378 protein-coding genes and 3 pseudogenes are annotated in these 461,373 nt (G+C 63.0%); 211 read left to right on the plus strand and 170 right to left on the minus strand.

The genetic code is table 11. The annotated features are described in order from the left end of the window. Window positions 1–158 precede the first annotated feature (158 nt). The 6 genes from guaB (at window position 159) to BTO02_RS09935 (ending at window position 10,296) form a co-directional block, all read left to right on the plus strand. The gene (gene guaB / locus BTO02_RS09910) at window positions 159–1,619 is read left to right on the plus strand and encodes an IMP dehydrogenase (protein ID WP_075156890.1); all 1,461 of its coding nucleotides are present in this window, start codon (window positions 159–161) and stop codon (window positions 1,617–1,619) included. 6 nt (window positions 1,620–1,625) lie between these two features. Then, complete coding sequence (locus BTO02_RS09915) at window positions 1,626–2,471, plus strand: hypothetical protein (RefSeq protein WP_075156891.1); 846 nt, start codon at window positions 1,626–1,628, stop codon at window positions 2,469–2,471. A gap of 246 nt (window positions 2,472–2,717) precedes the next feature. Continuing rightward, window positions 2,718–4,301 carry a glutamine-hydrolyzing GMP synthase gene (gene guaA / locus BTO02_RS09920; RefSeq protein ID WP_075156892.1) on the plus strand — a complete coding sequence of 528 codons (1,584 nt, stop codon included), beginning with the start codon at window positions 2,718–2,720 and terminating at the stop codon, window positions 4,299–4,301. A gap of 222 nt (window positions 4,302–4,523) precedes the next feature. Beyond that, entirely contained in the window at window positions 4,524–5,828 is a 1,305-nt protein-coding gene (locus tag BTO02_RS09925) for a tyrosine-type recombinase/integrase (RefSeq protein ID WP_075156893.1), read from the plus strand. 234 nt (window positions 5,829–6,062) lie between these two features. Beyond that, window positions 6,063–7,205, plus strand: a complete 1,143-nt coding sequence (locus BTO02_RS09930; RefSeq protein ID WP_075156894.1) for a DUF3800 domain-containing protein — start codon at window positions 6,063–6,065, stop codon at window positions 7,203–7,205. A 292-nt stretch (window positions 7,206–7,497) separates the two neighbouring features. Next, on the plus strand, window positions 7,498–10,296 hold the full coding sequence (locus BTO02_RS09935) for an ATP-binding protein (protein ID WP_075156895.1): 2,799 nt from the start codon (window positions 7,498–7,500) through the stop codon (window positions 10,294–10,296). 5 nt (window positions 10,297–10,301) lie between these two features. Here BTO02_RS09935 and BTO02_RS09940 read toward each other — a convergent pair whose 3' ends face one another. From BTO02_RS09940 to BTO02_RS09970, 6 genes are all read right to left on the minus strand, one after another. Then, entirely contained in the window at window positions 10,302–10,748 is a 447-nt protein-coding gene (locus tag BTO02_RS09940; protein ID WP_083615056.1) for a MarR family winged helix-turn-helix transcriptional regulator, read from the minus strand. Window positions 10,749–11,131: 383 nt separating this feature from the next. Then, window positions 11,132–12,049 carry a LysR family transcriptional regulator gene (locus BTO02_RS09950; protein WP_075156898.1) on the minus strand — a complete coding sequence of 306 codons (918 nt, stop codon included), beginning with the start codon at window positions 12,047–12,049 and terminating at the stop codon, window positions 11,132–11,134. A 722-nt stretch (window positions 12,050–12,771) separates the two neighbouring features. Beyond that, complete coding sequence (locus BTO02_RS09955; protein WP_332262262.1) at window positions 12,772–13,992, minus strand: porin; 1,221 nt, start codon at window positions 13,990–13,992, stop codon at window positions 12,772–12,774. A gap of 136 nt (window positions 13,993–14,128) precedes the next feature. After that, window positions 14,129–15,595, minus strand: coding sequence for a sodium:solute symporter family protein (locus BTO02_RS09960; protein WP_075156899.1), 1,467 nt, complete (start codon window positions 15,593–15,595; stop codon window positions 14,129–14,131). Next, entirely contained in the window at window positions 15,592–15,801 is a 210-nt protein-coding gene (locus BTO02_RS09965) for a DUF3311 domain-containing protein (protein ID WP_075156900.1), read from the minus strand. The genes BTO02_RS09960 and BTO02_RS09965 overlap by 4 nt, the downstream gene beginning before the upstream one ends. 36 nt (window positions 15,802–15,837) lie before the next feature. Next, window positions 15,838–16,998 (minus strand): M20 aminoacylase family protein, encoded by a 1,161-nt coding sequence (locus tag BTO02_RS09970; protein WP_075156901.1) that lies wholly within the window; start codon window positions 16,996–16,998, stop codon window positions 15,838–15,840. Between the two features lie 214 nt (window positions 16,999–17,212). Between BTO02_RS09970 and BTO02_RS09975 the strand changes: the two genes are divergently transcribed. The 6 genes and pseudogenes from BTO02_RS09975 to BTO02_RS10000 all read left to right on the plus strand — a co-directional run bounded on the left by BTO02_RS09975 (window position 17,213) and on the right by BTO02_RS10000 (window position 22,318). Next, a complete protein-coding gene (locus tag BTO02_RS09975) occupies window positions 17,213–17,845 on the plus strand; it encodes a TetR/AcrR family transcriptional regulator (RefSeq protein ID WP_083615058.1) in 633 nt (210 codons plus the stop codon). 876 nt (window positions 17,846–18,721) lie between these two features. Then, window positions 18,722–19,117, plus strand: coding sequence for a DUF3331 domain-containing protein (locus tag BTO02_RS35635; protein WP_075156902.1), 396 nt, complete (start codon window positions 18,722–18,724; stop codon window positions 19,115–19,117). Between the two features lie 295 nt (window positions 19,118–19,412). Beyond that, window positions 19,413–19,877 carry a TIGR01244 family sulfur transferase gene (locus BTO02_RS09985; protein ID WP_075156903.1) on the plus strand — a complete coding sequence of 155 codons (465 nt, stop codon included), beginning with the start codon at window positions 19,413–19,415 and terminating at the stop codon, window positions 19,875–19,877. A gap of 53 nt (window positions 19,878–19,930) precedes the next feature. Then, window positions 19,931–20,818 carry an alpha/beta fold hydrolase gene (locus BTO02_RS09990; protein WP_083615059.1) on the plus strand — a complete coding sequence of 296 codons (888 nt, stop codon included), beginning with the start codon at window positions 19,931–19,933 and terminating at the stop codon, window positions 20,816–20,818. A gap of 196 nt (window positions 20,819–21,014) precedes the next feature. After that, window positions 21,015–21,329, plus strand: a pseudogene (locus tag BTO02_RS09995) (IS3 family transposase); the annotation flags it as partial. 347 nt (window positions 21,330–21,676) lie between these two features. Further along, on the plus strand, window positions 21,677–22,318 hold the full coding sequence (locus BTO02_RS10000) for a helix-turn-helix transcriptional regulator (protein WP_075156905.1): 642 nt from the start codon (window positions 21,677–21,679) through the stop codon (window positions 22,316–22,318). Between the two features lie 86 nt (window positions 22,319–22,404). Here BTO02_RS10000 and BTO02_RS35065 read toward each other — a convergent pair. After that, a pseudogene (locus BTO02_RS35065) lies at window positions 22,405–22,617 on the minus strand (ATP-binding protein); the annotation flags it as partial. A 621-nt stretch (window positions 22,618–23,238) separates the two neighbouring features. On the opposite strand from BTO02_RS35065, the gene BTO02_RS10015 reads away from it, so the two are divergent. The 6 genes from BTO02_RS10015 (at window position 23,239) to BTO02_RS10040 (ending at window position 29,608) form a co-directional block, all read left to right on the plus strand. Then, window positions 23,239–24,708, plus strand: a complete 1,470-nt coding sequence (locus BTO02_RS10015; protein ID WP_075158748.1) for a catalase — start codon at window positions 23,239–23,241, stop codon at window positions 24,706–24,708. A 146-nt stretch (window positions 24,709–24,854) separates the two neighbouring features. Continuing rightward, window positions 24,855–25,778 (plus strand): MBL fold metallo-hydrolase, encoded by a 924-nt coding sequence (locus BTO02_RS10020; protein ID WP_075156907.1) that lies wholly within the window; start codon window positions 24,855–24,857, stop codon window positions 25,776–25,778. Window positions 25,779–26,246: 468 nt separating this feature from the next. Then, the gene (locus tag BTO02_RS10025; RefSeq protein WP_075156908.1) at window positions 26,247–26,987 is read left to right on the plus strand and encodes an SDR family NAD(P)-dependent oxidoreductase; all 741 of its coding nucleotides are present in this window, start codon (window positions 26,247–26,249) and stop codon (window positions 26,985–26,987) included. Between the two features lie 32 nt (window positions 26,988–27,019). After that, window positions 27,020–27,826 (plus strand): oxidoreductase, encoded by an 807-nt coding sequence (locus BTO02_RS10030; RefSeq protein ID WP_075156909.1) that lies wholly within the window; start codon window positions 27,020–27,022, stop codon window positions 27,824–27,826. Between the two features lie 125 nt (window positions 27,827–27,951). Then, window positions 27,952–28,932 carry an alpha/beta fold hydrolase gene (locus tag BTO02_RS10035; protein WP_083615061.1) on the plus strand — a complete coding sequence of 327 codons (981 nt, stop codon included), beginning with the start codon at window positions 27,952–27,954 and terminating at the stop codon, window positions 28,930–28,932. Window positions 28,933–29,107: 175 nt separating this feature from the next. Then, window positions 29,108–29,608, plus strand: coding sequence for a DUF302 domain-containing protein (locus BTO02_RS10040; RefSeq protein ID WP_075156910.1), 501 nt, complete (start codon window positions 29,108–29,110; stop codon window positions 29,606–29,608). Window positions 29,609–30,071: 463 nt separating this feature from the next. Here the strand turns inward: BTO02_RS10040 and BTO02_RS35070 are convergent, their stop codons facing one another. Then, the gene (locus BTO02_RS35070; RefSeq protein ID WP_232243556.1) at window positions 30,072–30,272 is read right to left on the minus strand and encodes a hypothetical protein; all 201 of its coding nucleotides are present in this window, start codon (window positions 30,270–30,272) and stop codon (window positions 30,072–30,074) included. Between BTO02_RS35070 and BTO02_RS10045 the strand changes: the two genes are divergently transcribed. Further along, complete coding sequence (locus tag BTO02_RS10045; RefSeq protein ID WP_232243494.1) at window positions 30,195–30,938, plus strand: SDR family oxidoreductase; 744 nt, start codon at window positions 30,195–30,197, stop codon at window positions 30,936–30,938. The two genes, BTO02_RS35070 and BTO02_RS10045, sit on opposite strands and share 78 nt — an antisense overlap. Before the next feature lie 494 nt (window positions 30,939–31,432). On the opposite strand, the gene BTO02_RS10050 is transcribed toward BTO02_RS10045, so the two are convergent. Further along, window positions 31,433–31,666: a hypothetical protein gene (locus BTO02_RS10050; protein WP_075156912.1), complete on the minus strand. Its 234-nt coding sequence runs from the start codon at window positions 31,664–31,666 to the stop codon at window positions 31,433–31,435. Between the two features lie 28 nt (window positions 31,667–31,694). On the opposite strand from BTO02_RS10050, the gene BTO02_RS10055 reads away from it, so the two are divergent. From BTO02_RS10055 to tnpC (BTO02_RS10065), 3 genes are all read left to right on the plus strand, one after another. Then, window positions 31,695–32,075, plus strand: a complete 381-nt coding sequence (locus BTO02_RS10055) for a transposase (RefSeq protein WP_232243495.1) — start codon at window positions 31,695–31,697, stop codon at window positions 32,073–32,075. Continuing rightward, window positions 32,072–32,407: an IS66 family insertion sequence element accessory protein TnpB gene (gene tnpB / locus BTO02_RS10060; RefSeq protein WP_075158750.1), complete on the plus strand. Its 336-nt coding sequence runs from the start codon at window positions 32,072–32,074 to the stop codon at window positions 32,405–32,407. Before BTO02_RS10055 ends, tnpB (BTO02_RS10060) begins: the two co-directional genes overlap by 4 nt. Before the next feature lie 64 nt (window positions 32,408–32,471). After that, a complete protein-coding gene (gene tnpC, locus BTO02_RS10065; protein ID WP_075156914.1) occupies window positions 32,472–34,004 on the plus strand; it encodes an IS66 family transposase in 1,533 nt (510 codons plus the stop codon). A gap of 620 nt (window positions 34,005–34,624) precedes the next feature. Here tnpC (BTO02_RS10065) and BTO02_RS10075 read toward each other — a convergent pair. Then, on the minus strand, window positions 34,625–36,130 hold the full coding sequence (locus BTO02_RS10075) for an efflux transporter outer membrane subunit (RefSeq protein WP_075156916.1): 1,506 nt from the start codon (window positions 36,128–36,130) through the stop codon (window positions 34,625–34,627). An 87-nt stretch (window positions 36,131–36,217) separates the two neighbouring features. Here BTO02_RS10075 and BTO02_RS10080 point away from each other — a divergent pair, with 87 nt between their 5' ends. The 6 genes from BTO02_RS10080 to BTO02_RS10110 all read left to right on the plus strand — a co-directional run bounded on the left by BTO02_RS10080 (window position 36,218) and on the right by BTO02_RS10110 (window position 44,675). Further along, a complete protein-coding gene (locus tag BTO02_RS10080) occupies window positions 36,218–36,835 on the plus strand; it encodes a TetR/AcrR family transcriptional regulator (protein ID WP_075156917.1) in 618 nt (205 codons plus the stop codon). A 78-nt stretch (window positions 36,836–36,913) separates the two neighbouring features. Continuing rightward, a complete protein-coding gene (locus BTO02_RS10085) occupies window positions 36,914–38,035 on the plus strand; it encodes an efflux RND transporter periplasmic adaptor subunit (protein ID WP_075156918.1) in 1,122 nt (373 codons plus the stop codon). Next, window positions 38,032–41,130, plus strand: coding sequence for an efflux RND transporter permease subunit (locus tag BTO02_RS10090; RefSeq protein WP_075156919.1), 3,099 nt, complete (start codon window positions 38,032–38,034; stop codon window positions 41,128–41,130). Before BTO02_RS10085 ends, BTO02_RS10090 begins: the two co-directional genes overlap by 4 nt. 905 nt (window positions 41,131–42,035) lie before the next feature. After that, entirely contained in the window at window positions 42,036–42,782 is a 747-nt protein-coding gene (locus BTO02_RS10095) for a hypothetical protein (protein ID WP_075156920.1), read from the plus strand. 7 nt (window positions 42,783–42,789) lie between these two features. Beyond that, window positions 42,790–43,209: a very short patch repair endonuclease gene (locus BTO02_RS10100; protein WP_198039220.1), complete on the plus strand. Its 420-nt coding sequence runs from the start codon at window positions 42,790–42,792 to the stop codon at window positions 43,207–43,209. Window positions 43,210–44,210: 1,001 nt separating this feature from the next. Beyond that, a complete protein-coding gene (locus BTO02_RS10110; protein ID WP_075155552.1) occupies window positions 44,211–44,675 on the plus strand; it encodes a GFA family protein in 465 nt (154 codons plus the stop codon). On the opposite strand, the gene tnpC (BTO02_RS10115) is transcribed toward BTO02_RS10110, so the two are convergent. From tnpC (BTO02_RS10115) to BTO02_RS10130, 4 genes are all read right to left on the minus strand, one after another. Beyond that, entirely contained in the window at window positions 44,643–46,247 is a 1,605-nt protein-coding gene (gene tnpC / locus BTO02_RS10115; RefSeq protein ID WP_075155551.1) for an IS66 family transposase, read from the minus strand. The genes BTO02_RS10110 and tnpC (BTO02_RS10115) overlap by 33 nt on opposite strands. A gap of 32 nt (window positions 46,248–46,279) precedes the next feature. After that, window positions 46,280–46,630: an IS66 family insertion sequence element accessory protein TnpB gene (tnpB, locus tag BTO02_RS10120; protein WP_075155550.1), complete on the minus strand. Its 351-nt coding sequence runs from the start codon at window positions 46,628–46,630 to the stop codon at window positions 46,280–46,282. Further along, window positions 46,606–47,145: a transposase gene (locus tag BTO02_RS10125; protein WP_075155549.1), complete on the minus strand. Its 540-nt coding sequence runs from the start codon at window positions 47,143–47,145 to the stop codon at window positions 46,606–46,608. Before BTO02_RS10125 ends, tnpB (BTO02_RS10120) begins: the two co-directional genes overlap by 25 nt. 167 nt (window positions 47,146–47,312) lie before the next feature. Continuing rightward, the gene (locus tag BTO02_RS10130) at window positions 47,313–47,747 is read right to left on the minus strand and encodes a winged helix-turn-helix transcriptional regulator (RefSeq protein ID WP_075156921.1); all 435 of its coding nucleotides are present in this window, start codon (window positions 47,745–47,747) and stop codon (window positions 47,313–47,315) included. 109 nt (window positions 47,748–47,856) lie between these two features. On the opposite strand from BTO02_RS10130, the gene BTO02_RS10135 reads away from it, so the two are divergent. The 3 genes from BTO02_RS10135 to BTO02_RS10145 are packed head-to-tail and all read left to right on the plus strand — an operon-like array spanning window position 47,857 to window position 50,073. Next, entirely contained in the window at window positions 47,857–48,474 is a 618-nt protein-coding gene (locus BTO02_RS10135) for an FMN-dependent NADH-azoreductase (protein WP_075156922.1), read from the plus strand. 4 nt (window positions 48,475–48,478) lie between these two features. Further along, complete coding sequence (locus BTO02_RS10140; RefSeq protein ID WP_075156923.1) at window positions 48,479–49,132, plus strand: SDR family oxidoreductase; 654 nt, start codon at window positions 48,479–48,481, stop codon at window positions 49,130–49,132. A gap of 29 nt (window positions 49,133–49,161) precedes the next feature. Further along, window positions 49,162–50,073 carry an oxidoreductase gene (locus BTO02_RS10145; RefSeq protein ID WP_075158752.1) on the plus strand — a complete coding sequence of 304 codons (912 nt, stop codon included), beginning with the start codon at window positions 49,162–49,164 and terminating at the stop codon, window positions 50,071–50,073. Window positions 50,074–50,583: 510 nt separating this feature from the next. Here the strand turns inward: BTO02_RS10145 and BTO02_RS10150 are convergent. The 7 genes from BTO02_RS10150 to BTO02_RS10180 all read right to left on the minus strand — a co-directional run bounded on the left by BTO02_RS10150 (window position 50,584) and on the right by BTO02_RS10180 (window position 57,853). Continuing rightward, window positions 50,584–50,928 (minus strand): cupin domain-containing protein, encoded by a 345-nt coding sequence (locus tag BTO02_RS10150; RefSeq protein WP_075156924.1) that lies wholly within the window; start codon window positions 50,926–50,928, stop codon window positions 50,584–50,586. Between the two features lie 38 nt (window positions 50,929–50,966). After that, window positions 50,967–52,439, minus strand: a complete 1,473-nt coding sequence (locus tag BTO02_RS10155) for an NAD-dependent succinate-semialdehyde dehydrogenase (RefSeq protein ID WP_075158753.1) — start codon at window positions 52,437–52,439, stop codon at window positions 50,967–50,969. Between the two features lie 14 nt (window positions 52,440–52,453). After that, entirely contained in the window at window positions 52,454–53,572 is a 1,119-nt protein-coding gene (locus BTO02_RS10160) for a tartrate dehydrogenase (protein WP_075158754.1), read from the minus strand. A gap of 263 nt (window positions 53,573–53,835) precedes the next feature. Continuing rightward, a complete protein-coding gene (locus tag BTO02_RS10165; RefSeq protein ID WP_075156925.1) occupies window positions 53,836–54,333 on the minus strand; it encodes an Lrp/AsnC family transcriptional regulator in 498 nt (165 codons plus the stop codon). Window positions 54,334–54,397: 64 nt separating this feature from the next. Continuing rightward, complete coding sequence (locus BTO02_RS10170) at window positions 54,398–55,798, minus strand: aspartate aminotransferase family protein (protein ID WP_075156926.1); 1,401 nt, start codon at window positions 55,796–55,798, stop codon at window positions 54,398–54,400. A 233-nt stretch (window positions 55,799–56,031) separates the two neighbouring features. Further along, window positions 56,032–56,955: a 2-hydroxyacid dehydrogenase gene (locus tag BTO02_RS10175; RefSeq protein ID WP_075156927.1), complete on the minus strand. Its 924-nt coding sequence runs from the start codon at window positions 56,953–56,955 to the stop codon at window positions 56,032–56,034. A 13-nt stretch (window positions 56,956–56,968) separates the two neighbouring features. Then, on the minus strand, window positions 56,969–57,853 hold the full coding sequence (locus tag BTO02_RS10180) for a GNAT family N-acetyltransferase (RefSeq protein WP_075156928.1): 885 nt from the start codon (window positions 57,851–57,853) through the stop codon (window positions 56,969–56,971). Between the two features lie 442 nt (window positions 57,854–58,295). Between BTO02_RS10180 and BTO02_RS10185 the strand changes: the two genes are divergently transcribed. The 14 genes from BTO02_RS10185 to BTO02_RS10250 all read left to right on the plus strand — a co-directional run bounded on the left by BTO02_RS10185 (window position 58,296) and on the right by BTO02_RS10250 (window position 77,397). Further along, window positions 58,296–59,876 (plus strand): ABC transporter substrate-binding protein, encoded by a 1,581-nt coding sequence (locus BTO02_RS10185; RefSeq protein ID WP_075156929.1) that lies wholly within the window; start codon window positions 58,296–58,298, stop codon window positions 59,874–59,876. A 115-nt stretch (window positions 59,877–59,991) separates the two neighbouring features. Next, a complete protein-coding gene (locus BTO02_RS10190) occupies window positions 59,992–60,945 on the plus strand; it encodes an ABC transporter permease (protein WP_075156930.1) in 954 nt (317 codons plus the stop codon). Window positions 60,946–60,980: 35 nt separating this feature from the next. Further along, entirely contained in the window at window positions 60,981–61,946 is a 966-nt protein-coding gene (locus BTO02_RS10195) for an ABC transporter permease (protein WP_075158755.1), read from the plus strand. After that, a complete protein-coding gene (locus BTO02_RS10200) occupies window positions 61,943–63,877 on the plus strand; it encodes an ABC transporter ATP-binding protein (RefSeq protein WP_075156931.1) in 1,935 nt (644 codons plus the stop codon). Before BTO02_RS10195 ends, BTO02_RS10200 begins: the two co-directional genes overlap by 4 nt. A 184-nt stretch (window positions 63,878–64,061) precedes the next feature. Next, window positions 64,062–66,104, plus strand: coding sequence for a hydantoinase/oxoprolinase family protein (locus BTO02_RS10205; protein ID WP_075156932.1), 2,043 nt, complete (start codon window positions 64,062–64,064; stop codon window positions 66,102–66,104). A 19-nt stretch (window positions 66,105–66,123) separates the two neighbouring features. After that, entirely contained in the window at window positions 66,124–68,130 is a 2,007-nt protein-coding gene (locus BTO02_RS10210; protein WP_075156933.1) for a hydantoinase B/oxoprolinase family protein, read from the plus strand. A gap of 135 nt (window positions 68,131–68,265) precedes the next feature. After that, window positions 68,266–69,753 (plus strand): aldehyde dehydrogenase family protein, encoded by a 1,488-nt coding sequence (locus BTO02_RS10215; protein WP_075156934.1) that lies wholly within the window; start codon window positions 68,266–68,268, stop codon window positions 69,751–69,753. A 426-nt stretch (window positions 69,754–70,179) separates the two neighbouring features. After that, entirely contained in the window at window positions 70,180–70,848 is a 669-nt protein-coding gene (locus BTO02_RS10220) for a haloacid dehalogenase type II (RefSeq protein ID WP_075156935.1), read from the plus strand. Between the two features lie 62 nt (window positions 70,849–70,910). Further along, a complete protein-coding gene (locus tag BTO02_RS10225) occupies window positions 70,911–72,188 on the plus strand; it encodes an NAD(P)/FAD-dependent oxidoreductase (protein ID WP_075156936.1) in 1,278 nt (425 codons plus the stop codon). A gap of 70 nt (window positions 72,189–72,258) precedes the next feature. Continuing rightward, window positions 72,259–72,567, plus strand: coding sequence for a (2Fe-2S)-binding protein (locus tag BTO02_RS10230; protein WP_075156937.1), 309 nt, complete (start codon window positions 72,259–72,261; stop codon window positions 72,565–72,567). Further along, window positions 72,549–73,985, plus strand: a complete 1,437-nt coding sequence (locus tag BTO02_RS10235; protein ID WP_075156938.1) for an FAD/NAD(P)-dependent oxidoreductase — start codon at window positions 72,549–72,551, stop codon at window positions 73,983–73,985. Before BTO02_RS10230 ends, BTO02_RS10235 begins: the two co-directional genes overlap by 19 nt. Further along, a complete protein-coding gene (locus tag BTO02_RS10240; protein ID WP_075156939.1) occupies window positions 73,982–75,136 on the plus strand; it encodes an NAD(P)/FAD-dependent oxidoreductase in 1,155 nt (384 codons plus the stop codon). The genes BTO02_RS10235 and BTO02_RS10240 overlap by 4 nt, the downstream gene beginning before the upstream one ends. Before the next feature lie 20 nt (window positions 75,137–75,156). Beyond that, window positions 75,157–75,534, plus strand: a complete 378-nt coding sequence (locus BTO02_RS10245; protein ID WP_075156940.1) for a helix-turn-helix domain-containing protein — start codon at window positions 75,157–75,159, stop codon at window positions 75,532–75,534. A 285-nt stretch (window positions 75,535–75,819) separates the two neighbouring features. Next, window positions 75,820–77,397: an ABC transporter substrate-binding protein gene (locus BTO02_RS10250; protein WP_075156941.1), complete on the plus strand. Its 1,578-nt coding sequence runs from the start codon at window positions 75,820–75,822 to the stop codon at window positions 77,395–77,397. Window positions 77,398–77,511: 114 nt separating this feature from the next. Here the strand turns inward: BTO02_RS10250 and BTO02_RS10255 are convergent, their stop codons facing one another. The 8 genes from BTO02_RS10255 to BTO02_RS10290 form a co-directional block, all read right to left on the minus strand. Next, window positions 77,512–78,720 (minus strand): M20 aminoacylase family protein, encoded by a 1,209-nt coding sequence (locus tag BTO02_RS10255; protein ID WP_075156942.1) that lies wholly within the window; start codon window positions 78,718–78,720, stop codon window positions 77,512–77,514. A 67-nt stretch (window positions 78,721–78,787) separates the two neighbouring features. Next, a complete protein-coding gene (locus BTO02_RS10260; RefSeq protein WP_075156943.1) occupies window positions 78,788–80,245 on the minus strand; it encodes an aldehyde dehydrogenase family protein in 1,458 nt (485 codons plus the stop codon). A 75-nt stretch (window positions 80,246–80,320) separates the two neighbouring features. Beyond that, window positions 80,321–81,646, minus strand: coding sequence for an NAD(P)/FAD-dependent oxidoreductase (locus BTO02_RS10265; protein ID WP_075156944.1), 1,326 nt, complete (start codon window positions 81,644–81,646; stop codon window positions 80,321–80,323). A 70-nt stretch (window positions 81,647–81,716) separates the two neighbouring features. Beyond that, a complete protein-coding gene (locus BTO02_RS10270; RefSeq protein WP_075156945.1) occupies window positions 81,717–82,619 on the minus strand; it encodes a GNAT family N-acetyltransferase in 903 nt (300 codons plus the stop codon). 25 nt (window positions 82,620–82,644) lie between these two features. Further along, complete coding sequence (locus BTO02_RS10275; protein WP_075156946.1) at window positions 82,645–83,706, minus strand: NAD(P)-dependent alcohol dehydrogenase; 1,062 nt, start codon at window positions 83,704–83,706, stop codon at window positions 82,645–82,647. A gap of 252 nt (window positions 83,707–83,958) precedes the next feature. Then, window positions 83,959–85,089, minus strand: coding sequence for a DSD1 family PLP-dependent enzyme (locus BTO02_RS10280; RefSeq protein WP_075156947.1), 1,131 nt, complete (start codon window positions 85,087–85,089; stop codon window positions 83,959–83,961). Between the two features lie 150 nt (window positions 85,090–85,239). Beyond that, the gene (locus BTO02_RS10285; RefSeq protein WP_075156948.1) at window positions 85,240–86,160 is read right to left on the minus strand and encodes a LysR family transcriptional regulator; all 921 of its coding nucleotides are present in this window, start codon (window positions 86,158–86,160) and stop codon (window positions 85,240–85,242) included. A 185-nt stretch (window positions 86,161–86,345) separates the two neighbouring features. Then, the gene (locus BTO02_RS10290; protein WP_075156949.1) at window positions 86,346–87,374 is read right to left on the minus strand and encodes an AraC family transcriptional regulator; all 1,029 of its coding nucleotides are present in this window, start codon (window positions 87,372–87,374) and stop codon (window positions 86,346–86,348) included. A gap of 68 nt (window positions 87,375–87,442) precedes the next feature. Between BTO02_RS10290 and BTO02_RS10295 the strand changes: the two genes are divergently transcribed. The 10 genes from BTO02_RS10295 (at window position 87,443) to BTO02_RS10340 (ending at window position 100,996) form a co-directional block, all read left to right on the plus strand. Further along, window positions 87,443–88,486, plus strand: coding sequence for an SDR family oxidoreductase (locus tag BTO02_RS10295; protein ID WP_442953392.1), 1,044 nt, complete (start codon window positions 87,443–87,445; stop codon window positions 88,484–88,486). Between the two features lie 241 nt (window positions 88,487–88,727). After that, window positions 88,728–90,866: a type I secretion system permease/ATPase gene (locus BTO02_RS10300; RefSeq protein ID WP_075156950.1), complete on the plus strand. Its 2,139-nt coding sequence runs from the start codon at window positions 88,728–88,730 to the stop codon at window positions 90,864–90,866. A 16-nt stretch (window positions 90,867–90,882) separates the two neighbouring features. Beyond that, a complete protein-coding gene (locus tag BTO02_RS10305) occupies window positions 90,883–92,304 on the plus strand; it encodes an HlyD family type I secretion periplasmic adaptor subunit (RefSeq protein WP_075156951.1) in 1,422 nt (473 codons plus the stop codon). Between the two features lie 34 nt (window positions 92,305–92,338). Further along, entirely contained in the window at window positions 92,339–93,757 is a 1,419-nt protein-coding gene (locus tag BTO02_RS10310; protein WP_075156952.1) for a TolC family protein, read from the plus strand. 371 nt (window positions 93,758–94,128) lie between these two features. Then, entirely contained in the window at window positions 94,129–95,001 is an 873-nt protein-coding gene (locus BTO02_RS10315; protein WP_075156953.1) for a hypothetical protein, read from the plus strand. A gap of 376 nt (window positions 95,002–95,377) precedes the next feature. Continuing rightward, window positions 95,378–95,935 carry a (2Fe-2S)-binding protein gene (locus tag BTO02_RS10320; RefSeq protein ID WP_083615062.1) on the plus strand — a complete coding sequence of 186 codons (558 nt, stop codon included), beginning with the start codon at window positions 95,378–95,380 and terminating at the stop codon, window positions 95,933–95,935. 10 nt (window positions 95,936–95,945) lie between these two features. Beyond that, the gene (locus BTO02_RS10325; protein WP_075156954.1) at window positions 95,946–96,950 is read left to right on the plus strand and encodes an FAD binding domain-containing protein; all 1,005 of its coding nucleotides are present in this window, start codon (window positions 95,946–95,948) and stop codon (window positions 96,948–96,950) included. A 19-nt stretch (window positions 96,951–96,969) separates the two neighbouring features. Then, window positions 96,970–99,216, plus strand: a complete 2,247-nt coding sequence (locus BTO02_RS10330; RefSeq protein WP_075156955.1) for a xanthine dehydrogenase family protein molybdopterin-binding subunit — start codon at window positions 96,970–96,972, stop codon at window positions 99,214–99,216. A gap of 283 nt (window positions 99,217–99,499) precedes the next feature. Beyond that, the gene (locus BTO02_RS10335; protein WP_075156956.1) at window positions 99,500–100,066 is read left to right on the plus strand and encodes a TetR/AcrR family transcriptional regulator; all 567 of its coding nucleotides are present in this window, start codon (window positions 99,500–99,502) and stop codon (window positions 100,064–100,066) included. A gap of 111 nt (window positions 100,067–100,177) precedes the next feature. Then, window positions 100,178–100,996, plus strand: coding sequence for an SDR family oxidoreductase (locus BTO02_RS10340; protein WP_075158758.1), 819 nt, complete (start codon window positions 100,178–100,180; stop codon window positions 100,994–100,996). A gap of 120 nt (window positions 100,997–101,116) precedes the next feature. Here BTO02_RS10340 and BTO02_RS10345 read toward each other — a convergent pair whose 3' ends face one another. From BTO02_RS10345 to BTO02_RS10355, 3 genes are all read right to left on the minus strand, one after another. Beyond that, on the minus strand, window positions 101,117–102,109 hold the full coding sequence (locus BTO02_RS10345) for a sugar-binding protein (RefSeq protein ID WP_075156957.1): 993 nt from the start codon (window positions 102,107–102,109) through the stop codon (window positions 101,117–101,119). A 237-nt stretch (window positions 102,110–102,346) separates the two neighbouring features. Further along, window positions 102,347–103,342: an ABC transporter permease gene (locus BTO02_RS10350; protein ID WP_075156958.1), complete on the minus strand. Its 996-nt coding sequence runs from the start codon at window positions 103,340–103,342 to the stop codon at window positions 102,347–102,349. A 121-nt stretch (window positions 103,343–103,463) separates the two neighbouring features. After that, window positions 103,464–104,204: an ATP-binding cassette domain-containing protein gene (locus BTO02_RS10355; protein ID WP_075156959.1), complete on the minus strand. Its 741-nt coding sequence runs from the start codon at window positions 104,202–104,204 to the stop codon at window positions 103,464–103,466. 172 nt (window positions 104,205–104,376) lie between these two features. On the opposite strand from BTO02_RS10355, the gene BTO02_RS10360 reads away from it, so the two are divergent. Next, window positions 104,377–104,991 (plus strand): 2'-5' RNA ligase family protein, encoded by a 615-nt coding sequence (locus tag BTO02_RS10360; RefSeq protein ID WP_075156960.1) that lies wholly within the window; start codon window positions 104,377–104,379, stop codon window positions 104,989–104,991. Here the strand turns inward: BTO02_RS10360 and BTO02_RS10365 are convergent. Then, window positions 104,988–105,221, minus strand: coding sequence for a hypothetical protein (locus BTO02_RS10365; protein ID WP_075156961.1), 234 nt, complete (start codon window positions 105,219–105,221; stop codon window positions 104,988–104,990). The two genes, BTO02_RS10360 and BTO02_RS10365, sit on opposite strands and share 4 nt — an antisense overlap. Window positions 105,222–105,372: 151 nt before the next feature. Between BTO02_RS10365 and BTO02_RS10370 the strand changes: the two genes are divergently transcribed. From BTO02_RS10370 to BTO02_RS10415, 10 genes are all read left to right on the plus strand, one after another. Then, window positions 105,373–105,768, plus strand: coding sequence for a J-domain-containing protein (locus BTO02_RS10370; RefSeq protein WP_075156962.1), 396 nt, complete (start codon window positions 105,373–105,375; stop codon window positions 105,766–105,768). A 162-nt stretch (window positions 105,769–105,930) separates the two neighbouring features. Further along, window positions 105,931–106,482 (plus strand): tRNA adenosine(34) deaminase TadA, encoded by a 552-nt coding sequence (gene tadA, locus BTO02_RS10375; RefSeq protein ID WP_442953393.1) that lies wholly within the window; start codon window positions 105,931–105,933, stop codon window positions 106,480–106,482. Between the two features lie 89 nt (window positions 106,483–106,571). Continuing rightward, entirely contained in the window at window positions 106,572–107,498 is a 927-nt protein-coding gene (gene ldcA / locus BTO02_RS10380; RefSeq protein ID WP_075156964.1) for a muramoyltetrapeptide carboxypeptidase, read from the plus strand. Between the two features lie 377 nt (window positions 107,499–107,875). Beyond that, on the plus strand, window positions 107,876–108,592 hold the full coding sequence (locus tag BTO02_RS10385) for a GntR family transcriptional regulator (RefSeq protein ID WP_075156965.1): 717 nt from the start codon (window positions 107,876–107,878) through the stop codon (window positions 108,590–108,592). Between the two features lie 324 nt (window positions 108,593–108,916). Next, window positions 108,917–110,413, plus strand: coding sequence for an NCS1 family nucleobase:cation symporter-1 (locus BTO02_RS10390; protein ID WP_075156966.1), 1,497 nt, complete (start codon window positions 108,917–108,919; stop codon window positions 110,411–110,413). Window positions 110,414–110,490: 77 nt separating this feature from the next. Continuing rightward, window positions 110,491–111,417: an aspartate/glutamate racemase family protein gene (locus BTO02_RS10395; protein WP_083615063.1), complete on the plus strand. Its 927-nt coding sequence runs from the start codon at window positions 110,491–110,493 to the stop codon at window positions 111,415–111,417. Between the two features lie 181 nt (window positions 111,418–111,598). After that, a complete protein-coding gene (gene puuE, locus BTO02_RS10400) occupies window positions 111,599–112,549 on the plus strand; it encodes an allantoinase PuuE (protein ID WP_075156967.1) in 951 nt (316 codons plus the stop codon). Continuing rightward, window positions 112,546–113,067: a 2-oxo-4-hydroxy-4-carboxy-5-ureidoimidazoline decarboxylase gene (gene uraD / locus BTO02_RS10405; RefSeq protein WP_075156968.1), complete on the plus strand. Its 522-nt coding sequence runs from the start codon at window positions 112,546–112,548 to the stop codon at window positions 113,065–113,067. The genes puuE and uraD overlap by 4 nt, the downstream gene beginning before the upstream one ends. Before the next feature lie 101 nt (window positions 113,068–113,168). Continuing rightward, window positions 113,169–114,179 (plus strand): allantoicase, encoded by a 1,011-nt coding sequence (gene alc, locus BTO02_RS10410; protein WP_075156969.1) that lies wholly within the window; start codon window positions 113,169–113,171, stop codon window positions 114,177–114,179. 62 nt (window positions 114,180–114,241) lie between these two features. Further along, a complete protein-coding gene (locus BTO02_RS10415) occupies window positions 114,242–114,751 on the plus strand; it encodes an ureidoglycolate lyase (protein ID WP_075158759.1) in 510 nt (169 codons plus the stop codon). A 168-nt stretch (window positions 114,752–114,919) separates the two neighbouring features. Here BTO02_RS10415 and BTO02_RS10420 read toward each other — a convergent pair whose 3' ends face one another. Both BTO02_RS10420 and uraH read right to left on the minus strand, forming a co-directional pair. After that, on the minus strand, window positions 114,920–116,113 hold the full coding sequence (locus BTO02_RS10420; protein WP_075156970.1) for a urate hydroxylase PuuD: 1,194 nt from the start codon (window positions 116,111–116,113) through the stop codon (window positions 114,920–114,922). A 202-nt stretch (window positions 116,114–116,315) separates the two neighbouring features. After that, the gene (uraH, locus tag BTO02_RS10425) at window positions 116,316–116,669 is read right to left on the minus strand and encodes a hydroxyisourate hydrolase (RefSeq protein ID WP_075156971.1); all 354 of its coding nucleotides are present in this window, start codon (window positions 116,667–116,669) and stop codon (window positions 116,316–116,318) included. A gap of 338 nt (window positions 116,670–117,007) precedes the next feature. Here uraH and BTO02_RS10430 point away from each other — a divergent pair, with 338 nt between their 5' ends. Further along, complete coding sequence (locus BTO02_RS10430) at window positions 117,008–118,393, plus strand: 8-oxoguanine deaminase (protein ID WP_075156972.1); 1,386 nt, start codon at window positions 117,008–117,010, stop codon at window positions 118,391–118,393. 35 nt (window positions 118,394–118,428) lie between these two features. Here BTO02_RS10430 and BTO02_RS10435 read toward each other — a convergent pair whose 3' ends face one another. Together BTO02_RS10435 and BTO02_RS10440 are read right to left on the minus strand one after the other, a co-directional pair. After that, on the minus strand, window positions 118,429–119,358 hold the full coding sequence (locus BTO02_RS10435; RefSeq protein WP_075156973.1) for a LysR substrate-binding domain-containing protein: 930 nt from the start codon (window positions 119,356–119,358) through the stop codon (window positions 118,429–118,431). A 344-nt stretch (window positions 119,359–119,702) separates the two neighbouring features. Further along, window positions 119,703–119,912, minus strand: a complete 210-nt coding sequence (locus BTO02_RS10440; protein ID WP_075156974.1) for a dodecin — start codon at window positions 119,910–119,912, stop codon at window positions 119,703–119,705. Between the two features lie 210 nt (window positions 119,913–120,122). Between BTO02_RS10440 and BTO02_RS10445 the strand changes: the two genes are divergently transcribed. From BTO02_RS10445 to BTO02_RS10460, 4 genes are all read left to right on the plus strand, one after another. Continuing rightward, window positions 120,123–121,016, plus strand: coding sequence for an NAD(P)-dependent oxidoreductase (locus BTO02_RS10445; RefSeq protein ID WP_075156975.1), 894 nt, complete (start codon window positions 120,123–120,125; stop codon window positions 121,014–121,016). 163 nt (window positions 121,017–121,179) lie between these two features. Then, complete coding sequence (locus BTO02_RS10450; protein WP_075156976.1) at window positions 121,180–122,772, plus strand: ABC-F family ATPase; 1,593 nt, start codon at window positions 121,180–121,182, stop codon at window positions 122,770–122,772. A gap of 246 nt (window positions 122,773–123,018) precedes the next feature. Then, the gene (locus BTO02_RS10455; protein ID WP_075156977.1) at window positions 123,019–124,455 is read left to right on the plus strand and encodes an aldehyde dehydrogenase family protein; all 1,437 of its coding nucleotides are present in this window, start codon (window positions 123,019–123,021) and stop codon (window positions 124,453–124,455) included. 146 nt (window positions 124,456–124,601) lie between these two features. Further along, window positions 124,602–125,291, plus strand: coding sequence for an OmpW/AlkL family protein (locus BTO02_RS10460; RefSeq protein ID WP_083615064.1), 690 nt, complete (start codon window positions 124,602–124,604; stop codon window positions 125,289–125,291). A 46-nt stretch (window positions 125,292–125,337) separates the two neighbouring features. On the opposite strand, the gene BTO02_RS10465 is transcribed toward BTO02_RS10460, so the two are convergent. After that, the gene (locus BTO02_RS10465; protein WP_075156978.1) at window positions 125,338–125,541 is read right to left on the minus strand and encodes a DUF1289 domain-containing protein; all 204 of its coding nucleotides are present in this window, start codon (window positions 125,539–125,541) and stop codon (window positions 125,338–125,340) included. Window positions 125,542–125,694: 153 nt separating this feature from the next. After that, window positions 125,695–126,996, minus strand: coding sequence for an Nramp family divalent metal transporter (locus tag BTO02_RS10470; protein WP_075156979.1), 1,302 nt, complete (start codon window positions 126,994–126,996; stop codon window positions 125,695–125,697). A 400-nt stretch (window positions 126,997–127,396) separates the two neighbouring features. Between BTO02_RS10470 and BTO02_RS10475 the strand changes: the two genes are divergently transcribed. From BTO02_RS10475 to BTO02_RS10495, 5 genes are all read left to right on the plus strand, one after another. Next, window positions 127,397–128,500, plus strand: coding sequence for a polyamine ABC transporter substrate-binding protein (locus BTO02_RS10475; protein WP_075156980.1), 1,104 nt, complete (start codon window positions 127,397–127,399; stop codon window positions 128,498–128,500). A 105-nt stretch (window positions 128,501–128,605) separates the two neighbouring features. Continuing rightward, window positions 128,606–129,769 (plus strand): ABC transporter ATP-binding protein, encoded by a 1,164-nt coding sequence (locus BTO02_RS10480; protein WP_075156981.1) that lies wholly within the window; start codon window positions 128,606–128,608, stop codon window positions 129,767–129,769. Beyond that, complete coding sequence (locus tag BTO02_RS10485) at window positions 129,766–130,695, plus strand: ABC transporter permease subunit (RefSeq protein WP_075156982.1); 930 nt, start codon at window positions 129,766–129,768, stop codon at window positions 130,693–130,695. The genes BTO02_RS10480 and BTO02_RS10485 overlap by 4 nt, the downstream gene beginning before the upstream one ends. Beyond that, on the plus strand, window positions 130,692–131,510 hold the full coding sequence (locus BTO02_RS10490; protein WP_075156983.1) for an ABC transporter permease subunit: 819 nt from the start codon (window positions 130,692–130,694) through the stop codon (window positions 131,508–131,510). Before BTO02_RS10485 ends, BTO02_RS10490 begins: the two co-directional genes overlap by 4 nt. A 651-nt stretch (window positions 131,511–132,161) precedes the next feature. Further along, window positions 132,162–132,512: a hypothetical protein gene (locus tag BTO02_RS10495; RefSeq protein WP_075156984.1), complete on the plus strand. Its 351-nt coding sequence runs from the start codon at window positions 132,162–132,164 to the stop codon at window positions 132,510–132,512. A 145-nt stretch (window positions 132,513–132,657) separates the two neighbouring features. Here the strand turns inward: BTO02_RS10495 and BTO02_RS10500 are convergent, their stop codons facing one another. Further along, window positions 132,658–134,637, minus strand: coding sequence for a two-partner secretion domain-containing protein (locus BTO02_RS10500; RefSeq protein WP_075156985.1), 1,980 nt, complete (start codon window positions 134,635–134,637; stop codon window positions 132,658–132,660). A 49-nt stretch (window positions 134,638–134,686) separates the two neighbouring features. Further along, complete coding sequence (locus BTO02_RS10505; protein WP_075156986.1) at window positions 134,687–136,411, minus strand: ShlB/FhaC/HecB family hemolysin secretion/activation protein; 1,725 nt, start codon at window positions 136,409–136,411, stop codon at window positions 134,687–134,689. 76 nt (window positions 136,412–136,487) lie between these two features. Here BTO02_RS10505 and BTO02_RS34740 point away from each other — a divergent pair, with 76 nt between their 5' ends. Beyond that, the gene (locus BTO02_RS34740; protein ID WP_198039263.1) at window positions 136,488–136,655 is read left to right on the plus strand and encodes a hypothetical protein; all 168 of its coding nucleotides are present in this window, start codon (window positions 136,488–136,490) and stop codon (window positions 136,653–136,655) included. A 184-nt stretch (window positions 136,656–136,839) separates the two neighbouring features. Further along, entirely contained in the window at window positions 136,840–137,619 is a 780-nt protein-coding gene (locus BTO02_RS10510; protein WP_075158761.1) for a class I SAM-dependent methyltransferase, read from the plus strand. Window positions 137,620–137,728: 109 nt separating this feature from the next. Here BTO02_RS10510 and BTO02_RS10515 read toward each other — a convergent pair whose 3' ends face one another. The 3 genes from BTO02_RS10515 to BTO02_RS10525 form a co-directional block, all read right to left on the minus strand. Beyond that, window positions 137,729–138,952, minus strand: a complete 1,224-nt coding sequence (locus BTO02_RS10515) for a tetratricopeptide repeat protein (protein WP_075156987.1) — start codon at window positions 138,950–138,952, stop codon at window positions 137,729–137,731. 187 nt (window positions 138,953–139,139) lie between these two features. Beyond that, on the minus strand, window positions 139,140–139,820 hold the full coding sequence (locus tag BTO02_RS10520) for a PspA/IM30 family protein (protein WP_075156988.1): 681 nt from the start codon (window positions 139,818–139,820) through the stop codon (window positions 139,140–139,142). Window positions 139,821–140,273: 453 nt separating this feature from the next. Then, the gene (locus BTO02_RS10525) at window positions 140,274–140,933 is read right to left on the minus strand and encodes a plasmid mobilization protein (RefSeq protein ID WP_075158762.1); all 660 of its coding nucleotides are present in this window, start codon (window positions 140,931–140,933) and stop codon (window positions 140,274–140,276) included. Window positions 140,934–141,533: 600 nt separating this feature from the next. Here BTO02_RS10525 and BTO02_RS10530 point away from each other — a divergent pair. Then, window positions 141,534–144,050: a penicillin-binding protein 1A gene (locus tag BTO02_RS10530; protein WP_075156989.1), complete on the plus strand. Its 2,517-nt coding sequence runs from the start codon at window positions 141,534–141,536 to the stop codon at window positions 144,048–144,050. A gap of 109 nt (window positions 144,051–144,159) precedes the next feature. Here the strand turns inward: BTO02_RS10530 and BTO02_RS34225 are convergent, their stop codons facing one another. Then, a complete protein-coding gene (locus tag BTO02_RS34225; protein WP_156883793.1) occupies window positions 144,160–144,495 on the minus strand; it encodes a hypothetical protein in 336 nt (111 codons plus the stop codon). Window positions 144,496–144,554: 59 nt separating this feature from the next. On the opposite strand from BTO02_RS34225, the gene BTO02_RS10535 reads away from it, so the two are divergent. Next, the gene (locus BTO02_RS10535; protein WP_156883794.1) at window positions 144,555–145,523 is read left to right on the plus strand and encodes a hypothetical protein; all 969 of its coding nucleotides are present in this window, start codon (window positions 144,555–144,557) and stop codon (window positions 145,521–145,523) included. A 457-nt stretch (window positions 145,524–145,980) separates the two neighbouring features. Then, window positions 145,981–146,253 (plus strand): hypothetical protein, encoded by a 273-nt coding sequence (locus tag BTO02_RS34230; RefSeq protein ID WP_156883795.1) that lies wholly within the window; start codon window positions 145,981–145,983, stop codon window positions 146,251–146,253. A gap of 4 nt (window positions 146,254–146,257) precedes the next feature. Here the strand turns inward: BTO02_RS34230 and BTO02_RS10545 are convergent, their stop codons facing one another. The 6 genes from BTO02_RS10545 to BTO02_RS10570 form a co-directional block, all read right to left on the minus strand. After that, window positions 146,258–146,497 (minus strand): DUF2795 domain-containing protein, encoded by a 240-nt coding sequence (locus BTO02_RS10545; RefSeq protein WP_075156992.1) that lies wholly within the window; start codon window positions 146,495–146,497, stop codon window positions 146,258–146,260. A 162-nt stretch (window positions 146,498–146,659) separates the two neighbouring features. Then, a complete protein-coding gene (locus tag BTO02_RS10550; protein WP_075156993.1) occupies window positions 146,660–146,911 on the minus strand; it encodes a hypothetical protein in 252 nt (83 codons plus the stop codon). Between the two features lie 254 nt (window positions 146,912–147,165). Further along, entirely contained in the window at window positions 147,166–148,503 is a 1,338-nt protein-coding gene (locus BTO02_RS10555) for a C45 family autoproteolytic acyltransferase/hydolase (RefSeq protein ID WP_075156994.1), read from the minus strand. Window positions 148,504–148,753: 250 nt separating this feature from the next. Further along, entirely contained in the window at window positions 148,754–150,487 is a 1,734-nt protein-coding gene (locus BTO02_RS10560; RefSeq protein WP_075158763.1) for a ClcB-like voltage-gated chloride channel protein, read from the minus strand. A gap of 234 nt (window positions 150,488–150,721) precedes the next feature. Continuing rightward, a complete protein-coding gene (locus tag BTO02_RS10565; RefSeq protein ID WP_075156995.1) occupies window positions 150,722–151,459 on the minus strand; it encodes a glutathione S-transferase in 738 nt (245 codons plus the stop codon). Between the two features lie 211 nt (window positions 151,460–151,670). Beyond that, complete coding sequence (locus BTO02_RS10570; protein ID WP_075156996.1) at window positions 151,671–152,786, minus strand: YeiH family protein; 1,116 nt, start codon at window positions 152,784–152,786, stop codon at window positions 151,671–151,673. Between the two features lie 128 nt (window positions 152,787–152,914). Here BTO02_RS10570 and BTO02_RS10575 point away from each other — a divergent pair, with 128 nt between their 5' ends. The 4 genes from BTO02_RS10575 (at window position 152,915) to BTO02_RS10590 (ending at window position 156,477) form a co-directional block, all read left to right on the plus strand. Next, window positions 152,915–153,799 (plus strand): LysR family transcriptional regulator, encoded by an 885-nt coding sequence (locus BTO02_RS10575; protein ID WP_075156997.1) that lies wholly within the window; start codon window positions 152,915–152,917, stop codon window positions 153,797–153,799. A 157-nt stretch (window positions 153,800–153,956) separates the two neighbouring features. Further along, a complete protein-coding gene (locus BTO02_RS10580; RefSeq protein WP_075156998.1) occupies window positions 153,957–154,925 on the plus strand; it encodes a 2-hydroxyacid dehydrogenase in 969 nt (322 codons plus the stop codon). 248 nt (window positions 154,926–155,173) lie between these two features. Further along, window positions 155,174–156,034 carry a YhfC family intramembrane metalloprotease gene (locus tag BTO02_RS10585; RefSeq protein ID WP_075156999.1) on the plus strand — a complete coding sequence of 287 codons (861 nt, stop codon included), beginning with the start codon at window positions 155,174–155,176 and terminating at the stop codon, window positions 156,032–156,034. A 74-nt stretch (window positions 156,035–156,108) separates the two neighbouring features. Next, a complete protein-coding gene (locus tag BTO02_RS10590) occupies window positions 156,109–156,477 on the plus strand; it encodes a DUF3022 domain-containing protein (RefSeq protein WP_075157000.1) in 369 nt (122 codons plus the stop codon). A gap of 45 nt (window positions 156,478–156,522) precedes the next feature. Here BTO02_RS10590 and BTO02_RS10595 read toward each other — a convergent pair whose 3' ends face one another. From BTO02_RS10595 to BTO02_RS10605, 3 genes are all read right to left on the minus strand, one after another. Beyond that, complete coding sequence (locus tag BTO02_RS10595) at window positions 156,523–156,960, minus strand: PGDYG domain-containing protein (protein WP_075157001.1); 438 nt, start codon at window positions 156,958–156,960, stop codon at window positions 156,523–156,525. A gap of 288 nt (window positions 156,961–157,248) precedes the next feature. After that, window positions 157,249–157,755, minus strand: a complete 507-nt coding sequence (locus tag BTO02_RS10600) for a Spy/CpxP family protein refolding chaperone (RefSeq protein WP_075157002.1) — start codon at window positions 157,753–157,755, stop codon at window positions 157,249–157,251. Between the two features lie 271 nt (window positions 157,756–158,026). After that, window positions 158,027–159,370: a nucleobase:cation symporter-2 family protein gene (locus tag BTO02_RS10605; protein WP_075158764.1), complete on the minus strand. Its 1,344-nt coding sequence runs from the start codon at window positions 159,368–159,370 to the stop codon at window positions 158,027–158,029. A 485-nt stretch (window positions 159,371–159,855) separates the two neighbouring features. On the opposite strand from BTO02_RS10605, the gene BTO02_RS10610 reads away from it, so the two are divergent. Continuing rightward, window positions 159,856–160,329 (plus strand): Lrp/AsnC family transcriptional regulator, encoded by a 474-nt coding sequence (locus BTO02_RS10610; RefSeq protein ID WP_075157003.1) that lies wholly within the window; start codon window positions 159,856–159,858, stop codon window positions 160,327–160,329. A gap of 295 nt (window positions 160,330–160,624) precedes the next feature. Then, window positions 160,625–161,722 (plus strand): saccharopine dehydrogenase C-terminal domain-containing protein, encoded by a 1,098-nt coding sequence (locus BTO02_RS10615; RefSeq protein WP_075157004.1) that lies wholly within the window; start codon window positions 160,625–160,627, stop codon window positions 161,720–161,722. 58 nt (window positions 161,723–161,780) lie between these two features. Here the strand turns inward: BTO02_RS10615 and BTO02_RS10620 are convergent, their stop codons facing one another. After that, a complete protein-coding gene (locus tag BTO02_RS10620) occupies window positions 161,781–162,368 on the minus strand; it encodes an AAA family ATPase (protein ID WP_075157005.1) in 588 nt (195 codons plus the stop codon). Window positions 162,369–162,408: 40 nt separating this feature from the next. Further along, window positions 162,409–162,603 carry a cytochrome bd-I oxidase subunit CydX gene (gene cydX / locus BTO02_RS35075; protein WP_232243324.1) on the minus strand — a complete coding sequence of 65 codons (195 nt, stop codon included), beginning with the start codon at window positions 162,601–162,603 and terminating at the stop codon, window positions 162,409–162,411. A 300-nt stretch (window positions 162,604–162,903) separates the two neighbouring features. Here cydX and BTO02_RS10630 point away from each other — a divergent pair, with 300 nt between their 5' ends. The 16 genes from BTO02_RS10630 (at window position 162,904) to BTO02_RS10715 (ending at window position 183,238) form a co-directional block, all read left to right on the plus strand. Further along, window positions 162,904–163,146 carry a FitA-like ribbon-helix-helix domain-containing protein gene (locus BTO02_RS10630; protein WP_075158765.1) on the plus strand — a complete coding sequence of 81 codons (243 nt, stop codon included), beginning with the start codon at window positions 162,904–162,906 and terminating at the stop codon, window positions 163,144–163,146. Further along, window positions 163,133–163,552 (plus strand): type II toxin-antitoxin system VapC family toxin, encoded by a 420-nt coding sequence (locus tag BTO02_RS10635; RefSeq protein ID WP_232243325.1) that lies wholly within the window; start codon window positions 163,133–163,135, stop codon window positions 163,550–163,552. Before BTO02_RS10630 ends, BTO02_RS10635 begins: the two co-directional genes overlap by 14 nt. A 115-nt stretch (window positions 163,553–163,667) precedes the next feature. Continuing rightward, window positions 163,668–164,114, plus strand: a complete 447-nt coding sequence (locus tag BTO02_RS10640; protein ID WP_075157007.1) for a hypothetical protein — start codon at window positions 163,668–163,670, stop codon at window positions 164,112–164,114. A gap of 61 nt (window positions 164,115–164,175) precedes the next feature. Then, complete coding sequence (gene corA, locus BTO02_RS10645; RefSeq protein WP_075157008.1) at window positions 164,176–165,153, plus strand: magnesium/cobalt transporter CorA; 978 nt, start codon at window positions 164,176–164,178, stop codon at window positions 165,151–165,153. Window positions 165,154–165,379: 226 nt separating this feature from the next. Then, window positions 165,380–166,336: a sugar ABC transporter substrate-binding protein gene (locus tag BTO02_RS10650; RefSeq protein WP_075157009.1), complete on the plus strand. Its 957-nt coding sequence runs from the start codon at window positions 165,380–165,382 to the stop codon at window positions 166,334–166,336. Between the two features lie 413 nt (window positions 166,337–166,749). Beyond that, complete coding sequence (locus BTO02_RS10655; protein ID WP_075157010.1) at window positions 166,750–168,345, plus strand: sugar ABC transporter ATP-binding protein; 1,596 nt, start codon at window positions 166,750–166,752, stop codon at window positions 168,343–168,345. Between the two features lie 20 nt (window positions 168,346–168,365). Continuing rightward, window positions 168,366–169,436, plus strand: coding sequence for an ABC transporter permease (locus BTO02_RS10660; RefSeq protein WP_198039242.1), 1,071 nt, complete (start codon window positions 168,366–168,368; stop codon window positions 169,434–169,436). 213 nt (window positions 169,437–169,649) lie between these two features. After that, on the plus strand, window positions 169,650–170,684 hold the full coding sequence (locus BTO02_RS10665) for a LacI family DNA-binding transcriptional regulator (RefSeq protein ID WP_075157011.1): 1,035 nt from the start codon (window positions 169,650–169,652) through the stop codon (window positions 170,682–170,684). 130 nt (window positions 170,685–170,814) lie between these two features. Next, window positions 170,815–171,747: a ribokinase gene (gene rbsK, locus BTO02_RS10670; RefSeq protein WP_075157012.1), complete on the plus strand. Its 933-nt coding sequence runs from the start codon at window positions 170,815–170,817 to the stop codon at window positions 171,745–171,747. A 378-nt stretch (window positions 171,748–172,125) separates the two neighbouring features. Next, complete coding sequence (locus BTO02_RS10675; RefSeq protein ID WP_075157013.1) at window positions 172,126–173,940, plus strand: methyl-accepting chemotaxis protein; 1,815 nt, start codon at window positions 172,126–172,128, stop codon at window positions 173,938–173,940. A 683-nt stretch (window positions 173,941–174,623) separates the two neighbouring features. After that, a complete protein-coding gene (locus tag BTO02_RS10680) occupies window positions 174,624–175,385 on the plus strand; it encodes a 2-keto-4-pentenoate hydratase (protein WP_075157014.1) in 762 nt (253 codons plus the stop codon). Window positions 175,386–176,219: 834 nt separating this feature from the next. Next, window positions 176,220–176,378 carry a hypothetical protein gene (locus BTO02_RS34235; RefSeq protein ID WP_156883796.1) on the plus strand — a complete coding sequence of 53 codons (159 nt, stop codon included), beginning with the start codon at window positions 176,220–176,222 and terminating at the stop codon, window positions 176,376–176,378. A gap of 144 nt (window positions 176,379–176,522) precedes the next feature. Further along, window positions 176,523–178,445 carry a PrkA family serine protein kinase gene (locus BTO02_RS10700; RefSeq protein WP_075157018.1) on the plus strand — a complete coding sequence of 641 codons (1,923 nt, stop codon included), beginning with the start codon at window positions 176,523–176,525 and terminating at the stop codon, window positions 178,443–178,445. A 141-nt stretch (window positions 178,446–178,586) separates the two neighbouring features. After that, on the plus strand, window positions 178,587–179,855 hold the full coding sequence (locus BTO02_RS10705) for a YeaH/YhbH family protein (protein WP_075157019.1): 1,269 nt from the start codon (window positions 178,587–178,589) through the stop codon (window positions 179,853–179,855). Continuing rightward, window positions 179,852–181,579: a SpoVR family protein gene (locus tag BTO02_RS10710; protein WP_075157020.1), complete on the plus strand. Its 1,728-nt coding sequence runs from the start codon at window positions 179,852–179,854 to the stop codon at window positions 181,577–181,579. The genes BTO02_RS10705 and BTO02_RS10710 overlap by 4 nt, the downstream gene beginning before the upstream one ends. A 360-nt stretch (window positions 181,580–181,939) precedes the next feature. Continuing rightward, window positions 181,940–183,238, plus strand: coding sequence for an MFS family transporter (locus BTO02_RS10715; RefSeq protein WP_075157021.1), 1,299 nt, complete (start codon window positions 181,940–181,942; stop codon window positions 183,236–183,238). 118 nt (window positions 183,239–183,356) lie between these two features. Here the strand turns inward: BTO02_RS10715 and BTO02_RS34745 are convergent, their stop codons facing one another. Next, entirely contained in the window at window positions 183,357–183,527 is a 171-nt protein-coding gene (locus BTO02_RS34745) for a hypothetical protein (protein ID WP_198039127.1), read from the minus strand. A 190-nt stretch (window positions 183,528–183,717) separates the two neighbouring features. Between BTO02_RS34745 and BTO02_RS10720 the strand changes: the two genes are divergently transcribed. Next, on the plus strand, window positions 183,718–183,948 hold the full coding sequence (locus BTO02_RS10720; RefSeq protein ID WP_075157022.1) for a hypothetical protein: 231 nt from the start codon (window positions 183,718–183,720) through the stop codon (window positions 183,946–183,948). 60 nt (window positions 183,949–184,008) lie between these two features. Here BTO02_RS10720 and BTO02_RS10725 read toward each other — a convergent pair whose 3' ends face one another. The 3 genes from BTO02_RS10725 to BTO02_RS10735 all read right to left on the minus strand — a co-directional run bounded on the left by BTO02_RS10725 (window position 184,009) and on the right by BTO02_RS10735 (window position 186,504). Beyond that, window positions 184,009–184,455, minus strand: a complete 447-nt coding sequence (locus BTO02_RS10725; RefSeq protein WP_075157023.1) for a hypothetical protein — start codon at window positions 184,453–184,455, stop codon at window positions 184,009–184,011. A 124-nt stretch (window positions 184,456–184,579) separates the two neighbouring features. Beyond that, entirely contained in the window at window positions 184,580–185,905 is a 1,326-nt protein-coding gene (locus BTO02_RS10730; protein WP_083615232.1) for an MFS transporter, read from the minus strand. 167 nt (window positions 185,906–186,072) lie between these two features. After that, window positions 186,073–186,504 carry a PRC-barrel domain-containing protein gene (locus BTO02_RS10735; RefSeq protein WP_075157024.1) on the minus strand — a complete coding sequence of 144 codons (432 nt, stop codon included), beginning with the start codon at window positions 186,502–186,504 and terminating at the stop codon, window positions 186,073–186,075. A gap of 136 nt (window positions 186,505–186,640) precedes the next feature. Between BTO02_RS10735 and BTO02_RS10740 the strand changes: the two genes are divergently transcribed. Continuing rightward, complete coding sequence (locus tag BTO02_RS10740; RefSeq protein WP_075157025.1) at window positions 186,641–186,850, plus strand: hypothetical protein; 210 nt, start codon at window positions 186,641–186,643, stop codon at window positions 186,848–186,850. A gap of 107 nt (window positions 186,851–186,957) precedes the next feature. Here BTO02_RS10740 and BTO02_RS10745 read toward each other — a convergent pair whose 3' ends face one another. The 4 genes from BTO02_RS10745 to BTO02_RS35390 all read right to left on the minus strand — a co-directional run bounded on the left by BTO02_RS10745 (window position 186,958) and on the right by BTO02_RS35390 (window position 190,930). Next, window positions 186,958–187,611 (minus strand): UdgX family uracil-DNA binding protein, encoded by a 654-nt coding sequence (locus BTO02_RS10745; protein ID WP_232243326.1) that lies wholly within the window; start codon window positions 187,609–187,611, stop codon window positions 186,958–186,960. A gap of 16 nt (window positions 187,612–187,627) precedes the next feature. Continuing rightward, on the minus strand, window positions 187,628–188,224 hold the full coding sequence (locus BTO02_RS10750) for a DUF4142 domain-containing protein (RefSeq protein WP_075157027.1): 597 nt from the start codon (window positions 188,222–188,224) through the stop codon (window positions 187,628–187,630). 54 nt (window positions 188,225–188,278) lie between these two features. Beyond that, entirely contained in the window at window positions 188,279–188,785 is a 507-nt protein-coding gene (locus BTO02_RS10755; RefSeq protein ID WP_075157028.1) for a PRC-barrel domain-containing protein, read from the minus strand. A 543-nt stretch (window positions 188,786–189,328) separates the two neighbouring features. Next, window positions 189,329–190,930 carry a methyl-accepting chemotaxis protein gene (locus tag BTO02_RS35390; RefSeq protein WP_075157030.1) on the minus strand — a complete coding sequence of 534 codons (1,602 nt, stop codon included), beginning with the start codon at window positions 190,928–190,930 and terminating at the stop codon, window positions 189,329–189,331. Between the two features lie 440 nt (window positions 190,931–191,370). Here BTO02_RS35390 and BTO02_RS10770 point away from each other — a divergent pair, with 440 nt between their 5' ends. The 3 genes from BTO02_RS10770 (at window position 191,371) to BTO02_RS10780 (ending at window position 201,558) form a co-directional block, all read left to right on the plus strand. After that, the gene (locus BTO02_RS10770) at window positions 191,371–200,196 is read left to right on the plus strand and encodes a hypothetical protein (RefSeq protein ID WP_075157031.1); all 8,826 of its coding nucleotides are present in this window, start codon (window positions 191,371–191,373) and stop codon (window positions 200,194–200,196) included. A 92-nt stretch (window positions 200,197–200,288) separates the two neighbouring features. After that, the gene (locus BTO02_RS10775; RefSeq protein WP_083615067.1) at window positions 200,289–200,720 is read left to right on the plus strand and encodes a chemotaxis protein; all 432 of its coding nucleotides are present in this window, start codon (window positions 200,289–200,291) and stop codon (window positions 200,718–200,720) included. 265 nt (window positions 200,721–200,985) lie between these two features. Beyond that, window positions 200,986–201,558, plus strand: coding sequence for a hypothetical protein (locus BTO02_RS10780; protein ID WP_075157032.1), 573 nt, complete (start codon window positions 200,986–200,988; stop codon window positions 201,556–201,558). Between the two features lie 234 nt (window positions 201,559–201,792). Here BTO02_RS10780 and BTO02_RS10785 read toward each other — a convergent pair whose 3' ends face one another. Continuing rightward, complete coding sequence (locus tag BTO02_RS10785; RefSeq protein WP_232243328.1) at window positions 201,793–203,445, minus strand: GMC family oxidoreductase; 1,653 nt, start codon at window positions 203,443–203,445, stop codon at window positions 201,793–201,795. Between the two features lie 229 nt (window positions 203,446–203,674). On the opposite strand from BTO02_RS10785, the gene BTO02_RS10790 reads away from it, so the two are divergent. Continuing rightward, window positions 203,675–204,904 (plus strand): GAF domain-containing protein, encoded by a 1,230-nt coding sequence (locus BTO02_RS10790; RefSeq protein WP_075157033.1) that lies wholly within the window; start codon window positions 203,675–203,677, stop codon window positions 204,902–204,904. 31 nt (window positions 204,905–204,935) lie between these two features. On the opposite strand, the gene BTO02_RS10795 is transcribed toward BTO02_RS10790, so the two are convergent. The 3 genes from BTO02_RS10795 to BTO02_RS10805 form a co-directional block, all read right to left on the minus strand. Next, window positions 204,936–205,973, minus strand: a complete 1,038-nt coding sequence (locus BTO02_RS10795; protein WP_075157034.1) for a glycosyltransferase family 2 protein — start codon at window positions 205,971–205,973, stop codon at window positions 204,936–204,938. Between the two features lie 148 nt (window positions 205,974–206,121). Continuing rightward, window positions 206,122–207,744 (minus strand): efflux transporter outer membrane subunit, encoded by a 1,623-nt coding sequence (locus BTO02_RS10800; RefSeq protein WP_075157035.1) that lies wholly within the window; start codon window positions 207,742–207,744, stop codon window positions 206,122–206,124. A 1-nt stretch (window position 207,745) separates the two neighbouring features. After that, window positions 207,746–209,347, minus strand: coding sequence for a DHA2 family efflux MFS transporter permease subunit (locus BTO02_RS10805; protein WP_075157036.1), 1,602 nt, complete (start codon window positions 209,345–209,347; stop codon window positions 207,746–207,748). Between the two features lie 402 nt (window positions 209,348–209,749). Here BTO02_RS10805 and BTO02_RS10810 point away from each other — a divergent pair, with 402 nt between their 5' ends. From BTO02_RS10810 to BTO02_RS10820, 3 genes are read left to right on the plus strand one after another with little or no spacing between them, the layout of a single operon-like run. Next, a complete protein-coding gene (locus BTO02_RS10810) occupies window positions 209,750–213,205 on the plus strand; it encodes a type VI secretion system Vgr family protein (RefSeq protein ID WP_232243329.1) in 3,456 nt (1,151 codons plus the stop codon). After that, window positions 213,195–214,625, plus strand: a complete 1,431-nt coding sequence (locus BTO02_RS10815) for a hypothetical protein (protein WP_075157038.1) — start codon at window positions 213,195–213,197, stop codon at window positions 214,623–214,625. The genes BTO02_RS10810 and BTO02_RS10815 overlap by 11 nt, the downstream gene beginning before the upstream one ends. A gap of 24 nt (window positions 214,626–214,649) precedes the next feature. After that, window positions 214,650–214,916: a PAAR domain-containing protein gene (locus BTO02_RS10820; RefSeq protein ID WP_198039128.1), complete on the plus strand. Its 267-nt coding sequence runs from the start codon at window positions 214,650–214,652 to the stop codon at window positions 214,914–214,916. Between the two features lie 103 nt (window positions 214,917–215,019). Here the strand turns inward: BTO02_RS10820 and BTO02_RS10825 are convergent, their stop codons facing one another. Then, on the minus strand, window positions 215,020–215,769 hold the full coding sequence (locus BTO02_RS10825) for an endonuclease/exonuclease/phosphatase family protein (protein WP_442953396.1): 750 nt from the start codon (window positions 215,767–215,769) through the stop codon (window positions 215,020–215,022). A gap of 116 nt (window positions 215,770–215,885) precedes the next feature. Further along, the gene (locus BTO02_RS10830; RefSeq protein ID WP_075158770.1) at window positions 215,886–218,102 is read right to left on the minus strand and encodes a VTT domain-containing protein; all 2,217 of its coding nucleotides are present in this window, start codon (window positions 218,100–218,102) and stop codon (window positions 215,886–215,888) included. A 194-nt stretch (window positions 218,103–218,296) separates the two neighbouring features. Here BTO02_RS10830 and BTO02_RS10835 point away from each other — a divergent pair, with 194 nt between their 5' ends. After that, window positions 218,297–218,551 (plus strand): hypothetical protein, encoded by a 255-nt coding sequence (locus BTO02_RS10835; RefSeq protein WP_075157040.1) that lies wholly within the window; start codon window positions 218,297–218,299, stop codon window positions 218,549–218,551. A gap of 83 nt (window positions 218,552–218,634) precedes the next feature. Here the strand turns inward: BTO02_RS10835 and BTO02_RS10840 are convergent, their stop codons facing one another. Further along, window positions 218,635–219,927, minus strand: a complete 1,293-nt coding sequence (locus BTO02_RS10840; RefSeq protein WP_075157041.1) for an HlyD family secretion protein — start codon at window positions 219,925–219,927, stop codon at window positions 218,635–218,637. 69 nt (window positions 219,928–219,996) lie between these two features. Continuing rightward, window positions 219,997–220,314, minus strand: coding sequence for a hypothetical protein (locus tag BTO02_RS10845; protein WP_232243553.1), 318 nt, complete (start codon window positions 220,312–220,314; stop codon window positions 219,997–219,999). Window positions 220,315–220,566: 252 nt separating this feature from the next. Between BTO02_RS10845 and BTO02_RS10850 the strand changes: the two genes are divergently transcribed. The 3 genes from BTO02_RS10850 to BTO02_RS10860 are packed head-to-tail and all read left to right on the plus strand — an operon-like array spanning window position 220,567 to window position 224,484. Further along, window positions 220,567–221,211, plus strand: a complete 645-nt coding sequence (locus BTO02_RS10850; RefSeq protein ID WP_083615070.1) for a (2Fe-2S)-binding protein — start codon at window positions 220,567–220,569, stop codon at window positions 221,209–221,211. Further along, on the plus strand, window positions 221,208–222,218 hold the full coding sequence (locus BTO02_RS10855) for an FAD binding domain-containing protein (RefSeq protein ID WP_075157042.1): 1,011 nt from the start codon (window positions 221,208–221,210) through the stop codon (window positions 222,216–222,218). The genes BTO02_RS10850 and BTO02_RS10855 overlap by 4 nt, the downstream gene beginning before the upstream one ends. A 43-nt stretch (window positions 222,219–222,261) precedes the next feature. After that, window positions 222,262–224,484 (plus strand): xanthine dehydrogenase family protein molybdopterin-binding subunit, encoded by a 2,223-nt coding sequence (locus tag BTO02_RS10860; protein ID WP_075158772.1) that lies wholly within the window; start codon window positions 222,262–222,264, stop codon window positions 224,482–224,484. Between the two features lie 45 nt (window positions 224,485–224,529). On the opposite strand, the gene BTO02_RS10865 is transcribed toward BTO02_RS10860, so the two are convergent. Further along, window positions 224,530–224,769: a hypothetical protein gene (locus tag BTO02_RS10865; protein ID WP_075157043.1), complete on the minus strand. Its 240-nt coding sequence runs from the start codon at window positions 224,767–224,769 to the stop codon at window positions 224,530–224,532. A 171-nt stretch (window positions 224,770–224,940) separates the two neighbouring features. Between BTO02_RS10865 and BTO02_RS10870 the strand changes: the two genes are divergently transcribed. The 3 genes from BTO02_RS10870 to BTO02_RS10875 are packed head-to-tail and all read left to right on the plus strand — an operon-like array spanning window position 224,941 to window position 226,231. Further along, on the plus strand, window positions 224,941–225,159 hold the full coding sequence (locus BTO02_RS10870; RefSeq protein WP_156883797.1) for a hypothetical protein: 219 nt from the start codon (window positions 224,941–224,943) through the stop codon (window positions 225,157–225,159). A 56-nt stretch (window positions 225,160–225,215) separates the two neighbouring features. Continuing rightward, window positions 225,216–225,386, plus strand: coding sequence for a hypothetical protein (locus tag BTO02_RS34750; RefSeq protein ID WP_198039129.1), 171 nt, complete (start codon window positions 225,216–225,218; stop codon window positions 225,384–225,386). Between the two features lie 59 nt (window positions 225,387–225,445). Next, window positions 225,446–226,231 (plus strand): SDR family oxidoreductase, encoded by a 786-nt coding sequence (locus BTO02_RS10875; RefSeq protein ID WP_075157045.1) that lies wholly within the window; start codon window positions 225,446–225,448, stop codon window positions 226,229–226,231. Window positions 226,232–226,257: 26 nt separating this feature from the next. On the opposite strand, the gene BTO02_RS10880 is transcribed toward BTO02_RS10875, so the two are convergent. From BTO02_RS10880 to BTO02_RS10905, 6 genes are read right to left on the minus strand one after another with little or no spacing between them, the layout of a single operon-like run. Beyond that, a complete protein-coding gene (locus tag BTO02_RS10880; RefSeq protein ID WP_075157046.1) occupies window positions 226,258–228,024 on the minus strand; it encodes a glycoside hydrolase family 15 protein in 1,767 nt (588 codons plus the stop codon). Window positions 228,025–228,026: 2 nt separating this feature from the next. Beyond that, window positions 228,027–229,031: an SDR family oxidoreductase gene (locus tag BTO02_RS10885; RefSeq protein WP_075157047.1), complete on the minus strand. Its 1,005-nt coding sequence runs from the start codon at window positions 229,029–229,031 to the stop codon at window positions 228,027–228,029. A 54-nt stretch (window positions 229,032–229,085) separates the two neighbouring features. Next, the gene (locus BTO02_RS10890) at window positions 229,086–230,729 is read right to left on the minus strand and encodes a GMC family oxidoreductase (RefSeq protein WP_075157048.1); all 1,644 of its coding nucleotides are present in this window, start codon (window positions 230,727–230,729) and stop codon (window positions 229,086–229,088) included. Further along, window positions 230,719–231,423 carry a gluconate 2-dehydrogenase subunit 3 family protein gene (locus BTO02_RS10895; RefSeq protein ID WP_083615071.1) on the minus strand — a complete coding sequence of 235 codons (705 nt, stop codon included), beginning with the start codon at window positions 231,421–231,423 and terminating at the stop codon, window positions 230,719–230,721. The genes BTO02_RS10890 and BTO02_RS10895 overlap by 11 nt, the downstream gene beginning before the upstream one ends. After that, window positions 231,416–232,384, minus strand: a complete 969-nt coding sequence (locus tag BTO02_RS10900) for a hypothetical protein (protein ID WP_075158774.1) — start codon at window positions 232,382–232,384, stop codon at window positions 231,416–231,418. Before BTO02_RS10900 ends, BTO02_RS10895 begins: the two co-directional genes overlap by 8 nt. Window positions 232,385–232,443: 59 nt before the next feature. Further along, on the minus strand, window positions 232,444–233,601 hold the full coding sequence (locus tag BTO02_RS10905; protein WP_083615072.1) for an enolase C-terminal domain-like protein: 1,158 nt from the start codon (window positions 233,599–233,601) through the stop codon (window positions 232,444–232,446). A 210-nt stretch (window positions 233,602–233,811) separates the two neighbouring features. Here BTO02_RS10905 and BTO02_RS10910 point away from each other — a divergent pair, with 210 nt between their 5' ends. From BTO02_RS10910 to tssF (BTO02_RS10980), 15 genes are all read left to right on the plus strand, one after another. After that, complete coding sequence (locus tag BTO02_RS10910) at window positions 233,812–235,605, plus strand: thiamine pyrophosphate-requiring protein (protein WP_075157049.1); 1,794 nt, start codon at window positions 233,812–233,814, stop codon at window positions 235,603–235,605. A gap of 271 nt (window positions 235,606–235,876) precedes the next feature. Then, window positions 235,877–236,875 carry a cytochrome c oxidase subunit II gene (gene coxB / locus BTO02_RS10915; RefSeq protein WP_075157050.1) on the plus strand — a complete coding sequence of 333 codons (999 nt, stop codon included), beginning with the start codon at window positions 235,877–235,879 and terminating at the stop codon, window positions 236,873–236,875. 44 nt (window positions 236,876–236,919) lie between these two features. Beyond that, window positions 236,920–238,920 carry a cytochrome c oxidase subunit I gene (ctaD, locus tag BTO02_RS10920; protein WP_075157051.1) on the plus strand — a complete coding sequence of 667 codons (2,001 nt, stop codon included), beginning with the start codon at window positions 236,920–236,922 and terminating at the stop codon, window positions 238,918–238,920. Window position 238,921: 1 nt separating this feature from the next. After that, window positions 238,922–239,548, plus strand: a complete 627-nt coding sequence (locus BTO02_RS10925) for a cytochrome c oxidase subunit 3 (RefSeq protein ID WP_075157052.1) — start codon at window positions 238,922–238,924, stop codon at window positions 239,546–239,548. After that, a complete protein-coding gene (locus tag BTO02_RS10930; RefSeq protein WP_083615073.1) occupies window positions 239,545–240,003 on the plus strand; it encodes a hypothetical protein in 459 nt (152 codons plus the stop codon). Before BTO02_RS10925 ends, BTO02_RS10930 begins: the two co-directional genes overlap by 4 nt. Before the next feature lie 5 nt (window positions 240,004–240,008). Beyond that, entirely contained in the window at window positions 240,009–241,382 is a 1,374-nt protein-coding gene (locus tag BTO02_RS10935) for a cytochrome c (RefSeq protein WP_075158777.1), read from the plus strand. Window positions 241,383–241,428: 46 nt separating this feature from the next. Beyond that, on the plus strand, window positions 241,429–243,423 hold the full coding sequence (locus BTO02_RS10940) for a potassium transporter Kup (RefSeq protein ID WP_083615074.1): 1,995 nt from the start codon (window positions 241,429–241,431) through the stop codon (window positions 243,421–243,423). Window positions 243,424–243,592: 169 nt separating this feature from the next. After that, window positions 243,593–245,962, plus strand: coding sequence for a type VI secretion system Vgr family protein (locus BTO02_RS10945; protein ID WP_075157053.1), 2,370 nt, complete (start codon window positions 243,593–243,595; stop codon window positions 245,960–245,962). Window positions 245,963–245,965: 3 nt separating this feature from the next. Beyond that, entirely contained in the window at window positions 245,966–248,506 is a 2,541-nt protein-coding gene (locus BTO02_RS10950; protein ID WP_075157054.1) for a M23 family metallopeptidase, read from the plus strand. Window positions 248,507–248,538: 32 nt separating this feature from the next. Beyond that, window positions 248,539–249,123, plus strand: coding sequence for a hypothetical protein (locus tag BTO02_RS34240; RefSeq protein ID WP_156883798.1), 585 nt, complete (start codon window positions 248,539–248,541; stop codon window positions 249,121–249,123). Window positions 249,124–249,478: 355 nt separating this feature from the next. Continuing rightward, window positions 249,479–250,036: a hypothetical protein gene (locus BTO02_RS34245; protein ID WP_156883799.1), complete on the plus strand. Its 558-nt coding sequence runs from the start codon at window positions 249,479–249,481 to the stop codon at window positions 250,034–250,036. Window positions 250,037–250,199: 163 nt separating this feature from the next. Then, window positions 250,200–250,466 carry a PAAR domain-containing protein gene (locus tag BTO02_RS10965; protein WP_075157057.1) on the plus strand — a complete coding sequence of 89 codons (267 nt, stop codon included), beginning with the start codon at window positions 250,200–250,202 and terminating at the stop codon, window positions 250,464–250,466. Further along, a complete protein-coding gene (locus BTO02_RS10970; protein ID WP_075157058.1) occupies window positions 250,466–251,770 on the plus strand; it encodes a hypothetical protein in 1,305 nt (434 codons plus the stop codon). The genes BTO02_RS10965 and BTO02_RS10970 overlap by 1 nt, the downstream gene beginning before the upstream one ends. Then, complete coding sequence (locus BTO02_RS10975) at window positions 251,754–255,416, plus strand: ImcF-related family protein (protein ID WP_083615075.1); 3,663 nt, start codon at window positions 251,754–251,756, stop codon at window positions 255,414–255,416. The genes BTO02_RS10970 and BTO02_RS10975 overlap by 17 nt, the downstream gene beginning before the upstream one ends. Continuing rightward, complete coding sequence (tssF, locus tag BTO02_RS10980) at window positions 255,413–257,230, plus strand: type VI secretion system baseplate subunit TssF (RefSeq protein ID WP_075157059.1); 1,818 nt, start codon at window positions 255,413–255,415, stop codon at window positions 257,228–257,230. The genes BTO02_RS10975 and tssF (BTO02_RS10980) overlap by 4 nt, the downstream gene beginning before the upstream one ends. Window positions 257,231–257,250: 20 nt before the next feature. Here the strand turns inward: tssF (BTO02_RS10980) and BTO02_RS10985 are convergent, their stop codons facing one another. Next, entirely contained in the window at window positions 257,251–258,846 is a 1,596-nt protein-coding gene (locus BTO02_RS10985) for an apoptosis inducing factor family protein (protein WP_075157060.1), read from the minus strand. 501 nt (window positions 258,847–259,347) lie between these two features. Between BTO02_RS10985 and BTO02_RS10990 the strand changes: the two genes are divergently transcribed. The 3 genes from BTO02_RS10990 to BTO02_RS11000 are packed head-to-tail and all read left to right on the plus strand — an operon-like array spanning window position 259,348 to window position 261,847. After that, on the plus strand, window positions 259,348–260,544 hold the full coding sequence (locus BTO02_RS10990) for an acyl-CoA dehydrogenase family protein (RefSeq protein WP_075157061.1): 1,197 nt from the start codon (window positions 259,348–259,350) through the stop codon (window positions 260,542–260,544). Window positions 260,545–260,561: 17 nt separating this feature from the next. Continuing rightward, window positions 260,562–261,197 (plus strand): SAM-dependent methyltransferase, encoded by a 636-nt coding sequence (locus tag BTO02_RS10995; protein ID WP_075157062.1) that lies wholly within the window; start codon window positions 260,562–260,564, stop codon window positions 261,195–261,197. Next, window positions 261,194–261,847, plus strand: coding sequence for a glycosyltransferase (locus BTO02_RS11000; protein ID WP_075157063.1), 654 nt, complete (start codon window positions 261,194–261,196; stop codon window positions 261,845–261,847). The genes BTO02_RS10995 and BTO02_RS11000 overlap by 4 nt, the downstream gene beginning before the upstream one ends. A gap of 373 nt (window positions 261,848–262,220) precedes the next feature. Here the strand turns inward: BTO02_RS11000 and BTO02_RS11010 are convergent, their stop codons facing one another. After that, complete coding sequence (locus tag BTO02_RS11010) at window positions 262,221–262,979, minus strand: Pr6Pr family membrane protein (protein WP_075157065.1); 759 nt, start codon at window positions 262,977–262,979, stop codon at window positions 262,221–262,223. 180 nt (window positions 262,980–263,159) lie between these two features. On the opposite strand from BTO02_RS11010, the gene BTO02_RS11015 reads away from it, so the two are divergent. From BTO02_RS11015 to BTO02_RS11025, 3 genes are all read left to right on the plus strand, one after another. Then, entirely contained in the window at window positions 263,160–264,308 is a 1,149-nt protein-coding gene (locus tag BTO02_RS11015) for a GGDEF domain-containing protein (RefSeq protein WP_075157066.1), read from the plus strand. A 311-nt stretch (window positions 264,309–264,619) separates the two neighbouring features. Continuing rightward, complete coding sequence (locus BTO02_RS11020; RefSeq protein ID WP_232243331.1) at window positions 264,620–265,036, plus strand: helix-turn-helix domain-containing protein; 417 nt, start codon at window positions 264,620–264,622, stop codon at window positions 265,034–265,036. Between the two features lie 2 nt (window positions 265,037–265,038). Then, window positions 265,039–266,373, plus strand: coding sequence for a type II toxin-antitoxin system HipA family toxin (locus tag BTO02_RS11025; protein ID WP_075157068.1), 1,335 nt, complete (start codon window positions 265,039–265,041; stop codon window positions 266,371–266,373). 33 nt (window positions 266,374–266,406) lie between these two features. Here the strand turns inward: BTO02_RS11025 and BTO02_RS11030 are convergent, their stop codons facing one another. The 8 genes from BTO02_RS11030 to mscL form a co-directional block, all read right to left on the minus strand. After that, on the minus strand, window positions 266,407–267,204 hold the full coding sequence (locus BTO02_RS11030; protein WP_075158780.1) for an ABC transporter ATP-binding protein: 798 nt from the start codon (window positions 267,202–267,204) through the stop codon (window positions 266,407–266,409). Between the two features lie 8 nt (window positions 267,205–267,212). Further along, the gene (locus BTO02_RS11035; protein ID WP_083615077.1) at window positions 267,213–268,160 is read right to left on the minus strand and encodes an ABC transporter ATP-binding protein; all 948 of its coding nucleotides are present in this window, start codon (window positions 268,158–268,160) and stop codon (window positions 267,213–267,215) included. Window positions 268,161–268,164: 4 nt separating this feature from the next. Beyond that, window positions 268,165–269,100, minus strand: coding sequence for a nickel transporter permease (gene nikC, locus BTO02_RS11040; protein WP_075158782.1), 936 nt, complete (start codon window positions 269,098–269,100; stop codon window positions 268,165–268,167). 106 nt (window positions 269,101–269,206) lie between these two features. Then, on the minus strand, window positions 269,207–270,277 hold the full coding sequence (locus BTO02_RS11045; protein ID WP_075157069.1) for an ABC transporter permease: 1,071 nt from the start codon (window positions 270,275–270,277) through the stop codon (window positions 269,207–269,209). Window positions 270,278–270,366: 89 nt separating this feature from the next. Beyond that, window positions 270,367–271,974, minus strand: a complete 1,608-nt coding sequence (locus tag BTO02_RS11050) for an ABC transporter substrate-binding protein (RefSeq protein ID WP_075157070.1) — start codon at window positions 271,972–271,974, stop codon at window positions 270,367–270,369. A gap of 85 nt (window positions 271,975–272,059) precedes the next feature. Beyond that, a complete protein-coding gene (gene ddpX / locus BTO02_RS11055; protein WP_075157071.1) occupies window positions 272,060–272,638 on the minus strand; it encodes a D-alanyl-D-alanine dipeptidase in 579 nt (192 codons plus the stop codon). A 345-nt stretch (window positions 272,639–272,983) separates the two neighbouring features. Beyond that, on the minus strand, window positions 272,984–273,178 hold the full coding sequence (locus tag BTO02_RS34250) for a hypothetical protein (protein WP_156883800.1): 195 nt from the start codon (window positions 273,176–273,178) through the stop codon (window positions 272,984–272,986). A gap of 113 nt (window positions 273,179–273,291) precedes the next feature. Next, entirely contained in the window at window positions 273,292–273,756 is a 465-nt protein-coding gene (mscL, locus tag BTO02_RS11065; protein WP_075157073.1) for a large conductance mechanosensitive channel protein MscL, read from the minus strand. Window positions 273,757–274,074: 318 nt separating this feature from the next. Between mscL and BTO02_RS11070 the strand changes: the two genes are divergently transcribed. Both BTO02_RS11070 and BTO02_RS11075 read left to right on the plus strand, forming a co-directional pair. After that, window positions 274,075–276,408 (plus strand): xanthine dehydrogenase family protein molybdopterin-binding subunit, encoded by a 2,334-nt coding sequence (locus BTO02_RS11070; protein WP_075157074.1) that lies wholly within the window; start codon window positions 274,075–274,077, stop codon window positions 276,406–276,408. Window positions 276,409–276,447: 39 nt separating this feature from the next. Further along, window positions 276,448–276,906 carry a (2Fe-2S)-binding protein gene (locus tag BTO02_RS11075; RefSeq protein ID WP_075157075.1) on the plus strand — a complete coding sequence of 153 codons (459 nt, stop codon included), beginning with the start codon at window positions 276,448–276,450 and terminating at the stop codon, window positions 276,904–276,906. Window positions 276,907–277,033: 127 nt separating this feature from the next. On the opposite strand, the gene BTO02_RS11080 is transcribed toward BTO02_RS11075, so the two are convergent. After that, window positions 277,034–277,399 (minus strand): winged helix-turn-helix domain-containing protein, encoded by a 366-nt coding sequence (locus BTO02_RS11080; protein WP_232243332.1) that lies wholly within the window; start codon window positions 277,397–277,399, stop codon window positions 277,034–277,036. A 468-nt stretch (window positions 277,400–277,867) separates the two neighbouring features. Here BTO02_RS11080 and BTO02_RS11085 point away from each other — a divergent pair, with 468 nt between their 5' ends. Beyond that, window positions 277,868–279,061, plus strand: coding sequence for a porin (locus tag BTO02_RS11085; protein WP_075157077.1), 1,194 nt, complete (start codon window positions 277,868–277,870; stop codon window positions 279,059–279,061). 73 nt (window positions 279,062–279,134) lie between these two features. Here BTO02_RS11085 and BTO02_RS11090 read toward each other — a convergent pair whose 3' ends face one another. After that, window positions 279,135–279,641 (minus strand): molybdopterin-dependent oxidoreductase, encoded by a 507-nt coding sequence (locus BTO02_RS11090; protein WP_232243333.1) that lies wholly within the window; start codon window positions 279,639–279,641, stop codon window positions 279,135–279,137. A 417-nt stretch (window positions 279,642–280,058) separates the two neighbouring features. Then, window positions 280,059–280,484, minus strand: coding sequence for a TOBE domain-containing protein (locus tag BTO02_RS11095; RefSeq protein ID WP_075158784.1), 426 nt, complete (start codon window positions 280,482–280,484; stop codon window positions 280,059–280,061). Between the two features lie 95 nt (window positions 280,485–280,579). Here BTO02_RS11095 and BTO02_RS11100 point away from each other — a divergent pair, with 95 nt between their 5' ends. Further along, a complete protein-coding gene (locus tag BTO02_RS11100) occupies window positions 280,580–281,458 on the plus strand; it encodes an extracellular solute-binding protein (RefSeq protein ID WP_075157078.1) in 879 nt (292 codons plus the stop codon). A 19-nt stretch (window positions 281,459–281,477) separates the two neighbouring features. After that, window positions 281,478–283,412, plus strand: a complete 1,935-nt coding sequence (locus tag BTO02_RS11105; RefSeq protein ID WP_075157079.1) for an ABC transporter ATP-binding protein/permease — start codon at window positions 281,478–281,480, stop codon at window positions 283,410–283,412. On the opposite strand, the gene BTO02_RS11110 is transcribed toward BTO02_RS11105, so the two are convergent. From BTO02_RS11110 to BTO02_RS11120, 3 genes are all read right to left on the minus strand, one after another. Continuing rightward, window positions 283,396–284,811: an MFS transporter gene (locus tag BTO02_RS11110; RefSeq protein ID WP_075157080.1), complete on the minus strand. Its 1,416-nt coding sequence runs from the start codon at window positions 284,809–284,811 to the stop codon at window positions 283,396–283,398. The two genes, BTO02_RS11105 and BTO02_RS11110, sit on opposite strands and share 17 nt — an antisense overlap. Before the next feature lie 183 nt (window positions 284,812–284,994). Then, window positions 284,995–286,380: an FAD-dependent oxidoreductase gene (locus tag BTO02_RS11115; RefSeq protein WP_075157081.1), complete on the minus strand. Its 1,386-nt coding sequence runs from the start codon at window positions 286,378–286,380 to the stop codon at window positions 284,995–284,997. A 214-nt stretch (window positions 286,381–286,594) separates the two neighbouring features. Further along, on the minus strand, window positions 286,595–288,544 hold the full coding sequence (locus BTO02_RS11120; RefSeq protein WP_083615079.1) for an ABC transporter ATP-binding protein: 1,950 nt from the start codon (window positions 288,542–288,544) through the stop codon (window positions 286,595–286,597). Window positions 288,545–289,059: 515 nt separating this feature from the next. On the opposite strand from BTO02_RS11120, the gene nthA reads away from it, so the two are divergent. From nthA to BTO02_RS11135, 3 genes are all read left to right on the plus strand, one after another. Beyond that, window positions 289,060–289,752: a nitrile hydratase subunit alpha gene (gene nthA, locus BTO02_RS11125; RefSeq protein ID WP_075157082.1), complete on the plus strand. Its 693-nt coding sequence runs from the start codon at window positions 289,060–289,062 to the stop codon at window positions 289,750–289,752. Continuing rightward, window positions 289,749–290,426 carry a nitrile hydratase subunit beta gene (gene nthB, locus BTO02_RS11130; RefSeq protein WP_075157083.1) on the plus strand — a complete coding sequence of 226 codons (678 nt, stop codon included), beginning with the start codon at window positions 289,749–289,751 and terminating at the stop codon, window positions 290,424–290,426. Before nthA ends, nthB begins: the two co-directional genes overlap by 4 nt. A 61-nt stretch (window positions 290,427–290,487) precedes the next feature. Beyond that, window positions 290,488–290,871, plus strand: a complete 384-nt coding sequence (locus BTO02_RS11135; protein WP_075157084.1) for a nitrile hydratase accessory protein — start codon at window positions 290,488–290,490, stop codon at window positions 290,869–290,871. 162 nt (window positions 290,872–291,033) lie between these two features. Here BTO02_RS11135 and BTO02_RS11140 read toward each other — a convergent pair whose 3' ends face one another. The 3 genes from BTO02_RS11140 to BTO02_RS11150 all read right to left on the minus strand — a co-directional run bounded on the left by BTO02_RS11140 (window position 291,034) and on the right by BTO02_RS11150 (window position 294,389). Next, complete coding sequence (locus BTO02_RS11140; protein ID WP_198039130.1) at window positions 291,034–291,663, minus strand: hypothetical protein; 630 nt, start codon at window positions 291,661–291,663, stop codon at window positions 291,034–291,036. Window positions 291,664–291,936: 273 nt separating this feature from the next. Continuing rightward, on the minus strand, window positions 291,937–293,313 hold the full coding sequence (locus BTO02_RS11145) for a GntP family permease (RefSeq protein ID WP_075157086.1): 1,377 nt from the start codon (window positions 293,311–293,313) through the stop codon (window positions 291,937–291,939). A 191-nt stretch (window positions 293,314–293,504) separates the two neighbouring features. Further along, window positions 293,505–294,389, minus strand: coding sequence for a 2-hydroxy-3-oxopropionate reductase (locus tag BTO02_RS11150; RefSeq protein WP_075157087.1), 885 nt, complete (start codon window positions 294,387–294,389; stop codon window positions 293,505–293,507). Between the two features lie 308 nt (window positions 294,390–294,697). Between BTO02_RS11150 and BTO02_RS11155 the strand changes: the two genes are divergently transcribed. After that, window positions 294,698–296,104: a GDSL-type esterase/lipase family protein gene (locus BTO02_RS11155; RefSeq protein ID WP_083615080.1), complete on the plus strand. Its 1,407-nt coding sequence runs from the start codon at window positions 294,698–294,700 to the stop codon at window positions 296,102–296,104. A gap of 198 nt (window positions 296,105–296,302) precedes the next feature. Further along, entirely contained in the window at window positions 296,303–296,608 is a 306-nt protein-coding gene (locus BTO02_RS11160; RefSeq protein ID WP_075157089.1) for a hypothetical protein, read from the plus strand. 51 nt (window positions 296,609–296,659) lie between these two features. Here the strand turns inward: BTO02_RS11160 and BTO02_RS11165 are convergent, their stop codons facing one another. Then, complete coding sequence (locus BTO02_RS11165; protein ID WP_075157090.1) at window positions 296,660–297,628, minus strand: LysR family transcriptional regulator; 969 nt, start codon at window positions 297,626–297,628, stop codon at window positions 296,660–296,662. Window positions 297,629–297,850: 222 nt separating this feature from the next. Between BTO02_RS11165 and BTO02_RS11170 the strand changes: the two genes are divergently transcribed. Together BTO02_RS11170 and BTO02_RS11175 are read left to right on the plus strand one after the other, a co-directional pair. Next, on the plus strand, window positions 297,851–298,681 hold the full coding sequence (locus BTO02_RS11170) for an aldo/keto reductase (protein WP_198039131.1): 831 nt from the start codon (window positions 297,851–297,853) through the stop codon (window positions 298,679–298,681). 208 nt (window positions 298,682–298,889) lie between these two features. Then, window positions 298,890–299,480 (plus strand): BPSL1445 family SYLF domain-containing lipoprotein, encoded by a 591-nt coding sequence (locus tag BTO02_RS11175; protein WP_075157091.1) that lies wholly within the window; start codon window positions 298,890–298,892, stop codon window positions 299,478–299,480. Between the two features lie 21 nt (window positions 299,481–299,501). Here the strand turns inward: BTO02_RS11175 and BTO02_RS11180 are convergent, their stop codons facing one another. From BTO02_RS11180 to BTO02_RS34755, 3 genes are all read right to left on the minus strand, one after another. Next, on the minus strand, window positions 299,502–299,750 hold the full coding sequence (locus tag BTO02_RS11180) for a tautomerase family protein (RefSeq protein WP_075157092.1): 249 nt from the start codon (window positions 299,748–299,750) through the stop codon (window positions 299,502–299,504). Window positions 299,751–299,854: 104 nt separating this feature from the next. Further along, window positions 299,855–300,838, minus strand: a complete 984-nt coding sequence (locus tag BTO02_RS11185) for an alpha/beta fold hydrolase (protein WP_075157093.1) — start codon at window positions 300,836–300,838, stop codon at window positions 299,855–299,857. Window positions 300,839–300,945: 107 nt separating this feature from the next. Further along, window positions 300,946–301,326, minus strand: coding sequence for a hypothetical protein (locus BTO02_RS34755; RefSeq protein WP_198039132.1), 381 nt, complete (start codon window positions 301,324–301,326; stop codon window positions 300,946–300,948). A 189-nt stretch (window positions 301,327–301,515) separates the two neighbouring features. Between BTO02_RS34755 and BTO02_RS11200 the strand changes: the two genes are divergently transcribed. Together BTO02_RS11200 and BTO02_RS11205 are read left to right on the plus strand one after the other, a co-directional pair. Next, complete coding sequence (locus BTO02_RS11200; protein ID WP_075157096.1) at window positions 301,516–302,385, plus strand: NmrA family NAD(P)-binding protein; 870 nt, start codon at window positions 301,516–301,518, stop codon at window positions 302,383–302,385. A 267-nt stretch (window positions 302,386–302,652) separates the two neighbouring features. Beyond that, complete coding sequence (locus tag BTO02_RS11205; protein ID WP_075157097.1) at window positions 302,653–303,744, plus strand: DMT family transporter; 1,092 nt, start codon at window positions 302,653–302,655, stop codon at window positions 303,742–303,744. A gap of 54 nt (window positions 303,745–303,798) precedes the next feature. Here the strand turns inward: BTO02_RS11205 and BTO02_RS11210 are convergent, their stop codons facing one another. The 5 genes from BTO02_RS11210 to msrB form a co-directional block, all read right to left on the minus strand. Beyond that, the gene (locus BTO02_RS11210; RefSeq protein ID WP_075157098.1) at window positions 303,799–304,302 is read right to left on the minus strand and encodes a DoxX family protein; all 504 of its coding nucleotides are present in this window, start codon (window positions 304,300–304,302) and stop codon (window positions 303,799–303,801) included. Window positions 304,303–304,307: 5 nt separating this feature from the next. After that, window positions 304,308–305,141 (minus strand): HvfC/BufC N-terminal domain-containing protein, encoded by an 834-nt coding sequence (locus tag BTO02_RS11215; protein ID WP_442953398.1) that lies wholly within the window; start codon window positions 305,139–305,141, stop codon window positions 304,308–304,310. Continuing rightward, a complete protein-coding gene (gene bufB / locus BTO02_RS11220; protein WP_075157099.1) occupies window positions 305,131–306,027 on the minus strand; it encodes an MNIO family bufferin maturase in 897 nt (298 codons plus the stop codon). Before bufB ends, BTO02_RS11215 begins: the two co-directional genes overlap by 11 nt. Before the next feature lie 52 nt (window positions 306,028–306,079). Then, on the minus strand, window positions 306,080–306,394 hold the full coding sequence (locus BTO02_RS11225) for a BufA1 family periplasmic bufferin-type metallophore (protein WP_075157100.1): 315 nt from the start codon (window positions 306,392–306,394) through the stop codon (window positions 306,080–306,082). Window positions 306,395–306,733: 339 nt separating this feature from the next. Further along, window positions 306,734–307,318, minus strand: a complete 585-nt coding sequence (gene msrB, locus BTO02_RS11230) for a peptide-methionine (R)-S-oxide reductase MsrB (RefSeq protein ID WP_075157101.1) — start codon at window positions 307,316–307,318, stop codon at window positions 306,734–306,736. 183 nt (window positions 307,319–307,501) lie between these two features. Between msrB and BTO02_RS11235 the strand changes: the two genes are divergently transcribed. Together BTO02_RS11235 and BTO02_RS11240 are read left to right on the plus strand one after the other, a co-directional pair. Then, a complete protein-coding gene (locus BTO02_RS11235; protein ID WP_075157102.1) occupies window positions 307,502–308,242 on the plus strand; it encodes a response regulator transcription factor in 741 nt (246 codons plus the stop codon). A 34-nt stretch (window positions 308,243–308,276) separates the two neighbouring features. Next, window positions 308,277–309,764 (plus strand): sensor histidine kinase, encoded by a 1,488-nt coding sequence (locus BTO02_RS11240; RefSeq protein ID WP_075158787.1) that lies wholly within the window; start codon window positions 308,277–308,279, stop codon window positions 309,762–309,764. Between the two features lie 94 nt (window positions 309,765–309,858). Here the strand turns inward: BTO02_RS11240 and BTO02_RS11245 are convergent, their stop codons facing one another. The 3 genes from BTO02_RS11245 to BTO02_RS11255 form a co-directional block, all read right to left on the minus strand. Next, on the minus strand, window positions 309,859–310,323 hold the full coding sequence (locus BTO02_RS11245) for a hypothetical protein (RefSeq protein ID WP_156883803.1): 465 nt from the start codon (window positions 310,321–310,323) through the stop codon (window positions 309,859–309,861). Window positions 310,324–310,498: 175 nt separating this feature from the next. Beyond that, the gene (locus BTO02_RS11250; RefSeq protein WP_075157104.1) at window positions 310,499–311,008 is read right to left on the minus strand and encodes an H-NS family nucleoid-associated regulatory protein; all 510 of its coding nucleotides are present in this window, start codon (window positions 311,006–311,008) and stop codon (window positions 310,499–310,501) included. A gap of 96 nt (window positions 311,009–311,104) precedes the next feature. Continuing rightward, window positions 311,105–311,455 carry a hypothetical protein gene (locus BTO02_RS11255; RefSeq protein WP_075157105.1) on the minus strand — a complete coding sequence of 117 codons (351 nt, stop codon included), beginning with the start codon at window positions 311,453–311,455 and terminating at the stop codon, window positions 311,105–311,107. Window positions 311,456–311,849: 394 nt separating this feature from the next. Between BTO02_RS11255 and tkt the strand changes: the two genes are divergently transcribed. The 14 genes and pseudogenes from tkt to BTO02_RS11320 all read left to right on the plus strand — a co-directional run bounded on the left by tkt (window position 311,850) and on the right by BTO02_RS11320 (window position 329,761). Further along, the gene (tkt, locus tag BTO02_RS11260; RefSeq protein WP_075157106.1) at window positions 311,850–313,931 is read left to right on the plus strand and encodes a transketolase; all 2,082 of its coding nucleotides are present in this window, start codon (window positions 311,850–311,852) and stop codon (window positions 313,929–313,931) included. Window positions 313,932–313,937: 6 nt separating this feature from the next. After that, entirely contained in the window at window positions 313,938–314,918 is a 981-nt protein-coding gene (gene gnd / locus BTO02_RS11265) for a phosphogluconate dehydrogenase (NAD(+)-dependent, decarboxylating) (RefSeq protein ID WP_075157107.1), read from the plus strand. Between the two features lie 166 nt (window positions 314,919–315,084). Then, window positions 315,085–315,759, plus strand: a complete 675-nt coding sequence (locus tag BTO02_RS11270) for a TolB family protein (protein WP_198039133.1) — start codon at window positions 315,085–315,087, stop codon at window positions 315,757–315,759. A gap of 291 nt (window positions 315,760–316,050) precedes the next feature. After that, window positions 316,051–316,794: a winged helix-turn-helix domain-containing protein gene (locus tag BTO02_RS11275; RefSeq protein WP_075157109.1), complete on the plus strand. Its 744-nt coding sequence runs from the start codon at window positions 316,051–316,053 to the stop codon at window positions 316,792–316,794. Between the two features lie 290 nt (window positions 316,795–317,084). After that, complete coding sequence (locus tag BTO02_RS11280) at window positions 317,085–318,317, plus strand: epoxide hydrolase family protein (protein WP_075157110.1); 1,233 nt, start codon at window positions 317,085–317,087, stop codon at window positions 318,315–318,317. A gap of 442 nt (window positions 318,318–318,759) precedes the next feature. Next, window positions 318,760–319,308, plus strand: coding sequence for a GNAT family N-acetyltransferase (locus BTO02_RS11285; RefSeq protein WP_075157111.1), 549 nt, complete (start codon window positions 318,760–318,762; stop codon window positions 319,306–319,308). 125 nt (window positions 319,309–319,433) lie between these two features. Continuing rightward, window positions 319,434–320,315 carry an EF-hand domain-containing protein gene (locus tag BTO02_RS11290; RefSeq protein WP_083615082.1) on the plus strand — a complete coding sequence of 294 codons (882 nt, stop codon included), beginning with the start codon at window positions 319,434–319,436 and terminating at the stop codon, window positions 320,313–320,315. Window positions 320,316–320,571: 256 nt separating this feature from the next. Then, entirely contained in the window at window positions 320,572–322,110 is a 1,539-nt protein-coding gene (locus BTO02_RS11295; RefSeq protein WP_075157113.1) for an IS3 family transposase, read from the plus strand. Between the two features lie 286 nt (window positions 322,111–322,396). Continuing rightward, on the plus strand, window positions 322,397–323,293 hold the full coding sequence (locus BTO02_RS11300) for an oxidoreductase (RefSeq protein WP_075157114.1): 897 nt from the start codon (window positions 322,397–322,399) through the stop codon (window positions 323,291–323,293). A gap of 31 nt (window positions 323,294–323,324) precedes the next feature. Continuing rightward, window positions 323,325–323,594: a hypothetical protein gene (locus BTO02_RS34760; protein WP_198039134.1), complete on the plus strand. Its 270-nt coding sequence runs from the start codon at window positions 323,325–323,327 to the stop codon at window positions 323,592–323,594. After that, a pseudogene (locus tag BTO02_RS11305) lies at window positions 323,591–323,786 on the plus strand (hypothetical protein). The gene BTO02_RS34760 and the pseudogene BTO02_RS11305 overlap by 4 nt, the downstream one beginning before the upstream one ends. 61 nt (window positions 323,787–323,847) lie before the next feature. Continuing rightward, complete coding sequence (locus BTO02_RS11310; RefSeq protein ID WP_232243334.1) at window positions 323,848–325,023, plus strand: LLM class flavin-dependent oxidoreductase; 1,176 nt, start codon at window positions 323,848–323,850, stop codon at window positions 325,021–325,023. 473 nt (window positions 325,024–325,496) lie between these two features. Next, complete coding sequence (locus tag BTO02_RS33840; RefSeq protein WP_083615083.1) at window positions 325,497–327,581, plus strand: NAD(P)/FAD-dependent oxidoreductase; 2,085 nt, start codon at window positions 325,497–325,499, stop codon at window positions 327,579–327,581. A 353-nt stretch (window positions 327,582–327,934) separates the two neighbouring features. Then, complete coding sequence (locus BTO02_RS11320) at window positions 327,935–329,761, plus strand: flavin monoamine oxidase family protein (RefSeq protein WP_198039135.1); 1,827 nt, start codon at window positions 327,935–327,937, stop codon at window positions 329,759–329,761. A 251-nt stretch (window positions 329,762–330,012) separates the two neighbouring features. Here BTO02_RS11320 and BTO02_RS11325 read toward each other — a convergent pair whose 3' ends face one another. Together BTO02_RS11325 and BTO02_RS11330 are read right to left on the minus strand one after the other, a co-directional pair. Continuing rightward, the gene (locus tag BTO02_RS11325) at window positions 330,013–332,241 is read right to left on the minus strand and encodes an NADP-dependent isocitrate dehydrogenase (protein ID WP_075157117.1); all 2,229 of its coding nucleotides are present in this window, start codon (window positions 332,239–332,241) and stop codon (window positions 330,013–330,015) included. A 207-nt stretch (window positions 332,242–332,448) separates the two neighbouring features. After that, window positions 332,449–333,492, minus strand: a complete 1,044-nt coding sequence (locus BTO02_RS11330) for an acyltransferase family protein (RefSeq protein ID WP_075157118.1) — start codon at window positions 333,490–333,492, stop codon at window positions 332,449–332,451. 558 nt (window positions 333,493–334,050) lie between these two features. Here BTO02_RS11330 and xsc point away from each other — a divergent pair. Together xsc and pta are read left to right on the plus strand one after the other, a co-directional pair. Then, a complete protein-coding gene (xsc, locus tag BTO02_RS11335; protein WP_075157119.1) occupies window positions 334,051–335,880 on the plus strand; it encodes a sulfoacetaldehyde acetyltransferase in 1,830 nt (609 codons plus the stop codon). A gap of 132 nt (window positions 335,881–336,012) precedes the next feature. Then, a complete protein-coding gene (gene pta / locus BTO02_RS11340; protein WP_075157120.1) occupies window positions 336,013–337,095 on the plus strand; it encodes a phosphate acetyltransferase in 1,083 nt (360 codons plus the stop codon). On the opposite strand, the gene BTO02_RS11345 is transcribed toward pta, so the two are convergent. Then, complete coding sequence (locus tag BTO02_RS11345; RefSeq protein WP_075157121.1) at window positions 336,999–338,783, minus strand: cobaltochelatase CobT-related protein; 1,785 nt, start codon at window positions 338,781–338,783, stop codon at window positions 336,999–337,001. The two genes, pta and BTO02_RS11345, sit on opposite strands and share 97 nt — an antisense overlap. Next, complete coding sequence (locus BTO02_RS11350; protein ID WP_075157122.1) at window positions 338,780–339,769, minus strand: AAA family ATPase; 990 nt, start codon at window positions 339,767–339,769, stop codon at window positions 338,780–338,782. The genes BTO02_RS11345 and BTO02_RS11350 overlap by 4 nt, the downstream gene beginning before the upstream one ends. A 406-nt stretch (window positions 339,770–340,175) precedes the next feature. On the opposite strand from BTO02_RS11350, the gene BTO02_RS11355 reads away from it, so the two are divergent. Continuing rightward, on the plus strand, window positions 340,176–340,928 hold the full coding sequence (locus BTO02_RS11355) for an IclR family transcriptional regulator (RefSeq protein WP_075158789.1): 753 nt from the start codon (window positions 340,176–340,178) through the stop codon (window positions 340,926–340,928). Between the two features lie 185 nt (window positions 340,929–341,113). Further along, window positions 341,114–342,046, plus strand: coding sequence for an NAD(P)-dependent oxidoreductase (locus BTO02_RS11360; RefSeq protein WP_075157123.1), 933 nt, complete (start codon window positions 341,114–341,116; stop codon window positions 342,044–342,046). Between the two features lie 76 nt (window positions 342,047–342,122). On the opposite strand, the gene BTO02_RS11365 is transcribed toward BTO02_RS11360, so the two are convergent. The 3 genes from BTO02_RS11365 to sauS form a co-directional block, all read right to left on the minus strand. After that, the gene (locus tag BTO02_RS11365; protein WP_075157124.1) at window positions 342,123–343,505 is read right to left on the minus strand and encodes an MFS transporter; all 1,383 of its coding nucleotides are present in this window, start codon (window positions 343,503–343,505) and stop codon (window positions 342,123–342,125) included. Window positions 343,506–343,633: 128 nt separating this feature from the next. After that, a complete protein-coding gene (locus tag BTO02_RS11370) occupies window positions 343,634–345,364 on the minus strand; it encodes an AMP-binding protein (RefSeq protein WP_075157125.1) in 1,731 nt (576 codons plus the stop codon). Then, the gene (sauS, locus tag BTO02_RS11375) at window positions 345,361–346,836 is read right to left on the minus strand and encodes an acylating sulfoacetaldehyde dehydrogenase (RefSeq protein WP_075157126.1); all 1,476 of its coding nucleotides are present in this window, start codon (window positions 346,834–346,836) and stop codon (window positions 345,361–345,363) included. Before sauS ends, BTO02_RS11370 begins: the two co-directional genes overlap by 4 nt. A 227-nt stretch (window positions 346,837–347,063) precedes the next feature. On the opposite strand from sauS, the gene BTO02_RS11380 reads away from it, so the two are divergent. Further along, entirely contained in the window at window positions 347,064–347,828 is a 765-nt protein-coding gene (locus BTO02_RS11380; RefSeq protein ID WP_075158790.1) for an IclR family transcriptional regulator, read from the plus strand. 51 nt (window positions 347,829–347,879) lie between these two features. Here the strand turns inward: BTO02_RS11380 and BTO02_RS11385 are convergent, their stop codons facing one another. Both BTO02_RS11385 and BTO02_RS11390 read right to left on the minus strand, forming a co-directional pair. Continuing rightward, on the minus strand, window positions 347,880–349,202 hold the full coding sequence (locus BTO02_RS11385) for an MFS transporter (protein WP_075157127.1): 1,323 nt from the start codon (window positions 349,200–349,202) through the stop codon (window positions 347,880–347,882). Window positions 349,203–349,368: 166 nt separating this feature from the next. Then, complete coding sequence (locus BTO02_RS11390) at window positions 349,369–351,030, minus strand: GMC family oxidoreductase (RefSeq protein WP_075157128.1); 1,662 nt, start codon at window positions 351,028–351,030, stop codon at window positions 349,369–349,371. A 212-nt stretch (window positions 351,031–351,242) separates the two neighbouring features. Here BTO02_RS11390 and BTO02_RS11395 point away from each other — a divergent pair, with 212 nt between their 5' ends. The 6 genes from BTO02_RS11395 (at window position 351,243) to BTO02_RS11420 (ending at window position 358,467) form a co-directional block, all read left to right on the plus strand. Then, window positions 351,243–352,091 carry an IclR family transcriptional regulator gene (locus tag BTO02_RS11395; protein ID WP_075157129.1) on the plus strand — a complete coding sequence of 283 codons (849 nt, stop codon included), beginning with the start codon at window positions 351,243–351,245 and terminating at the stop codon, window positions 352,089–352,091. Between the two features lie 278 nt (window positions 352,092–352,369). Then, window positions 352,370–353,620: a formyl-CoA transferase gene (gene frc, locus BTO02_RS11400; protein WP_075157130.1), complete on the plus strand. Its 1,251-nt coding sequence runs from the start codon at window positions 352,370–352,372 to the stop codon at window positions 353,618–353,620. A 46-nt stretch (window positions 353,621–353,666) separates the two neighbouring features. Next, the gene (gene oxc, locus BTO02_RS11405; RefSeq protein ID WP_075157131.1) at window positions 353,667–355,379 is read left to right on the plus strand and encodes an oxalyl-CoA decarboxylase; all 1,713 of its coding nucleotides are present in this window, start codon (window positions 353,667–353,669) and stop codon (window positions 355,377–355,379) included. A gap of 43 nt (window positions 355,380–355,422) precedes the next feature. Then, window positions 355,423–356,613, plus strand: coding sequence for a CoA:oxalate CoA-transferase (gene yfdE / locus BTO02_RS11410; RefSeq protein ID WP_075158791.1), 1,191 nt, complete (start codon window positions 355,423–355,425; stop codon window positions 356,611–356,613). Beyond that, on the plus strand, window positions 356,614–357,300 hold the full coding sequence (locus tag BTO02_RS11415; RefSeq protein ID WP_075157132.1) for a YoaK family protein: 687 nt from the start codon (window positions 356,614–356,616) through the stop codon (window positions 357,298–357,300). Between the two features lie 51 nt (window positions 357,301–357,351). Then, window positions 357,352–358,467 (plus strand): alpha/beta fold hydrolase, encoded by a 1,116-nt coding sequence (locus BTO02_RS11420; protein WP_075157133.1) that lies wholly within the window; start codon window positions 357,352–357,354, stop codon window positions 358,465–358,467. A gap of 82 nt (window positions 358,468–358,549) precedes the next feature. Here the strand turns inward: BTO02_RS11420 and BTO02_RS11425 are convergent, their stop codons facing one another. Beyond that, complete coding sequence (locus BTO02_RS11425) at window positions 358,550–358,837, minus strand: DUF1330 domain-containing protein (RefSeq protein WP_075157134.1); 288 nt, start codon at window positions 358,835–358,837, stop codon at window positions 358,550–358,552. Between the two features lie 284 nt (window positions 358,838–359,121). Between BTO02_RS11425 and BTO02_RS11430 the strand changes: the two genes are divergently transcribed. After that, entirely contained in the window at window positions 359,122–359,901 is a 780-nt protein-coding gene (locus BTO02_RS11430) for an alpha/beta hydrolase (protein ID WP_075157135.1), read from the plus strand. A 119-nt stretch (window positions 359,902–360,020) separates the two neighbouring features. Here BTO02_RS11430 and BTO02_RS11435 read toward each other — a convergent pair whose 3' ends face one another. From BTO02_RS11435 to BTO02_RS11450, 4 genes are all read right to left on the minus strand, one after another. Beyond that, window positions 360,021–360,887 (minus strand): NmrA family NAD(P)-binding protein, encoded by an 867-nt coding sequence (locus tag BTO02_RS11435; RefSeq protein WP_075157136.1) that lies wholly within the window; start codon window positions 360,885–360,887, stop codon window positions 360,021–360,023. A 47-nt stretch (window positions 360,888–360,934) separates the two neighbouring features. Continuing rightward, window positions 360,935–362,248, minus strand: coding sequence for a serine hydrolase domain-containing protein (locus BTO02_RS11440; protein WP_075157137.1), 1,314 nt, complete (start codon window positions 362,246–362,248; stop codon window positions 360,935–360,937). Window positions 362,249–362,589: 341 nt separating this feature from the next. Then, window positions 362,590–363,513 carry a LysR family transcriptional regulator gene (locus BTO02_RS11445; protein WP_075157138.1) on the minus strand — a complete coding sequence of 308 codons (924 nt, stop codon included), beginning with the start codon at window positions 363,511–363,513 and terminating at the stop codon, window positions 362,590–362,592. Window positions 363,514–363,611: 98 nt separating this feature from the next. Further along, window positions 363,612–364,001, minus strand: a complete 390-nt coding sequence (locus BTO02_RS11450) for a TolC family protein (protein WP_332262264.1) — start codon at window positions 363,999–364,001, stop codon at window positions 363,612–363,614. Window positions 364,002–364,798: 797 nt separating this feature from the next. On the opposite strand from BTO02_RS11450, the gene BTO02_RS11455 reads away from it, so the two are divergent. The 4 genes from BTO02_RS11455 to BTO02_RS11470 all read left to right on the plus strand — a co-directional run bounded on the left by BTO02_RS11455 (window position 364,799) and on the right by BTO02_RS11470 (window position 368,984). Then, window positions 364,799–365,188: an MAPEG family protein gene (locus BTO02_RS11455; RefSeq protein ID WP_075157140.1), complete on the plus strand. Its 390-nt coding sequence runs from the start codon at window positions 364,799–364,801 to the stop codon at window positions 365,186–365,188. Between the two features lie 315 nt (window positions 365,189–365,503). Then, entirely contained in the window at window positions 365,504–365,908 is a 405-nt protein-coding gene (locus tag BTO02_RS11460) for a heme-binding protein (protein ID WP_075157141.1), read from the plus strand. Window positions 365,909–366,312: 404 nt separating this feature from the next. After that, window positions 366,313–367,314, plus strand: a complete 1,002-nt coding sequence (locus BTO02_RS11465) for a helix-turn-helix domain-containing protein (protein ID WP_075157142.1) — start codon at window positions 366,313–366,315, stop codon at window positions 367,312–367,314. Between the two features lie 362 nt (window positions 367,315–367,676). Beyond that, window positions 367,677–368,984, plus strand: coding sequence for an MFS transporter (locus tag BTO02_RS11470; RefSeq protein ID WP_075157143.1), 1,308 nt, complete (start codon window positions 367,677–367,679; stop codon window positions 368,982–368,984). 101 nt (window positions 368,985–369,085) lie between these two features. Here the strand turns inward: BTO02_RS11470 and BTO02_RS11475 are convergent, their stop codons facing one another. From BTO02_RS11475 to pdxR, 8 genes are all read right to left on the minus strand, one after another. Further along, window positions 369,086–369,424 (minus strand): hypothetical protein, encoded by a 339-nt coding sequence (locus BTO02_RS11475; protein ID WP_075157144.1) that lies wholly within the window; start codon window positions 369,422–369,424, stop codon window positions 369,086–369,088. Window positions 369,425–369,748: 324 nt separating this feature from the next. Next, window positions 369,749–371,131 carry an aldehyde dehydrogenase family protein gene (locus tag BTO02_RS11480; protein ID WP_075157145.1) on the minus strand — a complete coding sequence of 461 codons (1,383 nt, stop codon included), beginning with the start codon at window positions 371,129–371,131 and terminating at the stop codon, window positions 369,749–369,751. A gap of 88 nt (window positions 371,132–371,219) precedes the next feature. Then, a complete protein-coding gene (locus BTO02_RS11485; RefSeq protein WP_075157146.1) occupies window positions 371,220–372,239 on the minus strand; it encodes an NADP-dependent oxidoreductase in 1,020 nt (339 codons plus the stop codon). A 185-nt stretch (window positions 372,240–372,424) separates the two neighbouring features. Beyond that, window positions 372,425–373,327, minus strand: coding sequence for a LysR family transcriptional regulator (locus BTO02_RS11490; RefSeq protein WP_075157147.1), 903 nt, complete (start codon window positions 373,325–373,327; stop codon window positions 372,425–372,427). Window positions 373,328–373,773: 446 nt separating this feature from the next. Further along, window positions 373,774–374,151, minus strand: a complete 378-nt coding sequence (locus BTO02_RS11495; protein ID WP_075157148.1) for a hypothetical protein — start codon at window positions 374,149–374,151, stop codon at window positions 373,774–373,776. A gap of 105 nt (window positions 374,152–374,256) precedes the next feature. Further along, window positions 374,257–375,705, minus strand: coding sequence for an NAD(P)/FAD-dependent oxidoreductase (locus BTO02_RS11500; protein WP_232243335.1), 1,449 nt, complete (start codon window positions 375,703–375,705; stop codon window positions 374,257–374,259). A gap of 20 nt (window positions 375,706–375,725) precedes the next feature. Continuing rightward, window positions 375,726–376,130: a nuclear transport factor 2 family protein gene (locus BTO02_RS11505; protein ID WP_075157149.1), complete on the minus strand. Its 405-nt coding sequence runs from the start codon at window positions 376,128–376,130 to the stop codon at window positions 375,726–375,728. 142 nt (window positions 376,131–376,272) lie between these two features. Further along, a complete protein-coding gene (gene pdxR, locus BTO02_RS11510; protein ID WP_075157150.1) occupies window positions 376,273–377,826 on the minus strand; it encodes a MocR-like pyridoxine biosynthesis transcription factor PdxR in 1,554 nt (517 codons plus the stop codon). 342 nt (window positions 377,827–378,168) lie between these two features. Here pdxR and tauA point away from each other — a divergent pair, with 342 nt between their 5' ends. From tauA to BTO02_RS11530, 4 genes are read left to right on the plus strand one after another with little or no spacing between them, the layout of a single operon-like run. Then, window positions 378,169–379,149: a taurine ABC transporter substrate-binding protein gene (tauA, locus tag BTO02_RS11515; protein ID WP_075157151.1), complete on the plus strand. Its 981-nt coding sequence runs from the start codon at window positions 378,169–378,171 to the stop codon at window positions 379,147–379,149. A gap of 46 nt (window positions 379,150–379,195) precedes the next feature. Continuing rightward, on the plus strand, window positions 379,196–380,011 hold the full coding sequence (locus BTO02_RS11520; RefSeq protein ID WP_075157152.1) for a taurine ABC transporter ATP-binding protein: 816 nt from the start codon (window positions 379,196–379,198) through the stop codon (window positions 380,009–380,011). Then, window positions 380,004–380,924 carry an ABC transporter permease subunit gene (locus BTO02_RS11525; protein ID WP_083615087.1) on the plus strand — a complete coding sequence of 307 codons (921 nt, stop codon included), beginning with the start codon at window positions 380,004–380,006 and terminating at the stop codon, window positions 380,922–380,924. Before BTO02_RS11520 ends, BTO02_RS11525 begins: the two co-directional genes overlap by 8 nt. Before the next feature lie 15 nt (window positions 380,925–380,939). Continuing rightward, window positions 380,940–381,284: a GNAT family N-acetyltransferase gene (locus tag BTO02_RS11530; RefSeq protein ID WP_075157153.1), complete on the plus strand. Its 345-nt coding sequence runs from the start codon at window positions 380,940–380,942 to the stop codon at window positions 381,282–381,284. A gap of 4 nt (window positions 381,285–381,288) precedes the next feature. Here BTO02_RS11530 and BTO02_RS11535 read toward each other — a convergent pair whose 3' ends face one another. Together BTO02_RS11535 and motB are read right to left on the minus strand one after the other, a co-directional pair. After that, window positions 381,289–386,820, minus strand: a complete 5,532-nt coding sequence (locus BTO02_RS11535; protein WP_232243336.1) for a trifunctional serine/threonine-protein kinase/ATP-binding protein/sensor histidine kinase — start codon at window positions 386,818–386,820, stop codon at window positions 381,289–381,291. 424 nt (window positions 386,821–387,244) lie between these two features. Beyond that, a complete protein-coding gene (gene motB / locus BTO02_RS11540; RefSeq protein ID WP_075157155.1) occupies window positions 387,245–388,219 on the minus strand; it encodes a flagellar motor protein MotB in 975 nt (324 codons plus the stop codon). Between the two features lie 255 nt (window positions 388,220–388,474). On the opposite strand from motB, the gene motA reads away from it, so the two are divergent. Both motA and BTO02_RS11550 read left to right on the plus strand, forming a co-directional pair. After that, window positions 388,475–389,344 carry a flagellar motor stator protein MotA gene (gene motA / locus BTO02_RS11545; protein WP_075157156.1) on the plus strand — a complete coding sequence of 290 codons (870 nt, stop codon included), beginning with the start codon at window positions 388,475–388,477 and terminating at the stop codon, window positions 389,342–389,344. 87 nt (window positions 389,345–389,431) lie between these two features. Beyond that, the gene (locus tag BTO02_RS11550; RefSeq protein WP_075157157.1) at window positions 389,432–391,549 is read left to right on the plus strand and encodes a putative bifunctional diguanylate cyclase/phosphodiesterase; all 2,118 of its coding nucleotides are present in this window, start codon (window positions 389,432–389,434) and stop codon (window positions 391,547–391,549) included. Window positions 391,550–391,605: 56 nt separating this feature from the next. Here the strand turns inward: BTO02_RS11550 and BTO02_RS11555 are convergent, their stop codons facing one another. From BTO02_RS11555 to BTO02_RS11590, 8 genes are all read right to left on the minus strand, one after another. After that, window positions 391,606–391,902: a hypothetical protein gene (locus BTO02_RS11555; RefSeq protein WP_075157158.1), complete on the minus strand. Its 297-nt coding sequence runs from the start codon at window positions 391,900–391,902 to the stop codon at window positions 391,606–391,608. Further along, window positions 391,899–392,273 carry a phage holin family protein gene (locus BTO02_RS11560; RefSeq protein ID WP_075157159.1) on the minus strand — a complete coding sequence of 125 codons (375 nt, stop codon included), beginning with the start codon at window positions 392,271–392,273 and terminating at the stop codon, window positions 391,899–391,901. Before BTO02_RS11560 ends, BTO02_RS11555 begins: the two co-directional genes overlap by 4 nt. An 88-nt stretch (window positions 392,274–392,361) precedes the next feature. Next, a complete protein-coding gene (locus BTO02_RS11565) occupies window positions 392,362–392,631 on the minus strand; it encodes a CsbD family protein (protein WP_075158794.1) in 270 nt (89 codons plus the stop codon). Window positions 392,632–392,915: 284 nt separating this feature from the next. Beyond that, window positions 392,916–393,203 carry a DUF4148 domain-containing protein gene (locus BTO02_RS11570; RefSeq protein ID WP_075157160.1) on the minus strand — a complete coding sequence of 96 codons (288 nt, stop codon included), beginning with the start codon at window positions 393,201–393,203 and terminating at the stop codon, window positions 392,916–392,918. A gap of 127 nt (window positions 393,204–393,330) precedes the next feature. After that, window positions 393,331–394,125: a DUF2894 domain-containing protein gene (locus BTO02_RS11575; protein ID WP_083615088.1), complete on the minus strand. Its 795-nt coding sequence runs from the start codon at window positions 394,123–394,125 to the stop codon at window positions 393,331–393,333. Window positions 394,126–394,159: 34 nt separating this feature from the next. Next, window positions 394,160–394,804, minus strand: a complete 645-nt coding sequence (locus BTO02_RS11580) for an OmpA family protein (RefSeq protein ID WP_075157161.1) — start codon at window positions 394,802–394,804, stop codon at window positions 394,160–394,162. Beyond that, entirely contained in the window at window positions 394,801–397,086 is a 2,286-nt protein-coding gene (locus BTO02_RS11585) for a DUF802 domain-containing protein (RefSeq protein WP_075157162.1), read from the minus strand. Before BTO02_RS11585 ends, BTO02_RS11580 begins: the two co-directional genes overlap by 4 nt. A 46-nt stretch (window positions 397,087–397,132) precedes the next feature. Next, a complete protein-coding gene (locus tag BTO02_RS11590; RefSeq protein WP_232243337.1) occupies window positions 397,133–398,023 on the minus strand; it encodes a DUF3348 family protein in 891 nt (296 codons plus the stop codon). A gap of 182 nt (window positions 398,024–398,205) precedes the next feature. Between BTO02_RS11590 and BTO02_RS11595 the strand changes: the two genes are divergently transcribed. Both BTO02_RS11595 and BTO02_RS11600 read left to right on the plus strand, forming a co-directional pair. Beyond that, the gene (locus BTO02_RS11595) at window positions 398,206–399,120 is read left to right on the plus strand and encodes a cytochrome c oxidase assembly protein (RefSeq protein WP_075157163.1); all 915 of its coding nucleotides are present in this window, start codon (window positions 398,206–398,208) and stop codon (window positions 399,118–399,120) included. Continuing rightward, window positions 399,113–400,006 (plus strand): alpha/beta hydrolase, encoded by an 894-nt coding sequence (locus tag BTO02_RS11600; protein WP_075157164.1) that lies wholly within the window; start codon window positions 399,113–399,115, stop codon window positions 400,004–400,006. Before BTO02_RS11595 ends, BTO02_RS11600 begins: the two co-directional genes overlap by 8 nt. An 84-nt stretch (window positions 400,007–400,090) precedes the next feature. Here the strand turns inward: BTO02_RS11600 and BTO02_RS11605 are convergent, their stop codons facing one another. The 3 genes from BTO02_RS11605 to BTO02_RS11620 form a co-directional block, all read right to left on the minus strand. Further along, window positions 400,091–400,972, minus strand: a complete 882-nt coding sequence (locus tag BTO02_RS11605) for an AraC family transcriptional regulator (RefSeq protein ID WP_083615235.1) — start codon at window positions 400,970–400,972, stop codon at window positions 400,091–400,093. A 101-nt stretch (window positions 400,973–401,073) separates the two neighbouring features. Further along, window positions 401,074–401,523 carry a DUF2000 domain-containing protein gene (locus BTO02_RS11610; protein WP_075157165.1) on the minus strand — a complete coding sequence of 150 codons (450 nt, stop codon included), beginning with the start codon at window positions 401,521–401,523 and terminating at the stop codon, window positions 401,074–401,076. Between the two features lie 424 nt (window positions 401,524–401,947). Next, window positions 401,948–402,346: a hypothetical protein gene (locus BTO02_RS11620; RefSeq protein ID WP_075157167.1), complete on the minus strand. Its 399-nt coding sequence runs from the start codon at window positions 402,344–402,346 to the stop codon at window positions 401,948–401,950. Window positions 402,347–402,716: 370 nt separating this feature from the next. Between BTO02_RS11620 and BTO02_RS11625 the strand changes: the two genes are divergently transcribed. Then, on the plus strand, window positions 402,717–404,339 hold the full coding sequence (locus tag BTO02_RS11625) for a class I adenylate-forming enzyme family protein (RefSeq protein WP_075157168.1): 1,623 nt from the start codon (window positions 402,717–402,719) through the stop codon (window positions 404,337–404,339). A gap of 42 nt (window positions 404,340–404,381) precedes the next feature. Here the strand turns inward: BTO02_RS11625 and BTO02_RS11630 are convergent, their stop codons facing one another. The 17 genes from BTO02_RS11630 to BTO02_RS11710 all read right to left on the minus strand — a co-directional run bounded on the left by BTO02_RS11630 (window position 404,382) and on the right by BTO02_RS11710 (window position 427,048). Further along, the gene (locus BTO02_RS11630; protein WP_083615236.1) at window positions 404,382–406,037 is read right to left on the minus strand and encodes a GMC family oxidoreductase; all 1,656 of its coding nucleotides are present in this window, start codon (window positions 406,035–406,037) and stop codon (window positions 404,382–404,384) included. Between the two features lie 155 nt (window positions 406,038–406,192). Next, window positions 406,193–406,630 (minus strand): VOC family protein, encoded by a 438-nt coding sequence (locus tag BTO02_RS11635; protein WP_374992368.1) that lies wholly within the window; start codon window positions 406,628–406,630, stop codon window positions 406,193–406,195. 155 nt (window positions 406,631–406,785) lie between these two features. Further along, on the minus strand, window positions 406,786–407,832 hold the full coding sequence (locus BTO02_RS11640) for a LacI family DNA-binding transcriptional regulator (RefSeq protein ID WP_075157169.1): 1,047 nt from the start codon (window positions 407,830–407,832) through the stop codon (window positions 406,786–406,788). Between the two features lie 163 nt (window positions 407,833–407,995). After that, entirely contained in the window at window positions 407,996–408,805 is an 810-nt protein-coding gene (locus tag BTO02_RS11645) for an NAD-dependent epimerase/dehydratase family protein (protein WP_075157170.1), read from the minus strand. Window positions 408,806–408,896: 91 nt separating this feature from the next. Then, window positions 408,897–410,651, minus strand: a complete 1,755-nt coding sequence (locus tag BTO02_RS11650) for an IlvD/Edd family dehydratase (RefSeq protein WP_075157171.1) — start codon at window positions 410,649–410,651, stop codon at window positions 408,897–408,899. A 191-nt stretch (window positions 410,652–410,842) separates the two neighbouring features. Beyond that, window positions 410,843–411,457, minus strand: coding sequence for a type VI secretion system lipoprotein TssJ (gene tssJ / locus BTO02_RS11655; RefSeq protein ID WP_075157172.1), 615 nt, complete (start codon window positions 411,455–411,457; stop codon window positions 410,843–410,845). Window positions 411,458–411,512: 55 nt separating this feature from the next. Beyond that, window positions 411,513–412,493: a type VI secretion system baseplate subunit TssG gene (gene tssG / locus BTO02_RS11660; protein WP_075158800.1), complete on the minus strand. Its 981-nt coding sequence runs from the start codon at window positions 412,491–412,493 to the stop codon at window positions 411,513–411,515. Between the two features lie 89 nt (window positions 412,494–412,582). Beyond that, the gene (gene tssF / locus BTO02_RS11665) at window positions 412,583–414,382 is read right to left on the minus strand and encodes a type VI secretion system baseplate subunit TssF (RefSeq protein WP_075157173.1); all 1,800 of its coding nucleotides are present in this window, start codon (window positions 414,380–414,382) and stop codon (window positions 412,583–412,585) included. Window positions 414,383–414,425: 43 nt separating this feature from the next. Beyond that, a complete protein-coding gene (locus BTO02_RS11670) occupies window positions 414,426–414,647 on the minus strand; it encodes a hypothetical protein (protein WP_156883805.1) in 222 nt (73 codons plus the stop codon). 11 nt (window positions 414,648–414,658) lie between these two features. Further along, complete coding sequence (locus BTO02_RS11675; RefSeq protein ID WP_156883806.1) at window positions 414,659–415,762, minus strand: hypothetical protein; 1,104 nt, start codon at window positions 415,760–415,762, stop codon at window positions 414,659–414,661. After that, a complete protein-coding gene (locus BTO02_RS11680; protein ID WP_232243338.1) occupies window positions 415,759–419,424 on the minus strand; it encodes an ImcF-related family protein in 3,666 nt (1,221 codons plus the stop codon). The genes BTO02_RS11675 and BTO02_RS11680 overlap by 4 nt, the downstream gene beginning before the upstream one ends. A 1-nt stretch (window position 419,425) precedes the next feature. Further along, on the minus strand, window positions 419,426–420,499 hold the full coding sequence (locus BTO02_RS11685; protein ID WP_156883807.1) for a hypothetical protein: 1,074 nt from the start codon (window positions 420,497–420,499) through the stop codon (window positions 419,426–419,428). A gap of 155 nt (window positions 420,500–420,654) precedes the next feature. Next, on the minus strand, window positions 420,655–422,634 hold the full coding sequence (locus BTO02_RS11690) for a T6SS phospholipase effector Tle1-like catalytic domain-containing protein (protein WP_075157177.1): 1,980 nt from the start codon (window positions 422,632–422,634) through the stop codon (window positions 420,655–420,657). Window positions 422,635–422,654: 20 nt separating this feature from the next. Further along, complete coding sequence (locus tag BTO02_RS11695; RefSeq protein ID WP_232243339.1) at window positions 422,655–423,173, minus strand: DUF3304 domain-containing protein; 519 nt, start codon at window positions 423,171–423,173, stop codon at window positions 422,655–422,657. A 103-nt stretch (window positions 423,174–423,276) separates the two neighbouring features. After that, a complete protein-coding gene (locus tag BTO02_RS11700; RefSeq protein ID WP_083615090.1) occupies window positions 423,277–423,816 on the minus strand; it encodes a DUF3304 domain-containing protein in 540 nt (179 codons plus the stop codon). Then, window positions 423,813–424,679: a DUF4123 domain-containing protein gene (locus tag BTO02_RS11705; RefSeq protein ID WP_075157178.1), complete on the minus strand. Its 867-nt coding sequence runs from the start codon at window positions 424,677–424,679 to the stop codon at window positions 423,813–423,815. Before BTO02_RS11705 ends, BTO02_RS11700 begins: the two co-directional genes overlap by 4 nt. Then, window positions 424,676–427,048, minus strand: a complete 2,373-nt coding sequence (locus BTO02_RS11710) for a type VI secretion system Vgr family protein (RefSeq protein ID WP_075157179.1) — start codon at window positions 427,046–427,048, stop codon at window positions 424,676–424,678. Before BTO02_RS11710 ends, BTO02_RS11705 begins: the two co-directional genes overlap by 4 nt. Window positions 427,049–427,338: 290 nt before the next feature. Between BTO02_RS11710 and tssB the strand changes: the two genes are divergently transcribed. From tssB to BTO02_RS11745, 7 genes are all read left to right on the plus strand, one after another. After that, window positions 427,339–427,860 carry a type VI secretion system contractile sheath small subunit gene (gene tssB, locus BTO02_RS11715; protein ID WP_075157180.1) on the plus strand — a complete coding sequence of 174 codons (522 nt, stop codon included), beginning with the start codon at window positions 427,339–427,341 and terminating at the stop codon, window positions 427,858–427,860. Between the two features lie 26 nt (window positions 427,861–427,886). After that, complete coding sequence (gene tssC / locus BTO02_RS11720; protein ID WP_075157181.1) at window positions 427,887–429,434, plus strand: type VI secretion system contractile sheath large subunit; 1,548 nt, start codon at window positions 427,887–427,889, stop codon at window positions 429,432–429,434. Window positions 429,435–429,561: 127 nt separating this feature from the next. After that, entirely contained in the window at window positions 429,562–430,908 is a 1,347-nt protein-coding gene (gene tssK, locus BTO02_RS11725) for a type VI secretion system baseplate subunit TssK (protein WP_075157182.1), read from the plus strand. Further along, window positions 430,905–431,582, plus strand: a complete 678-nt coding sequence (locus BTO02_RS11730) for a DotU family type IV/VI secretion system protein (protein WP_075157183.1) — start codon at window positions 430,905–430,907, stop codon at window positions 431,580–431,582. The genes tssK and BTO02_RS11730 overlap by 4 nt, the downstream gene beginning before the upstream one ends. Next, window positions 431,546–433,363: an OmpA family protein gene (locus tag BTO02_RS11735; protein WP_232243341.1), complete on the plus strand. Its 1,818-nt coding sequence runs from the start codon at window positions 431,546–431,548 to the stop codon at window positions 433,361–433,363. The genes BTO02_RS11730 and BTO02_RS11735 overlap by 37 nt, the downstream gene beginning before the upstream one ends. Beyond that, window positions 433,360–433,794, plus strand: a complete 435-nt coding sequence (gene tssE, locus BTO02_RS11740) for a type VI secretion system baseplate subunit TssE (protein WP_075158804.1) — start codon at window positions 433,360–433,362, stop codon at window positions 433,792–433,794. The genes BTO02_RS11735 and tssE overlap by 4 nt, the downstream gene beginning before the upstream one ends. 34 nt (window positions 433,795–433,828) lie before the next feature. Beyond that, window positions 433,829–434,104 (plus strand): PAAR domain-containing protein, encoded by a 276-nt coding sequence (locus tag BTO02_RS11745; RefSeq protein ID WP_332262246.1) that lies wholly within the window; start codon window positions 433,829–433,831, stop codon window positions 434,102–434,104. A gap of 54 nt (window positions 434,105–434,158) precedes the next feature. On the opposite strand, the gene BTO02_RS11750 is transcribed toward BTO02_RS11745, so the two are convergent. The 4 genes from BTO02_RS11750 to BTO02_RS11765 form a co-directional block, all read right to left on the minus strand. Beyond that, window positions 434,159–435,328: a mandelate racemase/muconate lactonizing enzyme family protein gene (locus BTO02_RS11750; RefSeq protein WP_075157185.1), complete on the minus strand. Its 1,170-nt coding sequence runs from the start codon at window positions 435,326–435,328 to the stop codon at window positions 434,159–434,161. Window positions 435,329–435,374: 46 nt separating this feature from the next. Continuing rightward, window positions 435,375–436,655: an MFS transporter gene (locus tag BTO02_RS11755; RefSeq protein ID WP_075157186.1), complete on the minus strand. Its 1,281-nt coding sequence runs from the start codon at window positions 436,653–436,655 to the stop codon at window positions 435,375–435,377. A 31-nt stretch (window positions 436,656–436,686) separates the two neighbouring features. Further along, a complete protein-coding gene (locus BTO02_RS11760; protein WP_075157187.1) occupies window positions 436,687–437,997 on the minus strand; it encodes an MFS transporter in 1,311 nt (436 codons plus the stop codon). Between the two features lie 130 nt (window positions 437,998–438,127). Continuing rightward, window positions 438,128–439,675 (minus strand): UxaA family hydrolase, encoded by a 1,548-nt coding sequence (locus BTO02_RS11765; RefSeq protein ID WP_075158806.1) that lies wholly within the window; start codon window positions 439,673–439,675, stop codon window positions 438,128–438,130. A gap of 256 nt (window positions 439,676–439,931) precedes the next feature. On the opposite strand from BTO02_RS11765, the gene BTO02_RS11770 reads away from it, so the two are divergent. Then, window positions 439,932–440,870, plus strand: coding sequence for an SMP-30/gluconolactonase/LRE family protein (locus BTO02_RS11770; RefSeq protein ID WP_075157188.1), 939 nt, complete (start codon window positions 439,932–439,934; stop codon window positions 440,868–440,870). A 38-nt stretch (window positions 440,871–440,908) separates the two neighbouring features. Here BTO02_RS11770 and BTO02_RS11775 read toward each other — a convergent pair whose 3' ends face one another. After that, entirely contained in the window at window positions 440,909–441,919 is a 1,011-nt protein-coding gene (locus tag BTO02_RS11775; RefSeq protein WP_083615091.1) for a substrate-binding domain-containing protein, read from the minus strand. A 239-nt stretch (window positions 441,920–442,158) separates the two neighbouring features. Here BTO02_RS11775 and BTO02_RS11780 point away from each other — a divergent pair, with 239 nt between their 5' ends. From BTO02_RS11780 to BTO02_RS11790, 3 genes are all read left to right on the plus strand, one after another. Further along, window positions 442,159–444,138 carry a sensor histidine kinase gene (locus BTO02_RS11780; protein WP_075157189.1) on the plus strand — a complete coding sequence of 660 codons (1,980 nt, stop codon included), beginning with the start codon at window positions 442,159–442,161 and terminating at the stop codon, window positions 444,136–444,138. Between the two features lie 333 nt (window positions 444,139–444,471). Further along, window positions 444,472–446,205 carry a ubiquinone-dependent pyruvate dehydrogenase gene (poxB, locus tag BTO02_RS11785; protein WP_075157190.1) on the plus strand — a complete coding sequence of 578 codons (1,734 nt, stop codon included), beginning with the start codon at window positions 444,472–444,474 and terminating at the stop codon, window positions 446,203–446,205. Between the two features lie 254 nt (window positions 446,206–446,459). Next, on the plus strand, window positions 446,460–448,019 hold the full coding sequence (locus tag BTO02_RS11790) for an ATP-binding protein (protein ID WP_075157191.1): 1,560 nt from the start codon (window positions 446,460–446,462) through the stop codon (window positions 448,017–448,019). Here the strand turns inward: BTO02_RS11790 and BTO02_RS11795 are convergent. Continuing rightward, the gene (locus BTO02_RS11795) at window positions 448,001–453,616 is read right to left on the minus strand and encodes a trifunctional serine/threonine-protein kinase/ATP-binding protein/sensor histidine kinase (protein ID WP_232243342.1); all 5,616 of its coding nucleotides are present in this window, start codon (window positions 453,614–453,616) and stop codon (window positions 448,001–448,003) included. The two genes, BTO02_RS11790 and BTO02_RS11795, sit on opposite strands and share 19 nt — an antisense overlap. A gap of 588 nt (window positions 453,617–454,204) precedes the next feature. Here BTO02_RS11795 and BTO02_RS11800 point away from each other — a divergent pair. Next, complete coding sequence (locus BTO02_RS11800) at window positions 454,205–454,882, plus strand: cation diffusion facilitator family transporter (RefSeq protein WP_075157193.1); 678 nt, start codon at window positions 454,205–454,207, stop codon at window positions 454,880–454,882. A 114-nt stretch (window positions 454,883–454,996) separates the two neighbouring features. Here the strand turns inward: BTO02_RS11800 and BTO02_RS11805 are convergent, their stop codons facing one another. Next, window positions 454,997–456,055 carry a helix-turn-helix domain-containing protein gene (locus BTO02_RS11805; protein WP_083615092.1) on the minus strand — a complete coding sequence of 353 codons (1,059 nt, stop codon included), beginning with the start codon at window positions 456,053–456,055 and terminating at the stop codon, window positions 454,997–454,999. Between the two features lie 568 nt (window positions 456,056–456,623). Here BTO02_RS11805 and BTO02_RS11810 point away from each other — a divergent pair. Then, on the plus strand, window positions 456,624–457,199 hold the full coding sequence (locus tag BTO02_RS11810) for a cytochrome b (protein WP_075157194.1): 576 nt from the start codon (window positions 456,624–456,626) through the stop codon (window positions 457,197–457,199). A gap of 35 nt (window positions 457,200–457,234) precedes the next feature. On the opposite strand, the gene BTO02_RS34765 is transcribed toward BTO02_RS11810, so the two are convergent. Further along, window positions 457,235–457,732, minus strand: coding sequence for a nuclear transport factor 2 family protein (locus BTO02_RS34765; RefSeq protein ID WP_075157195.1), 498 nt, complete (start codon window positions 457,730–457,732; stop codon window positions 457,235–457,237). A 437-nt stretch (window positions 457,733–458,169) separates the two neighbouring features. Between BTO02_RS34765 and BTO02_RS11820 the strand changes: the two genes are divergently transcribed. From BTO02_RS11820 to BTO02_RS11830, 3 genes are all read left to right on the plus strand, one after another. Next, window positions 458,170–459,918 (plus strand): cholesterol oxidase substrate-binding domain-containing protein, encoded by a 1,749-nt coding sequence (locus BTO02_RS11820; protein WP_075157196.1) that lies wholly within the window; start codon window positions 458,170–458,172, stop codon window positions 459,916–459,918. A 63-nt stretch (window positions 459,919–459,981) separates the two neighbouring features. After that, window positions 459,982–460,539, plus strand: coding sequence for a hypothetical protein (locus BTO02_RS11825; RefSeq protein WP_156883808.1), 558 nt, complete (start codon window positions 459,982–459,984; stop codon window positions 460,537–460,539). A gap of 84 nt (window positions 460,540–460,623) precedes the next feature. Then, window positions 460,624–461,268: a hypothetical protein gene (locus BTO02_RS11830; protein ID WP_075157198.1), complete on the plus strand. Its 645-nt coding sequence runs from the start codon at window positions 460,624–460,626 to the stop codon at window positions 461,266–461,268. The last annotated feature ends 105 nt before the right edge of the window (window positions 461,269–461,373 follow it).

The raw sequence follows: 461,373 nt of genomic DNA on the forward strand, positions 1-461,373 counted from the left end.
CGGATCGAACCACACCCGAACGGGAAAGCGAAATGCGCTGGCAAATACGATGCCATCGGGCATCAAAAAACCTGACGAAATTCGCTAACTGACTGTTCGGACGATGAAAACCGGGGAGGTATCGCGTATAATTCGCTTTTGCGCCTATAGGATTTGCCATGCGTCTGATCCAGAAAGCACTCACGTTCGATGACGTGCTCCTCGTCCCGGCCTTCTCCGACGTTCTGCCGCGCGACACCAGCCTGAAAACCCGACTGACCCGCAATATCTCCCTGAATATGCCTCTCGTGTCCGCCGCCATGGACACGGTCACCGAAGCGCGTCTGGCCATCGTCATGGCGCAGCAAGGCGGCATCGGCATCGTTCACAAGAATCTGACCGCGGCCGAGCAGGCGCGCGAGGTCGCGAAGGTCAAGCGCTTCGAATCGGGCGTCGTGCGCGATCCGATCACGGTGCCGCCGCAAATGAAGGTGCGCGATGTGATTGCGCTATCGCAACAGCATGGCATTTCGGGTTTTCCGGTGGTCGAAGGCGCGCAGCTGATCGGCATCGTCACGAACCGCGACCTGCGCTTCGAAACGCGTCTGGACGAACCCGTGCGCACGATCATGACGCCGCGCGAGCGCCTCGTCACGGTCAAGGAAGGCACGCCGCTCGCCGAAGCAAAGGCGCTCATGCATAGCCATCGGCTCGAGCGTGTGCTCGTCGTCAACGATGCATTCGAGCTGCGCGGGCTGATGACGGTCAAGGACATCACGAAGCAGACCGAACACCCGGACGCCTGCAAGGACGAACACGGCAAGCTGCGCGTCGGCGCGGCGGTCGGCGTCGGCGCGGACAATGAGGAGCGCGTGTCGCTGCTCGTGCAGGCCGGTGTCGACGTGATCGTCGTCGATACCGCGCACGGCCACAGCAAGGGCGTGCTCGAGCGCGTGCAGTGGGTCAAAAAGAACTTCCCGCACGTCGATGTGATCGGCGGCAATATCGCCACGGCAAGCGCGGCGAAGGCGCTCGTCGAGTACGGCGCGGACGGCGTGAAGGTCGGCATCGGCCCGGGCTCGATCTGCACGACGCGTATCGTCGCCGGCGTCGGCGTGCCGCAAATCACGGCTATCTCGAACGTCGCCGAAGGGCTCAAAGGCTCGGGCGTGCCGCTGATCGCGGACGGCGGCGTGCGCTTCTCGGGCGATGTCAGCAAGGCGCTCGCGGCCGGCGCGAACGCGGTCATGATGGGCAGCATGTTCGCCGGCACCGAAGAGTCGCCGGGCGACGTGTTCCTGTATCAGGGCCGCCAGTACAAGTCGTATCGCGGCATGGGCTCGGTCGGCGCGATGAAGGACGGCGCGGCGGACCGCTACTTCCAGGACAACTCCGCGAATATCGACAAGCTCGTGCCGGAAGGCATCGAAGGCCGCGTCGCGTACAAGGGCTCGGTCAGCGCGATCCTGTTCCAGATGATCGGCGGCGTGCGCGCGAGCATGGGCTACTGCGGCTGCAACACGATCGACGAACTGCACGAGAAGGCCGAGTTCGTGCAGATCACCGCGGCCGGCATGCGCGAATCGCACGTGCACGACGTGCAGATCACGAAGGAAGCGCCCAACTATCACGTGGACTGATCGCCGATGAAGCCGCTCCTGCGTGCCGTACTGATCATCGATGCGCTATTGCTGCTGGCGTTCGGGTTGCTGTTTCTCGCGACGCCGTGGAAATCGCTGTACGACGCGTTGCACCTCGTGCAGACCGATCCGGTGCTGGTCGGGCAAGGCTTCGGGCTCGCGCTGATCGGGCTCGCGTGGCTGGCATTGCATGCGTCGCTCGACGGCGCGCTGACCGCGACGGTCGCCAAAGTGATCGGGCACGTGAACTGGCTCACGGCGGTGCTGATGCTGGTCTGGCTGATCGGCTTGCATACGCCGCCGCTGACGGGCTTCGGGCAACTGGTGGCGGTGGTGGTCGCGATCGTATTGCTGGTCGTCGGGCTGGGCGGCGTGCGGCTTGCACGCGCGGTCCGGCGCCGCGAACGCGCGATCGCGGCCGAGGCGGTCGCCGCGGAACGTGCCGATAAGGCCGCGGCGCGGCAGGCGGCGAAGGACGCGAAGCAGGAAGCGCGAGTCGAGGCGAAGGCGCAGGCGGCCGCACGCGCGACGCCGGCCGGCGGCGGTTATGCGGCGACCGAGCCTGTCGTCGAACCGGTGCTGTCGCCGCGTCAGGCGACGGTGATCGATCCCGCAACCGGCCGCACGATCGACCCGGCGAGCGGACGCGCGGTCGATCCGGTGAGCGGACGTCCGCTGGAACACGCGCGTGGATCTGCGCTCGACTCCGATGCTGCCGCGGTGCCGGCCAGCCAGCGCGGCCCTGAAACCGACGCTGCGGCGCATGACGAAGCCGCACGCGAAGCACGCGAGGAAGCGCGCCGCGACGCGGCGGGGTCGCCGGGCTCGCCGAGGCCGCCGTTTCATGGCTGAGGCGCTCGTCATTGCGCCGCTTCCAGCCGATCCCGCAGTCCGCCCGCGCTTCAGCAAGCATGGTTTTGCGCTATCCGGCCTTCGCTGCTTGCGCCCATCTTGCCGCGCACGTGAACAACGAAAAGCCGCTTCATCGGGCCGTCCCGACGACGAGAGCCACGAAAAAATCAGTTCAAGAATTCAGATCAAACCCGCGCGAGACGCGCAGTTTTCCCTATCTTCATCCATTCGATTCCGCCCGCTGCCATGCATGACAAGATCCTGATCCTCGACTTCGGTTCGCAAGTCACCCAACTGATTGCCCGGCGCATCCGCGAGGCGCACGTGCTGTCGGAAATTCATCCGCACGACGTCAGCGACGCGTTTATCCGCGAGTTCAAGCCCAAGGGCGTCATCCTGTCCGGTGGCCCGAGCTCGGTGGTCGAGACCGACACGCCGCGTGCGCCGCAAGCGGTGTTCGAACTCGGCGTGCCGGTGCTCGGCATTTGCTACGGCATGCAGACGATGGCCGAGCAGCTGGGCGGCAAGGTCGACAGCGGGCACTTGCGCGAGTTCGGTTATGCGGAGGTGCGGGCGCGCAACCACACGAGCTTCCTCGAAGGCATCGAAGATTTCCGCACGCCGGAAGGCCACGGCATGCTCAAGGTATGGATGAGCCACGGCGACAAGGTGCTCGAGATGCCGGAGGGCTTCAAGCTGATGGCGTCGACGGAATCGTGCCCGATCGCCGCGATGGCCGATGAAACGCGCCATTTCTACGGGCTGCAATGGCACCCCGAAGTCACGCATACGGTGCAGGGCCGCGCGATGCTCGAACGTTTCGTGCTGCAGATCTGCGACGCGAAGCCGGATTGGGAGATGGGCAACTATATCGACGAGGCGGTCGAGCAGATTCGTGCGCAGGTTGGTAACGAACACGTCATTCTCGGCCTGTCGGGCGGCGTCGATTCGTCGGTCGCGGCCGCGTTGCTGCATCGTGCAATCGGCGATCAGCTGACCTGCGTGTTCGTCGATCATGGTCTGTTGCGTCTGAACGAAGCCGAACAGGTGATGGCAACCTTCGCCGATCACCTCGGCGTGAAGGTGATTCATGTCGACGCGAGCGAGGCGTTCCTGTCGAAGCTCGCCGGCGTGACCGACCCGGAGGCGAAGCGCAAGATTATCGGCGCCGAGTTCGTCGAAGTGTTCCAGACCGAAGCGTCGAAGCTGACGGACGCGAAGTGGCTTGCGCAGGGCACGATCTATCCGGACGTGATCGAGTCGGCGGGCAAGGGCAAGAAAGCGACGCAGACCATCAAGAGCCACCACAACGTAGGTGGCTTGCCCGAAACGCTGAATCTGAAACTGCTCGAGCCGCTGCGCGAGCTGTTCAAGGATGAAGTGCGCGAACTCGGCGTCAAGCTTGGCCTGCCGCCGGCGATGGTGTATCGCCATCCGTTCCCGGGGCCGGGCCTTGGCGTGCGGATCCTCGGCGAAGTCCGGCGCGAGTATGCCGATTTGCTGCGCCGCGCCGATGCGATTTTCATCGAGACGCTGCGCACGTTCATCGACAAGGAAACGGGCAAGTCGTGGTACGACCTGACGAGCCAGGCGTTCGCGGTGTTTCTGCCGGTGAAGAGCGTCGGCGTGATGGGGGATGGGCGCACTTACGAATATGTCGTTGCGCTGCGCGCGGTGCAGACGCTCGACTTCATGACCGCGCATTGGGCGCATCTGCCGCATGATCTACTCGGCCATGTGTCGAACCGGATTATCAATGAGGTTCGCGGGATCAATCGTGTGGTGTACGACATTTCGGGTAAGCCGCCGGCGACAATCGAGTGGGAATAATTTAGGATCCTCTGCAGTGGTCTGCAGAGGTCCGTCGATTCCCTGATTTCCCCCACAAGATCAAGGGTTTATCGACTATTTTGGTCTGCTGCCGTCCGTCGGCAGCGTTACGTCGCCGACGGCATGAGCGACGGTATAGCATCCTTCTCTGCAGACGATCCATTTTGATACCGTCACGGCGGGTGACGGTATCAAACACGGTATCAGTTCACGGAGTATTGCATGCTTACGGACCTCGAATTGCGGGCGCTCAAGCCGACCGGCAGGATATACAAGGTGGCTGACCAGCGCGGCCTGTACGTGGCGGTTACCTCGGCCGGAGCGGTGAGTTTCCGCTTCGACTATCGTCTCAATGGGCGCCGGGAGACCCTGGTCATAGGCCGCTACGATCCCGGGCTGCCAGCACGCGGCGCACGCGCTGCCGACGAACTTACTTTTGGCATGTCGATGCGTCTTGCAGAAGCAAGGCTACTCCTTGAGCGTGCTCGCCGGGAAGTAGAGCAGGGCGTCAGTCCATCCAGAAGGAAGGTTGAAAAGCGCGTAGAAGCGGCCGACGCGATGACGTTCGGGAAATGGGCCGAAAAATACTTCGTGGAAGCCAAGCTCGCGGAGTCGACCCGCGCGATGAGGAAGTCCGTCTATGACCGGAACCTCGCAGCGGAGTTCGGGCGGCTGAAGCTCGAAGAGATCACACCGTCAAGGCTCCTGATGAGGTGTGAAAAGATCAAGGAGCGGGGTGCGGCCGCACCTGCCGTTCAGGCGCGCGACATCGTTCTCCAGATTTACCGTTTTGCGCAGGCAAGAGGGCTGAAGGTAGCCAATCCGGCGGACGACATCCGGCCCTCCGCAATCGCTACCTTCAAGCCGCGGGACCGGGCATTGACACCCGGGGAGATCCACGTGTTCTTCAAGGCCCTGGGGCGCACGCCTACGCTTCCTACGTTGCGTCTGGCGGTCAAGTTTATGCTCATGACAATGGTGCGCAAGTCGGAATTTATTCTGGCAACGTGGGATGAAGTGGACTTCAATGCGGCGATCTGGACGATTCCGAAAAACCGTATGAAAGGGGGGCGTCCGCACAACATTTATCTAAGCGATCAAGCCTTGGACATTCTGGTTACTTTCAAGACGTGTTTTGGAGCAAGCTCGTACCTGCACCCTGGGAGATACGAACTAGAACTGCCTATCAGCGCGGCCACATTGAATCGCGTCATTGACAGCGCGGTCAGACTGATTCGTGAAAGTGGGACACCGGATTTCGAGTCCTTCTCGGTTCATGACTTGCGAAGAACGGCGAGCACGCAGCTGCATGAAGCCGGGTTCAACAGCGACTGGATAGAAAAATGTCTGGCGCACGAACAACGTGGGGTGCGCGCCGTGTACAACAAGGCCGAATATGCCGAGCAGCGAAGGGGGATGCTACAGACATGGGCTGAGATGCTTGACGGGTGGATTGTGAAGGACCCTGAAATAGAGAACGGCGTAAGGCTACGACCGACCAGAAGTCCTTTGACGTCGACCGCGTAGTTGTTGTCCAGAACCAACGCGAGATTGGGAAAACATTGCAGACGAAAAGTAGCCGAACACGCAAAAGCTGAGAAGCACGTCGCGTATTCGTGATAACTCCGGTTATCAGATGTGTCGAATCGCTGGCCGGGGTAACTATCGCTTTTCGCTCGCGAAGGCGCCTAGAGCGCTCGCGTGAACCGAGTCAGCGTCGGATAAACTTCGGCAGGACAAAAAAGATGCGAGAAGCCAAGAATGGAAAAAAAGTATGCCGAAGGTGCGGTTGAAGCTGCCGATGGCGCCATCCAGAAAGCGGCTCCCGCAACTGTCGCGGACGACGACGCGAAGCGCGCAGCTGCGCGCCTGAAAGCAAAGGAGAGCTTGATCGCATCGCTCGCTGGGGGCGATTTTTCTAACCAGCAGACGCGCGTCGCCCATATCCTCAACCTGCACCCAGCCGCGCGAAACAGTGACGTGGCACTGGCCCTGAAGTATTGGGAGACGTTTCAGCCCGAACTGTACAACCCCGACGGCATCAAGCCCGCCGACTTCTTCAAGCTCGACCGCGTGCCGTTTCTCGTGCGAGCACGAGCGAAGATTCAGAACGAATACGAGTTGTTTCGGGCCGAAGACAAGGTGCGACGCCGGCGCAAGGGGCTTGAAGACGAGATGCGTGAGGCCGTGCTCACCGACGAAGCGCCACGGCAGACGCTGCAAGTTTTCTCGGATGAGACGGGGAAGGGCGATGAACACGTCATCATCGGTTCGGTGTGGGTATTGAATGGTCGCGCAGTGTATGACGTGACCAAAGCCATCAAGGACTGGCAGGCCGGCTCGAAATTCGCAAAGCGGGAATTGCACTTTTCGGCGTTCGGCAAGGGTGACATGGCGGCCGTAGTTGACTACCTCAACATAGTGGCGGCAAATCGGGAGTTCCTCAGCTTCAAGCTGATCGCAATGTCGAGGCGCAACACGCGGCGGCCCATCGAAGAAGTGGTGCAGCGTCTGCACGAGTTCATGCTAGTACGCGGGCTACGACACGAAATCGAAAGCGGCCGCGTCGGTGTGCCACGACATGTTGCGGTCACGATGGACGAGGAGCAGTCGATCGACCGCATCGTCTTGGCGGAAATGCGCAACAGGGTAGCCGATGGCGTCGAGCGTGCTCGTCTTGATGGGATTTCGCTCGATGAGCGATTTAACGCTGTATCGTCGAAAGACAGTGCGCTCGTACAGCTTGCCGACGTCATCGCGGGTGCGGCGAACCGTCGGCTCAGTTTCAAGGGCGAGCGCAACTATAAAGACGAAATTGCGGATCGGGTGATGGACGTCTTGGGATTGCAGTTGGAGGAGGGCGTCGCACCCGGGGTCGACGCTGCGGTGCTTTTTCGGATCTAGCGTCGCTTGCCACCGGGCGGAACGGCTGCAAGGCATACACCAGGCAAGGGCGTGCCGATCAGGTAGTGGCTTCCGGCCACAGCCTTCGGCGGCCGCCGCGCCGAAGGCGGTTTGGCCCCATACCGCCGAAAGTTCACGCCTCATACGTGACGACGTAATATTGACCGTCGATAATTGACAGCGTCTATCATTACGGGACGCCCCGGTCGGCGGATTCCCTCGCGTTCGCCCCGGAAATTAAGTCTCAATTCGAGCGTCGTTCCTCGCTCCAATTCGTGGACCAGGATAACCGATGTTTTCGCCCGCGCGCCCGCCAATTTTGTTCGGTCAGTTCGAGCTACTGCCAGACGAGAGGCAGTTACTCCGCAATGGTGAGTTCATCGAGGTAGGAGGACGCGCTTTCGACGTACTGCTCCTTCTCGTCAGCAAGCCAGGACAGATAATTTCACACAGAGAATTCCGCGAGGTCGTTTGGCCCAAAGCAGTAGTCGAGGATGTGAACCTGCGGGTGCACATTACAGCTTTAAGGAAAATCCTGGCGGTCGGCCTCGACGAATCGCACGGTATCCGCAGCATCACGGGTCGGGGCTACTGCTTCATCGGGCCTGTAAGCGCAGCCGATCGTGCCTTCACGGAACAGCCCGACGGCGAGGCGCGAGCCGCGGATGACATTGGTCGCCTCATTGGCCGGCGCAGCGATGTCGCTGCAATCTCGAAGCTGCTGCTTGACAAGCGGCTGGTATCGATAGTAGGGCCCGGGGGCGTTGGCAAGACTGCGGTAGCATTTTCTGTCATACGCTCTTTCGGTCTCGCGCGGCCGGTCACAGCAGTGAGCGTCGAACTCTCTTCGATCAGCAACACCAACCATGTAGCGAGCACGGTGGCGTCAGTGCTCGGAATCCTGGCCGATTCGGACGCTCCAACAAACGCAATCGTCGAATACTTGCGCCAGACCCCGCATCTCTTGCTTTTCGATTGCTGCGAGCGGGTGATCGATGCTGCCGCCGCGCTGGTCGAAACGATAAATCGTCAAGTTGACGATGTGACCATCCTTATCACAAGTCGCGAGCCTCTCCGTGTGCCCGAGGAATGGGTGTATCGGCTCAAACCTCTCGACGCACCGAGCGTGTCTGAAGGGAAGACGCCCGGGCTTGCCATGGCATTTTCAGCTGTGCGGCTCTTTTGCGAGAGAGCCACGGCATTGCAAGCGGACGCGTTCGTGCTCGACGAGGGGAACGTGGAATGCATTTGTCAACTATGCCGTTCCCTAGACGGGCTTCCGCTCGCGATCGAACTGGCTGCGTCGCAGGTTCACGTTTACAGCGCGCAAGGACTATTGGATGCGCTTGACGACCGGCTCGACCTTTTGGCGCGAGGTCACCGCACGGCTCTGCCTCGTCACAGAACGCTTCGTGCGACGCTCGATTGGAGCTATGACACCCTAACCGAGGAGGAGCGTCGGATTCTCCGGTACGTATCGCTGTTTCGCGGCGAGTTCACCTTGGCACAGATGGCGGCGCTCGTTGAGCCGCAGGAGCCGTTACCGCGCCGTTCTGTAAGCGGTCTCGTTGACAAATCACTAATGACAGCAGTTCCGAAGACTCATCCACCGAAGTTTCGGCTGCTCGACAGCACTCGGGCGTATGGAGTCTACAGGCTGAAGCTGCTGCATGAATTCGATGAAGCCGCTCGCCGTCACGCCGCATACTTTCTCTCTCTGTTCACTGAACCCGCTGTCTGGTCAGCGCACCAGTCTTCAATCGACCCGTTGGCAAGCGATGCGTCGATTCTTGACGATGTGCGCGCAGCCCTGGACTGGTCGCTATCCAGTGAAGGTGACGTTGCGACCGGTGTCTCGCTTACTTGGGCCTGCGCCCCTTTGTTTTACCAGCTGTCTCTTTGTAACGAATACCGTCAGAGGGTCAACAAAGCCCTCGAGCTCGTGCATCGTGCGAGAAATGCTGAACCAGAAGCCGAGTTCAGATTGCAACTTGCCCTAGCACAAGCAGACTTTCTTACGCAGTCGCTCAGAGGTGGGATCTCGACTCGCGCATATCATGATGCTTTGTCGCTAGCGGAGGAGTATCAACACGATTCGCGCCAAGTCCAAGTTCTTTACGGGATTATCGTGATGACGACGATGGCGGGAGAGTATCAGAGAGCCAACAATTTCTGCGATCGCCTCGACATTCTCACCCGCAAGCGCATTGCCGACGTGCCGTTGTACCATCGTATGAAGGCACTGGTCGACACTCAGCGTGGAGAAGTGAAGAGCTCCCTCCGCCATTCTGCACTTGCTCTGTCGTTGTATGGGCCGCAAAGCGCGAGGAGAACACTGCAAGACCCAACACAATACGACGCGCGCGCTGCTCTCACGTCCCTCGAGTCCCGAACCTTGTGGCTCGTGGGTCAGGTCGACGATGCCGCTCGTCTTGCACTACAGAGCGTTGAGGAGGCGCGCGCGCTCGGACATGACTTGTCGTTGTGCTGTTCTTTGGCGTCGGGTGCGTGCCCAGTTGCATGCTGGCGTGGTGACCACCTCGAGCTGGCGCAGTTCCTCCTGATGCTGGAGGGCTTGGCAACCGAGCGCCTGTTGATTAACTGGCGAGACCAGGCAAAATGCTACGCTTTTGCGCTTCCAGAGCGAAACTTGCCCGAAGGCCAAGGTTGGTGGCGTCATTTTGACCATTTGGCGCCGACAGCGCACGAAAAGCTCGTAAGCGTCAATCATCGATTGTTGACGCCGCTTGCGATCGAGCGTGCACGTTCCGGAAAGGCGGGTTGGGCGACGGCGGAAATATGGCGTGCGTTAGGTGAGCAGCATCTTGCTCAGTCGACGGGGTCGATAAATGAGTCTGAAGTGTTATTTCGTGAAGCCATCGCAGTATCCAAAAAGCAGGGAATGCTATCTTGGGAATTGCGGGCCGCGACCAGTCTGGCTCGTCTGCTAGATGGCAGCGGGCAGCATGCTGAGGCTGAAGACGTCGTGTCCGACATCTTGACTCGCTTCGATCAAGGTGCTGAAACTAAAGACTTGAAAGCAGCGCGCTCGGTACTTAGGCAGGTCACAGCAGACAAAAACGCTGGCTAAACCTATCAGACATTGCTAACCCCCCTGACAAGCGCGAGCAAGCACTGCAGGTGTTCGCACTCGCCGCTAGGAACCTTGCCCAGCCTGGCACGCAGAATAGCGGAAGCGACATTACAGAGCTTGTTAAAACTAATTGCCCCCGGCTCTGTCAGAGAGACAAGCACATTTCGGCGATCATCGACGCTGCGCCTGCGCTGGACGAAGTGATTCGCCTCCAGCTTATCGAGTGCTCGGGTCACCACTGCGCGATCCACATCAAGTTTTTGCGCGATGCCAGCAGGCGAATGAGCTCGCCCACTAGCTATTGCCACTAGCATGCTCAGCTGTAGGAAATTGACCGCGAAATCCGACAAACCGGCATCGATCTCGTGGATGACCAGATCGCCTGTTCGGCGCAACGCCATTGCGAGCTCATGTTCACGAAGAAAGCCTTCATCAACTGGGTTTATCATTACGACCTCAACCTCGTTATCCGGCGGCAGACGTCAATTGGCCCGAAGCATCGTTTGGTCGGGGAAGCATTCATCGGTCTGCCGTGGCTTGCCGAGTCGTTCTCAATGCCAGTTGCTGTCAGCCGAATGAGTGATGACTGCAGTCGGCTGGCGAGGCCATCTTGATCCTAGGTACAACTGTTCGCCTTAAGCGTAAGGTTTTGGTAGCATGACTGTCTTCAACTTTGCGCACGGTTGCTCGCCAAATCTGGGAAGAGGACGACGAACTAGCCGCCAAACGGATTTAGCATGGTCCCTATATCATAGCCATGCAACCCATCGCGTAGTCACCCTCGTCTTTCCGCTCCGCGAACACCGATTCTCTTTGCGGCGACCATGCCGCGTCACATATTCAAATTCGAAGCATCCGAGGGGCTGAAGGCCTCCGACGCGTGTTCGATAAACGCTCTGACCTTAGCAGGTAGAAGCGTACGACTGCTGTAAGCCAGCCGGATTTCGATGTTTCTGTCCGAAAGCTCACAGCCAGACAGAACGTTTATCAGACGGCCTGACGCAACATCTTCATGCACCAGTGGCACCGGAAGAATCCCGAGGCCCAGGCCGGCACGGACCATCTCTGCGTTGAATGCAGGACTGTTAGAAGCCACGTCCGCACTCATTTGTATTTCAAACTTTTCGTCATTGCAGGCACCGTTCACAATCGGTTTCCGTATGCCAGGTGACACGGTTACGAATCGGTGACTTGTTAGATCTGCGGGCTTTTCTGGCGTCCCATGCTGCGCGAGATACTCGGGCGATGCGACAATTACTTGCGGAATCCGCTCAAGCAATCTTGTGATCACTGTATCGCTCCTGAGCATGTACGGCAGCACAATTCCCAAATCGTAGCCGTCGGCAGCAAGGTCGACCGGTCGTTCGAGGAGCGTCACGTCGAGTTCGACGCCGGGATAGCGCCGCTTGAAGGTGCTCATCAAAGGCACGAGCAAACTCATTGTCGCGGTGGTATGCGCGACAATCCTAAGCAGGCCGGTCGCCATCAGCGTCTGGTCGCGAGCGTCGGCTTCCAACGCGACTAAGTCCTCAAGTATGCGTGTACAGCGCTCAAGTAGCCTCGCGCCGGCTTCCGTTAGGGCGACCTGGCGTGTGCTTCGATGGAACAGCCGGCTCGAAAGCCGTTTTTCCAACGACGAAATGGCTCTCGACACAGCCGGCGCCCCAATGCCCAGGATGTCGCCGGCCCGAGTGAAGCTTCCTGTTTCTGTTACAGCGCGAAAAACGCGCAGAGTTTCAAGATAGTCCATGCAGACCAGACCCGGAGCCAAACGTAAGCACCATCGCGGTGCGTTTGCAAGCTTCTGAGGAAGTAGACTAGACGCCGGCGACGAATATTGCCGATAGTATGTTCGGGGCGTGCTTTTGAGAAGTTTCCGAGTGTTAATCGCCGTTAAGCAGTGTTAATCGGGCATGGATTCTCTGCCGCAAGCGTTTTTGCAACCGGGGCGACGGTGGCGTAACTGAAGGTGGTGCGCACGCAGTACTGCTCGTTCGGTATCTTCGCCGCACGCCTGCCAGATCGTGTGTGCGCTGAGCAGAGGGATCGAATGCGGAAAACTCATCGCTGGTATTCGCTATGCCGTAGTTCACCTCATCAGTTACATCCAGACCGAGTTTTTATGCGCTTGGCCGACGATCTTGCGGCGCCTTAGAGCCCAGTGTGTGCAACTCAAAGTGGCAAACCGTCCGGCACACGGACTGGCGAGCGCATCCCGATCGCCGATGCCTTATGCAACGCAACAAAGCGGCTGCGCTTTTAGAATTCGGCAGCTCGTCGAACTTTTCTATCACGGTTACCGGCTGCGTGAGTGTCTACCCTATGATGTGGCCGCTGGTTGAATACCGTTGCTATCGCACGCCGCGCGCGGCGGTTGGAGGGTCAAGCAGTCAGGGCGGCTGGGCGTTAGGCGAGCTCGAGAAACAGTGAGTCGCACGACCGAAAAGGGTGGGCTGCGCGACGCTAGAAACCTCAGAATCTATGACGCACCCCCACGACGGCGACGAGCTGGCGATTCGACGTCGACGGTATTGCGTAGGCCAAGCTCGCCACCGCTTTCTTGCCAGTCGAGTCGTATCCGGACGCCGTCTGGAAGACCGCCATTGCGTAGACGTCCGTGCGTTTCGAAGCGAAGTAGTCCGCGCCGAGATCGACCTGGTTATACCTTGCACCGTCGCGTCCCGCCAGACCGCCGGCTGCCGTGTATTCGTACGCGGCGCAAAGCATCAACGCAGGCGTCACCATGTAGCGCACGCTGATTTCCGCGATGTTGAACACGGCGGCCCTGCCGAGGGCAGCGGAATTGACGCCTGTTACGGCAGTTGCGCCCAGGCTGTTAAAGGATGAGTGCGTATAAGCGGCGGCAAGCGTTGCCCGCCCGATCTGATAGCTGCCGCCGACACCGGCGATCTCGAGCGAACCGGCGCCTGCCAGTCCTGAAATGACGGGTCCGCTCATGTTGGCTGCGGTCGTGCTGGCCGAGGCGTTGCTGCCGAAAACCGAGAAGTTGGGATTCTTCGCCATTGCGTATGCAGCGCCCAACGCAATCGGTCCGTTCGCGTAGCTTGCGGCCGCGGAGTAGTAAGCGTTTCTCGAAATGTGGCCCGCGACACCCCCGAAGCTGTACATCGCTGCGAAACTGAATCCCTCAAAGCTCGGCGATCGGTATTTAACGGCATTGTTGATCCGCTCACTTCCATCCATATCGTCGAGATCGGCCGGGTGGGCGCCATAACCCGCGCCTGTGAGCGCCCAGACACCCCCGGCCGTGAATATGCCGACATAGTCATAGGTGATTGGATATTGTCGGCCCAAAGTCAGCGTGCCAAGATCGTTGGATGAAAGGCCGACGAACGCTTGCCGTCCGAGCAGCGTGCCGCCTTGCGTCATGGTCCCGTTCGATCCGTTAAAGCCGCCCTCCAAGGTGAACAAGGCGCTCAAGCCACCACCGAGATCTTCCGTTCCCTTGAGCCCCCAGCGGCTTTGCCCCTCGTTGCCGCTCGTCAGCGCATATTGGCGCTTGCCGCCCGCATTGGTGCTGAACGTGAGCCCTTCGTCCGCAACGCCGAATAGCGTGATGCTGCTCTGCGCAAGCGCCGGCGTGAGGTGTGCTACCGAAAGGCACACGCCGATTGCGGAGATCAATGCGAATCGTCCGTGATTGAGAACAAACTCGATAGACATAGGTTTCATTTTTAGGATGCCTAAGTGGGAAAGCTTACGAATCGTTGGATGATGTGTATGGAAACCGTATCCGTCGATTTAGGTGATATCGATGTGACTGTTTGCCGCTCGAGACTTCTGCTGGCGTTTCGCCGGCGCAGATGATTCAGGGCGTCGACGTGCGCGACGCCGGAAAGAACCGGTCCATCAGGCTCACAACGGCGAAGACAAGGATGTTGACCGTAAGCGCGACGGCACCGACGTTGACGTCGTGCAGCGAAGCCGGCAGAAACGGCAGTAGCTTCGCGGTACGTGTACCCGTCAGTGAGATTGATGCGACGCACAGCATGCCGGCTGCGACACCCGCGATCGACCCGCGGGTCGTGGCTGGGTTACGGTGCAGCAAGCTAGCGAAGAATGCGGGCGCGAGCTGCGTCACGAAGTTGTAGCCCATCAGCAGCAGTGCAACGACGGTCTGGCTACCGGACAGCGCAAAGCTCACGCAGACAGTCATAATGACCGGGACGGCAAGCTTAGCGAGGGAGACGGTAAACCGATCGCTGCGCGGCGGCCCAAAGCCGCCGACCAGATCGCGTGAGAACAGGATCGACGTGGTGAGAACGAGCATCGATCCGGGCACGATCGCGCACAATGCGCCGGCGGCGCCGAGCAGCGCGATGAACCACTCGGGCATCGCACCCATCGCCAGTTTAAAGAGACTCAGGTCCGCCTGAGCGCCGGAGAGTCCGGGCACCACACCGACCGCCGTGAAGCCGACGAAGAATACCAGCGCGAGCAGCAGGCTATACGCTGGCAACAGGCACGCGTTGCGTCGCAGAACCGCGACGTTGCCCGACGTGAAGGTGGCGGCGAACACATGCGGCCACATGAAGAACCCTAGTGTGGACAGGATGATGGTTGAGGCGAACCACACGGGACTGAATCCACTCTGCGCTATTGCGGTGAACCCCGGCTTAGACGCTTCCAGCGACGTGAACATCGCGTGGATGCCACCGTAATAGTGGATCGGCAGATAGATGCCAAGGAATACGACCAGTAGAACGATCACGATGTCTTTGACCGACGAGACCCACGCCGATCCGTGCACGCCCGAAAGCATCACGTTGATCGTAATGGCAACGGCGCCGAGCACGATGCCCGAGGCCGGCGATAACGCATTCGACGACGCGGTGCTGACGATGATCGCCATGCCTTTGAGTTGCAGCACGATATATGGAATCAACGCGACGATGCCGACCGTCGCCGCGATCACGCCGAGTGCTCGACTGTCATATTTTTTCCGCAAGAAATCGGGTAGCGAAACCAACCGGTGTCTTTTTGCGTATCGCCATATGGCAGGCGACAGCCAGAAGGAGAGGGTGTAGGCGAGACACTCGTATGCGAGGATGTAATACACTGCGCCGCCACGGCCATAGGCGAATCCGCTTGCGCCGAGCACCGTGAAAGTCGTAAAGCTTTCGCCTGCCATCAGAAGGAACACGAAGACCGTTCCAAACGCACGGTCTCCCACGCTCCATTGCTCGAGGTTCATGTTTGTTCGAAGCCTCGGCAGCGCACTTACGAGGACTGACGCGACGACGGTCGCGACGATGACGGTGGTCGAAAAATTCATGAAGTTTCTCCGTTCGTCTCGTCGTGTTCGTCGCGAATCGTCGAGTCGATGATCAGTAACGCTACAGTCGTCAGCATTGCGCACCCCATCATCCAGGCGAGCAGGAAAGGCACGCCGAGGACGTAGGGCGTAACGCGATTGCCGAAGAAGATCCCCGCGAAAATGGCGATGCAGGGAATGGCAGCAAGTACGTTGATTTTTTTCACGGCTTGTTTCTCCTCTCGTCTGTATGGTGGCCCGATTCAGACCGGCAGGAGTCTGGCTACCAACTGCGTCCAGTAGGCGACGCCAAGCGGGATAATGCCGTCATTGAAGTCGTAGAGCGGGTGATGGAGGCTATGCGTGTGCCCTTCGTCGTCATTGCCAAACCACACGTAGCAACCGGGCTTCTCGCGAGCGAAATAGGAGAAGTCTTCGGCGGCCATCGACGGAAGATGCCCTTGCAGAACGTTTTTTTTGCCAACCACGCTCGCCGCAACCTCGCGTGCGATGTCGGCCAGGCTGGCATCGTTGATGGTCGGTGGATAGTTACGCCGATACCGGACATCGACGCTGGCACCAAACGCTGCAGCGACGGATCGCGCAACGTCGTGGAGGCGCGTCTCGAGCAGCTGCCGCACCGACTCCTTGTGCGCGCGGACGGATCCGCTGAGCGCTAGTCGATTCGGATGGACGTGGTATTCGTCGCCGCCATGTATCTTGGCCACGCCGATGACCGCTGAATCTTGGGGGTGAATGTTCCGCGCCGGGATCGATTGCAGAGCAGTGACAATATGGCAGGCTGCCAGAACGGCGTCCACGCCTTCCTGCGGCATGCCGCCGTGACATCCTTTCCCAATTATCTCAATGTCGAAGTAATCGACCGCGGCCATCGTCTCACCGCTGTGCACCACTGCGGTGCCGGTCGGCATTCCGGGCCAGTTATGCAGGCCCCAGAACGAGTCGACCGGAAAGCGCTCGAGGAGTCGATCGTCAAGCATCGCCTTGGCGCCGCCCGCGCCTTCTTCGGCAGGCTGGAAGATGAGCACGACCGTTCCGTCGAACTCGCGCGAGCGCGCGAGCACTTCGGCTGCACCGACCAGCATTGCTGTATGGCCGTCGTGGCCGCAGCCATGCATGTGATTGTCGTAAGTCGAGTGATGGGCGACGCTCTTGTGATCCGGCATCTGCAACGCGTCCATGTCGGCGCGTAATGCAATGCGCCGGCCGCTGGCGGTCGATTTGCCTTCGATCACGCCGACCACACCTGTGCGGCCGATTCCGGTGTGCACTTCGATGCCAAGTGCGCCGAGCCGCTCTGCGACGAGCGCGGCAGTGCGGCGCTCCTGGAACGCCAGTTCCGGATGGCGGTGGATGTCTCGCCGTAGTTCTACGAGGCTAAGGATGTGATCTTCGCGTTGCATGGTTTCTCCCTAAATATGTTTGCGGCGCTGCCATCAACCGCGCCTGATTTAATGTACGTATAGTAAATAAAGGTGTCACGTACAGGTTTACCCTGATTTAACAGCGACGAACCCATGGTTTCCACAACACGCAACCGGAATTAGTGGACGTACAGTATGTCAGCGAGCACCTGTATAATTTTGGTCGCGGTGACTGATAGTTCCGGAGGGACACGTGAACAGCAGCGAAGAGGCAGTCATGGAGAGGCAGAGAGACGAGTCGTCCAGCAAGGCGAACAAGCATTCGTCGGGTCGGGGCCGGCCCCGATCGCAAACCGCGAGGACGGCGGTACTGGGTGCCGCCTATCAATTGGCGGCATCGCAGGGCGGGCAGGGAACGACCATCGAGGCGATCGCCAAGTCCTCCGGCGTGTCGAAAATGACGATCTACAAGTGGTGGCCCGATCGGCAGACATTGTTGACCGACGCCTTTCTCTGGCAAATCGGACTCGAAGTGCCGTTGTCCGAGAGCGGCGATGCTGCGCAGTCAATTCATCAGCATGCCGCCCGATATGTTTCGCTCCTGGGTGGCGATATGGGGCGTGTTCTTAAAGTCGTTCTGTCAGAGTGCCTGACCCGGTCAGGCGATACGGCCACGTTCTTCGATCGCTATCTCAAGGAGCGCCGCGAACTGGGTGCGCGCGTCATATCCTCTGGCCAGCGATCCGGGGCAATTCGTTCGAAGAGCGAGCCGTTTGATGTTTACGACCGGATCTATGGAACGATCTTTTACCGCTTCATTTTTGGCATGCCTGATCTGAATCCGGCGTTTGTCCGGCAACTGGTCGATGACGTGCTCGACCGGTGACCGTGCAAGCCGGGGAGGAGTGAGGCGTTAGAACATTGGCAGATTTCTCGCGCCTCCTAACTGCCCTATGACTCAGCTAGATGCCAGATATCTCCAGTTGACGGGCGCGGTCCAGACCGTTACGCAGGTTCCCGTCAACATATCGCCGAAGCAAACGTCTACGCACTGACGCCTGCAGGCTGCGAACCCGCCGGAAGTCGCGCCTCCTTACCGAATACATCATGGAATATTCCCGCGAGGGCGACCGCGTTGGTACCATGGACTCGGTAGTCGCCGGTCCGCGCAAAAACAACAAAGCGATCACTGCGCACAACCTGCGAACTGCAGATTGCGGATCGTAGCGTGCGTGCCATAACTGCTGACAGCAAAACTGTTCGCATGAATCGGGCAGTGACGTACTTTCGCGCCGTTCACAGTGGCGCCCCCCGTATCTCAAGGGATATCGTCTCAGGACCTCCGACGTTGCGGGAGGTCAATCGCCGGTTTACTGCCTTAGCGCGACGCCTGTAGCTTTCCCTTGTCTCCCGGCAAAGCGTGCCGGATGGTCTTGAAATAGACCTCGATTAACACGTGTTAAATGAGGCCGCCCACGGCAGCAGCTCATGGCTACCGATGGTGGCGGTTCAGCCCCAAATGCTTGGCCCTGCAAGAGAGCCAACATTCGTCGCGAAAGACGCCTGCCGGGAGAGTGGCCGGCATCGAGGGAAAGCATCGTGGAATTAACACCTTTTAACTCACTGTTTGAGTCTCCACGCCTCATATTACGTTTGAGCCGGGCAATGCGCTCGCTGTACGTGCTGAAACTCGGTCTCTCTTGACATAGCGTGCGGGATGCCAATGGACAATTGATCGATCTTCTCTTCAAGACAGAGGACGATGGTGGCTGAACTTGACACATACGACGTATGGATTCGCGTCGTCGCCTTGCTGTCAGGGGGCGAGACCGAGCTGGCAGTGCCTCGCACGGAACGACGTGCAGTTCATGGGGTGCCGGCAGCACTACCTTGGCCGGCAGACGTAAAGATTCGTGTACTTGATCGGGTTTCGTCGCGCAGCATCTCGGTAGCTTTGGCGCATCCGTGCTTGGGCTATTGCGGCTGGCAAAGGTGGCACCGGGCTCTGGCACGAAAAAGTGGAATATGTGTGCTAAGTGGTGATTCCGTCTCTCGAGGCGACGTCATATACAAGCTCGCCGGCTCTTTCACCCCTTCTCGCGCGGACCACGTGATGCTCGCGCGGCACGTGGACGTCACCCTAGAAAGCCAGGGATAAGCGCTTTCCTTCGCCACATGTCCTTTTGGGTAAGCAGCGTACATGGCAAGAACAGGCTCGACGACGATCGTGCGTGCGTCGTAAAAGGGAGACGCCGTTTGATACGCGCGCGACGCGAGCAATCAACGGAAAGACAAAAATTTGGATTAACAACTTGAACGCGCGACGCGCGTCTAGATTGCGGTGCGATGAGATGCGGTGCGGACGAAAGCTAATTCTGCCGACGATCCAACCGAACACGAGTGCGGGCACGCTGCCTGTCTCTGAATTTTATAACGCCTTGCTAAGGTGCTCCATGAATCCTAAACCAGTCACATCTGGTCTTTCGATCAGTCCACAATTGAGCATTGCGGATATCGAAGCCGCAAAGGCGCAGGGATTTCGATCCATCATCGTCAATCGACCAGATGGTGAGGAAGCTGGGCAACCGACCATCGAGGAAATGCGGAACGCTGCGAGCGCCGCCGGCTTGGGTTTCGCCGCGATTCCTGTCACACCCGGCAAGGCAAGCGTCGAAGATGCAGCGCGGTTCGATCTGGCCATCAGGACGCTGGAAGGCCCTGTAATCGCCTATTGCCGAACCGGCGTGAGAGCCGCCACGCTCTGGGCGCTATCGCTTGGATCATCGACCGCCCCTGACTTGCTATTGCAAACGCTTTCCTCCGCTGGCTACGACCTAAGCGCTATGAAGCCACGACTTGAAGCGCTCTATAAAGGCAGGGGAGCGAGCAACAACACGGATTCGACGCAAAACGGGTAGCGAGAACCCTTACGACTCGCTACTCGGGCCAACTCCATCAGGGAAGCTTTCAAATGACAACCACAACTCCAACTCTGCCAGCATTCGTCGAGCATCGTGTGCCCTGCGGAAGTGGTTCGGTCGCCGTGCGCGAATTCGCCGGCACCGGCCCTGCCTTCGTTGCCCTTCATGGGTTTCCTGACGACTCACACATTTACGATCTGGTTATTCCCAGTCTGGTAGCCGCAGGTCGACGGGTGGTGGCAATTGACTTCCTCGGCTTCGGCGGTTCGGATAAGCCGGTTGGTGCGCGATATAGTTTCCCGCAGCAAGTGGGAGATGTCGAGGCCGTTGTCGATGCGCTCCAGCTTGAAAAGGTCATTCCGGTTGGTCATGATGCGGGCGGCCCTGCTGCTATTAACTTCGCCTTGAAACACCCCGATCGGACCAGCGCCGTTGTATTGATGAATGCTTTCTATGGGGATTCGCCTGGCTTGCGGGTACCCGAGTTAATCGAACTCTTCTCGAGCAGGGAATTGCAATCTCTGGCCATGCACTTCTTACAAAGCCCTCAACAGTTTGCATGGCTGATTGAGTTTCAGCGTAATTTACTAGCGGAAGGCCTCACAAAGGCCCAAAGAGATAACTATTTCGAATTTCTTGGCCCGGTGATTGACAACAACTTCCGCCAGCAACCGAGTGCGGCTGTCGCATTCGCCCAGATGACGTCCCAACTCCGCGAAGAGGTGACGGCGAATACCGCTCGCATCGTGGAGTTCAGGCGTTCCAATGTGCCGCTCCACCTGATATGGGGTGACGCAGATCCTTACCTACATCTCAGCGTTGCCAAACACCTGCAATCGCAGGCAAAAAACGTTTCGCTCCACGTAGTTGGCGCGGGCCATTGGCCGCAAATCGACGCTTACGAAGAAGTTGCGGAGATCATGCTCAAATTTCGGTAAGCAAAAAAGGCGCGTCTCTGCGGTTGGCAACATTAACGCTTTTCCTGCGGGCTATCTGCTGGGCGAACATGGAAACTGAAAGCGCAGTGGTGCTGATCGAACGTGCATCGAAGGCGGACCGGGCGCGATCTCAAGTAGGACGTGAAAAAAGCGATCAACGCAAAGAAATGGAGGCTGCCCGAGCGACGTTAGCAGGTCACACCTCGTCGTGTGGGACGCACCGGGGCGAGCAGCGATGAGCATCATGTCGGCGCGAGATCCGCGTTACGGTTACCGTCGCATCCAGACATTTCTGGAGCGGCTAGGCCGCCCGATGAGCACGGACCGGCCTTGGCGGCTGTGGCGTCTTGCCGGTGCAGGTGCCGCGAAAGCGATCCCGTCGACGCCTATCGGTCCATCGACCTCGGCCGCAGCCGGCGAGAGCGGCACGACGCATCTGGCGTACGACTTCGTATTCGATGCGTGCGCTAACCGCCAACAGTTGAAGTGTCTGACGATGATCGATGAGTACATCATCGGCTGACAGATACCTATTTGGAACCGTCAATCGTGGCGAAAATGACCCCGAATCGCCGAGCTGATGAGAGCCAGGATGCCTTGTACGGCGACGCGGTTGCTTCCCGATTTTCGTTGCTCCAAGCGCCAACGTTGACAACCTCTATTGCCACGCCGGCACCCCCGATTACCGTCTCGCGGCTTCGGAACGATCGGCCCCAGCGGGGGCGATTTCTTGACTCCAACCCGGAGGACGCATTCGTCTTCCAGATACCGCTAATCCCAAGCGCCGACCCGAACGTCCGTTTCCGAAATGGTCGCATCGCTTCTTCTGGACCATGCAAACCGGGATGGTGTTATCTGGTGGACTTGAGGGATGGACCCACACGTCGCCTCGACGTACCCTTTGACAACGTTCGTCTGTATCTGCCCCAGAAAACGATCGATGAATTCGCGTACTCGCGAGGTGGACCGCGCGCTGGAGACCTTATTCAGTCCGGCTTCGGCGCATGCGACCCGGTTCCGTTTCACTTGTCACAAGCGCTGTTGCCAGTTCTGGAAAATCCCGCCTTGGCAAGCGCCCTATATGTGGATCAGGTTGCTCTAGCACTATGCGAGCACGTTGTTTCCCGATACGGCAGCTCCGACTCTCCACTGGCCCAACGTAGCGCCGGCCTCGCGTCGTGGCAGATGAGGCGAATCGACGAATTCCTTGAAGCCGATCTGGGCGGGAATCCGGCGATACTAGACCTTGCCCGCCAGTGCGATCTTTCCGCGAGCTATTTCGCGGAAGCATTCAAAAAAACAACTGGCATCTCGCCACATCAATGGCTCCTAAAACGTCGGATCGAACGCGCTAAATCAATGCTTCGGGAGGCAAACTCTACCCTTGCATCCATTGCGGCGGAGTGCGGCTTTTTTGATCAAAGCCACTTCTCACGCGTATTTACACGTCAGGAGGGTTGCGGACCTAAAGAATGGCGTCGGCGCTTTCAAACACGCTAACTAGCCAGGCGACTTCAACCCTTCAACCGAACTTCATCTAGCCGATTTGCACGCGATAGGTCGCTGCGACGCACGCTGTGTCGCCAGAGATTCTCCTCGAGCCCCAATTGCTGGTAGCGACGCTCGACGGCGCGCGACTGTCGCCGGTCAAGTTCATCCTGCAGAATCCGCGCGAAGGTCTCAAAAAAATGGTCGCCGACTCCTTTGAGCCCTCGGCACTCGTTTGCCGAGCGTGTCGCGTACGCCCGACGGCGCAATAGCCTCAGTGGGCCTTCGAAGTCGGGTGAGGTGGTGGTCAATAGTCCTCCTTCAGCGCAAAAATCTCCGACATGCCGCGATGTCCGACGCGTTCTTCGGCGCCGTATTGATGGTGGCGAAATGCCTTCGTCTGTGCCCAATGTCGCCGGCGCTGGCTAGCGCCAGGCTCGTCTGGCGCGACGGATTCAACAGTCGCTTGATCTCAATCGGTTCGAGTAAACCGGGTCCGCTTATGGCGTGGATGGGCGCCCCGCAGCTCGTCAGTGCGACGGTCGCGGATATCAATCGTGGAGTCGTAGGGGATTATCGCCGGCTCAGGCACCGGTCACTTCCGCTTATCCGGCTGTCCGAGATGCCTCAGCCACCTCTGCCTACCTATGCTTTTGCCATCTTCACAGTGATCGCGGCACTTGCTTTGTCCAAAGCGCCGTTGCTTTATCCAAGATCAGCGCGTTTCGGTCTTATACATTGCTAGCACGTTGATACCGCAACGTCTCAACGGAGCGACTCGCTTAGGCAAAATGAGGGGTCGGCAGTCCGGAGCGCGATCAGCTTGATACACAAACAACACGACGCCCAATGTATGTTCAGGTAAGCATTTGCGCCGGCCTGAGATGTTGAACGCGTTCGTTCGCACAGTGCACATTTCGTGGAGTTATGGCATGACATATCGCGACACGTCAACACGGCTTAGTCACGCAACCGGCGCTCCGGTTGGGGACAATCTGAATATCGAAACGGCGGGCCCCCGCGGACCTGCCCTGCTTCAAGACGTTTGGCTGATCGAGAAACTCGCGCATTTCGATCGTGAGGTCATTCCTGAGCGGCGCATGCACGCGAAAGGATCTGGTGCCCATGGGGTGTTCACCGTCACTCATGACATCTCGCGCTTCACAAAGGCGAAAATATTTTCGGAAGTCGGCAAGACGACCCCGGTCTTCATGCGATTTTCCACCGTGGCAGGAGAGCGTGGCGCGGCCGACGCGGAGCGCGACATCCGCGGGTTCGCCGTAAAGTTCTACACGGAAGACGGCAACTGGGACATTGTGGGCAACAACACGCCGGTGTTTTTCTTTCGAGATCCGTTACGCTTCCCTGATCTGAATCACGCGATTAAGCGCGACCCTCGCACTGGACTGCGCAGTGCAAACAGCAATTGGGACTTTTGGACCCTTCTGCCCGAGGCATTGCATCAGGTCACGATTGTCATGAGCGAGAGGGGTATCCCTCGTAGCTATCGCCACATGCATGGTTTCGGTAGCCATACGTTTAGCCTTATCGACGCGTCCAACCACCGAACCTGGGTAAAGTTCCACTTCCGCACGCAGCAAGGCATCGAGAATCTGACTGATGCAGAAGCCGAGACGCTTGTGGGAAAGGATCGCGAGACACATGGTCGAGATCTGTTCGAAAGCATTGAGAACCGGAATTTTCCGCGGTGGACGCTCTTTATACAGGTGATGACAGAAGAGCAGGCCCATTCCTTTCCATTCAATCCGTTCGATCTTACGAAGGTCTGGCCAAAAGGCGATTTTCCGCTGATCGAAGTCGGCCTCCTTGAACTGAACCGCAATCCCGAGAATTATTTCGCCGAGGTCGAGCAGGCCGCTTTCTCGCCCGCTAACATTGTTCCGGGAATCGGCTATTCGCCGGACAAGATGCTTCAAGCGAGGCTTTTTTCCTACGGCGACACTCAGCGATACCGGCTCGGTGTCAACTTCAACCATATCCCCGTCAACGCCCCGAAGTGCCCTTTCCAGACATATCATCGCGACGGCGCGATGCGCACGGACGACAATCTTGGCAACGCTCCATCGTACTACCCGAACAGCTTCGGCGAGTGGGAAGTCAGACCTGGTCTTCAGGAACCAGCACTTCCGATTGAGGGGGGTGCTGCACATTGGGACCATCGCGTCGACGACGACCACTTCTCGCAACCCGGCGATCTCTTCCGCCTTATGAGCAAGACGCAACAGCAAGCACTATTTGATAACACGGCTCGCCAGATGGAAGCCGTCCAGACGCACATCCGCGAGCGTCACATCCTCAACTGCTCCAGGGCTGACCCGGACTACGGCGCAGGAATTCGCGAAGCGCTCGCGAAACATATTTCGTCGCCTGTAGCGCGGTAGAAAGTGGATCGGCGGTGCCGCCAGGGCAACAAAGGCACCGCATCAGCATGCGTGCTGCACGAGCTATTTTTTCGGCCCCGCGACACATTATCCTGGTCACGAGCGGTTTCTTTAACTCAGTCGCGCAAGAGAAGTTGAGAGGACATATGGACGAACCACTTGAAAGCGCCTCGGCGGGCATTTTGCAAAGCCAGGCGCGCGATGCTGCGCTACCGGTTGTTCGCTCATTTTTTGATGTGGCAACCTGCACGGCGAGTTATGTCGTCCACGATCCTGTCACGCTCGAAGCGGCGATCATTGACCCTGTCATGGCGTTCGACGCATCTTCGGGCCACATTTCCCTAGATTCAGCACACGCCATTATTGCATACGTCGAATCAGAAGATCTAAACATCGAATGGTTACTTGAAACGCATGCGCATGCGGATCATCTGACTGCTTCGGCATACCTGCAAGGGCAGATCGGCGGCAAGATGGCGATCGGTCGGGGGATAACGGAAGTGCAACGGATTTTCGGCGATCTGTACAACTTAGCATCGGAGTTTAAGCGTGACGGGTCGCAGTTCGACCATCTATTTGAAGACGGCGAAGCGTTTTCAATTGGATCCCTCGATTGCTGGACACTGAACGTTCCGGGCCATACACCAGCCGATGTCGCCTATGTCATCGGAGACGCAGTGTTCTGCGGCGACACCATCTTTATGCCGGACTATGGGACTGCGCGGGCGGACTTTCCCGGTGGCGACGCAAGCCAACTTTACCGCTCAATTCGCCGACTACTCAGCCTTCCGGATTCGGGACGGCTATTTCTCTGCCACGACTACAAGGCGCCGGGCCGCGACACATATGTCTGGGAAACGACGGTTGGGGCAGAACGGATGGCCAACGTGCATGTACGGGAAGGGGTGACGGAAAGCGAATTCGTGGTCGCACGCAACGCTCGGGATGCGACGTTGGCAGTACCGAAATTAATCCTTCCCGCGATCCAGGTGAACATGCGAGGAGGTGAATTGCCGCCACCGGAAAGTAACGGCACACGTTATCTAAAAATTCCGCTTGATACGCTCTGAACGATCCGTGGCTCAGATGGCGCGGACTGCAACGACATCGACCATCCACTCCTGGAGCAGGTGGAACCAAACGCGGTCTGAATTAACGTTCGATGCCTTGGGATATGTACACCGTGATCGCCAAGCTACTCTCACCCCCACGCATCGGTCATTTCACAACGTGAACGTCTTCCGGCAGCAGCGAGGCAAAAGCTCCCGGGACAAAATTCACAGCTGTACAAGATCGGGGCCGACGACTCCTCGACCGGTTTTTAACACTACGTCAGCACCGTGACAACCATTTTCGCGGTGCCGGCCCTGTCTCTGTTGTGCTGGATGGTTTCTTGGACAACCCGCATATTTCCGGCCTGCCCATATCCCCGGTAGTGAGAGCAGGACGAAGAGTCTTCGCGGGCAATCACGGTGTTCATTGCAACCGCGATGTTAAGCAAACCCAGTTAAACGTCTTGCTACTTTTTGGAGGTAATCATGAAGATCGAAGGTTCAGTGGTGTTACTCACAGGTGCTAACGGCGGTATTGGACGCGAGTTTGTCAAAGAATTGCTGGCGCGTGGCGCAACGAAAATCTACCTTGGTGTGCGAGACGCATCGTCCGTAGAGGATCTGGTCTCTGCATCGGATCGCTTGGTTGCTGTCCAGCTGGATCTCGCAAATCCCGAGCAGATCGAAAGCGCGGCAAGAATCGCTTCGGACATCACCCTGCTGATCAATAACGCGGGTGCAGCCGCATTCAGTGGCGCGCTGTCAGCCAACGACACAACCGCCGCGCGCGCCGAAATGGAAGCCAATTACTTTGGTGTTCTTGCACTCACACAGGCCCTTCGGCGCGCACCCGCATTTCAGACCGGCGGTGCACTGGTCAATATCCTCTCGGTTCTCTCCCATATCACGCTCCCCATCGCAGGAACGTATTCAGCCTCGAAGGCTGCGGCGTTGCATCTGACCCGAACACTCCGCGCCGAGTTGAAGGCGCGTGGAGTTCAAGTCCTCGCAGTCTTGCCGGCGCAAACCGACACGGCCATGGGTGCGCCTCTTCCTGAACCGAAACTGAAGCCCCACGACGTTGCGGCCGAAGCGCTCGATGCACTCGCTGCGGGACAGGAAGAGGTCTTCCCTGGCGAGCTTTCAAAGACGACGGAAAAAGCTTTTAGAGACGACCCGGCTGGCATTCAGGCTCATATGGCCAACCTCGTTCACGCAATCTCCTGAAACCGTTTTCTTTCGATGCTGGAGTTCGCGTCATGACTAAAAAAGTTGTATTGATTACTGGCGTGTCCTCCGGCATCGGGAACGCGACCGCCAAAACGCTGGCGAGCGCGGGTTATCGCGTCTTCGGCACCGTGCGAAATCTCGACTCTGCCGCGCACGCTACAGGTGTTGAGTATGTCGCGATGGACGTAAAAGACGAGGTTTCAGTTGCAGCAGCAGTCGCAGCTGTGCTTGAAAAGGCCGGACGGATAGACATACTTGTCAACAACGCCGGCGTTTCTCTTGTAGGCCCCGTGGAAGCAACCAGCGACGCTGAAGCGAAAGCTCTGTTTGACGTGAACGTTTTTGGCGTCCTGCGCGCTGTCAGGGCAGTGTTGCCCTCAATGCGAAGCAATCGCAGTGGGTTGATCGTCAATGTCAGCTCGGTACTGGGCTTCCTTCCGGCACCTTTCATGGGACTATATGCAAGTAGCAAGCATGCGCTCGAAGGGCTCTCAGAATCTCTTGACCACGAGATCAGGAACTTTGGAGTCCGCGTTGTCGTGGTCGAGCCAAGTTTCACTAAAACAAAACTGGATACGAACGCAACGCGCACAAAGGAAACTATTGAGCAATATGCAAGCGATCTCGCATGCAGCGTCGAGGCCGTGCAGCGGCAGGTTGACCGGGCTCCTGAGCCCGAGAATGTAGCAAAAAAGATCCTTGCGATAGCAAACGGTTCGCGTCAGCTCAGACAGTCGGCCGACGGACGGGCGAGGTTACTCAGCATTCTTCGACGTTTCGCCCCTTCGAACCAGGTTGACAAGAGTCTGAGGCAATCTTTTGGCTTAAAGATTTGAAGACAGCGCCGTAGACCTTGCTTCGACGATAACTCGTGCAGCAATAGTCGAAGAACCTTAGGCGTGTCTTCTACCTACGCACACACAAGAAATTACCAAACGATCTGACTCTAGGAACCGGCAACATGAAAAGAAATTCGTCTCTCTCGGCAACGTCACTGTCCCGCCGTAAAGCGCTTTGGGGTGGCGCGGCGGTCGCGGCCGCGGCGACATCGATGGCGGGACTCGGAAACGCATCAGCTGCATCGAACTCGAAATTGCCGCGCCACGACGCAAACCACACACGTGATTTTATTACGGTGACGGACGGCACCCGCATTTTTTACAAGGATTGGGGTACTGGCGCTCCTGTCGTCTTCTCTCATGGTTGGCCACTCGATGCCGACGCGTGGGATTCGCAAATGCTGTTTTTGTTGCAGCATGGTTACCGGGTGATCGCGCATGACAGGCGCGGTCATGGAAGGTCATCGCAAACAAGCTCGGGCAATGATATGGACACATATGCCGATGACCTGGCGGCCCTTATGGATGCACTCGACATAAACGGCGCGATGATGGTGGGTCATTCCACGGGCGGCGGTGAAGTGGCGCGGTACATCGGACGACATGGGAGTCGGCGGGTGAAGAAGGTGGTGTTGATTGGCGCCGTTCCGCCGATCATGGTTAAAACAGAACAGAATCCTGGCGGTTTGCCTGTCTCTACCTTTGATGGGATTCGAAATGGGGTATCCGCTAACCGATCGCAGTTTTATCGCGATCTTGCCATACCTTTCTATGGCTACAACCGCCCGAACGCAAAAGTTTCGCAAGCAGTCGTCGATGAGTTTTGGCGGGAAGGCATGCTCGGCGGTATTAAAGGCCAATATGAATGCATCAAGCAGTTTTCCGAAGTGGATTACACGGAAGATCTGAAGAAGATCAACGTTCCCACACTTATCCTGCACGGTGACGACGACCAAATCGTGCCTATAGCAGACGCTGGCATGTTGTCCGAAAAAATCGTGAAAAGCGCGACGCTCAAAGTCTACCAGGGTGCTCCGCACGGAATGTGTACCACTGAAGCGGATCGCGTGAATGCAGACCTACTTGAATTTGTGTCGACCTGACCGATGCCGGACCCCGCAACGCAATGCGATGGGCTCCACGACCGTCCGATTTTAGGACGCTTAGGTAAGTCGGACCTTTGCTTCTTCATCAGCAAAGGTCCAACCGTCATCATCTATTCACTGGGTACTCGTCCTGCAGCCACCGGGCGGCCCTTTCTGGACAGAGGAACATCGAATGATCGGAACCCACGAGACCGTGCATCACGAACACTTCAGCGTGCGATCCTACGAGGAAGTCGTGACCGCACTTTATGAAGCAACCGGAAGCATGGATGAAGCAACAGTCGCTACCATTGGCGACGTCGAGTCGCGCGCCGAATTTGAGGCCATGTGCAAAGCGCGGGAAGGAAGCAGCGGATTCATGCGCTTCATGGTAATAAACCACGGCGACTGGCTGAGCCGCCTTTACGATAAGCCTTCGAAGGCGCTCCTTGTCATCCTCGGCAATCCTTTGGTCGCGATCACGATGCTGAGCGGCAGCCTGCAGGTTGGGCTCAACGTGCCCACGCGCATCTTCATCTACGTGGACGACGACGGAATAACTCGTGTTTGCTACGATCTTCCGTCCACGCTGATGACGGATATTGAAGGGGAAACCGAAGTAGCCGCAGCGAAGCTGGACTTGAAGCTAGTCGAACTTGCGACACAGATCAGTGGCGTAGACCCATCCGCTTGATTCACCAACCAGGATCAGCGAGTTTTCTAAGCGCCCGCCGCGCTGCTACGCAGCGTTAAATGGTGATGGAATCGCCCGGGTATCAAGGAGGCAGGCTGATTTAGGCCAAAATGCATCGTTTGGCTCGCTGGCGATATTCCGCCGATACGTATCAGCTTTCTCACAAAGTACGGCATCCGCAGCGGCCGGATGAAATGTTGCGGTGAGTGTTGTTCGGGCCCGACCAGCCCGGTAACCTGCCTACGCGCACAAAACCGGGGGGTCACAACAGGCGGCACGAGACACCATGCCTGGGGTGCGATGTGTCGAGGTGAAGAAGGTAGAAGATTTGAAAAGACAGGTCGCGGCCCGTCCTCCGCGGGTGGGAAGGTTGCGCGGCACAAGCCGCTCTGAGTCTGCCTGAAGCTGTTTGGGTACAACCGGGTGCCATGGTAGGCCACCACTCGGTCCGACGTTAGCATGCTTAAACATTGGTTGGCCTGCGTCGCTTGATCATCAACTGCTGATCCTCGGCCATGAATGGCGTGCGCGAATGTGATCGGCTCAGGAGAACATCGCCGTGTGCGAATTGCAGAAAATCGCTCTCGTGACGAATGCCACGGATTATGCCGGCCCGGCCGCCGTCGACGCTCTGATAGCCGCGGGATTCGTCGTGATCGCGCATGATGACGCATTCAGCGACTACGTGCGCTGGGACGCATTTGAACTCGCCCATCGAGGCGCTAAGCGCGTCGGTGCGACCGCCGCCTCCGACATCATCGACGTTGCGTGGGAGATGCACGGACGCGTCGATGCGATCATCAGCAACGATCATTTTCCCGCCATCCAACGCCCGATCAGCGACACCACCTCGGACGATCTCCGCGACACGCTCGAAACATTGCTGGTGCGGCCATTCGCATTGGTGCGCGCGGCCGTTCCGCGTCTGCGCAGACAGGGCACCGGCAACGTCGTAATGATCACGTCATGCCGCACGCGCTTGCCTATTCCCGGCGCGGCAATTCCCGATGCGGCGCGGGCGGCGGCCAACGCTCTGGTGCGGTCGTTCGCGACCGAACTTGCGCCGCACGCAATCGCGATCAATGCGATCGCGCCCAATTTTCTGTACAGCGAGGCTTACTATCCACGCGCGGTGTTCATCGACGATGCAGGCGGCCGCGAATTCGTGCGTACCTATGTGCCGGTGGGACGCCTGGGCGAGCCCGCCGAGATCGGTGAATTGATCGCGTATCTCGCATCGACTTCGTCGCGTTTTCTCACTCGCGCCGTGATCGATTTCGCTGGTGGATGGCCAACCGCACCGCTGCGGCCGGGTCCGCAAAAGCGCTAGATTTTCGTCCTCCTTGCGATGACTGTATGCGGTCCTTCAGGGACGCCCTAGCAATGGACGAGTGATTCTCTGATGCTACCTGTCCACGTGGACAGCCGGGATGAGAGTACATGACAGAAGAGCGAGATTTGGGTCGCCGGCTGGTAGTCGACGCGAAGCGGGAAGGTCGCCGGGAATACGATCCGCAAGTCCGCGAGAAACTGGTCCAGTTGTGCATGACATCCAGCGCGAGTGGATCACGCGCTATCAGAAGACCCATGCGGCGCAGAATTCGGCCGAGAAAAAACTGAGACAGTAGACGGGGCATCGCTTGATGTTACGCCGCCGGCGCTGCGGACTTACGGGCCCGACCTGTCATCAACATTTGTACCGGTCGTTCAGGGGCTGTGACGGTTGAACGATTGGAGAGCAGCCTCGTTATCTGGCCAGATAACGAGGCTGAGATCGTGTCAATGGCGACAAACGTGTTGCTCGCGTTGCTCCATGCGATGACATCACCGCGATACGACGATATCCGAAGCAGGGATATTGCCCCTGAACAGTGAGGCCGTGCGCCGGTCTAACCCGCCTTGCCGATCAATGTCACGATCACCACCGAGGAACTGAAGGCGTTGCTCACCGAGCGTGATGCTGCTCGTGAATTGCGAGAGGAACAGGAGGTCTTTGCCGTAAGCACCCGGTGAAGTCGTCTTGATCGGCAAGTCGTGCCACCCGACGATCATGTCCATTCAAACTTTAAATGGACAGGTGTACACGATGGACGAAGTTGAGTTTGTACCGGATGTCGTTCAGCCGACACGGCGCCGGCGGCATAGCAAGGAATTCAAGGAGACGGTCATTCGGGCGGCAATGCAGCCGAACGTGTCGATTGCGGCCGTGGCACTTCATTACCGGTTGAACGCCAATCTGCTGCGTAGCTGGGTTGCGGCGCGGGAAGAACGCGATGCCGCTGAAGCGGCCCGGCAGGAATTGAATGTCTCGTCGCCGGAATTTGTACCGCTGCAGATGCAGAATGGTGTTGCAGCGGCGACGCACATCGAGGTCGAGGTACGCAGGGGCGCGACGGCGATCACAGTACGCTGGCCACTGTCGGCCGCGGGCGACTGCGCAACATGGCTGCAGGGGTGGTTGCGTTGATTCGCATCGATGCCGTCTGGCTCGCGACGGACCCGGTCGACATGCGCGCCGGTGTCGATACGCTGCTCGCACGCGTGGTCAAGGTGTTCGGCGCGGCAAGACCCCATCATGCCTATCTGTTTGCCAATCGGCACTCGACTCGAATGAAGGTGCTGATCTACGATGGCCTAGGTATATGGCTTGCCGCACGGCGGCTGAACAAGGGGCGCTTCGTCTGGACGAACGGCGAGCAGGCGGTGAGCGTGGGGCTGAGCCCTGAACAGCTTCAGGCCCTGGTGATGGGACTGCCGTGGCGCACTCTCGCGCCGGATCACGCGATCACGGTGGTTTGATCTCCATAAGTACGTAAACGGTTTCCCTTGCTGCATCGCGCGCCGCTCTGGCAGACTGGTCGCGATGGATATACCCGCCGATCTTGACGCCCTCAGTACCGAACAGATACGCGAACTGAACGCGAAGCTGATGGCCGAGATCGCCGAGAAAGAAAGAGAGTTGCAGTACCGGCAAACACGTATCGACCAGCTTACGCACGAACTCTCGGTCATCAAGCGGCAGCAGTTCGGCAAGCGCAGTGAGCAGCTCAACAAGGAGCAACTGAGCCTGCTCGAGGAAGCGCTCGACGCGGATCTGGCAGCAATCGGGCTCGAGCTGCACGGGCTGAAGTCCGGCGAGCAGGCAGGAACACCACGGCAACAGCCAAAGCGTGAACCGCTTCCTCCCGAACTGCCACGTACCGACATTCATCACGAGCCGGACAGTACGATCTGTACGTGCGGCTGCGAACGCGTTCGCATCGGCGAGGACATCAGCGAGAAGCTGGATTACACGCCCGGCGTGTTCACGGTTGAGCGGCACATCCGGGGTAAATGGGCATGCAAGGCATGCGAGACGCTAGTGCAGGCTGCGGTGCCGCCGCACGTGATCGACAAGGGCATCCCGACCACCGGTCTGCTGGCTCAAGTGCTGGTGGCCAAATACAGCGATCACCTGCCGTTGTATCGACAGGAGCGCATCTTTGCGCGGGCGGGTCTGGCGATCGCGCAATCGACGCTCGGCGCCTGGGTTGGCGCGTGTGGCGTGCGCCTGCAGCCCCTGGTCGATGCACTTCGCGAAGAAGTGTTGCAGCAGGCAGTACTGCATGCCGACGAGACGCCGGTACAGATGCTTGCGCCGGGAAAGGGCAAAACCCATCGAGCCTATCTGTGGGCGTACAGCACCACGCAGTTCTCCGATATGAAGGCAGTGATCTATGACTTCGCCGATAGCCGCGCCGGCGAACATGCACGCGCGTTTCTGGGAGAGTGGCGCGGCAAGCTGGCGTGCGACGATTACGGGGGCTACAAGTCCAGCTTCAGGAGTGGGGTCACAGAGATCGGGTGCCTGGCCCACGCGCGCCGTAAATTCTTCGATTTACAGGTCAAGCACCAGAGCGAGCTGGCCGAGCCAGCGCTGCGATACTTCGGTGCGTTGTACGAAGTAGAACGCAACGCCGCACAACTTGAGCCCGGTGAAAGACGTCTTGTGCGTCAGGAGCGGGCTCGCCCCATCGCCGACGAACTTCATGCATGGCTGCTCACGCAACGGCAGCGTGTGCCGGACGGATCCGGGATCGCCTCGGCACTCGACTACAGCCTCAAACGCTGGGAGCCCCTTACGCGCTATCTTGACGATGGGAATGTACCAGCCGATAACAACTGGGTCGAAAATCAAATACGGCCGTGGGCCCTGGGGAGGTCGAACTGGTTGTTCGCAGGATCTCTGCGTGCCGGAAAACGCGCGGCCGCGATCATGACATTGATCCGCTCTGCACAACTGAACGGACACGATCCGCTGGCTTACCTGAAGGACGTGTTGACGCGCTTGCCGACACACCGTGCCGCCGACATAGCGCAACTGCTTCCTCATCGCTGGACGCCGACCGCTGCTTGATCGTTAGCGATTGCCACCGTCAAGATGCCTTCCCCGGGCGCTTACTCTTTGCCCGGCGCCTTAGGGCTTATGACAGCAGGGCACGATCTTGCTAAAGGAGCGACTGCGAGCCTACCGTCGCGAACTTGTCGGGGCCAAGAGCGGGGCACGAGATTCTGAACAACTTGGCTGTACAACGAAGCCGAGGCTCGGCGCGAGCGGCGCGCCTGCCCAGAAAGACACGCGGGAGACGGCGGTTGGCGAAAGTCGCTACTTGATTATTTTATAAACCGGCGGAGAGTAGGGGCTCGCAACCATGTCAGTGCGTTGTTCGGGCAACTTCTTCTCGTCCTGTGTAGCGGATGCGGTTGAATGTCTCAACAGTAGATGAGCGTTCTCCTCTGCGGGTAGGTCGGCTTCCCGTTTGGCCGACGTGTCGACGTGAGCTGGCGGCACATTACTCTGGGCAAAAGTCACCCCGGAAATCGTAATTACGGTGGCAAACGTTAGTTTGAGAAGCTTATTCATGATTGGCATCAGTGGTTGCTTGGAGAGATCCAAGCGCAGGGTTTGGAATCGATGGTTGGTTGAAACTTAGAAGGCATCTCTATCACTAAAAGTGCGTATGCACATTCGAGTGGTTATGCACCGTCCGAGACTGCATTATTTCGGGCGGAACCCACTGATGGCGCCTGCTTCGCCGGGAATGGCTCCGGATTCCAGCCCCCGCCAAGTGCCTTGAACGTCGCGATCGCCGCACGAGCTGATTCGGTTTGCGCCTGCGCTCTTGCGTCGGACGCCTGCAGCAGGGTGTCGTCGGCATGCAAAACGTCGATGAAGCTTGCCGCGCCGCTTCGGTAACCCGCCATCGAGGAATCCTTCGCCTTGGACAACGACGCCTCAGCATGCGAAAGGGTGGCCGCCTGTGACTCTCTGTTTACCAATGAGGAGAGCGAGTTTTCAACATCCTCGGTGGCGCGAAGTACGGCCTGGCGATAGGCGGCAAGGGCCTCCGCATCGGCGCCTTTCGCCGCGCTGACGTCGGCGTTGATGCGCGCGAAGTCGAACAGGCGCCAGCGCAAACCGACGAGGCCTGCCATCTGATTGGCACCGCCCGTGAATAGCGTGCCGGCTCCGGCTGCGGTTGCACTGCCGAGAAACGCGTCCAGCGATACCGTCGGATAGTACTCGCTGATCGCGGCGCCTATGCGCGCGTTGGAGGCGGCAAGGTGGCGTTCGGCTGCGATCAGATCGGGGCGCCGTTGCAGAAGATCGGCCGGGGTGCCCATGTCGGAGATTGACGGCGCGGCAGGGATCGGCGCGGCCGTGAGCAGTTCCGCCCGGTGGGTACCCGGCGGCGAGCCCAGCATCACGTCAAGCGCGTTCAACGCCGCATCGAGGCCGGCATTGAGGACTGGCACCGTTGCGCGAACCTGGTCGAGGGTGCCTTGCGCCTGCTGGACCTGATAGTCGGCGGCGACGCCCTTCGAGTAAAGGAGCTGCACGTCAGCGAGCAGCTCTTCCTGTGTTTTGACCTGCCGGTTCGCGATATCCAGGCGGGCCTGAAGGCCTCGTATCGTGACGTAGATGTCCGCTGTCTGGGCTGCGATGGCCAGCCGGGTGGCCACGGCCGACGCCTGGGTGGCGGAATAGTCTGCGAGCGCGGCTTCGCGCTGTCTGCGCAGACCACCAAAGATGTCGATTTCCCAGCCGGCTTCCAGATTCGCCTCGTACTCGGTACCCCAGCGCTTGTAACCTGGCGTTGCATTGAGCAGTTGGCCCACCGGTGTATCGACCGACTGGTAGGCCCGGGTTGCCGAGGTTGATACTGTCGCCGAGGGAAGCAGTGCCGCGGTAGCGGAGCCAACGTTCGCACGTGCCTGTTCAATCCGTGCGACCGCTTGGGCAAGGTCAAGGTTCTGCGCAAGAGCTATGGACACATAGTTTGTCAGAAGCGGATCGTCGAAACCTTCCCACCAGGCTGACAGATCCGCCGAGGGCGCGATCGCGGCCTTCGCGGCAGGCGGCTGCGTCATGTAGCCGGGAGGGAGCGGGACATCCGGTCGCCGGTAGTCGGGACCCACCGTGCAGGCGGACAGGACGGCAGCGCTGATCAGCAGAAGAAAAGGGCGATACGAACGCAGCATGATCGTCTCGGGAAGTGGTGAGAGTGTGACCAATATACAATATGGTCACCGGTTGTCAACTATTCCCTGAAGGTCTAAGCTTGAGACATGAACACGCCCCTCACATCCGCCCCCCCGTCCCGTGGTCCTTCGGAGCATGAAGTCCGCGCGCAGATTGTCGATGCCGCGACGGAGTACTTCACCCGATACGGCTACGAAAAGACCACCGTTTCCGACCTGGCAAAGCAGATCGGTTTTTCCAAGGCCTACATCTATAAGTTTTTTGACTCCAAACAGGCCATAGGCGAGGTGATCTGTGCGAATCGCCTTGCGGCCATCATCACGGCAGTCACGGATTCCGTCGAGGACGCCCATAGCGCAACTGAGAAATTCCGCCGAATGTGCAAAGCGCTGCTCGCGTCCGGGCGTGAACTCTTTTTCCAGGATCGCAAGCTATACGATATCGCCGCTGTTGCGGCCGCTTCGCCTTGGCCCTCAGTCCAAAGATATGAGGAGCAGATCCGGCAGCTTTTAACCAAGATCGTGGTTCTAGGCCGCGAAACCGACGAATTCGAGCGCAAGACGCCGCTCGACGAGGTGGTGAGCGCGATCTTTCTGGTGATGAAACCATATTTCAACCCATTACTTCTGCAATACAACCTCGACTCAGCCGACGAAGCGACGGTGCAGCTTGCAAACCTGGTGCTAAGGAGCCTAGCCCGCTGAAATTTGTGTTGTGACTATTGACTGAATCGGTCACTGGAATCAAAATGAGGCCTTCCACTAGTCGCAAGGAGCGACCTCATGTTCCGGCACCGTTACTTTGTTTTCACGCTGAGCCTGGCATCGCTTGCCCTTGCGGCATGCGGTGACCGGCAACCCCCTGACCCGCGCACCGAGCCCCCGCTCGTGCTCACCCGTGTTGTACAGCAAGCGATGGGGGCGAGTCGCTCCTTTACGGGTGTGGTCGGTGCCCGCGTTCAAAGCGATCTCGGTTTCCGAGTTCAGGGAAAAGTGATTGAGCGTATGGTGGACTCGGGGCAGACCGTAAAACGTGGTCAGCCTTTGATGCGGATTGACCCCATCGATCTGGGGCTGCAGGTGCGCTCACAGCAGGAACTGGTTAATGCGGCGCAGGCCCGTGCGACTCAGACCGCTGCCGACGAAGCCCGGTACCGCGATCTCGTGGCCGCAGGCGCGGTGTCGGCGTCGACCTACGATCAGCTCAAAGCGGCTGCAGATTCTGCCAGGGCCCAGCTCGTTGCAGCAAAGGCACAGGCCGATCTGGCGAATAACGCGTCGGGATATGCCGTCCTGGTGGCCGATGCGGACGGCGTAGTTGTGGACACTCTGGCCGAGCCGGGTCAGGTCGTCGCCGCGGGTCAGATTGTTGTGCGTCTTGCGCACGCCGGGCCGCGCGAAGCTGTTGTACAACTGCCCGAAACCCTTCGCCCCGCTCCAGGCTCGGTCGCACAGGCGTCGCTCTATGGCGCGGTTACGAAAAGTCTTCCGGCGACGCTGCGACAACTCTCTGACTCTGCTGATCGCCTGACACGCACATACGAGGCCCGGTATGTCCTCAGCGGTGCACTTGCCAACGCCCCGCTTGGCGCCACGGTGATGGTTGATCTTGCAGGTGAGAACAGGCAGCGTGAAGCCGCTCTGGAGGTGCCGGTAGGAGCATTGTTCGACCCGGGAACCGGCGCAGGCGTCTGGACGATTGAAGGTTCGCCGGCGCACGCATCCTGGCATAAGGTTCACGTTGCGGCGCTCGGCGACGAGACGGCGACCGTCACCGGGGACCTTCACGAGGGCGAACGGGTAGTGGCCCTTGGCGCGCAGCTGCTTCATGACGGCGAAAAGGTGCGCCTTGCTGATGACAGCATGGCCACGGCATCGAGCACGCGGGAAGGAGAGACGCGATGAGCGGCTTTAATCTCTCGGCTCTGGCCGTGCGCGAGCGCTCGGTTACCCTCTTTCTGATCATCGTGATTTCTGTTGCCGGGATCATCGCTTTCTTAAAACTTGGGCGGGCAGAGGATCCCCCCTTCACCGTCAAGTCGATGACGGTCATTACGGCGTGGCCGGGTGCCACGGCGCAGGAAATGCAGAACCAGGTTGCCGAGCCTCTCGAAAAGCGCATGCAGGAGCTTCGTTGGTACGACAGGACCGAAACCTACACGCGCCCGGGACTGGCATTTACAACGGTTACCCTGCTGGACAGCACACCGCCTGCAGATGTTCCCGAGCAGTTTTACCAGGCCCGCAAGAAGCTCTTCGATGAGGCTGGCAGCCTGCCTCCTGGGGTCATTGGTCCTCTCGTGAACGATGAATATTCTGACGTCACGTTCGCGCTGTTCGCGGTAAAGGCGAGAGGGCAGCCTGAACGGCTGCTCGTACGTGACGCCGAAGGTTTGCGTCAGCGACTTCTTCATGTGCCGGGCGTCAAAAAAGTCAACATCGTTGGCGAACAGGCAGAGCGGATTTATGTCTCGTTTTCGCACGACCGGCTCGCGACGCTTGGCGTGACGCCACAGGACATCTTCGCGGCTCTGAACGGTCAGAACGTCCTGACACCAGCGGGATCGATCGACACGTCCGGCTCCCAGGTATTCGTTCGCATTGAAGGTGCCTTCGACAAGCTGCAGAAAATTCGCGACACGCCGATCGTCGTCAATGGCCGAACGCTCAGGCTCTCGGACGTGGCCACCGTCGAGCGCGGGTATGAAGACCCGGCTACCTTCCAGATTCGGAACGACGGTGAACCTGCATTGCTGCTTGGCGTTGTCATGCGTGACGGCTGGAACGGGTTGACCTTGGGCCAGGCGCTCGACAAGGAAGTGGCTTCAATTAACGCAGGGCTGCCGCTGGGCATGAGCGTGATCAAGGTGAGCGACCAGGCCGTCAATATCCATTCGGCGATTGACGAGTTCATGGTCAAGTTTTTTGTTGCACTGCTTGTCGTAATGGTGGTGAGCTTTGCCAGCATGGGCTGGCGTGTAGGGATCGTCGTCTCGGCCGCGGTGCCGTTGACACTCGCCGGCGTGTTCGTCGTCATGGCCGCAACCGGGAAGAGCTTCGACCGGATCACATTGGGCTCACTGATTCTCGCGCTCGGATTGCTTGTGGATGATGCCATCATCGCCATCGAGATGATGGTGGTGAAAATGGAGGAAGGGTTTAGTCGCGTCCAGGCGTCTGCCTATGCCTGGAGCCACACGGCGGCCCCAATGCTCTCGGGTACGCTGGTCACGGCCATCGGTTTCATGCCCAATGGCTTTGCTCACTCAACGGCGGGCGAATATACCAGCAACATGTTCTGGATTGTGGGTATCGCGCTGATCACTTCTTGGATCGTTGCTGTTGTCTTCACCCCATATCTCGGTGTCAAACTCTTGCCCGACATCGCAAAAATTGAGGGCGGGCATGAGGCGATCTACAACACCCCCAATTACCAACGTTTTCGCCGCTTCCTGATGCGCGTGGTGCAACGCAAGTGGGTTGTCGCGGGCATCGTGATCGCATCGTTCGTGGTTGCGGTGATGGGAATGGGCATCGTAAAGCAGCAATTCTTCCCGACCTCCGACCGACCGGAAGTCCTCGTGGAGGTGCAGATGCCCTACGGCACGTCTATCGAGCAAACCTCGGCGGCAACAGCGAAGGTCGAGACGTGGCTTGCAAAACAGCCCGAGGCAAAAATCGTGACCTCGTATATCGGGCAGGGCGCCCCGCGCTTCTATCTGGCGATGTCTCCCGAATTGCCCGACCCGTCGTTCGCAAAAATCGTGATACTCACGAATGACGAGGAGCAGAGGGAGGCACTCAAGTTACGCTTGCGCAAGGCAGTTGCCGAAGGGCTCGCGCCCGGAGCGCAGGTTCGCATCACCCAGCTTGTGTTCGGTCCTTATTCACCCTATCCGGTAGCGTTCCGCGTCATGGGTCCGGATCCGGCGAAGTTGCGTACGATCGCCGCGCAGGTTGAACGTGTCCTGAGCGCAAGTCCGAAGATGCGAACGGTTAATGCCGATTGGGGTCCTCTCGTGCCCGCCCTGCATTTCACGCTGGATCAGGACCGTCTGCAGGCGCTCGGTTTGACCTCCAGTTCGGTCGCCCAGCAGTTGCAGTTCCTGTTGACTGGCATACCGGTCACCCATGTGCGGGAAGACATCCGCTCAGTCGAGGTCGTTGCGAGATCGGCTGGCGATGTGCGGCTCGACCCCGAACGGATCAATGCGTTCACGTTGGTGGGTGCCGCGGGTCAGCGTGTCCCGCTCTCACAGATTGGAAAGGTCGATATCCGGATGGAAGATCCGATTCTTCGTCGGCGCGATCGCACACCAACTATTACCGTACGAGGCGACATTGCTGAAGGACTGCAACCTCCGGATGTCTCGACGGCGATGCTCGCGCAGCTGCAACCGGTTATCGCGAAGCTGCCCGACGGTTACCGGATCGAGGAAGCCGGGGCGATTGAGGAAGCCAGCAAGGCGACGAAGGCGCTCGTGCCACTGTTTCCGATCATGATCGCACTCACGCTGCTGGTCATCATTTTCCAGACGCGCTCGATCGCCGCCACCATGATGGTGTTCGCAACCAGTCCACTGGGGTTAATTGGCGTGGTTCCGACACTGCTGTTGTTCAATCAGCCGTTCGGGATCAACGCCCTCGTGGGACTCATCGCACTCTCCGGCATATTGATGCGCAATACGCTGATCCTGATAGGCCAGATCGAGCAGAATACGCGAGATGGGATGACGCCTTTCCATGCGGTGGTGGAGGCGACTATCCAGCGGTCCAGGCCGGTCATCCTGACTGCGCTCGCTGCAATGCTTGCCTTCATCCCGCTGACCCACTCCGTGTTCTGGGGGACGCTGGCCTATACCCTGATCGGCGGAACCTTCGCGGGAACGATCCTGACGCTGGTGTTCCTGCCCGCGATGTACTCCATCTGGTTCAAGATCCGGCCGGACGCGGCGGAAGTTCGAGCAGCGGAGGAGGAGGGCGAAGGCTCGCTTGTGTAGCAGTCGTCCGGCGGAAACCCGGGACCATTGTAGTGCGCACAACGTGCGACGGCTCGGCAGGCGGCTCGGCGGGCGGGGTCATTCTGCAGGGATATGACGCGATCGAGGCGCATGGATGCGAGCGCCTCGATCGCGGCTGTGGCCGCATTGACGCAGGACGGTCACAGCGCCACGCGCAGAACATTGCCCCCTCTTTAGTGACGTCAGACGATCTCGTTTCAAATCTTTGCTTTCGGCATGGCATCCGCAACTTAGCGGGAAGCCGGATGGTTATCGGATGCCTGCAAGCCGCGTAAAGCGGCTGGTTTCGCCGTGCCCGTTCGTGCCAGCTGCGCATTGCGGGTAGCGTGGGCCGATCCAGTTACCCTGAGCGCCGTAATGTCGGCGATTGATAACGCGTAGCCAGCCACTTATGCTTGCTACGCTCACGTTGGACCACAGTCCGTCCTATGACGTGCTACCGTGCTACGGAGGACGGCTACAATCCAGAGCAGGGCCGGCGTCCATCCCGCCGCGACGGCAGTCGTTGATAGGCCTATGCGCGGAAGCCTTCAGACAGACAGCCGGGCTCTCGCCGCACCACTGGCTACTGAGGCGTAGGAATGATCGCGCGAAATCGCTACTCAGCGGCGCGGGCGCCAGCTTTGCGCCATTGCAGCCGGCTGCGGCTTTTTTGATCAAAGCCATCTCCCCCAGGTGTGCCGTGGCCTCATGGGTCGAAGGCCCAAGGATTCTCGTCCAAACAACCGCGCCCGCTAACGCATCCGTCGCCGCGTCGCTCAAGTCTGGCCGGCTTCATTCCAGGCACATATCGGCGTTTTGTCCATCCCGCCATAGCTTTATCCAAGACCGAGTCGCCTCACCGCGCTACGCTTCAACATACAACCGGGCTGCGGAGATCGATCTTGGATCAGCTGCTTCAACACGCGTCGGACGGAATTGTCGGGACGCGAATTCCCAAGCGCAAAGCGCCGATCGTACGTTGGTTCTTCGACGAGGGCCCGTGCACGGCAAGCTATGTCGTGCACGATCCGGTCACACCTACAGCGGCGGTTATTGACTCCGTGCTGGATTTCGATGCGCCCGCTAGCCGCACCTCAACGCGGTCTGCACCAGCTATCGTTGCCCAGGTCGAGTCGGAGGGGCTAACGATCGAATGGCTGCTCGCAACTCGCGCTCACGCGGACCATCCCGCCGCCGCGCCTTCTTTGCAGGCGCAGGTTGGTGGCAGGATCGCCATCGGGCGCGCCATCATAGCCGTACCTAAAATCTTCGGCGACATCTCTAGCGCCGAGCCGGAATCCGCGTGCGATGAGTCGCAGCCCAATCATCTTTTCGGTGACGGTGGGTTGTTCACAATCGGGACACTTGAATGCACCGTGCTCAACGTTCCAAGCCCCACGCCGGCGGACATGGCTTATGCGATGACGACGACGTGTTTTGCAGTGACGCGCTCTTCATGCTGGACTACGGAACCGCGCGAGCAGATTCTCCGGGCGGCGATGCAGGTCAGCTCAATTGTCCGGCTCGGAGGCTCCTCATTTTGCCCGACGAAGCACGGCTCTGTCTCTGTCACGATTACAAGGCGTCGGGACGCTGTGGCGAACTCGCCGGTCATGACAGTCGCTACCGGCGATAACGCGGCTGCCTAGGCGGGCTGTGATCGACACCGTTTCCCGGGACCAGCGATCAAGGAATATGGCCGCTGTTTCCAACAAGGACACTCTCCCCGAGATTTTGGTGCGGCGTGCGTTGCATCGCCTCGGGTATCGGTTCCGATTGCATCGGAGTGATTTGCCCGGAACGCCCGATATCGTATTGCCGAAGTACAAGCTTTGTATCTTCGTCCATGGGTGTTTCTGGCATCGCCACGCGGGTTGTAAGCGGGCAAGCACGCCGTCAACCAACGTGGAATTCTGGAAGCGGAAGTTCGAGAAGAACGTTAATAGGGATGCCGCGACGGTTGATCGTTTGACCAAGATGGGATGGCGCGTCGAGGTGATTTGGACATGTCAGACGTCGCGATCGGAAGACTTGATGAAAGTACTAAATGGATGTCTCTCAGGCACCAAACCTTGATTATGTGTATTGGTTTGACCGTGTCTTGCGGTGGCCGGACATGAAGTCATACACTGAGCAGAAGCAAGTCATCGTGCGGTTGTGGTACCGCGAGCGTTGCGTTTCGCGACATCGCGTTCGGTTACTTCTCTGAAGGCGAGGGCTTGAGCGCGTCGCTTCTTGCGGACCGGCTCGCCGTGTTTTGCCGTTCTGCGGGGTAGATCTGTAACTGTACGTCGCCACATTGAGCAATCCCTTATGGGCTGGCCCTGTACAGCCACAATGAGAAACCCGCCTGTGATCAAACTACGTGAATTGGAGTCCTGGCGCTGGCTGGCTTTAGTCGGATTGGGTTGGAAAATGTTTGACGGAATCGATGACGGTATTGCCAACACCAATTGTCTCGAGGTACTTCCTCTTCGAGGCCGCTTTAGCAGAGTTGGTACTGAATCTCCGTTGCGGTCCGCGGAGCGGCAGTAAGTGCCGGTGGTATTTTTCGGTATCGTTGGCGGTATCGTCGCCATATGAACTAGTTGCATCCTTGTCCAGATAAGGTTGCAGCCGTTGGGTTGACAATCGAGTGGGAGTGAATTGACGTCCTTCGAGGAAACACTAACCCATAGGGCGCTATGGCCCTGACGGTATCTCGCTTGCGATGGCGCGTGAACTACTCCTGGACGCACGCAAAGCCGTTCCCAAAGGTACATCGCCCGCGCTTGAGCCGGCCGCGCAAGCGTGCAGCGTCGGACCGAGCTGATGAAGTCGGGCGACACTGATTCGGACCGGCCCGGTGGATACCCCGGATGCAGATTCATCTCCGCGCCCATCGCGCGTTCGATGACGGCCTTGTTGAACGCCAGCATCAGCTCCTGTACCGTATCCGGTCATTTAACGACGCCTCTCGATCGGAACGCCCAATGCGCTGGTAGGGTGGTTGCGTGTGTCGCCGATGACCTTCAGAATGCGGCAGACCGGTAGCAGGTCAAAGCGTTCTGGCAAGTCAGTCATGGGAGCAAGTCACGATGCCGGCACCCTATCTCGGTACCTGTCTGTGTGGACAGATCAGATTCGAGCTTCTCGCCGATCCGTTAACGTTTTATGTCTGTCATTGCACAGACTGTCAGCGCAGAACGGGCGGCGCAGCATTGCCTGTAATGTGGGTTCGTCGATCTGACATCAAAGTCATTGACGGTGTGCCAGCCCTTCGGGTCTTCGATCTGGGCAATGGAAAGCAACGGCGCAGCAAGCTATGCGAGCGATGTGATACCCGATTGTGGGCAGAGCCTGCAGATAAGCCCGACATAGCCGTCCTGAGACCCGGCGTCCTGCTCAATCAGAGCGAGTTTGAGCCCGTCGCACACCTCTACGTACGGAGCAAGCAGTCGTGGTTCTCCATTCCCGAAGGTGTTGCGCAGTTCGAAACGCAACCTGGCCAGCAGGGAGAACTGCTGCGTCTATGGCAGCAACGACACAGTCGATTGAGATGACTCCCCGGCAGCGAGAGTTTGCGACCGTCGATGGACAGGCTCGCTCCAGGGCAAGAGCGCGGCGTAGTCGTCGGCCGTTTCAGCGAGCGGCAGTTTCATGAACAGCCAGGCGAGATAACGGTACGCATCGATGCCGTTCGCCTTGCAGGTCTCGACGAGCGAGTAGAGATTTGCACTGGCCTGCGCGCCGGCGACGGTGTCCGAGAACAACCAGCCCTTGCGGCCAATGACGAATGGCCTGATCGCGTTCTCACACAGGTTGTTTGAGATCGGCCAGCTTCCATCGTCGATGTAACGGACCAGCTTGGGCCACTGCCCACTCATGTATTGCAGAGCTCTGCCGAGCAGACTCGACGGCATGACGGTCAGCAGATGCTCAATCATCATGCGTTCGATGATGGCAAGCACGCGGGCGCTATATCGAGCACGTAGCCGCTGCCGACGTTCAGGCTTCCACTTTGTGCTGCGCGCCTCGGCGGCGAACAGCTTGCCGATCAGCACGATGAACCGCGTAGCCAGCAGGTCTCGTGTGCGAGCCGCCTTCGGCACGTTCTCTTCTGCCTTGATGAAGCCGCGACGCACATGCGCCCAGCATCCGAGATGCACAAGCTGGTGATCGTGCGCGATGCCGTTGTACAGCTCGTAACCATCGGTCATCAGCACGGTGCCGGGCTTCACGCCAGCATAGAGCCGCTGCGCGTGCTGTGCACCTCGTCCCGGAGAGTACGAGAACATCCGCACGGGCGGTCCCGAGCCGTTGACCTGCGCCCACAAATAACTCTTCGCCTGTGGTCGTCGTCCCGGTTCCTTCAGCACCTGGAAGGTCGTCTCATCTCCATGGATGAGCTCAGATTCGAGCAGCACGTCACGCATCAGGTTGATGACCGGCTGCACAGCTTGCCCTACGCGCACCACGCTGGCAGCCAGCGTATTCGACGAGATGTCGCCACCAAAGCGACGTAACAGCGTCGCCTGCCGGTACAGTGGCATGCCGTACTGATACTTGCCGGTGATGATCCACGCCAGTGCCGATTCCGTGAGTAGCCCGCGCGGGATGATCCGTGCCGGCGCTGGCGTGACCTTGATACCCAGATCGCAGCAGGGGCATGCGTATTTGACGCGCTGATGCTGAATGACGCGTACCTGCTCGGGAACCACGTCGAGCTGCTCACTTGTCTCGATGCCGATCTCGATGAGCGCATGACCGTCGTGTGCGCAGAACCGCTCCGATTGTGGCAGCTCGTGCCGAACAACTTCGCGAGACAGGCCTGCATCAAGCGGTTTGCGACCGCGCTTACTACGGCTATGCCCTGCGACCCGTGTGGAGGGTTCGTCCTCGCGGGCCTGCACGGCTGCGCCTGACGCCAGGGACTCCGCTTCGTTGAACAGGCCGAGCTGGTCAGCATCGCGTGCTTCGCTTGATGCTCCGAACAGTTCATGCCTGTAGGCGCGTAGCCGTTCCTCCGCCAGATCCCGCTCGGCTGTGACCAATCGCAGTTCGCCACGCAACGCATCGCGCTCGGCGAGCAGCGCCTGATACTCCTCGGCACTCAGCGTGACATCGTTTGGCATGGTCTGTTAGACCGTACTGCCGCGGCGCACGTTCAGCTGATCCGTTCGTAATAACGTCGGGGATGCTTCTGGATAACGGCAAGGTCAATGCCGTCGAGTAACCAGTGGAGTTGCTCGACGCTGAGTGTGACCGTGTCGCTTCCATCTGGCCATATGAAGCGGTCGGCCTCGAGCCGCTTGAGGAGCAGCCAGAATCCATTCCCGCCCCAGCCGAGAATCTTGATACGGTCACGACGCCGGTTGCCGAACACGAATAGAGCCGATGTCATTGGGTTCAGGCGCATCGCCTGTTCAACCAGGATCGACAGTCCATTGATGCCCACGCGGAAGTCGACCGGATCACGATGCAGGTAGACCTTCAGCCCTTCGTCGAACCGGAACACGGCAGCCTCCCGAGCATCTGGACGATTGCCGTCAGTTCTTCGACGTTCGCTTCCCCCAGGTCGAACTCGACGCCGTTGGTCAACCGCACGTGTAACGCGACGGTCATCGACTGCGAGGATGCTCGGGGTACGCAAGGAACAGTCGGCGGTGCCGGTGCCGTAGTAACAACGGGAACAAATGCATGTCGTGCTCTTTCTGCCGATGGCTTTTGCATCGACGCATGCGGGACCTCTACCTTAACTGGCTCGGCCATCTCAATCGTGGCTGATGATCCCGACTCCACGCGGCCCGACTGAGGCGACGATGGCGCAGCATTGTCGCGCTGCATGAGGTACTTCGTCATCCATTTGCGCAGCAGGTTCGCATTGATCCCGTGCTCCAGGGCGAGTCGCGCCACTGATGTACCGGAACTCAACGCGGCTTCGACCAGCGCGCGCTTTGCGTTCTCGTCGTATCGGCGACGTCCATCCCGGTTCTGCCGTACTACTCTTAACTCTGAGTGATTGTCAGTCATGGGTGTCCACCTATCTAGGTGGACACCCTTTTCTCATATATCGTCGGTCGCTACGAGGGTGTCATTAATTGACCGCATACCCTGTACCCGTGCCTATGGCTAACCTCTGTTGAGCAAAGCATCGGCCTCTCTGTGCGCCTAGGCGAGCCGATACACAGACCGCTCGCCTATCGACGCTGGTAGACAACGCCCTGAATCGAGACCTGATCCGGCTCTGGTTCCTCGTCAAAACGTTTATGCGCTTCGGCAATGGCGAGTTGGTTCCTGTTTGCCCAGTTGACCAGAGCCATGACCGGCTCCAGCAGCGTTTTTCCCATGTCCGTGAGTTCGTAGTCAACGCGCGGAGGAATGGTCGGAAACATCGTTCGCGTTATCAGTCCATCGCGCTCCAGCCCGCGCAAGGTCAACGTCAGCATCCGCTGGGAAATGCCGTCGATGCTGCGCTTCAGCTCGTTGAAGCGCCGTGGGCCATTAGCCAGCATGGCGACAATGTAGAGGCTCCACTTGTCGCCGATGCGATCCAGGATTTCACGGGTCGCCAGACAGCCGCCAGCGTCGGGTGCAGGCATATCGGCAGGTAGCTCGATGTGACCAGGTGACATGCGTGTGCCTTCTTGTGGGGAATCGGCAGGAACCATACCATCCTTCGTATAAATCGGTAAGTCAGAATCAATATTTTACTTAGTTCTCATTTTATACCTAGGAGCCGTCATGAGCCACACCCTCCTTGTCACTGCCAGCCCGCGCGGGACTGACAGCCTTTCCACCCGTTTTGCCACCGAAATCGCCGATGGCATCGTGGCCCGCTCGGGCGGCCCGCTGACCGTGCGCGACCTCGCCGCGAATCCGCCGCCGCACATCACATCCGCCTACATCCAAGGCCGGATCACGTCGCCCGAAGATCGCACATCGGAACAGAGCGAGGCGGTGAAGGTCGCGCAAGAGTTGGTCGATGAGTTAAAGGTCGCCAATGTGATCGTGCTCGGTTCGGGCATGATCAACTTCGGCCTGCCCTCACAGCTCAAGGCGTGGTTCGATCACGTCACCTGGCCACGCGTCACTTTCGGCTATGGCGACACCGGTCCGACAGGGTTGCTGACCGGCAAGAAGGTCTATCTCGTGACCGCCGCGGGAGGTGTGTTCTCGGAAGGCGCCTGGGCATCGTTCGACTTTCAGACCAACTATCTGCTGCACCTGCTTGGTTTCATCGGCCTGACCGACGTTGAAGTGGTGCGTGTCGAAGGTACTGTTTTAGGCACCGATGCGGTGAAGGCCGCCATCGCCAACGCCGAAACGGCCATCAAAGCCTTGCTGGCGGAGGCTGCGTGACCTCATGGCCGGGGAAAAAACCATCGCGCTGTTCGGTGCGACCGGGCCGACCGGAACGCACATCATCGAGGAAGCTTTGAAGCAGGGCTACAACCTGTCGGTCTATACGCGCGACGCAAGGAAACTCGAGTCGTTCGCGGGAAAGGTAGAGATCGTTGTCGGCAACCTGCAAGACCAGAGTGCCATTGCGAAGTGCGTCCAAGGTGCCGATGCAGTCATTAGCGCCCTTGGTCCCAACAGTCTCAAGGCGCAGGGCGATAAGCCTATCATGCACGGCTTGACCAACATCATCGCCGCGATGAAGCACGCAGGCGTGCGCCGTCTTATCCAGATTTCTACGGCTGCCTATCGCGATCCCAAGGATGGCTTTGCGTTCAAACCCCATGCGTTCGCGCTGTTGTTCAAGGTTATCGCGCGCAAGGGATATGAGGACATCAAGGCGACTGGCGAATTGGTCGCCAATTCCGACTTGGACTGGACACTGGTACGCATTCCGAACCTGAAGGATGGCCCTGCCTATGGCGATGTGGATGTCGGTTGGTATGGAAAGGCCAAACTCAGCATGAAGCTCTCCAGAGGCAATCTTGCGAAGTTCCTGGTTGACCAGATGACCGACAGGAAGTTCGTGCGTGCCGCACCAGGCATCGCTAATCATTGACGCAGGAACGTCTCGACAAGGTTTACGCCATGAGCGGATTCACTAATGCCGATGTACCCGATCAATCGGGAAAGACCTTTATCGTCACCGGCGCCAATACCGGCATAGGCTTTGAAATAGCGAGTGCGCTGGCGGCGCGGCGAGGCAGGGTGCTTATCGGGTGCCGCGATGAGGCAAAAGCGGAAGCTGCTATTAGCCGGATTCGTCTGAAGACCCTTGAAGCGAATCTCGCATTCCTGCCGCTTGACCTCGCAGACCTGGCGAGCGTGCGCAACGCAGCAAAACTGGCCGAAAAGGAAGCGCGCATCGACGCGCTCATCAATAATGCGGGCGTGCAAGGGCCGAAGTTAAAGCACACGGCACAAGGCTTCGAACTGACGTTCGGCGTCAATCATCTTGGTAGCTTTGCGCTCACTGCGCTCATGTTGCCCAAGCTCACGGAAACATCCGGGTCGCGCATCGTTGTCACGAGCAGCGGTCTGCACAAGGACGCGAAGATCGAGTGGGACGATCTTAATGCGGAGAAGAGCTACAAATGGATGCCTCGCTATGCAGCCAGCAAGCTCGCGAATCTGCTTTTTATCTTTGAGTTGGATAGGCGACTGCGAGCGGCGGGCACACCTGTTACGGCGGTAGCCTGCCATCCGGGTCTTGCTGGAACCAGCCTTGCGCGCGATAGCTGGTGGGGCAACATCGCCATGTCATTGATCGGCCTGTGTTTCAACACGCCGGCTCAGGGCGCGTGGGGTGCATTGCAAGCGGCGACCGGACAAATAAAGTCCGGCGGCTATTACGGACCGACGAAAATTTCCGGATTGCGAGGCCCCTCTGGCGAATGCACTCCGTCTCAGGACGCGCGAAATCCGGAACTCGCAAGACGACTGTGGGATGTATCGGTTCAACTGACCGGAATCGATGCCGAACTACCTTCAAATTCATAGCGCGACGATCAGATTGCGAGAGGATGGTTATGTACTGAAATCATGAAATCACATGTCTGTGGTGCATCGGCGGACATCACCATCTCGACAAAGTGCTGGCGGAGCGTTTCCAATGGCGGACGCAGCGAAGACGAGATTGCTTCGGCAATACAAGCGGCTTCCCGCACCATCTCTCGTCGACGCGGTTTCCTTCATTCCCGTGATGTAGGAATTCGGCGGGTACCAAGTCGATAAGATAACGTGGGGCCTGTCGGACGGCATCGACGTCAAGCAGCTGAACTGCGGTAGCCAGTCCGGTATGATCGAAGCTGATTGATGATGAGCCGATGCCGCGCAAACCCGCGCCAGCAAAAGGGCGTGTTTTTCTAACGGTAAAAGCGACGGTAAAGGCTTTTTCCGATCACAACCAAACCCTTTATCCACGCGGGTCTGGGCGATCCGTTGATGATCGGGTGGGCGTAATTCAGAAACCTCTGCGGTGGTCTGCAGAGGTCCGTTGCCCCGCCGCCGTCAGAGAATGACGTAGATCTTGCGCATCGTTTCGTCGACTTGCCACACGCCTTCGGTATTGGCCTCGAAAAACAGCGTATCGCCGCCGCGAAAGTGGATGGCGCTTTCTCCGTCTGGGGTGAACGACCCCGAGCCGGACAGCAGATGCATCACTTCCGCCTGTTGGACCACGCGCCGATAGGTGCCGGGCGAGCATTCGAACACGCCGGTATCGACTGCCTCGCTGCCTGCAATCACGTATTGCTTGCCCGATAGGCGCACCCCTTCCTGATCTGGAAGAGCGGCGGTGCCCCAGTCTTCAAGCCCGCCGAGTTCGATCGCCTGTTTGATCTGCTGTACTTTCATGAGACATCATCCTGTCTGTATTGATTAGGGGTCGACACTTATTCCAGTCCGCCCTGGCACAGATATTTGATCGACAGATAATCGTCGAGGCCGTATCTGGAGCCTTCCCGGCCGTAGCCCGATTCCTTGACGCCGCCGAATGGCGCCGCTTCGGATGCGAGCGCTCCTTCATTGATCCCGACGATGCCTGCCTCGAGTGAGCGCGACATGCGCTCGATACGGCGCAGATCCTGACTGTAGAAATACGACGCGAGGCCGAACGGCGTGTCGTTCGATGCGTCGATGGCCTGCTGCTCGGTATCGAAACGGAACAGCGGAGCAACCGGGCCGAAGGTCTCCTCGCAGCACAACGCCATCGTCGAATCGGCGTCGCCGAGCACGGTTGGCGCAAAATAGTTCGGGCCGAGTTCGGCAAGGCGTTTACCGCCGGTCAACACGGTTGCGCCGTGCGCGACGGCATCGTCGACGTGGCGCGCGATCTTGTCGACGGCACGCGCATTGATCATCGGACCGATCTGCGACGCCGGATTGCTGGCGGGACCGACGCGCAGCGCGGCAACGCGTTCGCACAGCATCTGCGCAAAGCGTTCATAGACACCGGACTGCACGTACACGCGGTTCGGGCACACACACGTCTGCCCGCCGTTGCGGAATTTGGCGGCGAGCAAGCCCGTGACCGCGGCATCGAGGTCTGCGTCGTCGAACACGATGAACGGTGCGTTGCCACCGAGTTCCAGCGACAGCTTCTTCAGCGTTCCCGCCGCTTCACGCGCCAGGTACTTGCCGACGGGCGTCGAGCCGGTGAAGGTGATCTTGCGCACGCGGCCGTCGGCGAGCCAGTCCGCCACGGCCTCGAGCGTCGATTTCCGGGAGGCCACAATCAGGTTCAGCGCCCCATCTGGCACGCCGGCCTCGTGCGCGAGATGAACGAGGGCGAGCGCCGTAAGCGGCGTGTCCTCGGCCGGCTTGGCGACGACGGTGCAGCCGGCTGCGAGCGCGGGGGCGATCTTGCGCGCGATCATCGCGAGCGGGAAATTCCACGGTGTAATGGCCGCGACGATGCCGATCGGCTCCTTCACTACGCTCATGCGCTTACCGCGTTGCTGCTGTGGAATCAGGTCGCCGTAAATGCGTGTCGCTTCATCGGCGAACCACGCGACGTACGATGCGCCATAGCCGACTTCACCGCGCGCTTCGGCGAGCGGTTTGCCCTGTTCGAGCGAGATCAGCGCGGCAAGCGCGTCCTGATGTTCGACGATCAGCGCGTGCCAGCGATGCAGCACCGCAGCGCGCTCTTTCGGCAGACGTGCACGCCATTGCGGCAGGGCGCGGGCGGCGGCATTGGTGGCGGCGCGCGCGTCGGCGGCGCCGCTATCGGCCACCTCGACGATCGGCTTGCCGGTCGCGGGATTGGTGACCGGGAAGCGTCGGCCGCTTTGCGCGGGCAACCATTGGCCGCCGATGAAATTGTCCGCGCGCATCAACGCGGTGGCTTGCTCTTCGAGTGTCATGATCGACTCCACTTTCAATCGCGATATCGATCGATGTCCGCTGCGCCGGCGCGCTTCGCGAGTTGCGCGGCGACTGCCATGCCGACTTCGCGCGTCGAGGCCTTGCCGCCGAGATCACCCGTATGCGGGCCTTCTTTGAGCACCTGCACGATGGCTTCCAGCATCGCATCGTGCGCGACGCGCTCGGCGCCTTCGCCGTTGCCGAGGAAATCGAGCATCATCGCCGCCGACCAGATCATCGCGACCGGATTGGCAATACCCTTGCCGGCGATATCGGGCGCGGATCCATGGACCGGTTCGAACAGCGAAGGGAAGCGGCGCTCCGGATTCAGGTTGCCCGACGGCGCAATGCCGATCGTGCCCGTGCAGGCAGGGCCGAGATCCGACAGGATGTCGCCGAACAGATTGGACGCGACGACCACATCGAAGCGATCGGGGTTCAACACGAAGCGCGCACACAGGATGTCGATATGCTGCTTGTCCCACACGACATCGGGATAGTGCGCGGCCATCTCGGCGGCGCGCGCATCCCACCACGGCATGCTGATCGAAATGCCATTGCTCTTGGTTGCGACCGTGATCTTCTTCTGACGGCGCGCGGCCAGATCGAACGCGAATTTCAGTGCGCGCTCGGTGCCGCGGCGCGAGAAAATCGCTTGCTGCATGACGATTTCGCGTTCCGTGCCTTCGTACATCGTGCCGCCCACCGACGAATATTCGCCTTCGGTATTCTCGCGCACGATCATGAAATCGATGTCGCCGGGTTTGCGGCCCGCGAGCGGCGAGGGCACGCCGTCGAACAGACGGGCAGGGCGCAGATTGATGTACTGGTCGAACTCGCGGCGGAACTTGAGCAGCGAGCCCCAAAGGGAAACGTGGTCGGGTACCTTGTCGGGCCAGCCCACTGCGCCGAACAGAATCGCGTCGCAGCCTTCGAGTTGCGCCTTCCAGTCGTCGGGCATCATCTGGCCGTGTTGCGCGTAGTAGTCGCAGCTGGCCCATTCGATGTGCCGATAGTGGATCTCGATGCCGAATCGCTGGCAGGCCGCATCGAGTACGCGCAGGCCTTCCGGCATCACTTCCACGCCAATGCCGTCGCCGGGAATGACAGCGATGCGATAACTGCGAGTCATAGCGAGTTTCTCCTCATTGAGCATGCCTGCATGGCACGCGCTAAACGACGAGACTCATTCTATGTGGGTGTTCACCGCATAAAAATCTGCATTTGACCCGCTGACACAGCATGCATTCTGAAAAACGCACACGAACAGAATGCGGAGGCCATCTGCGTGTCGTGAGCGAAATGAAAGAATCTGAAGGGAGAAAGCGGAACGGGGCGCCATTACCTCTCGCGCGAGCCGCGTGAATGCGTGCGTCAAGCACTCGGAACGAGTGCTCAATGATGATTCGGCGAGAACAGTGTTTCGAGCGGGTAATGCGTCTTGATGAAGGGCGTCTTGATGATGACGTAGCTGAAGTATTTTTCGATGCCAATATCGCGTTCGAGCAGACCTTCGACAATGCTCTGATAGTGACCGACGCTGCGCGTGACGAACTTCAGCAGGTAGTCGTAACCGCCGCTGGCCAGATGACATTCGACGATTTCGTCGATATCGCGAATCGCCGCCACGAACTCGATGAAGTCTTCGCGACGGTGATCGGCGAGCGTCACTTCAGTGAATACGATTTGCACGTCGCCGAGCTTTTCGAGCTGGATCTGCGCACCGTAACCGACGATATAACCGGCTTTTTCCAATCGTTTGACGCGGATCAGGCATGGACTCGGTGACAGTCCCACCGCGTCGGCAAGCTCGACGTTCGTAATGCGGCCTTTCTTTTGCAGTTGCGAAAGAATACGCAGATCAATCCGGTCGAGTTTGCAGTCGCTGCTCATGGCTTTAATTCTGTCTAACGATCGGAAAATTATTCTCATCGGGCACGGCGATGTTATCACGAAGTTATGCGGCTGCGCGGCTTGCTCCCCGAAGCGCGGCGCGGACTTCAGCGTCGTTCAGCACGTCGTCGAGCGTGTGCTTCAAACGTTTGAAGAGGAGCGCAAATTCGGCTTCCGAATAGCAGAGCGCAGGCGCAAAGCCGAGAATGTTGTCGCCGAATGCACGGAACACGATGCGGTTTCGATATGCCGCTGCCGCAATGCGTTCGGACAGCTTCAGAGACGCATCGAAACCCTGCTTGCTGTCCTTGTCCGACACGAGTTCGAGCGCGCCGAGCAGACCGCGATGCCGCGAATCGCCGACGAGCGGATGCTCGAGCAGCGCGTCGAGGCCGGCGGCGAAATGCGGCGCCATGGCCTGGCCGTTCGCGAGCAGACCGCCTTCGTGATAGAGGCGCATGACCTCGAGTGCGATCGCCGCGCTGACCGGATGCGCCGAGTACGTGTGACCGTGACCGACGGTCGCAGTGCCGTCGGCGTCGCCGGCAATCCCCTGATAAATCGCGTCCGACATCAATACCGCACCCATTGGCGCGTAACCTGCGGTCAGGCCTTTCGCGACGGTCATCAGATCGGGCTCCACCTGCTCGCCCTCGCACGCGAAGAGCGGGCCGGTGCGGCCGAAACCGGTAATGACCTCGTCGGCGACGAACAGGATGTCGAGACGACGGCACGCGTCGCGCATGGCCTTGAGCCAGCCGGCCGGCGGTACGATTACGCCGCCCGAACCCTGAATCGGCTCACAGAAGAAGGCGGCGACATTGTCCACACCGAGCTCGGCAACCTTCGCTTCGAGTGCCGCCACGCAAGAGGCGATCAACGCCTGCGAATCGCTGCCGTCCGGTTGACGGTAAGCATACGGCGACGGTAAATGATGCTGATGCGGCAGCGGCAGATCGAAGTGATGATGGAACGCGGGCAATGCCGTCAACCCGGCGCCTACCGATGACGAGCCGTGATAGCCGCGTTGCAGCGCGAGCATGTGCTTCCTCGTCGGGCGGCCGGTTGCATTGTAGTAATGCGTGATGAAACGGATCGCCGAGTCCACCGCATCCGAGCCGCCCAGCGTGAAATACACATGCTGCAATGAAGCCGGGGCGAGCGACACGAGCTTTTCGGCGAGCTCGATCGCGGGCTCCGATCCGAAGTGGAAATAGCCGGTCGCATAGGGCAGGCGCGCCATCTGTTCGGTGGCTGCCTTGACGATGCTTTGCTGGCCATAGCCGGTGTTGACGCACCAGAGCCCGGAGAACGCGTCCAGCAACTCGTTACCGTCGATATCGCGCAGGAAAGCGCCATGTCCGGATTCGAGCACGGTGACGCCGCGCGCTTCGTGCGCGCGGTAGTTGATGACAGGATGGATCAGGTGCTTGCGGTCGGCTTCGATGAGCGATTGATTCGACATGGTGGGTATCTCGTCGCGGGGTGGACTGTTGACGAACCCATACTACCCATTCACCGCTGTCGGCCGAGTCGTCAAAAAACGTTTGAAAAAGCGCAGGCGCCGCGTTTTGAACCCCACGCGCAGCATTTTGTGCTGCATGCGCTTAAAAGCCTGCCTGGACGACGGCACTTCAGTCGGCACTTCAGTCGGCACCTGAATCACGCGCGTTATCGTTGAGCTCCGACCGGCGATACTCAATAACCGCGCGCGCGGTCGATCGCGCCTTGCATCGGTTCGCCGGCGCGATAGCGGCGCAGATTGTCGAGTACGGCATCGACCGCCGTATCGGGCTTTGTCGCGCTTGCGACGTGCGGGGTGATGCGCACGCGCGGGTGGTCCCACAGCGCATGACTGGCGGGCAGCGGTTCGGGATCGGTGACATCGAGCACGGCATTGCGCAGCTGGCCGCTCTCGAGTGCTTCGAGCAGATCGGTCGTCACGAGTTGCGGACCGCGGCCGACATGAACCAGCGAGGCTCCCGCAGGCAATGCGTCGAACACGCGTTTGCCGAGCAGGCCGCGGGTTGCGCCGGTCAGCGGCAACAGGCAGACCAGCACATCGGAGCGGGCGAGAAACGTGTCGAGCGTGGCCTCGCCGGCAAAGCATGGCACGCCATCGATCTCGCGCGGCGAGCGGCTCCAGCCCGCGCATGCAAAGCCGAACAGGCGTAATCGCTCGAGCACCGCGGTGCCGAGCATACCGACCCCGAGTACGCCGACCCGGCGCGTTTCGGCAGTGCGCACCGGCAACGGCTTCCAGATGCGCTCGCGCTGCTGCAGCGCATAGTCGAACAGATCGCGATGAACGGCGAGCACGGCTTCGGTCACGTATTCGACCATGCCGTCGACAATTCCCGGCTCCATCATCCGTACGACGGGCAGATGCGCCGGCACACCTGTCAGGTCGAACTGGTCGACGCCAGCGGCCACCGAGAACACGATCTCGAGATTCGGTAGCGTTCGCGCGAGATCGTCCGGTTGCCAGGCGGCGAGGTAACGGATGGCGGCCGGATCGCCGACATCGGGCCAGATGCGGAACGGCAGTTCCGGTGCGAGCTGCGCGAAGCGCGCGGCCCATTGCGCGCCGCGAACCGGATCGGCTTTGTAGAGGAAAGTCATAGGCGAAGCGTGCCTACATCATGGCCTGGTTGATAATGCCGAACTGGCGGAAGTGTGCGTCCGGTGCGCGTTCGTGACGGCCTGGATCGTCATTGCGGACCATCTTCACCACCGTATCGACGCGCGGAATGCCGAGTCCGATGAGCCAGTCGTTGAGTCCGCTGCCAGCCGGCACGTCGATGCGTATGAACGCGCCTTCATTGAGCGCCAGCCAGTGGTGGATCAACGCCTTCGCGCGGCTCGAATCCGGGGAGTCGGCTGCGATCACCGGTCCGATCGCATATCCGCGCCCGAAGCGTCGGAACAGCGAGAAGCCGAGCAGTTCGCCGTCGCGATCGAGCGCAATGCCATCCGCGCTTTGCCTCAACGCGGTTAGCACGGCGTCCCGCTCGAGCCCGGTCGCACGCGAGGCCAGCGCGATCAGTCGCGGCGTGTCGTTGATGCCGAGCGGGCGCAGGCGTTCGCCGGCCGGCAGCGAGACGAGCGGCGGCTGGAACACCGCGCCCTGGTGCTGATCGAGCGCGCCGCAAGCCCGGAAGCCGAGCTTTTCGTACAACGGCTGACCCGCCGGGGTGGCATGCAGGAAGGTGACGCGGCTGCCGGTTTCTTCGAGTATCAGTTGCATCAACTTCGCGCCGATCCCGCGCCCCTGGTGCTCCGGCGCCACGATCACCATGCCGAGGGTCGCGCGGTCCGCTCCGAACTTCCAGCACAGCGCCGTGCCGATCGCGACACCGGCCTGCTCCGCGACGAAGCCGCTGCCGGCGTCCGCGGCAAAGCGCCAGTCTTCGGGCCGGTGCGGCCAGTTCACGGCCGTCGACAGGCCATGGGCGGCGGCAATGTCGTCGGGGGTAAAGCGTCGGTAGGTCAGCGAACCACTTTCCGATGGTCTTGGCACGGCGAACTCCTTGATTTGACGTCACGCTGTCCCGCGACTGTCGCATTTTGGCTGCGTGCTTAATAGGACGATCTTTCTATCTTGCCCGGTTCGCGCTCCGGTTCGCAGCCCCGCAGTCCCGCGGCGCGGCCGTAGCGCCTGTCGCGGGCACTGCCGCACCGGGCGCATGCTGCGCCGCACGGCAAATTGTGCTGCGCGACCCGCTGAAAACCACCGAATCGAATGGTTGCGACGTCCCGATTGCGACAACAGGCACTTTTTTGCGGTGCTTAAATCGAGCTGACGCCGCCGGTTCCAATTGAGCCGCAGTCATGCAGTTGCAACAGACCGGCGGCGACAGCGCGTCGAGCGGCCCGGCCTGCAGACGGACGGTGCGTCGAGCGCCGCGCACGGCGGGGCGCCGTAACCGGATCCAACCTTGTCATTGTTAGGAGCAGTTCGCATGAAGGACGACGAAGTCAAAAATGGTTTCAGCCGCCGCGACGTGATGCGTGTGCTGGCTGCGGGGAGCATGCTCGCGACCGGCGCGGGTGGACTGCTGGCAGGTGCAAGATCGGTGTTGGCCGCGCCAGCGCCTGCGCCGAAGAAAGGCGGCAAGATTCGCGTGGCCTATGACGTGGGCTCGACGGCCGACACGCTCGATCCCGCGAAAGGCTCGGCCGGTTCCGACTACATCCGCTATTTCATGTTTTACAGCGGCCTCACGCAGCTCGATGAAAGCCTGACGCCGCAGATGAACCTGGCCGAAGCGCTCGACACGCGCGACGCCAGGGTCTGGGTCATCAAGCTGCGCAAGGGCGCCACCTTCCACGACGGCAAGGCGCTCGCACCGGCGGACGTGGTGTATTCGCTGAACCGCCACAAGGTGGCCGCGACGGCATCCAAGGTGAAAACGCTGGCCGATCAGTTCGCCGAGATCAAGGCGACCGGCCCGAACGAAGTGACCTTGACGCTGACGAGCCCCAATGCCGATCTGCCGGTCATCCTCGCCACGCCGCAGTTCGTGATCATCAAGGACGGCACGACCGATTTCACGACGGCTGTCGGTACCGGTCCTTACAAGGTCAAGACTTTCAAGCCGGGCGTGACGACCGTCGGCGTGCGTAACGACAGTTACTTCAAGCCGGGTCTGCCGCATCTCGACCAGATCGAGTTGATCAGCATCAGCGACAACGCCGCACGGGTGAACGCGCTGCTGTCCGGCGACGTCCATCTGATCAACTCGGTCGATCCGCGCTCCACACACCGCATCGCGTCGACGCCGGGCTACGCGGTGAAGGAAACCAAATCCGGTCTCTATACCGATCTGATCATGCGTCGCGACAACACGCTCGCGGGCAACCCCGATTTCGTGCAGGGCATGAAGTATCTGTTCGATCGCGACCAGATCCGCTCGGCCGTGTTCCGCGGCTACGCAGTGATCGGCAACGATCAGCCGATTCCGCCAGGCCATCGTTATTTCGATGCATCGCTGCCGCAGCGGCAGTTCGATCTCGACAAGGCGAAGTTCCATCTGCAGAAGGCCGGCGCGCTCGGTCCGGCATTGCCGCCGATCTATGCCACGACCGACGCGAATGGCTCGATCGAAATGGCCGAATTGCTGCAGCAGACGGGTGCGAAGATCGGCGCGAACATCACGATCGATCGGGTGCCCTCAGACGGTTACTGGTCGAATCACTGGATGAAGCATCCGCTTGGATTCGGCAGCGTCAATCCGCGTTCGAGCGCCGACGTGCTGTTCACACAGTTCTTTAAATCGGACGCGCCGTGGAACGAGTCGGGCTGGAACAATCCGAAGTTCGATCAGTTGTTGTTGTCGGCCCGTTCGGAAACCGACGACGCGAAACGCAAGCAGATGTACGGCGACATGCAGGTGATCGTCTCGGATCAGGGCGGTATCGGCATCCCTGCGTTCATCAGCCTGCTCGATGCCTACGACCAGCATCTGCAAGGACTTGGCTCGATTCCGAGCGGCGCGATGATGGGCTTCTCGTTCGCCGAGCACGTGTGGTGGAACGCCTGATATAGCGCAGTAGCCGCATGGCGGCAAACCTGATCCGCGCGCAGTACGCGCCGGGTCAGTCCGGCGGCCCCCACGCGCCGGTTCCGGCAGGTGTCATTTTCAGGAGATCTGGACGATGAACCAGAACATAGCCGCACTGATAGTCCGACGCATCGCGGTGACGGCACTCACGCTGCTGATCGTGTCCGTCGTCATCTTCGCGATCACGAACCTGCTGCCGGGCGACGCCGCGCAAGCCGCGCTCGGGCAGTCCGCGACGCCCGAAACGGTCGCGGCGCTGCGTCTTCAGTTTGGCCTCGATCAACCGGCTTACCTGCGTTTCGCGCATTGGCTGGCCGGCCTCATGCATGGCGACTTCGGCGTATCGCTGTCGAACAATATGCCAGTTTCCGAGCTGATCGAAGGCCGTCTGCCGAAATCGCTGACACTCGCCGCGATCACGACGGCGGTCTCGGTGCCGATCGCGGTTTCGTTCGGCATTCTCGCTGCCGTCAATCGCAATTCGCTCATCGATCGCATCGTCAGTCTGGGCACGCTATCGCTCGTCGCGACCCCGGAATTCCTGATCGCGACGATTGCGGTGCTGGTTTTCGCGGTCAAACTGCACTGGCTGTCGGCGCTGTCGTACGGCGGTGAAATCGATGACTTCAACCAGTTCCTGCGCGCCTATGCGATGCCGGTGCTGACGCTGTGCGCTGTCGTGATCGCGCAGATGGCGCGCATGACGCGCGCAGCAGTGATCGAACAGATGGGGTCGTCGTATGTGGAAATGGCCGTGCTCAAGGGCGCGAGCCCGGCGCGCGCGGTGTTGCGCCACGCGCTGCCTAACGCAATCGGTCCGATCGCCAACGCGATCGCACTGAGCCTGTCGTATCTGCTGGGCGGCGTCATCATCGTCGAAACCATCTTCAACTATCCGGGGCTCGCGAGTTTGATGGTCGATGCGGTCAGCAACCGCGACTTTCCGCTGGTCCAGGCCTGCACACTGCTTTTCTGTCTCGGCTATCTGGTGCTGGTGCTGCTGGCCGACCTGTGCGCGATCATCTCGAACCCGAGGCTGCGCACATGAACTTCAACCGACCATTTCCGCAGGAGGTGCGCCCCATGACGACGCCCGATCTCGTTCAGCGCAGCAGCGCAATGCCGCCCGGCACGGACGCGCCGCAGCCGTTCGGCGGGGGGCCGACGCCGCCGGCCCAGCCTCGATCGGCACGCCGCCGCTCGCTTGCATCGCGCGTGAGGCTGTCCACCGGCGGCTGGATCGGCTTCGGCATGGTGTGCCTCGCGCTTTTTGTCGCGGCGTTCGCGCCGTTGATCGCGCCGCACGAGGTTGGCTCGATTGTCACAAACGACGTGTTCGCGAGTTTTAGCGCAAAGCTGCCGCTCGGCTCGGACTATCTCGGCCGCGACATGCTGAGCCGCATCATCTACGGTATGCGGCTGACTGTGTTGCTGGCGCTCGCGGCGACGCTGTTGGCCGCCGTCACCGGCACGACGCTCGGTCTGCTCGCCGCCGTCGCAGGGCGTGCGATCGATGAAACGATGAGCCGCCTGCTCGACGCGATCACGTCGATACCTTCGAAGATGTTCGCGCTGATGATCGTGGCCGCGTTCGGCTCGTCATTGACGCTGCTGATCCTGACAGCCGCGATCAGCTACATGCCGGGCTCCTACCGGATTGCGCGTTCACTGGCGGTCAATATCGGCCAGCTTGAATACGTGCAGGTCGCGCGGGCGCGCGGTGAAAGCGCGCTTTATATCGCGTGCGTCGAAATGTTGCCGAACATGCTGCATCCGATGCTGACCGATACCGGCTTGCGCTTCACGTTCGTCGTGCTGCTGCTGAGCGGCCTGAGCTTCCTCGGTCTGGGCGTGCAGCCGCCGTTCGCGGATCTCGGTTCGCTGGTGCGTGAAAACATCGCAGGCCTCGGCGATGGCGCGCCGGTCGTGATCGTGCCGGCGCTCGCGATCGCCATGCTGACGGTCGGCGTCAATCTGTTGATCGACGGTCTGCCGCATCGCAGTGACAAGAGCAAGGCGGCACGCAGCGCCGACGGAGGTCATCGATGAAAACGAAACTGAAGACGACACCGGCCACGCAGATCGATCCAGGCTCGCGCAACCTCGTTGAAGTGCGCGGGCTGCGCGTGGTCGGCAGCCGTCCGGGCGAGCCGGATACGACGATCGTGCACGATATCGATTTCGACGTGGCGCGCGGCGAAGTCCTCGCGCTGATCGGCGAATCAGGCTCGGGCAAGACCACCATCGCCTTGTCGCTGATGGGACATGCGCGCAGCGGTTGCAGGATCGCGGGCGGATCGATCCGGGTCGGCGAAACGGACGTGCGCGCGCTGTCGCCGAAGGGGCTCGCCTCGTTGCGCGGACGCACGGTCGCCTATATCGCGCAGAGCGCGGCGGCCGCATTCAACCCATCGCGGACCATTCTCGACCAGGTGATCGAGAGTGCGTTGATTCACGGCACGCTGAGCAAGCGCGCTGCGCAGGCCAAGGCCGTCGAGCTGTTTCGCGCGCTTGCGTTGCCGGAGCCGGACACGATCGGCAAGCGCTATCCGCACCAGGTCTCGGGCGGGCAGTTGCAACGTCTGATGGCTGCCATGGCGCTGATCACCGATCCCGAACTCGTGATTCTCGACGAGCCGACCACGGCTCTCGATGTCACGACGCAGATTGATGTGTTAATGGCGTTCAAGCGCGTCATCAAGCAATGCGGGATGACAGCGGTGTATGTGTCGCATGACCTGGCCGTGGTCGCGCAGATGGCCGATCGCATCCTCGTGTTGAGCGACGGCGCGGTCCGCGAGGCAGGCGAGACCGAACAGATCCTGCATGCGCCAGCGCATCCGTACACGCAGAGCCTGATTGCGGCGGTAACGCCGGATCGCGTATCGGTCCCTTGCGGCGCGCACAGCGAAGCCGTCGAGGATGCGCGACCGATGGCCCGTGCCTCGACGCCCCTGCTCGACGTGCGCCGCATGATGGCCGGGTATGGCCGGCGCAGCGCGAATGGCTGGCCGGCCAGGCTGATCCTGAACGACGTCGATCTGAAGATCGGCCGCGGTCAGACGGTCGGCGTAATCGGCGAATCGGGCTCGGGCAAGACCACGCTCGCAAAGGTGATCGCCGGCCTCGTGACGCCGTCCGGCGGCAACGTGCTGCTGGACGGTCAACCGCTCGCGGGCGACCTGAACAAACGTACGAAAGAGCAGCTGCGCCGCATCCAGATTGTGTTTCAGAACGCCGATACCGCATTGAATCCGGTGCACTCCGTGGAACGCACACTGGCGCGGCCGCTTGCGTTCTATCACGGCATGAAGGGTGCGCGGGCCAAGTCACGTGTCGCGGAACTGCTGGAGCTGGTGCGGCTTCCGGCGTCAGTGGCATCGCGCTGCACCGCCGAGCTGTCGGGTGGCCAGAAGCAGCGCGTGAATCTCGCGCGTGCGCTCGCGGCCGAACCCGACCTGATCCTGTGCGACGAAGTCACCTCGGCGCTCGATACGGTCGTAGGTGCAGCGATCCTCGATCTGCTGCGCGATCTGCAGAAGAAGCTCGGCGTTTCGTATCTGTTCATTACCCATGACATCGCCAAGGTTCGTGCCATCAGCGACGACATCGTCGTGCTGTACGCGGGTCACCGCGTCGAGACGGGCAATTGCGCTGCGCTCTCGGCGCCGCCGTTCCATCCTTATTCGCATCTGCTGGTGTCGTCGGCGCCGCAGTTGCGCGCGGGCTGGCTCGACGGAGCGAGCGAACGCTGTCACCGCGAACTTGCGCCGATCGGTCCGTCGAACGACAACCCGGAGCTGTGCACGTTCGTTTCGCGCTGTTCGATGCGCATCGACGGTGTCTGCAACCAGACGACGCCTTCGCTTCGCACGCTCGAAAACGGCGCACAGGTGCTATGCCACCGCAGCGAAGCCGATCTGATCCGCTTCCAGGCGGCGCTCGAATCGCTGCCGCTGGAACACGTAGAGCGCGCCTGATGGTGGAGATTGCGGTGCAGCGGGCAAGGCTCGGCGTGCATTGGCCCAGCGATCGAACCGTCCGGCACAAGCCGCAAGCGTAACGAAACGTTATTCACGCAGGTCCTGAAGCACGGCTTCAGGGCGTGCTGCCTGTCGTCCGGTGAAATCGGGTTCGCCGGGCTTACGTCGAAAAGGAAACTTCATGGGCATGAGAATCGGGGTGGACATCGGCGGCTCGTTTGCCGATTTTGCCGTGCTGAACGACGCGACCGGCGAGCTGAAGACGCTCAAGGTCTTTTCGCGGCCCGACAGTCCGGGCAGCGAAGTGCTGCGCGGGATGGAGCAGCTTGCCGAACGCTATGGCATCGCGCCGCGCGACGTCGACTACTTCACGCATGGCACGACGGTTGGCGTGAACGCCGTCGTGCAGCGCAAGGGCCTGCGTCTCGGTCTGATCACGACGCGCCACTTCGAGGACGTGCTCGATCTCGCGCGCCTCAAGGGTCCGGACATGTACAACCTGCTGTCGAAGCGTCCGGTGCCGCTGGTGCCGCGCGAGCGCGTGTTCGGCGTGGTCGAACGGATGACGGCGCAGGGGCTGGTCGAAACGCCAGTCGACGAAGCGAGCGTGCTCGACGCTGCCGCGAGTCTGCAGCGTGCCGGCTGCGAAGGTGTCGTCGTGTCGCTGCTGCATTCGTATCGCAATCCGGCGCACGAGCACGCAGTGAAGGCGATTGTCGAGCGCGCGCTACCCGGCTTTTTCGTGTCGTGTTCAAGCGACGTGTGGCCGATCATCCGCGAATATGAACGCACCTCGACTGCGGTGATCGGCGGCTATGTGCAGCCGAAGGTCTCGCACTATCTCGGTTCGTTGCAACGCGCACTGGTCGAAACCGGCGTCCCCGCCGACATGAAGGTCACCAAGTCGAACGGCGGCGTGATGAGCGCGGAAGCAGGCAAGACCAACTGCGTGCAGATGATCCTGTCCGGCACCGCGTCCGGCGTGATCGGTGCGGCGTACGTGGCGCGGCAAAGCGGTCTGAAGCAGTGCATGAGCCTCGACATCGGCGGCACGACGGCCGACGTTGCGCTGATCGTCGATGGCGAGCCGCAATATGCGAGCGGCGAATATATCGGCGACTTCCAGATTCATATTCCATCGGTTTCGGTCTCGTCGATCGGCGACGGCGGCGGCTCGATTGCATGGGTCGACGACTTCGGCGTGCTGAAGGTCGGCCCGGAAAGCGCGGGCTCGAACCCGGGCCCGGTCTGCTACGGTCGCGGCGGCACGCGCGCCACGATCACCGACGCGTTCGTCGTGCTCGGTGTGATCGGCAACGCGAGCCTCGGCTACAACTCGGTGAAGGTCGATCGCGACGCAGCGCACCGCGCGGTCGAGGTGCTCGCCAACCGGCTTGGCAGCAGCGTCCACAGGACCGCGGAGGCGATCGTCAACGTCGCGGTGTCGGGTATGTATGCAGGCGTGAGCCGCATCGTGTCGCGTTTCGGCATCGATCCACGCACTTTTTCGCTGCTGCCGTTCGGCGGTGCGGGACCGATGCTCGCGTGCTACTTCGCCCGCGCGATCGGCATGGAACAGATCGTCGTGCCGACCGCGCCGGGTGTGTTGAGCGCGCTTGGCGGCCTGATCGCGGACACCCGCAACGACTTCGTCAAGACGACCTATTACGACCTCGATAACGCCTCGATGGCGCGTCTGGCCGACGACATACGTGCTCTGGAGACGTCCGCGCGCGACTGGATGACCGGCCAGACCGGCGACGCCAGCGCGGCGCGCGTCGTCGTATCGGCGGATATGCGCTACAAGGGCCAGTCGTTCGAAATCGATACGCCGCTCGAGATCGGCTGGCTGATCGCCCAGGATCTCGACGCGGTGCGTGAAGCGTTTCATCGCGAGCACGAACGGTTATATGGTCATCGCGACGCGTCGGCCCGTGTTCAGGCGGTCGCGCTGCGTCTCGTGATCACCGCCGCGACGCCCAAGCCGAAGCTGCAAGCCATCGGATCGAGCGATCAGCCGCCGATGCCGTCGGGCACGATCCGCGTTTTCATGGACGATGCATTCCACGATGCCGGGCTTTATCACCGTTCCGACCTCAAGGCCGGTCAGCAGATCGACGGGCCCGCGGTAATCGCGCAGGACGATTGCACGACGAGCGTGCTGCCCGGTTATCGCGGCCGTGTCGATGGATACGGCAATCTGGTCTTCACGGTCGTCAACTGATTTCGGACGGAGCATCGCAATGCAATTCGACAAGGCAGTGCTGCAGATTTTCGCCAACTATTGCGTGGCCGCAGCCGAGAGCATGGCGTACACGCTGGTGCGCACCGCGCACTCGACGTTCGTCAAGGAAACCGAGGATTTCTCCTGCGCGATCATGACGCCGGATGGCCTGACGTTCGCTTCGCCCAAGACGCTCGGCGCGACGTGGTATGTCGGTCTCGACTACAGTCCGGTGATCGCGATGATCGATCGCTACGAGCCTGGCGACATCTGCATGACCAACGACTCGTATAGCGGTTTCGTCGCCACCCACACGCCCGACATCCTGATCTGGAAACCGGTGTATTACGGCGGCGAGATCGTCTGTTTCGTCGGCGGTCATATTCACAACACCGATATGGGCGGCGCGGTACCGGCATCGCTGTCGCGCACCTTGACGGAAATCGAACAGGAAGGGATTCGTTTTCCGCCCTGCAAGATCGTGCGCGCCGGGGTGTTCGACGATTCGATCGTGAAGATCATGGCGGCGAACGTGCGTGTGCCCGGTCAGAATATCGGCGACCTGCAGGCGCAACTGGCGTCGCTGCATACCGGCGAGCGGCGAGTGCTGGAGATCATCGAACGTTTCGGCATCGATGGCTTCAAGGCAGGCATGGGCGCGCTGCTCGACTATTCGGAAGAGCAGGCGCGCACGGTGTTGCGCGGCATTCCGGACGGCGACTACTTCTTTGCCGAATACGCCGACGAAGATTCGGTGCGCGGCAAGCCGATGCGCGTCGCACTCACGGTGCGGATCAAAGGCGATTCGGTGGAGATGGATTACACCGGCAGCGATCCGCAATTGCAGTCGTCGCTGAACATTCCGACTGGCGGCCGGGAGCGCCATGCACTTGCGCTGGTCGGCTTCGTCTATGTGCTGTACACACTCAATCCCGACATCCTGCTCAATACGGGCATGCTGCGCGTGGCGCGTTGCATTCTCCCGGAAGGGACCGTGGTCAACGCGACGAAACCTGCGGCGGTCGGCATGCGCAGCCTGACGTGCAAGCTGCTGCATCTGCTGACGTTCGGCGCGTTTTCGCAAGCGGTGCCCGACCGGCTCGGGGCATGCCCGGCCGGCGGTCTGTCGATCCTGAGCGTGAAGACGCTGGACCGCCATGGCGCGACCGTCATGGCGTCGATCGGACCGATCGGCGGCGGCGCAGGCGGCAGTCCGTCGGACGATGGCGAAGACGGCTCGGGTGCCAACAATGCGTTCCTGCGCAACACGCCGGTCGAGATCAACGAAACCGAGGTGCCGATCCGCATCACCCGATATGGCGTGGCGCCCGGTTCGGGTGGTGCGGGCCAGTATCGCGGCGGTCAGGGCCTCGTGATGGAATTCAAGGTGTTTTCGCCGAATACGCTCGTGACCGCGCGCAACCGCGATCGCACGCGTTTCGCGTCGTGGGGCATCCGCGGCGGACACGCCGGCGGCAACGCGCGCTTCACGCGCAATCCCGATACGCCCAATGCGGAAGAACTCGATAACAACGATCTGGTCGTCTGCATGCCGGGCGACGTGATCCGGCTGGTCGGCGCAGGCGCGGGCGGGTACGGACGGCCGACCGATCGCGATCCGCAGAAGGTGCGCGAGGACGTATTGCGCGGCTATGTGAGCGTTGCCGAAGCGCGCGACGTCTACGGCGTCGCGTTCGACGGCGACGCGTTGGATAGCAGACGAACGCAACAGTTGCGCGATGAAGCGCGGGCGCGGATCGGGGGATCGGTGCCGCCTGCATTTTCGTTCGGTCCGTATCGCGAGGCGTTCGAGGCGAAGTGGACTCGCGAACGCTATGCCGCGTTGACCGCGATCCTCGCAGACGTGCCGGTGCAGTGGCGCTACTTCATCAAGCACCGGCTGTTCGAGGCGCTCGACAGGCGGATTGCGTCCGAGCCGGCGCTCATGGAAGAGGGCGGCGGCGAGATCGTGCGGACGATGTTCGCGGATCTGCGTCGCGAGTATCCGCAGTTGAATGCGATGTGAGGGCGCTATGACACGACATGACCCGACGCGGCGCGGCGCGGCGAACCCGGCACACGGGCGACTCGCAGCGTGGCCGCCCGCGCCGTGAGCATGCGCCTGCGCCGTGATATCCCTTTCTTTACCGGAACGTACCAGATGGATAGCTTCGACCCCACTCGAGTCAGCGTGCGCAGCGCACATTTCATCGGCGGACAGTATGTCGACGGCGACGGCGACGGCGCACTCGATGTCGCACGGCCTTCGGACGGCGTGCGCTACGCGGCCTTGCCGCTCGCTGACGCAGCACTCGTGGATCGCGCGGTGGAAGACGCCTGGCGCGCGTTCAAAACAAGCGACTGGACGCGCCGTGCGCCACGCGAGCGGGCGCGCACCATGCGACGCTGGGCCGACCTGATCGAAGCCGACATGGCGAGCCTTGCGCCGCTCGAAGCGCTCGGCTCGACGCGCCCGATCGCCGATGCGGCGCGCTGGGACATTCCCTTCACCGCCGAAGGCATCCGCTTCTACAGCGAATTGGCCGACCGGATCGGCGGCGAGGTCGCCGCGACCCGGCCCGATCATCTGGGCATGACGATTGCCGAACCTTATGGCGTGATCGCCGCGATTGCGCCTTGGAATTTTCCGCTCGTCATGGCGTCGTGGAAGATCGCACCCGCGCTCGCGGCGGGCAACGCGGTCGTGCTCAAGCCTTCGGAGCTGACGCCGTTTTCGGTGCTGCGTCTGGCTGAACTCGCGATCGAAGCCGGCATTCCGCCGGGCATCTTCAATGTCGTGCAGGGCGATGGGCGTACTACGGGTGACGCACTGTGCCGTCATCCCAGGATTTCGAAAGTCACGTTCACCGGGTCGACGCAGACCGGCGCAGCGATCATGGCGGCTTGCGCGCAGAGCGGCACCAGGCCCGTGACGCTGGAACTGGGCGGCAAGAGCCCGCAACTCGTGTTTGCCGACGCGCCGGATCTCGATCGGGTGGCGCGCCGCGTCGCGGCCGCGATTGCCGGCAATGCAGGGCAGGTGTGCGTGGCGGGTTCGCGACTGATCGTCGAGCGCAGCGCCGCGCCGCAATTGATCGACGGCATCGCGCGTGCGTTCGCCGCGCTAAAGCCAGGCAAGACCTGGTCGCCGGGCACCACCTTGCCGCCGATCATCTCGGCGCCGCAACTGCAACGCATCGACGGCATCGTGCGTCGCACGATCGATAGTGGTGCGAAGGCGGTCGCAGGCGGCGCGCGAATCGAACTGGACGGCGACGGCGCGTTCTACGCGCCGACCGTCCTGACCGGCGTGACCCCCGCATCCGAAGCGGTGCGCGAGGAGATTTTCGGGCCGGTGCTGACCGTTCAGACCTTCGATGACGACGACGAAGCGCTCGCGCTCGCCGCGCATGAAAAGTACGGTCTGGCAGCGGGCGTGCACACGGCCAGTCTAAGCCGCGCGCTGCGCATGATGCGCGGCATCGAGGCCGGTACGGTGTGGATCAACCGCTATGGGCGCACGGCCGATTTCGTGATTCCGACCGGCGGCTACAAGCAGTCTGGCATCGGCAAGGATCTGGGCCGCCAGGCATTCGAGGCGAATCTGCGCTTCAAGAGTGTGCTGATCGACTTCGCGGACGGCGCGTGACACCGGTCGTGGGCGATCCCTTCAGGTCGCGTACGCTGAAGTCGAAAGAAAGACGGCAGAAAGACGGCCGCGTTTCGACACGGCCATCTTGCATTTGCGCGAGCGATACGGGTGCGCGGGACCGCCTGAAACGCCGGCCGGAACTGGACCAAACGCGCATTGAGGCCTGCCGCATAGTGTGCTGAACAGGACTCGAAAAACGGTGGATTCTGTGCCACCAGGCCCCCAATACACGGCAACTCGGCTTTTATGAGGTGATTTAATGTTTCTCAGCAAGCGACGCCGCGAACCGTTTCTTTCCGGCCGCGCGGCGGGTGCGCTGTTGCTCGACGGCGGCGCGTCGCCGATTTTCGTTTCGCCGGCGCGGTTCGGGATCGCGCCCGTTTCCGGCTCTGGCTTGATCTCGACCGACTACAGGGACTAGACATGACGCGTTTCAAACCCAAGTACATCACGTTCGACTGCTACGGCACGCTCACTCGCTTTCGCATGGGCGACCTCGCGCGCGAGATTTTCGCCGACCGCGTTCCGGCGGAACAGATGGACCAGTTCGTCAAGGACTTCTCGGCGTACCGTCTCGATGAAGTGCTCGGCGCGTGGAAACCGTATCAGGACGTCGTGAAGAACGCCGTGCGCCGTACGCTCAAGCGCTGGAACATCGAGTACATCGATGCCGAGGCGCAGAAGTTCTACGATGCCGTCCCGACCTGGGGCCCGCACGCGGACGTACCGGCAGGTCTTGCGAAAGTGGCGAAGGAAATTCCGCTCGTCATTCTGTCGAACGCAATGAACGATCAGATCCAGAGTAACGTCGACAAGCTCGGCGCGCCGTTCCACAAAGTTTTCACGGCGCAGATGGCGCAGGCGTACAAGCCGCGCATGCAGGCATTCGAATATCTGCTCGACAACCTCGGCTGCGGTCCCGAGGACATCCTGCATGTGTCGTCGAGCCTGCGCTACGACCTGATGACAGCCCATGACATGGGTATCAGGAACAAGGTGTTCGTGTCGCGCGGTCATGAACCGTCGACGCCGTTCTACGGCTATACGGAAATCAAGGACATCGGCGGTCTTGCGGGCGTGGTCGGTCTGTAAGACCGTGCGCCGTCATGCCCTGAACACCGGCGGTTTGACCTGAACTTCGCTGAGGGAATTGGATGAAACTCGAATCGTACTGGCTGGACACGCGTCCGGCCTTCCGCGACGGTCGCGAAGGCCCGGTGGAGGGCCATGCCGACGTGGTCGTGGTCGGCGGCGGCTTCACCGGCTTGTCGGCGGCGCTCGAACTCGCGTCGCGCGGCGTTCAGGTGACCGTGCTCGAAGCCGGGCAGATCGCCAGCGAAGCGTCGGGACGCAACGGCGGCCAGTGCAATACCGGGGTGGCGCACGACTATGCGTCGCTCGCGGCGAAAATCGGTGCAACGCAGGCGAAGGCGTTCTATCGCGCGTATGAGCGTGCTGTGGCGACGGTCGATTCGATCGTCACCACGCATCAGATCGATTGCGATTTTGTCCGTACGGGCAAGCTCAAGCTGGCCGCGAAACCCGAGCATTTCGCGAAGCTGGAAAGAACCTGCGAGCTCCTGCTGCGCGAAGTCGATCAGAATATCGAACTGATTCCGCGTGAACGTCTCTGCGACGAAGTCGGCTCCGATGGTTTTTATGGCGGCCTGCTGCAGCGTAACGGTGGGCAGATGCATATGGGCAAGTTCGGCGTCGGCCTCGCGCGGGTTGCGGTTCGGCATGGCGCGCGAATCTTCGAACAGGCGCCCGTTACACGGATGAAGCGGCTCGATGGCGAGCGCTATGAAATTACCTGTGCCCGCGGCACGATCCGTGCGGATCGCGTGCTGGTCGCAACGGGGGCATCGCAACTCGGGCCGTTCCAGTGGTTCCGCAGACGCATCGCGCCGGTGGGCAGCTTCATCGTCGTGACCGAACCGTTGCCGCCCGGGCAACTGAACCGGCTGTTCCCCACGCGCCGCGCGTATGTGACGTCGCGCCAGATCGGCAACTACTTTCGCGTGACGCCCGATAACCGGCTGCTATTCGGCGGCCGTGCCCGGTTCGCGCTGTCCAGCCCCAGTTCCGACGAAAAAAGCGGGCGGATTCTACGGGCCGGACTGGCGGCCTATTTTCCTGAACTGGCGAAGGTGCGGCTCGACTACTGCTGGGGCGGTCTCGTCGACATGACGGCTGACCGTCTGCCGCGTGCGGGCCAGCATGAAGGCCTCTTTTATTCGATGGGTTACAGCGGTCATGGCGTGCAGATGTCGGTGCACATGGGCCGGGTGATGGCCGATGTGCTGTACGGTATGGCGGCCCGTAATCCGTGGCGCGATCTCGAATGGCCGGCTATTCCCGGTCACTTCGGTCACGCGTGGTTTCTGCCGCTGGTCGGCGCGTATTACCGTCTGCAGGACATCCTGCATTGATGCACGCGCCGACATTCGACGACATTTACGATCTGCGCCGCGGCGCCGGCGCGCATTGGGAGTCACGCGCATGAAGTCCAGATTCGTCCGGCTTGCTGAAACCGCGCGCGCCACCGTTTCGTTCCGGATCGACGGCGAAGCGGTCGAAGGTCTCGAAGGCGACACGCTGCTCGTGGCGATGCTGTGCAACACCGATCACGTGCGGCAGTCCGAGTTCGGTCCGGAAGTGCGCGCGGGCTTTTGCATGATGGGCGCGTGCCAGGACTGCTGGGTCTGGACCGCCGATGGCCGACGGATTCGCGCCTGCACGACGGTGGTCAGCGAGGAACTCGATATCGTCACCCGACAACCGGAGCTGCAATGGCCGAGCCTCGTGTAATCGTCGTCGGCGCCGGGCCGGCCGGGATTCGCTGTGCGCAGGCGCTGGTCGCGGCGGGTCTGCGTCCGCTCGTGATCGACGAAAGCCGGCGTGACGGCGGCCAGATCTATCGCCGCCAGCCCGAACAGTTTTCGCGGCCCTATACGAAGCTCTATGGCACCGAAGCCGCCCGTGCGCAGAATCTGCACGACAGCTTCGAGCGGTTGCGCGCGCAGATCGACTACTCGCCGGAGTCGCTCGCGTGGAATGTATCTGGCGGCAGGCTCTACACGGCACGCGATGGCGTCGCCAGCCATCATGCGTTCGACGCGCTGATCCTGTGCCCCGGTGCAACTGACCGGCTGATGCCGGTCAAGGGTTGGCAGTTTGCCGGTACCTACAGCCTCGGCGCCTCGCAGATCGCGCTGAAGGCGCAGGCCTGCTCGATCGGCAGCAACGTGGTGTTCATGGGCGCCGGGCCGCTCCTGTATCTGGTCGCGAACCAGTACGTGCAGGCAGGCGCGAAGGTGGCCGCAGTGCTCGACACGTCGCCATCGGGCAAGCGTCTGCGCGCGCTGCCGAAGCTGCTCGCGCGGCCCGGCGTGCTGCGCAAGGGAGCAGCGCTCGTTGCGTCGCTGAAAAAGAGCGGTGTGAAGATCGAGCACGGTGTGGAGCCGGTAGAGATTCATGGGGACGCCGCGCGCGGCGTCGAATCGGTCGGCTATCGCGATAAGCGCGGCGCGTACCGGCGTATCGCCTGCGACGCCGTCGCGATCGGTTATCACCTGCGCCCTGAAACGCAGCTTGCCGATCTCGCCGGCTGCGCGTTCGAGTTCGATGCGTCGACGCGTCAGTGGTTGCCGCAACTCGACCCGATGGGCCGCAGTTCGGTCGGGCGTGTCTATCTGGCTGGGGACGGCGTACGCGTGCTCGGCGCCGATGGCGCGGAGATCGCGGGCAAGCTCGCTGCGCTTGCCGTATTGCAGGACCTCGGATATTCCGTCGATGCCTCGCAGATCGCCTCGCTCGCCCGTGAGCGCTCGAAGATGGACCGGTTTCGCGCGGGGCTTGCCCTCGCATTTCCGTGGCCGGCGCACCAGGCTGCGCGCTTGTCCGACGACACCATCGTGTGCCGTTGCGAAGGGATCAGTGCGGGCGAGTTGCGCCGCGTGATCCGCGACGAGGGCGCACGCGAGGCGAATCGCGCGAAGGCGTTCAGCCGGGTCGGCATGGGACGCTGCCAGGGTCGCTACTGCGGCCACGCGGCCGCTGAAGTCATTGCCGATGCAGCGGGCGTGCCGCTCGAACAGGTCGGACGGTTGCGCGGGCAGGCGCCGGTCAAGCCGTTCGCGATGTCGACGGTTGCCGGCTGGCAACCCTCGGCAGAGGTCCCGGCCGCGGCACCGCCGAGCGCAGCCAGCACGGTGGAGGAAGAATGAAACGGACCGATGCGGATGTCGTGATCGTCGGTGGCGGGTTCATGGGTGTCGCGGCGGCGTTCTTTCTGCGCCGGCGCGGCCGCTCGGTGGTCCTGCTGGAACGCGGCCTCGTCGGTCAGCAGGCGAGCGGCGTCAACTTCGGCAACGTGCGCCGGCAGGGCCGCTATCTGCCGCAGTTGCCGCTCGCGAACCGCTCGCGCGAAATCTGGGGGAAGCTGCCGGCGTTGATCGGTCACGATGCCGAGTTTCTGCCGACCGGTCATATTCGCGTGTGCTATCGGCAGGAACAGGACGAGGCATTCGACGTCTACGCACGCGAAGCAGCACAGTACGGGCTCAAGCTCGATCTGTACCGTGGCGCCGCGATGCGCGCCAGGTTTCCGTTCCTGGGTCCCGAGGTGCGGGCCGCGTCGCATGCCCCGATCGACGGGCACGCAAATCCTCGTCTTGCGGCACCGGCGTTCGGGCGCGCGGCGGTGAGAGCCGGTGCGCAGATCGAAGAAAACACCGAGATCGCGACGGTCGAGAAAGACGGCGACACGTTCCGCGCGACCAGCACCGACGGCCGCGTGTTCTGTGCGCCGAACCTGCTGATCACCGCCGGCGCGTGGGGCAGCCGGCTCAGCGCACAGTTCGGCGAAGCCGTGCCGATTGCGATTCATGGCCCGCAGATGGCAGTCACCGAACCGGTGCCGTACGGCCTCACGCCGGTTGTCGGGGTGTCGTCGCCGCATATCGAAGAGGTCGTGTACTTCCGTCAGGTGAAGCGCGGCAACATCGTGATCGGCGGTTGCGCACGCGGTCCCGCATTTCTCGACGAACGTCGCGCGAAGGTGTTGCCGGAGAGCACGCTGCGGCAATTCCGCCAGGCGGCGCGGGTTGCGCCGGCGCTCTCGCGGCTGCACATCATTCGCGTGTGGAGTGGCGTCGAAGGCTACATGCCCGATGACCGGCCGATCATGGGACGTAGCGGCAAGGTGGACGGTCTGTACTATGCATTCGGTTTTTGCGGGCACGGTTTCCAGCTCGGGCCGGGCGTGGGCGACGTGATGGCCGAACTGATCGACACCGGCGCGACGCAAACCCCCATCGAGCCTTTCGCGATCGGGCGCTTCGCCGTCGAGGCGAACGCAGCGCCGATCGTCGCGTAGGGCGGATAGTCGTGGCGACAATGCTCACGTGTGCCGCAGGCGAACCTCCGATCGCCGAACCGGGGGCACCGTCGCGCGCGGTCGCGCGAGCGGTCGCGTTCATCGAAGCATCGTTTGCGCAGCCGGTCAGTCTGGCGATGCTCGCCGCGACGGCGGGCTTGAGCGTGTCCCGCTTCGCAACGCTGTTTCGTCAGGAAGTCGGCATCTCGCCGCATCGTTATGTCTGTCTCGTGCGCGTGCGGCACGCGCAGACGCTGCTGCGCAACGGTGTGCCGCCATCGGTGGTGGCGACCGAGGTTGGGTTCTTCGACCAGAGCCATCTGGGTCGTCATTTCCGGCGCGCCGTCGGTGTGACGCCGGGAAATTATGTGGCGCGGCCCTCTGCCGGTTCTTGCTGAATGTGCCGCGGCGGGTTTCGCCGTCGTCGGCGCAGCAATTCGTGCTGAAAAGCGTCGTTAAAACGATCGCTTGTGCTGGCGCGATGGCATCGAACGGAACACCTTCGATATTCTGGAATGTTGAAATTCGATCAGGACGAGCGCTTCTCGACCGGGCTGACCGGTTTGACCGGGACGCGGCGACAGGCAGGTCCGCTCGGGTTCTAACGCCGCTGGCAGGCGTGCACGACAAGCTGCAGCACTACCGACGCACATTCCATCCCGAACGTATTGAGGAGCACTCGTATGAACGACGACGATATCAAACAGGGTGGCGTCACTCGCCGCGACATGATGCGCATGCTGGCCGCCGGCGGCATGCTGGCAAGCGGCGCGGGTGGGCTGCTGGCTGGCGCGACCAGCGCATTCGCGGCCGATGCGCCGAAGCGGGGCGGCAAGATCAGGGTCGCTTACGAATCGAGTTCGACGGCCGACACACTCGATCCCGCGAAGGGTTCGGCAGGCCCGGACTACATCCGCTTCTTTCTGTTCTACAGCGGCCTCACGCAGATGGACGAAAGCCTCACGCCGCAGATGAACCTCGCTCAATCGCTCGATACCAGCGATGCGAAGACGTGGGTGCTCAAGCTGCGCAAAGGCGTGACGTTTACGGACGGCAAGGCGCTCGGGCCGGCTGACGTCGTGTATTCGCTGCTGCGTCACAAGAACCCGGCGACGGGGTCGAAGGTCAAGACACTGGCTGACCAGTTCGCCGACGTCAAGGCGACCGGTCCCGACGAAGTGACGATCACGCTGACCGTGCCGAATGCCGATCTGCCGGTCATTCTCGCGACGCCGCAGCTCGTGATCGTCAAGGACGGCACGACCGATTTCACGAGTGCGGTCGGCACCGGCCCGTACAGGCTGAAATCGTTCAAGCCCGGGGTGTCGACGATCGGCGTGCGCAACGAAGGCTTCTGGAAGCCGGGAAAACCGTATCTCGATCAGGTGGAACTGATCGGCATCAGCGACGACGCCGCACGCGTCAATGCGCTGCTCTCGGGCGACGTGCATCTGATCAGTGCCGTCGACCCGCGCGCGACGCAACGGGTGGCATCGACGGCCGGCTATGCGGTCAAGGAGACGAAGTCCGGGTTGTACACCGACCTCATCATGCGGCGCGATCACCCGCTCACTGGCAATCCGGATTTCGTGCTCGGCATGAAGTATCTGTTCGATCGCGAACAGATCCGCACGGCGATCTTTCGCGGTTACGCGGTGATCGGCAACGATCAGCCGATTCCGCCGGGCCATCGCTACTTCAATGCATCGCTCCCGCAGCGTCCCTATGATCTCGACAAGGCAAAGTTCCATCTGCAAAAGGCCGGTGCAATCGGGACGCCGATCCCGCCGATCTATGCAACCTCGGATGCCAATGGTTCGATCGAGATGGCGGTGCTCATGCAGCAGTCGGCGCAGAAGATCGGCGTGAATCTCACCGTGAACCGCGTGCCGCCCGATGGCTACTGGTCGAATCACTGGATGAAGCATCCGCTGGGATTCGGTAGCATCAATCCGCGTCCGAGCGCCGACGTGCTGTTCACGCAGTTCTTCAAAAGCGACGCGCCGTGGAACGAGTCGGGCTGGAACAATCCGAAATTCGATCAACTGCTGATCGCCGCGCGTGCCGAAACCGACGACGCGAAACGCAAGCAGATGTACGGCGAGATGCAGGTGATCGTCAGCAACGAAGGCGGCATCGGCATCCCGTCGTTCATCAGTCTGCTCGACGGCTACGACAAGCGCCTGCGGGGCCTGGGGTCGATCCCGACCGGCGGTCTGATGGGATTCTGCTTTGGCGAGTACGTCTGGTGGCAGGGCTGACGTTGTGGCGTACCGCAGCAGACCGTTGTCGACGGTCTGCTGCGCATGGCTGCGATTCCCGGCGTCCTCGAGGTATCGCCGTGCGTCCTGCAATGCAGCGCCAGCGAAGGCGGTTCAACGGCCGCCCGGCTGCCTGGGCTCGCGAGTCTGGAAGTACCGATGCGCCAGTGCGATCCAGTAGCGGACGCCGGCCGGAATGATGTCGTCGTTGAAGTCGTACTTCGGATTATGCAGACCCGGCGCGCTCGTGCCGGCGTTGGCGTTGCCGATCAGCACATAGGTACCGGGCCGCTCTTCCAGCATGAATCCGAAGTCTTCCGATGTCATGTTGGCCGGCACGTCGGCGTGCGTACCTGCATCGCCGAAAGTCTCGCGAATGACCGCTTCGCATAGCGCAGTCTCGGCGCGCGTGTTGATGGTCGCGGGATAGTACTGGAAGAACGCGACCTCGACCTGTGCACCATGAGCGGCAGCGAGCCCTTCGCACATCGACTCGATGTCGCGCTGCAGTTTTTGCTGCAACTCAGACGACAGCGTGCGGATCGTTCCGCGCAACTCGGCGCTGTCCGGGATGACGTTGTCGGTGTCGCCCGCGTGAATCATGCAGACGGAGATCACGGCGGGATCGACAGGATCCTTGTGGCGCGCCGCGATCGTCTGACAATGCAGCACCATCGAACAGGCCAGCGGAATCGGATCGAGGCCCAGATGCGGCTGCGCCGCGTGAGCGCCCTTGCCGCGCACGGTGATCCGCAAGCGCGAGCCGGCCGCCATGATCGGGCCGGCACGCAAGCCGAAATGCCCGGCTGGCAATGCCGGCCAGTTGTGCATGCCGAACACCGCCTCGGTTGGATACTGCTCGAACAGACCTTCGTCGATCATCTTTCGTGCGCCCGCACCGCCTTCTTCTCCAGGCTGAAACACGAAATGGATGCTGCCGGGCAACTGCGGCATGCCTTTCAGGATGCGCGCGGCACCGAGCAACATGACCGTGTGGCCGTCGTGTCCGCACGCGTGCATGACTCCTTGCGTGCCGGACGCGTGCGTGAAATCGTTGGCCTCGTGAATGGGCAATGCATCCATATCCGCTCTTAGCACGATCCCCCAGTCGGGATTCGCGCCGGGCAGGGTCGCGACGACGCCCGTTCCGCCTAGCCCGCGCGACACCGCATAACCGAGCTCCTCGAGCTCACGCGCGACGACCGCTGCCGTCCTGTGTTCTTCGAAGCGCAACTCGGGATGCGCGTGAAGGTCGCGTCGCAACTCCGCCCAATACGGCTGGTGCGCGCTCAACGAGGTATCGGGAAGATCCGCGGTTGCCAATTTCAAGCCCTTTCGAAGCCGTGCAGGTTCAGATTGTCGGCATGATTGCGCGACGCCTCGCGATCGTTCAATCGTAGTACCCGAGGATCGACTTCACCTCCATGTACTCTTCCATTCCTTCGATGCCGTACTCGCGTCCGTTCCCGGATTGCTTGTAACCACCAAACGGCGCTTGCGGATCCCACGCCGGATAGTTCAGATGCACCTGACCCGACTGGATGCGCGCGGCGACCGCGCGCATCAGCGCCTTGTCCGTGCCCTGAACATGCGCACCGAGTCCGTACACGGTGTCGTTTGCGATGGCGATCGCTTCTTCGACCGTGTCGTAGGCGAGGATCGCGAGCACGGGCCCGAAGATCTCCTGCTGGGCAATCGGCATGTCGGTGCGCACATCCGAGAATATCGTCGGGCGTACATAGAAGCCCTCGCTCAAGCCGGCCGGTCGGCCGGGGCCGCCGACGATCAGCTTCGTATGATCGTCGATGCCCGCTTCGATCATCTGCTGCACCCTGCCGAACTGTGCGCGATTCGCAAGCGGACCGTGGGTCGTCGCCTCGGCGAAGGGATCGCCGACGACCATCTGCCGGGTCGCCGCTATCGCGAGTTCATCGACCTGAGCCATCGCGCCGCGCGGCACGATCAGACGGGTCGGCGCGCTGCACGACTGCCCCATGTTGCGAAACGCAGCCGCTACGCCCAGTGCTACGGCGCGAGGCAGATCGGCATCAGGCAGGACGACGTTGGGGGACTTGCCGCCGAGTTCCTGCGCGACGCGCTTGAGCGTCGGCGCAGCGGCCTGGGCGACCAGCACGCCCGCTCGTGTCGAACCGGTGATCGACACCATGTCGACCTGCGGATGGGACGCGAGCGCCGTACCCACTTCCGGGCCTGTGCCGCTCACGAGGTTGAATACGCCCGCGGGAACGCCCGCATCGGCGATGACTTCTGCGAACAGCAGCGCGCTCAACGGCGACCACTCGCTGGGCTTGAGGACGACGGTGCAGCCGGCAGCCAGCGCCGGCCCGACCTTCGCGGTGATCTGATAGATCGGCCAGTTCCATGGCGTGATGAGCGCGCACACGCCGATCGGCTCGCGGGCGACGGCAGTGGTGCCACGCTGGACGACGAACGGGTAAGTGGCGAGGTTGTCGCGTGCGACGCGGATATGTTCGGCCGCGAGCGGCACATGGGCACTGCGCGCGTAGCTGATCGGCGCGCCCATTTCCGTCGTCAGGGCAGCCGCGAACAGTTCGGCCCGTTCGAGGATCAGCGCATGAACGCGGTCGAGCAGGGCGGCGCGCTCCTGCGGCGAAGTCATCGACCAGCTCGCGAACGCCTGGCGCGCGGCCTGGACGGCGCGGTCGACGTCGTGTGCGTCTCCAAGCGGGATCTCGCAAAGCGTCGCTTCGGTGGACGGGCAAACCACGGCGGCGTGCGTCTTGCCCGATGGCGCCACCCATTCGCCGTCGATGAAGAACCGGTCGAGATGGTTAGCCTGAATCAGATGATGAACCGGTGATTGCATGGCTCGGTGTCCTTTGAGTCGATACCCTGCGGCCGCTACAGGCGGAAAGCGTGCGGGCGAAAGTCGAAACGGCTGTCAGAAGTCGGCGACCTTGCCCCACACCGGTTTTTCGAACCGCTCCGGACGGTAAGGCGCGGGATCGACGAGCGGGGTCGCGCCGGTGACCATGTCCGCCACGAGATGACCGCATCCTGGCCCAATGCCGAAGCCGTGACCGCTCAGACCCGCGGCCACCACGAAGCCGGGCAGCGACTGCACTTCGCCGATCGCGGGGATGCCGTCCGGCGTCATGTCGATATAGCCGGCCCAGGACGCGGCCACGCGTGCTTCGCCGATCACCGGGCACAGATCGATCGCGCGCCTGCGAATCTCCTTGAGGGTCGCCTGGTTGACGCACGGGTCCAGCACGCGCATCTTTTCCATCGGCGTTGGCCGATCGAGCCGCCAGCGGCCCATGCCTTCATGGCCGGAACGCACGCCTTCGAGATTGCCAGGGCTGAGACTGCGCCAGCGATTCGCGAACATCGGCAGAAAGTCCTTTGCATAGCGGGCTTTTTGCAGCGTAGGGTCGAACTTTGCCAGGCCGCTGATGGCGAGCGAATAGGCTTCGTCGCCGCGTCGCGTGATGGTGATGCTCTTCGTGTGCAGCGCATCGGGTAACGTACCGCGTGCCAGCGAGATCGACATGACCGACGAGCGGATGGTGGCCTGCGGCAAGCGGATGCCGAGTTGCCGGCAAAACGTCGACGCCCATGCGCCACCCGACAGGACCGCGATCTTCGTGCGGATCACGCCGTGCTCGGTCACCACGCCGCTGACCCTGCCGCCCTCGGTTTCGATGCCGCGTGCCGCGCAGTTCTGGTGAACCGTGCCACCGAGCTTGATGATGCTGCGCGCGACAGCCGGTGCGGCGTTGGCCGGGTCGGCCGTGCCGTCGGTCGGTGCAAACACGCCACCCTTCCAGCTGCGCCCGGTAGCGGTAGCCCGCTCGTTGGCCTGCTTGCTGCCGAGCACCTCGGTCTTGACGCCGGCCGTACGTGCGAATTCGCACCAGCGCGTCCATTTTCCGAGTTCGTCGTCGTCATTGCTCAGGTACAGCAGACCGCTGCGGCGAAAACCAGCGGATTCGCCGGATTCGTCTTCGAACTGTTGCCAGAGTCGCAGGCTTTCGGTCGCAATCGGCAATTCGCGCGCGTCGCGGTTCTGTTGCCGGCACCAGCCCCAGTTCCGGCTGGATTGCTCGCCGCCGACCAACCCTTTTTCGATCAGCGCGACTTTTACGCCGCGCCTCGCGAGAAACCATGCGGTGAATACGCCGACGATGCCCGCGCCTATCACGACGACGTCGGCGCTATCGGGGAGCGTGGGGGTGGTGTCAATGCGGGTCAACGGTACGCGCATCTGTGAGAGTTCCTTCGTGGGTCGCGTGTCGGGGTCGATCGTCTGCTGGCAAACGGGCTTGCCGGAACGTCTAGAACATCGCCTGGCTAACGATCCCATATAGCCGGTAGACAGGGTCGGGGGCGCCTTGATGCGCGACGGCGGGTGCGTTGCGGACCATCCTGATCGTGGTGTCGACGCGCTTCAGTCCTTGCGCGGCCAGCCAGTCGGCCAGACTCGCGCCGGCCGGCACGTCGATTCGAATGAATTCACCTTCGCGGTTGTTCAGCCAATAGCCAATCAAGGCTTTCGCACGAAGATCGTCGGGCGAGCGCATCGCGGCCATCGGGCCGATGACGAGGCCTCTGCCGAAGCGGCGCAGGATCGAAAATCCAATAATCTCGCTGTCGCGCTCCAGCACCACGCTGTCGCCCATTTTCAGCAACGCTGACATCATCGCGTTCCGTTCGAGGCCCGAAGCGCGCGTCGCGAGTTCGATGAGTGCCGGGAAATCGGCAGCCGTCGCGCTTCGCAGTCGTTCGCCGTCGGGCAATGCGACCGGCAAGGTTTTGCCGACGGTCCCCTGATGCTGGTCCAGCGAGTCGCATACGTCGAAACCGAGCTTTTCATAGAGCGGACGGCCTGCCGGTGTCGCGTGCAAAAACGTGATGCGCGGCCCCAGTTCTTCGAGTACCAACTCCATGAGCTTGCGGCCGATGCCGCGTCCCTGATGCTCCTGCGACACGATCACGAGACCGAGCGACGCGCGGTCCGTGCCGAACTTCCAGCACAACGCCGTGCCGATCAGCGCGCCGTTTTCTTCGGCGACGAATCCCGTGCCCTGTTCGGCCGCGAATTGCCAGTCTTCCGCACGATGCGGCCAACTGAAAGCGGTCGACAAACCACAAGCCGCCGGACAGTCGGCTGGCGTGAAGCTTCGATAGTGAAGCGCTTGCGTTGAAGGCGTAGCGCTGACGGCACAATCCTGGTTCATTTGATTTTGTTCCCGATCCTGAACTTCAGATCCCGGACTTCAGCGAGCCCAGATCAATCACAAACCGATATTTAACGTCGCTTCTGAGCATCCGGTCGAAGGCTTCGTTGACCTGTTCAATATCGATCATTTCTATCTCGCAAGTGATGCCATGCTTGCCGCAAAAATCGAGCATTTCCTGCGTTTGCGCGATGCCGCCGATGAACGAGCCCGCCACCGATTTCCGCTTGGACAACATCGGCGACGAGTTCAGCGCGGGTTCGAGCGGGCCGAAATAGCCCACGAGCACCAGCGTGCCGCCCGAATCAAGCGTGGCAACATAAGGATTGAGGTCGTGCTGGTATGGAATGGTGTCGATAATCAGATCAAAGCGGCTTTTTGCCGCGTTCATCTGCAGTGCATCGCTCGACAGCACGACATCGCGGGCGCCCAGCGCACGGGCATCCGCGTCTTTGCCAGGCGATCGTGTGATCAGCGTCACTTCGGCGCCCATCGCGCTGGCCAGCTTGATGGCCATATGACCGAGGCCACCCAATCCGATGACGGCAACCCGCGAACCGACGCCGACGTTCCAGTGCCGCAACGGCGAATACGATGTGATACCGGCACACAATAGCGGTGCCGCGCCCTTGAGATCGAGGTTATCCGGCATCCTGAGGACGAACTTCTCCGACACGATAATCTCGTCGGCATACCCGCCTTGAGTGCGGGATTGATCATGCCGATCGGTATTGTTGTACGTCGAAGTCGCACCGTTCTCGCAATACTGTTCGAGCCCATTAAGGCATGTCTTGCAGTGCTGGCATGAATCGACCATGCAACCTACGCCCACAGGGTCTCCCACCTTGAAACGCGTCACGTCGGAGCCGACTTCCTTGATCCGTCCGACGATCTCATGGCCCGGCACCATCGGGTATCTGGCGTTGCCCCAATTGTTGCGCGTGCTATGCAGGTCCGAATGACAAACACCGCAGTACAACACTTCGATTACGACATCATTGTTGCGCGGAGTGCGGCGTTCGAAGTCGAACAGGCTCAATGGCGTCGTCGATGAAGTGGCAGCGTATCCTCGTGCAGCACGTCCCATCTATATGTCCTCGATTAATCCGTGGTGAGATTGCTTGCGTTGAAATAGGCATGCCGTCGAGTCCGCTGAGCGCGCGAGTCGGGAAGATTTCGACGGGCGCGATGTGGGTCGAAAGCGTCTTCATGTTACGCGTTGACCATCGCGCAACAACGCTCGAAAAAAATTTCAAAAGAACATGAAAACCGCGTTTGACGTGGCTCGCGCAGCATTTTATGTGGCGTGCTGATTGGCATGACTCGGTGGAGCGGCGAATCACCAGCCGTAGAAACGCGGCCAGGTTTCAATCGTGCCGTCCGGCATGATGGCCTGATAGGCCGGATGTTGCGCGCCCGTGGCACATGCATGATTGGGAAGAATGCGCAGCCGCGTACCAAGCGGAAAGCGCGTCTCGATCTCATGGTCCGGCGAACCGGATCGGGAAATGATGCCGTGCTCCTGGTTCGCGCCGCTCATGAGATAGCCGTCCAGCACTTCGCCGTTTTCCCGACACACGGCCCCATAACCGAAGTCGTGCTTCTGGCGCTGCGTGCCGCGATCGCGGCTCATGGCCATCCATCCCGCGTCGACGATAGCCCAGCCTTTTTCGCGCTGGTGGCCGATCACGGTGGTCAGGACGCTCAGAGCGATTTCGGGCATCTGATTGACGCCTACGCCATGCATGACGAGATCGAACATCACATAGACTCCGGCGCGAACTTCGGTCACGCCTTCAAGATGCTCGGCCGCTAGCGCGGTCGGCGTCGAGCCGATGCTCACGACCTCGCATGGCAGGCCCGCCGCACGAAGACGTTGTGCCGCGCGCACGCAGCCCGAACGCTCCTGTTCGGCAATCCGGACCAGCGCGTCGTGCGTGTCGTAGTCGTAGCTGGAGCCCGCATGGGCGATCACGCCGCCAACGACCATGCCGCCGTCCGACAGGGTGTGCGCGACCTCGAGGAGCAGGTCGTCGTCGGGCGCGATACCCGACCGATGACCGTCCACGTCGATTTCGATCCAGACTTCGAATGTTGCGTGATGCTCCCGCCCGAAGGAAACGATGGCCTGCGCGCACGCGATGCTGTCGGCGACGATTTTCAGTGCGCAGCCTTGCTGTCTCAGCGCCAGTGCCTGCGGCAGCCTGGCCGGCGCCATCCCCACTGCATAGACGATGTCACGAATGCCGCTGGCGAAGAACTGTTCGGCTTCCTTCAGCGTGGATACGGTGATGCCGCGCGCACCGGCGTCGATCTGCGCCCTGACAATCTGAGCACATTTGGTGGTCTTCACGTGCGGGCGAAAGCTCACGCCCAGGGCGTTCATACGCCGTTGCATCCGGTCGATATTGCGATTCATGCGCTCGACATCGATCAGTGCTGCGGGCGTGTTCAACGACGGCAATTCCATCTGCGGCTCCCTGCGATTCTTTGCTTTAGTGGTGCTCAGGCATCGGCGTGGCGCCGTGCGGATGCTGGCCACTATAGGAGGGCAGGGCGAGCTTGTGATTAACGAAGGATAAAGCGATCGTTAAGCCCGATTAAATGACCGGTCACTACGTCATGTGCGCCAGGGGACGGGGTCGAAGGCTCGTTTGGCGGCTTCGAGAAAGACGGACTGGCGGATTGTCAGGCCGTGACGCGTGGGCGTCAGGACCATGACAGGCGCCGATTCGAGCCGCCATGACGGCAACACGCGCTTCAGTTTTCCGGCCGCGATCAGCCGTGCCGCATCCCATTCGGATCGCTCGACAATGCCGAGGCCGTCGATCGCCCAGTCGCTGACGACGGTACCGTCGTTCGACGACAAGGCGCCGTCCAGCCGGATCGTGACCGATTTGCCGCCGCGTTTGCCGTCGGCGTCGGGTTGGATGAAGCGCAGGCGGGTCACGTCTTCGTCGTTCTCGCGCAAGGTTAGCCATTCGTACTGCGTGAGTTGCGATGGATGGTCGAGCTTCGACAGGCGGCGCGCGAGGGACGGACTTGCGCACAGAAAACGCTCGTTCGGAGCGAGGTAGTGTCCGACCCACGACGACCCCTTGAGGTTGCCGATGGAGACGACCACATCGGCACCCGCCGCCGCCGTCAGCGGACTGTCGGAGAGGATCAGCGAAATCGCGAGATTCGGATGCGAGCGATGCAGATCGCGAATCAGCGGCGCGACATGTGCGCGCCCAAAGCCAAATGGAGCGACGACGCGCAAATGACCGCCGACGCCGGCCGTCTCGCCCGAGACGCGTGACGGAATCGACTCGATTCGCTCGAGGATCTCGATCGCTTCCTGAACCAGTTGCTGGCCCTCCTGGGTGAGCGAGATGCCCCTTGCCTCGCGCGTGACCAATCGAACGCCCATACGTTCTTCGATACGCTGCAAACGTACCGTGACGGCGGGCGGTGTCAGGTTCAATATTCGGGCCGCCGCGGCGAGTGATTGTGACGCGCCGAGGGCGCGAAACAGTCGCATGTCATCCAGTTCGATCATTAAGCAGCTGTTAACGAAGAGGGAGTGGAGTATTAAACCTCGGAACGATACATTTTTCTACCGATGCGGCCTATGATCTCAATGCCACCCCAACCGATGCCAAGGCACGCATCCTGACGGCTAACATCGATCCCGATCGAGCTCGCCTGCCGACATCCATCGCGGCATCGCCCCAACGCCCCCGACTAGACAACCTCGACGGACGGCACTTCGTCGGGCGCTGCTCCCCTGATCCCATCCTCGGCGACACGCGATCCCGACATTCGTTCGGCATGCCGAAATGTCTTCGGCGAACTGCCGGTGATCCGTTTGAAGGCGTGACTAAACGCGCTCTCGGACGCATAGCCAAGCGATTGGGCGATCACCGCCACCGGCGCGTCCCCTTCCCGCAATGCGCGCTCGGCAAGCCGCATGCGCCATTCGGTCAGATAGGTCAGCGGCGCGATGCCTGCAGTCTTTCTGAAGTGAAAAGCGAATGTCGTCCTCGACATGGCGCATGCCTTGGCGAGCTCATCGAGATGCCAGGACCGCGCGGGATCGCCGTGCATGAGCCGCAGCGCCGGAGCGAGGCGCGGATCCCGCAATGCCCGCAGCCACCCGGCCGACATCGGGCCGGACGTTTTCAGGTGCGCTCGCAGAATCTGGATGAACAGCAGTTGCGAGAGCTGAGCCGAGACGAGTTGTGCTCCGGGCAGATCGGACCCGCGCTCCTCGACGAGATGATCGAGCAGCCACCGGAAGGTGATCGCCTGCGGCGACGCAGCGGACACATGGATCCACGGCGGCAGCACGTCGGACAGTAATCGGCCGCTCGTCGGATCGAGCAGGACATGGCCGCCGATGTGGGCGAAGTCGTTGCCGTCGCCGAGGACGGCCGTCGATCTGCCGGCGCCGGAGAACACGCTCATCGCCTCGATGGGCGCGACATCGGGATCGCTGGCCAGAACAAAAGCACGCTTCGCCGACAACAGTCCGACGTCCCCGGTACTGAAATGGATTGGTTCGGCTTCTCCGTCGATGCGAACCCAGCAGGTGCCTTTCACCACCGCAAAAAACTTGATTTTGTCCGGCGCCGGAAAACGGATGGCCCACGCGCCGCCGGCGGTAAAACCGCCGGTCACCAGCGATTCGGCATGGGTGAACTTGAGGATGTCGGAAAACGGATCGGCATTCATGTTCGTACTATCGCGCAAGCAAATCGCACTGGCAAGCATTAACAATCCGGATGCCGGCGCTTAACCTCCGTGATGACGAATTCGTAACGGTCATTCGGAAAATCAATATGAGCAACAAAGACGTACAGGTTCTCGTCACTGGCGGGACCGGATTTATTGCGCAGCACTGCATGCTGGCGCTGCTGAACGATGGGTATCGCGTTCGAACGACAGTACGTTCGCTGGCGCGCGAAGCCGAGGTACGCGCAAACCTCAGGACAGGCGGCGTCGAGGCGGGCGAACGCCTGTCGTTCGTCGCGGCCGATCTGGGAAGGGACGACGGGTGGGCCGAGGCCGCTGCCGGTTGCACATACGTGATGCACGGAGCCTCACCGACACCGACAGGCAATCAAACGAGCGATGAGGAATGGACGAGGCCCGCGGTCGACGGCAACGTGCGGGTGCTGCGCGCCGCGCGCGATGCCGGGGTCAGGCGCGTCGTGCTGACCTCCGCCTTCGGTGCGATTTGCGCCGGCCACGGGCCAATGACGCGGCCCTTCAACGAGACCGACTGGAGCGACCTGACCAGCAAGCATGTCTGGCCTTATCAGAAATCGAAGACATTGTCGGAGCGCGCGGCCTGGGACTTCGTCGCGCGCGAAGGGCAGGGCCTCGAACTGTCGGCCATCAATCCGGTCACCGTGCTCGGGCCGGTGCTTGGCGCTGACTATTCGCATTCGATCCGCCTCATCAAAAACATCCTCGAGGGCCAACCGGGCAACCCCAAACTCAATTCGGGCTTTGTCGATGTGCGCGATGTGGCCGACCTGCATCTGCGCGCCATGACGCACGAAGCTGCCCGCGGCGAGCGTTTCCTCGCGATTGCCGGCGAGAGTATGTGGCTGGCCGACCTCGCCGGGGTGCTGAAACAACGCATGGGGCCATTGGCCGACAAAGTATCGACGCGGGTGCTGCCGAATGCGGTCGTGCGTCTGGGCGCGCTTAAAGATCCGGCGCTGAGAGGGGCCGTGCCATTGCTGGGCCTGGTCCTGAACGCCACCAGTGAAAAGGCCATGCGCCTGCTCGGCTGGTCGCCGCGCTCGCGCGAGGACGCTATCGTTGCCACTGCCGAAAGTCTCGCGAGGCTCGGGCTGCTGCGCAGTTCACAGTAGTGACTGTCATCACGGGCTGCGCTATCGTCGGCGCGCTTTTTTGCTGTTGCGTCGACTCCATTCGAATTCGTTCATCGATCCGTGTTGTGCCGATGACGTATCGCAACTATCCGTCTGCGGAATAGCGGCGCAGTGACAGGTGTTTTGTCGCTGGTAGCCAGTGCCGTTATCGCGCGGATGCGGACGTCGTCTCTCTCCCGGGGCGGATCCATTGACTGCGCGCCCCCGGAGTTCGAAGCCTATGGATCAAGCCGAGCAGCTGCACGTTTCTCCGAACGCCAGGATCGACCCTGGGCTCGCGGCGTTAGTCGTGATTGCGGGCTTTCATGGGCTGCCGGCGGAAGCGGAGCAGCTTCGGCACGCAGCGGGCGGCAAGTCCACGCGCTTTGACGACCGCGACCTCGTGCTGTCGGCACGCTCGCTAGGGCTGAAGACGCGCAAGGTTCGCGTAGCGGAGGATCGTCTTGCGAAGACGCCCCTTCCCGCGCTCGCGCTCGACAAGGACGGCGAGCATTTCATCGTCGCGGGCTGCGATGGCGAAAAGGCATTGATACTGGAAGCGGGCGCGAGCGCGCCGACCATGATCGTGCGCAAAACCGTCTTCGCGCGCTGCGGCGGCGAGATGCTTGTCTTCGCCTCGCGCGCGTCGCTCGCGGGCGACATGGCGCGCTTCGATTTTTCGTGGTTCATTCCCGCGGTCGTCAAGTACCGGCGTCTGTTGCTCGAAGTGCTGCTGGTTTCCGCGGTGCTGCAACTGTTCGGGCTCGTCTGGCCGCTGATGTTCCAGGTGGTCATGGACAAGGTGCTCGTGAATCGCGCATTCAACACCTTGAACGTAGTGTGCATCGCCTTGCTCGTGAGTTCGGTCGTCGAGGTGCTGCTGACCGGGCTGCGCAACTACGTGTTCTCGCATACGGCCAATCGCATCGACGTCGAACTCGGCGCGCGGCTGTTCCGGCATCTGCTGGCGTTGCCGCTCGCGTATTTCGTCGTGCGGCGCGTCGGCGATACCGTCGCACGCGTGCGCGAACTCGAAAACATCCGCAACTTTCTGACGGGACAGGCGCTGACGGCGGTGATCGACCTGTTCTTCTCGATCATTTTTCTGTGCGTCATGTTTGTCTATAGCGTGCCGCTCGCGCTGATCGTCGTCGTGTCGCTGCCGGTCTATGCGTGCGTCTCGTTGACGTTCAATCCGCTGCTGCGCGCACGTCTCGACGAAAAATTCGCGCGAGGCGCGGATAGCCAGGCGTTCCTCGTGGAGACCGTATCGGGTGCCGAAACCGTCAAGGCGATGGCGGTGGAGCCGCAATTCACGCGGCGTTGGGACAATCAGCTTGCCGCGTATGTGGCGGCCGGATTTCGCGTCAGCACGCTCGGCAATATCGGGCAGCAACTGATCCAGCTGATCGGCAAGCTCGTGAATCTGCTGTCGCTGTTTTTCGGCGCGCGGTTAGTAATAGAAGGCAAACTGTCGGTCGGCGAACTCGTTGCGTTCAATATGATGTCCGAGCGCGTTGTTGCGCCCGTGCTGCGGCTTGCTCAGCTCTGGCAGGACTTTCAGCAGATCGGCATCTCGATGGCGCGCCTCGGCGACGTGCTCAATACGCGCACGGAACTGCCGCCGAGCCGCCAGGCTTTGCCGGCGATCAAAGGCCATATCAGCTTCCAGGGCGTTCGATTTCGCTACCGCCCCGACGGCGCGCCGGTGCTCCACGATATCTCGCTCGAGATTCGCGCGGGCGAAGTGGTCGGCATCGTCGGCCGTTCGGGCTCGGGCAAGAGCACGCTGACCAAACTGCTGCAACGGTTGTATATGCCCGAGGCAGGCCAGGTGCGCATCGACGGTATCGATCTCGCGCTCGTCGATCCGGCCTGGCTGCGCCGGCAGATCGGCGTCGTGCTCCAGGAAAACCTGCTCTTCAACCGCTCGGTCCGCGAGAACATCGCCGTGACCGATCCGGGCACGTCGCTCGATCGCGTCGTCTACGCGGCACGGCTCGCCGGCGCGCATGGCTTTATCTCCGAGCTGCCCGAGGGCTACGACACGGTGGTCGGCGAGCACGGTGCGAACCTGTCGGGCGGTCAACGCCAGCGGATCGCGATCGCGCGCGCGCTGTTGACCGATCCGCGCATCCTGATCTTCGACGAAGCGACGAGCGCACTCGACTTCGAGACCGAACGCATCATCCAGCAGAACATGCGCGCGATCTGCGAGGGCCGCACCGTGATCATCATCGCGCACCGTCTGTCTTCGGTCAGGCATGCGAACCATATCGTCGCGATGGATCATGGCCGCATCGTCGAGCGCGGCGCGCATGAGGAGTTGCTCGCGCAGGGCGGCTACTACGCCCATCTGGTCTCGCTTCAAAACAGCTGATGCGGCGCGTCCGATCATGAACCTTATCCGCTTGCAGGCGTTCGGCGATTTGCTGCGCAGCTATGGCGCCGTGTTTCGCGCCGCGTGGTCGATGCGCGCACAGTTCGACGGTGAAGCACGCCTTCCTTATGAGCGTGCGTTCCTGCCCGCCAACCTCGAGCTTGTCGAAACGCCCGTGCACCCGGCGCCACGCTGGGCGATGCGAATACTTGTCGTGCTCGCCGCACTGACGCTTCTGCTCGCCTTTTTCGGCAGGCTCGATATCGTCGCCGTTGCGCAAGGCAAGCTGATTCCGGGCGAGCGCGTCAAGGTCATCCAGCCCGCGATCACGGGCGTGGTGCGCCGCATTCTCGTCGAAGACGGCCAGCGCGTCGCGGCTGGCCAGTTGCTCATGCAACTCGACGCGACCCAGGCCGCGGCCGATTCCGACAATGCGCGGGCCTCGCGCATCGATGCGGCGCTCGCGGCCGCGCGCTCGCGCGCCTTGCTCGACGCCCAACTCGGCGCGCATGCGCCGCTCGTGCCGCGCGTCGACGGCGCGTCGGCAGCGCAGCAGGCGCAGACGCAGCATTTCGCGGACGGCTTGTATCGCGAGTATCAGGACAAACTCGTCGCATCGCAGGCCGAGCTGCGCAAGCGCGAGGCGGAACTCGCGACGATCCGTGTCGAAATCGGCAAGCTTTCGGCGACCGCGCCGCTCGCACGCCAGCAGGCAAACGAATATCGCGCGCTCGCAGCCGATAAATACGTCGCGCAAACCGACTATCTGACCAAAGAGCAAGCCGCGCTCGACGCGGAACACGATCTTGCGGCACGCGAGAGCGGATCGCAGGAGTTGATGGCCGCGGTCGAGGAGCAGCGCGCCGATATCGCAGCGATTACGTCTGCGTTTCGCAGCAAGCAGCTCGACGAATTCGACAAGGCGATGCAGCAATACAACCAGAGCCGCAATGACGAAACCAAGGCCGATACGCGCCAGAAGCTGCTGAGCCTGACGGCGCCCGTCGCCGGCACGGTGCAGCAGCTTTCGGTGCACACGCTCGGCGGTGTCGCGACCGCCGCGCAGCCGGTCATGGAGATCGTGCCGGACGATACGCTCGAAGTCGAGGCCAACATCGAGAACAAGGATATCGGCTTCGTTCGCCCCGGACAAACCGCGCTCGTGAAGGTCAAGGCGTTTCCGTATACGCGCTTCGGCTATCTGAAGGGAACCGTCGTGTCGGTGTCGAACGATGCGGTTCAGGACCGGCGGCATGGCCTGATGTTCGTGACGCACGTACGCGTGCCGACGAACCGGATTCGCACGAACGGCGCCTGGGTTCGTTTGACGCCCGGCATGGAAGTGACGGCCGAAATTCACACGGGCAAGCGCAGCGTCGCGCGGTACTTTCTCGATCCCGTCATCGAGACGGGCGAGGAGAGCTTGCGTGAACGGTAGGTCGAGGTTGCGCCCATCGATACGGCGATGGGGCATGCTCGCGCTATGGATGTCGTGCGGATCGCATGCCGCATGGGCTTTCGATCCGTTGCGCACCGGTTCGGCCGTGCCGCCAACGGCCGCCGCGCAGATGCTCGGCGACGGGTCATCGGGAATCTGCGCATTCGGCGCACTGCCGAGCCCGCTGCCTTTGCAGGATGCCGTCGAACGGGCGCTGTGCAACGACCCCAGGACGCGCCAGGCCTGGGGCCAGGTCAAGCTCGAGGCCGCGCGCGTGGGGCAGGGCCGCGCTGCGTATTTGCCGAACATCAGCGGGAGTTGGCAGGGCGTGCGCGACGATCAGAAGACCGATATCGACAACCTGCCGCAATTCAATTCGAACTTTCACAACTTCCTGCGCACCGAAAGCGTATCGCTGAGCTGGGTACTCTACGACTTCGGCGGTCGCGAGGCGGCGCTGAAGAGCGCGACCGAGTTGCTCGAGGCCGCGCAGGCGAACCAGCAGGCGGTGCTCGAAGCGACCTTTGCGAAGGTCGCGAAAGACTACTACGCGGCGCAGGCCGCGCAAGGCGCGTTTGTCGCCGCGCAGCAGATCGAACAGACCGCGAACGACAGCGTACAGGCCGCGACCGCGCGTGCGAACAAGGGCATCGCGCCGATCACGGATCAGTTGCAGGCGCAGACCGACCATGCGCAGGCGGTCGTGAATCTCGCAAAAGCGCAACGGGACCGGCAAGACGCGCTCGGTGTGCTGGCGAGCGATATGAATCTCGATCCCGATGCGCCGATCAGCTTGCCCGACGTCGGGGAGGGCGTGCTGCCCGATCAGGCGTTCGACGGATCGATCGCCGACCTCATCGACGAAGCGAAGCGCACGCATCCGAGCGTCCGCGCGGCCGAGGCACGCGTCGAAGCCGAACGCGCCAAGCTCAGACAGACGCGCGCTGAAGGGCTGCCGAGCGTGAGTCTGGTCGCGCGGTACAGCCGCAACAACGAGCCGACCAGTTTCGAAGTCGGGCAACCGCAACTGCCGACGACCGGAAGCGAATGGTACGTGGGCTTTCAGGTCACGATCCCGATCTTTTCGGGCTTCATGAAGACGTATCAGGTGCGCGAAGAAGAGGCGAAAGCCGAACTCGAGAACGATACGCTCGACGCAACACGACAGCAGGTCGGTCTCGACGTCTGGACCAGCTACCAGGCGTTGCAGACGGCGACGCACAACCTCGATAACAGCGCGATGCTGCTCGATATCTCGAACCGCTCGTACGCGGCCGCCGAGCATCGCTATACGGTCGGTGTCGGCAGCATCCTCGAACTGCTCAACGCGCAGACCGCGCTGGCCGGCGCGAAACGGCAGCGCATCGAGGCGCTGACCGACTGGCGTTCCGCGCGGCTACAACTGGCCGCCAAGCTCGGCGAAATCGGCATGTGGAGTCTGAGAGGCGAGTGAGCCGCAGCACGCGAATGCGCATTGCTTCGCGGCGCATTGCTTCGCGGCGCATTTCGCCATACCCGGAATACGAAATCAATTCGCACATGTCGAATAATAATTGCATGTCGAATTAAATACTGACCCGGAATAAACGGCAATGAATTGATCCGGATTAACACATCTTGACCGGGATTCGATTTGAACAGATACGCAGGAATATCAACCAGGCTACGGGTGTTTGAATATCGATCGCGCCTGATGGGCGGCGGCCTTTCTCGCAGAAGAAACGACCTGATTGCGTGATCATTTTCCAGATATTTCCTGTGTCGATTGCCGCATGCACTTGCAAATTCCCTGGATCCGTCTTTCTTTTTATTCTGGAGCGCAACATGAACGAAACGCAAAGCGTACTGCAAAGCATGGCCCAAGCGTCGTCAAAGCCCGAGCAGATAATCAACCAGCCCGACGGCACCTCTGTCGTGTTGCTTCCGCAGGGCACCGCAGCCGAATCGGATCCGGTCATTCGTGAATTCTCGAAACCGGACGGTCAGGGGACGTTGCTCGAGCAGGTCGTCGACTTCCGTGCAGGGGGTTCCGATGTGTTCATCGCCGACCCGAAGATCCTCGCGCAGATCGGCCAGATCGGCACCGTGTTCGGCGCGGGCAATGTGGGCGACCAGCTGGCGTCGCTCGATATCAAGTTTACGGGTGCGAACGGCACCGGTAGCGCGACGTCGGGCACGGCCGTGACGAAGACTGGCGATACTTACCAGTTTGAACTGGCTGGCCTGCCGCCGGGCGAACTGGTATCGGTGCGGGAATTTTCCGGGCCGGGCCTGTCAGGCCAGATCGAGGAGACGATCAACGTGTTCAACGACGGCCGCGTCCAGTTCAATATGCTCGGCGGCAGCGGCCTCCCGAACGGCGTCAAGGCGATGCAGGAAAATTTCAATGAACAGGGCAATCTCGCGACGGTGCGAACCCAGTTGTCGAACGGCGAGGTAGTCGTCGAGGCGCTCAACTACGACGCGAGCGGAAAGGAGGTCTCGCAGACGGTGGAGACGTTCAACGCACAAAACCAGGTCGTGTCGTCCTCGACTTCGGCGCCGAGCGGTCCCACCCCTCCCCAGATTGGCGGGCAGGCGGCGATCCAGTCGATCATCGCGGCGCTGTCGTCGCTCAATCCGCCGGTGCCAGGCTCCGCTGTCGCCACGGCGAGCATCCCGTCGCACAAAATGACGCTGGCCGCCAGCGCGCATTGAACGTCGGGTTCGTGGAAGTCTGAACGGTTTGCACCGCAATGAGGCGGTCTCGCGTCAGCGCGCAAGACCGCCTCATGTTTTTCATCAAGCCAGGCATCCCGTTTGCTCTCCTTGACGAAGCGAATCGCGTTAGCCACCGTGCATGAAGGCCGTCGACAAACAATCGGCACAACTGCAAACCGCGACCTATACTTTTCGCTTGCATCGACCGGTGCAACTCGCGGTCAGCCCATCCACAGCTGGATGCGCGCAAACCGCCGCCGCATGATCCTTGCTGCATGATCCTCGAAGGCGATCGTTCGCGCTGTCCGTAACGGCGCGGCGCTACGCGGCACCCGGTCGTTCCTGCGTCTGCCCTCTCAAAGGAGTCAGCTCGATGCACCATACCGCGCCCCCGTCCACCTCGGCGAATCAAACCGTCGATGAGCGCCGCGACAGCACATCCCCCGGCGTCACCATTCCGTCGTCCCCCACCATTGCCGTCGAACTGAAGGTGAATGGCGAAACCTGGTCGCTAGCGCTCGACCCCCGTACCACCTTGCTGGACGCGTTGCGCGAACACCTGCATCTGACCGGCACGAAGAAAGGCTGCGATCACGGGCAATGCGGCGCCTGCACCGTCCATGTGAACGGGCGGCGCGTCAATGCGTGCCTGTCGCTGGCGGGCACGCACGCAGGCGACGAGATCACGACGATCGAAGGACTCGGCAGTCCCGACGCGCTGCATCCGATGCAGCAGGCGTTTGTCGAATGCGACGGTTACCAGTGCGGCTATTGCACGTCGGGGCAAATCATGTCGGCCGTGGCATTGCTCGACGAACCGGTCGGGCCCGCCGACGCCGACGTGCGCGAAGCGATGAGCGGCAACCTGTGCCGCTGCGGCGCCTATCAGAACATCGTGACGGCGATCCAGCGCGTGCGCGAGAAATCCTGAGGAGACCGCCATGGAACTCTTCCAGCTCTCGCGCGTGAGCAATGTGCACGAGGCCATCGCCGCGGCAGCCGCTTCGTCTGACACGGAGCACGGTGCGCAGGTGCGCTTCCTCGCGGGCGGCACGACACTGCTAGATCTGATGAAACTGAATGTGGAGCGCCCGGGCCGCGTGATCGACATCAGCCGCCTGCCGCTCGATCAGATCGAGGCCACGTCCGACGGCGGCGTCAAGATCGGCGCCATGGTGCGCAATGCGGATCTCGCGACGCACCCCCTGATCCGCGCGCGCTATGCGGTGCTGTCGCAGGCCTTGCTGGCCGGGGCATCGGCGCAGTTGCGCAATATGGCGACGACGGGCGGCAACCTGCTGCAGCGCACGCGTTGCGTTTACTTTCGCGATACCACGATGCCGTGCAACAAGCGCACGCCCGGTTCGGGCTGCGCCGCGATCGGCGGCTTCAACCGCATGATGGCGATTCTCGGCGTCAGCGACGCATGCATCGCAAGCAATCCCTCCGACATGAACGTCGCGCTGACCGCACTCGATGCAACGATCCACGTCGAAGGCACGAAAGGCTCGCGCCGGATCGCGATCGACTCGTTCTTCGTGTTGCCCGGCACGACGCCGCAACGCGAGACCGTGCTCGAAGCCGGCGATCTGATCACGCACGTCACCTTGCCGCCGCCGCCCGACGCAGGCCGTTCGCTGTATCTGAAGCTGCGCGATCGCGCGTCTTATGAATTCGCGCTCGTGTCCGCGGCTGTCGTGCTGGAAGTGAGCGACGGCCGTATCGAGCATGCGCGCCTCGCGTTGGGCGGAGTCGGAACGAAACCGTGGCATGCGACCGAAGCCGAGGCGGTGCTCGCCGGCGCGACCCCCGATGGCGCGACGTTCGCGCGGGCCGCGGATGCCGCACTCGCCGGCGCGCGGCCGCAAAGCCAGAACGGATTCAAGGTCGAGCTTGCGCGCAGGTGCATCGTGCACGCGCTCGCGCAGGCGACTCGCAACGATTGATTTTCGATAGGACTTCATTATGTCCACCGTGAGTGACACCGCGCTGTCCGTGATCGGACAGCCGCAGGCGCGCGTCGACGGACCGCTGAAAGTCAGCGGCGCGGCGACGTATACGTCGGACGTCGATCTGCCGGGACTGCTCTACGCCGTGCCGGTCTGCAGCACGATTGCGAGCGGACGCATCACGTCGCTCGAATTCGCGAGCGCGCAGAACATGCCGGGCGTCCATGCCGTGCTCCATCGCGGCAATATCGGCCGCTTCTACCGGATGTCGGGCAATTCGCTCGATACGGGCTACGTCGACGAGCAGCGCCCGCCGTTCGAAGACGATGTGATCCGCTACTACGGCCAGTACGTCGCGGTGGTGATCGCCGATACGTTCGAAGCCGCGAGCGCTGCCGCGGTCGCCGTGAAGGTCGGCTACGAGGTGGCCGCACATGACGTGAGCGACGAGCTCGGCAATCTCGTCGATGCGCATGTGGAAAGCGAACGCGGCGACGCGGCGCGGGCCTATGACAGCGCTCCCGTCAAACTGGACGCCACGTACGTGACGCCGGTGGAAACGCACAATCCGATCGAACTGCACGCGACGGTGGCGCAGTGGGACGGCGAAGGCTATACGTTTTACGAAACGAGCCAGGCGGTCTCGAATCATCAGGGCGCACTGATGCAGATGCTGGGTTTGCCCAAAGAGAAAGTGCGCGTGATCTCGCGCTTTCTCGGCTCGGGCTTCGGCGGCAAGCTCTGGATGTGGCCGCACTCGCTGCTTGCCGCCGCGGCGACACGGCATACGGGGCGGCCCGTCAAGCTCGTCGTGAGCCGCAAGATGATGTTCCAGAACGTCGGCCATCGACCCGTGACGCAGCAGCGCATGCGGCTGTCGGCGGACCGCGACGGCAAGCTGACTTCGATCCGTCACGAGTATCTGAACCACACCGCGATCGCCGACGACTACCAGGAAACCTGCGGCGAGATCACACCGTTCCTGTACAGCGTGCCGAATCTGCGCGTCGCTTCAGGCCTCGTGAAACGCCATGTCGGATCGCCGACTTCGATGCGCGGGCCCGGCGCGGTTCCCGGCCTGTACGCGCTCGAATCGGCGATGAACGAACTCGCGCGTGAACTGAACATCGACCCCGTCGAGTTGCGGTTGAAGAACGAACCTCAGGTCGACGAAAGCACAGGTCTGCCGTTTTCGTCACGCCATCTGACGGAGTGCCTGCGCACCGGTGCGGATAGATTCGGCTGGGCGCAGCGCACCGCCGCGGTGGGGTCGATGAAACGCGACGGGCTGACGCTCGGTTGGGGCGTCGGCGCGTGCGGGTGGCCGGGCATCCGCTTCTCGGCGCAGGCGTCGGTGGATCTGCGGGCCGACGGCACGGCGCGCGTCGTATGCGGCACGCAGGATATCGGCACGGGCACTTACACGATCCTCGCGCAACTGGTTGCGTCAGAGACGGGTTTGCCGCTCGATCGCATCGACGTCGAACTCGGCGACACGATGCTGCCGTTGGGACCGCTCTCGGGCGGTTCGGCTGCGACGGCATCGGTGATTCCCGCGGTGCTGCAAGCGGTGCGCGCGGCTGTCGACATCGTGCTGGCGCGCGCAGGCGCGAGCGCGGAGTCGCCATTCAACGGTGCGAAGGCGGAAGAACTGGCATTGAGCGCGGGCCGCGTGCATCGCAAGGGCGCGGCGCCCGAAACGGGCGTGCCGTACGGCGCGATACTGCAGGCGGCCAAGATGTATGCGGCCTCGGGTACCGGCAATGCGCAGGGCGGCTTCGACGATCCGCTGAAAAAGAAATATTCGATCTACTCGTACGGTGCGCATTTCGCGGAAGTGACGTGGCAGCCGGAGATCGCGCGACTGCGCGTAAGCCGCGTCGTCACGGTGATCGACGCGGGACGCATCCTCAATCCGCAAGCGGGGCGCAACCAGATAGAAGGTGCGGTCGTGATGGGCGTCGGCATGGCGCTGTTCGAGCATACGATGTACGACGAAAGGAGTGGGGCGCCGATCAACAGCAGTCTTGCCGATTACATCATCGCGTCGCATGCGGATAGTCCGAAGCTCGATGTGACCTTTCTCGATTACCCCGACACCGTGTTCAACGAGCTCGGCGCGCGGGGCATCGCGGAGATCGGTCTCGCAGGCGTTGCCGCCGCGATCACCGACGCGGTTCATCACGCAACCGGCGTGCGCGTGCGCAAGCTGCCGGTGATGATCGAAGACCTGCTAGGCGCCGCGCCATCCGTTTCCCGATAACTGCACGCGGATTGGATGCCCGGGTCAAATACCGTATGCGCTCGATTGAACGCGCCTGGTTGGACCGTGCCTGAAGAATCGATGCAATAGTAGGGGCTTCGCCGCCCGGCACGCGGCGAAGCCCATGTCATTCATTCTTTCCAGATCGCCGAATCCAGAACGCTTGTCGAGGCGCGCTTGTCGACTCGCGTGTGTCGAGTCGCGCTTTTGAGTCGCATCCTTGCGAGCGTTCGAAGCGATTCGTTATTGACAGATCAATCTATATATGTAATCGTTCTATCCCATGGCCAGACCTAGACTGTTCGATCGTGACGAGGCATTGGAGCGGGCGATCGACGCCTTCTCCGAGCACGGCTATTCCGGTACCTCGACGGACGACCTGCTGACGGCGATGGATCTGAGCCGGCAGAGTTTGTACAACGCATTCGGCGACAAGCGCAATCTGTATCTCGAGGCCTTGCGCACCTACATCGCGCAGAGCGTGTCGGAACATCTGCGGATACTGAACCGCTCGGCGTCCGCGCGCAAAGGTATCGAACAGCTGCTGGCCGATTTCGTCGACAGGCCGTTGCGTGCATGCCTCGGCACGCATGCGGTCTGCGAGTTCGGCCGCACCGATCCCGAGATTACCGCACTGACGGATACCGCCGCCCATACGTTGCGCACGGCGCTCGAACGCTGCATCGCGAAGGCGAAAGCGGACGGCGAAATCGCAGCCGACGTCGATGAACGGGCGGCTGCGCATTTTTTGGGCGCAACGCTGTCGGGCATCAAGCTGGCCGCTCGCGGCGGAGCAACGAAAGACGTATTGCGCGATATCGCGCAGATGGCATTGCGCAGTCTCGGGTGATTGGCGCGCATCGAGCGGTGCGCGCTTTTTTTGTGGTCTATTGTGGATCAATTAGTCAATTATTTTTGGCCACGCGCCGCGTGCGAGCGGAACACGAAAACAGGAGCGCTCATGACAAGATCGATATTCATCACCGGCACCAGCAGTGGCCTCGGTCGCCACACCGCGGTCCATTTTGCGCGGCAGGGCTGGAACGTCGCTGCGACGCTGCGCGACCCCGGGCAGGAGACCGAACTGCAAAAGCACGAGCGTATCCGCCTCTTCAAGCTCGACGTGACCGACCCGGCGCAGGCGCGCGCCGCGACCGAAGCCGCAATCGACGCGTTCGGCCAGATCGATGTCGTCGTCAACAATGCGGGCGCGGGCTCGTATGGTCCGCTCGAATTTGCCGAAGAGCACACGATCGACTGGCAGTTTGCCGTGAATGTGCGAGGACCGATCAACGTCATCCGCGCGTTTTTACCGCACTTTCGCGAGCGCAAAGGCGGCCGGTTCATCAACATCAGTTCGTTTATGGGCGTAACGACCGCGGTGCCGACCGGCTCGCTGTACAACATGTCGAAGTTCGCGCTCGAAGGTTTGATCGAAGGGCTCTACTACGAGCTCAAGCCGTTCAACATCGACCTTCATCTCGTCGAGCCCGGCGGTTTCAAGGGCAACCGCTTCGTCGAAAAAGTGGTGTTCAGTACGCACCGCGAGATCAGGGACTACGATCCGCTGATCGACAAGGTGAATGCAATGATGACGTCGAGCGACGAAAGCTTGCGCGACGATCCGCAACTGATCGTCGACGAGATCGAAGCGCTTGCGACGGGCAGGAGCCGTCGATTCCGCACGCTCGTCGGCAAGACCGGCAAGGATCTGATGGAGATGCGCGCGTCGATGCCGATCGAAGACTATCTATCGACGCTTGCGAAAAATTTCGCCTAGCGAAGCCATGCAATCGCATCGCGCTGGCGCGCAAATGCGCAAACGCGCGCCAGCGCGGCCGCCGGGGCGCCACGGCCCCGGCTTGCACAGGCTTCATGGCGGATCGGACGCACTTCACCCTCAATGCTTGAGACACGTATCCGCATTCTTCCATGTGCAGGTATCGAGCCCCGTATGAATCACCGGCTTGACCGACTTCCCTTCGGCGAGATCGCGCATCACCATCGCGGCCTGGTAGCCCATCTCTTCGGGCCGCTGGCCGACCAGCACATTGACCTTGTGATCCTTTAACGCCTGGATTTCCGGTCCCAGCGTGTCGGCCGACACAATGGCGAACTTGCCGCTTGCGATCTTATCCATGATCGGCGCCACGACCTGCGAATACGCTTGCGGCGCAAACAGCGGCCAGCCGCCCTCGAGCACGAATGCATCGAGGCCCGTCGCGTTGGCGGTCAGCGTGTCCTGCATCATCTGGTTCGCCTTGGCCGCGTCGTCGTTCACGTACAGCGGGCACGCGCTGATCTCGCGCCAGTTGTTCTCGCCGGCCAGCTTGGCGATTCCCTTCTTGCCGGCCAGCGCGTCGCGCGTGCCTTGCGCACGCTGGTTGATGTTTTCCGCGGCCGGGTTGCCCATCACGAGGCAGATATTTCCACCCTTGGGCATCAGCAGCTTCAGCTGTTCGCCGAGCTTGAAACCGAGTTCGTAATTGTCGGTGCCGACATAGCTCTTGCGCAGCGACGCGTCCTTCGGCAGCAGATCGGCATCGGCGGTGATGATCGGAATTTTCGTGTTGCGGCGGCGAATCACTTCGGCAATCGCCGGCGCGTTCGACGGCGAAATCGCAATCGCCGCGACGCCCTTCGTCAGCAGGTCGTCGATGATCTGCACTTCCGCGCTTTCGTCGGCCGCCGTCGCGGGGCCCGTGTAGTAGCAGTTATAGCCTTGCTTGTGGAGCTCCTTGTTCGCGCGCTCGCATCCCTGATGCATGAGGTCGAAGTAGGGATTGTCGAGACCCTTCACGACGAGGGCCAGGGTCTTGTCGGCCGCGAACACCGGCGAGGCCAGCATGGCAAGGCCCGTGATCGCAGCAAGACACATCAGCATTTTCTTCATTGTTGCCTCCTGTTCGGCGCCGGCGTCGCGGAGCCCGTGTCTCTTCGCACAATTTTCACAACGTTTCCCAAGGCAGGCCCGTGGCGGGGTCTACCGTGTCTGCGGAACCTTGCGGTTTTGTGTTGCCAACAGCTCGAAAAACCCGCACACCTGCGCCCGGCAGTTCCGCGCGTCGACCGGTCGCCCCGCCTTGCGTGGCGCCGTCGGCGAAGGCGGACGACGCGCAACGAAGACTTGTCAATCGTTTTGCCGCTCGCCGCCAAGCCGGTTGAACAGCACCGCGACGATGATGAAAGAGCCGACGACCGTCCCTTGCCAGAACGAATCGACGCCAAGCAGGATCAGGCTGTTGCGGATCACTTCGATAAGCGCCGCGCCGACGACCGTGCCGAACGCGCTGCCGATGCCGCCCATCAGATTGGTGCCGCCGATCACGGTTGCGGCGATCACGCGCAATTCGTCGCCGGTGCCGAGGCCCGTCGTGATGGCGCCGAGCCAGCCGACTTCGAGCACGGCCGCGACGCCCGCCATCAAACCGCCGAGCACGTAGACCGAGCAGAGGATGCGCCGCACCGGCACGCCGGTCAGATTCGCCGCGTGACGGTTGCCGCCGACCGCGAATACATAGCGTCCCCAGCGCGTGAAGGCAAACGCGAACCAGAAGAGCACGGCGAGCACGACGAGAAACCACACCGGATTCGCGACGCCGAGCGTCGAGCCGCCGCCGAGTTTGAGCAGCTTGCTGCCGTCCGGACCGAAATCGAAAATCGTTCTGCTACCCGAAATAACGAGCGCGAGGCTGCGGCCCACGCTCAGCATGCCGAGCGTGACGACGAACGGCTGCATGTTCAGATACGCGATCAGCAGGCCGTTGACGAGCCCGACCGCGGCGGCCGTGAGGAGCGCGAGGCCGATGCCGGCCCAGATCGGATAGCCCGCATTCATCACGACCGACAGCACGATGCCGCTCAGACCGATCGTGGAGCCCACCGAAATATCGATGCCGCCCGTGACGATCACGGCCATTGCGCCGAGCGCGACGATCGCGACGAATGCGAAGTTGCGCGTGACGTTGAAAAGATTCTGCGATGTCGCGAAGCTCGACGTGGCGAACGACAGCACGATGCAAGCGACGATCGTCGCGAGCACGACCCAGAACACCTGGCTTGCCAGCAGTCCCGACCAGCGCGTATGCGTTCTCGCCGATTGCGGATCGTCGAGCAGGGTCTGCATTGGACTGGGCCTTTCCGGCGCATCGTTCAATTTCGCGTCTCCCGTGCGGGTGGTTCGGGTGCTTAGGGTGGTTCGGGGTGGTTCGGGGTGGTTCGGGGTGGTTCGGGGTGCTTCCGATGCTTCACGCGGCGGCGATGGCGCCCGTAATCAGGCCCGTCACTTCCTCCGGCGACGACGCCGCGGTCTGCTTGTCCGCGACCTTGCGTCCGCGCCGCATCACGACGACGCGGTCGGCGACCGAGAACACGTCGGGCATCCGGTGGCTGATCAGAATCACGGCGATGCCGTGCCCGGCAAGGCGTTTGATCAGCTCGAGCACTTCGGCCACCTGGCGCACGCTGATAGCCGCAGTCGGTTCGTCCATGATGACGAGCCGCGCTTCGGACAGACGCGTGCGCGCGATCGCGACGGCCTGCCGCTGACCGCCCGACATCTGCCGCACGAGGTCGCGCGGGCGCGTCTCCGACTTCAACTCCTTGAACAGTTCTCCTGCGCGGCGGTACATGGCGGCGTGATCGAGCACACGAATCGGTCCGAAGCCGATGCGCGGCTCGCGGCCGAGAAAAACATTGGCGGCCGCCGTGAGGTTGTCGCACAGCGCGAGATCCTGGTAGACGACTTCGATTCCCTGCGCGCGTGCGTCAACGGGCTTGCCGAAATGCACAGGCTTGCCGTCGATTCGTATCTCGCCATGCGAGGGCGGAAAGTTGCCGGCGATAACCTTGACCAGGGTGGATTTGCCGGCCCCGTTGTCGCCCATCAGGCCGACGACCTGGCCCGGCTCGAGACCGAGCGTGACGTCGGTCAATGCCTGGATGGCCCCGAAGTGCTTGGAAATGCCTCTGAGTTCAAGAAGACTCATGGCTCGTCGCGCTCGCTCCGATGATGCCGCTCGCATGCTGAGCAAGGCGGCTGGTAGACGACATGCTAGTCAGCCAGTCCTTATAAAACAACGGCGGGTTTGCCCGAACCGCTTCTAACAGAAGCATGACGCGGTATCGTGTGAATGCGCTCAACCCGAACAGCACGCGAGTATGGCTGACGTACAACTTTCATTGCCCGGATTCGACGCCGTACCGTTGCCGACAGACGGCCTGTTTTTCGCACTGTTGCCCGACACGCGCAGCGCGCAACGCATCGAACGCATTGCGCATCACGTATGCGGCATGCAGCGCGACATGCAGCGCGGATCGAGCATGCCGGTGCCGCGTGGAACCGATCGTTATCACGTGACGTTGCATCATCTCGGCAACTACGCCGGAGGTTTGCCGCAAGCGACGGTTGCAAGAGCAATTCGTGCGGCATCGACGGTCAGAACGAATGCGTTCGCTATCGCATTCGATCGCGCCGAGGATTTTCGTGGAAGGCCGCTCGTGCTGCGCGCACACGAGGGGGCGCTCGCACTGATGGAGTTTCGTTCGACCTTGGGCAAAGCGCTCGAGCACGCGGGATTTGCGGGGCGCACCCGGGTGCCGTTCACGCCGCATGTCACGCTTGGCTATCGCGAGCCGGCCGATGCGCGGCGCCGCTTCGTCGAGCCGCTGCAAGACATGATCGGCTGGCCAGTGCGGGACTTCGTTCTCGTCCATAGTCTGCTCGGCCGCGCTCGTCATGTGGCGCTTGCGCGCTGGTCGCTGGCCGCGGGCTAGAAGCGCACGCCGGTCGAACATCCGCCGCCGAAACCGCTGCCGCTGCCGCCCGCGAATCCGCAGAACGTGCCGCAGCCGGACAACGCCACCGACAGCGCAACGGCGCCGAGCGCAGCGCGCAACAGCGAGCGCGTCGGCGCCAAAGCACGGCGTCCCGCAATGGGCGCCGGGTCGGCAGAAATTACGGAAATATGCAATGCGACGCACATCAATATGTTTTGGCTCTGCATATTCGGTCACCGAAAATGTTCAACCATATCGATGGCCGAACCGCTACCCAATTAGAAAAATCTCAAATTGAGCTGTCTTCTCTATGTTACGGACGAAACATATGCGCGATGTGCTGTTAGAATGCCCGAGCCGCAACGTAGTGGATTGCAAATGAAATTGCTTGATGCGCTAGTCGAACAACGCATTGCCGCCGCAGCCGCGCGCGGTGAATTCGACGAATTGCCAGGCGCGGGCGCGCCGCTCAATTTCGAAGACGACCCGTTGGTCCCCGAGGAAGTGCGAGTCGCAAACCGCATTCTGAAGAATGCCGGTTTCGTGCCGCCAGCCGTGGAGCAACTGCGGGCGCTGCATAGCTTGCAGGACGAGCTCGCCGCGGTCAGCGACCGCGCCACGCGCTGCGGTTTGCAGGCCAGGATGCTCGCGCTCGAACTGGCGCTCGAATCGCTGCGCGGCGGGCCGATGCTCGTGCCGCGCGAATATTGCCGCCGCATCGCCGAGCGCCTGTCTGAGCGCGCGGCCGGTGTCGATGCGGGCGACGCGACCTGACAGCCCCGCCGTTGCGGATCCTTCCGCGAATCTACGAGACCTCGCCCAACACACGGCCGCACCGGCGAGTCGCGGCTGCGACGCTGGGCGCTGCCGAAAAGTCTGATATATCGAAAGACGAATTGACGATAGAGTCAGAAACCGGCTATTTGTCCCCTTAATTTGTTCCTCGAATCGGTCTTCGATACACCTGTGCTCTGCGAACCGTCATCCGAGCGCGACCGCCATTTCATGCGGCTCGCGCAAGCTGCAGCCGAAGAGGCGCGCGCGGCCGGCGAAGTGCCGGTCGGGGCGGTGCTCGTATACGGCGACGAGGTGATCGCACAGGGCTTCAACCATCCGATCGGTTCGCACGATCCATCGGCGCACGCCGAGATGGCGGCGCTGCGGGCTGCCGCCGGCAGACTGCAGAATTACCGCCTGCCGGGCTGCGAACTGTTCGTGACACTCGAGCCGTGTTTGATGTGTGCGGGGGCGATCATGCACGCGCGCATTGCACGCGTCGTGTTCGGCGCGCGCGATCCGAAAACGGGCGCATGTGGCAGCGTCGTCGATGCCTTCGCGAATGGTCAGCTCAATCATCACACGGTCGTGGTGGGCGGCGTGCTCGAAGAAGAGTGCGGGGCGGCGTTGAAGTCGTTTTTCGCGGACCGGCGGCGTGCCGCGCGCGAGGCACGCGCGAAACTGGACCCCGGCACGCGCTGGCCGCTTTGAAGCGCGTTGAATTCCGCATCCGAATGCCCGTACGTTGATTTCCCGCTCGAACGCACACGCGTCACTCATCTAACAAATCGAAGCCGGCCATGAACGCGCACCGCACCATCGAACTGGTCGCCCCCTCGGGCTACCCGCATGACCCCGCTGCGCTGCATCTCGCGCTGCACCGGTTACGCGCGCAAGGCCATCGCGTCGAAAACATTCACGCGACCGAGCGGCGCTACCAGCGCTTCGCCGGCACCGACGCGCAGCGGGCCGCCGAACTCAATCGCCTCGCCGACCCGTCGCGCGAACTGCCCGACATCGTGCTTGCCGTGCGCGGCGGCTATGGCGCGGTCCGCTTGCTGCACGGGCTCGACTACGACGGTTTGCAGCGCCGCTTGCGGGACCAGCCGATCGCATTCGTCGGCCATAGCGACTTCACTGCGGTGCAGCTTGCGCTGCTTGCGCAAAGCGGCTTGACGACGTTTGGCGGCCCGATGCTCGTCGGCGATTTCGGCGCGCCCGAGGTCAGCTCATTCACGATGCGGCACTTCTGGCATGCACTTTCCACGCCGACTTTCACGATTGCGACGAGCGTTGCGCAGGCGCAGCCGGCCGATGTCACGGGCACGCTGTGGGGCGGCAATCTCGCCGTGCTGACCTCGCTCGTCGGCACACCTTATCTGCCGCCGGTCGAAGGCGGCATCCTTTTTCTCGAAGACGTCAACGAGCAGCCGTTCCGGCTCGAGCGGGCGATCTATCAACTGCATCTGGCCGGCATACTCGAGCGGCAGCAGGCGCTCGTGCTCGGCGACTTCTCGGGCGGCAAGCCGTTCGAGTACGACAACGGCTACGATCTGCACGCGATGATCGAGCAGGTGCGCTCGGTCGTCGGCATCCCGGTGATCACGGGCCTCCCGTTCGGCCATATTCCGGATATGGTCACCTTGCCGGTGGGCGCCGAGGCGCACCTGCAAGCCGATGCGCATGGCTTCAGGCTGACGGTGTCGGGACACCCGACGCTCGAATAGGCCGCGAAACCAGCGCGGAGTCAGCACCAAGACACGAAGTCGTCGCATTGACGCGCAGCAGGGCTGCGCGCACCGGGCACCCGCTTGTGCTGCCTTGCCATCTTCTTTCGACCCGCGTACTCGCCCGACCTCATCTCATCGGCTGGTTGCCGGGAAATCCCCGCGATTTTGTTGACAAAATCTGCCGATGTGGCGCGTCGCCCGCCACGTTAAAGTAAGCCTGCGCCGAACAGCACCTGCGCAGCCGCGTACCACTACGTAAGGCCGTCGCGCCGATTGCTGACAGAGACTCGTTGAAATTGTCAAAAATCCAAGTTGAAAATTGTTGACAATTTTTAACGGCGTTCTAAGATGCATCTCAATAAACGCAGCCGATCATGTCCGACACATCCACCATCCCGTCGAATGGTTTGAAGCCCGAAGCGATCGCCGAGCGCATTCGCGCGGCGATCCTCGAGCATCGCCTCGCGCCGGGCTCGAAGCTGACGGAAGCACAGCTATGCGACGTATTCGAGGTCAAACGCGGACCGATCCGGCAGGCCTTGACGCTGCTCGCGAACGACCGGCTCGTCGACCTCGAGCCGAATCGCGGCGCATTCGTCGCGAGCCCGTCGCTGCAGGAAGTGCATGAAGTGTTCGAGATGCGCCGCATCATCGAGATGGCGGTCATCGAAAAGGTCTGCGCGGGCGCGCATGGCATGAAGCGTCTGAAGTCGATCGGCTCGATGATCGGCCGCGAGCGCAAGGCATTCGAGACGCGCGACTTTCCCGCATGGATCAGACTCTCGGGCGAGTTTCATACGGAACTCGCCGCGCTCACCGGCAACACGGTGCTGTGCGACTGCCTGAGCGGACTCGTTGCGCGCTCAACCTTGATTTCGGCGCTGTACGAATCGCTCGGACGCAGCCCGTGCTCGTTCGAGGACCATGAAGCGATACTCGCCGCGATCGACGCCGGCGATGCAAACAGCGCCGCGGCATTGATGGCGAGCCATTTGCAGAGCGTCGAACTGAAGATGCTCGACCGGCCGGCTACCGGTCCTGCCGATCTGCACGAGGTGTTCGGCACGCGCGCTAGCCCGCGCGCATCGTGATGACGCAAGCGGCGCACGCGCGCTCATGTGCGGTGCGCGCTGCACTGAATTCGAACTCGAAGATCGCGACGTGCATGTCTGCGCAGGGCGGCATGCATCACGCGGGAAGGTTGCGGCAGAAGTCCGCGGATTCTGCCCGAGACGCTAAAACAAGTAGGTAAGTACGGAGACACCGCGGCAAAGCGCATGCGCAATACATGGGTACGTCACACATTCGCCGACGGCCGCATGACTGGCATGCACGATGCAGAGGCCAATCGGTTTTTTGCCCCAGGCTTTTGACCCGGGTTTTTGACCGATGGTCCCCATTCCTTGGAGGAGTTCATGGCTCAGTTCAGCGCATCCCCGGGCAACCCGGGCATTCCCGCATACGAAGACAGCAGCAGCGCCGGCACGCCAGCGGCCGATCCGATGCTGCCGGCCGGCTATAGCGAACGTCTGTACAACGAAGATCTCGCGCCGTTGCACAAGCAAACCTGGGGCGCGTACAACATCTTCGCGTTCTGGATGTCCGACGTGCATAGCGTCGGCGGTTACGTGTTCGCGGGGAGTCTCTTCGCGCTCGGATTGACGAGCTGGCAGGTGCTGATCGCGCTGCTCGTCGGCATTACGCTTGTCAATGTGCTGTGCAACCTGATTGCGAAGCCTAGCCAGCAGAATGGCGTGCCGTATCCGGTCGCGTGCCGCGCGACGTTCGGCGTGCTCGGCGCGAATGTGCCCGCCGTGATTCGCGGTTTGATCGCCGTGGCGTGGTATGGCATTCAGACGTTTCTCGCGTCGAGTGCGCTCGTGATCGTCGTGCTGAAGTTCTTCCCGCAGCTCACGCCGTATGCGGACGTTCATCATCACGGCTTCATGGGGCTCTCGGCGGTCGGTTGGGCCGGCTTCATGCTGCTGTGGGTGCTGCAGGCGCTCGTGTTCTGGAACGGCATGGAGACGATCAAGAAGTTCATCGACTTCGCGGGCCCAGCGGTCTATGTCGTGATGTTTATCCTCGCCGGTTATATGGTGTGGCGCGCGGGCTGGCAGAACATCGGCATCAACCTCGGCGGCGTGAAGTACCACGGCATGGAAGTGCTGCCGGTCATGATCACGGCGATCTCGCTCGTCGTGTCGTATTTCTCGGGGCCCATGCTGAACTTCGGCGACTTCTCGCGCTACGGCAAGACCTTTCGCAGCGTGAAGCGCGGCAATTTCTGGGGCTTGCCAGTCAATTTCCTCGCATTCTCGCTCGTGACCGTGATCACGACCGCCGCGACGCTGCCGGTGTTCGGTGAACTGATTACCGATCCCGTCGAAACGGTGGGCCGCATCGACTATCCGACCGCGGTCATTCTCGGTGCGCTGACGTTTACGATCGCCACGATCGGCATCAATATCGTCGCGAACTTCGTGTCGCCCGCATTCGACTTCTCGAATGTCGCGCCGCGTCTCATCAGCTGGCGCGCGGGCGGCATGCTGGCAGCGGTTGCCTCAATCTTCATCACGCCGTGGAATCTCTTCAACAACCCCGCGGTGATCCACTACACGCTCGATGTGCTCGGCAGCTTTATCGGACCGCTGTATGGCGTGCTGATCGTCGACTACTACCTCGTGAAGCGTCAGAAGATCGTGCTCGACGATCTGTACACGGTGTCGGAACAGGGCGCGTACTGGTATCGCAACGGCGTCAACTATCGTGCGGTCGCGGCGTTGCTGCCGGCGGCGCTGATCGCGGTGCTCTGCGTGATGGTGCCGGCGTTGAGCGGACTGGCGAATTTTTCGTGGTTCGTGGGCGCAGCACTGGGCGCGGTGTTCTACCGCATGATTGCGCACACATGAGCGCGCGCACCTAACCGCGCGCGTAACCGGAAACGCTGCCGTGCAAAGCGCCTGCACGAGCAGCAACAGGAGTCGACATGCGTATCAAACTGATCAACCCGAACACGACCCAGCGGATGACCGACGCAATGGGTCGTTGCGCACGCAACATCGTCGCGCCGGGCACCGAGGTGGTGGCGGTCAGCCCGACCATGGGTCCGCCTTCGATCGAGGGCTACTACGACGAGGCATTTGCGACGCCGGGCCTGCTTGCCGAAGTCGCGGCGGGCGAGCGCGAAGGGTTCGACGGCTACGTGATCGCCTGCTTCGGCGACCCGGGGCTGTATGCGGCGCGCGAAGTCGCGCGCGGCCCGGTGATCGGCATTGCCGAAGCGGCGATGCATGCGGCAAGCGTGCTCGCGCCAGGCTTTTCGGTCGTGACGACGCTGTCGCGCACCTGCGGCATGGCGTGGCATCTCGCCGAGCGCTATGGCATGAAGCGCTTTTGCCGCAACGTGCGCGCGACCGACGTCGCCGTGCTCGATCTCGATCAACCGGGCTCGGCTGCGCGCCGGCTCATCGTCGACGAATGCCGGCGCGCACTCGACGAAGACGGCTCGGACGCGATCGTGCTCGGCTGCGCGGGCATGGTCGACTTGTGCGCGCAGATCGAGGATGCGGTTGGCGCGCCGGTCGTCGAGGGCGTGACGGCCGCCGTCAAATGGGTCGAAGCGCTGGTTGCGCTGCGGCTTTCGACGGCCAAACGCGGCGATTATGCGCGGCCGCTCGCGAAGCGCTACGATGGCGCGCTCGCGCGCTTCAGCCCGACTGAAGGCGATTTGCGCGATGCCGGAACGCGGGTAAACGCGGGGGCTTCGGCGTCTGCGCCGGGAGCGTCCACGAGCACAACGACGGGCACAACGACGGGCACAACGACGGGCACGACGACGGGCACGACGACGGGCACGACGACAGGCGACAAAGCGATCCCCGCACACGACGATGCCGCGCCGCACATACACTGAGTCTGACCCGCACTATGGGTCCGCGTGTATGCGCGCACCGCGGCGTTTTCGCTACACTGGCTCGACGTGCCGCGCCGCATGCGAGCATATGCAGCGTATCTGCGCGCATGTGAGTCCATGACATCGGCCTGCATCGCGCCGCACCGCGTGCTCATCACCAACTGCTGCTTTCCGTCAAATCATGTCACTCGATCCGAACTATCCACGCGACCTGATCGGCTACGGCCGTCATCCGGTGCAGGCGAACTGGCCCGGGCGCGCCCGCGTCGCCGTGCAATTTGTGCTCAATTACGAAGAGGGCGGCGAGAACTGCGTCCTGCACGGCGATGCCGGATCGGAGCAGTTCCTGTCGGAAATCGTCGGCGCCGCGTCGTTTCCGGCGCGCCATATGAGCATGGAGTCGATCTACGAATACGGTTCGCGCGCGGGCGTGTGGCGCATTCTGCGAGAGTTCGAAAAGCGCGGCCTGCCGCTGACCATATTCGGCGTCGGCATGGCGATCGAGCGCAATCCGGAAGCGGCGCGCGCATTCGTCGAGCTCGGGCATGAAATCGCGTGCCACGGGTATCGCTGGATTCACTATCAGGACTTCACGCCCGAGCGCGAAGCCGAACATATGCGTCTTGGCATGGCGGCGATCGAGCGCGTGACCGGCGAGCGGCCGCTCGGCTGGTACACGGGCCGGGACAGTCCGAACACGCATCGGCTCGTCGCCGAATATGGCGGCTTTCTATACGACTCCGATTACTACGGCGACGATCTGCCGTTCTGGATGGACGTCGACGTAACCGGCGGCGCCAAGGTGCCGCAACTGATCGTCCCGTATACGCTCGACACGAACGACATGCGGTTTGCGACGCCGCAGGGATACAACACCGCCGACCATTTCTTCACGTATCTGCGCGACGCCTTCGACGTGCTTTACGAAGAAGGCGACGAAGCGCCGAAGATGATGTCGATCGGCATGCATTGCCGGCTGCTCGGACGACCGGGCCGGTTTCGCGCGCTGCAGCGCTTTCTCGACCATATCGAACAGCACGACCGTGTGTGGGTCACGCGTCGTATCGACATCGCGCGTCACTGGCGCGAACATCATCCGTATCGGCAACCGGAGCGCGGGGCGACCGCATGAAAGCGATGCATTACACGCTCGATCAACTGAACCGCGTTTCGGACGATGCATTCGTTGCCGCGCTGTCGGGCATCTTCGAACATTCGCCGTGGGTGGCGCAAGCCGCCGCCGGCATGCGCCCGTTCGCGAGCATCGACGAACTGCATCGCGAGATGTCGCGCATCGTCGACACAGCCGGCGAGGCGCGGCAACTCGCACTGATCAATGCGCACCCTGAACTGGCGGGCAAGGCGGCGGTGCGGGGCGAACTGACCGCCGAATCGACGCGCGAGCAAAGCGGCGCGGGTCTCGACCAATGCACGCAGGAAGAGTTCGACCACTTGCTGCAGCTGAACGCGGCGTACCGCGAAAAGTTCGGATTCCCGTTCATTCTCGCCGTGCGCGGCTACGACCGGCACGGCATCATCGCGAACTTCGAAGCGCGCGTGAACAACAGTCGCGCGGATGAGCTGCGCGCGAGCCTCGACCAGATCTACCGGATTGCGCGTTTCAGACTCGACGACCTGCTCGGCGTTTGAAGACATCCACCCGTCCGCGCACCCGAACACACACACAAACACGCACCCACGAAGCACGCGTACAGGCCGTACGCATCATCAGATATCAAAGGAAGACGACGATGGCACTCCCGATTCTCGATCCCAACGCACCGGACTTCACGCGCCGCTATGTGAATCTGGCGGACCCGCGGCTCGGTGCGCAGGCGCTCGAAGCAAGCGACGAATTTTTCGCGCCGAAGGACCGGATGCTGAATCCGGAGCCCGCCGTGTTCATTCCCGGCAAATACGACGAACACGGCAAATGGATGGACGGCTGGGAAACGCGGCGCAAGCGCACGGCCGGCTACGACTGGTGCATCGTGAAGCTGGCGCGGCCCGGCGCGATCAAGGGGCTCGACCTCGATACGAGCCATTTCACCGGTAATTTCCCGCCTGCGGCATCGGTGGAAGCGGCGCGCGTGGTCGACGGCACGCCGAACGAGGCGACGCAATGGACGCCAATCGTTCCGTCGACGACGCTGCAAGGCAACTCGCATCACTATCTCGATGTAACCGACACGAACGCGTACACGCACGTGCGCGTGAACATCTATCCGGACGGCGGCATCGCGCGCCTGCGTATCTATGGACAGCCGCAAGTCGACTGGGCGGGCGCGAGCCGGTCCGAGCTGTTCGATCTGGCCGCGATGGAAAACGGCGCGTATCTGGTCGGTGCGAACAACCAGCACTTCGGCGCCGCGTCGACGATTCTGATGCCGGGCCGCGGCGTCAATATGGGCGACGGCTGGGAAACGCGGCGCCGCCGCGAGCCCGGCAACGACTGGGCGATCGTCGCGCTCGCACAGCCGGGCGTGATTCGCAAGGTCGAAGTGGATACGGCGCACTTCAAGGGCAACTATCCCGACCGCTGTTCGATTCAGGCCGCGTACGTGACTGGCGGCACCGACAGTTCGCTCGTCACGCAGGCGATGTTCTGGCCCGTGCTGCTCGGCGAGCAGAAGCTGCAGATGGACAAGCAGCACTTTTTCGAAAGCGAGCTGGAAGCGCTCGGCCCCATTACGCATGTGCGCTTCAACATCATTCCGGACGGCGGCGTATCGCGTCTGCGCCTGTGGGGCACGCTCGCGTGATGCGCGAGCAGGTCGACGCAATGATGGATACGATGCTGGATGCGATTCAGGATAGGTATGCAATGAAAACACTGCCCATCGAACCGCTGACGCGCGAGGTCTTCGCGCCGTTCGGCGATGTCATCGAACTCGAAGGAGCGAGAGAGATTCCGATCAATCTCGGCACGACGATCCGCTATCACGATCTCGCGAAGGTGGACGTGAACGACGCCGGCGGCCGTACGCTCGTCAATCTGTTTCGCGGACAGCCGCGCACGCTGCCGTTCGAAGTAAAGATGCTCGAGCGGCATCCGCTTGGCAGCCAGGCGTTTATTCCGTTCGACGAAAAGCCGTATCTGATCGTGGTGGCGCCGGCCGGCGCGCTCGATCCGCAGGCCATTCGCGCATTCGTCACGAGCGGATGGCAGGGCGTGAATTACGCGAAGGGCGTGTGGCACCATCCACTGATCGCGCTGGGCGAAGTGAGCGACTTTATCGTCGTCGATCGCGGCGGCGAGGGGTGCAATCTGAATGAGCAGGATCTGGCCGAATCGTTGTGGCTGACCGACGATGCGTTAAGCGTCGTGAGTTAGCGATGTTGCCGCGCGGCCGCGTGAATACGGGCCGCCTGTTCTTGTTCTTCTGAACCCAGGCACAAAAAAATAGCGGTCTTGAGCTCACGCCCAAGACCGCTATTTCGCAATCGATGCTGCAATCGCGAAGCGCAAGCCGCGGCCCACGCTCGCGTTCCCGCGCCGCAACTACTGCGATGCTCCTCCCTGAAACCACGCCGCCAGCTTCTGCCGCTCGTCATCGGTCATATGCGTGACATTGCCCAGCGGCATTGCCTTCAACGTGACCGCCTGCTGATAGATCCGTTGCGCGTTCTGCGAGATCTCGGCCGGCGTGTCGAACATCACGCCGGCGGGCGCGCTGCCCATCAGCGTCGGATGCGCGGAGTGACACGCGGCACAGCGTTGCTGCAGGATCGGTGCGATATCGGCCACGACGATCTTCGGCGCATTGGCCGCTTCGGCCTGCGGCACGACGGGTTTGGGCATCGTCCAGACGAGCGCCGCCACCATCAGCGCGACGCCGCCAAGCGGCAGATACCAGAGCACCTGGCCACGATGGCGCATCACGAAGAACTGCCGGATCAGCGCGCCGGCCGCCATGATGACCGCGAGCACGGCCCAGTTGTATGGATGCGTGTAGGTCATCGCGTAGTGATTCGACAGCATCGCGAACACCACGGGCAGCGTGAAATACGTGTTGTGCACCGAGCGCTGCTTGCCGCGCTTGCCGTAGATCGGGTTCGGCGTATCGCCCTTGAGCATCGCGTCGACCATCTTGCGCTGGCCCGGAATGATCACGAAGAACACGTTTGCCGACATGATCGTCGCGAGCGTCGCGCCCATGATCAGATACGCGGCGCGGCCCGCGAAGATATGGCACGCAAGCCACGCGCCGATGAGCACGACGAGCGCCACGCAGATGCCGAGCAGGCGATCGTTCTTGCCGAGCAGCCGGCACAGCGAGTCGTAGATGATCCAGCCGCCCGCGAGAAACCCGAGCGCCGAGAAAATTGCGACCACCGGCCCCATATCGAGCACATTGCGGTCGATCAGATACGTGTTCGGCGCCAACAGATAGAGCACCGTGAAGAGCCCGAAACCGGAGAGCCAGGTCGTATACGACGGCCACTTCGACCAGTGCAGGTCGTCGGGCATTTCGGGCGGCGCGACCGTGTATTTCTGCATGTTGTAAAAGCCGCCGCCGTGTACGTGCCACAGTTCGCCGAACACACCGCGGCGCCGCTGGTTCGGGTCCTGCGGCGGCTTCAGGCTGTTGTCGAGGGCGACGAAATAGAACGATTCGCCGATCCACGCGATGGCCGCGATCACATGGAACCAGCGGATCGCGAGGTTCAGCCAGTCGGTGATAAAGCCTTCCATGAAACTCCTCCACTTCCTGTTCGTCGTGGGCGCGGTGCTCGAAGCATACGGGTGCGAGCGAAGACCCGGTTGAAGCACTGCGCTGCTGCGAGAGAATCGCGCTACGCGGCATAGGCTGCATCGGATGCGTCGAGCAGCGCGCGCGATGTTGTTTTCGGTTTTCGACAGGCAGATTGCCGCTCGACTGCCAATCAGGCGCAACTCAGCTGCCGCGGTACGTGCTATACGACCACGGCGAAACGAGCAGCGGCACATGGTAATGCGCATCGGCATCCGAGACGCCGAAGCGCAGTACGACGCGGTCGACGAAGCGCGGCTGCGGCAACGGCGCGCCGGTCGCCGCGAAATAGTCGCCCGCGTGAAACACGAGCTCGTATTCGCCTGCGACGAACGCGCTGCCTTCGAGCAGCGGCTCGTTGCAGCGGCCGTCGCGATTGGTGGTGGTGGCTTTGAGCGCGCGGCGCGTATCGCCCGCCAGCGCGAAGAGTTCGACCTTGATGCCGGCCCCGGGACGGCCGTTCGCGGTGTCGAGCACGTGGGTAGTGAGCTTGCCCATTCGCGATTTTCCTTATGTCAATGCGAGGTTCCGGCAGCGGCCCGATCCGGTTCCCATGCGGCGGATCGAGGCTCCACGTCAGTGGCTACATACCCGTCGGCGGATTCAAGCGAGCGCCGTGACAAGCATTGTAGAAACATTGGCGACGTCCGCGCGTGAGCGATAGGAAAGATAATGGCTGACGCATAAGGGGCACACACGCGTGCGCGCCGCTTCCAAGGCCGCTTCCAGGCGGCATCCGCCCACTATATCGCCGCCACGAATCCCACTATCGCTGCGCAGCGCATTGCCAACACGATTTTGACCGCCGAAGGTAGCGCCGATCAAGGAGGAAACGAATGACTGAGACGCAGCGCAACACCCACGGCAAGACGATGCTGGTCAAGCACGCAGCCGTACTGGTCACGATGGACGACGCGCGGCGCGAGCTGCGCGACGCCGGCCTCTATATCGAAGACGGCCGGATCGTCGCGGTCGGCGCGACGGCCGATCTGCCGCAGACGGCCGACGACGTGCTCGACCTGCGCGGCCACCTCGTGATACCGGGGCTCGTCAACACGCATCACCATATGTACCAGAGCCTCACGCGCGCCTTGCCCGCCGCGCAGAATGCCGAGCTGTTCGGCTGGCTGACGAGCCTCTACGAGGTGTGGGCGCATCTGACGCCCGAGATGATCGAGGTGTCGACGCTGACCGCGATGGCGGAGCTGCTGCTGTCGGGCTGCACGACGTCGAGCGATCATCTGTATGTGTTTCCGAACGGCTGCCGGCTCGACGACAGCATCGAAGCCGCGCGTCGCATCGGCATGCGTTTTCATGCAAGCCGCGGCAGCATGAGCGTCGGCAGGCGCGATGGCGGCTTGCCGCCCGACGAAGTCGTCGAAGGCGAAGCGCAGATCCTCGCAGACACCCAGCGCGTGATCGAGACATATCACGACGCCGGCCGCTACGCGATGCTGCGTATCGCCGTCGCGCCGTGTTCGCCGTTTTCGGTGAGCCGCGACCTGATGCGTGAATCGGCGACGCTCGCGCGTCACTACGGCGTGTCGCTGCACACGCATCTGGCCGAGAACGTCAACGACGTCGCCTACAGCCGCGAGAAGTTCGGCATGACGCCGGCCCAGTACGCGCAAGAGCTCGGCTGGGTCGGTCGCGACGTGTGGCATGCGCATTGTGTGCAGCTCGACGACGCCGGCATCGAACTCTTTGCGCGCACGGGCACCGGCGTCGCGCACTGCCCGTGCTCGAACATGCGGCTTGCCTCGGGCATCGCGCCGGTCAAACGGATGCGGCTCGCGGGCGTGCCGGTCGGGCTCGGCGTCGATGGCTCGGCGTCGAACGACGGCGCGCAGATGGTGGCCGAAGTGCGGCAGGCGCTGCTGTTGCAGCGCGTCGGTTTCGGCCCCGACGCGATGACCGCACGCGAGGCGCTCGAAATCGCGACGCTGGGCGGTGCGACGGTGTTGGGCCGCGACGACATCGGCGCGCTTGCGCCGGGCATGGCGGCCGACTTCGTGTCGTTCGATCTGCGCCAGCCGCTGTTTGCGGGCGCGCTGGCGGACCCGGTCGCGGCGCTCGTGTTCTGCGCGCCGTCGCAGGTCGCGCATAGCGTGATAGGCGGCCGGCAGATCGTGAAGGACGGCGTGCTGACCACCGTCGAACTCGGACCGGTGATCGAGCGGCATAACCGCCTCGCGCAGCAACTGTACGACGCGGCGCGATAGCCCGCGGCGCCCGCCGCCCCAAGCCGGACGCCGCGTTATTTATCGACGAGCGTGCGCGTCGCCTCGGCCACGAGCCCGCGCAGCCAGCGCACTTCGTCGGAGTAATGCACGCGCTCGTGCCACAGCTGGTAGTACTGCATCGGCGGGAAATCGAGCGGCGCGGGCATCACCGTCAACGGCAGGAACTTCGCGTAGTAGTCGGCGAACAGACGCGTCGTCGTGAAGATCAGATCGGACTTGATCAGCACATACGGCGCGAGATTGAAGTAAGGCAGCGTGACGACGACATGGCGCTTCAGCCGTTCGCGCGCGAGATGCACATCGATCGCGCCGCGCTGGCCGACCGAATACGGCGTCGGCGCGAGGTGCGGCGCGTTCAGATACTGGTCGAGCGTGATCGAACCGCGCTTCGCGAACGGATGCGAATTGCTCATCAGGCACACGATCTGATCGACGAACAGATTCGACAGATGCAACTGTTCGGGCGGCTCGGGCCAGTTGCCGACGACGGTGTCGAGCTTGCCGTCTTCGAGCGCGAGCTCGTAGTCGAAGGCAGGGCCGAGCGAATGAAATTCGAGCTGCGCGTTCGGCGCCGCCTGCCGGAACCGCTCGACCACGGTCGGCACGAACAGCACGTTCAGGTAGTCGGGACAGCCGATCCGATAACAGCGGATCGACGTTGCAGGGTCGAAACTTTGCTGCTGGAACCTGATGCGCTCGATTTCGCGCAGCGCGTTCTGCGTCGGTTCGAGCAGGCGCAGCCCGTATTCGGTCGGCACCATGCCCGACTTGCCGCGCACCAGCAGCGGATCGCCCGTGATGTCGCGCAAACGGCGCAATGCCGCGCTGATGGCCGGCTGCGACTGGTTGAGCTTGACGGCCGCACGCGTGACGCTGCGTTCCATCAGTAGCGTATGCAATACGCGCAGGAGGTACGTGTCGATCGCCTCGCGTTGCTGACTCATGACTTCTCCGGAATATATGCCAAGGCTGATCGATGTGGTGCTGGGGTATATGATTTTTAATATAATTGATGCAGACCGTCAAGGCAGTGCTTTCCCGCAGCGCGAAAGGCGTGGCGCTCAGAGCGTTGGACGGGCGGGCGGCGCCGCGTTTTAAACGCAATCAGAAGAGTGTTTGCGCGGAAGGGCGAAGTTGGGAAACGCGGTGGGAGCGGCGGCGAGCGTGAAACGATCAAACAATTCGCGCGAATCCGCGAATTCGTCCGGCAAAAATTTGCCGAAACTGCGCCCGGGGGGCCGGACGCAGCCGTTCAGCCATGCACAGGGATGAGGGCAGCGTCGATGCGTCAGTCTTCGAGCCGCAGACCGACCTTCAGCGTGACCTGCCAGTGCGCGATCTGACCGTTGTCGATATGTCCGCGCGTCTCGGTCACCTGAAACCAGCACAGATTGCGCAAAGTTTTCGAGGCCTTGTCGATTGCGCAGCGAATCGCGTCGTCGCTCGATTTCGGCGAAGAGCCGGTGATTTCGATGGTCTTGTAGACGTGCTCGCTCATGATGATCCTCCGGGTTGGGTCGAAAAAAGTATAGATAACGCGCTTCACGCGCACGCTCCGGGTTTGCACGCAGTCGACGTGCCCGGGCGCACATCGATGCGCCACGCGCGGCACGATGTGCGCCGCGCCGTCACGTACGCCGGTGCGCGGCGCTATGATGGGCGCCGGGTAACGTTCGCAACATGATCCGATCGAAGAGGAACCGAAATAATGGAAGTGGGTTTTTGCGGCCCGGGCTTGATGGGCGCCCCGATGATTCGCCATCTGCTGCGCGCGGGGCATACGGTTCACGTCTGGAACCGCACGCGCGACAAGGCGCAAGCGCTCGCGAAGGACGGCGCGCAGATCGCGTCGACGCCGGGCGTGCTGGCCGATCGAAGCGAGCTGATTTTCCTCTGCGTATCGGATGCGGCGGCCGTCGAGCAGGTCGTGTTCGATCCGCAGCACGGCATCGTGACAGCCGCGCAAAAGTCTGCCGGCGGTGCGCCGGTGCGCCGCATCGTCGACCATTCGAGCATCGCGCCGTCGGCGACGCGCAGTTTCGCGCAACGGGCCGCCGCGGCCGGCATCGGCTGGGTCGACGCGCCGGTGTCGGGCGGTGTGGCCGGCGCGAACGCCGGCACGCTTGCCGTGATGGCGGGCGGCGCCGCGGCCGATGTCGAAGCGGCGACGCCGGCAATCCGCGCCTACGCGGCGCGCGTTACGCATATGGGCGACGCGGGCGCGGGCCAGACCGCGAAGCTCTGCAATCAGTCGATCGTCACGGCGACGGTCGCCGCGATCGCCGAAGCGGTGAGCCTCGCGCAGCGCAGCGGCATCGACGCCGCGCGTCTGACCGAAGCGCTCGCGGGCGGCTGGGCGGACTCGGTGCTGCTGCAAACCTTCGTGCCGCGCATGACGGCGAGCGGCGACGCACCGATCGGCGCCATGCGCACGTTCCAGAAGGACGTCGATACGATCGCCGCGACCGCCTACGAAACGGGCACGCCGATGCCGGTCGCAGGCACCGTGCAGCAGGTGTTGCGGCTGGCGGCGGCGATGGGTCTTGCCGATGCCGATTTCTCCGCTTTCGTCGACGTGCTGCAACCGGGCAAGCGCCGTTGAAAACGGCGTGAAAGTGTCTCAGCATGGGCTTGACCGCGCGCACGAACGCGCGCGTTTGCGGTTCCCGGAGCAGGTGTCGGGCGGCCCGAGGGACGCGATATGCTGCTAAAATGTTCGGTTTTTCAGCGATCCAGGTCGGATCACTATCTCAAAGGTACGCGCCGTGCTGTCTACTGCCAATATCACGATGCAATTCGGGCCGAAGCCTCTCTTCGAAAACATCTCGGTCAAGTTCGGGGAAGGGAACCGCTACGGGCTGATCGGGGCGAACGGCTGCGGCAAGTCGACGTTCATGAAAATTCTCGGCGGCGACCTCGAGCCCACGTCGGGCAACGTCATGCTGGAACCGAACATCCGTCTCGGCAAGCTGCGCCAGGACCAGTTCGCCTATGAAGACGTGCGCGTGCTCGACGTCGTGATGATGGGCCACACCGAAATGTGGGCCGCGATGACCGAGCGCGACGCGATCTATGCGAACCCCGAAGCGACCGACGACGACTACATGCACGCCGCCGAACTCGAAGCGAAGTTCGCCGAATACGACGGCTATACGGCCGAGGCGCGTGCGGGCGAATTGCTGCTCGGCATCGGCATCGCGCTCGATCTGCATAGCGGCACGATGAGCAATGTCGCGCCGGGCTGGAAACTGCGCGTGCTGCTCGCGCAGGCGCTGTTCTCGAAGCCGGACGTGCTGCTGCTCGACGAGCCGACCAACAACCTCGATATCAACTCGATTCGCTGGCTCGAAGACGTGTTGAACGAGTACAACTCGACGATGATCATCATCTCGCACGATCGTCACTTCCTGAACCAGGTCTGCACGCATATGGCGGACATGGACTACGGCACGCTGAAGGTCTACCCGGGCAACTACGACGACTACATGCTCGCGAGCACGCAGGCGCGCGAGCGTCAGCAGGCCGCGAACGCGAAGGCGAAGGAGCGCATTGCCGACTTGCAGGACTTCGTGCGGCGCTTCTCGGCGAACAAGTCGAAGGCGCGCCAGGCGACGAGCCGCCTCAAGCAGATCGACAAGATCAAGATCGAGGAATTCAAGCCGTCGTCGCGGCAGAATCCGTTTATCCGCTTCGAGTACGAGAAGAAACTGCACAACATCGCCGTGGTCGGCGAGGAGATGACGAAGAAGTATGACCGCACGATCTTCAGCAATTTCAGCATCAGCGTGCAGCCGGGCGAGCGCATTGCGATCATCGGCGAGAACGGCGCCGGCAAGACCACGCTGCTGCGTTCGCTGCTCGGCAGTCTGCCGCTCGAACACGGCTCGGTGAAGTGGGCGGAAAACGCGAACATCGGCTATATGCCGCAAGATACCTACGAAGAATTTCCGAACGACGTCACGCTGATGGACTGGATCGACCAGTACCGCAAGGAAGGCGACGACGAACAGTCGGTACGCGGCACGCTCGGCCGCCTGCTGTTCAACGCGGACGATATCCGCAAGTCGGTCAAGGTGCTGTCGGGCGGCGAGAAGGGTCGCATGATCTGGGGCAAGCTGATGCTTGGCCGCCACAATGTGCTGCTGATGGACGAGCCGACGAACCATATGGACATGGAGTCGATCGAGTCGCTGCAGATCGCGCTCGACAAGTACGACGGCACGCTGATCTTCGTGTCGCACGACCGCGAATTCGTGAGCGGGCTCGCGAACCGCATCATCGAAGTGAAAACCGACGGCACGTTGAACGACTTCGGCGGCAACTACGAGGATTTTCTCGCGGGGCAGGGCGTGCAATAACGGTTCATCGGCACCGCTACGGGCACGATTGGGCGCCCGTAGCGTTTGCAGCACGTTTGCAGCGCGATTTGCAGCGCGATTTGCAGCACGCGTTCCATCTCAGGCCGTACACAATGGGCCCGCTTATCGTAAAGCGGGCCTTTGTTTTGCTCGCTCTCGCGTGAATGCGGGGCGCGGAGTCGATGCGCCGCGCGAGTAAAATGTTCTGACTCCACGCGCCGCATCCGAGACAAGGAACGCACCGACATGAAGACCTACGATCAGTTCTACATCGACGGCAAATGGCTGAGCCCGTGCGGCACCGGCACGATCGACGTGATCGACTCCGGCACTGAAGCGGTGATGGGCCGCATTCCCGAAGGCATCGAAGCGGACGCGGAAGCCGCGATTGCCGCGGCGCGCGCCGCCTTCGACGCCTGGGCCGCGACGTTGCCGCAACAGCGCGGCGCGTACCTGCAAAAAATCGCCGACAACCTCAAGGCCCGCACCGACGAACTCGCGCAATTGATCTGCGGCGAAGTCGGCATGCCGATCAAGCTGTCGCGCGCGATTCAGGTCGGCGGCGCCGTACAGAACTGGTACGCGTACGCCAAGCTCGCGGGCGAATTCGCGTTTGAAGAGAAGGTCGGCCATTCGCTCGTCGTGCGCGAACCGGTCGGCGTCGTCGCGGCGATCACGCCGTGGAACTATCCGCTGAACCAGATCACGCTGAAGGTTGCGGCGGCGCTCGCGGCCGGCTGCACGGTCGTGCTGAAGCCGTCGGAGATCGCGCCGCTCAATGCGTTCGTGCTCGCCGAGGCGATTCATGAAGCGGGCTTGCCGGCCGGCGTTTTCAACCTTGTCTGCGGCTATGGGCCGGTGGTCGGCGAAGTGCTCGCGTCGCATCCGTCGGTCGATATGGTGTCGTTCACGGGCTCGACGCGCGCGGGCAAGCGCGTGTCCGAGCTTGCCGCGGCGACCGTCAAGCGCGTCGCGCTCGAACTGGGCGGCAAATCCGCCTCGGTGATTCTCGACGACGCGGACCTGCCGGCCGCCGTGAAGGCGACCGTCGGCGCATGCTTTCTGAACTCGGGGCAGACCTGCTCCGCGCATACGCGCATGCTCGTGCCCGAAAGCCGCTACGACGAAGTGCGCGCGCTCGCGAAAAGCGCGGCCGAAAGCTACGTACCCGGCGACCCGCGCCACGACAGAACGCGCCTCGGTCCGCTCGCATCGGCCGCGCAGCAACAACGCGTGCAGCAGTACATCGCGCGCGGCATCGAAGAGGGCGCGGACCTCGTGACCGGCGGTCCCGGCATGCCGGACGGCATACAGCAAGGCTTCTTCGCGAAACCGACCGTGTTCGGCCGCGTGCATCCGAAGGCGACGATCGCGCAGGAGGAAATCTTCGGCCCCGTGCTGACGATTCTCACATTCAAGGACGAAGACGAAGCCGTCCGCATCGCGAACGATTCGGTCTATGGTCTCGCCGGCGCCGTATGGGCGGGCAGCGACGAACGCGCGCTCGGCATCGCGCGCCGGATGCGCACGGGGCAGGTCAATATCAACGGCGGCGCGTGGAATGCGGCCGCGCCGTTCGGCGGCTACAAGCAGTCGGGCTATGGCCGTGAGAACGGCACGTATGGCCTCGACGAATATCTCGAGTACAAGGCGATGCAATTCGCCGTCAACAAGACGACGTAACGCGCCGCACACGCGTTCGATGCGGCGTTCAGCCGCATCTGCGCGCGCGTGTTTGTCACACTTGACAAAGGTCAATAGCGCAAACGCCGCAGCGCCCGACAATCGCTTCGAACACCAACGAATCGAAACGATAGCGGGGCAAGGCAATGAAGAAGAACAGAACCGGAATGGCGCTCGCAATGGCGGGTGCCACGCTGATAAGCGCGTTCGCGACCACCGCGGCACACGCCGACGACACAGCCAGCGGCGCAGCGTCGGCCGCGAGCACGGTGCAAAGCCCCGTCGAGGGCGGCATTCATGCGCGCGATGTGCTGGTCCGTTTGCGCGGTATCAGCATCATGCCGCAGGTCGGCACGAGCAGTACGTTGTCCACGCTCAACGTGAACGTCAACAACGCGATCGTGCCGGAGCTCGACTTCACGTACATGATTCGCGACAACATCGGCGTCGAGCTGATCCTCGCGACATCGCGCCATCAGGTGACGTCGAACCTGGGCGCGCTCGGCGGCGTGAACGTGCTGCCGCCGACGCTGCTGCTGCAGTATCACTTCAACCACCAGGGAAAGATTCGCCCATACGTCGGCGCGGGCCTCAACTACACGTATTTCTATAACGACGGCCTCAAGGCGGGCGGCCAGTCGATTGCCGTGAGCCACAGCAGTTTCGGCCCGGCGCTGCAGGCCGGCGTCGACGTGCAGATCACGAAGACGCTGTTCGTCAACGCGGACATCAAGAAGATCTGGATGAGGACCGATGCGACGCTAGGCGGGGCATCGATCGGCACGCTGCGTATCGATCCGCTCGTGGTCGGTCTCGGCGTCGGGATGAAATTCTGACGGGCACACCGCTCGCCGCGCGGATCGGCGCCGCGCGAGGCGCGGCTCAAATCTTGTCGTACTTGAAGCGCATGGCGGTGCCGTCGCGTTCGATCCGCTCCCATACCGAGCGCTTCTCGTCGTCGGTCATAAAGACCCAGTTCGCGACCTCGGTCGCCGTGCGGCCGCAGCCTTTGCACACTTCGTCGAAGAGCGTGGAGCAGACGCCGATACACGGGCTGTCGGGAAGGTCGTGAAGATTCGAAGCCATCGGGAACGAGGTGAAAAGCGCGGGCGGTCCGATATGGTAAACGAAAAGCCGAGGCGCCCATTCTCGCCACCGATCGGCTGCCAGATGGCGCGAATGCGCGGTTAACCATCGAGCAGCGCGTCACCCGAAGGGGCGTTCAAGCGAACCGAACGCTCAACGTCCGGCCACGACCTGCCACACGAGCGCGGCATTGAGCGCGACGATGGCCGCGGCGGCCAGCCATGCCAACACGAGCGGCACGCGCCTGACACGCCAGCCGCGCATGATCCGCGAGTCCGAGGCGAATCGCACGAGCGGCACGACCGCGAGCGGCAACTGCAGGCTCAGCACCACCTGGCTTGCAACAAGCAGCTGGTTCGACCCATGCGGGCCGAACAGCACGACCGCGACCAGCGCGGGGCCGAGCGCGAGCCCGCGCGTGAGCAGTGCGCGCTGCCAGCGCGGCAGCGTGAGACGCATGAAGCCTTCCATCACGGCCTGTCCGGCGAGCGTGCCCGTCACCGTCGCATTCATGCCGCATGCAAGCAGCGCCGCCGCGAACAGAATCGCGGCCCAATGCGACCCGACGAGCGGCGCGATCAGCGCCTGCGCATCGGCGAGGTCGGACACGTTGCGATGGCCGTGTGCGTGAAAGACGGCGGCCGAGACGATCAATAGTGCTGCGTTGATCAGAAACGCCACCGATAGCGCGCCGAACGTGCCGACATTGGCGCGCTTGAGCACCTGGGCGATCGCGGCGTCGTCGCCGTCGGGCACGGACGCCTTGACGAGCGCCGAATGCAGATAGAGGTTGTGCGGCATCACGGTTGCGCCGAGTATGCCGGCCGCGAGCCACAGCATGCCGGCGTCGCGCATGATGCGCGGGTCGGGCACGGTGCCCGCGAGCGCCGCGTGCCAGTCCGGCTGGGCGAGCGCGAGTTCGACCACGAAGCACATCCCGACGAACAGGATCAGCACGACGACGAACGCCTCGAGCGTGCGCTGGCCGTGCCGCTGCAGCGCGAGCATCGCGAACGTGCTGACCGCCGACAGCAGCACGCCGACGGTCAGCGAGACGCCGAGCAGCATCTGCAATGCGACCGCACTGCCGACCACTTCCGCGACGTCGCACGCGATGATCGCGATTTCGCTTGCGATCCACAGCGCGAACGCGGTGCGGCGGCTGTAGCGCTCGCGGCACAGCCGTGCAAGATCGCGTCCGGTGACGACGCCCACGCGCGCGGAGACCCACTGCAGCAGCATCGCGGTCAGGCTCGACAGCAGCACGACGCCGAGCAGCTGATAGCCGTAGCTCGCGCCGCCGGACAGCGCGGTGGCCCAATTGCCGGGATCCATATAGCCGACCGCGACGAGCGCGCCCGCGCCGATGAACGACAGCCGGCGCGCGGGCCGCGGCGGCATGCCGTCGGACGGGCGGCGGCGCGTCGGATGCAGCGCGAACGGATTCGTGTTCATCAAGGCCCTCTTCGACATGAGCCAGATAGCGAGGCAAGCGCCATGCCTATCGCCGCGGCCGGCGCGCAGCGCATTTAATTTATGACAGTCTATAGTGACGGGCATCCGGCATCCGGCATCCGGTGCGATTCGAGGTAGACATGCGCCGATAACCCGATAAAATTGCGCCCATTTTCCCGATCGCGGCGGGCTTCGCTCGAATGGCGCACGCCTGCCGCAGGCTGTACCGTTTGCGCGACATCGGGGGATTTTTTTTGTGACGCACAACGATTAGTGGTAGCTTTCGGGGTTTTCAGGGACGTCGCGGGCACGCCATGCACAGGCGGGACGGGCATGGGCGGGCATCGCGGCATAAGCGGGGTAGACGGCCGGCGTCGGCTGGCCAGGACTGGAGAACGGAATGAATAAACTGGTGTTGGGCCGGTTGGTTGCGGCGGTTGCGCTGTGTGCCGCGCCCTGGTTGCCGGCCGCGGCAAAAGATACGCAATTGAATGTGTACAACTGGTCGGACTACATCGCCAAGGACACTATTCCGAACTTCGAGAAGCAGACCGGCGTCAAGGTCAAGTACGACAACTACGACAGCGACGACACGCTGCAGGCCAAGCTCCTGACCGGCAATTCGGGCTACGACATCGTCGTGCCGACCAGCAACTACGCGGGCAAGCAGATCGCCGCCGGCATCTTCGCGCCGCTCGATAAATCGAAGATCCCGAACCTCAAGTATCTCGACCCGTCGCTGATGGCGCTCGTCGCCGGCGCCGACCCGGGCAATCAGTACACGGTGCCCTGGGCCTACGGCACGACCGGCCTCGGTTACAACGTGACGAAGGTGCAGCAGATTCTCGGCAAGAACGTGCCGCTCGACAACTGGGACATCCTGTTCAAGCCCGAAAACATTTCGAAGCTGAAGGCGTGCGGCGTGTCGGTGCTCGACGCGCCGGACCAGATGTTCGCGGCCGCGCTGCACTATATGGGCAAGGACCCGATGAGCACGAACCCGGCCGACTACCGGGCCGCGCTCCAGATGCTGAAGAAAATCCGCCCGTACATCACGCAGTTCAACTCGTCGGGCTATATCAACGACCTCGTCGGCGGCGACATCTGTTTCGCGTACGGCTGGTCGGGCGACGTCGTGATTGCCAAGCATCGCACGCTCGAGGCGAAGAAGCCGTACAAGGTCGAGTATTACATTCCGAAGGGTGGCGCGCCAGTCTGGTTCGACGTGATGGCGATCCCGAAGGATGCGAAGAACAAGGAAGCCGCGCTCGAGTGGATCAACTACATCGAGACGCCGCAGGTGCACGCGGCGATCACGAACGCCGTCTACTATCCGAGCGCGAACCTCGAAGCGCGCAAGTATGTGGACAAGGACGTCGCCAACGACCCGGCCGTGTATCCACCGCCCGACGTCGTGAAGACGCTGTTCCTGCTCAAGCCGTTGCCGCCTGAGATCCAGCGCCTGCAGACGCGGCTCTGGACGGAGCTCAAATCCGGCCGGTAAGCGTCTTCGACCAGGCGCCGCGATCGTGCGGATCCGCATCATCCTTAAGCCCTCGGCGTCCACCGGGGGCTTTGTTCGTCAAATGCAGCAGGAAAGCAGCACATCATGAGCGATCAGTCTGGCGCGCCGGCGGGGGCCGGCGCGCTGCCTCCGGGCAATTCTGCCGCTGCGGATCACGCAGTGGAAAACTTCGTGCAGATCGTCGACGTCGTCAAGAAGTTCGGCGAGACGGTGGCCGTCAAGGGCGTGAACCTGTCCGTGAAAAAGGGCGAACTGTTCGCGCTGCTCGGCAGTTCGGGCTGTGGCAAGTCGACGCTGTTGCGCATGCTCGCGGGCCTTGAAACCGTCACGTCGGGCAAGATCCTGATCGACGGCGAGGATCTCGCGCACCTGCCGCCTTACCGCCGCCCGACCAACATGATGTTCCAGTCGTATGCGCTGTTCCCGCATATGACGGTCGAATCGAATGTCGCGTTCGGCCTGAAGCAGGAGGGCGTGCCGAAGGCCGAACTGCGCGAGCGCGTGCATGCGGCGCTCGAACTCGTGCAGATGGGTCGTTTCGCGCAGCGCAAGCCGCATCAGTTGTCGGGCGGCCAGCAGCAGCGCGTGGCGCTCGCGCGCAGCCTCGTCAAGCGGCCGAAGCTGCTGTTGCTCGACGAACCGATGTCGGCGCTCGACAAGCAGATCCGCCAGCGCACGCAGATCGAGCTCGTCAACATCCTCGATCAGGTCGGCGTGACCTGCATCATGGTCACGCACGACCAGGAAGAAGCGATGACGATGGCAGGCCGCCTCGCGGTGATGAGCGAAGGGGAGATCGTGCAGATCGGCACGCCGAACGAGGTCTACGAATACCCGAATAGCCGCTTCTCGGCGGAATTCATCGGCTCGACGAATCTGTTCGACGGCAATGTGGTCGAAGACGAGCCGGATCACGTGTATATCGACACGGCCGATCTGCCGGTGCAGATGTACGTGAGCCACGGCATTACCGGGCCGCTTGGCATGCCCGTGACGATCTCGGTGCGGCCCGAGCGCATTGCGCTCACGCGCAAGCCGCCCGAGGGCGCGTTCAACTGGGGCAAGGGCGTCGTGACGAACATCGCGTACATGGGCGGCTACTCGCTGTATCACGTCAAGCTCGACAGCGGCAAGACGGTGGTCGCGAACGTGTCGAGCCTCGCGTTGATGGAGATCGAAACGCCGACGTGGGGCGACGAGGTGTACGTGCGCTGGAGCGCATCGGCCGGCGTGGTGCTGACGTCATGAGCACGCTCGGCGCTATCGCGACGTGGCCGGCGCGGCGCTTCCGGCTGACGGGGAAAACGGCAGTCGTGGCGGGCCCGTTTATCTGGCTGCTGCTGTTCTTTCTGGTGCCGTTTCTGCTGGTCGTGAAGATCAGCTTCGCGGACCAGCAGCTCGGCATTCCGCCTTATACACAGTTGACGGCGTTCAAGGAGGGCGTGCTCAATATCGCGCTCGACTTTTCGCACTACGCGTTTCTGTTTCAGGACAGCCTGTATTTCGCGACCTATCTGAATTCGCTGCTGGTCGCGGCGGTGACGACGCTGATCTGCCTGCTGATCGGTTATCCGATGGCGTATTACATTGCGCGCTCGAATCCGGCGACGCGCAACATCCTGATGATGCTGGTGATGCTGCCGTTCTGGACGTCGTTCCTGATTCGTGTCTACGCGTGGATCGGCATTCTGAAGAATAACGGGCTGCTGAACAATTTCCTGATGTCGATCGGGCTCATTCATGCGCCGATCGAGCTTTATCACACGAATACCGGCGTTTATATCGGCATGGTGTATTCGTATCTGCCGTTTCTCGTGATGCCGCTTTACGCGCATCTCGTGAAGATGGACCTGACGTTGCTCGAAGCTGCGTACGATCTCGGTGCCAAGCCGTGGAAGGCGTTCTGGCAGATCACGCTGCCGCTGTCGAAGAACGGCATTATCGCGGGCTGCATGCTCGTGTTTATTCCGGCGGTCGGCGAGTACGTGATTCCGGAACTGCTCGGCGGCGCGAATACGCTGATGATCGGCCGCGTGATGTGGAATGAGTTCTTCGACAATGCGGATTGGCCGATGGCGTCCGCGGTGACTTGCGCGATGGTGTTGCTGTTGCTCGTGCCGATGGCCTTGTTCCAGCACTCGCAGGCGAAAGCGTTGGAGGAAGGGCGCCGATGAAGCCGAATCGCTGGTTGCAGGTTCTGGTGTTGGGGATCGGGTTTTTGTTTTTGTATATCCCGATTGTGAGTCTTGTTGTTTACTCGTTCAATCAGTCGCAGCTCGTGACGGTGTGGACGCGGTTTTCTACGCGCTGGTATGCGGCGCTGCTGCAGGACGATGAGTTGATCGCCGCCGCGTGGCTGTCGTTGCGGGTCGCGTTGTTGACTGCGTTTGCTTCGGTTTTTATCGGCACGTGGGCGGGGTTTGTGCTTGCGCGGATGGGGCGGTTTCGTGGGTTTACGCTCTATACCGGGATGATCAATGCGCCTCTCGTGATTCCTGAAGTCATTCAGGGGATCTCGCTGCTGCTGCTGTTCGTCGAAATGGCGCAGTGGCTTGGGTGGCCTGCAGGGCGTGGCATTCTGACGATCTGGATCGGACATGTGATGCTTTGTATGTCGTATGTCGCGATCATCGTTCAGTCACGGGTTCGGGATTTGCATCCTTCGCTTGAGGAAGCCGCGCTTGATCTTGGGGCTACGCCTTTGAGGGTTTTCTTTAGCGTGACGCTGCCGTTGATTTCGCAAGCGCTGGTTGCAGGGTGGTTGCTCTCTTTCACTTTGTCTATCGACGATCTCGTGTTGTCGGCGTTTTTGTCTGGGCCTGGGTCGACTACTTTGCCTTTAGTCGTTTTTTCGCGCGTGCGGCTGGGGTTGAATCCGGAGATGAATGCGCTTGCGACTTTGTTTATTGCTGTTGTGTCTGTTGGGGTTGTGGTTGCTAATGGATTTATGCAGCGGGCTGAAAGACGCCGGCTTGAAATGGCCGTTTAGGGGGGCGGGGCAGCGGGGCTGCGGGTGCGCTTTTTTTTGTCGCGATGCTCGGCTTGTCGCTGGCATCCGCGATTTCGCCTCGCGGCGCATGCGTTGCCCCTGTGCGGGGCGGCACCTACTTTTCTTTGCAGCGGCAAAGAAAAGTAGGCAAAAGAAAGCCGCTTGGGGTGCTAAGCGGGAACCCCGCGCAGTCACGATAGTGGTGCGCGGACCATCCGACACATCGCACCACACACCGCAGTGACAAGGCATTCATTCTTCCCGCTCCGCACGCTACGCGCGCGTCTCGGTAAGGCATAACGCCTTCTTTTAAGGCCCAGTGTAAACGTCCTGCCGCGTACGTAGTATTGCTGAATCTCGCGCTGGCGCAATTTAGCCGGCGCGGTTGATCTCTCAAAAAACACACCGCCTATACTGGCCAAGCCGTCGAAACATCGACGACCGGGTTTAGCAGCCTGAATCAGCAAACAGGACGCACACCTGCTTCGGCAGGCGGTGTCTTTGCCTTCGCGTCTGCTCTTCATGGGCGGGCCGTGGCAGGGGAGCCGCAAGGCTCGCCGGGTTTGCCTGTGTCCTCGGTCTGCTAACCCTGTCACTGTGCCCGCTCACCCCCTCAAACGGGTGTTCGGGGTCTTGCTCCAGGGAGGCGCCATGACGAATCAAATTACGCTCGAAGCTCTGCAATCGCTGACTCACGATCAGATCGCAAGACGGCTTGTCCTGCTCAGCCGCGTCAACGAAACCGCGATGGAAAACGCCGAGCGCTTCAGCGATGAAGCCGCAAAAATCGCCGCGCTCGCGCGCGCGATCCGGCGCTCCGGTGTGTCGCTCGTCGATCGTGTCGCCATGCTCGAAACCATCGAACAACTCGCGACGCACGCGGAATCGGAAGCCGCACTCGACAGAAACTGCATCGAGTATTTCTGCGACTGCACACCCGATCAGTGGGACTACCTCGAGCATCAACTGAACAGCACATCCGATACGCTGACGACACACTAGCGCTACATCAATCCACGATCGGCAAGCTGTAGCGCGCGCATCGCGGTCACGATGCGAGGTCAGGGCGGCATGCACGCAAGCACATGCCGCCCCGAACAATCAAGCCCGATGGACCATCGAACCGCGCCCATCAAGCTCCGATCACTTACAGCGGGCTATTCGGATCGACCCAGCCAGGGTTAGACGCGGCGTCGATCTGAACCGCATTCCCACCGTTGCCTGCAGGGTACGTTTGTCCAGCGTTCGGATCGCGCGCCGTATTATCGTTTTGCCAGCCGGAACCGGCGTTCGGATCCACCCAGCCGGCGTTTACCGACGGGTCCACCCAGCCCGCGTTGCCCGACGCGTTCGGATCGTACGGCGCCGGCAGCGGGCCGCCCGCATCGCGCGTGACGATCGTCGTGCCATGCGGCGCGACCATCGTGCCGTGGTCGTTGGACAGCGAGCCGACGTTCGCGAACAGCGTGTCGCCCGCCTCGATCGAACCGCCTGCGTTGTTCAAATCAAACGACGCGTTCAGCACGGCCTTCGTACCCGCCGACATCGTTCCGCGCGCGTTGTCCACCGAGCCCGCGCCCAACTGCAGCGCGTCGCCGGCCTGCATGCTGCCGCCGGCGTTCAGCACCGCATTGGTCGCGGACGCGCTGATCATGCCTTGCGTCGCGGCGATCTTTCCGTTCGCATTGTCGAGCGTGCCGCCGTTGAAAGCCACGCTGCCATTCGCAGTCAGCATGCCGTTCGCGTTGGTGAAACGATCGCTCGACTGAACCGACGCGTTCGTACCGGCAGACAACACCCCGTTCGTATTGTCGACACGGTCGGCAAACACGTTGAGCTCGCGCGCCGAAGCCAGCGTGCCGTGCTGGTTCGTCACGGTCTGCGCGTTGAGCGTCAGCGGTCCAGTCGCCTTGATGCTGCCGTTGTCGAGCAGCACGCGCGTACCGGCAATCTGCGCGTCGCCGCTCGCCGACAGCGTGCCGGTGTTGGCCACGCTTTCCACACCGTTGACAACCAGATTGCCCGCGTCCACCCGGCCGCCGTTGGTCACAGCCGTGCCGGCCGTCAGGCCCACACCCTCGACGCCGCTGATGCTGCCGCTGTTCGCGAACGCGCGGTCGGCCCGCACGTCGACCCCGCGGGCCGCGTCCAGCGTGCCCCCGTTCGCGACATTCGCGCCGCGTACCGACAGATTGCCAGCCGCCTGCATCGTCGCGGGCGCACCGATCGTCACATCGCCGTTCGCCGACACATTGATGTCGCCGGTCAACGACGTGATCTTGCCGTTGTCGCGCACACCGACGCCGGCTTCGGTGCCGATCAGGCGCACCGCGCCGTTGCCGTACATGCTGCCGAGCGCCTGCACGTCGATCGCGACGGCCGGCTTTTCACCGATGCCGTCCTGCGCAGTGGCATGCTTCGTTTGATAGTCGACGCGGTTCGCACCGGCGATTGCATCGATCGACGCGGCTTGCACCTGTCCGTTGATGGTCATCGCACGCGAGATCAGGTCGACCGCGCTGTTCGAAGCGGACAGACCCGCGCCGTTGATCGCAATCTGCCCCTGCTTGACGTCGAAACCGGTCAACGCGCCGTTCGCATTAAGGATCGGCGTGCCGGTGGAAAGCGTCACGCGCGGCGCGTTCAGAAAGCCGCAGCCCGAACACGAAATGCCAGCGGGATTCGCGAGCACGAAGTTCGCGCCCTGGCCTGCAATCTCGGTCTTGCCGAGCAACTGCGAGGCAGCGCCCGACGTCACCTGCATCAATACGGTAGCCGCGCTGCGGCCGCCCAGTTGCGCATTGCCTTGCACGCCGCCGCCAATCTGCGTTTGTGCCGCATTCACGCTGTTATTGACGATCAGGCCATTGCTGCCGACGTTGAACCGGTCGAAGCGGTTGTTCGACACGCCGCTTGTATTCGGCGCGACGATGTTGACAACCGGCACGCCGGCCGACGATGTGCCGACCGTCGTGCCCGCGCCAGCCACCGGCGCGACCTGTGCGCTCCCGACGAGCGGCTGCATGCCGAACGCGCACAGCGCGGCGAATGCGCTCGCGCGAGCAGCGAACCACAGCGGTGCTTGCCCGGCCTGCGTGTACACGGAACGATTGAACTGCTTACTCATATTTCATCCTTTATGTGATGCCTCACGATTGATGCTGGGAAGGGACGGTCTAGATCAGCGCGCTGACCTGGACCAGCATGGTGGGCGAGCGATTCGGAAAGCCCGACGGCTTGTAGAGCGGCCAGCCGACCGACACGTCATAGTTGACGGTCGTGCCGAACACGTTCTTCGGCGCCAGCGTGCCTTTGATGCCCGCCACCATCCCGACCAGCGTGTTACCCGCCAGGTACGGTGCAGTCGGTCCGCGCACGCGTCCAGCGTCGATGCCCGTGTAGAGCGCCTGTACGCCGACGGACGTCGGCACGTACCAGTCGAGTTCGTTCGATACGGCCCAGCCGCTTTCTGCCGCGAGCGTCGTCTGTTGATCGAAGCCGCGCACCGCGTAGCGTGTGCCGATCATGAAATAGTCCGGTGCCCACAACGGCGTGCGCGCGTTCTGCATCGACCAGCCAAACTGGTACGAGAACGGCTGGCTGCCGATGCGAAACGGCGCGAGCACCGAGAGGCTCGCCGTCTCGACCTCGGTATGGCCGGTGAACGGCGAGTCGCTGACCGCATAGCCGGTATTGCGCGAAATGCCCGGCAACGAAGCGCGCCAGCCCGCGGCGGCATCCACCTGCACATTGCCGAAGTAATGGCGATGCGACACACCGAGTTCATAGCCGTAGATGTCGCGGCTTTGCACGTCGATCGGAATATCGGCGAAATAGTTGTCGTTGATCGCGCGAAAAAGCCGCGCGCGCACTTCGGTGCGCGAATGCGTGCTGCGCTGTACAACGCCCGACAGCTTGACACCGGCGTTCTTCTGGATGCCTGAGTATTCGATCGGACCGAACACGGTCGCGCTGGGCTGCAAATAGTGCGAACGACTCGCGTCGAAGCTGAGCATGGCGTAGCCGAGCGGCACGCTATATGAGACCGCGGCAAAGTCGTTGCCTTGGTCCTTCGCGGCGGCATTCGCATTGACCGTGCCGGACACCTGTACCTGGTCGTACAGATGCAGTGGGGAATCGAACGTGAACGACCCGGACACTCTGTTCTTGCCCGTGGCATCGAGGCCCGCGTTGTCGTAGCCGATTGCCGCATGCCAACGCCTGCCGGTGCCCGGATGCAAAACAACGTCGGATTGACCCGGTTGCGCGCCCGGCACGATATCGAAGCTTGCGTCCGCTTGCGAAGGCAGGCGCCGCAAGTTCTCGAGCGCCTGATCGATGTCGCGCTGGTCGAGCAGCGCGTCGCCGTGAGTCGGCAGCGCAGCCGGCAGCCAGCCGGCCGCGGCGTGGTTCGTGTCGTCCGTGCGTATCTCGCCGACGCGGCCCGGCGCCACTTGCAGCGTCAGCGTGCCGTCGTTCAGCGATTGCGGCGGAATCTGCACGCGCGCGGTGATGTAGCCGCGTTGGATCAGTGCGTTGGCTGCGGCGTCCTGTATGATCTTGAGGCCGTTGGGCCCGACGCATTGACCGGCCACCGGCTGCAGCAACGATGCGAGCCAGTCGAACGGATTGCCGTCGAGTTCGATCTTGCGAATCTCGAAGCAGGGCGTTTCGGTGGGCAGATGGGCGAGGTCGGGCGCCGCGGGGGCGAGATCGCCGGGCTTCAGCGCATCGCCGAGCGTACCGGTCGTGTTCGTCGCGTCGATCTGCTGCCGCTGCATCCGCTGAACGTCCGAACCGGGCAGCGGCACAAAAACCGGCTCGCTTTGCGCATACGACGCCACGCTGGCGAACGACAGGCACGCAGCCGTCGCAAAAGTGGTCCTGCTAAAGTACCGCACATCAACACGCGTAGGAAAAAGTCGAAGTGGCGGACGGTACGCAGGTTTCGCAGACGCGACAATCGTGAGCCGTGAAATGAAACGAAATGCACCAGTTCTGGCGCCACAATCAGCAGGTCTGCAAAAAATTGATTGCTCCATCGCGGCAGCGATCGCGTGGATGGGGTCTGCGCGTTATGCCGATCGTCAGCAATCTTTACGTTTATCAACCTACGCGGCCAGTATTCCAGGATTGACGGGGTGACGATGGAAGTATCGGGCTGGGAACAACTGGTCCGCTTGTGGGAGTTGATCGTGCTGGTCTGCAAATTCCTGTGGAACCTGCTGCGCCTGCTCGGCGGAGGATAATGCGCAGCGTCAATGCGCAGCGCACCGAACTCGCGTAACGTGAAGCATCCCAACGATGCCCGAAACGAATGGAGACGACCATGCCGACGTTTGCCAATTCCACGCAGCGCTTTTCCGACCGCGTCGCCGACTACGTGAAGTTTCGCCCCACGTATCCGCGTGAAATCGTCACGTTTCTGCATGACACGTGCGGGCTTGCGCCACGCGCGCGCGTGGCCGATATCGGAGCCGGCACCGGCATCTCCGCAAAGCTTTTTCTCGATGCGGGCCATCCGGTCGTCGCGGTCGAGCCCAACGATGCGATGCGTGCGTCAGCCGATGCGTGGCTCGCGAAGTACGACGCTTTTTCGAGTGTCGCGGGCACCGCCGAGGCAACGACGCTCGATGACGCAAGCGTCGAACTCGTTATCGCCGCGCAGGCGTTTCACTGGTTCGATCCCGTCACCGCGCGCCGTGAGTTCGCACGCATCCTGAAGCCGGGCGGCCTGATCGCGCTGATGTGGAATAGCCGGCTGCTCGACGGCTCGCCTTTTCTTGCCGGATACGAGGCGCTGCTGCAGCGTTACGGCACCGACTATCAGACGGTTGCCGAGCGCTACGGCGACGATGAATCGATGGCCGCATGGTTCGGCACCGCGTTCGTTCAGAAGGGGAGCTTCGGGAACTCGCAGTCGCTCGATTTCGATGGGCTTAAAGGACGGCTTATGTCGTCGTCGTATGCGCCGAAGCAAGGACATCCGAATCACGAACCGATGCTGGCCGCGTTGCGTGAACTGTTCGATCGCACGCAGCAAGGCGGCAGTGTGGAATTCGCGTATGAGACGCGTGTGTACGTCGGATACGCTGCCGTCGCGCAGTAGCAGCATCGCGGCTTGCTGAAAAAGAAAAAGCTCCATCGGTGCGATGGAGCTTCTTGACCTGGTGTTTGCTATGGCTGCTCGCGAGGACAGGCGCCGCGACTCAGGCCGCTCAGGTATCGTTCCATCCGCCCGAATCGTCGCTGCCCATATCGACATCGCCGCCGCCACCGCCGCTGCCATCGTCCCAATCGTTCGAGCCCTGGCCGAAGTCGATCGATCCGTTGTCGCCGCCGCCACCGCCGCGACGACGCTCGTCGTCGTCGACGATCACGTCGCGTTCGATCACGCGGTCGCGCCCTGAGTTCAGCGCTTCGCCGAGCAATACGCCCGTCAGCAGTCCGCCCATGCCGCCGCCGAATCCGCCGCCGCCTTGCTGGATGATCACGGGCGGCTGCTGTTGTTGTGGCGGATAAGGGTAGGGTGGCTGTCCCGGCGGCACTTGCCGGCCGAAATTCGCATCTGCTTCACGCGCGTAGGACGACTCGCTCGAATAGTTTTGCGCCGACGCCGCCGTTGCCGCATTCGGATCGGGACGTCCCTCGGCGCGCGCTTTCAAACTCGCAACCTGCCGTTCGAGTTCGTCGATCTGATACGGCGGCACCGGATTCTTGCGATCGGACAAGCCCTCGACCACGCCGCGCAATTGCGCTTCCGTGCCTTCGACTTCTTTTTCGAGCTGCTCATGGCCCGGTGCGGTCGATAGCCGCACGTCGAGCTTCAGCGAACGCACCGCGTTCAGCAGCTCGGTCGCGCGCTTCAATTGCTCGCGCCGTTCGTCGTCGGCATTCGAATCGCTTTGCGAACGCGCGCGGCGCAAGGTCCAGCGCAGGACCAGCGCGATGGCCGCAATGACCACGACGATGCCGATCCACATGCCGGTCGACGGTCCATGGTGCTGCGCAGCTTCCGGCGCGTACGCCGCTCGCTGGTCGCCGCCCGACGACTGCTGCGCGAACGGATTGTGCGTCGTATTCGTCTGCGTCGCGTTCACGCGCGCCGCGTCGCTGCGGATGCGCGCTTCCGTTTGCGCGAAGCGGCCCGGGTCGGTGAAGCGCACCTGCGGATCGAGCGTCTTCGCCTGTTCGATCTGCTTGAGCGCGTCCGCGGAGCGGCCCTGCTGGTCGAGTACCTGCGCGTACAGGTAGTGCGCGCGCGCGTTGTCCGGATGCGCGTTGAGCACTTCCTGCAGCTCGCTGCCGGCTTTCTGCCAGTTCTGCTGCTGGATCGCCGTTTCGACCTGCGTCGCGGTCGGCACCGCGGCATAAGCGCCGCCCGCGATGAGCGACAGCGACAGACACGCGGCGGTCAGAAAGGCTATAAACGGTTTTCTCATGATGCAGGCCGGGCGTCTTGACACCCGTCTCCCTATCGATCGGTTACGGTGTGGACCCCGGTGTGGGACCCACTGCGACCCACTGCGCCGCGCAAGAATCATGCACCGATGCATCGCGCGACGTGTGGCGGCCCGCCGTGACCGCATGAACGCCTCGCCCGCAAGCGAGGCGCAGTGACGCCTCGCATCACTCGGCGGGCGTGTTCAACTGCTTCTTCAACGCCGCGAGACGATCGTCGACCGACGGTCCGCGGTTCAGTTCCGCGAGCTTGTCGTCGAGCGCCTTGCCGCTTTTCGTGTCGGCGGAATTCAAACGTGCGTCGGAGCGTGCATTCGACAGCGCGACCTTGTCTTCGAGCCGCTGAAAATCTTCGGACAGGTTCTTGCCGCCGATACCGCCGAGCGCCGTCGCTGCCGTATCTTTCGCCTGCGCGATTTGCTGCTTGGCCTGCAGGATGTTCGAACGCGCAGAGAGATCGTTGCGGCGCTGACGCATGTCGTCGATCTGCTGCTTCAACTGATCGACCGACGGCTCGAGCGTCGACAGTTCACGCGCAAGCGCATCGCGTTCGGTTTCGGCGTTGGCCTGCGCCGCAAGCGCCTCGCGTGCGAGCGATTCGTCGCCGCCCTGCAGCGCGCGTTTCGCGCCATCTTCGTACTTCTTCGCCTTGTCCGCCGCGACGTCGCGCTTGCTCTGCTGCGTTGCGACCTGAGCCTGAATCTCGATCAGCGAGTTCTCGGCCTTCGCGATGCTCTCGTCGAGTTCGCGCACAATCTGGCGTGCATCCCGCGACGGATCCTGCACGGAATCGGCTGCGTCGTTCAGCAGACCTTTGAGCGTTCGCGAGATGCTGTCGAAAAGCGACATGAAATACCTCCATTGATTGAAATCGGCGCTGAATTTCCGGCGCGCTGACCCGTTCATCCGCTAGTTTATGCCGCCGCGCGGCACACTGCGCGTTCGGCGCGGTTCTACATCGGGGCGCCCGCGCGCATTGCAAGCGCGCTGTGCAAAATCCGCCGCGCGGGCGGCGTGATGCAGTGCTGGAATACCACGTCGCAGCAAGCCCTTGTCGCGCCTGCATGCACCGCCTGCATGCACCGGATTGGCTCGCGGATATTACACCACGTGCTCTCTTAAAAAGGGCTTAAACACAATGACGTCGCGAGGCGTGTCGACGTGTGAGTCGACCATCGCGTCGACCTCATGCGCACGCGCATCGCAAGGCCGGCGGCAGGTACGGGGACGCGCATCGGAAGATCGACTCTTTCGGAACCCTGACGCATCGACGATCGATGTATCGCGTTCGTCGCGCGACGTTTACGCGAAACGCCCGCTGCCTTTGGTGGGATCGATAAACGAATTCTCGTCGCTCGAGGACGTGGCCGCCGCGGGCTTCGATTTCGACGACGGCTTTGCTACCTTCAACGTAGCGGCTTTCGCAGCCGCGACGCGCGCCGCGGCTTCCACGGCCGCTTGCGCTTCGGCGGCGCGCGCCGCATCGTCGGCAGGCGAGTCGGCTTCGGCTGCTTCACTCGCTATTGCCGCGAACGCCTGCACTGGATCGACCGGAATCGGCGTAACCACCGGCGCAACACCGACCGGCAGATGCGCGGGTAAAAGCTGGCGCGCGGGCTGCGCCTGCGGCACGCTGTCGCGATGCGGGCCGTGCACGCGATCGCGCGCATCGTGCGTGGCCGCACTCGCGTTTCTGAGCGCCGGGGGCAGGGCGTCGCGATTGGCTTTCGCCGAACGCGCGACCCGTTGCAGCGCCGCGTTCAATGCATCGGGTTCGCGCGGCGCGCGCAGCCGGTCGACGATGCTTGCCGCTTTGATCTGTTCGCTGGTCGCGCCGAAATTGAGCACGGCACGCCGCATCAGCTCGCTGACGCTGATGCCGAGTTCTTCGGCCGTGGTGGCGATCGCGCGCTTCTGGGCGGGCGACACGAAGACGACGATGCGTTCGCTAGGCTTGTTCATAAGGCGGCTCGCGTATTTGTAGGCATCGAACAGCGGGTTGTCCCGAGCGCGCATGTGCCGGCACGGCGCATGCGAAGAACCATCATAAAACGACTGGCGCGGATGCGAAACCGGGCGCGCCGTGAATCTGTTGTGACATCAACGACTTGTCCGCATTAGACGGGCATTGTCCACAGGTCTTTCAACAACTTCTGTTGATAACCGCACTTCCGCGTGCGAACGTTGCTTCGCATTTATGGCTGCTCGAACAGGGGCCGATGCCGTTTAAATTGGCTCCAATCGCGAGTGAACGACGCTCGAACGTCGGTCGAGTCCCACTCGAGGCGCCTTTGAGCCGCATTTGACCCACCAGATTGCGGCTTTTTTGTTGCTTCGCGTTGTTAGCATGCACGCACGAGGAAATTCTTACAAAAAAATCGGCTAGCATAATGCCGGTTTTCTTTAAAATGCACAGTTACGTCGGGCACGACGTGCGCGCTCGCACGCGCTACACGCTACGATCACGCTGCATCCACGAACGGCGTGCATTCAGACACGACTCACCTGCGTACGAAAGCACGAATATAGACGGCGTGCAGCGATGCGCCGACATTCCAAGTCATGCCTATCATCAAACGACCGCCTTCTTCGAACTCATCGGATCATCCTGGCGACCGGGGCCGCGATCCGGATCGATCCGACAATCCGTACCACCGCTATGACGAACCACCGCCTCGCCGCCGTATGTCACTGCTGACGCGTCTCGTAGTCTGGTTTTTCGGACTGATCGCGGCGCTCGGCGTGGTCGGCGCGTTGATCGTCGGCTATGCGCTCGTCGTGATGAACCCGCAATTGCCGTCGCTCGACGCGCTGACCGACTACCGGCCGAAGGTGCCGCTGCGCGTCTACACGGCGGACCACGTGCTGATCGGCGAATTCGGCGAGGAACGCCGCAGTCTCGTGCGCTTCCAGGATATCCCGGACCAGATGAAAAAAGCCGTGCTCGCGATCGAGGACTATCGCTTTTACGAGCACGGCGGCGTCGACTTCGTCGGCATTCTGCGCGCCGGCTTCGCCGATATTTCGCATGGCGGCGCATCGCAGGGCGCGAGCACGATCACGATGCAGGTCGCGCGCAACTTCTTCCTGTCGAGCGAAAAAACCTATACGCGCAAGATCTACGAAATGCTGCTCGCGTACAAGATCGAACGCGCGCTGTCGAAAGACCAGATTCTCGAGCTGTATATGAATCAGATCTATCTCGGCGAGCGCGCGTACGGTTTCGCGGCCGCCGCGCGCGTGTACTTCGGCAAGGACCTCAAGGACATTTCGCTCGCGCAGGCGGCGATGCTGGCCGGTCTGCCAAAGGCGCCGTCCGCGTATAACCCGGTCGTCAATCCGAAGCGCGCGAAGATCCGCCAGCAGTACATCCTCAAGCGCATGCTCGATCTGCGCTACATCACCCAGGATCAATACGATCAGGCCGTGAAGGAGGACATCCACGCCAAGGTCGCCGGCAACGAATACAGCGTGCACGCGGAGTACGTTGCCGAAATGGTCCGGCAGATGATGTACGCGCAATACAAGGACGAGACCTATACGCGCGGGCTGAACGTCACGACGACCATCGATTCGGCGGACCAGGACGCCGCGTATCGCGCCGTGCGCAAGGGCGTCATGGACTACGAACGCCGTCACGGCTATCGCGGCCCGGAAGGCTTTATCGACCTGCCCCAAAACGCAGACGACCGCGAGGAAACGATCGAAGACACGCTGTCCGAGCATCCGGACAACGGCGAGATCGTATCGGCTGTCGTCACGGCGGCGAGCCCGAAGGAAGTGACCGCGCAACTGCAGGACGGCACGACCGCCACGGTGAAAGCCGACGGTCTGCGTTTTGCGGCCGCGGCGCTGTCGCCGCGCGCCTCGCAGGCTCAGCGCATCCGGCCAGGCTCGATCGTGCGCCTCGTTGCCGATGCAAACGGCAACTGGCAGATCACGCAACTGCCGCAAGTCGAAGGCGCACTCGTCTCGCTGACGCCGCAAGACGGCGCGATCCGCGCGCTGATCGGCGGCTTCGATTTCAACAAGAACAAGTTCAACCACGTCACGCAAGCGTGGCGGCAGCCGGGCTCGAGCTTCAAGCCATTCATCTATTCGGCCGCGCTCGACAAGGGCCTCGGACCGGCGACGATCATCAACGACGCGCCGCTGTACTTCCCGCCAACGACGCCAGGCGGCGACGCGTGGGAGCCGCACGACGACGACCAGCCGGACGGCCCGATGTCGATGCGCGTCGGCCTGGAAAAGTCGAAGAACCTCGTGTCGATTCGTATCCTGTCGTATATCGGCACGAAGTACGCGCAAGACTATGTGACGAAGCGCTTTGGCTTCGATGCGGACAAGACGCCGCCGTATCTGCCGATGGCGCTCGGCGCCGGGCTCGTTACGCCGTTGCAATCGGCGAGCGCGTATTCGGTATTCGCGAACGGCGGCTATCGCGTCAATCCGTATCTGATTGCCGATGTCACCGACGCGCGCGGCGTCGAGATTTCGCGTGCGCAACCGCTCGTCGCGGGCCGCGATGCGCCGCGCACGGTCGATCCGCGCAACGCATACATCATGAACAGCCTGTTGCATTCGGTCGCCACGGCGGGCACGGGCGCAGCGTCGAATGCGCTGCATCGTAACGACCTGCAGGGCAAGACCGGCACGACCAACGACGCGAAGGACGGCTGGTTTGCCGGTTACCAGCAATCGCTCGTCGCGGTCGCATGGATGGGCTACGACCAGCCGAAGAGCCTCGGCAGCCGCGAATTCGGCGCGCAACTCGCGCTGCCGATCTGGATGGACTACATGGGCCGTGCACTGCGCGGCGTGCCGCAAGCGGAGCCGGAGATGCCTGCGGGCGTGGCGAGCGTCGACGGCGAGCTGTTCTATGCCGACCGCGAGCCGGGCAGCGGGTTTGTCGCGAGCATCGGCATGGACAGCGCAAATCCGCTTGCCGCGGCGAGCGATGTGCAGGGCGGCGTGGGTCCGGCATCGATGACGCCGCAGCAACAGGTTCAGCCGCAGCCCACGGTGTCGTCGACGGAAAAGAAGCAGATTCTCGATCTGTTCGAATCGAACAAACCCTGATCGTCGGCTGCGATTCCAGCCGGAATCGAAAGCGCGTCCAAGGCAGATTGCCGGACGCGCTTTTTTTTCGCGTGCTTCGGCAGCACGTCCTGCGCACCATCACCGGTTATCACCCGCCCTCCGGCACATGCTGTTTCAATGTGCCTCGACGGCATGAACAATCGATGCGTCGTTCGTCCTTGCGCGCCGTGCCCTCGTCGAGCCGTCGTGCGCGCTGCGCGGCGTCGGGCAGGCAGGCAGGCATGCACATCGAGCGATGGACGCCGCGATTCAATCGGGAGGACAGGCCGTGATCGATTTCCGCATTGGAAGCATCTTTCGTTGGGGCTCCGGTTATGAGCGATTGCAGGAACCGGGTGGGACTGCGTCGGCCAATGGTGCCGCGCGCGACGATGTTCGACCGCCATCGCACCCCAATGCACGCTGACGCGACGATCATCCGCACGATGGCCTCGCATGCCCGAAACGCAGGGGCGAGGCCGCATTCATCAAAAGGGAGGTTGCATGCCGGGCATTCACATCGGCAATGTTCACGACACGTTTCATGAGCCGGTAACAGAGAGCGCGCGACAAGGCTTGTCGGATCCGGCTGGCGTCGGTTCCGGACCTGCCGGCGCTAGCGCTCAGTCGGTCCCGATAGCGCCAGGCCGCCCATCGACGGGTTCGGCGTTGGCGACGGGAAGCGGTGCGCTTCGCGACATCGGATACAGGATCGGCGCCAGCGACCGGTTCCTGTCCGGTGCGCGGCTGATCAGCACGCGCTCAGGCGCCGTCGACGGATCGCGTACGCCGCTGCAAGGCGGACTGCGAGGCGCGGGCTGGTCGGAGGCTGACAAGGCCCGCGCGCGAGCGGCGCTCCATGAAAAAGCGCAGGCGACAAGGACCGAGCTCGAAGCAAAAAGGGCAGAAGGAAACGCGAAGCGCGACGAGCTGAACAATACACGCGTCGCGAAGACCGGAGCGGAAAGCCGCATTTCAGCGCTGGACCAGCGCAAGGACGAGGCAAAGCGACGCTTCGAGGAAGCGTCGTCGCGAGCCGGCGATTACGAGCGCAAAGCCGGACAGGCCGCCCGTCATCATGAGGAAGCGAAGCGCCGCCACGATGCGGCCAATGCGACGAGCTCAACGCAGCGCGCGGATACTCCGTCCGAACTGCAGCACCTGTTCTCGAACCAGGCCGGATCGAAGTTGCAGTCGGCGTTCAACGACGAATCGGTAGTGCATGAAGCCCGTGACGAGCAAAGGCGGTACGAGGACAGCCATCGGGAATGGTCGGGCAAGCGCGACGAGGCGCGGCGCGATCTGTCGAAAATCGAGGCCGAGCTTGGCGACGCGTGGCGTGACAAGGTGCATATGGAAGACAAGGCATCGAAACTCGAGCTCGAGTTCGCCTCGCTGGAGAGTGAACGGCTGCGCCACGAGCGGCAGCTTGCGGATCTCGAACGCGAGCAGGCTCGCATCGACTCGATGTGAGCGGCAGAGGGCTGGGTGCCGCTGTGCGTGCTGGCCCTTCATCACATGGCGCGGGTCTGCGGTGATGTAATGAAAGCCCGCGCACACGGCGTGCGCGTTGGCTCACGGGAGGACCACTATGCCTGGCATGCACGTTGGCGGATCGTTTCACGATACCTTTCATCCCTCCGGCGATAGACCGCCCGAGTATCGGGCGCCTTCGGACGCGACGCCGGGAAGTTCATCGCAGGCAAGTGCACCGCAGGAGTCGCGCGAGGGCATCCCGGTTCTGCGATTGCGCGGCGGCGGGAACGCACAAGGTTCAGAGGACAAAGGCGGCGATCGCGAGAATCTGCTGCCTGGTGGCGCGGGTTCCAGCAGCCATCGCGCGGACTATGGAACCCGCAGCAGCGTGGAGACGCAACGCGCTGCCAATGAAGCGAAACGATACGAACTGCGCAGCAGCCTCGAGCGAGCGATGCGCGATCGCGATGCGGCACGCGCAGCGCGTGAACGGGCGATCACCGAACTCGACCGGGTGAACGCGCAGATCAAGGACCTCGACGCCCGGAAACAGCAAAGCGGCCTCGACCCGGCGCGCAAAAGCGACATCGAAGGGCAACTGCTGACCGCGCACGCCGACTTCTGGCGAAGGACCCGCGAGGTCAGTGACTGCACGACCGAGCTTCGACGATCCGACGACCGATGCAGCAGCCTCGAACACAAACTCGGCAAGCTCCGCTGGACGTGAGCGGCTACACGCCGAGGCCCGGCCCGAAGTTGCTGCCGATCAGCTTCGTCACGGCGGCGAGGTCGGCGTAATCCTGCTCGGGCAAACCGTCGAGCATCGCGAGCACTTCGTTGCTTGCGCCTGCGTCGCGCGCCGCATCGACGAGCGCATCCTTGTTGGCCGGATAGGTCGCGGCGCTCAGCACGTCGGCGATCTGCAGATCGATCGATTCGCGCGGCACGTCGTGGGATGCCGGTGGGGTCATAGGTTTGTTCCTCGCTATACAGGCGTTGTAGAGCGGATGGGTTGGTCAGACGGTTAGACGGGAAGTCAGGCGCACGCGCAGCCAGATCCGACGCGAACGGCAGTGCGCAGGAGAGGGTGATTATCGAAGCGCGGCGGCACACACCCACGGCGCGCCATCGAATCAGGTCTGCAAATGCTCGTCGCGCGCCGCGAGACCGCGTCCGGGATGACGCGACTTGGGCAGCGTGATGTGCTGCCAGCGCTCCGGGCGGATATCGGGCTGTACCGCGATCTCGGGCGCAGGCGGCGCGACGGGCGCGGCATTCGTGCGTTGAGCGGAGAAGTCGGTCAGCGCGTCCTGCGCGGTGTGAACCGGCGCGGCGAAACATGAGGCCGACAACGTTACCATGGTCAACAGTGTCGAGGTTTTCATCGCCCGACCTCCTTTGCAAAGCCAGCGCAGCCATTCTTGCAAGCGCTATGCCATTCGGGCGCCCGTGAGGCGCCTTATCTGGCATGGCTGCGCTTCAGCGCAACGCCATTATCGCCATCTTAGATGGTAATTTTTTCAGAAACCTTGAGCTGGCGCAGACCCGCGTCAGTGTTCGAATCGCCATGGGCGACGAACGAAGCGTAAATTCGTAAGCTTTAAGAAAGGATAGGCTGCGCGCGGCGCGCGCACCGCATCTAGCGCAGCATGTCGAAGCGCGTCCACGGCCACGACGGCCGGTCGCGCATATAGCCGTTGAGCCAGTTCCACTGCGGGTGACGTTTCATGAACGCCTGCGCGTCGAACGGCCGCCCGCACGGATGCCCCCAGCGCGCGTAAAAGGCCATGTCGCGCGCCATTTCGCTGTCGACGACCTTGCCGTCGTTCGCGCCCCATGGATTGAACGGGCCGTGATCGGAGCCGCCGAAGCGCGCATCGTCGAGTTCGAGGTGTCCGCAGATCGTGCGCGAGCAGGGGTTGTCGGCACGATCGAGATACACGTCGTGATGGTCGGCGATCATCTTCTTCGCGAGTTCGAGATCGATCTGGCCATGATGCATCTCCGCGAGCTGCATGAAACGCAGCCGCCGCGCGCCGTTCTTGCGCACATCCGTATAGTCTTCGCCTTCGCCGACGCATTCCTGGTTTCGAATCTTCAGATCCGAAGCCGTGTTGTAACCGCTATAGAAGCCGTTCTTCGTGCTTTCGAAGCCCGCATGGCGCAGCCCCAGTTCGTAGCGCGCGATCTCGCCCGTGTTGATGTCGCCGAGCAGCCAGCTGTTCGCATAGCCGCCGTTGTTCGCGACCGCGAACATATCGCACCACTCGCGAATATCGCTCGCGTACTGCGTGGCGCGCCGCGAACGGTAAAACTCCGGCGCGCCGGCCGCGTGGTAGCCGGCGAAGTTGGAGATCGTCGTTTCGGTGACCATGAGGCCCGCGGACGTGATCCAGAAGTCGGTGAGGCTCGAGATGCAGCCGGGCAGCCCTTGCATCAGGATGCGGTGCCCGGAGTCGGGCACGATATCGAACACCACGTTGAACGCGTCGCCGGCCGCGTAACGGTCCCACGAGTTGTGCGCCATCACGATGCGGCCATCGCGCGTCGCGTCGCCGGTCGCGATAAATGCGCTGCAGTGATGGCCGCGCCGCCCGCGCCACGGTTTCAGTCCGACACGCGGATGCTGCGCCGCGGCGAAACTGGGCCACCAGCTTTGCAGCAGGTCCATGTAGCCGTTCCACGCGAGCACTTCGGCGAACGGCAGCTTCGCGCCGTCGGCAATGCCCTGGATTTCGTCGGCGAATTCGGTGTCGAGGCGCGGCGCGAACTGGGCGACAGCCGCATTGACGAAGGTGTCGAAGTCCTCGCCCGTGTCCCATTTGGCGAGGTAGCGTGCGGTGTGGATGGCATTGCGGATTTCGGCCGCGAGCAATTGCCCGTGCTGTTCGCCGCGGTCGTACGGCTCGCCTTCGATATGCACGAAGATCCAGCCCGCGTGATCGCGGCGCACGGCATCGATGGACGGTTCGCTCATGTTCGCTCCCGGTCGTAGGGTGCCGCGTCTTTCCGAACGCGAAGCATGGCGCACCGCCCGCACGCCGGCATGTGTTCTTATCGGGCCGGCAGCGCGGCGCGCGCGGCTTGCAGCGGGCAGCCGGCGGGTCGCTTTCTGGTCAATTTATTTTAGAGAAATTGCCGCGCTTTGCACGCGGCAGGTTGTGACGTTTGGTATCAGCGGGAGTGGCGGCGCAAGCTCGCGTCGGCGCGTAGGAGCGATCGGCGCGTCAGCGCGTCGGGTTCATCCGGAAGTACGCGTCGAGCAGCGACGACTTGTAGACGACGCCGGTCAGCTTCGGCCGCGCGACGCTCTCGATGACGGGCAGCCGCTCGCCCTGATGCGCGAGAAAGTGCTGCAGTGCGACGCCAAGCGGCATGTCGGGCGTGAGCACGCCGAAGTGCGGCTGCAGATAATCGGCGGCGGTGCGGGTCGACGTGTCGCGCCGCTCGATCAGATCCGACGTGATGTCCTTCAACGCGACCACGCCGAGAAAACTGCCGGTTTCGTCGGTCACGTACAGATACTTGACCGGATATTCGAGGAACACGCGCGTCATGTCCTGCACGGTGGCGGTGGGCTGCACGACGGTCTGCGGCGGGCGGATCAGTTCGCGCATCTGCGTCGAACGCAGACGCATCCGTTCCTGCTCCTCGCGATTGCGATGCAGCGTGATGTCGTACATCGACGCATTGCCGATCGCGCGGGCGACGAAATAGGCGACCACGCACGACAGCATCAGCGGCAGCACGACCTGGTAGCTCAAGGTCATCTCGAAGATCAGCATGATCGCCATCAGCGGCGCCTGCGTCGCGCCGGCGAGGAACGCGCCCATGCCGACCATCGCATAGGCGAAATACGGCGACGTGTAGTGCGGCAGGATCGCGTGCATGCCAAGACCGAACAGCGCGCCGAGCACCGCGCCGACGAACAGCGTCGGCGTGAAGACGCCGCCGATCGCGCCCGAGCCGACCGTCGCCGCGGTGGCGATGATCTTGAACGCGAGCACGGCGACGAGCGCGGTCCACGTCCACGGCGAATGCAGGATCGAGTTGACGACGCTGTAACCGTTGCCCCAGACCTCCGGTGTCCAGACCGAAATGATGCCGACCACGAGCCCGCCGATGGCGAGCCGTATCGGCAGCGGCAGCCGGATGCGCCTGAAGGTCGCTTTCGATGCGTCGATGAGCCGCAGGAATTGCGGCGCGGCCGCGCCGCATAGCAGGCCGAGGCCGACGAAGAGCAGCACCTCGGGGCCGGTGATGGCCGGAAACGCGGGCATTTCGTATGGCGCGTGGTAGCCGGCGAACTCGCGCATCGTGATGTTCGCGACTACCGACGAAATGACGACGGGTCCGAAGCTTTCCATCGCGATCGAGCCGAGCACGATCTCGGTGACGAAAAACGCGCCGGCGATCGGCGCGCTATACGCGGACGTGATACCGGCCGCCGCGCCGCACGCGACGAGCAGCCGCAAGCGTGGCGGATCGAGATGCACGACGCGCCCGATCAACGACGCGCACAGTGCCGCCAGTTGCACCATCGGACCTTCGCGGCCGATCGAGCCGCCGCTCGAAATCGAAAACAGCGACGACACGGTGCGCCACAGGCTCGCCTGCACCGGCACGACGCCATCGCCGATCACGACCGCTTCCATGTAATCGGTCGTCGCCTTCTTGTCCTGCTTGCGCTGCGCGAGGACCAGCATGGCGCCGGCGATCAGCCCGCCGGCGGCCGGCAGCCAGATTCGCGTGGTCCACGGCAGGCTGCGCGCCATTTCGACGAAGCTGCCCTCGGTGCCCGCAAAAAGCCGCTGCATGAGCGAGATGCCTTCGCGAAACGCAGCCGTCGCGAGCGCGCCGACGATACCGATGATGACCGACCAGACGAGCATCGTATGCGCATCCGAGAGCCGGAACAGTCGCGCGGCGCGGGTGCGCAGCCTGAGCAGGAACGAGAGCACGGAATAGGCAGCAGGTTCGTGGGTGTCGCGCGCAAGGATAGCATCGTGCGACGCCGCTGCGGTCTCTTCGTCCGACGGATCGCGTGCACGCGGCGCGCCGGTTTCGTTCGTCATGCCAGCCGGTACGTGCCGCGGTGTGTCCTGCGGTTCGTCCCCCGGGGTGTCCGCCGGAGACTCGTTCGTCGTGTTGTTTTGCGAAGCTCGGGTCATCTGCAGTTCTGCAGCAAAAAAAGGTTAACGGGTGTCCTTGTCGAGTTCCGGGTAGTGCCGGAAGATGCACGACTCGTTGTGCTCGATGCGGCGCTCCGATTCGAGATACGCGGCGATACGCGGTCGTTCGAGCACGGCGTCGTGCAGGGCGGCAAGGCGCGGGTAGTGTTTCGGGAACGTCTTCATCGCGCGCGGGAACGCGTAGTACAGGCCGTCGATCAGTTGGAACATCGACAGGTCGACGTAAGTGAGCGAGTCGCCGACGAGGTAGGCATCGCCGGCCGGGTTCTGTTTCAGCACGCGCTCGAAGTAGCCCATGAACTTCGGAATCCGCGCGTCGATGAAGTCGTGCGCGCGCACTTTTGCGGCGTCCTTCTGCTCTTCGTAGTACAGGTTGGTCGACAGCGGATGATGCGTGTCGTGCGCTTCGGCGACGACGTCCGCAATCGTCAGTTGCAGGCCGTTGACGACGTAGCGCAGGCTGTCGACGCCGGGCGCGAGACCGTGCCGCGGGCCGAGATAGAACAGGATGTTCGCGGTCTGCGAGATCAGCAGATCGCCGTCCTTCAGGAACGGCGGCGCGAACGGCGGATAGGGCTCGGACTTGCTGTCCATCACGGCCATCATCGCGCCGGTGCCGAGTCCGTCATGTTCGCTGCCGCGCGCCACTTCGATGTATTCGGCGCCGGCTTCCTCGAGTGCAAGCCGTACGAATTCGCCGCGTCCCTGCAATCCGTCCCAGTAAAAAAGCTCGTAAGTCATCGGTCAGTCCTCATTCGGTGGTGTCCCGGGCGGCGCGTCGCGGTTGCGGCGCGCACGCGTCGAGTATGCCGCCACGGAACGCATGTTGCGGACCCGGGCGTTGGAGCGGGGCTGCCGTCCGCTTTGCCGCCCAATTTGCCGCGCGTGTTGCCTCGAACGCCGAAAGCCTCGCGCGGGGCGAGGCTTTTTTGACGTAACGGACCCGGCATGTTCAGCCGAACAGGCGTTCTACTGCCCATGTGATGCCAAGACCCCCAACGAATAACCACACATAGAGAATGAGGCCCGTCAGCAGCGCGCGCGGACCGGCTTCGCGAATCTGCGCGACACGCGTTTCCATGCCGAGCGCGGTCATCGCCATCGTCAGCGCGAAGGTGTCGAGCAGGTTCAGCGTATGCGTGGCCGGGGCGGGCAGCACGTGCACCGAGTTCAGGCCGACGCACAGCAGGAAGCCGAGCGCGAACCACGGCACGGCGAGCTTGCGCGGCACGGGGTGATGCGCGCCGCCGTGCGAGCGATCGTGCGTTGCGCGATGGTGTCCCGCTTGATGAGCCGGCCCGTGAGCCGAACGGTTGACCCACAGGCCGACCGCGAGCAGCACCGGCACGAGCAGCATCACGCGCGTCATCTTGACGATGGTCGCAATATGCGTCGCTTCGGGGCTCACATTGCTGGCCGCGCCGACGACCTGTGCGACTTCGTGAATCGTGCCGCCGAAGAAGAGCCCGGCGCCGACCGTATCGAGATGCAGCCAGCCGGCGCGCATGAGCGCCGGGTAGAGGAACATCGACAGCGTGCCGAACAGCACGACGCTGCCGACCGCCATCGCGCTCTTGTGCGGCTTCGACTGCAGCGTCGATTCGAACGCCAGCACGGCCGCCGCGCCGCAAATCGCGCTGCCGGCCGCGGTGAGCAGCGCGGTGTCGCGATCGAGCTTCATCAGCTTCATGCCGGCCCACGTGCCGACGGCGAGCGTGCTGACGACGATCAGCACCGATTCGGCGAGGCCGGGCAGCCCGACTTGCGCGATCTCCTGCAGGCTCACGCGCAGACCGAAAAACGCTACCGCGATGCGCAACAGTTTGCGCGCCGAAAAATTGACGCCGGCCGCCCAGCTGGCGGGCATGCCGTCGCGCAATACATTGCCGTAAGCGGCGCCTGCGACGATGCCGACGATCAGCGGGCTCAGGCCCAGCGCGGCGATGGTCGGCAGCGACGCGACGCTCGTCACCGCGGCGGCGAAAAGCGCGACGAACAGGATGCCGTTCAACTGTCCGCGCGTGGACGGCGCGGCGACCGGAGAGGCGTGAAGATTGACTGTGGACATGGCGGATCAGGCTCGGTGAGTGGGCTGAGACGTGTCTCAGCGATGGCCTAATCCTAAATTCAATATATCGATATGAGAAATCGCGATTTGTGACGTAATATATAGGTCAAACTGATATTTGACTCCCCATGACCCCCGATCAGCTTATAACGTTCGCGGCTGTCGCCGAGCACCGCAACATCAGCCGCGCATCGGTCGCGCTTCATTTGTCGCAGCCGGCCGTCTCGGGTCAACTGCGTCAGCTGCAGGACGAATTCGGCGAGCCGCTGTATTTGCGCGATGGGCGCGGCGTGCGCCTGACGCCTGCGGGCGAGCAACTGGCGAGCTACGCGGCGCGTTTGCGCGACACCTGGCGCCAGGCGCATGCGTACCGCGACGCGCTGCGCGGCATGGAGCGCGGCACGCTGCGCATCGGCGCGAGCACGACGCCAGCGAGCTACCTGCTGCCGTATCTGATCGCGGCGTTCCAGCGCGCGTATCCGGACGTGACGCTGCATACGGCGGGCGGCAACACGTCGGAGATCGTCGGGAATCTGGGCTCGCTCGACATTGCGTTGATCGAGGGCGTCGTCGGACCCGATCTGCCGCCCGATACGGCCGTGCATCCGTGGCGCGAAGACGAAATCGTCGCGATCATGCCGCGCACGCATGCGCTCGCGGAGAACGGGCGCGGGCAGGGCGTCTCGCTGGCGCAATTGAGTGCCGAGCCCGTGGTGCTGCGCGAGGAGGGCTCCGGCGTGCGGCAGCTGGTCGAGCGCGCGTTCGCCGACGCCGGCCTGCCGGTGCGCGTGGTGCTCGAAATCGCCGGCGTCGAAGGTGTGAAGGAGGCCGTGCGCGCGGGAATGGGCATCAGCTTCGTGTCGGCGATGTCGATGCGTCATGAAGACGACGCGCTATGCCGCTGCTCGTTTGCGCCGCAGCTCACGCGCCGCCTGTCGATTCTCGTGCCGCATGCGAGTGCGCCGTCGCGGCTCGTCGGGCGGTTTCTCGAGATGTGTCTCGCGCAAAGCTGAGCGGCGCGGACCGGCGCGTCTGCGTTCGCCGGTGCCTATGTCGCCGTGACGTTGCCATGACGTTGCCGTCGCCATCGGAATGGCGCGCCGCGCCGGTCTGCGGCATCCTACGCGTTCACGAGCGCATCGCTCACCCCTCCACAGCCAGGAACCCTCGATGAAAAGCAGGATCGTCGTCTACAAGCCGTTGCCCGAAGATGTGCTCGCTTATCTGCGCGAGCATGCGGATGTGATCGAGGTCGACGCATCGAACCACGATGCGTTCGTCGCCGCGCTGCGCGACGCTCACGGCGCGATCGGCTCGACGGTGAAGATCACGCCCGCGATGATCGACGGCGCGACGCACCTGAAAGCGTTATCGACGATCTCCGTCGGCTACGACGCATTCGACGTCGCCGACCTCACGCGGCGCGGCATCGTGCTCGCGCATACGCCGGACGTGCTGACCGAATCGACGGCGGACACCGTGTTCGCGCTGATCCTCGCGACCGCGCGCCGCGTCGTCGAACTCGCCGGCTGGGTCAGCGCCGGGAAGTGGTCGCAAAGCGTCGGGCCCGAGCAGTTCGGCGTCGACGTGCAGGGCAAGAGGCTCGGCATCGTCGGGCTCGGGCGTATCGGCGGCGCGGTGGCGCGGCGTGCCGCGCTCGGCTTCAACATGAGCGTGCTGTACGCGAACCGCTCGGCGAACCCCGAAGCGGAACGGCAATATGGCGCGCGGCGCGTCGAGCTCGATACGCTGCTCGCCGAGGCGGACTTCGTATGCCTGCAGGTGCCGCTGTCGGAAGAAACGCGCCATATGATCGGCGCGCCGCAACTGAAGGCGATGAAGAAGACCGCGATCCTGATCAACGCGGCGCGCGGTCCGGTCGTCGACGAAGCGGCGCTGATCGAAGCGTTGCGAGCGGGGACGATTCTCGCGGCCGGCCTCGACGTGTTCGAACAGGAGCCGATCGCCGCCGATTCGCCGCTGCTTACGATGCGCAATGTGGTCGCGCTGCCGCATATCGGCTCGGCCACGCACGAAACGCGGCACGCGATGGCGCGCTGTGCGGCCGAAAATCTGATCGGCGCGCTCGACGGTACGCTCGCGCGCAATATCGTCAACCGCGAAGTGCTGCGAGGGTGAGTCCGAGGTGCCGGTCCCGCTTTCGGCTTTCGACCGGGGCGGGCATGCGCGCGCCGCGCCCGGAACGGATCGGACGCGCATCGACTTTGCGATGATCTGCGATCATTCGGGCTGCGGCGCACTGCCCGAGGCGACCTGAAGCGGCTATCCGGGCGCGCAGCCCGGCCCGGCCGCCGGATATCGTTGCGGGTCCGCCCGCAGCCGATCGACCGCCATTCCCCGATTTCCCGCTTTTTGTAAGGAAGCTCATGCCTGCTGCACCGTCCGTTGCACTGCCCGTCGCGCCATTGACGCTCGCTTGCCTGATTGCCGCGACGCTTTTTATGGCCGCGCTGCCGTTCATCCTTTATATGCGGCTGCGCAAGCCGCTCGAACTCGACCGGCGCGCCGCGATCCTCGGTATCGGCGTGTTCGCGCTGTTTGCGATGCTGATCGAGCGCGGCGTGAACGACCTTCTGCTGAGGGCGAGCCCGACCGTCGCGGGCTGGCTTCAGAACCCGACGGTCTTCGTGATCGTCGGCGTGCTGTCGATCGGCATTTGCCAGGAAGTCGGGCGATACATCGGCATGCGCTGGCTTTTCAGACGCGCTTCGAGAAAGGAAAGCGCCGCAGCGGCAGCCTCGCCGTCGCGCGAGCCGAACGCGCTTGCTTACGGTCTCGGCCATGGCGGTGCCGAGCTGTGGTTCACCGGGGTGATCGTGCAGATGCAATGGATCGTGTTTGCGTGGCTCGAAGACACGGGGCGGCTCGGCAGCGCACTGTCCGGTTTGCCGCTCGATACGCTGATGCGCATCCATCTGCTCGTCGTGAGCCTGACGCCGGCCGCGGCGGGCGTGTTCATGATCGAGCGCGGCGCGGCGCTCGTATTTCAGCTCGGCCTGTCGGTGCTGATGTGGCGCGGCGTGCGCGCCGGCTCGATCGCGGTGCTGCCGCTTGCGATCGCGGTGCATGCATTGCTCGAAGTGCCGGCGGCGTTGTCGCAGACGCAAGCGTTGCCGCTCGTGGTCGTCGATACGATCTATGTGCTGCTCGCCGTGCCGGTTGCGATCGGCCTCGTGCGGGTGTTTCGGCGCGACGCACAGGCATTGCAAGCGGCGCGCAAGGGCTGAGCGCCACGCGCGGCAAAGGCAAAGGCAAGGATCCGGACAGCGCCACCGCTCATTCAATTATCCCGACACACGATATGGAAGCCTATCAATACGAGTGCGCCAGCGCAGACATCGAAGAACTCGCGCGCGTGATCAGCGACCTGTTCCCCGATCAGACCCGTTTCGTCGAACGGCCCGCGGATGAGCACGGCACGCCGGTGCTGACCGTGCAATGGGTCGCGATGCGCTTTGGCGCGACCGCGCGCCGGATCACGATGAGCATCGTGATTGCGCCGCCCACGCTCGCGCGTTATCGCGCCATGCCGGCGCGGGCGCGCGCACGCAGCTTTGCGGTGCTGCGCGCGTTTGTCGAAGCGTCGCTGGGGTCGCTCGAAGAGCAATACGCGAATGGCGAGGCGGTGCCGCGCGAAGTGACGGTTGAACTCGGGGACGAGTTCGCCTGAGCGCGCGAGCGCGATCGTGCGCGGCACGCACGGCGAGCGCGAGTTTTACGATGCACGGCGATAGACCTTCGCAAAGCGTGCGGCCTGTACGACACCGTAGTCGCCGGGCGCATATTGCATCACCCAGTCGCCGGCTGCGCCTCGAAGCAGATCGCCGCCAGAGGCCGTGCGCGCAAGCGAAAACGCCTGAGCCATTTGCCTCGCGAGCACGACGGCCGGGCGATTGCGATAAGCGCCTCGCGACCCGTGCGGCGTGGCGGGATCGGCGGGTGCGTATTTAGCGTCGAAGCGATCGCGTGACACGACCCAGCGCTCGCCGTTCGAGCCGGTGATCAGCGCGTCACCGGCCTCATAGCGGTTCGGACCTTCGAGACTCATCAGCTGGCCGGCGTCTGCTGCAAATTCCACCGTCACCGTTTCGTCCTTTACGACGCGCTGTGCAAACGGGTCGGTGCGCAAATCGAGGTTCGTCAGTTCGATCATGACGGTCTTGTCAAGAATGGAGGAAAGCGGGCGGCTCGCGCAGCCCGGACCCGCATGATGCCAGATTGATTGCAGGCGTTAGCGTTCTCGAATAATCGCGTAACGATAGCGTCCGCGCAAAACGTTCGGGGAAGGGCTCACGAACGCGCCAACAAAAACGCCTGCCGTTCGAGGCAGGCGTTCATTCGGATTGCCACCGCAGGCGGCTGCTTGCGCTTTAGCGAGCGCCCGGCGTATGCGCACGTAGCGCCGCGTAATGCCGCAGGTGCTGTGAAGCGGACCTGTCGATCAGGACTTGTCGGTCGACTCGTTCGACGGTGCGGCCTTCTTGCCGCCGTGGTGCGAATGGCGGCGACCTTGCGGCGGCGATTCGCGGAACGTCGTATCGGCGAGCTTCTTCTGGTCGGCCGACATGCTGTCGTAAAGCGGCTGGAATGCATCGACAAGCTTCTTCGTGCCGTCCGCATGCGCTTGCGTGATCTCCGCATACTGCTTCATGTCGTCGAGCGCGGAAATGTTCTTGTCGGCACGGCGCGCTTCAAAGAGCTTCGCCATCGTCTCGCCGTTGTTGCGCATGACGTCGGCGAACGCGTTCCACTGCGTTTCCTGTTGCGGCGTGATCTTGAGCTGCTGATGCAGATACGCGATACGGTCTTCCACATGCTGCTCGCGGCGTGCGGACTTGTCCGCATTCGAAGCCGCGGTCATGGCAGGCGCGGCCGACGACGCCGGGGTCTGGGCGAAGGCGCTGCTGATCGAGAGCGCTGACACGAGCAAAACGAGCGTTTTTTTCATCGAGACTCCTGATGTCTTGGTATCGAGGTACGGGTGCGAACCGGACGCTATTAATACCACGATATCGCCGCAATGCGACGCCAATGCGACAACTGCTTACAACCGAAACGATCGGTAAATGCGCGCGTGCCCGAGGCACGAAGCGAGCGGGCACGTTCGAGTCCGCCTGAGGCCCGAAGCTTCTCGTCAGGCACGCATGAAGGCTGCGAGAAGCAAATTGTCAGCTTGCGGTCATCGGTTCAAGGCAGGCATGCGCGAATCCGCGCACGTCTTATTGGCTGACGCGCTGCACGTCGTGCAGCGCTGCGCTTTCGCCGCGCAGACCGTTGAAAATCAGATTCAGCACGACGGCGGCCACCGCGGCGAGCAGGATACCGCTGTGCAAAAGCGGCGAAAGCGAAGGCGGCAGTCTGGCGAAGAATTGCGGCGATACCACCGGTACGAGTCCGAGCCCGATGCTGACTGCGACGATAAAGAGGTTGTGATGGTTCTTCGTAAAGTCGACTTCGGAGAGCACCTTGATGCCGTTCGCCGCCACCATGCCGAACATCACGATGCCGGCGCCGCCGAGCACGAAGGCCGGAATCGATGCGACGATCTGCGCGAGTTTCGGCACGAGCCCGAGCACGATCAGAATCGCGCCGCTCGTCGCGCATACGAAGCGGCTTTTGATGCCGGTCACGCCGACGAGCCCGACGTTCTGCGAGAACGACGTGTATGGAAAGGCGTTGAAGACGCCGCCGATCAGCGTGCCGAGACCATCGACGCGCAGGCCGCGCACGAGCGCTTTCTGATCGACGGGACGGCCGACCATATCGCCGACCGCGAGGAACATGCCGGTCGATTCGATGAACGTAACGAACATGACGATCGTCATGGTCGCGATCGAGACGGGATCGAAGTGCGGCACGCCGAAACGGAACGGCACGACCGCGCCGAGCCATGGGGCGGCGGCCACGCCGTCGAGATCGACGCGGCCGAGCAGCGCGGCGACCGCGAAGCCGGCGACGATGCCAAGCAGCACCGAAATGCTCGCAAGAAAGCCACGGCCAAAGCGGTTGATCAACAGGATCAGCAGCAGCACGGCGAGCGACAGGCCGAGATACACCGGGTTGCCGTAGTCCGGATTGCCGACGCCGCCCGCGGCCCAGTTGATGCCGACTTCCATCAGCGAAAGTCCGATCACCGCGATCACGCTGCCGACCACGACCGGCGGAAAGAGCCGTAACAGCTTGCCGATCGCGGGCGCGAGCAGCATGCCGATCACGCCGGACGCGATCGTCGAGCCGAAAATGTCGAGCAGCCCCAGGCGTGGATCGGAGCCGATCGCGATCATTGGACCCACCGCGGTGAAGGTGCAACCCATGATGATCGGCAGGCGGATGCCGAACATGCCGATGCCGAGCGTCTGAATCAGCGTGGCGATGCCGCACGCGAACAGGTCGGCGCTGATGAGGAACGCAACCTGTTCCTTCGGCAGCTTCAGCGCGCTGCCGACGATCAGCGGCACCGCGACTGCGCCTGCGTACATCACGAGCACGTGCTGGAAACCGAGCGTGAGCAGACGGGCCGCGGGCAGGCGTTCGTCGCACGGGTGGACCGTGGTCGCGTGCATGTGTTCTCCTTGGTCGTTGAGAGTGGGCCGCGCGCTGCGCCAGATGCGCAACGGATGCGCACCCGATAAGCGGCGGTGCCGATACAACACCTGCTGCAGCCGGATATTCCGCGCACCGCGCCCGAGCGGGCCGCAGCGATTAAAGCGACCCGATAGAAGATTACGCTCCTCTATTTTGCCCGGGTACGCCTTCATGAAGCCATTGTCTATTTGCCTCGTACACCGATCTTTCTTTACTGTGCGGCGCATCTCGATGACTGAGGGCGGCGCAATGCAGGTTCAACGTGAAAGCGCGCCGGTCGGCGGAACTGGCCGCAGCGCGAAGACGCACCGCGCAACCGCGGAATCGATTGCGCGTGTGACGTGCGGGCCGCGCGAACGCGGGCATAATCAGCGAACCGCGCGATATCCGGATCGACCGACCGGGCGACGCGGCTACCCGGTCACACGACAACACGACAACGCGACAAGACACGCCACCCTCAATGAGACCACCGCGCCTCGATCAACTCGACGAACTCGACCGCAACCTCGTTGCGTTGCTGCAGAACAACGCGCGCGAAAGCGTCGCGAATCTCGCGCGCCAATTGGGTGTCGCGCGCACGACGGTGATCGCGCGCATTGCCCGCCTCGAAAAGACGAACGTGATTGCGGGATACGGCGTGCGCCTCGGCCAGGACGTGCTGGACGCCAGTATTTACGCCTATGTGGGCATCATCATCGCGCCGAAGTATGGGCCCGATGTACAGAAGCGCCTGTCGAAAATGCCCGAGGTGCAACTGCTGTGCGCGGTGAGCGGCGAGTTCGACTACGTCGCGTGGCTGCGCGCCGATTCGCCGGACCGGCTCAACGAACTGCTCGATCAGATCGGCGCTCTCGCGGGCGTGGAACGGACCACCACGTCGATCATTCTTGCGCGCAAGATCGACCGCGGGATGATCGGCGGCGAACGCGGCTAGCGGGCGGGGCGGCCAGGCGCTTTTCGGGCGCGCACCGGGCAACTGCATCATGAGCCGCTCGCGCTTGCGTACATATCGCCATTTACATCGCTTTTACGCGTTTTCGTCATAACGACGAGATTCGTTGTCGAAATGACGAACACGGTAGTCATTGCGCAGCATTCTGTGCGTAGGAACCGACTGTCCTTCTCCTTAAACTTTTCGTAGGGTTTGCCCGCCGGGCGCCGCGTGAAAAGCTGCAAGCCGCGTGGCGTGCGAATCCCGCTCACGACACCTCACAAAAAAGGAGAAGCGCATGGAAGTTGCCATCGTTGGTGCAGGTTTGATCGGCCATACGATCGCCCACATGCTGCGCGAGACCGGCGACTACGAAGTGGTCACGCTCGACCGCGACCAGCACGCCCTCGACAAGCTCGCCGCGCAAGGTATTCCGACGCGCCGCGTCGATTGCGCCGATGCCGCCGCGTTGCGCGCGGCCGTGCAGGGCTTCGACGTGCTCATCAATGCGTTGCCGTATTACCTCGCCGTCAATGTCGCGTCGGCAGCGAAGGGCGCGGGCGTTCACTACTTCGATCTGACCGAAGACGTGCGCGCGACGCACGCGATCCGCGCGATCGCCGACGAAGCCGAGCACGCGTTCATGCCGCAATGCGGGCTTGCGCCGGGCTTTATCGGCATTGCCGCTCACGAACTCGCCAACCGCTTCAACGAGATCCGCGATGTCAAAATGCGCGTCGGCGCGCTGCCGGAGTTTCCGACCAACGCGTTGAAGTACAACCTCACGTGGAGCGTCGATGGGCTGATCAACGAATATTGTCAGCCATGCGAAGCGATTCGGGACAGCCGCACGCAATGGGTTCAGCCGCTCGAAGGGCTCGAGCATTTTTCGCTCGACGGTATCGAATACGAGGCGTTCAACACCTCGGGCGGCCTCGGGACGCTATGCGAAACGCTGTCCGGCCGCGTCGAATCGCTCGACTACAAGTCGGTGCGATACCCGGGCCACCGCGACCTGATGCAATTCCTGCTCGAAGATCTGCGCCTGTCGACCGATCGCGACACACTGAAGTCGATCATGCGCCGCGCCGTGCCGTCGACCGCGCAGGACGTGGTGCTCGTATTCATCACGGTGACGGGGATGCGCGACGGTCAGCTCGTGCAGGAAGTTTTCACGCGCAAGATCTTCGCGAAGACCGTCTGCGGCATGCCGATGAGTGCGATCCAGATCACCACGGCAGGCGCGATGTGCGCGGTGCTCGATCTGTTCCGCGAACAACGCCTGCCGCAAAGCGGGTTCGTTCGGCAGGAGCAGGTGCTGCTGCGCGACTTTCTCGGCAACCGGTTCGGCCAGTTGTATGAAGGCCAGCCGCTCGATGCGATGGCGACGGTTTGAGCACGGCGACCTACCGCGGCGCGGGAGCGCGGCGCGGCGTGCGGTGCCTGCCACGTCGCTATGCGGCGATTTGCCGAAGCAACGCTTCGTCATCCGCGGCGCCGGCCGTGCTGTTGTCGAACAGCAGCACGCCATCGCGCTGCGCCTGCGTCAGATCGGCCCAGTCGAAACGGCGCTGCCGGTATTGCTGCCAGTGCGCGAGCTTGTACGCATCGGCGGGGTCGCCGCGTGCCGCGATCCGCTCGCGCGCAACGTCGTCGTTTGCCGTCACCCAGACGACGCGAATCGTGACGTCGAGTCCCACACCAAGCCACTGACGATCGAAAAGCCGCCGCTCGCGCACTTCGCGCGACAGCGGTGCGACCGCGAGCACGCTCACGCCGAGCGCGAGATTGTCGCGCGCGGCATCGACGAGGCCGCGGTATTCGGGGTCGCGCAGATGCTGCAGGTAGAGCGGGCTGTCGCGATCGTTCGGGTCGCCCGTCAGCGCCAGCATCGTCGCGGCGCCGGTGCGGCCGTACAGTGTGTCCTTGTCGAGCAGGCAGAAGGGCGTGCCGCACGCCTCGATCAAAGGGCGGAGCAGCCGTCGCGCGACCGTGGTTTTGCCGGTGCCCGCGTGGCCGCAGATGAACACGAGATAGGGCACGGCGGGCGTCAGTCGAAAAATGCGCGTGGCGACACGCGAGTCATAACGGCTTGTGCGCGGCAGGCGCCGGCTCCCGCTCCTGCTCCTGCTTCTGCTTCTGCTCCGGCGCGCCATCGGCCGCCGTGGAGGCCGTGGCGTCGCGCGTGAACTTGCCGTTCGCTTCCAGCCACATCACGTTGATGATGCCGAAACCCAACGCGACGCCGATGCCGAGAATCCAGCTGAAGTACCACATGGACGCCTCCCTTTTCTCCTGATTTTCGTTTGAGCGCCTGGCCGTTACACCGAACCGGGCGGCTTATCCCTATGCCATCTGGACGATCTTCTCGCCCCGCTTCGGCCATGGCTTACTGATGCCTGCGGACAACACGGACGGCTTGCCGTGAGGGCGGGGTGCGGGCTGGCTGGCCGCCCGATCGATCTTCACCCGGAAGGCTGCGCGGCGCAAGCGTCGCGCCGTCGCCGGCCACTCGTTACTTTCAGTTTTCATAAGGAGGTGCTAGCATTGATAGCATGTCAAAGCCTGGAGATGTTCATGGCCACTCTGCTGGTTCGAGGTCTGGAGGAAGCGCTCGTAGAGCGCCTGCGCATACGCGCCGCGGCGCATAACCGCAGCGTCGAAGCGGAGCATCGGGAAATCCTGGCGGAAGCGCTTCGCCACCCGAAAAAGCTCAGCTTTGCCGAGGTACTCATGAGCATGCCCGATGTCGGTCACGACGCCGATTTCGAGCGCGCCAATAACGATGAAGAAGGTGAGGGAAACCGTGTATTTGATTGACACCAACGTAATCAGCGAAATCCGCAAGCAGCACGGCGCCGACGCAGGCGTGCGCGAATTCTTTAGCCATGCACAAGAGGAGCAACTGGGGCTGTACCTGTCGGTCATCACGATCGGCGAACTGCGGCGCGGCGTCGACCTGATGCGCCATCGCGGCGACATCGAGCAGGCGGCCAGGCTGGAAGAATGGTTGAACTCGCTGCTTGAGTCGTTCGCCAATCACATCCTGACAGTCGGGGACGACGTTGCGCAAACATGGGGCCGTTTGCGGGTGCCGCATGCCGAGCATTCGCTCGACAAGCTGATCGCCGCAACTGCGCTGATCTACAACCTGACGGTTGTCACGCGCAATACGGGCGATTTTGCGGGCACTGGCGCGCGCGTGATGAACCCGTTTGGCGCATAGTGCCGACGCCGAGGCGAGTGCTGGGCACAATGCGGTTGAATGCCGACGCAGCAAACGAACAATGAAAAGACAACCAGCGAGAAAGCGAGCGGAAATCAGCCAACGGAGACGACTGATGCAGCTACCGGTGCCCTCGATTCGTCAACGCGGCACAATTGCGCTCGCAGCGGCCACGGTTTGCGTGGCCGCGTGCGCGGCGACACCCGCCGAGCCCGTGCCGTTCAAGGCCGTGTCCGCCGATCGAATCGTCAAGCCTGGTTATACGGAGCCTGCCAGTGGCAAGGTCGCGGTCGACATCCGTCGCGAGCGAACCGACGACGTCATCGTGCGGTTTCGCGATGCACTCGTCTATGTCGACGGCGAGCGTGTCACCGATCTGATGAATGGCGAACGCATCGTGTTCTACCTGACGCCGGGCATACACCGGCTTGCGGTTTCAACACAGTTCGATCCAGTGCGCGAGCTGCAATTCATCGTGACTGCCGACCCGCGTTACACGAATCGCGCGAGCGTCAGGTTCGACGCCGATCATCGCATCGTACTTACGCGCGTTGCGCAGTAGCGGCTACCGGTCCGACAATTCCACATCTCCTTTCGCATATTCGTTTTCAAGGTATCCGACCATGCTGATCAACTGCGCCGCTTACCAGGACGGCCGAAAACTCGCCGACATCGAGATCGACGATATCAGCGTCTATGTGGCGAAGCCCGAGTGCTTCGTCTGGGTTGCACTGAAAGATCCGGCGCCTGGCGAACTGGACGTCATGAAGCATGAGTTCGGGCTCCACGAACTCGCGGTCGAAGACGTGCGCCACGGCCATCAGCGGCCGAAAATCGAGGAGTACGGCGAGTCGCTGTTCGCGGTCATGCACACACTCGAACTCGACGACGATGGCGAGATCCTGATCGGCGAAGTCGACGTGTTCGTCGGCAGCAATTATGTGCTCACGGTACGCAATCGCACGCGACATGGCTTTCAGGAGGTCCGCGCACGGTGCGAGCGCGAACCGCAGTTGCTCAGGCAGGGCGCTGCCTTCGTGCTGTACGCGCTGGCCGATGCCGTCGTCGATCGCTATTTCCCGATTCTCGAGGCGCTCGGTACCGAGATCGAACAGCTCGAAGACCGCATCTTCGACAGGCACACCCTCGCCGCATCGCGCGCAATCATTCAGGACCTTTACTCGTTAAAGCGCCGGCTCGTCACGCTCGAGCATCACATCGCACCGCTGCTCGAGGCGCTCGGCAAGTTTACGGGCGGGCGCATCCCGGTCATCTGTGCGGGCATGCAGGCATACTTTCGCGACGTCTACGACCATCTCGACCGCATTGTGCGCACGATTGAAGGGCGCCGCGAAATGATCGTCACGGCGGTTCAGGTCAACCTCGGCATGATCTCGCTCGCGGAAAACGAGGTGACCAAGCGCCTCGGCTCGTTCGCCGCGCTGTTCGCGGTACCGACGATGATCGCCGGCATCTATGGGATGAACTTCGAGAAGATTCCCGAGTTGCATTACAAGTTCGGTTATCCGATCTGTATCGGCGTCATGCTGGCGATCGACGTGTTCCTGTGGTGGCGTTTCAAGAAGGCCAACTGGCTATAGTCCAGGCAGGTCAACCAGCGGGTCGGGCGACACGTCGACCCGACACGGCCGAATTGACGTCCCGAATTGACGTCCCGAATCGACGTTTATTTGCACTCTGTGCGGCGCAACACCCGCAGCCGTTGACACGGACAAGTGCATGCATCGAGAATAGGTTCCGCAAACGTTTGCGGAACTTAATAAAGAAGGCTTTTTGCTCAAGCCTGCCAACAACCGGAGATAACGCATGAACCAACGCATCCGCCGCCGCATTCTTGCCGCCGGGCTCGCCTTGACCGCCGCTATCGCGCTGCCCGCCTTGCCGGCCCATGCGCAGGCCGCGAAAAAGCCAAAGGTGGCGCTGGTCATGAAGTCGCTCGCGAACGAATTCTTCCTCACGATGGAAACCGGTGCGAAGGATTATCAGCAACACAACTCCGGCACCTTCGACCTGATCACCAACGGCATCAAGGACGAAACCGATACGGCGAACCAGATCCGCATCGTCGAGCAGATGATTGTCTCGAAGGTCGACGCGATCGTGCTCGCGCCGGCCGACTCGAAGGCGCTCGTGCCCGTCGTCAAGAAGGCGGTCGATGCCGGCATCATCGTCGTCAACATCGATAACCGGCTCGATCCCGACGTGCTGAAGTCGAAAGACCTCAATGTGCCGTTCGTGGGTCCGGACAATCGCAAGGGCGCGCAAAAGGTCGGCGACTATCTGGCGCAGAAGCTCAAGGCAGGCGACGAGGTCGGCATTATCGAAGGCGTGTCCACTACCACCAATGCGCAGCAGCGCACGGCGGGATTCAAGGACGCGATGCAGAAGGTCGGCGCGAAGATCGTATCGGTGCAATCGGGAGAGTGGGAAATCGATAAGGGCAACGCTGTTGCATCCGCTATGCTCAACGAGTATCCGAACCTGAAAGCGCTGCTGTGCGGCAACGACAATATGGCGATCGGCGCAGTATCGGCGGTGCGCGCGGCGGGCAAGCAGGGCAAGGTGTATGTGGTCGGCTACGACGACATCAACGCGATCAAGCCCATGCTGAAGGACGGCCGTGTACTCGCGACCGCCGATCAGTACGCGGCGAAGCAGGCCGTGTTCGGCATCGATACTGCGCTGAAGGCGTTGAGCGAGCACAAGAAGCAGTCGCAGCTGTCCGGCGTCGTGGAAACGCCCGTCAATCTCGTGACGAAGTAGGCGCGTGCAGCCGGCATGCAAAAGGGGCATGCAAGGGCGTGCAAAGGAGGCGCATGCAACCGGCGCGTCCGGATTGCGCGCCCCGCGCACAGTCATGCACGGCCTGTGCAGTACCCGCCGGGAATCGTCGTGCATGCGAGAAGCATGAATCACCGTGCAATTCCGCTACACGCGAATGTTTTTCCGTCAATTCAATAAATCCTAAAGAAATCCGCTGCGCCGCCGTTATCAGGTTAAGCGTCATGACGGCCCGCGCAGCATATGCGTCCGGCGTGGTCCGCGTTACGTCGTGTGCACCACACACGACTTCCGCGCGGCATGCCGACATGACATGCGTGGCTGCCCGGCGCCGTATCGTCCGCTGTACAACTGGCGAACGACATCCGGCGCGGCGGCCCGGAACCTTGATCAGAATGGATTCGACCGACAACGACGCATCGTCCGCCGTGCTGTCCGTAACCGGGATCGGCAAAACCTACGCCGAGCCGGTGTTATCCGATATCGCGCTCACGCTACGCGCGGGCGAAGTATTGGCGCTTACCGGCGAGAACGGCGCGGGCAAAAGTACGCTGTCGAAAATCATCGGCGGTCTGGTCGCGCCCACCGCCGGCACGATGCGGCTTGGCGGCGCGCCCTACGCGCCGCCAAGCCGCACCGAAGCCGAAGCGCTCGGCGTGCGCATGGTCATGCAGGAGTTGAACCTGCTGCCGACCTTATCGGTTGCCGAGAATCTTTTTCTGAACCGTCTGCCGAAGCGCGGCGGGCTGTCGTTCGGCTGGATCGACCGGCGGCGCCTGCGCGACGACGCGCGCGAGGCGATGGCGCAGGTCGGGCTCGATACGATCGATCCGGACACGCTTGTCGGTGAGCTCGGCATCGGTCATCAGCAGATGGTCGAAATCGCTCGCAACCTGATCGGCGACTGCCGCGTGCTGATTCTCGACGAGCCGACCGCAATGCTGACCGCGCGCGAAGTCGACCTGCTGTTCGAGCAGATCGACCGGTTGAAGGCGCGCGGCGTCGCGCTCGTCTATATCTCCCACCGGCTCGAGGAGCTGGCGCGCATCGCGGGGCGCATCGCCGTGCTGCGCGACGGCAAGCTCGTGCATGTCGATGCGATGGCTAATCTGACGAGCGACCAGATCGTCACGCTGATGGTCGGTCGCGAGATCGGCGAGCGCATCGATCTCGGCGAACGCCGGATCGGCGCGCCGCTGCTCAAGATCGACGGACTCGGTCGCGGCCAGGCGGTGCGCGACGTGTCGTTCGAGGTGCGCGCGGGCGAAATCTTCGGCGTGAGCGGTCTGATCGGCGCGGGCCGCACCGAGTTGATGCGCCTGATCTACGGCGCGGATCCGAAGGATCGCGGCACGGTGTCGCTGGCCGCATCGCCGGGCACTACGCCCGTGCCGGTGCAGGTCGCGTCGCCGGCCGATGCGGTACGCCAGGGCATCGCACTTATCACCGAAGATCGCAAAGGCGAAGGTTTGTTGCTGACACAACCGGTGGCGGCCAACATTTCGCTCGGCAATATCGGCCGGGTGGCGCGGCACGGCATCATCGATACGGCGCGCGAAAATGCGCTCGCGAAGCAGCAGATCGACGCGATGCGCATCCGCACCTCGGGGCCGGCGCAGCCGGTCGGCGAGCTATCGGGCGGAAACCAGCAGAAGGTCGTGATTGGCCGCTGGCTCGCGCGCGACTGCAAGGTGCTGCTTTTCGACGAACCGACGCGCGGCATCGACGTCGGCGCGAAGTTCGACATTTACGCGCTGATGGGAGCGCTAGCACGCGAAGGCCGCGCGCTCGTCGTCGTCTCGAGTGATCTGCGCGAACTGATGCTGATCTGCGACCGGATCGGCGTGATGTCGGCCGGCCGGATGACAGGCATTTTCGAACGCGATGCGTGGTCGCAGGACGCGCTGCTCGCTGCCGCGTTTGCCGGCTACCGCAGCCGCGAAGCGATGCTCGCGACGCACGAATCTCATGCCGCAGGAGAGCTGTCATGATCGAACGGCCTCGCATCGGAATGAGCAAGGAGCCCGGCGCCGGCGGCGCCACCGGCAACGGCACATCGGCGGGCGGCGCAGGTCGCACGAACGCCGCATCGCCCTCCGTGGCGCCCGATCCGTCCGCCGCGCTCGCGAGCGGCAAGCCGGCGGGCACACGCCTCGGGTTCTCCAACTACCTCGGCTTCGCGGGCGCGCTCGCCGCGATGATCGCGCTGTTTTCGGTGCTGAGTTCGCATTTCCTGACCTACGACACGTTCATCACGATCGCCAATCAGATTCCCGACCTCGTCGTGATGTCGGTCGGCATGACCTTCGTGCTGATCATCGCGGGCATCGACCTGTCGGTTGGCTCGGTGCTCGCGCTCGGCGCATCGGTCGTGAGCGTCGCGTCGCTGAAGTGGGGTCTCGGCCCGCTGCCGGCGGCCGCGATCGGCCTTGCCGCCGCCGCGCTGACGGGCACGGTGACCGGTGCGGTGACGGTCGGCTGGCGCATTCCGTCGTTCATCGTGTCGCTCGGCGTACTCGAAGCGGCACGCGGCCTCGCGTACCAGATGACGAACTCGCGCACGGCGTATATCGGCGACGCGTTCGACTTCCTGTCGAACCCGATCGCGCTCGGCATCTCGCCGGCGTTCCTGATCGCGGTCGCGGTGATGATCGTCGCCCAGCTCGTGTTGACGCGCACGGTATTCGGGCGGTATCTGGTCGGAATCGGCACGAACGAGGAAGCGGTGCGACTCGCGGGCGTCAATCCGCGGCCGTACAAGGTCATCGTATTTGCGTTGATGGGCGCGCTGTCGGGGCTCGCGGCGCTGTTCCAGATTTCACGGCTCGAGGCGGCGGACCCGAACGCGGGCGTCGGTCTCGAACTGCAGGTCATTGCCGCTGTCGTGATCGGCGGCACGAGTTTGATGGGTGGACGCGGGTCGGTGATCAGCACGTTTTTTGGCGTGTTGATCATCTCGGTGCTGGCGGCGGGCCTTGCGCAGATTGGCGCAAACGAGCCAACCAAGCGCATCATTACGGGCGCGGTAATCGTCGTGGCGGTCGTTCTCGACACGTATCGCAGCCGTCGCAAACGCGCATGAAGCGTATGAAAATCGTATGGAAAGTGCGTCAGCGAAAACTTGTATCGAATGAAAGCCACGCGCGGCATGTACGATAAGCGTTGCGTCGCGCGGCAGATCGCAACGCGGGTCCGCGGGACGGCGTGCCGGTTGCGGCGCCGTGCGGGCGGCGAGCGGTACGGCGCGACAATGCGCATCGATTAGCGGTGAAATCAGGCAGGGGAGCAACAGGTTATGGCGACGATCAAGGATGTAGCGGCAGCGGCCGGCGTGTCGTTCACGACGGTGTCGCATGTCGTGAACAACTCGCGGCCCGTTTCGGCGGATGTGCGCGCGAAGGTCGAACGCGCGATTCGCCAGCTGAACTATGTGCCGTCGGCAGTCGCGCGCTCGCTCAAGGCGCGTTCGACCGCGACGATCGGCCTTGTGGTGCCGAACAGCACGAATCCGTATTTCGCGGAACTCGCGCGCGGCATCGAGGACGGTTGCGCGCGCAACGGCTACTGCGTGTTTTTCTGCAACTCCGACGACGATCCGTCGAAGCAGCGCAGCTACCTGCGCGTGCTGCAGGAAAAGCGCATCGATGGCCTCATCGTCGCATCCGCCGGCGACGACGCAGTGCTGGCGAAGACGCTCGCCGATTCGCGCGAACCGCTCGTCATCGTCGATCGCAACATCGAAGGCGTGAATGCCGATCTCGTGCAGATCGACCACGAAAAAGGCGCGTATCTGGCTACGCGTCACCTGCTGCAACTCGGTCACGTGAAGATCGGCTGTATCACGGGGCCGATCGAGACCGCGGTCAGCGCGATGCGCGTGCACGGCTTCATTCGCGCGATGTCCGAGCGCGGCATCGAGTTCGCGCCCGAGGCGATCGTCGAAAGCGATTTTTCGGGGATGGGCGGCCACTGGGCCGCGAGCCGGCTGTTCGACACGATCCAGCCGTCGGCGATTTTCGCGTGCAACGACATGATGGGCATCGGCGCGCTGCGCGCGGCGGCCGAGCGCGGCATCGAAGTGCCGCGCGACTGTTCGATCATCGGCTTCGACGATATCGAGCTTGGCAGCTTCACTTACCCGGCGTTGTCGACGGTCGGCCAGTCGGTGCGGGCGCTCGGCGACATGGCCGCGCAAACGCTGATCGAGCGGATTGCCGGCGGCGCGTCGAGCACGCCGCCTGGCCGGCGCCGCGTGATTGCGCCGCGTCTTGTATTGCGCGAGTCGACCGCGGCTTTTGCGGGCGCGCGGCGCGGCGGTGTCGCCGCCTAGGCGAGGCCTCGACCCGACAGATCTGCCGCGCCGCGCCGGCTACGCGCAGACGCGCAAGCTGCTGCCGGGCCGCGTGGCACGAGGCGAGGCGCTAAAGCGTCATGGCTGATCGAATTTCAGGAGACAAGCAGTGGCATCAAACGAAGCAGGCGCTCGCGTAGCCGTTGTCGGCAGCCTCAACATGGACCTCGTCGCGCGCGCGCCGCGCATGCCGCAGCCGGGAGAAACGCTGGCCGGGCACACGTTCGCCCAGGTGCCGGGCGGCAAGGGCGGCAATCAGGCAGTGGCCGCCGCGCGCCTTGGCGCGCGCGTCGCGATGGTGGGCTGCGTCGGCAACGATGCGAACGGCGCGCAGTTGCGCAAGGGGCTCGAGGCGCAGCGGATCGACTGCGCGGCGCTCGAGACGAGCACTGGCGTGCCAACCGGAGTCGCGCTGATCATCGTCGACGATGGCTCGCAGAATGCGATCGTGATCGTGGCCGGCAGCAACGGAGAAGTGACGCCGGCGACCATCGCGCGTCACGAGGCCGTGCTGGCCGCCGCCGAGGTGGTGGTATGCCAGCTCGAAACCCCGCCGCAGACCGTCGAGGCGGCGCTCGCAGCCGCGCACCGGCTCGGCAAGACCGTCGTGCTGAATCCGGCACCCGCGACCGGGCCGCTGCCGCCGCACTGGCTGCCGCTGATCGACTACCTGATTCCGAACGAACTCGAAGCGGCGACGCTCACGGGCCTGCCGGTGCGCACGCCCGATGAAGCGGCGGCGGCCGCTGCGTCGCTGCGCAAGGCCGGCGCGCGCAACGTCATCATCACGCTCGGCGCGCAAGGCGTGCTGGCGGCGCTTGACGATGCCGCGCCCGCGCATTTTGCCGCACCACGCGTGGCCGCCGTCGACACGACCGCGGCCGGCGATACTTTCATCGGCGGCTTTGCCGCGCAACTCGCGCAACGTGTGCCGGTCGACGACGCGATTCGCTTCGCGCAGCGCGCGGCGGCAATCTCCGTGACGCGCGCCGGCGCGCAGCCGTCCATTCCGACTCGACAAGAAGTCGACGCAAGCCACTAGGCGCACGGGACGACGCACCGCACCACGACGCTTGCGCGCAATGCGCCGCAGGCGCGTACAACGCGCACCGCATCCCGGCGCGTGCCGGGTCTCCGCACCTTTGCTTCACCCCTCATGCGCGCCGCTTTTGCGCCCGCTTCATCTCGACGCTTCGCTCGGCAAGGCACGGCTTCGGCTGCCGGGCGTCGTCATTACTACAATTTGATGTACGTCGATTGTAGTAATTGCAATTGCGCCGTGCATATTCCTCATACCATATAGAAATTTCAAGATTTTTATAACCCTGTCGTAAACAACCTCAGAGCGTCTCATCCTGTTCTCGGGATCAAGGCGCCAGAACTGCGCACGCAGCATCACTCTCGACGGGAGACAAACGACATGAGCAAAGGCATTACGATCAAGGCGCGGATTGGCGTGGCGATGGCTTTTCTGGCCGTGCTGCTTGCTGTAATCAGTGCGCTTGGCCTCTTCGGCATGAGCCGCACGAACGACGCGTTGTCCGGTATGTACCGGAATTCGATGCCGTCGGTGGCCGCAATCGACAAGACAGAGATCTACGCGGGCCGCGAACGCCTGGCGCTGGACCGCGCGGCGCTGCAGATCGGCACGCCCGCGGCGAAGGCGACGATCGACCGCGCGCACATGCTGCATGGCCTGGCCGAGGAGGGCTGGAAGCAATATCTCGCGCTGCCGCGCGCTGCCGGCGAGGACCGGATCGCGCAGGGCGTGGCCGCGAAGCGCGAAACGTACTATCAGGCGATCGACGCATTTGCCGCGACCATTATCGCGAACGATCAGAGCAAGCTCGTCGACGGTGCGAACCGCTTGCAGGTTGCCTACAACGATATGGCGAACGCGGCGGCCGATCTGCGCAAGATCCAGTTCGAACAGGCGCAGACCGGCTTCGACGCATCGCAGTCGAGTTTCAACACGTTCCGTGTCGTCAGCATCGCGGCGCTCGTCGCCGGCATGATCGCGGCATTCCTCTCGTACCTGACGCTGCGCCGCGCGATCGCGCGCCCGCTTGCCGAGGCGCTCGACCACTTCGACGCGATCGCCGCTGGCGATCTGCGCCGGCCGGTCGTCGCGAAATCGCGCGACGAGATGGGGCAACTGATCGCAGGCCTCGCAAAGATGCAGAAGAGCCTGATCGCGACGGTGCGCACGGTCCGCTCGGGCAGCGACTCGATTGCCACCGCGACGCGCGAGATCGCAGCCGGCAACATCGATCTGTCGTCGCGCACCGAGGAACAGGCGTCGGCGTTGCAGGAGACGGCCGCGAGCATGGAGCAACTGACCGGCACCGTGAAGCAGAACGCCGAGAATGCGCGCCAGGCGAGCGCGCTGGCCGCGAATGCATCGGAGATCGCGAACAAAGGCAGCGGCGTGGTCGGCCAGGTGGTCGGCACGATGGGCGAAATCAATCAAAGCTCGGCGAAGATCGCCGACATCATTACGATCATCGAAGGCATTGCGTTCCAGACCAATATTCTCGCGCTGAACGCGGCCGTCGAAGCGGCGCGGGCGGGCGAGGAAGGGCGCGGCTTCGCGGTGGTCGCGGGCGAGGTGCGCAGCCTTGCGCAACGCTCGTCGGCGGCGGCGAAGGAGATCAAGGAATTGATCGACACGTCGGTCGATCGTGTGCAGTCAGGCTCAGCGCTCGTCGACGAGGCGGGCCGCACGATGACCGAAATCATCGGTGCGGTGCAGCGTGTGACCGACATCATGGGCGAGATCGCCGCGGCGTCGTCCGAACAGAGCGGCGGCATCGATCAGGTGGCACGCGCGGTCGCGCAGATGGACGAAGCCACGCAGCAGAACGCGGCGCTCGTCGAACAGGCCGCCGCTGCGGCACAGTCGCTCGAAGACCAGGCGCAGAAACTGCGCGGCGCGGTCGCCGTGTTCGACATCGAGGAGGGCGCCGCCGATGCTGCCGGCGGCAGCGCGGCGCGCGGCAAGGCAATGGCGCTGCCCGCATCGGCTGCGCATAAGCCGGCCGTGCAAAGCGCGGTGCCGCAGCGCGCAGCGCACAAGGGCGTGCAGAAGGCCGCTGCTCGCCGGGTCGTACCCGCCAGCGCTTCGCCCGCAATGCACCATGAAAGCCGCGTCACGCCGGCGATGCCCGTCGCTTCGGGTGCGGCTGTGCAGACCGCCGGCGCGAGCGCGGCGGAGCAGGATTGGGAGACGTTTTAAGGCGCACGCGTCCCGGTTCGGCGTTTTGTTGCACGATTTGACGCGGTCGTGGCCGGCGTCGCGTCAAATCGGTTTCATGACGGCCGGCTCGTTGACGCTTGCGCAACGGTCGGCGGCGCACCCGGATTCCGCTGCGTACGGCATTGCCGAAAGCCGAAAACCGATAATCGATAGCCAGCGCCTATGCGCGGTATCAGTCCCTCGCGGCGAACCGTTCCTCAACGCCGAACCGCCGGCGTCACGATCCTTTTGGCATTCTCTACACCCGAATCGACCCGCCGCGAAATTGTTCCGGTACATTGGCGGGCACGGTAGTGGAGTGTCTCCATCGGTGCGTGTACGCAAGTTGCTATACGAGTCGCGTTGCGCCTCGTTTGTCACTGTCACGCGTGTCCGCAAGCGTACCGACCGGTATGGACGCGGACCCGCATCGGCACCGGAAGGCGTCCATAATCCGCGAAAGGCGGCGGCGTTTCGTCATTTGCATGCGTTTCTGCGTTTGCGGATTCGAGCCAGACGAGGCGCATGTCGTTTTGCATCGGTTTTCCGTTCGATACGGCCGTTGAGCATCGCCATTCGACGCGGTAGTTGCGAACACCGCGGTTAAGCACCAGGTTTAGTCATCGGGTTGAAGCATCGGGTTCAAGCATCGGGTTGAAGCACGACAGCCAGAAAGGAACGCCATGACGCAACAAGACCTCGCGCAACGCCTGATCTCGGCGCGCCGCCAGCACCGCGCCATCGAATCGCTGCCTTCGGGCTGCCTGCCGCCTGACGCGGCGACCGCGTACGCGATCCAGCAGGCCGTACTCGACGGCCTCGGGTGCGCAACCGGCGCCTGGAAAATCGGTGCCCGTTCGCCGGGCGGCGACGCGTCCGGTGCGCCGATTCCGGCGCCGCTCACGTTCGCGTCGCCGGCGCGCATCGAGCACCAGTCGTTCTTTCGTGTGCTGATCGAACTCGAAATTGCGTTCCGTTTTGCCGAACCCGTCGCTCCGCGCGCTCAGACCTATGCGCGCGACGAAGTGCTGGCGCTCGTCGGCACCGTGTTGCCCGCCATCGAAATCGTCGATAGCCGCTTTGCCGAATGGCCGAATGTCGCTCCGCTCGCGCAGCTTGCCGACGCACAGAACAACGGCGCGCTCGTGACCGGCCATCCGGTCAGCTATGCGGGCTTCGCGCGCGGTTTCGACTTCGTTTCTCCCGAACTCGAACTGACGTTCGACGGCGCATCGCTCGTGCCGGAAGCGCCCGGCAATCCCGCTGGCGATCCGCGCGAACTGCTCGTCTGGTTCGTCAACCATTGCGCGGCGATGAGCATCACGATCGACCCGTCCTGGACGATTACAACCGGCTCGTACGTCGGCGCGCACATGATCGGCGCACCGGGTACGGTGCGCGGACATATCGACGGCCTTGGCGAAGTCGAAGTCGAACTGCTCTGAAACGCTTCCTCCTTTGCCGCTGAAAGTATTTTGTGCTCGTTGCATCGCCTATCGGCTTCATTGAGGGTGACGATGACGTACGGCGTTCCGATTCACGACAGACCTGCGACAGATTCGCGACGAACGACACCATGTGCCACGGTGTATCCGCTGATTCAGATGCCGCTCGGACAAACCGTCATACAGGCAAGAGGTTCGTTGGAATGCACAACAGCAGCGCATGGCCGGTGCGATTTGCAGCGGGCGCGCAACGATCGGTGTGCGGCGACGCGCACAGATGAACGGCGCCGCACATCTCGTGTGCCGGCCATACGGCCAACGCGGGTATCGGCGCAGGGCGCCGATGCTCAAAAAGGCGAAGAACGGACGGAAAAACTGCAATGCGACGTATGAGCTGCATCGTGTACGTTCGTACACGCGCACCATGAAACATTGTCAGCCGATGTTGAACGAAATCAGGTATGCGGGGACGAATAGTCGGGCGTGCACAAACGTGTAACAGCGCGTTGCAATGTCGTCGTTTGCGGCGTCGCGCACGTTAACGTAAGCAGCATCGGTAAGCAGCATCGCAAGCGGTGCGAGCGGCAGACAACATGGCGAGGCTCGCCAACCGCTTACGGTGCGCCGCAATGTGTGGCGCCACACGGCGCACATCGGGCGAGTTTGCGAATGTGCCGGAAACGTAACACGTGCGACGCGTGCAACGCGGCCCGATGCGGCAGCGGATGCGCTAAACGCATGCTACGGGCAAACACGTTGCCGCGCGCGGAAATGGATGATGGAAGTGCTTGCTGCGCGCAATCGCGCACGCAAACGCAGTTTGAGGTACGTTCCATGCAACGCATCACGCAACTGCGTGCAGCAGCGAGCATGAGTTCACTGTTGGCAGCGCTGTTTGGCGGCACAGTTGGCAAGGAAGGCCGCATTGATTCGCGCTTCGATCGTCGCGAGCGGCCCGAGATTGTAGGTGACCGAAACGGCGTCTACAAGTGAAGCTTGTCCGTACTTGGTTTGACGCGTTTTCTTAACGTAGTTCGTGAAAAAAAATATAAAAGGGTTTAGGATGAATTCGAACGATGGCGTTTCCTGATAGCGCGCCGCGCACGACATCGTTCCCGACTTCGGCGAGGAGGTAGCATGGATATCTACAGCAGTTTCGCGACCCGCTTCGAGAAAACGAGAGAGGAGGAATTTTCGCTCGAAGAGTACCTCGCGCTCTGCAAAGACAATCCCGCCGCGTACGCCACTGCTGGCGAGCGCATGTTGACGGCAATCGGAGAGCCTGAACAGATCGATACGCGTAACGATCCGCGCATGTCGCGGATCTTCGCGAACAAGGTCATCAAGGTATACCCCGCGTTCCGTGAGTTCTACGGAATGGAAGACGTGATCGAGCAGGTCGTCGCCTACTTCAGGCACGCTGCTCAGGGGCTCGAAGAAAAGAAGCAGATTCTCTATCTGCTGGGGCCGGTGGGCGGGGGCAAGTCTTCCATAGCAGAGCGTCTCAAGCAGTTGATGGAACGCGTGCCGTTCTATTCGATCAAGGGTTCGCCCGTCAACGAATCGCCGCTCGGTCTGTTCGATTACGACGAAGACGGCCCGATTCTCGAGGAGCAGTACGGCATTCCGCGCCGCTACCTCAAAAGTATCCTGAGCCCGTGGGCGGTGAAGCGTCTGCACGAATACAACGGCGATATCCGTAAATTCCGCGTGGTGCGCCGCTATCCATCGATCCTTCGGCAGATCGGCATCGCGAAGACCGAGCCTGGCGACGAAAACAATCAGGACATTTCGTCGCTGGTCGGCAAGGTCGACATCCGCAAGCTCGAGCAATACGCGCAGGACGATGCCGATGCATACAGCTATTCCGGCGGCTTGTGCCTCGCGAATCAGGGCTTGCTCGAGTTCGTCGAAATGTTCAAGGCGCCGATCAAGGTGCTGCACCCGCTGCTTACCGCTACGCAGGAGGGTAACTTCAAGGGCACGGAAGGGTTCGGCGCGATACCGTTCGACGGCGTGATTCTCGCGCACTCGAACGAGTCCGAGTGGAAAGCATTCCGTAACAACCGCAACAACGAGGCGTTGCTGGACCGTATCTTCGTCGTGAAGGTGCCGTACTGCCTGCGCTACTCGGAAGAGATGAAAATCTATGAGAAGTTGCTGCGTAACTCGTCGCTTGCGAATGCGGTCTGCGCCCCCGGCACGCTGAAGATGATGGCGCAGATGTCGGTGTTGACGCGTTTGCAGGAGCCCGAGAACTCGAGCCTCTTCTCGAAGATGCAGGTGTACGACGGCGAGAACCTGAAGGACACGGACCCGAAAGCGAAGTCGTACCAGGAATATCGCGACTTCGCAGGTGTTGATGAAGGCATGACCGGTGTCTCGACACGCTTTGCGTTCAAGATCTTGTCACGTGTGTTCAACTTCGATACGACGGAAGTCGCGGCCAATCCGGTGCATCTGATGTACGTGCTTGAACAGCAGATCGAGCGCGAGCAGTTCCCGCCGGAAACCGAACAGAAATATCTGTCGTTCATTAAGGATGTATTGGCATCGCGCTATGCCGAGTTCATCGGCAAGGAGATCCAGACCGCGTACCTGGAGTCGTATTCCGAGTATGGTCAAAATATCTTTGACCGCTATGTCACGTATGCGGATTTCTGGATTCAGGATCAGGAGTTCCGCGACCACGACACCGGAGAGAGTTTCGACCGCGCCGCGTTGAACGCGGAACTGGAGAAGATCGAGAAGCCCGCGGGCATCAGCAACCCCAAGGACTTCCGCAACGAGATCGTCAACTTCGTGCTGCGCGCGCGTGCGGCGAACGGTGGCAAGAATCCCGCGTGGATCAGCTACGAGAAGCTGCGCGTCGTGATCGAAAAGAAGATGTTCTCGAACACGGAAGAACTTTTGCCGGTCATTTCGTTCAATGCGAAAGGGTCGGCGGAGGAGCAGCGCAAGCACGAGGATTTCGTCAACCGGATGGTCACGAAAGGTTATACGCCCAAGCAGGTACGGCTCTTGTGTGACTGGTATCTGCGCGTGCGCAAGTCGTCATGACACGCGGCACGCACAGCCCGCGCGGCGCGGGTTTTCCGAACGGCGCCGCGCGGGCCCCCTGCAAGTCGCAAGCGGCATGGACCTGAGGTTGCATGCACAACTTGCGTCTTGCGTGTTCGACATCGAAGCGGGAGACCCGGTGTGCTTCATCAAATCATCGACCGCAGGTTGGCTGGCAAGAACAAGAGCATCGCAAACCGCGAACGTTTTTTGCGTCGCGTAAAGAGTTACATTCGGCGCGCCGTGTCCGATGCGGTACGTGACCGCAGTATCAAGGACATCCAAAGCACGCAGAGCATCACGATTCCCCGCAAGGACATCGCTGAACCGTCGTTCCGGCATGGTCCGGGCGGCCGGCGTGAACTCGTCCATCCCGGCAATTCCGATTACATCCGCGGCGACAGGATTCCGCGCCCGCAAGGAGGCGGCGGTGGCGGCGGCGGAAGCAGCGCGAGCAACGAAGGCGAAGGGCAGGACGATTTCGTATTCGAGCTGTCGCGCGAGGAATTCATGCAGTACTTCTTCGACGACCTCGAACTGCCGCGCCTCGTCAAGACGCATCTGCTCGCGGTGCCGACATGGAAGAGCATCCGTGCGGGCTGGGCTGCCGAGGGCACGCCGAACAACATCGACGTGGTGCGCTCGCTGCGCAGCGCACTCGGCCGGCGCATCGCGCTGGGCGCGCCGCTCGTCAACGAATTGCATGCTCTCGAACAGCAACTCGAAGAGATGAAGGCCGACCCGGCCGATCGTCGCGACGAGATCAAGCTGCTCGAAGAAGAGATCCACCATCTGCGTGGTCGCATCTGGCGCATTCCATTCATCGATCCGTTCGATCTGCGCTACGTCAACCGCGTGAAGCAGCCGCAGCCGTCGAGCCAGGCCGTGATGTTTTGTCTGATGGATGTGTCGGGTTCGATGGACGAGCAGCGCAAGGATCTCGCCAAGCGCTTTTTCATCCTGCTTTATCTGTTCCTGAAGCGGAACTACGAGCGCATCGAGGTGGTGTTTATCCGCCATCACACGCGCGCGGAGGAAGTCGACGAAGACACGTTTTTTCATTCGACCGAAAGCGGCGGGACGGTCGTATCGAGCGCGCTCGAGTTGATGCAGAAGATACTCGACGAGCGCTATTCGCCCACTGAATGGAATATTTACGGCGCGCAGGCGTCGGATGGCGACAACTGGACCGATGATTCGCCCAAATGCCGCAAGATCCTCGCAGATGATATTCTCGAGAAGGTGCGGTATTTTGCTTATATTCAGGTTACGCCTGAAGAACAGAACCTGTGGGTCGAGTATGCGCAGCTTGCGCAGACCGTGCCGCATCTGGCGATGAAGAAGGTCGAGACAGCCGCGGATATTTATCCGGTGTTCCGTGAACTGTTCGAGAAGCATGTGGAAGTATGACGACCAGACATTTGCACAACGAGGCGCGCGGCTACGAGCCGGAGCGCAAGAAAGGCGAGCAGGCAGGCGACAAGGTGGAGCATGCCGACACCGGCGTTCATAAGGTCTACGTACCGGACGCCGGAAAAAGCGGGCCACGTGAAGCCGGTCAAGCACAGGGACAAACCGGGGCGCCCAGCATCGGGCAGAGGGAAGTCCGTATGAACGTAGCCGATAGACGGCCGTTGCCGTGCCCGTCCGACTGGACCTTCGAACTGATCGAAGAGTACGACACACATATCTCGCATGTTGCGGAGCAATACGAACTCGACGTGTACCCGATCCAGCTCGAGCTGATCAGCTCCGAGCAGATGATGGATGCCTACGCGTCGGTCGGCATGCCCGTCAACTACCGTCACTGGTCGTTCGGCAAGCACTTCCTGTCGACCGAAAAGAGCTACCGGCGCGGGCAGATGGGTCTCGCCTATGAGATCGTCATCAATTCGAACCCGTGTATCGCGTACCTGATGGAAGAGAACACGATGACGATGCAGGCGCTCGTCATCGCGCATGCGGCGTACGGCCACAACTCGTTCTTCAAGGGAAACTACCTGTTCCGCCTGTGGACCGATGCGCACGCGATCATCGATTACCTCGTGTACGCGAAGAACTACATTGCCGATTGCGAAGAGCGCTATGGGCTCGACCGCGTCGAAGAGTTGCTCGACTCGTGCCACGCGCTGATGAACTATGGCGTGGACCGTTACAAGCGGCCGCAAAAGCTGTCGCTGCAAAAGGAACTCGAAGCGCGCCGCGAGCGCGAGGCGTATCTGCAGTCGCAGGTCAACGAATTGTGGCGCACACTGCCGAGCAGGCAGATCCAGCTGCCCGAGGAAGAGGAGGGCCGTTATCCGCCGGAGCCGCAGGAGAACCTGCTGTATTTCGCGGAAAAGAACGCGCCGCTACTCGAGCCGTGGGAACGCGAAGTGATTCGCATCGTGCGCAAGATAGGTCAGTACTTCTATCCGCAGCGACAGACGCAGGTGATGAACGAAGGCTGGGCGACGTTCTGGCATTACACGCTGCTCAATACGATGTACAACGAGGGCAAGCTCGAAGACGGCTTCATGATGGAGTTCCTGCACTCGCACAGCAACGTCGTCTATCAGCCGCCCGTGACGAAACCGTACTACAGCGGCATCAATCCGTACGCACTCGGCTTTTCGATGATGAGCGACATTCGCCGCATCTGCGAGAACCCGACTGAAGAAGATCGGGGCTGGTTCCCGGAACTGGCGGGCAGCCCCTGGTTGCCGGCCATGCATTACGCGATGCGCAACTTCAAGGACGAGAGCTTCGTCGCACAGTACCTGTCGCCGCATCTGATCCGCGAAATGCGGCTCTTCTCGGTGCTCGACGACGACATGCGCGACGCGCTCGAGGTATCCGCGATTCACGACGACAGCGGCTATCAGTATGTCCGGCAGGCGTTGTCCCGGCAATACGACATTCACCATCGCGAACCGAACATTCAGGTGTGGTCGGTCAATACGCGCGGCGACCGCAGTCTTACGCTGCGGCACTTCATGAGCGACAACCGTCATCTGTCCAACGACAGCGACGAAGTGCTGAAGCACATGGCGCGGCTGTGGCAATTCGACGTGTTTCTCGAAAGCGTCGACGAGAATGGGACCGTGCGCAAGCGCTATGAATGTCGTTACACAGCGCCGACAGTGAGGGTCTAGCGTTCTTTCGATTCTTTCTTTTTAATTACGGTCGACAAAACGTTAGTTTTTTTAGGGCCAGCCTTACCGGGCTGGCCTTTTTCATTGGACCAGATCATTGCAACGGCCTGTCTGGCGGGATTTATCTCACAGGCGCCGTCGTCGCGGGTTGCGCCGCAGATGCACGCGGAGGCGCCATTTTTAACCGCCCATCCACGCTATTTCATCCCCGGCGCACGCCGATATCCGATAACATACGGACCCTGCGACAGCTTTCATTTATATGAACGACGCACGTGTGACCGATGAAAATTGAAAGTTAAAAATAAAAGCGCGCCGCCGCCGCTCATATTCATTCCAACAAGGGACAGACAAAGCATCATGGTCGACCAGACTGTTTTCACTCCAGCACACGATACGCGCCGGCGTATCTTCGCCATCGTCGGCGCCTCGTCGGGCAATCTCGTCGAGTGGTTCGACTTCTACGTCTACTCGTTCTGCGCGCTGTATTTCGCGCCCGCGTTCTTTCCGAAGGGCGATACGACCACCCAGCTGCTCAACACCGCGGGCGTGTTCGCCGCGGGCTTCCTGATGCGTCCGATCGGCGGCTGGTTCTTCGGGCGCCTGGCCGACAAGCGCGGCCGGCGCTTCGCAATGATGGTGTCGGTGTTCATGATGTGCGGCGGCTCGCTCGTCATTGCCGTGCTGCCGCCGTATGCGCAGATCGGCGTGCTTGCGCCAGCGCTGCTGCTCGTGGCGCGCCTGTTCCAGGGACTCTCGGTGGGCGGCGAATACGGCACGAGCGCGACGTACATGAGTGAAGTCGCGCTGCAGGGCCGTCGCGGCTTTTTCGCGTCGTTCCAGTACGTAACGCTGATCGGCGGCCAGCTGTGCGCGCTGCTCGTGCTCGTGATCCTGCAACAGACGCTGACCACCGACGAGCTCAAGGCATGGGGCTGGCGCGTGCCATTCGTGGTCGGCGCTCTCGCCGCGCTTGTCGCGCTGTATCTGCGCAAGTCGCTCGACGAAACGTCGACGGCGGCGAGCCGTCAGCGCAGCGACGCGGGCACGCTCGCCGGCATGTGGAAGCACAAGGGCGCGTTCCTCACGGTGATCGGTTTCACGGCGGGCGGCTCGCTGATCTTCTACACGTTCACGACCTATATGCAGAAGTACCTCGTGAACACGGCACACATGAGCGCGAAGACCGCAAGCAATGTGATGACGGTCGCGCTGCTCGCCTACATGCTGATGCAGCCGCTGTTCGGCGCGCTGTCGGACCGCATCGGCCGCCGCCAGTCGATGATCCTGTTCGGCCTCTTCGCGACGATCGGCACGGTGCCGCTGCTGCATGCGCTCAAGGATGTGACGAGTCCGTATATCGCATTCGTGCTCGTGGTGGTGGCGCTCGCGATCGTGAGCTTCTATACGTCGATCAGCGGTCTGATCAAGGCGGAAATGTTTCCGCCTGAAGTGCGCGCGCTGGGCGTGGGGCTTTCGTATGCGGTCGCCAATGCGATCTTCGGCGGCTCCGCCGAGTATGTCGCGCTGTGGCTCAAGCAGGCCGGCAGCGAGTCGATGTTCTACTGGTACGTAACCGTGCTCTGCGCGATCGCCGGCCTCGTGTCGCTCCGCATGCGCGACCCGTCGAAGGTTGGGTATCTGCGCGACGAACCCTGATGCAAGGGCGCCGCTTTGCATAAGCGGCGCAAAGGGTCATGCGCCCGCAACGCGCATCGATCAGACGTAAAAAGACGGCGGCCACGGTCTAACCGGGCCGCCGTTTTTTCATGGGCGTTCAGCCTACCGGCGTTTCGCCTTCGCCCGGCTTCTTGCCCGGCTGGTCCGACGGGGCCTGCTTGCGGTTCTGATCGTTGCGCTCAGGCATCTTGCTCTTCTCGTTGTCGTTGTGTTTCGGCTGCGTCGGATGCTCGATGTCGCCGCCAGGCTGCGTGGTCGTCTGATTCATTTGCTGATCTCCGGGGAAGCTGGTTGTGATCGATCAGCAAACAGCGGACCAGCAACGAGCGAGCCGCGCGAGCCACGCGAATCGTGCATTAGCTTTGTTAGACTCGAATGCTGGCCCGCTGCCCCTGGGGGGGCTGGCTGACGCGCACACCAGTATCGGACCCGAAGACGCGCCAAACCGGAGACTCACGATGACGAGAATCGCATTCGAAGATTTCGAGCGGCGGGTTGTCGAGCGCCATCTGATCAAAGGGCACGTGTACGAAAACGCAGCCGCGCTCGTCGAGCGCGCGAATGCGTGGATCGCGCAACGCGGTGTCGACGTCATCAATATAGAAAGCCTGTCGACGTTCGGCTCCGGCGACGATACGAGCGTCAGTCACTGGTATTCCGGTATCCGCGTCTGGTACCGGGCGCAGTGAGCGAGCTACCCGAACGGCGAAACGAACGCGCCATAGCAATCGCGCCGGCAAAACGCGCGGCTACTTGCCCGACACCACGAGCTTGAGCTTGTTCGCACCGGCGGTGGTCGCAGTGATTTGCGTCCGCGCGTTGCGCGCACCGATATAGAAATGCTGCCGCGCCGGCGAATTCACATCGTGTGTCGCATCCGGCAGGCACGACGCAATATCGGCGGCGACGGCCTGCAATGCCGTCGCGCTCGAACCGGCGTCGCCATGCGGCGTCCATACGCATTGATAGCTCGCATGCGAGCCGCTGCATTGCGCATCGTCGCCGTACGGTTGCGCGACGCCCTGACCATCCGCAGGCGACAACTGCGCGAATCCGCCGGGAGCGGCCGCGACGATCCGTTTGAGCGCGGCGCACGGGCTAGGCGCATCGTCGGCGCGCGCAATGGCCGGCACCAGCAAAGCCAGCGTCGCGCCAGCCACAGTAGCGCGGAACAGGGTGGAGCGGTGCGAGTCCATCTGTGCCTCCTCGAAAAGACAGGTGACGAAGTCTTCAAGCAGACTTCGTTCCTGGCGCGCAGCGTTCACGCGGCATTTCGACGGCGCATCGGCACCGGCTCGCGTTGCGACCGGCTAATCGGGCTCACCCCGCGCGATGTTCGCCGTCGCGTTCGAGCGAACGCGTTCGTCTCAAGTCGGGAAACAGGCGCATCCACAGCATGGCGACGGCGATCGTCGCGATGCCGCCCGCCAGCACCGCGCGCCGCGCCCCCCACCAGCCGGCCGTCACGCCTGATTCGAATTCGCCGAGCTGATTGGACGTGCCGATAAAGAGTGAGTTGACCGCGCTCACGCGCCCGAGCATCTCGTCGGGCGTGCGCAACTGCACGAGCGACAGCCGCACGACGACGCTGATCACGTCGGACGCGCCGAGCACCACGAGCGCAAGCAGCGACACGATGTACTGATGCGACAGGCCGAACACGGCTGTTGCGACACCGAACACGATCACGCCGCAGAACATCGCGCAGCCGGGACGGTTCTTCAACGGGAAGCGCGCGAGCCACAGCGTCCCGGCGAGCGCGCCGACGGCCGACGCCGAGCGCAGCAGACCGAGGCCGAGCGGCCCCGTGTCGAGGAAATCGCGTGCGAAGACGGGCAGCAGCGCGGTCGCGCCGCCGAACAGGACCGCGAACAGATCGAGCGACAGCGCGCCGAGAATGACCGGCTCGCGGAAGATAAAGCGGATACCCGAAAACACCGACTCGAGCGTGACCGGAGGGCGCGTCGCGGGCTTCGCATGCAGCGGAATGCTCGAGACGAGCAACACGGCCGCGGCGAACGACAGCGCGCAACCAAGATAAGCCGGGCCGGCGCCGATGCCGTACAGCAGCCCGCCCAGCGCGGGGCCGACGATTTGCGCCGCCTGGTTCGCCGAAGTCGACCATGCAGTCGCGCGCGGCAACTCGGCGCGCGACACGACGGCCGGCAAGAGCGACGCAATGGCGGGGCCCTCGAACGCTCGCGCGGCGCCGACGCATGCGGCAAGCACGTAGATGATCGGCGCGTCGATCCAGCCGCCGTAAGTGCCGAGCGCGAAGACCGCGGCAGCCGCGCATTCGATCGTCTGGCACACCGCGGCAATGCGTCGCCGGTCGTAGCGGTCGGCCACGTGCCCGACGACGAGCGTCAGCATGAACATCGGCAGGAATTGCGCGAGCCCGACGATGCCGAGCGCGAACGCGCTCTTCGTGAGCGCATAGATATGCCAGCCCATGGCGACCGCGAGCATCTGGAACGACAGCGAGGACAACACACGCGTGCACCAGAAGCGCTGGAACGCGCCGCGTTTCGGCACGCGTTCGCTTGCGCCGTCGCTAGCGGGCAAACCGGGGTTGATGTCGCGAGGGCGGTCGGACGAAGTGGCGGACGGCGCAGAGGCGGACTGCGTTGGTGACGGCTCGTTCATCGCGTTGTTGTTGTGCCGGGCGAAACCGGCGGTGCCTCGTCTGTGCACTGCGTCGTGCACCGCGCGGTACAGCATGCGGACGGCCGGGTGAGCGGCTCGAGTCCGACAGACGGCTAACGGGAAAGCGCGCCAGCCGGCGCGCACGAGCGGGGAGTGTAAATGAAAACTTACTGCGGCGACTGGATCTTCTGCGGCTTCTTCGGCTTCTCGACCTTGCTGTATTCGAATGCCGGCGTCGCCTTCAGCGCCTCTTTCGTCGCGCCCGGCAGATAGAAGTTGCCGTTCTTCAGATCGAATGCCTGGATCGGCACCGCGACATTGTGCGAGCCAACGCCGAGAAAGCCCCCCGTCGAGATCACCGCAGCCGAGAGCGAGCCGTCCGGGGCGATCACAAGATCGAAAATCGAACCGATTTTCTCGTTCGAATCGTTATAGACCGGCTTGCCGAGGATGCCCTTCTTGGCGCTCCAGCCTTGCAGCAACGCTTGCGATTGCTGGACGCTGACGCCCAGCGTCTGCGTGCCGGCAACTTGCGCATGGGCGCTCGCGGCCGCCAGCACGGCAACTGCGATCAAGGCTTGGGAAAACGCTTTCTTCATATCGACTCCTTTTTTAGTCAGCCCGGGGTGGGCGAAAGCAACAAAAAGACCTGCAGATGCTCACCTAGGGAAACCCCTAGGTAAAAACCCTTATTTGAGATAGAATAGCGATGCTTGCCAAATATTGAGAATCGTCATGCCGCATCAGTATCAAGTATTCGAAAAGATTGCATTTTCATTGGTCGTGCTGTCGGCCGTCGTTTGCTCGTCGTTTATCGCCTACGAAAGCAGCCCTGAGTTGCAGTACGCCGTGGCCGTGACGGAGAAGCTCGACTGGACCGCGAATTACGCGGCCGTCTGCGTTTCGCCGATGGCGACCGCGTGCACCGAATACCCGGGCGACTAAGTCTTCAATTCGTAACAACCCGCTACCGTACACGGTCGGGCGCGATTTTGCAGTAATAGTCGGAGACGTGAAGAAAGACGTGGGCCAGACGCGTTGCGCGCAAGTGCCTAGCGACGATGCCTGGCGGCATCGCGTGCGAGCCGGCCCGCTGCCCGCAGCGCCTGCACGATGTCCGCATAAACGCGTTCGCGCGTCGTGCGATCGGGGGCGCGCAGCGCGAACGAAGGATGCCACGTCGGAACCACTTGGTGCCCGTCATGTTCGAGCACCTGACCGATCACCTCGCGCAGCGGCATACCGCGCGTCTCGAGCACGGCTTTCAATGCGGTCGCGCCGAGCGCGACGACTACAACCGGTCCGACGCTCGCGAGCTCCTTCTCCAGCCAGTAGCGACACGCGGCGATCTCGCGTTGCGCGGGCGTTTTATGCATACGCCGTTTGCCGCGCGGTTCCCACTTGAAATGCTTGACCGCGTTGGTCACGAAGACGTCCGTCCGTTTGACGCCGGCTTCATCGAGCGCATCGTCGAGTAATTGTCCTGCCGGGCCGACGAACGGTTTGCCCGCGCGGTCCTCGCTGTCGCCGGGCTGCTCGCCGACCATCATGATCGGCGCGTGGCGCGGCCCGGCGCCAGGTACCGCTTGCGTCGCGTCGCGCCATAACGCGCAGCGACGACACGCATCGAGGCGCGCGGGCTGTTGCAGCGGGTCGACCTCGGGCGCGCCGCGCTCGTCCTCGCCCGGGTCTTCGTTCTTGCCCACGGCAATATGCCCCGCGTTACTTGCTAGCCATCACGTTTTTCTTCTTCGCGAGTTCCTCCGCCATTGCGTAATGATGCTGAATGGTCGGTAGCGCCTTTTGCGCGGCCTTCTTGATGCTCGCGTCCTGACCGTTTTGCGCCTCGTCCTGGAACGCAGCGATGGCGTCCTTATGGCCTTGCAAGCCGAACTTGCTGATGTAGGCCGAATCGAACTCTGCGCCCTTGAGCGAACGGATGCTGTCGAGCGCCGACGTATCGGCTTCCTTCGGCACATCGACGCCATGCGGCACCGCGGCCTTCAATTGCAACGAGAGCTTGGTGTGATCGGCGATCATTCGCGCGGCGAAAGCCTTTACGCTTTTATCGTTCGATTGACGCATCGCGAGCTTTGCCGCGTCGATTTCAGTTGTGCCCGCAACGGCTGCGGTGTGCACGAACTGACGGTCGGTATCCGATAGCGCCTGTGCGCCATTTTTCGACGCCGCTGCCGGGTTGTCCGTCGCATTTTGCGTCGTGTTTTGCGCGTAAGCGGCGTTCACACCCGCGGCGAGCGGGGCAATCGTCAAGGTGGCTGCAACGAACGCAGCCTCGAATCCCTTTTGTGGCAATTTCATGAAACCTCCCAGTTGTGTGTGTTGAATGCCGGTATTTGCAGCGCGCCGACGTGCTCAGCGTCGCAACTCGCCACGACCGCCTTCGAGCACGTCGCCCATTTCGCCGAGCGGGTCGGCAAGCGGATCGTGCAATGCGCCGCGACCGCCCCAGTACGGCTCGCTGCCGTAGTAATCGTGAACGGATGCCGCCCAACTCTGGTTCGCCATCGTTGGCCAGTGGTCCGGATCGAAGCCTGGCGCATCTTTCACGCGCGATGCGTCGACGGTTAGCACGAAGCACGCGCGGTCGGTGTCGAGCGTGAGCGCGTTCCACGGAATCGCAAACAGCCTGTCGCCAATGCCGAGAAAACCGCCGCTCGACATCACGACATACGCGACGCGTCCGGAGCGCACGTCGAGCATGATGTCCTTCACCTTGCCGGCCGTTTCGCCGTCGGCCGTCAGCACCTCGTTGCCGTCGAGCGTCGCGGCCGCCATCACCTCGGGGCCCGGCCCGGCAGCCGTGGCGGACCCTTTGCCGACGATGCGCGCTTGCGCATTGCTGTCCGGTTCGTTAATCATGGTCATGATGTGCCTCCGTTCTGTGGCTGGTTGCCTTGAGTGTTGTCTCCGGCGGGTTCGCCGTGACGGGCCGCATGGCTGGTCGTGTTCAAACGTGCTGCCGTTGGGACACGTATGGCTCGAGTCATTTTCGATCCTTGCTCGAGTCTCTTATTTCAATGAGCAACGGCTATGCCGTGAGGACGTGCAAGCGGTATGCCCACGGACGCGCGCAAAGCGGGCGTCGCGCAGCGGTCGCATTCCAGCGGGTCGGCTTCGCGCATAAGGCGCAGCGGTTACGGGCGGTCGGTCAGGGCGCAGGAAGAGCCGCTCAGTTGATCGAAGATCTGACTGGCTCGGCCGATATGGCGACATACGCGCATCAGCGCGTCATGAATGGCAGGGCGAGGGCGTGCAAAAAAGCGCCCGCGGAATGGACGAAACCGCGGGCGATAAAAGCGTGAAGCCGGCGTGAAACCGATGCCGGTCAAGCGGAAGATGAGCGGACGACGCGCGCGGCACTCAAGCGGCGACTCGGCGGCGACTCAAGCGGCGCATGAGCCGCTACGCGGCGACCATCGCGGGCATCCGCGCGTGTGTCGCATGTTCGGCTTTCGCGTGGACGCCGGCATCGTCCGCCAGTTTGAACACCGAAACCGCATCGCGTAGCGCGCGTGCCTGATCTTCGAGCGAGGCGGCCGCGGCGCTCGCCTGCTCGACGAGCGCGGCATTCTGCTGCGTGACTTCATCCATCTGCGTGACCGCATGCGACACCTGGTCGATGCCGTTGGTCTGTTCGTGCGTCGCGGCCGCGATCTCGCCCATGATGTCGGTGACGCGCTTCACCGAACCGATGATCTCCGTCATCGTCGCGCCGGCCTCGCCGACGAGCGTCGTACCGACCTTCACGCGTTCGACCGATTGTTCGATCAACTGTTTGATCTCCTTCGCGGCGCTCGACGAGCGCTGCGCGAGGCTGCGCACTTCGGCCGCGACGACCGCGAAGCCGCGGCCCTGTTCGCCGGCACGTGCCGCTTCGACGGCCGCATTGAGCGCGAGAATATTGGTCTGGAACGCAATGCCTTCGATGATGCTGATGATGTCGTTGATGCGGCTCGAGCTTTCGTCGATGCCGGTCATCGTCTGCACGACGCGCTGCACGACGTCGCTGCCCTTGTCGGCGGTGCCCGATGCAGCCGTCGACATGTTCGCCGCCTCGCGCACGTTGTCGGCGTTCTGCTTCACGGTGCCCGATAGCTGTTCCATGCTCGCTGCGGTCTGCTGCAAGGACGCAGCCTGTTCCTCGGTGCGTGCCGACAGGTCCAGGTTGCCCGCGGCCACCTCGCGCGTCGCGGTTGCGATCGCATCGCTGCCTTTGCGCACCGTGCGCACCGTATGCGCCAGGCTGTCGCGCATTTTCGCGAGGCCCGCCATCAGCCGGCCCATTTCGTCGCGCGACGTCACGTCGACGCGATGTGTGAGGTCGCCGGCCGCGATGTACTCGAAATGCGACAGCGCCGCCTCGAGCGGCCGCGAAATCGCGCTGCGCAGACTGTGCCAGCTGTACAGCGCGGCCAGCACGCCAAGCACGATCGCGCCGATGATCACGCTGCGAAACAGCGTAAAGCCGCGCTGCTGTGTTTCGTAGTCATCCTTCGCGGTGGCGAACTGGTAGTGGCGCAGCTTTTCGCCGGCCGTATTGAATGCGGCGTACAGGTCGTTGTTCACCAGACCGGCCTTCGTGATCGCTTCCTTGTCGCCGCTGCGCAGCGCCGCGACGAAGTCGTCGAGACCTTTGTCCATCGCAGTGCGCGTGCGGACCACCTCCTGCGTGAGCCGGTCTTCGTCGGCACTGCGCGGCAACGCCAGATACTTGTCCCACAACGCGTGCGACTGCTTTTCGAAACCCTGTGACTTCTTGATGATACTTTCGAGATCGGGTGCGGTCGGATCCTGCGCGGCGCGCAACAGCGCCGCCCGCTGGCGCGTCAGCACGATCTCCGAATCGCCGATATAGACCACGCGCGGCAGCTTGTTGCTGTACGTCTCGCGATTGGCCTGATTGCTGCTCGACATACCGCTGAGTCCCAGTATGCCGACAAGCGATAACAGACAGCCGAGCACCAACATCGCGACGGCAAGGCGCATCCTGATCGATATTTTCATGAGGTCGTGGTCTCCAGCGTTGCTTCGATATGCACAGCGGTTTGTAACGCCGCGCGACGCGGTTGTTGTTATCTGGCTAACGGCTCGCGAAAGCTAAAGTTTAGCTGCGTGGACCGGCGAGATCGTTTGCTCATATACTGGGATCGTGCAGCGCGGTAGGGAGCCGCCGGGGAAGACGGCCGGGAAACGGCGCATGAGACACAGATATGCAAACGTTCTGGAAAAGACTGCCCCCACCTATACTGCCTACTCGCGGAGGGATCCCGGCACACTGGTGGTGCCGACATCTATCGCGACCGTATCGATTGCCCCATGTGTTTGTTATCGCCCGCCGACAAGATATCGATTCCGGTGTCTATTCGTAGAGGTCCGTAACAGTTTCAATTTGCCGGACGGGTGGCGTGAGACTGGGCCGACGATGAGGCCATGGAGCATTGTCCATGTACGACAATCTGATATCCGTCTCCAGCGAAACGGCCGTGCGGCGACGTAAAGGCGCTTCGCTACACGGTGAACGGCCTGTATTCTCGCAATGGCACATCACGCATGCACAGGAGCGCGACGAGGATAACGAAGCCGTCGCATCTGGCACGGGGAAGGAATCGAGCGAAGAAGAGCGGGAAGCAGTTTCCGATCGTCGCTTAAAACAGAACGGCGGTCTTCGCTATCTTCTCTATTCGAGCGTGATGCGCATTGGCATGCGTCTGGCCGGCGACGTCTTCCAATACGCGTTGGCAGGTGAACAAGTCTTCCGCGATGTGCAGGAAGTCTACATCGGCGATCAACGTTGGGATAAGAAACTCGAAACGCTTGCGGAAGTACTCTCCAGGTATCGGTCTTACTTTCCCGAAGGATGGGGCGTCACCCAGAATGCCGAAAGACTCAAAGGCGCCTTGAAATACTGGACAGCGCTGAAGGATCTTTACGATACGTTCGGGCCGACGTCGCGCCTGACGCTTGACCATGTTGCATCGCTGCTCCGGTTGCTCAGCGCCAGCTCGGCGTACCTGCCGGACAGGGTTTGTCAGGCGGTCACCTATCTCGACAAACTGACTGGCTCATTACTTGAGCGCGAGGGGAGGCTCGAATATCTGCTCAGTCGGGAAGACTTCGAAGATTCGCCCGATATTGCCGTTGAACGCCTGAGGTCCCTGATCGATAAACAAAGAGAATTCCTCCCTGTCCACTTGCAACAGTTAACCAGCGGAGAAGACGTCGCACAATCGTTGGCCGATTATTTTCTAAGTGCAAGGAAGGAATACGAAAAGATCCGACACTCTCCGTGGGAAGCGTTGACGGCATTCGCCGGAGAGGCGGCGCTGGCGTCGGGTACCGAAGCGTGGGATACGGTGACGCGCTATTGCAAGGAATGTCGTCTCGCGTATCTGGTGACGGATAACACGTTGAACGGCGCTGGCAATATGCTCGAGCGTCTTGAATCGTTGATCGTTCACTTCAACAGCGACCAGACGCAGCAAGTCAGATCCTCCATGCCGGACGTTATCCGGTCGGTGATCGAAAGTGCCGGATTGCTGCTCGGACAGTACAAGGCCGCGCAGCGGCTTTACAACAGTTTTCTCCACGTCTACACGAGCACTCAGAGCTTTCCGGCCAAGGTCAGGCAGATCGAAAAGCTGCTAAAGGACGACAAGGATGTCGGTCGATTGCCGGAAAGATTGACTCGTCCCGTCGTCGCGGTAGTTGGCGCACTCGATAAACTCGTGGTTGCCCAACAGGCTTTGACCGGCGCTGCGGCAGCCGATACGTCATGGGCCGATTACGTTCAACAGACCACGGACGCGCTGTCCGAGGTCGTGCGCGATCCGATGCTCGCCAACCTGTTGCCGGCGACGGTCGTTCAAGACGTGGAGGCGGCGCTGCAATTCTGCGCGGTGGTGGTCGAAGCCATGACCAGCCTGCCAGACGACGCAACATATCGCGACTACCTGCGCATACTTTTGAAGGAAGGCGGCACCGCCTCCATGCTGCCGGACGTCATGCAGCCGATGCTTGGAAGGGTGCGCCAGCTGTTTACGGCTGTCGATCAGTGGCAGAACGCCTCTTTCCCCGCGTATCCGGGCACGGCTTCGGTCGCCGACCAGCTGGATTGGCTGATGCAACGTGCGATGGACCTGGAGTCGACCCAAAGCATCATTGACATGCTGCCGGAACCGGGCGGCGCGGTGCTGCGTCATGCGTCAGCGTTGTTTCGTTCTATCGAGAAGCTGCCGGCATGCCCCGCTGACGCGACAGCATCAATCGAACAGGCGCACGTGCTGGTGCAACTGTTCGTCGGGAACGAAATGCAATCGTTGATGCAGGTTGCTGGGCTTGACTCGAGCTGGATGGCGAACTATTTGCCGGGCACACGCATTCAGGAGCTGTTTGGTGCGCTGCAACGGATGACGAAAGGACATACCACCGCTCAAGACATCAAGGATTTATCAGTACAGCTTCTTAAGACGGACACGGGAAAGGCGGCCGTGCGGACGGCGTTGCCATGCCTGCCCGGCGGTGCGCTGATCGGACATGCGTGGGACTGGGTAGTCGGCCATCTCGCGGAAGTCCCGGAGGACAGGACGCTAACGGATACCTGGGTGGGAACGGCGAGTAGCTTCCTCAGGCGCATGTGGCAAGGTCTGAAAGACGATTGGACCAGGGGCGAATACGAAAACCTGATGCTGCTTCTTCCCGGCAGTACTCCCGAAACCATTTCGGACGCCATGCGGGTAGTCAAGGCATTTTCCGTTGACGATCGGCGCGATGCATGGACATCGCTGCTTGAAGGGTTTCGCTCTCATCCGGCGCTGCGACCTTTTTACGAAAGATTCATCAACTTGAGATTGGTCTGGCGGGTATACAAAATTGCAGCTTCGACGGAAGACGAGCGCCCCAGCCAGTTGAAGGAATTGCAAAGCGAACTTGCGGGGCTCCGCAATCTGGATTGGCCCGGCATTGAGACGGTCGCGAGTCTTTTGCCGCTGTTGCCCGATTTGCACGCTGCTCGCGCGCATCTTGCCGGAGAACTGCCTGAGTTCTCTTCATGGCCTCAGTGGACCAGCGCATTGCTTCGGGCCGCTGCGGGTTCGGATGTTCCCGCGGTAAGACGGCTTCGCGAGAAACTCGTCATTCAAACGGAGGAGTGGGCCGTTAGCGCGCTGCATAACGTGTTGCGCTCCACCTTGGAAAGCGTTTTTGGCAAAGAGATCAGCGAAGCTTCGCAAGTGCCCTTGCTTTCGCCGCTCAATCGCGTGTGGTCAACGGACGTGGTCTTGCCGGAACCAGCAGACAAGTCTCACTTGTATCAATTCGACGGCAAGACGTATATCAAGGAACAAGATCGCGTCTATCGCGTACGTCGAAGTCAAAGCGAAAGATCATGGTGTATTCCGCTTGGGAGCGATGAATCGCAATGGAGGCCGATCGTTCACATGCTTGGCCGCTGGTGGGTCAAGCCCCGAAGATCGACCCTGCCGGGCGGAGCCCCAACGCGCGCGGCGAGCGAACGCCCCGACGCCCTGACGGGCGCGCGCTCGTCCCGGTTGGTCGCTCATCGCGTTGGCTATCCCGACTTCTCTGACGACGTTGCGTACTACGGTCTTCCCGAAGACATTTTCAGCTTATTCGGAGAGGAGGGTATCGAAGGAGCGGTGCGTCTGCATGATTTTCCCATCGCGGCCGGCGAAGAGCGGTCATTGAGAGATGTCGCGCGGAATGCTGGCGTGGGCGTGCTTGCTCTGCTATTCATCATCGGGTTCTTGATCCTTGTGATCCGGTATCTGCGTCGCACGCGAACTTCGACCGACGCGTTACGACCGACTGAGCGAATCGATACCGAGCCGCCGGCATGGGAGGCGGCAGTGATGCAGGAGGCAGGTGATTACACGCGTTCGCGTGTCAATGAGAATGACCGTGGCGACGCGGCTGTCGCGGAGCGGACGAGGTTAGTGGCTGACAAAGCACCGGCAGACGCTGTTCATTTTGAAGGGAAAACGAGGCAAGCCGCGTTGCGTCCGGTTCTTGAAAATGCGCGTCGCACCACATCGACGGGATTGGAGCATCTGACGCCGGGCGAGGGTAGCGCAACCAGGGGGATATTTCCATCCGAGGTGAAAGCTCCGGTCACAGAGGGCCTGCTCTCGCACGATACGGTACCCACGCCATCGAATTCAACTGCGGCCGGCGAGGACGCCCCTGAGGAATCGTCTGCGACATGTTCGGAGCGAAATGCAAGCGCAAGCTGCAACGGGCATACGTGCGCCACTTCCGGCGCGGCGATAGGGGCCACTGCGGCGGCGGCTTTGCTGGCTGGCGGTGGGGTTGCGCTGTATCTGTATCTCAGACCGAGGCAAGCGACAACGCTTCTGACGGACGCCGACATTAATACGGCTATCGACGACGCATATGCGGCACTTCCGGCATTCCTTGGCGTTGATCAATGGGAGAACATCGAGTCCGCAGATTCGCGATCTCCGTTTGGGAGCAGTCAGCGGCCAAAACGCGGCTTAGCCGACGCGCAGGGATTCGACAAATCAAAGGAATTCTGGCAGCTGCCAAGGAAGTCTAACGTCGACAGTCAGCTCGAAAACTGGGTCGATCGCGAAGCAGACTGGGCGAATGCATATGTGGCTCAAGATGGCGACTTCGATGCGGCCGGCACTAAAGGAGTCTATTCCACGCGAACCGGGAAGAAGTGCGTTTTTATCGCTGGCGGCTATTGGGAGATGACAGAGGTCAAGGGCAGGAGCGACGTTACCGACGATACACGAAGGAAGACCATCGATTTTGGTAAAGGTGCTATCGAGATCGAGATATCGCCGACGAACGATAAATGGACGACTTCCGTTGGCGGCCTTCGGACCTCGAAGGATCCAGGCGGTTCAACCACGTCGGAGGAACTTGTCTCTAAAGCTCAGGGCTGGGATCCGTCGTTTGCATTGCACTATGTCGACGAGGTCCAGGGTGTCGAGGGCCGGCTTTATGTCGACGGACGTGGGGAGACATACATATGCATCAATGGCTTGATGTGGCCGTTCGGTTGGGTAAACAGGTTCGGTTATCTGGCGATCGTGCGCGCAGTGGAGCAAGGCGACGAACGAATCCTGTATATCCGGCGCAGCAGCTGGAATGAGCCATGGCAACTTGCCGAAGCGCTGCTCCCGACCGCTTTGCCATTGTCGTTAGAGCAACAAGTTGACTCTACCTTTGAGTCGAATGCGGACTACCAGGAGCGGGTCTTCGCGGTTAATGGCAAGAACATTTATGCCAACGATAAGGGGCAGAATTTCATCCGGATTGGTGACAGGTATTGGCCGTGCTCGCTCAACACAGAAGCCGCCTCTCGCCAAGGGGTGGACAGTACGACGACATACGCCGTGATCACGTCGAAAGCAAAAGGAACGTCGAAGGACGCCACAATTTATGCAGTATGGGCCGACGCCGCTGGAAAATGGGTTCTCGCAGAAAAGCATGATACGCAACCTGTTTCGAGAGTGTGTCCAACACACGCTTCGACTACAGCCAGCCGGGATCTGGTCGACATGATCAAAAAAAACGCTCCAAAGGACGCCGCAGCGAAGGGCGTGGCGTCCTGCCCCGGACAGGAGGGTGGAGTCTACGTGGACAACAGGCATGACCTGTACATGTGGGTTGCAGGCAGCTATTGGCACCTGCTACTTGTTTCTCCATACGTAGCGGTCTTGATAAGCGACTCAAGTTCCGGTTCCAAGTGGTCTCAGGAGGTCGCTCTCGTTAATCGCGTCTGGCAACCCTTGAAGGATTCCCGTCATATCGTGCCGATCCTCGCGGACATCCTGCAAAGCGGTGAATTCAAGTACTTTGATGAAGCGATCAAGCAGATGTTCTCGGACCACCGCGCCGCGACGTGGGGTCAACTGCTGCGCTATCTTCTTAACCTGACTGATGAACTGCTTGTCAAATACTACCAGTCACGCGAATACGATTTTATCAAGTCGCTGTTACAGCTAAAGGATCGGCTGGAATACCAGATGAATCTGCTAGCTGAGCCGGTTGCCGCGTTGGCGACCGCGAGGCACCGACGGGCTTGGGACGAAGATTACGTGGCCGCCTACAACGAGGCGATGACGTGGTCTGCCGAAGAAATGGATGAAGCTTATTTTGCTAATGCGCTGACGGGGGTGGACCCGGCAAGAGTATTGCAAGCACAGATCGATAACGCGAACGCAAGCCTGCTGAAAATTGAAAGAGAGATCGAAGACTACACCAGAAAAGAGAAGGCGGCGATGAATGAAACGGCGCTGACGCCCTGGAGACCCGGTAAGACCCACCTTGGATCAACCAATACGCGTCCGTCGTACGAGGCGATAAAGAAGCAGGAGTGGTTTGCGAGCGCGTTAGCGCGCAAAGAAATGGAGAGAGAAGCGACCGGGACCACGCAGGCCTTGTACGGTCAGGAGCTCAAAGAACTTGGACCGCTCGATGAACACACCCATAAATTGAGTGTCTACCAGTCTGGCGTGGCATTGGGGCGTAAAGCAGAAAAGGAGGCACTTGCCCGGGCCGGCCGTTCATCAGGCCGCGCATGGACTCAAATGCAATACGACATCGCGTATCGATCCGCCTTGATAGGATTGGGTGTCGATCTGCTGCAAGCGAGACAAGAAGGGGCACAAACGGACAGACAGGACGAGCTGGGAATAGCCCGACAGTATCTGTTACGGCGCTGGCACACTCATCTCGATTATCTCGACATGCTGCGTCGGCTGGAGAACGAGCCAGGCGTGCTTCTGAACGGCCATAGCAAGTACCAGTACGTTAAAGCGGCCTATCGGATCGCGCGAGAGAAATACAAGGAATGGTATTCAAAAGAGCCATCTGGCTGGCATCAGACGATGCTTGCGGCGATGTTGTACTGGCGTTGCAAGAATTCCACCCGACAACTTGCGGCAGTCGGCTTCGACGAAGTGATAAAAGATTACCGAGACGAAGAATCAAGGCTGAACACGCTAAGACGGTTGGGCAAGGCACCTGAAAATTATGCGACATTGGCCGATATAAAGCCGCGCGTCGTACTCGGAAGTGATCAGGAATACTGGGATCAATTCGACACGTATTTAAAGAGTGGCAGCCTGGATCATGACGCGGTGCTCATGGTCGGACGCATGTTGCATTCCGCTGGGCCAGATATCGACGCATCGCTGCCGGTTAAACAGGCATACAAGATTCGTGACGATGTCGCGAAGAAGGGCGATTACCTCTATCTGAAAATCGAGGATGGGAAATGGCTGTATGTCTTCGAACCGAATAAGTCTTTAGATCTGGAGGTTAAAAGCTGGTCGCTTGCCGAAATCAATCGCAGCCGCCCGGAATTCTGGCAGACGGTACGGGAAAAGTGGCCGCTACAGGATGGCGAAAGTTTCTCGGGACGGTATGGTTCGTGGGCGGTCCGGCTAGGATTCGGCGCCAAGTTTAGCCATTTCGTCACCGAGGTGCGAGGAGGCAAAAGCCGCGTCGATGACAACTTGGTCGACTACCTCTTCAATGAGGCGAAATCGGTCCTTCGCAAGCAGAGCGACGCAAGCAAGGCGGAGAAGGATTTCTCCCTGGGCTGGCGCGCCGTCGGCGAACAACTTTTACCATTCTTCAAAGTCGCATATCAGAGCCACTGGGACAAGACCTACCGGCCGGATCTGGATGAAATCGTTGTCGAAACCGTGCTACTGGCGGCGACTGTCTTGCCCGGAGTCGATCTTGCGAAAATGCCTAGTGTGGTGGCGCTCAGGGCCATGGCCGCCCAACTGAAAAGCAGTTCCCTTACCGCGCGAGCGCTGATCAAGGCGCTCGCTACGCAAATTGCTCCGCAGCTTGGCAAGGTGTCGCTCGACCTGTTCATGCAAGTCGCACTTGCGGCCTTCGACAGCGTCAATCCGTTGCAGATAGGACCGGACCTGTTCGTGTCGCCGGCGTCAAGGTCGATCCGACCGGCGACTATGGCCGAACTACGCACAGGCGGTCTGAAGCTCAACGCTCACTATCAGACCAAAAATGTCCCTCTTGATTTGCACGACATCGGTAACGACCTGTATCAGACACCAAAGTCACTGGCGTCGAACGAACCGAGGACATTTCTCAAGCAAGGCGATGCAACATACGAAGTGCGATTTGATTCTGATTATCGGACGTGGCGCGTCGTCAAACCAGAATATTCGGGGAATATCCACATGCGCGGGCCGGCGGTCAGGCGTGTTGAAGATACGGGCGTGTGGGAAACCTACTGGCCTGCAACGGGACGCGGCGGCGGCCGACTCTTTGGCGAGAAGGAGGTAAAACATCTGTCCCGGACCAGCGAACTTACCCAGAAACGCGCACAGGTTCTTCGAAATGACATACGTCGGGCAAAAAACGTCGCGAAGGATCAACTGGATCGAATAAGCGAGCAACTCGGGAAAGGTCTCGATTCCGAGACTAAGGACGTGTTCAGAGCCTTCTATGGCGACGAAGTAGACGAGGCGAGCTTTACTATCAGAATCAGCAAGATCAACGATGATATAAAGAGTTACCTGAGCGAAACTCGCGCTTCCACCGACTTCAGGTATGCGGAAGTAGCGACGAGTCACGGCAACCTGTCCGCGAAGCCCGTTCATAAACGGGGCGAGTCCTTACAGGGAGAAACGCTCTTCCAGACGAATCAGGGAAAATGGGAAGCAGGCGGCTTTCGGACGGACGACCCGATCACCACGGCGGTAGTACCCGTACTCGAGGATGTGAAACAGCGAATGTCGCAAAAAACGTGGGAGGGATTTTTGCAGGAGAACTTGATCCACGAAGGGTTTCATGCGATCAAAGAGAGCCCCATCGATGTCTATCCGGGCCAGATCGATCTTGCCCGAGGCGTATTCGATATCGCTCCTCTGGTGCGGCTGCCGCGACCGTGGATGTCGAAGAAAACGCTCTCCTCGATGTTAGGGTCGCGCGACGACGCCAGGCGCGCGTTGCGCGAAATTGGCGTGGTCGATTTGCCGGGTAATGCTGGTGAAATCCCTAAGGGCCGCTCGCGAAAGTACTCGGACGCGGAGATTGAAGAAATACTGAACGATTCGATCCGGTTGAAGTACGTGTTAAGGGAGGAGGTATTCGGTTTTCGCCAGACCCGTCTCTTTGAGAATCCTGAGAACTTCGCTATTGCTGTTACGATTATTCAGAACGCAGATACCAGAAAGTCTTTTCTCGAACGCTACAAGGCATGGCTGCTCGACACGGATAAGCCGCTGACATTCACCTTTTGACGAGATGATTTCGCGGGACGTACTTGCGATGCGGTCCGCGGAACGGATATTGCGCGCTCGATGCGGCGTGCAACCGTCATCAAGGAGGCCTTATGAGCAGCACACTGGATCCGAACGAAAGCGAACCGCAGATCGTCAAGGAGACTGCGAACACGACCGGGACGCTCGGTCCGAGCGACTCGTCCGACAGCGGCAGCGACGTGGCAGGCGCGAAGCGCCACGATTTCGACCGTGACACCGAACTCGACAACCATGCGCTCGAAACCGGCGACAGCGAACTTGCAAGCGATACCGATCGCGCCGGCACCGGCGAGCGCGCGGCAGCCGACGGCGATTCGACCCTCGAGGAAAACAGCGACATCGACGTGGACCGCATCGACGACCCTTATCGACGCGACAGCGATGAGTCTGTCTCCGGCGAGCGGCTTGCGGACCGGATTGCCGACGAAGGCGGGGCAAGCGAAGAAGACGAGACGGGCGACGCAGCGGGCAATACCACGCGCGCAGATAAAGGAAAACGCTGAACGTGAGCGCTGGCCCGCGCGCTGGCGCGTCAGGCGCGAGCGTCGCACGGGTGCTATACCTGATGTGTCGACGGCGCGCGCTCGTCCGATAAGGTGCGCGCCATAGTACCTCTCACCTCAGGCGCGCGCTTTGCTGCGCAGAAAATCATACGATTCGAGCGGTTTCGCGCAGGATCGGTCGAACCCGCGCCGACGACGCGGACTAGCGAACGCTGCCGGACCGCTACCGGCATTTTCAACACGATGGCGTGAATGAGGAGGCACCATGTCGCTGATCGTTGCCGCACGTTTCACCACCTTTCCGGCTGCCGAATCGGCCGCCGAACGACTTTTCAGCCAGGGTTTCGTCGAAGAGGATGTGTCGCTTTTCTTCGTCAATCCGCGCGGTCAGCATGCGCGTTACCCGATAGGCGGCGATGCGAACAAGGACGCCGCATCGACCGACGCGCCGAAAGGCGCGGGCATGGGCGTGACGATCGGCGCCGTGATCGGGGCTGTCGTTGGCGTCGGCATCTTTGCCGCGTTTTCCGCGCCTCTGCTCGTATCGCTGATCGCGGCGGGCGTCGGCGCGTACGTCGGCTCGCTTATCGGCGCGATGTCGCGCACGCGCGGCGGCGGCAAGCATCCGCATGCGGAGCGCGTGCATCACGAGGCGCGCGACTCAGGCGTGCTGCTGGCCGTTCACGTCGCCCCCGATACGCAGAACGTCGCCGCGCAAACGCTGCGCGAGGCGGGCGGTGCGGAGATCGAGCGGGCAACGGGCCGGTGGCAGCACGGCAAATGGGCTGACTTCGACCCGACGCGCCCGCCCGTGGAGCTCGGCGAAAGCCGTGCATGACGGAAGCGGGAGCGAGACGCGCGAGCGTGCGATTTCAGGCTCATTCAGGCGCGCTTCACCGCATGCACGGCGGGGCCGACGGCGGACGGGGCAATGCGCCGGCGCGGACCGGCGCGACGCATCGCGCGCGGGGCGGCAGCGTGCAGGCAAGGCGCGCCCGATCGCGCAATGCACCACGCGACGGCGCATGCGACGGCGCACGGGCGCGAGTCAGCGGGGCGCCAGCGGCGTCGCCTACGCTCGGGCTTGCGGCGTGGTCGGCAACATGGACGACGCCGCCAGCGCATGATCGGCCGCCATCATGTCCGCTGCGCGCTCGCCAATTACCACGCACGGCGCCATCGTATTGCCGCTCGTAATCTCCGGCATGATCGACGCGTCGGCCACACGCAGGTTGTCGATGCCATATACCTTGAGCCGCGCATCGACGACCGACATGTCATCGCGTCCCATCTTCGCCGTGCCGCACTGATGCCAATACGTGATGGCCGCATTGCGCGCATAGTGGCGCATTGCGTCTGCGTCCAGACTGCCCGGTAGCCGTTCGCGCGAGGCGATGTGCGAGAACGCGCTGCTATTCGCCAGTTCGCGGCACAGTTCGATATTCGCGAGGCCCGTGACGAGATCGTCCGGATGCGACAACGTATTTGCGTAGATCAGCACCGGGTCGTTCACGTCGGCTCCCGACAGCCGCACCTGCCCGCGGCTTTTCGGGTGGGCGAGACCCGCGAACATCGTCCAGCCGTGTTCGGGCATGCCGAGAACGGCAGTCTCCGGGCTGGCGACCGGGAATTCGAGCTGGCAGTGGAACATGTCGGGCACCGCAAGGCGCGCATCGCTCGACCAGTAGAGCGTCGCTTCCGATCCGCCGTTGCCGATGCGCTGCGGCTCGCGATATTCGAACGTACAGCCGAACGCTACGTGATCCTGATGGTTCTGCCCGACGCCGGAAAGCGGCTGAACCACACGGATGCCGTGGCGCTCGAGTTCGTCGGCGGGCCCGATGCCCGACTGCATCAGTACCTTCGGCGTATTGATTGCGCCGAGCGACAGCACGACTTCGCGCCGCGCATGAAATGTCCGCCGCTCGCCGTCGACGACCGCCTCGACGCCGATCGCCGTCGTGCCGCGCAGCAGCACCTTGCTGACCAGCGTGCCCGTCATGATGGTCAGGTTCGGACCGACGCCGCGCGGGTCGCTTATGTAGGAGCGGAAGATCGACTGACGCCGGCCGTTGCGGACGATCAGATCGTTGATCGCCGCGCCGCCGCGGCCTTCCATCATGACGCCATTCGGGCTGTCGAAGCTCGGCAGGCCGAGCGCCTGCGCGGCATGGAGCAGCGCGTGGGCCACCGGAGCCGGATCCGACGCAGCCTCGACGTGCACCGGACCGCCGGCGCCGCGCCGCAGCGGATCCTGCACGCCTTGCCAGTTCTCGATGCGGCGATAAAGACCGAGCACCGACTCGTAACCCCATGCCGGGTCGCCGGCCTCGGCCGCGAAATGTTCCCAGTCGTTCTTGTGGCCGCGCGCCCAGACGCCGACATTGATGCTCGAACCGCCGCCGAGCACCTTGCCCATATTGAGCGGAATCGAGCGGCCATTCAGATGCGGGTTCGGCTGCGCTGCGAACGCCCAGTCGCGTTCGGAGCCGAGATTCAGAGGCCATTGCGCAGGCGTCATCACGGCGGGCACGTCGTCGCTGCCACCGGCTTCGATCAGCAGCACGCGCACGTCCGGATTTGCGGCGAGGCGCGCGGCGACGACCGAGCCGGCCGGTCCGGCGCCGCAGACGATGAAGTCGTAGCGCTCGGCACGCTGGCCATTCAAAAGGTCGACAGAATGCGCGCGATCGCCGGCAGCCGACGCGGAAAGGCTGGTCTCCACTGTGTCTGGATAAGGATTGTGCATTGGATCACCGGTCGGAACGTCAGAGAGAAAGGGCCCGCATTCGACGGGGCGAATTCGGGGATTACGTTCGGGACAACACGGTGGAGACTATCAAATCTATCAAATTTGCCAAATACAATTGATATTTGTTGAGAAAGTCGTCATAGTGAAAGACACAGCAGCGGGAGGCGGCGGAATTATCGCGATACCTGCACAATTCGGGTCTATGGAAAACGACGTACTCACCACGACGGAAGCCGCGCGGCTGATGGGCGTGTCGGTTCGCACCGCGCAGTTGCTGATCGAAGGCGGCACGCTGCGCTCATGGAAGACGCCGGGCGGACACCGGCGCGTCTATCGGGCGGACGTGCTCGCTTTCGTCGCGCAGCACGACGAGACGCCGGACGCGTTCAATTCCGCGCGCATCGTGCTCGTTGCGCCGCGGGCGCATGTCGAGCGTTGCGTCGAATGGCTGTCGGCCGTGGACGGGTGCACGGTCGATGCGTACAGCGACGCGCAGGAAGCCGCGTTCGCGATTGGCTTGCGCTTGCCGGCCGTGGTGGTCGTCGATCTGCGCGACGCAGTGCCCAGCGCACAAGGCGAAGATCGTAAACGCGGCGCTCGCCGGAGCGCCGGCGAGCGCCGCGAGCGCGTACAGACCGACTGCGACGAACGCGCCGCGCTCGTCGAGCAGCTCGCAATGCAGCCGGCGCTCGGCGCATCGCGCATCGTTACCCTGGGCGGAGACGCCGATGCGCCGTACGACGCCGGCACAACAGCCAAAGCACCCGCCGACGGCCGTGCCGACAGCGGCGCAAACGCGAAGATCACGCGCATCGCACACGAGCCGGCGCTACCGGCGGCCGTGCGCAATCTGCTGCGCGATCGGGATGCGGCGGCCGGCCGACCCGATCCCGACGCGACCTATCCGGTTGCCCCGAACGAAGCACAGCGCCTCGTCGCGCTCGAGCGCGCGGGCTTTGTCGATACGCCCCCCGAAGACGCATTCGACCGTTTGACCTGGCTCGCGAGCCGCGCGCTGAAGGCGCCGATCGCATTGTTGACGGTGCTGACCGCACAACGCCAGTGGTTCAAGTCCCGCCAGGGCCTCGACGGTTTCACGGAAACGCCGCGTGGCTGGGCCTTTTGCAATTACACGATTCTGCAGCGCGACGTGCTCGTCGCGCCGAATCTCGCCGACGATGCGCGCTTCGCGGACAATCCGGCGGTGGCGGGCGGCCCGTGCTTCCGCTTCTACGCGGGCGCGCCGGTGGTCGACCAGGACGGCTTCGCGATCGGTTCGTTGTGTGTGATCGACTACGAGCCGCGCACGCTCGACGAAGAAGCGCGCGAGACGCTGGCCGCGCTGGCGGCGATCGCGTCCGACGAATTGCGCCTGCGCGCGACCGACCGGCAGCTACGCTGGGCGCTCGATACATTGAGCCGGCGGCAGTAGGGGTGACGCGGGTTCGACGGAAGCGCCGCAGTCAATGATCGTGCGAACGCGGCTCGGCCACCGGATGCTTCGCGTGCTGCGCGTCGTATTCGGCCTGCGCGCCTCGTGCCAGCCGCCGCTGCGCGGCCCGCGCTTCGGCACGCGTGGCCAGCACCTGCGCATCGACCCGGTGCCGGTTGATCAGCGCCCATGGCAGGCCGGCGACCATCGCTGCGCCGTCTCGCCATAACGTGTGCTCGTGCGCGAAGGTCGCGAGCGCGGCGCATGTCGAACGGCCAACGTCGCGCCACGGCAGCCGCAGCCACGCGATCCACGCCGCGTTACGCGCCTGCACGCGCCGCTGCAACGCGTCTTCACTACCGCATACATGGTCGGGCGAATCGGGCCTGCCGGTGCGCCGGCGCCCGAACCTGTCGAGCGCAGCAGCAGTGTCGGATGCAAAAGCGCCGCGTCGCACGGTCAGTTCGTTGCAGTAGGCGATCGTGTGCCCGGCGTCGAGCACATCGAGCGCGACGAGCGCTTCTTCTCCGCCGACGCCGAACCGGCGCTCATAGCCGCCAACGGCCCGGAACACGGCGGTGCGAAACACACAGGCCCCCGCGATATAACTTGTGACTGCCGTCCCCGGACAGCCGGCCGCTGCGAGCGGACTTGCCGCCATCGAGCGGCAGCGCGGATCGAGCGCGCCGCTTTCGCCGTTTACGATGCGCGCATTGAGCACCGCGACTTGCGGTGCGCCGTCGAGCAGCTTCACGGCCAGCGCGAGCGAGCCCGCTTCCCACCAGCTATCGTCGTCGCAGAACGCGACATAGTCGGTGCGCACGCAGGCAACCGCGCGATTGCGGCCCGCGGCGCCGAGGTCGGTACCGCACTGGACCACACGCACCTGAGGAAACAGCATATCGACGAGCTTGACCGTCTCGTCGCGCGAAGCGTTGTCCGCGACGATCACGGGCGGTTGCTCGGGCAAGGACGCGAGCCGCGCGAGCGTGCCCACGAGTTGACCGGCGCGATCGTGCGTGAGAACGACCACTGAGATGCGCGGCAAGGCGGGCGGGCGGCTTTGCATGATCGATCTGCCTTGAGGGAACGACTTTGGTGCGCGACGGCGAGCCGCGCTTCGCTAACCACTCAATTTCAAACGATATACCTGTAAAGCCTTCCAGTGTGTGCTCTTTGCGACGCTGGCGATCTGATCCGCCACTGCTTGATGCAAATCATGGGTTGCGCGCTGGCGTCTGTTCCCATCCTCCGCCCAGCGCCTTGTACAGCGCGACGAGATCGGTACTGACCTGGGTCGTGCTCTGCGCATACTGCTGCCGAACCTGCGAAAGCTGCCGTTCCGCATCGAGCACGTCGATAAAGTTCGTCAGCCCTTTCCGGTAGCTTTCGCGCGCGAGGTCGAACGCATCCTGCTGCGCGGCCGCACTGCGCTCGAGCGAGGTGCGGCGCGTCTGGTCGGTGCGATAGACGGCAAGCGCGTTGTCGACGTCGCGCAGTGCGAGCAGCACCGTCTTGCGGTATTCGAGCGCGGCCTCGGCCTGCTGCGCTTTCGTGACCTTGAGGTTCGACACGAGCGCGCCGCCCTCGAAAATCGGCAGCGAAACAGACGGTCCGAACGAATAGAACAGATGCGACCAGCGGGCGAGATCGCTTGCGTGCGTGCCGCGCAGGCCGATCTGGCCCGTCAGCGAAATATCGGGGTAGAACTGTGCGACCGCGACGCCGACATTCGCGGTTGCCGCATGCAGGTTCGCTTCGGCGCGGCGAATATCGGGGCGTCGGCGCGCCAGTGTCGACGGCAGGCCGGTCGCGACGACGGGCGGCACGGGCGGCACCGCGGCAGGGGTCGACAGCTCGTCGTCGAGCGCGCCCGGCGGCTCGGCCAGCAGATACGACAGACCGTTCAACGCCTGCACGATCTGCTGCTCGAATTGCGGCAGTTGCGCGCGCGTCGATTCGAGCTGTGCAGCCGCGCTTTGCACGTCCTGCTGGCTTGCGAGTCCGACCTTCGCCTGGCTTTGCGTGAGCGTCAGCACGCCGTTCTGTTCGTCGACGAGCCGTTTGGCGATATCGAGCTGCGCCTGCGCGCCGCGCAACTGCATATAGTTCTGCGCGACTTCGCCTTCGAGCGACAGCAGCGCATCGTTGCGGCTTTCGACTGCCGCTTCGGTCTGTGCATTCGCGGCTTCGACCGAACGCCGCACGCGGCCGAACAGATCGAGCTCCCACGACGCATCGAAACCGGCTTGCCACAGGTTGATCGGCTGTTCGAGCTGGTCCACGAGATTGCGTGCGCCGTTCTGAACCGAGGCGCCCTGGCCGGACGCGCCAAGCGCATCGATGCGGCTATTCACGTTCTGATCGTCGAGAATGCCCTTGATGCCGAGCTGCTCGCGCGTATAGCTGCCGGTCGCGCGCACGTTGGGCAGACCTTGCGCGGCCGCGCCTTGCACCTGGGCGCGCGCTTGCTCGATGCGCAGCACCGCTTCGCGCAAATCGAGATTGCTTTGCGCGGCGCGTGCGATCAGGCGGTCGAGCGTCGGATCGTCGAAGCTGCGCCACCAGCGCGGGTCCGGATCCGAGTCTTCGGTCGGATGCGACGAAACGGCGGTGGCGTCGGGCACTTTCGCTGCGCCGCCACCAGGCTTCGGCGCTTCGCCATTCGACGTCGCATCGTTGGCGCGTTGCGGATCGCGCCAATGCGCGGGCTCGTCCTGACCGAGGCCGTTGGGCGCCTTGAAGTCGGGGCCGACCGCGCATGCGCTCAACGCGACGCACAGCAGCAACGCGAATGCATGCGAACGGGCACGCGGCCTCTTTTTCGTGTCGACCGTCATGTCAATGTGCTCCGCCGCCGGCCGCTTTCGCCGGCGAAAAGAAGAACGTGAGCGGAATGCACAGGATGCAAAAGATCGACAGCATCGCAAATACGTCCACATACGCGAGAATCGTCGCCTGACTCACGAACGTCTGATAGAGGTGCCCGGTTGCAGTTTGCACAGCCTGCGCGCGCGGCTGCCCCACGAACTCGATCACCGACTGCGTGTTTCGCGCGAGCGCGTCGCTATAGTTCTGCGACAGCGGCGTCATATGCTCGGCGAGGTGCGCCATGCGCGCCTGGCTGCGTTCGCGGATCAGTGCCGTCGAAAGGGAAATGCCGATCGAACCGGCCACGTTGCGGCACATCGTGAAGATCGCCGACGCATCGTTGTGCAGCCGCTGCGGCACGGTCAGATACGCGAGCGTGGTGATCGGCACGAACAGGAAGCCGATCGCGAGCGACTGCGCGCTGCGCATCTTCACGAGCGTGTCGTAGTCGATGTCCGGCGTCAGCGTATGCGCGTAGGCGAGCGCAAGCGCCATCAGCATGAAGCCGATCGACAGCAGCGAGCGCGTCTGCACGTACGGCATCAGCCGGCTGATGATCGGAATCTCCAGCGTGATCAGGATCGCACCCGGCGACAGCACGAGGCCCGCGAGCGTCGCCGTATAGCCGAGCTGCTGTTGCGCGAGCTGCGGTACGAGCACCGCGCTACCGTACAGGATGACCGCGAATGACGCGATCGCCGCGCAGCCGAGCGCGAAGTTGCGGTCTTTCATACAGCGCAGATCGACCACGGGCTTCTTCGTGTAAAGCAGCCACGTGATGGCGCCGCCGATGCCGAGCGCGGCGAGCACCGCAAAAAGGCGGATGAAGTTCGAGCTGAACCAGTCGTCGTCTTCGCCGCGATCGAGCATCACCTGCAGGCAGCCGAGGCCGATCGAGATCAGCCCGATGCCGATATAGTCGATCGACACCTTGCCCTTGCGCTTGCGTTCCCAGGGCGGGTCTTCGACGAACTGCATCACGGCAATCGACGTCAGGATGCCGACCGGCACATTGAGCAGAAACACCCAGCGCCACGTGAAATTGTCGGTGATCCAGCCGCCGAGCGTCGGCCCGAGCACGGGCGCGACGACGATCGCGACCGCCGAAATCGAGAAGGCGCGGCCACGCTGCGAGGCCGGAAACGTATCGAGAATGATCGACTGCTGGTTCGGCTGCAGGCCGCCGCCGAAAAAGCCCTGCAGCAGGCGGAAAACGATCAGTTGCCCGAGGTTCGTCGCGATGCCGCACAGAAACGAGCAGATCGTGAATGCGATGATGCAGATCACGAAGTAGCGCTTGCGGCCGAGCACGCGCCCGAAGAACGCGGAGATCGGCAGCACGATGCCGTTTGCAACGAGGTACGAGGTCAGCGTCCATGTCGCTTCGTCGTAGCTCGCCGACATCGTGCCGGCGATGTGCGGCAGCGCGACGTTCACGATAGTCGTATCCAGCACTTCCATGAATGCCGCGAGCGTCACGACGATGGCGATCAGCCACGGGTTGGCGGCCGGGCGCCAGTTTTCGTCGCGCGACGCGCCCTGGCTGTTCGATTCGTTATGCGTGGTGCTCATCGCGCACGCGCTTCCTGTCTGTCATTGATAGGTTCGGGAAAAGGCCGATTCGAACAGTAAGCAAGGTGCGAGCCCGAAGCTTTCAGGCATCCGCGAGGCACAGGTCATCGAATCAAGGGGGGCCGCTCCCGCATTGCATGGGGGCGGCTTTGTAAGTCATTGCGTTAGCCAGCGTGAGATAAATCAGAAAAGTGACGAAACTTGACAAGTTTTTACACTTCGGAGTCCGGATTGTGTGTTTTTGTGGAGCGAGTCCGGTAGATTTTCACGCGCGAATATTTCCAGTATCGAACAGGCGAAGGAGGAGTTCTGAAAACGGCAGCAGCAAACGACGCGTCCGGGAACGCGCATCGGTATTACCGTCTCGATCTTGCGCAGACGGCCAGTTCCAGACTGGCCGATGTGTACTCGTTCGACGGCGTGCGTGCGATCGGCGCGCCGACGCGCTATGTCATCCGCTTCACGCATCCACGCCACGATCTGTCGCACGATGAATATCTGAACAGGATGGCGACGTTCATCATCCAGCCACCGCAACAGCAGTGGACCCGGTCTGAACCGGAACGACGCGTGTATGGCATCGTCACCGGCTTTGCTCTGGTGGGAAGCAACCGGGACCAATCGACGTATGAGGTGGTTCTGGAGTCGCGCATGGCGCTGCTGCGCAACAGCCCGAAGTGCCGCTTCTTCGTTGACCGGAGCGATCCCGAGATCATCGGGCAGATCCTGCGTGAAAACGGCTTCGACAAGCTGCTGGCGGACTTCGAGTTCGCACTACACCGGACCTATCGCAAGCGGGAATTTGTCATGCAGTGGGACGAGGACGATCTTGCGTTCATCACGCGTCTGTGTCGCCGTTCGGGTCTGTGGTATGTCTGCGAGGAAGGCCGGCGCTGCGAGAAAGTGCGTTTTGGCGACGATCTCACGCACTACCGGCGCGATCCGGATCTGACGGTCGCGTATCGCCCGTACAGCGGCATGGACAGCAATGGGATGGAGTCGGTCCACACGCTCGAAATGCACGCGACGACCATCGCGACACGCTACACCGTGCGGACCTTCAGTCCCGAAAGCATGCTGGAGGAGCCGGTCGAACGGACCTGGGAAATACGGGGCGACTCGACCACATCCGGCGAGGTCTATGTGTGGGGCGCCCCCTGCCTGAGCGCCGACGAGGCCGCAGAGGAAGCGCAGCTACGTGCCCAGGCGGCGCAGGCGGGGCAGATCGAGTATCGGGGAACCGGCAACCTGCTCGATCTCGCACCCGGGTACGTGCTCAAATTGCTGGATCGGGACCTGGCGCAAGCGAAGCACGGACTGCTTGCGGTCAGCGTGACCTATGCTGCGTCGCGCGACAGGGGTTATCACGTGACCTTCACGGCGATACCGGCCGACCGCCTCTACCGCCTGCCGCTGCTCGAGGAGACGTGGCCGAAGATTCACGGTGTGGTGACCGGCCGCATCACGTCGACGGGCGGTCACACGCATCCGTATCTCGACGAGCAGGGCCGTTACATCGTGGACCTGCATCTGGACCGCGACCCGCGCACACCGGGGCTGAATAGCTGCCCGATGCGGCTTGCGAAGCCGTTCGCGGGTGGCGGGCGCACCGGCTTTCACTTTGGCCTCGTCGACGGGACCGTGGTGACGGTGGCGTTCCTGCGCGGCAATCCCGATCTGCCATACATCAGTCAGGTGCTGCACACGGTGCGGGACAGGGATCCGGTGGTGGCCGGCAAATGGGGTACACGCGACACGATCCGGACGCGTTCGAACAACACGTTCGAGTTCGAGAACGACGAGGGCAAGGAGCACATCAAGACCGCGACGGAACATGGCAAATCGCAGCTCAACCTCGGGCATACGGTCGCTGCTGACGGGAATGTGCGCGGCGAGGGCTTTGAACTGCGCAGCGACCTGAAGGGACATCTGCGCGCGGGCGGCGGCATGCTGATCTCGACTGAGGCACAGGCCGGGGCGCTCGGCGAGCAGGCCAGCATGGAAGCGGCCATGCAGCAGTTCGAGGCGATGCAGCGCGACGTACAGTCGCTTGCCGATGCGGCGCGGGCGTCGCAGATCGAGACTGCGGACCTGAAGGAGGAGAACCGATGGCTTCGGGAGGAGCTGGAAGGTCTGAAACAGGCAGTGATCGCGCTGTCGGCACCGAACGGCATTGGGATGGCGACGCCGGATCGTGTGATGGTCTCGGCCGGCAAGGATGTCAGCGTGGCGACGGCATCGTGGTTCAACCTCAATGCTGCCATGCGCGTGGCCATCGCGGCAGGTGAAATGATCTCGATGTACGGCGGCAAACAGGGCATCAGGACCTTTTCGGGTCGAGGCCCGATCGAGATCCAGGCCCAGCGCAACCTGCTGTCGCTGGCTGCCGACCAGAACGTAACAATATCGAGCGTGAACGGCTCGGTGCTGATAAAGGCGGCCAGGGAGTTCATCGTCGAATGCCAGGGAGCGTTTATCAAGCTCTCGAATGGCTGCATCACGCTCGGTGCGCCCAATGAACTGCGCTGGGAAATCTCGAAGTTCGAGAAGACACCGTCTGCGCAGATGCACCTCGGCGCGCCGGCATTCTCGCCAGCCATGGTCCCGTTCCAGGTGTCGTGTGAGGCGTGGCGGGGAGGCGCTTCGCTTGCGGCCAGTACATCACCTGCAGCCATCGATCCACAAGGCGGCCCGATGCCGGCCGCCCCGGTATCGGGCATCGGGGGAACGCAAAGGTTGGGCGCTGCAGTCGTCCCGATCGTTCCGATCGATTCGCCTGAGCGCAGCTTTGCGGACGGGAACCACATTCTTGAACCGCAACTTCCGCCTTCAAGTGACCTGAGTATTCCGGTGAGATTGGAGAATGGCGTTTATTGTCCGTGGCACATGCCCGGTATGTTTAAAGAATGCGTGGACGCAACGGAGACCGGCAGCTATATGGCGCTCGACGAGAGAAGGCAGCCGTGGCTGAATGACGTAACAAACCAGCAGCGGACTGCAGGTGGGACCTTTCCGACCGAATTTGAACTGTCCTACGACGGACAATCGAAAACTTTGTACGCCACGGTGAGAGTAAAGATCATCCCTGTCGACCTGTTTGTGTCTGATGCAACGGGGACGGCACTGCTTGGTCCAGATGGGCAGAAGCAGTCCGTGCCCTACGACTCCGATGCTCACTACCGATGTGTCGTCTACGGAGTCGGCAGGTACGACAATGGCCACGTCATGGAGTACCGCCGCGGAATCGGCCCGCGTTTCGATGTCGAAAAGAAGAAGCGCCAGGTCGAGGCTGTACTGAATGGACACGGATGTCAGCTGATTCTCGATGGCTGTTCGAAGGAAGCCTCGTGCGGTTGTCGTGTATCCGTGATTTTCAGGGTGGAGTTTCTGATCAGCGTGGCCGGAGCGGATGTTGGAAGCGGTAAAAAAATCCACAAGACGGTATATCTGTTTCCGCGGGAGCTGCGTGCTGACGCCAAATCATGGGGTGAAATCAGTACGAGACGCCGTAGAGATGGAACCTATGTTGATAGCGGCGGCGATTCCAACGTGGCCGCCCATGAATGCGGCCACCTGTTTAACTTTCCGGATGAGTATTGGGAGTACGGCGGCTGGGTACATCGCATGTATATCAACAATAACCAGCTTGACTTTGCCGCCGACGCAGCCCATCGGGGGAAACAGAAATGGCAGATGACATCGGCCAGAAACCTCATGGGAGGAGGTTGCAATAACCCGGTCCCTCAAACTCCAGGTGCTCTGCCGACCGCGTCCGTTGGACCCTATTACCTGGAATACGTCCGCAAGCATTTCACTGACATGACACATAAGAACTGGAAGGTCGGGTATGGCAGGTGAAGCGTTTCGCCGCGTTTTATTGAATAAGGTTTCCACATTATTTATTGTCATTGGAGCACTGACTATGTCCGGATCCTCTGCGGAAGAATCCGATTTCCCCGTTGGGGAGGGTTTCGGGTTCAGTTCGATGAACGTCATGCCGGATGGCGCAAATGGCGTAGGCGTATGGCTGAAAGGCACCGCCCGCGTAAGGCTGTCCAACACGCTCAATAAAGGCGTGACCGGCAAGCTGACCGGCGTCGGCGTCGTAGAAGCGGAGTTATCTCACGACGATCTCGCCCAGGCGAAGGTTATTCACCGCAAACTGTGCGAGGCTGCCGCGAGAAGACCCGTTACGGAGCTGGAGCCAATGCGCCCCCCGCTGGTGTACTCGATAACCTGTATGGAAAATGGCCAACTCAAGCCGTATCACGGGCAATGGCATGAACTGCCACGAGAACTGGCATTCCAGCTTACCGACTACCAGTCCAGGATCCTGAAAAACTATGCTGCTCAGGGGCGTGCCATTCTCAAGCTCAACGTTGCTGTAGCAGGTGTTGAACGTCAACGAGGCAAGCTCTTTGTATCTGTCCGGTTTGTCAATAGCGGTCGGTATCCAATCCTGATGTCAAGGCCTGATACCTGGCGGCAGCACCGGGACCGGCTGGACGTAGGAACCATTGATATAGACGACAGCAATGATTGGGGTGTTGATCTCGCCGGTGTCCCGATTGTCAACGGAACCGAATTTCCCGATGAGACGCTGACGATTCCCGCTGGCGGCAACGTCACCTTCAACTTCCTCGCGGCGCCCGATAGAAAGATCAAACGTGGAACCTATCGCGTCGGAGCACTTGTTATTGCCGGGATAGGCGGCGACGGTATTGCAGCCACCATGGGGCGAGTCGGCTTCACTTCGGATAACAGCAAGCCTGTCGTGGTGACCTTCGACCGTGACTATCCGTCTACGCCCGAGGAACTGGAAAACTACGAAGCACAGAAACGCGAAGCGATGTCTTCGCAGCCTGTGCTTCCCGGTTCGGAATTTGCCGAGGACGGCTACTACCGGGCCGTATCGATGGTGGACGAACAGCGCAGCCGGTTCGTGAGCAAATTTCGCAAAGGTCAGCGCGCGCCGGAACCGGAAGGAGCGGTTGACGAGAACGGAAAACCAATGCTTTATCCGCCTGCTACGTCCTGGTTCTGGGAGGCCGATCCAGGTCTGCCGCCGTACGGAACAGATGTGGTTTGCCGCCCGGGAAAGGCCTGTCCGCGTTCGGGCCGCTGGTTTGAACGAAAGCAGCTGCCGTATCCGATGTTTCCAGTGACTTACGACGATAGTTCCAACCGTGTGATTCATTGCAGAGCGGGCGAGACGATGCCCGGAATCATCGAATTATCAAGTCATGGCCTGTCGAACTGGGAATGGATAGGAATCTGAAACATGTCGAGACGTGCGTACATCATGCAGTTCGACAACACGACCAGCGGCGGGCAGGTGCTCGACGGCGACGCAGAAATGCGCGCAAACGGGCGCTGCCTCAGTTATCTCGGCGCGAGGGTGTCATGCCCGGCATGCAACACCGAGGGCTACATCGAGCCGAAAGGACCGCGCCCAGATGACCGCATCTCGAACCGGCAGCCGGCCCTCGACGGTGACCTTTGCCATTGCCGGTGCGATCCGAAACCACGCGTGCTCGCGTCGCAAACAGACATGGGCGTCTGCACCTGAACTCCGTCCAACGACGCCCGACCACCGCATCGCGTGCCTCGTTGCCCTCGCAACCGCTGCATCACAGCCGCTGCATCACAGCCGCTGCATCACAGCCGCTGCATCACAACCGTACGTGCGCGACGAGCGGCAAATGGTCCGACGCAACACGCGCGAGCGCGCTGCGATGGGCTTGCACGCCGATCAACCGCTCGACGGGGTGCATCCAGATGCGGTCGAGCGAAAACACCGGGCACCGCGACGGAAACGTGCGTGGCGCGGGCGCCGCCTTGAAGTGCGTGACGAGCGCGCGCAGCGGATAACCCCAGACGAACCACTCGTTGATATCGCCGAGCAGGATCACGGGCAGCGCCGGCGTATCGAACGCCGCGATCAGCGACGCGATCTGCGCGCGCCGCTCGCGTGCCGAGAGGCCGAGATGTGTCGCGACGATGCGCAGCACGCCGCTCGTGCTTGCGATATCGACGTCGAGCGCGCCGCGCGCCTCGCGCTTGCCGAACGACAGGTTCAGCGTGCGCGTCGCGCGCACGGGCAAACGCGTGAGCACGGCATTGCCGTAGCGCCGCTCGGGCGTATCGAGTGTCGGCCCGGCAATCGCAAGCATGTCCGTTGCCTCGCGCAGCATCGGCAGCGCATTCGGTGCAGCGCGTCCGCCGAGCGGCACTTCCTGCAGCGCGACGATATCGGCGTCGAGTTCGGCGATCACGTCGGCGATACGTTGCGGCATGTAAACGCCGTCGCAGCCGATTGCGCCGTGAATGTTGTAGGTCGCGATACGTAGCACACGCAAATCGGCCGCGGCCGGTTTCGATGGCGCGCTCGCTAGCGTATCGCTGGGCGCCGATGGGTCCACGCACGCGTGCGTGCACGTGATCGAGGACGCATGCAAAGGTTCATGCAAATCCACGCGCGAGCGCGTATATGAAGGCCTGTTCAATGGTGTGTCCGGATCTTCGTTCAATGATTCGTTCATGCCCGGCGTGCAAAAAAGCGGTGCAGCGCGACCGAGATGCCGACCAGCACCGCGCCGATCGCGCCGACGAGCAGAATGCCGGCGAGCGATGGATGGTGGACCGCGGCCACGAGTTGTTGTGCAAACGTCGTCGCGAGCACGATGCCAGGCGCCATGCCGATCGCCGTGCCGGCGAGATAATCGCGAAAGCCGATATGCGATGCGCCGGCCACGAGATTGAGCAAGGTGAACGGCGCAACCGGCACGATCCGCGCGATCACGACAGCCACGAACCCTTTCTTGCCGAGCTTTTCGCTGATGCGGTTGATGCGCGAACCAGCGAGGCGCCGCACCGCGTCGTGGCCGAGCGATGCACCCGCGTAATAGGTGATGACCGCCGAGATCAAGGTCCCGCTCAACGCATAGAGGCTGCCGGACAGCGCACCGAACACGAAGCCGCTGACGGCGATCAGCAGCGTGACCGGCACCGAGATGCTCGCGGCGAGCGCATAGACCGCGATGATCGCAAGCGGCCCGAGCCGCGAGTCGTGCAGTTCATGCGCCGCATGGACGAGCGCGGAAAAGCTCAACAGGTTGCCAAGCGGCGTGAAGCGCCACAGCACCGCAAACACGGCGACCGCGAGCGCGAAACTGCCGAGCACAAGCAGCCGGCCGCGCAACGGGCGGCTTTCGGCTTCGGGCAGGAACTGGCGGACGAGTTCCTGCGGTGCGAGCGGTGCTTCGGGGTCGAAGACCGACATCCGCGTGGTCAGTTCGTCCGGTTCCGCGGGCGCAACCGGATCCTGCGGCGCGAGCGTGCGCTCCCCGTGCCGCAGCGTGGCGATCGCCGCATTCAGGCGCTGCGCCGCAAGCGCTTCGGCGACCGCTTCGGGCGTCGCGTCGAGGTGTTCGCCGAGCAGCCGGTTGCGCACCGACGCGATCATCGCCTTGATACGCGGATCGCCCTGCGCGTCGAGCGCAATATTGCATTCGGTGTCGAGCACCATCGACCGGTTGTTCAGGTTCGCGCTGCCGATCAGCAACAATTCGTCGTCGACGGTCATCAGCTTGCTGTGCACGTTGATGAACTGGTCGTGCATGAATCCGCCCGCGCTCGGCGCGTACAGCGCATAGCGGCCGTGGCGGTCGGCCTGCTTCATCAGCGCGTGCAGCCGCGCGCGCATGACGCCCATGGTCGCGTGCTGCAGCCAGCCGGTTTGCCGTTCGGGGCCGACCACGGCGATATCGGGGCCGTCGGGTTCCGCGAGGCTCGCCGCCAGCGCCGCGCCGATCCGGCTCGCGGTGAAGTACTGGTTCTCGATATAGATGCTCTCGCGTGCGCGCGCAATCGCGTCGACGTACATCTGCTGGATGTGCTGGACTGCGGAACGTCCGTTGTACTCGGGTTCGGTCAGCGCGATGCCGAGCTCGACATGCTCGATGTCGGCGTGCACGTGCTCCGGCCACGGATCGAGGTGCGCGGCGTGACCCGCACCCGCGTTGTGCACGGCAACCGGCGGCAGTTCGACGTGCCGTGCGGACGCGCGCCGCCAACGCTCGCGCACGAGCTCGCCGAGGGCCGCGGCTGCCGGCCCGTCGAACATCGCTTGTACGTCGTGCATCGGCTGGTAGGGCTCCGCATTGGCGTTGCGTCGCAGCGGCATGTGCGGATGATGGTCAGGCGTGTCCCAGCGCGAGCCGGTCAGATCGATGCCGCCCGCAAACGCCACACGATCGTCGACCACGACGAGTTTCTGATGATGCGACGCGCCAAGCGGATGACGTCCGTCGAGTTGAAACCGCACGCGCCGATGCGTGCGCCAGCCGAGCTTGTACACGGGCAGCCATTCGCGCTCGAATGCATAGAGCATCGCGAAGTCCCACGCGAGCACGTAGATGCGCAGATGCAGCTGTTTTTCGACGAGCGCGCACAAAAACTCCGCGAGCCCGGCGGGCAAGCCGTCGCGTGCGCCTTCGGGCGTCAGTTGCAGACGGCTGTCGATATCCCAGCCCACAATGAAAATCGTGTCGCGGGCGCGCGTCATTGCCGCGCGCAACGCATCGAAATAGTCGGCCGCATCGATCAGCACGCGCAAGCGCTGCGCGGGCCGCAGCCACGCGCAAGTGCGGCCTTCCTGCAGCCACGCGCCGCGCTCGGTGCGTGGACAGGCTTCGCTATCGGTTCCGGCACCGTTTGCCGGCGGATCGTCCGTTATCGGGTCGGCCTCGCGCATCGTCATGGTGGAAGGGAGGGTGCCTAGGGGTTGAGTCACTGTCTGAGCGCTGAGCACGGGCTGTGCCGCGCCGGGACGCGATGCGCGCGACAACGCGCTGGGCACGGCGTATGCTGTGAATCCGCGCTGGTCCGCGCATCGACCTGCTACTGACGTGTTCAAACCGATGTGTTCAACCGGGAAGGAGAACGCAAATGACTCAATATGAAATGCAGGTCCTGCAGGCGGACATCCGCATGCTGCTCGCCACGGCAGACGCAACGGGGGGCGAGCCGATCGAGGTCGTTCCGGGCACCGGGGCGAACGGCAAGGCGTATGCGGTACTGCACACGAATTCGCTCGCGGAACTGGCCAGTTGGCGCGAAGTGCTGCAGGCAAGCGGCCGTCCACACCGGCTCGTCAATCGCGCTTACGACTATCGGCAGGAAGTGAACGATCCCGACTGGTAAGCGACGGGTAAGCGACGGGTAAGCACAGGCGAGGGCGGCGCGACGACCCGGGATCGCGTCGCCGTCATGCGTCGTCTCGCGCATCACTTCAGATACACCTTCGGCGTCACCGAGAGCCCGTACGGCAGCGGATGATCCGCCGGCATGCCGCTGTCGATCAGGATCTTTACCGGTACGCGTTGCACGATTTTCACGAAATTGCCGGTCGCGTTCTCGGCTGGAAACGCCGAAAACCGCGAGCCGCTGCCAAGCTGGATGCTATCCACATGCCCGTGCAGTTCGAGGTCCGGATACGCGTCGACGTCCATCTTCACTTTGTCGCCGGGACGCATGCGCGTCAGCTGCGACTCCTTGAAATTGGCCGTCACCCATACCTGCGGCGTGACGATCGAAAAGAGCGACGTACCGGCTTGCAGGAAACTGCCGTATTGCACGTTGCGGCGCGTAATCCAGCCATCGGCCGGCGCGCGGATCTCGCAGTACGACAGATTCAGTTCCGCCTGCTCGAGCTGCGCGCGCGCCTGCTCGACCTGCTGCTGCCGCTCTGCGACACTCGCTTCGGTCTGGCGGATCTGTTGCGGCACGAGGCTCGCCGTTTGCAGTTGCGCGCGTGCTTCCTGCACGCTTGCGCTCGCGTTCTGCTGCTGCGCATTGGCCGCGTCGATGTTCTGCTGCGACGTGGCGCGAATGTCGACTGAATGCTGACGGGTGTATGCGGCCTGCGCCTGCGTCAGGTTCGCCCGCGCCGATTCGACCTGCGCCTTCGCCTGCCGATACTGCGCCGGATACTGCACGCGCGCGATCTCGAGTTGCACCTGTGCGGCCTGCAGTTGCGCCTGCGCGAGTCCGAGCGCGGCTTTCGCCTGATCGACCTGCGCAATGTAGTCGCGCTTGTCGATCACGACGAGCAGATCGCCTTTGTGGACATGCGTGTTGTCGTCTACCGCCAGCTTGACCACGTAGCCCGACACTTTCGGCGCAATCGTGATTGCGTTGCCATCGGTGTAGGCGTCGTCGGTGCTGACCTGGTTGCGTGTCGCGAAGGCCCAGATGCCCCCCGCGACGATCAGCAGCAGGACGAGCGCGCCGAGAATGTAGAGCGGCTTGCGGCTGCGCGGCTTTTTGTCTTCGCCGTCGCCATCCCGGTTGCCGCCGTCGTCGTCGCCTTCCCTGGCGTCATCTTTGTCCGCGTGGCTCTCGCCACCGCTCTTGCCGCGCTCGGCGTCCGACTCGTTCCTGCCGTGTTCGCGCGGTGCGTTCCCATCGTGGCCGCTATCGCGCTTTTCATCGCTGCCGCGCGCGTGGCCGGCGGTGTCGCTGTAATCGTCGCGAAGCCTGTCATGCACGCCCGCCGACTGCGCCGCACTTTCAATCATAGTGTTCAGCACGTTTGTTTGGGTCTTGATCTTTGACGTCGTCAACGCTGCGGTGGCCGCTCATGAGCATCACGGGTTGCCGCCTTTGTCCGAACCCGGACGCTTGTGTGCTGCGTGACCGTTGTTTTTCGAGTCGTCTTTCGCGTTATCGGAGGAAGGCGAGGGATCGATGCGCGTCGTGCCGCCCGTCGCGGGTGGGTCGCTCGCGGGAAACGAGTCCTCGACGGCCTTGTCGATGTTTTTTTCCGAGCGTTCGGAATTGGGATGCTTTTCGTCGTGGCGCTTCGGCGCCGATGAACCCGACGCGGCGAGCCGATAGAAACCGGAATACAGCACGCGCGAATCGAGGTGGCGCGGTTTGTTGCGGGGTATTTCGTGGCCGAGCATGAAATTCTCCGTGAATTGAACCGGAACAATCGGCTCAGCAAGGAGCGTTCCGCCCCGGTCGATGCGGCAATGCGGCAACCGCGCGGCCTCGCCGCGCCGCGTTGCAATGCATGCGTGCGGCCGATGTAGATATTCCTCGCATTGCTTCCCGAAATCCGCGCTGTGCCGATCAACCGGGTATATCGATTGCGGCCCGTTGCAAGTGCGTGCAACGCATCCCACTACCCGAACCCGCAGCTGAAGGAGCCGTCCATGCAGTCAACCGACCTTCCCGCCCACGGCCACACGGCGTCGCGGCAGAACCTCGATGTCGATCCTCCCGATATCCAGCGCGTGTCGGTCTCGTTCGACATCAACGGCGTTTCGCGCAGCTTCGAGATCGAGCCGTGGACATCGCTGCTCGATCTGCTGCGCGAAACCTGCGGGCTGACCGGCACGCGCAAAGGGTGCGACCACGGACAATGCGGCGCCTGCACGGCGATCGTCGGCGGCCAGCGTATCAACACGTGTCTCGCGCTCGCGGCCGTATATGACGGTGCATCGATCACGACGATCGAAGGGCTCGCGCAAGGCGATACGCTGCACCCGATGCAGCAGGCGTTCATCGATCGTGACGCGTTCCAGTGCGGCTACTGCACGTCAGGCCAGATCTGCTCGGCGGTCGCGCTGCTCGACGAAGACGAGCTTCATTCGAGCGATCAGATTCGCGAAGCGATGAGCGGCAATCTGTGCCGCTGCGGCGCCTATACGAATATCGTCGCGGCGATCGCGGAGGTGGCGGGCTTGAGCGACGCCCGGAGCCGGCAACGCGAGGCCAAAGAGCGTGCCGGCCTGGACACGCGCGAGGACAACGGCACGCCCGAGGACAACGGCAAAGCCCACGGAGCCCGCGCATGAACCGCTTCTCGTATGCCAGGGCAACCGACATTCGCGATGCGCTCGCGCAGCATCGCGGTGCGCCGCATGTCGCGTTCGTCGCGGGCGGCACGAATCTCGTCGATCTGATTCGCGTCAATGTCGAGCGTCCCGTACGGCTGATCGACATCACCCGGCTGCCGTTGAAGTCGATCGACGAGACGCCCGGCGGCGGTCTGCGCATTGGCGCGCTCGTCACCAACAGCGCGGCCGCGCGCAACCGTGCGATTGCCGAACGCTACCCGCTGCTCTCGAAAGCGATACTCGCGGGCGCGTCCGCCCAGATCCGCAATGCGGCGACGATCGGCGGCAACCTGCTGCAACGCACGCGCTGTCCGTACTTCTACGACACAGAGGTACCGTGCAACAAGCGCGAGCCGGGCAGCGGCTGTCCGGCGCTCGAAGGCGTCAACCGCATGCATGCGATTCTCGGCGCAAGCGAGCACTGCATTGCCGTGCATCCGTCGGATATGTGCGTGGCGCTCGCCGCACTCGATGCGACGGTACACACGGACGGCCCGCATGGCGCGCGCGCGATTGCATTCCCGGATTTTCACCGGCTGCCAGGCGACACCCCGCATATCGACACGAACCTCGAGGCGGGCGAGATCGTGACGGCAGTCGAATTGCCGCCCCGAGGTTTCGCCGGGCACCACGCCTATCTGAAGTTGCGCGAGCGTGCGTCGTATGCATTCGCGCTCGTCTCGGTCGCACTCGCCGTCGAACTCGATGGCGACGCGATTCGCGAGGTGCGCTGCGCGCTCGGCGGCGTCGCGCACAAACCATGGCGCGATTTCGATGCGGAGTCGATGCTGCGCGGCGCGCCGCTGACCGGCGATGTCGTGCGCCGTTTCGCCGGTGCGCTCGTGCGCAATGCGCAGGGCCGGCGCGGCAATGCCTTCAAGATCGAACTGGTCACGCGCGCGGTCGTACGCGCATTCCAGATCGCGACTGGGCGCGATTTCAGGAGCGAACGAGATGACGGTTGAAGAAACCCCGCACCGCGAGCCGGCTGAAGAGGAACACGACACAATGCGTGTGAGCGGCACGCCGCTGAACCGTGTAGACGGCACGCAAAAGGTCACCGGCGCGGCGCGCTATGCGGGCGAATTCGCCGCAGACGGGCTTGCCTATGGCTTTGTCGTGTCGAGCGCGATCGCAAGTGGACGCGTGATTTCGATCGATGCGTCCGCGGCCCTCGAAACGCCAGGTGTGCTGCTCGTGCTGACGCACGAGAACCGCATGACGCTGCCGCTGATGGACGCGAACTACAAGGATGCGATCGCGCCGGGCGGCATGCCGTTCAGGCCGCTGTGGGACGACCGCATCTGGTTCAGCGGCCAGCCCGTTGCGCTTGTCGTCGCGCAGTCGCTCGAGCTTGCGCGTCACGCGGCGTCGCTCGTGCAGGTGCGCTATGAGCACACGCCGCACTGCACGGAGCTTGATCGTGTGATCGGCAATGCGTATCCGCCATCGCTCGAAAAGGGCGGTTTCGAGCCGCCGCCGGCGCCGCGCGGCGATGCGACGGCTGCCTATGCCGACGCGCCCGTGCGCATCAACGAGTTCTATACGACGCCGATCGAATTCCACAATCCGATGGAAATGCACGGCTGCACGGTCGTGCCCGACAGCGGCGAGCGCCTGACGGTCTACGAAAAGACGCAAGGCGTGCAGAACACGAAGCAGTATCTGACTGCCATGTTCGGCCTGAAGGACGATCATGTGCGCGTGATCTCGCCGTTCGTCGGCGGCGCATTCGGTTCGGGCCTGCGACCGCAATACCACCTGCCGCTCGCAGTGATGGCTGCGCTCGATCTGAAGCGGCCGGTGCGCGTGACGCTGACGCGCCAGCAGATGTTCACGTTCTCGCATCGGCCGCAGTCGATCCAGCGCGTCGTGCTCGCGGCGACGCGTGAAGGGCGTCTTACCGCGGTGGCGCACGAGGCGGTCTCCGAGACGTCGCTGTACGAGGACTATTGCGACGTCGTCGTGAACTGGGCCGGGCAACTCTATGCGTGCGACAACGTTCGCCTCGGCTACAAGGTCGCTCAGCTGAATCTGCCGACGCCGGGCGATATGCGCGCGCCCGGCGCTACGCAGGGACTTTTTCCGCTCGAATCGGCAATCGACGAACTGGCCGCCGAACTGAGACTCGACCCGCTGAAGCTGCGTCTCATCAACTATGCGGAGCGCGACGACAACAAGAATCTGCCGTTTTCGAGCAAGGCGCTGCGCGAGTGCTTCGAGCGCGGCGCCGCGCGCTTCGGTTGGTCCGCGCGGCCGCTTGCGCCGCGCTCGATGCGCGACGGCGACGAACTGGTCGGCTGGGGCATGGCGACCGGCATCTGGGAGGCGCTGCAAACGCAGGCGAGCGCGCGCGCCGTGATGACGTGCGACGGCCATGTGGTGGTCTCGAGTTCGACTGCCGATATCGGCACCGGCACCTACACCGCGATGACGCAGATCGCAGCCGACGCGCTGCATGCGCCGCTCGACATGGTGCGCTTCGACCTCGGCGATACGGCCTTGCCCAAGGCGCCGGTGGAGGGCGGGTCGTTCACCGTTTCATCGGTCGGCAGCGCGGTGCAGGCGGCGTGCACGCAACTGCACGAGCAGCTCGTCGCGCTCGCCCGCCAATATGGCGGGCCGGTGTTCGCGCAGGCGAAGGCCGGCGAATTGCGGCGGAACGGCGCGCGTATCGTGCACGGCGCCGATGCGCGCGAGACCGTATCGATCGACGAACTGATGGCGCGCGCGGGCATGAACCAGCTCCAGCAGGAGGCGACGGTCAAGCCCGAGGACCGCCAGAAGCAATATTCGATGGCCACGCATTCGGCCGTGTTCGCCGAAGTGCGTGTCGACGAGTCGCTCGGGATCGCGCGCGTCACGCGCGTCGCGAGCGCGGTCGCGGCGGGGCGCATCATCAATCCGAAGACTGCCGCGAACCAGGTCGCGGGCGGCGTCGTATGGGGTATCGGGATGGCGCTGCAGGAAGAAGGGCAGATCGATCACACGCTGGGCCGCGTGATGAACCACGACCTCGCGCTCTACCACTTTCCGGTCAACGCGGACATCCGCGATATCGACGTGATCTTCGTCGACGAACCGGACGACGTCGTCAATCCGCTCGGTGTAAAGGGCGTTGGCGAGATCGGCGTGGTCGGCGTGGCGGCCGCGATCGCGAACGCGATCTGGCATGCGACCGGCAAGCGCATTCGCGATTTGCCGATCACGCCGGACAAGCTGCTTGCGTGATGGTATGCGCCGCCCTGCACGCGGCGGCGCCTTGGGTCGATCTCGTTACAGCGGTGTGCCGCCGACCGTCGGCGAGATCGTGCTGTCGCGATTCGGATCGTCGGGCCTCATCTCCGGCGTTGCCGGTCTTAGCGAAAGCGGCGGATGCTCGCGGTTGCATGTGTCGATCGAACGATCGGCCACGCAGCGCTGGAATGCATCCGCTTCGTCTTTTTTCGCAAACGTGTACACGGTCTGCTCGACCTGGACTTCGGTGTCCGACGTGCGAATGGTCATGATACTCATGCGAAGTCTCCTCGAAATGTGCTCGCTTACCGATCGCACGCATCGGGCGTACCCGATGCGAAGCCCGCGGTTGGTTTCGTGGTTGGGTCCTGCGGTTTGGTCCCGTGGTTTGGTCCACTTGTTGCTGCAGATCCATACGACCTCAACGAACGCGAGATCAAGGAGGAAACGATGGCATCGAACCACACCCAGCACGACGACCGCGACCGCGAACAGCAACCGTCGGCCAATCCCACCGAGGCGATGAAGCAGGCAAACCCGCCGCGCGCGAATGTTCATCCCGAGCAGACGGCGGAAGTGCCGCACGGCACCGGCAGTCACTCGGAACCGCCGGGCGGCGGTGGCCGTCCGTCGCAGCGCCAGCGGCCCGAGGATGCGCGCAAGCCATAGCGCCGGGCTTTGACGCGGCCGATTACGCCGCAACGCAACTGTTTTTGGAGGACATCATGGAACCGGATCAAAAACCGCTTTCGCCGGGCGACGAAGGACCGCCGGATGCTCCCGGCGTGGGCGAGGACATATGCGCCGTCTGTGACGGCACCGGTCTGGTGGAGGGCGAACGCTGCGAAGTCTGCAGCGGCACCGGCAAGGTGCTGCAAGGCATCGGCGGCGGTTGATGGAACGGGACCCCGAACACAACCGCGCGTAAAGCGCGAATACCAGCGGAGGAAAACCGATGAATCTGCAAAACAAAACAGCATTTGTCACGGGTGCGGGCTCGGGCATCGGCAAAGCGAGCGCGCTACGCCTCGCCGCGGCCGGAGCGAGAGTGATCGTGCATGCGCATAAGGATGACGAAACACGCGCGACCGTCGACGAGATCGTGAAGCAAGGTGGCGACGCCTTCGGCTTTACGGCCGATCTTCGTGACGATGCCGGCTTCGGCCAGGGACTCGATCGTGCGGTTTCGCAAAGCGGGCGGCTTGATATCGTCGTCGCGAACGCCGGTATCAACGGCGTATGGGCGCCGATCGACGAACTGAAGCCGGCCGAATGGGACAACACGATCAATACGAATCTGCGCGGCGCGTATCTGACGCTGCATTTGACCGTGCCGCATCTGAAACGCGCGGGCGCAGGATCGATCGTGATCATCTCGTCGATCAACGGCACACGCGTATTCAGTCACGGCGGCGCCTCCGCGTATTCGACGACCAAAGCCGGCTTGCTCGCGCTCGGCCAGATGACCGCGCTCGAACTCGCCAAGCACAAGATTCGCGTGAACGTGATCTGTCCGGGGAAAATCGACACAGAAATCGATGAGAACACGCAGACGCGTTCGGCCAGCGAGGCATCGGAAGCGGCCGAGTACCCGCAAGGCAAGATTCCGCTGACCGACGGCAAGGCAGGCAGCAGCGACGATATCGCCGACATGGTCGTCTATCTTTCGTCGGATCGCGCGCGGTTCATTACGGGCACGCCGGTGTGGATCGACGGCGGGCAGTCGTTGCTGGTCGGCTGAGCGCTGCGGCGCGAGCGGCGTCTTCGCTATATCTGATCGAACATGCATGCCGCGTTGATCAACGCGACGTGCGATAGCGTCTGCGGAAAGTTGCCGCATTGGCGCTTGCCGGCTGTGTCGTACTCTTCCGACAGCAGACCGACGTCGTTACGCAGCGCAAGCACGCGCTCGAATATATCGAGCGCTTCGTCGCGTCGCCCCTGCATGTGGCGAACCTGCGCGAGCCACAAACTGCACGCTACGAATGCGCCTTCCTGAATCGGTTCTTTCGCCGGGGTTTCGTGGCCATCGCCGAGATAACGCCATACAAGACCTTCGGTCATCAGGTTGCGCTCGATCGCGCGGACCGTCGCGCCGATGCGCGGGTCGTCGGCGGGCAGAAAGCCGAACAGCGGCAATAGCAGGAGGCTCGCGTCGAGTCGCTCGCTGCCGTATGACTGGGTAAATGCGTTGGCCTGCGTATTGAAGCCGTGCGCGAGCACGTCGTTGCGTATCTCGGCCGCGAGCCGTTTCCATTTTGCAAGCGGCGCGCGGTGGCCGAATTCGCCGGCGCTGCGAATCGCACGATCGACAGCCACCCACGCCATCACCTTCGACAGCGTGTGATGCCGACGTGCCCCGCGAAACTCCCACAGCCCGTTATCGGGCTCGCGCCAGCGCGCTGCGACGTGCTCGATCAGGCCGCACTCGAGCACCCAGGTGTCCCGGTCCGGCGGCATGCCATGCCGGCGCGCCACATGGAGCGCATTCATGATCTCGCCGTAGATGTCGTGCTGCGACTGCATGACGGCCGCGTTGCCGAAGCGTACAGGCCGCGAATCTTCGTAGCCGCTCAGCGCCGCGCATTCCCATTCGAGAATGTGACGTGCGCCATCGGTCGTGTACATGATCTGCGTTTGCGCGGGATGACCCGCGATCGCGCGAACGAGCCAGTCACGCCACGCTGCGGCCTCGGCTTCGAACCCCGTGCCCGCGAGCGCCATCATCGTGAAACTCGCATCGCGCAGCCAGCAGTAGCGGTAGTCCCAGTTGCGCGTGCCGCCAATGCGCTCGGGCAGCGACGTGGTCGGCGCGGCGACGATGCCTCCGGTCAGCCGGTTCGTCAGTCCCTTGAGTGTGATCAGCGAGCGCAGCACCGCGCCCGCGTATGGCCCGCGCCCCGGATGCTGCGCGGCCCACTGCTGCCAGAAACCCAGCGTTGCCCGAAGCGATTTCGTTGCGTCGGCACGCGGCGGCGGCGGCTCGTGGGAGCGACAGCAGGTGAGCACGAAATCAAGGTGCTCGCCAACCGACAGGTCGACGCAATGGCGGATGCGCGCGGCGTCGACCGACGGCGCCGCCGGCGCATCGAGCCACAGCGCCCATGGGCCGCCGACCGCGGCGACCCTGTCGTCGAGACGGCGATGCCACGGCAGCGCGCGTCCGTAGTTGAACCGCACAGCCAGTTCGCTGGTCAGCCGCACATGCCCCGCAACGCATCGCACTTGCCGGAAGACCCGTGCGGGCGCCGCCGCCCATTCCATCCAGTCGATCAGCTCGAGTGTGCCGGAGGCGGTTTCCAGCGTCGTTTCGAGCACCAGCGATGGACCACGATAGCGGCGCCGCACCGCGACGACGGGCTCGTCGGGCGCGATGCGCCAGTAGCCGTTTTGCGGCTCGCCGATCAGCGCCGCGAAACAGGGGCTCGCATCGAACGACGGCCAGCATAGCCAGTCGATCGAGCCGTTGCGGCCCACGAGGGCGGCACTCTGTCCGTCGCCGATCAGCGCATAGTCCTCGATCCGCAAGGACATGATCAAACCCGGCGTCGCAGCAGACCGAAGCAGAGTGTCGCGAACGTTGCAGCCGCAACCATCACGACGCCACGATGCGTGTCGAGCCACAAAGCAGGGCTGCGCGGCGCAGCGGACGCATCGAACCGCCCATGCACGCGATGCAGCCGGCTGACCGGTTGCCACAGGTTCGACGCATGGTCGACATTCGCGCCCGCGTGCGGGTCCTGCTGCGCATCGAAGCCGGTGCGCCCGAGGTAACGGTCGAGCCAGCCTGGTATCCATTGGTTCGCGACGATCGCCTTGATCGACGATGTGCCGACCCACACTTCGCGGCGCCGATGCGTGGCGGCCCAATAGATCGCGCGCGCCGCGACTTCGGGCTGAAAAATCGGCGCGACCGGACGCGGTGCATGCGGCATCTGGTTGCAGGCCCAGTCGAACTGCGGCGTGTTCAGCGCCGGCATCTGCACCATCGTCACGTGGATGCCGCTCTTACGGTGATAGAGCTCGCAGCGCAGTGCGTCGGTAAAGCCGCGTATGGCGTGCTTGGCGCCGCAGTACGCGGATTGCAGCGGAATCGAGCGGTAGGCGAGCGCCGAGCCGACCTGCACGATCGTGCCGCGGCCGGACTTCTGCATGCATTTCAGCGCGGCCATCGTGCCCCAGACGTAGCCGTGATACGTGACGTTCGTCACGCGCGCGAAGTCCTCGTGCGGCAACGTGTCGACGGGCGCGAACGTCGTGACCATCGCATTGTTGACCCACACGTCGATCGGGCCGAACTGCGCTTCGGCGGAAGCGGCGGCGGCCTCGACTGCCTGCGCGTCGCTCACGTCCGCTTCGATGGGCAGCGCGCGCACGCCGTGCGCGCGCACTTCGTCGGCCGTGTCGCGCAGCGCAGCGGGGTCGCGTGCGAGCAATGCGACGTCGGCGCCGTGCCGTGCGAATTCGAGTGCGGCTGCGCGACCGACGCCCGCTGTTGCGCCCGTAATCACGACGGTCTTTGGTTTTCGGATCCGGCCCATGAGTTCTCCCTCCTTGCTCTTTTATGCGATGCGTTCAGGCATACGCGTACGCCGCTACAACTCCCCGCGCGAAGCCAGCACTTCGATCCTGTCTGCCGTGCGGCATGCAATTGCCTGGATCGTCAGCGATGGATTGACGCCGCCGACGGTCGGAAAGACCGATCCGTCGCAAATCCACAGATTCGGAATATCCCAGCTGCGGCAATCGGCGTTGACGACGCTCGTCGCCGGGTCGTCGCCCATGCGCGCGGTGCCGTTCAGATGGCAGGTGTCGTCGGTCTGTTGCCAGATGCGTGTCGCGCCGGCTGCGCCAAGCGCGTCGGTCATAAAGCGCAGCGAATGCGAAACGAGCCGCCGGTCGTTGTCGCAATAGCTCCACGTGACGCGCGCGACCGGCAGGCCGTACTTGTCTTTCTCGTCGGCGAGCGTGACGCGGTTGCGCTCCTGCGGCAGCGTCTCGCCGACAATCTTGAGGCCGACCTGATGGTTGTAGAGCTGCATTTCGTCGAGCAGCGCCTGGCCCCAGAGGCCGCGCCCCAATTGCGTCTGCGCCCAGACCATTGGCAGCGGCCCCTGGCTCATATACGCATAGCCGCCGAAAAAATCCTTGCCCTTGTCCGTGTAGTTCCAGTGTTCGCTGATCGCAAGCGACGGCGGCCCCTTGTACCAGCGTATTTCGTCGTCCATGACGCCCCATACGGCCTGATTCGACTGCACCATCAGGTTCTTGCCGACGAGTCCGGAACGATTCGCGAGCCCTTCGGGGAAACGCTCGTTTGCCGACATCAACAGCAGGCGCGGCGTTTCGATCGCATAGCCGGCCACCACCACATGACGCGCACGTTGAAATTGCCAGCGGCCTTCGCGGAAGTATTCAACGCCGGTCGCGCGGCCAGCCGGATTGACATCGATGCGGCCGGCCATCGAAAGATCGCGGATCTCGGCGCCGGCCGCGACCGCGCGTGGAATCCATGTGACCAGCGCGCTCTGCTTGGCATTGGTCGCGCAACCGGACACGCAAAAACCGCGATAGACACACGGATGCGCTTTACCGCGCGGCGCGGAAAGCGTGGCGAGCGGCGTCGGGCTCCAGCCGATACCGAGCGCTTCGGCGCCTTTCGCGAGCACGAGCGCGGCTGCATTCATTTCGTGCGCGCGATACGGATAGCGCGGCCGTTCCGGTCCCCACGGATAGCGCACGGGCCCGGAGATTTTCAGCGCATCTTCGACGTACGCGTAGTAGCGCCACATTTCGCGCCAGTCGAGCGGCCAGTCCGCGCCATAACCGAGTAGCGAACGTGCTTTGAACCACTCGGGCCTGAAGCGCAGCGACACCATCGCGAAGTGCACAGTGCTGCCGCCGACCGCCTTGCCGCTGTTGTTCGCACCGAGCACGAGCGGATCGTCGCCGTCGACAATGCGCTCGTCGGTCCAGTAGAGCTTGGCCTGATGCATCTCGTCGGAGGCGAACTCCTCGAGCGGCCGCCACCAGGCGCCCGCATCGAGCGCAACGACCTTGAAGCCCTTTTCGGCAAGCCGGCACGCGAGCGTGCCGCCGCCCGCGCCGGTGCCGACGATGACGAAATCGACTTCTTCGTTTTGCGGATACTCGCGCATCGGCACCCAGCCGCCGCGTGTGAACACATCGGGCGCACGGCCGTTCGCGCCGCGCGGATAGCGAAGCGCATCATCGGGCACGATGGGTCTCCGGTTCCGACGCACTGTGCTCGCCGGTCGATTCGACCGCTTCCCACGGGTCCCGGCGATTGAACGTCATGCGCACATAGCCGCGCGGATTGGCCGGTCCGCCGAAGCCGATGTCGCTCCACGACGACGGATGCGCATAGTAAGTCGTGCAGAGATCGTGCAGCACGCGCTGCCGGAAAAACAGCTTCGATGGCATGCCTTGCCACGAATCTCGCTTCAGCGTGCCGTGTTCCATTGCCTGCACGAGAGCGATGCGCGCGTGGTCGTCGAGCTCGGCGAACGCGGCCTGATAGCGATGCCGGCTTTCGTCGTCGAGTGCGCAAAGACCGATGCGCCACGCCTGCTGCAAGCCGGGCAGGCTCGCGTTGCGATAGCCGTCGGTTTTGTTGCCGGCGATCTTGCGGTCGACTAATGCGGCCAGCGGAACGGGACGGCGATTCGCAGCGCAACGGCTGTCCGGCTGCGGAATGATCACTGCGCATAGTGCCCGTAGCGTGCGCCATTCATCGGCGGTGCACCATGCGGGTTCGTCGCGGGTACCGATGCGATCGTCGATCACACTGCGTGTCGCATCGTCCCACGAAGGCGAATCGCGCTTGTCGAGCACGTCGTAGTGCGCATAGGCGGGAAGGGCACCGTGCGCATTGACGCGCGCATTGGAGTTCGCATCGAGGTTTTTACTCACGCTCGGTCTCCCTCAGGCGCAATGCCGCGAGGCCGGCCATGGCGAGCGCGGTAAAGCTCGGCGGCGCCGGCAACGGCGGACCGCCCAGAACATTCTGCGACCAGTTGCGCCAGCCGCCTTGCATGCGCGCGACACCGCGCGCATGAAACAGTGTGCCGACGAAGCCCAACGCCGCGGTCGTGCGCAGCCAGATGCGCGTGAACCAGCGTGGACGCGGCGCCGCGAGTGCCGAATGCGCAAGCAGTACCGCGGCGAGCGGTCCGATCGTGACCGGCGCATACATCGCGCGATGCTGGAATGCACCGCGAAAATGCAGCAGTCCGACCTCGCCGATCGTGCCGACGAGCCCGATGCCGGCCGCGAGCGCAAGCGCCTTGCCGGCGGGCATGCCAAACAGACGCGGATCGAATGCAGGCTCGTTGCGCAACTGTTCGCCGACCGCGCCGAGCGCCCCCGATAGCAGCAACGACATCGGCGCGCCAAGGGGTGCGCCATAGAACAGGTTGTGCCAGCTGAATCCGCCGGGACGCTTCGTGACGTTGTACAGATGGAAACCGCTGCCCGCGACGCCGGCGGCTGCCGCGGCCAGATAGATCGCATGCCTGATCGAATGCGACGCCTCGGTACGATCCCGGCCGCCATGCAAGCCTGCAAACAGCGCGCAGGTCGCGGATACGAGCGGCGTCACCATGGCGGGATTCTCGAACGAACCGCGATAGTGTTCGACGGCGCTATCGGCCAAAGCGGAGAAGGCGAGCAGCGCGGAACTGTGATTGAACCCGCGCGCGGCGTCGATATGCACGCGCTGCGGCGACCTCCATCGATCGATATTCGCCACTGCTGCGGACCCGACCGGCGCATGCGCGCGCTGTGCGCGAGCACCGGTTCTACGCGTCGCCAGCAACGCGGCGCCTGACAGTGCGCTCAGCGCGCCGAGCGCATATAACGTGGTTCTTATCATCGTCGATGTCGTATTGGGGTGAAACACAAACATTGAACTGCGATGCTTCCGTACATGCATCAAGGCACGCTGACGGCGAAACGCTGCGCATCCTTGCGCCTGAATTCGAGTCCGCAACCGGGGCGCGACAGGTCGGGCGCGATGCTGCCGTTAGCGACGCGCGGCGCGCCGTCGAACAGCATCGATTCGATGCGCACATGATCGTGAAACCATTCCTGATGACACAGCCCCGGCACAGCGGCGGCCGCGTGCAGATGCAGCGCCGGTGCGCAATGCGCCGAGAGCGGGATATGGAACGCGTCGGCCAGATGCGCGGCGCGCATGAAGCCTGTCACGCCGCCACAACGGCTTGCATCGGCCTGCAGAACATCGACCGCTTCCGCTTCGAGCATTCGCCTGAAATAGTCGGCCGTATAGCCGTATTCGCCGGCGGCGATCCGCATACCGGGCGGCGTGGCGAACCGGATCGCGGCGAGACCGGCGAGATCGTCGGAACTGACCGGCTCTTCGAACCATTGCACGTCGAGTTCGGAAATTGCCTCGGCAAAACGCAACGCCGTCTTCGGATCGAATGCGCCATTTGCATCTATAAAGAGGCCCGCGTCGCTGCCGATCGCATCGCGTGCGCATTGCGCGCGGGCGGGGTCGCGTGCCGGGTCGCTGCCGATCTTGATCTTCACCCAGCGACATCCGTCGTCGCCTACCCAGCGCGATAGCTGCTCGCGCATCCGGTCGTCCGTGTAGGTCGTGAAGCCGCCGCTTCCATACACGGGCACGTGATCGCGCGCCGCGCCGAGCAGAGTCACGAGCGCAACGCCGAGGCGCTTCGCGTGCAGATCCCAGAGCGCGCAGTCGAGCGCCGAAATCGCGGTGGCCGCGATGCCGTCCCGGCCAAGATTGCGCACGCGCTGCTGCATTCGCAGCCACAGACGCGGCAGGTCCGACGCGTCCTCGCCTTTGAGCGTGTCCGAAAGCGTGTGCCGGATCAGCGTCGCGACGCTCGCATCGCTGTACGTATAGCCGAGCCCGGTTACACCAGCGGCTTCGACCTCGGCAACGACGAGCGTCGTCGAATTCCATTCGAATGTGCCATCCGCTTCCGGCGCGTCGGTCGGAATCGTGTAGGCATCCGCAGCGATACGCGCGATCGGCGCCGCCGCGTAACGATCGCTCGCAGTGCGCGTGGAAAAAGGCGATGAAGAAGCAGCGTCTTGCATGGTGTGCGCTTTCAGAAACGACAGGAAGAAACAGTTTCCGGCACTGACGCATCAGCAATGGCTGTTCCTTACAGCAGGGTTTCGCGCGACGCGGCGCGTTGCTTGCTGCGCGTCTGTCGAAGGCACGCTTGAAGAGCGGCTTGACGGCGCGACAGACACGTCGATACGCACAACGCGTTCGGCACCAATTCTCGTTTGCAGGAGATTTTCATGGCTATGACAGTGGGCGACTTTATCGTCGACAGGTTGCATCAGTGGGGCATCAGACGGATGTTCGGCTATCCCGGCGACGGCATCAACGGCGTATTCGGCGCACTGAATCGCGCGGAAGGGAAGATCGAATTCGTGCAGACGCGTCACGAGGAAATGGCAGCCTTCATGGCCAGCGCACACGCAAAATTCACCGGTGATCTCGGCGTGTGCATCGCGACTTCGGGCCCAGGCGCGGCTCACCTGATCACGGGACTCTACGACGCAAGAATGGATCACATGCCGGTGCTCGCGATCGTCGGACAGCAGGCGCGCGCGGGACTCGGTTCGCACTATCAGCAGGAGCTCGACCTTGCCGCGATGTTCAAGGATGTCGCCGGCTCTTATGTGCAGCAGGCAAGCGTGCCCGCGCAAGTGCGCCATATGGTCGACCGTGCGATACGGATCGCGCTAGCCGAGCGGCGTGTCACGGCATTGATCCTGCCGAACGATCTGCAGGATCTCGAATACGAAGGGCCGGCGCGCAAGCACGGTACTGCGCATTCGGGCGTCGGCTATGCGCGGCCCACTGTCGTGCCGACGCAGGACGAACTGCAGCGCGCGGCTGACGTGCTCAATGCGGGGCACAAGGTCGCGATTCTCGTCGGCGCGGGCGCGCTGAACGCCACCGACGAGGTCATCGAAGTCGCGAACCGGCTCGGCGCGGGCGTCGCGAAAGCGCTGCTCGGCAAGGCCGCGTTACCTGACGATCTGCCGTGGGTGACGGGATCGATCGGCCTGCTCGGCACGAAGCCGAGCTACGAAATGATGAACACCTGCGACACGCTGCTCATGATCGGCTCGGGTTTTCCGTATTCGGAATTCCTGCCGAAGGAAGGCGATGCGCGCGGCGTGCAGATCGATATCAAGGCGGACATGCTGAGCCTGCGGTATCCGATGGAAGTGAATCTGGTCGGCGACAGCGCACAGACGCTGCGCGCGCTGCTGCCGTTGCTCAAGGAGAAAACCAGCGACGCATGGCGTTCGCGGATCGAACGCTGGACCTCGCGCTGGTGGGAGACACTCGATGAACGCGCACATCAGCCGAGCTCGAACGGCGTCAATCCGCAGCGCGCTTTCACCGAGCTGTCGCCGCGACTGCCCGACAACGTGATCCTGACGAGCGACTCGGGTTCGTGCGCGAACTGGTACGCACGCGACCTGAAGATCCGGCGCGGCATGATGGCGTCGTTATCGGGCGGGCTCGCGTCGATGGGTGCGGCCGTGCCGTATGCGATTGCCGCGAAGTTCGCTTATCCGGGCCGTCCCGTCATCGCGATGGTCGGCGACGGCGCGATGCAGATGAACAATATGGCCGAACTGATTACGGTGTCGAAATACTGGAAGCAGTGGGCTGACCCACGTTGGATCTGCATGGTGCTCAACAACGAAGACCTGAACCAGGTGACGTGGGAGCAGCGCGTGATGAACGGCGATCCGAAGTTCGACGCGTCGCAGCAGATTCCAAACGTGCCGTATCACCGCTTTGCCGAATTGATCGGGCTGACCGGCATATACGTCGACAAGGCGGAGCAGCTGGCCGACGCGTGGGAAACCGCGCTTGCAGCGAAACGGCCGGTCGTGCTCGAGGTGAAGTGCGATCCGGAAGTGCCGCCGCTGCCGCCTCATGTCACGCTGCCGCAAGCCAAGGCCTTTGCGCGCACGCTGATGGAGGGCGATCCGAAGGAGGGCAGCGTGATTGCGAATACCGCGCGCCAGGTGCTCGGCTCGGTGATTCCCGGCGCAAAAGACTAACGAATGCAGAAGCAGTCAGCGATTTGTATGCGGCGGCGCATGCGTGGCCGCGTGTAAATATCGCAACGTGATGTAAATCGTACGAAGCCGGTCAGGCCGGTGCGTCACGGAGCACGGGCTTGTCCGCAGCGACTTCTCGTTGACCCAATTTGGGTCTGCGCTCCTCCGGCTTTCGGCCGGTCAAGTCCGATTCTTGCTAAGCGTCTGTTGATTGAGGGGGCGCGCGAGACGCGCCTGATTCGGACATCGAACACGGTGGGAGTGCGGCCGGATGCAATGGAAGGTGGAATCGATTCATATGCACGCCGCGCCGCTCGACTATTTTCTGCATGCGGCGGGTCCTGCCGCCGGACCGACGATGGTTCTCGGCTGGGCGCTTGCGGCTTTGTCGATGGCCGTCATCGTCATCGTCGCGCTGTTGCTCGCGGTGGCGATCGCGCGTCGCCGCCGCATCGAAGCGGACCATGCAGGTCCGACGATCGTGCGGGGCGAGAAAGCCGGCATGCGGTGGGTCTATATCGGCACCGGCATCTCGTCGGTATTTCTGATCGCTGCGCTCGCCTACACGCTCTTCACGCTCGATTCGGTCGCAGCGCCGCCCCGCGCGCCTTCGCTCACATTGACCGTGACGGCCTACGACTGGTGGTGGAAAGTCGAGTACAGCGATGCGGACGGCGGCCCGGCGCTGGTCACGGCGAATGAAATTCACATACCGGTCGGCGAACCCGTGAAGATCGTGCTGAAGAGCGCCGACGTGATCCACGCATTCTGGGTGCCGCAACTCGCCGGCAAGACCCAAACCATTCCAGGCCAGATCAACGAGCAGTGGATCCAGGCCGATGTGCCCGGTATCTATCGCGGGCAATGCTCGCAGTTTTGCGGCGCACAGCATGCGCATATGGCCTTCGAGGTCGTCGCGCAGGACCGTGCCGGGTTCGACGCATGGCGCCGCGAGCAGGCCAAACCCGCTACGCCCGTCGCCGGCGCGGCCGGTGCGCTCGCATTGCATGGACAGAAGCTGTTTCTCGATCGTTGCGCGGGTTGCCATACGGTGCGCGGCACCGATGCGAACGGCGCGCAGGCGCCCGATCTCACGCATCTCGATACGCGCCGCCTGATTGCGGCCGGCACGATGACGAACACGCCCGAGCATCAGCTCGACTGGATCGCGCACGCGCAACGGATCAAACCCGATTCGCTGATGCCGAGCATCGCGCTGACGGCGAACGACGCGGCCGCATTGTCCGCCTATCTGGCGACGCTGCATTGAACCTGATTTGAATCTATCGCTCGAGCGAACAAAACGGAACCAGGATGGCCGACACGACGACACCCTCTTCGACGAGCACACCGCAGCTCGAAAGAACGCTGCGGCGCGGCGTCGTCGCGCGCGGCAGCGCCGCCGAGGAACAGCTGCGCGACTTGTGGGAGACACCGCCCGGCTGGCGCGGCTGGCTCTCGACGGTCGATCACAAACGCATCGGCATGCGTTATCTGGTCACGGCGTTTATCTTTCTGATCGCCGGCGGCGTCGAGGCGCTGATCATGCGCATCCAGCTTGCGCGCCCGAATGCGACGCTGCTCACGCCCGAACAGTACAACCAGATCTTCACGATGCACGGCGTGACGATGATCTTTCTGTATGCGCTGCCGGTGCTGTCAGGCTTCTCGAACTATCTATGGCCGCTGGTACTGGGCGCACGCGATATGGCGTTTCCACGCCTGAACGCACTGTCGTACTGGGTGTTCCTGTTCGCCGCGATATTTCTGTATGCGAGTTTTCCGCTTGGCGAAGCGCCGAACGCGGGCTGGTTCAACTACGTGCCGTTATCGGGCCTCGAATACAACACGGGGCCGAATATCGACGTCTACGCGCTCGGCATGGTGTTGCTCGGCATTTCGACGACGGTCGGCGCCGTGAACTTCGTCGTGACGTTATTGCGAATGCGCGCGCCAGGCATGTCGCTCGATCGCGTTCCGGTGCTCGTCTGGGGCACGATGACCGCGTCGTGCGGCAACCTCGCCGCGGTACCGTCGGTCAGTCTCGCGTTTTTCCTGCTGTGGATGGACCGGCGCATCGGCACGCATTTCTTCGATGTCGCGAACGGCGGGCGAGCGTTGCTCTGGCAGCATCTTTTCTGGATCTTCGCTCACCCGTGGGTTTATGTGGTCGTGCTGCCGGCGATGGGCATCGTCTCCGATGCGTTGCCCGTGTTCTGCAGACGGCCGCTCGTCGGCTACGGTCCTGTTGCGTTCTCGACGGTCGCGACGATGCTGATCGGTTTCGGCGTGTGGATTCACCATATGTTCGCGACCGGTCTGCCGGCGCTCGCGCTGTCGTTCTTCGGCGCGGCGAGTATGGCGATCGCGGTGCCGAGCGCGATCGCCACGTTCGCGTGGATCGCGACGATCTGGCTCGGGCGACCCGTGTTTCGCGTGCCGTTCTATTACTTCGCGGGCTTCGTGCTGCTGTTCGTAGTGGGCGGCGTGTCCGGCGTGATGACGGCCGCGGTGCCGTTCGACTGGCAACTGACCGATACGTATTTCGTCGTCGCGCATCTGCATTACGTGCTGCTCGGCATCAATGTGTTTCCGGTGATCGGCGGCGTGTATTTCTGGTTTCCAAAGTTCACGGGACGCATGATGAGCGAGCGCGTCGGCAAGCTCGCGTTCTGGGTCATGTTCGTCGGCTTTAACGTCGCGTTCTTTCCGATGCACATCGCAGGGCTGCTCGGCATGCCGCGCCGCATCTATACCTATGCACCCGATATGGGCTGGAACACGGTAAACATGATTACGTCGATCGGCTCGTTCGTGCTCGCGTTCGGCATTCTGATTTTCCTGTGCGATCTGTTTTATAGCCTGCGGCGCGGCGCGCCGGCGGGCAACAATCCGTGGGACGCGGGCACGCTCGAATGGTCGACGACGTCGCCGCCGCCGCCCTACAACTTCGCGGTCGTGCCGACTATCGCGAGCCGGCACCCGTTATGGGAGGGACGCATCGAAGAGGAAGGAAGAAGCGGCAGCCGATCGTCGCTCGCGGAAGGCTACATGCTCGATCATGGCCGCGAAGCGCTCGGCACGACTGCGCTCGAAGCGCGGCCGGACGTCATTCTGAAGATGCCCGAAGACTCCTATGCGCCGTTCGCGCTGGGCGCGTTTTCAGCACTGTTTTTCGCGGGGCTCGCGTTGCAAACGTGGTGGTTTGCCGCGGCGATGCTGCTCGGCTGCGCCGCATCGATCGTCGTCTGGCTGTGGCCCGAGCGCAGTTTGGTTCAGCGCGAGCCGCGGCGCGTGCACGATGCGAGGAGCTGACATGAGCGATGCATTGAGCGAAAACGCCTATTCCGAGTCCGTGCGCCTGCCGGTCGGCAGCGCGGGCGAGCGCTCGGGCGGCTGGTTCGGCTGCCTCGCGCTGATCGCCACGGAAGGCTCGCTATTCGGCTACCTGATCTTCTCGTACCTGTATCTCGCCTCGCAAAGCGGCCGTATGTGGCCGCCTGAAGGTTTGCCGAAGCTCGGCCTCGGCGGCGCCAACACGGTCATTCTGCTGACGAGCAGCGTGTTCGTGATGCTATGCGAGCGCTGCGTGAAGCGGCGGCGCGTGCGCTGGGCCGTCGCATCGATGGCGACGGCGCTTGTGCTCGGCGTGATTTTCGTCGGCATCCAGATGAAGGAGTGGCGCGACCATCCATACGGCGTGACGTCGAACCTGTACGGCTCGCTGTACTTCACGATAACGGGCTTTCATATGGCGCACGTGCTGGTCGGGCTCGTCGTGCTCGCCTTGCTGCTGCTGTGGACCGCGCTTGGTTACTTCGACGAGAAGCGCTGCGTCGCGCTGACGATCGGCGGCTTGTACTGGCACTTCGTCGATCTCGTGTGGCTTTTTGTCTTCTCGACGATCTATCTGTCGCCGTATGTGTTGAGGGCCCGCACATGAGCGATCGACGCGCACGAACGCAGCCGCAACCGTCGATGCAACCGGATAGCGCCACGCCGCAGTTTCACCCATGGCGGTTGTCGATCGGCATGCTCGCGACCGCGCTCGCGTGGTTCGCGATGATGGGTGCGGGCGAAATCCTGACCGCGAATGTGTGTGCGTTGTCCGATGCGAATCGTCCGGCCGGGCCGCCGCCGTGGGCGATGCCTGCGCTGATCGCGCTCAGCGTGGCGTGCTTCGCGATCGGTATTGCGGGCGTCGTGGTCGCCTGGCGCAACGTCCTATTCACGCGCGAAAAACGCAAGCATCGGCTCGAAGGCCGCGCGCGCCGCGTGGCGGAGCTCGAATGGTTTCTCGCGCGGGTCAGCGCGTTGTCTAGCGCGCTCTTTATGTTCGGCATGGTCGCGACCGGGCTTGCCGTCGTGATCGTATCGCCGTGCGGCGGCCCATGGTGACGACGATGCCAAGACGCACACTGTTCGCCATCGGTTTCGCCGCACTCGCAGGCGCGGCGCTGCTGGTTGCAAGCGCAATGCCGCCTCGTGCCGCCGCGCAGACGTCTGCCGCGCGATTCGATGCAAGCGATCCGAAGCTGATCGCGAAGGGCGAATATCTCGCGAAGGCCGCCGATTGCGCGGGCTGTCACACGGCGCCGCCGGGCGGCCCGTCGGGCAAGGAGCCGTTGCATCCGCGCGCGCCGTTCGCGGGCGGTCTGCCGATGGGTTCGCCGTTCGGCACGATCTTTTCGTCGAATATCACGCCGGACCCGAACGCGGGAATCGGCCGCTACAGCTACGACGATTTCGTGCGCGCCGTGCGCGAGGGTGTAGCGCCGGGCAACAAGCGGCTCTATCCGGCGATGCCGTTTCCGTCGTTCGCGAAGATCGACGATAACGACATGCGCGCGCTCTACGCGTATTTCATGCATGGCGTGAAGCCGGTCGCGACGCCGGCGCCGCCGACGAAACTGCCGTTTCCGTTCAACCAGCGCTGGGCGCTGATGTTCTGGAGCTTCGCATTTGCGCGCAACGACGTATACGTGCCGCAGTCGACGCACAGCGCGCAGTGGAATCGCGGCGCATATCTCGTGCAGTCGCTCGGCCATTGCGGCGCGTGTCATACGCCGCGCGGGCCGGCCTACGAAGAGCGCGGCTACGATCAGGGCTCGCGCCTCTATCTGACCGGCGGCACGAACGACCACTGGTTCGCGCCGAATCTGACCGGCGACGCGGGCTCGGGCCTCGGTCGCGTGTCAGAAGACGAGATCGTCGCGTTCTTGCGCAGCGGACACGGAGAAAAGCCGGGTCGCGGCGGCGGACTCGTCACGTTCGGCAGCATGGTGCAGGTCGTCGAGGACAGCACGCAATACATGACCGACGACGATCTTCACGCGATTGCCGGTTATCTGAAGAGCCTGCCGCCGCGCGAATCTTCGGGGCATTTCGACGACCGGTCGCGCGCGGCGCTGCGTACCGTGCGCGCGCTCGATACGGGCGACGTCGAGTTGCCGGGCGCCGGGCTCTACCAGAGCTTTTGCGCGCGCTGCCACAAGGCCGATGGCATGGGCGAGCCATCGAAGTATCCGCGGCTCGCAGGCAACCCGGCCGTGCTGAGTCCGCATACCGATTCGCTCGTGCGTCTGCTGGTCGAAGGCGGCGAGGCGCCGCATACGCAGACGGGTCCGGAGCCGAAGAAAATGCCTGGGTTCGCGGGCAAACTGACCGATACGGAAATGGCTCGCGTGCTGACATTCGTGCGCAATACGTGGGGCAACGTTGCGGCGCCTGTGACGACGCGCGACGTGCGCAGCATGCGCGACAGCCTCGGCAAGTGAACGGCAGATCTGCACGGGCGACTCAACTCGGGAGGCCTGACGGCGCATGACGGCGACCTCGAACGATGCCCCGGCGCGCGGCGTGACGAACGCGGTGGGTGACGACCGTGACGACGAACAGCGGTCGGGCAGCAGGCACGGCACATCGCAGCCGCGCAAGGCGTTGCCCGGTTTGATGCTGGGCGCGCTCGGCGTCGTGTTCGGCGATATCGGCACGAGCCCGATTTATGCCTTGCGGCAAGCGGTTAGCGACGCAGGCACGGTCGACGTGCTGACCGTGATGGGCATTCTGTCGACGATCGTCTGGGCGGTCGTCATCGTCGTGATGGGCAAATACGTCTGCTATGTGATGCGCGCCGATAACGAGGGCGAGGGCGGCATCGTCGCGTTGACGGCGCTCGTGCGCTCGGGCTACGAGCAGGACAGCGTGCAGGTGCCCGCGTTGCTCGTGACGGCGGGGCTGTTCGGCGCGGCGATGTTCTACGGCGATTCGATGGTCACGCCGGCCGTGTCCGTGTTGTCGGCCGTCGAGGGCTTGAGCCAGATCAGCCCGAAGTTCGACCCGCTGGTCGTGCCGATCGCGGCGGCGATTCTCGTCGCGCTGTTTCTGTTCCAGCGGCGCGGCTCGGCGGTAGTCGGCAAATCGTTCGGGCCCGTGATGGCGATATGGTTCGTCTACCTGGCCGTGGTCGGTATCTATCGAATCGTGCAGCACCCCGAGGTGTTGCGTGCGTTGTCGCCGGTATGGGCCGTTGCGCTCGTGCACAGCCATCCGCTAAGCGCGTTCACCGTGCTCGGCGCTGTGATTCTCGCGCTGACCGGCGCCGAGGCATTGTATGCGGACATAGGGCACTTCGGCCGTCCGGCGATCCGTCTCGCGTGGCTCTTTATCGTGTTTCCGTCGATTGTCATCGGTTACTTCGGGCAGGCCGCGACGCTGCTTTTTCAGCCCGGCGCGGCGCGCCAGCCGTTTTTCTTCGCCGCACCCGAGTGGGCGCTGATACCGACGGTGATCATCGCGCTGCTTGCGACCGTGATCGCGTCGCAAGCCGTGATATCGGGCGCGTTTTCCATGACGAGCCAGGCGATCGAACTCGGCTTTCTGCCGCGTCTGCGCGTCATCGAAACGTCGAAGTCGCAGCGAGGCCAGGTGTATGTGCCGGCCGTGAATGCGGTGCTGTTCGGCGCGGTGATCTTCCTCACGCTCGCGTTTCGCAGTTCGGAACGCCTGACGTCCGCATACGGAATTGCGGTAGGCCTCACGATGCTGATCACGACCGTGCAGATGGCGAGCCTGTCGCGCCATGTCTGGCGCTGGCCGTGGTTAGCGGTGGCGGCCGTGAGCGTGCCGCTTTTCGTGATCGATTTGCTGCTCGTCGCGTCGAACGCGCGGAAAATTCCGCAGGGCGGCTGGTTTCCGGTGGCCGTCGGCATCGTGCTGTTCGTGCTGATGTCGACCTGGTATCGCGGACGCCAGCTCGCCGCGAAGCGCACCGGGCAGGCACAGCCGCTCGACGCGTTTCTGCATGAGCTATTCAACCGCGCGGAGCCGCCGGTTCGGGTGGCGGGCACCGCCGTCTATCCGGGCAGCGCGCCTGGCCACACGCCGACGGCGCTGATCAGCAACGTGCGCCATAACCGCGTGCTGCATACGACGGTGATCTTTTTCGCGAACCTGTCGGAGTCGGCACCGCGCGTCGACGAGCGCAACCGCATCGAGGTGCGAGATCTCGGTGCCGGCTGCTATGAGATCGTGTCGCGGCACGGCTTTGTCGAACGGCCGAATTTGCCGCAGTTGCTCGCATCGCTCGATGGCGCAGCGGGCCGGCCCGGTCCACTCGGCGACTGGCATTTCGAACCGAAACGCACGACGTTTTTCCTGCCTCGCGACGAAGTGATACCAGGCTGCTCGCACGGACAGATGCATCGCTGGCGCGAGCGGCTGTTCGGCGAGATGGCGTTTCATTCGGCGTCGAGTGCGGAGTATTACGGGCTGGCGGCGGAGGATGTCGTCGAGTTGGGCGTGCAGGTTGTGTTGTAGCGCGCAGCAATGTCGGGCGAGCCCGCATTGTAAAGATTTGCAAACCTTAGGAATCGACTGAGGTCGTCTGATAGACATACCGCGTAATGACCGTTAATTTCGCTTTTCGGGATGGTTGGTCGACATCCTGTTGAGCAGTCCGGATCACTTAACAGAAAAAGCCGGGACGATGAAACGAGTCATTGCGGATATCCTGAAGTACCCGAGCGCGCGCGTGCGGCAGCGCTTCGAGCTGAAGATCGGCTCGGACCAGCCGGTCCAGCCGGACCTTTGCGCGATCAGTTTCGAATTGAACGAGGCGCTTAACGAGACGTATCGGCTCGATATCGTCGCGACGTCGGCTGACCATGCGATCGACGCGGAATGCTGCGTGGGACGGCGCGCTACTTTCACGATTGTGGAAGAAGGCTGCGTGCCGTCGATGTCGGGACTGATCGAATCGGTTATCGCGCCCGCGCGCGTCGTGCATGGCGTGGTAACGCGCTGGGAGCGCAGGAAGACGAGCCGCGACGAGACGACCTATGCGCTGCGTATCGAGCCGCGTTACGCACTGCTCGGCAAGGTGTGGGACTCAGGCGTATTCCGCAACGTATCGCTGAAGGAACTGATCACGGAAGCGATCGTCGATCGCGACCTGTTCGATCCGCACGATATCGAATTTCATCTGGAAGGCCTCGACGCGAAGTTCGAGCAGACGGTGATGTACGAAGAGACCGTCAAAGCATTTGTCGATCGCCATTGCCGTCGTGCCGGCATCTATTACTACTGGAAACAGGGCAGCAAGGAAGACGGGGCGCAGCGCGACACGCTCGTGTTCGGCAACAACCCGCGCGGCTATGTGCGTGCGCTCGAAGTGCCGTTCATGCCCGATTCGGGTCTTAGCGGCAACTGGCACGAAGCGGTGCTGTCGGTCAGCACCGTGCGTGAGCTCGTGCCGGAGCGCGTCGAGCTGTGGGACCGCAACTATCGGATACCCGACGACCCGCTGACGGCGAGCGCGATCGTCGCGCACGACGACCGCTCGATATTCGGCAGCGTGAACCGCAGCATCGAGCATCACCATTCGAGGGAAGCCGGCCAGGCGCTGGCCGATGCGCGCCGCGACGAACTGATTGCGCGGCAACAGACCCTGTATGGCACGAGCGACGCAATCGGCATGACGCCGGGCCTTGTAGTGCGGCTGACGAATCGCACGCTGGCCGAAGCGCCTTACGGCATGCTCATCACACGGCAGAAGACGACGGGCAGCCTCACGCAGCCGGTGTTCTGCGAGTTCGAGGCCACACCGGCGCACCTGACATGGCGTCCCGAATACGACCCGTTCAAGCACTGGCGTTGGGTATCGGGCGTGGTGACGGGCGTCGTGAAATCACGCGATGCACAGCCTTATGCATGGCTCGACGCACAGGGACGCTACGAAGTCGAACCTGTGTTCGCCCGCCGCAGCGGCAAGCGAGGCAAGAATCTGATGTCGTTGCGGCTGCTGCGGCCCGGCGCATCGTATCTCGGCGGTTTCCACTCGCCGCAGCTGCCTGAAACGGAGGTGCGGCTGCTTGCGACGAACGGGGATGTCGACCGCTTGCTGATTGCGGGCGCGGTCCACGACTATTCGCATCCTGACATCGTGCACAGCCGGGAAGGCTGGTATAGCCGCGCGGTATGGCGTTCGCCGCTCGGCGGCGCGGATCTGCGCTTCGACGACATGAAGCAGCGCGAGGGCGCGAAGCTCGCGACCGTCTACATGAAGACGTCGATGAGCCTGGGCTTTCTCGTCGACAGCGCGAAGAAAGAGCGTGGACACGGCTTCGAGATCAGCACGCAGGGCTGGGGCACGCTGCACGCGCCCAAAGGGATGATCGTGTCCGCCGATGCGCTTTCGAGCCCTGACGCGCCGCAACTGGAGATGCATGCCGCGCTTGGCGAACTTCGGGCGGCGCTGCAGCGGGTGACGGAATTGGTTAAAGCCACCACGCTTGCGAAGGCCGCGCCGGCCGATCAGGCGACGCAAGCGAGTCTGCTGAATGCGCTGAACGACTTGAAGGCCGCGGGTCTGATCGCAAGCGCGCCGGCCGGTATTGCGCTGGCGACGCCGAAATCGGTACAGCATGCCGCTGGCGAGAACGTGATGCTGGCGGCGGGCCGGCACGTCGACGTGAGCGCGTTCAAACGCTTCACGCTGGCTGCGGGAGAACTGATCTCGATATGCGCGCACAGACTCGGCATGAGTCTTTTCGCGGCGAAGGGGAAGCTCGAGATTCAGGCACAAAACGATGCGCTCGATCTGCTCGCCAACCAGCAGTTGCTGATGTCGAGCACGAATGCGGACGTACTGGTGGTCGCGAAGGAAAAGGCCGTGATGGCAAGTGGCGGCGCTGCGCTGACGATCGAGAACGGCAACATCGTTTTTCATTGCCCGGGCGAGTTTCGCATCAAGGCCGCTTCGTTCGTCTACGAAGGGCCGCAGAGCATGAATCTGCCCTTACGCCAGATGCCGAAGAGTTCGCTGCAGATGCCCGACTCCTATCCTTCGTCTCTCTAACTCATGATTATCAGCCCTCCCTTCCTGCCGCCGGCGGGTGTTGTTTGCGCCGACGAGTATGAAACCGATCCGATGATGGCGGCCGTCGAGCAGTGTGAACTTGGCCACCACGGCATTTATCCGATTGCGTTCGACCGGCGCTGGCATTGTGGTATGCATCTCGCGCCGAACGATCAGACCGAGCCTGTCAGAGCGATCGCCGATGGCGAGGTGATCGCGTTTCGCGTGGCGGGAACGGCGATTTCCGATGGACAACCCGATGAGAAAACGGGAAAGCCGGCGCTGAATTCCAACACGGGTTTCGTATTGCTCAAGCATGTGACCGATACGGGCGACGGGCGGACCATCACGTTCTATTCGCTGTACATGCATCTGCGGGACATGGCGGAGCAGGAGCGTCTCGAGCGCCAGCCGAACGATCCGCCACAACAAGGCTCTGCTACCGCATTGCCCGCGTGGCTGTTGGACAACGCTGGCGGCAAGGACGGCAAGGTCCAGTCAGGCGGCAGGAGGAAGGTCTATCGGAAGGACAGGCTCGGATATTGGGGCGCCTGCCATGGACAGCCGCATCTGCACTTCGAGATTTTCATGACCGAAGCGGACTTTGGCGCGTGGTTCGAACAGGACGGGCACAAGGTGCAGCTTGGCGTGGCGAACCCGGTACAGCCGGCATCGCGCGACTACTGGGGGCACAGCTATTTCGTGATTTCTGGCGGTCAGGCGTTGGTCAGCGCACCGCCGGGCAGACGCGATAGCCCTTATTTTCCGACGCTTGCCGCGTGGACGGTGCCGGCGAACAGCAAGCTGTACGTCGAGGCGTACTTCCACAAGGGGCAGCGTTATACGCGATCGTGGTTCGATGAAGCGGGCGACGGCAACAAGCTTACGCTGCTCACGGAGCAGCCGGTGAAAGACCGGTACGCGGACTATGAGTACAAGCTTTATCAGCGCGCGGTGGACCTCTATCCAGCCTGTCCGAGCGATGGTTATGAGCTGATGCGCTTCGGCCGCATCCTCTCGGAGCAGCCGACGCTGCCTGCTGCCGATCGTGCGACGTGGGTGGCAGTGCCGTTCGATGCGAATGGCACGCAGGGGTATGTCGACGTCAATCAGAGCGCCATTCTGAAGCTGTCGGATGCGGATTTCCCGTTCTTCACCGGGTGGAAGAAGATCGACGATGGGAATACGCCGTTCGATCAAGATGGGCTGTGCGGCTATGCCGAACTGCGCAGGATCGTCGGTGATGTCGAGGCACAGATTGCGACGTCGGCTGAGGAAGGGCCGCATGCGTTGCGCCGAGACCAGGGGAAAGTGGGTGAAGGGCACGGCACCCAAGCAGTGGGGTTGCCGTTAGGGAAGCTGCAGTATGGGCACGGTGGATTCAGCGACGCGTCGAACGTGGCCGATCCGGAATTCAGACACGAAGACCGGTTGACGGCCTACGTGCAGGGCGATGCGGCGATTCGCAACAGGCTCAAGGGCTTCGTTTGCCACGCTCCGAGCGAATGGGATGCGACGACAGATGAAGAGCGCTTCAAAAGGCTCAACGAGCCGGATGGATTCTTTGGCAAGCGTAAGGAAAGCGATCCGAATGGGTACGAAAACTTCATTGCGTTCCGGAAGCGGTTTCAGTTTATTGAACAGACTCCGTTGAGGGGAGGGCAGAGGTTTTGGTTCTTTCATCCGTTGGCGTTTATTCGGCATTTCAGGAAGTGTGGGTGGCTGAGTGGGAACGAGTTGACGCAGTTGGTCCCCACAAAGGCGATGCGAAAGGATAGTCGCGGAGCATGGGTATCGGAAAGGGTCGTGATAAGTGAGCAAGCTGACTCGATCATCGCAAACGGGCGTGGCCATCTGAATGGGTCACTGTGCATGCACAGCATTTCTTCCAGCCCATTGCGGATGGCCGCATTCTTCGCAAATGCCACCCAGGAAACGCAATGGTTTGGAAAGTTGCATGAACGCAACGCTGTCGCGTGGTATGCCCCATGGGACGGACGTGGCTTTTTGCAACTCACGGGTCCAGGCAACTACATCAAATATTGGCGTTTCCTTGGGCGAAACATCCCCGAGTCACTTAAGGCAGCGTTAAATACCGCTGCCATAAAGGCACACCAGACGCAAAAAAACGACTCCTTGTCGGACAAATCATTTAAGGAATTAACAACAGAGATGATCAAGTGGCGCAACGAGGTGCAAGCCGATGGGACTGACCCCTCCCGCAGTGCTGCAGCGTATTGGAGTTGGACACAAGCCGCCATGTTTGCGGACTGCTTCCCCGTGCTGAAGCGTGAGATCCGAACAGTAAACAACATGCCGAATGTCTATTACAGCTGTGAGTCGTTCGGGCAAGTGGCGGCTACGGTCAATTTCGGTAGCCCCGTTAGCGATCTATCAAATATCAACAAGGTCAACGGCATTGTGGCGAGATGCCAGGCATACGTAAATGCGCTGATGGTCCTGGTGGATTACATACCTTTTCCGGATATGGATGGGCATCTAACAGCCATGCCAGAAGGCTATCAGCGGAGGAATGTGTCATGAGAAGGACTATAGTCGGGGTAATAGCATGGGGTATGACGGCGCTGGCTGCCAATGCCGAAGAGCCCGTTAGCCCGCAGTCCGTTGAGACGGAGGTCGTTTTCGGCCAATGTCATTTCAAACTGAAAGATCCGTATGGAGCGGACTTCCGCGCAACGAGATCTCGTCTGCCGCCAATGGCAAATTACATTGCGAATGTCAACACGGGCGGAGCTTACCCGTTTGAAATATGGATTCAGTTTAGTTGTCAAGATCCGGCAACTGCACAAACATTGTCCGAACGTGCTCTTATCAAAATGACTGATAAAGGATGGGTTCTTGATCCAACGCCAGGCCGCGAAATAATCGAACAACAACATACGACGTTTTATCCGCTACACGGCAAAGGATGGATCGGAGGGGGTACAACACAGGATGATGTGAACGGAGATGAGGCTCGGCGGATGCGTACCTTCAATTTTTGTATTCCGCATCGGCAGCTGGCAGTTTGCGGATATGTCGATGTTGGCTACCTGTTAAAGCCGAAAGAATCTGTGTTTCCTCAGGTCATCCAGTTATTGCAAAGCATCGAATTCATCGACATGCAAGCTGTCGTACCGGCAGATACAGCAAACCCATGATTCGATGATAGGCGGCCAACCTGGAAATGACGCAGGTAATTAAAAGTTAAAATGTCTATCTTCCAAATTCGATTCTTTCCGTCGCCCGCATAAACTCGGCAATTAACGTGAATAAGCGAATATCGGAGGATTTTTCAAACAATTGAAAGGAGATGACTGGGAGAGTTTTATAGCTGATTATCCAATGGAAAAGAATAAAAATGCGCCCGATGGTACTAAATTTTGCCTCGCTCATGGAGATAACGTCATCGCATGTGTCTCGGGTGAGGATTTTGGAATTAAAAATCCAATCGTGCAGTTGATGAGTCAATCGAGAAAACCTTGATTTCAATAAAATTAAATTTTGGTCCCGTAAATGAGTGAACAAAATTCATCTTTAAAATTTTTTATAATAACTGGCATTTACTTTTCTGTTGCTTTAGGCGTGCTTTCTCCAGTCCAAGCTGATGAGTACTCTCCCAGCCTATCTTTTACGAATGATTTGCCATCCAATTTTAAGACTCTTTTGTCGAGAGACGGTTTTGTTTTTCCCGATTCGAAAGGGGGTGTTGTTTGGAAGATCGATGGAGTGCGGCACTTCTTTTTGCTGCTTCAAGCTCATGACGATGGTTGCGGTATCGTAACGATGAGCGAAAAGGATGTCACCTACAAGCTCGTAGAGTCTTACGATCGGTGCCATATAATTGGGGTTCCCCAGATAGTAGACTTGGTTGGGCAAGGAGATAAAAGTATTGTTGTCAAGATGAGATTGCATTCTAATGGTTTTGAGGATGGAACTGTAGAACATATAAATGCCTATCTGTATGCGAAAGAAAGAGGAGAATTTTGCCGGAATGAAGATGCGGGAAGTTTTGCCGATGGAATGAGAGTACCCAATGCAGTGATTAAATTTGGGCCATCGGACTGTAGATAGTCTTCAAAGGGAAATGTGCGGAAATGCACATCACGGATGCAATATCTATCCACGTAAATTCACTTGTGATCTAGCAGGCTAAACGCATTTCTGGGCGTTAAACGCAATTTACGAGATTTACACTCGAATTTCGAGCTAAGGATATTTAAATGAGAGACCCGTTATGACCTCCAGATCCCCCATCCGCCAAGGCGACGCACTCGAAAACGGCGGCGAAGTGACAACCGCATCGTCCGGCATGACGTTCATGGGCCGCCTGCTCGCCTGCCGAGGCGACGAAGCGCTCTGCGCGCTGCACGGCAAGACCACAATCGCCGAAGGCGCGGCATCATTCCCCGGCAAGACCGGCCAACCCGTCGCTATGCATCGGCATCTGTGCGCGTGCGGCTGCCGGCTGATCTCGTCGCTGCTGAACGTGAGCATCGCCTGATGCCGATCGATCTTTCCCCTGCCGGCCCGCCGAGCCTCTACCCTGCGCACACGCCGCGATTCTGGCCGTGGCTCGGCATCTGGTTCTTCACCAACGCAGTGGGCGCAACGATTGTGGTTCTACTGTGGCCTGCAGGCACGCCGACACGAGGAGTGGAATTCTGGTTCTGGGTCTTCGGAATGCCAAACAGTGTCTTCGTGATGCTGCTCGGCCTCGATCGTGCCGGTTACGAGACACATTGGCTTCGCGCGCATTACCGGAATATCCATCGCCGCAACTGGCTCGACGACAAGGTACGCGAAGCGCAGCAGCCGCTGCGCGTATTGGGTATCGGTTACAGCGTGCCACTCGGCGATCAGTCTCTTGCCGAGGCGATCGAATCGGGAAAACCGGTGATGAAGGTCCAGCGCCCGCGCCGTGGCCCGGGAACCATCCTGCACACCCGCTTCGCAGAAGACGAGACGCAAACCGACGACCCGTCCGATGTTCGGCCCGACGAAAACAACGATGAGGCCGACAGAGAACCTGTGCCACAGCCCCAACAGGTGGCAACGATCGCGCTCAAGATCGCACAGGCGTTGGAACCGCTCGTCGCGAGTCTTCGCGCGCTCACCGCGTACGATCCGGTTCACTGGCCCGAGGCACGCGTGCTGGCCGAACCCGGCGAAGAAGCGTCACACGTGCAGCATGTGCGCGACGCGTTGCGTGTCGCCGGTCTCCCGCCGCTCGCATGCCACGCGGTCTGCGCGGCGGACGGCTTGCTCGTTGCCGATGCATGGCTCGACGCTCGCGAACACCGACCGCTGCTCGTGATAGCCGCGACATGGCACGACGCAAAACCGCCTGCGAACAGTTGCGAAGCGTGTGTCGCGGTGCTGCTCGATTCGGGCTTCTATCGATTGCCCGCGCCGGTAAATGTCATCGGTTTGCTGCACCGTCCCGTAGCCGGAGAACTTTCGGCGCCTGGCGACCTGTTCGCGAATGCCTCCATCTGGGGGAACGTTGCGGGTGCGGACGTCAAGCGCGCGTGGATTACGGGCCTTGGTAGCGAGCACGACACTGCGCTCGTCGCGGGTTTTCGCGAGGCTTCGCTTTCCGCTATCGCAAAACAGGACGCGCAGCGGCGTCCCGACCGCATTGTCGGCGATGCGGCAGCCGTCAACGGCTGGCTGTCCATGGCGGCGTCTCTCGGGTCGCGCGAGGCCGGCGCGCATCTGATCGTCGATCGTGCACAGGCCGCGATCCTTCACGTCTATCCGCAACATTCCACACTCGAATCCACGTACGATGCCTCCGACGCATAACACTCAGATACTTAGCGTAGAAGCCACGCAATCGCAATCGCGTTCGCGACGCTTTGCCGTCTGGGGATTTCCGCTCGCGGTCTTCGCGTTTGCACTGTCGGCAGGCGCGCTCATCTGGTCGAAAGGCGAACTGTTCGGCCTGCCATCGAAAGACGCGCGCATCACGGCGCTGCTGTGGACGGCCAGCGCACTCGTCGTCATCGTGTTTCTGCACTCGATCGCGCTGATGTTCGGCGCCTATGCCGCGGCGGCGCGCCTGTTCCGTCACGAAGCCGGCGCAGGCAACGAACCGCGCGCGGCGGCGCGGTTCAAACGCGATCCGCGCCTGCAATACGTGATCGACGAACTGCGCGTCGCCCATGGCTGGCGCTGGCGTAACCGTACGCCATGGCTGATGTTGACGGGCAGCGACGAGCGGATCGACGAAGCGGCGCCGGGTCTCAAACAGGCGGGCGCAATGCTGGCCGCCGGTACGGTGCTCGTACATGCGGCGCCGGACGGCATCGAAGCCGCTCAATGGCGCCGGCACATCAGCCGGGCTCGCCGACGCCGACCGGTCGATAGTCTCGTGCACGTCGTACGGATGGGGGAGGGCGCACGGCTCGAATTCGATCAGGCGCGCACGCTCGCGGCCATTGCGTCGGACCTCGGCTGGGCGGCGCCCATCACGTTCCTGCACACGGTCGAGGCAAGCGGCGGACAGCCGGAGCGATTCGAAGCAGTCGGCGCATGGATGACGGCGCGCACGAGCAAAACAAGGCAGGCGGCGGCCGGCACACTGAGCGACGATCTGATCGAACTCGAATGGCTTACGGCGAGCCCCGGCGTCGAACTGTGCGTCGAGCAGGGATGGATACGTTACCTCGCGCAGGTGTCGAAATATATCGGCGACCAGCGCGACCGGATTGTCGAAAACTGGACCGGACTCGTCGCATCAGGATGGTTGCGTGCGCAACTGGCCGGCGTCATGTTCGCACCGGTCTACGGCGGCGCAGGCCGCACGCCCGTACCCGTGCCGGAGGAAAGTGCCGTCGCCGCCATGCAAACGACGCCGACAGGACATCCCGCCGGGACGGTTCCGGCACCGGCAGCGGTGGCGATGCGTGGGCAACCGGCCTCTCTGATTCCCGCGTGGCAGTCGATCGGCAGCAGTCCGCTGTGCCGCCGTCGCGGCAAACGCGTGGGCTTTCACTGGCCGAACGCGCTTGCCGCGCTGGCGACGGCCTGTGCGATCGGCTGGTGCGCCGCGCTGACCGTGTCGTTTATCGGCAACCGGCAGTTGGTTCTTGACGCGCAAGCGGTCGCCCATGCGGCGCTTGCCGCGCAACCGGGCACACCGGATGCCCTGCGTGCGCAGCTTGCATTGCAACTGCAGATCGATACGCTCGAATACCGGCACGAACATGGTGCGCCGTGGTACCTGCGCGCGGGCCTGAGCCGCAACGACGCGCTGCTCGATGCGTTGTGGTCGCCGTATGCGGCAGTCGCTGCGCGCAACCTGCAGCGTCCCGTCGTCGCGTCGCTGGAACAGGCATTGAGAGACATGAGCGAAGCACGCGCCGACGCACTGCAAACCGAGAGCGCGCGGCAAAGCGGATACCGCACGCTGAAGACGTATCTGATGCTTGCAGAGCCGCAGCGCACCGATGCAGCCTTTCTCGGGAAGGCACTGATAGCCTCGTGGCCGCTGCCTTCCGGCATGTCCGCCGGTGAGCGAGACGACCTCGCTCGACGTCTCGCAGGCTTCTACGCCGGTCATCTGAGCGCGCACCCGGAATGGCGCGCGCATGCGTCGGACGCGCTGGTAACGGGCGCGCGCAAGATGCTCGTCAATCAGTTGGGTCTCGCGAATGCCGACGACACGGTGTACGAGTCCATGCTCGCGAGCGTGCGCGGCAAGTACGCGGATGCCTCGCTCGCGACGCTGCTCGATGGTGCGGATGCACGCGGGCTCTTCAGCACCGCGCAGACGGTGCCCGGTATCTACACGCGCGCGGCGTGGGACGGCGCCATCGCCGACGCAATCGAGAAGGCGGCCGACGAGCGGCGCATAAGCGGCGACTGGGTGCTCGGCGGCGACGAGCGCGCACGGTCAGGCGCAAAGCTTGCCGAACGCACGGGCGGCGCGACATCGGCGGCCGACGACAAGCGAGCCGCGCAGGCGTTGAAACAACGGCTCACCGCTCGCTACTTCGCGGAATACACGGCGGCCTGGCAGCGCATGCTGAACAGCATCCGGTGGCAGCCGGCGGGCAGCCTCAACGAAGCGATCGACCAGCTCACACGGCTTGCGGACGCGCAAACCTCGCCCGTGATCGCGCTGATGAAAACAATCGCGTATGAGGCGCAAGCGGGCCGACGATCGGAAGCGCTGGCCGACAGGCTGGTGCGCACGGCGCAAGATCTGATCGGCAGGAAGAGCGGCGACAACAGCGACGACAACCGCAATAGCGCCACGCAAACACCCGCCATCGATCCGCTCGACAAGTCGTTCGGTCCATTGCTCGCGTTGATGGGAGACCTCGGCGCGACCCGTGCGGCCGACAGCAAGGTTGCCGGCGGGCCCGTGACGTTGAGCGGCGTAAGCCTCGCGCATTACCTCACGGTGGCCACCACGATGCGTCTGAAACTGCAGCAGATCGCCGCGAGTCCCGATGCGCAGGCGCTGGCCCGTTTGTTGGCGCAGGCAATCTTCCAGGGCAAGTCTTCCGATCTGTCGCAGGCACGCGAAGATGCCGCGCTCACTGCTGCCAGCCTCGGCGCACAGTGGGCGGGCTTTGGCGATGCGCTGTTCGCGCGACCGCTCGATGCGGCATGGCAAACCATTCTGCAGCCGGCCGCGGCGAGTCTGAACGAGGCGTGGCGCAACAGTGTGGCGATGCCGTTCCGAACGACGTTCGACGGCCGCTATCCGTTTTTCGAAACGAATGCCGATGCATCGTTTGCCGAACTGGGACGCTACGTGCGTCCGGACACGGGCCTCGTCAGCCGTTTCATCATGGCTGAACTTCGCGGCATTCTCCGGCGCGAGGGCGATCAGTGGGTGCCCGACGAACTCGCGCCGCGGTCGCTGCAGATCGATCCGGCGTTTCTTGCAGCGCTCCGTCAGCTTTCGACCATCGGTGCGCAGGCCTATGCGCAGGGCGATGCCGGATATCGCTTCGAGATCATGGCGTTGCCGAGCGCGCAAGTGACACGCACCGAGCTCGTCGTCGACGGCAAACCGATTGTCTATTTCAACCAGCGGCAGTCATGGACCGCGCTCACGTGGCCCGGCGACGGACTGAACGGACGCGCCGGCCTGATGTGGCAGATGGTCAACGCAGGCTTGCGCGAGGCCTTCGACACGACAGGAGACTGGGCATTCTTGCGGCTGCTCGCAAAGGCTCAGGTCAAACAGCTCGACAGTAGCCGCTATGAGCTGACGTGGGATCAACCGGATGCAGCGCCGCTGCGTTACGTGCTGCGCACGCAGCTCGGTGCAGGTCCGCTCGATCTGCTGAAGCTGCGCGGTTTCAGAATGCCCGAGCGCATTTTCCTCGTCGGCAGGGCCGGCGCCATGCACGTGGCGCACCTCGCGCAGCCCACAGACGCAAGCATGCCGCGTGTCCCCGTTCTTCCCCCTCTACCGCCGAGCTTGCAATGAGCGACGATCCAGACTTCCTTAAATACTTCGACGCTGAGATGCGCTATCTGCGCGAGGCCAGTGCGGAGTTCGCCGCGGCGCATCCGCAAGCGGCGCGCCGACTCGGTTTGCTGACGCCCGGCGCGAGGCACGACAGTGTCGACCAGCTCTACCAGGCATTTGCCTTTCTGACGGCGCGGCTGCACGCGAAACTCGACGACGCGCTTCCGGAAATAACGGACCCGCTGCTCGGCAATTTGTGGCCGCATACGGCCCGCACGATTCCGTCGCTCGCGATCCTCGAATGTGTGCCGCGCGCAGGCGAAGCGAGGCTGCTCGGCACGCTGCCCGCGGGACTCGCCGTCCATTCGAGCCCTGTCGGGCCCGATCGCGTCGTGTGCCGGTACCGCACCACGCAAAGCGTCGATTTGCTGCCGCTCGATGTGTGCGAGGCCCGGGTCGCCGTGCGCGCCGATGGCCGCACCGTGATCCGTCTCGCGTTCGACTTGCGGCATGCCGAGCAGCGGCAAATCGACGACTTGTCGCGCATTCGCCTATATCTGCATGGAGATCGGGCTACGGCGTCAGCGCTTTATGCAGCGCTCACGCGTCAGGTCAGCGCGATCGGCGTGCGTATGCCGCTGATCCGCGACGGGCAACTGCTCTCGCAGCCGGGGCTCAAGTTCGAGCGGTCCGGCTTCGGACCGTCGTCGCGCCTGTCGCCGGTCGACGAGACACAGGCCAAAGCAGGGCAAAACTTCGACCGTGAGCAAACGATGCTCGAGTATTTTGCCTTTCCCGAGAAGTTTCATTTCGTCGATCTATGCGGGTTCGATGCCGCGAGCGTGCCCGTTAGCGAAACACGCATCGAATTCGAGATCGAACTCGCGGGCTCGCTATGCGCCGATGTGCAGATCGACTCGACCAACATCCGGCTTTTTTGCACGCCGCTCATCAACCTGTTCGAGACCGACGCCGAGCCGCTGAGGCCTCGCGACATCCACGATCGGGAGCATCGGTTGAGAGTGCAGGGCGATGACAGCGATAACGCTCAGGCGTACGACGTGGTTTCGGTGACGGCGACCGATCCTGTGAATAGCAGGCGCCACGAGTACTGCGCTTTCAAGGCGTTCCGTCATCGCGGCGGCATGATGCGCTTCGATGCGCCGGAACGGTATTTCCATACGGCAACGCGGGCTGGCTTGACGAGTGACCGGCAATTATCGGTGACGCTTGGCGGGCAGAGCTGGGAGCCTGGCGCATCGTCTGGTCCCGCGCCCGACCAACACATTGCGGTGCGGGTATTGGCAAACAACGGACGCCTGCCGCGCATGGCACTCGCCGATTCGACGATCACCGAACCCGCCTCGGACTTCCCCGGCATCGACCGTGTGCGAAACCTTACCGCGCCAACCATGCCGCTCTATGCGCCGCGCCAGCGCAGTCGATACGACTGGCGCGTGATCGCGCACTTCAGCGGAGGCGGCTGCGCCGAATTGAACATGCTGGACGAGCGCGTGCTGCGCGGTGCGCTTGCGTTATATGACTGGACCGAACTGCCCGACAACGCGCAGCGCATTGCGGCGATCGAGCGCGCGTGGGTGACCGCGGACAACTTCGTCGATTATCGGTCGGCCGTGCGCGACGTCCGGATCCACGTCGCGATCGATGCGGCGAAATTCGCCGGAGCGGGCGACGTGGCGTTGTTTGGCGACGTGCTAAGCCATTTCGTCGGACGTTACGCGAGTTTCAATTATTCGGTGCGACTGGTGCTCATTGCCGACGGTAAAGAGACCGTCTATGCACGCAACGACTTCGACGGAGCGCCATTTTAGCGAGCGCAATTCGCGCAGCCTCAACGGCCATTCGTGCCGATCATTCGCTGCGCGTCCTCGCAACTGAGCGGCTCGCGCATCGCTTCGGCAAGCTTCGCTAGCTCCGTATCGCGGCCGCAGCCCAGCGCGCCGGCCACATAGCCGTGCTTGCACAGCAGCGCGACGAACTCGTACTGGTCGGGCTTGCCCGTCATCACGACTTCGTCCCATGCTTGCGGGTGACCGAGATAGTTGAAGTTCCGTTCGAAGTGGTAAGTCCAGAAGAACGGCACGAGCGGTTCCGGATCGCCGCCGCCGGCCATCGCGCGAGCCGCCGCGCGCGCATGCTGCTGCGCGACGCGCCAGTGCTCGATACGCACGCGGCGGTTGTCGCCGTATGGAAACGCGGCGACGTCGCCAGCCGCGTACAGGTTGTCCGCGACGCGCATCGACGCGTCGACGTTCAGTCCGCCATCGTCGTTGTGCGCAACGCCGGTCACGAAATGCGTCGCCGGCGCGACGCCCGTGCCGACCACGAGGAAGTCGCAATCGAGCACATCCCCGCCCGAGAGCCTCACGCGCAGCGGGGTACCGGTCTCGACGCCTTCAATTTGCGTGCGCATGCGCAATTCGGTGCCGTTCTGTTCGTGAAGCTTCATAAAGATGCGGCCGAGCTCGGCGCCGAACTGCTTCTCGAACGGCACGCTGTCCGGCGAGACGACCGTCACGCGCAGATTGCGCTTGCGCAGCGATGCGGCAACTTCGAGCCCGACAAAGCTTGCGCCGAGCACGACCGCATGTTTTGCCTGCGCCGCGAGTCCGGCGAGGCGCGCCGCGTCGGCGCGGTTGCGCAGCAGTAACAGCCGCTCATTGAGCGCCGGATCTTCGCTGCCGCGTAACGGCGGCATTTTCGGCGTGCCGCCCGTGGCGACGAGCGCTGCGTCGTAACGCAGCATCGGCCTGCCGTCGAACTCTATTTCGCGGCGCTTTGCGTCGAGCCGCGTCGCATGCGCGTGAAGCCGCTCGATCTTGTGCCGCTCGAAAAAGCCATCGGGCAGCAGCGGCGGCACGTCGTCGACTTTCATATCGCCGGACGGTACGAATTTGCTCAATGTCGTGCGGTCGTACGGCGCATGCGCGTCGTCGTCGATCAGCACGATGCGCTCGCGATAGCCGAATTCGCGCAGCGCCGCACACGCGGCCGCGCCAGCCGCTCCAGCGCCGATGATGACGAAGACGCGCTGGGTCGCGGATTTCGTCGCGCCAGCGCCTCTCGTCGACACGGCTACCGGCTCGCCCTCGATTCCGGTTCTGGTCTCGGCATGCGCCGACACCAGCACGTTGCCGCCGTCGATCTCCACCGGATAGCGCGTGAGCGGCAGCAGCGCCGGCGGCTCGACGATCGCACCGCTTGCGACGTCGAACGTCGCCTTGTGCCACGGGCAGATCAGTCGCCCATGGCAGAGCGCGCCTTCTTCGAGCGGCGCACCGGCATGCGGGCAATCGGCGCCGTAGGCATGAACGGTTTCGCCCGCGCGAATCAGCACGATCGGCGTGTCGCCGACCTTGACGCGGCGCGGACGGGCCTCTTCGAGATCGGCAAGCGCGGCGACCTTTTGCATCGGTTGAGTGGACATGGGAAACCTCGTGACGGTCGTATCGTGAAACGGAAGGTCGCGAAGGGCACGGACGTCAAGCGCGGCGCTGGTTCGAGCGCGATGGGCGGCGTGCGCGATTCGCGATGGACCACGGATTGCCGGAACGCCTCGCAAACGCTGTGCCGGTGGCTCGGGAAAGGGTTCCAGGCCTGCAATTGCGCCGCTCGGTATTTACCTGCTTTACCTGCGGTTTGCGTCGGCGGTGTCCCGTCCGGTTGGTGCCGCGCTTGCGTCGCATAGGCGCTCGTGGCGTGCATCGCCCGATGCGCCGTCACGTCTGCGAGGCCTGCAGTTACGACACGGCAACGACACGGCAGGCAATTTCGCGCATAGGCATGACGCTTGCGGTTCAAGTGACATTGACATGGCATGCGTGCACTGACGGCCGCAACGGACAGTGCTTCGGATCATTTGAAGCTGCGTCCCAATTGCTCCGATCGTTGAGGCGCATGCCGCAGTGATTCCCCGACGGAGGTTTCGATGAACCACATCGGCAACGATGCGGTGCGCGACGCTGTGCGCCGCGCACACAGCGCGGGTGACCGTGATGACGAAAACGACGGGTTCCAATGCGCGCTCGAGCAGCAGCTTGCGGCGCTGCGATTTACGACCGATGCGCCGCAAAGCCGCGGCGCCGCGCTGGAGGCGCTCTGCGCGCGCGGCCTCGACCGCGTGCCGCTGCCGGGCCGTGGACACACGGTCGAACGCTGGAGCGCGCTCGCCGCGGTGGCCCGGTGCGACCTGTCGCTTGTCAAGCTCTACGAAGGGCACACAGACGCGCTCGCGATTCTCGCCGAACTGCATGCATCCGGGCTTGCCGCGCGCGGACAGCGCTGGGGCGTCTGGGCCGCCGAGCCGCCGAACCGCAAAGTCGCGGCAGCGCCGCAGCGAAATAGCGCGCGCTCCGATGCGAGCGGCGTATCGCGTGGAACGGCGGGCACGGACGCCACCTTGCGCCTCGAAGGCGTCAAGCCCTGGTGCTCGGGTGCAGGGCTACTCACGCATGCACTCGTCACGGCGTCGAGGTATGGCGAGCCTGTGCTTGCCGCAGTCGAACTCGCGCAACCATCGGTTCATGTCTCGGACGGCGGCTGGAATGCGGTCGGTATGGCGGCGACCGGCACGAGCGAAGTCTGTTTCGATGGCGCGCTAGCAGTGCAGGTCGGCGAACCGGGCGCCTATCTCGCGCGACCGGGCTTCTGGCACGGCGGTGCCGGTATTGCCGCTTGCTGGTATGGCTGCGCGGTCGGAATTGCGGCTGTGCTGCGTGCGCACCTCGTCCGGCGCACGGAGCCGCATGCGTGCGCGCATCTGGGCGCGGCCGACGCGCAACTATCTGCCGCGGGCGCGCTGCTGCGCGAGACCGCAGCATGGATCGACCGTTATCCGCGTGCCGACGCGATGCGCCGCGCGATGTGCGCACGCCTCGCAATCGAAGAAGCCGCGACGTCGGTGCTCGCGCATGCAACGCGCGCGCTCGGGCCCGGACCGCTATGCACGGATCTGCACTTTGCGCGCGCCGCAGCGGACCTTCCGGTGTTCCTGCGCCAAAGCCATGCGGAACGCGATGCGGCATCGCTTGGCGAAGCGTTGCGCAACTTGTCCGATCCAACCGCGTCACTGAGTCCGCTCGCGTGCGAAGAGCCGGACGCGCAGTGGCGGCTTGCCCGTCTGTAGCGCGAGGACCCGACCGCATGGCGCTCACCACCACCTATTTCGAAGATCTGTATCGCGAGAACGACGACCCTTGGGGTTATCGGCATCGCTGGTACGAACGGCGCAAGCAACAGTTGACGCTCGCCGCGTTGCCGCGCGAACGGTTTCGACGCGCATTCGAACCCGCCTGCGCGAACGGCGAACTGACCGCGCTGCTGGCGGAGCGCTGCGACGCGTTGTTCGCGTGCGATCTGAGCGGCCGGGCGGTGCAGCTCGCACGCGAGCGCTGCGCGGGACTGCGCAACGTCGTGATCGAGCAGCGCGTGCTGCCGCACGAGTGGCCTCATGCGAACGTGTCCGGCGTAGGGCCGGGTTCGTCCGATGCGCAGTTCGATCTGATCGTGATCGGCGAACTTGCGTACTACCTCGATCCCGATGAAACCGCGCTGCTCGCACAACGCGCGTGCGCGTCGCTCGCCGCAGACGGCACGCTGGTCGCGTGCCACTGGCGCCATGCGTTCGTCGAGCGCCGCCTGTCGGCCGAGGCGGCGCACGCCGTCTTCGACCGCGCGGCGTCCCTCGCCCGCATCGTTCACCACGAGGAGCCGGACCTGCTGCTCGATGTGTGGTCGGCGGACGGCCGTTCGGTCGCGCAACAGGAGGGACTCGCATGATCGGCATCGTGATTCCGGCGCATAACGAAGAGGAGCTGCTCGGCGCGTGCCTGCGTGCGGCGCGCGAGGCAGCGCGGCATCCGCGTCTGCGCGGCGAAGCGGTGCAGACCATCGTCGTGCTCGATAACTGCGACGACGACAGTGCCGTGGTCGCGCGCGAGTTCGACGTCGAGATCATCGAGCTCGACGCGCGCAATGTCGGCATCGCGCGTGCGGCCGGCGCCGATCGGCTGCTCGCGCGTGGCGCGCGCTGGCTCGCCTTCACGGATGCCGATAGCCGCGTTGCACCGGACTGGCTCGTCGCGCAGCTCGCGTTGCGCGCGCACGCGGTGTGCGGGCCGGTCACCGTCGACGACTGGACGCCGCATCACGAACGCACGCGCGCCTCGTTCTATCGCGCCTACATGGATGCGGACGGGCACCGGCATATTCATGGCGCGAACATCGGCGTGTCGGCGCGCGCGTATCGTCGCGCGGGTGGCTTTCCGCCGCTCGCGTGCAGCGAGGATGTCGCGCTCGTCGACCTGCTGATCGCGGCCGGCGTGCGCATCGCGTGGAGCGCGGCGCCGCGCGTCGTCACGAGCGCGCGCGTCGATGCGCGCGTGCGCGGCGGATTCGGCGATACGCTCGCGGCGCTCGCTGCGGGATAACGTGTGAAAAGTCGAAAGGCGGCTGCGATCAGCGGGCGGCGCGCATCGCAGATGGGCGCATGTGCGTCGGCGGCGCCTCCGATGGCGGATCGCCGGCGGGTGGCGGCGTGCTGCCGGGTTCCCTTTCGGGGATGGGGGGCGCGTCAGGATCGTCGGCCGGCGGCGATGCGGGATCAGGCTCGATTTCAGGCGGCGTCGGCGTGTGAAGATGCCTGTTGCGTGTGTCTTGCGACAGGTGATGTGTCATGAGTGGGCTCGCTTGTGGTCGGTAGCGCACGGCATCGCGTGTGACGACGGATGCGCTCGCTCCACGGAAGGGGCAATCCTCATGCCACGCCGGCATCGTCGAGGGCCAAGTGATGAAGCGCGTGCACTAGCGCCCCGCGTCCTGCGTCGTATCGGATGCCGCGCCTACCGCTATCGATGCTGCCCGCACGCGCAGCGGCCGCCGGTGATTGACCGCGATGAACAGCACCATGAGCGCGACGAACGCGCCCACCAGCAGTATCTCGTTGATCAACACGCGCTGGTAGCCGAGTTCGAGCACGTCGATGAAAGGGTACGGATAGAAGTCCGACAGGCTGCCGCGCAGCATCGTGACGGCGATATACGCGAGCGGATACACGAGCCACAAAAGGCTGCGTCGAATCGTCAGATGAAAGCGCGGCACGAAGAGCAGCCAGTACAGCGCGCTGAGCACCGGCAGCACCGTATGCAGGGCTTCGTTGACGAGCGACCGGTAGCCATGCGGCGTCCACAGATGGCGCAGCAGCAGGTTATACGCGAGGCCGACGAAGACCATGTACACGACGATCGCCGTGACGACCGTCGGCGCGCGCAGGAAGCGGCCGATCGGCGTGGGCGGCCGCAGCGCGACGCAGGTGAAACTGACGGCGCACAGCAGCACGGTCAGGTTGGTCAGATAGCTGCTCATGCGTTCGAGCGCATCGAACACGCCATAACCATGCGCGATGAGCCTGTCGATGGTGATGTCGGTTTGTGCGGCGAACGCGAGCCACGCGATCAATGCGATCGATGCCGCGGCTGTCAGCGAGGCGGGGCCCGATGTGTGCCACGGCAGCTCGGGTTCGTCGCGCGAACGCGGCGAGGGCAGGGTCGGCGGTGCGGTCATGCGTCGATTTTATACATGACGTGTCGCGCGATGTTGCGCGCGTTTTCAAGTAAAGCGGGCTTTGTGCCGTAAACTGAGTCGTATAGTCAGACAATCCCGTTGCGCAGCCTTGCCGGCGCGAGGCGCTGCCGCGTGTCCTTTTGCAACTTCGGCGACGCCTTGCACGATCCCGCTTAGTCCATGCTCGACCCAGTCAACATCCTGATCGTGACCGTGCTCTCCGGCATCATGAGCATGGCCGTGCTCGGTTCGTTGCGGCCTGCGGCGATTCCGGGCGTCGGCTACTGGATCAGCGGCAATCTGCTCGCGATCGTCGGGCTTGTTCTCTTTACACTGCAACGCAGCGCGCCGCTTTACCTGTCGGTGATCATCGCCAACGGCATCTTCTCGATCGCCGTGCTGCAGATGTTGCAGGGCTGCCGTCAATTCTTCGGACGACGGCCGATCGAATTCGGCGAGTATGCGTGCTGGGCCGCGATGATGGTCGGCTTCCTGTGCTGGACCTACGTCGTGCCCGACATCAACGCGCGCATTCTGCTCGCGTCGTTGTTTCATGCGTACGTGTACGCGTCGGTCGCCTGGATCACCTGGAAGGGCCACGTTCCCGGACGGCCGAAATACAGCTACCACTTCGTCACCGCAGCCGCTTCGCTGGGCGCGCTCGGCCATCTGTCGCGCGGGCTGATCTATGGGTTCGACCTTGTGCATCAGACGGTCTTGCTGCAGCCGAACGCCGTCAACGTCGCGTTCCTCGGCCTGGGCATTCTCGCGCTGCCGTCCCTGTCGATCGGCATGGTGATGCTCGCTCACGACCGGATGGCCGAGCGGCTCGAACGCTGGGCGAACATCGACGAACTGACGGGCGCGCTGACGCGCCGCGCGTTTCTTGCACGCGCGCAAGCGCGGCTTGCGCAGTCGCTCGCGAACGGCACGCGGCTGTCGATCGCGATTATCGATATCGACCACTTCAAGTCGATCAACGACGGGCACGGGCATGCGTGCGGCGACGAGGTGCTCGCGCATTTCGGCCGCGTCGTTGCGGCGGGCATCCGCTCGAACGACCTGTTCGGGCGTCTCGGCGGCGAGGAGTTCGCGGTGCTCTGCCCATCGACGGGACGCGCGGACGCGGTCGAACAACTCGACCGGTTGCGCGCGAAAATCGCCGGCAGCGGCTGCCTGCTGCCGGACGGCGAACGTCTCGTCTACACGTTCAGCGCGGGTGCGGACGAATACCGGCGCGGCGAGACACTCGCGCATCTGATGGCGCGCGCTGACGCCGCGCTGTATGCGGCGAAGGCGAGGGGAAGGAACCGGGTGATGGCGGGTTGAAGACCGGCCCGAGGGGCGAGGGGGCAAGGAGCGGCACCGGCCACATGACGGCCCGCTGCCGGAGCACCGCACGATTACAGCTTTTAGACTGTATTTTGCATTTACAGCCTATAATCTGTATTTCGACTTTACAGCTTATACGCTGTATTGCGTACAGCCTTTACCCTGTAGTATCGTTTTACAGGCAATAGACTGTATTTTCGGGCGATGAAAGCGGAGGTGGGGTCGTGGAATATCCCGTTCGTACAGCCAGTGAACTTCATCTGATGCTCAGGGCATTCCGAAAGTCTTCCGGCCTCACCCAGGCCGGCATGGCGGACCTTCTCGGCATCGCGCAGCAGACATACGCGGCGCTGGAAGCCAATCCGGGCTCGGCCAGCACCGAGCGCGTGCTCAGAGTGCTGCGCATCCTGAACGTCGATATGACGCTCAGTTGGTCCGTGCGAGCGCGCCGCGCCGCGCCGCGCCCGCCTGCAGCCCCGGATTCCGGTAAGGGCTTGCGCTCGGGACAACAGCCGAGGCCGCAGTCGGGGCGACAGCCGGCGCTGCAATCGGCCGGCAAGCCCAAAGCGGGTGCCGCGGCACAAAACCGGGCGCCCGAGCGCGCCGGTGCGACGAAACAGCAGGGCGAGGCGGTTCCGGCGAACGGTGGCGCCACGAGGAAAACGCGAGCCGCGTCGGCACGAGAAACGACCAAACGTGTGATTCGTAAGCGAGAGGATTGGTAGACATGATGCGCGGCGCCCGTGCGAACCGACTCGACATCTGGATGAACGGGTTGCCCGTCGGTTACTGGGAAGTCTCCCGTGGCGCGGAGCGGCTCGTGTACCACGACGACTGGGTGGCGGACGTGCAAGGCCGCCCGTTGTCGCTCTCGTTGCCCTTTACGCCAGGCAACCAGCCTTACCAGGGGCCCGAAGTCGAAGCGTTCTTCGACAATCTGCTACCCGACAGCGAGGCGATACGGCGGCGCATCGCCGTGCGTTATCGGGCGCGCGACACGTCCTCTTTCGCGATGCTGACCGAATTGGGCCGCGACTGCGTCGGCGCGATCCAGTTGCTGCCGCCCGATGAAGTACCGGCGGACCTGCAATCGATCCACGGCAAGCCGCTCGACGAGGCAGCGGTGGCGAAGCTGTTGCGCGACACCACGGCGACGGACGTGCTCGGCCGGCAAGACGCTGCTGGAGACCTGCGCCTGTCGATCGCCGGCGCGCAGGAAAAAACTGCACTGCTGTGGCATGGCGGCCAATGGCTGCTGCCGGAAGGCAGTACGCCCACCACGCATATTTTCAAGCTTCCGCTTGGGCTCGTCGGGAACATGCAGGCCGATATGCGCACGTCGGTCGAAAACGAATGGCTCTGCTCGAAGATCGTGGCCGCATACGGACTGCCGGTGGCCGACTGCACGATGGCGCGCTTCGAAGACCAGAAAGTTCTGGTCGTCAGGCGCTTCGATCGCAGGCTCGCCAGCAACCGCCGCTGGATCCTCCGGCTTCCGCAAGAGGACATGTGCCAGGCGACCGGCACGCCGGCGCTGCGCAAGTACGAGAACGACGGCGGCCCCGGCGTCGAACGCATCATGGAAATTCTTTCGAGTTCCGCTGACGCGGCATCGGACCGGCGCGCTTTCTTCGTGACGCAGATCGTGTTCTGGCTTCTCGCCGCAACCGACGGGCACGCGAAGAACTTCAGCATCGCTCATTTCCCGGACAATCGGTACAGGGCAACGCCGCTCTACGATGTTCTGTCGGCTCACCCGATCATCGGCAACGGACGCAACCGGCTTGCGCGGCAAAAGGCGAAGCTCGCGATGTCGGTACGCAGTCAGGACAAGCACTATCACATCGCCGAGATCCAGCGGCGCCACTGGATCGCGCAAGGCGCCCGCGTCGGCTATCCGGCAGACCAGGTGGAAGAGATGATCGCGCAGGTTGCGCAGCGTACCGACGCGGTGATCGACGACGTGTCGGCGCGCTTGCCGGCCGATTTTCCAGCCGATGTCGCCACGAGGGTCTTCGATGGAATGAGGCGATTCAACCGGAAGCTGATGGCGACGCAGTAGCCTCCCGCGACCGCGCACGACATGCTGCGCGCGTTACATCGCCGCGTCCACCCCAATCGCATCGGCTGCGTTGCGCCGATAGCCGGCAGTCGCAAGCAGCAGGCTGCGCGTGTATTCATGCTGCACGCGTTGCTCGCGCACCGCTTCGATACCGGGTTCTTCGACGATCTCGCCGTTGCGCATGACCGCGACGCGCGAACAAAGAAAGCCGATCACCGCGAGGTTGTGGCTCACGAGGACGATCGTCAGATCGCGCTCGCGCGCAAGGCGCCGCAGCAGGTTGAGTATTTCCGCCTGGACCGATACGTCGAGCGCCGACGTCGGTTCGTCGAGCAGCAGCACGCGCGGTTCGACGACCAGTGCACGGGCGATGGCCACGCGCTGCCGCTGGCCGCCCGATAGCTGATGCGGATAGCGGAAGCGGTATGCCGGTCCGAGCCCGACTTCGCGCAGCGCGGCGGCAATGCGCTCGTCCTCGCGATCGAGACCGTTGATCGCAAGCGGTTCGCGCAGCGTTTGATCGACGGTGAAGCGCGGATGCAGCGAACCGTACGGATCCTGAAACACCATCTGCACCTCGCGTTGCAGCGCGCGGCCGTGCGTACCGCGCTGAGCTCGCGCGCCTACCGGGCGTCCGCCGATCGCCACGCGCCCGCCCGCTATCGGCACAAGCCCCGTCAGCGCGCGCAGCACCGTCGATTTGCCCGAACCCGATTCGCCGACCAGTCCAAATGCTTCGCCGGGCCGAACCTGAAAACTGGCACCGCGCACGGCATCGAACGGTCCGCTTTTCGTATGAAAGCGCACGGTCAGCGCATCGACGTCGATGATCGGCTCGTTCATACGGTAGTTCCTTGTACGCTTGCGAGCGGGTCGGCCAGCCACGCCGGGTCGCGCGCGAGTACGGGCAATTCCTCGGGCGGATTGACAAGCGGCGGATTGGCGGCCAGCAGACCGCGCGTATAAGGATGTTGTGCATGCAACAGATCGCGCGCCGCGCAGGTTTCGATGATACGTCCCGCGTACATGACGACGACGCGATCGCAAAACGACATCACGAGCGGCAGATCGTGGCTGATGAAAATCAGCCCGGTGTCGTGCTTCGCGATCGTTTCATCCAGAATCGCAAGCACTTGCGCGGCGACGAGCACGTCGAGCGCGCTGGTCGGCTCGTCGGCAATCAGCAGGCGCGGCCCGGTCGACACCATCATCGCGATCATCACGCGCTGCCCCATGCCGCCCGACAGCTCGTGCGGGTAAGCATCGGCGACGCGCTGCGGATTGCGGATATGCACGGCCGCGAGCGCGTCGACGATTTTCTCGCGCATCTCGCGCCGGCCGGTTTTCGGCGCATGCAGCGCGAACGCTTCACGCATCTGTTCGGCCACTGTCATGACCGGATTCAGCGAATATTTCGGATCTTGCAGGATCATGCCCATCTGTTGTCCGCACAACTGCCTGCGCTTGCGTGCGCTCAGTGCGAGCAGGTCCGTGCCGTCGAAACGCAGCGTGTTGGCGCGCATCTGCGCGGCGGCCGGCAGCAAGCCGAGCAATGCGCGGCCCGTCAGCGACTTGCCGGAACCGGACTCGCCGACGATGCCGAGGCGCTCGCCCTTGTCGAGCGCGAACGACACGCCGCGTACCGCTTGCGCAAGCGTGCCGTCGTGGCCGCGAAAGGCAATGCGCAGATCGTCGATTTCGGCGAGCGCAGCAGAAGCGGAGGTGCCCGCAGGCGGCGGGTTCAACGCCCGGTCCGCGGCATTCGCTTTCGCTGAAGTATTCGTCATGCGGTCAGTCTCCATGGCGCGGATCGAACACGTCGCGCAAGCCGTCGCCGAGCAGATTGAACGCGAGGCTCACGAAAAGGATCGCGCATCCGGGAATCGTCGCGACCCACCACGCGTTGAGCAGCACGTTGCGGCCCGATGCGACCATATAACCCCACTCGGGGCTCGGTGGCTGCGCACCGAGGCCCAGAAAACCGAGGCCCGCGACGGTCAGAATGATGCCCGCCATATCGAGCGTCGCACGCACGATCACCGAGGACGAGCACAACGGCACGATATAGCGCAGCAGAATCCGCGCGCGCGACGCGCCTTGCAGCCGCGCGACGTGGATGAAGTCCGCATCGACGAGCCGCAGCGTTTCGGCGCGCGCGAGCCGCGCATACGCAGGCCATGCGGTAATCGAAATCGCAACGACCGCGTTGATCACGCCGGGTCCGACGGCGGCGGCGAACGCGAGCGCAAGCACGATCTTCGGGAAGGCAAGCGCGATATCGGTCACGCGCATCAGCACGTTGTCGATCCAGCCGCCGAAAAAGCCCGCGACCGTGCCGATCATGAGACCGATCGGCACGACCACGATCACCACGAGTATCGCGATCGACAGCGTGATGCGCGCGCCGTAGATGAGGCGGGACAGGATATCGCGGCCGAGCTGGTCGGTGCCGAGCCAGTGCGATACCGAACCCGGCGGCAGCAGCCGGTCGGACAGGACCTGGCGCAGCGGATCGTGCGGGGCGGCGAGCGGCCCGAACGCGGCAACCGCGACGAGCAACATCAGAATTGCGAAGCCGAACAGCGACAACGGATTGCCGGCAAAGCGCCGCCAGCGCCGATACGCGAGACCGAACGCGGCCTGGCGGCGCGACGCGGGCGTGTCGCTGAGCAGCCACGCGCGCCAGCTCGGCGACGGGCGAGACGACAGCAGTTGCTCGTCGCTCATGGGCGCGTCCTGCGCGATCGAGGCGCGATCGTCGGGCGACGCAGTCGATTCGGTTGAAGGGCGAACACGGCTCATAAACACATGGAAAGCGGGTAGCGACGCATCATCAGCGGGCGCGCGGATCGAACACACGGTACAGCGCGTCGGTCAGCAGATTGAGCGCGATAAACGTCGCGCCGATCACGAGCGTGCTGCCGAGCACCGCGTTCATGTCGGCGTTCAGCAGCGCGCCGGTCAGATACGAACCGATGCCGGGCCACGCGAACACGATCTCGGTCAATACCGAGCCTTCGAGCAGAAAGCTGTACGACAGCGCGACCACGGTCAGCAGCGGCACCATGATGTTGCCGAAGGCGTGCCGCCAGATCACGCGCCGCTCGGGTAGGCCTTTCGCGCGTGCCGTGGTGATGTATTCCTGGCTCAGCTGTTCGAGCATGAACGAGCGCGTCATCCGGCTCAGATAGGCGACCGAGTAATAGCCGAGAATCGCGGCCGGCAGGGCGATATGCGATAGCGCGTTGAAAAATACATCCCATTCGCCGGCGATCAGCGCATCGATCAGCAGACTGCCGGTGCGCGTATCGACCATGCCGTCGTAGACCGGATCGATACGGCCGGGGCCGCCCACCCAATGCAGTCTCGCGTAGAACAGCAGCAGCCCCATGAGCCCGAGCCAGAACACGGGCACCGAACTGCCGATCAGGCCGACGAAGCGCGCGACGTGATCGATCCAGCGGTTGTGACGGACCGCCGCGATCACGCCGAGCGGTATGCCGATCAGCACACCGATGACGGTCGACAGCGTCGCGAGTTCGAGCGTGGCCGGAAAGACGCGTTTGATGTCGTCGAGCACCGGGTTGGCCGTCAGCAGCGAGACGCCGAGATTGCCATGCAGCACGTCGCGCGCGTAGAGCCAGAATTGCACGGCCAGCGGCTGGTCGAGACCCAGCTGCGCGCGCGCGGCCGCGTACGCCGTGGCCGATGCGCGGTCGCCGACCACCGCGAGCACCGGATCGATCGGCACCTTGCGGCCGATCACGAATGTGACCGCGAGCAGCCCGACGAACGTAATGGCGAGCGTCAGCACCCAGCGCAGCGCGCGCAACGTCCACCGCAGGCCCGCGTGCCGGGCAGGCAGCGCGCGCAGGCGGTTAAACGGCGTGACGGGAGTCGACATGATGGCTTCCTTGCACGGGCGCTGCGCGACGGCAAGGCCCGGTTCGATTGCGGTTTCGCTTCCGTTACCGCTGCTTCGTGACTGCCTCGCTACTGCTTCTTCAGGTGCAGATACGACACGAGATCGTTGATCGGACCGACTTCGATGCCGCTTACACCGGGCCGCATCGCGACCTGCGACACCTGCTGGAACATGATGACGAACGGCGAATGGGCGAGCATCTGCTTCTGCATCGTCTGGTACAGCTGTGCGCGCTTCGCGGTAGACGATTCAGCGAGCGCTTCGTTCGTCTCCTTCGTCAGATCGGGAATGTTCCACGAATTGCGCCATGCGAGCATCTTGTACGCTGACTTGTCGGAATTGTCGGGGTTCCATGCGAAGCCCTGCGCGTTGCTGTGCGGGTCGATGTAGTCGGCCGACCATTCGCCGATGTAGATATCGTGCTGCCGCGCGCGGTATTTCGCGAGCGTCTGCTTGTTGTCGCCGGGAATGATCTCGACCTTGATGCCGCCTTGCGCGAGATTCGCCTGTACCGCCTGCGCGATTTCGTTGTACGGGTAGCTGCTGCGCACGTCCATCGTCACCTTGAAGCCGTTCGGCAAGCCCGCTTTCGCGAGCAGCGCTTTCGCTTTCGCGACGTCCTGATGATACGGATTGTCGTTCAGCGCGCCGAGAAAGCCTTCCGGCAGAAAAGTCTCGTGCACCTTGAACGTGGTTTTTGCGATGTTGGTCTGAATGCCGTTGTAGTCGATCAGCCACTTCATCGCTTCCTGCACTTCGGGCTTCGCGAGATTCGGGTTCTTCACGTTCAGACCCAGATACAGCAGCGTCGCTTGCGGCACGGCCATGACATGCGCCTTGCCCGATTTTTCGAGCGCGGCGAGGTCGTCCGGGCTCAGATTGCGCGCAATGTCGGCGTCGCCGTTTTCGAGCAGCAGGCGCTGCGTCGCCGCTTCGGGCACATGGCGCAGCACGATGCGCTTCATCGCGAGCGGCACGCGGTAGCCGTCGAAGCGCTGCAGAATCAGGCTTTCGTTGGCGGTCCACTTGACGAGCCGGTACGCGCCCGAGCCGGCCTCGTTCGTGCGCAGCCATGCGTTGCCGAAGTCGCCGTTCTTCTGGTGCGTGAGCAGCAGCTGTTTGTCGACGACCGAAGCGGGCCAGGCGCCGAGTACGTTCAACACGAAGGTCGGGGCGTATTTCTGATCGGTGCTCACGCTGACCGTCGTGTCGTCGATCTTCTTCACGCGTTGCAGCACGTTGTCTTTGGTGAGGCCGATGCCTTGCAGCACGGCGGCCGCGCCTTTATCGAGCAGCACCGTGCGCTGGATCGACCAGGCGACGTCATCGGCCGTGAGCGGATTGCCCGAATGGAACTTGAGCCCGCTTTTGATCTTGAACGTGAAAGTCAATCCGTCGGGGCTCACGCTCCACGATTGCGCGACGTCGCCGTTGAATTTCGACGGGTCCTCGAGGTCCACTCGCACGAGCCGGTCATAGGTGTTCGCGATGTACTCCTCGGGCACGAGCTCGTACACTTCGCCCGGATCGAGCGTCGAGAATTCGTCGAGCATCGTCGCCATCACGAGCATGTCCTTCGGCGTCGCGGCGCGGGCCGGCACGCTGGCCGTCAGCGAAAATCCCATCGCCGCAGCCAGTGCGGCCGCGGCGAGCACGTTGCGCAAACGCGGTTTCATTTTCTGCGTTCCCCTCGATAGTCGTGAAATTCGTTGTGCAGTCGTTGTAACGCGTGCAAACCGGCGGTGCGTGTCGGCGCGGCAATCACATCAGGCGCAGCGGTCCGCTGTCCGCATTGTCGATCAGCGGCAGCGCGAGCGCGCCCTGCAATTCGTAATGCCACCATTCGCTTTTGATATGCGTGAAGCCCGCCGCGTGCATGATGCCGAGCAGCATCAGCCGGTTGCGCTGCACCGGTTCCGGCAGGCCCGCATGAAAGTGCTCCGATTCGACCGTCATCGCATCGAAGTCAGTGCCCATATCGAGCGCTTCACCGTTCGCGTCGACAAGCGTGAGGTCGACCGCCGCGCCGCGGCTATGGTTCGAACCGCGTTTGACGTCGGCGATATAGGTCGGGTCGGGCAGAAAGTCCCACAGCACCTGCTGCGCTTGCGGCGGACGATACGCGTCGAAGATGCGCAGCGTGAAGCCGCTGTCGCGCGCGATTGCAATCGCTACGCGCAACGCGATTTCGGCCGGCTCGAGCAGCAGGCAGTGCGCGCGTTCGTAAATCGGTTTGCCCGTCAGGTTGTTCGCGCTCGCGTAGACAAGGTCGATGTCGACACCATGGGTGTCGCGGGTGATGGGAATCAGTTTCGGGTTGAGGCGGGTCGGTGCGGTCATGAGCTATGCATCTGACAAGGTCAAAAAACACAGCGCTAGCTTAAAAAATCAATTGGCGTTGGTCGAGCAATAGTTTTTGAGGGAAAACGCCAGGTTGCGCCAGGTCGCGCCGGGTTGCGCATCGGCGCGCGCAATGGCAGGGCAGGACGCGCGACGTCGCGCTGCGTCGGTTGACGAACCGGCATACGTACATGGCGTCGCGGTTCCAGCGGGAAGAACAGAGGCCTCGCCGCGGCGACGGGGCGGGCAGCCGGAAGCAGCGACGTTTCAGTGCGGCCGGGCGAAGTCGCAGTAGTCCGGCCGCGCACAGTCGCGTGCCGCGGATCGTGCCGTGGTCGTGCCGCGCTACTGGCCCGGCTGCTTGCCGGGTTCCGGCTGCGTGCGGTCCGGCTCGGGTTCGGGGATGCCGACGTCGGGCACGTCGGCGGGCCTGCCCGGACTCGGCGCGTCCGGAATGGCCGGCTGATCGGGAATCGGCGGGTCTGCGGCGGGATCGGATGCGCGCAGGGGGGCGGGCGAGTGTGAGTGATTCGGCAGCATGAGAGCCTCCTTGTTGCGGCGCCGTGATTGCCGCCGCTTCACGCTGGTCGAGCACGCGGCGTTCCCGCATCGTGCGCGCAGCGCCGCAGCGCCGCAGCGTCGTTGCGCGGTCTTCAAGCGCGCTGCCTTTGATCCTTCAACTCGTCGCGAATCTCGCGCAGCAGCAGGACGTCCTCGGGCGGCGCGGCCGGCGCGGCCGGCGTCTCGGCTTCGGTCTTTTCGAGCTCGCGCAGCTTGTTGATGAACTTGACGAGCAGAAAGACGATAAACGCGAGAATCAGGAAGTTCAGCACGACGGTAATGAACGAGCCGTAGCCGACCACGGCGACGCCTGCCGTCTGCAGGTCCTTGTACGAATCCGGATTGCCCTTGAAGGTCGCCGGTATCGCGCCGAGCCGCAGGAACTTGTTCGAGAAGTCGATGTTTCCGGTGACGATGCCGACGATCGGCATGATCAGGTCCTTCACGATCGAATTGACGATCGTCGAAAACGCGCCGCCGATGATCACACCGACCGCGAGATCCATCACGTTGCCCTTGACCGCGAACTGCTTGAACTCCTGAAACATGCTTGCCATGGTGGTTCCTCCGTATCTGTCGACCCAGAGACGGTTAGCGAATTGCATTCCCGGCCTACGCAGGTGCGTTTGCGCGCACTAAGATGCAGGAAGGCGCGACTGCGCAGCCGGACCGAAAATTAGGCGCTGTATGGCGACGACGGACGGCGGTAAGGATCGCAGCCGTGCTCGCTGAACGCCGCGCCTGCTTTCATTCGGATGCGCGCCTGTGCGTTTTACCTGATGTCCGCTCACCGCAACCTCTGCCGCCGGTCAGAGGCGCCCGGTGGGCCGTGGCGACCGATATAACCATCGTCAAGAACCGCTTCGTAGCGTGCCATGGTCAAGCGTAGAACCTTCCTTGTCGGCGGTGCCGCGACGCTCGGCGCGCTCGTAGTCGGCTGGTCCGCGCTGCCGCCGCGTCAGCGGCTGACGCCCGCGGAGCCGCTTGCGGTTCAGCCCGCGCAGACGGCGATGAACGGCTGGGTCAAGATCGACGCCGACAACCGCGTGACCGTGATGGTTTGCCGCGCGGAGATGGGGCAGGGCGTGCACACGGGCCTCGCGATGCTGGTCGCCGAGGAACTCGACGCGGAATGGTCGACGGTCCGCGTCGAGGACGCGCCGGTCGACAGGATTTACAACAACGTGGAAAGCGTCGCCGGCAACCTGCCGTTTCGTCCCGACGACGACAGCGTGGCCAAGGGGCTCTTCACATGGCTTGCGCGCAAGGGCGCGCGCGAAGCAGGCTCGATGATGACGGGCGGCTCGACGTCGCTCAACGATGCGTGGCTGCCGATGCGCGAGGCCGGCGCCGCGGCGCGCGCGATGCTGATCGAGGCGGCCGCGACGCAGTGGGGCGTGCCTGTCGAGCAGTGCCATACGAAAGCAGGCCGCGTCTACGACGGGCCGATCGACGCGCCCGCCGACGGCATGACCTCCGCGGCAAAGCGCAGCGCAACGTACGGCGAACTTGCGCCGCTTGCCGCGCGCCAGTCGCCGCCACGCAAGGTCGAACTGAAAGATCCGGCCGCGTTCAGGCTGATCGGCAAACCGCTCGCGCGCATCGAGGCGTCGTCGAAGCTCGACGGCTCGGCGCGCTTCGGCATCGATGCGATGCCCGACGGTCTGCTCTACGCGAGTGTCGCGATGTGCCCGGTGCTGGGCGGCGCTGTCGCGCATTTCGACGGCGCCGCCGCGGCCATCCAGCCTGGCGTGGTCAGCGTATTCGCGGTGCCGCCGTTTCACGGCGGCACGGGGGGCGTTGCCGTAATTGCCGATAACGCGTATGCAGCAATGCACGCGCTCGACGCAGTGAAGTGCGAATGGCGGATCGACGAAGATACGCGCGTGTCGAGCATGGATGCCATGCAGCGCCTTTCCGCAGCGCTCGACGATAGCGCGGGCCACACGTGGTACGCACGCGGCGATGCCGATGCCGCACTCGGGATCGCCGCGCGCACGGTCAGCGCCGAATACCATGCGCCGTATCTCGCGCATGCGGCGCTCGAACCGATCAATTGCACGGTGCAGGTCGGAAACGACGGTTCGGCGATCGTCTGGACCGCGACGCAGGTGCCCGACGTCGCACGCCGCTATACGGCGCAGATGCTCGGCGTAGCCGAAGAGAAAGTCGACTTGCGCCCGCATCTGATCGGCGGCGCGTTCGGCAGGCGGCTCGAGATGGATTACATCGCGCAAGCGGTTGCGATCGCGAACCGCGTGCGCGGCACACCCGTGCAGACGATCTGGACGCGCCCGCAGGACACGACGCACGACTTCTATCGGCCGGCCTGCGTATCGCGCTTCACCGCGGGTCTCGACGATGCGGGCACGGTGACCGCATGGCGCAACACGTCGGCAAGCCAGTCGATCGTGACGAGCTGGCTCGCGCGCAACTACGGGGTGCCGGGTTTCGTCGCCGCGCTTGGCCGCGCCCTCGACAAGACCAACGACGAAGGCGCGTTCGACCAGCCGTACGAATGGCCGAATGTGCGCATCGGCCACAAGCCGGTCGCGCTGCCGGTGCCGGTCGGCTTCTGGCGTTCGGTCGGGCATTCGCATCAGGCGTTCTTCGTCGAGAGCTTTGTCGACGAACTGGCGGCCGCCGCGCGCAAAGACCCCGTTGCGTTCCGCGCCGCGATGCTCGCCCATCACCCGCGTCATCTCGCGGTACTGCGCCGGGTTGCGCAGCTCGCGGGCTGGCGCGCACCGCTCGAAGCCGATGAACGCGGCCTCGCGCAGGCGCGCGGCATCGCGCTGCACGAGGCGTTCGGCAGCATCGTCGGTCAGGTTGCCGAAGTATCGGTGGAGGCGGATAAGGAGAGGACGATCCATGTGAACCGCGTGGTCTGCGTGATCGATTGCGGCTTGCCCGTGAATCCGAATCTGATCGCGCAGCAGCTCGAAGGGGCGATCGTGTTCGGGTTATCCGCGGCGCTTTACGAATCCATCACGCTCGAGGGCGGAGCCGTGAAGCAGCAGTACTACAGCGACTATCCGGTCGTGCGAATGGAGCAATGCCCGCGAATCAGCACTGAAATCATGTCGAGCCGCGAGCATCCGCAGGGCGTCGGCGAGGCGGCGACGCCACCCGTCGCGCCGGCGGTCGCGAACGCGATATTCGCGCTGACGGGGCAGAGGCTGCGCTCGCTGCCGCTCAAGCTCGCGTAAGTTCGAGTTTGCCCGCCATGCCGGGCGAAGGAGAGGACGATGCTGTCTCTGAACATCAATGGACACGACACGGCGATCCGCTCCGATCCGGCGACGCCGCTGCTATGGGTGCTGCGTTGCGAGCTGAAACTGACCGGCACGAAGTTCGGCTGCGGCGTCGGCGTATGCGGCGCGTGCACGCTGCATATCGACGGCGCCGCGCAGACCTGCTGCACGAAGCCGGTCGCGCAACTGCACGACGCGAAGATCACGACGATCGAAGGGCTCGGCGGTGCGCAGGCGCGCGCACTGAAGGCCGCATGGCTGCGCATCGACGTCGTGCAGTGCGGTTACTGCCAGAGCGCGCAACTGATGGCGGCCAGCGCGCTGCTGATGCGCAACCACAAGCCCGGCCCCGCGGATATCGATCAGGCGATGACGCCGGTGGTCTGCCGCTGCGGCACGTACCCGCGTATCCGGCAGGCGATTTACGAGGCAAGCGGCCAGACTCGCACATAGCGTGGCGAGCTTCGTCGAACTGATCGCGCAGCTCGCGGCCGCCGCAGCGCCGACGCCGGTGCCAGCGCCGGCGGCGCGCATGTCGCGGTTCTGTTTGCGGCACGGGTAAGCGTGCCCCACACACGACCTATCGCCGGATCATTCGCGTCAAGGCCGAAATCTCGGCTGCGCAGGCTGCATACGCCTCGGTTTCGATGCCGCGATACAGCCGGATGATTTCCTCGCCGACGGATGTCAGCGCGCAGCCTCCACCGCTTTGCCCGCCATGCTCGGCGAGCGTCGCCGGCGACTTCAGCGACCGGTTCAATTCGTCCATCAGCAGCCACGCCCGCCGGTACGACATGTTGAGGCTGCGCGCCGCGGCCGAGATCGAGCCGTGTTCCCTGACCGCTTCGAGCAACGCGACCTTGCCGGGACCGAGCGCGATCGTATCGGCCTGCTGAATGCGCATGCGGAACCTGACCTCGGGTTTCACGGTTGTCGAAGTTTTCATCGTTGGTTGCCGCGATGGGACGCGTTGTTCTGACGGTTCGAATCTGCGAAAGGATACACGACAGGCGCTGCGCGTGGCATACCGTGTCGCCGTGCCATGAACGCGTATCGCACAGTCGTTTCCGGCAGCGGCATGCGCGCTGTCTGCAAAACGATACAGATCGCCTGCCGGCCCTTTATCGAGATATAACTGCGCGCTACATTGCCGGACACAATGCTTCGCGCGGGCTCCCATACCCTGGGTCGAGCGCGGGCCGCCCGACCCGGGCGACAAAGACCGTTAAACATTCCCTCGAACCGAATCGCCATCGTGCCGTGCCCGGCTCGCGCCGCGCATGAGCACGGTCGTCTGCGCGCGCTTTCGCACCGCGATTCGTGGCGGCTTGTGAAGCGGCATTTCCGGATTGAACAAACCACGCTGCGTTTGCGCCCATCGCGAACGCGTGAAATCTTTAAAAAGGATCTCTAAATGAAAAAAATCTTCAATGCAGCCGCAGTAGCCGGCGGTCTCGGTGTGATTGCCGCCGCCACGAGCACCGCGCATGCGCAAAGCAGCGTCACGCTCTACGGCATCATCGATGCCGGCGTGAGCTATGTCTCGAACTCGGCCACGCCGGCAGGCCATGCGAGCCTCGTCAAATACGCGGACGGCGTCGCGTCCGGCAGCCGCTGGGGCGTGCGCGGCACGGAAGATCTGGGCGGCGGGCTGAAGGCGCTGTTCGTGCTCGAAAACGGCTTTAGCAGCGCCGACGGTTCGATCGGGCAGGGCGGCGCGCTGTTCGGGCGGCAGGCATACGTCGGCGTTTCGAAGAACGGCATCGGCACGCTGGCGTTCGGCCGCCAGTATTCGTTCTCGACCGACTACCTCGGCGCGAATTACACGACCGGCAGCCAGACGCCCGCCGGCAACTACGGCTGGCATATCAACGACGTCGACCAGTTGAGCGCGAGCCGCATCAACAACGCGGTGAAGTTCAGCAGCGCGAATTTCTCGGGCCTGACGTTCGGCGCGATGTACGGGTTTTCGAATCGGGCCGGCGCCTTCGCCGGCACGCCGACCGTCACGGCCGGCGGCGCCTCGCAACAGGGCGCATCGAGCGCGTACAGTTTCGGCGCGAACTACGCGCAGGGGCCATTCGGCATCGGCGCCGCGTACACGAACATCCGCTATCCGAACGGCGCGACGCCACCGTTCAGCGTCAGCATCGCGAACGTGAACACGGGCGGCCTGCGCGACCTCGAGACCTATGGCATCGGTGCGCGCGTGGCGATCGGCGCGGGCCTCGTGTGGAGCAACTGGACGCATACGACCTTCGAACCGCTCACGGGCGCTTCGTCGCGGCTGAACAACTATGAAATCGGCGGCCGCTACGGCTTCACGCCCGCGCTTGCGGCGGGGCTCGGCTATACGTTCTCGGATCTCGACGACCGCTTCAGCGGCAAATGGCATCAGGTCACCGGCGCGCTCGACTACGCGCTGTCCAAGCGTACCGACGTCTACCTGCTCGCCGTCTATCAGATTGCATCGGGCAGCAATACGGTCGCGGGGCGCGACGTGCCGGTGCAGGCGCAGATCGGCACCGTGCCGGCGATGCTCGGTACCTCGGGCGCCGGCGCGAACAACCAGGTCGCGACGCGCGTCGGCTTGCGGCACCGCTTCTAGGTGGCTCGCGCGATGGCCGCTGTGCTAGCGGCTTGATAGCGGCTTGATAGCGGCCCGCTAGCGGCGTGACCGGTCAGGGCGCCACCACGCGCGCGACGATGCCCGCGAGGCGTTTGACGTGGCGCGGCGCGGGCAGGATATCGCCCGCGGAAAACAGCAGTGGCGCGCCGTCTTCGATCGTAAGCGGCGCGTCGCCGCGCTCGAGCGCGACGAGCACGCGTTCGCCGACCGGCGTGTTGAACAGCTCGTGCCACGAGAACGTGACCGCATAGCCATCGTGGGCAACGGCGATAAAAATGGTCCGCTTGAAGTCGCCCGGCCGGACGTTGCGCAGGCCGGCCACTTCGATGAGATCTTTCAGCAACACGCCGCGGTAGCTATCCACTTTGCGGATGAAACGGTTGGTCGTGAAGCAGCGCAGGTCGAACGGGGCGGCGCGCGCGTTTGCGCGATCGCGCAGCTGGTCGAGCGTCAGCGTGAGCGGACGTTGAAAGTCGCCTGTTAGCGAAAGCATGGCGCTTTGCGCCGATGTTTCGCGCTCTGGCTGGTTTGCGCCGCTCGTCTGGTGCGCTGCTGTCATGCTCGAATGCTCCATTTCCGGTGCCATGCCGCGTTACTCGAAACTAGCGCTTGCCCGTCGATATATCGGTAGGTATATTACGCTGCGTGTAGCGCAAGCGCTGCGGAAAATTCGATCGACACCGGTCATATCGTTGCGCTAAGCCGCGCGAGCTGCTTGCGGCGCCTGGCCTCACGTGCCCGATGAAATGCGCGACGCGCTTGATGCAATCGGCCGCGCAAGGGTGTCGAACGACGGAACGAGGGGAAAGATACGAAAGACACGAAGGTCACGAAGCGGGCAGAGGCGGGCAAAAAGCAGGCAAAAAGCAGGCAAAAAGCGGCAGCACGAGCGTAGCCGGCGTGCAGCCGCTGCGTTGAGGTGCCCGTCATGCGGCGCAGTGGCCGCAAGGCATCGATCAGACGACAGCCGGCGCGATCAATCCACGCCGACGATCACGCTCGACGCCTTGAAGATCGCCGCTGCCGCCTTGCCGTTCGCCAGGCCCAGGCGATCGACGCTGTCGTTGGTAATGATCGAGGCGATCTTCGCCCCGCCTTGCGCGGCGATCACGACTTCCGCGTTGACGGCGCCCTTCGTGACCGACGCAATGGTGCCCGCGATGCAGTTGCGCGCGGACACCTTGCTCGCGTTCGCGTCGACCATCACGAGTACCGACGATGCCTTGATCAGCGCAAACGCCGGCTTGCCTGCCGCAAGGCCCAGCGAAGCCGCGCTACCGTGCGTGATGATCGCGACGATCTCGAGGCCGTCCTGCGTGCGCAGCGTGATCTCGTCGTTGACGGCACCGGCCTTCACGTCGGCAACGATGCCGGGAAACTGGTTACGGGCGCTGGTGCGCATAGTGTTCTCCTTGAGCATGAGTGAAAGCGGGGAAGTTCGATGCAGCGTTGCGCGCATCGTAATATAGTCGACTTAATAACGGTACGGGGAATGACATGGTTCGTAAGCGGGTTGCGTCGGTTATCGTGTTGGCGGCCGCGGCGTTCGGTGCACAGCGTGCGTCGGCGCAGGACGGCACGGTCAATGTGCTGTACGCGGGTTCGCTCGTGAATCTGATGGAGCGCAGCGTCGGTCCGGCCTTCGAAAAGGAGACCGGCGTTCACTTTCAGGGCTATGCCGCGGGGTCGAACAAGATCGCCAATGAAATCAAAGGCAAGCTGCGCCGCGGCGACGTCTTCATCAGCGCGAGCCCAAAGGTCAACACGAGCCTGATGGGCGCGGCCAACGGCGATCATGTGACGTGGTATGTGAATTTCGCGGAATCGCCGCTGATGATTGGCTACAACCCGCAAAGCAGATTCGCCGCGCAGTTCAAATCGAAGCGCTGGGACGAGGTATTGCAGGAACCGGGTATCCGCATCGGCCGCACGGACCCGAAGCTCGACCCGAAGGGCGCATTCACGGTCGAGATGGTGACGAAGGCGGCAGCGCTCTATAAACAGCCGGACCTCGTGCAAAAGACGCTCGGTGCGCCGGAAAATCCGGACCAGGTGCTGCCGGAAGAGACGCTCGTGGGCCGTCTCCAGTCGGGCCAGCTCGACGCGGGCTTCTTCTACTCGACCGAGACCTCGGATCTGAACATCCCGGCCATTCGTCCCGCGCCGGAACTGCAGGCGAAGGCGAGCTACACGATCACGATTCTCGGCGACGCGCCGAATGCAAAGGGCGCCGCGCGCTTCGTCGACTTCCTGATGAGCGCGAAAGGGCGCCAGTTGCTCGAGGAGCATGGCGTCGACGTCGTGAAGCCGGCCGTGGTCGGCAACGTGCAGGCGATTCCGCCGTCGGTGCAGGCGGTCATCGACGCTGCGCAGTGAGCGTGAGGACAAGCCTGCCATGACGCGCCACGCTGCGCGGCCGCTGCTGTGGCTCGGCGGCCTGCTTGCCATTTATCTGTGCGCGCCGTTTATCGCGGCGCTGCCGCAGATCGATCACGCGGACTGGGCCCATGTCGACTGGCACACGATGGGTTCCGCCGTCGGCGTGTCGGTCGCGAGCGCAAGTGTGGCCGCGCTTCTGATCCTCGTGGGCGGGGTGCCGCTCGGCTATGCGCTCGCGCGCTCGTCGTCGCGCGCGATGGCCGTGCTCGGGTTCATCGTGCAACTGCCGCTTGCGCTGCCGCCGCTCACAAGCGGCATTCTGCTGCTGTTCCTGTTAGGACCGTATAGCCCGCTTGGGCGTCTTTTCGGCGGCGTGCTGACCGATTCGTTCGCGGGCATCGTGCTCGCGGAGACCTTCGTCGCCGCGCCGTTTCTGATCATCGCCGCGCGCTCGGCGTTCGCGGCGGTCGACCCGGTCTTCGACGACGTCGCTGCGACGCTCGGTCATCATGCGGGCAGCCGCTTCTTCCGCGTGACGCTGCCGATCGCGTGGCCGGCGATTCGCGCGGGTCTCGCGCTCGCCTGGCTGCGCGCATTCGGCGAGTTCGGCGCAACCGTGATGGTCGCTTATCACCCGTACTCGCTGCCCGTCTATACGTACGTCGTGTTCGGCGGTCAGGGCTTGCCCGCGATGATGCCGTTGCTGCTGCCGACGCTTGCGATCGCGGTGATTTGCGCGGTGCTCTCCGTGGCGGGCCGCCGCGCGGCGCCGCACGCCGATGCGCCGCAGGAAAACGGCGACGAACCTGCCGCCGTCGCGACAGCGGCCACTGTCCCGCTGCCGGCGCAACCCGATGCGCGTCTCGCGTTCCGGTTGCGCCGTGACCTCGGCGCGTTCGATCTCGATATCGAATGGGCGCCCACCACGCGGCGCCTCGCCATCATCGGGCCGTCCGGATCGGGCAAGTCGCTCGCGTTGCGGATGATTGCCGGCCTCGAACGCAACGACGGGTGCGTGGTGACGCTCGGCGCACGCGAACTCGCGCCGCTTGCGCCGGAGCAGCGGCAGATCGGCTATATGCCGCAGGATTACGGGCTTTTTCCGCATATGACGGTCGCGCAGCAGTTGTCGTTTCCGCGCGATGCGGATGCGCCGAGCGCGCGCTACTGGATCGAGCACCTGGGTCTCGCGTCATTGACGGCGCGCTTGCCGCGCGCATTATCGTTCGGGCAGCGTCAGCGCGTGGCGCTCGCGCGTGCGTTGACACGGCACAGCCAGTTGCTGCTGTTCGACGAACCGTTCTCGGCGCTCGATACGCCGCGCCGCCGGCGCCTGCAGCAAGCGCTGCGCGAACTGCAGCGCGAGATCGCGGCGGTGACGGTGCTCGTCACGCACGATCCCGACGAAGCCGCACTGCTCGCCGACGAGCTGCTGGTGATCGAGCACGGCCGCGTGCTGCAAACGGGCTCGATCGCCGATGTGTTCGAGCGGCCGGCGAGCTTGCGGGTCGCCGAATTGCTCGGCCTGCATAACGTCGGCGAGGGCATGATGCGCGACGACGGGCGTATCGAGACGCCGCTTGGTCTCGTCATCGAAGCCATTGCGGCGCTTTCGCTCGCGGCGGGCCAGGCGGTGATGTGGCGCGTGTCGCCGCGAGCGATCTCGGTGCTCGACGATGGAACGGCCGCCGCGCATGCGCGCACGAACGGCACGAACGGTGCGAACGGCACGAACGGCGCGAACGGCGAACGCAGCCTGTATCGCGGCACGCTCGAACGCATCGAACTGCGCCACGGGGACCGCTATGCGGTGCTCGATATCGGCGGTCATCGCTTCGACGTCGGCGATGAATCTGCGCTTGCCGATGCAGGCCGCAATCGAGCCGTACGGATCGATCCGCGCGGTGTATCGGTGTGGCCGCTTGCGCGACCGCTCAACGCTTCGACGTGACCTCGATGCGTTTGCCGCGCGCAATCTCGTCGCCGGCATTCGGCGCGAGGCGCCGCGTGATCGCAATCGACGCGAACGAGCACAGCCCAACGGTCAGGAATGCCGGCCAGAAATCGGACCATTCGATCTGCGTGTGACCATGCAGCGACCGCGTGAGCTGCACGACGATGCCGGCAATGGTGACGCCGAGGCCGAGCGACATCTGCTGAACCACGCTGCCGAGGCTCGTCGCGCGCCCGACGTCGCGCGTTTCGATTTCGGCGTAGGTCATTGAATTGAGGCTCGTGAACTGCAACGCCGGGAAGAAGCCGCCAAGCAGCACGACGCCCCAGATCAGCCATGTCGGCGTGCCGGGGAAAAACAGGCCGCACGCGGCAATCGCGATGCCCGAAAACGCGGCGTTGTACATCAGCACGGTGCGAAAGCCCCAGCGATGCAGCGTGCGCGATGCGAGCGTGCGCATGAAGAGCCCGCCGATCGCCGACGCGCACGTAATGAGCCCCGACTCGAACGCGCTCATGCCGAGACCTTCCTGCAGCACGAGCGGCAATAGAAACGGCACCGCGCCGAGCCCGATGCGAAACAGCGATCCGCCCATCACGCTCGCCTGAAACGTCGGCACGCGGAAAAAGCGCAGCTCGAGCAGCGGCCGCGTCGCGTAGCGCGCATAGAGCACATAGAAAGCCAATGCGATCGCGCCCGCGAAGGTCATCGTCCACGCGGTCGAATCGGCGATCAGTTCGCTGCCGACCAGAGCAAGCCCGAGCATGAACGCCGAGGCGCCGCCTGCGGACAGCAGAAACCCGAACCAGTCGAGCGGCCCCGGATGCGGCTCGCGCGTATTCGCGATGAACCGGTTCGTCAGATGGATGCCGACGATGCCGACCGGAATGTTGATAAAGAAGATCAGCCGCCAGTGCAGATACGTCGTGATGAAGCCGCCCAGCAGCGGCCCGGCGGCCGGCCCCAGCAGCGACGTGAGGCTCAGGTAGTTCATTGCGCGAATGAAGTCCGAACGCTCGACACTGCGAAAGATGATGATGCGGCCAACGGGCACCATCATCGCGCCGCCGATGCCCTGCACGAAGCGCGCGACGGTGAACATGCCGAGCGATGTGGAGGCCGCGCATGCCAGCGAACCGGCGACGAAGATGCCGATTGCGGTGCGAAACACGGTGCGTGCGCCGTAGCGGTCCGCCAGCCAGCCGCAAACGGGAATAAACACGCCGAGACCGAGCACGTAGCTCGTGACCGCGATCTTCAGCGTGACCGGGTCTACAGCAAAGGTGCGCGCCATCTGGGGCAGCGCCGTGACGATCACGTTCGCGTCGACCGTCTCCATGAACATCGCGAACGCGACGATGACAGGAGCGATGAGACCCTTCTGGTCGGACGACATGAGCAGGCTGATGCGGCGATGAGCAGCGCGAGGCGACGGGGACAAGCCGCGATTATTGCATAGCCGCTCTCACTTTTAAGCATTCGCTGCGGGATTTTTGTGTGCCGTCAGCATGGCTGACGGCACGACCGAGCTTGCTTCAAGGCCGCTTCATTCCAGATTCAGGCCGGGTTCAGGCCGGGTTCAGGCTCTCGGCGGCACCTTCGCAAACAGCAGGTTCAACCCTTCGCCGATAGTCGGATGGCTCAGGATCGCATCGCGCACTGCCGTGTACGGCAGCTTGCCGAGCATCGCCATCTGCACCGCGGACACCACTTCGCCAGCCTGCGTGCCGACCATCGTGAAGCCGACGATCTCGTCCGAATCGGCCGCCACGAGCGCCTTCATGAAGCCGGCCGTCTCGTGGTTCGTGCGCGCGCGCGGCACCGCGGCCATCGGCAGCGTCGCGACCCGCACCTTGATGCCTTTCTGCGCGGCTTCCGTTTCGTTGAGGCCGATGCGCGCGAGTTCCGGTTCGATGAAAAGCGCATACGGTATCGTGCGATTCGCCGTCGTGTACGTACCGCCGGCGAGGCTCGACTTCAGCACGCGGTAGTCGTCGAACGAGGCGTGCGTGAACATCGGCGTGCCGGCCACTTCGCCGATCGCCCACGTATTCGGCGCGCTCGTCGCGAGCCGTTCGTCGGTGACGATAAAGCCGCGCTCGTCGAGTTTGACGCCGGCTTCCTCGAGGCCGATGTCACGCGTATTCGGCGTGCGGCCCGCCGCGACGAGAATATGCGTGCCGTCGAGCGTGCTGCCGTCGGTCAGCGTGACCCGCACGCTTTTGCCCGAGTGGCCGTCCACCTTGACCGCCCGCGCATTCACGCGCACCTCGATGCCGTCCTGCACGAGCGCGGCCGTGATCGCCGCGGCGACGTCCGCGTCTTCGCGCATCGCGACGCGCGGCGCTTCCTGCAGCACCGTCACGCGGCTGCCGAGACGCCGGAACGCCTGCGCCATTTCGAGACCGATATAGCCGCCGCCGAACACGATCAGATGCTCGGGCAGCGTGTCGAGTTCGAGCGCTTCGACGTGCGTGAGCGGCGCCGCATACCGCAGGCCGTCGATATCGGGAACCGCGGCGGTCGTGCCCGTGTTGATGAATGCGTGGTCGCCGAACACGACGCGCTGGTCGCCGTTCGGCAGCGTCACTTCGATCGTGCGAGGCGCAACGAAGCGGCCATTGCCGACGATGAGGTCGAGTCCGGACGTCTGGAACGCGGTCATATTGATGTCGACCATTCCGTCCACGACCGAGCGCACGCGCCGATAGACGCGCTTCATATCGAGCCCGCCCGCTTGCGGCGCGGCGCCGAGCTTTTCAGCCTCGCGGGCCGCATGCATGAGCCGCGCAGTCTGAATCAGCGATTTCGTCGGAATACACGCGACGTTGATACACGAGCCGCCGATCATGCCGCGCTCGACCACGGCGACTTTCCTGCCGGCTTTCGCGAGTTCGACGGCGAGCGTCTTGCCGCCTTTGCCGCCGCCGAGAAACACATACTCGAACCGTTCGACTGGTGCCATTGCCTTGACCTCCGGGATTCGTTCGTTGCCGGTCTACGCTGTTGCGCCCGGCTTCGAAAGAATCGTAGGGCAGGGGGGGAGGCGCCGATATGATCGATCGTCGCAAAGGCATGCTCGGACGGATCAAATCGTTCGGCAGCGAGGCAAAGACGAAGGTTTTACCGGCAGCCGGCAGATAAGCGGCAGATTGCGGGCCGCAACGCGCAGCCAACGCTTACCGGTTCGCGCCGATCGGTCCGAGCCCGTGGGTCGCGCTCGGGTCGCCTGCGTACTCGACGGGCGGCGTTGCGCTCGCCTCGTCGATCGCGCTGTCGGCATCGTGAGTTGCGGCGCTGCCGGCGCGGCTACCGTCGTCGAGCATGCCCTTCGCGAGCTCGACTGCCTGACGCGTGAAGAGCCGGCGGTACAGGCCGTTTTCGCGCTCGATCAGCCGTTCGTGCGGGCCTTGCTCGACGATGCGGCCTTTGTCGAGCACGAGCAGCCGGTCGAGCGAGCGCACGGTGGACAGCCGGTGCGCGACGACGAGCGTCGTGCGTCCCGCCATCAGCCGCTCCATCGATTGCTGGATCAGCACCTCGCTTTCGCTGTCGAGGCTCGACGTCGCTTCGTCGAAAATCAGCACGGGCGTGTCGGCGAGAAACGCGCGGGCGATCGCGATGCGCTGCCGCTCGCCGCCCGAGAGCTTGACGCCGCGCTCGCCGACGAGCGTGTCGTAGCCTTGCGGCAACGCGTCGATGAATTCATGCGCGCTGGCCAGACGCGCGGCGTGCTCGATTTCCGCGAGCGTCGCATCAGGGCGCGCGTAGGCGATGTTCTCGGCGAGCGAACGGTGAAACAGCACCGGTTCCTGCTGGACGATCGCGATCTGCCGGCGCAGCGACGCCTGCTGTACCTGCGCGATATCCTGGCCGTCGATCGTGATGCGGCCCGCGTCGATGTCGTAGAGCCGCTGGATCAGCTTGACGAAGGTCGTCTTGCCCGAGCCCGAGTGGCCGACGAGCCCGATGCGCTCGCCCGGCGCAATGCGGATCGACAGGTCTTCGTAGAGCGGCGCCTGCAGCGCGCCATAGCGGAACGTCACGTGTTCGAAGCGGATTTCGCCGCGCACGATGTCGATCGGACGCGCGCCCGGCCTGTCTTCGATGCCGAGCGGTTCGTGCTCGAGCGCGACGAGCTCTTCCATATCGTTGATCGAGCGCTGCAGGTTGCGCACGTGCTGGCCGATGTCGCGCAGATAGCCTTGCAGCATGAAGAAGGTGGTCAGCGCGAACGTGATGTCGCCAACGCTCGCCTTGTCGTGCGTCCACAACCAGAGCGCGGTGCCGACGATGGCCGCCTGCATCAGCACGAGCATCGCGCTTTGCAGGCCGCCGTTGGTCGTGCCGCGGCTCCACGTGCGCCGCGTGCGCTTGCTCCATTTCGCGATGACACGCGCAAGCCGCGCTTCCTCGCGATGTTCGGCGCCGAACGCCTTGACCACCGCGTTGCAACTGACGGCATCCGCGAGCGAGCCGCCAAGCCGCGTGTCCCACATATTGGCGAGCCGTGCCGACGGCGCGACATAGCGCAGCGACAGCGTGGCCGTCACGCCGATATAGAGCAGCGAGCCGACGCCGACAATTGCACCCATCACGGGCCAGCGCGCGCCGAGCACGATTGTCGTGCCGATCAGCATCACGCAGGAGGGCATCAGCGTAATCAGCAACGTGTCGTTGAGCAGATCGAGCGCCCAGATGCCGCGCGTGATCTTTCGCACGGTCGAGCCCGCGAAGCTGTTCGCATGCCAGTCGGTCGCAAAGCGCTGCACGCGGTGAAAGCCGCTCGCGGCGATCTCGCTCATCATGCGCAGCGTCATCGTGATGATGTTGCGATAGACGAGCTGGCGCAGCACCATGCCCGTGAAGCCGAGTGCGATCAACGCGCCGAACGCGTGCGACGCGGCGTCCCACGCGTGCGCCTTCGCGGCCACGCTGGCGGCGCCGGCGGACAGCGCATCCACGAGCCGTCCGGCGAACAGCGGCGTCATGACGTCGGCGAGCGCGCCGCACAGCGCGAACGCCGCGACCGTGGCGACGCGCGCCGGCTGCTGCCACCAGTGTGCGAATACAAATGCGAGGACGCTGCGAAATGCCTGCGTGCCTTGAGCGGTTTTCCTGTCAGCCATGTGCGACGACGCGCGGGCCAATGGACCGCGCGCTTACCTCGTGTGTTTGAAGAAGCGAAGAACGAAGGGCTGCGCGAGCGGGCGCAATCGATAACGATGCGGTGGCCGGCCGCTGGCCGAAATGCGGTGGCCAGAATTTCCGGTTGGGATAATCGTGCAACGAAGCGCACTGCCGGGTGCACTACTGGGCGCACTGCTGCGTGTGCTGCTGGTTATCGCCAGCGCATCATCGTCGATGGACTCGTTCGTTAGACGAAGACGAAGCCACGATTGTACCGCCCGCGCGAGGCGCGCGTGCGACGCGCATCCGCCACCGCGAGCGCTGGTCGCTACGCGCGGCGAGATGCGTGCACATCGTCTGAAGATTTGCATTCGACAGCCTGGCAAACGATACTGAGTGGGTCGCCTCATTATCCGTCGCCACCGTTGCCATGTCCGTCGACGCGGCACGTCAAAGAGGAACATCGACGAGGCACGCCGATCAGCCACCTTCCGCATTCGGGAATCGAACCGCGATGAGCCACGAAAGCCATAAACCGCACGGTCCGCATGAAGCCGAGCATGAAGCCGCGCATGAACGCGGCCGTCACCATGCCCACGAAGGCAGCGCCTTATCGGAAATGGAGCTGCGCGTGCGCGCGCTCGAATCGCTGCTGGTCGAGAAGGGCTACGTCGACCCGCAGGCGCTCGACGTGCTGATCGAAACTTACGAGCACCAGATCGGACCGCGCAACGGCGCGCGCGTCGTTGCGCGCGCGTGGAGCGATGCGCAATACCGCGCATGGCTGCTCGACGACGCGACCGCCGCGATCGCGTCGCTCGGTTATTCGGGCCGCGGCGGCGAACATATGGTCGTGCTCGAGAACACGCCGCGCGTGCACAACATGGTCGTCTGCACGCTGTGTTCGTGCTATCCGTGGCCGGTGCTCGGCTTGCCGCCGGTCTGGTACAAGTCGGCGCCATACCGTTCGCGCGTCGTGATCGACCCGCGCGGCGTACTGAAAGAGTTCGGCTACGAGCTGCCCGAAGACGTCGAATTCCGCGTCTGGGATTCGACGTCCGAATTGCGCTATCTCGTGTTGCCGATGCGTCCCGAAGGAACCGATGGTTTGAGCGAAGACGCGCTCGCGGAACTCGTCACGCGCGACTCGATGATCGGCACGGGCTTGCCGCATGCGCCTCGAGGCGCGCAAGGAGCACGCGCATGAACGGCGCACACGACATGGGCGGCATGCAGAGCTTCGGCCCTGTGCAGCCCGAGCGCGACGAGCCGATCTTCCACGCGGACTGGGAGCCGCGCGTGCTTGCGCTGACGCTCGCGATGGGCGCGACAGGCACGTGGAATATCGACATGTCGCGCGCCGCGCGCGAAAGTCTGCCGCCCGCGCAATACCTGGCCGATACGTACTACGAGATCTGGTTCGAGGGCCTTTGCAAGCTGCTGATCGAACACGGCCTCGCCACTGCGGAAGAAATCGAGGCGGGCAAGCCGGCAGGGCCGCCCGCGCGCGTCAAGCGCGTGCTTGAGGCAGCGCAAGTGCGCCCGACTTTGTCGCGCGGCTTTCCATACGACAGGCCGATGGCCGATCCGGCGCGCTTTGTCGCAGGCGACGCGGTGCGCACGCGTGAAATGAATCCGGCGACGCATACGCGCTTGCCGCGCTATTGCCGCGGCAAGCGCGGCGAAATCGTCGCGGTGCGCGGCGCGCATGTGTTTCCCGATGCACATGCGATCGGGCAGGGCGAGCAGCCGCGCTGGCTTTATACCGTGCGCTTCGCGGCGGCGGAACTGTGGGGCGACGATACGAGCGCCGCATCGGTGTGCGTCGACTGCTGGGAACCGTACCTCGAACCCGCGGGCGCGCATGGACAGGAACACTGAACGCGCCCGAACAGGCGCGAAGGCTATGACCAACATGACAACCATGACAACCATGGCACCCATGACAACGACAGCCGCTGCACATGCAGGGTCGGGCGAATCGTCGGACCTGCTCATGCACCTGCCGGAATTGCCGCGCGACGGCAACGCCCCCGTGTTCAGCGCGCCGTGGGAAGCGGCGGCGTTTGCGATGACGCTCGCGCTCTATCGCCGCGGCGTTTTCACATGGGCCGAGTGGGCCGCGTATCTGCACGACGCGATTCGCGACGCGCAATCGGCCGGCGACCCCGATCGCGGCGACACGTACTACCGGCACTGGCTGAGCGCGCTCGAGCGCATCGCCGCGGCGAAAGGCTGCGTGACGCCCGCAGGATTGCTGGCGCGGCGCGACGCATGGGATCGGGCCGCGCGCCGCACGCCGCATGGCCAGCCCATCGAACTGTGAACGTTCGGTTTTCTGCGCGACGAGGCGCGACACGCGCGGATACGTGTCCAGGCGAAACGCCGCAACGCAAGCGCATCAGCCGCAATACCGACGTACTGGACGCCACCACCGTCCCCCGCAACGGGCAGCGGCCCTCGCGCGTCCTGCACCGCAAATCCAGCGTTACTGACTGGAAACCGGCGTTCCCGAATGAACCTGCTGTACGCGAGGCGCCGCTACCTGCGTGACGGCGCGCATCACGCCGCCGTGATACATGGCGACGACGTTGCCGCTCGCATCCTTTTCGGCGGCGTCCCACGGCGCGTTGTGGCGGAAGGTGCCCGTCAGCGAGCCGCCGTCCGAGCGATGAATGACGGCATCGCCTTCGAGCAGGCCGGCGCTGAAATCGCCGGCAACCCAGTCGCCGGTCGGCCAGCGTTTGACGCCTTTGCCGTCCGGCATGCCGTCGCGCAAGCTGCCTTGATAGACGAAACCGTCGCCGAGAATCACCTGACCGGGAATGTCCGGCGGATTCGGGTCGGCCGGATTGATCGTCGAAGCAGCGGCGGCCGACGTGGCCGATGGAACGGCCGCGGTATTGGACGACGAATCGCCCGAGCCGGACCCATTCGCGTTGACCGCATTGACAACGGGCGGAATGGCGCCAATGGCGTTCACGTTCGTCTGAGTGCTGCTTGCTGCAGCGCCGCTGTCGTCGGCTGATGCAATGGCCGGCACAATCAGGGAAAGTGTTGCGACGGCAACCGTCAATGCAAGGATCGGCGGGCGGGGTGGCTTGTTTGCGGACAGCACGGTGATCTCCTTGAAGTCGACTTGATGAAGGAAGCCGTGTCAGCGAAGAAAACTAGCTCGTATGCCCTGCGAACACAATGGCGTCATGCATCGATGTGTGCGTTGATGCACAGTCGCAAATCACATGATAAGAAGAACGTGCTATAGGCGCATGGGTTCGTCATTTGATATGCGCTGAGCTCGCGCGAAATGCATGCGCGGCGACACGCATGCATGGCATGACCGCCGCGCGAACCAGCGATGCGTTCTGCGTCGCGCGTTATCGAAGCGCGCTCAGGTCAGCACGCTCCATAACGCGAGCGTCAGCACGAGACCGACGACGGATACGATGGTCTGCAAAATCGACCAGACGAAAACCGTCTGCTTCAACTGGAGTCCGAAATACTCGCGGACCATCCAGAATCCCGCGTCGTTCACATGGCAGAAGAAGACCGAGCCCGCGCCGATCGCAAGCGCGAGCAGCGAGTTGTGCGTGACTGACAGCCCCGTCACCACGGGCGCGACGATACCCGCAGTGGCCGTGGTTGCGACCGTGGCGGAGCCCGTGGCCTGGCGTAATGCGACAGCGATGAGCCAGGCGAGCACGAGCAGCGGCAGATGAGCGCCGAGCGCGATCTTGCCGATCGTCGTACTGATGCCCGCGACGACGAGCGTCTGTTTCAGGCCGCCGCCCGCACCGATCGTGAGCAGCAGCGCGGCGATCGGCGGCAGGCTTTTGCGCAGAATGCCGCCCACGCGCTCGCGCGGCATGCCGCGCGACCAGCCGAGCGCCACGATCGCGAAAAGCACGGTGAGGCCGAGTGCGACAAGCGGCTCGCCGAGGAAATCGAGCGCGTCGTGGGCGAGCGTGTTCGGCTCGAGCGCAAGCTTTGCCACGGTGCGTCCAAGCATCAGCACGACGGGCAACAAAATCGTGATGAGCGAGATCGCAAAGCCGGGCAACGCGGACGACGCCGTTTCGGAGCGGAACAGCTTGCCCATCTCGTCGGGCTCGGCGATCTGCATGCGTTTCGCGAGCCAGCCGCCGTAGACGGGTCCCGCGAGAATCACAGCCGGAATCGCGACGATCAGGCCGAGGCCTAGCGTAAGACCGAGATCCGCATGCAGCGCGCCGACTGCGATCAGCGGTCCCGGATGCGGCGGCAGCAGCGCATGCAGCGTCGTCATGCCGGCGAGCGCGGGAATCGCGATGCGCAGGATCGGCTGCTGCGCGCGGCGCGCCATCACGAAGATGATCGGCACCATCATCACGAGGCCGACTTCGAAGAACAGCGGCAGGCCGATGATGATCGCGACGAGCGCCATCATCCACGGCAGCCGGCGTGGCGTCGACAGATCGAGGATCGTGGTGACGAGGCGATCGGCCGCGCCCGAATCGGCCATCAGCGCACCGAGCATCGCACCGAGCGCGATGATGATGCCGATGTCGCCGAGCAGCGCGCCTGCGCCTTTACTGAATGCGCTCGCCACTGCTTCGAGCGGCAAGCCTGCGCTAAAGCCGGCCGCGAACGTGCCGACGAGAATCGACAGGAACGGCGCAAGTTTTAGCGCACTGATAAAAACGATGATGAGCACGAGGCCCAAAGCGCACGAGAAAATCAGGCGTGTATCGTGCGCGGACCAGGGGGTAAAGGTAGCTGTAAGGTGCACTGTGTCTCCGCAAGCGTGTCAGGACAGCCGGGACGGTGCGTGCGATATCGCGCCGGCCGCCCGCGGGCCAGCGAGATTTTAGCGGTCGCTGAAGATGGAATGCGAGAGGACGTGAGCCGCTTTTTGCGTGCGGAGCGCGGGCCGATGCGCTCCGCTCATGCTCGGTTCGGTTCGGCGCGGTTCGCTTCGGATCACCCGGCGATTCGATGCGCGGACAACGTTTCGATTGCCTGGCACAGCGCCGAGTGGTCGAGCTCGCCGAAGCCGAGCGCCATGCATGCGTTCATCAACTGCTGCATCGCGCCGGTGTTGGGCAGCGAAACGCCGAGCGCTTTCGCGCCTTCGTTCGCGAGACCGATGTCCTTCTGATGCAGATTGATTCGGAAGCCCGGGTTGAACGTGCGCTTGATCATGCGTTCGCCGTGCACCTCGAGCACGCGCGACGATGCGAAACCGCCCATCAGCGCTTCGCGCACCTTCGCCGGATCGGCGCCGGCTTTCGAGGCGAACAGCAGCGCTTCGGCCACGGCCTGAATGTTCAGCGCCACGATGATCTGATTCGCGACCTTCGCCGTCTGGCCATCGCCGTTGTTGCCGACGAGCGTGATGTTCTTGCCCATCAGTTCGAACAGTGGCTTGACCTTGTCGAACACCGGCTGCGGACCGCCGATCATGATCGTCAGCGACGCGGCTTTCGCGCCGACTTCGCCGCCCGATACAGGCGCGTCGAGATAGTCGCTGCCGAGGTCGTTGATACGCTTTGCGAAGCCTTTGGTGGCGATCGGCGAAATCGAACTCATGTCGACGACGGTCTTGCCCTTGCCGAGCGTCGACGCGACGCCGTTGTCGCCGAACAGCACGGCCTCGACATGCGGCGTATCGGGCACCATCAGGAAAACGATTTCCGCTTCGCGCGCGACTTCGGCGGGCGATGCGCACGCCTTGCCGCCTTGTTTGACGAGCTCGTCGGGTACGCCTGAGCGGCTGTGCAGAAAGAGCGTGTGGCCGCCTTTGATCAGGTTGGCCGCCATCGGCGTGCCCATGATGCCGAGTCCAATAAAGCCAGCTTTTGCCATGGTGTCCTCTTGAGTCCTCTGATGGGTGATGGGGAAGCGGGGTCCGCTGGGGATGGCGGATAACGCGATGGTACCCGGAGTCGGGTGAAGCTACAGGCTTTCGCTTCGATTCATCGGCAGCGGTGCCGGACAACTAACATCCATCTCCGCGCGATCGCGCCGTGCACCGTCGCGCCGATTCCGAAATGGCCACCTGTGGCTGGCAGCACGTTCCCGTTCAGTTCCAGGCAGCGCTATATCAAGGTCGGGCAGGCGAGTGGAAGAAATAACGCGAATGCCGCGAGACACGGTAATCCAGAGGAGGCGACATGTACCCCACCGTTAGGTATCGACGCACATCGCTGTGGCATCAGTCCGGGAGCTGGCTCATTTCAATCGTCTTCGCGGGTCTGTTGTCTGCCTGCGGTGGCGATGGTAGCGGCGCAGCCGGCGGCGCAGCGCACGCGCTGGCCACTCAGGCTCCATCGGCACCGGATACCGCGACTGCGGCGGCAACCCGATGGGCCACCACCTGGGAAGCCGCGATGCTGCAGAATGGTTTGCAGAATTTCGATTCCGACACTGCCCGCACGCGTATCCATACCAGCGCGGGCGGCACAGGTGTGCGGATCCGTCTCTCGAATATTTTCGGCACGCAGGTCATGGTGGTCGATGGAGCGAATGTGGCGCTGCCTGACACTGGCAACGCCGCGGATCCGACCGCGATCGACATGAGCACGCTGCACAACGTGACGTTCAACAACGGCCAGACCTTCGCCGAAGTGCCGCCCGGCGAAGAATTGCTAAGCGACCCGGTCGCGATGAACGTGCCAAAGCTATCGGATCTGATGGTGACGATCCATTTCAACGGGCTCGTGCAATACGCCGATGGCCACTCGGACGACGTCACGCCGTTGCCGGGTCTTTACGTCGTGAGAGGCCAGGATGTCGCAACCGCGCCATCGTTCGCGAATATTCCGTTCGAGACGTTCAACGGCGCTTTTAACCTGAGCGAAGTGGAAGTGCAGGTGCCGGCGAAGACGCGGTCGATCATCGTGATGAGCGAATCGATCACGGACGGCCGGGGCGCGGTCGGCATTGAGCATCCGTGGCCGGCCGTGCTAGCGAGTCTCGCTAACGCGAGCAGCGGCACCGTCGCGGTCGGTAACGCCGGCATCGGAGGAAATTCGCTATTTAACACGACGGTCGGCGGCCCGGGATGCTGCGGCGTCGATCTGCTCGACCGCTTCCAGCGCGACGTGTTGTCCCGCAATCCGACCGACATTGTCATTCTCGCGGGCGACAACGATTTGGGCGGTCACACCGCAGACGAGATTATCGCCCGATACCAGATTCTTATCGAAGAGGCCCATGCGCAGAACATCAAGGTTTACGGCGGGCTTAACACGCCGATCGGCGACATCGTCGGTCTCGACGGCAGTCGCGTCTCGACAGGTTTCTATTCGCCGTCCAACGAGGCCGAACGGCAGCAGCTGAACGCGTGGATACAGACGCCCGGTCACTATGACGGTTCGATTGATTTCCCGGCCGTGGTCGGAAACCCGTCTATCTCACCGCTGGGCGTGGCGACTGCCTGCTACGATCCGGAAAGTCCCATCCATATGGACAATCAGGGCTACACAGCGATGGGCACGCTTGCTTATGACGTGATGTTCGGGAAAACAGTGCGGCCGGCCGCTCCCTGCAATGCGCGGCCGTTTCCGCCTTCCATGTGACATTCTCCGGATCGCGGCGTGTGGCTGCTTCGTCAATCGCGAAAGCCTCTATTTGCTTTGCCTGCACCCAAGGTATCGTCGAAAGCACGCGGAATATCCCCCACGGTCAAGCGTTAAACGGGATGAGGGCCGCGCGACACCGTGTCGCAAGCGTCGCTCATTTCCCGTTTGCACCATTCCGGTGGTCTGGATATCGCTATGTATTTCATTGCGTTCACCGCGCTGGCGGTGCTGTTCGTGATCGTCTGCTTCTGGCGCGAGCTTGCACCGGGGCTTGCCTGGCTCGCGCTGCAATATCACACGTCGCCGGAAGTGCTATCGACCTTGTACACGGGAGGCGACGCGCATGTCGACGAAGCAGGGCAGCGGTCCGCCGTGAAGGCCGAGCAGGAACTGCGCGTCGCGCAGGCGCCGCTCGTCGAAGAAGAAATCCGTGCAGGCGTCGAGAAAGACGTGCAAGCGAAGCCGCACGCTGCGCGAAAGAGGGAAACCGAACCCGTCTAATCGTTGCATGTGCAACGAAGCGCGCATGTAACGCAACACGCAAGCCGAGGTTCAGCGTTTGCGACCGGCTCCCGTTTGCCGTGGCGGCGCAAGGGTCTTGCGGCCCCGTGCAGCAAGCGCCGGCGCCAGCATCTCGAGACAGAAATCGATAAATGCACTGACCTTCGCCGCCTGATGGCGACGCGACGGATAAAGCGCATACAACGGAAAGCGTTCGTCCTGCCATTCGCGCAGGATCTCCTTTAGCGCGCCTGCCGACATCAGATGTTCGACACCGAGGTCCATGATCTGCGCGATGCCGGCGCCGGCCGTGCAACTGCCTAGCATCGTATCCACATCGGAAACGAGCAGCCTGCCGTTTGCCGGTATTTCGATCATTTGCCGGTTACGATAAAAGACCCATTCGAAAGGCTTCGAGGTCACCGGGTTGTAGAACAGAATCCGCTCGTGCCGCACGACGTCTTCGGGCCGCTGCGGCACGCCGCGCTCGTCCAGATAGCGCGGCGCCGCGACCGTCAGCACGCGCGTATCGAGCAGTTTGCGCGCGACGAGTGTCCCTTCAGGCGGCGGCCCGAAGCGGACCGCGAGATCGAAGCCGTCCGCGACGAGATCGCCGACTGCATCGCGCATGATCAATTCCAGCGTCAACTCGGGGTAGCGGCGCAGCAGCTCGGGCAACCGTGCGGCGAGCACCGTGCGCGAGAAGAACGGATCGATATTGACGCGCAGCTTGCCGCGCACCGCGTTTGCGGCGCCCGACGCGGCGATCGCGGCTTCCTCGATGCCGATCAGGTGCGGTCCGGCCGCTTCGTAAAGGCGCCGGCCTTCGTCGGTCAAGGTCTGCGAGCGCGTCGTGCGGTCGAGCACGCGCACGCCGATGCGCTTCTCGAGCCGCGAAATGGCGCGGCTGACTCCGGAAGGCGACAGCCCGAGCGAATCGGCCGCGCGCACGAAGCTGCCGGTCTCCGCGACCGCGGCGAGCACGGTCACGCCCGACAGCAGTTTTCCATCGAGTCCCATATGCGGTGTATCAGTTTTTAGCGAATTCGTGATTTTAATCATCGCTCATTTGAACCGCTCGTACTTTATTCAACGGTTCCGAAGTGCGACAGTGGCGCAAGCCGTGGTCCGGCCCCGCACTGATGTCCTCGCATGCGAACGCGCATCGAAGCGAAAGGCGCGGGCCGCGCCGCCATTCAAACACGCGCTGTTCGTCACAATCTTCGCCACCAAGGGACAACGATGGAACCGATCGACACGATTGAAACTCAGGGCATCCGCATGCCTCGCCTCGGCTTCGGCACCTTCCGGATGCCGGGCGCCGACTGCCAGCCCGTCGTCGAAAGCGCGCTGGCGCTCGGCTACCGCCATATCGACACGGCGACGATGTACGAAAACGAAGACGCGGTGGGCGCCGCGCTCGCAAGCGCGAACCTCGCGCGCGACAACCTGCACGTCACGACCAAGGCCTGGCACGACAGCCTGCAGCCGGACGCACTGCGCCGCTCGCTCGATACGAGCCTGCAGCGCTTGCGGCTCGACTACGTCGACCTGTTCATGGTGCATTGGCCATCGCGCGACATGAACCTGCCGGCCGTGCTCGAAACGATGCAGGCGCTCAAGGAAGAAGGGCGCACGCGCGCAATCGGCGTGTGCAACTTCACGATGCCGATGCTGAAGACCGCGCTCGATGACGTACGCGCGCCGCTCGCCTGCGTGCAGGTCGAATATCACCCGTTCCTGTCCCAGGCGCGCCTGCTCGACTACTTGCGGCCGAAGCAGATTCCGCTGGTTGCCTACGCGCCGCTCGCACAGGGCCGCGCGGCAAGCGACCCGGTGTTGGCTCGCATCGGCGAAAAACATCAGGCAACGGCCGCGCAGATCGCGCTCGCCTGGCTGCTCGATCAGGATGGCGTCATTGCGATTCCGAAGGCGAAGCGCACGGAAAGCCAGCAATCGAATCTCGGCGCGCTCGAGGTTCGCCTCGACGACGAAGACCGTCGCGCGATCGCGGCGTTGCCGAAAGACCAGCGTTATGTGTCGCCGCCGTTTGCGCCGCAGTGGGATGACTGACGCGCAGCCGAACCGCGAGCGTTGACGGATTACAACAACCCGAAGCACGGTAAGACTTGCTTTCGGCGACGCGCTTCAAGTAACGTGCACGGTAATTTGAACCCTGCGTGTCATGCAGAGGTCATTAGACACAAGGCCCCGCGAAGCTTTAGAAAAATCAGCAGAACTCGCGGACTTCGTGAACCGTGTCTTGAGGAGGAAAGCGCGCATGCACCGTCGCCGATTTATCGCCGTTACCCCCGTGCTGGCCGCGTCGGGCGCGCTTGCGCTCGCCGCGTGCACGACCACGCCGCCATCGTCGGATGCTTCGCCGCAGGCCAACGCCGGCAGACGCCGCACCATCGATGCGGACGTCGACGCAACGATGACGCGCCTCTATGAAACCGTGCAAGGCTCGCGCGAACTCGTCGCGCTGTCCGTCGGAATGCTCGTGTTTCCGCGCGTGATTGCGGCCGGCTTCTGGTTCGGCGGCCAGTATGGGCAAGGCGCGTTGCGTGTGGGCCCGCAAACGAGCGGCTATTACAGCATCACGGCCGCTTCGTTCGGGTTGCAGATCGGCGCGCAATCGAAAGCGGTGGTGCTGCTGTTCATGACGAAGAATGCGCTCGACGAATTCGTCCGCAGTCAGGGCTGGGCCGCCGGCGTCGATGCGACCGTCGCGCTCGTGAAGATCGGCGCGAACGGCAATATCGACACGTCGACGGCGACGAGCCCGATCGAGGCAATCGTCATGACGAACGCCGGCCTGATGGCCGGCGTGTCGCTCGAAGGTTCGAAGATTTCACGGCTGATCATTTAGGCGCAACGCGGATCAAGGGCATCACGTGGCGCCGATCGCATCCGTGACGGCGACGGCGCCCGATTGAACCGCGCGCACTTCGTCAAGGCCGAGTGCATTGCCGCCAATGCCCCAGTCGCCCGGTTTCACGTCCTCGATAATGACCCACGTGATGGGCCGCAGCCGTTCGCCCTCGAATTCCACCATCACATCGGTCAGTCTTTTAATCAACTGACGTTTCTGTTCGGGCGTAAATACGCCCTCGATTCCTTTGACCGTCACGAGCGGCATCGCAAACCTCCTTGATTTGGGCGTCATAGGGGGAACGGTACGGAAGCCGGCGCCCGACGCTTCCGCACACGGCGTTCGGTACGAAGCCGCTGCGAACGCAGCCGTCAGCCGAGTTCGTCGAGGAATTCGATCAAGGCCGCGTTCACCTCGCGCGGTCGCTCCTGCTGCGTCCAATGACCACAACCGGACAGAATCAGCGAGCGACGCAGCAGCGGCACGCGTTGCGCGAGCGTCGCGAGCACTTCGCTCATGCCGTCGAAATGCAGGACGAGGTCGCGCTCGCCTGCGATGTAGAGGGCCGGCACCGTGATCTGCAGGCCGTCGAAAGGCGCGAGCAGCTCCTGATTGCGGTCGATGTTCCTGTACCAGTTCAACCCGCCGCGAAAGCCCGTATGCGCGAACTGCTCGGCGTAATAGTCGATGTCTTCGTCGGTGAGCCACGCGGGCAGCGCGGGCGCGTCGGGCAGCGCCGCCGCCATCCCGCCATTGCGCGGCACCATGCCGAAACGGTGCGAGCCGCCATCGTCGCGGCGCGTCGCCTGTCTGTCGCCGCTCAACGAGTAGAGCATATTGCGCACGAAGCGGCGCACGTCGCGTTCGAGGTCCGCTTCGGCGACGCCCGGCTGCTGGAAATAGAGCTGGTAGAACATCTCGTCATCGGTGCGCGGAAATCGCGTCGATGGATGAACCTTGGCGCGCGGCCGGAACGGTACGCTCAGCGCGACGACGCCGGAGAAACGGTCCGGACGCAGCAGCGCCGCGTGCCAGGCGACCGGCGCACCCCAGTCGTGCCCGACGATCACGGCCTTGCCGACATCGAGCGCATCGAGCACGCCGACCATATCGCCGACCAGATGCAGCATCGTGTATTGCTCGATCTCATGCGGGCGATCGGTGCGCCCGTAACCGCGCATATCGACCGCGATCGCGCGAAAGCCTTCTTCTGCAAGCACCGGAATCTGATGACGCCACGAGTACCAGCTCTCGGGAAAGCCATGGCAGAGCAGCACGGCCGGGCCGTCTCCCTGTTCGACCACGTGAATGTTGATGCCGTTCGCGTTGACCGTTCGATGAATGAGTTCCGACATGGCGTGTGCTCCTCCGAGACTGAATGGCGTACGCGTTCGAGTAGTCGTGTGCGTGCGCCGTGCGCGAATGGACCGCGTGTGTCCAAAAAACACTGGAGCACGCTTGCTTATTCCGATCCGCTCTGGACGAAACGTGCGAACGCGGCGCTCAGGCAAGCGCTCAGGCACGCGCAGGCACGCGCAGGCACGCGCAGGCAAGTATAGCGGCGCGAAATCGCCTGAATGCGTTCGAGCCGGTTTGAATCGGTTCGAATCAGTGTGGATTCGTTTGACAAGGACACAACCGCCATCGGGTGGACCGTATGCCGAACTTTTCGTTTTCGATCGATGGTGAGCATTTCCTGCTCGACGGCATGCCGCTGCAGATTCGCAGTGCCGAGATGCATCCGGCGCGCATTCCAGCCGAATACTCGAATGTGTGCCGGGCGCCGTCTTATTCGCAGGACCGGACGTCCGGGATCGGAGAAGTCCGTGCGGTTCGTCTGCATCGGAGCGCCTCGCAGGTGCCGACGCGTCTATCTTGCCACGGCGCTTCGATCCGCTGCGGCTTATGGCATGCGAACGAATCATGCCGCGCGGTCATGAATCAAATGACCGTCATGCTATCGCGTAATGACCGGCATTTCACCAGAATGGGTTTCAACGCAGTTTGCGCTGCATAACCTGAGGAAAGTGAAATGTATGCGATCACCGGAATTACCGGGCAAGTGGGCGGCGTCACCGCCCGCGCATTGCTCGCTGCTGGAAAAGACGTTCGCGCGGTCGTACGCAACCGCGACAAGGCACAAGAATGGCAACGCGCGGGCTGCGAAGTCGCCGTAGCCGCGATGGATGACGCGCCCGCGCTCGAGCGCGCATTCAGCGGCGCCGAAGCGGTCTTCGTTCTGCTACCGCCGGTTTTCGATCCGTCGCCCGGATTTCCCGAAGCTCGCCAGACGATTGCCGCGCTGCGCAAGGCAATCGAATGCGCGCGGCCGCAGCGCGTGGTGTGCCTCTCGACCGTCGGTGCGCACGCGACCGAAGAAAACCTGCTGACGCAACTTTCGATCATGGAGCGCGAACTCGGTCAGTTGCCGATGCCGGTTGCGTTCCTGCGCGCCGCATGGTTTATCGAGAACACGGCTTGGGACATTGGGCCGGCGATGGAAACGGGCGTTATCGCAAGCTATCTGCAACCGCTTGATCGCGCGATTCCGATGGTGGCGACCGCCGATATCGGGCGCGTGGCTGCGCAACTGCTGCAGCAAACCTGGAGCGGCCGCCGGGTCGTCGAACTCGAAGGTCCCGGGCGCGTGTCGCCGAACGATCTGGCTGCGACGCTCGACGCGTTGCTCGGACGGTCCGTGATTGCGCAAGCCGTGCCGCGCGACACGTGGGAAGCGGCATTTCGCGCGCAAGGCATGCGCAATCCGTTGCCGCGTATGCAGATGCTTGACGGCTTCAACGCGGGATGGATCGACTTCGAACATCAGACGATCAAAGGGCGCGTCGATCTGCGTCTCGTGTTGAGCGGCCTGATCGAGCGTGCCGGCGCACGCACGCGCTGAAGCTCGAAGGTTCGTTGGCGATGCGCTATGCGTACATGCTGCGAAGCGGGCATGCGGGGCGTTTACTCGCGCATGTCCCGCAACCGATGATCGGGGAAGTGGCGAACCCGTCTGGTTTCCTGAGCATCGCGCGTTTCGCGAGCGCTGAGCATTGCGCACGGCGGCTGAATCGCGATTCCACCCTTGCGAAAGGCAGGTTGTTGGGGAACTGTCGGGTGGTGCCCGATACACTGTCGCTTTGTACGCCACCTCCCTCGCACGCTTTCAATGAACCCACGATTCGGCGCGATATCGACTGCGCTTGCCGCCGCTGCATTATTCGGTGCGGCCACGCCACTGGCGAAAGTGTTGCTCGGGGCGATGTCGCCATTCATGGTGGCCGGGCTCTTTTATCTCGGCAGCGGCATCGGGCTCTCGGCGATCGGCGTCGCGCGATGGCTGATAAAGCCTTCCGATGCGCGCAACAGACGTCGCGAAACGCGCGGTTCGGCTGGCTCGATCAGCCCGGTTAGTCGTGCCGAATTGCCGTGGCTGCTCGGCGCAATCGCCGCGGGCGGCATCGCGGGACCCGCGCTGCTGATGCTCGGCCTCTCGAGCACGCCCGCTGCAACGACTGCGTTACTGCTTAACCTCGAAGGCGTATTGACAGCCGTGGTCGCGTGGGTCGTGTTTCGCGAGAACGTCGATATTCCCGTGTTTCTCGGCATGGTTGCGATCGTCGCGGGCGGTGTGGTGCTGTCCTGGCAACCGGGCGAGACGGCCGTCCCGTTCGGCGCACTGCTGATTGTCGGCGCGTGCCTGTGTTGGGCGATCGACAACAACCTCACGCGCAAGGTTTCGGCCCACGATGCGATGGCGATCGCCCGTGTAAAAGGGTTGATCGCGGGCCCGGTCAACCTTGCAATCGCATTCGCGACCGGCGCATCGTGGCCGCCGGCAGCGACGGTAGCCGCAGCGATGCTGACGGGCCTCGTCGGTTATGGCGTGAGTCTCGTGCTATTCGTCGTCGCGCTTCGGTATCTTGGTACGGCGCGCACGGGCGCCTATTTTTCCGTTGCGCCGCTTTTCGGTGTCGTGTTGTCGTTGCTGCTATGGCCCGAGTGGCCGCATGTCGCATTCTGGGTCGCCGCCGTGCTGATGACGATCGGCATCGTTTTGCATATGCGCGAGCGGCACGAGCACGAGCATACGCACGACTGGATCGAGCATACGCATCGGCACGTGCACGACGAGCATCATCGGCATGAGCATGCGTTTCCATACGAAGGCAACGAACCGCATTCGCACAGGCACGTGCATGCGCCGCTCACGCATTCACACGCGCATTTTCCCGACGTGCATCACAGGCATCGGCACTGAAGCGCGCGAACGTTGCAAGCGCTCGTGCATGACGGCGCGTTCGGCGCCGCCCGCTCAATTACGCTTCACCGCGCGCGACAGCAGATGATCGATCGAGATCGCGCCGGGCCCCCATGCGGCAATGCCCAATGCCATCGCGGCCCACGTGATGTGAATGGGCCAGCCGTCGGGTACGGTCAGTTCGATAATGCAGGTCATGAGCAGCAGGCCGAGCGCCGCGAAGCGGGTACCGAAGCCGAGCACCAGCAGCACCGGAAAGCCGACCTCGCCGCATGCCGACAGAAAGGCGAACACCGCGGGCGCGGGAAACGGATACGGGCCGCCGGGCAGATGCAACTGGAACTCATCGGTGAAGAGGTCGATCGCCGTATCGTTCAGTTGCAGGAAGCCATGCCACTTGAGAATGCCTGAGCGCCAGAACGGCACGGACAACGCGAGGCGCAATACGAGTTGCGTGAGCCAGGGCCGCGCCAGTTGCCGCACGAGGCCGCTCGCCTGGCCGATCTTCGTTGCCACGCAAGCTGCAAACGCGGGCTTTGCGTTTTCCAGTTCGGACATCGTCCTCAATCTCCACGTTGAATGGCGCTCAATACGCCGGATGTGATCATCCCGTTCAGACTGGACGGGAGATCGAAAGATGGCGCTGCGTCGAAGGCCGCCGCGACCGCGGCGCCCAACGGTTCGCCTGCGATCAGCGCGTTCAGGAACACCGCGCCGCCGTCGGGCAGGCGCGACACGATCACGTCGTGTTCGGGCCGCGTCACGAGCGCATCCTCGCTTGTGCCCGCATCGAGCGGTTCAAGCAGTTCAAGCGGTTCGTCGGGGCCGTCGCGCCGGTTCATCGCGAAGATCGCAACCGCCGCGTAAGCGGAACGCACGACGCGCGCGGCCGGATGCGGCGTGAACCGCAGTTCGCCCAATTGCGTGGGGTCGATTCCTTCGAAGACGCGCATCGGCAGAACCGGCAGGTCGGCCGCATGATAGGCATCGAGCCACGCGCGTTCGATGCGCGCGACGTCCGCAAGCCACGGCATCGCTTTCGCGTATTCGTACTGTTCGATAAAGCCGGGAAAGTCGCGGCCGTATTCGAACAGCAGAGGCGAGACCGGAGGCGTCGCGCGAATGTGAAACCGCGCCATTGCCCTGAAAAATTCGATACCGGTAATGCGCTGCACGGCAGGATAGATTGCCGCAAGCGCGTCGATCAGGCTGACCGTGACGTTGTTGCGATAGACGTTGTAGCGCTTCACAACGCCTTTTTCTGCGTTTTTCCGCGTGTCTTTCTGCACGCAGCCCATGACGTCCGGCGGCGCTTGCACGTCGGGGTTCGTCAGGCCGTGCGCGAAGGCCGCTGCAAACCCCGCTGTGCGCATGTTGCGGCAGTCTTCAGACGTCATCGAAGCGATCCTGCGTAACCGGAATCCGACGCGGTTCCATGAGCTCCCTTGCTGCGAGTGCCTGCGCTCGTAGCACGGGCCACGCGGGGAGCTTGCTGTCCCATTCGATAAGCGTGGCGGTGGGGCCGATGCGCTCGATGACGTTTTCATAGAGTGCCCACACAGAATCGGCGACAGGGCCGTCGTGACTGTCGATCAGCAGACGCTCGTCTTCGTCGTCGAGCTGCGCGGCGTGACCGGCCAGATGGATCTCGTCGACATGGTCGAGCGGGAACGCATCGAGGTAAGCCGATGCGGAGTAACCATGATTCGTTGCCGATACGAATACGTTGTTGACGTCGAGTAGCAGACGGCAGCCGGTACGGCGCACGATTGCCGCGATGAATTCGGTTTCGCTCATCGTCGCCGATCGAAAGGCGACATAAGTCGATGGGTTTTCGAGCAGGATTGGCCGCGCGATCGCCTGCTGCACTTCGTCGACATGCCGGCACACGCGCGCGAGCGTGTCCTCCGTGTACGGCAACGGAAGCAGGTCGTTGAAGAACTTGCCCGCATGCGTGGACCAGGCGAGATGTTCGGACACGAGCGCGGGTTCATAGCGTGCGACGAGGTCGCGAAAGCGCGCAAGATGCTCGCGGTTCAACGGCTCGCTGCCGCCGATCGACATGCATACACCATGAATCGAAAGCGGATAATGCTCGCGGATGGCCGCGAGCATGCGATGCGGAGGGCCGCCGGCGCCCATGTAATTCTCCGCGTGAACCTCGAAGAATCCATGTTTGACACCGTCGGCCAGAATCGCTGCGAGATGCTCGTGCTTGAAGCTCGTGCCGACCCATCCCGCAGTCTCCGACGTCGGGTGACGGGGCCGCATGTCTGCGCGCATGGCCTGGGTGCCAGTCGATCCGCTCATCACAGTCCCCGTCCGATACCGTCGATCAGGACTTGATCGGCGTCAGCGAGCCGTGATTGCCGGCCGGCGTCACGATGTCCGTGCACGTGCCCGCCGGCGTGAACTTCCACGAATTGCCCTGGAAGTCCATCGTCGACGTACCTTGACACGTCGTACCGGGACCTGCCGCGCAGTCGTTCTGTCCTTTCAGTGCGACGCCAAAGCACTTCTCCTTGTGAGCAGCCGTTGCCGCGCTGACTTCAGCCTTGGTGAGCGGCGCAGCGTGAGCAGCCGTTGCGAGCAGGGTGGCGACTGCGCTTGCGAGCAGGGCGGAACTAACAGCGGTCTTCTTTGCAGACATTGACATCTCTCCATTGAGTTGGACTGGCGTACCGCAACGGGTACGGTCGCCGATATTAACCAGGAGTTCATACGATTGCAGCGGGCCTGTGCGCAGGTCCGCCGAATCGGGCGCTCTCCTGATGAGGCCTTTAGCGAACTGCCCGAACGCACGCGTTCATTACATGTTCGCCTCGCCACACCTTGCGCGCCGCCCGCTTTGAGCGGCGCGATGTTGTAACCGGTAACCGCCATTTATACAGACAGGCAATAGGCCGGTTATTTTTGACATTCTTGTGAAAATTAATCAACAATATCCCGATGCGAAGTCGGAGATACTGGTGAACGAGGCATCCCGCGCTCAGGTTGAACGGGGGATGAAATTCATCGCAAGCCCGTTCATGCAATAGCGCAGCCCCGTCGGTTGTGGCCCGTCGTCGAACACATGGCCCAGATGACCGCCGCACCGGCTGCAATGAACTTCGGTGCGTGTCATGTGAAACGAACGGTCGGTGTGAGTGGCTACGGCATGATCGAGCGGTGCATAGAAGCTCGGCCAGCCGGTATGGCTATTGAACTTGGTGCGCGACGAAAACAGTTGTAAAGCACAACCGGCGCAGGCAAAAACGCCGGGCCGGTGTTCATCGTTGAGCGGGCTCGAATACGGTCGCTCGGTCGCCGCTTCGCGCAGCACCGCGAATTGTGCGGGCGTGAGCAGGTCGCGCCATTGCGCTTGCGTATGCACGACGTCGAAGTGTTCGGCGGCGGCGGCTTCGTCGGCTGCCGCAGGTTCGTTCGATACCGCCGGCGTGCCGCCGGCCGCACCAGGCAGCACACCAGGCAGCACACCAGGCAGCACACCGGCCAGCGCGCGCCACTGCGTGAGCGCGGCGAGCGCCGCAAGCGCGGTGGTTCCCGCCAGAAGAACGCGTCTACGGTATTTCAAGGCAGCCTCCGTACAGATCGGGCCGTCGTCCGCGTGTGGAACGCCCGTGCCGTTTCGAACATGTGGTGAGACTAACGGCTGCCAGGTGTCGAAGTCCTCACGGAAAGTTAAATTTATCGTGATAACTGCGCAGCCGAAAGCCTGCACAATATCGCCGGTCGTCACTGTTCCCGTTCAATCTCCATGGCTCAAGCGAAGCGCGTTCTGATCGTCGAAGACGATGTCGATATTGCCAACGTGCTGGGTCTGCATTTGCGCGACGAACAGTACGAGGTCGTGCACTGCGCGAACGGCGACGACGGACTGCGCATGTTGTCGCAAGGTGGCTGGGATGCGCTCGTGCTCGATCTGATGCTGCCGGGCGTGGACGGCCTCGAAATCTGCAAACGCGCGCGCGCGATGGCGAGCTATACGCCGATCATCATCATCAGCGCGCGTTCGAGCGAAGTGCATCGCATCATCGGTCTCGAACTCGGCGCTGACGATTACCTTGCAAAGCCATTCTCGGTACTCGAACTGATCGCGCGGCTCAAAGCGCTGCTGCGCCGTGTCGACGCGATGGCGAAAGACTTGCGCACCCAGGCCGGCATCCGTACGTCGTTCGGGCTGTCGATCGATCCGTTGACGCGCGAGGTCAGCATCGATGGCAGGCGTGTCGAACTCACGCCGCGCGAATTCGATCTGCTTTACCACTTCGCGAGCCACCCCGGAAAAGTGTTTTCGCGCATGGATCTTCTCAATACGGTATGGGGCTACTCGCACGAAGGCTATGAGCACACGGTCAACACGCATATCAACCGGTTGCGCGCGAAGATCGAAGCCGACCCGACCGAACCGGTGCGCATCGTAACTGTCTGGGGGCGTGGATACCGGTTCGACGCGAACCCTGCATCGCAGGCCGGCAGCGGCCCGACCGGCGCCTGAACGCCCCAAACGTGCCGCGAAAAAGGACACGAACGTGAATCTGTCGCAGCGCCTGTCACTGGTGTTTTCCGCATTGCTGCTCGCGTGCTGTGCGGTCTCGGCATGGCTGCAGATTCGCGCGAGCGATCTGCACGACCAGCAGGTTATTCAGGGCGTGTCGCGCGATCTCGCATCGCATATCGCGCAAAACGGTCCGCTGATCGACCGGAGCGGACCGCGCGCCGACATGCTGCGCGCGCTGTTTAGCCAGTTGATGGCGGTGAACCCGAGCGTCGAGGTGTATCTGCTCGATGCAAATGGCGCGATCAGGGGCGACGATGCGCCGCCTGGCCATGTGAAGCGCAATCATGTCGACGTGCGCCCGATACGGCGCTTTCTTGCCGGCGATGCGCTGCCGATTTTCGGCGACGATCCGCGCAGCGTTTCCGGCCGCAAGGTGTTCAGTGCTGCCGCATTGCCCGGTGCGAACGGCGCGACGGCCGGTTACATCTATGTGGTGCTGCTTGGCGAAGCGCATGACAAATGGGCGGCGCGCATCGCAAGAAATGCCGTTTTGCGCACCACGCTATGGTCGATGACGCTCGTCGCGCTGGCCGGCCTGATCGCCGGCCTGATTGCGTTTCGCCTGATCACGCGGCCGTTAGGCCGCCTGACGGAGGCGGTGCGCGATTTCGATGCCGGCGATGAAAGCGGCACCGCGGCCAAGCTGTCGTCGCTCGGCCTGTTGTCCGCGCAGGGCCGTGCGCACGGCGAGATCGCGATACTCGAACGCGCCTTCCAGCAGATGTCGAACCGGATTGCACAGCAATGGCGGGAGCTGACCTACCGCGACCAGGAGCGTCGCGAACTGATCGCGAATATCTCGCACGACCTGCGCACGCCGCTGACGTCGCTGCATGGTTATCTCGAAGCGCTGTCGTTGAAGTTCGAGCAGTTGCCGCAGCCCGAGCGCCGGCGCTATCTGAGCATTGCGCTGCTGCAAAGCGCGAAAGTAGGGCGCCTCGCGCAATCGCTATTCGAACTCGCGCGGCTCGAGCATGGCCAGATCCAGCCTGAGCCCGAAGCGTTTTCTCTTGCGGATCTGCTACAGGACGTGTTCGAGAAGTTCGAGCTCGCCGCCGAGGCCCGCCGCATCAGTCTGCGCGCGCAGATTTCGACGCGTTTGCCCGACGTTTGCGCAGACCTCGGCATGATCGAGCGCGTGATGACGAATCTGCTCGACAACGCGATCCGGCATACGCCGGAAGGTGGAACGATCGAAGTCGAACTCGCCTCCGCAAACGGCAAGGTCATGGTCACGGTTAGCGACACAGGCCGGGGTATTCCGCCAGAACTGCGCGACAGCCTGTTTCAGCGGCCCGTCAACGTGGGGGGCGCACAGCGCGTGGGCGGACTGGGCCTGCTGATCGTGCAGCAGATTCTGCACTTGCATGGCAGCGCCATTGCGCTCGTCGATCGCGAGGGGAAGGGCGGCACGTTCGCGTTCACGCTCGATACGGCGGTGGCGACTGCGGAGCGCTAGCGCGATAGTCAGGTGTTCCAGGCGCCGTATGGATTCGGGTGTGCGCCCCTCAACCCTGGCGCAGCCTGCGACACGAGCGGAACATTGCCGGACTTCAGAAGAGCCGCTTCGATGCGGGCGCGCATTGCCATATCGGCGCGGAGGCGGAATAGATCGCGGCTTCGTCGTAGAAACGGTAGTCGCCGGTCAATCGGTTGAGCGTATGCGTTTCGCCGTTGAATGCCGTACCCGACTGGTCGCGCGACTGCGTGGTCCATTTGATTTCCGTGTCGGACACCTCGGCACGTGTGCCGTTGACCGTATCGGCGTCGAGGTCGATAGCGAGACTTTGCGATACGCGCTCGCCTTGCACGGTCGCATTGCACAGGAGTGAGAACTGATGCCGCGCCCCTACCGGTTCGGGAATTCCGGCTTGCGCCGGCGCTTGCACAGGCTCGGGTGCTTGCTCCACTACCTGCTGCCGAGCCGGCGCGGGTGGGGAAGCGGCCACCGCCGCGGCGGCGGCAGCCGTCTCGTCGGGCCGCTTGACTTCGTAACCGGCAGCCTCGAGAACGGACATGGCCTGACCGACATCCATCGCCGGCTGCGCCTTTCCCGCGCTGCAGTCCTTCACATCTTCAGCGCGACGCTCGCAGCCGCTCAAAAGAACGGACGCAACGACGACGAAAAGCGCGACTCTGTGCATGGCCTACCCCAAGGCTCGTTATACGTTGCCGGTCGAATCTGCGGTCGACTCAGATCAGATACTGGCTGCGGTCCTTGACATTCCTGATCCATGCGGGAGGACGCGCATGGCCGCTCCAGGTGGCGCCCGTCTTCGGGTCGCGGTATTTCGGCGGCAGCTTGCCTTTTGCCTGAACGCTGACAGTCTGCTTGCGAGCAGCCTCGCCGCTGTCGATCAGAAAGCGCGTGCGGTCCTTCACTCCCGCAATCCATCGCGGCGGCCGCGCGTGGCCGCTCCATGTTTCACCGGTGGCGGGGTTCATATACTTGGGGGGCAGCTTGCCTTGGCCTTTGACTTTGCCTTGACCCGAGGCACGCGCAACATTGCCTGCGCGCCGCGCTTTGCGACCATCGCCACGCGTTTCGCCAAGATGCGCAGCCACATCGGCGACGCTCAAATCGTGCTTCTCCATGATGCCGCGAATGCGCTCGATCACTGCCGAGAGCTGTTTTGCCGCGGCTTCTTCGGCCTGTGCCCGCAAACGTTCAATCTTTCTCTGGATTGTTTCCAGCGTGGCCATTGTCTTCTCCGTACGCAAATGGCCGCACTTTGCCACAGAACATGCTCAAAGCGCCATCTTTTGTTGGCTGCTTCCGGTCAGTCACATGATCGAAACTCAAAGCGCCTCGTGACAGAGCGTCATCATTCTTTGCACCATCGTGCTCGCTTCGTTGAGCTCCATTTCTTCGGTGAAGAGGGCCGACACGCTAGAGAGGCGCACCGCGATTCCCGCGCTTTCGAGGTCGTCGCGCGCGATCTTCAGCGCAAGCTGACCGATATGTACGCGCTCGAGCCAGCGCATTCTGGTGTCGTTCTTGCAAAGCCATTGGCGACAGCATTGCACCACATGGTCGACGCGCCACTCCTGGGTCAGCGCGTACGAAGCCGCGGCGACTGCGACGAGGAAACACAATAGCTCCGCTCGCGCAGGGGTCGCCGGGGTCGATTCGGTGAATTCGCGTTCCATTTCAGTTGATGTCCCTATTTTCCGCTCCGCATTCGGGCTTCAAGCACGGATCAGCTTGCGCCCGGCACACGACACATGCGGACGTCGATGCGAGATTCAATCGGCTAATGGTAGCAGCAAGTATTGAAGCGACACGCCAATTGCGGCTGACCGCATAATCAACCGAGTAATTTTTCCCGGCGCTCACACGGTGTCTGCTTGCGGCGCATTCGCCTGACGGTCGCTGCGATCTCGCGAACGCATCACGTCAATTCCTGAAACATACCGTGTGGACTGCCGCGGCGCACCTAATCTGCAATGCGGCTTCGGAGGCACTACACTTGCTCAATCGACCTGGTTGCCCGCTGCGGCATCTGGTGTGCCGCAGCACACTCTGACAAGGGAGTCGTCGCTTATGTCCTCTGCACCGAACCTCGATCGCCTCGCCATCGACACCATCCGCACGCTGTCGATGGATGCCGTCCAGAAGGCCAATTCAGGCCATCCCGGCACACCGATGGCGCTAGCCCCGGTCGCGTTTCATCTATGGCAGAACCATCTCAGGTATGACCCCGACGCACCGAACTGGCCGAATCGCGACCGCTTCGTGCTGTCGGTCGGGCACGCATCGATGCTGCTGTATTCGCTGCTGCATCTGTACGGCGTAAGAGAAGTCGATGCGCAGGGCAAGCCGACCGGCAAGCCCGCGGTGTCGCTCGACGACATCAAGCAGTTCCGGCAGCTCGACAGCAAAACACCGGGCCACCCGGAATACGGCATGACGACCGGCGTCGAGACGACGACAGGTCCGCTTGGCCAGGGACTCGGCAACAGCGTCGGCATGGCGATGGCCGCGCGCTGGAAAGAAGCGCACTTCAACCGGTCGGACGCGACGCTGTTCGATTACCGCGTCTATGCGCTATGCGGCGACGGCGACATGATGGAGGGCGTCTCGCACGAGGCCGCTTCGCTCGCGGGTCATTTGCAGCTCTCGAATCTGATCTGGATATACGACAGCAACCGCGTGACGATCGAAGGACATACCGATCTCGCGTATAGCGACGACGTCGAGGCGCGTTTTCGCGGCTACAACTGGAACACGCTGCACGTCGACGACGCGAACGATGCGGCCGCCTTCGAATCCGCACTGCAAAAAGCGAAAGCGACAACCGACCGGCCGACGCTGATCGTCGTGAAAAGCATTATCGGCTGGGGTGCGCCGCATAAGCAGGACACCTCGGGCGCACACGGCGAGCCGCTCGGCGAAGAAGAAATCAGGCTCGCGAAGCGTGCCTACGGCTGGCCCGAAGATGCGCAATTCCTCGTGCCCGACGGCGTCATGGATCACCTCGCGAAGGGCATGGGCGCGCGCGGCAAGAGCGCACACAACGCGTGGCAAAAGCGTTTCGATGCATACGGCAAGCAGTATCCTGAACTTGCGAAGGAATTGTCGCTGATGCTCGAATCGAAGCTGCCCGATAACTGGGACGCCGACATTCCGACCTTCGAAGCCGACACGAAAGGCATCGCGACGCGCGAATCGTCGGGCAAGGTGCTCAATGCGATCGCACAGCGTATTCCATGGATGATCGGCGGCGCGGCCGACCTCTCGCCGTCGACGAAAACGAATCTTAAGTTCGAAGGCGCAGGCAGCTTCGAGCACGGCAGCTATGCGGGCCGCAATCTGCACTTCGGCATACGCGAGCATGGCATGGGCGCAGTCGCGAATGGCCTCGCGCTGTCGGGCTTGCGGCCCTATGCATCGACGTTCCTGATTTTCAGCGACTATATGAAGCCGCCGATCCGCCTGTCGGCGATCATGGAAGTGCCGGTGGTCTATGTGTTCACGCACGATTCGATCGGCGTCGGCGAAGACGGTCCCACGCACCAGCCGATCGAGCAGCTCGCGTCGCTGCGCGGCGTGCCTGGGCTCACGACGCTGCGGCCGGCCGACGCGAATGAGGCCGCCGAAGCGTGGCGAGTCGCGCTCACGCATCCGCACGAGCCCGCGTGCATCGTCGTGACGCGCCAGCCGCTGCCGACACTCGATCGCAAGAAATACGCGCCGGCCGAAGGCGTGCGGCGCGGCGCTTATGTCCTCGCGGACGCCGAAGGCGGCAAGAAGCCCGAGGTGCTGTTGCTTGCAACCGGCAGCGAGGTGTCGTTGTGCGTCGAGGTTTACGAGAAACTGAAGGCCGAAGGTGTGGCGGCGCGCGTCGTGTCGATGCCGTCGTGGGACATCTTCGAAAAGCAGGATCTGGCCTATAAGGAGTCGGTGCTGCCGCCCGACGTGCATGCGCGCGTCGCGGTCGAGCAGGCCGCGACGCTCGGCTGGGACCGCTACGTCGGACGTCTCGGCTCGCAGATCGTTATGCATACGTTCGGCGCCTCGGCTCCGTTGAAGGCCTTGAAAACGAAGTTCGGCTTTACGCCGGAGCGCGTCTACGAAGCAGCGAAGAAACAGATCGAGCGAGTGAAATCCAACGGCAAGGAGTGACACATCATGCAGATCGGAATCGTGGGATTGGGGCGCATGGGCGGCAATATCGGACGCCGGCTCATGCGCGGAGGGCACCAGTGCGTCGTCTACGACCACAATCCTCAGGCGACCGAAGCGCTTGCGAAGGAAGGGGCGACCGGTGCGAAGGATCTCGGCGATCTGGTCGCGAAGCTCACGGCGCCGCGCGTCGTGTGGCTGATGCTGCCGGCCGGCAAGATCACCGAAGACACGCTGGGCGATCTGCGCAAGATCCTCGGCAAGGACGACGTAATAATCGACGGCGGCAACACCTTCTACAAGGACGATATCCGCCGCGCCGCGCAGTTGCGCGAGCAAGGGCTGCACTATGTGGACGTCGGGACATCGGGCGGCATCTGGGGACTCGAGCGCGGCTACTGCATGATGATCGGCGGCGAGGACGACATCGTGAAGCGCATCGATCCGATCCTCTCGGTGCTCGCGCCGGGGGCCGGCGACATTCCCGCCACGCCGAACCGCGAGGGACGCGACAAGCGTGTCGAGAATGGCTACATGCACGTGGGGCCGGTCGGCTCCGGGCATTTCGTGAAGATGGTGCACAACGGCATCGAATACGGACTGATGCAGGCGTATGCCGAAGGGTTCCACATTCTCGAGCACAAGGGCATGGCGGAGCTGCCGGAAGGCCAGCGATACCAGATCGATCTCGCCGACGTCGCGGAAGTGTGGCGGCGCGGCAGCGTCGTGTCGTCATGGCTGCTCGACCTGACGGCGGGCGCGCTCGCGCAGGACAACACGCTCGAACATTTTTCGACCGAGGTCGCCGACAGCGGAGAAGGGCGCTGGACCATCGAAGCGGCCATCGAGGAGGCGGTGCCCGCGCAAGTGCTGTCGGCGGCCCTCTATACGCGGTTCCGGTCGCGCGATGCGGGGGCGTTTCCTGAACGGATGCTTTCAGCGATGCGGTTTGGATTCGGCGGGCATAAGGAGTTTCCGGTCAAGTAACAAAGCGGGAGGGCGGTTCCTGCGGCAGTTTCCCGGCGGTTTCCCGGCGGTTTCGGATTGAAGATCGGCCTCAAGACGTTCGATGCGTGGCCGATATAGACGGTATCGACAATCCGGCGATGGAGGCAGGCCTGCGCTCCATCGCCTGCTCATCAGGACACCGCCCATGAGACCGGCCCTACCGGCGATCGCCGCAGCTTGCGCTGCGCTTTGCTTTTGCACCTTCGTATTCCATGCGTGCTGGGCTGCCGCTCCGATCGGCTCGGTGTCGGTACAGGAAGGCAACATCGTTTACACGGCGCCCGGCGGCGCGACCGAAGTACTGACTGAAACGGGCGCCGACGACGCGCCCGCAATCTCGCCGACCGGCGACGCGGTCGCCTTCACGAGGCAGACGCGAGGCGTCGACGAGGCGAACGACAGTCCGGCCGTGCGCGATCTGTGGGTCATCCATCTGAAAGATCACAAAGCAGTCCGGCTCGTAACCGGCAAGTCCAAGGGAAAAGAAAAGCCGGAACGCGTGCTTGCGGACATCGATCATCCGATTTTTTCGCCTGACGGCGCGACTGTTTATTTTCTGACCGCGGCAACCGATTCGACCGCGGCCATCCACGCCGTACCGACATCGGGCGGGCCGCAACGGTTCGTCGCCGACGGCAATGCGCTGAGCGTGGTATCGCGCGGCAAGTATCTCGGGGCGCTGCTCATCGAGCAGCATCGGGAGATGAGCGGGCATGGCTCGTGGGATCCGTCGGTGCTCGTCTCGTCGACCGGGAAGACGATCAAGGTGGTCGGCGAGGATCCGTACGCGCTGCGCAGCGTCGAAGCGGAGAAGAACTGAAGCCCCGTTCCGGATTGGTAGAGGTCGCCTCCTGTCGCGCGCTTTTTTCCACGCTTTTTTCCGCACTGCTTTCCGCGCCGGCGTTCGCGATCGCCGGCGATCAGTTCACCGGCCGTTGTCAGCTTGACGCAGCGCGCTGCCGGGATTTTCAGGCAACACAAAATTGCCTGCGGCAACTGATTGCGCTATCGACACCTGTTTTTCTCGCATAGATTCGACACGACCAGTCGAAGGCAAAGCTGCGGCTTGACGCCAGCATCGACGGCTTCGCTAACCTCCGGTTAAGTCAACATGAGTCTTGAATTCGAATGCGAGCAGCGAGCAGGGCGGGCCGGGCGAATCATTGTGGTGGACGACGAAGTCAGGCGGCTCGATGCGTTGCAGGGCTTTCTGACTTCACAAGGTTTCGAGGTGCGGACGGTCGGCCACCGCGCGCGCCTGTATCGATGGATCGAACTCGAACCGTTCGATCTGCTGATACTGAACACCACGATGCAAGCGGACGACGGGTTGTCGGTGTACGAACGCCTGCGCCTCGCGGGGCGAGCGATCCCGACCTTGATGCTCACTGCCGGCGACGGCCCGATCGGCCGTGTGAACGGCTTTGCAAGCGGACCTGACGACCATCTCGCGTGGCCGTTCTTGCCCGATGAACTGATGGCGCGCATTCGCGCAATTTTCCGGCAGAGGTCCGTGCATGGCGACCGGCAAATCGATCGCAAGCGCGATCTCATCTTCGGACGGTTCTACTTCGACATGGCACTGCGCCAGCTGACGAGAGACGGCAGCGTAGTCGACCTCAACACCGCAGAGGCGCGGCTGCTCGCGGCACTCGCTGCCACACCGAATCAGGCCGTGAGCCGGGAAAATCTGCTGGTCCGGGCGCGAGGGCGCGACTACGGCGCATCCGGCCGCAGTATCGACGTGCGAATCCGGAGACTTCGCCAGCTACTCGAGGACGATCCGTCGAGGCCCAGATTAGTCAGGACGGTCCGGGGCCTCGGGTACATGTTGGTAGCCGAGGTTATGACTTGATCGCTCGCGCAGGGGGCCTTGTTGACCTTCGCGTGATGACGCCCCACGCCATTGTCCAGCCAGCCAATACGCACGCGTCGGGGAGCGGTTGCTTTGCACATCGCTTCCGCCGGCACAAGGATGATGCGCCGGCCACTGTAACCAAAGTGCTACTGGCGACGAACTGATCTGTATGCCGGCCTGCGCCGCGTACGGACGCGGGACGAACGCGCGGCTCAAGCGACGTAAGCGGCTTAAGCAACGTAAGCGGCGGCCTGTCGCGCCGTCGCCGCACACCAGACGACCCCAACATGACTTTAACCATCACACCGTTTCGCGTCGACATTCCCGACACGTTGCTTGACGACCTGCAACGACGCCTGCGTGCGACGCGCCTGCCCGACGATCCCGGCAACGACGACTGGCGTTACGGCGTTAATGCGCGCTACCTGTCGAAACTGCTCGATTACTGGCGCGATGAGTACGACTGGCGCGCAGTGGAACGTCGTATCAATGCGCTGCCTAATTTCCGCGCGGTGGTCGACGGCACACCGATCCACCTGCTGCACATTCGCGGCCGCGGCCCCGCACCGATTCCGTTGATCATCACGCACGGCTGGCCGTGGTCGTTCTGGGACATGCACAAGGTGGTCGGCCCGCTGAGCGACCCGGCCGCGTTCGGCGGCGATCCAGCCGACGCGTTCGACGTGGTGGTGCCGTCGCTGCCTGGCTACGGATTTTCCGGGCCGCCGCCGCAGTCCGGCGTCAACTTCTGGGAGACTGCCGAGCTGTTGCACCAACTGATGACCGCTGGTCTCGGCTACTCGCGCTATGCGGCGAGCGGCGGCGACTGGGGTGCGCTGATCACGTCGCAGCTAGGCCATCGCTACGCGTCGAGCCTCTATGGCATCCACCTGATGCATGCAATGCTGCTCGATCAGTTCGGCACGGACCGACCCTGGGATGCGACCGCGCGTGCCTGGGACACGAACAGCGCCAACCGCGCGTCCGATCGGACGTCCGAGCAGCGCAACGCATTGCTGATGAGCCAGGCGAAGTTTGCCTCGCACTATGCGGTGCATGTACTCGACCCGCAGACGCTCGCCTATGCGCTAAACGATTCGCCGGCCGGCCTGTTGGCGTGGCTGCTCGAGCGCTGGCGCAATTGGGGCGACAGCCAGGGCGACGTCGAACGCGTTTATACACGCGAGCACATGATCACCACCGCGATGATCTACTGGGCGAGCGGCACGGCCGGCTCGTCCATGCGCGCCTACGCGGATGCGGCACGCCGGCTTTGGCGGCCCGCACATTCGCGCATGCCGCCGGTCGAAGCCCCGACTGGCATCACGTTTCTCGGCGGGGAGAATCCACCGGGCGTGACGGTCGAGCAGCGAGCCGACGTGTTTCGCACCGGTCCGCGTGCGGCGTTTTTCAATCTTGCGTATCTGAACGCGCATGCACGCGGCGGGCACTTCGGCTATTACGAAAATCCGGACGCGGTCGTACACGACATCCGGATGATGTTTCGTGCGATGCGCTGATGTTTTCCGGCGAGATTCAGGTCTGCCGGTCAACACTCTTATTACCTGCCGGCTTGGGCGTGACACTATCCGCGCAAAACAAAACAAAACAGATGAAATATACAATGCGTGTAACCGGATAAATCATCTTTCTCACGCCCGATTTTATTTAAATTTAATAATAAAACTGCGGTAAAACCCAGGAAAATGGTGCTTCGCTTTCGTGCCCGCTTGCGTCCCGTTCCAGCAGTTTCTTCGAAATTTCGAGTTGCCTGCCAAGCCTTCACTGGGTGCGTATAGACGCAATACAACATCTAAAGCGTGACGATTTCATATCGAGAATGCGATGCGATCAATTTGAAGTGCCCCAGCAGATCATGGCGGCATGCCATGACGATCAGTGGCGGCGTAATAATTTCTGATTCTGCATTAGCAACTCAAGCCAAACAGGGATGCATAAACCATGAGTACTTTCGATATACGAAGAGCCAGACCCGGTGATGAAAGAAGCCTTTCGTTTTTAGGGCAGGCGACAATGCTGCAAACTTACGCTGGCATAATCAGCTCTCGAAATCTCAATGACCTGATCGAAACGGAGCAGACACGGGAAGATTACAGGGCACTTCTGGACAACCCCAACGTCTCGATCTGGCTGGCGGAAGTCGAGCGTGGCCAGGCCGCAGTGGGTTACCTCGCTCTCGCGCCCCGACCGGATGGCGAAGCGACCGGCGAGCCCGGGAAAGCGGTGCTTGAAATCAAGCGACTGCACGTTCTTCACCGATTCCATCGAAACGGCCTGGGCAAACGGCTCGTTGACGAGGCTACCAAGGAAGCCCGGCTACGCAAGGTCGATAAGCTGGTGCTGGTCGTGAATGCGCTGAATGATGAAGCGATCCAGTTCTATCGGACATACGGCTTTCTAAAAACCGGCGACACCAGCTATAGAGCCGGTGACATGGACTATCCGTGTTACCTTTTCGCACTCGATCTCGGCCCTCGTGCGATCGGCTAGCCGTCAAACGCCTGAATTCCGGTTCGAAGCGTTCTCTGAGATGAACGGGCTGCCACCACGCAAGCAGCGTATGACCTGTTGTCGATGGCAACAACTCTCGAAGCTTCGTTTTCACGTCATGCCAGATGAGTCGATTACATATCCGAAGCAATGAAATTGAATGTGATTCCGGACTATCGATCAATGATCGCCTGATAACGCATCTTTTCACACTGCTTTTCAGGCTTTCGACGCCGGAACGAGTTGCTATTCTCATCCAGAATAAGCAGTGCCCCGAGAGTTTCGCACCACGACATTGCCCGCCCAGCGGTTCAAGAATTGCTCTTATCGACGGAGAAGTCGCCATGGGACTTACGCCCCTCACTGAATTGTCCAATAGCGCATACACCGCCATTACCGAAAAGCATTCATCGAGATACGATGGCGATATGGCATTTGTGGTGCCAACGCACGTATCGTCCGGGCAACCTTCGACCGGCAGCGGTTCCGGCATCCCATCTGACGAGCAGCAGGCAGCTTCGCAGCCGATTACCTTCGATCCGAGCGCCATGGGGTTTGCGGAGCTTGCGGCGAAGGGGATTACCGCGTGGACGCTTTACTCCAATCCGCTGGACTCCGAGACTGCCGGGTCGGTCTCGACAGCGGCTGCCTCAGGCCCACTTGTTCGGCTCGATGGCAGCGTATCGAAGGCCGAGTTTGAAAAGCTGGTGCGTGACTACGGTGGCAGCAATGCACAAGCAGACCAGCTTTTCAACGCGTTCGATGCAAATGGCGACGGTTCTGTTTCCCATAGCGAATTTCTCGCGGGCCTCGCAAAGGTCGACGGCGACGGTGGCAGTTCCGGGTTTTCACAGAGCTTAGGGCAGTTGATGGATCATCATGGCAATCATGATGGCCGGGTCGACAACATGGAATTCGGCGATTTCGAAGCCGCGTTCGTGCAAGCCGAGAATTCCTCTGCCAAACCAGGCGTAGAGGCGGCGGGATTGTCCGACCTCAACACCTGAGTTCACGCATCACGGGTTCGGGCGCCGGTGAACGTTGTCGTTCAACGGCGCCCGTGGCCGAACGATGGGCAGGTCTGACGCGGCGACGGAGCGCTGTTGGTCGTGCAGGTTAAATGGATGCACGCAAGCTGGGTTCGATGTTCAATCGATGTAATTTGACATAATATAAATTAGCACCAGAACGCCTGTAACGGCCATTTAGTAATGTCTGGTTTGGGGGTGCGGCGGAATTCTTGGACTATTTGGGAGCTAGTCCATGTACTCGTACGAAGACCGCATCCGAGCGGTCAAGCTCTACCTGAAGCTTGGAAAGCGGCTTACAGCGACCGTTCGTCAATTAGGCTATCCGACAACGAAGTCTCTCGAACGTTGGTATCACACGTACGAGCGATGTCTGGATTTGCCGAAGGAACGTATTTGCCTGAGGCCGCGCTATTCGGAAGAACAAAAGAAGGCGGCCACAGACCACTATATGAGCCATGGCCAGTGTCTGGCTGCAACGACGAAAGCGTTGGGGTATCCGGGACGCGGGACGCTTGTCGCCTGGCTTGACGAGTTGCATCCCGAGCGAACGAAACGCGTTCTCGGGAAGGCTTCGGGTATTCGGCATACACCAGAGCGCAGGCGGACAGCGGTCATCGATCTGTGCACTCGACGCGAAAGCGCAGAGGAAGTTGCTAAAAAGATTGGCGTGAGCCGCCCAACGCTGTACAACTGGAGAAATCGGTTACTCGGTCAGGAGGTTGCTTCAATCATGATACGCCGCAACGATCCGCCGGAGAGCTCCGAGAAAGCGACGCTGGAGCAGCAGGTCGAATCACTCCGACGAGACATCCGGAAGCTCCAGATCGAACACGACATCCTGAAGAAGGCCAATGAAATAATAAAAAAAGGCCTGGGCGTCGACCCGCAACTCCTGACGAATCGGGAGAAGACAATGCTGGTTGATGCCCTGAAACAGACCTACACGCTGCCGGAGCTTTTTGCGGAATTGGGGCTCGCCCGTAGCTCCTACTTCTATCACCGGGCACGGATACAGACTGCCGACAAGTACGCTCGTGTACGCCTTGCCATCGCAGATATCTTCGAGCTCAATCACCGCTGCTATGGATATCGCCGGGTGCGCGCGGCACTTGGCAGGCAGAAAGTCTTCATCTCGGAGAAGGTCGTTCGGCGCCTGATGAAGCAGGAGCAGCTAAGCGCGGCCACAACGAGGCGACGACGATACGGCTCCTACGCTGGAGAAATAGGTCCGGCTCCCGAGAACCTTATCAACCGCGATTTCCGGGCAGCAGCACCGAATGAAAAGTGGCTCACAGACATCACGGAGTTCCAGATTCCTGCCGGTAAAGTCTATCTGGCGCCGGTTATTGATTGCTTCGATGGGCTTGTGATCAGTTGGTCGATCAGTACGCGACCAGACGCCGAGCTTGTGAACACGATGCTCGATGCCGCCATCGACGCAATCGGTAGTAGCAGTAGCCGACCTGTTGTCCATTCAGATCGCGGTGCGCATTATCGCTGGCCAGGCTGGCTTACCCGGATACGTGAGGCCAATCTGATTCGCTCAATGTCGCGCAAGGGCTGCTCGCCCGATAACGCGGCGTGCGAAGGCTTCTTTGGACGACTGAAAACGGAACTGTTTTACTCCCGGGACTGGCAGACCGTCAGCACCGACCAGTTCATTGAGGTCGTCGACTCGTACATTCGCTGGTACAACGAGAAACGGATCAAGATCTCGCTTGGCGCACTCAGTCCGATCGAATACCGGGAGAGCCTCGGGCTCACGACATAAACCAGTCCAAGAATTCCGCCGCACCCCCGACACGGCGGCCAACCGTCGCCTGATCCATGAGTATGTGGTCTGTCTTTGACATCGAACGATCGCGCAATTTTTCTTTCGATCGCGGCTTCGGCACGTGCCGTCGGATCGCCGGCTGCATCTGCTTGAACGAAACGCCTGTGGTGTTGCCATGATCGGAACGATCGTGTCAGTTTTTCTAAAGAAAGGCGTTAATTTAAGTGGTTTGTCCGCATGGTTTAGAGAACTGTATCCTTCGCGTGACAGAAAGGATAAAAGAATGACAAGGCTCAAATGCTCACGCATCGCACTCATTGGCCCAGGGGCAATCGGCACCACCGTGGCTGCCGCACTGCATGAGGTTGGACGCACACCCGCACTCTTCGGCCGCACCGCTCACGAACGGCTGGTATTGCATTTCGAAGGCGGTTCCATCAGCGTGCCGGGACCGGTGAAAACCGACCCCGCCGATGTCGCGCATGAGTTCGATCTCGTTTTCGTGGCGGTCAAGTCGACCCAGATCGAAACCGCCGCACCATGGCTTGCCGCATTGTGCAGCGAGAAAACGGTTGTCTGTGTGCTGCAAAACGGCGTCGAACAGCAAGCCCTGTTTGCGCCTCACGTGCCAGGCTGCCCGGTGCTGCCATCGGTGGTGTGGTTTCCCGCCCAGCGCGAGCCGGACGCATCGGTGTGGCTGCGCGCCGAACCGCGCATCACCCTACCCGACACCCCTCACACCGGCCTCGTGCTGGCGGCGTTGCGCGACACGCGCTGCGCGGTCGATGTAGCGGCGGACTTCACTTCCCTGACATGGCGAAAGCTTTTGCAAAACGCGGTCGCTGGACTGATGGTGCTCACGGGCCGCCGCTCCGGCATGTTTTCCCGCGCCGATATTACCGCGCTATCGCTTGCCTATCTCCGCGAATGTCTCGCGGTCGCACGCGCGCAAGGAGCTACCCTCGATGACGACGTTGCGCAGCAGATTGTCGACGCGTTTCATCGTTCGCCCGCCGATCTCGGCACCTCGATTCTCGCCGACCGCAAAGCGGGCCGACCGCTCGAATGGGACAGCCGTAACGCGGTCGTGCAGCGACGTGCGCGCTTGCACGGCATTGCCACTCCGATCAGCGATTTCGTGGTGCCGCTTCTCGCGGCGGCGAGCGACGGTCCTGGCTAAGATACCGCCGTGCCCCTAAACGGCGTGCTTCATGTGCAACGGCGCAGAGCTCTTCGAATTCCGGCAGTCGGGCAATGTCTGCACACCTGAGCACGTGGCCGCTATTCGGTTTCATCACGGTTGTCCTTCACTCCAGTTCCTGCAACTGCTGATGCAATACCTCGACGCGTTGCAGATGCGCGCTGCCGCGCTCGCGCAGACGTTCCGCCACCAGCGAGCAGATCAGATTGACGATGGCGGCGATCCGCTCACTTCAAGGGCAACTTCGCAGATCGCTGTTCGCTGCAGGGCGCGAGCGTGACAGGCGGGACGGACGAATCGCTGGTCACACAGTCGATGTTCTGGCCGGCGCTCCTCGGCGAACGGTGCTTGCAGATGGATCGTGCGCACACGTTCGAGCCGGACGCAGCGCCGCTCGTCACGCATACGTTTCAACATATTCCCGGATGGCGGCGTCTCGCGCCTGCGACTCTTCGGCCACGCGGAACAATGATGCGACGCGATCGGGCCGAGCGCTCGATCGCGGTGCCACCATCACGCACCGAACGCGTACGTTGGTCACCGGAATCGGCCATTCCGTGATGTCTGGTTCGGGCCAGGTCAGGATGTCCGTCCTTTCAGGCTTGGCAGCGTCCCGCTGCCGATCGCGCTATGCTTCGTCGACATCAGACACCTTCCCCATCGAATGCATACGCACCAAGATTGAAATGAAAAAGATCGGCTTTCTCTCATTCGGCCACTGGGCCAATTCCCCGCACTCGAACGCACGTTCGGCATCGGATGTCCTGCTGCAATCCATCGAACTCGCGGTGGCCGCCGAGGAACTCGGCGCGGATGGCGCGTATTTTCGCGTTCATCATTTCGCCCGCCAGCTCGCGTCGCCGTTTCCGCTGCTTGCTGCCGTCGGCGCCAGAACCAGCAGGATCGAGATCGGCACTGCTGTAATCGACATGCGCTACGAAAACCCGCTCTATATGGCCGAAGACGCCGGCGCAGCCGATCTGATCGCGGGCGGACGGCTGCAGCTTGGCATCAGTCGAGGCTCCGGCGAACAGGTGATCGACGGCTGGCGCTATTTCGGTTACGCGCCGCAGGAAGGCGAAACGCATGCCGATCTGGCGCGGCGCCATACCGAGGTGTTTTACGAGGTGTTGCGCGGCGAAGGTTTTGCTCAACCGAATCCGCGGCCGATGTTTGCGAATCCGCCGGGCCTGCTGCGCGTAGAGCCGCATTCCGAAGGCCTGCGCGAACGGATCTGGTGGGGCTCGGGCTCCGACGCCACGGCGGTCTGGGCGGCCACGATGGGGATGAACCTGCAATGTTCGACACTGAAGAACGACGAGTCAGGCCGCCCTCTGCACATTCAGCAGGCAGAGCAGATCCACGCTTACCGGCAGGCGTGGAAGGAAGCTGGCCATCATCGGGAACCGCGCGTGTCAGTCAGCCGCAGTATTTTCGCTTTGATGAACGATCAGGATCGCATGTATTTTGGGCGCGATTCCCATAGCGAGGACACCGTGGGTCTGCTGGACGAGAACATCCGCGCAATTTTCGGCCGCACCTACGCGGCAGAGCCCGACAGGCTCGTCGAGCTGCTTGCAAAGGACGAGGCGATTGCGCAAGCCGATACGTTGCTTCTGACCGTGCCCAATCAGTTGGGTGTCGAGTATTGCGCCCATGTGATCGGCTCGATTTTGACGCATGTCGCGCCAGCGCTCGGATGGCGATAGATGCGGATGTTGCGGCTTGGCTGGTAGGTCTTGCATTCGCTCGTATGCGTCCTCAAGCCCCCGTACCAAACTCCCCCCTAACCCCGCCGTCTCGGCGGCGGCCGCCGCGTTTTCCAGAAGATTAACGGATATGTTAAACATGGCGAAAATTCGCTAATTTAGGCTGTCATCTGATTGGAAATGGCCCGCGTCGGTCATGGCCGTTTATGGAAAGAAGCCGCTAACTCGAAGCCTGAGATTCCGCTGTTGGTCGCGCGAAGCCTCATATGGAGTGCAGATACGACACTTCTCAATGTGGCGTCACTGCGCGCATGGTGACTTCTGGTTACTATCGGCAGCCGTACCCGTTGCAGCACCGGCGCGGCCGGCGGCACGCCAGTCGTCTTCACTCTTCACACGAGACTTCGGCCTGTCGGCGGCCGATCTCGCGTCGTTGACGCGCGCATTGGCTCGTCCATCTCCGGAGGGATCGTATGCTTCGAAAGCTTCGTAGCCGCATGCTTCAGTCAGCCGCGACCATCGAGCGTCTCGGCACCCCGTGGTTCCTGCTCGCGACGCGCCTCTGGATCGGCCAGGTCGTATTCGCGCATCAGATCATGGGCATGGTCGAGAGCGAATCGCACGGACTGTTGCATGCCGTGCTTCCCGTTCCTTCGAGCCTCGATGTGGCCCTGCGCGCAGCCGTGCCTTTATTGCTTTCGCTTGGACTGCTGACGCGCCCTCTCGCGCTGGCCTTACTGGCGGGCGCATTGACGACGGTCATGGGAAACGCGCAAGGCATCGTGTCGCCGTTGCTGATCTGGCTTGTCGTCGCGGGTCCGGGTACGTTTTCGCTCGACGCGCTGCTAGGCCGTGGCACGCCTTTCGCGCCGCTCGGTCCGCTCGCCTCGCTGCGGATGGTCAGGGCAGGCTATCAGGCATTCAGCCTCTATCTGACACCGGTGTTGCTGTTCGCTGCACGAATCGGCCTGGCCGTTGCGCTCGCCCTTCCCTTCCGCCAAGTCCTTGTCCCGGCCGATATGCCGATGCCGGCGTCCTTCACGATGCCGTTCGACATTCCCGCGTGGGCCGCGATCGCGCTTGCGGGCGCGTTGGCGCTCGGTTGCGCGACACGCCTTGCCGCGGCGATCTGTGCGGGGCTGATCCCGCTCGCGGGTATCGCGATGGCCCTCGACGAACGGCTTGCCGTGCTGCTCCTGCTGCTCGGCCTCATGTGCGGCGGCGCCGGCATGCTGTCGGTCGACGGACTGCTCGCCAAATGGACGATCCTTGACACCGATGATCAGGATCGCGATGGCGGGCATCGTCCGCGCGTGGTCGTGGTGGGCGGCGGCTTTGCCGGCGTATCGACCGTTTATGGCTTACGCAATTCGCGCTGCGACATCACGCTGATCGACCAGCGCAACTATCACCTGTTCCAGCCGTTGCTTTATCAGACCGCAACGGCCGCGCTCTCCGCAACCGAAATCGCGACGCCGATCCGCAGCCTCTTCAGGGGACAACGCAACGTGCGCATCCTGCTCGGTAAAGTGAACGGCATCGATACGGCGGCAAGAGAAGTCGTGATCGGCGAGAACAGGGAAAGGTACGACTATCTGGTGCTGGCCACGGGCGCACGCCATAGCTATTTCGGCAAGGATGCATGGGCGCCCTACGCGCCCGGACTCAAGACCGTCGAAGATGCCACTTCGATCAGAAGCCGCCTTCTGAAAGCGTTCGAAGCAGCGGAGAGCACGGCGGACGAAACCGCGCGTACTGCGTGGCTGACTTTCGTGATCGTGGGCGGCGGACCGACTGGAATCGAACTCGCAGGCGCAATCGCCGAACTTGCGCGGCATGGCATGGACCAGGAATATCACGCGATCGATCCTTCCACCTCGCGCGTGATCCTGCTGCATGCCGGGCCACGCGTGCTGCCGACGTTTCACGCATCGCTGTCGGCAGTCGCCGAGCGTTCGCTGCGCAGCCTCGGCGTGGACGTGCGCCTCGAAACCAGGGTGCTCGGCGTGGACGAAACAGGCGTCGACGTGGGGCCATACCGGATCGCATCGCGTACCGTGCTGTGGGCCGCCGGTGTGGCGGCGTCCCCCGCGGCGAAGTGGCTCGGCCAGGCGGAAGACGGTGCCGGCCGGGTCAAGGTCGGCGACGATCTTTCCGTGCCGTCGCACGACAGGATCTATGCAATCGGCGACACGGCATCGAGCACGGGATGGCGAGGCGCGCCTGTCCCTGGCCTTGCGCCCGCGGCCAAGCAGCAGGGCCAATACGTGGCCCGCGTGATCGACGCGCATCTCTCGGGGCGCGCCGCACCGCCAGCATTCCAGTACCGTCACTTCGGCAGCCTAGCGACGATAGGCAGGCAAGCAGCAGTCGTCGAAATCGGCAGACTGCGGCTATCGGGCGGGCTTGCGTGGTGGCTCTGGGGCGTCGCACACATCATGTTTCTGGCGGGCGGACGAAACCGCACGGCGGTCGCGGTCGACTGGCTTTGGGCTTATCTTACGTACCGCCGCAGCACCCGGCTCATCACGGAGGCGGTTCAATCCAGCAGCAATTAATGCGCGCCATGCTTTCCGTGAGGAACGGCGCAAGCTCTATAACCGGTTGCAGCCGCGGAAAACCGGCATTCGACTCGCTGTCGGTTTTCGCATCGATCCCGCACGCGCGCGCCCGACAAACTCGCGCCCGCCGGCATCACGTCCGACGCTGACGCGATGACCACGCTTTAGAAGCCTTTCTGGCCAATACAAAAGGCGGCTCTCGTGCACGCATCATGCGCCTCTCATGAACACGCGCTCACGTCGCGGACCCTATCATGGGTTGAAACCGAACCTGCCTGAACCGGACCGATGCCACGCTCGGCAAGCGCTGCATCGCGTTCTCCCGAAACACATCTTCGATGGAAGTGTGCATGAACAACATCGTCACATCGAGCGCGTGGCGCGTTAACTATCCATATCCTGCCGACTTCAATTTCGACTACTCGCGGCTTTTGAGCGATACGCAGCACGCCGGTATCGCGAAGAACACGCAACCTGGCTTGCGCGTCGCGATCATCGGCGCGGGCATCGCCGGACTGACCGCTGCGCACGAACTGTTCCGCTGCGGAGTGACGAACCTCGATATTTACGAGGCATCCGAACGCGTCGGCGGACGGTTGCGCTCACAACCGGTTGATGGACAGCACACGGTATTCGAACTCGGTGCGATGCGCATTCCGATGTTCACACAACCAACAGGCCCGGCGGCAGCCTCTGCGCAATATATGCAGCGCTTCGACCTGAGCTCGCAGCCTTTTCCAACCGCCGACGCCGCCGATGTATCGTTTGGCGTCTTCTCGGAACAAACATCGTCGTTCAGTCTCAAGCCGCGCAGCGAGGCATTACCGCTCGCGCCTGAAGTCGAAGCCCTGCAACAAAAATGGCTGGCGTTCGCATCGCGCGTCGTGACGGCAGTGCGGGCCTCGTTCGGCACACCTCAGTGGCCGGCCCTGTGGCACGCGATCGAGCAACGCTACTGGCGCGACAGCTTTCGCAACGTCCTGTTGACGCCGGCGCGCGTCGAAGATAATCGAGGCGCCAACGGCGACTTCGGCGGCGCGGGCATGAACGAACAGGAGCTTTGCGTGATCGAGCGAGCCGGCATCGGCAATGGCCCGTGGGCCGCCTATCTCGACTTTTCGTCGATGCTCATCTTCCGCATGATCTTCTTCGGTTTCTTCGACGACCTGCGATTGATTCAGGGCCGCTTCGACGCCGATGGCGATTACGCCGGCGGACCTCATGCCGGCGACACGTCGCTCACCGATAGCCTCGGTCATCCGCTGGCCGCGCCGCGGTATCTTGGCGTGCAGTCGATCGCCGAAGCGATGCTGTACTGTCCCGTGCAAAGCGCGCACGCCGCTGCGATCTCCCTTTACGATGCATCGCGCGACAGCCGGTACCACGTCAGGCTCTACACGCGCAGTCCGGTCGAATCGGTGCTGCGTATCGATGACGAAGTGCATATCGATTGCGGATCGCATCGGCGCGGTTACGACGCCGTGCTCATCACTGCGCCGATGGCCGGCAACCGCTGCGCGATCCGGATGACCGGCTTCACCGACGCGGACTTGCCGCCCGAAGTCGTTGGCGCCGATCGCATGTCCGAATGGCTCGCGAGTTCAAAAGTATTTGTCGCTTTGAAAGCACGGTATTGGGAGCAATCCGCCATTCCTCAACTGATCGCGTCCGACAATTTTCTGGAGACGACTTACGGGTATGCCGTCGATACGCCACGCCTTTCGGATCCGGGTGTACTTCTGTTGAGCTACACGTGGGACAAGTTGTCTGAAGGTCTGTTAAGCGAGACCAATGACAGCGCGCTTGTATCGCATTGCATCGCCACGCTTGACCGCATGCTTGCGCAAAGCGGCGTCGCCGGGAAAATTTCCGACTATGTCGATGAAACGCAGACGGCGGTAATTCACTGGAGTAGACGGCCGACAATACGCGGCGCGGCACGCGTGTATCGGGCGGGAATTGCGCAGCCGAATCGCGCCCTCCTGCGCTATAACGAGACGCATAGCGCGAAGTCGAAGCTATATCTCGCGGGGGAAGCGTATGCGAGCGACGGAGGCTGGGTCGAGTCCGCGATGCGAATGTCGCTCGATGCGGTATTGCACCTGCTGAACAATCACGGCGCCACCTTCTCCGGCGGTTTCGCATTCGATTCGGCGTATCCGCGTCGAACAACATAGCACGGGGCTTGCGCGTAATGTCGACCTCCTCGGGAGAATGAGCGCATTGCTCCATGCGCCATCCGCCTGTCGCGCCGACCCGGCAGTCACGGCCAGAATCGAACAGGTCGTAGCGGTCCCTGTTCCATCCCGCCGTACATTCAAACAAAAAGGCCCTGGTTTCGCGCGCGAGAAGCTCACGCAGAACCCAGGGCCCGCATCACACCGTGCCAGGTCGCAGGGAGCGGCATCGAGAGCCGCCCCGAGGTGCATTACGCGATCGCGTCGATCACGCGATTCATCGTCGAACTCGGCCGCATCGCCTTGCTCGTGAGATCGGTGTTCGGACGATAGTAGCCACCGATATTCACCGGCTTGCCTTGCGCCGCCCCCAGTTCTTCGACGATGCGCGCCTCGTTCTGCGCCAGCGCGGCCGCCACGCCCTTGAATTGCGCGCTCAGTTGCGCGTCTTCGGTCTGATTCGCCAATGCCTCGGCCCAATAGAGGCTCAGGTAGAAGTGGCTGCCGCGATTGTCGATGCCGCCGACCTTACGCGCGGGCGACCGGTTCAGGTCGAGCAGCTTGCCCGTGGCCTCGTCGAGCGTCGTCGCCAGCACCTTGGCCTTCGCATTGCCGTATGCGTTGCTCAGATGCTCGAGCGATGCCGCCAGCGCAAGAAACTCGCCGAGCGAATCCCAACGCAGGAAGCCTTCCTGCACCAGTTGCTGGACGTGCTTCGGCGCCGAGCCGCCCGCGCCCGTTTCGAACATGCCGCCGCCCGCCATGAGCGGCACGATCGACAGCATCTTCGCACTCGTACCGAGTTCCATGATCGGAAACAGGTCCGTCAGGTAATCGCGCAGCACGTTGCCGGTCACCGAAATCGTGTCCTTGCCCGCGCGGATGCGCTCGAGCGAAAAACGCGTCGCGTCGACCGGCGCCAGCACACGGATATCGAGGCCGCTCACATCGTGCTGCTGGAGGTAGGTCTCGACCTTTTTGATCAGTTGCGCATCGTGAGCGCGCTTTGCGTCGAGCCAGAACACCGCCGGCGTATGCGAAGCACGCGCGCGGGTCACCGCGAGCTTGACCCAGTCCTGCACGGCCGCGTCCTTGGTCTGGCACATGCGCCAGATATCGCCGGCTTCGACCGTGTGTTCGAGCAGCACGTTGCCGGCCGCGTCGGTCACGCGCACCACGCCATCGGCCGCGATCTGGAAGGTCTTGTCGTGCGAGCCGTATTCCTCGGCCGCCTGCGCCATCAGGCCCACGTTCGGTACGCTGCCCATCGTGACCGGGTCGAACGGGCCATGACGCTTGCAGTCCTCGATCGTCGCCTGGTAGACGCCGGCATAGCAGCGGTCCGGGACCACCGCCTTCGCGTCGTGAAGCGCGCCGTCCGCGCCCCACATCTTGCCCGACTCGCGAATCATGGCCGGCATCGATGCGTCGATGATCACGTCGCTCGGCACATGCAGATTCGTAATGCCCTTGTCCGAATTGACCATCGCGAGCGGCGGGCGCTGCGCGTACTGCGCGGCGATATCGGCTTCGATCGCGTCGCGCGTGCTCGCCGGCAGATCGCCGAGGCGCGCGTAAAGATCGCCGATACCGTTGTTCGGATTGAAGCCCGCCGCCGCCAGCGTATCGGCGTGTTTCGCCAGCACGTCTTTATAGAAGGCCGACACGACTTCGCCGAACAGAATCGGGTCCGAGACCTTCATCATGGTCGCCTTGAGGTGCACGGAGAACAGCACGCCCTGCTGTTTCGCATCGGCGATCTGCGCCTCGAGGAACGCGCGCAGCGCCTTGCGGCTCATCACGGACGCGTCGATGATCTCGCCGGCGCGCACCGCCACCTTCTCTTTCAGCATTGTCTTCGCGCCGTCGGCCGCCGTCAGTTCGATCCTGACGCTGCCTGCCTCGCCGATCAGCGCCGACTTCTCGCTGCCGTAGAAGTCGCCGTGGCTCATGCTCGACACGTGCGTTTTCGATTCCGCGCTCCACGCGCCCATCTTGTGCGGATGCTTGCGCGCATAATTTTTCACCGACAAAGGCGCGCGGCGGTCCGAATTGCCCTCGCGCAGCACCGGATTCACCGCGCTGCCTTTGATCTTGTCGTAGCGCGCCTTGATGTCCTTTTCCGCATCGGTTTTGGCCACGTCGGGATACGACGGCAGCTTGTAGCCGAGATCGCGCAGTTCCGTGATCGCGTCTTTCAACTGCGGCACCGATGCGCTGATGTTCGGCAGTTTGATGATGTTCGCTTCGGGACGCGTGGTGAGTTCGCCCAGTTCCGCCAGATCGTCGGCACCCTTCTGCTCGGCTTTCAGATAGTCTGGAAACGCTGCGATGATGCGGCCGGCAAGCGAGATGTCGCGGGTTTCGACCGTAATGCCCGACGATCGCGTAAAGGCTTTGACGATCGGCAGCAGCGAATAGGTGGCGAGCGCGGGGGCTTCATCGGTGAGGGTGTAGATAATCTTCGGCGGCGTGGACATATCGATTCAGCGTTTACACAAAAGGGTGAAACCGGCGATATTAGTTGATCTGGGCGGATCCTGCAGCGTTATCTCCGCCCGCAACTGCGCGATGCACCGCCGTGGTGAATCGCGCCCCGGTTTGTTTCCCGTGCCGAAATACCCCGAAAATGTCCAGAAATGCCGTCGAAAATGCGCGTGCAAATACTGCCGATTGATACGTGCGCGCTAGGCCAGTTCTTCGGTCACCACCGGCGTCTTCACCGGCGAGAGCTTGATGCCCTTGGCTAGCCGATGCGACGGCGCTTCGACCAGCAGATAAAAGATGTACGCGTAGACCAGCGTCAGGATCGCGGTGAATAGCCATCCTGAACGCGTGTATTCGTCGACCGCGGGCACGTAACGCTTCACGGCTTCGAGCACGCTCGGGTGGACCAGATACAGCGAGTAGCTGAATGCGCCGGCCGCCACGAGCAATGGCGAAGCGGCGCGGTTCTTGTGATAAGCGATCTCTGCGCGAATCCAGAAATACGCCACGCCGCCGACGTACATCATGCTGACGACTTTCGAAACACCCATATGAAACAGCAGGAATTCGCTGATCCACATCGTGAGCCACGCGCTGATGCGCCACGCCCAGATCGCCCACGTACTTGCCAACGGTTCTAATGCCGGCGCCTTTTCAGCGAGCATGCATCCGCTGATCCAGACGGGAAACAGGATCAACGCCGTTGCGATCGGACCGATGTCGGACCATTCAGCCGCGCGGCGAAATATATCGGAAAGCACGATGCTCGTCGCAATCGTGACGCCCATTACGGGCCACCAGCCCACCTTGAAACGAATCACGCGAAGCGCCGGATAGACGGCGTAATAGATTTCCTCGCAGACGAGGCTCCACAGCATGCTTCTCCACAAAATCGAATCGCTGCCGAAGATATGCATCTCAGGAAACAGATGCGACATCAGCGTAACGGTGACCACGACCGGCGCGAGCACGCGGATATAGCGCCGCAGGTAAAACTTCAGGATTGGAATTTTGCCGGGCCGCCGGAATGGCGAGTGAATACAAAAACCCGATATCACGAAAAATGCCATGACCGCTGGTAAACCCCATATCAGCGAATGGATGAATCGATCCATCGAGTGAATCGCGCCGGCCGCGCCGATCGCCTGCTTGCCGAAGATCGGGAAATGGCCCAGGTGCCCTATTGCGACCCATGAAGCGAGAACAAAGCGCAATGCATCAATTACTTCGTATCGGTTTTTCATGCCAGTTCCCATATGAGTTCTTGGCACTACTGATGTGGCGCGTCAAATCATCAGACTAATCATTAACCTCGGCTCGAAACGGACTTCCTGAATCTCACTCGAACACTACAAAACCTGCCCGCTCAAAAAAAGAAAATTAAATGCCTTTAAAAAATCGATCGCCAGTTAACGATGCCGAATATCCGAATGGAATATGAATAGGCGTCTGGCGGAGTCGCCGCTTTAAAGAAGAACTTAAAAACCTTCATGGCAAAAAGGTGGATCGGAAGCGGACCCGCTCGCCGCCTTTTAACCAGACCTAGTTGGCGACGGCTCCAGCACGGGTGGCCGGGGCCCGTTCGGTCGGCGCAAGCGCGGGCGCTCGACAGCATGCGCCCCACCGAACCTCTCGCCTGCGCGCGCCCGTCGCATCGCCGCGTAGACGGTCAATTTTTAGAGACAATACGTACCGTTTATTTTACAAAACAGGTTGACGACGAAGTCCTCATGACCTACATTCGTCTCATGCACAAATATTCAGGAACATTTCGTTCCATTTAATGCAAGCACGGAGACACCATGAGCGAACACGATCACGCGCATTCGAACCCCGGCACGGCCGCCGTCACCGGTCCGCAGGCGATGACGCCTTCCGAGGCCTTCGTTGAAACCCTCGCCGCCAACGGCGTGACGGACATGTTCGGCATCATGGGGTCCGCCTTCATGGATGCGATGGATATCTTCGCGCCCGCGGGCATCCGCCTCATTCCCGTGGTCCACGAACAGGGCGCGGGCCATATGGCAGATGGCTATTCGCGCGTGTCGGGGCGCCACGGCGTCGTGATCGGCCAGAACGGTCCGGGCATCAGCAACTGCGTCACCGCGATCGCGGCCGCTTATTGGGCGCATAGTCCCGTCGTCGTCGTCACGCCCGAAGCGGGCACGATGGGCATCGGTCTCGGCGGCTTCCAGGAAGCCAGGCAGTTGCCGATGTTCCAGGAGTTCACCAAGTACCAGGGGCACGTCACGCACCCCGCTCGCATGGCCGAATTCACGGCGCGCTGTTTCGACCGCGCGATGTCCGAGATGGGACCGACGCAACTGAACATTCCGCGCGACTACTTCTACGGCCAGATCAAGGCCGAGATTCCGCAGCCGCAGCGTCTCGACCGCGGCGCCGGCGGCGACCAGCGCCTCAACGAGGCCGCCGATCTGATCGCGCAGGCGAAATTCCCCGTCATCATCTCGGGCGGCGGCGTCGTCATGGCCGATGCGATCGAAGAATGCAAAGCGCTGGCCGAACGGCTTGGCGCGCCCGTCGTCAACAGCTACCTGCACAACGACTCGTTCCCCGCGCGTCACCCGTTGTGGTGCGGCCCGCTCGGCTACCAGGGTTCGAAGGCGGCGATGAAACTGCTTGCGCAGGCCGACCTCGTCATTGCGCTCGGATCGCGTCTCGGGCCGTTCGGCACGCTGCCGCAGCACGGCCTCGAATACTGGCCGCAAAACGCGAAAATCATCCAGATCGACGCCGACCACAAAATGCTCGGCCTCGTCAAAAAGATTTCGGTCGGCATCTGCGGCGACGCAAAAGCGACGGCCGTCGCGCTGACCGAGCGCCTGAAGACGCGCACGCTGACCTGCGACGCGACGCGCGAAGCACGCGCGAGCCAGATCGCCGCCGAAAAGGCCGCGTGGGAAAAAGAGCTCGACGAGTGGACGCACGAGCGCGATCCGTTCAGCCTCGACATGATCGAGGAACAGAAAAAGGAACGCACGCCGACCGGCGGCCAGTATCTGCATCCGCGCCAGGTGCTGCGCGAGCTCGAGAAAGCGATGCCCGAAGACGTGATGGTGTCGACCGACATCGGCAACATCAATTCGATCGCCAACAGCTACCTGCGCTTCAACCGGCCGCGCAGCTTCTTCGCCGCGATGAGCTGGGGCAACTGCGGCTACGCGTTCCCGACCATCATCGGCGCCAAGGTGGCGGCGCCGCACCGTCCCGCAGTTTCGTATGCGGGCGACGGCGCGTGGGGCATGAGCCTGATGGAGACGCTGACCTGCGTGCGCCACAACATCCCCGTCACCGCGGTCGTGTTCCATAACCGCCAGTGGGGCGCGGAAAAGAAGAATCAGGTCGACTTCTACAACCGGCGCTTCGTGGCAGGCGAACTCGACAGCCCGAGCTTCGCGGGCATCGCGAAGGCCATGGGCGCCGAAGGCATCGTCGTCGACAAGCTCGAGGACGTCGGCCCTGCGCTCAAGAAGGCGATCGACATGCAGATGAATCACGGCAAGACCACGATCGTCGAAATCATGTGCACGCGCGAACTCGGCGACCCGTTCCGCCGCGATGCGCTCTCGAAGCCCGTACGCCTGCTCGACAAGTACAAGGACTACGTCTGAGCCTCGTGGGACGAGCCCGGCATTTCCGGTCGCGAGCACGCCAGCCGCGCACGCCGGCAATGCCGTCTTGATCACGAAGAACCCGGGGACGGTCGCGAGACCGGACCCGAGGTCGAACCGCACCGCACAGCCATGAAAGCGATCAACCGGATCATCGAGCAGGCGCGTGAGCACCCGATGCGCATCGTGATGTGCGAGAGCGGCGACGCGCGGATTCTGGAGGCCGCGCAACGCGCGACCGTGGCGGGTATTGCGCGCATCGTGCTGGTCGGCGAACCGGACAGCACGCGGCGTGCGGCGCAACGTGCGAACGTCGATCTGAGCGGCATCGACATCGTGGACCCGGCCACGTCCGCGCTCACGCGCGCCTGCGCCGACGAACTGTTCGCACTGCGCAGCAGGAAGGGCATGACGCGCGAGCAGGCGCAGCAAGAGGTGCTGCAGCCGCTGTGCTTTGCGAACCTCATGGTACGGCTCGGTCACGCCGACGGATCGATCGCCGGCGCGGTCAACACGACAGCGGATGTCGTGCGCACGGCGATCCAGCTGATCGGCATCCGCCCGTCGTTCAAGCTCGTCTCGAGCTTCTTTCTGATGATGTTGTGCGAGCCGTTCCACACGATGAAGGGCGGGCTGATTTTTTCCGACTGCGCGCTCGTCGTCGATCCGGATGCGGAGCAGTTGTCCGAGATCGCGATGGCCGCGGCCGACAGCGCGCGCAGTCTGCTGATGGAAGAGCCGCGCGTGGCGATGCTGTCGTTTTCCACCAGCGGCAGCGCGAAGCATGCAGCCGTCGACAAGGTCGTTGCGGCGACGCGCCTCGTGCAGGCCGCACGACCGGGCCTCGCGATCGACGGCGACGTGCAGCTCGATGCGGCGATCGTCGCCGAAATCGCGCTGCGCAAGGTGCATCACTCGCAAGTCGAAGGTCATGCGAACACGCTGATTTTTCCGAGTCTCGATGCGGGCAATATCGGCTACAAGCTCGCCGAACGGATCGGCGGCGCGAAGGCGATCGGCCCGCTGCTGCAAGGTCTGCAGAAGCCCGCCAACGATTTATCGCGGGGCTGCAGCGCCGACGACATCTTCTATGTGATCGCGGTGACCTGCGTGCAGGCTCAGGCCGCCGCCGGTTTGCCGATCCAGCGCACTACTTCCGAGCACAGCGCCATATCGGGCGCGACAGACAGATCGACAGCGAGCGAATACCGGTAGTACGGGCTCAGATCGAGCCCGACGCCGAGACCGAGCACATCGACGTCGCCATACGCGCGCTGCTCGGCGACCACCTGCTTCAGATGGTTGTCGAGGTAGTACGCATCGTTCGCGTGATGCGTCGCGGCATCCATCGGACTGCCATCCGAAATGACGATCAGCACCCGGCGATTCGCCGCATGCGCGCGCATTCTGTCGCATGCCCATTCGACCGCCTCCCCGTCCACGCCTTCGCGGAACAGGTCGCCTTTGAGCAACGCGGCGATATCGGCGCGCGCACGCCGCCAGCTCGTGTCGGCGTCCTTGAAAACGAGATTCAACACCTCGTTGAGCCGTCCCGGATGTTCGGGGCGCCCGTGCGCAAGCCAGTCGGAGCGCGCACGACCGCCGTTCCACGCGCCGGTCGTAAAACCGAGAATTTCGTTGGCGATACCCGCGCCGTCGAGCGCGCGCGCCAGCACGTCGACCAGCATCGCCACGGGCTCGATCCGCGCTCTCATCGAACCCGAGCAATCGATCAGAAAGCCGACGATCGATCCGGAGATCGGCGTGTGCCGCTCGAGGCGAAACAAACGCCGCTCGGCCGGCGAACTGACCAGTTGCGCAAGCCGCCGGCCATCGATGCGCCCGCTTTCCTCGCCGAACGACCAGTCGTCGCGTTCCGGCACGGCAAGCGCCGCCTTCAGCATACGCGCGAGCCTTGCGACATTGATCGGCTGCGCGCGGATCCGTTCGTCGAGACGCTCGCGATATTCGGCCAGCAGCGCCTTGCGGACGAAGCTCGCCGCATAGGCCTCGCGATCGTAGCGGTTCGTGAACACGCGATAGCCGTGCTCCGACGCGCGCAACACCCTGCTCTCGCCCGTATCGGCAAGCGCGATGCCCTCGTCGTCGCCGTCTTCGAATTCGAGAAACAGCGAAAACGCGTTTCGCGTTGCCTCTTCTTTCTGCCGGTTCTGCGTGTCGTCGTCGTCAAGTCCGGCGGCGGCGCGTTGCGCGTCCATCACCGCGCTCACCTGCCGCGCAAGTTCGAGCGCGTGCACCGCGAAGGCCTGTTGATCGTGACGCGTGCGGCGCATGTTCGCGAGCGGCACGCCGATCACGGGCGCGACAAACGCACGGGTCGCCTCGATCAGCCCTTCCGTTTCCTCGAGCACCGGCCAGCCCGACAGCCGCGACCAGCACATTTGCGCGACGGTATAGAGCAGCAAGCCCGCCTCGCCATCGATCAGGCCCGACAGATGGACGCCATGCGACCATGTGTCGAAACGCACGCGCAGATTGCGCGCAAGGCCCGGCATGCCCGGCGGCAACAACGATTCGCAGCGCAACTGTTCGAGCGATTCGAAAAGCAGCCGTTCGACCGCATCGACAGGCATGTGCTGCCTATGCCATTCGGTATCCGAATGAAGCGCGCGCAACGCGGCGCCATCGGCTGCGCCGCGGAGGGACGCAACTGAAGACCCAACTGAAGAAGCAGTTGAAGACGCAACTGAAGACGCCGCCGCCTGCTCATCGCGTGTGATCCGCAAATGCGGCGCATGAAACGGCAACGGCGTCATATTCCGGCATAGCCGGCCACCGCTGTAGTGCAAGGCCGCATCGCCGGTAATCGCGCGCACGGTGGTCGCGCGCAATGCGTCCGCGCGCGCGGCGCGCTGCAAGGCGGCGCGTTCGGGCTCGCTCATCGCGTTTCCAGCGGGAGCGCGCCGGCGCCTTCGAACGATGCAAGCTCCGCATCGAACGCGCGCTGAAAATACTCCGCGACGATCGGCCGCTCCGCTTCGTCGCATTTATTGAGGAACGTGAGGCAAAACGCGAGCCCCGCGTCGCGAAAGATGCCGATATTCTCGGCCCAGTTGATCACCGTTCTCGGCGACATCAGCGTCGACAGATCGCCGGTCGCGAAACCTTTGCGCGTGAGTTCGGCCACGCTCACCATCGATTCGACGAGCGCGCGGCTACGCTCGTCGGCCAGTGCCGGCACGCGCGCCAATACGATGCGAATCTCGTCGTTGCGCGACAGGTAATCGAGGTTGGCCACGACATTCCAGCGGTCGAGCTGCGCATGATTGAGCGCCTGCGTGCCGTGATAAAGGCCGTTCAGGTTGCCGAGTCCTACCGTGTTTGCGGTGGCGAACAGCCGGAACGACGGGTGCGGATGAATCACGCGGTTCTGATCGAGCAGCGTGAATTTGCCGTCCGTTTCGAGAATGCGCTGGATCACGAACATCACGTCGGGGCGCCCGGCATCGTATTCGTCGAAGACGAGCGCAACGGGGCGCTGCAGCGCCCACGGCACGATGCCCTCCTGAAATTCGGTTACCTGGGCGCCGTCGCGCACGACGATCGCGTCCTTGCCGACCAGGTCGAGCCGGCTGATATGCCCATCGAGATTGATGCGCACGCACGGCCAGTTCAGGCGCGCCGCGACCTGCTCGATATGCGACGACTTTCCGGTGCCGTGCAGGCCCTGAACCATGACGCGCCGGTTGCACATAAAGCCGGCAAGAATCGCCAGCGTGACTTGCGGGTTGAACAGGTAGACGTCGTCGATTTCGGGCACGTGGTCGTCCCGCTCGCTGAAAGCGGGCACCTTCAGATCAACGTCGATGCCGAATACGCTGCGCGCATCGACGATGCGGTCCGGCTTGCCGGTCTCGATCTCGGTCACATCGCTCTCCTCACACGTTCCATTCGGCCGCCTGAGGACATCATAAACCGATTCATTTTTAGATACAAATCGTACCGTTTATTTTTATATAGAATTGACCACGACCGATTGGTGGCCTACATTTGAACCATATCCTACTGCTGGGAACAAATTGTTCCGGTAAATGCATTCGGCAATGCGGCACCTCGGGAGGGAGCCACCCGTGTCATCGATCGATTCCACCGCACACGCAGCACCGCCGGCAGCACCGGCAAGCGACGCACGCGCCGCCGACGGCACGCGTTCCGAAAAGCGCAGCGGCGCCGTGCCGCCGATCGCCGGCGCGCAGCCGGGCGACCACTGCGCTGCACGGCACGCCAAGGCATTTCAGTACAATACGGCCGATCCATTTTCCGGAACGGCGGACATGAACAAGGCGGATACCCCGACACTGCGCGCGTTTTCGCTGCTCGAACATCTGATCGCGGCGAACGGCCCGGTTTCGCTTGCCGATATCGCTCACGACATCGACCTGCCGAAGGCTTCGCTGCACCGCATGCTGGCATCGCTCGAAGCAGGCGGCCTCGTGATTCGCGAGCCGGGGCAAAAGAACACGTACGTGATCGGCCCGCGCCTGTCGCAACTCGGGCTTGGCGTGATGATGCACTCGGGCGCGCGGCGTCTGCGTCACGCGATTCTCGGGCGGCTCGTGGCGGACCTCGGCGAGACCTGCAACCTGACCATGCTCCACGAGACGGAGGTGCTGTATCTCGACCGGATGGAAGCGCCCTGGCCGTTGCGTCTCGATCTGAAGCCCGGTTCGCACGTGCCGGCCTACTGCAGCGCAAGCGGCAAGCTGCTGCTCGCGATGCTGCCGCGCGACGAGCGTGCGGCGCTGATTCGCGCGATGCACTTTCATCGCTTCACGGCGAACACGCTGACTGACCCGCAACTGCTCGAAAGCGAACTCGATCGCATCGCGCACAAAGGCATCGCCGTCGACAACGAGGAATTCGTAATCGGCATTGCATGCGTGGCTGCGCCCGTTATCGACGAGCAGGGCCAATGCATCGCCGCGGTCGCCGTGCACGCGCCCGTGTCGCGCACGCCGCTGCCGCGCGCGCTCGAATTCGTGCCGCGCCTGCAGGAAGCGGCCAAAGAACTGGCTGCGACGTTCTGACGCAAAGAGCCTCGCGGCGGCGAGCTTTCGGCCGCCTTTCCGTCACCGCACCGCCGCGGCGACCGGCCGCCCTTCTCGCGATATCGCCGCGCCGCGCGGCCGATGCGCTTTGCTCCTTCCTGCGATAATCGCCGTTCCCTGCCCCACGCAGTCACACAGTCACACAGTCACTCGAAGGAGTCGTCGTGAGCGTTACCCATTCGTCGTCGTCACATTCCGCCGGCGCACAGCCGCACGTCGCCAACGTCACGTTTCTCGGGCTCGGCGTCATGGGCTACCCGATGGCCGGACATCTCGCGAAAGCCGGCCTCAACGTCACCGTCTACAACCGCACTGCGAAGAAAGCGCAGCAATGGGTGTCCGAATATGGCGGACGTGCGGCCGCGACGCCGCGCGAAGCGGTGCAAGGCGCGGACCTCGTGCTGTCGTGCGTCGGAAACGACAACGACCTGCGCAGCATCATGCTCGGCGACGACGGCGCCTATGCCGGCATGACCAAAGACGCGGTGTTCGTCGATCACACGACCGCGTCGGCCGACGTCGCGCGCGAACTCGCCGCGCGCGCCTCCGAACAGGGCCTGCACTTTATCGACGCGCCCGTCTCGGGCGGCGAAGCCGGCGCGCAGAACGGCACGCTGACCATCATGTGCGGCGGCCAAACGCAGGCATTCGAGCGCGCCGCGGACACGCTGCGGCATTACGCATCGGCCGTCACGCTGCTCGGGCCGGCCGGTTCGGGTCAGCTTGCCAAGATGGTCAACCAGATCTGCATCGCGGGCATGGTGCAAGGCCTGTCCGAAGCACTGCATTTCGGCCAGCGTGCGGGCCTCGACATGGCGCGCGTGCTCGAAGTGATCGGCAAAGGCGCGGCCGCCAGCTGGCAGATGAGCAACCGCGGCACCACGATGCTCGACGGCAAGTTCGATTTCGGCTTCGCGGTCGACTGGATGCGCAAGGATCTCGGCATCTGTCTCGATGAAGCGAAGCGCAACGGCGCGTCGCTACCGGTTACCGCACTCGTCGACCAGTTCTACGGCGATGTGCAAGCGCTCGGCGGCAACCGCTACGATACGTCGAGCCTGATCTGGCGTTTGCGCAAGGTGAATCCCGCGCGCTAGACCGAAGCGGTTCGGCAACGCTCATGGCGCGGGCACACGCAGCCCGCGCCACACGATCCCTCCGCTACGCTGCCTGTTACTTGCGCCACCGCAACGGCCGCCGCAAATGAGGCCGGTCGAGCCGCAGCGCCGGCGTCGCATGCGCGAAGGCCGGCATGCCCGACACGTCTTCGAGGCCTTGCCGTTCGCGCTCCTCGTCCGCTTCGACCGTCTTGCTCGTATCGATGAAACAGGCGGCGACGATGCCGATCCCAAGCAGTGCCGCGGAAATCGTGAACGGCACGTTGTAGCTGCCCGTCGTCTGGATCAGATAGCCGAACACGACCGGCGACACCATCCCGGCCACGCCGAAGCCCGTGTTCATCATGCCGCCGGCCGTGCCCGCGTATTTGCCCGCGATGTCGAGCGGCAGCGTCCACAGCACCGGGTTCGTGATCTCGAGGAAGAAGAACGACCCCGACAGGAACAGCACGGCCATCAGCGGACTCGTCGCCGAGATCATCGGCAGCAGGAACGCGAGCGAGCCGCCCATGCCGACCACGAGCACCGCGCAACGCGCAAGACGCAGGCGTCCGGTACGCTTGTACAGCTTGTCCGACACGACACCGCCGAGCGTATCGCCGATCACGCCCGCGAGCAGCGGCAGCGCGGTAAACAGCGCGAGGTGCTTGAGATCGAAGCCGCGCGACTCTTTCAGATACGACGGCAGCCAGGTCAGATACACCCACAACAGCCAGCCATAGCAGAAGTCGACGAAGGTCACGAGCCACATGCGGCGAATCAGCCTGCGCCACGGCGTCGCCGCATGTTTCGCGCGTTCGCAGTCGCCCTGACGGTAGCCGATCTCGGCCGTTTCCTCGGGCGTGATGCGCTTGTTCTGCTCCGGCGAGTTCGTGAATACGCGCAGATAGAGCACGGTCCACGCAAGGCTCACGATACCGAGCAGAATGAACGATTCGCGCCAGCCGCCGGCCGCCACCACCGCGAGTACGAGCGGCGGCGTGACCGCACCGCCGAGACGCGCGAAGCTATGCGTGATGCCCTGCGCGAAGCCGCGCTCGGACACCGGCATCCAGTACGTGAACGCGCGCGTGGCCGTTGGGAATGCGCCGCCTTCGCCGATACCGAGGATGAAACGCAACACGACGAGCATCATGACGCTGCCGGCGAAACCCGTGAGCAGCGTGGCGACGCCCCAGATCAGAGACAACACGGTGAGCACGAGCTTGGGCCCGAACTTATCCGACAGCCATCCGCCGATGATCTGCATCATCGCGTACGGATAGGCGAACGCGGAAAAGACAAGGCCCAGTTCGGTCGACGTCAGCCCCATTTCATGGCGGATCAACGGGCCCGCCACTGCGATATTCACACGGTCGATGTACGAAATGAAATACATCACACACATGACCGCCAGAATGATGTGACGCGTCTTCACGCGCCGCTTAGGCATTTCCATGTTGTCTCCAATGTATTTTATGAGGCGTTTGCGACGCCGATTGCTCGTTTGCCCTGCGTTGGGCGGATCGTGTCCGCCTCTTGATGAGTCTCCTCGTCCCGAATCGATTCTGCGCGTACGACCGGGCGTCAGCTCTGCGACTGCAACAACTTCAACCGCTGTACCTTGCCGGACGGCCCGCGCGGCAGCTCGGCGACGAAGCGGAATTCCTTCGGCGTCTTGTACCGGCCCAGTTCGCGCAGGCAATGCGCGCGCAGATCGGCAACGTCGACGCCTCCACATCCGTTCGTCTGCGCCTCGCCATCCGTCGCGCGCGGCACGATATACGCCACGATCTCCTGCCCGTACGCGCTATCGGGCACGCCCACCGCAGCCGCGTCGAGCACGCCCGGGTGCTTCAGCAGCGCCTCGTCGATTTCGCGCGGGGCGATGTTCTCGCCGCCCTTGATGATCAGTTCTTTCGCGCGGCCGTTGATGTAGAAATAGCCTTCCTCGTCGCGATACCCGAGGTCGCCGGTACGCAGCCAGCCGTCCGCCGTAAACGCAGCGACCGTTTCTTCCGGCCGCTTGTAGTAGCCGCGCATCACCTGCTCGCCGCGCAACACGATTTCGCCGCATTCGTGCGGCGCGCACTCGCGGCCTTCGCGGTCGATCACCTTCGCTTCGGCGCCCGACGGCAATCCGATGCTGCCGACCTTGCGCCGCGCCGCGTCATACGGATTGCTGAAGATCGGCGCAGCCGTTTCCGTCATGCCCATTGTTTCGATGATACCGATGCCGAAGCGCGCTTCGAACGCGCGATGATGTTCGGCCGGCAGAGCGGCGGACGCGCTGCGGCAAAACTTCAACGCCGACAGATCGAACGCGCACCCCTCGTCGCAATTGAGCAGATAGGCGACGATGGTCGGCACGACGTTGATCCATGTGCAGCCGTGGAATGCCGCATCGCGCCAGAACGTGCGCGCCGAGAAGCGTGGCGTCATCACGACCGAGCCCGCATGAAACAGCGGCGTCAACAGCGTCACGACGAGACCGTTGATGTGATAAAGCGGCAATGAGGCGAGCACGCGGTCGTCGTCGGCCAGCCGATGTTCGCCGGTGATGCGCGCCGCGTTCGCGAGCAGGTTGCGATGCGTGAGCAGCACGCCTTTGGGCAGGCCGGTCGTGCCCGACGTGTACATCAGAAGCGCCACGTCGGTTTCGCACGGCTCGCCATGAAGCGCGAGCGGCGTCTCGCTCATCGTCGCGGCAAGCGCCTCCTCGTCTCGCGATGCCGCGGCGCGCCGCGCTTCCGCGCGCTGCGCTTCCGCGCGCTGCGTCACGGCTCCCGCTAGCGCAGGCTCGGCATGCGGCAGCACCGGCAGCGCCCGTGCGTCCGGTTCCGTCTCGATCACGAGCACATCGCGCACGAGCTTTTTCCCCTGAGATTCCGTGTGCGACTCCGCCAGCGCCGATTCGATCGTCGCGCGCGTCTGCCTCTCGACGAAAATCGCGCGCGTATCCGAATGCTCGACGATATAGCGCAGCTGCGACGGCTGGCACAGCAGATTGAGCGGATTCGCGACGAGCCCGCTATACATCGCGGCAAGCAGAATCCGGCCCGTCTGGATGCCGTTGCTCATCAACACCGATACGGTGTCGCCGGGCCGCAACCCCGCGTCGAGAAAACGCGCTTCCAGTTCGCGGCAGTCGTTGCGCAGCTCGGCATACGTCAATGCAGCCAGCGCGGCGGCACGGCGGGTGCCGCCGCCGGCAGACTGAGCCTCCGGTTCACCCATCGATTCGAGCAGAAACGGTTTGTCCGGATATTGCGCGGCGCGCTCGTCGATCAGCGCGCGAAGCGTAACAGGCGTGCTCATCGTCCGGCCCTCCGGAAAAATTCGCCGAGCAGGTCGTCCGCATCGGGCACGTGCTCTTCGATCGGATACGCCACGCGCGTGATGTTCAGGTACTGGTGGAAATTCAGGTTAGTGGAGAAGTTGTTGCGTCCCCACGTGCCGCAGCCCATCGACAGCGAGAACGGCAGGCCGTTATCGAAGTTGCCGCCTGTTGCGAGGCAATGCGCCTGGTTGACGATCACGCGCGCCACCGGCAAGGTCTCGCCGAGTTCAACGGCCCGCGCGGGATCGGCCGCATCGAGGCCCGCATCGAGGCCCGTATGCAGACCCACCGAATGGCCCGCGCCCATATACGAATAGATGTCGCCGACAATCCCGGCCGCATGTTCGAAGTCGCGCGCGCGATACACGGTCAGCACCGGTGCGAGCTTTTCGCCCGAGAACGGATAGCGTTCGCCGAAGCCGGTTTCCTTCACCATCAGGAACGCGGGCCCGCGCTCGGCAATCTCGTCGAGGCCCGCGACGCGCGCGATGACCGCGGCCGAACGCGCCGTGCATTGCGGCGAAAGCTTGCCGTCGCGCCACATCGCGGACTGCAATCTGGCCTTCTGTTCGTTGTCGAGCAGCACGCCTCCGCATGCGGCGAGTGCATCGAGCATCGGCTGATACACGGCGTCTTCGATCACGACGCTGTTTTCCGACGAACAGCTGGTCGCGTTATCGAAGGTCTTGGAAAGCGCGATCTTGCGCGCCGCCTCGTGCAAATCGGCCGAAGCCGTGACGATCGACGCGACATTGCCCGCGCCCACCCCGAACGCCGGCGTGCCGCTCGCGTATGCCATGCGTACGTTGGCCTGCGAGCCCGTCGCCACGACAAGGTCGGCCTGCCGCATCAATTCGGCCGTAGCCGCCTTGCTGATCGGCGCGGGCAGCATTTGCACGAGATCGGGCGAAAGGCTGGCCTTCGCGAGTTGCGCGTGAATGAAACCGATCAGCAGCGCGCACGACGAATAGCCCTTCGGCGAAGGCGCGACGATTACCGCATTGCCGCATTTGAGCGCGTTGACGATCTTGTTCGCGGGCGTCGCGGCCGGATTCGTCGAAGGCGTGATCGCGGCGACCACGCCAACCGCGCGTGCGATTTCAACAATGCCGTTTGCTGCATCGCGTGCGATGACGCCCGTGGTTTTCTGGCCGTGCAGATCGCGCAGCAGGCCGAGCGTCTTGCGATAGTTCTTGCGGAACTTGTCGTCGACATTGCCAAGGCCCGTGTCCCTCACCGACAGCTCGGCGAGTTGCCGGTTGCGCGCCGGCTCCATGATGGCCCATGCGGCGGCGGCGGCGGCCATGTCGAGCGCCGCCTGCCCCGCCCGCTCGAATTCGCGTTGCGCGACGCGAGCCCGGCCGACCAGCGCGGCGACATCGTCCGCGACGCTACTGTCCGTGCTTGCCCCCTGCGCGCCCACTTCGGCGTGACTTGCCCTCACATTCATCTGATTGTCTCCAACGGTTATGTCTGTTCGTGCGAATAAATCTAGCGGGCGCGAAGACCGACGAAGTCCCGTTTTCCGCGGCTTTCCGTGCTGGGCGATGCAGTGAATCGGAAAACGCGAAATTCGGGACTTTCCGGAGTCCCGAAAACCGTGCATTCCGATGCAAAATCACTTCTATAAATTTGACGACGGCGCGCGGTTGCAGCGACGCGTCCGGAGGAGACTCGATGTCGTTCTCGAACCAGTCGAACGCCGCGGCCGTCCGCGCGTTCCGCGTACTCGAAACGCTTGCCGAAGCCGGCCATCCGCTATCGATGACGGACCTCGTGCATGCGCTCGGCTTGCCGAAGCAGACCGTGCACCGGATCCTCGTGCAATTGATGGATGCGTGGCTCGTCACGCGCGTCGCGGGCAATCGCCTCTACGAATGCTCGCCGCGCGTACGCATGCTCGCCGTCAACGTTCTTATGCATGCCGGGCCTGCCGCAGCGCGCCACGTGCTGCTCGAACAACTGGTGTCGAAGATCGGCGAAACCTGCAATCTGACGATGCTGGCCGGCAACGACGTCGTCTATGTCGACCGCGTCGAAACCGAATGGCCGCTGCGCATGCATCTGCAGCCCGGCTCGCACGTGCCGCTGCACTGCTCGGCGAGCGGCAAGCTGCTGCTCAGCTTCCTGCCTAAAGAAAGACGCGAACGCGTCATCGACGCGCTGCCGCTGCGTGCGTATTCGGAAAAAACCATCACGGACCGTGATGCACTGCGCAAGGAGTTGACGGAAACGCGCAGACGCCTGCTTGCGATCAACAACCAGGAGCACCTGCAAGGGCTCATCGCGATCGCCGTGCCGGTGATGCTCGACCGTAACCGCGCCTGCGCGGCCATCGCGGTTCAGGCGCCGGTCGGCCGCGTCACGCTCGACGACCTGCTCACCTTCGTGCCCGACCTGCGCTTTGCGGCCGACGAAACCGCTAAAACGTTCCGCGAATAAAAGCGTTCGCTGCGCGCCTTCGATGCGCGCAGCGACGGCACGTTATGAGCGTTACGAATGCTGCGCGCTCGCCACCGCGCCATACGTGCTCGCCCTTCGCTCGATCGCACGCGCGGACCATGCCGATATCAGCGCGGACAGCATGACGTAGGCGCAGACCATCCACGGCTTGCCCTGATTGACGCGCATCAGCGCGGTCGCAATGATCGGCGTGAGGCCGCTCGCGAAGATGCCCGAGAACTGATACACAAACGAGATGCCCGTGTAGCGCACGTTCGCATCGAACAGTTCGGCAAAGAGCGCCGCTTCGGGGCCATACACCATCGCGTAGAAGATGCCGAACGGCACGACGATCGCGGCCCAGATCAGGATCGTGTTGGTCGGCTGGCTCTCGATCAGCCAGAACGCAGGCAGCACCGAGAGTCCGCAAATCAGCGATCCCCAGCGATAAACGCGAGCCCGGCCCATCTGGTCCGACATCCTGCCGAACAGCGGAATGAAAAAGCACATCACGATGGCCGCGATCATCACGCCAAGCAGCGCATCGGTGCGGCTCATCGAGAGATGCTGCGTCAGATAGCCGATCGAAAACACCGCGAACACGTTGAAGAACACGCCGTCGATATAGCGCGCGCCCATGCCGAGCACGACCGCGCCGCGATAACGCGTGATCATGTCGACAAACGGAATCTTCGCTTCGCGCCGATTGCGTTTGAGCGCAAGAAACTCGGGCGTTTCCATCACTTTCAGGCGGATATACAAGCCGATCAGCACGAGCAGCAACGACGCACCGAACGCGATGCGCCAGCCCCACGAAAGGAAGTCCGCATCGGGCAGGACGCGCGAGATGGCGGCCACCACGCCGGCCGCGAGGCAAAGCCCGATCGAGAGCCCGATTTGCGGCAGACTCGCATAGAGTCCGCGTCGATGCGGCGGCGCATATTCGTAAGCCATCAGCACCGCGCCGCCCCATTCGCCGCCAAGGCCGATGCCTTGCAGCACGCGCAGCGTCAGCAGCAGAATCGGCGCCCAGACGCCGATCTGCGCGTAAGTCGGCACAAAGGCCACGCCCGCCGTCGAAATGCCCATGATGATCAGCGTCAGAATCAGTGCCGACTTGCGCCCCACGCGATCGCCGAAATGGCCGAACAGCACGCCGCCGAGCGGCCGCGTGACGAAGCCGACCGCGAACGTCGAATAGGCAAGCATCGTCGACACCAGCGGATCGTTCGCCGGGAAATACAGCTTGTTGAACACGATGCCGGCCACGACGCCGTACAGAAAGAAGTCGTACCACTCGACGGTCGCGCCGATCACGCTGGCAAATGCGACACGGCGGACGACGCGTTGATCGACGCGTTGATCGGATGACATAGGTGCTCCTCCATTGGAATGGCCGTACCGTTCGTTCGGCACGGCGCCTTATGCAAAGCCGTCCTGCTCGGTTCTCTGTGCCTGCTGATGCGTGTTTGCTGCTCAGGGCGTGTTGCTCAGTGCCTGCTGCTCAGTGCCTGCTGCTCATGCGCGCATTGCCCGACGCTCAGGCCTCTGCCGCCGCGGCCGCCGGCACAGGCTCGCGGTGTGCCGCATCGGCCGCGCGCGCATCGTCGAGAATCATGTCCGACGCCTTTTCCGCCACCATCACGATCGGCACGTTCGTATTGCCGGATACGAGCGTCGGCATGATCGAACAGTCGACCACGCGCAAGCCGCGCGTTCCGTACACACGAAGCCGTTCATCGACCACGGCGAGCGGATCGCCGGCCGTCCCCATCTTCGCCGTGCCCGACGGATGGAAAATCGTCTGTCCGTACTCGCGGCAGAAATGCAGCAGTTCGTCGTCGGTCTGCGCATCGGCGCCCGGCCGCACTTCGCGCTTCATCAGCGCGGCCATCGGCTGCGTGGCCGCGACGCGGCGTGCGAAGCGCACGCCGGCGACAGTCGTGCGGCGGTCGAGATCGGTCGCGAGGTAATTCGGCACGATCGACGGCGCATCGCGTACATCGGTCGACGCGATGCGCACAACGCCGCGCGACTCGGGCCGCAACTGGCAGATCGAATACGTGCAGCCCGGGAACGCATGCACTTCGCCGCCCGCGGAGTCGGCGGAAAGCGTCGAGAAATGAAACTGGATATCGGGGGTTGCCGCTTCATCGGGCAAGGCGCGGCAAAACATGCCGCCCTGATTGATGCCGACCGCGAGCGGACCGCTGCGAAACAGCGCCCATTCGAGGCCCATCTTCGCGCGGCCCGCCCATGAACGCAGCAGATCGTTGGTCGTGATCGGCTTCGTTACTTCGTAGATCAAACGGACCTGCAAATGGTCCTGCAGGTTTTCGCCGACGCCGGCACGATCCGCGACCACCGGAATGCCACGCTCGCGCAACAGCTCCGCAGGCCCGACACCCGACAGTTGCAGCAATTGCGGCGATTGCAGCGCGCCCGCGGTCAGGATCACTTCGCGCCGTGCACTGACCACGCGCGTTTCGCCATGCTGCAGGAACTGCACGCCGGTCGCGCGCGTGCCGTCGAAGCGGATGCGCGAAGCGAGTGCGTTGGTCTCCACGTGCAAATTCGTGCGCTGCCGCGCGGGCTTCAGATAGGCGACGGCCGTCGAACAGCGCCAGCCGTGACGCGTCGTCAGCTGGTAGTAGCCGACGCCTTCCTGGTCACCGGTGTTGAAGTCCTCGGCGGTGCGCACGCCGAGCCGGTTCGACGCCGCGATAAACGCATCGACGAGCGCATGCGGCTGCCGGATCGTCGAGGCCCACAGCGGGCCGTCGACGCCGCGCGTCGGACCCGCGCCCAGTTCGTTGTGCTCGAGCCGCCGGAAGTACGGCAGACAGTCGTTCCAGCTCCAGCCGCGATTGCCGAGCGAGGCCCAATGGTCGTAGTCCTCTTTCTGGCCGCGCACGTAAATGAGGCCATTGATCGAACTGCTTCCGCCCAGTGTGCGGCCGCGCGGCCAGTACAGCCGCCGATTGTTCATATTCGGATCGGGCTCGGTATGAAAGCCCCAGTTGTAGACCGGATGGAACATCGTCTTGCCGTAGCCGATCGGAATATGAATCCAGAGATAGCGATCGGCGGGGCCCGCTTCGAGCAGGCAGACCGAATAGCGGCCGCCTTCCGAGAGCCGGTTGGCAAGGACGCAGCCGGCCGAGCCTGCGCCGACCACGACATAGTCGAAAGTACCTGGCATTACATGTGTCTCCTGCTTCTTATCGTTCGACCTGGTGGTTCAACGGTCTTAAAAAGCGGTATGTTTCGTTTGAATTTATTGAGCTAGCGAGACCGCCGCAACCTCTTTCACCGGCAAAGGCACCAATCCGGACCGGAATTTGATCTTTCTGTTTCAGTTTGGCCTGCTTGAGGGTTGCGTCGAGGCTGCGGCCATCGACTTCGAGGAACCGAATGAGAGATTCGATCCAATCCGCGCGCATCGACTGTCTGTCGGATAACACACGCGTGCTGCGCGCGCTTGCCGTGCTCGAAGAGCTGGCCGCGGCGGGCCAGCCGTTCTCGCTGTCGCAACTGTCCGCGCGGCTGCATATTCCGAAAGCGACGCTGATGCGGCTCATCGAGTCGCTCGAACAGCAGGGCTATGTCACGCACATGCCGGATTCGCGCGGTGCCGACCGCGCGATCGCGCTCGGCCCCCGCGCCGCACAACTCGCGCTCACCACACTCGCGAACAATACGTTCACGCGCGCCTGCCGTTCGCTGCTGCGCACGCTCGTCGATTCGCTTGGCGAAACCTGCAATCTCACCGCGCTCGACGGCGACACCGTGCTCTATATCGAACGTGTCGAGACCACCGAACCGCTGCGTCTGCAGATGCAGCCGGGCACGCGCGTGCCGCTGCATTGCACGGCGAGCGGCAAGCTGTTCCTGTCGCAGATGCCGCCGTCCGAACGCCGGCTCGTGCTGTCGCGCCTCACGCTCAAGCGCATGACGTATCGCACGCTGACCGACACGACCCTGCTCGAAGCGGAACTGGACCGCCTGGCGGCGCGCGGCATCGGCATCGACAACGAAGAATTCGTCAGGGGGATGGTGGCGGTTGCCGTGCCTGTCAAAGATGCGGGGAACGGTCACGTACTCGCGTCGCTGGCGATTCACGCGCCGACCGCGCGCGCCAATCTCAACGATCTGCTCGCGACTGTGCCGAGACTCAAGGAAACGGCACAAGCGCTTGCGCCGCTACTGCAGCATGGGGAAACGCTGCCGGGCCGCGGCGTACGCGAAGCCAACGCACGATAAGAGCGAGTTCGCTACACCGCTGTGGCCTCTCAGACTTGAGGCATCCTCACGCCAGATTCGCTCGCCCCATCCTTCCTTACATCGACCCTTCGAAGACGAGCGGACAAACGGACGCGCGGCAACACGCGCGCTCGGCATCGAGCCTCAAGCAACGACATCGGGCGATTTACACATCGAACTGCCTGAACAGTGTCAGCGCGAACGATTGATTTATATCAATCACCGAGTGGGGGGAACCGCACACTATGTAGACGTTCCCAACATTCGAGGCTTTCCAAATGGACCTCCCGCTCAGCGGTATCAAAGTGATCGATTTCACCGGCGTACAGTCCGGTCCCGCGTGCACGCAGATGATGGCCTGGTACGGAGCCGACGTCATCAAGGTGGAGCGCCCCGGCGTCGGCGACGTGACGCGCAATCAGTTGCGCGACATCCCCGATCTCGATGCACTGTATTTCACGATGCTCAACAGCAACAAGCGTTCGCTCGAACTCGACACGAAGACGCCCGAAGGCAAGCGGATCATGGAGCAATTGATCCGCGAGGCGGACGTGCTGGTCGAAAACTTTCACCCAGGTGCGATGGACCACATGGGCTTCACGTGGGAGCACCTGCAGGAGCTGAATCCGCGGCTGATCTTCGGGTCGGTGAAAGGCTTTAACGACGATTCGCCGTACGCGCACATCAAGGCCTACGAGAACGTCGCGCAATGCGCCGGCGGCTCGGCGTCGACAACCGGCTTCTGGGACGGCCCGCCCATCATCAGTGCGGCCGCGCTCGGCGACAGCAATACCGGCATGCACCTGTTGATCGGCCTGCTCACCGCCCTGCTTGGCCGCGAAAGAACGGGCAAAGGCCAACGCGTGACGATCTCGATGCAGGACAGCGTGCTGAATCTTTGCCGCGTGAAGCTGCGCGACCAGCAGCGCCTCGATCGCGTCGGTTATCTCGAGGAGTATCCGCAGTATCCGAACGGCACCTTTACCGACGTCGTACCACGCGGCGGCAACGCGGGCGGCGGTGGCCAGCCTGGCTGGATCCTGAAATGCAAGGGTTGGGAAACCGATCCGAACGCGTATATCTATTTCACGATTCAGGAGCAGAACTGGCCCGAGACCTGCGACGCAATCGGCAGGCCGGAATGGATCGACGATCCCGCGTACGCAACGGCAAAAGCGAGACAGCCGCACATCTTCGACATCTTTGCCGAGATCGAAAAAGTGCTCGCGGATAAAACGAAGTTCGAGGCCGTCGACTATCTGAGCAAGTTCGACATTCCTTGCGCGCCGGTGCTGACCATGAAGGAGATCGCCAACGATGCGTCGTTGCGAACTAGCGGCACCATCGTCGAAGTGGAGCAGGAGAAGCGCGGCAAGTATCTGACGGTAGGCAGTCCCATCAAATTCTCGGGATTCACGCCGGTCATCAAGGGCGCGCCGCTGCTTGGCGAGCACAACGAGGAGATTCTCGCAGCGCTCGGTTATTCGAAGCAGCAGATCGACACGCTGCGCGAAACCAGAGTGATTTGACGCGCCTACCCTTCACCGCCGCTCACTGACCCGAACGAGATGCAAAATGGCCGATTCTCCGACTCAAGATACGATGACGGATGGTTTTCATCTCGTCGTGCAGTCGCTCAAACTCAATGGCATTGACACGATCTACGGTGTCGCCGGCATTCCCATCACCGATCTCGCGCGCCTTGCGCAGGCCGAAGGCATACGCTACCTCGGATTCCGGCACGAGCAGTCCGCCGGCAACGCCGCGGCGATTTCCGGCTACCTGAAGCAATGGCCGGGCGTCAGTCTGACCGTGTCGGCGCCGGGCTTCCTCAATGGGCTCGTGGCCCTCGCGAACGCGACGACCAACTGCTTCCCGATGATTCAGATCAGCGGCTCCAGCGACCGCTCGATTATCGATCTGCAGCAAGGCGACTACGAGGAGCTCGACCAGCTCAACGCAGCGAGGCCATTTGCGAAGGCGGCGTTCCGGATCAACCGGCCCGAAGACGTCGGTATCGGCGTCGCCCGCGCGATTCGCGCGGCAGTCTCGGGCCGTCCGGGCGGCGTGTATCTCGACCTCACCGCCGCCTCCCTCGCCGCGACGATCGATGCCGATGCCGCCCGACGCTCGCTCGTGAAAGTGGTGGACGCAGCACCGCCGAGACTTCCGTCGCCGGCCTCCGTCGCGCGGGCGTTGACGCTGCTCGCGGGCGCAAGACGTCCACTTGTCGTTCTTGGCAAAGGGGCCGCTTACGCGCAAGCCGATGCTGGACTTCGCGCGTTTCTCGAGGAAACGGGTATTCCCTATTTGCCGATGTCGATGGCTAAAGGGCTTTTGCCGGACGACCACCCTCAGTGCGCGGCGGCCGCACGCTCTTTCGTGCTGAGTCAGGCCGATGTCGTGATGTTGATCGGCGCGCGTCTGAACTGGTTGCTCGGCCACGGCAAAGCGCCGCAATGGTCGCCTGATGCGAAGCTGATCCAGATCGACATCGAACCCAACGAATTCGACAGCAATCGCGCCACTGCCGCCCCCGTTGCCGGCGATATCGCGACGACGATAGCGGCATTCGGCGCGGCGCTCGCGGCGACGCCGGTGCGCGCGCCGGCCGCGTGGACCGATGCCATTGCGCAACGGCGCAAGCACAACGAAGAACGCATGGCCGCGAGTCTGAACAGCAACCCCGAGCCGATGACATTCCAGAGCGCATTGCGCGCGGTGCGCGACGTCCTGGCGGCACACCCCGAGGTCTATCTCGTCAACGAAGGCGCGAATACGCTCGACTTCGCGCGCAACATCATCGACATGAAGCAACCGCGCAAGCGGCTCGATGCCGGCACCTGGGGCGTCATGGGCATCGGCATGGGCTATGCCATCGGCGCCGCGGTAACAAGCGGCAAGCCCGTGGTGGCGATCGAAGGCGATAGCGCGTTCGGTTTCAGCGCGATGGAGATCGAAACCATTTGCCGCTACGGCCTTCCGGTGGTTGTCGTGGTTTTCAACAACGGCGGCATCTATCACGGCGACGACATCAATCGCAGCGGCGGGGCGGATCCTGGCCCGACGGCGCTGATGAGCTCGGCGCGCTACGACCGGATGATCGAAGCGTTCGGCGGCAAGGGGCTGCATGTCACGCGGCCCGAGCAGTTGGCGACGGCACTGTCCGCGGCGCTGGCGGCCGGTACGCCCGCGCTGATCAACTGCGTGATCGATCCGCACGCAGGTACGGAAAGCGGGCATCTCAAGAACCTGAATCCGAAAAGTGGACTCGCCGCCGCGCATTGACGATCGGCGCACGCATACGCTTTTCCTTTACGGAGCAACATCCATGGACACGTCGTCAGTCGCCGCGGCGCGACCCGCCGGGCCGTTTTCGGACCTGCTGGTCATCGATCTCACTCATGTGCTGAACGGGCCGTTCGGAACCAATATCCTCGCCGACCTCGGCGCCCGCGTGATCAAGGTGGAGCAGCCCGGGCACGGGGACGATACGCGGCTGTACGGCCCGTTCGTGAACGGACAGTCGCTCTACTTCAGTTTCGTGAACCGGGGCAAGGAAAGCATCGTGCTCGATCTGAAAGCCGATGCCGACCGCAAAGTATTCCTGAATATCGTGCGCAAGGCCGATGTGCTCGCCGAGAACTTCCGGCCCGGTACGATGCAGCGGCTTGGCTTCTCATACGAGGCGCTCTCTGCGATCAACCCCCGGCTGATCTATGCGTCGTCTTCGGGCTTCGGCCAGACCGGGCCGATGGCCAGCTATCCCGCCTACGACACGATTGTTCAGGCCATGAGCGGCATTCTCGACGCCACCGGCTTTCCGGATGGACCGCCGACGCGCGTAGGCACGTCGCTGTCGGATCTGTGCGGCGGCGTCTTCATGTTCAGCGGCATTGCGAGCGCGTTATACGACCGTCAGAAGACCGGCAAAGGCGCGCATGTCGACGTTGCGATGTTCGATGCGACGCTCGCGTTCCTCGAGCACGGGTTTATGTCGTACGTGGCAACCGGACGCGCGCCGGGGCGAATCGGCAACCGGCACCCGTATATGGCGCCTTTTGACGTTTTCGAGGCGCGCGACCGGCAGTTCGTGATCTGTTGCGGCAACGATTCGTTGTTCCAGAAACTGTGCCATGCCGTTGCACGGCCCGAGCTCGCGACGGACGCGCGCTTTGCGGACAATCTCGGCCGGATGGAAAACAGCGCCGCCCTGAAGGCCGAACTCGAGCGCACGCTGCGCGGCCAGGACGCATCGCACTGGTTACAGGTCATTCACGAGGCCGGTGTGCCGGTCGGGCCATTGCTCGATATCGCGGAGGCGGCGGCCTTGCCGCAAACGGCCGCGCGCAACATGGTGATCGAAGCGGGAGGCGTGCGGATGCCGGGCAACCCGATCAAGATCAGCACTTATGCCGATCCGGCCGTGCGGCCGGGTGCGCCGTCGCTCGACGAACATGGCGCATCGTTGCGACACGAGTTCGCGGCCGTCACCGCGGTTCCCGACTGTGCGGGGCGGTAAATGGATATCTCCGTCTCGCGGAGCGGCGCAATTCCGCTGCATGTCAGCGTGCGCCGCGTGGTTGCGCTCACCACGGTGTGCGGATTCGTAGAAGTGATCGGCTATAAGGACGCTGGCGGCATCTATCCGGCGATCATGACCGGCAACACGGTGCAACTGGGCTGGAGCCTCGCGCAAGGTGAGTGGGCGCGCTTCTCGCTGCTTGCGTTCGCCGTCGGGGCGTTCTTCGTCGGCTGCATGATCGCGAGCGCGATCAAACGCCGTCTGAAACGGCCCGCGCTGGAACTTTGCATCATGTCAGCCGTGCTCGTGGCGACCGGTATCGTGCGCGAGCATACGGCGTTGCGCGTCTCCGTCGAGTTGCCGTTGCTCGCGCTGGCGCTCGCGATGCAGGGTGAAACCGTCAGCCGGTTCGGCGCCGTGTCGTTGCAAACGCTGGTGGTGACCAACAACATGGTCAAGTTTTCAGATGCATTCGTTGGGCGCTATTTTGGCGGCCATAGCCCAACGCACGACAAACGTCCCACGCTGGATGAAGTATTGCTGCCGGGCCTTGCGTGGCTGACGTACAGCCTCGCTGCGGCCGCGGGCGCCCTCGCCGCGGGCCTGATGTCGGAGCCGCTGATCATTCCGGCGCTGCTGCTCGTTCTGATTACGCTCGATCTGGTCAGGCTTCCGGAGCACTGACGGATTGCGCCGAACAGGTTCGATCTGCATGTCCGATAAGGATTCGATGAAATGAAAAATTCTTCGCACGCAAAGCACACCATTCCTGTGTTGCCGTTCCTGTGGCCGTTGGCGGCCGGCCTTGCGATGTTCGAAGCGGGCTCGGCGCTATCCGCCAGAAATCTCGCGTTTCTGGTCGAAGAGGAAAAGCTCCATTTCGGGCTGCATCCTGCACTCGCGAGCGCGAACCGCCCGCTACTCGACCTGCGCACGATGGTCTTGCGCGACTATTCGGCCGACGCGGCGCAAGGTCTGCCGACCATTGTCGATGCCCCTTATGCGGGCCACAGTGCGATGATCGCAGACTTCCATCCGGGACAGAGCCTGATGGAGACGCTCAAGACCCATGGCGTCGGACGACTGTTCCTCACCGACTGGAAATCGGCGACGAGCGACATGAAGGATCTCGAGATCGATCAGTACCTGGCGGAACTGAACGTATGCGTCGACGAACTCGGTGGTCGCGCCAACCTCGTCGGCTTATGCCAGGGAGGCTGGATGGCGGCGATGTACGCCGCCCGCTTTCCCGGCAAGGTTGCAAGCCTCGTGCTGGCAGGCTCGCCGATCGACACCGACGCGGGCGACGGGCCGATCAAGCGCATGGTGCACACGTATCCCGAGTCGTTTTACGAGGAGCTGGTCGAGCTTGGCGGAGGATTGATGCGAGGACGGATGATGCTGCGCGGCTGGAAGAACATGCATCCGGACCAGCATTACATCTCCGGGTACGTTGATCTGTATGAGCACATCGACGACCCTGCCTATGTGAAAAAGGAAGAGGCATTCGAAAGCTGGTACGAGAATCCGCTCGATCTGCCGGGACGCTGGTATCTGCAGGCGATCCGGCAGATCTTCAGGGAAAACCGCCTCGCGAAGGGGACATTTGTCGCACTGGGGCGCACGTTGAACCTGAGCGCGATCACGTGTCCCGTCTATCTCCTTGCGGGTGAATCGGACGACATCACGACGCGGGAACAGGTATTCGACGCCGCAAAATATCTGGGCACCCCGCCCGAGCGTGTCGCGAAGCAACTCGTGCCCGGCGGACACATCGGACTATTCATGGGAGCGCGCACGCTAAAGGAAACATGGCCGCGAATTGCTGCCTGGATTTCGACAGCCGCGTAAAGCGCCGAGCACGATACGACTGCGCGCACCCGGAGCAGATTCTGCCTTCGCACTACTGCCGGTCGAGCGACGCAGCGTTTCGTCACACACCTTCGACGAGAACGGCGCGATAACGCGCACCCTTGAACCGGTGCTGCGCGGCTTCCTGGTACGCCGGACTGTCGTACCAGGCACGCGCGGCGGCTGTCGACGGAAACTCCACGATCACGACGCCCTCGGGCGCTTCGCCCTCGAGAACCTGCTGAGGACCGTACGCAGCGAGGATCTTGACAGGATGACCCTTGAACGTCTCGCCGACCTTGCTCTGGTAGATGTCGAGTTCAGCCTGATCCTGCGTGCTTTCCTTCGTGAAGACAATGTAAGTGGCCATGGGCGTAGGCTCCTGCGATGGTGTGAGGAGCGACGATGATGCCATGAAACTACGCCGGGCTTCGATCCGCCGCGCCGGCGCAGATGTGGACAGCTCATCCCGGCGCGAGAACAACCCCAATCCGGGCAAGCGGTCGTTTAGCGACGTGGCATTGCAAAGCACCGGCCCTGCGCTTCGTCATTTTTTTGTAATAACCAGGTAACCGCCAGGTTCGAACCGCGCCCTTAGACTTTCCTCATGTTGTTTCAACACCATCGCAGCAACATCAACGAAAGGAGATCGGCATGAAACTCAGCATGATCGGCGCTACCCTCACTGCGCTCTCTTTGACCTTCGCAGCTCACGCGGCGTTGGCCGAAACGAATGCACCTGCCACCCCGGTTCACAATATCGTGCTCGTGCACGGCCTGTTCGCCGACGGGTCCAGTTGGGAAAAGGTCATTCCGCTGTTGCAGGCAAAGGGATTCCATGTGACCTCGGTTCAGAACCCGACGACATCGCTGGACGCGGACGTCGATGCGGTCAAGCGCGCACTCGCCCAGCAGGACGGGCCGACGCTGCTGGTTGCCCACTCGTACGGGGGCATGGTCATCAGTCAGGCAGGCGACGACCCGAAGGTCACAGGCCTCGTCTATATCGCAGCACGCGCGCCCGAAGCCGGCGAAGACTATCCGGCGCTGACGCGCAAGTTCCCGGCTGCCCCGGCATCGGCAGGACTGCAATGGTCCGCGGACGGCTATGGCAAGCTTTCCGAAAATGCATTCGTCAAGGACTTCGCAGGCGACCTGCCGACTGCGGAGGCCGAAAAGTACTACGCGGTGCAGCAGCCCATCGGCAAGGCCATCACCATGGCCAAAACAACCGTCGCGGCATGGCACGACAAACCGACATGGTATGCCGTCTCGACCGAAGACCGCACGATCAACCCGGATCTCGAACGATTCATGGCGAATCGGATGAAGGCGCACACGATCGAGATTCCTTCGTCGCACGTATCGCTGATCTCGCATCCGCAGGAAGTCGCTAATCTGATTCTGGAAGCGGCGGGCCAGCCGGCGAAGTGACGAATGACCGAGGGGGCGGCTTTCGCAATGAGGAGTGGTTATGCTCCTGTTGCGAAGCGCCCTGTTTGAACGGATTGCACCCGGTAACGCGATATTCCGCCGCCGCCTGATGCGCGGGCTTATCGCGCCTGTGAGACGAGCGCGCGCAAAACAGTCTCCAGTTCCACTTCGCCCTTCACAATGTCGGCCTCGTCGCCTTCGAAGGTGATCCAGCCTTCGTTGAACCCATCGAGCATGCGGATACGCGGCATGGGCTCCTTCATGCCTTGCGAGCGGAACAGCGCCTCCCACGTGTCACGCTGGACGACTTCCGCGACGACTGCGTGGCCGAAAATTCTCGCGAACGTGTCCGCGATTTCGATTGGGGTGACACGCCGTGGTCCTTCCAGCTCGACGACACGCATACCGCTCCAGGTCCGCTGAAGGAGTTGCGCGGCGACTCGCCCTACGTCCGCGGTAGCAACCATGGGCACGGCCTTGTCGAGCGGCTGCAGGAAGCTCGCGATCACCCCGTTGTCCCGGGCAGTCGCGACGTCCCATGCGGCGTTCTCCATAAACCAGCCCGGCCGCAGAAATGTCACGGGCATCGGCAAGTGGCGAAGTGCCTGCTCCATCAGCGTGCGCTGCGTCAGTAGATTGGTCTCGGTGGCCTGCGCGCCAATCGTAGAGAGGCAGACGACTTTTTCCGGCCGTGCGGCCTGAAGCGCCGTGCTCACGGCATTGATGACGACGCGCGCTTCGGGAAAGCCTGGCATCGGGTCAAATTCGGACGGCGGCAGAATGAACACACCCTTCGTACCTTTAAATGCATCCGTAAGCGACGCCGCGTCGTCCATGTTGGCGGTCACCACTTCACACCCGCGCTCGGCCCACTCACGTGCCCGAGCGGGATCGCGCACAACGGCGCGCAGCGCCTCGCCCGCGGCGAGCAACGTGCGCGCCATCGTCCCGCCAACTTTTCCTGTTATCCCTGTGATTGCGTACATTGCTGTTCTCCTTGTGCAGATAGATGTGGGCACCCTGCGAGCGGCGCTCAGGCGTGTTTCAGGCCGCGATACAGCCCCTGCTCGAACTGCCCATACAGATCGACTACACGAGGATCGTAGAAGGGCACTATCTGCGTGAACAGCGTGCCGGCCACTTTCCTGACCGGGTCGACCCAAAAATAGCAGTTCAGCAGTCCCGCCCAGCTGATGCTGCCGGCGCTTCGGCCATGAGGCCCCGGCTGTGTGTTGATATCGAAGGAAAGCCCCCACTTGTGAGGCATCCCGGGAAACTGATCAAAGCTATTCGACCATGCCGGCTGCGCCGTCTTCATTTCGGTTACCTGAAGATTACCGATGTGATTCTGGAACATTGTCGAAACCGTGTCGGCACGCAGGATCCGCTCTCCGCGGTACGTTCCTCCGTTTACCAGCATCTGTAGCAGCGCCATGTAATCGCGTGGCGTGCTGAACGCACCGCCTCCGCCCATAAAGAACTCTGGACGTTGATTCATCTCGAACGGTGCAGGCTTGAGCGACCCGTCGATCTGACGCTCGTGCATCGTTGCCACGTGCTCCTTCTGTGCACTGCCGATAAGAAATCCGGAGTTGTTCATACCGAGCGGCGCGAAAATGTGTTCGCGGAAATAGACTTCCAGCGACTGATCGGTCACGGCCTCAACAAGCTTGCCCACCCAGTCCATGCTGATGCCGTATTGCCAGCGCTCTCCGGGCTCAAATTCCAGCGGTGCCTTGAACGCGCCGTTCATCGAGTAGGCGATATCCGGCATGCCGGTCACCTTTTCGTAACGGGTCAAGTTTTCGCTCCAGATGCTATAGGTAAAACCCGACGTGTGAGTCAACAGATGACGCACGGTTATCGTGTTTCGTGCTGGACGCAGTCGGGGCTGCCCAGAAGCATCGAAGCCGTCCAGCACCTGAGGTGACTTCAGATCCGGAAGGATTTCGCCAGCGGGCTGGTCGAGCTGGATCTTGCCCTGCTCGATGAGCTGCATGCAGGCGGTTGCGGTGATCGCCTTGGTCATCGACAGCAGCCAGAACACCGTATCGGGGGTCATAGCCGTGCCAGCCGCGGGGTTGGCATGACCCGATGCGCCTTCGTAAATAAGGCCGCGCTGCGTGGCGCCCATCGCCACCACACCCGCTACGGTGCCGCTCTCGACTGCGTTCCGCAGGGCAAGATCAATGGGGGCAAACGCCTGGTCGTGTGCCAGAACGCGATTATGCGTTCGAGGCGCCTCTTCCGCCCCTGCTTCGATGGTGCTCAATCCGCCTATGGCGGTGAGGGCCAGGGCGCCCGATGCTCGCTTCAACAGATCGCGGCGGGTGAATCGATCCGTCATTTCATACTCTCCGGGAATGGGAATGCAATGATGAGCGTGACGTGCCCAGCGGACGCGCTTGATGCCTGAAGGCCCAAGATGGGAACGTGACGTGGACTGCATTGTGGGAAAGTACGATAAGAAACAAAATGACACGAATGACACTTATGAAGTGACCAACTGTCACTAATCGATGGCACCGCTGGTGGGTATCAGAGGCGATGCTTCGCGATCGCCAGGCGAACGCGTCGTGTTGAGGTGCCATGCGCCGACATCGAGCGGAACGCTCACGGGTGCGCCCTATTCCTCGTCGATTGCGAAACAAAAGGCACGCATGAATACGTTGTGCTTGCAACGATCTTTCAACGTTCACCCTCGTGTTTAGCCGGAGAACCTAACCATGAGACGACATGGTCGACAAACACGCTCGCAATGCGCCTGTTCCGCTTTCTACTCTGGTAGACCACGCAGATATCGACACCGTAATTCTGTAAGCGATAGCCCGGCAACACCTCGACGAGCGCGCTGTCGTCGAGCGCGGCCTGAACGAACTGACGTGGAAGCACCGCATACCCGCAGCCCGAGAATGTCAGCTCCTGCAACAATTTGGCGTTGTTGCAGACGACACTTGCGGTCGGTTCGATGACCTCGTCCTCGTCGCTATCGGGCGCTCTCAAGCGAAGTGTCGCGCCCCGCAAATCCGCCGGCCGGCCCAGATAGCACAGCCGTTCCAGATCGGCGGGGGTCTTTACCGATGGCATACCGGAGAGATAGCGTGGCGCGGCGACGATCGCGTACGAATGCGTGATCAAGCGGCGCGCGACAACCGAATCCGAAGGAATCAGGTAGTCGGCCAGAATAGCGACGTCAACCGCCTCGTCGATCAGGCTGAACGCGTCGTCCATCGTGAAGAACTCGATGCGGATCGCGGGATATTGACGGACGAAGTCGGAAATTACCGGAACCATGTGGGAGAACGCGACCGCACTCCCCGCCACCACCCTCAGGCGCCCTCGCAGCTCGCGGGTTAGCGAGACCACCTGACTTTCCGTTTCGTCGATCAGTTCGAGCGCCCGCTGGCATCCGTCAAGATAAGTAATGCCGGCGTCGGTTAGCGAAATGCGGCGTGTGGTTCGCTCGAACAGGCGAACGTTTAGCCGTGCTTCGAGTTGAGAAATCGCCCGCGTGATGGTCGGCACGGACGAACCGAGATGCTCGGCGGCGCGAGTGAAACTCCCCGCTTCGGCAACCTGAACGAACACCCGCATCGCGTTGGTTACATCCATGGAGCGTGCTCACAAAAACGATAAATGTTAGATGATCGACCGGGCGCAGTCTCGAGCGCGTCGCACATTTGCACCGTCAACCTGCCCGCCTTCCAGATTCAGGAGGCGTTGCCCGAAAGCGTGGCGACGCCGCCGGAGCCGAGGTCGTCACGGCGCCAGCCGCCTCGCGACGCGCGAATCAAGTCGACGTTCGCGTCGAGCTGCCGGGTCCGGTTTTCGATTACGCAGCGCTGCGCCGTGAGCGCTGCCGTCTGGGCGTCAACGACGTCCAGATAACTGGCCAAACCCTGACGATAGCGCGAAAGCGCGAGATCGACAGCAAGCCCGGCCGCGTCCGCCGCCTGTTGCAACTGTGTGACTGCGGTGGATAGTTGCGCGCGCAACGTCAGATCGTCTTCAGCCTGTCTGGACGATGCGAGCACGACGCTGCGGTAGCGTTTGCCTGATTCCTCGGTCGCCGCCCTCGCGGCGTGCTTCTGGAAAAAGATCTACACCACGCCCAATCCGGCGGCCGGTCGGCCTTCGATGTGCTGCATGTCGGTGGCCGTGGTCGGCAACACGCGCACGAACGGCGCCATGACGCGACCTTTCATCTGATCGGGCGGCAGACCTGTGTACTGCCACACAACAGCGATGACCGGCACGTCGATAGAGGGGAAGATGTAGGCATCCTCAACGCAGACAGGAAGCCGACGACAAGAACGATGATGGCCAACACGACAAACGTATAAGGCTCTTCAATGCGATACGAACGATACCGACCATGCAGTCTCCAACGTGCTGGCAGTTACGTGAGGCAAAGGGGGAAGTGACGGCACGAAAGAATGCTTGTGTTGCAATGAGGGAACAACCATGCTTTCTCTAAAAATCATTTTCAGAAACTCTAAAAATCGAAGCGATCAGACAGTTCCCAACTTGGGTAGGCACGCCGAACGATACTTGGCATGGTTATATGCCCGGAAATAAGGTCTTATGTGTGAATCCTTAGCCCATGCTTCATTCGTCGTGTGTGCGCATGGCCCCCGTTCAGCCTGTCCATTCCTGGCTGGAATTCCGCAATCTCCCGTGATGCCCTCAAAGAGGCTGACAAGATACTCCAAAGATCACCTCAATTTGAGTATCTGAGTCTTTACAACGTGCATATGCATGAATAGCATTTGTCTGGTCTGGAGTCGATGAAGAAGCCGCCAATCTGCGCACTGCCCTGCAGGCTTTGGGTACGACTTTTACAGCGACGGTCAAGGTTGCTCCAGATCCTTTTCACAAACGCAGAATCGCGTTCACCATGCCGTTTCGCACATCACTTATCTTTGCCGGCGCGTTTGCGATGTTCAACCTTTGGCTCGCCTATCGTTGCGTTCGGATTCGCCTGACCGGCCCTGGCGGAGTCGGAGACCTGGGCATCCCCCAACTGCGGGCTCGCATGCGCGCCCATGCGAACTTCGTCGAATACACCCCTTTTGTGCTGATTCTCATGGCGCTGCTTGAGCATTCCGGCGGATCGCAGGCGTGGCTCCGGGGACTCGGCATTCTCTACTTAGTGGGACGCGTCCTGCACGCACCAGGCATGGAACGTCCGAAATTCGCCATGCAGTTCATCGGCGCATTGATTACGTGGCTGGTTCTGCTTGCGCTGGCGATTTGGGCTATCGGGCATGCCGCTGGCGCTCGCTAAAGCGGCTAGGCAGAGGTGCGTGACGCTCAGAGAGCGACGTTCCCGGTGTCAACGCGTTCGTGTTCAACTTTAAGAACTTCTTTGGGATTGAATGTCATGCGCGCCACACAGATATTGGCATATTTTCAGGTGTCCAATATGCATTTTTCTTAGCTACATGAATGTCTCGCCCTGGCAGCGGATATTTATTACCGTGTCAAAACCCTCAGATATTTGCCATTGTTATGAATCGGCAAACCAATGGCGTTGATTCATAGATGACATGAAGTCGTCTGCGCCGAAACACCAATAATTTCACCTGGAAAGGAGTTTAAAATGTATACGAAAGACGTCCTGACAACTTTGGAAATTGGCCAGATAATGGCCTCTGCGCGCGCTGAGGCCGCGCTAAACAAATTACCAGTCAGCATTGCGGTAGTTGACGACGGCGGTCACCCACTCGCGCTCGAAAGAACCGATGATGCCGCCCCGCTCAGCGTCTATGTCGCGATGGAAAAAGCCCGTACTGCTGCCCTTGCCCGCAGAGAGTCGAAGACATTTGAAGACATGATCAACGGCGGCCGCACCGCGTTTCTCTCGGCACCTTCCGTTTGCAGCCTGGAAGGGGCCGTACCGGTGATCGTCAACGGTCGCGTGTTGGGGGCCGTGGGAGTATCCGGAGCGACCGCATCCGATGACGCAAGCGTTGCACGTGCGGGGGCAAAAGGTGTGGTCCCTTGATACTGTGTTTGGTAAGACCTGTAGTGCCTGAGCATAGACGTCGAAGGACGACCGCCTTGATAGAGTTCGATTGCTATCGGGATAGCGCCGGTTCAATCGCAGCTTCGCGCCTTTTCGGAGAATCGGATGTACGCTTCCGTCCACTGTAGTCCGACCAGCTTCGACGGGTTCGGCCGGTTGCGGATTTCGTGCTCTGAAGCATCGTCTCCGTGCTTCCGATCACGCCATCTGCGATGAGCGGCCCCGGTAAGCAGTGCCATGACGTAAGCGGATCTTCGTTTCAATCCATGAATCGGCTATCCGCTTGCTTTCAATGCCACTTCGTCGCCTGAATGAGCCATCGACATGATGCATCGGCGGATCTTTTATTTAATGACAGAATTGCCGTACGCCAGAAGCAACGTATGAATACTGATGACAGGTTTTACACGTGGAATGGCATGCCAGTAGATCATCGCGAATGGGTTAACGAGCTATCGATTCACGGCTGGAAATGCCGCCTCGATACTTCGCAGTTCGGCCCATCGCGCTTGAATATTGCACGTGCAGGTCAGGCTCTCATCTCGAGCGTAGAGGCAGCGTGGTTCGCAGTTTCGCCGGGATCGCCCCATCCCAGTGCAGCCTGGAATGAGGAGCGTCTAATCGTGCAGGTGGTGAAAAGCGGCGTGCTGTTCATCGAACAACTCGGACAAACGTCGGAGGTCGGACCGGGAGATGTTGTGGTGCTGGACCCGCAACGTAGGTTCACTGAGGCGTTTCGCGAAACGACACGCATGTCAGTGCTAAGCATTCCAAAATCCTCCTTACGCGAGCGAGGATTACCCGATAGATTGCCAATGCTTTTGCGCCCAAACCCCGCTTTGGCAGACGTCGATGCAGTGCGCGGCCTGGTGCTCTATCTGGCCTCTTTATCGGACAGGGCCAGCGAGTCGATACTCTCGCGGCTAGGGGAACAGTGTATCGACCTGATGGAAGTCCTTGTCGATGACCGTGCCGATCCAGCCATGCATCGATCGGTCGCGGCTAACACATTGCTCGCGAAACGACACATCGCGCGACATCTCGCCGACCCTGATCTGAACGCCGAGCGAATCGCGGCCGAACTGAATATGTCCAGAAGCACTCTCGAACGGGTATTGCGGGCCAGCGGCCTGTCGGTAATGAGCTATGTGTGGTCGTTACGGCTCGAGCGGGCAGCGCAGCGATTAGTTAGCGATACGTCGCATGGCGCGATAAAAAAAATCCTGTTTCAATGCGGCTTCTCGAACCATGCTCACTTTAGCCGTGCGTTCAAAGCTCATTACGGCATGACACCACGCGAGTATGCGGCAGAACATAAAGAGGCGCGCAGCGCAACGATGCAACAAACGCCGAGACACAATGTGGCAGGCATGGGGCCGTCGTGAGCTGACTCGTTGTCGCCAACGCCACGAAAGCTTTCTGCCATTCCATTTCTTTTGCGGACTGTACTCCTGCGTCGTGCTTGAACGGCATGGCGCCAGGACCATAACGAACAGAGGCCGCACAGCGCCATCAGAGTTTACGGCGAAACATCGGGCACCAGCGGAAGCTCCTGGTGCATCTCGTGAGCTGGATTAAAGGGACTTTGCTAGAAGCCCATTGGCCCTACTGATCGTGGCACCAGATGTTGTTCAAGCCGTCCTGCCTCTGTTGAGCCGGTCGGCAACAAACCGGAACCAGACGTTTTTCAATCAGTCTCGATTCATCCCACCTCCAACGTGTCGTTTCGCCGATAAGATTCCCCACGATGACTACCACCGATACTCAAGCCTCTTTCATCCCCCACCGCCCACTAATGGGCAGCGACCATAGAACGCTTGTGCTCGCGGCGCTCGGCGGCGCGCTCGAGTTTTACGACTTCGTTATCTACGTGTTTTTCGCGGCGGTGATCGGACAGCTGTTCTTCCCCACATCGATTCCCGACTGGTTGCGGCAGGTGCAAACCTTCGGCATTTTCGCGGCCGGTTACATTGCGCGCCCGCTTGGCGGCATCATCATGGCGCACTTCGGCGACCTCGTCGGGCGCAAGCGGATGTTCATGCTGAGCGTGCTGTTGATGGCGCTGCCGACCCTGCTGATGGGACTTCTGCCCACGTACGACGTGGCCGGTCTGGTCGCGCCCGTACTGCTGCTCATATGCCGTGTGCTGCAGGGCGCGGCCGTCGGCGGCGAAGTGCCGGGTGCGTGGGTGTTCGTCTCCGAGCATGTGCCGCGCCGTTACGTCGGTTATGCGTGCGGCACGCTCACAGCCGGTTTGACTGCCGGCATTCTGCTTGGCTCGCTGATCGCATCGGCGGTCAATCATCGCTACGGGCATGAGGAAATCGTTGCGTTCGCGTGGCGCATTCCGTTCCTGATCGGCGGACTGTTCGGCCTGCTCGCCGCCTTCATGCGCCGCTGGCTGCAGGAGACGCCGGTGTTCGTCGAAATGCAGCAGCGCAAGTCGCTTGCGTCCGAAGTGCCGTTGAAGGCCGTGCTGCGCGATCACGGCGGCCCCGTGCTGGTTTCGATGATCCTCACATGGACGCTGACCGCGGCGATCGTCGTCGTGATCCTGATGACGCCGACGCTGCTGCAAAAGCGCTTTCATCTCGACGCCGCGACGACGCTCGCGGCGAACTCGGTCGCGACCTTGTGCCTGACGATCGGCTGCGTGATTTTCGGCTCGCTGGCCGGCCGCTTCGGCGCGGCGCGCACGATTTTCGTCGGTTGCCTGCTGCTTGCGGTGTCGTACTACCTGATGTTCACGCGGGTCGCAGCCGATCCGTCGTCGCTCATTCTGTACTACGCGGTGACGGGCTTTTTCGTCGGCGCTGTCGCGGCGATTCCAGTGGCGATGGTCAACGCGTTTCCGCCGACCGTGCGTTTCTCGGGCATTTCGTTTTCGTACAACGTCGCTTATGCCGTGTTTGGCGGGCTGACGCCGATCGCGGTGTCGCTGATGCTGAAGTCGAATCCGGATGCGCCGCAACTGTATGTGGCTGTGCTGTGCGTCGTCGGCGCGCTCGCGGGCTTCGGCATGCGCGGCTCACGCAGGGCGTATCAGGCGAATTGAACGAAAGGAGAGCCGCGCAATGGAAATACAGCGGCGCGGCTTTTTCATCCTGCAGATTTAGCATCGGCCGGTATTGCTGCCAGCCGAGGTAGCGGGATCAATCACAGCTCCTGCCACACCGCCTGCCCGCTACCGTTGCCGTTGATTGTGAAACGCCAATCGTCTATGAACCGGAACTTCCCGTCAGCGCCCTTTTGTACCTCGATATGCCCTTCACCGCCACAGAGCTTTCCGGCCGCCGTGACTTGCTGGAAGAGCACCTTCAAACGGTCTTCTTGCTCGATCTGGCCGATGATCGCACCAAGCACCACGCCGCCACCGTGGTAGGTCGCGCGGATCACCTGACCGTTCTGCTCGAATGTGAAGATCGTCTCTCCGGCTTTGGCATCACCGGCCGTATTGCTAATCAGGGTAAATTGCTTTCCATCCAGGTCAAGCATATGGGCCTCGCTCGGTTCGTTCGCAGGGTGAATGAATTCCGCTCGTATGACATCGCTCTAGCGGAGGTTGTGAGAACGAGGAAACTATAGGTACAAGCGTCCAAATCAACAATCGTCCAAAATGACAAAAATCGAGTCATTTACGACAGGTGCCCTGCCATAGGAATCCTGGACAGAAACGAGTGTGAATGTTTCGGAGCAGTTCTCCTCTTGAGGCGCGAGGTGTGTGCCGCGCCGGTCTCGGTGGTTTGCATGCGAATGTCATTAAATCCTGCGGGCAATACAATTTTCGCCTTGGCTCGCAGTATCCAAACCACCATATTTTCATGAGGGTTCTATCTGCGCGACACGCACCAGTTTGCGATTGACGAATTCGGCAATGCCCAGTTCCGACAATTCACGGCCGAAGCCAGAATTCTTGACGCCACCGAACGGGACTTCCGGTCCAGCGTTGACAAACGAATTGATGAACACCATACCGGCCTCGATACGATCAGCCACCCGCTTCGCGCGCTCGATATCAGCACTGAATACCGACGAGCCGAGGCCGAATTTCGTTGCGTTCGCGATGTGGATCGCTTCATCCTCGGTGTCCACGACATGAAACGACAGCACCGGGCCAAAGGCTTCCTGATGGAAGAACGGGTTGTCCCCGGCGATATCGGTGATGATGGTCGGTTCGACATAGAAGCCGGGCCGGTTCATGCGCCGGCCGCCGCAAACAATGCGTGCTCCGGCAGCCTTCGCGGCGTGAATCTGCGCAATCAGCCCGTCGACGGCGCGCTCCGACACGAGCGGCCCGATGGCCGACGCCGGATCGGACGGCTCACCCACCGGCAGCGCGGCGTACTGTTCGACCAGTATCTGCAGAATCTGCGCGCCGCGTTCCCTGCCCACGACGATCATCCGCTTGATCGACGCGCAGGCTTGCCCGCTATTGATCATGCGTCCGAGTACACATTGCCTGACCGCCTGCTCGATGGGCGCGTCCTCGAGGACGATCGCAGGATCGCTGCCGCCGAGTTCGAGCACGACTTTCTTCAGGTTGCGCCCTGCCCGTTCGGCGACTGCGGCGCCAGCGCGCTCGCTGCCGGTCAATGTCACGCCACGGATCCGGAAGTCGTCGATCAGACATCCGGCCTGCTCGACGGTGCAGAAGAGGTTCGTGTACACGCCTTCCGGCGTTCCCGCTTCGACGAACAGACGCGCAAAGGCGAGCGCCGATTGCGGCACCTCCTGCGCCTGCTTCATCAGCAGTACATTGCCTGCGGCAATCTGCGGCGCGGCGACGCGCGCGATCTGATAATACGGGAAGTTCCACGGCTCGATGGCGAGCAGTGCGCCGATCGGCTCGGTGATGATGACCGCGTCCGGCACGTCGGGCACCGCCCGCGGCTGCAGAAACGTTCCGGCATGCTTGCCGTAGTAAGCAAGAATATCCGCCGCAAGGTCGACTTCGTAATAGGCCTGGCCGATTACCTTGCCCATTTCCAGCGTGAGTAGACGTGCATATTCGTCGCGCTTCGTGCGCAGAATTTCACCCGCGCGCGCAACAAATTGCGCGCGTTGCGTGACGGGCCGATGCTTCCAGTCGCGGTGATAGCGCTCGTGCGCAACGTGCAGCGCCATCCGTATTTCCTCATCCGTCTGGAACGGAAATTCCTTGAGCAGCTCGCCCGTGGCCGGGTTGACTGTGCGAAAACCCATCGTATTGCTCCTTTGCGCTTCATTAAGTGCGTTCCAGAATTCAGGAACGGAATCGTTGTGTTCGCCGTCGAGGAGTGGCTGCGGATGCTCAGGCCCGCGAGGGAGCGGCAACGCGCACGACAACCTTGGCATCGCTTTTACCGCTGATCACGCGAACCAGCGCCGCCGGCGCATTCTCGAGCCCGTCGACGATCTGTTCGCGGTAGCGCAGTTCGCCCGACACGACGAGTGGTACCGCAAACGCACGCCAGTCGATAAAGTTCTGCGGCCGGTCGTGCACGATAAAGCCCTCGATGCGCAGGCGCTTGCGGACGACCGGGAAGAGATTCGGGCCAGGTGCGGGCTGCATATCGTTGTATTCGGCGACCATCCCGCACATCACCATTCGCCCGAAATCGTTCAGCAGCGGGAAGACTGCGCGCTGCACGGCGCCACCGACATTCTCGAAGTAGACGTCGATGCCTCGCGGACAGGCATCGCGCAGCGCGGCGTGCACGTCCGTGACCGAGCGATGATCGATACATGTGTCAGCACCGAGCTCGTGGCACACGTAGCGGCATTTCTCCTCGCCGCCGGCAATGCCGGTCACATGTGCTCCGGCTCGCTTCGCGAGCTGCACGACCACGGAGCCTACCGCGCCCGACGCGGCTGAAACGACGACCGTCTCGCCGGGCTTCGGCTTGCCGATCTGCGTCAGTCCCGCGAATGCGGTTGTGCCCGGCATGCCAAGGATGCCGAGGTAGGTCGACCACGGCGCACCGCCGTCCGGTAATAAGGTCAGCGCCGATGCCGGGGAAACGATGTGGCTCTGCCAGCCCCGTGCACCAAGTACGATCTGGCCGGGGATAAAGTCGGGATGGCGCGACGCGACCACTTCGCCAATGGTCTCGCCGGTCATCGGCTCGCCGAGCTTCACCGACGGCGCGTACGATCTGGCATCGTCCATGCGTCCCCGCATGTAGGGGTCGATCGAGAGCCATAGGGTTCGGGTGAGAACTTCGCCGTCATCGGGCTCAGGCATTGCGCCCTCGACAACGGCGAAGTTGCCGGCTGTCGGCTCCCCGTGCGGGCGGCTGCGCAGAATGACGGAACGGCTGATTCCGCTCATGGGTTGCATCTCCGTATGAATCGGCAAGCGCAGCGATACGTCGAATTGGACGCAATCTCCATCTGCGATGCGTTGGCTCGATCCTACGGAGGCCCGCGCGAAAGATTAGCGCCCTTGGCCACAGTTGACTCGTGCATCAGATGCAGCAATTCAACGGGATCGACGCGCGATGGGTGGCGGGCGGACTACCAGGGCTGGACCTTGAACCTGTCGACGATCCAGTCGATGAAGACGCGCGTTTTGAGCGGTGTGTAACGCGCGGACGGACGAACGAGGTGGACACCTCCGCCGTGAGTAAACTGCCAGTCGGACAGGATCGGCACGAGCTGGCCGCTGGCGAGTTCGTCGACGATCAGCCAGCGGGCGCAGACCGTGATGCCGATACCCGCTACAGCGGCACAGACGAGACTGGACGAATCGTCGGCCGTCATCCGGAACGGGAGGCGCACGGTATGCACTGTGTCGCCGTTGCGGAACTTCCATTCCGGGTAGCCTTCGAGTCGCGGATTGGCGAGACAGACATGCATAGCCAGCTGATCAGGCGTTTCGGGCGTGCCATGCTGCGCAAGATAGGCACGCGACGCGACCGCGAGGCGCTCGTTCGATGCAAGCTGGCGGGCAATCAGCCGGCTGTCGGACAGATTGCCGAGGCGAATCGCAAGATCGAAGCGCTCGTGGATCAGATCGACGTAACGGTCGGAGTATTCGGCTTCGATGGTCACCTTCGGATAGGCCGCGAGGAACCCGGGTAGCAGCGGCGCGATACGGCGCTGGCCGAAGGTGGCCGGGAGTGCGATACGTAGCGAACCCGAGGCGATGCTGCTGGTCTCGGTGGCTTCGTTGCGGGCCTCTTCCATCATCGATAGGGCCGAACGCATGCGGCGATACAAGAGATTACCCGCTTCGGTCGGCGCAAGACGGCGGGTGCTGCGTTCAAGCAGACGGGTAGCGAGACGTGCTTCGAGCGCGCTGACCCGCCGGGAAACGATGGATGCGTCGCGGTTCAGCACATCGCTCGCCGCGGCAAAGCTTCCCCCCTCGAATGTTGCGAGAAATGCCAGTACTTCATCGAATTCGGCGCCGTCCATTTCAGCTCCATAGTTGTTCGACAGGATGGAGCCACCGAGCTCCCAGGTTTCGATTATCTCCAGTCCGACTGGAGACTGAGGTCGCCAGCCAGCTGATTGCAGACCGCTCTACCGCCAATAACGGTAACCGCGGCGCCGTCCCCACCCGTATCTTCAGTTTGTTCGCTGTCCGCGCACAGGTGCAAGTCGACGCTTGTTACTTTCATGTCATTCACGCTGACATGCGGCCCCGTGAGCCCGCAAGTTACATCCCAATTGCTTGCGTTGCTCGTTGTCCGTCGGCCCCACATGATAGGCACGTCCGACTGCCCGCGTCCGGCGCCCGAACTTTCAAATTCCATCGAATCGGCTCGTTGCACGTCGGCATCGAAGCTGCTTTCGCGCTATGTGTTCCGCGCGACGATACAACGCGACGATTTAGTAGCGTCAGAGATCGAACTCGAAGTCTACGTTTGAACTGGATTCGCACACTCGCCAAGCGCGCCGGAGATGTTTTCCATCCAGTCGAGCGTTTGCTCCCAGTCCGGCGTGTCGCGAGAGCGCGCGCAGAAGATGCGCACACGCGGATGCAGCAGCGCACGACGCGATTCACGCTGAAACGACGGAGCCGTCCACTCATGCAACGGATCGGCTTGCGTATCGCCGAACGCTTCACGCGCGCGATCGCGGACTGAATCGGCATCGACGACTTGCGCCAGCGGATTGAATCCCACGATGCTTTCGCGCGCGAGTCGCCGTTGTTCCGCACTGGCGAGATCGAGCTTCGTCATCGCGATTGTGTGCGCTGCGCCGAGTTGCGCGGCAACGTTGTCGAACTCGTCCACGTCGAGCGGCGGCCGATCCGCTCGAACGCGCTCTCCGTTATCGACCCGCAACGGCCCTGACCCAAACCCGCCGCACGCACCTCGCACGAGGCATTCACGCCCGCCCTATCGCTTCTCGTCGCGCACGAAATACCAGTGGTACAACATCCGCTGCCCGACGCGCCTGAACGGCGCAAACATATGCGGCGGCAACGGCGACGTGAAGATCGGCAAGGTCTGCCGTGCGCCCTTGCCCGCAATCCGCTCGGCAAGACGCCGCCCGGCCTGCGACGAATACGACACGCCGTTGCCGCCATAACCGAGCGCGTAATACACCGCCTGCCGCGGATCAGGCTGAAATACGCGCGGCATCATATCGTGGCTCACGTCGACCCAGCCCCACCACGAATAGTCGATGCCGATGCCCTGCAGCGCCGGAAACTTGCGCTGCAGTCCGTGCACGAGCAGTTCGAAGTGCCGCGGATGCGGCGCGTCGCGACCCGTGATCGCGCTGCGGCTGCCGATCTGCACGCGGTTATCGGGCAGCTTGCGGTAATAGAAGCGCAGCGTGCGCGTATCGGTCAGCACCTGGGTCGTGCGGAAATTGCATGCGTCCAGTTCCGATGCCGTGAGCGGCCGCGTGACCATCGAGTTCGACAGGATCGGCATCACCTTGCCGTGCAATGACGGATGCAGACCCGGCGCCGTATAAGCGCCCGTCGCGATGCCGACCGCACGCGCGCGCACAATACCGCCCGGCGTGCGCAGATGATGCACGTCGCCCACCGTTTCCCAACCGGTCACAGGGCTCGCCGTATGCACCTTCGCGCCCGCCTCGCGCGCGAGCCGCAAGTAACCGTAGGCAAGCTTGAGCGGATGAATGCCGATGCCCTCGGGCTCGTGCAGCGCGCCGGCCGCCTCCGCATCGTTCACATAGTCGCGGCGAAACGCCTCGGCGCCGAGCAGCTCGGACGGGTAGCCGAACACGTCCTTCCAGACCTTCGCCTCGGCCGCGAGCTTTTCCATGATGCGCGGCCGGTGAGCGATCAGAAAATGGCCGCCCGGCTGCGGATCGCAATCGATCGATGCGACGAGCGACTTGAAGGTGTCGAAGCCCTCGCGAATCTCGTCGTGCATTTTCAGCGCGACGTCCTTGCCCCAGCGCTCGATCCATTGCGAACGCGACAGCCGCCCCGACGCATTCTGCCCTTGCCCGCCGTTGCGGCTGCTGCAACCCCAGCTGACGCGGTTGGCCTCGAGCACGACGGCGCGAATACCATGCTCGCGCGCAAGGAACAGCGCCGTGCACAGGCCCGTATAACCGCCGCCGATAATCGCCACGTCGACATCCATATCGCGCGTCACCGGCCCGTCGTCGGGCGGTGCAGCACCGGCCGTCGCCGCCCAGTAGGTCGGCGCGTACTGCTTGCCTTGCCCCGGCCCAGGCGAGACGAGCGGGTCGTAGGTCGGATCGTATTGCGCATAACCGTCGCTGCCGCCGTCGCTGCCGTCACCGCTGCCGCCGCGAACCACGGGCGAGCCCCGCTCGCCGAAATGAATCACACCATGTTTCATGCGGGTTCTCCTCGTGCGCGTCAGGCCGGCTGTTGCGGACGGTCCTTGCGGAAGGCCCGTTTCACCGCGATCAGACCGTCGCGAAACTCGAACAGGTCGCAGCCTTCGGCCTCGATGCGAAAACCTTGCGCATGCGTGCCGCTGAACACCCATTCGGAGACGCCGCGATGACCCGCCACCCAATGCCTGCCGTGTCCCCAATGCGCGTCTGGAAACGTTCTGAAGACCGCTTCGAAGGCGGCACGCACGGCGTCCTTGCCAACGTGACGCGTGCCGTGCACCTCGTTTCCGCCCGCTGCGTCGAAGACGCAGTCGTCGGTCATGAAGTCCATCAGCGCGGCGGCGTCGTGGCGGTTGAAGGCGTCGGAAAAAGCGGCGAGCGTGTCGGCCGTGACGGCCGGCGCTCGATCGAGCGTGTCGGGCATACCGTGTCTCCAGTGGAATGGCTGCAAAGCCGCACTGCGTTGCGCGGTGCGTGCGATGGCACTGTCGACACGTTAGGTAAGGCGCGCGCGCGGCGGTAGTTCCAGTTGGACGGATTCGCCTGGGCCAGCAATGAAAATCTGTTCAGTGCTCCTGCGATGCGCAGGTCTCGCGCATGACCTCCGCGAGCACCTGGACGCCCGCATCGATCTTCTCGGGCTTGATCGCCGAAAAGCCCATCCGGAAGCACCGTTGCTGCTCGAACCCGGCCATAAAGAACACATTGCCCGGTTCGATCAGCACGCTGCGCGCTTGCGCATCGGCGGCAAGGCGCGCCGCGTCGAGCCCGGGCGGCCCTTCGACCCAGCACGACGCACCGCCCGTGACCGGCACGTAGCGCGCATCGGGCATATGCGCATCAAGCGCCGCCATCAGCAACTGCGCGCGTTCGCGGTACGCATGCGCGAGCTTGCGCAGCAACGTATCGTGATGCCCGAGCGCCAGAAAATTGGCGAACGCGCGCTGGATCAGCGCCGCCGGATGACGCACCATGAGCCGCCGCAATGCGCGCAGTTCGCGGATCAGATCGCGCGGGCCCACCACGTAGCCGAGGCGCAGCCCCGGCGCAAAGGTCTTCGACAGACTGCCGATGTAAATCACGCGATCCGCCGTATCGAGGCTCTTTAGCGCCGGATGCGGCGCGCCGGTGAAGTTGTTCTCGCTTTCGTAGTCGTCCTCGATCACGACGAAGTCGTGCAGCTGCGCGAGCTTCAGCAGCGCGCGGCGCCGCTCGATCGGCATCGTCACCGACGTCGGGCACTGGTGGCTCGGCGTCACGTACACATAGTCGCATTGCGCGAGCACGTCGCGGTCTGCGTCGGTGCGCACGCCGCCGCCGTCCACCGCGAGCGGCAGGAGCCGCGCATTGCGCGTCAGAAAAATATTGCGCGCATCGGGATAACCGGGGTTTTCGAAGCCTACCGTCGTACTCTCGTTCGCGAGCAGGTCCGCCACGAGGTACAGCGCCTGCTGCGCGCCGATCGTCACGACAATCTCATCGGGCTTCGCGAACACGCCGCGGCGCGGCAGTACGCGCGTGCAGATCTGCTGGATCAATCCTTCGTCGTCGCGCTCGATCAGATCGGGCGCCCAGTTGCGAATTTCCATGACCGACAGCGCCTTGATACAGCACTCGCGCCAGTCGTTGGTCGGAAACAGCGCCTGGTCGAACTGCCCGTAAATGAACGGATACGCGTAGTTCTGCCAGTTGCGCGGCTTCACGATGTTGCGTTGCGTCGAAGGCGGCCGCGGCACGCGCCGGCTCCAGTCCGGACGCGCGCCGGCGTCGGCATGGTCCGCCGGCTGCGCATTGGCCGCATCGTCACCGGCTTCGCGCCACCGCGCGAAGTCGTGCTGCCCCTCGAGCATCGATGGATTCACGAAATGGCCGCTGCGCTCGCGCGAGATCAGATAGCCTTCTTCGACGAGCTGCTGATACGCAAGCACCACCGTGTTGCGCGCGACGCCAAGCTGGTCGGCCAGTTCGCGGCTCGACGGCAGCGCATGCCCCGGCATCAGCTGGCCGTCGAGGATGGAAGCGACCAGCATCTGCCGGATCTGCGCCTGCAGACTCAGGTTCGGCTCGGGCGAACGCTCGAAGCGCTGGGTCCAAAGAACCGACGAGGCCCGGCTAGGCATGCTTTCTCCTGATGGCGCACCGTTCGAGTGCACGAAAAAACCGCGGGAAAACCCGTGGGAAACCCGCGCACACGCTGTGCGGCAGGCTCGATGTGGACTCAACGATCGTCGCCGTCTGGCACTAACTTGAGCCGATCACTAATGACGATACTCGAAACAATCCGTTTCGAACGATTGGGGCAACCCCGGTCGATGCGGGCGAAATCCGGTATCGCGCGTATATACCCATCAGGAGACCTGCCCATGAATGCCCTACTTGCCCGGCTTTCCCGCAGTGGTTTCAAACGACCGCATCGAGGCCGACGGAATCTGTTCCATTTCGTGCGCTGTCTCGCAGTCGCGATGCTCGCGGCGCTCGCCGCTCACGCATCGTACGCCGAAGACAAGGAAGTGACGATCGCGTACCAGCAGATCGTGGACCCATGGGTCGTCGCGATTGCCAACGGCTCGATCGAAAAAGCGACCGGCTACAAGATCAACTGGCGGCAGTTCGAATCGGGCGCCAAAGTGGCGACGGCGATGGCCTCCGGGGACATCAAGGTCGGCGTGATCGGCTCGAGCCCGCTCGCCGCGGCCGTGAGCCAGGGCGTCGACCTGCAGCTCTTCTGGATTCTCGACGGCATCAACGAAGCCGAGGCGCTCGTCGTGCGCAACGGCGCGAACATCACGAAGCCGGCGGATCTGAAAGGCAAGACGGTCGGGGTGCCGTTCGTCTCGACGACGCACTATCACATGATGTTTGCCCTGCAGCACTTCGGCATCAACCCGTCGAGCCTGAAAATCCTCAATATGCAGCCGAATCAGATCGTCGCCGCCTGGGAACGCGGCGACATCGATGCCGCCTATGTGTGGAATCCCGCCCTGGCGGAACTGAAGAAAAGCGGCAAGGTGCTGATTACGTCGGGCGAGCTGTCGAAGCTCGGCAAACCCACGTTCGACGGGATTGCGGTCGATCGCAAATGGGGCGAGGATCATAAGGACTTCATGGCGAAATTCGTGAAGGCGATCGCCGATGCGGACGAGCAGTATCGCAAGAATCCGTCGGCCTGGAACGCGCAATCGCCGCAGGCCGCGGCGATTGCGAAGACCATCGGCGGGTCGCCCGCCGACGTGCCGGAGGCGCTGTCGCTCTACGCGTACCCGACGCTCGCCGAACAGGCGTCGCAGCAGTGGCTAGGGGGCGGCAACGCAAGCCGCGCGGCGTTCGCCTTGAAAGACACGTCGACTTTTCTGAAGGACCAGCATCAGATTGGCACCGTGCAGCCCGACTACGCGAAATTCGTGACCCCGGCGTATGTCGAGGCCGCGATGAAGCTCAAGTGAACGCGGCACATCGCGTACCGACCGCTGCCGCACATCAGGAGGCAATATGGAAAGCATGAGAGTCAGGAACGTGAGCGTGGTCTTCCCGGGCCGCACGCCCGGGCAGACCGTGCAGGCGCTCGATGACATCAACCTGACGATCAACTCGGGAGACTTCGTCGTCGCGCTCGGCGCATCGGGCTGCGGCAAGACGACGCTGCTCTCGCTGATGGCGGGCTTCATCTCGCCGACCCAAGGCGAATTGCTGCTCGGCGGCGAAAAGATCTGCGGACCGGGCGCCGATCGCGGCGTCGTGTTCCAGAAGCACGCGCTGCTGCCGTGGCTCAACGTGATCGACAACGCCGAGTTCGGCCTCAAGCTGCAAGGCGTGCCGAAAGCGACGCGCCATGAAATCGCCGTGCGCAACCTCGCGCTGGTCGGCTTGCAGGACTTTCACAAGCACATGATCTATCAGCTCTCGGGCGGCATGCAGCAGCGCGTGGGCATCGCGCGTGCCCTCACCTGCGACCCCGCGATGCTGCTGATGGACGAGCCGATGGCCGCGCTCGACGCGCTGACGCGCGAAACGATTCAGGAACTGCTGCTCGACGTCTGGCGACAGACGAACAAGATGTTCTTCTTCATCACGCATAGCGTGGAAGAAGCGCTCTTTCTCGCGAGCCGTCTCGTCGTGATGTCGCCGCGGCCCGGCCGCATCACGCACACGTACGACCTCGATTTCAATCGACGCTTTCTCGAAACGCGCGACGCGCGGTCGATCAAATCGAGTCCCGACTTCATCGCGATGCGCGAGCGCGTGCTCAGCATCATCTACGGCGATGAGAAAACGCATGAGGCCGAAAACGAGGTGACGCATGTTTAGTTCGAAGTTGGGACAGACGCTGACGCACGATCACGCCGCACCGGACAGCCGCGACAGCGCGGCCCCGCCGCCGCGCAAACCGGTGCGCCGCTCGCGCGTGCTCGCCAGGAAGCCCGTCAAGCCGGGCGAGTCGTTCGGCGTGCCGGGGCAAGGCAGCAGCCTGGCGATCAGCCTCCTCACCGTCATCGCGTTCGTCGGCTTGTGGTTTATCGCAACCAATCTCCACTGGATCAAGCCGCTCTTCTTACCGTCGCCGCAGGCGGTCTACCAGAAGTTTCTCTATGTCGCGACCGAGGGTTTCGCGAACTCGACGCTTGCGCAACACACGGGCATCAGTCTCCTGCGCGTGTTCGGCGCGTTTCTGCTCGCCTGCGTGACGGCCATTCCGATCGGCATTCTGATGGGCGTGACGCGTCTTGCGCGCGGCGTGTTCGACCCGCCGATCGAGTTCTACCGGCCATTGCCTCCGCTCGCGTATTTGCCGCTCATCATCATCTGGTTCGGCATCGGCGAATTTTCGAAGATCCTGCTGATCTACCTCGCCATCTTCGCGCCGCTCGCGATCGCGGCGCGCGCGGGCGTGCGCTCGGTATCGATCGAGCAGATTCATGCGGCGTACTCGATGGGCGCGTCGCGCACGCAGGTGGTGTTCCACGTGATCCTCAAGGCCGCGTTGCCCGAGATCTTCACGGGCATGCGCATCGGCATCGGCGTCGGCTGGACGACGCTGGTGGCCGCCGAAATGGTCGCCTCGACGAGCGGTCTCGGCTTTATGGTGCTCAACGCCGCGGAGTTTCTGTCGAGCGACGTGGTGATCATGGGCATCATCGTGATCGGCTTCTTTGCGCTTTGCTTCGACCTGCTGATGCGCTACGTCGAAAAAGTGCTCGTGCCGTGGAAAGGAAAAGTCTGAAAGCGGCCTGAGCCGATGCACGTCTATCTGTTCAAGGACCGCAGCGCCCGTACGATCGCGATCGAGTTCGACGAACGCACCGGCCGCGCCCTTGCCTGGCATCGCGATCAGCTGGCCGGCTGGCTCGATTTCGAGTCCGTTGCCGGCACGCCGGGCGGCGCGCGGGCCGCGCTCGTCGATCTGTTCGTCGAACCGGCGTTCAGACGCTCGGGCATCGCGCATACGTTGCTCGCGCATCTGTGCGCCGAGATCGACGGACCGATCGAGGTCGATGCGCCGGCCGGCGCGCACGGTGTCGAATTCCGCTCGCTGTGCCGCAACCTCGCGTGCGAGGGGCTGATCGTCGCGCGGTCGCGCTAGCCGGTCAGTTGGTCAGGTCGCCGTCTTCCGCTGCAGTTGCGCCGGCCGGAACCGAAAACTCGAACACCGCGCCATGCGGCACGTTCGCGCTGACCTCGAGCGTGCCGCCATGCGCTTCGATGATCGACCGGCAAATCGAAAGACCCATGCCGAGCCCGCTATCCTTGGTCGTATAGAACGGCGCAAACAGCCGGTCCGCATTCGCCGACGGCACGCCCGGCCCCGAATCGCCGACGGCGACCCGCACGGCGCCCGGCTCGCCGCTGCGCGTGCTGATCGTCAGCTCGCGCCGCCGGCCGTCGACTGCGCTCATCGCCTCGATCGCGTTGACGATCAGGTTCATCATGACCTGCTGCAATTGCACGCGATCGCCGGTCACGAGCGGCAATCCCTCGGCCAGCCGCAGCACGACGCACACGCCGTCCTTCTCGGCCTCGCCGCGCGTCAGCGCGACGACTTCGCGAATCGTGTCGTTGATGCGCAGCGTTTCCCTGCAGGTCGGCGCGTTCCTGACGAGACCATGAATGCGGTTCATCACGTCGCTCGCGCGCATCGCATCGTGAACGATGCGCTCGAGCACCTCGCGCACTTCGCCGAGCTCGGGCGGCACGCGATCGAGCCAGCGCAGGCCGGCCGATGCATTGGTGGCCGCCGACGCGATCGGCTGCTTGATTTCATGGCTGATCGACGCAGCAAGCTGCCCCATCGTCGTCACGCGATTCGCATGCGCGAGTTCGCGCTGCATTTCGCGCGCATTCTGCTCGGCTTGCCGCCGCTCGCTGAGGTCGAGCACGAACGCCACGCCGCGGCTGCCGTCTTCTTCGAACATCGCGATGCCGATCATCACCGGCACGCGGCTGCCGTCCTTGCGCAAGTACTCTTTTTCGATCGGCTGCAGCATGCCCGTGGCGCGCAACATGGGCACCCACAGGCGGCGGTCGCGCTCGAGCCAGTCGGGCGGCGTGAGATCCATCCAGCTCAGACGCCCCGAAACGAGATCGTCGCGGTCGTAGCGGACAATGCGCAGAAAGGCGTCGTTCGCTTCGAGAATGGTGCCTTCGAGCGCGAAGATAAAGATGCCGACGATATTCGCGTCGACCAGACGGCGAATCTTGCCTTCGCGCTCGGCCAGATCGGCGTACAGGCGTGCATTTTCGAGCGCGATCGCCGACTGCGACGCAAGCAGTTTAAGCACCGCGACGCGCGCAGGCGCGAAAACGCGCGGCGCGAGATGGTTCTCGAGATACAGCACGCCGATCAGCTTCGCTCGCGCAAGCAGCGGCAGGCAAAGAATCGAGCGCGACTGCCGCTCGCGAATATAAGGGTCCGCCGAAAAGAAGTTCTCCGCGCACGCATCGTCGAGTATCACGCAATCGCGCGAATGCAGCGCGTAGTTAAGCACCGATTGCGGCAGGTCCGACGCATGCGCGACGCGATCGCCGATCCCGACCACCACCGCGCGCTCGCCGACCGACGCCTCGGCGGCGATGCGCGCCTCGGCGCCATGCAACACCACGAGCAACCCGCGTTCGGCGCCGGCCTGCTCGATCGCCGAACGCATCAGTACGTCGAGCATCTTTTCCAGCACGATCTCGCCCGAGACCGCTTGCGACACCTTGATCACCGTAGCGAGATCCAGATAGTCGACCGGCGCGCCGATCGTCGCCGCTGCCGCGACTGCATGCGCTGCTTCGCCGGCGAGTTCCGGGTACGACTCGTCGAGTTGCCGGACCTTGCCGTCTGCACCCCAGCGAAAGTAGCCGTATCGCGCATCGCGCAGATAGGCGCGGCCGATCCTGTCGAAGCCGCGTGCGAGATAAAAGCGCGCGGCCAGCTCGTTGGCGAGCGCTTCGTTCTGCACGAAGCCATGCTCGCGCGATGAGCGGATCGCTCGTTCGTACAGGTGCATCGCATCGCTTTCGCGGCCTTCGATTCGCGCGATTTCCGCGGCGATCAAGGCGGCGCGATTCTCGAGATTGGCCGGACATTTCTCGGCCCATCGCGCGATCAGGCCATAGTGGCCGGCGATCGCTTCCATTTCGCCGCGGCGCTCGCGCGCGCTCGAGAAATCGCATGAGGCGGCATGCGCGAGCGCCGCATAGAAGTGGTATTCGGCCTGCTCGAAAGAAGCAGGCGATGTCCATAGCAGCGGCGCCGCTTTCGACGCAGCCGCAACGGCTGCGGCTTTGTCGCCGGCGAAAAAGCGCGCCTGCAGCTTGCGAATCCAGTAAATGCAACTGGGGTTGGCGAGCCCCGGAGTCGCCTCCAGATGCTGCTCGAACCGGGACTCGTCGAACTGCGCGTCATCGAACGTTCCAAAACGCGGCGTGAGCCCGCGCATCGTACGGATAAACAGCAGATGGCCCGTCATCACGTCGACGATGAGCCCGAATCGCGTCTTCGACGCATAGTCGAAGCCCCGCTTGCCCTCTTCGTGCACCTGATCGAGCGGATCGCCCGACGCGATCAGGTCGGTCATCAACGAAAAGTGGATGTAGGCCGCGAAGCTCAGGTCGCCCACCTCCACCGCTGCATCGAGCGCTTGCTGCAGCAGCTCGCGGCCGCTGCGAATATGATTCGTCCACGGATTGATGCTGTAGGCGAAATTATTGAAGCAACGCGCCTTGAAGCGGCTCAAACCGGGCCGCGCGGCAAGCTCGAGCGCGAGCTTGCCGAAACCGAACGCAACGTCGTGATCGCCGAAAAATGTGCGCAGGAAAAACCCGAGCAACGAGTACGCGTAGACCGAACCGTTGCTGTTGCCGTGCTCGAAGCTGAGGTTCGCGATACGGCACACCACGAGGCAGCACAGGTTCATATCGGTGAAGTACGCGGCCGGCACGATCTCGGTCAGCACCTCGACAATCGCCTTCGCCGCGGGGTCGGACATCGGCGGCAGCGCGGCCAGCCGATCGAACGGCTGTCTGTCGAGGCGCTTGCGCATCGCGTCGTATTCCGCGAGAACGTCTTGCCATGTCACCGCCGATGGCCACGGCGCGCCGGCGCTGCGCATATAGTCCGACGCCACCTGCACGCTCTCGTCGAACTGGTTGCGCATCGTGTGGAGAATCTCGCGCAGGCTCGCTACCGCGGCGAGATCGGTCAGATTGTTCGCGCGAGCCGCAAGCAGCGACAGGCTGGCTTCGGCCGCGGGGTCGCCCGTGATCAGTTCGCATTCGGCGCGCTGAAGGTCGAGCGCGAACACGAGTTCGTAGTGCGTCTCGCCGCTTTGCGCAGGCAACAGCGCGCGGCCCGCCGCGAAATAGCTGAGCGCCGATACATAAGCCGACGAGGCCTTCGCGCGCTTGCCCGCCATCAGATCGAGGCGCGCCACGCGCTCGCGCTCTCCGTCGGTCGTGATCAGCGGCGCACCCTGGTTCAGCTGATTGACGATCTCGAAGATCGCATCGTCGCGCCGCGCCGGCGGCGTATGCGCGGCGAGCATCCTGCCGATCTGCAGATGCGCCGCGGCACGCGATGCTTCGGGAATCAGCAGATAGGCCGCTTCCTGCACGCGATCGTGCGCAAAGCGGTAGACGCCCGATAATCGCTCGACGAGCTCGAGGCGCAGCGCATCGGACAGATCGGCATGCACGCGTTCCTCCGTGCTGCCGAGCGCAACGGCAAGCAAGCGGATATCGGCGGCATTGCCGATGCAGGCAAGCTGCTGCATCGCGGCCTGCGTGCGCAACGGCAAACGCACGAGCTTGCCGACCATCAGATCGACGACGTTATCGGTATAGCCCTTCGCATCGATCGAATCGAGATCCCAGCACCAGCGCGACACGTCGTGCGAAAAGCGAAGCAGGCCTTCGTCGGCGAGTTCCGCGATGAACTGCCGTGCAAAAAAAGGATTGCCGGCAGTCTTCGTATGCACGAGGTGCGCCAGCGGATCGGCGCTGTGCGGCTCGCAACGCAGCGCATCGGCGACCAGTTGCGACAGGTGTTCGCGCGCGAGCGGCGCGAGCTTCAGTTCGTCGATTTTCGCACCTGCGTGTCCGATCGCGTCGAGCTTTCTGCGCAGCGGATGGCCCGCATCGACTTCGTTGTCGCGATACGCACCGATCAGCAGCAGATGGCGCAGCCCGGAGCGCGTGAGCAGATCGTCGAGCCAGTCGAGCGTGGCTGCATCGAGCCATTGCAGGTCGTCGAGGAACAGCGCGAGCGGGTGCTCGGGCCGCGCGAATACGCCGACGAAGCGCCTGAACACGAGCTGAAAGCGGCGTTGCGCGTCTTGCGGCGCGATGTCGGGCACCGGCGGCTGCTCGCCGATAATGAGTTCGAGCTCGGGCACCACGTCGATCATCAATTGCGCGTTCGGCCCTAACGCGTCGCACAGCGCGAGGCGCCATTCGGCCAGCTCCGCGTCGGATTTCACGAGCAGCGGCCGCACGAGTCCCTGAAACGCCTGCGCGAGCGTCGAGTATGGAATGTCGCGCCGGTACTGGTCGAATTTGCCCGATGCGAACAGGCCGCGCGGCGGCACGAGCACTTTGTGCAGTTCGTTGACGACCGACGACTTGCCGATGCCGGAGTATCCGGTCACCAGCACGAGTTCGGGCGCGCCGCCGTCGACGACGCGATGAAACGCGCCGAGCAGCACGTCGATTTCATGCGCGCGCCCATAGAGCTTTTCGGGAATCACGAGCCTGTCCGGCGTATCGAATTCGCCGGGCGCGAAAGGTTCGATCGAATGCCGCACTTCCCATTGCGCGAGACAGCGCCGCAAATCGCGCTCGACGCCGCCCGCCGTCTGATAGCGCTCCTCGACGGTCTTGGCCAGCAGCTTCATGACGATGGCCGAGAGCGCGCGCGGCATACCCGCGATTCTTTCGTGCGGCGGCACCGGCTTGCGCGCGATATGGCAATGCACCCACTCGATCGGATCGTCCGCGGCAAACGGCAAGGAGCCCGTCAGCATCTGATAGAACATGACGCCGAGCGCATACAGATCGCTGCGCGCATCGATCGAGCGGTTCATGCGGCCCGTCTGTTCCGGGGCCATATAGGCAAGCGTGCCGGCAATCGTCTCGGGCGGCTCGGGCGCCTGGCGCTCGCGCGGCAGGCGCGACGCGATGCCGAAGCCGGTGAGCCGCGCTTCGCCATTCGCGCTGACGAGCACGTTGGACGGCTTCAGGTCCTTATGGACGAGACCCCGTTGATGAACCTTGCCGAGTGCCGCGACGATCGCGATCGCCAGGCGCAGAAAGCGCTCGACCGGAAGCGGCGCCGCGAGCAGCCGCACGAGCGGCTCGCCGCCCGTGTCTTCGAGCAGCAGGAGCGTTTTGCCTCGTTCCCGAACGAGTTCGAGCGGCCGCGCGGCCCACGCGCAATCGAGCTCGTCCTTGAGGCTATGTTCGTGCGCGAGCCGCTCGAGGCTCGCCGGCGTCGGGTGTTCGGCCGTGGGTCTGACCGCCAGCAACGCGACGCGCGCGCCGCTGTGCTGCCGGCACCACATCCGGCACAGAGCCAATTCGCCGTCGCCCCACAACAGCTGGGACTCGCCATCTTCGAGCATGCCGGACCGGAAGGACATCTGAACTGTTCGCTATCAGATCGGATTGCCTTTGTCGGGGCCGATGTGCGATGCAAGTGCACGTATTGAATCGGCGGGGACACGATCGCGCGGGACCGTGGTGAAAGCTAGTCTGCCACAGCTGCAAGCCCTTTGACATGCTGGCTTTCCAGAGCACGAAAGCTGCGTTCTGAACCGGTCGAGGCCGCGACCAGGCCGCGATTTGACCGGCATTAAACTTCAGATCATTGCGCGCCATGCGTTCGCTGTTTCGTTTTTGGAAAGTCCAGTTCCCTTTTTGAGGATGCTCGTCATGTCCGGATCTATCTGAACATCTTCGTGTCTGGACGATGCGGCGCGACCCGCGCAAACAGGCATCCGCCTGAGGCCGTCGTTTGTCAGCGTGCGCGCGCATTCAACGAACATTGCGCGCGCGGTTGCGCGCTTACGGCGCGCGCACGCCGATCACAACCGGCTTGTCGGCCCCCGTTGGGAAGCTGACATCGGCGGCGCCCGCACCGCCTGCGGGCGCGGACGCGACCGCTTCGTTGAAGAACGCGCGCTCGGCCGCCTTGTTCATCACAAGGATGCTGATGCGTCGATTGATCGGCGCATCCGCGACGCCGCGCTCGAGCGGCAGCACGTCGGCGAGGCCGCGCACCTGCAACAGACGCTTTTCGTCGAGATGGCCGGCGACGAGCGCGCGCCGCGCGGCGTTCGCGCGTTCGCTCGACAGCTCCCAGTTCGAGTACCCGGCAGGGCCGCCCGAATATGGCTCCGCATCGGTATGGCCGGAGATCGACAGCCGGTTGTCGACACCGTTGAGCGCGCTGCCGATCTGCAGCAGGATCGCGGCCGCGTAGTCTTCGAGCTTCGCGCTGCCGGTAGCGAACATCGGGCGCTTGAGCGAATCGACCACTTCGATGCGCAATCCCTCGTTCGTGATCGATATGTGGATCTGATCCTTGAACGCTTTCAGTTCAGGCTTCTGTTCGATCAGCACGGAGAGCCGCTGCTTCAGTTGCGACAGCCGGTTCGCCTCGGCCGCTTCGGCACTGATCGAGGCCGGCGCCACGGTTTGCCGCATCGGCGTGCCGCTGCCGGCGCGCGTGCTCGACAGATCGCGGCCGCCGCCTTCGACCACGCTCGAGGCCGCGCTGCCGTTGCCCGATTTGCCGCCCAGCATGCTCGACAGCGGCGTGTTGAAGTAATCCTGAATGCCCTCGCGATCGAACTTCGAGGTCGAGCCGAGCAGCCACATCAACAGGAAGAAGGCCATCATCGCCGTGACGAAGTCCGCATACGCGATCTTCCACGCGCCGCCGTGATGCGCATCGTGTGCGCCTTTCTTCGTGCGCCGCACGATGATCGACGTTGCCGCGCCCGCCGACGGGCGCTCCGGTTTCTGATTTTGAGCCATTGCGATTGCCTCCGTCCTGTTCGCACCGTATGACGGCAGAACCGGGCGGCGAATGAATAGCGCCCCTTAAAAATTCCGTAAGATTTCGCGTCGTTTTCTTCTGACGAAAGCGCTTCGCTTTCTTCTGCTGCGCGATTAAAGGGACAGAAAATGATGCGAAAAAAGTGAATCAAATACCCTTCAGTCGGGGAGTCACATTCCGTTAACAAAGTTAGTGATGCAGATATCACCGGATCGCCTGTCTGGAGAAAACAGATGTTCGTTGCAATTGGCTGGATCGTCGTAGTCGGCTCCGTGATCGGGAGCTTCGTGGGAGTGGGCGGGCATCTGCCGGCGCTGATACAGCCGTTCGAGCTGCTCTGTATATTCGGCGCGGCGATCGGCGCGTTCGTGGTCGGCAACCCGGTCACGACACTCGTGAAAACCCTGAAGAGTCTGCCGTCGTGCTTCAAAGGCGGCCGCTATACGAAGGCGCAGTATCTCGAACTGATCGCACTGCTCTACGAGCTGCTGCAGAAAGCGCGTAAGGAGGGAATGATGGCGCTCGAGGCCGACGTCGACGCGCCCGGGCAAAGCCCGCTTTTCCAGAAGTATTCGCACGTGCTCGAAGACCATCACCTGCTCGTCTTTATCGTCGACTATCTGCGCATGATGTCGGGCGGCAACATTAACGTGCTCGAAATGCAGGATCTGATGGACGAAGAGCTCGACACGCATCATGCGGAGTCGTCGCTCGCGGCCAATGCGATCCAGAAAATGGCCGATGGCCTGCCCGCGTTCGGCATCGTCGCGGCCGTGATGGGCGTCGTACACACGATGGGCTCGGTCGGCGCACCGCCGGCCGTGCTCGGTGAAATGATCGCGGCCGCGCTCGTCGGAACGTTTCTCGGCATCCTGCTCGCGTACGGCTTCATCGGTCCGCTCGCCGATCTGCTCCACGCAAAGGCGCGCGCGCAGGCCAAGCCGTTCCAGTGCGTCAAAGCAGTGCTGCTCGCGTCGCTGAACGGCTACGCACCGCCGATTGCCGTGGAGTTCGGTAGAAAAGTGCTGTTCACGACGGACCGGCCGAGCTTCCAGGAACTCGACGACGCGGTGCGCGCAACGAAAATGCCGAAATCGGCCTGAGCCGACGCCGCCCTGTTTTCAACTGCTGCATCGAGTGACGCTTTCCAGCGCTGACCTGCGGTAGAAACCGCATGCCCGACATCTGCCATGAAGCTGTTCAGAACTTCGATCCGCGCGCGGCTCACACTCCTCGTTTGCGCGCTATGCGGTCTTCTGATCTTTCTCGCCGTCGTTTCGGCGCTGATCCTGACGGTCGTCGACGGGATCACCGAGGAGATCGACAACAAATGGCTGGCGGCCACGCAAACGATCGACGAGCTCGGCGACAGCCTCGAGGAATTCAGAGTAGCCGAAGGATATCGCGCGCTCGCGCATAGTGCCGATATGCGCCTGCGCGCCGAGGCGCTCGCGGCCGGACACCGGCATGCGATTCTCGCTCATCTGTCGCATTACGCGGCACTGATGCGCAACGACGGCGACACCGACATCGTGCCGCTGCGCAACGCGCTTACGCGCTATTTCGCCGCGCACGATGCGTGGATCTCAGCCGACGTCGATGGCGAGATCGACGCGCCCGCCGGCATGAACGGCGCGCTGCAGGCGCGCTATCAGGATGCCGAAGCGCTCTCGGATCGCCTGATCGAAGCGAACCGCGTGACGTCGCATGCGCGGGCGGCCTCGGTGGACCGGCTCGTCGACAATGCGATCGGCGTGCTCGTGATCACCGTTGTCGCGGCAATCCTGCTTGCGATATGGCTCGTCGCGCGCGTGCATATCGACATCGCATTCCCGCTCGGCACGATCACCCGTTCGCTTTCGAGGCTCGCCGCGGGCGATCGAAACGTGCGCATGCCGGCACTCGATCGCAACGACGAGATCGGCGAAATGGCCAACGCGTTCGATGTGTTCCGCGCCAATGCCCAGGCCCTCGAAGCAGCACACTGCGCACTGACGGCAGCCGAGACGCACGCCCAGCGGCTCGCGCGGCACGACCCGCTGACCGGGCTGCCGAACCGGCGCGTGCTCGCCGCGGAGTTGCAGAAGGCGGTCGACCATGTCGCGCACGCGCCGCAAGCTTACCTTGTGCTCGTGATCGACCTCGACCGCTTCAAGCCGGTCAACGACCTGCAAGGCCACGCCGCCGGCGACTTCGTACTGTGCGAGATCGCGCGCCGGCTCGAGGACGTGGTCCGCAAAGGCGATACGATCGCGCGCCTCGGCGGCGACGAATTCGCGATCGTCGCGCAAGCCGATCCACTCGCCTACGCGGACGCGGCCATGCAGCTCGCCAACCGCCTGCTCGCGGCGATCCGCAAGCCGGTGTTCATTGCGGACAGCCAACTGTATGTGGAAGTCGGCGCGAGCATCGGCATTGCCGCACTACCGAACGACGGCCGCGATCCGGAGACGCTGCTGCGCGCCGCCGATATCGCGATGTACCGCGCGAAGCGCGAGGGCAAGGGCACAAGCCGCTTCTTCGAAGAGAGCATGGATCGCGAGCTTCGCGAACAGGCGCTGCTCGAGATCGACCTCAGGCGCGCCCTCTTCGACGGCCAGATCCACCCGCATTACCAGCCGCTCGTCGATATGCAGAGCGGCGCGCTGTACGGCTTCGAGATTCTCGCTCGCTGGCATCATCCGGTGCGCGGCGATGTCGCACCCGATGTGTTCGTGCCGATCGCCGAAAATCTCGGCCTGATTTCCGAGCTCACCGCGGCGATGTTGCGCCGCGCATGCCGCGATGCAAGCGCATGGCCGGACACCGCGATCAGGCTATCGCTGAACATCTCGCCGACGCAGCTGAACGACCGGTGCCTGCCCGCGCAGCTGCTGCCCATTCTGGCCGAAGAACGATTTGCGCCGTCGCGGCTCGAGCTCGAAATTACCGAGACTGCGCTGGCCGGCGACATCAAGATCGCCAAAACGATACTGACGGACTTTCAGCGTGCCGGCATCAAGGTTTCGCTCGACGATTTCGGTACCGGCTACTCGAGCCTCTACCACCTGCGCGAACTGAAGTTCGACAAGGTGAAGATCGACAAATCGTTCGTGCTGTCGATGCAGCGCGATAACGAGAGCGAGAAGATCGTCGATGCGATTCTGAGCCTCGCACACAGCCTCGGCATGCCGGCCGTTGCCGAAGGCATCGAGACGCGCGAGGCGTTGCACCGGTTGCGCGCCAAAGGCTGCGAATACGGGCAGGGATACCATTTCGGCAAGGCGATGAGCGCGCGTGACGTGGCCACGCTGCTGTGCGAAGCGTAGTACCAACGAGATACGCACTTGCTACCCGAGCGGTCGCTACCCGTTGCCAGGCGGCGCTATCGACCCGCCATGCGCCGCACCGTCTTCGCGATCCATCCGATCAGCCCATTGCGCACCACCACGGTCGCGATGCGCCGCGGACCAAGCACGAGCGCGCCGGCCAGAACCGCCGCAACGAGTGTCACATGCGGCGCGCTGAGCGCAAGCGCGCGCGCATTCGAAACCGTAAAAACGGGCTGGCGACGCGCTTCGGCGAGCTTCGCCGCATCGCGCGCGGCGAGCAGTTCGGCGCGCGATTGCGCCATGCGCGCGCGCAAGGCGATTTGCGACGCATCGTCGTGGATGGTCGTCATTTGAGTGCCTCCCTGACGGTGTTCAGATCGCTGCGAATTTCTTCCTGCAACGCGTCGAGCGACCACACGGGCCGCTGCAGGCGAAACACGACGAGCGCGCAGATAGACAGCACAAGCCACGCGCCGGCGACTGCCCACACGACGTGAATAGAATAAGGCGTGGCCCAGAACGTGGCGATAATCGCAATACAGACGAACGACAGCGTGAACAGCCCCGCCACCGCGAGCGCGACCAGCGCAATCACTTCGCGCATGAGCCGCGTGCGCATTCGCGACGCCTCGATCGACAGCAGTTCGCTGTAATCGCCGAGACGCTCGACGCAAAAGCGGCTCACATTACCCCACTGCGTCACTCTGGAATGGATCGACATGGCCGTGCTCCATCACTGCGTGAACTGCTGCTGCACCGCGCGATCGCAGACGCCCGTGCGCGTGCGATCGACGCGGTGCGCCGCGCCGTCAGCGATCCGGGTCGCCGCGGTTCCATGACCACAGCACGCCAAGCGCGAAACCCGCCGCGGCTGCGATTGCCAGTGTCGCCATCGGCTTTTCGACCATCGAATCGCGCGCGACCTCCACCGCGTCCGCATACAGCTGCTGCGACTTACCGCACAATGCTTTAGCCTTGCCCGACAGTTGTTCGCCCGCGTCGCCGATCACGTTGCCGACCGTCTCCTGCACGTTGCCGACCGCTTCGCGGACGACGCCTTCAGCCTTCGTCGTTTCCATCAGTGCTCTCCTCGTCGTGGGTAGCCGGTATTCGACCGCGCGAAAGAGCGCGCGGAAAACGGGGGTTGCTTCACCGGCATGCATGCCGCGCAAGTTCTGCGCCACGGCGAAAACGCACGATTTCACCGGCGGAACACGCGTACTTTGTAAGGCTTACGTGTGCCGCATGCACAAGCAACCGGTGCGCGGCTTCGCGAACAGGCCAACAATCCGACGGAAGAGTTCAGGCATTCAAGCGCGGGCGAAAGCCCTGCTCCATGCACGGCCGCATGGACACGCGACGGTCATGGGCGATAAGGAGCCGCCGGCGCGGCGCCGCCTGCCGGCGAACCGCCACCGTCGTGCGGCGGCGCGGCGCCCTGCTGCGCGGCAATGCGAGCGAGGGCCGCCTGGATGTTGTCGGGGTAGTTCGTGTTGTCGCCCCAGCCCGGGCGATAGCCGGCCTGCTCGACCTGAATCAGTTCATGCAAGACCTCGGCGCGCGTCAGGCCGTGGCCGGATTGCGCCGGCACCGCCAATGGCCACGCGAGCAGTATGGCAATGGCGCCTGATAAAACGATCGACGATTTCATCGCACACCTCCGGCGGATCGATACCGTTCTCGACGTTCAGAAGATCGCGCAAATTCCGCGCTTGTGCAAACAGCGGGCGTTAGCCCTTTCCGGCTCGACGCTGGTGCGCCCGCCCGCTGCGGCGCCTTCAGTTGGACTTCGACTTGCGCCTCGCCACCGGCTTCGCGCCTTTTGCGTGCCTGCTGCCCGGCGCGCTTTCCGCACGCGGTTCCTCGGCGGCGCCTGCGCTCCCGCCGCCGACGAGCTCGCCAAGCGCCGACAGCGTTTGCGCATACGACAGAAACTGTTGCAGGTATTCGGGCGACAACTCGTTCATCAGCGACAGCGCACGATGCATGAGGCGGTTCGAATTGAGCGGACCGGCGTTACCGGGCACCTGCGCGAGCGACTGGCGCAACTGCCGGCCCGCACTGAGCTTCGACCACATCGCTTGAAAATACAGCAGCGAGTCGGAAAGCGCATCGGCGCGATCGGGGCGTCCGTTCAGGGAAGCGGTCAAAGCTGCAAGCGAGGTGTCGCGATGCGTGTCGGCGTGGCCCGATCGCGCTGTTGGCTCTGCTTGCGCCTTGGGTTCCGAATTGAGTTCTGGTTGTGCCGCTTGTGCCGCTTGTGCCGCTTGTGCCGCGTGTTCCGACGCTTCCCCTTGCGCTTCGACGCCTTCGCGCCGGCTCCCGACCTCGTCCGCGTAAGCCGCGACCAGCGCCGCAAGCCGTGCGTCGAGCAATCGCCGCCATGCACCGCCTGCCGACGGCGACAGCTTCGCGATGCGCCGCGCAAGCGCATCGAGCGACGCAAAGCGCAGCGGGTCGACGCGATCGTCGCCCGCGGCGCGCCATCGGTCGAGCATCGCCTGCGCGTCGACACAGGCTGCATCGTTCGACACAGTAAGAGGCAGCGGCGCGGTGTCGCGAACGTCACTCATGGCACGTTACCCGTTTGCAGGTCACGCATCGGCATCATTGCGGCTTGCCGTTGCTCGCCGCCTGGCGCGGCACCGGCGCGATCTCGACGCGGCGGTTCTTCGCGCGGCCCTCGGCATCCGCATTCGAACCGACCGGCTGCTCGGAGCCGAACGCCGCCGCGAATACCGATTTCGCCGGCACGCCGTCGTCGATCAGTGCCCGCGTCACCGTCAATGCGCGCTGCGCCGACAGTTCCCAGTTGTCGGCGAAACGGCGATTGCCCGCACGCACCTGCTGATCGTCTGCAAAGCCGCTCACCATCAGGATCTCGTCGTTCAGATGCAGATACGCGGCGAGCGGCACGGCGAGCGACTTCAGCAACTCGCGCCCCTGCGGCTGCAACTGGTCCGAGTTCAGCGCGAACAGCAGATTGCCGCTGATGCCGATGCGCCCGTTCACGAGCGTCACGCGTCCCGCCGCGAGCGGCGCCGAAAGCGCCTGTTCGAGCGCCTCGCGCCGTTGCGCGTCGGCCTTGTGCTGCTGCACCTCCTTTTCGAGCCGGCTCGACAGTTCGAACTGCACGCCGATCACGCTGACGAGAATCAGCACGAACGCGCCGACGAGCACCGACATCAGATCGCCGAACGCGGCCCAGATCGGCGCGCCCGGCTCGACGCCGACATCGATCTCCTCGCTCATGACGCGCGCGCTCCGGCCAGATGCTGCAGGTCTTCCATGATCTGCTTCTGCGACATCACGCTCAGATCGATGACTTCGCGCGCCTGCGCGACGTAGTACGCGAGCTGTTCGTCGCTGCGCGCAAGCGACTTGTCGAGCGCACGCTCGATGCGCTCGAGATGCGTCATGAGCTTGCCGTTCGCTTCGCTGAACGACGCGACGGCCGTGCCGAACGCATCGCCCATGCTCGCCATTTCGATCGCGCTGGTCGCGACCTGCGCGGCGGCGATATCGAGCTTGTGCGCCTCGGTTTCCACCGTGCCCGAGAACTGCTCGCCGACACGCTCGAGCAGCGTCGCCGAGCTCGACACGAGCCCGTCGATGGCCGCGCGCTGTTCGGTCGACGCGTGATTGACTGCGTCGAGCAGCGTCTCGAGCGTTTGCAGCAGACGCGTGCGTTCCTCGAGCATCGCCGTGTCGCGCACCATGCTTTCCGACAGGCTCTTGCGCAACTCCCCGATCACATCGGCGGCGGCCTTCGGTGCTTCCGACGCCGCGCTCACGAGCCGCGCGATCTCGTCGAGCGTGCCGCGCGCCTGCGCCTGCGCGCGCTCGGCGATCTCGCGCGCGGTGGCGGCCAGCGTGTCGCAGATCTGCTGCTGGCGCGCCGCGTGCTGCGTGCCGGCCTCGGCCCATTCGCGCGACAGCGCCGAGGCCGTCTCGTCGAGCGAGGCCGCCCACGCGGCAAGGCGCTTTTCGTCGGCGGCGACGAACTGCGCCTGCAATGCGGCATGCGAGGCATCGACACGTTCGACGAGCGACGCCGTATGCGACTCGATCCGCTCTGCGGCGGCACCGGTTGCCGTCTCGAAGGTCGCAGCGGCCGCGCTCATGGCCGCTTCCTGACGCGTGGCGAGCGCATCGTGCGTTCGCGCGTGCTGCGCGAGCGCATCGCTCCAGCTCTGCAAAGCCGCGGCCGTCGCCGCTTCATGACGTGTCGCCAGCGCGTCGTGCGTTTGCACGTGCTGCGCGAGCGCGTCGCTCCAGCTCTGCGAAACCGCCTTCATCGCGGCTTCGTGACGTACGGCGAGGCCGTCGTGCGTTTGCGCGTGCTGCGCGAGTGCGCCGCTCCAGCTCTGCGAAAGACTTGCCGCCGACGCGGCGAGTTGCGAGGCGACATCGTCGAGCAGTTTCGCAGTGCGTGTATCGGCGTTCGCGGCGAAGCGTTCGAGCGTCGCGCTCATGCGCTCGGCAAGCGCATCGTTCGAGGCGCGTTGCGCGTCGAGCGCGCCGGTCCATGTGCCGGCAACGTGCTCGGCGGTCGAGGCAAAGCCGCGCGACAGGCCTTCCATCTGCTGCTGCGTGGCTTGCGCCACACGTTCGTGCAGCGCCGTCGTGTCGCGCGCGAGGCTCGCAAGCGTCGTCTCGACGACGGGCTCGATCGCCGCGCCGACTGCGCGCGCATGCTCGCCGACACTCTGCCGCAGCGACTGCTCGACCGAGTTCGCAAGCCGCGCATACACCAGCTCGGTCTTGGCATGAAACTGCTGCTGGCTCGCCAGTTGCCGCTCGCTGGTGGCGGCGCTGTGCTGTTCGAGCGCGCCCATCAGCGTGTGCAGACCGTCGAGCAGCGCCGGCATCGCCTCGGCCTGGCGCTGCATGAGCCGGAACGTTTCCTCGCGTTGATGCGCGGGCGAAAACACGCGCAGCACGGTCGCGATCTTCGCGTCGAGCTGCTGCGCGGCCTTGATGCGCTCGCGGCGGCATAGCGCCGACAGCAGGCCCAGCATGGCCGACGTGGCCACGCCCGCGATCGACGTGCCGAACGCGAAACCGAGGCCGCGCACCGGTGCCGCAAGCGACGCTCGCACCGCTTGCAGATCGGTTGCGGAGTCGAGCGCGGCGCCGGTGCCGCGCAAGGTCGCGGCCATGCCGAGCAATGTGCCGAGCATGCCGAGCAGCACGAGCAGGCCGACCAGATACGGGGTCAGCGCCGGGCCCGGCAGACCCGCGCGCTCGCCTTCGACGCGCAGCCGCACCGCGCCGCGCAAACTCGGATGCAGACGCTCGAGCCACGCGCCGAGATGCGGCGGCGTCGCGTCGAGTTCGGCGACGGCTGCGATCAAGGTGTCCGTGGCCTGCTGATAGCGATATAGCTCGAGCGCGCCCGTGACGTAGCACGCGCCGATCAGCAGCGCGACGACGAGCGCGAGCGGATTCGTGGCCGCATAGCGGATGGCGACCCACAGCACGGCGGCAAGGCCGACCACGAAGACGGCGAGATGGATCCGGTATCTGAACATGGTGCTCCGAAAGTGTCCGTCGAAGGTGTCTGCGAAGGTGTCTGCATCAGCTGGCGCGAAGCGCGGCGAGCAGCCCTTCGACCGGTTGGAAACGAACGTCGAGCTCCGCGAGCAGCACTGCGCGCATGTCCGCGCGGAACGTGTCGAGCCAGGACGCGCTGGCGGCCTGTGTTGCGGCCTGTGTTGCGGCCTGTGTTGCGGCCTGTGTTGCGGCCAGCTGCTCCGCATGAGCCGTGTCGCGCAGCCGCTTGAAATACGTTTCGAGCAGCGCCGGCACAGCCGCGAGCACGCCGCGCTCGCGTGCGCCGAGCGCGCGCTCCATCGTCGCATCGACAAGCGCGAGGCGCGCGTGGCGTTCGCTGCGCGTGGCCAGCATCGTGCGCAGCCGGCCGCGCAATTCGCCGATGGCGTGTTCCATCGACTGCTGCTGCGTGTGATAAACCTGACGAAACCAGGCGAAGTCGACGGCCTCGGCATCGGCCCGAGCGCGTGATTCGAGGTCTGCCCGAGGCTGCACCTGCACGGGCAACCGCCCCCGCAGGTGCGTCGTAACGCCGCGCCCGGGCGTCGCTGGGCCTGCGCGCCATGCATTCGAACCGCCGCGCCCCGCGTCGTGCGCATCGATCGTCGATTCGATCGATTCGATCGCCTCGGTCAGCGTGGCGCGCGTGCGCGCGCACAACGCCGCCTCGAGCGTCGCCACCGTCGCGTCGCCGTCCGGGCCCGGTGCGGCAACGACGGGCCCGGGCGCGGACGCGGATGCGGGCGCGGCGGCGTCGAGCGCGCTGGACAGCGCAATGGCGTCCGTCCAGCCAAGCCATTGGCTAAGCCGGTCGAGCAACGAGACATCGGAAGCGGGGACGCCGGTCTGCGTCATACGTGCCAGCACGCGGACGAGCGGCGCGCCGCCGTAGGGCATGCGCTGCGGAAGCTGCACGATTTCCTCGCGCAAAAAACCGCATAGTTTACACGGCGGCGGCCGCGAGCCGGTCGATTCGTGACCGACGACGCGCAGAACGCGAAGGAACTTCGCATTCGCGCTTCGTTGCCTCCTGCTACCATCGACCTCACGCCGCGCAAATGCGTGCGTTCCTTTCTATTCTTTCTGTGCCTTCCGCCATGTCCCTGCTGAGCCTGTTCGATCCCTGGGAGCCTTCGCTCAGCCTTGTCGTCGTGATCGCAGCGGCTGCAATCCTGTTCGCACGCGGCGCGCGCCGCATCCGTGTAAGCGTCGTGCGCCAGGCGGCATTCTGGCTTGGCCTCGCGCTGTTCTATGTCGCGCTGCACACGCGGCTCGATTACTACGCCGAGCATCAGTTCTTCGTGCATCGACTGCAGCACCTCGTGCTGCATCACCTCGCGCCGCTGATCATGATGGCCGCTTATCCGTGCGGCGTGCTGCGCGCCGGACTGCCGCTGCGCTGGCGCGCCGCGCTGCGACGCTGGCAGCGCACGCGGCCGGCGCGCATCGCCGCGGCAATCCTGTTGAACCCGACCTTCATTTCAGTCGCGTTCGTCGTGTCGGTCGTATTCTGGCTGATTCCGTCGGTCCAGTTCGTGGCCATGCTCGACTGGCGCCTCTACCGCTTGATGAACTGGTCGGTGGCGGTGAGCGGTCTGCTGTACTGGTGGATGCTGCTCGATCATCGGCCGTCTCCACCGAGCCGTACGCGCCCGGGCTTGCGCGTGCTGTCGCCCGTGATCACGATGACGCCGCAAATTCTGGTCGGTGCGATCATTACGTTTTCGTCGCAGGACCTCTATCCGATCTTCACGTTGTGCGGCCGCGCCTTCACGTCGCTGCCGGCTTCGCTCGACCAGAGTCTCGGCGGTCTCATCATGTGGGTGCCCGCGGGCGTACTCGAAGCGATCGGCGCGATGATGGCGCTGCGCAATCTGATGCGTCTGTCGGCATCGCCGCGCGCCGCCGCGGCCCGATCCGCGAGGCCGCGCGGCGGGCGCCGTGCCGCGCCGCCCGCCGCGCCCGCGGCGGCCCAACCAGGCGCTTCCTCTTCGGGACAGCATCATGCTTAAGCACATCGCCACGAACCTGCTCGACATCGCCTACGAGGAACAGGGCGACGCCGATGGATGGCCGGCCATCCTGCTGCATGGCTTTCCGTACGACATTCATGCGTACGATGAAGTGACGCCGCGCCTCGTCGCGCAGGGCGCGCGCGTGATCGTGCCGTATCTGCGCGGCTACGGTCCGACGCGTTTTCTTTCGCCGGCCACCATGCGCTCGGGCGAGCAGGCCGCGCTCGGCGCGGATCTGCTCGCGCTGCTCGACGCGCTGCGCATCGAAAACGCCGTGCTCGGCGGATACGATTGGGGCGGCCGCGCCGCCTGCGTCGTGGCTGCGCTGTATCCGTCACGCGTGCGCGGGCTCGTTTCGGTCAACGGCTACAACATCCAGAATATCGCGACGGCGATGCAGCCGGACACGCCCGACAAGGAACATCGGCTGTGGTACCAGTACTATTTCCACAGCGAGCGCGGCCGCGCCGGACTGACGCAACACCGGGCCGACTTCTGCCGGCTTCTCTGGTCGCTGTGGTCGCCGACCTGGCGCTTCGACGACGCCACTTACACGCGCAGCGCAGTCGCCTTCGACAATCCCGATTTCGTCGAGGTCGTCATCCATTCTTATCGGCATCGTTACGGACTCGTGGACGGCGATCCGCAATTCTCGGAGATCGAGCGCCGCCTTGCGGCCTCGCCGGCGATTACGGTGCCTGCGGTCACGCTCGACGGAGACGCCGACGGCGTGAGGCCGTTGGGCGGCAGGGAAGCGGGCTTGAAACGCTTCACCGGGCGCCATGAGAACCGCATCGTGCCGCGCGTCGGACATAACCTGCCGCAGGAGGCGCCCGCAGCGTTCGCGGCTGCGGTTCTCGACGTCAATGGCTGGGCTGGCTGAGGTTCGGTTTGGGGCCAGGCGAACCGTCATGGGCTCCTGCGGGCTCACCTCGCGGGCTCAACTTCCGGAGCTAACCTCGCCGGGCTAGCCTGTTAGCGCGATCTGAAACGATTTGGGCGTGACGCCCGTGTATTGCTTGAATACGCGCGTGAAATGCGCCTGATCCGCGTAGCCGGCCTCCCGTGCAACCAGTGCGATCGCGGCACCCTGCTTCAACCTTTTCTGCGCGTAGCGTATGCGTGCCTGCTGCTGGTACGCGTGCGGGCTCAGACCCGCGCTGCGAATGAAGGCACGCAGCAGCACGAAGGGCGTCAATGCGTGATCGGCGGCCAGCGAAGCGAGCGTGAATCTGCCGGCAAGATCCGACTGCAGTTGCTCCTTCACCGAACGGATGACGCGCGGTTCGACGCGCGGCGACGGCAGCGCCGTACGATGCGCCGCATGAACCGAAAGCATATGGCCGATCGCGAACGCAAGCGTTTCGCTGCGCTTGAACGGATCGTCGTTGACTTCCGAGCACCAGTTCACGCCGTAGACCGATTGCGCAAGCGGCGCGTCGCGAATCACCGCCGCGCGCACGTCGAGTCTCGAACGCACGGGCAAGCCGATCGATCCCGTGTAGGCCGCGAGATCGTCGGGCAAAAAATAGGCGACGCGCATTTTCCAGCTTCCCGATTCGCCCGCATGCGCCGCATGCATCGTGTCCGCATCGAGCGCGACGATATCGCCGCGCCGCAACGTATCGACATGCCCGGCGATATCGACGACCACGCTGCCGCTCGTGATCAGCACGAGACAGTGCGTATCGTGCGCATGCGGCGGGTAGCGGTGCCCGACGAACTCGCCTTTGAGCATCACCGCGTCGAGCACGTCGGGCGCGCGCCATAACTTAACGGCCGTCGCCCTGCTGGGCGCGGCGGCGGGCCGCTTCGCTCGCGCGTGCGGCGCCGATCGGGAATCCGACATCGAACGTTCCGGTTTCAAAGCATGACTGTCGTTCAATGATAGGCAAAAGCCCGCTTCGAGGTTCGGCGGCGCGTTCTCCTGCTGGAGCAAGCGAAGCGCGCCTATTGCATCAGTTCCAGGTCGCTGACGAGCTTTCTGACCGCCTTGTTGTCGCCGACGATGCCGACGCCCAGATAGGCAAGCTCGCGCGTATCCACGGCTCTAACCGCATCCCTGAACGCCGCGTAGTCTTTCGTTTGCTGGCCCTGCACCGGGAAGCCGACGATGTCGAAGTCTTTCTCGAGTGCGTCGGCCCTGAGCTTCGACAATTGCCCAACCGATGTTTTCAGCACCGAGATTCCCACGGGAATCAGCCCCGGATGATGTACGTCCTGCGCATCGACGAGCGGCGCGCCCACCAGATACGGATGCCGCTCGCCGAGCGTCAGCGCGATGACCGCCGCGGCGTTGCACGCTTTACCGGCCGGCAGCGCATCGTCGATAACGATTACGCAGCGCGGCGCCGCGACCTTCTGAATGGTTGTGTGAGGATGATCTGCTGGCAATTTCAATCGATGCTCCGCGTTTGTGGCGCAACCTCCGTTGCACTCCCGATCGCAATGTCTACAGAACAGATGATACAAACGTCGATCGAGCCTGTATTGAACGATTTTGCAGCGCTCGCCAAGCATCCGCGCGGCCTGGGCGCGATGGCGCACGCGCAATTGCAAGCGCGCCTATGATCTGGCATGCGCCTCCATCGCGTCGCAGCGCGTCGATTTGCGCGCGTGCCGGTGCGATCTGCCCAACGCCGAGATTTATGTGCTCGATGCGGGACATTTCGCGCTCGACGAAAAGGCCGGACAATGCGCCGAGCTGATCGACCGGTTCGTGCAGAAGGTGACGGCGGACAGGCGTTCATGACAAAAGCGCTGCACGGGCCGTACCATACCGGCCGCCCCGTGCAGCCACGCTGTAACCGTTATTCGCGCATGATCAGAGCGCGACGTCGTTCGCCCCGTGCTTATGCGACGACGACGTATCCGACTGCGTACCCGACTGCATACCCGCCTGCAGCCCCTGCTGCTGCATCTGGATCAACTGCATCGACGGGTCCTGCATCTGGTCGCGCTGCGCCTGCATTTCCTTCTTCATCAGTTCGCGGATTTTCACTTCGATTTTCTCGCGCTCCGCCGGCGTCATCTGCGCGAGTTGCTGCGGCGTGATGCCCAGTTGCGCGAGGATCGAATTGAACAGGCCTTGCCCGGGGTTGCTGCCCGTATAGGCGTTCAATTGTGACAGCAGGTCCTGAAACGACGACCCCTCGTTGCGCTCCGGCGCGCCGAGCGGCGCAGGGATGCTGCCCGGCACGGCGGCGTTGTCGCTAATCTGCATGACGGTGACTCTCCTTCGAGCGGTTGCTCGCGTAGATATTCGGAACACAGGCAAATCGGAGCACGTCTTCGAGCACGCTCCATCGTCAAGCATACGGCCGGCAGCCCGACCCGAAAGCGTCGAGAAAGCGACGGAACTGGCCATATTTTTACCGATTGCCTGAATCTTGCGCACCGACGTCGCGCAATGCGTATCCGGCATCGCGGCCGTAACCGGTATTCGCAACATAGCCCGGTAAGTTCGAACCGGACCGGCGACATATTTCTCGTGCTCCAACGAATATTTGGCCAGCGACAAGCGTTCATGTGACAAAGCCCTCGTTCGATTCGTGCCGAGGCCGAACGCATTGCACCGTTTAAGAGGTCCGCACATGAACGCCATCTCGCTGGCCGCGACTGCGCGCGAAGCTGCCGCTGTGCCCACGCTGATTGCTTCGCTGCTCGAGAACGCCGTGAAGCATCCCGACGCGCCTGCGATCGTCGACGGCGATCTCACGCTTGCGTACGAACCGTTCGTCGACGCCGCACAAACACTTGCCGCGCGTTTCGCCGAACTCGGCGTGAACCGGGGCGACCGCGTCGTGTTGCATCTCGGCCATTCGCATCAGGCGATGATCGCCTGCTATGCCGCGCTGCTGCTCGGCGCGATCACCGTGCCGCTCAACGTCCATCTGAAGGCGCACGAACTCGCGAGGCTGACGCGCAGGCTACGGCCGGCGCTCTATATCGGCCATCTGGCCCGGCACGAGACGATGAGCGAGGTGCCGCCCGATCTGCTGCCCATCGACCGGCGTTTCTACGTCGATCGTGCATACGTCGATATGCCGCGCGCGGCCGACTCGGCATCGGCGGATGGGCACGATCGTGCGGGCCGCAGCTGGGACGCGTTGATGGAAAGCGCACGCAGCACGCGAGCCTTGCCGCAGCCCGATCCAGACGCCATCGCGATGCTGCTCTGCACGTCGGGCACGACGGGCGAGCCGAAGCTCGTCGCGCATACGCAGCGCTCGATCGCGTACGGCGTCGAATCCCTCAAAGAGGCCGGTTTTGGCGGCAGCTCGCTGCCGCTCGCACCGACGCCGCTGTTTCATATGCCGGGCCTGTTCCGTCTTTGTGCGACCTTGACGCTCGCCCAGTGCATGGTGCTGCCGCCGTGCGTCGATTTCGACGGCGCGGCCTATCTCGACGCAATCGAGCGGCACCACTGCACGACCGTTGGACTGAGCCCGTACGGCGCCGCCGAGATGATCCGGGCGCAATCGATCCGCGCTCGCGCAACCGCTTCGTTGCGCGGCTGCATGGTGATGGGCGATGCCTGTTCAATCGAGCTGCAGCAGCGTTTCGAGGCATGCTTCGGCGTCCCGCTCGTGGTCGGCTATGGCATGACCGAAGCGCCGCTGTGCGTCGTGATCGGCCGCTCGCCGCGCACGGTGCGCGCGCGGCCGGGAACCGCGCGCATCGTCGATCGCAACGGCGACGATGTGCCGGTCGGCTCGCCCGGAGAACTGATTCTCGATGTGCCGACGCTATGCGACGGCTACTGGATCTCGCCGGGTGTGCTCGACGCTGTGCGCGACGCGCACGGCTGGTACCACACGGGCGACCTCATGCGCGCGGACGAGCACGGCGACCTCAGCTATGTGGCGCGGATCAAGGAGATCATCGTGCGCGACGGCGAAAACATCGCGCCCGCGGAGATCGAGCAGACGCTGCTCGCGCATCCGGACGCCGACGACGCCGCCGTGGTCGGCGTGCCTGACGGCGTACTCGGCGAACGCATCGTCGGTTTCGTCAAACTCGCCGCGCATGCGGCCGGCACCTCGCCGCACGACGTTCGCGCATGGATGGCGACGCGGCTTGCCGAGCACAAACTGCCCGAAGTCGTGTTGCCGGTCGAGCGCATTCCGCGCACGCCGTTCGGCAAGGCCGACCGCCGCGTGCTGCGCGAACTCGCGCGCGACAAACTGGGACTGCACGGCGCACGCAACGCCTAGGCTTTGCGCACGGTGCGCCGCTGCCATCGGCGCAGCGGCATGTCAAAACCCGTGATCGGCCGCGAGCATCTGCGCGGCCCGCTCGCCGATCACGACGCACGGCGCCATCGTATTGCCGGTCGTGATGCGCGGCAGGATCGACGCATCGGCGATGCGCAACCGGTCGATGCCGTACACACGCATGCGCGTATCGACGACCGACATCGCGTCGTGGCCCATCTTCGCGGTACAGCTCTGATGCGAATGGCTGACCGTGCCGTTGCGCATGAACTGCTCGAGCGCCGCGTCGCCGACCGGTCCCGGCAGATACTCGCGCCCCGTGAAGGGCCGCAGCGGCGCCGAATTGCCGACGTCGCGGCAAAACTCGATGCAACGCCTGAGCGTGCGCAGATCGGCGGGGTCGGCGAGGAAGTTCGCGTCGATCGCGACCGGGTCGAGCGGATGCGCGCCCGTCAGACGCACGCGGCCGCGGCTCTCGGTGCGCAGCACCGCCGTCGTCAGCGACCAGCCGTGCACGGGCAGATCGCGGCCGGCCGCTTCGGGGCTCGCGTACGGCAGTTCCGTCAGAAACGTCTGGCAATCGGGCCGATCGCGCCGGTTGTCGCTTTTCCAGAGCGCGGTCATTTCACCGAGGTTATTGCGGCCGACGATCGGGCCGGCCGCCTCCCACACGCACGGCGCCATGAAGTGGTCCTGGAAATTGCGGCCGACGCCGGGCAGCGGCTGCTTGAGTTCGATGCCATGGCGGCGCAATTCCGCTTCGTCGCCTATACCCGATTGCATAAGCAGTTTCGGCGTCTGGATCGCACCGAGCGACAACACGACTTCACGCGTCGCACGCACGCGTTTCAGTTCGCCGTGGCGCAGATATTCGACGCCGGTCACCGCGGCGCCGTCGAACGTGAGCCGCGTCACGAGCGCCTGCGGCAGCACGACGAGATTCGACCGTGCGCCCGGCGACTGCAGAAACGGGTGCACATACGCGCGATACACGGACTGCCGGCGCCCCTCGCGCACGCACACGTTCGTGAACGCGGCGCCGCCGTCGCCTTCCATCATCGCGCCGTTATGATCGGCGACCGTCGGCACGCCGGCGCGCGCAAACGCTTCGAGGCCAGCGGCGGCGATCGGATGCGGATCGGGCGCCGGCTGCACGAACAGCGGACCGCCCTGCCCGCGCCGCCGCGAGTCCGGCTCGCCGTGCCAGTCTTCGATGCGGCGATAGATCGCGAGCACCGATTCATAGCTCCAGCCGTCGTCTTCGGTGGCTTTGGCGAGATCGTCCCAGTCCGCCTGATGCCCGCGCGCCCAGGCCATCACGTTGATGCTCGCGCCGCCGCCGAGCACCTTGCCCATCGCCATCGGAATCATGCGGCCGTTCAGATTCGCGTTCGGCGTCGCGCGAAATAGCCAGTTCTGCTCGCTGCGTCTGAGCATGGGCCACGCCGTGCTGTCGATGATCGCGGGGACCTCGTCCGTGCCGCCCGCTTCGAGCAGCAGCACGCGCAACTCCGGGTGCTCGGCGAGACGCCGCGCGACGACAGCGCCCGAACTGCCCGAACCGCAGACGATAAAGTCGAAGGTCGTGTCCGCGCCATGCACTTGCGCAGCGCGAGCGGACTGCGGGTCCGGCAGGGGAAACGCGGTTGAATCCGTTGAATCCGTTGAATCGGTGGTATCGGTAGAGGCGCTCGTCATCGTCATCTCGCATGGAGGCGGCATGCGATGTCGAGCGTACGCGCGCGACGCAACGGGACGATGCGAATTGCGAAGCACCGCACCGCTTCACGAATGCAAAGCCGTGCGGTGAAACAGCGTGAAGGAGATTTGAACGAGTCCGGCCGGGTCTGCCGTTACTTCGCGAACAGCGACGCCATATTGGCAAACGACTTGATCTCGACCGCATTGCCCGACGGATCGAGGAAGAACATCGTGGCCTGTTCGCCGACTTCGCCCTTGAAGCGGATATGCGGCTCGATGATGAACTTCGTGCCCGCCGCTTTCAGCTTGTCGGCCAGCGACTGCCATTGCTGCATCGACAGCACGACGCCGAAATGGCGCACCGGCACCGCATCGCCGTCGACGGCATTCGTCGCGCGGTGACCTGCTTCGTCGGGCGACAGATGCGCGACGATCTGGTGGCCGTAGAAATTGAAGTCGACCCACTCGGGCGAGCTGCGGCCTTCCGGGCAGCCGAGCAATTCGCCGTAGAACTCACGCGCGGCCGCGAGGCTATGGACCGGAAATGCGAGATGAAAAGGCGGCATCGCGCCTTGTGTCGTATCTGTCATCGAAATCTCTAACGCTATGGGGGAGGTTTGCTGGATGTTTCGCTGAAGGGGCCATTGAATGCAACGTAGTCTACTGATAAACGCAAACGCCTGAAAGCTCAATGATTTCGCGCTGAGCCTCAAAGTTTTCGATAACCGGGTCCGCCCCGCGCGGCCTACCCCTTGCGCAGCGGCCCCGTCGTGCCGCGCACGATCAGATCGGTCGGCACGATGTTCTGCGAACTGACGGGGCGCCCTTCGATACGCGCCAGCAGATAGTCGGCGCTGCGCGTGCCGATTTCGTCGGCGGCAAGGCGCATGGTCGTGAGCGGCGGCGTCGTGAAGCTCGATACCTCGATATCGTTGATCCCCGCGATCGACAGTTCGCCGGGCACCTCGATGCCCGCTTCATGCGCTGCAGCCAGTGCGCCGATCGCGAGCAGATCGGTGCCGCAAATCACGGCGGTCGGCCGCTCCGGACCTTGCATCAGCGCTTTCATCGCCATCTGCCCTTCGATGATCTTGTGCGGCATTTCGATCAGATGCTCGTGGCGCAGCTGCAGGCCGCGCGCTTGCAGCGCGGCGCGCACGCCGATAATGCGGTCCGCCGCGCGGTCGCTGTGCTGGGTCATCTGCGTGATCATGCCGAAGCGCGTGTGACCGAGGTCGAGCAGATAGTCGGCAAGACGCCGGCCGACCGCGACATTGTCGAAACCGACATACGGGTGGTCGCGGTCGACGGTCCAGCCGTTGACGAGCGGAATCTGCTCCTTCCCGATCAGTTCATAAAGCGCGGGCGAATGGCTGCGGCCAACCAGCATCAGGCCCGCGATGCCGTCCGCGATCAGCGCGCGCACCTGCTTGAGCTCGTCCTGCTGGTCGTAATACGAGCAGCCGAGCAGCAGCGTATAGCCGGCTTCGCCGATACGCTTTTGCAGCGCGAATACACCGAGCGCGAAGTTCTGGTTTTCGAGCGACGGAATCACCGCGCCGATCGTCTTCGAGCGTTGCGACGCCAGCGCGCGCGCCGCCGCATGCGGCGTATAGCCGAGTTGATCGGCAATATCGCGCACGCGCTGCCGCAAGTCGGCCGCGACCGTCGCGTTGCCGTTCAGCACGCGCGAGACGGTCGCCGTGGAAACGCCCGCGGCCCGGGCGACATCCAGTACGGAAATCGCATTCGATTTGCGGCGCGGCGCGCGCTTTTTTGTTTCTGCAGTCAACGTTGCACCCAGCCCGGTCTTGTCGTGCGGGGCGCACCCCGCGCCCCTACGAGCGGCATTTTATAGCGCGAATTTTGCAGTGCCGGATTGTGTAGCACGTCAGTTCACGAGTCGAAGATGGCGAATACGGTGCGATGCGCTTGTGCAGACCGACAATCGGATCTCAGTCGATGCGCTTCACGTCGCCGTCGAATTCGACAATGCAGCCGAAGCCGCCATGAAACAGCGCCTCGCGCGCATCTTCGCGCGCGCCGGCTGCCGCAATGCGTGCGGCGGCGCTCGCTTCGGCATCGTCTGCGGGCTCGTAACCGAGAAAACGCGCGTTCGCATTGCTCCAGCGGTTGCGCGCATTGTTCGATACGCCGTACACGATCACGAAGTGATAGTCGGGATAATCGATGCAGCGTTTCGTCAGCTGCACCATGTCGCGATGGCTGATCCACGTGTACAAATGGCGCGGCATGGTCGGCGTGTCGTCGGCGCGAAACGAGCCGATGCGCAGGCAGGCCACCGACATCGCGTGCTTGTCCGCATACAGCCTGCCGAGCGCTTCGCCGAACACCTTCGATACGCCATAGCGGCTGTCGGGGCGCGGCGCGACCGTATCGTCGATCATGCGGTCGCGCCGATGAAATCCGACCGCATGATTCGAGCTCGCGAAAATCACGCGTTTCACGCCCGCTTGCCGCGCCGCTTCGAACACGTTGTAGCAGCCGTCGATATTGATGTCGCGGATTTTCTCCCAGCTGTCTTCGTCGGGAATGCCGGCCAGATGCACGACGACGTCGACGCCCTGCATCGCGGGCAGCAGATCGGCGAGGCGCGTGATGTCCGTACTGACGATTTCCTCGCCGTCGCCGGCCGGCGCTTGCGGCGCGATGTCCGCGAGGCGCAGCCGATACTGGCCGCGCAAACCGGCACGCAATGCGCGGCCGATATGGCCCGCCGCGCCCGTGATCAGAACCCGTGTCATTCGCTTGTCTCCCTATGTTGCTGTGATGCCGCTGCGTCCATCGCGTCGTGCACGCGCCGCCGCCATTCGCCGCGGCGCTGCCGCTGTGCTATCAGGCCTTGTTGCCGCCGCCCGGCACCGTCGCGATCACTTTCGGCGCGCGCAGGAAATCGAAATCGCAGCCGTCGTCGGCCTGCATGATCGTCTCGAGGAACAGCTTCCGATAGCCGCGTGCTTCGGAATCGGCTGCGCGAGGCGGCAACGCGGCAAGGCGCGCGGCGATGTCGGCGTCGGACAGCAGCAGTTCGATCGAGCGCTGCGCCACCGACAGCCGGATGCGGTCGCCGCTGCGCACGATCGCAAGCGGTCCGCCGATCGCCGCTTCGGGCGTGACGTGCAGCACGATCGTGCCGGCCGCCGTGCCGCTCATACGGCCATCGGAAATGCGCACCATGTCCTTCACGCCCTCGCGCGCGAGCTTGCGCGGAATCGGGATATAGCCGGCCTCGGGCATGCCCGGCGCGCCGACCGGCCCGATGCGCTTGAGCACGAGCACGTCGTGCGCGCTCACGTCGAGCGCGGGGTCGTCGATGCGGTTGGCGAGGTCTTGCGCGTCTTCGAATACGACGGCCCGCCCTTCGTGCTCCATCAATTGCGGATTCGCGGCGGACTGCTTGATGATCGCGCCGCCGGGCGCGAGGTTGCCGCGCAGCACGGCGATGCCGCCTTGCGGATAGACCGGCTGCGCAAGCGGCCGGACGACATCCTGTTTGAACGGCGCGGGCGCCGCGTCGAGCTCCTCGCCGAGCGTGCGGCCCGTGACCGTCAGCGCGTCGAGGTGCAACAGATGCTTCATTTCGCGCATCACGGTGACGAGCCCGCCCGCGCGATGCAGGTCTTCCATGTAATGCTGGCCCGACGGCTTCAGGTCGACGAGCACCGGCGTTTCGCGCGCCATCCGGTCGAGCGAATCGAGGTCGATGCGGATGCCGAGGCGCCCCGCGATCGCGGTCAGGTGAATGATGCCGTTGGTCGACCCGCCGATCGCAAGCAGCACGCGCAGCGCGTTTTCGATCGCCTTCGGCGTCAGGATCTTTGCCGGCGTCAGGCCGGCCTTGATCATCGCGACTGCCTGCGTGCCCGTGCGCTCGGCGATGCGGATGCGGTCCGCGCTGACGGCCGGCGGCGACGCGCCGCCCGGCAGCATGATGCCCATCGCCTCGGCGATACAGGCCATCGTGCTTGCGGTGCCCATCACCGAACAGGTGCCGACCGTGGCGACGAGTTGCGTGTTCACCGCATCGATTTCGGCTTCGTCGATCTGGTCGCCGCGAAAGCTCGCCCAGAAGCGCCGGCAGTCGGTGCACGCGCCGACGCGCTCGCCGCGATGAGAACCCGTCAGCATCGCGCCCGTCACGAGCTGAATGGCGGGCACGCCGGCCGCGGCCGCGCCCATCAGCTGCGCGGGCACGGTCTTGTCGCAGCCGCCGATCAGCACCACCGCGTCCATCGGCTGCGCGCGGATCATCTCTTCCGTATCCATCGACATCAGATTGCGCAGATACATGCTGGTCGGGTGCGAAAAGCTTTCCGCGATCGAGATGGTCGGAAATTCGACCGGCAGGCCACCCGCCAGCTGCACGCCGCGCTTGATCGCCTCGATCAGCTGCGGCGCGTTGCCGTGACACGGGTTGTACGCGCTGCCCGTATTCGCGATTGCAACGATCGGACGCGACAGCGCGTCGTCCGTATAACCGGCGCCCTTGATGAAAGCGCGCCGCAAGAACAACGAAAAGCCTTCGTCGCCGTAGTTGGTCAGGCCTTTGCGCAGGCCCGTTTTCGCGTTGCCGTCTGAGTGGTCAGCCATGGGGGGAATGTCCTCGATCGGATGCCGCTTGTGCGGATGATTGACGTCGATTCTATCGGGGCTTATAGCCGACTTCAAGTAAGCGCTTTCTCAAACGATATTACCCGGCGCATCAAATGCCCGCCACGGCGCGCCGCATTGCCGCACTTGATGCGGGCGCGCCGCGCCCGTACCCTGCCTCCCCTGAACGCTCACCCGGGTCGTGTTCCGTATTCCGTCACCGCGGCTGGCTTTTGCCTCGGTGGATTCGGGACGCTCTGCTGCGGCGCGTGCCGCTTGACCGCTTCGTTTTTTGCGCCCGCCAGTTGCAGGGCGTTGGCGCGCACCTCGATCTTCACCGGGTCGGTCTGCTTCCACTGCTTCTTCGGTATTACGAGCTTCCAGGTCGAATCCTTGCCCGCATCGCGGAAAAACGCGACGACGCCGACATACTCCGTGCCGCTATTCATCGGTTCGGTGACGCTTGCGCTCGCATCGGGCCGTAGCACCACATCTCTCGTCGCCAGCAGATCGGGCCTTAGCGCCTCGAGATCGTTCGTCTGCAGTTGCATGTAGTCAAGCTGCTCGAACGCCTGCGGCGTCCTCAGCTGATAGATCCGCACCACGGTCGACAACGATTGCCCAGCGCCGTTCCGGTTCAATGACGACCGGCTGACGAGATCCAGGTTCATTGTCTTGATCTGCGTGGTGAACGCCCATTTCGCCGCGCCCACCGTGCTATCCGTCACCGCCTGTCCGACTCCGCATGCTGCGACGGTGAAGGTGGTGGCCAACGTCACTGCGCCGGTTCGAAGTGCCCGCATCATCCTGCTGATTCTCCAGGTGTTCCGTGTTCGTGAATTTCCGAAGTCGATGACTGCGTCAGTGCCCTGAGCGGTGCTGACCCGCTTGCCGGTCGCTGTCCCCTGTCCAGACGCCCAGTTGGACTCGCGTCACCGTGTTCGCTCGACCCGGTGCGAGCGGCTGCGGCAGCTGCGTTGTGTAGCCGAGGCTGACCTGATCGGAGTTCAGTACCTGCGCAGGCATCAGTTCCGGGCGCACGTGCATCTCCAGCTGCGCCTGCGCCTCGTAGCCGAGATAGAACCGCAGCAGCGCCATGACTTCGCGGTGATTGCCGTGCCCCGGCATCAGTCCAAGCACCGATTCGGGCGTCTGCGGAGTAATGACGACTCGAACCGAATTGCCTTGATCGTAAAAGCCACGTCCGAGCAGGCAGTGCTCGCCGAGAGCCGCAGGCTCGCCGTCTTCGACGTCGATCCATACCGGGTGGAATTCCTCGACGGCGATCCGCGCATCCGGCACCGCGTGTTGCAGTACCCCTGCGAGCCCTTCGGCCGTGCGCGTCTTCTGGCCGGCAAGCCCCAGCATCGACAACAGTTTTCGGGTGCCGACTGCCTCCCGGGTTGCCGGGCGGCCAATGCCCAGCCCCGCGAAGCTCAGCAGGTAACGCGAGACATCGTCCGTTCCCCCGCGGCGAAATCCCGCCGGGTAGCGGTACTTGCGCCAGACACGGTAGTACTGCGTGACGACGCGGTGATGGAACAGATCGAGGAAAGCCGACATCGGTTCGGCACCCTCGCGATTCTGCGCTACCTCGTCGACGAAATACGACGGCATGCGGGCATCGACGCCGTACAGTCCAAGAAACGTCGTGCGCACCGCGGGAGGCATCGCCCGGTTGTCCAGGTCGTATTCGACCGCATCGATCTCGCGGTTCGGAAAACCGAGGCGTGCACGCGAGCGAAAGCGCACCGGCTCGCTCGCGGGTGAATCGGTACTGCCGATCGGCGGACGATCGGGCGCCGCGAGTTCGATCAGTTCGCAGAAACGGAAGAAATTCATCTGCGTCGCGCTGGCCAGCAGCGCGGACAGTAGCGACCGCTCCGCGTAGGGGGCGAACTCCCGCCCGGCAAGGTTCACGCGCGGCCCGTTCAAAACGGCGCTCCTTCGCCTTTCGTGTCGGGCCACTCGATGCGCCGCCCGGCCGGTTGCGACACGATCACGAGCTTCGTGTAGAGGTTCAGCGTCGCATACAGCCCGAGGAAGCGGTTCAGCATGCCGCCGAACAGCTCCATATCGCCATCGCCCGCGAACTGGCCGCTGTCGAGCGTCACCTCGATCTCGACACCGCGCTGCAGCCCGCCTTTCACGAGCTTCTGCAGCAGCCGGTGCTGGACGTCGGTGATCGCATCGATCCGGCGTTTGTTCAGTTCACCGTCGGTCCAGTCGTACAGCGCCAGACTCCCGCGCAGAACTTCCGCATTGAGCAGTGACAGATAGTTCGGCGCCAGGTGCGACAGCACGCGCCACTGGAAGCGGTCGCCGGTCGGCGGGTAGACAGGAAGCGTCGGCGCGGTCAGATTCCGCACCGAGCCGATATTCGTGAAGCCGCCGCGCATGCGCGTGATACCGGCTTCGCGCAGCGCCTTGCGCGGCAGCATGCCATTGGTGCCGGTGACGGAGAGCGACAGCGTTTCCTTTGGCAGCGCGTTCTGCTGTTCCCATGCATGGCCGCCAAGGACAAGCCAGGTGTCAAACCGGCCGGACGGGCCGCGCCGCATGCGCGTATGGAAATACCGCTCCGGCATTTCGTGACGCAGCATGCCGCCGCGATGACGGAACGACGCGAACGGCGCGTATTCGAAACGCTGGCCCGATCCAGACTCGAAGCCCTGCACGGTGTCGACTGCGTACACCTCGACATGCTTGCCGCGCTGCTCGTGCGCATGCACGCGATATTCGGTCTCGAACTGAGTAGCGGTAATCGGGTCCGCCTCCAGCGCAAACAGGTTGATGATCGGCGTGCAGAACAGGCGCAGGTTGCCGGCGGAAAAACGCATGTCGTCCGGATACGGCTTCGCAAGCACGATTTCGACGTCGAAATATTCAGCGCCATGAGGAATTGCGCGCATGTCGAGACCGACCAGGTCCACAAACATGAATTTCTCTGGAAAGGTGAAATACTCGAGCAGCAACTGGTAACCACCGAACGCGTTGTCGGCCTTCGGCCACAGACGCTCGTCGGCGGCAAATCCGGCCGGTTCGATATGCAGGCCCCGCATCGCCTGAGGCGCGCCGGGGCGGTCCTCCGGATGGCCCGGAACACGCACCTGCACGGCCAGCGGATCGGCCGTGAGCGCAGCGTACAGGGTCAGCGCCACCGGCCGGTCGGCATGCAGATACAGCCGCAAGCGCGGCACCTCGAGCTGTTCGCGCCGCGCTTGCGGCTGCAGTTCGAGCCGCACACGGATCACCGAGCGCCCGTCCTCGCGCGCGTACGCGTCCGCTTCGCTCAGGCGCAGCGGATAAAGGTCGACTGCCTGGGTCGTCCGGTAGTCGCATTCGATGCCCTCGTCTCCGACCGGGTCCGAGATCACCTCGAGTCCCGGCGCGAGCGTTTCATGCCGCTGCAGCGCACCGGCCACCGGCTGCAATTCCAGAATCGAGAGCGACGGAATCATGCGCAGATAATGCGGCCAAAGCATGCTGACCAGTCCCTCGGTCAGCTCGGGCAGCTCATCGTCCAGTTTGTGGCGAAGCCTCCCCATGAGGAACGCGAACCCTTCGAACAGTCGCTCGACATGCGGATCGCGCTCGCCGATACGGTCGATATTGAGCATGCGGGCGCGATCCGGAAACGCTTGCGCGAACTCTTTGCCCGCTTCACGCAGGTAGCGCATCTCCGCATCGTAGTAGCGCAGGATCTCGTGGTCTTTCGTCGGGCTGCTCATCGGCCTGGCCTCAGGTGGTGCTCGTGGTCGTACAGGCGCGCGTTCATGCAATCGCAACCGCGCGTGCCGGATCGATTGCGGTCAACTCGCCCGTCGGAACGTCGATGGGCCGCGCGAGCGCGGACTTGTCCGCGTCCTTGCGGTTTGCGCCGATTGAGCGGGCGGCGTCGCCGATGGGCGCACGCCGGTCATCGCGGCGGCCCTGCATCGAACGGGCAAGACCGGAGGGCGCGCGTGCGCCGGACGGCGCATTGAAGAGATTCATGAACATGTGGGTCAATGATTGCCCGAGGCCGATGCGCCAAGCCGGTCGGCACGGATCAGCGTCGGCGCAATGAAGATCAGCTTTCGCAACGAAAATTGCGGACCGTGCGCCTGCATCCGCAGGTGGCCGCGACGCCAGTGAGGCGCAACTTCGCCGGAACCATACTGGATCGCCTGGGTCGGGCCCACGATGATCCTGTTGTAGCGACTGGCCAGTCGCCGCTCCAGTTTCGAAACTTTTTTCCCGCCCGCGCGCGCGAGCCGCGCGGCCGTTTCGTCCCGGCGCAATTCATCGGTGCGGATCGCGCCTGGCGTCTGCAGGTAGAGCAGTACCTTGGTGCACATCTGCACCATGGCCACCGCCGTGGCGGCGTTGCCGTCGCGAGGGGCGGCATTTAACGCGTGATCGACCAGTGAATCGCGCTCGTCGGTGAAACAGAGCTGTAGTGCGTAAGGCAGATCCTGAGGATTCCCTGGCGCACTGCCGACCGCGAGAAAAACGATATCGCGACGCTCGTCCACGCAAGTTTCGAAAATATAGATGCCGGTGGTCGTGCACGGACGATCGAGGGTGGACCACAGGGTTGGATCGACTGCCGCCGCCATCTGCGGACCAAAGCGCAGAAAAACGGCCGGCACCGGAAGTCGGAAGAGCGACGCGGGCACGTCCTCGCCGATATCGGTCTGCGCGAGCCAGGTCTGCAACGCGGCAGTGGGTTCGATCACCGCATGCGGCCTCACCTGGTAGAGCGCCGCTGCCGAGGCAAGCAGAACCGGTCGTTGCACTTCATCCTGCGTCATGGTTCGCAGGAACTGCGGATTGTTGATACGCATGGCCTCGACCAGCAGTTCCATTGCGGCACTCCCGGCGCCGGGAGGCCCATAGGCGCGGTCCGGTCGCAAATGCCATCGCTCGTACCGCTCGCCGTCACGGCGTGCAAGGACCTTTGCCCATGCCTCCCAGGCCTGCACCAGACCGACGCTGGCAGCCCGCACAGGCGGCAGTTCACGGCTGGTGGTGCGCGTCCTGGCTGTTGCCACGAGAAATTCCCTTGCGCGCAGATCCAGTTCGCGCGCAAGCAGGTCGGGGCTCGTCGTGTTCTGTCCGGATTTCATAGCGGTCTCTGCCCTCCTGGCAGCGGTGTTTCGGCGTGCCTCGCCGCATCGAGCATTGCCTTCGGAAGAGGCGGAGGCCCATCCATTTGCGCGGTCTTTTTCGTGCCCTGCACGACGCCCGGCCGTTTCACGATGAAAATTCGCGCTGGCAGCACAAAGCCCCTGAGCGCAAGCAGTTCCAGCGGACCCTTGCCCACATCGGTGCGCATCATGTAGCTCAACGGATACGCAAGGTCGGTCGAGGCCGGTGTCAGCGCTGCGTGACTGGCCAGGCTATCTGCGTCTTCGGCGTCGGCTTCGGCTTCGTCTTCGCCGCCGCCGCCGCTGCCGTCCGCCCGGCGCGCGACACCCGACTCGCCCGTTGCCGAGGCACTCGCCGCCTGCGCAAGCTTCACGGCCGGAGTATCCGGCGCGGCCTGCCAGGTCAACTGGTACGTCGCGTCGTCGAGCGCCTCGACCCGAGCCCGCTCCAGCATCCGTACGAGCCCCCAGCGACCACTGAACTCGAAGCTCTTGTTCGTGCCGGCTTTCTCCGTCTGCCATTGCAACCGGGTGCCAAGGCTTTGCGGGTCATTCGATGGCCACGTCATCGCGCGCCATGTCTCCTGCTGGTTGAAGTAATGCAGCTTCTGGCCATCGAGCGTCAGCAACGTATCCGTTACGCCAGGCGTGGGCACCGGTTTGAACTCGAACCTGTATTGCGGCTCGCCCTGCGCGAGCAGATGCCCGGCGATGCGCTGGAGCGTATTCAACGCCTTGAGGAAGGCCGGATCGACGGCCAACTTCGCACCCGTCGACACCGGTACCCACCGATCGCCCTGCAGTTCGAGCACTCCCGCGAGCTGGGTGCTCAGGAACGCCGCGATCAACCCGCCCTGCGGCCGCAGAAAGCGCGCGAGTTCGGGCAGCGAGGCATCGTTGTCAGTATTGGCAAACGGATAGCGCCCGGCGAACGACCGGTTCCATGTTGCCGCGATGGCTTGTCGCCATGCGTCGTTCAGGCTTGCCTGCGCCGGCTGCACAACGGTCTGCGTGGCCTGCACGACAGGCTGCACGAAAAGTGCGTCTCCCATACCCGCCCATTGCGCGCCGAGGCCGGCGGCGATCAGTTGCGCGTAGGCCTGCGTGTCGGCCAGCTCCGAGCCTTTGCCCTGAAACAGCGACTGCGCGATCTGCTTCGCCTGAGCATCGGCATCGGCGCTGTCGCTGATCCGCTGCAGCCTCAGGCGCAGGGTGGTCACACGCTCCATGAAGCGTTGCAGGCTCAAATCGCTGTTCGTCCCCGCGCCGGCCTCGCCGTTGCCATTGCCCTGGGCAACGAGCCGCATGACGGGACCGAACGATGCGCCAAGCGGACCGGCAGAATCGGGTTTGGCCGTTTGGGGCCCCTCGACCTTGCCGACGAACATGTTCTGCGCTTTCGTTACCAGCGCGTCGGACAAGGACTCCTTCAACGCTCCGGCGCCGCCCTGGTATTCGAGCGATTTCATCAGCGCGATCACGGGGGACTGCCGTGCGTCGGCCATCAGCTTCAGTTGTTCGATCGCGGTTGGAAGCGTCGGCGCGGGTTCCCACTGCAGGGTGTTCATGAAACCCTGCCAGTGGTCCGCGTAGTCGGCAAAATACCGGCTGGTCAGCTCCTGCTTCAGAGCGTCTGCCGACTGTGGCGATCGTGCCGATTGTGCCGATCGCTGCCGGCCACCCTGGCCGGTGTCGAGCACCCAATCGGCCGCCACTTCGCTGCGCGTTGCGGCATCGTCGATTGCCGCCGCGATGGTGCCCTCGTAGGCCTGCCGCGTGAAGGGGCCTGGGACCGTCGCCGCTGAACGAAAAAGCCCGCGGGTGTCGGTGCCCGCGGTCAGCGACGACAGAGTCTGGACAGGATATCTGTTGCCGACCGAATCGAGGATGCCCTGATAGATCGTGTCTTCGGAGTTCCTGACGCCGATCACGGCGAGCAGTGTCTGCCGCGAGGCGTTGACCATTTCCTCGCGCGGCTGGATGCGCCAGTCGTCGTGCACCGGCAGATGCCGGGCATAAAAATCGAGCAGACGCCCGGACAGGTCGAGTTTTTCGCCAGCAGGCAGATTCGCATTCGTGCTCCAGTAACGCATGAGCAGCGGCATCATGAACCCGGCGTCCGCGCGTTTTGGCTGCGCCATCATCAGATAAGTCTTGAGCGCCTTGTGCCCTTCGAGTGCGAGCCGGTTGGTCTGGTCGTCGATCTGCGTGGCCTGCATCTGTCCGAGATCCACCAGTTCGGCCTCGATGTTTTGCTGGACCGGCGTGACGAGTGCGCGTCGACTCGCCCGCGCGTAAGGTGTCCAGAGCGCGGAGAGCATTTCGGCGTCGTGGTTCAGTCCGAAGCGGGTCAGCAGTGGCGCGTGGTGCTCCGTTCGGCCTTCGTGCAGATCGATTCGATGCTGAAGCTCAAGCAGCGCGCGCAATTGCACGGCCGGATCGGTGGCCGTATCCAGTGCCTGAATGGCCCGCTTCGTGACCTGCAGTTCGCGCGCATTCGACAACCCGGAGATCAGCATGCCGGTACTCCACAAGCCGATGACGGACAGGGCCACGATCGCGAACACACGCTCCGGATGCGAGCCGGTCCGTCGGCCCGGCCCTGATCGTGCGGCCTTGCCGATGTGCTGCCAGAGCGGCAAATCGGCGCTGGTCGTGCCGTCGTCAGCGCGGCTCGCGGCCGCGGGATACGGGGCAAAGAAGACGCCGTCGATAGTTCGATGACGTTGCCGGTCGCCCATTGCGGCGATCCATCCGGCCAAGGGCGTACTGCGCGTATCGAGGCGCTCCGACAATTGCGCCGCATAGCGGTTGCGGCCATTGCGACCCAGTTGCGCGACGCTGCGATCGGCGAGCTGGTGACGCAACGTCAGCAGCGCGGCTTCGATCGAGTCGGCATCCGCCCTGCGCGGAAACTCGCAGCCGACCACCGCAGTCGTGCCGTTTGCGACCCGGTCGGTCTGCGCCGCGTCAAGCATGTAGACTGGCGCGGCCCAATGCAGTGCGCCGGCGATACTCGCAAGATTGAGGTTGCACGCACCGGCACCACGACGTTGCGCGGGCAGCGCCGCAGTGCCGTCGAGCGTCAGCACGACGGCATCGACCGGTCGGCGGCGGCGCAGTTTATAGATTTGCTTCAGCCAGTGTTCGTCGGGCCGGCCATCCGGACCGGCTCTGCTCCATAGCAGCACGGCGTCGCCGGTGACGAGCCAGCGTCGTTCGGCCAGCTCGGGCAACAATCGGCCAATCACAGCGTCATCGCCGGTGAGAAGCAGCCACGGACGATCGTACGCCCAGCCCAATCGACGGGATTGCCGTAGCTCGAAGCGCAAATCGCGCGCATGGTCGATTGCCTGGGCCGCATGCGTTTTCGCTGCCTGAGCAGCGTTATCGACAGCTTCAGGCGGCTCAATCCCTTGCCCCTTTGAATCCCGCCGCATGCGAAGCTCGAGTTGCGCGCGCCTGGGCAACGCATACGCAAGCAGCCCCAGCACGACTGCGCCAACAGCGATGAGCGGCAGCCGATTGCGGTCGAGCCACGCGTACAGATCCTGCGACTCCACGGTCAGAAACACGAAAGCAGCGAGGATGGTCGCCACGGCAGTGAGCATCAGCCACCGCCCCAGAACATATTTCTTCAATTCAGTTGTCCTCGAATTCCCCAGGTGCGACCACGCACAGTCGTGCCGGCTGCGCACCGGCTTGACGACAGGCGATCAGCTGCGAGTCTCGAATCGATTCGCCCGCTTCCAGTGCGAGGGAAAGCGCAATCCACCCGCTGACCGGCCCTGGCAAGCCGATAAAACTATCTACCAGGCGTTCGACAATCCGGGTTTCGGGCGAACTGAGCGACGCCGTGGTCGCAACCTCGAAAGCGTCGCCACAGCCGGTGAACCAGACGTGCGTCAGCCTTTCTGTCGTCAACTGCATCTCCATGAGCTGCGCCAGATCGGCTTTCAGCGTCTCGTCGCCGGTCGTCATCGGGCGCAATACATAGCCTGCGGCAGGCGCGATCGGCGCGCCCTCTCTTCCGTACCCGTTGGCGCGCGACCCGAACAGGATCGCCGCGGCGCCCTCGCTAAAGGCTTGACCGCCATCGCCCGACCAGAGCTGGGCGGCCACGATCAGCCTGGCCGGCAGTTCGTCCACGTCGATGTACTGCTCGATCCATTCCGCGCAGTCCGTGGCCGTCGCCATGTCGACCTCGAATTCGACGCCCGGCACCGTCCTTTCGAACATTCGCCTGGCTTCTGCCTGCCACGCTGCCTCTTCGGCGAGCGATGCCTCGTCGAGGATCAGCGTCAACGTAAATTCTCGACATGCCGACAGCCTGTCCTCGAATCTTGCGGCGATACGGGCGAGGAGCGCCGAGCGCCGTTCTGCCGCTGTCTTGCCCTTTGCCCAGTCGAAGCCCGTAGCCCGGTTGGTGTTGACCGGCAACATTGCATCGCGATCGCGCAGCGAGGCGGCATCGATAGATCGAGGCAGGAACGCCGCGGCGTGAACCACCGGAAGACAACGGCGGCACCAGTCACGCCAGAGCGATTCCAGCCGCTGCTTCTCGCGCTCGCTCTCTTCGGCGATCAGCTGTTGCTGCTCCCACGCGTTCAGCCTCCAGCCGAATAGCAGGCCGCACGCGCATACCGGCGCGCCGATCAGTAGCGCCCAGAACGCCGTTGTGTGGGTCGACCTGTCGTGCGGCCACATCGTCAACACGGCTGCGGCTGTCGCAGCCGCCACGACAAGGAGAGCGGGTAGCCACACGCGCGCCGAAACCGGTTGCGGACGCTCGATCGTCGCGAGCGTCGGGATGGGCCAGGACATGGGCGGGTCACAGAAAGTCCGGATACAGGGCGGGTATTGCCATGACGCTACAGGGCCCTTCCACTGAATGCATCGCCGATCCCATATCCCTTGCTATCGATCAGATTCTGCATCTCGATGCGCTGCAATTGCGTATCGGCGATGACGACCTTGTAGGTGCGCGCCTTAGCGAAGCCCGTATAGAAGCGCCGGTAGCGCAGATAGCCTTCCGGCTCCCACGAACCGGGCAAGAGCTTGCGGCAACCCACGAGCCATAGCCGGAACTGATGATCGTATGGCCGGAAACCCGCGTATGAATCATGCGCGTACGTGGAGAACAGATCCGCTTCGGCCTCCGAGACCGTGGGATGACTTCTCAGGCGTCGCAGCACATCGTCCGCTTCCGGCGCGAGCTTCCGCAATTTCGACACGGTGGATTCGGGAAGCGCACGCCGATGCAGGTCAGCCAGCAGAGGATTACCGCGCTCGAATGTTTGAACAATCGCCTTGCCGGCCTCATACGCAGCCGATCCGGCTCGCTCGAGCAGGCCCGTGTCGAGTGCGGCAATATCGCTTAGCAGCGTCTGGTTGGCCCCGGCCAGATCGTCCATATCGCGCTTGCTCAGGGAATGGACGCGGCTCGCCCATGGGAGTTGCGTGTAGGTGTCACGCACCTGGTATCGCCACGCAAGGTAGACGATCAGCCAGTCTGCCGGCTGGCGGGCACTGGGCGAACAGGCGGCGTGGAAGCGGGCGTAGGCCTGGCGCAGACCATCGTCGACCTGAAACGGGTTGTAGCCGCCGCCCGCTTGCTTTACGGCCAGGTCGATTCTCAGAGGCACTTTGGCCGCCTGCGCGGCCTTGAACATGTATTCCAGCGGAAGCTGCGACAGCTTCTCGCTGCTGAGCAGGTTCTTCGATGACGAAATGGGCAGGCGACCCCGTCCCTGTTCGTTCACCGCGTAGCCGCCACCCACGTCCGAGTGCATACCGGGAAACGCGTATTCGTGGCAGTTATCGGGAAGGCCGTTGTTGACCAGCACCCGGTCCAGCGGAAATGAAGGGCGATTCTCGTGCATCGCCACGAAATGCACACAGTTCTTTATCCGCCCGGGGATGCGGAGGTATTGTTCGCTGCCCCAGCCCGCATGGCCGTTCGTGAGGTCATACGTCATGCTGGAGTTGTTCGGCAGCCCGACCGACGCAACGGTGTCGAACAGGCCGAGGAAGCGGATCGTCGCCCGCACGCCGCACAGCATGTCGCCCTCAAACAGTTCGTTCAGCCAGTTGCAAAACACCCTGGCCTCCGCCGCACCGCGCGAGAAGCCGAATGCATCGATGAAGATCTCGACCGGTCTGGACTTGTCAGGGGAACTGATCATAGCGGCAATCCGTTGCGCCTCGCGCTTGTAGAACGCCTTCGCATGTTGACGGTTGCCGGTCAGAGCGTCCATCAGCAGGCCGCCGGTTGTACGCATGCTCACCTTGCCCAGCGCCGTTTCGTCCGCTGCGCCGCCGACCAGGCTGCTCCGTGTGTCGGTCCTGGGATTGTAGGTGCGGATACCGTTGCGGCAGAGGGCCATTACAACGGGGTCGACGTATGCTAAAAGGTCATTGGGCGACGCAACGCGATGGATCGAGTTGAGTACCGACAGCAGGCCGAAATTGATCCGCCCATCGCCACCGCCGCCGAATGCCATACCGGTCGTCGCGGGGACATCTTCGCCAATGGGTTTGAACGGCGTGCCCACGCCGCTAACGTAGATACGGAAGTAGCCCCCATCGGGGTCATCGGGATAGGCGAAGAACAGCCGCGCGACATTGCTTTCCTTCCGGCGTTGCAATTGCGTTTCGCTGCCGTCGTGGCAAGCGTCCCCGTCGTCCCAGTCCTTGTTGTTACCTGTGCCATCGAAGAACAGGCCGATGTGAACCACGATTTCGCAATGCTCGGTGCGCGGGATCACCGAGGGCAGTACCGGCACGATACCCGGCGTAGGTCCAAGCGGATGGATCGCGACGGGAATTTCCTGTTCGGGCAGTGTTGTCATGGTGTCCTTCCTTTCCCGGCCTACTCAAAACTTTTCTTGCAGTGGACGAACGGGGGATAGTCGTCCCACGGATGCTTCTTCGGAATCGGATCTTTCACCGGGTGCCTCGAGCCTGGCGCGTTGGCTTTCGCCGCACCGTAAGCGGATGACACCACCCGCACCTTGCCGTCAGCCAGAAAATGCACCCACATGTGGTCAGGCTCATCGTACTTTTCCACCGGCACCACGGCCTCGTATTCGTCGCCCTTGCAGTCACGCCAGTTCGTGACGTTCCAGCGCACCGTCACTCTTGTATCCGGATGCCATTTGTACGGCAGCATCACGCAACACACGGTGGTGCCACCCTTGCCCGCCTGGGCACCGCTCGTGCCGTCGACCGAAAACTCCTGCACACTCAGGTGATCGGCAAGGTGATCGATGCCTGTCAAAGTGACGGGCATTCCGTCTTCGGCAGGGTCGTGTTGCCGGCATGCGGCAATACCCATGCACAGCACCAGCAGCAGTCCTGTACACAGGCGAAACAGGTTCTGGTGTTTCATACGCGATCCTCCCCGTGCGCGTCCTGCGCGCCGTTCGACAGCGTGACTGGCGTTGGACCAAGCGGATCGATCGCGACGGGAATTTTCTGTTCGGGTCTCGATGTCATCGCTGGTCCTTGCGCGGGGATTCCTCGTCGTAGCGCTTGCAGGTATCCAGGTCGTAGACGTCCCACGGATTCTTCTTCGGAATCGGATCTTTCACCGGGTGCCTCGAGCCTGGCGCGTTGGCTTTCTCTGCACCGTAAGCGGATGACACCACCCGCACCTTGCCGTCAGCCAGAAAATGCACCCACATGTGGTCAGGCTCATCGTACTTTTCCACCGGCACCACGGCTTCGTATTCGTCGCCCTTGCAGTCACGCCAGTTCGTGACGTTCCAGCGCACCGTCACTTTCGTATCCGGATGCCATTTGTACGGCAGCATCACGCAGCACACGGTGCGACCGCCCTTGCCCGCCTGGGCACCGCTCGTGCCGTCCACCGAAAACTCCTGCACACTCAGGTGATCGGCAAGGTGATCGATGCCTGTCAAAGTGACGGGCATTCCGTCTTCGGCGGGGTTGTGTTGGCGGCATGCGGCAATACCGATGCACAACACCAGCAGCAGTCCTGCATAGAAGCGAAACACGTTCTGGTGTTTCATGCGCCCCGCCCCTCGCGTTCACCGGGCTTGCCCGTTGATCCTTCATTTCCGCCCGTCGTGCCCCAGGCGAGAATACGGGCGAGGTCGCCGTCGTTCCTGGCCTCGCTCAGTGCGGCTTCGAATGCCGGAACACCCTTGATTGCCCCCGCCGTCTGCCACATGGCAAGGTTCACGGCTGCGTACAACGGCCCCGGCTCGAGTTTCAGGCTGCGTAGCCAATGCCATGTCTGCCTTGTCCACTCATGGCGTTGCGCAGGCGAGTGATCTTCCACATCTGGCGACAGCAGTTGCCCGGTGCTCTCGAAAAGCTCGCCGATGCGTCCGCTCTCCAGCACCTGATGCCATTGCGCGGGTGCAAGGCGCAACGGCAGTCCTGCCACGGCCCGATCTGGCGATATCGCGGTTGCCGTGATCGCGGTCAGCGCTTCCCCATGATCGACGTACTCCCACGACGAGATCGGACCCATCGCGGCAAGCTGCTGCTCTGGCGTCAGCGTGGACCAGACAGCTGCCAGCGCGCGGCCATCGCCATACCGGAAGTAGTAGCGCTGGGCCTCGCCCGCCTGCAGATAACGCAGATCGCGTAGATGTCGCTCGAGCGCTTCCGGCGACTGGCAGCAGGTCAACCGGCTGCACGCAAACCGTTGCGAACTACCGGCGGTCGCCAGCGCCCGCGCCAGCTCTCCTCCGTCCACGGAAGCGGGCAGCAACAGGGGCCCAACCAGCCTGGCCTGCTCGCCCAGGTCGTCATACAGACAGACGGTCCACGGCTGTTCCAGCAACCAGGCGTGTTGCGGTGTACCGTGCAACAGTGCGCCATCAAACAGAAAGAAGCATTCTTCGGAGCGGGTCAACATGTTCATACGCTTACCGCCGCGCCACCGGTACGCGCGGCCCGCAGGAAACAGGCAAGGCAGAAATCTCCCGGTTCGGGTAGCGACGCGATCGTGTCGAGAGACGCGGGACCCTGCTTCTGGATCGTACTGATCTTGAGGAACAGATCGCCAGGGCCGCCGAGCGTGATGTTGCCGTCCTTCAACTGGACGAATGCGCCGCCGCATTCCAGGATGAGTTCCTTCTTCGCGCTGACGCGTACCGTACCGTTTGCGCTCGCCAGCGTGACGTCTTTTTCGGCCAGCAGCGACATCGCATCGCTCTGTGCCTGAATCTGCACTGGCCCCTTCGCCGCGAAAGCTCGGATGCCGAACTTCTGCGCGAATACCGACACCAGTTCACCCACCGCCAGCGTGAAGCACTTCGCCGCGCTCACGTCGAGATTCTTGCCCGCCACCGCCGAAATGGTGCCCTGCGCCGCTACCTGCACGCCCGACCCCGCTACGACACCGATCGATGCCGGCGCGCTCGCCAGAATGCCGGGCCGCTTCAGCCCGTCCAGTTCGTCGTTCATCTGCTTCTGTGCATCGGTATCCGCAGGGATAGCCTTCGCCGTCTTTGCCGACGCCGCTAACGCCTTCGCAATCTCCAGCGCGCGTTCAAGCTGCGCGATCGTCTCCTGCATGTCGAGCTGCTTGCCGTTTGCGGCCGGGCGGTCGTAAGCGGTGATGAGCTGCCCCCCACCGGCGCGGATCGCACCGTACCCCGACGTACGAAGCTCGACACCCTCGCCACGCTTCTGCTTCCTGCCGTCCACCAGATAACCGAGATTCAGCTGGCTCTTGCCCGAATGCTCGGTTGATAGCTTGATGCCTTCCTCGCCCTGCCAGTCCTCGAAGCGCAGTTTGTTGTTGCTCTGCGTGCGGATCACGTTGCGCGAAAGCCATCGCTGCTGATTCGTGATCAGGTCGGACTGCTGGCTGTTGTGATGGAATTGCGAGATATAAGGCTTGTTCGGATCGCCGTCCCGGAATTCAAGCACCGCTTCGTCTCCGTCCAGCGCCGGGAAGTGAAAGCCCGTCTGCAATTTACCGGCGAAGGGCTTCGCCAGCCGCAACGGCACGCTCTCGCCGCCCGGATTCCATTCGTCAAAATCGCAGTCGAAGCGGACCGTGTAGTGGCCATCCTGTGTCAGGTACGCGTATTTGTACTGGCCTGGCGACGTGACCCGTGCGCTCAACGTGCCGCTGATCTTCGGCCACCCGTCATCCTCGAGCTTCAGGCGGAAGCGCCGGTCAGACGGAATTGCCTTGTACGTATTGCGGTAAGCCTCGTCGCGCGCACCGCTATGCACGACCTCGATCACGACCTGCCCGCCCGGCGCGTCGGGCAAGCTCTCGTCCATCTGCAGGATTCGCCCGGGGCGCAGCCCAAGCGCGTTGCTCTCGCCTTCGTACACGACCTGCCAGGCAATCGCAGCCTCATGGCGCAGTTGCGCCTCCCATTTCGCGCCGTCCCGATCGAGGTGATGGGTGCCGTAGATATAGGGCTGGCCGTAGGTCGTCGTGTCCTTGCTGGCGACGTTCGCTTCAGCCCTGAAGCGCTCCCAGGCCTGGTCGGGGTTGTAGTCGGCAACCAGAAACGATTCCGGTACGCTCTGCACATGCGTCTGCAACGCAAACACGGCTTCGACGCCGGACTCCATTCCCGAGATCTCGCGATAGCGCACCTTCAGTTCCGGCTGGTAGACGTAGTGGTCGATATCGTCGCCAAACACGACGATGTCGCCATGCTCGCCCGGCACGATGTAGCAGTAGATCCCTTCCTGCTCCATCAGGACGTGAATGTACGGCCAGTCCGCGATCTGGTACTGGAAGCGGAACTTGTGCCGGGGATACTGCCGGCGCAGTTTGAACACGAACTGGTGGCCCTTGAACCCTCGACGGCGCAGGATCGACTCGATGATCTGCGGCGCAGTCTGATGCTGGTAGATGCGGCTCGTACGAGTGACGTTCAGACGTGCGATATGCGCCTCGACGACGAACCGGTAGCTGCTGAAGTCCTGCGTCGTCTTCGTTTTCGAGAAGCGCGTGACGCACCCCGAAAACACCCGTGGCTCGCTGCCATCGGCTGGCGCGATCGTAAAGGTGGCGTCGCGCCCGAGATAGTCCGAACGGGAAAGCCTGTCGGGATGCGTGAGCCCGATCGTGATCCGGTACGGCTCGCCCATGCGCTCGACAGCGTTGAACGAGACGACCGACAGATGCTTCGCATTCGCGGTGCCAGGCACGTCGAGGAAATACGACTGCCTGCCGGCGAGCGCCTTGAGATCCTTCGCACGTGTCGCGCGGTCATTGTCCAAGGGGACTTCGTTCAAGGCATCAATCAGGTCGGCCATTGCTCTTTCCCATTCGTTGCGCTGCCTTAATTCACTTCATCGACCAATCATTCTGCTTAAAGCGGTCATTCGGGCGGAAAAGGTAAACGCTTTTCACAACGCTGTGAAGCCGCATAGCGCTTTATTTGGATAAATTTTTAACAACCGTTTAACTTTGACAAACCTTTACATCTCCCCTATTCCGGAAATCCGTCGTTCCGTGCTATTTATCTGCATCAGATCGATCCTGATTCAATTGATCGCCATATAAAAATCGTTACAAATGTCAAATCAAAGAAAAAGGATTCGGGATGAGCGCGAGTTTTCAGAATGAGGTGCCGAAGGCACGTATAAATCTGAAGCTGGACCTGCACACCGGCGGCGCCCAGCAGAAGGTCGAACTACCACTCAGGCTGCTGGTGATGGGCGACTACGGCAACGGTCGCGATACGCGCAGCCTGGCCGAGCGTACCAGGGTGGACATCAACCGGAACAACTTCAACGCCGTGCTTGCGCAATACCGGCCAAAGGCGAGGATCGCCGTGGAGAACACCATGGCGGGCAACGGCTCGGAACTGCCGGTCGAACTTGAATTCCTGTCGATGGACGATTTCAAGCCAGACGTGGTGGCCGGCAAGGTCCCTGAATTGCGTGCGTTAATGGCCGCCCGCAATCTGCTGCGTGATCTGAAATACAACCTTCTGGATAACGCGGCATTCCGTCGCGAACTCGAAAATATCCTAAAGAACCCAGATTTGTCCGAGCGACTGCGCATCGATCTGAAGAAAATCGGCGAATCCGAGCCGAATGCCGCATTGCATTGCAGTCAGTAACCTCCGATTACGAGGATTCATGCATCATGGCTAGAGACGCAATCCAACACACTGAATCGGCGGCAACAGATACGGTTGTACTGGATGTGCCCGGCAGGAGCGTCTATGAGACGCTCTGCGAAAAAATCAACCTCACGCCGGTCACCGTGACCCGACCGTTCGATTCGTTCCAGAGCGCAGACACGCTGTCGGAATCGTCGCTGGACGAACGCATCGCGCAGGGGATGAGCGTGTTCCTCAAGATGATCGAGAACGCGTCCCAGCAGGTCGATCGTCTGGACAAGAGCCTGCTTGATTTTCATATCGAACATCTCGACCAGCAGATCAGCGGGCAGCTCGATATGATCATGCACAACGAGACGTTCCAGCAGATCGAGTCGGCATGGCGTGGCTTGAAGTTCCTCGTTGATCGAACCGACTTCCGCAAGAACGTCAGAATCGAAGTGCTCGACGTATCGAAGGAAGCGCTGCGGCAGGACTTCGACGATACGCCCGAGGTGATCCAGAGCGGGCTGTACCTGCACACGTACATCCAGGAATACGACACGCCCGGTGGTCAGCCGATCGGCTCGATCATCTCGAACTACGAGTTCGACCGCAGCCCGCAGGACATCGCCCTGCTGCGCAATCTCTCGAAGGTGTCCGCCGCTGCGCACATGCCGTTCATCGGTTCAGTTTCGCCGAAGTTCTTCGGCAAGGAGTCGATGGAAGAAGTCGCCAGCATCCGCGATATCGGCAACTACTTCGATCGTGCCGAATACCTGAAGTGGAAGAGTTTTCGCGAGTCGGACGATTCCCGGTATATCGGCCTCACGCTGCCGCGCTTCCTCGCACGTCTGCCTTACGGCCCGGAGACGACACCGGTGCGCGCGTTCAATTACAAGGAAGGTGTCAAGGGCCCGGACCATACGCGCTACCTGTGGGCGAACGCCTCGTTCGCATTTGCGGCGAACATGGTCAAAAGCTTTATCAGAAACGGCTGGTGTGTGCAGATTCGCGGCCCGCAGGCAGGCGGCCTCGTCGAAGACCTGCCGGTCCACCTGTACGACCTGGGCACCGGCAACCAGGCGAAAATCCCGAGCGAGGTACTGATTCCGGAGACGCGCGAATTCGAATTCGCCAACCTCGGTTTCATCCCGCTGTCGTACTACAAGAATCACGACTTCGCGTGCTTCTTCTCCGCCCACTCGGCGCAGAAGCCCACATTGTATGAGACGAAGGAAGCCACCGCGAACAGCCGGGTCAATGCGCGTTTGCCATATATCTTCCTGCTCTCGCGCATCGCGCACTACCTGAAACTGATTCAGCGCGAGAACATCGGCACGACCAAGGATCGGCGTCTGCTTGAACTCGAACTGAACACGTGGGTCAAGTCGCTCGTCACCGAGATGACCGATCCCGGCGATGACCTCCAGGCGTCGCACCCGCTGCGTGAGGCGAACGTGATCGTCGAGGATATCGAGGACAACCCAGGATTTTTCCGAATCAAGCTGTTCATCGTGCCGCATTTCCAGGTCGAGGGAATGGACATCAATCTGTCGCTCGTCTCGCAGATGCCGAAAGCGAAGACCTGAACCTCCATCGCCACTTTGCACGTAAGCCAATTCTGCCGCGCCGATGGAATGCAAGCCATCGCGTGGCTCGCATTCCATGCGGAGCCGATGACGACTGTTGCATCGCTTCGCGCACAAACCAGTCACGATGAAGATAACAAGACCGCTGTGGGCCAAAGGGGTTTTCATGACGCCCCAACATTTCCAGCAGCAGGCTCTGTGGGGCCAGTTCGCCGACGAGCGCACCGCACGCATTGCCAGTCCCGAACCCTGGGGGGTTAGTCGCGTCGCATTCGACACCCAGGCGCTGTCCATCGATCGCATTCAACTCGCTGCTCTCGATCTGCGTCTGCCCGACGGCACGTTCATCGACACCGAAACCGCAGACTGGCTACCCGGAGCACGAAATCTCGGTGACGTGCCCGCCCGGACGGAGGCCGTCGTGGTGCTGGCGGGCCTGCCGCTCCTCGATGCGCAGGGAGCAAACTGCATCGGGGAGGACCAGAAGCCAGCGCGGCCCCGCCGGTTCGTGCGCGAATACCTGCAGGTCGCCGATATTCTCGGCGACGGCAAGGAAGAAATCAGCGTGGAACGGCATGCACTCGCGCTACTGTTCGATTTCGAGGAACTCGGCGACTACGTGACCTGTCCGGTCGGCCGGTTCGTGAGGAATGCACAAGGCCGTTTCGAGATCGACACGGCATTCGTGCCGCCCTGCCTGCTGCTGTCTGCCAGCACCCAACTGGTCGGCCGCATGAATCGCCTTTCCGAAATCCTGAGCGCCAAAAGCGCGAGCCTCGCGGTGCGCCGTCGCGAGCGCTCCGACCAGATTGCCGACTACGCCGTCGCCGACGTGTCCCTGTTCTGGCTGCTGCATAGCGTGAACAGCACGTGGCCGGATCTCGCGCGCCTCTGTCAGGCGCCGGACCAGCACCCGGAGCGGCTGTACGGCGTGCTCTCGCGCCTCGCCGGATCGCTGCTCACATTCTCGACGGCGGAAACGCTGCAGGCGATTCCGCCGTACGACCATCGCGCCCCGGAGCCTGTGTTCGCCGAGCTGGAATCGCTGATCCGCACGCTGCTCGACACGGTAATCCCATCGCGCGTCGTGCCCATCGTGCTCGAGCGCGCAAGAGCCTCGGTCTGGATCGGAAAGATCCATGACGAACGGCTCGTCGACGGCGCCGACTACTACCTGTCAGTGCAGTCGGGGCTGCCGGCGCACGCGTTGCTCGAGCAGTTGCCTCGCCTGTGCAAGGCCGGCGCGCCCGATGAAGTCGAGCAGATCGTCAATTCAGCGCTGCCCGGCATTCCACTGCGGCCGATGTCGCGCCTGCCCGCCGCGATCCCGATCCGCATCGAGAACCAGTATTTCGCGCTCGACAGCACCCACGCCGCTTTCAAACGGATGGTCGCCGCGCGCGCATGCCAGTTCTATGTGCCGGCGTCGATTCCGGACGTGTCGCTTGAACTCCATGCGGTACTGCCAACATGAGCTCGTACGCCGCTGCGAACCCGACCGTGCCCCTACCGTTGCTCCCGGTCGCCTTGCGAGATACGGCGTTGACCGTCACCGCGCTCGCCGGCGACGCGATGCCGACCACCTTCGACACGTTCCGCCGGAAATGTGTCGAACAGGTCGAACGCCTGAGGTCCGAACTGACCACTGCCGGCCACCCACGCGACGTCATTGAGGACGCCGCCTACGCACAGTGTGCGCTGCTCGACGAAGCCGCGCTCAGCAGCCTGAAGGGCGTCGATCGCAATGCCTGGGAACGCGAGCCCCTGCAGGTGAGCGAGTTCCAGAGTCACGATGCGGGCGAGGAACTGATCGCGCGTATCGAACGGCGTCTCGCGCAACCGCAGCCGGTACTGCCGTTGCTCGCCATCTTCGCCGCAGTGCTCGACCTCGGGTTCAGGGGCAAATTCGCACTGGACGGCCGCGATGCACGCGCGGCGCTCATGCGCACGCTTGATGAGCGCCTGGGTCGCCATGGCGAGAGCAGCGACACGTCCGGCCCCGTTGTCGTCAGAACGGGTAACAGCCGTCGCCGGTTCAGCAACCTTTCGCCGCTCGCGTGGGTCGTGATCGCAACCGTGTGCGCGAGTGTGATTTATGTCGCTCTTGATCAGTGGCTCACGGCCTCGATCGCCCGGATAACCCATTGACGGGGCGAAGCGTGACTGGCTACCCATATCGAACGCTGACTGCCTGGGTCGCGATCCTTGCACTGATCTGGCTGGCACTATGCTCGCCATGGTCGTCTGGATGGAACGTCTTCGTCGCCGTCCTGGCGGCATTCGCGGCGCTCGCCGCCATCGCGATCGCGACGCGGCGCATACGGGCCCGGCGCGACGCCACACGGCATGTTCTTTCCGCCATCGACACCGCGCTCGCCTCGCTCCCCTCCGGCATCAAGCGCAATACGCCGCTGGTGATCGCTGTGAGCGAAGAAAACGGACCGCTCGCCGATGCGTTCGGCACGGACCTTCTGCGCATCACGGACCGCGCGATCTGGATACGCTGCGAGGAGCCCGCACGCCTCGTGCACCTTGCCGACGCACTCAAACGCTGGCGCGACGGACAGGGGCCGGATGCGGTCGCCTGTATGATCCTGGCCGACAGGACACTCAGCCAGTCGAGTCTGGCTGCGACTCTGAAGCGCTGGCGCTCCGCCATTGGCGAGGCGGGCCGCGCGGTCGGTTACCGCCTGCCCGTATGCATCGCCGTCTACGCGGAAGAAATCCGGCGCGCGCCTGACGAGTGCCCGTGGTTTGGCGTTTCCAGCGGCGAGCCGCTGCGAACCGACAGCCTCGTTACGCTGGTGGCTTCGCGCGTCGCGGCGTACATCCGCACGGCGAATCCGCTAAGCCGGGAGCCTCGCGCGCACCGTGCGGCACAGCTTGACAGCCTCGCACGCTGGGCCTGCGATGTCGTCCTGCCCCCACTCGTCGACGCGCAGCGCAACAGCCCTCCACTGCGGGTCGCCGCTTTTGGAGTAACGACAATCGAAGGTCGCCCCGCACCTGACTCGCTCTTTGGCCAGTTCGCCGCATCCGCGACCGGCCTCGCTCGGCCCGTCACGAACGGCGCCCGGTCGCGTTGTCCGCTGCCGGAGCCGTTGATCCACGGCATTGCGCTTCAGCCTGCGCGGCGCGCAACGCCTCGCGCGCTGGCTCATGCCTTTGTCTGGCTCGCGGCATGCTTCTGCGCGGCCGCAGCCGCTTCGGCCTGGCAGAACCGCACGCTGGTCGAGCGCGTGGTCGGTGACATGGATCGCTACAGGGCCATTGCGCCCGCCCGGGATGCCGCGCGCATCGATGCCCTGAACGCCGTCAAACGCGACCGCGATGCGCTTGAACACTACGCGAATTCCGGTGTGCCGCCGCGAATAGGCCTCGGTTTCTACCGCGGCGCTCCGCTCCTGCCGCTCGCGAACGATCTGATCGCCAGCTATCAGCCACCGGCACCGCCGCCCTCGACGATAGAACTCGACAGCCTCTCCTTGTTTCGCACCGGCAGCGCCGCACTGAACCCCGGTTCGAACCGTCTGCTTGTCGCAGCGCTCGACATGATCAGGGCGCATCCGGACAAACGCGTGCTCGTCGCCGGTCACACCGATTCGGCGGGTAACCCGGCCGCCAATCTCACGCTGTCGGTGGCCCGTGCAGCATCCGTGCGCGACTGGCTCGCGGACGCATCGGGCCTTCCGGTATCGCATTTCGCGATCCAGGGGTATGGCGATACCCGGCCGAAGGTGTCCAACGAGACCGAGGCAGGGCGCGCGGCCAACCGCCGCGTGGAAATCACGCTCGTCCCCGACTGTCGCGATACACGCGACAGTCGCAATGATTTACCCCGCCGGGGCCAGCCGGCCTGTTCATGGAAGATCTCCGAAGAAGATCGCATGGCGATCGGGTTCGATGCGATGACCGGGGTATGGGCATGACACGCGGCGGACCAGGACTGTTCGAAGCGGTCACGGGGTACTTCGCGAACGGTGCCGCCATCGACGAGTTCGACCCTGCAACGCAAACCTTCCTGTCGGTCCGGGATAACGTCCAGCGCATCCTGAACAGTCGCCGCAACGGGCTCGCGCACCTGCCCGACTATGGACTCGACGACCTGTCCGAAATCTATCGCCACCTGCCCTCTTCCGCGCACGAGCTCCGGCGTACGATTGAAGCAACACTGCTGAAATACGAACCGCGCGTGAGATCGATCGACATCGCCGTCGAAGATACCGAGCCAGGCATGCTGCTGAGCTTCACGATGAGCTGCCATCTGCATCAGGCGGGCCTCGTCCGGTTCGGCACGCACTTCACGCCCGATGGACAGACACGACTCACGCTGCTCACGGCAGACCACGATCGCGACTGACGGCGTCGCATCACACGGAAATGGAGAGCCGATCATGAAAATGATGGCCGTAAAAGGCAATCGCACCACCACCGGCGGCTGTGTGCTCGACGGCGACCCGGCCTCGCTGGACAACGGGCAACCCATCACCCGTCATATGGATCTCGCCTCGTGCGGGCACTGCGGCAAAAATGGTCCGATTTTCGGGACGGCCAAGACGTTCGGAATGGGCAATACGCGAGGCGTACTCGATGGCGACGTCGTCATGTGCGATTGCCCACATGGAATGAACCGTGTGATTGCACGCTCGACCCTGCACTACGGCGACTAGCGAAACATCGGCGAAATCAGTCCGGCTGATGTGCCCTCACCTCGCGAATCCGAATCACGACCACCCGTCGAGCGCATAGCGCTCGAGCGCGGCGGCGTCGAAATCGAAGCCGAGCCCCGGCGTGGTCGGCACCTTCAGCATGCCGTCCGCAAACTCGAGCTGCGTATCGACAAGCCGCCGGAAGTTCAGCACCTGGTCGTCCGGAAAGTATTCGACATACCGTGCATTCGCTGTCGACGCGACCAGATGCACGTGCAGATCGTGAAACCAATGCGGACACATCGTCGCGCCGATGCCGGCCGCGGCCGCCGCGATACGCCGCCATTCGCTGATGCCGCCGCACACGGCCGCGTCCGATTGCAGAATCATCGCCGCGCGCTTGTCGAGCAGTTCCTGATGCCGCCAGCGCCCGGCCTCGATCTCTCCCGTTGCGACCGTGACCGGTGTGCGCTTCGCGAGTTGCGCATGGCTTTCGATATCGTCGGGGCTGAACGGCTCCTCGATCCAGTACGGTTCGTAACGCTCGTAGCGGCGCATATATTCGAGCGCGGTCGGCACATCGGACCACGCGTTGTTCGCGTCGAGCATCAACAGCACACTGTCGCCGATCGCCGCGCGCGCGGCCGCGATGCGCGCCTCTTCCGCGCGCGGATCGAGCCGGCCGACCTTCATTTTCACCGCGCGAAAACCCATTTCGACGTAGCTCGCGAGTTCTTCGCCAAGCTGCTGCGGCGTCTTGCCGTCGACGTAATAGCCGCCGCTCGCATAAGCGGGCACGCGCTGCGCCGTCATGCCGCCGAGATAGCGCGCGAGCGGCAAGCCCGCCGCGCGCGCATTGCGGTCCCATAGCGCGACGTCGACGATCGACAGCGCACGCATCACGCTGCCCGCACGGCCTTGCAGCAGCGACTCCTGATAAAGCTCGCGCCACAGTCCTTCCACGTCGACGGCGCAGCGATCGATCAGAAGCGGCCCGAACAGTTCGCGCACTGCATGCGTGACGAGCGCGCCCGCACGGTGGCCGCCGTAGCAGAAGCCGATGCCTTGCTGGCCATCGGCGGTTTTGATGCGTACCAGCGTGTAGTCGCGCGCGGCCACCACGCGCGTCGCGAAAGAAGTCACGCGATCGAGCGGCACGCGCACCGTGCGCGCTTCGACTGAAACGATCTTCGCGGCCTGCTGCCACGCAGACTGCGATGGTTCGACGACAGCCTGATTCATCATCTATTCCTCGACACGACCCGGAAAGAAAGCAGATTCGATTCGACCGCTATGCGGCCACGCGTTCGCTGACCCGATGCTTGCTGTGCACGAACAGCAGCATCGCGAGCACACCGGCGAAATCGATCAGCGCACCGAACAGAAACGCGCTGTGATAGCCGCCGAAGTACTGGATCAACACGCCTGTCAACGCGGGCCCGATAATCCCCGACAGGTTCGACAGGAAGTGGATGAAGCCGCCCACTCCGCCTTGCCGGTGCAGCGGCAGAATCTCGTGCTGCACGGCCCAGATCGACTGGCACGAGCCCGTCAGAAACAGCAGCGCGGCCGCGATCAGCCCGACCGCCGCGGCCAGCGACGTCGCCGACGTGATGCTGAGCACCGCCACACCCGATAGCGCGAGCGGAATCGTCGCCACGAGCTTGCGCGCCTTCACCGGATCGTTCATGCGCCTGTAGACGAAGTCGCCGACGAGGCCGCCGCCGAAATAGCCGATCGCGCCGCAGACCCATGGAATCGACGTGACGATGCTCATCTGCTTCAGGTCCAGATGCATCACATTGGTCAGGTAGCTGGGCAGCCACGAGATAAACACGTACTGCGTGTAGTTCACGGCAAAGAGCCCCGCGCCGAGCGCGAGCGTGCTCGGCCGGCGCAGGTAGGCGCCGAGCGTCATGCCGTCGTCTTCGACGTTGACCGCTTCGGCGGCCGCGCGGCTTTCATCGATCAGTTGCGTTTCCGCCGCGCCGACGCGGCGGCTCTGCGCAGGCTTGTCGGTCACGAACATGCGCCAGCAGATCAGCCAGACAAAGCCGAGCACCGCGATCACGACAAACGACGTGCGCCAGCCGAACGCGACGGCGACCAGGCCGACCACGGGCCCCGCGATCGCATTGCCGAGCGTTTGCCCCGAGAACGTGAAACCGATCATCGTCGCCGTCTCGTGGCGCGGAAACCAGTTCGAAATCGTGCGATTCGTGTTCGAGCTCATCGGTCCCTCGCCAATACCGAAGAACACGCGCGTCAGCAGCAGCGAGACGAAACCGGTCGCGGCCGCGGTCAGTCCGCAAAACAGCGACCAGATGCCCATCGCCCACGTGAAGACGCGCCGCGTGCCCCACTGGTCGGCAAAGTAGCCGCCGAGAAACGAGAAGATCGCGTAGCCGACGAAAAAACTGCTGAAGATCACGCCCAGTTGCGACGGCGACAGCTCGAGCGTCTTGCCGACGATCGGCGCGACGATGCCGAGTGCGGCGCGGTCCATATAGTTGATCGCGCCGGCCGTGAACAGCAGACCCGCGACCACGTATCGATATTTGCCAGTTTTCATGGGGATTTTCCGCGTACAGGTTCGAGCACGATTAGCGATTGACGAGCGTGGCCGGCATGCGCGTGAGAATCAGCAGCGCGGACAGACACAGGCATGCTGCGATCAGGAACAGGCTCGAGTTCAATGAATGGGTCATCGTCTTGAGCCACCCGACCACCGCCGGGCTCACGAAGCCCGCCAGATTGCCGGTCGCGTTGATCAGCGCGATGCCGGCCGCGGCGCCGGCGCCGCCCAGAAACGAGGTCGGCAGCGCCCAGAACATCGGCAACGCGGTGACGACGCCGGTGGCCGCCATCGTGAGGCCGACGAGCGCGATCCACGGGTTCGCACCCGCGGAAGCGCAAACGACGAAGCCGCTTGCCGCGACCAACTGCGGAATCACCACATGCCAGCGGCGCTCGCGCGTGCGATCCGCATGGCGGCCGACCAGAATCATCGCAATCAGCGCGCACAGATAAGGCACGATGGTCAGCAGGCCGATCGTGAGCGGATCCTTGATGCCCGAGGTGCGGATGATGGTCGGCTGCCAGAAGCCGACCGCGTACGACCCCATCACGATGCCGAACAGGATCGCGCACGACGTCCAGACCTTGAGCGACGAGAATGTCTGCCCGACCGACGCATGGCTCTTGGTGCGCGCTTCCGCATCGATCTCGCGCTCGATATGCGCGCGCTCGTGTTCCGCGAGCCACTTCGCATCCTTGACGCGATCGTCGAGAAAGAAATAGATGACGATGCCGAGCACGAGCGCGGGCAGCGCCTCGATGATGAACAGCCATTGCCAGCCGGCAAGGCCGCCGTGGCCCGCGAGCCGCTGCAGGATCAGGCCCGACATCGGCCCGCCGACGATGCCCGCCACCGGATTGCCCGCCATCAGGAACGCGACCATCTTGCCGCGCCGCTGGGCCGGGAACCAGTACGTCAGATACAGCACGAGCCCCGGAAAAAAGCCCGCTTCCGCGATGCCGAGCACGAAACGCAACGCGTAGAACATCGTCGGCGACGTCACCCAAGCGGTCGCCGCCGAAATCACGGCCCACGTGACCATGATCCGCGCGATCCAGCGCCGTGCGCCGAGGCGGTGAAGCAACAGATTGCTCGGTACCTCGAAGAAAAAATAGCCGACGAAGAAGATGCCGGCGCCGAAGCCGTACATCGCTTCGCTGAAGTGCAGATCATTCAGCATCTGCAGCTTTGCGAAGCCGACGTTGACGCGGTCGAGATAGGCGACCACATAGCCGACGAAAAGCAAAGGCATGAAGCGGTAGGTCACCTTTGCGTAGATCGAATTGCCCGACGCCGCGCTGGCGGGCGACGTGACCGCGATGCCGTTCGTGCTCAACCTTGTCTCCGTGTTGTTCAGGTGGTCCTTCGAGCGGGACACGCTGCGCGCCTCTTGACGGGCGACCCTGTGCAGCGTTCGTTTGCGTCTACAGCATGCGTTCGGCGGCGAACCCGGCGTCTCGCAGACTTCAACTCATGATGCCGACCTGCCACGGAACGAATTCGTGATCGCCGAGACCGAGCAGTTCGCTGCGCGTGCGCTCGCCCGACGCGGTTCTCAGCATGGCTTCGAAAATCGCGCGGCCCGTGCTTTCGATCGACGCGGTGCCGTCGAGAATCTCGCCGCAGTTCAGATCCATGTCTTCGGCGAGGCGCCGGTACATCGGCGTATTGGTGGCGAGCTTCAACGACGGCACGGGCTTCGCGCCGAACATCGAACCGCGGCCTGTCGTGAAAGCGATCAGATTCGCGCCGCCGGCAATCTGGCCCGTCGCCGATACCGGATCGAAGCCCGGCGTGTCCATGAACACGAGGCCGTGCCCGGTCACCGGCTCGGCATAGCGATAGACCGCCATCAACGGGCCCGTGCCGCCCTTCATCGACGAGCCGAGCGACTTCTCGAAGATATTCGCGAGGCCGCCCACCTGATTGCCGGGGCTCACCTGGCCGTTGATCTGCACGTCGCGGCCCACCGAGTAGACGTCCTTCCACCAGCGCACGCGCTCGATCAGCTTTTCGCCGACTTCCCGGCTCACCGCGCGACGCGTGAGCGTATGCTCGACACCGTAAATTTCAGGGGTTTCTGAAAGAATCGCCGTGCCGCCGTGCCGCACGAGCCGATCCACGGCGGCGCCGAGCGCGGGGTTCGCGGTGATCGACGAGAAGCCGTCCGAGCCGCCGCATTGCAGACCCACGGTCAGATGGCTCGCATCGACGCGCGTACGCGTGACGCGGTTGGCGTCAGGCAGCAGCGCCTTGACCGCCTCGATGCCGGCTTCGATGGTTTTGCGCGTGCCGCCGGTTTCCTGCATCGTGAACGTATGGAGCCGCGCGTTTCGCTCGAGCCCTTCCTGATCGAGAATGCCCTGCAACTGGTTGCGCTCGCAACCGAGCCCGACGATCAGCGCAGCCGCGAGATTCGGATGCCGCGCGTAGCCGGCCGTCGTTCTGCGCAACAGCGCCATCGGCTCGCCGCTCATTTCCATGCCGCAGCCGATCGAATGGCTGAACGCCACCACGCCGTCGACGTTCGGATAGTCGGCGAGCCGCTCGGGCGTGAACCACTCGGCGATCTTGTGCACGACCGTAGCCGAGCAGTTGACCGTCGACAGCACGCCGATGTAGTTGCGTGTCGCGACCTGGCCGTTCGCGCGCACGATGCCGTGAAAGCTCGCGCGTCGTTCGACCGGCAGCAGCTCGACGGGCCGGTAGTCCGCGCAGTACGCGTAGTCGCGGTCGAACTCGCGGAACTCGAGGTTGTGGCCATGCACGAGCGTGCCGGGCGCGATATCGGCCGCGGCGAAGCCGATCACGTTGTTGTACTTGCGCACGGGCTCGCCCTGGCGAATGCGGCGCGCGGCGATCTTGTAGCCGGCCGCGACCTGGCTTCTGCTCACGAAATCTTCGGATGGCACCGGCGTGCCGATCGCGACGTCGGTGCGCGCGATCACCACGTTGTCGGCGGGATGCAGCCGGATCACCGGCCCGTTGATGGTCTTGCTCGACAGCTCGATCATGAACTCGCGGCCTTGCAGGAGGGAGATGCCGGCGGGCGCGTACCTGCTGCACACCGTCGTCGAAAGTAATCGTTTGCTCGAATAGCCTGACTTTTATATCCAGCCGCTCGCATCGAGCCGCCGAAAGCCGACATTTCGGCCACTTTAGAAGAATCCCGCACGCATTTCAAGAGAAAGCGCTTACTTCGATCGCGCTCGATCGGCTTATACTGTGCGCCGACTGTCCCTTTTCGAGCACCGCATCAGGAGCGAACCCATGTGGCAACAGGCCGAGCGCTACCCCGACCCTCGCGTGATATCGATCGACCCGTCGTTCGACACCTATCGCGCGAACTTTTCGGCCGTCGAACGGCTCGCCACCGGCTATCGGTGGACCGAAGGGCCGGTCTGGTTCGGCGATGGCCGCTATCTGCTGTGGAGCGACATTCCGAACAACCAGATGCTGCGCTGGGACGAGGAAACAGGCGCCGTCAGCGTATTTCGCAAGCCGTCCAACTTCGCGAACGGCAATACGCGCGACCGCCAGGGGCGCCTCGTGACCTGCGAGCACGGCCGGCGCGTCACGCGCACCGAATACGACGGCAGCATCACCGTGCTGATCGATTCGTTCGAGGGCAAACGCCTCAATTCGCCGAACGACCTCGTCGTCAAATCGGACGGCTCGATCTGGTTTACCGATCCGCCGATGGGCATTGCCGGTCATTACGAGGGCCATAAGGCCGAGCAGGAATTGCCGCACTCGGTGTACCGCATCGACGGCGCGACGGGCGAGGCATCGGTCGTCACACGCGAACTGAAAGGGCCGAACGGCCTGTGCTTTTCACCGGACGAGAAGCTGCTCTACGTGATCGAATCGCGCGGCGTGCCAAGCAGGCAGATCCATGTTTTCGACATGTCGGCTGATGGCCGCAGCGTCGGCCGCAGCCGCGTGTTCTTCGATGCCGGCACCGCGACGATCGACGGCATGCGCGCCGATATCGACGGCAATCTGTGGTGCGGCTGGGGCATGGGCAGCGACGAACTCGACGGTGTGATGGTGATTTCCGCGGCCGGCAAGATCATCGGCCGCATCGCGCTGCCCGAGCGCTGTGCGAATCTGTGCTTCGGCGGCCGTGCGCGCAACCGGCTTTTCATGGCTGCCTCGCAATCGATCTATTCGGTGTTCGTCAACACGCAGGGTGCGCCCGGCGGTTGATCGTCGCAACGTAACGTAACGCAACGCGACGCAACGCCCTACTGATATTGCCGCAGCTTGATCGCGATTGCCGGATCGGTAATATTCGCCGCGGTCAGCGCGAGCACATCGATGCTGATATGCGGCGGCACGACTTCGCCGGCTTCGGCCTTGAGCAGCGTCTGCATCGCGATGTAGCCCATCTGATACGCGTCCTGCGCGATCACCGCATAGAGCACGCCCGTCTGCAGATACTGTCGGAAGGCCGGACGATAATCGAAGCCGACGATCTTCGGCCGCTGCTTCGGCGCAAGCTGCTCGAGCGCGCGCACGGCGGCGAGCGTCGTAAAGTCGGTCGGCGCGAAGATTGCATCGAGCGGACGGCCGTACGACTTGATCGCATCGACGGCGGCCAGTTCGGGTTCGTGTATGCCGTGTCCGATATACGCGTCGACGGCAATCTCGAAGCCCATCGCCTTCGCCGCATCGATGAAGCCCTGCTCGCGCGCGGTGGTCGAAACGACGTCGGGCGCGAGCCGCAGCACGGCGAGCTTCGCACCGCGCGGCAGCACGTGTTCGAGCGTGCGCGCGGCAACGCGCCCGGCCGCGTAATTGTCTGTGGAGACGGTCGAGAGCGCGCGGAAATCGTTGCTCGGCCGATCGACGAACACAACCGGCACCGGCAGTTGCACGGGCGTTTTGAGATTCGTGACGGGAATCGGCGCGAGGATGATCGACTTCACGCCGGAGTCGATCATCCATCGCACGATTTTGAGCTGCAGATTCTGCGAGGTGGTTTGCGGATCGTCGTCGACCGGACTGCGCACGATCACGTTCACGCGGCGCTCGGCGGCCGCCTGATGGATGCCCTCTTCCATCGCTTTCCAGAATTCGCTTTGCGCGCCCGCGAGCACCGCGCCATACCCCGCCGCGCGCGCGATGCCGGCGTTGCCGGACACGCCGGACACGCCGGACACGCCGGACAACACAGGCAAGCCAGACAGGACAGACGCGCCGATCAGCCAGGCCGCCACCCGAAGCCAACTGCGCAGCACCGGTTCCGAACGCATCGCATCGCCTCCCGCATGCGGCTATCGTGTCGGCGCAAACGCGCTTGCATCAGAGGATTTTGTGCAAGCGCCGGTGTTGCCGGAAGCCGTAGTTACTATACTAGTAAGCTAAATTTGAACAGGGGGCCGATTTGCCACGGCGCGCTAAAGCAACCCTTCGGCCCGACGCGACAGATCCCGAGCGCGCGTCCCCTGCAAGCGCACAGCACACAGGCCGATGGCGCGCGGCCCTGCGCAGCTTGGGCGCCCGCGCCGCGAATGCGGCGCCGTGGCGCACGATAGCCGGCCTGCGGCGCGGTGTCGGCGTGCGCCTTCTGATCGGGGTCCTGATCTTCAGTTCCGTGATCACACTGATCATGACGGCGGTCCAGCTCTATATGGACTACCGCTACGACGTCGATCAGATCGAGCGGCGCCTCGACGAAATCGGCGAAGGCTACCCCGACATCATCGGCGAAAGCCTCTGGCATCTGGACCGCGAACAGCTGCGCATCGAAGTGGAGAGCATCCTCAAGCTGCCCGACGTGCAGGCGGTCACGGTGCGCGAAGCCGGCACCGCCCACCCGCTGCAGATCATGGCGCGGCGCCGGCAAAGCACACCCGTGATCACGCGCGAGCTGCCGATCAATCGCGTGGTGGAAGGCAAGCTCAGGCAGATCGGCACGCTCTATATCGAAGCCGCGCTGACCGATGTGTACCGGCGGCTGATGGGTGAAGCGCTCGTGATTCTCGTAAGCCAGGGTGCGAAAACCTTCCTCGTCTCGCTGTTTATCCTGCTGATCTTTTCGCGGCTCGTCACTCGTCATCTCGCGACGATTGCGCAGTTCATGCGCCAGTACGACTTCCATCGCCCGACCGGCGCGCTCGCGCTGCAGCGCCGGCCGCCGGCGACACCCGACGAACTCGACCAGGTCGTGATGTCGTTCAACGATTTGTGCACGAGTTTGCAAGTCGCGTATCGCAATCAGCAAACCGCCAACGACGCGCTGAAGCAGGACGTCGCGATGCGCATGCGCAATGAAGAAGCGCTGCGCGCAGCCGAACAGCGCTATCGCGAGCTGTTTCACAACATGCCGATGGCGCTGATGCAGACGCGCGGCAACTTCGATATTTTTCCGGCCTTGCACGAAGCGGGCGTCACCGATCTGAACGCGTATTTCGATGCGCATCCGGACGTGCTGCGGCGCCTCGTGAGCGCGATCACGGTCGACGAAGTCAACGCGCGTTCGGTCGAACTGTTCCGCGCGCGCGACGCCGTGCAGCTGCTTGGCCCGGCCGGCCGTCTGTGGACCGAAAGCCCGGGCACGCTGCGCCGTGCGTTCGAAAGCCGCTATCACGGCGAAGCGCGTTTCGACGAAGAGATGAAGGTAGTCGCACTCGACGGGCGCGTAATCGACGTGCTGTGCACGCTGTCGCGGCCACAGCCGATCGGCAGCGACACGCCGACGCTGCTCGGCCTGATCGACATCACCGAACGCGTGCGCGTGCGCGAAAAACTGCAGCAACTGGAAACCGACCTCGCCCATGCGGGGCGAATCTCGCTGCTCGGCGAACTGATGGCGTCGATTGCGCACGAGATCAACCAGCCGCTCGGCGCGGTCGCGGCCAGTGCGCAGGCCATGCAGAACTGGCTGAACCGACCCGAGCCGCCGCTCGACGAAGTGCGCGAGCTTACGGCGCTCACGCTCGCATCGGCGCGCCGCGCGAGCGACATCATCGTGCGCACGCGCGCGATGGCCGCCAAGAGCCAGCCGCGGCGCGAACTGATCCGCCTCGATGAAGTCGTCGACGAGTCACTGATGTTGCTCGGTCACGAGATCCAGGCACGAGGCGTGGAGATCGGGCATCGGCCCGCGATCTTTGCACCGCGCATCATGGCGGACCGCACGCAATTACAGCAGGTTGTCGTCAACCTGACGGTTAACGCAATGCAGGCGCTGGCGCAGCATCGCGCGGGCCACGGCCGGATCATGGTGACGACCGCCGTGCCGGCGGCAGGCCAGGTCAGCTGCACGATCGAAGACGACGGACCGGGCATCCGGCAGGAAAATCTCGCGCTGCTTTTCAACCGCTTTTTCACCACCAGCGAAGGCGGCATGGGACTCGGCCTCGCGATCTGCCGGACGATCATCGAAGCACATGGCGGCCAGATCCGCGCAGACAACGAATCGACGCTCGGCGGCGCGCGCTTTACGTTTGTCCTTCCGGCCGGCGAGTAGTCAGTTACCCTATTCGCCCGGCGGCCGGCGGCCGGCACGCGCCGCCGCAGAATGTCGATTCGCTTTCAGGATCGAACGGCATCGGCGGGCATGCGATTTCGATAATTCAGCACGAGGCGACACCGGCGCGGCGCTGCGCCGCGCTATCTTCCAAAGCGCCGACCGCCTTGCAAACGTATCGGCCATCGTCTACAAAGCGACGATGTACGTGGCTATTCGCACCATTGGCTTTCGTTTTCACTCATGCATGCTTGCGCGCTTCTTCCAGAATGCCTGCGGCGCCTGTCATGACAGCACATCTGTGGAATTTACTTAGTTCAACCGGAGAAAAGAATGACGATCGTAGCCGATCAATTCGTCGACGTCCTGCTGGCCGCAGGCGTCAAGCGCGTCTATGGCATCGTCGGCGACAGCCTGAACGGGCTCACCGACGTGATCCGCAAAACGGAAGGCATCGAATGGATTCACGTGCGCCACGAGGAAGTCGCCGCGTTCGCGGCCGGCGCCGAAGCGCATCTGACCGGCAGTCTCGCCGTCTGCGCGGGCAGTTGCGGGCCGGGCAACCTCCATCTGATCAACGGGCTGTTCGATTGCCATCGCAACCGGGTGCCGGTGCTGGCGATCGCCGCGCATATTCCGTCGCGCGAGATCGGCAGCGGCTACTTTCAGGAAACCCATCCGCAGACGCTCTTCAAGGAATGCAGCCACTACTGCGAGCTCGTCTCGGTACCGGGACAGATGCCGCGCACGGTCGAAATCGCGATTCGCGAAGCGATCGGCAAGCGCGGCGTGTCGGTCATCGTGATTCCGGGCGACGTCGCACTGCAGGAAGCGCTCGAGGCGCCACCGATCTCGTCGGCGGGGCTGATCCCACCACGCGCCGTCCTCACGCCCGCGCAGGACGAGATCGACGCGCTCGCCGATCTGCTCGACGCGAACGAGCGCATCACGATGCTGTGCGGGTCCGGTTGCGCGGGCGCCCATGACGAAGTGATCGCGCTCGCGGAAACGCTGAAATCGCCGATCGTGCACTCGCTGCGCGGCAAAGAGCACGTCGAGGCCGACAATCCGTACGACGTCGGTATGACCGGCTTGATCGGCTTTTCGTCGGGCTACTATGCGATGCGCGATTGCGACCTGCTGCTGATGGTCGGCACCGACTTCCCGTATATGCAGTTCTACCCTTCGAAGTACGAGGCGAAGATCGTGCAGATCGATCACGAACCCGGCAATCTCGGGCGCCGCGCGACGCTCGACCTCGGCATCGTCGGCGACGTGAAGGCAACGCTCGCAGCCTTGCTGCCGAAGCTCACGAAGAGGACCAACACCGCGCATCTCGAGAAAGCACAGCAGCACTACAAAAAGGCACGCGCCGAACTCGACGCGCTCGCGCAGGAAAGCACGCGCGCATCGCTGATCCACCCGCAGCAGATCGCCAAGGCGTTGAGCGACCAGGCGAGCGACGACGCGGTCTTCACCTGCGACGTCGGCCTGCCGACCGTGTGGGGCGCACGCTACGTCGCGATGACCGGCAAGCGGCGCCTGCTCGGTTCGTTCTGGCATGGATCGATGGCCAATGCGATGGCGCAGGCGATCGGTGCGCAGTACGCATTTCCGGGCCGCCAGGTGATCTCGATGTCGGGCGACGGCGGCTTCGCGATGCTGATGGGCGACTTCCTGAGTCTCGTGCAACTGGGCCTGCCGGTGAAGGTTTGCGTATTCAACAACAGCGCACTCGGCTTTATCGAACTCGAGCAGAAATCCACTTCGTTCATTCCGTACGGCACAGGCCTCAAGAATCCTGATTTCGCGGCGATGGCCGAATCGATCGGCATCAAGGGTATCCGCCTCGAAAAGCCGTCCGAGGTCGAAGCGGGCATCGCGGCTGCGTTGAAGCACGACGGACCGGTGCTCATCGATGCCGTCGTGAATCGCCAGGAGCTCGCGATTCCGCCTGCGATCAATCTGGAGATGGCGAAGGGATTCTCGCTCTATATGCTGAGGGCCATTCTGAACGGCAAGACCGATGAAGTGATCGACCTCGCGCAAACCAATCTCTGGAGATAGCGCGCGCGGTGCGAACACGGCCCGACACGCGTGACGTTGCATCGCACCGGCTGCCCATTGCCGAAGCGGCCCACGGGGCAATGTGTGCCGATGCACAACAAGATGCCGCATAATAGCGACGCCCTACTGCCGATCCGGCAACGCACGCAGCGCCGCCTTTACCGACAAATGCCTTGCACGCGCCTCGCGCATGCAAGGCCGCGGATTTTTGCATGTTGGTTCGTTGCCGGCAGCGCGATCTCGCGAGGTAAGACATGGTTCCTCAATCCGCGTATTCGTATTCCCCTGCGAGCGCCGGACTTCGCCGCTACGCCGTCGCGCTGCTCCTGACCGCCTGCGCGGCGGTGCTCGCGTGGACCACGAAAGCGCATGTATCGTGCTTCCTGCTCGCGCTGATCATGAGTTCGCTGTACGGCGGCCGCGCCGCGGGACTCGTCACGCTAGCCACATCGCTCGTCGCGTTCATGCTGCTGATCGGGACGCCGCCCGCGCATGGGCTGTCGATCCATGAAATGCCGCGGCTGATCGTCTTCGTGATCGTATCGTTGATCATCAACGATCTGATCACCTCGAAACGTCAGACGCAAACCACACTGCGCGAACAGGCGTTGCACAACGCGATCGACGGCATTCCCTGCATGGTGGCAGTCAGCGATGCGGAAGGTTGCCTGCAGTATGCGAACCGGCAGTTGCTCGACTTCGTCGGCAAGCATGGAAGCGAGCTCGCCAACGGCGGCTGCATGAAGCTGCTGCATCCGGACGACGCGCCGCGCGTGATCGCCGAGCGGCGCCGCTGCGAAGCAGCGGGCGTGGCGCTGACCACGACCTACCGGCTGCGCCGCCACGACGGCGAATATCGCTGGATCGAGACGCGCATGCAGCCGTTGCGCGATGCCAAAGACCATATCGTGCGCTGGTACGGCGTGCACGTCGATGTGCACGACAGCATGACGACGGCCAATGCGTTGCGCGATACGCAGGCGCAGTTGTCTCGCGCCTCGCAGGCCGCTACCGTCGCCGAACTGTCCGCCTCGATCGCGCACGAGGTCAATCAGCCGATCGCCGCAATGGTGACCAACGGCCATGCGTGTCTGAACTGGCTGCGCGCGAAGCAGCCGAATCTCGAACACGCGATCGGCGCGGCCGAGCGCATCGTGCACGACGGCACCACTGCCGCGGAAGTGATCCGCCGCATTCGCGCTTTGTTCCGGCAGGCGCCGCCCGTGATCGCCGCGTTCGATATCAACGCGGCGATCGGCGAAGTGCTCGAATTGAAGCAAGGCGAACTGCGGCAGCATGACATCGCGGTCGAACTCGATCTCGATGCGTCGCTGCCGATGCTCGACGCGGACCGTCTGCAGATGCGGCAGACACTTTTCAATCTCGTCGACAACGCACTCGATGCGCTGCTGCAAGTCGATGCCGAGCGCAGGCTGCTATTCATCCGCACGGCACGCGAAGTGCGCGACGGCGGCGATTCTCTGCTGATCGAAGTTCGCGACCACGGCCCGGGCTTTCAGGACGCGAACCGCATTTTTCAGCCGTTTTTCACGACGAAGCACAATGGCATGGGCATGGGCCTCGCCATCTGCCAATCGATCGTCGACGCGCATGGCGGCCGCCTGTGGGCTTCGAATCACGAAGGACCCGGCGCGACGCTGCATATGCGGCTACCGCTTGCGCGCGTGCGGGACGACACGACGCTCGCCACGCCAATCGCACAGATCGCACCCATTGCACCCATTGCACCAATCGAATCAATCGAATCGATCGCGCTGATTCCGTCCCCGCAGATTCACGGCTCGGCCAGATAGCCGCCGTTTTGAGGCGTCGCATTTTCATCCGCGCCGGGCAGCACGAACTCGAACGTCGCGCCGCGCGTCGAATTCGCCTCGACGCTCAAGGTCCCGCCGTGCGCTTCGATGATCGAACGGCAAATCGACAGGCCCATGCCCATGCCACCCGCCTTCGTCGTATAGAACGGTTCGAAGAGCTGGTCGATCGCGTCGGCGTCGATGCCCGGCCCCGTATCGGACACCGCGACGCGCGTGGTCTGTGCGTGATCGGCCGACGTCGTGATCAGCAACTCGCGCGGGCCGTCGCTCACGCCGCTCATCGCTTCGATTGCATTGATCATCAGGTTCAGCATCACCTGCTGCAACTGCACGCGGTCGCCGACGATCGGCGGCAGCGCATCGGTCAGGCGCGCTTCGACTGCCACATGATGTTTGACCGCTTCGCCGCGCGTCAGCGCAATCACCTCGCGAATCGCTTCGTTGATCGCCACGCGCTCCGTGCGCGCGGGCGCTTTCTTCACGAGCGCGCGAATGCGCCCGATCACGTCGTTGGCGCGCGTGCCGTCGCTGACAATACGTTCGAGCGCCTGCTGGACCTCGTTCAGATCGGGCGTGCGCGCGCCGAGCCAGCGCAGCGCAGCGTGCGCATTCGTCATGGACGCCGCGATCGGCTGCCTGATTTCATGCGTGATCGAAGCGGTCAGCTGACCCATCGTCGCGACGCGGTTCGCGTGGGCCAGTTCGACTTCCATCTCGCGGTAACGCCGCTCGCTTTCGCGTGCGTCGAATTCGGCGCGCTTGCGCTCGGTCAGATCGACGATAAACGCAACGCCCTGATCGCGCGCCTCGCCGAAGGTCGCCGCGCCCACCAGCACGGCGACGCGGCTGCCGTCCGCGCGCAGGAATTCCTTTTCGTACGGCGGCACGGAGCCGTGCGCCTTGATGTCGGCGACCGCGCGCGCATCGCGCCCGCGCCCGCTTGCGGGCGTGAGACTGGTCCAGTGCAGGCGTCCCGACGCGAGGTCCGTGCGATCGTAACCGAGCAGACGCAGAAACGCGTCGTTTGCTTCGTGAATGCGCCCTTCGAAATCCCAGATAAACACGCCGACGATATTCGCGTCCACAAGGCGCCGGATGCGCGCTTCGCGCTCGGCGAGTTCGCGATAGAGGCGCGCGTTCTCCAGCGAGATCGCGGCCTGCGAAGCGAGCAGTTTCAGCACCGCGATGCGGCTCGCCGTGAATACATGGGGCGCGAGATTGTTCTCGATATACAGCACCGCGACGAGCTTGCCCTGGTTGACGAGCGGCATGCAGGCAATCGAGCGGACCGATGCGGGGACAGAGGCGCGCGCACCTGCGCGCGCGATATACGGATCGCCCGAAAAGTCGTGCTGCGTCGAGGCGTCGTCGAGTATCACGCATTCTTTCGAGCGCATCGCATAGTGGACCACCGATTCCGGCAGCAGAGCCGGGCTCAACGCCTGCTTCCCGAGATTGACGCTGAGCGCGTCGCCGCTTGTCGACGCCTGCGCCACGATGCATGGCGCGGCCTCGGTTGGCACGATCAGCAGGCCGCGCTCGGCGCCCGCATGCGCAATCGCGCTTTGCATGATCGTATGAATCAGATTGTCGGGCACGATCTCGCTCGATACGGCCTGCGAAACCTTGATCACGGTGGCGAGATCGAGATGCTCGACCGGCGTCTCGATCGTGCCGGCTGCGCGCGGGCGTGGCTCCGGCGTGGCGAGGTGAGGATGGAAATCGTCGAGTTGCCGCACTTTTCCATTCGCGCCCCAGCGCAGATACGCGTAGCGCGCGTTCTTCAGGTACAGATGCGCAAATTCCACGAGCCCGCGCACCGCATAGAAACGCGACGCCGTTTCGTAGGCGACGGCCTCGTTATGCATGAACGCGTGTTCGCGCGACGAACGGATCGCGAGTTCGTAGAACTGTTCGGCATCCGCGACCCGGCCTTCAATCCGTGCGAGTTCGGCGGCGACCAGCGCCGCGCGGTTGCTGAAATTCTGCGGGCAGTTCGCCGCCCAGATTTCGAGCTGCCGATGGTGCGCGGTGATTGCAGCCACGTAATCGTCCCGGGCTTCAGCATCCCCGGCGCCGGCATCCTTGACACCAGCGACTTGCCTGCCGGGCGATGCGGCGTCGCACAGCGCTGCGTGTGCGAGCGCGCTATAGAAGTGGTATTCGGCCGTTTCCAGGAACGACGGCGAAGTCCACAGCAACGCACGCGCCTTGACCGATGCGTCGACGGCCGCCGCGAAGTCGCCCGCGAAGTACCGTGCCTGCATCTTGCGAATCCAGTACCAGCACTCCGCGATCGCCAGCGACGGATCGCTCGACAGGCGGCTTTCGAACTGCGCTTCGCTCAGATACCCGTCGTCGAGCAAGCCGAATTTGAGCGTCGAGCCGCGCAGCGTGCGCGTCAACGCACGCTGCGCGGCGATGATATCGACCACCAGCCCGAAATGGGTCTTCTGGGCGAACGCGAGTCCGCGTTCGGTCTCGCGTTGCACTTCGTCGAGCGGGTCGCCGGCCACCAGCAGGTTCGTATTGAGGTTGTTGCAGCTGTAACCGGCAAAAGTAAGATCGCCGGTTTTGACCGCGATATCGAACGCGCGGCGAATCAGATCTCGTCCGGTGCGCACGTGCTGGGCCCACGGCGTCACGAGGCTCCCGAAATTCATGTAGACCTTCGCCTGCGACTGGTTCAACCCGCGCTGTTCGACGAGTTCGTAACCGAGACGCGCAAACCGGAAGCCTGCGTGATAGTCGCCGAAATGCGGCCCGGCCGTCATGCCGAAGTCCACATAAACGGCCGGCGACGTTCCACAGTTGCCATATTCGAGCGACAGGTTCACGGCACGGCATACGGCCATCGAAAACAGATTCGCGTCGCTGAAGATGGCGGCCGGCGTCAGGTTATTGAGCACGCCGATGGTCGCAAGCGAATTCGGATCGGTCATCGACGGCAGATCGATCAGCGACTCGATCGTGCGTTCGCCGAGCTGCGGCGCGACGCGCGCATATTCGCTGCGCGCTTCTGCGTCCGACGGATGCGGCAACCAGTCGATGCCGATACGCCGCAAATAGTCGAGACCGACGGCGACCGCCTCATCGGAGCGGTCGAGCGTGACATAGAGGTCGATCGCGAGGCAGGCGAGTCTCGCATGCTCGGCGATGCCGTGCGCGAGGGGAAAGAGCTTGATCAGCCGCGCTTGCGCGCCGCCCGGATCGCCGCTCAGGAACTCGCATTCGGCGCGGTGCAGTTCGAGCGATAACGCGAGCGCGTGCTGCGTCTGCCAGCAATCGTCGGCAAGCGCTTCCATGCCCGCTTTCAGATAATCGAGCGCCGATGCGTAGGCAGCCGAGGCCTGAGCGCGCCTGCCCGCCATCAGATTCAGTTCGGCGAGGCGATCGAGTTCGGCCTGCGCGTCGATCAGCGCGACACCGCGGTTGAGCTGGTTGACGATTTCGAAAACCGCGTCCTCGAGCTTCGCGGGCGGCGTGCGCGCGGCCAGCAGCCGGCCGATGCGCAAGTGTGTTTCCGCGCGCTGCGCGTGCGGAATCAGCGAGTAGGCCGCTTCCTGCACGCGGTCGTGCACGAAGCGGTATACGCGTTCCTGATAAAGCACGAATTCCTCGCGGATCGCTTCCCACAGGTCCGCATGGACCTGCGCTTCGGGTTTCTCGAACACGAGCGCAAGCGTGCCGGCGTCGGTCTGATGCCCGATTGCGGCAAGGCGCTGCAAGGCCGTGCGCGTCGCTTCGGATAGCCGCGCGAGTTTCATGACCATCAGATCGACGACGTTATCGGTGTAGCCCTTCGCGCGAATGCGCTCGACATCCCATACCCATATCGCCGAGGCATGGTCGAAAGCGAGCAATCGTTCGCTCGTGAGCGCGGTCAGAAACTGCAGCGCGAAAAACGGATTGCCGCCGGTCTTCTCGTGCACGATACGGGCGAGCGGTTCCGCGCGGTCCGGCGCACAACGTAACGCATCGGCAACGAGTGTTCGCAGATCGCCGATCGACAGCGGCCGCAGCGCGATCTGGCCGACCGCCCCATGCCGGCGGCGAATCGCGTCGAGCTTGCGCATCAGCGGATGGTTGCGATCGACCTCGTTGTCGCGGTAAGCGCCGATCAGCAGCAGATGGCGCAGATCGGGATCGACGAGCAGGCTTTCGAGCACATCGAGCGTTCCCGAGTCGAGCCATTGCAGATCGTCGAGAAACAGCACGAGCGGATGCCCGGCACGCGCAAAGACCCCGATGAAACGCTTGAGCACGAGCTGGAAGCGGCGCTGCGCGTCCTGCAACGGCAAGTCGGCGATCGGCGGCGGCTCGCCGATGAGCAGCTTGAGTTCGGGCACGAGATTGACGATCAGCGAGCCGCTCGGGCCCAGCGCGTCGCGCAGCCGCTCGCGCAAGTCTTCGAGTTCGGCGTCGCGCTTGCCGAGAAATGGCCTGAGCAACCCCTGAAACGCCTGGGCAATCGTCCCGTACGGAATGTCGCGCTTGTACTGGTCAAACTTACCGGCCGCAAACAGGCCGCGCGGCGGCACGAGCACCTTCTGCAGTTCGCCCACCACCGCCGATTTGCCGATGCCCGAATAGCCCGTTACCAGAACCAGCTCGGGCCGGCCGCCGGCCATGACCCGATCGAAGGCGGCGAGCAGCGTCTCGACCTCGCGTGCCCGGCCATACAGTTTTTCCGGGATCAGCAGGCGGTCGGGCGTGTCGTGCTCGGCAAGCGGGAAGGGTTCGATAAGCGGTTCGATAAGCGGTTCGATAAGCGGCTCGATAAGCGGCTCGATGTGGGACTCGATGCGGGCATCGATATGGCCGCGCGCCTCCAGACGATGCAGGCACGCATCGAGGTCGTGCTCGAGCGCGGCCGCGGTCTGGTAGCGGTCTTCGGCGGCCTTCGCGAGCAGCTTCATCACGATGTCGGATAGCACGGCCGGTACGGCCGGCACGCGCTGGTTCGGCGGGACCGCCTTGCGTGCGATATGGCTGTGCACCCAGTCCATCGGGTCGTGCGCGGAGAATGGCAGCACGCCCGTGAGCAACTGGTACAACGTGACGCCGAACGAATAGAGATCGCTACGCGAATCGACCGAGCGGTTCATCCGGCCTGTCTGTTCCGGCGCCATGAAAGCGAGCGTGCCGGCAATCGATTCGGGCGGACACGGCGTCTGGCGTTCGCGCGCGAGAAACGTGGCGATGCCGAGGCCCGTCAATCGCACGGCGCCGCTCGACCGATTGATCAGGATATTGAACGGCGTGATGTCCTTATGGACGACGCCCGCCGCATGCAGCCTGCCGAGCGCCCGGGCGACATCGATCGCAGTCCGCAGAAAACGGTGCAAGTCCATCGGCACCGGTTCGCGCGCGATCGGCTCGCCGCCGTCGTCTTCGAGCACGAGGACGAGGCGGCCCTGTTCACGCAATAATTCCAGCGGCCGAGCGATCGGCGCACCGGCAAGTTTTTCCGCTAGCGCGAATTCGTGCTCGAGGCGGCTCAACGCTGCGGGCGTGGGCTGCTCCGCGACCGGGCGCACGGTCAACACCGACTCGCGGCTGCCATCGGGTCTCATACGCCATTCCCTGCACATCACACGCTCGCCATCGTCCCATAGCACTTCCGACGATGAGGCGCCTGATGCCGCTCCAAACGCGCCTGATGGATCGGGCGACCGGTTCACTCCGGGGCCTCCATGGTGAAGGGAATTGCCTTCCGTGGAAGAAAGGCTCCAGCATATCAGCAGAAATCGGCTCCCCGTGCAGGGCCTCGACGATTATCAGGGTAACTAATCGCGCCTCGAAGCGCGCTGCTCGGCCGCATGGATCGTTGCGGCGGCAACGTGCTACGGCACGATCGTGCCCTCGCCCGCCGGTTGCCGCACGCGTGCCGGCGTGCTGACGATCACGTCCGCCTTCGGACGCAGCGCTGAAAGAACGCAGCCCCGTCTGCGGTTCGAACCGAGGATCCCGAACGGGTCGTCGCCGCTGAGCGTGGTCGCGGATCAGGCGATCGTTTTCACCGACGACGGCTCCGTAGCCACGTGCCGGGCGCCCGCTCATCACCGCGCAACGCAGCACGTTGCGGCTGGCTCGCGGCCGATCTGTCACATCGTCGCAATGTGGCGCCCCTATCGTACGGTTTTCGCTGCCAGGGTGGACCGATGGCCGATCAGACGAGCCACGCGTCGCAGGACGGAGCAACACGGATCATTATCGCGAGTACGGCATTGAACGCGGTATTGGCGACCGTGCAGGCAACCGCTGGTTTCTCCGCGCATTCGTCCGGTCTGATCGCCGACGCATTGCACGCGACGACGGACATCGGCGTGGATCTGATCCTGCTTGCCGCGTGCTGGTTCTCACACCGCCGCAAGCCGACGCGCCCGCGCAAGCTTTCCGGATTCGTGCAGAATGCGGTGCCCGCCGTGGTCGGCGCGATGCTGGTGATCGCGGGCATCGAAATCGCGCTTCATGCGCAAGGCCGGCCGCCGCTCGCCGGGCCTGCCACGATCGTCGCATCGGGCATCGCCGCGTTTTCCGTCGTGAGCCGCGGCCTGTTGTATCGCGCACTCTCGCTGAGGGCGCGGCGCCTCGCTTCGCCCGTGCTGTCGGCGGCGGCGTGGCATGTCGGGGCCGACGCGCTGTCGTCGCTCGTGGCCACCGCCGGCATTGCCACCGCGCCGCTGGGCTTCGCGGGTCTCGACGCGATCGCGGCCGCGCTGATCGGCCTCGTGATCGCATGCGGCGGCGTGCGGCTGATCGTGCCGCCGGTTACCGGTTTGCTGCGCCCTCTATCGAAAACCGTCGCGATCGGCGTGGCGGCGAAGAAGAGCGGCTAACTGCGGCGGCTCACTGCGGCGGCTCACTGCGGCGCGTATGCATCTCCATTCGGCGCAACCGCTGCAACGGCCTGCATGCGTCCGCGCGCGTTTCGTTGCCTACCCAACCATCGTTCAATCGAGCCGCGCCTTGATGCGCCACCGGTTCGGCGTATCGCCAACCATCCGCCTGAACACGGTCGTGAAATGCGCCTGGCTGCGAAACCCGCAATCGAGCGCCACGTCGAGCAACGTTTTCTCGGAGCGCTGCAGCAGGCGCTGCGCATGTTCGACGCGCCTTCTCAGCAGATACGTATGCGGCGTATAGCCGGTCGAGCAGCGGAATTGCGCGGCGAAATGCATGCGCGTCAAGCCGACGCTTGCCGCGATATCGCCAAGCCGCACCGGCTCGGCGAGATGTGCATCGATAAAGTCGAAGGCGCGGCGCAGCCGCCATTGCGGCAGCGGCGTCGCGCGTGTGACCGCGGGCAGCGTGCGCCGCGTGAAGTGCCGCTCGAGCAGACGGGCGACGATCGCAATGCAGATGCTGTCGACGTACAGCGATGCGAACGTCGCATCGGCATACTGAATTTCCGCGAGCGCGCGGCTTAATCGTTCGAGCGACGTATCGCGCGTGAACTGAGACGCGCCAATCGCAAGTTCGCCCGCATGCGGACGGCCGAACGCTTCTTCGTAATGCAGTTCGAGCACCCGTTGCGGAATGAACAGATGAATCGCGTCGCTGGCGGCCCGAAAAACGACCTCGGCGCTTTCGCCGGGACCCGTCACCTGCATTGCCCCCGCCGCGAGCTGCCCGTCGAACACGAGCGAGCCCGAGCGGAAATGCACGGCGGTCGGTTTGAGCACGATGCCGACCGTGTGCTGAGCAGCGCCGCTTCGGCTCGTGTGTTCGACACCGTCGACTTCGTGCCGCGTCCAGCGCGACGCGATCACGAGATCGCCATGCGCATCGGCGGCCTCGATGAGGCCATGCATGCCGCCGGGGTCGACCATTGCGCCCGCATCGGGCACGTACTGAGACTGCGGCGGCACGCGCCAATGGTCTTCCAGTGCGACCAGCACGCGCCGCGTCGCAGGTGCGTCGAGCCTCTGCTGCCCATTCGCGCCGTTCTGCTGCACGCAGCATGCGGGCATTTGCCCGTCGGCGCCGATGCCGTTCTTCTCGATGTTCATGTTGGGCTCCGTTACCACGTACGAAGCCGCGCGAAACCGCAGACGCGGCGTGCACCGCGTCTGTCCGTACGAGCGGCAGCCGCGCGACGTCAGGCACAGGCTTCGATGCTAGTCGACATGACGCGATGCGCAAAGCATGTCGTTTTGTCAGACACGCGCAAGGCATATGAAAAACGTCGCGAACGGCAGTGCACAAAGGCATGACGGCTGCATCGAGCCAGATGCGAATACACTGCGCCGCGCTCGCGCGGTTTTCAACGAATACAAAATAAAGACACCATTGCCGCAGGCGCAAGTCACGGCTTGCGCCTGCGAGCGGATGACGATTCAGATGATCTTTTGGCGAATGACGGAAATCTCATGCCGCGCGAAATGGATCAGTTGCTGCGCGCATGCCCAACGCGGGCATGCCGACACAATCCATTACAAAACAATTCCGGCATTTTCTGGAGCAGCAGGAATAAGCGCACGCGTTGCTGCGTTTTTGCCTGGGTCTTTCCTCTTATGTCTTTGTCATTTCGCTCGTGCTTTTTCCCGCTTATTCAATTGCTCTGTTCATTACACCGCCATGCATCTAACCGAAACCGCTGCCGCTACACGCTCCGCCGCCGTCTCCACATCGTGGTCGCGGCTCGCGATCTTCTTTCATTGGGCTACCGCGCTCGCCGTTGCAATCGGCCTGCTTGCGATCGAAATACGCGGGCCTAAAGGTACGGGCAGCCGTGTGTTCTGGACCGGCATCCACATGTGGGCAGGCACGCTCGTGCTGTGCCTGTCGGCGCTGCGCGTGTTGTGGATGCTATGGCATGGCACGCCACGCGAGTTGCCGGCGAGCCGCGTGCAGCGCTTTGTCGCGCGGCTCGTGCATCTTGCGCTTTACCTGCTTGTATTCGCGCAGCCGTTGTTGGGCATCGCGATGGTCAACACGAGCGGCAGCGCCGTTCAACTGGCCGGGACCGGCTTGCGCATTCGACTGTTCGCGAAAGATCCGGTTGCGCACCAGTTTCTACACGACGCGCACTTTCTGATCGGCAACGCCGCGTTCTGGCTGATCGGCCTGCACGCGCTTGCGGCGATCGTGCATCACACGGTGTTCAGGGACGCGACGCTTACCCGCATGCTGAAGGTTGCCAAAGACACCTGACGCCGCCGCGCCTGTGCGCGGTGCGGGCCGGCGTATCACGCGGCATCCTGTTCCCAGATCTCGTAACCGGTTACGCGGCGAATCAACCCGTCTGCGATATGAAAGGTGTTGAGACGCCGCACGCGCGCGTGCGCGCCGACCGGCAGCGGACCTTTGTCGAAGGCATCTCCGATCATCGTGAAGCTCACGCACGAATCGACGAATACGCGCTCGGGCGTCGCAAACTGCTCGACTAGCGCGAAGCGCAGATCGCGCACGTTGCGAAAGAACTTCTGATAGTTCGCGCCGATTGCGGCCAGCCCGTCGTAGCTGACGTTGCGCAACGGCGCTTCCCACACCGCATCGAATGCGCAAAGGCGCAGGCACTGCTCGAGCCGTTGCGCACTCTCCTCCTGCAAATACACACAGACCAGGTCCAGTGCGTACTGGCATCGCTCTTCATAACTTTCGGTCGACGAACGGCGCGACAGAATCGCATCCACGCTGTCGGCACGTCTCGCACTGCCGGCGCAAGGCGTCTGCAGATCGTTCATGTTGTTTGCCCTCTGCTTCTCTGAATATGCCATTTCGCCTCGTGCCGATGAGGCCTGTCCCGTCGACGTCGAATCCGTGAGGTTCGAACGAGGAAGGCTCGAACCAAGGGAGGCTCGAACGGGCCCTGGCGCGCAGCTTGACTGCCCGCTCGTACTGCAAAGTGCCTCCGCTATCGAAAACACGCGAAGCGAGAGCCGTATTCCAGAACCGGCGCGGCACGTGCTGCGCCGTGTGCGTCGCGACGTGCGCCAAGCGAGCGCACCGCCCGGGTGCATTGCGATGAACAGTCATGACCATTGGTATCGGCGAATCCCTAGCATGTATCCGCGACGTCCATGCAGCGAGGCGCGTCGCGGCGCCCGCTGCGACGTGCGCCGTCGTGCAAACCATCCGGCTTGCGTCCCGACCGATCGAACCAAGGCAATTCGAACCAGACATGGCCCACTATCAACAGAACACGTCCGTTGCGCCTCGTCGCAGCTTTATCGCCGACATCGCCCGGCTGGCCGCGGCCGGCGTCGTGAGCGGCTGGACGCCCATCTATCAGATCGCCGCGCATGCAGAGGGCGCGGGTACGACGCCGCCTGGCTTTCCCGCGGGCATCGCGTTGTACCGTCAGGCATTTCAGAACTGGAGCGGCGAGATCGCGGCCGCGAATGTCTGGACCGCGGCGCCCGCGACGCCCGAGGACGTCGTCACGATCGTCAACTGGGCGCGCGTCAGCGGCTACCGCGTACGCCCGCGCGGCCATATGCACAACTGGTCGCCGCTGACGCTCGAAGCAGGCGGCGCCGCGCAAGTCGTGCTGCTCGACATGACGAAGTCGCTGACGAAGGTATGGGTCGACGCCTCGTCGCGGCCCGCGCGCGTCACCGCGCAAACCGGCGTATCGCTCGAAACGCTGCTCGCGAAGCTCGAGGCTCATGGCCTCGGTGTGACGGCGTGTCCGGCGCCCGGCGACATCACGCTGGGCGGCGCGCTCGCAATCGGCGCGCACGGCACGGCGATTCCGGCCGCGCGCGAAACGCTGCTGCCCGGCCATACGTACGGCTCGCTCAGCAACCTGATTCTCTCGCTGACCGCCGTCGTGTTCGACGCCGGCAAGCAGCAATACGTGCTCCGGACGTTTGTGCGCAACGATCCGGAAATCGGCGCGTTTCTCGTCCATGTCGGCCGCGCATTGATCGTCGAAGCAACGCTCGAAGCCGGCGCAAACCAGCGGCTGCGTTGCCGCAGCTTCGTCGATATTCCCGCGTCTGAACTGTTTGCGTCAGGCGGCTCGCGCGGCCGCACGGTCGCGTCGTTTCTCGATCAGTCGGGCCGCGTGGAAGCGATCTGGTTTCCGTTCACCACTTGCCCGTGGCTCAAGGTCTGGACCGTGCAACCGGTAAAACCGCTTTTCTCGCGTACCGTGAACCAGCCGTTCAACTACCCGTTCTCCGATTCGATTCCGCAGCCGCTATCGGAGCTCGTGAAGCGCATCGTCACACGCGGCGAATGCAGTCTGACGCCGCTTTTCGGGCAAACCCAGATGTCGATCGTCACTGCGGGCCTTGCGCTGACCTTCGCCTCCGATATCTGGGGCTGGTCGCGCAACGTGCTGCAGTACATCCGGCCGTCGACCTTGCGGGTAACCGCGAACGGCTACGCGGTGCTGGCGCGGCGCGGCGACGTGCAGCGTGTGATCGCAGAATTCGTGCAGTTCTATCAGAACCGCGTCGACGTCTATCGCGCACGCGGCGAGTATCCGATGAACGGGCCTGTCGAGATCCGCGTGACGGGCCTCGACCAGCCGGCCGATGCGGGCAGCGGCACATCCATGCCACTGCTCTCGCCGCTTCGGCCTCGGGGCGACCGTCCGGACTGGAACATTGCGGTCTACTTCGACATCCTGACGATGCCGGGCACGCCCGCCGCGAATCGCTTCTACCGCGAGATCGAGCAATGGATGATGTCGAACTACGCGGGCGCTTATGCGACGGTGCGGCCCGAGTGGTCGAAGGGCTGGGCGTATGCCGAAGGCGCTGCGTGGCAAGACATGGGGCTGATCGGTTCGGCGTTTCCCGCTTCGTTCAGCGAAGGACAGCCGGCCGGCGGCAAGTGGGATGACGCACGCGCGGTGCTGAACCGGTACGACCCCCAGCGGATCTTTTCTTCGCCTCTGCTCGAACGGCTGTTGCCGTGACGGCGGTGCGACCGATATGCGCGCTGCGCGAACGCACTCGCTCCATGCGGATTGACGGCGGCCGTGCGCGCCAACCCTACCCGGCCAGACGGGACATCTGGCGCATTCAACGACAAGGAGGCTTTCGTGCTCTCTGGTGTATCAGGCAATCGGGCTTACGGTAGCGAGGCCGCCTCCGGCGACGACGCTTCGTCCAACGGACCGATGATCAATATGATCAACAAAGGAAACGACATCCTGAACACGCCGGCCCTCGCGTCGGTGGGACAGACGCTGAACCTGCTCGGCCCGGTGGGAAAGCTGGTTCACGTCATACCCGATTTTTTTATCGGCCAACTCGGATCGAAACTCGGCGAAGGCATCGCGCACATGCTCGGCGAAAAAGGCCAGGTCAAGACGCACTTCGAAAAAGAATGGCTCGGGCGCGACGGCGGGTTGAACAACGGCGAGTCGCCCGGCAAGGATCGCACGGCCCGTGGGGCCGACCTGTGGCGCGGCGCCGACCATCGGAGCACGTGCGACCCCTCGCACAGAACGGATTGCGCGCTGCCGGGCCTGAACAGCCGGCACACCAGGATCACGATGAAAACGATCGAGGTCGCGCACGGCAGCGCAATCTGAAATTGCGCCGGCCCCGTACGACGGCGCCGGCCGACACCCGGCCAGACGGGTTATCTGGCATCCACACTGATAAGGACACCACATATGTGTATTCAAGCGATAGCGAAGGCGCTCACGGGCGACGTCGGCGGCGCGGTCAAGGCTGAGGCCAACGCATGGGGCCTTGGCGGGGCGAGCGCAAGCAGCAGTTTCCGCGGCGCCGGAAGCGCATCCGCTCATGGATGCGGATCGTACCGCGAGAGTCACGGTTCGCACGGATGCGGCAGCGGATTGAGATCGCATTGGGACGGGCACAACGGCGGCCACAGCCGCAGCGACGGCTCATTCGAAAAGACCACGACGCAAACCCATGTCGGCCCGGACGGCAGCGTCACGCAAAAGACTACGCAGATCAGCCATTCGGGCACATCGGGCGGCGACTACCGCCGTTCCGGCTACGACGCGTCGGGGGGCTATGACCACTTCGGCGGCACCCGTAGCGAGCGCGCCTACCAGGCCGGTTACAACGAAGGAAGGTTCGGCGGCGGCTTCGAAAGCAGCGGCGCGCGCGACCTCGGCAATCACCAGCACGTCAGCATGCAATGGTCCTCTCCGTCCGGCGGTTTCGCCGCGTCGGGGGCGTCGACAGGGTCGGCTTCGTTCGCGATGGCGCAGGCATCGATCGCGCCGACCGGACTGCTGGGCGGACTTCTGAACCTGTTCGGCGGCGGCAACCCCCAGGCAGCATGAGCGGCGCGCGATGGGCATCGGCCGGTCCCGCGCATTGCCCATCCGCACTGATCCGGCGCACATGGCCGCCGCGCGCGCCTGCGGCCGTGTGCCTTTCCCGCCACG

The sequence above is a fragment of the Paraburkholderia sp. SOS3 genome (assembly GCF_001922345.1).
Lineage (GTDB): Bacteria > Pseudomonadota > Gammaproteobacteria > Burkholderiales > Burkholderiaceae > Paraburkholderia.

Coding starts and splice junctions, on each gene's coding strand:
- BTO02_RS11625 (WP_075157168.1), top strand. CDS start 402,717: ATGAACGCCATCTCGCTGGCCGCGACTGCGCGCGAAGCTGCCGCTGTG.
- BTO02_RS10290 (WP_075156949.1), bottom strand. CDS start 87,374: ATGCTTGCCAGTGCGATTTGCTTGCGCGATAGTACGAACATGAATGCC.
- BTO02_RS10465 (WP_075156978.1), bottom strand. CDS start 125,541: ATGGCTTCGAATCTTCACGACCTTCCCGACAGCCCGTGTATCGGCGTC.
- BTO02_RS10460 (WP_083615064.1), top strand. CDS start 124,602: ATGAAGAAGAACAGAACCGGAATGGCGCTCGCAATGGCGGGTGCCACG.
- BTO02_RS11500 (WP_232243335.1), bottom strand. CDS start 375,705: ATGAAACATGGTGTGATTCATTTCGGCGAGCGGGGCTCGCCCGTGGTT.
- BTO02_RS10495 (WP_075156984.1), top strand. CDS start 132,162: ATGACGAATCAAATTACGCTCGAAGCTCTGCAATCGCTGACTCACGAT.
- BTO02_RS10740 (WP_075157025.1), top strand. CDS start 186,641: ATGCCGCATCAGTATCAAGTATTCGAAAAGATTGCATTTTCATTGGTC.
- BTO02_RS10055 (WP_232243495.1), top strand. CDS start 31,695: ATGGACGAAGTTGAGTTTGTACCGGATGTCGTTCAGCCGACACGGCGC.
- BTO02_RS11245 (WP_156883803.1), bottom strand. CDS start 310,323: ATGTCCGTTCTCGAGGCTGCCGGTTACGAAGTCAAGCGGCCCGACGAG.
- BTO02_RS11010 (WP_075157065.1), bottom strand. CDS start 262,979: ATGACCGCACCGCCGACCCTGCCCTCGCCGCGTTCGCGCGACGAACCC.
- BTO02_RS10675 (WP_075157013.1), top strand. CDS start 172,126: ATGAGCAAAGGCATTACGATCAAGGCGCGGATTGGCGTGGCGATGGCT.
- BTO02_RS11110 (WP_075157080.1), bottom strand. CDS start 284,811: ATGTCGTCCGACCAGAAGGGTCTCATCGCTCCTGTCATCGTCGCGTTC.
- BTO02_RS10240 (WP_075156939.1), top strand. CDS start 73,982: ATGAAACGGACCGATGCGGATGTCGTGATCGTCGGTGGCGGGTTCATG.
- BTO02_RS10285 (WP_075156948.1), bottom strand. CDS start 86,160: ATGATCGAACTGGATGACATGCGACTGTTTCGCGCCCTCGGCGCGTCA.
- BTO02_RS10720 (WP_075157022.1), top strand. CDS start 183,718: ATGACGAGAATCGCATTCGAAGATTTCGAGCGGCGGGTTGTCGAGCGC.
- BTO02_RS10385 (WP_075156965.1), top strand. CDS start 107,876: ATGTCCGACACATCCACCATCCCGTCGAATGGTTTGAAGCCCGAAGCG.
- BTO02_RS10790 (WP_075157033.1), top strand. CDS start 203,675: ATGGAAAACGACGTACTCACCACGACGGAAGCCGCGCGGCTGATGGGC.
- BTO02_RS10575 (WP_075156997.1), top strand. CDS start 152,915: ATGACCCCCGATCAGCTTATAACGTTCGCGGCTGTCGCCGAGCACCGC.
- BTO02_RS11485 (WP_075157146.1), bottom strand. CDS start 372,239: ATGAGCGGAATCAGCCGTTCCGTCATTCTGCGCAGCCGCCCGCACGGG.
- BTO02_RS10310 (WP_075156952.1), top strand. CDS start 92,339: ATGCTCGCGCTATGGATGTCGTGCGGATCGCATGCCGCATGGGCTTTC.
- BTO02_RS09970 (WP_075156901.1), bottom strand. CDS start 16,998: ATGCAACGCGAAGATCACATCCTTAGCCTCGTAGAACTACGGCGAGAC.
- BTO02_RS11385 (WP_075157127.1), bottom strand. CDS start 349,202: ATGTCATCCGATCAACGCGTCGATCAACGCGTCGTCCGCCGTGTCGCA.
- tssB (WP_075157180.1), top strand. CDS start 427,339: ATGAGCGCGAGTTTTCAGAATGAGGTGCCGAAGGCACGTATAAATCTG.
- BTO02_RS10950 (WP_075157054.1), top strand. CDS start 245,966: ATGATTATCAGCCCTCCCTTCCTGCCGCCGGCGGGTGTTGTTTGCGCC.
- BTO02_RS10715 (WP_075157021.1), top strand. CDS start 181,940: ATGGTCGACCAGACTGTTTTCACTCCAGCACACGATACGCGCCGGCGT.
- BTO02_RS11435 (WP_075157136.1), bottom strand. CDS start 360,887: ATGTACGCAATCACAGGGATAACAGGAAAAGTTGGCGGGACGATGGCG.
- BTO02_RS11770 (WP_075157188.1), top strand. CDS start 439,932: ATGTGGCAACAGGCCGAGCGCTACCCCGACCCTCGCGTGATATCGATC.
- BTO02_RS11330 (WP_075157118.1), bottom strand. CDS start 333,492: ATGAAAAACCGATACGAAGTAATTGATGCATTGCGCTTTGTTCTCGCT.
- BTO02_RS10235 (WP_075156938.1), top strand. CDS start 72,549: ATGGCCGAGCCTCGTGTAATCGTCGTCGGCGCCGGGCCGGCCGGGATT.
- BTO02_RS10485 (WP_075156982.1), top strand. CDS start 129,766: ATGAGCACGCTCGGCGCTATCGCGACGTGGCCGGCGCGGCGCTTCCGG.
- BTO02_RS10840 (WP_075157041.1), bottom strand. CDS start 219,927: ATGATTGAAAGTGCGGCGCAGTCGGCGGGCGTGCATGACAGGCTTCGC.
- BTO02_RS10455 (WP_075156977.1), top strand. CDS start 123,019: ATGAAGACCTACGATCAGTTCTACATCGACGGCAAATGGCTGAGCCCG.
- BTO02_RS10355 (WP_075156959.1), bottom strand. CDS start 104,204: ATGAGTCTTCTTGAACTCAGAGGCATTTCCAAGCACTTCGGGGCCATC.
- BTO02_RS10335 (WP_075156956.1), top strand. CDS start 99,500: ATGGCCAGACCTAGACTGTTCGATCGTGACGAGGCATTGGAGCGGGCG.
- BTO02_RS10965 (WP_075157057.1), top strand. CDS start 250,200: ATGACCTCCAGATCCCCCATCCGCCAAGGCGACGCACTCGAAAACGGC.
- nikC (WP_075158782.1), bottom strand. CDS start 269,100: ATGAGCGACGAGCAACTGCTGTCGTCTCGCCCGTCGCCGAGCTGGCGC.
- BTO02_RS11710 (WP_075157179.1), bottom strand. CDS start 427,048: ATGGCCGACCTGATTGATGCCTTGAACGAAGTCCCCTTGGACAATGAC.
- BTO02_RS11380 (WP_075158790.1), top strand. CDS start 347,064: ATGTCGTTCTCGAACCAGTCGAACGCCGCGGCCGTCCGCGCGTTCCGC.
- BTO02_RS10480 (WP_075156981.1), top strand. CDS start 128,606: ATGAGCGATCAGTCTGGCGCGCCGGCGGGGGCCGGCGCGCTGCCTCCG.
- BTO02_RS10220 (WP_075156935.1), top strand. CDS start 70,180: ATGACGCGTTTCAAACCCAAGTACATCACGTTCGACTGCTACGGCACG.
- BTO02_RS11355 (WP_075158789.1), top strand. CDS start 340,176: ATGAACAAGGCGGATACCCCGACACTGCGCGCGTTTTCGCTGCTCGAA.
- BTO02_RS10770 (WP_075157031.1), top strand. CDS start 191,371: ATGTACGACAATCTGATATCCGTCTCCAGCGAAACGGCCGTGCGGCGA.
- BTO02_RS10245 (WP_075156940.1), top strand. CDS start 75,157: ATGCTCACGTGTGCCGCAGGCGAACCTCCGATCGCCGAACCGGGGGCA.
- BTO02_RS11600 (WP_075157164.1), top strand. CDS start 399,113: ATGCTTAAGCACATCGCCACGAACCTGCTCGACATCGCCTACGAGGAA.
- BTO02_RS10590 (WP_075157000.1), top strand. CDS start 156,109: ATGGAAGCCTATCAATACGAGTGCGCCAGCGCAGACATCGAAGAACTC.
- BTO02_RS11750 (WP_075157185.1), bottom strand. CDS start 435,328: ATGATGAATCAGGCTGTCGTCGAACCATCGCAGTCTGCGTGGCAGCAG.
- BTO02_RS11650 (WP_075157171.1), bottom strand. CDS start 410,651: ATGGCTGACCACTCAGACGGCAACGCGAAAACGGGCCTGCGCAAAGGC.
- BTO02_RS11215 (WP_442953398.1), bottom strand. CDS start 305,141: ATGACGTCTGAAGACTGCCGCAACATGCGCACAGCGGGGTTTGCAGCG.
- BTO02_RS11470 (WP_075157143.1), top strand. CDS start 367,677: ATGACTACCACCGATACTCAAGCCTCTTTCATCCCCCACCGCCCACTA.
- BTO02_RS11085 (WP_075157077.1), top strand. CDS start 277,868: ATGAAAAAAATCTTCAATGCAGCCGCAGTAGCCGGCGGTCTCGGTGTG.
- BTO02_RS11455 (WP_075157140.1), top strand. CDS start 364,799: ATGCCGTTTCGCACATCACTTATCTTTGCCGGCGCGTTTGCGATGTTC.
- BTO02_RS11700 (WP_083615090.1), bottom strand. CDS start 423,816: ATGAAACACCAGAACGTGTTTCGCTTCTATGCAGGACTGCTGCTGGTG.
- BTO02_RS11270 (WP_198039133.1), top strand. CDS start 315,085: ATGAGACCGGCCCTACCGGCGATCGCCGCAGCTTGCGCTGCGCTTTGC.
- BTO02_RS10510 (WP_075158761.1), top strand. CDS start 136,840: ATGCCGACGTTTGCCAATTCCACGCAGCGCTTTTCCGACCGCGTCGCC.
- yfdE (WP_075158791.1), top strand. CDS start 355,423: ATGGACACGTCGTCAGTCGCCGCGGCGCGACCCGCCGGGCCGTTTTCG.
- BTO02_RS10490 (WP_075156983.1), top strand. CDS start 130,692: ATGAAGCCGAATCGCTGGTTGCAGGTTCTGGTGTTGGGGATCGGGTTT.
- BTO02_RS11165 (WP_075157090.1), bottom strand. CDS start 297,628: ATGGGACTCGATGGAAAACTGCTGTCGGGCGTGACCGTGCTCGCCGCG.
- BTO02_RS10270 (WP_075156945.1), bottom strand. CDS start 82,619: ATGAACCAGGATTGTGCCGTCAGCGCTACGCCTTCAACGCAAGCGCTT.
- BTO02_RS10520 (WP_075156988.1), bottom strand. CDS start 139,820: ATGTCGCTTTTCGACAGCATCTCGCGAACGCTCAAAGGTCTGCTGAAC.
- bufB (WP_075157099.1), bottom strand. CDS start 306,027: ATGCGCGCAGACATGCGGCCCCGTCACCCGACGTCGGAGACTGCGGGA.
- xsc (WP_075157119.1), top strand. CDS start 334,051: ATGAGCGAACACGATCACGCGCATTCGAACCCCGGCACGGCCGCCGTC.
- BTO02_RS10185 (WP_075156929.1), top strand. CDS start 58,296: ATGAAGGACGACGAAGTCAAAAATGGTTTCAGCCGCCGCGACGTGATG.
- BTO02_RS11490 (WP_075157147.1), bottom strand. CDS start 373,327: ATGGACGGCGCCGAATTCGATGAAGTACTGGCATTTCTCGCAACATTC.
- BTO02_RS10525 (WP_075158762.1), bottom strand. CDS start 140,933: ATGAACAAGCCTAGCGAACGCATCGTCGTCTTCGTGTCGCCCGCCCAG.
- BTO02_RS10630 (WP_075158765.1), top strand. CDS start 162,904: ATGGCCACTCTGCTGGTTCGAGGTCTGGAGGAAGCGCTCGTAGAGCGC.
- BTO02_RS10530 (WP_075156989.1), top strand. CDS start 141,534: ATGCCTATCATCAAACGACCGCCTTCTTCGAACTCATCGGATCATCCT.
- BTO02_RS11105 (WP_075157079.1), top strand. CDS start 281,478: ATGACGCGCCACGCTGCGCGGCCGCTGCTGTGGCTCGGCGGCCTGCTT.
- BTO02_RS10145 (WP_075158752.1), top strand. CDS start 49,162: ATGAGCGGATTCACTAATGCCGATGTACCCGATCAATCGGGAAAGACC.
- mscL (WP_075157073.1), bottom strand. CDS start 273,756: ATGGCAAGCATGTTTCAGGAGTTCAAGCAGTTCGCGGTCAAGGGCAAC.
- uraH (WP_075156971.1), bottom strand. CDS start 116,669: ATGGGCAAGCTCACTACCCACGTGCTCGACACCGCGAACGGCCGTCCC.
- BTO02_RS10390 (WP_075156966.1), top strand. CDS start 108,917: ATGGCTCAGTTCAGCGCATCCCCGGGCAACCCGGGCATTCCCGCATAC.
- BTO02_RS10875 (WP_075157045.1), top strand. CDS start 225,446: ATGAATCTGCAAAACAAAACAGCATTTGTCACGGGTGCGGGCTCGGGC.
- BTO02_RS11075 (WP_075157075.1), top strand. CDS start 276,448: ATGCTGTCTCTGAACATCAATGGACACGACACGGCGATCCGCTCCGAT.
- BTO02_RS10015 (WP_075158748.1), top strand. CDS start 23,239: ATGACATATCGCGACACGTCAACACGGCTTAGTCACGCAACCGGCGCT.
- BTO02_RS11535 (WP_232243336.1), bottom strand. CDS start 386,820: ATGTCCTTCCGGTCCGGCATGCTCGAAGATGGCGAGTCCCAGCTGTTG.
- BTO02_RS10515 (WP_075156987.1), bottom strand. CDS start 138,952: ATGAGAAAACCGTTTATAGCCTTTCTGACCGCCGCGTGTCTGTCGCTG.
- BTO02_RS11320 (WP_198039135.1), top strand. CDS start 327,935: ATGAACAACATCGTCACATCGAGCGCGTGGCGCGTTAACTATCCATAT.
- guaB (WP_075156890.1), top strand. CDS start 159: ATGCGTCTGATCCAGAAAGCACTCACGTTCGATGACGTGCTCCTCGTC.
- BTO02_RS11670 (WP_156883805.1), bottom strand. CDS start 414,647: ATGAATCTCTTCAATGCGCCGTCCGGCGCACGCGCGCCCTCCGGTCTT.
- BTO02_RS10945 (WP_075157053.1), top strand. CDS start 243,593: ATGAAACGAGTCATTGCGGATATCCTGAAGTACCCGAGCGCGCGCGTG.
- tauA (WP_075157151.1), top strand. CDS start 378,169: ATGCTCGCGGCGCTCGCCGCTCACGCATCGTACGCCGAAGACAAGGAA.
- BTO02_RS11445 (WP_075157138.1), bottom strand. CDS start 363,513: ATGGATGTAACCAACGCGATGCGGGTGTTCGTTCAGGTTGCCGAAGCG.
- BTO02_RS11830 (WP_075157198.1), top strand. CDS start 460,624: ATGTGTATTCAAGCGATAGCGAAGGCGCTCACGGGCGACGTCGGCGGC.
- BTO02_RS10570 (WP_075156996.1), bottom strand. CDS start 152,786: ATGTCCACAGTCAATCTTCACGCCTCTCCGGTCGCCGCGCCGTCCACG.
- BTO02_RS10830 (WP_075158770.1), bottom strand. CDS start 218,102: ATGCGCGAGGCCGACCCGATAACGGACGATCCGCCGGCAAACGGTGCC.
- BTO02_RS11580 (WP_075157161.1), bottom strand. CDS start 394,804: ATGAGCGAGGAGATCGATGTCGGCGTCGAGCCGGGCGCGCCGATCTGG.
- BTO02_RS10365 (WP_075156961.1), bottom strand. CDS start 105,221: ATGCAGAGCCAAAACATATTGATGTGCGTCGCATTGCATATTTCCGTA.
- BTO02_RS10315 (WP_075156953.1), top strand. CDS start 94,129: ATGAACGAAACGCAAAGCGTACTGCAAAGCATGGCCCAAGCGTCGTCA.
- BTO02_RS11185 (WP_075157093.1), bottom strand. CDS start 300,838: ATGTCGGAACTCATTCATCGAACGGTCAACGCGAACGGCATCAACATT.
- BTO02_RS11675 (WP_156883806.1), bottom strand. CDS start 415,762: ATGAAATCCGGACAGAACACGACGAGCCCCGACCTGCTTGCGCGCGAA.
- BTO02_RS10280 (WP_075156947.1), bottom strand. CDS start 85,089: ATGGAATTGCCGTCGTTGAACACGCCCGCAGCACTGATCGATGTCGAG.
- BTO02_RS10475 (WP_075156980.1), top strand. CDS start 127,397: ATGAATAAACTGGTGTTGGGCCGGTTGGTTGCGGCGGTTGCGCTGTGT.
- BTO02_RS11505 (WP_075157149.1), bottom strand. CDS start 376,130: ATGCCCGACACGCTCGATCGAGCGCCGGCCGTCACGGCCGACACGCTC.
- BTO02_RS10550 (WP_075156993.1), bottom strand. CDS start 146,911: ATGAAAACCTCGACACTGTTGACCATGGTAACGTTGTCGGCCTCATGT.
- BTO02_RS10710 (WP_075157020.1), top strand. CDS start 179,852: ATGACGACCAGACATTTGCACAACGAGGCGCGCGGCTACGAGCCGGAG.
- BTO02_RS09940 (WP_083615056.1), bottom strand. CDS start 10,748: ATGATAAACCCAGTTGATGAAGGCTTTCTTCGTGAACATGAGCTCGCA.
- BTO02_RS10805 (WP_075157036.1), bottom strand. CDS start 209,347: ATGAGCACCACGCATAACGAATCGAACAGCCAGGGCGCGTCGCGCGAC.
- BTO02_RS11250 (WP_075157104.1), bottom strand. CDS start 311,008: ATGGCCACGCTGGAAACAATCCAGAGAAAGATTGAACGTTTGCGGGCA.
- tssE (WP_075158804.1), top strand. CDS start 433,360: ATGACACGCGGCGGACCAGGACTGTTCGAAGCGGTCACGGGGTACTTC.
- BTO02_RS10565 (WP_075156995.1), bottom strand. CDS start 151,459: ATGACTTACGAGCTTTTTTACTGGGACGGATTGCAGGGACGCGGCGAA.
- BTO02_RS10150 (WP_075156924.1), bottom strand. CDS start 50,928: ATGAAAGTACAGCAGATCAAACAGGCGATCGAACTCGGCGGGCTTGAA.
- BTO02_RS10320 (WP_083615062.1), top strand. CDS start 95,378: ATGCACCATACCGCGCCCCCGTCCACCTCGGCGAATCAAACCGTCGAT.
- BTO02_RS11820 (WP_075157196.1), top strand. CDS start 458,170: ATGGCCCACTATCAACAGAACACGTCCGTTGCGCCTCGTCGCAGCTTT.
- BTO02_RS34750 (WP_198039129.1), top strand. CDS start 225,216: ATGGAACCGGATCAAAAACCGCTTTCGCCGGGCGACGAAGGACCGCCG.
- BTO02_RS10500 (WP_075156985.1), bottom strand. CDS start 134,637: ATGAGTAAGCAGTTCAATCGTTCCGTGTACACGCAGGCCGGGCAAGCA.
- corA (WP_075157008.1), top strand. CDS start 164,176: ATGCTGATCAACTGCGCCGCTTACCAGGACGGCCGAAAACTCGCCGAC.
- BTO02_RS10205 (WP_075156932.1), top strand. CDS start 64,062: ATGGGCATGAGAATCGGGGTGGACATCGGCGGCTCGTTTGCCGATTTT.
- BTO02_RS34240 (WP_156883798.1), top strand. CDS start 248,539: ATGACGGCGCTGGCTGCCAATGCCGAAGAGCCCGTTAGCCCGCAGTCC.
- BTO02_RS10350 (WP_075156958.1), bottom strand. CDS start 103,342: ATGCAGACCCTGCTCGACGATCCGCAATCGGCGAGAACGCATACGCGC.
- BTO02_RS11255 (WP_075157105.1), bottom strand. CDS start 311,455: ATGGAACGCGAATTCACCGAATCGACCCCGGCGACCCCTGCGCGAGCG.
- BTO02_RS10535 (WP_156883794.1), top strand. CDS start 144,555: ATGCCGGGCATTCACATCGGCAATGTTCACGACACGTTTCATGAGCCG.
- BTO02_RS11200 (WP_075157096.1), top strand. CDS start 301,516: ATGTATGCGATCACCGGAATTACCGGGCAAGTGGGCGGCGTCACCGCC.
- BTO02_RS10815 (WP_075157038.1), top strand. CDS start 213,195: ATGGCAGGTGAAGCGTTTCGCCGCGTTTTATTGAATAAGGTTTCCACA.
- BTO02_RS10845 (WP_232243553.1), bottom strand. CDS start 220,314: ATGCTCGGCCACGAAATACCCCGCAACAAACCGCGCCACCTCGATTCG.
- BTO02_RS10305 (WP_075156951.1), top strand. CDS start 90,883: ATGAACCTTATCCGCTTGCAGGCGTTCGGCGATTTGCTGCGCAGCTAT.
- BTO02_RS09955 (WP_332262262.1), bottom strand. CDS start 13,992: ATGAAACCTATGTCTATCGAGTTTGTTCTCAATCACGGACGATTCGCA.
- BTO02_RS10615 (WP_075157004.1), top strand. CDS start 160,625: ATGGAAGTTGCCATCGTTGGTGCAGGTTTGATCGGCCATACGATCGCC.
- BTO02_RS09930 (WP_075156894.1), top strand. CDS start 6,063: ATGGAAAAAAAGTATGCCGAAGGTGCGGTTGAAGCTGCCGATGGCGCC.
- BTO02_RS10025 (WP_075156908.1), top strand. CDS start 26,247: ATGAAGATCGAAGGTTCAGTGGTGTTACTCACAGGTGCTAACGGCGGT.
- tssK (WP_075157182.1), top strand. CDS start 429,562: ATGAAGATAACAAGACCGCTGTGGGCCAAAGGGGTTTTCATGACGCCC.
- BTO02_RS09960 (WP_075156899.1), bottom strand. CDS start 15,595: ATGAATTTTTCGACCACCGTCATCGTCGCGACCGTCGTCGCGTCAGTC.
- BTO02_RS10430 (WP_075156972.1), top strand. CDS start 117,008: ATGACTGAGACGCAGCGCAACACCCACGGCAAGACGATGCTGGTCAAG.
- motB (WP_075157155.1), bottom strand. CDS start 388,219: ATGGCTCAAAATCAGAAACCGGAGCGCCCGTCGGCGGGCGCGGCAACG.
- BTO02_RS11115 (WP_075157081.1), bottom strand. CDS start 286,380: ATGGCACCAGTCGAACGGTTCGAGTATGTGTTTCTCGGCGGCGGCAAA.
- BTO02_RS11205 (WP_075157097.1), top strand. CDS start 302,653: ATGAACCCACGATTCGGCGCGATATCGACTGCGCTTGCCGCCGCTGCA.
- BTO02_RS10580 (WP_075156998.1), top strand. CDS start 153,957: ATGAAAAGCAGGATCGTCGTCTACAAGCCGTTGCCCGAAGATGTGCTC.
- BTO02_RS11370 (WP_075157125.1), bottom strand. CDS start 345,364: ATGAGCACGCCTGTTACGCTTCGCGCGCTGATCGACGAGCGCGCCGCG.
- BTO02_RS10340 (WP_075158758.1), top strand. CDS start 100,178: ATGACAAGATCGATATTCATCACCGGCACCAGCAGTGGCCTCGGTCGC.
- BTO02_RS10860 (WP_075158772.1), top strand. CDS start 222,262: ATGCGTGTGAGCGGCACGCCGCTGAACCGTGTAGACGGCACGCAAAAG.
- BTO02_RS11795 (WP_232243342.1), bottom strand. CDS start 453,616: ATGAGACCCGATGGCAGCCGCGAGTCGGTGTTGACCGTGCGCCCGGTC.
- alc (WP_075156969.1), top strand. CDS start 113,169: ATGGCACTCCCGATTCTCGATCCCAACGCACCGGACTTCACGCGCCGC.
- BTO02_RS10230 (WP_075156937.1), top strand. CDS start 72,259: ATGAAGTCCAGATTCGTCCGGCTTGCTGAAACCGCGCGCGCCACCGTT.
- BTO02_RS10970 (WP_075157058.1), top strand. CDS start 250,466: ATGCCGATCGATCTTTCCCCTGCCGGCCCGCCGAGCCTCTACCCTGCG.
- BTO02_RS11275 (WP_075157109.1), top strand. CDS start 316,051: ATGAGTCTTGAATTCGAATGCGAGCAGCGAGCAGGGCGGGCCGGGCGA.
- BTO02_RS10940 (WP_083615074.1), top strand. CDS start 241,429: ATGACGGCGACCTCGAACGATGCCCCGGCGCGCGGCGTGACGAACGCG.
- BTO02_RS11790 (WP_075157191.1), top strand. CDS start 446,460: ATGGTTCCTCAATCCGCGTATTCGTATTCCCCTGCGAGCGCCGGACTT.
- BTO02_RS11180 (WP_075157092.1), bottom strand. CDS start 299,750: ATGCCGCTCGTGACGGTCAAAGGAATCGAGGGCGTATTTACGCCCGAA.
- BTO02_RS11595 (WP_075157163.1), top strand. CDS start 398,206: ATGTCCCTGCTGAGCCTGTTCGATCCCTGGGAGCCTTCGCTCAGCCTT.
- BTO02_RS35635 (WP_075156902.1), top strand. CDS start 18,722: ATGGTGGCTGAACTTGACACATACGACGTATGGATTCGCGTCGTCGCC.
- BTO02_RS10085 (WP_075156918.1), top strand. CDS start 36,914: ATGTTCCGGCACCGTTACTTTGTTTTCACGCTGAGCCTGGCATCGCTT.
- BTO02_RS11810 (WP_075157194.1), top strand. CDS start 456,624: ATGCATCTAACCGAAACCGCTGCCGCTACACGCTCCGCCGCCGTCTCC.
- BTO02_RS11300 (WP_075157114.1), top strand. CDS start 322,397: ATGACAAGGCTCAAATGCTCACGCATCGCACTCATTGGCCCAGGGGCA.
- nthB (WP_075157083.1), top strand. CDS start 289,749: ATGAACGGCGCACACGACATGGGCGGCATGCAGAGCTTCGGCCCTGTG.
- BTO02_RS11025 (WP_075157068.1), top strand. CDS start 265,039: ATGATGCGCGGCGCCCGTGCGAACCGACTCGACATCTGGATGAACGGG.
- frc (WP_075157130.1), top strand. CDS start 352,370: ATGGACCTCCCGCTCAGCGGTATCAAAGTGATCGATTTCACCGGCGTA.
- tnpC (WP_075155551.1), bottom strand. CDS start 46,247: ATGCCAAACGATGTCACGCTGAGTGCCGAGGAGTATCAGGCGCTGCTC.
- BTO02_RS34230 (WP_156883795.1), top strand. CDS start 145,981: ATGCGCGATCGCGATGCGGCACGCGCAGCGCGTGAACGGGCGATCACC.
- BTO02_RS11550 (WP_075157157.1), top strand. CDS start 389,432: ATGAAGCTGTTCAGAACTTCGATCCGCGCGCGGCTCACACTCCTCGTT.
- tssC (WP_075157181.1), top strand. CDS start 427,887: ATGGCTAGAGACGCAATCCAACACACTGAATCGGCGGCAACAGATACG.
- BTO02_RS10680 (WP_075157014.1), top strand. CDS start 174,624: ATGACGCAACAAGACCTCGCGCAACGCCTGATCTCGGCGCGCCGCCAG.
- BTO02_RS10610 (WP_075157003.1), top strand. CDS start 159,856: ATGAGACCACCGCGCCTCGATCAACTCGACGAACTCGACCGCAACCTC.
- BTO02_RS11070 (WP_075157074.1), top strand. CDS start 274,075: ATGGTCAAGCGTAGAACCTTCCTTGTCGGCGGTGCCGCGACGCTCGGC.
- ctaD (WP_075157051.1), top strand. CDS start 236,920: ATGGCCGACACGACGACACCCTCTTCGACGAGCACACCGCAGCTCGAA.
- BTO02_RS11475 (WP_075157144.1), bottom strand. CDS start 369,424: ATGCTTGACCTGGATGGAAAGCAATTTACCCTGATTAGCAATACGGCC.
- BTO02_RS10200 (WP_075156931.1), top strand. CDS start 61,943: ATGAAAACGAAACTGAAGACGACACCGGCCACGCAGATCGATCCAGGC.
- BTO02_RS11225 (WP_075157100.1), bottom strand. CDS start 306,394: ATGTCTGCAAAGAAGACCGCTGTTAGTTCCGCCCTGCTCGCAAGCGCA.
- BTO02_RS10605 (WP_075158764.1), bottom strand. CDS start 159,370: ATGCACGCGACCACGGTCCACCCGTGCGACGAACGCCTGCCCGCGGCC.
- BTO02_RS10795 (WP_075157034.1), bottom strand. CDS start 205,973: ATGCAAAGCCGCCCGCCCGCCTTGCCGCGCATCTCAGTGGTCGTTCTC.
- BTO02_RS10835 (WP_075157040.1), top strand. CDS start 218,297: ATGACTCAATATGAAATGCAGGTCCTGCAGGCGGACATCCGCATGCTG.
- BTO02_RS10195 (WP_075158755.1), top strand. CDS start 60,981: ATGACGACGCCCGATCTCGTTCAGCGCAGCAGCGCAATGCCGCCCGGC.
- BTO02_RS11365 (WP_075157124.1), bottom strand. CDS start 343,505: ATGGAAATGCCTAAGCGGCGCGTGAAGACGCGTCACATCATTCTGGCG.
- BTO02_RS10930 (WP_083615073.1), top strand. CDS start 239,545: ATGAGCGATCGACGCGCACGAACGCAGCCGCAACCGTCGATGCAACCG.
- BTO02_RS11285 (WP_075157111.1), top strand. CDS start 318,760: ATGAGTACTTTCGATATACGAAGAGCCAGACCCGGTGATGAAAGAAGC.
- coxB (WP_075157050.1), top strand. CDS start 235,877: ATGCAATGGAAGGTGGAATCGATTCATATGCACGCCGCGCCGCTCGAC.
- BTO02_RS10440 (WP_075156974.1), bottom strand. CDS start 119,912: ATGAGCGAGCACGTCTACAAGACCATCGAAATCACCGGCTCTTCGCCG.
- BTO02_RS11560 (WP_075157159.1), bottom strand. CDS start 392,273: ATGTCGATCCATTCCAGAGTGACGCAGTGGGGTAATGTGAGCCGCTTT.
- BTO02_RS11635 (WP_374992368.1), bottom strand. CDS start 406,630: ATGACAGATACGACACAAGGCGCGATGCCGCCTTTTCATCTCGCATTT.
- BTO02_RS10750 (WP_075157027.1), bottom strand. CDS start 188,224: ATGAAATTGCCACAAAAGGGATTCGAGGCTGCGTTCGTTGCAGCCACC.
- BTO02_RS11690 (WP_075157177.1), bottom strand. CDS start 422,634: ATGACAACACTGCCCGAACAGGAAATTCCCGTCGCGATCCATCCGCTT.
- BTO02_RS11095 (WP_075158784.1), bottom strand. CDS start 280,484: ATGCGCACCAGCGCCCGTAACCAGTTTCCCGGCATCGTTGCCGACGTG.
- BTO02_RS11730 (WP_075157183.1), top strand. CDS start 430,905: ATGAGCTCGTACGCCGCTGCGAACCCGACCGTGCCCCTACCGTTGCTC.
- BTO02_RS11135 (WP_075157084.1), top strand. CDS start 290,488: ATGACAACGACAGCCGCTGCACATGCAGGGTCGGGCGAATCGTCGGAC.
- BTO02_RS10360 (WP_075156960.1), top strand. CDS start 104,377: ATGGCTGACGTACAACTTTCATTGCCCGGATTCGACGCCGTACCGTTG.
- BTO02_RS10900 (WP_075158774.1), bottom strand. CDS start 232,384: ATGATAAGAACCACGTTATATGCGCTCGGCGCGCTGAGCGCACTGTCA.
- BTO02_RS10260 (WP_075156943.1), bottom strand. CDS start 80,245: ATGCAATCACCGGTTCATCATCTGATTCAGGCTAACCATCTCGACCGG.
- cydX (WP_232243324.1), bottom strand. CDS start 162,603: ATGTGGTACTTCAGCTGGATTCTCGGCATCGGCGTCGCGTTGGGTTTC.
- BTO02_RS11170 (WP_198039131.1), top strand. CDS start 297,851: ATGGAACCGATCGACACGATTGAAACTCAGGGCATCCGCATGCCTCGC.
- motA (WP_075157156.1), top strand. CDS start 388,475: ATGTTCGTTGCAATTGGCTGGATCGTCGTAGTCGGCTCCGTGATCGGG.
- guaA (WP_075156892.1), top strand. CDS start 2,718: ATGCATGACAAGATCCTGATCCTCGACTTCGGTTCGCAAGTCACCCAA.
- tssF (WP_075157173.1), bottom strand. CDS start 414,382: ATGAGCAGCCCGACGAAAGACCACGAGATCCTGCGCTACTACGATGCG.
- BTO02_RS10030 (WP_075156909.1), top strand. CDS start 27,020: ATGACTAAAAAAGTTGTATTGATTACTGGCGTGTCCTCCGGCATCGGG.
- BTO02_RS10345 (WP_075156957.1), bottom strand. CDS start 102,109: ATGAAGAAAATGCTGATGTGTCTTGCTGCGATCACGGGCCTTGCCATG.
- BTO02_RS10985 (WP_075157060.1), bottom strand. CDS start 258,846: ATGTCCACTCAACCGATGCAAAAGGTCGCCGCGCTTGCCGATCTCGAA.
- BTO02_RS34760 (WP_198039134.1), top strand. CDS start 323,325: ATGTGCAACGGCGCAGAGCTCTTCGAATTCCGGCAGTCGGGCAATGTC.
- BTO02_RS11745 (WP_332262246.1), top strand. CDS start 433,829: ATGAAAATGATGGCCGTAAAAGGCAATCGCACCACCACCGGCGGCTGT.
- BTO02_RS09950 (WP_075156898.1), bottom strand. CDS start 12,049: ATGGACTATCTTGAAACTCTGCGCGTTTTTCGCGCTGTAACAGAAACA.
- BTO02_RS11480 (WP_075157145.1), bottom strand. CDS start 371,131: ATGGGTTTTCGCACAGTCAACCCGGCCACGGGCGAGCTGCTCAAGGAA.
- BTO02_RS11150 (WP_075157087.1), bottom strand. CDS start 294,389: ATGGCAAAAGCTGGCTTTATTGGACTCGGCATCATGGGCACGCCGATG.
- BTO02_RS10885 (WP_075157047.1), bottom strand. CDS start 229,031: ATGGGCCGGATCCGAAAACCAAAGACCGTCGTGATTACGGGCGCAACA.
- nthA (WP_075157082.1), top strand. CDS start 289,060: ATGAGCCACGAAAGCCATAAACCGCACGGTCCGCATGAAGCCGAGCAT.
- BTO02_RS11100 (WP_075157078.1), top strand. CDS start 280,580: ATGGTTCGTAAGCGGGTTGCGTCGGTTATCGTGTTGGCGGCCGCGGCG.
- BTO02_RS10800 (WP_075157035.1), bottom strand. CDS start 207,744: ATGACGGTCGACACGAAAAAGAGGCCGCGTGCCCGTTCGCATGCATTC.
- BTO02_RS10555 (WP_075156994.1), bottom strand. CDS start 148,503: ATGAGCGAACCGTCCATCGATGCCGTGCGCCGCGATCACGCGGGCTGG.
- pta (WP_075157120.1), top strand. CDS start 336,013: ATGAAAGCGATCAACCGGATCATCGAGCAGGCGCGTGAGCACCCGATG.
- BTO02_RS11080 (WP_232243332.1), bottom strand. CDS start 277,399: ATGAAAACTTCGACAACCGTGAAACCCGAGGTCAGGTTCCGCATGCGC.
- BTO02_RS11020 (WP_232243331.1), top strand. CDS start 264,620: ATGGCGGACCTTCTCGGCATCGCGCAGCAGACATACGCGGCGCTGGAA.
- BTO02_RS10330 (WP_075156955.1), top strand. CDS start 96,970: ATGTCCACCGTGAGTGACACCGCGCTGTCCGTGATCGGACAGCCGCAG.
- BTO02_RS10910 (WP_075157049.1), top strand. CDS start 233,812: ATGGCTATGACAGTGGGCGACTTTATCGTCGACAGGTTGCATCAGTGG.
- BTO02_RS09925 (WP_075156893.1), top strand. CDS start 4,524: ATGCTTACGGACCTCGAATTGCGGGCGCTCAAGCCGACCGGCAGGATA.
- BTO02_RS10880 (WP_075157046.1), bottom strand. CDS start 228,024: ATGTCCTTGCGGATCGAGGACTATGCGCTGATCGGCGACGGACAGAGT.
- BTO02_RS10035 (WP_083615061.1), top strand. CDS start 27,952: ATGAAAAGAAATTCGTCTCTCTCGGCAACGTCACTGTCCCGCCGTAAA.
- BTO02_RS10160 (WP_075158754.1), bottom strand. CDS start 53,572: ATGACTCGCAGTTATCGCATCGCTGTCATTCCCGGCGACGGCATTGGC.
- tnpC (WP_075156914.1), top strand. CDS start 32,472: ATGGATATACCCGCCGATCTTGACGCCCTCAGTACCGAACAGATACGC.
- BTO02_RS11325 (WP_075157117.1), bottom strand. CDS start 332,241: ATGTCCACGCCGCCGAAGATTATCTACACCCTCACCGATGAAGCCCCC.
- BTO02_RS10595 (WP_075157001.1), bottom strand. CDS start 156,960: ATGATCGAACTGACGAACCTCGATTTGCGCACCGACCCGTTTGCACAG.
- BTO02_RS09990 (WP_083615059.1), top strand. CDS start 19,931: ATGACAACCACAACTCCAACTCTGCCAGCATTCGTCGAGCATCGTGTG.
- BTO02_RS11570 (WP_075157160.1), bottom strand. CDS start 393,203: ATGAAATCGTCGATCGTTTTATCAGGCGCCATTGCCATACTGCTCGCG.
- BTO02_RS10925 (WP_075157052.1), top strand. CDS start 238,922: ATGAGCGATGCATTGAGCGAAAACGCCTATTCCGAGTCCGTGCGCCTG.
- BTO02_RS09935 (WP_075156895.1), top strand. CDS start 7,498: ATGTTTTCGCCCGCGCGCCCGCCAATTTTGTTCGGTCAGTTCGAGCTA.
- BTO02_RS11235 (WP_075157102.1), top strand. CDS start 307,502: ATGGCTCAAGCGAAGCGCGTTCTGATCGTCGAAGACGATGTCGATATT.
- BTO02_RS10130 (WP_075156921.1), bottom strand. CDS start 47,747: ATGTCACCTGGTCACATCGAGCTACCTGCCGATATGCCTGCACCCGAC.
- BTO02_RS10020 (WP_075156907.1), top strand. CDS start 24,855: ATGGACGAACCACTTGAAAGCGCCTCGGCGGGCATTTTGCAAAGCCAG.
- BTO02_RS11555 (WP_075157158.1), bottom strand. CDS start 391,902: ATGACGACCATCCACGACGATGCGTCGCAAATCGCCTTGCGCGCGCGC.
- BTO02_RS11090 (WP_232243333.1), bottom strand. CDS start 279,641: ATGACAGCAGCGCACCAGACGAGCGGCGCAAACCAGCCAGAGCGCGAA.
- BTO02_RS10080 (WP_075156917.1), top strand. CDS start 36,218: ATGAACACGCCCCTCACATCCGCCCCCCCGTCCCGTGGTCCTTCGGAG.
- BTO02_RS11120 (WP_083615079.1), bottom strand. CDS start 288,544: ATGGCTGACAGGAAAACCGCTCAAGGCACGCAGGCATTTCGCAGCGTC.
- BTO02_RS35390 (WP_075157030.1), bottom strand. CDS start 190,930: ATGAAAATATCGATCAGGATGCGCCTTGCCGTCGCGATGTTGGTGCTC.
- BTO02_RS11575 (WP_083615088.1), bottom strand. CDS start 394,125: ATGAGTGACGTTCGCGACACCGCGCCGCTGCCTCTTACTGTGTCGAAC.
- BTO02_RS11045 (WP_075157069.1), bottom strand. CDS start 270,277: ATGTCGACTCCCGTCACGCCGTTTAACCGCCTGCGCGCGCTGCCTGCC.
- BTO02_RS10725 (WP_075157023.1), bottom strand. CDS start 184,455: ATGGACTCGCACCGCTCCACCCTGTTCCGCGCTACTGTGGCTGGCGCG.
- tssF (WP_075157059.1), top strand. CDS start 255,413: ATGAGCGACGATCCAGACTTCCTTAAATACTTCGACGCTGAGATGCGC.
- BTO02_RS09985 (WP_075156903.1), top strand. CDS start 19,413: ATGAATCCTAAACCAGTCACATCTGGTCTTTCGATCAGTCCACAATTG.
- BTO02_RS10110 (WP_075155552.1), top strand. CDS start 44,211: ATGCCGGCACCCTATCTCGGTACCTGTCTGTGTGGACAGATCAGATTC.
- BTO02_RS11805 (WP_083615092.1), bottom strand. CDS start 456,055: ATGAACATCGAGAAGAACGGCATCGGCGCCGACGGGCAAATGCCCGCA.
- BTO02_RS10155 (WP_075158753.1), bottom strand. CDS start 52,439: ATGACACTCGAAGAGCAAGCCACCGCGTTGATGCGCGCGGACAATTTC.
- BTO02_RS10995 (WP_075157062.1), top strand. CDS start 260,562: ATGGCGCTCACCACCACCTATTTCGAAGATCTGTATCGCGAGAACGAC.
- BTO02_RS10040 (WP_075156910.1), top strand. CDS start 29,108: ATGATCGGAACCCACGAGACCGTGCATCACGAACACTTCAGCGTGCGA.
- BTO02_RS34245 (WP_156883799.1), top strand. CDS start 249,479: ATGAGTGAACAAAATTCATCTTTAAAATTTTTTATAATAACTGGCATT.
- BTO02_RS10600 (WP_075157002.1), bottom strand. CDS start 157,755: ATGAAAAAAACGCTCGTTTTGCTCGTGTCAGCGCTCTCGATCAGCAGC.
- BTO02_RS35070 (WP_232243556.1), bottom strand. CDS start 30,272: ATGCGCGATCACGACGAATCCCGCGGCTATCAGAGCGTCGACGGCGGC.
- BTO02_RS11525 (WP_083615087.1), top strand. CDS start 380,004: ATGTTTAGTTCGAAGTTGGGACAGACGCTGACGCACGATCACGCCGCA.
- BTO02_RS10415 (WP_075158759.1), top strand. CDS start 114,242: ATGAAAACACTGCCCATCGAACCGCTGACGCGCGAGGTCTTCGCGCCG.
- BTO02_RS10190 (WP_075156930.1), top strand. CDS start 59,992: ATGAACCAGAACATAGCCGCACTGATAGTCCGACGCATCGCGGTGACG.
- BTO02_RS10445 (WP_075156975.1), top strand. CDS start 120,123: ATGGAAGTGGGTTTTTGCGGCCCGGGCTTGATGGGCGCCCCGATGATT.
- BTO02_RS11605 (WP_083615235.1), bottom strand. CDS start 400,972: ATGTCGGATTCCCGATCGGCGCCGCACGCGCGAGCGAAGCGGCCCGCC.
- BTO02_RS10990 (WP_075157061.1), top strand. CDS start 259,348: ATGAACCACATCGGCAACGATGCGGTGCGCGACGCTGTGCGCCGCGCA.
- BTO02_RS10730 (WP_083615232.1), bottom strand. CDS start 185,905: ATGAACGAGCCGTCACCAACGCAGTCCGCCTCTGCGCCGTCCGCCACT.
- BTO02_RS10975 (WP_083615075.1), top strand. CDS start 251,754: ATGCCTCCGACGCATAACACTCAGATACTTAGCGTAGAAGCCACGCAA.
- BTO02_RS11280 (WP_075157110.1), top strand. CDS start 317,085: ATGACTTTAACCATCACACCGTTTCGCGTCGACATTCCCGACACGTTG.
- gnd (WP_075157107.1), top strand. CDS start 313,938: ATGCAGATCGGAATCGTGGGATTGGGGCGCATGGGCGGCAATATCGGA.
- BTO02_RS11765 (WP_075158806.1), bottom strand. CDS start 439,675: ATGATCGAGCTGTCGAGCAAGACCATCAACGGGCCGGTGATCCGGCTG.
- BTO02_RS10325 (WP_075156954.1), top strand. CDS start 95,946: ATGGAACTCTTCCAGCTCTCGCGCGTGAGCAATGTGCACGAGGCCATC.
- BTO02_RS11430 (WP_075157135.1), top strand. CDS start 359,122: ATGAAACTCAGCATGATCGGCGCTACCCTCACTGCGCTCTCTTTGACC.
- BTO02_RS11755 (WP_075157186.1), bottom strand. CDS start 436,655: ATGAAAACTGGCAAATATCGATACGTGGTCGCGGGTCTGCTGTTCACG.
- BTO02_RS10395 (WP_083615063.1), top strand. CDS start 110,491: ATGCGTATCAAACTGATCAACCCGAACACGACCCAGCGGATGACCGAC.
- BTO02_RS11290 (WP_083615082.1), top strand. CDS start 319,434: ATGAGTCGATTACATATCCGAAGCAATGAAATTGAATGTGATTCCGGA.
- BTO02_RS34235 (WP_156883796.1), top strand. CDS start 176,220: ATGCAACGCATCACGCAACTGCGTGCAGCAGCGAGCATGAGTTCACTG.
- BTO02_RS10075 (WP_075156916.1), bottom strand. CDS start 36,130: ATGCTGCGTTCGTATCGCCCTTTTCTTCTGCTGATCAGCGCTGCCGTC.
- BTO02_RS10135 (WP_075156922.1), top strand. CDS start 47,857: ATGAGCCACACCCTCCTTGTCACTGCCAGCCCGCGCGGGACTGACAGC.
- BTO02_RS34755 (WP_198039132.1), bottom strand. CDS start 301,326: ATGCAGACGAACCGCACGGACTTCTCCGATCCCGGACGTCCGGTCCTG.
- BTO02_RS10755 (WP_075157028.1), bottom strand. CDS start 188,785: ATGATTAACGAACCGGACAGCAATGCGCAAGCGCGCATCGTCGGCAAA.
- puuE (WP_075156967.1), top strand. CDS start 111,599: ATGTCACTCGATCCGAACTATCCACGCGACCTGATCGGCTACGGCCGT.
- BTO02_RS33840 (WP_083615083.1), top strand. CDS start 325,497: ATGCTTCGAAAGCTTCGTAGCCGCATGCTTCAGTCAGCCGCGACCATC.
- pdxR (WP_075157150.1), bottom strand. CDS start 377,826: ATGCCTAGCCGGGCCTCGTCGGTTCTTTGGACCCAGCGCTTCGAGCGT.
- BTO02_RS10165 (WP_075156925.1), bottom strand. CDS start 54,333: ATGAGCAGCGACTGCAAACTCGACCGGATTGATCTGCGTATTCTTTCG.
- BTO02_RS10090 (WP_075156919.1), top strand. CDS start 38,032: ATGAGCGGCTTTAATCTCTCGGCTCTGGCCGTGCGCGAGCGCTCGGTT.
- BTO02_RS10650 (WP_075157009.1), top strand. CDS start 165,380: ATGAACCAACGCATCCGCCGCCGCATTCTTGCCGCCGGGCTCGCCTTG.
- BTO02_RS10295 (WP_442953392.1), top strand. CDS start 87,443: ATGAGCAACAAAGACGTACAGGTTCTCGTCACTGGCGGGACCGGATTT.
- BTO02_RS11050 (WP_075157070.1), bottom strand. CDS start 271,974: ATGAAACCGCGTTTGCGCAACGTGCTCGCCGCGGCCGCACTGGCTGCG.
- BTO02_RS11000 (WP_075157063.1), top strand. CDS start 261,194: ATGATCGGCATCGTGATTCCGGCGCATAACGAAGAGGAGCTGCTCGGC.
- BTO02_RS34765 (WP_075157195.1), bottom strand. CDS start 457,732: ATGAACGATCTGCAGACGCCTTGCGCCGGCAGTGCGAGACGTGCCGAC.
- BTO02_RS10470 (WP_075156979.1), bottom strand. CDS start 126,996: ATGAACACGAATCCGTTCGCGCTGCATCCGACGCGCCGCCGCCCGTCC.
- BTO02_RS10435 (WP_075156973.1), bottom strand. CDS start 119,358: ATGAGTCAGCAACGCGAGGCGATCGACACGTACCTCCTGCGCGTATTG.
- uraD (WP_075156968.1), top strand. CDS start 112,546: ATGAAAGCGATGCATTACACGCTCGATCAACTGAACCGCGTTTCGGAC.
- BTO02_RS11395 (WP_075157129.1), top strand. CDS start 351,243: ATGAGAGATTCGATCCAATCCGCGCGCATCGACTGTCTGTCGGATAAC.
- BTO02_RS10250 (WP_075156941.1), top strand. CDS start 75,820: ATGAACGACGACGATATCAAACAGGGTGGCGTCACTCGCCGCGACATG.
- BTO02_RS11465 (WP_075157142.1), top strand. CDS start 366,313: ATGAATACTGATGACAGGTTTTACACGTGGAATGGCATGCCAGTAGAT.
- BTO02_RS11585 (WP_075157162.1), bottom strand. CDS start 397,086: ATGTTCAGATACCGGATCCATCTCGCCGTCTTCGTGGTCGGCCTTGCC.
- BTO02_RS10660 (WP_198039242.1), top strand. CDS start 168,366: ATGAGCAAGGAGCCCGGCGCCGGCGGCGCCACCGGCAACGGCACATCG.
- BTO02_RS11175 (WP_075157091.1), top strand. CDS start 298,890: ATGCACCGTCGCCGATTTATCGCCGTTACCCCCGTGCTGGCCGCGTCG.
- BTO02_RS10665 (WP_075157011.1), top strand. CDS start 169,650: ATGGCGACGATCAAGGATGTAGCGGCAGCGGCCGGCGTGTCGTTCACG.
- BTO02_RS11645 (WP_075157170.1), bottom strand. CDS start 408,805: ATGACACGGGTTCTGATCACGGGCGCGGCGGGCCATATCGGCCGCGCA.
- BTO02_RS10225 (WP_075156936.1), top strand. CDS start 70,911: ATGAAACTCGAATCGTACTGGCTGGACACGCGTCCGGCCTTCCGCGAC.
- BTO02_RS11420 (WP_075157133.1), top strand. CDS start 357,352: ATGAAAAATTCTTCGCACGCAAAGCACACCATTCCTGTGTTGCCGTTC.
- BTO02_RS09915 (WP_075156891.1), top strand. CDS start 1,626: ATGAAGCCGCTCCTGCGTGCCGTACTGATCATCGATGCGCTATTGCTG.
- tssG (WP_075158800.1), bottom strand. CDS start 412,493: ATGAATTTCTTCCGTTTCTGCGAACTGATCGAACTCGCGGCGCCCGAT.
- BTO02_RS11565 (WP_075158794.1), bottom strand. CDS start 392,631: ATGGAAACGACGAAGGCTGAAGGCGTCGTCCGCGAAGCGGTCGGCAAC.
- BTO02_RS11705 (WP_075157178.1), bottom strand. CDS start 424,679: ATGAACATGTTGACCCGCTCCGAAGAATGCTTCTTTCTGTTTGATGGC.
- BTO02_RS11520 (WP_075157152.1), top strand. CDS start 379,196: ATGGAAAGCATGAGAGTCAGGAACGTGAGCGTGGTCTTCCCGGGCCGC.
- BTO02_RS10140 (WP_075156923.1), top strand. CDS start 48,479: ATGGCCGGGGAAAAAACCATCGCGCTGTTCGGTGCGACCGGGCCGACC.
- BTO02_RS11630 (WP_083615236.1), bottom strand. CDS start 406,037: ATGACGAGCGCCTCTACCGATACCACCGATTCAACGGATTCAACGGAT.
- BTO02_RS10905 (WP_083615072.1), bottom strand. CDS start 233,601: ATGCAAGACGCTGCTTCTTCATCGCCTTTTTCCACGCGCACTGCGAGC.
- BTO02_RS10850 (WP_083615070.1), top strand. CDS start 220,567: ATGCAGTCAACCGACCTTCCCGCCCACGGCCACACGGCGTCGCGGCAG.
- BTO02_RS11155 (WP_083615080.1), top strand. CDS start 294,698: ATGTACCCCACCGTTAGGTATCGACGCACATCGCTGTGGCATCAGTCC.
- BTO02_RS11425 (WP_075157134.1), bottom strand. CDS start 358,837: ATGGCCACTTACATTGTCTTCACGAAGGAAAGCACGCAGGATCAGGCT.
- BTO02_RS11775 (WP_083615091.1), bottom strand. CDS start 441,919: ATGCGTTCGGAACCGGTGCTGCGCAGTTGGCTTCGGGTGGCGGCCTGG.
- BTO02_RS11460 (WP_075157141.1), top strand. CDS start 365,504: ATGTATACGAAAGACGTCCTGACAACTTTGGAAATTGGCCAGATAATG.
- BTO02_RS10265 (WP_075156944.1), bottom strand. CDS start 81,646: ATGCGCGTACCGTTGACCCGCATTGACACCACCCCCACGCTCCCCGAT.
- sauS (WP_075157126.1), bottom strand. CDS start 346,836: ATGAATGTGAGGGCAAGTCACGCCGAAGTGGGCGCGCAGGGGGCAAGC.
- BTO02_RS10125 (WP_075155549.1), bottom strand. CDS start 47,145: ATGACTGACAATCACTCAGAGTTAAGAGTAGTACGGCAGAACCGGGAT.
- BTO02_RS11160 (WP_075157089.1), top strand. CDS start 296,303: ATGTATTTCATTGCGTTCACCGCGCTGGCGGTGCTGTTCGTGATCGTC.
- BTO02_RS34740 (WP_198039263.1), top strand. CDS start 136,488: ATGAAACGAAATGCACCAGTTCTGGCGCCACAATCAGCAGGTCTGCAA.
- BTO02_RS10050 (WP_075156912.1), bottom strand. CDS start 31,666: ATGGACATGATCGTCGGGTGGCACGACTTGCCGATCAAGACGACTTCA.
- BTO02_RS10865 (WP_075157043.1), bottom strand. CDS start 224,769: ATGAGTATCATGACCATTCGCACGTCGGACACCGAAGTCCAGGTCGAG.
- BTO02_RS10700 (WP_075157018.1), top strand. CDS start 176,523: ATGGATATCTACAGCAGTTTCGCGACCCGCTTCGAGAAAACGAGAGAG.
- BTO02_RS10780 (WP_075157032.1), top strand. CDS start 200,986: ATGTCGCTGATCGTTGCCGCACGTTTCACCACCTTTCCGGCTGCCGAA.
- BTO02_RS34745 (WP_198039127.1), bottom strand. CDS start 183,527: ATGAATCAGACGACCACGCAGCCTGGCGGCGACATCGAGCATCCGACG.
- BTO02_RS10855 (WP_075157042.1), top strand. CDS start 221,208: ATGAACCGCTTCTCGTATGCCAGGGCAACCGACATTCGCGATGCGCTC.
- BTO02_RS11035 (WP_083615077.1), bottom strand. CDS start 268,160: ATGACGAATACTTCAGCGAAAGCGAATGCCGCGGACCGGGCGTTGAAC.
- BTO02_RS11440 (WP_075157137.1), bottom strand. CDS start 362,248: ATGACGGATCGATTCACCCGCCGCGATCTGTTGAAGCGAGCATCGGGC.
- BTO02_RS11390 (WP_075157128.1), bottom strand. CDS start 351,030: ATGCCAGGTACTTTCGACTATGTCGTGGTCGGCGCAGGCTCGGCCGGC.
- BTO02_RS10640 (WP_075157007.1), top strand. CDS start 163,668: ATGCAGCTACCGGTGCCCTCGATTCGTCAACGCGGCACAATTGCGCTC.
- ddpX (WP_075157071.1), bottom strand. CDS start 272,638: ATGACCGCACCGACCCGCCTCAACCCGAAACTGATTCCCATCACCCGC.
- BTO02_RS10370 (WP_075156962.1), top strand. CDS start 105,373: ATGAAATTGCTTGATGCGCTAGTCGAACAACGCATTGCCGCCGCAGCC.
- BTO02_RS10820 (WP_198039128.1), top strand. CDS start 214,650: ATGCAGTTCGACAACACGACCAGCGGCGGGCAGGTGCTCGACGGCGAC.
- BTO02_RS11620 (WP_075157167.1), bottom strand. CDS start 402,346: ATGCAGATTAGCGACAACGCCGCCGTGCCGGGCAGCATCCCTGCGCCG.
- BTO02_RS10210 (WP_075156933.1), top strand. CDS start 66,124: ATGCAATTCGACAAGGCAGTGCTGCAGATTTTCGCCAACTATTGCGTG.
- BTO02_RS10655 (WP_075157010.1), top strand. CDS start 166,750: ATGGATTCGACCGACAACGACGCATCGTCCGCCGTGCTGTCCGTAACC.
- BTO02_RS10170 (WP_075156926.1), bottom strand. CDS start 55,798: ATGTCGAATCAATCGCTCATCGAAGCCGACCGCAAGCACCTGATCCAT.
- poxB (WP_075157190.1), top strand. CDS start 444,472: ATGACGATCGTAGCCGATCAATTCGTCGACGTCCTGCTGGCCGCAGGC.
- BTO02_RS11695 (WP_232243339.1), bottom strand. CDS start 423,173: ATGAAACACCAGAACCTGTTTCGCCTGTGTACAGGACTGCTGCTGGTG.
- BTO02_RS11800 (WP_075157193.1), top strand. CDS start 454,205: ATGGCCGATCAGACGAGCCACGCGTCGCAGGACGGAGCAACACGGATC.
- BTO02_RS11015 (WP_075157066.1), top strand. CDS start 263,160: ATGCTCGACCCAGTCAACATCCTGATCGTGACCGTGCTCTCCGGCATC.
- BTO02_RS10935 (WP_075158777.1), top strand. CDS start 240,009: ATGCCAAGACGCACACTGTTCGCCATCGGTTTCGCCGCACTCGCAGGC.
- BTO02_RS10275 (WP_075156946.1), bottom strand. CDS start 83,706: ATGGGACGTGCTGCACGAGGATACGCTGCCACTTCATCGACGACGCCA.
- BTO02_RS11415 (WP_075157132.1), top strand. CDS start 356,614: ATGGATATCTCCGTCTCGCGGAGCGGCGCAATTCCGCTGCATGTCAGC.
- ldcA (WP_075156964.1), top strand. CDS start 106,572: ATGAACGCGCACCGCACCATCGAACTGGTCGCCCCCTCGGGCTACCCG.
- BTO02_RS10870 (WP_156883797.1), top strand. CDS start 224,941: ATGGCATCGAACCACACCCAGCACGACGACCGCGACCGCGAACAGCAA.
- BTO02_RS11210 (WP_075157098.1), bottom strand. CDS start 304,302: ATGTCCGAACTGGAAAACGCAAAGCCCGCGTTTGCAGCTTGCGTGGCA.
- oxc (WP_075157131.1), top strand. CDS start 353,667: ATGGCCGATTCTCCGACTCAAGATACGATGACGGATGGTTTTCATCTC.
- BTO02_RS34250 (WP_156883800.1), bottom strand. CDS start 273,178: ATGCTGCCGAATCACTCACACTCGCCCGCCCCCCTGCGCGCATCCGAT.
- BTO02_RS10775 (WP_083615067.1), top strand. CDS start 200,289: ATGAGCAGCACACTGGATCCGAACGAAAGCGAACCGCAGATCGTCAAG.
- BTO02_RS11530 (WP_075157153.1), top strand. CDS start 380,940: ATGCACGTCTATCTGTTCAAGGACCGCAGCGCCCGTACGATCGCGATC.
- tssJ (WP_075157172.1), bottom strand. CDS start 411,457: ATGATGCGGGCACTTCGAACCGGCGCAGTGACGTTGGCCACCACCTTC.
- BTO02_RS10215 (WP_075156934.1), top strand. CDS start 68,266: ATGGATAGCTTCGACCCCACTCGAGTCAGCGTGCGCAGCGCACATTTC.
- BTO02_RS10545 (WP_075156992.1), bottom strand. CDS start 146,497: ATGACCCCACCGGCATCCCACGACGTGCCGCGCGAATCGATCGATCTG.
- BTO02_RS10175 (WP_075156927.1), bottom strand. CDS start 56,955: ATGACTTTCCTCTACAAAGCCGATCCGGTTCGCGGCGCGCAATGGGCC.
- tkt (WP_075157106.1), top strand. CDS start 311,850: ATGTCCTCTGCACCGAACCTCGATCGCCTCGCCATCGACACCATCCGC.
- BTO02_RS11345 (WP_075157121.1), bottom strand. CDS start 338,783: ATGAGCGAGCCCGAACGCGCCGCCTTGCAGCGCGCCGCGCGCGCGGAC.
- BTO02_RS10420 (WP_075156970.1), bottom strand. CDS start 116,113: ATGGAAGGCTTTATCACCGACTGGCTGAACCTCGCGATCCGCTGGTTC.
- BTO02_RS10735 (WP_075157024.1), bottom strand. CDS start 186,504: ATGAAGAAAGCGTTTTCCCAAGCCTTGATCGCAGTTGCCGTGCTGGCG.
- BTO02_RS10300 (WP_075156950.1), top strand. CDS start 88,728: ATGGATCAAGCCGAGCAGCTGCACGTTTCTCCGAACGCCAGGATCGAC.
- BTO02_RS11295 (WP_075157113.1), top strand. CDS start 320,572: ATGTACTCGTACGAAGACCGCATCCGAGCGGTCAAGCTCTACCTGAAG.
- BTO02_RS10585 (WP_075156999.1), top strand. CDS start 155,174: ATGCCTGCTGCACCGTCCGTTGCACTGCCCGTCGCGCCATTGACGCTC.